Origin of the sequence: Tardiphaga sp. 285_C5_N1_2 (assembly GCF_052076065.1) — a bacterium.
GTDB classification, from domain to species: Bacteria; Pseudomonadota; Alphaproteobacteria; order Rhizobiales; family Xanthobacteraceae; genus Tardiphaga; species Tardiphaga robiniae.
On record NZ_CP197241.1, the window covers coordinates 558015 to 1019387 of the forward strand.

Sequence of the window (461373 nt, forward strand, 5' to 3'; positions counted from 1 at the left end):
CTTTCGGCAAGCGATACAGCGCGCACAGCTTGTTGCCGTCGGGGTCGCGCAGATAGGCCAGATAGAGCTTCACGCCACCTTCGCGGATGCCGGGCGGCTCTTCGCAGGTGGTGGCGCCATTGGCGATGCCGGCGGCGTGCCAGGCATCGGCTTCGTCCTGCGATTTGGCGAGAAAGCCGATGGTGCCGCCATTGGCAGCGCAAGCAGGCTCGCCATTGATCGGCTTCGACACCGAGAAAGTACCGGTCTTGGTCCGCCAGAAAACCCGGTGGCGATCGACGGCGCCGGGCGGGACGCCCAGCGTGCCGAGCAGCTTGTCATAAAACGACTTCGCGGCTTCGAGGTCGTTGGTGCCGATCATGACATGTGAAAACATCTCGCTTCCTCTCCCGGTTTCTTGCAAACTCACCTTCAGGTGATACGCAACTATACGCATCATATGCAGTTTGGCGAGACGGCATGATCCCGCCGCGCAATCGGTTTTGTGGGTCTGCAATAGCGGCGTGTCGCTTGCTGCCAAACCCGTTTTCAATCAGGACACTTGCTTGATGTCAGCACATCCCATGCCCAGATCGTCCTGGATTTTCCCCACGTTGGCCGTTCTGCTTTTTATCGCGACGTCAATTCCTTCGCTCGGGATCGGATTCACGGAGACGACTGCTGGCATTGTGTTTGCGGTTGTTCTGTTGGTCATCTTGTTTGGCACGGTGTTCGCCGCCGTGCATCATGCCGAAGTCATCGCACACAAGATCGGCGAACCGTTCGGCACGCTGTTGCTGACACTGGCCGTCACCATTATCGAGGTGGCGCTGATCGCCTCCATCATGCTGGGTGACAAGGCCGTTCCGACGCTGGCGCGCGATACTGTCTTCGCGGTGGTGATGATCGTTTGCAACGGGTTGGTTGGCATCTGCATCCTCGTCGGAGGGTTGCGTTACCGAGAGCAGGATTTTCAGGTCACGGGGTCGAATATTTATCTCAGCGTACTGATTGTGATGGCGACGATCACGCTGATCCTGCCGAATTACACCCTGACCACTCCGGGACCTTTCTATTCGAACGCACAGCTCGCTTTTGTCAGCGTCGCCACCATCATGCTCTATGCGGTGTTTCTCTACACACAGACCATCCGACATCAGGATTACTTCGTCGCAGACGGAAGTGGCGAAGGTGCCGCAGGCGGGCATGTTTCCAACCGTCTGCTGGTCGTCAGCGCCGTTTTGCTGCTGGTCTCGTTGCTGGCGGTGGTGCTGCTGGCGAAGAAATTCTCGCTGGTGGTGGATGCCGGCATTGAACGGATCGGCGCGCCGGAAGCCTTTGCCGGTATCCTCGTGGCGCTGCTGATCTTGCTGCCGGAAAGCGTCGCCGCTATTTCTGCCGCGCGTGGCAACGATCTGCAGAAGAGCATCAACCTCGCACTCGGCTCATCGCTCGCCACTATCGGACTGACGATACCTGCGGTTGCGGTGGCGGCCTATGCGTTGAACAAGGAACTGGTGCTCGGTCTCAGTGCGCAGAAGATGGTGCTGCTGGTGATGACCTTCGTGCTGAGCATGCTGACCTTTGGTACCGGGCGCACGAACATCCTGTTCGGGCTGGTCCATTTGGTGGTGTTTGCGGTATTCATCTTCATGGTGTTTGTGCCGTGACCACTTTGGAGAATGAGACGATGCTCGCTGCCCAGTCCGACGTTCAGCAGGACACGCCCGAAGTTCGCGTCACCGAATGGCGGCTCGCGCCTGGCGCGGCGACTGGTCACCACACCCATGGGATGGACTATGTGATCGTTCCGATCACCACGAGCGTGATGACCATCGTTGCGCCGGACGGCACCCGCTCGCAGGCGCCGATCACGACCGGCAAATCCTATTTCCGCAAGGCAGGCGTCGAGCATGACGTTCTGAATGAAACCGACAAGGAAATCGTGTTTCTCGAGGTCGAGGTTAAGAAAGCTTAACCTTGTCTGCCTCCAGCGGCTGCCGGTTCATTGTGTTTAGCCTGCTGAGGACCACCTGAAACAATTCAATGCGACGGATTGGAACTTTGCCTTCGATCCGTCGCGATTGATCCCTGAATCAGCCTCAAATTCCTAGCATGAAGCAGCTTGGGGAAGAGGCCGGTTCATGCTGCACAAGTATCTCTCGAAGTTCACCATCGATATCTTGCCGTCGATTCTGGCGACGATCGTGGGTGCCTATATCGTCAATCACTACATCATCCCGAAGGCGAGCCCGGATCGCCCCGCTGCGGCTGTTGCATCGACGCCTGCGGAGCCGAAGCCTGACACCAAGGCAGCGACAGCTAAGCCCGCCGAGAATTCTGCCGACCTCGCCAATCTGCCCGAATCGGTCCCGGCCAAGGCCGGCGACAAGCCGGTGGTCGAGAAGGCCAGCATCGAAAAGCCCGAGGCGGCCACGACACCCGAGTCGCGCCGCCATCAGCCGGCATTGCGCGAGAAGGCAGCGGTCAAACCCGCGCCGGCTCCGGCCGCGCCTGCGCCCGTCCTTGCCACCGTGGGCACTGCGCCGGCGGCGAATGCCAGCGCGGATGAACGCCGCGATGCCAACGATCTCGCCCGTGCTGCCATCGAGCGCCTGAACCGCAGCGAGCCGCGACCCCAGGAAGCTGCCCGTGCGCCTGAGACTCCGCGTGCACCGGAGGCGCCTCGGGCGCAGGAAGCCGCACGGACTGTTTCCCCTCCGTCGATGCAGCAGCTGCCACCGCCGATCGTGGTGGCGACGCCAAGCGTCGAGAAGCTCGATCCCATGCCCTCGCAGGCCGAACGCCCCGAAGTACGTCGCATTCGTCCGCCCGGTGACATCCCGACGCCGCAGCCGATGGATCTGCAAGCGGACGCTGCTGGCACACCGCGATCTGAGCGCACCAACGTGGCCGAAGACGTGCTGTCTGCGGCAAAGTCGGTGTTCAATTCGGTGATCCCGCGCCCGTTCGAGCGGTAAGGGAAACGGTGGATTTTCCGCGCTCCGCTCTCACGCATGCAGGGCGACGTCGTATTGGTATCAGCCTGACTCCTGCGAGCTTTAGCTAGCCCGCGCGTCCACCCATGCGGGCGAGGCCGCTCCGCGCGGCATCGTCCTTCGGGCGCAGTGCGACAGCGCGGCTGTAGGAGTCTGCGGCCTTGGCCCTGTCGCCAAGCTTCTCATAGGTCGCACCGCGGGTCAGCCAGACCTGCGCATTGCCCGGTGCCACCTGCGAAGCCTCGTCGAGATCCGCTGCGGCTTCCTGGTTTTTGCCGAGTGCGAGATAGCATTGCGCGCGGCCGAGCAGGGGATCGGCCTGCTGCGGCGTCAGGCCGTTGGCCGACGTAAAATCCGCGATGGCAAATTCATATTTCTTCTCGGACTGATAGAGCAGCCCGCGTTGGTAGAAGGTCTGCGCACTGTGCGGATCGAGATCGAGTGCCTGATTGAAGGCCAGCAGCGCGTCATCGGGTTTGCCGGATTGTGCGAGCGCCTGCGCGCGTGCAGCGTGGATCTGTGCATCCTGCGGATTGGTCTTGCCGGAATTCGCGGGCGGCGGGGGCGCCAGAGCCGTCGTCTTCGGTTCGTCCTTGTCGGACCCTGGTGTTAGTGACGACAGGTTGAACGAGCATCCGGTGCCGCACAGACCCGTAACGATAAGGGCAATCGCGGTAAGGCCGCGGGCGCCGAAGCGGGACGGGGACTCGCGGACGGGACATTCCATGCAGGGCCAATCTCACGCAGCGACCAATGACCTATTGGTAGCGCGACATCGGGCAAAATGCACCCGATCAAGACCAGCGCGCCAAAGAAGTAGTTCGCGCAAAAAAGCAACTGCGCAAAAAAATAACGCGGGCTTTGGCCCGCGTTATCAAACTCGGTGGATGAAGTGCGCTTAGCGCGCCGGACGCGGAGCGCCCGCGCCGCCAGCGCCGGGACGGCCGCCACGATCGGCGCCAGGACCCGCGCCGAACACCGGCTTCGGCTTCATCGGCAGCAGGCCTTCGCGCTGCAGCTTCTTGCGAGCCAGCTTGCGTGCGCGACGCACAGCCTCAGCCTTCTCGCGAGCCTTCTTCTCAGAGGGCTTCTCGTAGTGACCGCGGAGCTTCATCTCGCGGAAAATACCCTCGCGCTGCATCTTCTTCTTCAGCGCCTTGAGAGCCTGATCGACGTTATTATCGCGAACGAGAACCTGCACGCGGCATCCTCTTTTCAATTGATCGGATTTGAATTTCGGTAAAGTGAAGGGCCGACAAAGGCCATGCCCTTAACCTCAAGGGCGCCGATGTACCAGATGAAATGGCGAATGTCCACCTTGCGGCGCCGTCATTTTAACCTTCGGGGCCGGGAAAATAACGTATTTTTTCCGAATTTTCCCGGGTGGGGATAGGGCAGGTTCCCTGTCTCGACAGGTATTGGAGCACGGACGCATAATTCCCGTGGCGACTCAGCCGGGACGCCGATTACGACCGGAGAGCATCATGAATGGGAAAAAATACGCGGCCGAGCTGATCGGCACCTTTTGGCTCACATTTGCAGGCTGCGGCAGTGCCGTAATCGCGGCAGCATTTCCGCAGGTCGGTATCGGTCTCGTCGGCGTCTCGTTGGCCTTCGGCCTCAGCGTCGTGACCATGGCCTATGCCATCGGCCACGTTTCGGGCTGCCATCTCAATCCTGCGGTCACCGTGGGCCTTGCGGCAGGTGGACGTTTTCCCGCCGGCCAGATTCTCCCTTATGTGATTGCGCAGGTCGTCGGTGCGGTTGCAGGTGCGGCCGTGTTGTATGTCATCGCCAGCGGTGCTGCCGGTTTCGACCTTGCCAAGGGCTTTGCGTCGAACGGCTACGGCGATCATTCGCCCGGCAAATACAGCATGGTGGCGGGCTTCATCATGGAGGTGGTGATGACCATGATGTTCCTGTTCATCATCATGGGCTCCACACACGGCAAGGCCCCTGCGGGCTTCGCGCCGCTGGCAATCGGGCTTGCGCTGGTGATGATCCACCTCGTCAGCATTCCAGTCACCAACACGTCGGTGAATCCGGCGCGCAGCACCGGGCCGGCATTGTTTGTCGGCGGCTGGGCACTGCAACAGTTGTGGCTGTTCTGGGTGGCACCGCTGGTTGGCGGTGTTCTCGGCGGTGCGATCTATCGCTGGCTGAGTGACGAGCCCGCTGGCGTAGTGGAAGGCAAGGCGGCCACCTGACGAATGAGGCGGTGAAGCCGGCGTCGTTACGTCGCCGGCTTCACCTCAACCACGTGGCCCATCTTGCGGCCGGGCTTCGGCGCGCCCTTGCCATAGAGATGCACGGTGGCGCCGGGGACGGTAAGCCACTTGCCGTAGTCGAGAATGTCGTCGCCGATCAGGTTGATCATGGTGACCTGGCCGTGGCGGACGGGTTTGGCGAGCGGCCAGCCGGCGATGGCGCGGATGTGCTGTTCGAATTGCGACACTGAGGCGCCATCGAGCGTCCAGTGGCCGGAATTATGCACGCGCGGCGCAATTTCGTTCACGACAAGCGTCGCGCTGTCCTTACCGGGCACGACAAACAGTTCGACGGCAAAGACGCCGACATAGCCCAGCGCAGTGCCGATCTTCTCGGCGATCTCGCGTGCCTTCGCGGCAAGCGCGTCAGAGATGTGCGCGGGCGCATAGGAGAATTTCAGGATGTGATCGCGGTGCTCGTTTTCGGTGACGTCGAAACATTCGACGTGACCGTCGGCGCCGCGTGCAGCGATGACCGAAACCTCGCGTTCGAACGGCACGAAGGCTTCAAGGATCGCGGAATTGGTGCCGAGATCCTTCCAGACCTGATCGAGATCGTCACCCTCGCGGATGATTGCCTGGCCCTTGCCGTCATAACCGAAGCGACGCGTCTTGATGACAGCTGGCAGACCGATCTTCTTGACCGCTGCATGGAGCTCGCCAGCGTTCGCAACGCCTGCGTAACCGGCTGTGCCGATACCCAGTGACGTTACAAAATCCTTCTCGGCCAGACGATCCTGCGTGGTCTGCAGGATTGTCTGTGCGGGCAGAACCGGGCGCCGCGCGTCGAGGATCATCGCGGTGGCGGCCGGCACGTTCTCGAATTCGTAGGTGATGACGTCGCAATCACTGGCGAACAGTTCGAGCGCCTCGACATCCGCATATTCAGCGCATGTCGCGTTCTGCACGACATCGAAAGCCGGCGAATCCGGATCCGGTGAAAAAACCTGACAGCGGAGGCCGAGGCGTGCTGCGGACATCGCCAACATGCGACCGAGCTGGCCGCCACCGAGAATGCCGATCGTATCGCCCGGCTTGAGAACCTTCGTCACCACAGCGCTCACGCCGCACCTTCCGGCTTTTCAGCCACGGCATCGGTCTGCGCCTTGCGCCAGGCGGCGAGCTTTGTTGCCAGTGCCGTGTCGTGCAGCGCCAGCACGCTCGCCGCGAGCAGTGCCGCATTGATCGCGCCGGGTTTGCCGATGGCCAGCGTGCCGACGGGCACGCCGCCCGGCATCTGTACGATCGAATAAAGCGAGTCGACGCCGGACAGCGCCTTAGATTCCACGGGCACGCCGAATACCGGGAGTTCCGTCAGCGCCGCGGCCATGCCGGGCAAATGCGCAGCGCCGCCGGCACCGGCGATGATGATCTGGAAGCCCGCTGCCTTGGCGCCCTTGGCGAATGCGACCAGCCGGTCCGGCGTGCGGTGGGCCGAGACGATGCGAGCCTCATGGGATACGCCGAGCGCTGTCAGCGTTTCGGCGGCGTGGCGCATGGTTTCCCAGTCCGACTGGCTTCCCATAATAATGGCGACGGGCGCGGTCATTCCGTATTTTCTTTCGCGAATCCAGAAAGATAGGCTGGAAATACAATGTCGTCCCCTTGCGTGGCAAGGAGCGTGGCAAACATGATCTCGTCTTGGTGAAGACTGGCAAGCCTTGTAACAAATCCCATGCAAAAGAAAACCCGAACGCCTGCTGCAAAGTCGGTCAAACGTTCCATGAAGCCGGCGTTGCGCGGTTCCAAGGCGTTGGTGTCGCTGCCGAAAAGCCGCGCGCCGGCGGCCGCGCTGACGATTCGGGCGGCTGGAAGCGCAACTCACACAGGCCGAGGCGAAGATTGCCGAATTGCGAGCTTCGGCGGAACCGACTCCTGCTCGACATTCTCAACCGCCGTGGCTTTGCCCGCGAGCTGCCCCGCGCCGTGGCCTTCATCGCCCGCTATAGCGCGACGGGTGCACTGATTGTGCTCGATGTCGACCGCCTCAAGCCAATCAACGACGCCTTCGGTCACGCGGCCGGCGACATCGTGCTCAAGGCAGTGGTTGGCGTGCTCCGGCGGCATGTCCGCGCATCCGACGTGATCGGGCGGCTGGGTGGTGATGAGTTCGTGCTGTTGCTGTGGAATGTCAGCGAAGTCGACGCGCGCGCCAAGGCGCAGGTTTTGGAAGCCGCAATCGACCAGCTCACTTTCGTCTTCCGCGACATCAACGTGTCGGCTGGCGCCTCTGCAGGCGTCGCACTGCTGGGTCCCGATGTCGATGGCGAAGCCGCGTTGGTTCAGGCCGACAGGGCGATGTACGTGCGCAAGACCGCGCGACGCGCGAAAGTGTAGTTAGCCATCGCCGGCGTTGGCGCCTTACAACGCGCTGAGGTCGCTTGGCACTTCGCCAAAGGCGCGGATCACCTGGGCGTCGCCGAACTCGCCGATCATCGGATCGCCGGTACGGCTGAAGGCCAATGCGCCGATTGAACCTGGCGCACGGGACAATAGTTCGGCGCGGCGGATGGCGCCGGATGCGCTCTGACATTCCTCGGCGGCACCGGCGGCCGGCGAACCAGAGTCGTCTTGCAGGAAGGGCAGCGCGACATAATAGGTGATATCGGCCATGGTGCCCTCACGAGTCGATTGATCTCGGCGCAAGAATGTTCTTATTTTGTTCTTGTTGTCAAGTTTCGACAGCGCCTCGTTTGCAGTCGCCCCATTCCGCTCCTGTTAGGCCGCAATGGCTCGCTTGCGCAGTGCGAGCGTCACGTCGGGCAGCGCGAGCGCCATGGCGATCAATTCGCGGCGCCCAGCAGTTTTCACCGCGCCACAATGCGATGCTGGCCAGAATTAAGTCTGGCTGTCATGCCTACGATGCCGCGCGAAAAGAGCGGCGGCCGTCGCGAAGCAAGGTTTTGACGACGGGCGAGTTCAACGCCCAGCCTGCAGCATTCGCCGCGAGTTAAAGAAAGCCGATCCATCGATCATCGCGCGTTGAGTTCGCAGCCTTGGCCGTTCTTTAACCCACAGCCACAGCGCGACGCGTTGTCTCAGGCAATAATATCCGGGGTGATCTGGTCTTCGATAAAGGAGATCCGGTCTTTCAGTTGAAGCTTCCTCTTCTTCAACCGTTGCAGTCGCAAAAGATCGGGTGCCGGCGAATGCTGCAAGGCATCGATAGCGGCGTCGAGGTCGCGATGTTCCTGCTGCAATCGGGCGAGTTCTAACGGGAGTTCGCGATCTTCGTCGTCGTTCATGTTTCTAGCTGACTGGATTCGCAAGTCATTTGCGAGAGATTTCTAGAGTGACTATCGCTGGTGCAGGCGCACCACGCAAGCCGTCCGGTTCCAGGTTTTTGCGGCGCAATTAGGTCACGATTCGTTTCAGACGATACCCGAAACTCAAAATACACTTTTCAATACCCATCGACAGATGTCCACTGTCATGTAGAATTCATCGTCCAACCGAACGTATCCTGAGGTTCAATCCTACCGAGGAGTTTTCGAATGGCACTACAGGCGCATCTCGTCGAACTGGAACGCAAGCACAAAGTTCTCGAAAGCGAATTGCACGAAGCGCTCGTGCACCTGTCTACCGACGATCTCCGCATCGTCGAACTCAAGCGTCGAAAACTGATGGTCAGGGACGAAATCCAGCGTCTCAAAAACGGGGCCAGCGAAACGGTGCACTGATCAACGGCTGCGCTGATCAGCGAACGATAAATCACAGCATCGACATCGCCGTCTACGTCACTGCTTTCGCGTAGGTGCGATGACGTCTTCCCCTCATCCCGCGATAGGTTTGCGACGAAGCTCCAGTATTCGGTTGGCCTGGATCGCTTCGCCTGCAACCTTTCGCGTTCAATGTCCCGCCATCTCAGCCACGTAGTCCGCGATGGCCAGCGATGATGTCAGCCCCGGTGACTCGATGCCGAACAGGTTGATAAGGCCCGGCACGCCATGGGTCTGGGCACCCTGGATCATGAAATCCTGCACCGCGACTGCGGGCGGCACGATCTTCGGCCGCATTCCGGAGTAGCTTGGCATCAATGCGCCGTCCGGCAGACTTGGCCAGTAGCGCCTGATAGCCGGATAGAACCTCTCTCCGCGTGCCGGATCGACCGTGTAGTCGATGTGATCCACCCACTCAACGTCAGGGCCGAAACGCGCCTGGCCGGCCAGATCGAGCGTGAGATGCACGCCGAGGCCGCCCGGTTCCGGCACGGGATAGATCAGCCGCGAGAACGGTGCTTTCGCATTGCAGCTGAAGTAGCAGCCCTTTGCCAGATAAGCGGGCGGTATGAGGTCGAGCGGCATGCCGTCGAGCAAGCGGGCGATCGCGGTTGCGGACAGGCCTGCGGAATTGATCAGCATGTCGCAGGCTAGTGTCATCGGAGCTTCGCCGCCGACATCCAGTTCGAAACCGTCGGCGGTGACCCGGCCACGTTCCAGGGGAGCGAGGAATGCGAAGGCCGCGCCCGCGGCTTCCGCTTCACCGCGCAGCGACAACATGTAGCTGTGGCTGTCGACGATTCCGGTGGAGGGCGACAACAGCGCGGCTTCGCAAGCCAGTGCCGGCTCCAGCGCCCGTGCATCTGTCCCGGATAATTGCTCGAGATCAGCAACGCCATTGGCTTCGGCATGCGCTTTGATCGACGCCAGTTTGGAGATCTCCTCCGGCCGTGTGGCGACGATCAGTTTCCCGGAGTTGCGATGTGGGATGCCGCGATCCCGGCAATAATCATAGAGCGCCTGTTTTCCAGCGACGCAGAGCCGTGCCATCAGGCTTCCGGCCGGATAATAGATGCCGGCATGGATGACCTCGCTGTTGCGCGACGAGGTCACAGTACCGATCGCGTCCGCAGCCTCCAGCACGATGACCTCGCGTCCCGCTTCCGCCAGTCGCCGGGCGATCGCAAGACCCACGACGCCGGCGCCCACTACCACGCATTCAACCTTGTCCATGTCGCGTCCGATAGTTTGCTACGCCGGTCAGCTGCGGTTCGACCTTGCGCATGTGGCGCATTAGTAAAACATTAAGCATCACAGCTAATTACCACCAAATTTCGCCGCATTCTGCAGGTGCGACGATACGCATTTACCTGATCCACATACCTGTAACCAAACACTCACGCTGCGAATACGCGGGTGTGTAATGACTGGCAAGATCGGGCGATCAGACAGCAAGGCGGCAGTGTCCGTCATCGCAGTCGCGTGCCTTCTCGGCAGCATTGCCGGAGCCCACGCAGAATCCCCGGCGGTTCATTATATCAGTGAACTCGACCCGCAAATGATCTGGCAGATCCTCATCGGTGGATTTGTCGCGCTGGCATTTCTCGCCGCCATTGTGCTGTGGGTCGCCTCGGCGCTGCGCAATGTGCGTCGCGAGCAGCATCGTCGCAATGCGTTTGTCGGTTCTGCCCTCAATCATCTCGGCCAAGGCATCGTGATGCTCGACGACCAGAAGCGGGTCGTGTTTTGCAACGATCGCTATCTTGAGATCTACGACCTGACGCGCGCCGACATCACCAAGGATATTACCGGTCCAGAATTGCGTGAGTTACGCCGCCAGCGTGGCAAGCTCGATCTGGCCACCCAGAGCTTCTACGAGCAGACTGTTTCCGCCGGCGAGTACATTGCCGAAATGCCCGGCGGGCAATCCGTTCACGTCAAGTTCAGCCGGCTTCCCAATGGCGGCGCCATTGGGATTCATGAGGACTGCACCGAGCAGCGTTTCCTGCAGCGCGAGCTTGCGACCACCAAGCAATTCCTCGAATCTGTCCTTGATCACGTCCCGATCTGCGTCGCGGCCAAGACCATTGACGATGGCCGCTATATCTTCGCCAACCGGGCTTTCGAGACCTTCTCTCGGCTCTCGCGCGATAAGATCGTCGGCAAGCGACCGGATCAGATATTCTCCGCACAGTCTGCGAAAGCGATTGCCGAAGCCGATGCCCTGGCAGTGGAAACGCGCAGTCAGTGTCGCAGCGAGTTCAATGTGGAGATTGGTTCAGACCTCCGCACGCTGGATAGCAATCGCGTGATTGCCTTTAACGAACGCAATGAGCCGGCATTTCTGATTGCGCTGTTCGAGGATGTGACCGACCGCAAGTCGCTGTCCAAGGAACTGGAGAACGCCAAGAAATTCCTTGAGACCGTGCTCGACAACATTCCTGTGTCGCTGATGGTGCAGCAGATCAGCACCGGTCGTTATCTGTTCGCCAACCGCGGCGCAGAGGTCATTTTGGGTCGGAAGCGCGAAGACGCTATCGGTCTGACGGTTCCCGAAATGCTTCGCCCGGAAGAAGCGAAGCTGATCGTCAGCCGGGATCAGGCCGCGATCAGGGGCCGAACACCGATTGCGGAAGAGCATCCGATCAGCACGCGCGACGGATTGCGGCTGTTCCTGACCCGGCGGGTCACCGTGCTCGACGAAGCAGGCGAGCCGCAATATCTGATCAAGACCCACGAAGATGTCACCGACCGCCGCCAGACCGAGGCGCGGATGGCGCATATGGCCTATCACGACGGCCTGACCGATCTGCCGAACCGCCCGGCCTTTTTGCAGGCCCTGTCGCAGATGATCGATGCCTGCGGCGAGACTTCCGAGGAATTCGCGGTGCTGTCGATCGATCTCGACGGCCTGAAGGAGGTCAACGATGTCTTCGGTCACGCCATCGGTGACAAGCTGCTGATCGAAGTGTCGCGTCGTGTCGATGCAGCCGTGGGCGGCGGAGTTGTGGCGCGGCTCGGCGGTGACGAGTTCGGCGTGATCATCGACGGCGCGCAGCCCGCGGCCGGGCTGTTGATCGCAGAGCGGATCTCCGCGGCCCTTGCGGAGGAATTCCCGATCGAGGGCAAATCGGTGCGTACAGGCGTCACCACGGGCATCTCGCTGTTCCCGCGCGACGGCCATGACCCGGCCGCGTTGCTGGCGAATTCCGGCGCGGCGCTGTTCCGTGCCAAGTCGCAGTCGCGCGGTTCGATCAGCATCTTCGAGCCGCAAATGGACCAGCAACTGCGCGATCGCCGCGTGCTGCATCAGGACCTCTCGGCCGCGATCCGCAATGGCGAATTGTCGCTGCACTACCAGCCCCAGGCTCGCGCTGGCCAGACCGTCGTCGATGCCGACATTACGGGCTTCGAGGCACTGGCGCGGTGGATTCATCCGACGCGCGGTTTCGTGCCGCCCGGAGACTTCATTCCGCTGGCCGAAGAAAGTGGCCTGATCGTCGAGATGGGCGAGTGGATCCTGCGCCAGGCCTGCCTTGAGGCTGCCTCGTGGCCGGTGCCGCTGCAGATCGCGGTCAATCTGTCGCCCGCGCAGTTCATGCATGGTGATCTCGTCGGCCTCGTGCATTCAATCCTGCTCGAAACCGGCCTGCAGCCCGGTCGCCTTGAGCTGGAAATCACCGAGGGTGTGCTGATCGAGGATTTCGATCGCGGCGTCGCATTGCTGCGGCGGTTGAAGGCGCTCGGCGTGCGCATCTCGATGGACGACTTCGGCTCCGGCTATTCGTCGCTGACCTATCTGCAGGCATTCCCGTTCGACAAGATCAAGATTGACCGCGCTTTCGTGATCAATCTGGGGCTCAATCCGCAGTCCGCTGCCATCGTGCGCGCGGTCATCGGGCTGGGCCATGGCCTCGACGTCGCGATCGTTGCGGAAGGCGTCGAGACCCACGAGCAACTCTGCTTCCTCGCCAGCGAAGGCTGCGACGGCGTACAAGGCTACTTCATCGGGCGTCCTGCCCCGATTGCGCAATATGCTGCGCTGGTCGGACGGATTGCCGCCGCTGCGCCCGCCGCGCGCATGGTCGGTTGAGCGACAGGCCGTTGCGAAGTGCTGATGCTGTTGAGCCCGCGGCGTTCCGCGGCTAGCTTGCGGTTATGACGAATCTCACTGCGACAGTCGCGGATCCGGCGGCCAGCGATGCGCCGGTCATCGCCTATCCCACGCCCTTGCTGCGGATCGACGGTGTCACCAAAAAATTCGGCGCGCATAGCGCAGTGGACAATCTCTCTTTGGACATCAAGGCCGGTGAATTCTTCGCGCTGCTCGGCCCGAGCGGTTGTGGCAAGACCACGTTACTGCGCATGCTGGCAGGTTTCGAAGCGCCGGACACGGGCAAGATCGAGTTGAACGGCGAGGATATCGCCGCGGTCTTGCCGCATCAGCGGCCCGTCAACATGATGTTCCAAAACTACGCGCTGTTTCCGCATCTCAACGTGCGCGACAATATCGGTTTCGGTCTCAAGAGCGCTAGCCTGACGCGTCTCGGCATCGATACGCGGGTTGCCGAAATGGTGGCGCTGGTCAAGCTCCAGGGACTGGAGAAACGCCGACCGGATCAATTATCGGGCGGCCAGAAACAACGCGTGGCGCTCGCCCGGGCGCTGGCGCGGCATCCGCAATTGTTGCTGCTCGATGAGCCGCTGGCAGCTCTCGACAAGAAACTGCGCGAGGAAACCCAGGTCGAATTGATGGCGCTGCAGCGCCAGCTCGGCACCACCTTCGTGATCGTCACCCACGATCAGGAGGAGGCGATGACCATGGCCGACCGTATCGGCGTCATGAATGACGGTCGCCTGCAACAGGTCGCGACACCGCGACAGCTTTATGAGGCGCCTGCATCGCGCTGGGTCGCGGAGTTCGTCGGCGACATCAACATCATCGAGGGCGGGATCACGCATCGTGACAGTCATCGCCTGACCATTGCAGGCCGCGATGTAGGAACCCTGTTTGCGATTGAGCCGCGACAGCCCGTCGGCGATGCGGTCATCTGTGTTGCGATCCGCCCGGAGAAGATCCGGTTGTCGCGTCGCGGGCCGGCGACGGACCTCGTCAATAGCGGCGCCATGAATAGCCTTGAGGGTGTCATTTCCGACGTCGGCTATCTCGGCGGTCGCTCGCTCTACAAAGTGAAGCTCGACCGCGGAGCCACATTGCGGGTCGCTCTCGCCAATACCGCGCGGCTCGATGTTGATGCCTATTCGATCGGCGAGCGCGTTGCGGCATGGTTCGCCCCCGATGATTGCGTGGTGCTGGTTCAATGAGCGCGCGTCGCATCTTCACGGCGCCGGCGCGGCTGGCTGCCATCCCGCCCTATGTCTGGATGGTGCTGTTCTTTCTGGTGCCGTTCGGTTTCGTGCTGAAGATCAGCCTGTCGCAGACGGCGATTGCGCAGCCGCCTTATCTGCCGGTGTTCAGTCTGTCCGAAGGAATCGCCGGGCTAAAGGCGTCGTTTATCGCGCTGTCGCTGGATAATTTCCGGCTGCTCGTTTCCGACAATCTCTATCTTGCGTCCTATCTGCGCAGTGTCCTCGTCGCCGTCGTGTCGACCCTGATCTTGCTCGCGGTCGGTTATCCCATCGCCTATGGCATGGCGCGTTTGCCGCGACGCTGGCAGGGCATTGCGATGATGCTGGTGATCGTGCCGTTCTGGACCTCGTTCCTGATCCGCATCTATGCCTGGATCAACATCCTGCAGCATGACGGCTTGCTCAATAAGGTCCTTCTTGCGCTGCACGTCGTATCGACGCCAATCGTGTGGCTCTCCACCGACAGTGCGATGTATCTCGGCATCGTCTATTCCTATCTGCCTTTCATGATCCTGCCGCTCTATGCCACGCTGGCGAAGCAGGACCCGTCGCTGATCGAGGCCGCCGCCGATCTCGGCGTCTCGCGCATCGACGCCTTCTGGCTGGTGACGGTTCCCTTGTCGCTGCGTGGCGTCGGCGCCGGTGCACTGCTCTGCTTCATTCCGATCATGGGCGAATTTGTCATTCCCGATCTGCTTGCCGGATCGAATTCGCTGATGATCGGCCAGACGCTGTGGCTCGAATTCTTCACCAACAAGGATTGGCCGGTCGCCTCTGCCACCGCCATCGTGTTGCTCGGGCTGCTGTTGATCCCGTTATTGGTCTATGACCGGCTGCAGCGCCGGCAGCTGGAGGCGCGCTGATGGCCGTGCATCCGCTCCGCCTGTCGCGCTTTAACGTCACGTCGCTGGTGCTTGGTCTGGCGTTTCTCTATCTGCCGATCGTCATTCTGGTCATCTATTCGTTCAACGCGTCTCGCCTCGTGACCGTGTGGGGCGGCTGGTCGACGCGCTGGTACACCGAATTTTTCAACGACCGCGCGATGCTGGACGCTGCCTGGATGAGTCTCCGTGTGGGTGTCGTGTCAGCAACACTGGCAACGCTGCTCGGCACTTTGGCCGCGATAGCGTTGACGCGTGGCGCGGGATTTCGCGGCCGGATGCTGATGTCCGGGATGCTCTATGCGCCGCTGGTGATGCCCGAAGTGATTACCGGCCTGTCGCTGCTGCTGCTGTTCGTGGCGCTGGATGCCGAGCGCGGCTTTGTCACGGTGACCATCGCCCACACCACACTGACCATGTGCTTCGTCGCTGTCGTGGTACAGTCGCGTCTCGCCGGGATCGATCGCAGCCTCGAGGAAGCGGCGATGGATCTCGGCCGCGATCCGCTCCGCGCATTTATAGCCGTCACGTTGCCGCTGATCTGGCCGGCCATTGCAGCGGGCTGGATGCTGGCCTTCACACTGTCGCTGGACGACCTCGTCATCGCTAGTTTTACGACCGGGCCGGGTTCGGCGACGCTACCGATCCGGATCTATTCGGAAGTGCGTCTCGGCGTGAAGCCGGAGATCAACGCGATCTGCACGCTGATCGTCGGTTTCATCGCCGTCGTTATCGTGCTGGCATCGCTAGTGTCGAAACTGTCGAGCGCCCGCGGCGAAAGCGCCGCGCCGTTGTAGGGCAAAAAATTAGTTCGCCTTTGGTGCTGCATCCGCAGGTGCTGCCGCCGCAGGTGCATCGGCGGGCTTATCCGGCTCTGCTATCGGCGCCTGCTTCGGCACGCCCGTAAAGCGCTCGATCACCGAGCGTACAGCGTCGCGGGTCTTGCGATCCTTTACCGCATCCAGCAAAGGCGCCGCGCCCGGCGACCGGCGGATCAGGCTTTCCGGATCTGGGAAGATCAGCGGATCGTCCCACGGGCCTTGGATCACAAAAGGCAACTCGAAGCCGCCGGTGCCGTTGGTTGCCGGATTGAGACTGGCAATGCCCTTGAAATCATATTCACGCGCCGGCACCGACGCGGTACCGGTCAGCGTCAGTTTCGCAGCGGGACCATCGATCCGGATATCCTGTGCGGTGGCGATACCGTCGTTGAATTTCACGGACATGTTGAGCGTGTTGAACGGCGTCGAACCCGAGCGGAAATTGCCGGCGCCGGACAGCGGACGTCGCTCCAACCGCTTCAGCAACTGTTCGACGTTGAAGCCACTGATGGCGCCGTCATGACCGGTCAACGTCGCGGTGCCGTCGAGTGATTGTGCGAGGCCGAAAGGCGATGAGCCCGAGGCCTCCAGCATCATGCTGAGATTGCCGCGGCCGGTGAGCTTGTTGACGCCGAACAGATCGCTGGCACAGGCCTGCAGATCGACATCGCTGAACTGGAACTGGGCCTTCACATCGGCCACGGCATCGGAATGGGCAACATTGAACGAACCACGGACGATGCCGCCATACATCTGCGCTTCACCCACCGACAGCGCCAGTGTGCCGCCGCGCAGGTTGGCGCCGAGCGCGGTGCGGCCGAGCACTGAGGAGCCAACTGTGACCTTGGCGGCCGACAGGCGCATGTCGAGATCCGTGGTGGACAGCGCGTTCAGATCGAACAACTGCCGGTTCCAGTCACGGGCGCCGGAGGCCAGCAGCCGCACGGTAGACACATAGGGCGTGAAGTCGAGTGCGCCGGCAGCCAGGGTGGCCTGCAGCGTCTGACGGCCGGTGTTGCTGTAGGTCATGACGCCTTCGGCGCTGTTGCCGTCGAGCTCGACATTGACATTGGTCAGCGCGATCGACGGACCGACCAGGCTGGCGCGCGCCTTCAGGGCAAAGCGGCCGAAACCGCCGGAGCCGGGCGGTGCCTGACCGACCCAGCGCAGCGCATTGCGCAGCGACAGGCTGTCAGCAGTCAACGTGCCTTCCATGACCAGACTGGCCTTGTTGGCGACGGTGCCGTCGAATGCCAGCTTGATCGGCGCACCAGCGATGCGGGCCTTTACACCGGAGCGCTCGCCGGACAGTGCGGCAATGAAGTCGCTGACGCTGAGGCTGCCGTCGATGCGTTCGCCGCGCCAGTCGAACTGGCCGGTTGCAGCGAACGAGCGCGAGATCGATGGCCAGGCCAGTGACAGGTCGATGTCGCCGAGACGCTCGGTGTTGTGCGGGTCCTGATAGTGCAGCACGCCGTCCTGGATGCGGATCTCGGAGAAGGATAGTGGCTGTTCAGCGCCCGGCCTCATGGTGCGGGCGATGGACTCGATGAATGGAGTCCAGTTGCTTTCGCCGGAGGCCTCGCGGATCACGCGGATACGTGGCCGCAGCATCATCATGTCGGCGATCTCGAAACGCTGAAGCAGCAGCGGCAACAGCCGGAGATTGGCCGTCAGCACATCGACCGTCAAAGCGGGATCGATCGACCCGCCGCCTTTCAGACCGACATCGTGAAACGAGACATAGCTGCCTGGAAAGACCGAGACATCCACCGCGCCGTTGACGACGAAATCCAGCCCGGTCACGGCGCGGATCTGGGCCTCCACGGCATGACGCAGCGTATCGCGGTTAAGCAACCACGACATGGCAAACAGCCCGATCACTGCAACACCCAGGAGCGCCGCAATCGGCATCCCCAGGCGTCTTATTCCTTGGGCACTCGTCAATGAACTATCCGGGTTGGTTGGTGGTCACACATAGCGGGGCGGCATCCACGTGCGCCCACGTCCAAGGTCCTCAATTTGAAGGGTTTTCTTGACGCTTTCAAGGCCATAGCGGGGGTGATGGGGTCGCAGTCCCCCGCGATTGACCTGTCGCGGAGTTTCCGCCTAATAATCCACGACATAGCCGCCCGCGCCCGCTGGGTTCTCAGCGCATTCCTGCATCAGGTCGATTCCCATGAACAAGGTCTACCCCGACGCCAAATCGGCACTCGACGGCATTCTCAAGGACGGCATGATGATCATGTCCGGCGGCTTCGGCCTCTGCGGCATTGCCGAGGACCTGTCGGACGCTTTGCGCGATTCCGGGGTCAAGGACCTCACCGTGGTGTCCAATAACGCTGGCGTTGACGGCATCGGCCTGTCGCGCCTGCTGGAAACCCGCCAGATCAAGAAGATGATCTCGTCCTATGTCGGCGAGAACAAGCTGTTCGCCCAGCAGTATCTGGCCGGCGAACTGGAACTCGAATTCTCCCCGCAGGGCACGCTGGCCGAGCGTATCCGTGCCGGCGGCGCCGGCATTCCTGGCTTTTACACCAAGACCGGCGTCGGCACGCTGATCTCGGAAGGCAAGCCGACCATGGAATTCAATGGCGAGACCTACATGCTCGAGCGTGGTCTATTCGCCGACATTGCCATCGTGCACGCCTGGAAGGGCGATACCGCCGGCAACCTCGTCTATCGCAAGACCGCCCGAAACTTTAACCCGATGATGGCGACCGCCGCCAAGATCACCATTGCCGAAGTCGAGCATCTGGTGCCGGCCGGCGAGATCGACCCGGATCACATTCACACCCCCGGCATTTTTGTGAAGCGCATTGTCGAGGTCGGTACCGGCAAGAAGCGGATCGAAAAAGTCACCTCGCGTCAGCGTCCCGCGTAACCGCCAAAAGCAAAAACAGGAGAGAACGATGGCTTGGACCCGTGATCAAATGGCAGCGCGCGCGGCTAAAGAACTGCGCGACGGATATTACGTCAATCTCGGCATCGGTATTCCGACGCTGGTGTCGAACTACATTCCCGAAGGTGTCGACGTTCAGCTGCAGAGCGAGAACGGCATGCTCGGCATGGGTCCTTTCCCCTATGAGGGCGACGAAGATCCGGACCTCATCAATGCCGGCAAGCAGACCGTCACCGAACTGCCGGAGACCAGCTATTTCTCGTCGGCGGATTCGTTCGGCATGGTCCGTGGCGGCCATATCGATCTGTCGATCCTCGGCGCCATGCAGGTCGCCCAGAATGGCGATCTCGCCAACTGGATGATCCCAGGCAAGATGGTGAAGGGAATGGGCGGCGCGATGGACCTCGTCGCCGGCGTCAAGCGCGTCGTCGTGGTGATGGAGCACTCCGCCAAGGATGGCGCCAAGCTGCTGAAGAGCTGCAACCTGCCGCTCACCGGTGAGCGCGTCGTCGACATGGTCGTGACCGATCTGGCAGTGTTCACCATCGACAAGCACGGCAACGATGGCATGGCCCTGATCGAACTCGCCGATGGCGTGACGCTCGATGAGGTGAAGGCCAATACCGAAGCTGAATTCCGGGTCGCGCTGACTAATACCTGAACGATTGCGTGCTCTGAACGTTGACATGATGCCCGGCCTCGTGCCGGGCATTCGTGTTAGTATCTGCCTTTTCATCTCTTTAGCTGAGCATGATCATTCGGAAAACCGGTTGCCACTTTTCCGGGTCATGCTCTAGGAAGCCGACATGCGCGCCAGTCTCGAAGACCGTTTCTTCCTGCTTCTGATAGTCGTGGTCACGTTGGCCTTCGGCTGGATCATGAGCTCGTTCTACAGCGCGATCCTGTGGGGCGTCGTCATCGCGATCATGTTCGCGCCGATGCATCGGCGGCTGGAGCGCCGGATGCCCAAGCATCCAAACTCGGCCGCCTTGCTCACCGTGGGATTGATCGTGCTGATCGTGATCTTGCCACTGACATTGGTTGGCGCATCACTGGCGCAGGAAGCGGCCGTCGTCGTCGGCAAGATGAAATCGGGCCAATTCAATCTCGGCACGTTTCTGCAGCAGATACTCGATGCCGTCCCGCAATGGGCGAAGGGACTGCTGGATCGTTTCGGCGTCGCCAATCTCGGCGGCATGCAGGACAAGCTGACTGAGGGCCTCGTCAAAGGCAGTCAGTACTTTGCATCGCAGGCGCTGAACATCGGTCAGAGCACGTTCGACTTCATCATCAATCTCGGCATCATGCTCTATCTGCTGTTCTTCCTGTTCAAGGACGGCGAAGCGTTGTCGCAGCGTGTGAAGAATGCCATTCCGCTGCGGCCGGAGCTGCGTGACGATCTGATGGAGAAGTTCACGGTGGTGATCCGCGCCACGGTGAAGGGCGGCATTCTGGTGGCGCTGGCACAGGGCGCGCTTGGCGGGCTGATCTTCTGGATCCTTGGCATCAATGCCGCGTTGCTGTGGGCGGTGCTGATGGCGTTCCTGTCGCTGTTGCCCGCGGTGGGGGCTGGCCTCGTCTGGATGCCGGTCGCGCTCTATCTGCTGGCGACGGGCTCGGTCGTTCAGGGCGTGATCCTGATCGCCTATGGATTTCTCGTCATCGGTCTGGTCGACAACATCCTGCGCCCGATGCTGGTCGGCAAGGACACCAAGCTGCCGGATTATCTGGTGCTGATCGCGACGCTCGGGGGCATCGATGCGCTGGGCCTCAATGGCTTTGTCGTCGGTCCGGTGATTGCTGCAATGTTTGTTGCGGGCTGGGCGATCTTTGCGGAGTCACGCAAAAGCGGTCAGGTCCCGATCGCGTAAGCGCGTTACACCGGCCCCTGAGGCACATCTGCAAAACGTGTCAGCCAGACCACGGGACCGATGCTCGCAGCGACGATGAGGAGTGCGGCCAGGGCGCCTTCTTCAAAGCTGCCACGGCTCGCATATTGATAGATCGAAGTCGCCAGCGTTTCGACATTGAGCGGTCGCAGTAACAGCGTTGCTGGCAATTCCTTCAGGCAATCCACGAAGACGACGATGACGGCGCCGAACAATGCCGGACGCAATAGCGGCAGTTGAATCACGCGCAGCGTGGTGATTGCCGGTGCGCCGGCGGCGCGGGCGCTGTCGTCGTAATCGACGGGGATGTGCTCGAAGCCGGCCTTGATGAAACCGGTCGGCACCGCCAGGAACCGGATCACATAGGCGATCACCACGGCGGCGCCGGAGCCGACCATGACAAGCCCGGGCGAAGCGAGACTGAGCCATCCGGCAAGCTTGCTGAATCCATTGTCGATGAACAGCACCGGCGTCAGCAGACCCAGCGCCAGCACCGTTCCGGGCAGCGCATAGCCGGTCTGAGCGACAGCGACCGACAGGTTGGTCAGCCGCGAAGCACGCCAGCGCTGAGCGACGATCACCACAAGCCCGAGAAGCAGCGCGGCTCCCGTGGCAATGGCGGCCAGTGCAATCGTGTGGCCGGCATCGCGCCAAACCGTCGTTTCCATCGACAGCAGACCGCGACGCAGGCTTTCACGCAGCAGATAGAGCAAGGGCACGGCGAAGCCGAGCAGGGCAGGAAGGAGACAGGCGGTGAAAGCAAGCCATCCGTATGCACCCGTCAAAGGCGTGCGCGGTGCCAGTCGCGGATTCTCCGAAGAGAATTCCACACTGCCTTCGCGGCGGCCGAAGCGCTCGATGGCGATCAGCACGCCGACGATGGCGAGCATGAACAATGACAGCTGCGCAGCACCTGCAAGGCTGCCGCGGTTGAGCCAGGTCGTGAAAACCGAGACGGTGAGCGTGCGAATGCCCAGATATTCACTGGCGCCGATGTCATTCAGCGTTTCCAGCGATACCAGCGCGAGGCCCACAGCGAGGGCGGGGCGCGCCATCGGTAGCGAGACACGGCGGAACGTCGTCCAGCGGCCCGCACCGAGTATCTTCGCAGCTTCAGCAAAATCGGCGCTGCGATGCTGGAACATCGCGCGGGCAGAGAGATAGACGTAAGGATACAACACGATGCCGATCACGAAGATGCCGCCGGGCAACGAACGCAGGCTCGGCAGCCACCCGATCGCGCCGGGCAACGACATTGCCGTTGCCAATGCGCGATGGACGAGGCCCAGTGGCTCGAACAGGTCCACATAGACGTAAGCGGCGAGATAGGTCGGAATCGCCAGCGGCAGCGGCAAGAGCCAGAGCATGAGCGTGCGGCCGGGGAAATCGTGCGCCGAGACCAGCCATGCGGTGCCGGCACCGACTGTGAGCGTAACGATACCGACGCCGATCAGGAGGGCTGCGGTGTCGCGCAGCGCTTGCGGTAATACATAGGCAATCAGATGCTGCCAAAGCTCAGGCTCCGGCTGCAGCGCGAGTAATGCGATGCTGATCACGGGCGCAGCCACAAGGAGCGCGGTGGCAACTGCGACGAGAATCGCGAGCGCTTCGGTGCGGGAAGGCCTCACGGGCGTGTATGCTCACGTGGGCACTCTCCGCATGTCATCCCCGCGAAGGCGGGGATCCATACCCCAAGGAGAAGTAAGTCAGAAATTGCCGTAGCCACAGCGTCCTACCGAGAGTTCGGTGCGTATGGGTCCCCGCCCCGTGTGCGCTGCAGGCACACAGGGCGGGGACAACATACTGATAGGCTGTGCATCATCGCAGCCTACGGAGCAATAGCCGGGCTCAATTATCAAACCCGACCTTGTCCACCAGCGTCGACGCGGCTTTGCGGTTGGCGGCAATCTTGGCGATGGGCATCGGGTCGGCATTGAGCTTGCCATAGCCCGCGATGGTCGGATTGATCGTGATGCCGGCACGCACGGGATATTCATAATTGGCGTCGGCATAGACCTGCTGGGCATGCTCGCCTGCGAGCCATTCGATCAGTTTCATGGCGTTGGCCTTGTTCGGCGCATGTTTGGCCAGCAGTACGCCGGACAGGTTCACATGGGTGCCGCCGCCTTCGAAAGTCGGCAAGATCACCTTGGTGGCTTCGGCCCATGGCTTCTTGTCGGGATCGGCATTCATCATCAGCGCCCAGTAATAGGTGTTGCCGATGCCGAGATCGCATTTGCCGGCCGCAACATCCCGCGCGGTCTCGCGGTCGCCGCCCGACGGCTTCTGCGCCAGATTGGCCTTGACGCCGCGCAGCCATTCTTCGGCCTTGGCCTCGCCGTGCTTGGCGACATAGGCGGCGAACAGCCCGTTATTGTAGATGTGCTGGCCGGAGCGGATGCAGATCTTGCCCTTCCACTTCGGATCGGCCAGTTCCTCATAGGTGATGGCGTCCTGCTTGACGCGGTCCTTCGACGCATAAACCACGCGGGCGCGCATGGAGATGCCGGCCCAGTGGCCGTCGGGGTCGCGATATTGCGCCGGCACGACCTTCTCGATCACCTCGGATTTCATCGGCTGCGTCACGCCCGCCTGCACGGCCTCGTCGATGCGGCCGATATCTACCGTCAGCAGCACGTCTGCCGGGCTGTTGGCGCCTTCGGCCTTCATGCGTTGCTCGAGGCCCGAGCTCGCCGAGATCACATTGACCTTCACACCGGTGTCCTTGGTGAAGGCCTCGAAGATCGGCTGCACGAGCTTGGTCTCGCGATAGGTATAGACATTGACCTCTTCGGCGGCCTGCAGCGCAGAAGCACCGAGGGCGGCGAAGACGACGGCGGTGGCGAGGGCGTGATGCTTGATCATGAAATGGCTCCGGCAAGGGGCGTATCTACAATGTCAGGTGGAGTAGCGCAGTGGGCGTTCGAATGTCAGTGACTGAACGTCGCGTGACAAAAGATTAGATTGATTCCAGATTCGAAAGTGGGCCGCAGATAAGCAACGGCTTACCTGCGGCCCGCTGTCGAGAGCTCTTAGAAGTTCGCCGTCACCGATGCCCGGAACGCGCGCGGCGATCCCGGCGTGATGTTGTTGGGGGCGTCAGCCGTCGCGTAGTAACTAGTGTCGAACAGGTTCTCGATGTTCAATTGGGCACGCCACGTCTTGTCGAGCCGGAAGTAGACGGCGGCATCGACGCGGGTGAAGGCTTTCAGCTTCACTGTATCATCCGACGTGGCGAAGAAGTCGTCGTAATGGATGACACCGAGGCCAGCGCCCCACATCTCGTTGAACTGATATTTGTTCCACATGGTGAAGGTGTTGAGTGGCACCAGGCCGACGCGGTTGCCTGGGACGATCGTGGCGGAGCTGGCATCGACGATGCGTGCATCGGTATAGGCGTAGCCGCCGGTGACCTGCCACTGATCGGTGACATAACCGGTCAGGCTGAGTTCGGCGCCTTTGGTGTTAGTTTTGCCAAGGGCGACAACCTGGCCGCCCACGATGAACCTCTGGTTCTCCCGGTCGAGGTCGTAGATTGCCGCGGAGGCCTGCAGCCGTGGGGTGATGTCCCACTTCACGCCGACTTCGTTATTGATGAACTTCTCCGGCACGGTGACGGCGAGCGATGGCGTCAGCGAGCTGAACTGGTCGCCAGCGCTTGGCAGATACGAAATGCTGTAGCTGCCATAGACCGAGACGTTGTCGACCGGCTTGATAATCACGCCGGCGCGTGGCGACACCAGGTTATCCACGCGGCTGTCTACGGTGCCGCCCGGATTGAGGTTCTGCGACGTGAGGTCGAAGCGATCGTAACGAACGCCGCCGATGAACTGCAGGTAACGGTTGACCTCGATCTGGTCCTGAATGTAGACCGATGCGACGTCGAGTGTCGCATAGGAGTTGTTGTCGGAGGCGTTGTTGTGGATGAACGACCACGGGGCAAAGGTGGTCGGGCTGGACGCGGGAACGAGCAGGGTCGTGCCGCCGTTGATCTGGCCGGTGTTGCGGAGGCTGAAAGTGTTCTGCCGCCCGAACTCGGTACCGAAGACGATGGTGTGTAGCACGGGGCCGGTATTGGTCTTGTAGGTCCAGTCGGTTTGATTGAAGAGGTTTTCGCGCTGAGCAAGGTTGTTGTAAGCCGAGATGGACGCGCGCCCCGCGGGGTCCACGAAGAACGTCGTGGTCGGGAAGACGTTCTGGTAGAACTTGTCGTAATTGGCGTAGCGCGATGAATTCTTGACCGAGAGACCGTTGTTGAAGTCGTGGTCGATCACGGCGTTTGCGATATGGACGTCCTGCTTCGAATAGCTCTGGTCCGGATTGCCGAAGAAGGTTGAGGCATTGGTCGCAAACGGCACGGTCGGGCGTGCATTCGTGGGAGCCGGCACAGTGCCCTGTGCCGGGATGCCGCGATCCGCGGTGCGGTCGTCATGCAGATATTCGTAGCTGAGCTTGACCTTGGTATCCTCGCCGCGGATCGTAACGGTCGGATTGATGCCATAGCGCTCGAGATGGCCGTAGTCGCGATAGGTTCCGGAATTCTCGTACATTGCGTTGATACGCGCTGCGACATTCTCGTTCACGGCGCCGCCAGTATCGATGGTGACGCGCTTGTTGTCGAACGATCCGCCCTGAACTGTCACTTCGCGGATCGAAACGCCATCGGCTTCCTTCTGCACGCGATTGATGACGCCGCCGCCGCCGCCGCGGCCGAAGATCATGGCATTCGGTCCCTTCAGAACCTCAATGCGCTGGGTGTTGTAGAGATCGCGGAAATACTGCACGTCGTCGCGGATTCCGTCGATAAAGAAGTCGGCATTGGTGCGCTGGCCGCGGATGACGACGTCATCGCGATTGCCTTCGCCCTGATGCGGCACGACGCCCGGCACATAGCGAACCGCTTCGCCGATGCTGCGGAAATCCTGATCCCGGATGAATTCCTTCGTCAGCACCGTGACGGATTGCGGCACGTTGAGGAGCGCGGTGTTGGTTTTGGTTCCGCTCGAAATATTGCGGGTGATGTAGCCGACCTGGCCGGACTGTGCGTCCTGAGGGTTGACGCTGAGCGGCTGGCGAACCGGTTGCGGCGCAACGGGGCGGGTACGGGCGACGCGGCCGGATGCGGCGCGCTGCGGCTGGGCACGGCGCACGCGCGGCGCGCTGGGAGCGTCGACCTGCACCGGCGGCAATGTCGATGCGCCGGAATTCGCATTCTGTGCGATTGCCGGCTCTGCGATGCAAAATCCAGCCGCGATGATGGCCGCCGCGCTCGTCGAAATCAGAAAAGCTTTGCGCGCCGCCGTGCCGCGCTCCCCGATAGAAGTCCTGGAAGTCATTACTACGCCCCTGAAATATTCTCCGCTCATGCAAATGCCGGCGGTCCTTGTGCTTCCTCGGAAACACTTGGACACATCTGCAATTCGGAGTATTAGGCGCGAATTAGATGGCGTTTAGAATAAATCGAACTTCGAGGGATATGCCCAAGGTGTGTGATCCGTGCATCAATGGGCGTCGAAATAATTTGTAATCGTTCTAAACGAGGGGCGGCGGCTAGCCTGCGCCAAACGATTGGTCACTGGACAAGCGCTGCAATGCGCGTAAGCGCCGCAGTCACCGACACTTGGGATAAGGGAATATCGGGATGCCTCCGATGTTGTCTGACTGACTGACCTTCCGAAGGTCCTGCAGGCACGAGATTGAATGATGCGCGTTCTACTGATCGAAGACGATGCCATGTTCGGCAAGGCGCTGGTGCGCGGCCTGAGCGAGAATGGCATGAGCGTCGACTGGGCGCGCAATGGCCGCGATGGCTTCGCCGCGATGGACCGGTCGGAATATGCGGTCGCACTGATCGATATCGGTCTTCCCAAGATGTCCGGCCTGGACGTGCTCAAGGCGAAAAGAAAAGCCGGCATGACCACGCCGGCCCTTATCATCACCGCGCGGGATGGCGTGTCCGATATGGTGGCGGGCCTCGATCTCGGCGCAGACGATTACATCGTCAAGCCGTTTGAATTGCCGGTACTGCTCGCGCGAATCCGCGCAGTCACGCGCCGCGCCAATGGCCGCGTGGTATCGCTCATGACGTCTGCGGAGATCACGCTGGATCCATCGACGCAGGTGGCGACATTCCGCGATATCAAGCATCTGCTGTCGGTGCGCGAATTTGCGGTACTGCAGGCCTTGATGGAGCGGCCCGGGCAGATTCTGTCGCGTAGCCAGATCGAGAGCCGGATCTACGGCTGGGGCGAGGAAGTGCAGAGCAACGCGGTCGACGTGCTGATCCACGGACTGCGCAAGAAATTTGACAAGGACATTGTCCGCAATGTCCGCGGTGCGGGCTGGATGGTCACCAAGGAGGGCGCATGACGTCGTTGCGAAAGACCGTGATGACTTACGTCACGGGACTGCTGATCTTGGTCGGCGTTGCTGCGGCCATCACGTCCTATTATTTCGTCAAATACGAGGTGAACAGCTTTCAGGACAACGCGCTTCACGAGGTGGCACTTACGGCGGGCATTGTGTTCCGGCACGATATCGAGCCGCGGATCGATGCCGAACTGGAAGACCAATTGGTGATCCAGATCTGGGATCAGTCGAAACAGCCCATTCATCGTTCAGGCCCTTCGGTCGATATCCCGTTTCAGTCGGAACTCGGCTATGCCGACGTGACCGCGGGCGGAGAGCGCTGGCGCGTGTTTCGTTCGCGTGATGCGACGCATGCGATCCAGGTTGCGCAGCGCTGGAGTGCGCGTGAGGAAGTTGCCGCCTATGCGGCCGCGGGCGCTGCGGTGCCGTTGATCGCGGCCATTCCGATCGCATGGTTGATGATCTGGTGGGCCGTGAAGCGCGTGTTGTCCGGGCTTGGAACACTGTCGGCCGATATCGGCCAGCGCAGTGCCGATGCGAAGGACGCGCTAAGTCTGACAGGCGTTCCGGTCGAGGTCGCTCCGCTTGTGGCAGCCATGAATTCGCTGATCGAGCGACATCAGACCGCGCTGGAGACCCAGCGTCGCTTCGTGTCCGATGCGGCGCATGAGTTGCGGACGCCGCTTGCGGCCCTTCAGATCCAGATCGACAATCTGCGATCGCGCGAGCTCAATGGGCCTGAGCGTGAAATAGCGCAGGATCTGCTCGACGGGATTCGAAGGGCATCCTATTCGGTCAACCAGTTGATGACCATGGTTCGCGCCGATGCCGGCATCGAAAGCGCAGCCGAGATTGTCGATGCGGAGGCATTCGTGCGGCTGGTAGTGTCCGGCTTCGTTTCCATCGCGGAGGCCAAGGGCGTCTCACTCGCGATCGAGCCGGGGACGCGTGATGAATTGAATGTTCGTGCCGCCGATCTCCGGCTGATCGTCTCGAACCTGCTCGACAATGCGGTGCGCTACACGCGCGCCGGCGGCGCGGTCAGCATCAAGGCTGAGCGCCGAGGCACGGATTTCGTCATCGAGGTGATCGACAGCGGATGTGGAATACCGGAATCCGCCGTGCCGTATCTCTACGACCGCTTCTTCCGTGCGGCGCCGATGGATATCGACGGCACCGGGCTCGGATTGGCGATTGCCCGGACGGCGGCGGATCGTAACGGCTTCAGCCTCGATATCGCAAACCGCGACGATGCTCAGGGTGTCAGGGCTGCCGTCTCGATCCCACTCGGAGACGTGTCGAACGAAGTCAGGCAGTTCGAAGCCGCGTAATCGCGTTACGCGTCGTCACCTGGAGCGGCATCAGCGAGCGCACGCAATGTCTCGGGTTCGCGCAGCACGATGCGCTGCCGGCTGCTTTCGATCAGCCCGCGCTGTTCCCAGGTACTGAGCGTGCGGCTCACGGTGAAGACCGTGGCGCCGGTCATCTCAGCGATATCCTGACGACTCAACTGGAAATCGATCTCGATGCCTTGTGCTGTCTTGCGGCCTGATTGGTTCGCCAGTCGCAGCAGGGCGTGAGCAACGCGCTGCTCGACCTGCTGGGTCGACATCTCGACCACGCGCGTATGAGCCTCCTGCAACCGGCCACCGACGGTCTTGAGCGTATTGGCGGCGAGGGCGGGATAGTCGGCAACCAGCCGCGTCCAGATCGTGGTGGGCCACACCAGAACCACGCTGTCATCCACCGCCGTTGCGGTTGCCGGATAAGCCGTCAGTCCCATCGCCTGACCGATCCCGAAGATCTCGCCGGTCGCGACATAGCGCACGATCACCTGTTCGCCGGCGGGCGTCATCTTGGTCGCGCGGATATGGCCATGGAGCAGCAGATAGAACGAATGGACGTCCTCGCCCTGCTCGAAAATCACCTTGTTCTTCGGGACGCGGATCGAATGCGCCTCGCGCAGGATCGCCTCGCAGGCTGCGGTGTCGAGACTCTCGAACAGCAGCAGATGCGCGACCATGGAGCTGTCGACTGCCGACATGCGTTCTCCGTCAAGTTCCCGTTCCGGCCACTTCTAGACCGTGATTGCGGGCGTCGATCAAGCGGAAGTTTGCGTTGGCGCAATGTCGAGGCCGGGCGGCAGGCCTAATTTGGCGCATCCGGCTGAAATGACCGGAGTTTACGGAGAAACATGATGCGCAAGGCTCTTATGCTTGCAACCGCCGCCGTCCTTTTCGCTCTGATAGGCGCCGCTGGCGCTGCGGAAGTCGAGGTCAAAATGCTCAACAAGGGCGCCGACGGGACCGCAATGGTGTTCGAGCCCGCACTGGTCAATGTGCAGCCCGGCGATACCGTGAAATTCGTGTCGACCGACAAGGCGCACAGCGTTGAATCGGTCAAAGGCATGCTGCCCGCCGATGCGACGCCGTTCGTTGGCAAGATGAGCCAGGATCTCGCGGTGACCTTCGACAAGCCCGGCGTCTACGGCGTGAAATGCGCGCCACATTACGGCATGGGCATGGTGGGACTGGTGGTGGTCGGTGCGCCAACCAACGCGGCCGAAGCCAAGGCAGTGACCCATCCCGGCAAGGCCAAGACAGTGTTCACGACGTTATTCGAGAAAGTGGCTGCGAAGTAACACGCCCCAAACGGGAGAGTAACGATGACGCTTCTTCGTGTTCGCTCCATCGCCGATTGGCCGTTGCTCTCGGCCGGCTTTCGCCCCTTTTTCCTGCTCGGTGCGTGTTATACGGGCTTGGGAATTCTGGTCTGGATGCCGGCCTTCCATGGTTGGCTGGCGCTGGCCACCGGTTTTGCGCCGCGCGACTGGCACATTCACGAGATGCTGTTCGGCTTCATGTCGGCCGTGGTCACCGGCTTTCTGTTCACGGCGATTCCGAACTGGACCGGCCGGTTGCCAATCCGCGGCTTGCCATTGCTCGGGCTGGTCGTCCTCTGGATCGCGGGACGGATTTGCCTGACGTTTTCGGCCTATACCGGCTGGCTCGTGGCGATGCTGGTCGATGTGAGTTTCCTGACGCTGGTCGCTGCCGCTGCAACCCGCGAGATCGCGGCGGGCCGCAACTGGCGCAATCTGCCAGTGGTCGGCATCGTCGCCTTCCTGCTGCTCGGTAACATCGCCTTTCATGTCGAAGCTCATCTTGCTGGCGTCGCAGACGTCAGCATCCGGATCGGCGTCGCGGTCGTGGTGTTGCTGATCTCGCTGATCGGCGGGCGGATCATTCCGAGCTTCACCCGCAACTGGCTGGTGCGCGAGAATCCCGGTCGGCTTCCAGTGCCGTTCGCGCGTTTCGATATGGTCGTCATTGCCGTCAGCGCCGCTGCGCTGGTGCTGTGGATCGCGCGGCCCTTTGCCGAACTAACGGGAGTGGCTCTCGCGCTGGTCGGCTTGCTGCACATCATGCGTCTTGCGCGCTGGGCCGGCGATCGCACCTCGCGCGAGGGCCTGCTGCTGATCCTGCATATTGGTTACGCTTTCGTGCCGCTGGGTTTTCTGCTGAATGCCGCAGCGGCAGCAGGATGGGTCGCGCCCAGCGCCGGCCTGCATGCATGGATGGCAGGTGCGGCCGGCGTCATGACGCTGGCTGTCATGAGCCGGGCAACACTCGGTCATACCGGCCAGGCACTGCATGCCTCACGTACGACGCTGATGATCTATGCCGCCGTCATCGTGGCGGCACTGGCGCGGATCGGCGCCGTGATCGCGCCGGCTTACAGTCCGCCGCTGCTCCATGTTGCAGCATTGACGTGGGTCGCGGCCTTTATCGGCTTCGCCGTCTCATTCGGCCTGCTGCTGATCGGCTATCGCAAGCCGCGTCGCGAGTTGGCGATAATCGTGAAGCATAAAAATTCCCTTCGCTAATGGACCAACTGTTCAAGTTCTTCTTGGATCAAGTGGCCATCGGCATGCAATTGTGCAGCGAGTTTTCTGTTGCTGATGGCATGTGCTGCTATCACGGAGCCTGGAACTAAAAGTTCACGCAGGTCAGCCAAGTGAAGAACCAATCGCTGCATTCTTATCTGTCGAAAATCATTCTCCGTTCTGATATTTGAAAAAAAGCGTGCGGCAACTACGAACCATCTAGCAGCTTCGTCGCCATCATAGTCTTGCTCAAGAATCTCAGAGAAAGTTCCGAAATCTAAAAGGTTCATAGGTTGACCGGGGGCGATCATTCTGTGCCCGATTGCACGCTGCTCTTCGCGAAAGATCAATGCGTCTGCCCATTTCTCCCAGTCGTGTTGCCGGTTGAGGTGGCCGTCTGCAAGGTCACTTTTCACATTTTGAAGGCAACGATCTAGAGCCAGATTTTTATCCTCCGCCCCTGCATCTGCTAATCCAATTTCGCGCCTGTGGAGTTCGATCAGTCCTAGAAAGCAGCAAAGGCGATAGGCATCGCTAACAAAGCGGTAGCGCAGAAAATGATCGTCAGCGGCTCCGGCTGAACTGGTGCGATCGATTTTTGCTCCAAACATTGACAGTCCAACTTTGTCTCTTGGTCCATCGTTCTTCGAGACCGATATGTTATAGCATCGGCCACTCAATTCTTTCGCAGCGAGGGCAATAGGCTTTCTGTACTTGTTGTAGGCCGCGACGCTTGATTGCTTAGCTCTCCATGTTTCAATGGATCGCACTCCAATGAAATCCTTGAAGTAAAGCGCTATAAGATTCCCGAGGACCGTTATTACGGCGCCTATACCTGAGAAGGCCAGAATGTTCTGCCAAGTCATTTGACTGACCGCCAAGTTCAGTGACAACCTCTCCTTATGGTTGTATTTTTGCGAAGGCGTGTCAATCGCGTGTTGGCTGTTTCAAGGGGTGGATAGATCTCGCAAGGCCAGGGCAATTTTACTCAGGCCTTCACCGCCGCATTCGAAAATGCCACCTCGATCAGCGTGCCCGAGCTCGGCGCGGTCTTGATCTGGAAGCGCGCGTTGTTGGCTTCGACGAGGGCCTTGGTCAGCGACAGGCTGACACCCGAGCTCTCCGAAGAATCCGCCGGCATCGAGCTCCGGAAAGGCTCCATCGCGGCAGCGAGTTCGTTGTCGTTGAGGCCGTGCCCGGTGTCGCGGACGCGCAGTACGATCTCACCGAAGTCCGACAATGCGGTGGAGACGATCACCTGACCGCCGGCATTGGCGAGATGGATCGAGTTGCCGATCAGATTCAGTGTGATCTGCCGCAGCGCGCGGGCGTCGGCAACGACGGTCGGCAGCAGATGCGCCAGCGAGGTACGGATGATGATGCGGCCGCGATTGGCCTGCGGCTGCATCACCGCAACGCATTGCTCCACCATCTCGTTGAGGTTCTGCGTGGTGAAAGCGAGGTCGATCTTGCCGGTCTCGATGCGTGACAGATCGAGCAGATCGTTGACGATCGCGATCACGCGTTCACCCGAGGCGCGAATGTCTTTCATGTATTCGACATAGCGCTCGTTGCCGAGTGGGCCGAAGCGCTGGTCGACCATCACTTCCGCGAAGCCGATGATGGCATTCAGCGGTGTCCGGACCTCGTGGCTGATCCGCGCCAGCACATCCGCCTTGGCCGTTGCCGCACGATCGGCCTGGCGGCGCGCATTCAGCAGTTCGGTTTCGGTCTTCTTCGTCTGCGTCAGGTCGCGGAACACGGCAAAGAAGTTCGGTCCATCCGTGCGCGTGCGGCCGATGGTCATCGACAGCGACACGAGGCCGCCGGCGCGCACCTGGCCCAGGGCCTCACGGCCATGATCTATCAGGCTGGCCACGCCGGATTCCTTGACGCTTGCGAGATAGTCCTGCACCACGCGGCGGCTCTCTGCCGCGAAGAGGTCGGTCAGATTCCGCTGCGTCAGTAATTCGCCGCTATAGCCGAACAGCGCCTCGGCGCTGCGGTTGCAGGAATTGATGTTGCCTTCGGCGTCGAACATGATGACGCCTTCGGCCGTGGTATCGAGGATTGTGGCCAGATCTTCGGCATCGATATGGCCAGCGGGCAATGGCGCGTCTGCAACGGGCGCAGCGATCGTAACAGGGGCGGCGACAGGCTCTGCCTTGGGCGGAGCGAAAATCAGCGCATGTGCCGGTTCGTTGTCCCATGAAATCGTGTACAGGTGCGCTTCGGCGGGCACTGTGTTGCCGGACTGGTCACCGCCCGAAATAGTGACGGCGGTGCCGTCATCGGAGGTGCTGGCCGCAGAAGAGACATCAGCTCCGACATAGAGCGCATCGAGGCCACCCGCTTCTTCCAGTGCGTTCAGGCTCGGATAGTTCATCCGGGCGAGGAAGGCGGGATTGGCGAACAGCAGGCGATCGAGGCGATAGATCAGGACGCCGACCGGCATCAGGTCGAGCAGCACCTTGTCGCGCATCATCTCGCCGCGTGGTGCAGCCGGTGGCGTTGTCAGCCAGGCAGCCTGTGACGCCGCCTCAGTTGGCTGAGACAAGCTCTGGGTAGCCGTCGGTGCATCGTCCGTCTCGCTGTCCGCTTCGGGTGTGTTCGTGCTCGTGATCAGTCCCGTTTCCGACTCAAGCCGCGCCGACAATTGCCGCGCAAGCTCATTGAAGGCGCTGTTCTCGACAGGCGTCAGTGCCGGCGATCTGGGATCGCCTGGTCGAAATGGCACGACGTTCTCGGGTGGTTGCACGGTGCTGTCCGGTGTGGTTGGCGGTGGTGTCTGTTCTGGTATCGGGTTGGTGGTGAGGGCAATCGGTTCATCGAGACTGTCGCCGACAGGGCCGGCCTGCGCGACATCGGCGGATAATGGTCGGGGCGGTGGATCGCCGATGTGATCATGTCGACGTTGCTCGGCGAGCCGCGTCATTCCATCGAGGTCACGGCAAACACCGAAACCGCGATAGCCGGTGAAATTGCGCTCGCGATCGAAAAGCGGCAGGCCAGAGAGTTCGACAGGCAGGCGGCCACCGCCATCCACCGGCCAGAGCAGCGTGATGCCACTCCATGTCTGCTGCGTGGCCATCGCCTTGACGACGTGGCTATCGGGATCGAGATTGAATTCGGCTGTGAGATCGTTCCACTTGTGGCCAAAGCTTGCCGCTGTGCGTGGGCCGATCAGGTGGACGAACTCGTCGGAGTTCAGTGTGAAACGCTTCTCCGCATCGATCTGCCATACGAAACGGAGCGGTGTCGTGCGCGGTTCGATCTCGGGCAGCGCGACGGACGCAGGTTGGTCGGCAACGGCTTCGACGGTCGGCGTCTGCGCATCAGTCTCAGTCGGTGCGTCGGCATGTGCGATGGTTTCGGCGATCACCTCTTCGAGATGTACGTCGCGATCGATCTCGGCTTTTTCCGGCTCGATCGGAGCGTCGATGTCGATAGCGTTTTCGCTCGGGTCTTTTGCCCCGGGGGCTTGGTCGAATTCGACGAAGAGGTCACTCGGCTCTGCAAGGGCGCTCTGTGGTTCAACGCTGGCTTCCGGCTCTGCCGGAGCCTCGAGTTCTTCTTCGCTCGGCGCCGGATGCACAGCGCCCGGCGCGATCAGCGCCACCAGTCCGACATCGGCGCCACTGCCCACGCGCTGCAGTACCATGCGGCCAAAGCCGATAGGTGTTTCGATGCGGCCGTCCTTCAGCGCGCCGTCGCGCGCATGATCGAGGCCGGCATCGGAGAGATTGCGAAAACCAAGCAGCGCCCGAGCCATTTCGTTGGCGCCGACGAACAGGCCGTCGCGTGCAAAGGCGGCGATAGGAGTGTCGATTCCCTCGACGAGATTTTGCAGACGTTCGACCAGCGGCATGCCGCGGCCACCGAGCGGCTCCGCTGCGACAACGAGAATGCCGCTGCCGCCATCGGGAAATTCAAGCTGCGAGCAGGCGCAGGTCATCAAGCTGCCCAGCGCCGCGCCGAAGCCGCGCAGGCGCTCCAGCCGCATTGCGCCACTGGCCGGCAACCGGGAGCCGAGCTGGGCTATCTGGCGGCGATGGGTATCGGCGGGGCCGAAAGTCCTGGCAAACAGGTCCGCTGCATTACGGGCGCCGAACAGTCGCGCGCCGACCGGATTGGCCCATAGCACACGGGTGCCGTCGCGCGACCACAGCCAGACCGGCTGGTTGCTGGTGGCATGTACGGCCAGCCGTGCATCGCCAACGCCCCGCAACTGAAAATCCGCATTGTTCATCGGCACTTCATGACTGACTCGTTGGGCGCCCGTCCGGTATCCGCGTCACAGATTGCGGGCCAAACGATGACATCCTTAATAATTCGTTAGTATCGCCCGCGCGGACGCGCAGGTCCACGTCCCCCGCCCATTCCAGCAGGGCAAAACAGCAATAACGTTAATCCGCTCCAAGGGTTCGGCATTCTGCCGAACGGAGGGGCTGGGCCATGCGTTGGCAGTTGCAAAACAAAAACAAAGGTCCACGATGGGATCGGACGAGGACGGGACGCCGCGTCACATCGGCGATGCCAAGCTCGGCTAGATTGCAGTGGGCGACACGGGAGACGGGGCCGTGGACGGCTTCGTCAATGCAAAATGGAGCGGGACATGACCGACCAATTCGAAATTCCGAAGGAAATGCGCGCAATGGCCGAAGCCAGCTTCGACCAGGCCAAGCAGGCATTCGAGAAGTTTCTGGCCAGCGCCCAGAGCACGGCGTCGTCGATCGAAAATCGCGGTGAGACCGTGCGCGCCGGCGCCAAGGATGTCAGCACCAAGGCCATCGCCTATGCCGAGAAGAACGTCGCCGCGTCGCTGGATTATGCCCAGCAGTTGCTGCACGCCAAGGATCTCGGCGACGTCATGCGGCTCCACAGCGAATACGTGCAGTCGCAGATGAAGTCGCTGGCAGAGCAAGCCAGCGAAATGGGCCAGATCATGAGCCGCGCTGCCATGGACGCCGCCAAGCCCAAGAGCTGACCGACCCCTGCGCTCTCCGCCATGCAATCAGTGATTGATATTTAGCGAGTTCCATGACGTGGGCGCGCATTCGATCCGGGTCTCATGCGATTCTGCGGTGCAATATTCTGTTGCGCCGCACAATTCCGACATGATATTGCGGTAACCACAATGACGCATCGCTGATGGCGATGCCGCTCTGTTTCCCGCCAGCTGATGAAAGGCACCGGTGCCTTTCGCAGCCTCCACGGGTTTATTGATTTCACCCCCCACCACGAAGGATGCACGCTATGGCCGAATCGACCGATCCGTTCTCATCTTCCGTTATCCCGTTCCAGGTGCCGGAGCAGGTCCGCGCGTTCGCCGAAAAGGGCGTCTCGCAGGCGCGCGAGGGTTATGCCAAGTTCAAGGACGCTGCCGAGACCCATAACAGCACGGTTGAAGCTGTGTTCGGCACGGCCACCAAGGGCGCTGCCGAATATTCGGCCAAGCTGCTCGACATTGCCAAGACCAACACCAATGCGGGTTTCGACTTCGCCCAGTCGCTGATCGGCGTGAAGTCGCCGTCGCAGGCGATGGAGCTGTGGACCGCTTTTGCGCGCAGCCAGGTTGAAACCTTCACCGGTCAGACCAAACAGCTGGCCGAACTCGGCCAGAAGATCGCCACCGAGACCGCCGAACCGATCAAGACCGGCGCTTCGAAGCTGTTCCAGCCGGCCGCCTGAGCCGATCGCACCGCCAAATAATCGAAAGCCCGGGCCGCAAGCCCGGGCTTTTGTTTGCGCCAAAAATCATCATCGCGGCCTTGCCAAAGTGATGCGTTGCACCTAGTTTCCCGCCTGTTCGGGACCCCCTGATTTTGGGGCCGGTCAGGATGCAGTTGTAGCTCAGTTGGTTAGAGCGCCTGTTTGTGGAGCAGGAGGTCGGTGGTTCGAGACCACCCAACTGTACCATACAAATCAATCATTTAGCCGATTCGAGCGTGGCCGTTGCTTTGGGCTGCGGCAATGTCTGACCGCTGGGGTCGGGCCGGTAATGCCGGCGCGCCGGTCAGATCACTCAGCGTGCCCACGATCTGGCTCGGGGCTGTAAGGTTTCCGCACAAACAGCCCGCCTTCGGGCAACTCGACGTCGTAAATGCCCGCGTACTTCTGCCAGGCCGGTCGTGGAACTCGATTGCCATCGTTCCGTTGGCTTCCCAACGACAGGGAGGCAATCATGATCGACGCTGATATCAGCAATACCGCTATTGCGATGATGTGCGACATCGCGCGCGCCTCTGGGCCCGATCTCAATGCCGAAAAACGTGCCGTGCTTGACGGGCTGATTGCTCAAGGGCTTGTCGAGGTAATCGATCAAGCCAAGCCGGCAGCGGGGCCGAAATTTAGGATCACGTTGAAAGGGCAGCAGCTCCTTGATGAGCGCGGCGTTGGCGTCAATGAGGCCTGATGCGGTTTTCTGCGTTGTTGTTACTTGCCTTTGCAGAGGACGTCGCTGACCCCGCCGAGAACCGCCTTGGTCCAGATGGCATAGCCGGCATCATTCAGGTGAATGCCATCGGTTGTGTATTTCGCCGGCATGGACGGGATGGTGACAAGGCTCGCGCCAGCATCGCCGGCGATGGTTGGCAGCAACGCGTTGTAGTTGTCGATCGCCTGATCGTTGATGCGCGCGCTATCGGATTTGCCAGCTTCAACAGGCGTCACGGTCGCGATGGCCATTCGTGGAGTCGTGGATTTCAGCGTCGCGAGCAGAGCGAGATAGTTGGTCCTGTATGAGTCCGCGTGCACAGGGACCGCAGCATCGTTGAGTCCGAGGGAGACGACGACCATGGCGGCCTGCTTTCCGCCAAGTGCTTTTGTCAGCATGGCATCGAGACCGCTCGATGTCGTCGATCCGTCGATTCCGGCATTGACGATGGGCCGACCGCATACGGCACGGGGGAAGGTTGCGCGTTTGACGACACTGTCGCCGAGGATGATGACGGGATCATCGACCTGTTTCAATGCTGCCCTGATCAGAAGTGGGCGCGGCGGCGTCGCGTCATTTCCTTTGGGCCATGCCGCCCAGCCGCACAACCCCACGAAGCCGATAATGCCAATACGGGTCCAGTTCATGATCGTGGACCGCCCGCGCAGGTTCGGAGTATCGCTTTTGTCTCACTGTTCATCTTGGACCGTCTCTCGCACGAGGTCGCGACGGGGCAACGGCGCCGCGATGTTCGGGAGAAACTACAGGGCCGGCGCGAAGGCAAGCCCGATCCCCGTCACGTCCACCTTGCCAAGCTCGCAATCGTCTCCGACACTCCCACGATAACGTGCAACCAGGGGGGAGTAATGTCGGTACGTCCAGGGATTTTGAGCGGGTCGCTTGCCATGTCACTCATGATCGGCGCGTCGTTCTTGGCGACGCCGTCGCAAGCCTATACCGACGATCAGCAACAGCTCTGCACCGGCGATGCCTTTCGGCTCTGCGGTGCAGCCATTCCTGATGTGGATCGCGTGACGGCCTGCATGATCCAGAAGCGGGCGCAATTGAGCCCGGGCTGCGCGCAATTCTTTCGGGCAACGCCGGCCAGCGCGCGCAAACCCGCGGTCAAGTCGCGAAGGGCGAAAAAACCGACTCGTCCGAGCTGATCAGGCTTCGCTCTCACGTGAACGGACGTTTAGTCAGCGTGCAGAACGGCGTGATCTCGCCGAGTCGCTGCACCGTGACGCCATCGACCGTGGCAAAAAAGTGAACCCGTGACAAACTGACACGTTGGGTATCACGACACGAAACAACATCTCCAGACCACGAGGAGCGTCATTTTGAGCAGCGAAACCAATATCGACTACAAGGCCGAACTCAATCGGCATTTGGCCTGGTTCGAAACCAAACTTCCGCCCCGACCGGCTCGATTTGTAGGTTGGTTGCGCAAGCCCTCATCGAAGCTCGTGCGATTCCCGCTTGGCATTTTGCTGATTATCGGCGGGATTTTCAGCATTCTTCCTGTGCTCGGCCTCTGGATGTTGCCGCTCGGACTCATCCTCATCGCGCAGGATATTCCGCCGCTGGAAAAACCGGTGGCGCAGTTTCTCGGTTGGCTTGAGCGAAAGTGGATCGAACGTCAGCGCGCGAAGGGCATTGCTATCGAAGGTCCGGACTCAACTCGTTCCAACGGCGCTGATAGCAAGATTTGAGCGCCTGACTTGATACCAGAGTGCGACAAAGTGGCGACAAGCGTACTACACCTGACTCATTTCGGGCCTGTTGCGCCGCACTGTGTGACTCAAAAACCAACATTCCAAACAAATCAGGCACATATCCTTGAATTACGCGTAAATATGACTTTAACGAATCAGCAGACTGATTCATTTTCGCCTCCTGGGGTCAATCTGGAGGCCAACATATGAACGTCATAGTTTTCGCATCGCGTAAAGGCGGCTCGGGGAAGAGTACCCTGGCTGCACATCTTGCTGCTCAAGTTCATAAATCAACGAAGCCTTGCTTGCTCATCGACGCGGATCCGCAGGGTTCGTTGACGCTGTGGCACAAGCTGCGGGGAACAAATGAACCGCCGCTGAAGATCGCAAATCGCAGCGTGACCGAAATGGTTGCCGCCGCGAAGCGTGACGGTTTTGAATGGGTGTTCATCGACACGCCGCCGAATACATCGGCTGTGGTCGACGATGCCATCAAGAACGCAACCATGGTGATCATTCCTGCGCGTCCTGGCGTGTTCGACGTCGACGCGGTGCAGGCGACGATCCAGTCCTGCCGTTCGGCCCGCAAGCCCTATGCGGTTGTCATCAACGGTGCGCCGGCACGCCGTGACGATTCCGAAAGCCGTATCGTGACGATCGCCCGCGAAGCGCTCGCCAAGTTCAAGGCTCCGGTGTGGTCCGGTCAGATCACCAACCGTGCAGATCTCCTGCTCGCGCTTGGCAACGGCGAAGGCGCCCGCGAATATCAGGCAGAAGGTCGCGCAGCAAGCGAGATCGGCAAGCTGTGGGCTGCGATCGAACGTTCGATCAAGGCTATTCGCGGCAACGGATCGGCGACCGGCGCGATGCACAAGCAGGCGGCCTGATAGCCGTTCTGCTCTTTTGACCCGAGAAAAAGCGCGCGAGACTTTCGCGCGTTTTTTGTCGTTGGTATGACCGCGACGGTGGGGTGTTCACGCCTATGCTGAAATGGCGATATCTCCGGCGGGCGAGGTCACCCCTTGGGTGACTTCGCGGAAATTGTCTATGTCAGCCGGACGGCCGAGCAGATAGCCCTGCGCCTCGTCGCATTTCTCGTCGCGCAGGAATGCGAATTCCGCTTCGGTTTCCACGCCTTCGGCGAGCACCGGCAGCCCAAGCCCACGGCCGAGGCCGAGGACGGCGCGCACGATTGCTGCCGCCTGGCTGTTGGTGTTCACCGACCTGATGAATGATCCGTCGATCTTGATCTTGTCGAACGGGAATGCGCGCAGGTTCGACAGCGACGAGTAGCCGGTGCCGAAGTCATCCATGGCGATGTGAACGCCGAGCGCCTTGATCCGGCGAAGTGTCAACAGCGCGCGATCGAAGTCGCGGATCAGCGCAGTCTCGGTGATCTCCAGTTCGAGCCGATGCGGGGGCAGGCCGGTTTCCAGCAAGACCTCATGGACGGTTGCGACAAAGCTATCGTGGTGGATCTGAACCGCCGAGACATTGACCGCGATGGTCAACGGATGCTTCCACGTCGCCGCTTCACGGCAGGCGGCGCGCAGCACCCATTCGCCGATGCCGAGAATGGCGCCGGTGTCTTCCGCAATCGGAATGAAGATGTCGGGGCGAATATTGCCGCGGACGGGATGGTTCCAGCGCAGCAGCGCCTCAAAGCCGATCACGCGGCCCGACTCCATGGTGCCCTGGGGCTGATAGACCACTTTCAGCTGATTGGCATCGATGGCGTTGCGCAGATCGTGTTCGAGCAGCCGGCGGTCGCGCACGGCTTCCCCCATTGCAGGTTCGAAGAAGCGCCAGGTCGCGCGGCCTTCGGATTTGGCGCGGTAGAGCGCGGTGTCGGCGCAAGCGAGCAACGTGTCGCGATCACTGGAGTCGTCGGGGCAGAGTGCGATACCGACACTGGCGGTGATGCTGCCGAGTTCGAAGGTGGCGTCCTTGCTCCGGAATGCTTCCAGTATCCTGTCGGCGAATTGACTCGCAGCTGCGGGCGAGGTCAGGTTCGGCAAGAGAATGGCGAACTCATCGCCGCCAAGACGCGCCATCATCTCGCCTTCGCCAAGCAGGGCGGTGATGCGCGCCGTTACGCTCTTGAGGACCTTGTCGCCGGCGGCGTGGCCGAACAGGTCATTAACCTGCTTGAACTGATCGAGATCCAAAGCGAGTACGGCGAGCGGGCGGTCCTTGGATAGTGTCGCAATCTCCTGATCGATTCGATCATGGAACGTGCCGCGATTGGGTAGTCCGGTCAGGGAGTCGTAGTGGGCGAGATAGCGGATGTGCTGTTCGGCCTGCTTGCGTTCGCGGAGGTCACGTACGGCGATGACCTGATGTGGCTTCCCCGCAAAGTCGATTCCACGCAGGATCAATTCAACTGGGATCGTCTGGCCGTTGCGCTGTCGCAGATTCGCTTCCACCGATTTGTCAGGCTGGCTCATGATCTGAGTCCGCGTATCGCCATCGGGGAAGCAGTCTTGCAGACGCCCGCCAATCAGCAATTCAGCGGACGATCCCGCCAGCGCGGCGAAGGATGTGTTGACCGTGACGATCGTGTCGCCGTCGCACACCAGCAGCCCTTCGACGGCAGCATTGGCGAGTCCGCGCATGCGGTCGGCTTCGAGATCGGAGCGGCGGTGATCACGGATATCCAGCACGATGCCGGCCAGCGCCAGGCCAATGATGGCGAAGCTGATCAATGAGACGCCAAGTGCGAGCCATCCGGCGGGGATGGTCAGCGGCGAGACGGCGATGGTCGGATCCGGGGTGATCGTGACCGCGCTCATCGCGGTGAAGTGGTGACTGCAGATCGCGAGCGTGAGCAGCAGCGCGCCGCTGATCTTCCAGCGCAGGGTGGCGCCATGCAACCCTACCGGAAGCGCGATCGCACCGAGCACGGCTCCCAATACGATCGAGACGATGACGAGCGTCGTATCCCAGTTGATGCGCGCTTGAAGTTCGAAGGCGGCCATGCCGGTGTAATGCATCGCCGCGATGCCGCCCGCGACGACGGCGCCGCCGATCCAGAGGCCGGCACGAAAATTCGGGATCAACGACACAGCAAGGCCGGCGCCGGTCAGCAGCAGCGCGGCGATCAGCGAGACGACCGTAAGTACGATATTGTAGCCGCTCGGCATCCCCGGCGAGAATGCCAGCATCGCTACGAAATGCGTGGCCCAGATGCCGAAGCCCGTGGAGATCGCGGATACCGCGAGCCAGACGAGGCGCATCTGGCCTGTGGCGCTTCGCGCATGACGGAGCAGGTTGATAGCAGCGAGGGACGCGATCGCGCAGATGATGGCCGCGAGTCCGACGAGCCTGAAATCATGGGCATTGGCGATGCAGTTATAGATCGTAAGCATGTACAGATACCGCGAGCGGGATTACCGCAATTGCGCGGGACGTTAGATACAAGTACGTAAAGACACGTAAATACCGGCGATCGGCGCTATTAGATCGCCCCGTGCGCTATCGCTGCGCATGCTTATCCAGTCGTAAATTTTGCGGATATTCGCCGGCCCTTGATGACCTAAAGGTGTGGTCGCATTTCAGCGCCACCCTCACCGGGCAAAAACCGTAACGACTGATCAACCGTCTTCTAACATCGTGCCCGCACGTCGCATTCGCGTCACCGGTCGACGCGGCTGACCACGTCCATCAACTCGGCAATCTTGCGGCGTTGATCGGCCTTGTCGCCTGACGAGATCGCGTGCTCAACGCAATGAGCGACATGGTCGCGCAGGATCTCTTCCTCGACGCGTCGCAACGCTGCGCGGGCCGCGGCGATCTGCGTGACCACATCGATGCAATAGCGGTCGGCCTCGACCATGCCGGCCAAGCCGCGGACCTGGCCTTCGATCCGTTTGAGGCGTTTTAAACAGGACGTCTTGATCTCGCTGCGCATGAGGTTCATATACCCCCATAGGGTATATGTTTCAAGAGGCGAGGTCACGGTGGCAGAGACAACTCACACGCATACGGGGCACGATGCCCATGCCGGTCACACGCATGGCGCATGCTGTTCGCATGGTCACCATTACGCCGAGGCTGCGCCGACCAAAGTGCTCGATCCGGTCTGCGGCATGACCGTCGATCCCGCCACCGCCAAGAACCGTCTGATCTATCAGGGCCATGAGTATTTCTTCTGCAGCGCGCGCTGTCGCGAGCGGTTCAATGCGGATCCCGAGAGTTTCCTGAAGCCGAAGGAGCTCGCGCCGCCCGCGCCAGCCGGCACCATCTATACCTGCCCGATGCACCCGGAGATCCGTCAGGAAGGGCCGGGCAGCTGTCCGATCTGTGGCATGGCGCTGGAGCCGGAGCAGGTCTCGCTCGACGACAAGCCCGATCCTGAACTGATCGACATGACCCGGCGCTTCTGGATCGCGCTGGCACTGACATTGCCCGTGTTCGTGCTGGAGATGGGCGCGCATCTCGGCCTGATGCAGCTGGTATCGCAGACCACATCGAACTGGATCTCGTTGGTGCTGGCGACACCCGTGGTGCTGTGGGCCGGCGCACCGTTCTTCGAACGTGGATGGCGCTCGGTGGTAACGCGCAATCTCAACATGTTCACGCTGATTGCCATGGGTACCGGTGTGGCGTGGATCTACAGCGTTGTGGCCACCTTCGCGCCCGGTCTGTTTCCCGACACGTTCCGTGACCATCACGGTGCAGTGGCGGTCTATTTCGAAGCCGCTGCTGTCATCACAGTGCTCGTTTTGCTCGGACAGGTGCTCGAGCTGCGTGCGCGCAATCAGACGTCAGGTGCGATCCGCGCGCTGCTCGGTCTTGCGCCGAAGACCGCGCGGCGCATCGGCAAGGACGGTGATGAGGACGTCGCCCTCGACGCCATCGCCATCGGCGATTTGTTGCGCGTGAGGCCGGGCGAGAAAATTCCGGTCGACGGCGTCGTCACCGAGGGGCGTTCGTCGGTGGATGAATCCATGGTCACCGGCGAGTCCATGCCGGTGAGCAAGGCCGAAGGCGCGCGCGTCATCGGCGGTACCGTCAATCAGAGCGGCGGCCTCGTGCTGCGGGCCGACAAGATCGGCCGCGATACGATGTTGTCGCGGATCGTCGACATGGTCGCCAAGGCGCAGCGCTCGCGTGCGCCGATCCAGCGTCTCGCAGATCGTGTCGCCGGCTGGTTCGTGCCGGCTGTACTGGCTGCGGCTGCCATTGCATTCATCGCATGGGCGACATTCGGGCCGGAGCCGCGCCTCTCGTTTGCGCTTGTTGCTGCGGTAACCGTGCTGATCATCGCGTGCCCCTGTGCGCTCGGTCTCGCCACGCCCATGTCGATCATGGTCGGCGTCGGTCGCGGCGCCCATGCCGGCATTCTGGTGCGTGACGCGCAGGCGCTGGAGCGCCTGGAAAGCATCGACACCATTGTGATCGACAAGACCGGTACGCTGACGGAAGGCAAGCCGAAACTAGTGAGCATCACGCCGGCGGAAGGGTTCAACGAAAGCGACATTCTGCAACTTGCTGCAAGTATCGAACGTTCCAGCGAACATCCGCTGGCGCAGGCCATCGTCAATGAAGCAAAGCAACGCAATGTGGTGCTGAGCGATGCCAGTGACTTCGCCTCGCCGTCCGGCAAAGGCGCGTCGGGTGTGGTCAATGGCAAGCGCGTTGCGCTCGGCAATGCGATGCTGATGGACGAATTGAAAGTGGATACGACGCGCTCCGACGGCGTCGCCGAGCTGGCGCGGCAGAACGGTGCGACTGCCATCTTCGTTGCCATCGATGGCAGCGTCGCCGGCGTGATGGCGATTGCCGATCCCGTAAAGCCATCGGCGCAGGACGGCTTGAAGAAGCTGCGCGCCGACGGCCTGCGGATCGTCATGCTCACCGGCGACAATGCGACGACCGCGAAGGCCGTCGCGAAGACGCTGGGTATCGACGAGGTCGAGGCGGGTGTGTTGCCGGAGCGCAAGAGTGACGTGGTCACACGTCTGCGCGGCGAAGGCCGCCGGGTCGCCATGGTTGGCGATGGCGTCAACGATGCGCCGGCGCTTGCTGCTGCGGATGTCGGCATCGCCATGGGCACGGGGACCGATGTGGCGATCGAGAGTGCTGGCGTGACACTGCTGACCGGCGATCTGATGGGGCTGGTGCGCGCGCGCGAACTATCAAAGGCCGTGATGAGCAATATCCGTCAGAATCTGATTTTCGCCTTCATTTACAATGCGGCCGGCGTGCCGATTGCGGCCGGTGTGCTGTATCCGATCTTCGGCATCCTGCTGTCGCCGATGCTCGGCGCTGCAGCGATGGCGCTGTCCTCGGTGAGCGTGATCGGGAATGCGCTCCGGCTGGCGAAAGTGAAGCTGGACTGACAGTTCGCGGGCGCAAAAAAAAGCCGGACTCAAACGAGTCCGGCTCTGAGGTATTGGCCTCGAGAGGCCGACACAATCACCTTCCAAGAGGGATTACTGAGACTTCGCACCACTGGAGGAGGGGGACAAATGCGCAGCGCAAAATCTCAGCGTCTGAGAAGTATGATCCCTGAAGGTGGCATGCAGCAACGCATCACTTGGCATGTCTGACATGCTGGGAAGCGTGGGCATATCTGCCCTGAAATATTGCGGGTTAGGACGGCCAGCGCTGTGCCTTGCTGACGATGAAGTCGCGGAACACCTGCACACGGGCGACCGTCTTCAACTCTTCGGGATAGACAAAATAAGTGTCGAGTTGAATCGAGTCCGACTCACTGAAGAGCTGAACCAGACGATCGTTTTCTTCGACCAGGTAGTCCGGCAATGCTGCAATGCCCAAGCCCTGCTGGCAGGCGCGCATCAGGCCCAGAATATTGTTGACCTTGAAGTAGGGTTCGCGCGGGCCGGAGCCGTTGCGCCCGGCATCGATCAGCCAGCTGCGGTTTTGCAGGTGCGGTGACACCTGGGCGTCGCTGAGCATGATGATGCGGTGCCCGTCGAGTTCGTCGAGGGTGCGCGGGGTGCCGAAATGCTTGATATATTCCGGCGAGCAATAAGCGTGGAATCCCATGGCGAACAGCTTGCGCTGGATTAGGTCCGGCTGGGTCGGCTTACGGGTGCGGATGGCCACATCGGCTTCGCGCATCGACAGGTCGAGTTCTTCGTCGGTGACGATCAGTGAAATGCGGATTTCCGGATAAAGCGCGGTGAACTCGCCAAGGCGCGGGATCAGCCAGTTGATGCCGACGCCCGGGGTTGTGGTCACCTTGAGGTCGCCGCTAGGCCGCTCGCGGCTGTCGGTCAGCTTTGCGCGGGCCGCCTGGAGCTGCATGAACACGTCATGGGCGGTGCGGAACAGCAGGTCGCCCTGTTCGGTGAGGATCAGGCCGCGGGCGTGGCGGTGGAACAGCGAGACCGCCAGCTCCTGCTCGAGCGCGCTCACCTGTCGTGAGACTGCCGATTGCGACAGGCCCAGTTGCTCGCCTGCATGCGTGAAGCTCCCCGCTTCCGCCGCCGCGTGAAACACCTTCAGCTTGTCCCAGTCCATATCTGTAAATCCGTCGCGGGTTCGTTTGATCATCATTCGGCCGCTGCGCGGTCATGAGCATGCGCGGCAAGATAGCGTTCGGCTTCGAGGGCGGCCATGCAGCCCATGCCGGCGGCGGTGACCGCCTGCCGATAGGTTTCATCCGCCACGTCGCCGGCGGCGAACACGCCGGGCATCGAGGTTGCGGTGGAATTCGGAGCCACTTCGACATAGCCCGAGGGCTTCAGCGTGATCTGGCCCTTGATGAGTTCGGTCGCGGGCGCGTGGCCGATGGCAATGAAGACGCCGTCGGCTGGCACCTGAGTGATGGCGCCGGTCTTGACGTTCTTCAGGCGCACATGGGTGACCTTGGCCGGGCCTTCGGTGCCGCAGATCTCGTCGAGCGCCGAGTCCCAGACCACCTTGATCTTCGGGTGCTTGAACAGTCGCTCCTGCAGGATGCGTTCGGCACGGAAATGGTCGCGGCGATGCACGATGGTGACCTGCGAGGCGAAATTGGTCAGGAACAAAGCTTCCTCGACGGCCGTGTTGCCGCCGCCGACCACGATCACTTCCTTGTTGCGATAGAAGAATCCGTCGCAGGTGGCACAGGCGGATACGCCGCCGCCCTGGAATTTCTCTTCCGACGGGATGCCGAGCCAGCGCGCCTGCGCGCCGGTGGCCAGGATCACGGTTTCGGCGAGATAGACATCGCCGCTGTCGCAGGTCAGGCGGAACGGACGCTGGTTCAGATCCATGTCACTGACCAGATCGGTGACAATCTTGGTACCGACGTGTTGAGCCTGCTTCTCCATCTGCTCCATCAGCCAAGGGCCCTGAATGACGTCGGCGAAGCCCGGATAGTTTTCGACATCCGTGGTGATGGTGAGCTGACCGCCGGGCTGGATCCCCTGGATCAGGACGGGCTCGAGCATCGCGCGTGCGGCGTAGATAGCGGCAGTGTAGCCAGCCGGGCCTGAGCCGATGATGACGACTTTGGCATGGATGGGGGCGGCCATGGTCGAGTCCCTTTCTGAAGGGAAATTGGTCATTGCTGAGGCGAAATGTGCCGGCGAACACGTCGCTGCGGCGTCGAAAGTCTTGTCTGCTAGTGTAGAATATCTGGCGAGCCATGCAAGAATTGCAATTCGTCCCGGCAATTTTTCCCCCGGAGACACTTAATTTCTGCGATGCACGCGCAATAAAATTGCGCAAGTTGCGGCTCCTGCGCTAAGAGAGTTCAAACGGTTTGTTTGAATACCAGCCAGGATCCGCGCCGCGTGCCGAAAAGCCTAGACGACATCGACCTCAAAATTCTCAGCGAAATCCAGGCCGACGGCCGAATCACCAATGTGGAACTCGCCAAGCGCGTTGGCATCTCGCCGCCGCCCTGCCTGCGCCGGGTCCGGACCCTGGAAGAGGCTGGCTATATCCAGGGCTACCGCGGGTTGCTGGATCCCCGATTGCTCGGTTTCGACGTTACCGTGTTTGCCTCGGTCCACCTGTCGAGTCAGGCCGATGCCGATCTCAAGGCGTTCGAGGATTTCGTCCGCAAGGAGCCTTTGGTGCGGGAGTGCTGGATGCTATCGGGCGAGATCGATTTCATCCTGAAATGCGTGGCGCCCGACATGGCGACCTTCCAGGATTTCGTCGGCCATCTCACGGCCGCACCGCATGTCCGCAACGTCCGCACGTCCTTGGTCTTGCAGAACTCGAAATACGCTGCCGCGGTGCCGCTTGAGCTGAGGGCCGCGGATTAGCAGCGAGTGTTCAAGCAAAGGGCGCCCACCTTGCGGTGAGCGCCCTTTTTTATTGCCGTGATGTCGAGCTTAGCTCTTCTTGCGCAGTATCGCGTCGAGGCTGATCGGGCCTCCGCCTGACGTCGCAAGATAGAGGCAGGAGAAGCAGAACAGGATGGCAGCGGTGCCGCCGTTCAGCAGCGGCAGGAAAACCGGATCCGCGCCTTTAAACATGTGGCCGAGGAAGTAAGCGAAGGCCATTTCACCGGCGAGGATGAACGCAACTGGGCGCGTGAACAGGCCGAGCAGCAGCAGCGCACCGCCGACGAGTTCAAGCGTTGCCGCGACCTGGATCAACGGCGGGATATTCGCGAAATAAGGCAGAACCGGAAATTTGAAGATCTTGGCGATGCCATACTGCAGCAGCAGCAGGCCGGTGATGAAGCGGAAAAGGCTTAGTGCAGCAGGCTGAAATTTAGCGAAGGCTTGGTCCATGTCATTAGTCCCCCTGTGATGACCATCGTTTCTAGCATTACTGCAATGCAAAATGCTGGTCACTCTCGTGTGAAAACACGTGAGCTGTGGAAGTATTCCAGAAGTTTTCGTGAGTAGCGATGGCTGGATACCGCCATCAGGGGATAATAAAAAAGCCGCGCATCATGCGCGGCTTTCTTGTTTTCGCGTTGAGCGCTGTCGATCAGCGCCACTCGACCTTGGTGATCTCATAGGCCTTGGCCCCGCCGGGAGCGACGACTTCGACTGATGCGCCTTTGCTCTTGCCGATCAGCGCACGCGCCAGTGGCGAGGTGATCGAGATACGACCCTTCTTGGCATCAGCCTCGGGCTCGCCGACGATCTGCCAGACCGCCTTCTTCTCGGTGTCTTCATCGATCAACGTCACGGTCGCGCCGAACTTGATGGTGTCGCCGGACAGCTTCGAGATATCGATGATATCGGCGCGGGCGAGCTTGTCCTCGATATCGCTGATGCGGCCTTCATTATGCGACTGCTCTTCCTTGGCGGCGTGATACTCGGCATTTTCCGAGAGGTCGCCATGGGAGCGCGCTTCGGCGATCTGCTCGATGATCCGCGGACGGTGCACCGACTGACGTTCCTTCAGCTCGACCTCCAGCGCAGCGTAGCCACCTGCTGTCATCGGGACCTTCTCAACCATTCTCTTTGTCCTCTAACGTCATGCGGAACGCGGCGGCGCGCGCATGAAACCATTCGTTCTGCAAGATGTCGGCTTGGCTGCGCTTGCAGCCAGTTCAGACGCCGGCTTCGAGTGCCGAAACAAAACAAAGACGCGACCGGTGAGTTCCGGTCGTGCCTTGCCTAGCTGATCTCGTCGGACCTGCAGTCCGCCCGAATTCAGGCTTCGGAAAAGTAACTCTGCAATGTGCGGACCTCAAGGTCCCCGCCCAGATATGCCCGGACGCCCTGTGCAGCCGCCACGGCACCCGAAAGAGTGGTGTAATACGGTACTTTATGCAAGAGGGCAGCCCGCCGCAGCGAGCGGCTGTCGGCCAGGGCCTGCGGCCCGTCGGTGGTGTTCAGAACCAGCTGAATCTCGCCATTGGTGATGGCATCGACGATGTGCGGTCGGCCTTCCAGCACCTTGTTGATCTTCTCGGCGGGGACGCCGTTGTCGACCAGGAAGCGCTGGGTCCCTGACGTCGCGAGCACCTTGAAGCCGTTCGACGAGAGCAGCTTCACGGCATCGAGAATGCGCGTCTTGTCGCTTTCGCGCACGGACACGAACACGGTGCCACTCCGCGGCACGCGGGTGCCGCCACCGAGCTGGCTCTTGGCGAAGGCGATTTCGAACGAGCGGTCGATGCCCATCACTTCGCCGGTGGAGCGCATCTCCGGGCCGAGCACCGTATCGACGCCGGGGAAGCGCGCGAACGGGAAGACCGATTCCTTGACGCCGACATGGTCGAGCTTGCGCTTCTTCAGACTGAAGTCGGCGAGCTTCTCGCCGGCCATGATACGCGCGGCGATCTTGGCCACCGGCATGCCCATCACCTTGGCAACGAAAGGCACGGTGCGCGACGCGCGCGGATTGACTTCGAGCACGTAGATGTCGCGATCCTTGACCGCGAACTGCACGTTCATCAGTCCGACCACGTCGAGGCCGAGCGCCATGTCGCGGGTCTGGCGTTCGAGTTCGGCGATCATGTCGTCGTCGAGCGAATGCGGCGGCAGCGAGCAGGCCGAGTCGCCGGAGTGAATGCCAGCTTCCTCGATATGCTCCATGATGCCGACGATGAAGGTATCCTTGCCATCGCACAGGCAGTCGACGTCGACTTCGATGGCATCCGACAGGTAGCGATCGAACAGCAGCGGATTGGTGCCGAGCACCGTATTGATCTGGCCGGTCTTGTCGTTCGGATAGCGCGCCTTGACGTCGCCGGGCACCAGCTCCGGCAGCGTGCCGAGCAGGTAATCGCCGAGCTGGCTTTCCTCGCGGATGATCTGCATCGCGCGGCCGCCGAGCACATAGGACGGACGCACCACCAGCGGCAGGCCGAGATCGGCTGCGACGAGGCGGGCCTGTTCGACCGAATAGGCGATGCCGTTCTTCGGCTGCTTGAGCTTGAGCTTGTCGAGGATGCGCTTGAAGCGATCGCGATCTTCGGCAAGATCGATGGCATCCGGCGAGGTACCGAGGATCGGCACGTCGGCGGCTTCCAGCGCGCGCGCGAGCTTCAGCGGGGTCTGGCCGCCGAACTGCACGATCACGCCATGCAGCGTGCCGTTCTGACGTTCGGTGTCGATGATCTCGAGCACATCTTCGGCAGTCAGCGGTTCGAAATACAGGCGATCCGCCGTGTCGTAGTCGGTCGACACGGTCTCCGGATTGCAGTTGACCATGATGGTTTCGTAGCCGGCGTCGGCCAGCGCGAAGCAGGCGTGACAGCAGCAATAGTCGAACTCGATGCCCTGGCCGATACGGTTCGGGCCGCCGCCAAGAATGATGACCTTGTTCTTGTCCGACGGCTGACTCTCGTCGGCGAAGCTGCCGGCGAAGGACGACTCATAGGTCGAATACATGTAAGCGGTCGGCGAGGCGAATTCGGCGGCGCAGGTGTCGATGCGCTTGAACACCGGGCGCACATCGAGCGAGCGGCGCAGTGCCTTGACGTCGGCCTCGGTCTTGCCGGCGAGCACGGCGAGGCGCGCGTCGGAGAAGCCCATGGCCTTCAGCGTCCGCATGCCGAAGGCGTTGGCGGGCAGGCCATTGGCCTTCACCTTGGCTTCCATCTCGACAATGCCGCGCATCTCGGCGAGGAACCACGGATCGATCTTGCAGGAGTTGAAGATCTCCTCATCGGTCCAGCCCAGACGCATGGCCTGACCGACTTGCAACAGACGGTCCGGCGTCGGTGTACCCAGAGCAGCGCGGATCGCGTTCTTGTCGTCGCCGCGGCCGAGATCCTCGATCTCGATTTCGTCGAGACCGGTCAGGCCGGTTTCAAGTCCGCGCAGCGCCTTCTGCAAGCTTTCCTGGAATGTGCGGCCGATGGCCATCACTTCGCCGACCGACTTCATCGACGTCGTCAGCGTGCGCGATGCGCCGGGGAATTTCTCGAAGGCGAAACGGGGAATCTTGGTGACGACATAGTCGATGGTCGGCTCGAACGACGCAGGCGTTGCGCCGCCGGTGATGTCGTTGGCGATTTCGTCCAGCGTATAGCCGACAGCGAGCTTCGCTGCGACCTTGGCGATCGGGAAGCCGGTGGCCTTCGAGGCCAGCGCCGATGAGCGCGACACGCGCGGATTCATTTCGATCACGACCATGCGGCCGTCGGCAGGATTGACGCCGAACTGCACGTTGGAGCCGCCGGTCTCGACGCCGATCTCGCGCAGCACCGCCAGCGAGGCGTCGCGCATGATCTGATATTCTTTATCGGTCAACGTCAGCGCCGGCGCGACGGTGATGGAGTCGCCGGTATGCACGCCCATCGGATCGAGATTCTCGATCGAGCAGATGATGATGCAGTTGTCCTTCTTGTCGCGGACGACTTCCATCTCGTACTCTTTCCAGCCGAGCACTGACTCTTCGATCAGCACTTCGTTGGTCGGAGACGCGTCGAGGCCGCGCTCGATGATGTCGAGGAATTCTTCGCGGTTATAGGCAATGCCGCCGCCGGTGCCGCCCATGGTGAAGGACGGGCGGATGATCGCGGGCAAACCAATTTCAGACAGCGCCATCAGCGCCTGGCCAAGCGCGTGCTCCTGATAACGCTTGCGGCGGTCACCTTCATGGAGCACCCACTGGCGTTCGTGTTCGGCCAGCGCGTCGCCCGTTAGCTTGGCCTTTTCGGCCTGGTGCTGCTCGCGATACTGTTTCTTCAGCGCGGATGCGTTGGCGAGCCGCGACTTCGGCGTCTCCAGCCCGATTTTCGTCATCGCCTCGCGGAACAGCTGGCGGTCTTCGGCCTTGTCGATCGCTTCGGCGGTCGCGCCGATCATCTCGACGTCGAACTTCTCCAGCGTGCCCTGCTGGCGCAGCGACAGCGCGCAGTTCAGCGCGGTCTGGCCGCCCATGGTCGGCAGCAGCGCAAAACCCTTGGAGCGGTCGCCGCGCTCCTTTTCGATGATCTTGGCGACGATCTCGGGTGTGATCGGCTCGATATAGGTCGCGTCCGCCAGTTCCGGGTCCGTCATGATCGTGGCCGGATTGGAATTGACCAGAACGATCCGGTAGCCCTCTTCCTTGAGCGTCTTGACGGCTTGCGTGCCCGAATAGTCGAACTCGCAGGCCTGGCCGATCACGATAGGACCGGCGCCGATGATCAGGATGGTGGATATGTCGGTGCGTTTTGGCATTTAAACTCGCGGTGGTGACAAATCGGCACAAAAAAAGGGCGCGCATACGCGCGTCCCTCGGGCCCGGGCGCCAAACCAGCCATTGACCCCTCAGGGAGCCATAGGCCGATCCTCGCGCGCGGCTGTCTTTAGACCACTATAACGGGGCGGGGAAGGCTTTTGAAGGTGCCATCAACCGGCAATTTGGGCCGGTTTCGGGCGCTTCAGAAGGTGTCCGGCGAGGACGAGCACGAGGGCTGCCGCCTCGGCGCAGCCGCCGATCCAGCCGAGGTGGTTGGAGCTCAATGTCGACAGCACCACGCCGCCCAACGCGCTGCCGCCGGCAAAGCCGATATACATGGCTGAGGCGTTCAGCGAGAGCGCGATGACCGAGGCTTCCGGCGTGATGCGCACGAGATGTGCGACCTGTCCGGGATAGAACATCCAGCCGGCAATGCCCTGGGAAAAAATAAAGACCAGAAACAGCACACCCGCAGTGGCGGGCGGTGCGAATGTCAGGGCCGCCGATTGCAGCGTCAGTGACAGCATCATGCCGATCAGGCCCAGCGTTGAGGTCCGGAGCGGTCCGATACGGTCGGACATCGCGCCGCCCAGGGTGTTTCCGATGGCCGCGGCGACGCCAAAGACCAGCAGCGCCAGGCTGATTCCGTTGGCGTCAAAGCCGAGCCGATGCAGCGGCACAGCCAGATAGGTGAATGAGGTAAAGCCCCCGAGGCCCCACATGCAGGTTACGGCAAGGGTTTTCAGCACTTCGGGATGGCGCGCGACGGCAAGCCTCTGACCGAGTGTGGCAGCAGTGCGTGGCAAACCGCGGGGCAGTCCCAGCAGCAGCCCGGCCAATGCGACGGCGCCGAGCGCTGCGACCATCACGAATGTCGACCGCCAGCCAAAATGACTGCCGACCCAGGTTCCGAGCGGCACGCCCAGAACCGTCGCCACCGTCAGGCCGGAGATCACCAGCGACGCGGCGCGGCCACGGCGTTCCGGTGCAGCGATCGCGATTGCGACGGCCATGGCGGTCGGCATGCACAGTCCCGCGCCCACAGCCATCAGCATGCGCGATAGCAGGAGAGTGCCGAATGTGGTCGCAACGGCCGCTAAAAGATTTCCGACGATGAAGCAGACCAGCGCCAACGAAACGACGGTGCGGCGGTCAAAATTGCTGAACAGCACAGCCAGGATCGGCGAGCCGATGGCATAGGTGATGGCGTAAACGGTGACCAATTGTCCCGTAGCCGCCAACGTGACATTCAGGTCCGCTGCCATGATTGGAAGAAGGCCAGCAATCACAAATGCTTCGGTCCCAATCGCAAATGCCGCCAGGGCCAGCCAGAACACGCTCATCACTACATCCTTAGTTCAAGGTCTGTTGAACTATTGATGCGGCGGTGCAAAATGTCAAATGGTTCAAGAAATATTGAACATTGCGGCGGCCGGTTGGATTCAGTATTGAGGGGCTATGAGCCGCATTCTCCCGCATCCCACGCGCGAACAGATCGAATTGCCTGGCGTGATGGATTGCCTGAGCGATCCGATCCGGCTGGCGATCGTCTATAATCTGGCCAAACGCGAGAAAGAGGTCGGTGAATTGCGCTGTGGCGATTTTTACGGCCTCAGCGGCAAATCCAATCTCGCCTATCATTTTGCGAAACTGCGCGAGGCCGGCCTGATGGAAACGCGCGCGGTGGGGACGGCGCGTTTGATGAAACTGCGCCGCGAAGATCTCGAGAGCAGATTTCCGGGTTTGCTGGATGCGGTGCTCGCATCGGCCGAGCGCGATGCCGAGCGCCTGCAGCTTCCGGTGCTGGAATTCACCGAAACCTGACAGCGCCGACCCACTGGTAAATGTCTGAAAGGTTGGAGGCCCAGCCTGGACTTGAACCAGGATAAAGAGCGATGCATCGCCCCCGCGTAGACATTTCCGCCACCGGGCCGAGCACAATGTTACCGATCACGGGGTGGCGATCCACCTCAAGTTTTGTAAACCGTCTGTTAACCTTAATCGTCCGTTTGCCCGAGCCGATGCCTCAGAATGCGTGATGGGCGACGAAGGTCATGCGCGAGGAATTGTGGCCGATATTGATCGGCGCCCGCGACGCCCGGAAACCGGCCGCGGTCAGCTTGGCCAGCATCTCCGCCTCGCTGTAGCGCTGCAGGCCAACCTTGGTGCGCAGCTGTCGGTAGTCAGAGAGGGCCGTGCGCACGAGTCCGACGAATGCATCCCACAGAAAGCCGTGTTCCCGGGCGAGCTTCAGCAGCGCCATGACATCGGTCGCCATGCCGACATCGGGCTGCAGGATGTCGCCGACCACCAGCTTGCCGCCAGGCGCCAGCAGCCGCTTGATGATTGCAAAGGCATCGTCGAGTTCGGGGCCTGTCATGTACTGAGCCACCGAATTCATGACAGCCAGGTCGATCGACTGCGCCGTCATGTTGCGCAACTCTTCCAGCGAACGGACCCGGATTTTGGTGTTGGGCGCGAAGCGGGCGACCAGTCGGCCGCGAACGCCAGGCGCGGGCTCTGCCAGGATCAGCTTGCTGCAGGCATTGGCCACTTTGGCGGCCGAGAGTGCTTCACCGCAGGCATAGTCGAGCACGACGGCATCCTGAGAGGCGATATAGCCAATGATATCGCGGGCGATGACCTCGAAATGCACGTCACGATGCAGCTTGCTCGCATAAATCGTATGCGTGGAATCGTAATAATCGATCCAATCTTCCATCGTCTGCCCGGCCCGATTGTTGTTCCCGTGTCGGGAACCCCTATATTTGTGATGCGTTGAAACGGTCTAGAGCGTTTTCAGGCGCGTGGGAAACCGCCTTTCCTTCAAGAACCGCAGTTTTCGGAAATTTGCAGTGCTTTCCGTCAAGACCACTCCGATTTTTCCTGAAATCTTCCGCCCTGACGACAACCCTCCAGCCATCAAATCATCCGACACGGGAAGGTAAGTAACGTGAGCACCAAGACATCGAAAATCGCTGCCGAAATGAATACCCCGACTGACCTCTCAGCCGACGCCGTGGAGAAGGTGGCCAAGGCGCTGAACGGGTTGCTCGCCGACGCTTTCGCGCTTTACCTGAAGACCAAGAATTTTCACTGGCATCTCAGCGGGCGCCATTTCCGCGACTATCACCTGATGCTCGACGAGCAGTCCGACCAGATTTTTGCGACGACAGACCCGTTGGCGGAACGCGTGCGCAAGATCGGCGGTCGCACGCTGCGTTCGATCGGCGAAGTCGCCAAGCTGCAGACCATCAAGGACAATGACGAGGCCTATGTGCCGCCGGTGGAGATGCTGCGCGAGCTGATGAACGACAACAAGAAGATGGCAGCGGCGATGCGCAAGGCCCACGAGGTCTGCGACGACGCCAAGGACATCGCCAGCGCCAGCCTGCTTGAAAACTACATCGACGACACCGAGCGCCGCACCTGGTTCCTGTTCGAGGCGTCGCAGCAGGAAGGCGGCAACGAGGCGTAAGCTTCGTTCCCGATTGAATATGTCAAAGCGCCCGCTTCACAGCGGGCGTTTTCATGTGGAGATGCTGCCGTTGTTCGGCACAAGCGCTGGGCCGCGGTTATTCAGGCTGAATGCCGAGTTCCTGAATCGTCTTGCCTGTGGCGACAAGCTCGGCGTCGAAAAAGCGCTTCGCGCCCGCAGGCGTCACCACGTCACCGGAGGCGACATCGAAGCCGAGCACGGGCGCGCGCTCCTGCACGTCCGGCGATTTCAGTGCCAGCGCAATCTCGGCACTGAGTTTGTCGACGATCTCGGCAGGTGTCCCGGTCGGGGCCATCATCATGAACCAGCCTTGCAGATCCGCGCCCTTCAGCGTCTCGGCAATTGCGGGCACATCCGGCAATGAATCGACGCGCTTGTTGCCGGCAATGGCGAGTGCCCGCAGCGTACCGGCCTTGATGAAGGACTCAGCCACCGATGCGGACTGGATCGTCACCTGGGTGCGTCCGGTCAGGCTGTCCTGGATCGCGTTGGTGATCGTATTGTAGGGCACCAGCACGAAACTGGTGCCCGCCTGCTTGTTGATGGTCTGAGCGATCAGGCCGGAAATGTTGCGCGCGCCGTCGACCGCCATGCTCAGGGAGCCGGGAGCGGATTTTTCAAGCGCGATTAATTCCGCCAGCGTTTTGGCTTTTACTTCGGGATTGACGAGCAGGACGTGATTGCTTCGCGCCACCATCGCCACCGGGACGAAATCCTTCACGGGATCGTAGGGCAGTTTCTTGAACGTGTAGGGATTGGTGACCAGCGCCGCAGATGTCGCGAACAGGAAAGTGTAGCCGTCGGGCGCGGCGCGCGCGACCGTCTGTGCGCCGACGAGGTTGGCGGCGCCCGGGCGGTTCTCAACGATGAACTGTTGTCCGAGCGCGCGGGAGAGTTTTTCGGCGACGATGCGGCACAGCACGTCCGGGCTGTTGCCCGCCGCCTGCGGCACCACGATCGTCACCGGCTTTTGCGGCCATGATTGCGCGTAGGCGGGCAGCGAGAGGCAAAGAATGCCACCGGTCAACAAGATACGACGGGACAATGTGAGCATGGATTTCCTCCTGAAATGGTTGGCCTGCGATTTTTGATCGCTTGTTGAGGCGTGCTTTTTGAACGAGCGGGTCTTGTCGTGCGAAGCAGCCCGCGGCGCTGGTGGCGCGGGCTGCCGCTTGCATCAGGTCTCGTCGGCCACGCCGTTGCGCAGCACGCCGAGCCGATCGATCTCGACCTCGACGATATCGCCCGGCTTCAGCCAAAGCGGAGGCGTGCGCTTGGCGCCGACGCCGCCCGGCGTGCCGGTGGCGATCACGTCGCCCGGCTCAAGGCGGGTAAAGGACGAGCAGTATTCAATCTGACGCGGGATATCGAAGATCATCTGATCGATGGTGGCGTCCTGCACGACCTGGCCATTGACGCGGGTCTGCAGCCGCAGCGGCGCAACATCGCCGAGTTCATCCGGCGTCATCATCCAGGGACCGAAGCCGCCGGTCTCCGGAAAATTCTTGCCGGGCGTGAACTGATGGGTGTGACGCTGGAAATCGCGCACGCTGCCTTCATTGTAGCAGGCATAGCCGGCGATATGGCTCCATGCATCTGCCTGCGAAATGTATCGTCCGGGCTTGCCGATGATGATGGCGAGTTCGCCTTCGAAGTCGAGGTGGGTCGAGACCTTCGGCCGGATGATATTGGTGAGATGGCCGGTCTGGCTGTTGGCGAAGCGGCCAAACACCGTGGGATTGTCGACCTCGGCGCGTCCAGTTTCCTTGCGGTGCATCTCGTAGTTCAGGCCGATGCAGAGAATCTTGTCCGGATTCGGAATCACCGGCAACCAGGTGATGTCAGCGGTCGGTATGCGCTTGGCCTTGCCGGCTGCATCACGCACCACGGACAGCGCGTCGGCTGCGATGACGGATTTAAGGTCGGGGAAGCGATCGCCAAGCAGTGCGCCCACATCGAGCGCATCATTGCCCTCGATCACGCCCCAGGTGGGTTTTCCGCCGATCTGAAAACTTGCCAATTTCATCGTGATGTCCTCGCTCTGGAAGCTGCGTGTCCGTGGGAAATGTTGGTGTGGTGACGCTGTGCGGCCGGCGTGATCATCGGAGCCGCTCCGCAAGATCGGTGAGCAGCGCGTCGAGTGCGCTGGTCTCGCTGGCGACGCCGAAGACGTAGTGGTCGGGCCGGACGATTGCGGCGCGACAGTCGTGATGGTCGAACCAGGCGGCGAGAACGCCGTCCTCTTCAGTAAGTACGTCATCGGCGGCGGGGCCGATGCGAATTGGCCTGATGTCCAGCTGAGTCATGATCGCTTGCAGGTCGGGACCGGGCTCCAGTTCGTTGCGCATATCGAGCACAAGCCGCCATCCGGTGCCGGCGACGCTATCGAGACGGCGCCGTCCTTCTGCGGTCCTGATCCATGGCTGTGGAAACAACGTGCCATGCGCTGCGCAAAGCGGGAACGCCAATAAACCAGTCTGCAATGGCGGCACGATTTCCTGACGGGTGATGGTGCGGGGTTGGCCGCCACCCTCCGCAAGAATGCGCTCGTCGCGTGCTGCTGCGGCGTCGGGATCGCGTTCGCAGATCACATGGCCGATGGCCTTGATGCGGGAAGTGAGCTGGCGCACATGCTCGCCGCGCTCCTCGCCGTAGCTGTCGAGCAATTTTGCATTGGATTGTCCGCGGAGTACGCGGTCGAGCTTCCAGACGAGATTGCCGACGTCGCGGATGCCCTGGCACATGCCCTGGCCGATGAACGGCGGCTGCTGATGCGCGGCATCGCCGGCGAGGAAGATGCGGCCGCATCGCCATTCCTGCGCGACCAGCGCATGAAACCGGTAGCTTGCAGCACGCCACAGCATGGCATCATCAGGCGTGATCCAGCGCGAAAGCAGCCGCCAGACCTGCGCGGCCGTTTCCATCTCGCGCGGATCTTCGCCGGGCAGCAGCATGATTTCGAAGCGGCGATGATTGCCGGGGCCGATGATGAAGGTCGTGGGCCGCGACGGATCGCAGAATTGCGCCGCGGTCTGCGGCAGCTTGCTGAGGGAGGCGTCGTTGACCTGAAGATCGACGACAAGCCAGGGCTCATCGAAGACGAGATCCTCGAATGCGATGCCAAGCTGTTGCCGGGTGCCGCTCGATGCGCCGTCGCAAGCGATGACGTAGTCGGCGGTGATGGCGCGCGTCATGCCGCGATCGTCGCGCAAATGCAGTGTCACACGATCGGTCGACTGCTCGAAGCCGAGCAGTTCGGTGCCCAGCTCGACCTCGACGCTGTCATAGGCCGCGGCATGTTCGCGCAAGGCAGCTTCGACCGGCGGCTGCGTGAACACCATGCTGGGCGTGTAGCCGAGCGGATAGGGCTCCGCGACCATGTCGATGCGGCGGATCAACTGCCCTTTAGCGCCGAAATGCTGGGAGGCGGGGAACGGAGCAACGTAAGGCAGCACGCGCTCGGCGGCGCCGAGATTGTCGAGCAGGCGCAGGATCTCATGATCGATCGCGATCGCACGTGGCTTGTCATAGACCTCTAGCTGACGGTCGATCGCCAGCGTGCGGATGCCCCGGTCGCCAAGGAGACTGGCCGCGATGGCGCCTGACGGACCATGACCGACCACGACGACCTGAAAATCATTCCGTGTCTGCTCGGATGAAACCGTCACGCGGCACTCCCGTCGGCATAGGGAACGGCAACCTGTGCCGCCTTGACGTGATCGGCCTTGGGCGGGGCGATGCCCCAGTGATCGGTGCGGCCGGGTGGCCAGACCCATTCCGACGGGCCGCGCACGACATAGCTGTCATCGACCTGCAGAACTTCGGCGGTGTATTCGATGACGATCCCGACCGGATCGATGAAATAGGCAAACACATTGTCGCCGGGGCCGTGGCGGCCGACGCCCCAGGCAATGGGAAATCCGGCATCGATCATGCGACCCGAGCCGCGCATCACCGCTTCGAGATCCGGCATCAGGAAGGCGACGTGATTGAGCCCGTTCACGGCAGCGTCGGCGATGACGATGGCGTGGTGGTCGCTGTTGCAGCGAACGAAGGCCATGATCTTCGAGCGGTCGGTGAGCCGGAAGCCGAGCGCCTGTTCGTAGAACGCGGCGAGATCATCGACAGCGGTGCTGTTGATGTTGACATGCGCGAGACGCGTTGGCCGGTTGGCCGATGACGGAGCTTCGGCATGTTGCAGGTCGCCATGAACGAAGCGAAGCACGCCGCCACCGGGCGCGCGAATGCTCATGATCGTTCCGCCATCGGGCCCCGGATTCGGAGCCGGGCCGGAGAGCAGCGTGGCCCCGTGTTTCACTGATGCTGCGGCGATCGTTTCGAATTCCGCATCCGAATGCAGCCGGAACGTAATGGCCCTCAGCGCGGGGCGATCGCCCTGCTGCAAGGCGACGACATGGTGATCGGTGCCGCTGGCCCGCAAGTAAGTGACGCCTTCGTGGCGCGTCACGAGGTCGAGTCCCCACACAGATGTGTAGAACTGCTCGGATCGCTGCAGGTCGGGCGTGTCGAGATCGACACTGCGCAGGGCTGTGATCGGGAAATGGGTCATTGCGAAGCCTGCTCGTCAAGGCCGAGGAAACGTCTTGCATTGGCATGAAGGACGAGATTGCGCGTCGCCTCGTCGCCGATCGCTGATGCGGCGCGCGTTGCCGGCGCGCGATCGTGAAATGCGAACGGGTAGTCTGTGCCGAGCATGATCTGCGTCGCGCCGAACTTGGCGATCAGATGCAGCAGCGTCGGGTCGTCATAGACCAGCGCGTCGTAATAGAGCCGGCGTGCCTGCAAGATCGGCGATTCCTGGATGCTCTCCTGCAGCACAGGAAATACCTGATATCCCTCCTGAAGCCGCGGCAGCAGCGAGGCGAGCGTGCCGCCGCCGTGGCTGAACGCCATGCGCAGGCGCGGGTGGCGCAGCAAGAGGTTCGAGGTGATGACGGATGCCGCGGCAAGGCCGACATCGGTCGGATAGGCCAGTACCTGCTGCAACTGCGCGGGGCCGACGAGGCGATCCATGCCGCAAGGCCGCAGAGCATGGACGAACACCGCCATGTCGAGCTTCTCGACCTCGGCGAAGAATCCGTCGAAGTCGGGAGACCCGATCGGCTTGCCGTTGATGTTGCTGCCGATCTCGATGCCCGCAAAGCCGAGTTCGTGCTTCAGCCGATGCAGCTCGGCAATGGCGCGGTCGATGTCCTGCAGCGGTACCGCGCCGAGGGCGACGAGGCGGCCACCGGAATGCATGACCATCTCGGCCATCTGGTCGTTGATGTAGCGGAGGAGATCATTCGCCGCTGCGGGCTCCATCCAATAGGACAGTAGCTCCGGCATCGGCGAAATGGCCTGCACGCCGAGTCCCATCTCCGCCATATCCGTGACGCGCTTGGCGACATCCCAGCAGCGATCCGACACCGTGCGATAGATGCGGCCGGCCATCATCACATGCTTGTGGCAGGGTTTGGCATCCGCCATCGACGGCCAGTCGGCCGGCACCGCCGCGCCCAGGTAGGAAGGGAAGGAGGACGGCACGACATGTGCGTGGACATCGATCCCGCAGCTGCATGGGGAGATGGCGCTCATAGGCACTGTGATCGGGCAATGCGCGGCTGGACAGTTGCGAAAACTGCCGATGCCTCAGGCGCTTGCTGAGCCTTGCCAAACATTGTCGCGCCTCCCGCCAGTCATCTCTCAGGACCTTGGGGAACTAATATCTATAGAAATCGGCTCGTACAATAAAAATTTATAGATTTTTCTGAAATCAGAAAAAGTGTATAGAAATCGAAGCCGACAGGCAGATGATTCCGGGATTGAAGCACGTGGACACAACCTCACTGGAATTGGCTTCGCCGCCGTCCTCGACCCAGGCCAGCACGGTCTATGACCGGTTGCGGGAGGACCTGCTGTCCGGACGGCTCGAGCCGAGCCGGAAACTCCAGATGCGTTTCCTGACCGAGCTGTATCAGACCGGTCAGACGCCGCTCCGCGAGGCGCTCAACCGGCTGACCGCCGATGGTCTGGTGGAGTGCCGCGAGCAGCGCGGATTCTATGTCGCGGATATCAGCCGCAGCGAACTGGCCGAACTGACCAAGACCCGGTGCTGGGTCGAGAGTCTGGCGCTGCGGGAATCCATGGCGGCCTCGACGCCGCAATGGGAGGAGCAGCTTCTGCTCGCGCAACATCGCCTCGGGCGAACCCCGCGCTCGCTCAATGCCGAACACTTCGAAGACAATCCGGAATGGGAGCGGCTGCACCGCGTCTATCACCGCACCTTGATCGGGAATTGCGGTTCGCAGTCTCTGATCGCGTTCTGCGGACAACTCGCCGACCAGCTCTACCGCTATCGGCGTCTGTCGATCCGCAAGGCCTTCCCGTCACGCCATGTGACGGACGAGCATCAGGCGATCATGACTGCAGTTTTGAGCGGCGATGCGGACCACGCCGTGGATCTGCTCACCGCGCATTACAGGCAGACCGCTGAAGTCATTCTCCAGGACAAGCAGATCTTTTCTGAACTGCATGAGGGCGAAGACGCGGCATCGTAGCGGGCACGGACGCAGGCCGAGCAAGCACCTCTGCGGGCATGAAAAAGGCCTCGCGACGCATGCAAGGCCTTGGAAACATGTCTGCAAGATTTGGTAGGCAGAAAATTTGGTAGCGAGGAGTGGACTCGAACCACCGACCCCAGGATTATGATTCCCGTGCTCTAACCAACTGAGCTACCCCGCCACGGCATCCGGAGGGGACAAATTGTCCCCGGCGAATGCGCGGCATATAAGAAGTCGAGGGACTCGATGTCAAGCAAAGTAGCGCCTCAAATCGGTGCCTGAATAGATGTTCCCGCAACCCGGCCGCCGATTTGGAGATCGGGCAGCTATCGCCGCCCGATCAGGCACTTATGGCCACGTCTAGCCGCCGTCGAAGGCCTTTTTCAGGGCGGCCAGATCGAGCTTGACCATGCCCATCATGGCCGTCATGGCACGCTTGGCGCCCTCGCCGTTGGTGCTGGCAAGCATCTCGGTGAAGCCGTTGGGAACGATCTGCCAGGGCACGCCCCAGCGGTCGTTGATCCAGCCGCAGGCGTTTGCCTTGCCGCCATTTGTCAAAATGGCGTCCCACACACGATCGACCTCGGCCTGGTCTTCGCAATGGATGGTGAAGGACACGGCCGTGCTGAATGTGGCGGGGCTGCCGCCATTGAGGCCAATGAAGCTTTGGCCGGCCAGCGTGAAGCCGACCACCAGCACGTTGCCTGCTTTGCCGCCGGGATAATCGATCGGGGCGCGCTGCACGCGATCGATGGAGGAATTGGGCACCAGCGAGCAGTAGAACCTGGCGGCTTCCTCGGCCTCGGTCTCGTACCAGATGCAGGGTGAGATCTTTGACATCGCTGCTATCCCTCTCTCGATCAGGCCTGAGCCATCGCAGATTGCGCGGCGGCCATGTCCATCCACATCACTTCCCAGATGTGACCGTCGGGATCCTCGTAGCTGCGGCCATACATGAAGCCGAAATCCTGCGTGGGTGTCGGATCGGCGCTGCCGCCCGCACCCACGGCCTTCTTCACGAGACCATCGACTTCGTCGCGGCTGTCGGCGGAGACGCAGATCAGAACTTCGCTCGACGTCTTCGCGTCGACGATCTTCTTCGAGGTGAACTGGCGATATTTGTCGTGCGTCAGCAGCATCGCGTGAATGGTGTCGGAGAACACCATGCAGGCGGCGGTATCGTCGGAGAATTGCGGGTTTTTGGTCGCGCCGACCGCTTCATAGAAGGCGACCGCGCGGGGCAGGTCGGTGACGGGCAGGTTGACGAAGATCATTTTGCTCATCGGATGAACTCCAGTGGGTATGCGTTGTGAGTGTTCTCTTGGCGATTGTCCCGCAAAGGACGGTTGGCCCGGCCGCGATCCGACATCGGCTCCAAAATTCTTTCGATATTTTTGCCGGCGGAATTTTTCTCCCCTGCGATCAATATTCTAGCCCGGCGATCTCCGCGTGCAGACGGAATGTCGCATGGCTCATCCTGATTGCGAATTGCGGCGGCGGTGAAATCATCGTTGATTGCCAAAGACGCAAGACGCGTTCGCAGCCTGGTTCGGAACATGTCCTTTTCCTGGGTTTGTTCCGGGCTAGACTGAACGACAATAAAAATACAGCCGGTCCGGGCATCACCCCCGGAATCGCAGAGGGAGAAACACATGTTGCAACGCAATCGCCTTGCCTTGTCCGCTGCTGTCGCGCTTTCCGCGGCCGCCACCATGTTCGGTGGTGCAGTCCAGGCGCAGGACTATCCGACCAAGCCGATCACACTGATCGTGCCATGGCCCGCCGGTGGCTCCACCGACATCTCGATGCGCGCGATCGCGGACGCGGCGTCGAAACATCTCGGCCAGCCGATCGCGGTCGACAACAAGGGCGGCGGTGGCGGCACGGTCGGTCCCGCGACCATGGCAGCCGCGGCCAAGCCGGATGGCTACACCATCTCGCAGATTCCCATCACCGTGTTCCGTCTGCCGCTGATGCAGGAAGTCTCGTGGAATCCGGACAAGGATTTCTCCTACATCATCCATCTCACCGGCTACACCTTCGGCATTACGACGAATGCGGAGTCGCAGTTCAAGACCTGGAAGGACGTGGTCGATTTCGCCAAGGCCAATCCGGGCAAGGTGACCTATGCGACGCCGGGCACCGGCACCTCGCTGCATGTGGGCATGGAGCAGATCGCGGCGATGGCCGGCATCAAGCTCACGCAGGTGCCGTTCAAGGGCGGTGCTGAAACCAACGCTGCCGTGCTCGGCAATCACACCATGCTGCAGGCGGATTCCACCGGCTGGCGGCCACTGGTCGATGCAGGCAAGCTGCGCCTCCTAATGGTGTGGACCGACAAGCGGTCGCCGAATTTCCCGGATGCGCCAACGCTGAAGGAGAGCGGCTATCCGATGGTCTATGACTCGCCGTTCGGCATCGCCGGCCCGAAGGGCATGGATCCGAAGATCGTCGCCAAGCTGCACGACGCCTTCAAGAAGGCCATCGAGGATCCCGCTGTCATCGCGACGCTGGCGAAATACGACATGGTGCCGAACTACAAGAACACCGAGGACTACAAGAAATTCGTTGTCGAGGTCACCAATTCCGAGCGCAAGGTGATCGAGGGAATCGGGTTGGGCAAGAAGTAGCCTCACACACAGGTGTCGTCCCCGCGAAGGCGGGGACCCATAACCTCTGACGTTTGTAGTCGAAGCAAGTCCTCTCCTTACTGCCGCAACATATCGATGGTGTGTATGGGTCCCCGCCTTCGCGGGGACGACATCGGAGCTAATCGGGGCGCTGCAGATACGAGGCACCTACCAAAGGCACTCCATGTCCTCCTCCACCCGCCCGCCATTCCGGCTCAACAATTCAGAACTCTGGACCGGCGTGATCGGCATTGCGCTTGGCGTGTTCGTCATTCGCTCCGGCCTCAAGCTGAAGCTCGGCACCATCAACGATCCCGGCTCCGGCTTCATGCTGTTCTATATTGGCCTGCTGATGTGCGCTTTCGCGCTCACCATCGTTCTCGCTTCGGTAACCGAAGGGGGACCGACCTTTGGCTCGCGGTGGGAAGGTGCAAGCTGGGGCAAGCCGGGCGCGATCATCGTCATCCTCTCGGCTTATGCTTTCGCGCTCGAACCGCTGGGTTTCCTGATCTCGACCATCCCGCTGATGCTGGTGTTGTTGCGCGTCATCGATCCCGTGCGCTGGACGCTGGCGATCCCGCTCGCGGTGCTGGCGCCTGTTGGTGTGTGGTGGGTGCTGAAACGCGGCCTGCTGATCCAGTTGCCTTCGGGCATGTTTGAAATCGGCTGACGGGAAACACGGATCATGGATGTTCTCGTCAATGTCATGCACGGCTTCGGTGTCGCGCTGCAGCCCGTCAATATTCTCTACTGCTTCATCGGCGTGTTCATCGGGACGCTGGTCGGCGTGCTGCCGGGCATCGGGCCGATCTCGGCGATGTCGTTGCTGCTGCCGGTGACGCTGTCCGGCACGCCGGAATCCGGCATCATCATGATGGCCGGCATCTATTACGGCTCGATGTATGGCGGCTCGACCACGTCGATTCTGGTCAACATTCCCGGTGAGGCCGCCTCCGTCGTCACCTGTATCGACGGCCACCAGATGGCGAAGCAGGGCCGTGCCGGTCCGGCGCTCGGCATTTCCGCGCTCGGCTCCTTCATCGCCGGCACTTTTGCGCTGGCGATGCTGATGCTGGTGGCGCCGTCACTCGCCTCGGTCGCCATTGCGTTCGGTCCCGCCGAATATGCCAGCCTGATGGTGCTCGGCCTCGTGGTGCTGACCTTCCTGACACAAGGCTCGATGGCCAAGGCGCTGCTAATGGCCTGTATCGGCATCGTGCTTGGCCTCATCGGCCTCGACAGCATCACCGCGCAGCCGCGGCTGACTTTCGGCCGGATCGAACTGATCGACGGCATCGGTCTGGTGCCCGTGGTGATGGGTCTGTTCGGGCTCGGCGAGGTGCTGCTCAACACCGAGCAGGTGATCAAGCGCGACATCATCAATGCCAAGATCACGCAGCTCCTGCCCAACAAGGAAGACTGGAAGGCCAGCGCCGGCCCGATCGGGCGCGGCACGATTTTAGGCTTCTTCCTCGGCATCCTGCCGGGCGGCGGTGCCGTGGTCGCGTCCTTCGCGTCCTATGCGCTGGAGAAGCGGCTGTCGAAACATCCGGAACGTTTTGGTCATGGCGCCATCGAAGGCGTTGCCGGACCTGAAGCGGCGAACAACGCGGCGGCGGGCGGTGCCTTCATTCCGCTGATGACCCTCGGCATTCCGCCGAACGTGGTGATGGCGTTGCTGCTCGGCGCCTTCGTCATTCACGGGTTGCAGCCCGGCCCGCTGCTGATCACGCAGAACCCCGGACTGTTCTGGGGCATCGTTGCCAGCATGTATATCGGCAACCTCATGCTGCTGGTGCTGAACCTGCCGCTGATCGGCATGTGGGTGAAGCTGCTGAAGTTGCCTTATAATGTACTGTTCCCGCTGATCATCCTGTTCACGATCATCGGCGTCTATTGCAGCAGCAACAATGTGTTCGACGTCTATGTCATGATCGGCTTCGGCGTGATCGGCTACTTCATGCGCAAGTTCGGTTACGAGCCCGCGCCGCTGGTGCTGGCCTTCGTGCTGGGTCCGCTGCTGGAGAACAATCTGCGGAAGTCATTGATCCTGTCGCAGGGCAATCTCATGACCTTCATCGAGCGGCCGATCTCGGCAGCCTGTCTGCTGCTGGCAGTGGTGCTGCTGATCGCCCCGCTGTTGCCTGCACTGCGCAAGAAGCGCGAGATGGTCGCGCTCGACGAGGGCGCGTAGCCGGGGAGCGTTCGCATGGACACCGAATTGGCCAGGACATTCCTTGCGGTTGTGAGCGCCGGCAATTTCGTAACTGCGGCGGACAAACTCCATGTCACGCAGTCCACGGTCAGCGCGCGGATCCAGGCGCTCGAGCAGTTGCTGCGCGTGACGCTGTTCGTCCGCAACAAGGCCGGTGCGACGCTGACGCCCGCCGGCCGCCAGTTTCAGAAACACGCGTCCACGCTGGTACGTACGGTGGAACATGCGCGGCAGGATGTCGGCATTGCGAAAGGCTTCAGTGGTACGCTGACCGTCGGCGGTCGCATTGGGCTGTGGGAGGAGCATCTGCTGCACTGGCTGCCGCTGATGCGCGCGAAACATCCGGATATCGCGATCCGCGCCGAGAGCGCTCTCGAAGCCGAATTGATGCAGGGCCTCGTCGAAGGCAGGATCGATATCGGCGTGATGTATACGCCGCAGAGCCGGCCCGGTCTCAAGGTCGAGCAATTGTTCGATGAACAGCTCATTCTGGTCTCGACCAGTACGCACAGCGCGCCGGAGCCGCAGCCGGGTTACGTCTATATCGACTGGGGCCCGGAATTCTATGCGCGCCACATGGCGCTGTTTCCGGATTTCGCGGGACCATCGCTTACGGCCAATATCGGCTGGCTCGGGCTGCAGCATGTGCTGGAGAATGGCGGCTCCGGATATTTCCCGCGCCGCATCGTTGCACCCCAGCTGAAGGCTGGGCGGCTGCATGCCGTCGCCGATGCGCCGGAATTCTCGATGCCAGCCTATGTCGTCTATCCCGGCGATCGCGACGATGCGATCATCGCCGAAGCGGTCGCACTCATGCATCGCCTCGCGCATGACGCGGCCAACAAAAAGCCCGCGCCTGCAGGGCAGGCGAGGGCGCCGAAACGTCCGGCAAGGCGGACGTGATGCGGGGGGCAGGCGCGGCTAGGTGCCGGACGGATATCCCGATGTCGCAACGATGGCCGCGATCTGATCGGCGCTGTGCCGGGAACGCTTGGTAACTGTCAGGCGTGCGATGATCGCCGCAGCAAAGGCGAACAGCGCGAGAGCGACCGATACGTCGGGGTGGATGATCGTTTTCATGGTCGGCTCCTGCATGATCGAGGGGCGGCATAGCTCCTCGGGTCCTTCAACCCTAGAACTGCCATGAATTTTGACAAACGAATATTATTGACGCTTGCAATCGACATTATCGATTTTAAATAGACCCGAGCCGATTGATGTCGCAATCGCGCGGAACGCGGATCGTATCGGCAGCCTGTTGCGGCCTGTATGGCAACGGCATCGTCACACGATGAGGGCCACGCCTGAGAACAGCAGCAGGACGAGAATGGTGCGTCGGAATGTGGCGTCCTGCACGTTGCGGAATGCAAAGATTCCGAGGCAGACGCCCGCGGCCAGGGCGGGAAGGCTGTAAGCGAATTCGCTGACGATGTTCGGCGACAATTGCTGCCGGGACAACATCAGGACGAGCGAGAAGATCTGCATCACGGCGATGAACGGCTGCACGAGGCCGCGCTGTTGCGCTTTCGGCACGCCGTTCAGGTCGCACCAGATGGTTGGCAGGGCTCCGGGCATCGCCGTCAGTCCGCCGACGAGGCCGCCGCCGAAACCGATCATGACATTTCGATTTCGGGTCATCCGGTTCAGATGCGTGAGTGACGGCCGGAGCAGCATATATGCGGCATAGATCGCGATCAGTGCGCCAAAGCCTTCCTTGAGAATGCGCGCATCGGCGGTCTGTAGCAGCCAGATCGCAAGCGGTGCACCGAGAACACCGCCAATGACAAGCGTCAGGCTTTCCTTCCAGGCAATGCCGTCGCGCAGCGCCCAAAGATTCGTTGCCTGAACGGCGACGCTGCAGGCCATCATCAATGGAACGGCCTCGATCGGTGGCAGGACATGCAGCAGGAGAGCGCCCGCAACGGCCGAGAATGCAAAGCCGGCCAGTCCGGAAACAAACGCGCCGAGGAACACGGCGGCGCTGAGAATGATGAATGTGGATGAGGTCATTGCTGGCCCAGCCCCTTGCCTAACGCGCCATCCGGATATGGCAATGGTGATGCGACGACGGCCGGACCCGCGATGAACGGAAGGGTCCTGCGCGGCAGGAGCGTCTTGCGCAGGAGGCGGTGAGTCCAATCGCCATCGCTACGTTCGATGGCATAACCAAGCGAGCAAGCGAGCTTGCGGATGCGATCGTTGGTGCCGAAGATCGTGCCGTACAGTTCCTGCGCGCCTCGCTGGGCCGCCAGTGCCTCCACCGTCGCTAGCAATGCACGACCGATGCCGCATCCCTGCACGGCGTCGTCTACCGACAGGGCGACTTCCGCGGCGGCGGTCGCGGCGCATACGGTCTCACCGACGATGTGATGCGACTTCTCCGATTGCGTCGTGGCGATCACGCAGAAGAAGGCGCTGCCGGTACCGCCGATGGTGCGATCGATGTGGCTGATGGATTGATCGGCCACATTTCCGAGGAAACGATTGTAGCCCGAGGGCTTCGACAGCGTTCTGAAGTAAGATTGCAACTTCGCTGCGTCGCTCGGACGTGCCAGTCGCAGGTTGATCGCGTGATTGGTCATGTTGCTCCGGAACGAATGCGATTGCGGTGATGGCGTTGAGCGACCTGTTTAGGTCGCGCCGCTATCGCGATGCGTCAGCCGATCGAAGGAGATCGCTGCAAGAATGATATGACCACGCGCGCGCAGCCGTCAGCGTTGCACGTGATTCAAACTGCGTGTGGGAAACGGGATATCGGGATGTGCGATGAGACAGAGCGGGCGATCGACGTGATCGCAAGCGTGCGCGTTGCATTGGGAAGAGGCGGCCGCGCCGAACGCATGCGATGGGATGCAATTGATTCAATGCGAGGACGAACAACGCGCGCTCGACAAATATCAGCCGCAGATTCGTCCGATTAAAGATTCACGCTCCGGCGAAATGAGTGGGGGCTGCATCATGGCGTTTGTCGGACCTGAATTTCCCATCAATTCCACCACCGCCAATGACCAGGCGGGCGCAACCCAAACGCTGTTGTCCGACGGACGTATTCTTGTCACATGGACGGCGACGGACGCCAGCGGTCATCAGCCGCATACAATTCAGGGCCACTATTTGTCGGCGGACGGTACGCCTCAAGGTCCCGATTTTCAGATCACGATCGATCGGAGCGGAGATCCGGGAGCGCCTTCCGTCACCGCGCTTTCCGACGGCCGCGCCTTTGTCGCATGGCAGTCCTATATCGCCGCCGACAATGTCACCGAAGTTCGCGGCACCCTCATCGATGCGGAGGGGCATCCCGTTGCAGATATGGTGGTCAATTCATCAACTGCGATTTCGCCGCAAATGCCTTCCGTCACGACGCTTGCCGATGGCCAGATCTTGCTGACCTACGTGTCCGCAGACGGCGGGGATCCGAAATATCTTGGCGATATCCGCGGGAGGATCCTCCACGACGACGGCACCGTTGCTGTTGACGACTTCACCGTGAATACGACCACCTGGGGTACGCAATATGATCCGAAAGTGACGGCGCTGCCCGATGGGCGGGCGTTCGTCACATGGAGGTCGTACGATCCCGACGAGGGGCGCTACAACGTCTCCGGCCAGTTCGTGAACCCCGATGGCAGCGCGAGCGGGCCGGATTTTCGCATCCTGCCGGGAGCCCAGTTCAATCAGAGCGACGCGTCCGCCGCGGTTCTCGCGGATGGACGCATTCTCGTGGCCTGGACCGCGCAGGAACCGGATGGTGACAGCAACATTCATGCGCGTCTGCTGAATCCGGACGGATCCGTGGTTGTCTCCGATAATATCGTCAATGCGAATTTTGACGGCGGTCAGGATTCCCCGTCGATCGCCGCGCTACCGGATGGCCGCGCGGTCATCATCTGGCACGCCACCGATCCCGTCACCGGCGCCAGTGATCTCTATGGTCGCCTGCTGATTCCGGGCGCTTTCCCGATCGGCAACGATTTCCTCGTTAATTCGGCAGGTGGCCTGGCGGAAACCGGACCGCATCTCCTGACATTGTCAGATGGACGTATTCTCGCGACCTGGACCTCGTTCGAGCAGGGACCGGCTGCAGACGACATCCACGGCCGCATCATGTCGTTCAACACGATCACGAATGGTACGCCCGGCGATGACGTGCTGCCCGGCACCGCCGATAACGATATCATTCACGGCGGCGATGGTCGCGACACAATACATGGTGCGGCGGGAAACGACGTCCTGCATGGCGACGGCGGCAACGACTTTCTCTACGGCGATGCCGGAAATGATTTTCTGTTCGGCGGCGATGGCGACGACCGTATGTGGGGCGGTGACGGCAATGACATTTTCGTCGGCGACAAGGGCGACGATGCTTTTGCCGGTGCGTCCGGTATCGATACCGTGCGCTACGAGACATCGTCGTCTGGTGTTCACATCGATCTGACGCTTGGCACGGGCAGTGGAGGCGATGCCGCCGGTGACAGTTTCAGTTCGATCGAGACGGTGATCGGCGGCCGATTTGACGACATGCTGATCGGCGACGGTGCCGCCAACACGTTGTCAGGCGGCAGCGGCAAGGATGTTCTGGACGGTCGCGACGGCAATGACGTGCTGGATGGTGGCGAAGGCAACGATGCGCTGACCGGCGGCGCCGGCAATGACATTCTGCATGGCAGTGCCGGTAACGATCAGCTTTGGGGCAATGCCGGTGACGATATCCTCGCCGGCGGCGCAGGTGCCGATATGCTTGCCGGCGGCGCCGGCAACGATACGGCCGACTACAGCACGTCCATCGCCCAGGTGAATATCAATCTCGCGACAGGTGTCATTCAATGGGGAGATGCTGAGGGCGACAAACTCAGTTCGATCGAAAACCTGATCGGAAGCGGGACCATGGACCTGCTGACGGGTGACGCAGGCGACAATCGCATTTCCGGTGGCGGCGGGAACGATCTGATCGATGGCGGCGGCGGAAACGATAGTCTTGATGGCGGCAGCGGCAACGATACGCTCACAGGCGGGCTCGGCGCCGACATCTTGACCGGCGGAGCCGGCGCGGACAGTTTTGTATTCAAAGCTACGCAGGACAGTCTGCCCGGAGCTGCCGATCAGATCACCGACTTTTCGTCGAACGCGGCAGACACGGCCGACTGGATCGATCTGTCGGCAATCGATGCCAACAGCAAGGCCGCCGGTGATCAAGCGTTCGCCTTCGTCGGAAGCGCCGCTTTCACACATATTGCCGGCGAATTGCGCTTCGCCGATCATCTTCTTCAAGGCGATGTCGATGGCGATGGTGCGGCCGACTTCGCGGTTCAGGTGAACAGCGCTGTCTTGAAGGCAGGTGACTTCGTCTTGTGATTTACGCGATGTGAGTGTTGTCGCGCGGCCACCGGCGTCGCGGGCCGCTTTCGCGTTACGCTGCGGTCGACGTCCGCGACGTGACGCCCGGCATCAGCTGAAACGGTTGCTCGATCACGATGCTCGGGCAACCCAGCGACGCCGCGACCTGGCTGGTCGAGGCGACCACCGCATGGTCGATCTGCGAGCCGGGAATCTGGGCCACGATCAGCTGCGCGATACAGAGTTGTTTGGTGCCGCGCAGGTCGAGGTCGACCCGGTAGGCAAACAGCGCATGGACGATATCGCGCCGGTCGCGGATCACGATCAGCCCGTTGTCGCCGCCATCGGCATCGGTTCGCCGGCGCACGAAATCCAGCCATGCATCCAGCGTAACGCTGGCATCGTGCAGATAGACGAGCGGATAGGCCGCGCGAGCGTCCGCCCAAGCCATTGGTTGCGCCTGATATTCCTCATTCATCGCCGGATTCCCGCATGGCCTGCGAAATTGGCGGGGATGGGCTGGCTCGGCATTGATATGGGTCAAAGCGTCCACGATTGATCCATGTCAAATGGTGTAGAGTGATTTTCAAGACCTGCCACATATGACTAAACCGAAGATGGACAGTGCCATGACCTTCGCGGAACCAGCGGCCGAGACCTGTGCCGGAGAGCGCGACTGCAAGCACGGCCGCAGCACCAACGGCTGCGACGATTGCAAGGTGCGCCTGTTCAGCGTCTGCGGCGCATTGGAACCGGCGGAACTCGACGAGCTCGATCGCCTCAGCCAGGTCAAGAATTTCCCGGCCAAGGCCATGCTATTCGATCAGGGCGCGCTGGCCGGTAGCGTGTTCAACGTCACCGAAGGCATCGTCCGGCTCTACAAGTCGCTACCCGATGGCCGTCGCCAGATCGTTGGCTTCGCGCTGCCGGGCGACTTCCTCGGCCTTGCGCTGATGGACCGCTATGGCGTCGCCGCCGAAGCCGTAACGTCGGTGCGAGTCTGCCGTTTCTCCCGCGCCCAGTTTCTCAGCTATGTGGACGGCAAGCCGCATCTGCTGCGCCGCCTGCATGAATTTGCCGGCCACGAACTCAGCCTCGCGCAGGACCAGATGCTGCTGCTCGGCCGCCGCACCGCCGACGAGAAGGTCGCCGCCTTCCTGCTGAACCTGCAGGCGCGCTATGGCCGCATCGGCGCGATGTCGGTCAACGTGCCGCTGCCCATGAGCCGCCAGGACATCGCCGACTATCTCGGCCTGACCATCGAAACCGTCAGCCGCACTTTGACCAAGCTCGCCAAGGAAAAGACCGTGCTGGTGGTGCCCGATGGCGTGCGCCTGCTGTCCACCGACCGGCTGGATCAGCTCGCCGCGGCGTAATGCGGCGCTGCATTTTGATGCAGCTCAAGGAGAGCGTGTCCTGCCGCGCTCACACTCTTCTCCGTCACTCAAGGAGAAGAGATATGCCTTTCGACAGTATGCTGGTCGCCGCCACCGTGGTCACGATGTTCGTCTGCTTCGCCCTGCCGCTGGCCTGGGTCTCGCGCCGAACCTTCGGGCAGTCCTGAGCCCTTCGGCAGCCTGCCGATGCCCCTCATAACCGGCTGATTTGTCCTCCAAAACATGCCATGAGTCCTGACCCCCGCGACGGTTGCGCCGCGTCTGGGCTCTTGGTGCGCGAAGGAGAACAAATGGCTGCTCATGTGAGTCCGCTGGCCGGCAAAACCATCGATCCGTCCCTGCTGGTCAACGTGCCTCGGCTGGTGACGGCCTATTTCGCCGGCAAGCCGGATCCGTCCATCCCCGCCCAGCGCGTCGCGTTCGGCACCTCCGGCCATCGCGGTTCCGCGCTCCATAATTCCTTCAACGAGAACCACATCCTCGCCGTCAGCCAGGCGATCTGCGATTACCGCAAGGGTGCCGGCATCGACGGCCCGCTCTTCATCGGCATCGACACCCATGCACTGGCTGAACCAGCACTGGTCAGCGCGCTGGAAGTCTTCGCCGCCAATGGCGTGCATGTGCGGATCGACCAGGACGACGGTTATACGCCGACGCCAGTGATCTCCCACGCCATCCTCACCTACAACAAGGGCCGCAGCACCGGCCTTGCCGATGGCGTCGTGGTTACGCCGTCGCACAACCCGCCGGAAGATGGCGGCTTCAAGTATAATCCGCCGAATGGCGGCCCGGCCGATACCGACATCACGGGGATCATGGAGAAAGCCGCCAATGGCTTCCTCGAAAACGACATGGCCGGCGTCCGGCGCGTCCCGATCGCGCGCGCCCGCAAATCCGAATTCGTCAAACCCTACGACTACATCACGCCCTATGTGACCGACCTCGCCGATGTCGTCGACATGGAGGCGATCCGCGCATCAGGCGTCAAGATCGGTATCGATCCGCTCGGCGGCGCCGGCGTACATTACTGGCAGCCGATCATCGAGCGCTACAAGCTCGATGCGACCATCGTGAATACCGCGATCGATCCGACCTTTCGCTTCATGACGCTGGACTGGGACGGCAAGATCCGCATGGACTGTTCGTCGCCCTATGCGATGGCCAAGCTCATCGGCATGCGCGACCGGTTCGACGTCGCTTTCGCCAACGACACCGATGCCGACCGCCACGGCATCGTCACCCGCACCGGCGGCTTGATGAATCCGAACCATTATCTGGCGGCGTCCATCGACTATCTGTTCGCGCATCGCCCGAACTGGCGCAAAGATGCGGCGGTCGGCAAGACCATCGTCTCCAGCGCCATCATCGACCGCGTGGTGAACAAGCTCGGCCGCAAACTGGTCGAGACGCCAGTCGGGTTTAAATGGTTCGTGAATGGCCTCGTCGATGGCTCGTTCGGCTTCGGCGGCGAGGAAAGCGCCGGCGCCTCGTTCCTGCGCAAGGACGGCACGGTGTGGACCACCGACAAGGATGGCTTGATCCTCGGTCTGCTCGCCGCCGAGATCACCGCGGTGACGAAGGAAAATCCGAGCCAGCGTTTCGAGAAGCTGACCGCCGAATTCGGCACGCCCTATTACGAGCGCATCGACGCCGCGGCCACGCCCGAGCAGAAGAACGTGCTGAAGAAGGTCACGCCGGAGCAGATCGGCATGACCGAACTCGCCGGCGATGCCGTGACCAAGACCGAGAGCAAGGCGGCCGGCAACGATCAGTCCTTCGGCGGCATCAAGGTCTCGACCGCCAATGGCTGGTTCGCCGCGCGGCCATCCGGCACGGAGGACGTCTACAAGATCTATGCCGAGAGTTTCCGCAGCGAGGATCATCTCAAGCAGATTCAAAGCGACGCGCAGGCGGCGATCGGCAAAGTGTTTGCCAAGTAATTCCACACGCAATCACAAACTCGTCGTTCCGGGGCGCGCGCTTCTTCGCGCGCGAACCCGGAACCTCGTGGTGTTTGGCGCGATCAGAGATTCACAGAATGAGGTTCCGGGTTCGCTCGCAAGAGCGAGCGCCCCGGAACGACGAGTATGTTTCTCAATGCCCGCTCGTTCGCCACCGTAGCAGTCGCTGCTCGACCATCGACATCGCCAGCGCGGTCACATAGCCGATCACGCCGAGCAGGATCACGCCGGCGAACAGATCCGGCGAACGAAACGCGCGCGCCGAGAGCAGCACCCAGTGGCCGAGGCCGTCGAGGCCGGCGAGGATTTCGCAGACCACCGCCAGGATCAGCGACACGGTCAGGCTGAGCCGCATGCCGGAGATGATGTCGGGGCTGGCAGATGGCAGAGCTATCTTGAAGATCACCGCGAGGCGCGACATATGCAGCGAGCGCGCGACCTCATAGAGACGCGGCTCTACTGCGCCGAAGCCGTGGACGGTCGCAAGCAGCATCGGCCAGATCGCGCCGAAAGCGATGACGAACAGTGCCATGCCCTGGGTCAGCCCGAACAGAGCGATGGCGACGGGAATGATCGCCGATACGGGCAGTGGCCGCAGGAATTCCAGCGACGGGCCGACATAGCTGCGCATCGCCTTGGACGAGCCGATCATGGCGCCGAGTGCGATACCGACGACGGATGCGACCAGCCAGCCATAGAACATGTGTTCGAGGGTGCCGATTGTCTTGTCCAGCAGGGTGCCATTGCTGAAGCCGCGCATCAGCGCGGCCCATGCGCGATCGGGGCCGGGCAGGAACACCGGCGAGACCAGTTTCAGATTGGCGATCAACTGCCACAGCGCAATCAGGCCTGCAGCCACGGCGAAGCTGGCAAGGCGCCAGAGGGTGAGCGTCCAGTTCATCGGATCTCTCCCGCCAGTGCTGCGGGGCCAAACAGATGCCGCTGCGCTGCCAGCAATCCGGCGTTCAGCGCATAGCCGATCAGGCCGATCCACAGCAGATAAGCGAGCATCAGGTCCGGGCGCAATGCTTGTTGCGCAATCATGATGCCGGCGCCGAGTCCGATGGGATTGATCGCGATTTCCACGGTCACCGCGACGATCAGCGCGATGCCGGCCGCCAGGCGAAAGGCGAGAAAGATGCGCGGCAGTGCCGCGGGAATGATGATCTTGCGGACGCGGTCGCTTGGCGATAGCCGCAGCGCGCGGGAGACTTCTATCAGCCGCGGCTCGATGCTGCGCACCGCGGCGCGGCTGAGAATCAGGATCGGCCACACACAGGCAAAGGCGACGATCACAATTTCCATGCGATAGCCGAAGCCGAGCGCGATCAGGGCGATCGGTAGCAGCGCGATGGAGGGGATCGGCCGCAGGGATTCGATGGTGACTTCCATCAGCCGATCCAGCGGCTGGAAGATACCGAGTGCAATTCCGAGGAACAGGCCGATGGCGCCGCCGACCACGAGGCCGGCAAAGGCCGAAGCCAATGTGTCGCGTGTGGCTGCCAGGATCGAGCCGTCGCCGAACGCCTGAAACAGCGCCAGCACCACGGCGCTGGGCGGTGCCAATGCATCGCTGTGGATATCGACAGAGCGCGCCCAGATTTCCAGCGCGATGAGCAGGCTCATCGGAAGGATCGCCGCTTTCAGGAGCTCGGACCTCATGCTTCCGATGCCTTGATGAAGTCGAACAATTCGCGGCGCAGCCGCAGGAATTCCGGGTTCTCGCGCGTGGTCAACTGATCGCGGGGGCGCGGCAGGTTGATCTTGAGATCAATGCCGATGCGGCCGGGATGCGGCAGCAGGCCGACGACGCGGTCGCCCAGATAAATGGCTTCTTCGAGATCGTGAGTAACGAAAATCACCGTGGCCTTGCTCGCATCGAGCAGTGACAGGACCTCGTCCTGCAGACCCTGGCGCGTCATCGCATCGAGCGCGCCGAACGGCTCGTCCATCAGCAGCGCTTTCGGTTCCTGTGCCAGACATCGTGCGATCTGCAGCCGCTGCTGCATGCCGCCGGACATCTCGGCAGGATATTTCGCGGCGTGATTGGGCAGCCCGACTTTCTTCAGCAACTCGTCGATGCGGGCCGGGCGCTGGGCCTTGGGCATGCCGATGGTTTCGAGCGCCAGCGCGACATTGCCGGCGGCGGTGCGCCACGGCAGCAGCGCCTTGCCATAATCCTGGAACACGATGGCGACGTCGCGCCGCGGCGCGCGCATCGGCTCGCCGTCGAAGCTGACATGTCCGGATGTCGGTTGGTATAGGCCGGCGGCGAGGCGGAGCGCCGTCGTCTTGCCGCAGCCGGAGGCGCCGATGATGCAGAGGAACTCGCCGGGCTTCACGTCGAGGCTGACGTTTTCGATAATCGTCTTGCCGCCGAGATCCAGCGTGACATGGGAAAACGCGATCTGCGATTTTCCGAGCTCGGCCGATGGGATGTCCTTGCGGAGGGCAATGGATGTCATCGCGCTCAATCTCCCTGTCCGGGCGGATAGACGAAAGCGAGCGTCGAGTGCAGATGCGACGTCAGCATGGCCTGCGCAGGACCGGTTTCGCGCGCCAGCACGCGATCGGCCAGAAGCTGATGGGCTGCGACGAAGCGGCTGCCGCTGTCGAAGCCGCGCATCATCACCCTGCGGTAGCGATAGGCCTGATCGTAAAGTTCCGAATGCGCCGAGAGCAGGCGCTTCGAATTGCAGGCCGCCAGCAATGCGGTGTGAAATCCCTTATGGAGCTTGTCGAAATCCGGCGCGCCTTCGCGGAATTCATCGCCGGTCCGGTCGATATGCCTGCGCATCTGGTGAAGCGCGCCGAGGATGCCAGCCTCCCAGGCATCGTCGCCATGTTCGATGGCCAGCCGGAGCGCCTCCATCTCTACCACGCTGCGCATCCGTGTGATGTCGGCCAGATCTTCTCGGCTGATGTCGGCAACGCGAAAACCGCGCTGGCCGATACCGATAATCAAGCCGCGTGAGATCAGGCGCGACAGTCCTTCGCGCATCGGCGTGGCGCCGATCTCGTAACGCTGCACGAGATCGACGATGCCAAGCCGCGTGCCTGGCGCGAGATTGCCGGCAATGATGTCATGCTGGAGCAATGTCGCTGCACGCTCGCTCAGCGTATCCGAGCCGGATACATCGATTGGACTGCTAAGGGGCTGGCCCGCCATTCAGTTTGACCTATTTCAGAATCAGTTTGTTGAGATCGAGTTTGGTCTCCAGCATTTTCTGCGAGGACATGACGTCGATCCACCATGCCAGTTGCTCGGGCTTCAGCACCGGCTCCGACTTGTTCGGCGGCGATGCCTTCACCAGTTCGATGGTCTGTTTGGTGAATTTGGCAATTGCGGCCGAGGTCTTGTCTTTGTCGCTGTTCACGATCGCCGCACCTTCGGCGATGGCAGCGCGAAATTTCCTGACGGTGTCGGGATTCTTCTCGGCCCATTCGCGCGAGGCCGCATAGAAGATGATCGGCTCCGTGCGCTCGAGCTCCGACGCGTAGCGCGCGCCGATGCTGCCGCTGCCGGCCGCCAGCATGCGCGATACCGTGGGCTCGGCGGTGAGCACGGTATCGACACCGCCGGACTTGATGATGTCGGGCATGGTCGGGAAGGTCACCTCGACGAAATTGACCTTCCTGGGATCGACGCCCTTGTCGACCAGCCATTTGACGAACAGCACGTGAAGAAACGCACCGAGGCCCGGCGCGCCGACCTTCTTGCCGATGAAATCCTTCGGCTCCTTGATCGTGATGCCGTTACGCACGAAGGCGGTGATATTGGCGTTCGATGTCGGGCTCATCACCGTTGCACCGGCGACCGCGACGAGATCGAGGCCGCCGTCGGCAGCCTGCAGGAAGACGGTGGAGGTCGGGCCGCCGATCTGGATCGAGCCGGACAGAATGGCCGCCGGGATATTGGAGTTGATGCCGATGGGGATCATCTCGGCATCGAGCCCGTGCTTCTTGAAGATGCCTTCATCGACCGCGACCATCGCCGAGGCGCAGTCCGTTGTTGCAGTGCAACCGATCTGGAGCTTGGTCTGGGCATGCGCGGTGCCCACAGCGAGCGTGGCCAATAGGGCTGTCACCATCCACCTGGTCATCGTCGTCTCCCTCACCCGAGCATTTTTCGATCGTGAAGCAATCTTTGCGATCGCCTCTTGTTTATCGATATTTTTTTTGATCATATATTTTATCGAAGAACAAGCAAGTGGAGACGCCAGTGAAGCTCGCGACATTTCGTGCCGGCGGCCAGCAGGATGGCCAAGCCAGGGTCGGTATCGTTCATGCCAATGACGGCAGGCTGTTCGATCTCGCCAGCGCCGCGGCCCGCGGCGGCGGCAATCCGGTCTTCGACTCGATGCTGGCGTTGATCGATGCAGGTGAAGGCGCGCTCGATGCGGCGCGAGCCTTGTTTGAGAAGCACGGCAGCGACGCGTCGCTCTCGGTCGCCGTCGCGGGCACGGACATTCTTGCACCATTGCCCGAGCCGCGGCAGATGCGCGACGGCATGTCGTTTCCGCTGCATATCCGGCAGTCGCCGCGTGGCCAGTTGAAACTGGCCGCCCGTGCGAAGGGTGACATGGAAGAACTGGCACGGCTCGAAGCCGAGCCACTCGGCGAATTGCCCGAAGTGTATCGCCGCCAGCCGATCTACTACATCACCAACCGCTTCAGCGTACGCGGTACGAATACGACGGTGAAGTGGCCGCGCTACAGCAAGGTTATGGACTACGAACTCGAATTCGGCATCGTCACCAAGAACAAGGGCGCGAATATTTCTGCGGCTAGGGCGAAGGATCACATCTTCGGCTACACCATCTTCAATGATTTCTCGGCACGCGATGCGCAGCGGCTCGAGATGGAAGGCCGCCTGGGCCCCGCCAAGGGCAAGAGCTTCGATGGTGGCAATGTGCTGGGCCCGTGGATCGTGACGCCCGACGAGATCGGCGATCCCTACAGACTGAAGATGGAATGCCGCGTCAACGGCAAGGTGCGCTCGTCATCGACCAGCGAGGGCATGCTGTTCTCCTTTGAGGAGATCATCGCCCATGTGACGCAGGACGAGACGCTGATGCCCGGCGAATTCATCGGCTCCGGCACCGTCGGCAACGGCTGCGGCCTCGAACTCGGCTGGTATCTCGAACACAATGACGAGATCGAGCTCGAGGTCGAGAAGATCGGCGTGTTGAAGAACAAAGTGGTGCGGCAGGATATGTAACGCACCTGCCTCTCCACGTCATTGCGAGGAGCGAAGCGACGCGGCAATCCAGAAGCAACAAGCGCAGACTGGATTGCTTCGTCGCAAGGGCTCCTCGCAATGACGACCGATAGGATCAAACAAAAAACGAAAATCGAGGAAATCCCATGCCCCGTCGCCTCATCGACATTTCCGTTCCCCTGCAGAATGACGTCCCCGCCGATCCGCCGGGTAATCATCCTACTATCAATTATGTCGATCACCAGCAGGGCCTGCCGCGGATGCTGCAGTTCTTCGACGGGCTGAAGGCCGAGGATCTGCCGGACGGGCAGGGCTGGGCGGTGGAGCTGGTGCAGCTCTCGACCCATAACGGCACGCATCTCGATGCGCCCTATCATTTCCATCCCACCATGAATCGCGGTGAACGCTCATGGACCATCGACGAAGTGCCGCTGGACTGGTGTTTCCAGCCCGGCGTGAAGCTCGACTTCCGGCATTTCCCCGATGGCTATGTCGCGACGGCGAAGGATGTCGAGGACGAGCTGAAGCGCATCGGCCATACGTTGAGCCCGCTGGAGATCGTCGTCGTCAATACGTCTGCCGGCGTCAAATACGGCCAGCAGGACTATGTCATCTCCGGCTGCGGCATGGGCTATGAGGCCACCATGTATCTGCTGGAGCGGGGCGTGCGCCTCACTGGCATCGACGGCTGGAGCTGGGACGCGCCCTTCGTTTACACCGCGAAGAAATATGCCGAGACGAAAGATGCGAGCCTGATCTGGGAAGGCCACAAGGCCGGCCGTCATATCGGCTATTGCCACATCGAGAAGCTGCACAATCTCGAACAACTGCCGTCCACCGGCTTCATGGTGTCGTGCTTCCCGGTGAAAATCGAGAAGGCATCGGCGGGTTGGACGCGGGCGGTGGCGATTATTGATTGACGCGAACTGCCCGGGCCCTTGCTCGGAGATGTACTGACAGACTCCGTTCTCTCACAACGTCATGGCCGGGCTTGTCCCGGCCATCCACGTCTTGGCAGCGTGTGCAAAAGACGTGGATGCCCGGGACAAGCCCGGGCATGACGGCGTGTTAAACGGCCGCTTCCTCGTGCCCGAAATAGGCCCGCTCCAGCCGCTGCGGCAAGTTCGCTTCAGACGTGGTCGCCTCCAGCACGATACGCCCTTGCGACAGGGCATAGACGCGATTGGCGGCGGCCAGCGCTTTCTCCACCAGTTGCTCCACTAGCAGCACCGCGGTGCCCTGCTTCTGCAGTTGCGCGATCACCGTCAGCACGCGGTCGACCAGCACCGGCGAGAGGCCCGCAGAGGGTTCGTCCAGCATCAAAAGACGCGGGCGCCGCACCAGTCCCTGCGCCACTACCAGCATCTGTTGCTGTCCACCGGACAACGACGCTCCGCGCTCATGGCGCTTCTCCGCGATCTCCGGAAAGAACGACAGCGCCTCGTCGACGCGCGCGTTGCGTTCGCCGCGCGGCAGGTCGTAGGCGGCGAGCAGCAGGTTTTCGGTCACGGTCTGCTGCGTGAACACGCGGTGGCCCTCGATCACATGCACGAGGCCGGCACGCGCCGCCTCGCGCGGCGTGCCGTTGCTGATGTCACGGCCGTCGAAGCGAACGCTCGCCGCATTGACCGGCAGCAGGCCGGAGATGGCGCGCAGCAAGGTTGATTTCCCGGCGCCGTTGGGGCCGAGCAGGGTGACCACTTCGCCGGCGGCGATATGCAGGTCGATGCCATGAAGCACGCGGATCTTGCCGTAGCCGGATTCCAGCGCGGTGACCCTGAGCAGCGGTTCAGCCTCCGAGGTAAGCACTGACGACCTCCTTGTGAACGCGGATTTCGGCCGGCGTGCCGGCGGCGAGGATCTTGCCGAGGTTCAACACCGTGACCTGATCGCAGATGTCGAAGATCAGGTCGGCGTGATGTTCCACCAAGAGTACGCCGGTGCCGCGGCGGCTGATCGCCTTGATCAGCGCGCCGAGCCTCGTGATTTCGTCGCTGGAGAGGCCTGCGGCAGGTTCGTCGAGCAACAGGAAGTCCGGCTGCAGCATCAAGGCGCGGGCGATCTCGATGAAGCGCAATTCGCTGTGCTGCAGGCGGTCGGCGCGGACATCGGCAAGCGCCTCCAGCCCGACGACGCCGAGCATGGCGCGCGCCTGTGCGGCGAGCTTGCGTTCGTCACGATGATGCCGCGGCAGCGACAGCAGCGCCTCGGCAAATGTCGCCTCGCCCTCGATGGTGCCGCCGACCATGACATTCTCAAGCACGGAGGCTTCGCCGATCACGCGCGGCGTCTGGAAGGTGCGGGCGATACCCTTGCCCGCACGTAGTTCCGGCATGCCGGGCGGCAGCGCATCGTCACCGAGCGTGATGGTGCCGCCCTTGGCGGCGTAGTAGCCGGAGATCACGTTCAGCGTGGTGGTCTTGCCGGATCCGTTGGGGCCGATCAACCCGTGGATCTGGCCGGGCTTCACGTCGAGATCGAGCCCGTCGATGGCGCGGACATTGCCGAAAGTGAGCACCACATCGCGCAGGGTCAGCGTCTTGGTGGTAGCCGTCTTGCGCAGCACCTCCGACAGTCCCGCGATGCGCGGCACGATGGCGCGGTTGCTGGCGAGCGGGCGGCGGCTCTTGAAATCCAAGAGCGCGGCGATGCCGCCGGGCATCACGAGTACGATGAGCAACAGTAGCACCGCATAGAGAAAGGTCGACCACGCCGCGAGCGGTGCTGCGATTTCCGGCAGGATGGTGAGGATGATCGTGCCGAGCATAGGGCCCAAAATTGACCCGCGGCCGCCGATCAAGATGGCGATGAAGAACAAGACCGAGAGATCGAAGGTGAAGGCATCCGGCGTGATATAGGTCTGCAGGCTGGCGAACAGCCCGCCGGCAAAGGCCGCCATCGCGCCGGCGAGCAGGAAGATCGACACCAGCAGCTTCGGTTTGGAAATGCCGGTGGCTTCCGCCGCCACATCCGCATCGCGGATCGCGATCAGTGCGCGGCCGAACCGGCTATAGGCGATATTGGCGCTGAGCCATGTCGCCACCGCCGCGAAGCCGATGCACAGATAATAAAAGCCCCATGGCGTGTTGAACGGCGCGGAGAATTCCGGGCCGACGATGCCGATGCCGCCGCCGGTGACGCTCTGCCAGGCCAGCGCGATCTGTGTCACGATGGTGGCGAAGCCGAGTGTGGTCATGGCGAAGTAGAAGGTGCGCAGCCGCATCGCCGGCAGGCCGACGATGACGCCGAACACCGCGCCGACGCAGCTTGCAATGATCAGCGCGCCATAGATCGGCACCGGCGGCAGCACATTGCCGGCGGCGAGTACGCTGGTCGTGTAGGCACCCAGCGTCAGTAGTGCCACATAGCCGATGGCGAGATGGCCGGCGAAACCGACGACGAGATTGAGCCCGGCCACCAGCACCCAGTAGATCGCGGCGCGGGTGCCGATCAGCGCCCAGTAATCGTTGCTGACGAAAGGCAGGATCATCGCCAGCGCGAACACGCCGAGGAAGGGCAGTAGTGCGGGCAGCACGGAATGTCTGGTCGTGGCGTCGCGCGATGTCGGAATATCGGTGATCGCCGTCATCACACCCTCCGCGCCGTTGCGGAGCCGAACAGGCCCTGCGGCGCTGCCAGCAACACGATGATGAAGATCGCGAACACCGCGACCGACGAGAAGATGCCACCAACCAGGAAATTCGCCGCCTGCTGGAACAGGCCGAGCGCGAGGCCGCCGATCAGCGCGCCGCGATTGTTGCCGAGGCCGCCGAGCGCCACCGGCACGAAGCCGTAGAAGTTCAACAGCGCGCCATTGGCGAAGAAGGCCAGCATCAGTTCGCCGCCGGCGAAGCCCGCCACGCCGCCGATCACGCCAGCCAGCGCATAGCTCGCCACGCGCAGGTTACGCTCCGGCAGGCCGAGCGCACGCGCCGCAAAGTTGTCTTCCGCGATGGCCATGAAGGCGTGGCCCACCAGCGTGCGGCGATAGAGATATTCGAGGCCGAGAATGGTGAGGCCGCAGGCCACCACCGGCAGCCAGAATTTCTCGTCCCACACGCCAGTACCGAGACCGACGATGCGCGGGAAGGGCTGCGGCTCGGTGCCCCATTTGATCGCGGTGACCTGCTGGATCATCAATGCCAGCGCCAGTGTCGACAGCACGTAAAGATGCTGCTCGAGGCTTTTGAGCACCGGCCGCACCGCGACGAATTCGGTGATAACGCCGATGATCGCGCAGGCGACCAGCGTCAGGGCGAAGCCGACCAGGGTCGGCATCCCCATTTTCAGCATGAACAACGAGCCGAACACGCCGCCGAGCATGGCGAGCTGTCCGGCGGTGAAGCTCATCACCCGCGAGGTCGAGAACATCGTGTTGTAGGTGATGCCGACGAGCGCATAGATTGCGCCCGCCGCGAGGCCTGAAGCTATGATCGAGCCGAGCATGCGTGTCGTCCTCGCGCCGGTCTATGAGTAGCCGGGGGCGAGGGCGAAGGTGCCGTTCTTGGCAGAGCGCGCTTCCGACATCACGATCTCGTCGGTCGGATAGCCGTTGTGCTGTGTGGGTGAAAACGAATAGTTGCCGAAATAGCCGGGATATTTGGTCAGCGAGTTCCAGTATTTGACGATGCCCTCGCTGTCGGTCGATCCGCTGGCTTCGACAGCCCTGGCGATCAGCTCGACCGCGTCGATCCCGCCGGCAATCCACCACAGCAGCGTGTCGTTGAGCGGCACCTTGGCCTTGTTCAGGCGATCGACGAGATCCTGACTCTTCGGCGGCAGTTTGCCGGCTGAATCGTAACTGCAGCTCTTGTAGCCGATGGCATAGACCTTCTCCCAGTTGGCAGGCTTCTCGATCAGGCTGGCGAGTTCGCCGGATGCCAGCGACGGATGGCCGACAAAGGCAACGTCCCAACCCATCGATGCGCGGGTGTTGAACATGCGCGCTTCCATGCCGGTGGAAACGCTCCACACCACGATGACCTGCGCAGCGGCATTCTTGGCGCGCAGCATATCCGGCGTCATGTCGGGCTGGGTGGCGTCGATATTGGCGCTGTAGACCACGTCGGCGCCGTCTTTCTTGAAGGCCTCGACCGAGGCTTTCACCGCGGTGACGCCGTAGCCGGTGGTGTCGCCGATCACGGCGATCTTGCTGACTTTCAGCACCTTGAGACAGTAGTTACGGACGGCGTCGTCCCATTGGCCGTTCGACGGCGCGATGCGAAATGCGGCGGGGAATTTCGCGGGGTCGATCAGCGTATCGACGACGCAGGGATGAAGATCCGGCATCTTGGCGCGCGCCATCAGTGGCGTCGTGGCCAGCGCTTCGCCTGAATTCACCGGTCCCCAGATTGCGTGGACCTTGGCCTGGCTAATCAACTCCTGCGTGGCGTTGACGGCCTTGGTCGGATCGCCCTGCGTGTCGCGCGTGATGATCTCGATCTTGCGGCCCTTGACGCCGCCGGCGGCATTGATGGCTTCCGTGGCAAATGTGACGCCGCGGTTGAAGCCGACGGTCGGCGCCGAACTCGGTCCGGTCATGGCGGCGAGCCAGCCGATCTTGATCGGTTCGGACGATTGCGCAATGGCGGGACGTGCGAGTGGAAAACTTGCTGCGCCGAGTGCGCCGGCGCCGCCCAACAGAATTCCACGACGAGAAATGCTCATCTTGACTTCCTCCCTGTGTTTTCCCTTTGCGGTGCCTGTCATTGATGCAGGCATCCGTTTCGTCCGCCCGGTCGTTGCCGGATTATGTATGTGGGTGATGTCGTTGGTCGGTCAGATACTCCGGATCGTCATGACATATGCCGATGTTGCGCGGTGGCAGAACGCGGCGCGCAGATCCATCTCCATCGCCTCAGGCTGACCTGTCGCGGTGGCTTTGGCAATCGGCTTGTGATCTTTGACGATGGCAGGGACGTTGCCAAGGGCCTGGCCGTTGCAAGTCACACGGTGCTGCTCTGCAGTCCCGCTCGTCTGTTGCAACGCAATGATGCGTGAATGTCGTCAGGTCGCGCTGAAGCCGCCATCCGCCGATAACACATGGCCGACGATGTAGCCGGCATCGTCGGACGCGAGCCACACCACGGCTTCGGCGACTTCATGCGGCTGGCCCATACGCCGGATCGGCAGGCCGGCTGCGACGGCCGACATGTCGGCGATCCCCGAGGCCAGCATCATGTCGGTGACGACGCGGCCCGGCGCCACCGCATTGATGCGGATGCCGCGCGGCCCGCATTCCATCGCTGCCGAACGCATCAGTGAGATCACCGCCGCTTTCGATGCAGAATATAGCGCAAGGCCGGGATTGGGATTGCGGATGCCGCTCACCGACGCGTTGATGACGATGCGGCCGCCGCCATTCAGTTCCATGGCCTGGATCTGATGCTTCAGGCCAAGAAACACCGAGCGGACATTGGCATCGAACACGGTGTCATAGACCGCCTCTGTCTGCTGCTCGACCGGCGCGCGCCGTTCCTGATAACCGGCATTGTTGAAGGCCACGTCGAGCCGCCCGAAACGGGACATCACAGCCTGCACCAGGCTGGCGACCTCGGTCTCCTCGGTTACGTCAGTGCGCACGAACAGCGTTTTGGCACCGAACCGGCCGCAGTCTTCGGCGGCGGCCTGTCCCTCGGCCTCGCGACGGCCTGCGATCACCACTGCAGCTGCGCCTTCCTGCGCCATCAGCAGCGCGGCCGCCCGCCCGATGCCGGTGCCGCCGCCGGTCACGAGGCAGATGCGTCCGGCCATGCGGTCGCGGGGGCGGAACTGGGCAGCGCTGGTTGTCATGATCATTCCTTGCACGGATCGTGCTAACACGGTCGTTATTCGTCGCCAGCAATATAGTTGTATCATGCAACTATCGTCAAGGAGCCTGCGATTGTCCGATATTGACGCCGATTTGATTGATCACATCCGCGCCGCGTCGCGTCTGATGGTGCGCGAACTCGGTTTCATGCAGGCAACGGTTGCAGCGACCGACTATCCGCCATCGGCGGTGCATACGCTGCTGGAGATCGGCGCGCGCGAGGCGATGACTGCGGTCGAATTATCCGCGTTTCTCGGGCTGGAGAAATCCAGCGTCAGCCGGATGATCCGCAAGCTGATCGACGCGGGCGAATTGAAGGAAGCCGCCAGTGCCGGCGACGGCCGCGTCAAGCGGCTGTTGCTCACGGCCAAGGGGCGGCGGACCCGCGAGGCCATCGAGGCCTATGGGCAGCGGCAGGTCACCAATGCCTTGCAGCAACTGGCCCCGGCCCAGCGTCAGAAGGTGGCCGAAGGTCTCGCACTCTATGCCGAGGCACTGGAAGCGCATCGGCTGGCAGACGCACAGGCGCCGGACCGGACATTGGCCAGGCGGTCTTGAACCGCTACAGTCGAATCCGGCACACTCGACCGGCTTGACTGGTTCGCATCGTGCAAAAGTAAGTCGTGCCAAAGCAAAAAGAAACAGGGATGGAATTATGCCGGGCCACAAGAAGACCCCCGATCAACTCCGCAGCGCACGCTGGTTCGCGCCGGACGACCTGCGTGCCTTCGGCCATCGCTCGCGCGCCATGCAGCAAGGCTATGCGCCGGTGGAGTGGGCCGGGCGTCCCGTCATCGCCATTCTCAATACCTGGTCGGAAGCGCAGCCGTGCCACATGCATTTCAAGACCCGCGTCGATGATGTGAAGCGCGGCATCCTGATGGCTGGCGGCTTCCCGATGGAGCTGCCGGCGCTGTCGCTGTCGGAGAGCTTCCTGAAGCCGACCACGATGCTCTATCGCAACATGCTGGCCATGGACGCCGAGGAACTGTTGCGCGGCCATCCCGTCGATGGCGTGGTGCTGATGGGCGGCTGCGACAAGACCACACCGGGTCTGCTGCTCGGCGCCACCAGCGCGGGCTATCCCGCGATCTATCTGCCGGCTGGCCCGATGCTGCGCGGCAACTGGAAGGGCAAGACGCTGGGCTCCGGCTCCGACGCCTGGAAATACTGGGACGAGCGCCGCGCCGGCAAGATCTCCGACAAGGAATGGGTCGAGGTCGAGGGCGGCATTGCCCGCAGCTACGGTACCTGCATGACCATGGGCACGGCCTCGACCATGACGGCGATCGCGGAGTCCATCGGCATGACGCTGCCGGGCGCATCGTCGATCCCCGCTGCAGACGCCGGTCACATCCGCATGGCCAGCGAATGCGGCCGCCGCATCGTCGAAATGGTGTGGGAAGATCTGACACCGCAGAAGATCCAGACGCGCAAGGCCTTCGAGAACGCGATCACGGTGGCCATGGCGATGGGCTGCTCCACCAATGCGATCATCCATCTGATCGCGCAGGCGCGCCGCGCCGGTCAGGATATCGGCCTCGACGATTTCGAGATCGCCAGCCGCAAGGTGCCCGTGATCGCCAATGTCCGCCCGTCCGGCGACAAATATCTGATGGAGGATTTCTTCTATGCCGGCGGCCTGCCGGGACTGATGAGCCGCATCAAGGAGCACCTGCATCTTGATGTGATGACCGTCACCGGCAAGACGCTGGGTGAAAACATCGCCGGCGCTGAAGTCTATAATGACGACGTCATCCGAACCGTCAAAGATCCCATCTACGCCGAGGGCGCGCTCGCGGTGCTGAAGGGCAACCTCGCGCCCGATGGCTGCGTCATCAAACCGTCAGCCTGCGAGCCGCGCTTCCTCAAGCACACCGGCCCGGCGATGGTGTTCGACGACTATCCCAGCATGAAGAAGGCGATCGACGACGAGAGCCTCGATGTCACGGCCGACCACGTGCTGATCCTGCGCAATGCGGGTCCGCAGGGCGGGCCGGGCATGCCGGAATGGGGCATGCTGCCGATCCCGAAGAAGCTGGTGAAGCAGGGCGTGCGCGACATGGTGCGCCTCAGCGATGCGCGCATGAGCGGCACCAGCTACGGCGCCTGCATCCTGCATGTGGCGCCGGAATCTTTCATCGGCGGCCCGCTGGCGCTGGTCGAGAATGGCGACATGATCACCCTCGACGTCGATGCGCGCACGATCAATCTCGACATCTCCGATGCCGAAATGGAAAAGCGTCGCGCCGCGTGGAAAGCCCCGGAGCGCAACTACGAACGCGGCTATGGCTGGATGTTCACCAAACATATCCAGCAGGCCAATGAAGGCTGCGACTTCGACTTCCTGCGCACTGACTTCGGCGCGCCGGTCAAAGAACCCGTGATTTATTGAGTGAGTGATCCCATGACCAAGCTCAGCGACGCGACCCGCGCCAAACTCAAGACCATCTCCACCGCAACCGTGGCCACCGCGCTCTACAAACGCGGCTTCCGCGCGCAATGCATCCAGGACGTCCATCCACTCGGCCCCGACCAGCCGACACTGGTCGGCGAGGCCTTCACGCTGCGCTACATGCCGGCGCGCGAGGATCTCAACAAGCTCGACGTGTTCAGGGATCGCTCGCATCCCCAGCGCAAGGCTGTCGAGGATTGCCCGCCCGGTGCCGTGCTGGTGATGGACAGCCGCAAGGATGCGCGTGCGGCGTCCGCCGGCGCGATCCTGATCAACCGTCTGGCGCAACGCGGCGTTGCCGGTGTCATCACCGATGGCGGCTTTCGCGATTCCGCCGAGATCGCCAAACTCGGCTTCCCGGCCTATCACCATCGTCCGAGCGCCCCGACCAATCTGACGCTGCATCAGGCCATCGAGATCAACGGTCCGATCGGCTGCGGCGATGCGCCGGTGTTTCCCGGCGACGTGATCCTCGGCGACTGCGATGGCGTCATCGTCATCCCCGCGCATCTTGCCGACGAGATCGCCAACGAGGCCTTCGAGATGACCGCCTTCGAGGATTTCGTCACCGAACAGGTGCAGAAGGGCAAGGGCATCTTCGGGCTCTATCCGGCGACCGATGAGCAAACGCTGGTGGATTTCGCAGCGTGGCGGAAAGAGAAGGGGCGGTAGAGCGCGATCACGGGGTGCATCGCGTCAGGATGGAACCAGAAGCGGTTCTTGGCTTTGTCTTGGAGAGATGCGCCCGTGCGCATCATCCATCACTCAGCCGGAAAGAGACGCTATGCGCAGCCTCATCGTCGCGGTCGGACTGTCGCTGCTGGCGCAGGACGCAGCCCTCGCCAAGGATTCCGACAAGCCGTCCAGGGCTTTCAATGCCGAGACGATCAACGCCGCCAATTTCACCGGCAAGCTGCCGCCCGACGAGAAGCTCAGCCCGCTGGCGGTGAAGCTCCAGGTGCTGCTCGACCGCGCGCATTTCTCGCCGGGCGAGATCGACGGGATGTTCGGCGACAATGTGGAGAAGGCACTGCTGGCTTTTGCGGAAGCCAACAGCCTGCCGTCCGGCAAGGCGCTGACGCCGGAGATTTGGGCGAAGCTGCAGGCGGGATCATCGGACCCGGTCATGACTGACTATGTGCTAACCGAGAAGGACGTGAAGGGCCCATTCCTTGACAAGCTTCCGGTCAAGATGGAAGAGATGAAATCGCTGAAGAAGCTGGACTACACCAGCGCCAGCGAAGCCCTCGGCGAACGCTTCCATATGAGCCAGGATCTGCTCGAGACGCTCAATCCCAAAGCAAAGTTCGACAAGGCCGGTGAGACCATCACCATCGTCAAGCTGTCGGATCGCAAGCCGGACAAGGTCAGCCGTCTCGAGGTCGACAAGGCCCGCCAGACCGTCAAGGCCTTCGCCAAGGACGGCGCGTTGCTCGCCTTCTATCCTGCCAGCGTCGGCAGCGAGGAGAAGCCGACGCCATCGGGTGCACTGAAAGTGACGTCGGTTCACGCCAATCCGGTCTATCGTTACGATCCGAAATACAAGTTCAAGGGCGTGGAATCGTCGAAGCCCTTCACCATCAATGGCGGCCCCAACAATCCCGTCGGTGCCATGTGGATCGGCCTGTCGGAGAAGAGTTATGGCATCCACGGCACGTCGGATCCGTCCCGCGTCAGCAAGAGCGATTCCCATGGCTGCGTGCGTCTCACCAACTGGGACGTGGAGCGCCTCGGTGCGTCCGTGAAGAAGGGCGTGGAAGTCAGCTTCGTCGACGGCAAGCAGGCGGCGAAGTAGTGCGCGCGGTATTGCGCGTCCTCCTCGTCATTCCGGGGCGTGGGCGGCGCCAGCCGCACGCGAACCCGGAATCCCGGAGTGTTTTCCGCTGAACATGCTGGGATTCCCAGCCACGCCAATTGGAGTGGCTGAGGTTCGCGATACGCCGCCTTCGGCGTCTCTCGCGCCCTCAGGCAAACCAATTGGTTTGCCGGGGAATGACGGTGTGGGGCGGCAAGACAGCGGTCAAACATTTTTTCCTATCCCAGTTGACAGCATCTCTATCAGGTTTATATTCCCCTCCGTCCTGCCCCACCGAGAGGGGCGATCGCGATCGTCACGTTCGCGGGGTGGGATGCGGTGGACGCCGGAGATGCGGCGTCACGCGGTTCATGGGGGAACGTCTGTCTTCGGGCAGGACGGATCTGCGCCAGCACTGCCACTGGCAAGGAGACGGCCGACCTTCGGATGGAAAGACCCCTGGACAGTGTGACGGACGACCAAGTCAAAACGCGTTCGGCTTACTCGCTTGAGGCTCCCTTCCCATCGCCTTGGGACTTTAATTCGCGATCGGAGCGTTCGTCGAGGCAAAGTGCAAGCAACCGAAAAAACACCGCAGGCGGAACGTCGGGCACTTGCTCGGCGCCTCCGAAAGTCCTGATGCACACTCAATTGCGGAAGACCGCATCGCATCAGGCCCAAGGGTGCAACGGGCACCCGGCGTTCCGCACGCCCTCTCACAAGGGGGCGGGGATGCAAGCGACGACGGCGCCCCCGCGCCGCAAACAATGGGGGCGATGACGCATGTCTGAAGAGCAGTGGCTGTTTGACAGTTGAATCCGCGACGGCGCGATGAGGCGCCGCACCACAGGTGTCATCCCCGGGCTTGACCCGGGGATCCAGCTTGGCCCGCACACCGTCGCACAAGAAAGATGGATGGCCGGGTCAAGCCCGGCCATGACGAACGAGAGAGTGAGGCGTAGGATGGGTAGAGCGCAGGCGCGTTTGCGCCGAAGCGAAACCCATCAATTGCAAGCCAGGAAAGCGATGGGTTTCGCGGAGTTTATCATCGGGCGCGCTTTGCGCGACCCGTTGGCTCTACCCATCCTACGAGTTGCGCGGGGTGTTACCCCCGATAGTCCCGCACCCGCTTCACCATCTGCTCCACATGGGCGATTGGCGTTTCCGGCTGGATGCCGTGGCCGAGATTGAAGATGAAGCGTCCGCTGGCATAATTCGCCAGCACGTCATCGACGGCGCGATCGAGCGCGGCGCCACCGGCGATCAGTACCAGCGGATCGAGATTGCCCTGCACGGCGACGTGGCTCTGCACCCGTTCGCGCACGAAGGACGGCTCGGCGGCCCAGTCGATGCTCACGGCATCGACACCGGTGGCGCCGACATAACTCGGCAGCAGCGCGCCGGCGCCGCGCGGGAAGCCGATGATCTTCGCATTCGGCGCCTTTGCACGCACACCTGCGATGATGCGCTTGGTCGGCTCCACCGACCAGCGCTGGAATTCCGCCGCGGGCAGTATGCCGGCCCAGGTATCGAAGATCTGCAGCACGTCGGCGCCGGCGTTGAGCTGACTGAGCAAGTAAGTGATCGAGTTCTCGACGATGGTGTCGATGATTTTTGCGAAGGCCTCCGGATGCCGATAGGCCATCATCCGCGCCGGTGCCTGATCCGGCGTGCCCTTGCCGGCAACCATGTAAGTCGCAACGGTCCAGGGCGCGCCGCAGAATCCGATCAGCGTAATCTTCGGATCGAGCTGCGCGCGCACGCGGCGCAGCGCTTCGAACACCGGTTCGAGCTTGTTGAAATCCGCTTCGGGCGAAAGCGTCGCAACCTTCTCGGGCGTATCCAGCGGATCGAGCCGCGGGCCCTCACCGACCTCGAAACGCACCGAGCGGCCGAGCGCATAGGGGATCACCAGGATATCCGAGAAGATGATCGCGGCATCGAAGCCGAAGCGCCGGATCGGCTGCAGCGTCACTTCGGTGGCGAAATCCGGATTGAAACACAGATCGAGGAAACCGCCGGCCTGCGCGCGGACCTCGCGATATTCGGGCAGATAACGCCCGGCCTGTCGCATCATCCAGAGCGGCGGCACCGCCTGGCGCTGGCCGGCGAGGACATCGAGGAACGGCTTGTGGGGCGTGGACTGGGTCAAATGCTTGGGTTCCGGAAACTGGTGCCGAAAGGCATGATTTTGCCGCCTCTGATACACCGCCGCTTCGCTCTTGGCGAGGCGCGGCAATTCGGCAAAACCGGCGATTCACCTCACGTTTTGACGCATCTCAAGGTGTCATCGCGCCGCAGGCGGCATATAGACTGTACGAACATCATGAGCGAAAAGACCATGAACATCATGACCCCGATCGTCAGTCCAGAAATCGAACAGAACCGCACCCGCGCCAAGGTCTGGTTCGAATCCCTCCGCGACCGCATCTGCGCCGAGATCGAGGCGCTGGAGCGCGAGGCGCCGCAGGCGCTGTTTCCGGGCACGCCGGCCACGTTCACCTACAAGCCGTGGACCCGCGCGACGGGCATCGGCGGCGGCGTCGGCGGCTTCCTCTCGGGCGGTCGCCTGTTCGAGAAGATCGGCATCCACACCTCAAGCGCGAACGGCAAGCTGTCGCCGGAAATGGCGCGGCAAATGCCCGGCGGCGGATCGCAGCTCGATTACGTCTCCAGCAGCATCAGCCTGATCATGCATCCGCGCAGCCCGCGCGTGCCGACCGTGCACATGAACACGCGGTTTCTGTCGACGGCGGTGGGCTGGTTCGGTGGCGGCGCGGATCTGACGCCAATGCTGCCCGAGCAGCGCAAGGCCGATGCGCCGGATACGATCACGTTCCATGATGCGATGCGCGGCGCCTGCGATGCGCATGACCCCGCTTACTACAAGAAATTCAAGGCCTGGGCCGATGATTACTTCTTCCTGCCGCATCGCGGCGTGGCGCGCGGCGTCGGCGGCATCTTCTTCGATCAGCTCAACACCGGCGATTTCGAGAACGACTTTGCGTTCACGCGTGATGTCGGCTCGGCCTTCCTCGATGTCTATCCGCGCATCGTGCGCGCACGGATGCAGGAAGCCTGGACCGAGGAAGAGCGCGCGCAGCAGCTCGAAACGCGCGGGCTCTATGTCGAGTTCAATCTACTCTACGACAAGGGCACGATGTTCGGCCTGCAGACCGGCGGCAACGTCGAGAATATTCTGAGCTCGATGCCGCCGCTGGTCAGCTGGAAGTAATTTCCTTCTCCCCGCTTGCGGGGAGAAGGTGTCTTGAATGATCGAAGGTCATTCAAGACGGATGAGGGGGAGCCAGAGAGTGAAACACTGGCTCCCCCTCACCCGTCTTCCACATGCTTCGCATGTGAAAGTCGACCTCTCCCCGCAGGCGGGGAGAGGCTAAGAAGCCACCTGCTCCGCTTCGATCGCACCCTGCACCGCCCAGGACAGATCGGTGTTGAGCTGGAACGCCACCGAGCCTTCATCGATGATCGCCTGCGGATTCTTGGCAAGCTTGCCGGCCTCGTCGAGCGCGTTGCGATAGTCCGACTTCAGCGCTGCCAAATCGGCATAGGCCGGGAAGTCGTAGAACGACAATTCCTCCGGCGCGAGGCCGGGCTTCTTGGCGAGCAGGCGCTTGAGAATCTGGCCGCCGGAGAGATCGCCGAGATAGCGCGTATAGGCATGGGCAATCAGCAATTCGCCGTCGCCCTTCGCGGCATCCGCGATGCGCTTGGCATAGGCTTCGCCGGCAGGCAGCATCGGCACAGCGGAGAAATCGCCATCGCACAGCACATTGAGATCGGCTTGCATCGCCGATGCACGATCGAACCGATACTGGGCGAGTGCGGCGAGCGCTGGCGTGTCGCGATGGCTCTCAAGTCCGGCTTCCAGCGCCTGATAGGCCGCCAGCAGGTTTCGTTGCAGCAGGACATAGCCCTTGCGGCTGACGTCGCCGCGCAACATGTCCTTGATGATGCCGGAGCGCTCGGCTTCGGTGTGAAGCACTTTGGTGCCGAGATAAAGGGCGGTCACGGCGCTGACGGGCGCAGTGCTATCTGCCGAGGCAGCAGGCATTGAATTCTCCGATGACTGATAAAGGGATGTGTTGGCGCTCGGGCTGGCGACACCATATCACCCTCGCTGGATGCCACAAGGTGAGGCCTGGCCTGTCGCTACAGCGCGCGGCTGCGAGACTTGCGGCGTACCGGCGCAGATTTTCCGGTTTCCGTCGCAGGCAGAAACTGCGCGCCCTGTGCGGCGAGGAATGCGCGCATCGCCTGCGCCGGCGGCAGCAGCACCTTGTCCTTGCGGTTGAGCACGAACCATTGCCGGATGATCGGCAGGCCGATCACATCCAGCATCACCAGTCGCCGCTGCTCCAGTTCGGTGGCCACCGTATGCGCGGAGATGAAGGCGATGCCGAGCCCGGCCATCACGGCCTGTTTGATGGTCTCGTTGCTGTCCATCTCCATGCCGATCGTGGCGCGCAAGCCTGCGCTCTCGAACAGTTGCTCCATCAATCCGCGCGTGCCTGAGCCGGGCTCACGCGTCAGGAAAGTCTCGCCTGCAAGATCGCTCATGGTGAGGCGCACCTTGCCCGCGAGGGGATGGTCGCTCGGTGCGATGATCACATGCGGATGATCGCCGATCAGGTTCACATCCATGTCGATTCCGGCCGGCGGCCGGCCCATGATCGCGATATCGAGATCGTAGTTGCGCAGGCCTGCGATGGTCTCCTCGCGATTGCCGACCGTCAGCAAGATCTCGATCTTGGGATGGAGCTTGGCGAAGGCCGAGATGGCGAAGGGCACGAAGTATTTCGCGGTGCTGACGGCGCCGATGGAGATGCGCCCGCCTGTTTTGCCGGCCATCATGTCCAGCGATGTTGCGCAGGCGGCCATCGCCGCCTCGATCCGTTCCGACAGCGCCAGCACCTCGCGGCCGGCATCGGTCAGGACCATTCCGTCGCCGGTGCGCTGGATCAGCGGCAGGCCGGCGAGGCCTTGCAGGTTGCGCAGTTGCAAGGTGACAGCCGGCTGTGTCAGACGCAGCTTCAAAGCTGCCGCCGTAATACTGCCGCTGGCGGCAACCGCGGTCAGTGCACGCAGCTGGCGGATCGAGATGTCGCGGAAGCGCTTCGTCATATAAGGAAAACTTTCGCCGCCTAATTTTTACGAAAGTTCCTTTATTTGGCCCAGCCGGTCAATATCTGTGGGCAAAATGGCCCATTTCTGCCATTCCCGGGCCTTCCGGACGCGGCCATGTGCCAGAAGGAGCCCAGTATTTTGCGGAGATTGCGATGACCGACCACATGCCCCTGTCCCGATATACGGCTGACTATGCCGGACAGGACCCGCTGCGGCTGGCCGTGGCTGCTGCGGTCGATGCCTTCGCCAAGGCCTCCATCGAAATCTCCGACCTGATCGGCTGCGGTGCGCTGGCCGGAATTACCGGCGAGGCGCAGGGCGCGCAGAATGCCGATGGCGATGTGCAGAAGGATCTCGATGTCCGCGCCGATGAGATCGTTCGCGCGGCACTGAAATCAGTGTCGTGGGCAGCGCTGGCCTCCGAGGAAGCCGAGACGGCGGATATCCGCGACGGCGGCTTGCTCGACATTGCCTATGACCCGCTCGATGGGTCGTCGAATATCGAAACCAATATGACGGTGGGCACGATCTTCTCGATCATGCCGACGTCGAAGGGCGCGATCCCATTCACGCAAAAAGGCAGCGCGCAGATTGCTGCCGGCTTCGTCGTCTATGGTCCGCAGACATCGCTGGTCCTCACGCTTGGTGATGGCGTCGAAATCTTCACGCTCGATCGCGCCGCTGGGAGCTACAAGCGCATTCGCCAGCGCGTGCAGATCCCGGCCGAGTGCTCGGAATATGCCATCAATGCGTCCAACCATCGCCACTGGGAAGCGCCGGTGCGCGACTTCGTCGAAGAGTGCCTCGCAGGCGTCGATGGCCCGCGCGGCAAGAATTTCAATATGCGCTGGATCGCAGCCTTGGTCGCCGAGGCCTATCGCATCCTGATCCGCGGCGGCGTGTTTCTCTATCCGTCCGATGCGCGCAAGGGCTATGCCGATGGCCGGCTGCGTCTTGTCTATGAAGCGCATCCGATGGCCTTCATTGTCGAACAGGCCGGCGGCGGTGCGACCACGGGCCGCGCGCGTATTCTCGATCTCGCGCCGACGGCGATCCATCAGCGCGTGCCGCTGATCATGGGTTCTATCAGCAAGGTGAGACGTATCGAGGCCATGCATCTCGATGCCAGCGCGGGACAAGCGCAGGCTGCAGCTGAATAGCGGTGTGCGCACGATACATCCTGTTTTGAGCCATTCAAAACATGACAGGCTTGAGGGCTTCTAAGGCCAGTCGACCCGAAACCGGTTGAGCATGACGTGACCGCGGCCTAGACAAACGCAGGGGTCGCAAAGGATACGCGCATGCTTCCGCAGCAGGTCAAGGTCTCCGATATCACCGATGAGAATTCGGCACAGACCTATCTCAACCAGGCCATCATGACGACGTTCTGCCGCGTGCTCGACAGTTCGCGTCTGCCGCCCGATGTGGTGATGCGTCTTCTGGCCACCGCGATCGGTTCGACCTATCGCGAAGTTGCGGCGGCCCATCAGGACGGCCAGTGCCCCTGCGGATGGCGCCCGGTCCCGGATGCCGATATCGAGGCCCTGCGATCGTCGCTTGAAGGCGCGGCTGCGCCGAAGATGGCCGACGATCTGCACAGCATGGTGATCGCCGGACGGGCGTAGCCGCCCGTCGATCTGCCCTCAAATAAGGCTGTATCTGCGCGGAATTGGCCACTGCGGATCACCGCAGATGGCATTTTTGCGTCTGTTCCGCTCTCCCGATCACGTGATTGGGCCAGCGCGATCGACATATGGCAATTCCTTTAGACCTAAACTACTTTGGCCCGATCCTTGAATGTCGAGGAGATCGCGATCGGTGCAAAGTGACCTCATGACATCCTCATCCGCTGCAGTTCTCGACCACACCCCAGCCAACTCGACCGTCTGGCGCGAAGTCGCACGCGCGATCGCCGACATCGGCGCCAAGCGCTGTTTCGGCCTCGTCGGGGGCGCAAATTTCAAGGTGACGCTCGGATTGACCGAGTTCGGTGTCGAGTTTGTCGCTGCGCGCCACGAAGGCGGCGCGGTAAGCATGGCCGATGTGGCGGCGCGTCTGACGCGCGACCTGACCATCGTCAGCGTAACGGCCGGGCCGGGTTTGACTAATGCGATCACCGGCATCGGCGAAGCGGCCAAGAGCGACACGCCTTTGCTCGTTCTCGCAGGTGACGTTGTGCTCGGCGACAAGCAGTCGGCATTTGCCTTCAATCAGTCGGAACTCGTTCACGCGGTCGGCGGCGAGTGGCGTCAGATCACCGATGCACAGAGCGCTTACGCCGACACCTGGAAAGCAGCCTCGGTGGCTCTGCGCGAGCGCAAGCCGGTCGTGCTCAGCCTGCCGATCAATGTGCAGGAGATGCCGGTCACGGCAACGATGGGCAAGAAGCATTTGCCGATCATGCCGCGGGTCACGATCAATCCGGCGAAGCTGGATGAACTTGTTGCGACGATCCGGACATCGAAGCGACCGCTGATTCTGGCGGGTCATGGCGCTGTCGTGGCCGATGCGCAGCCGCTGCTGGTTCAACTGGCCGACAAACTTGGCGCGTTGCTGGCGACGTCGTTGCAGGCGCATGGGATGTTTTCCGGTCATCCGTGGAATCTCGGCGTGGCCGGAGGCTTCTCCTCGAAAGCAACGGCTGAGCTGATCGCGCAGAGCGACATGATCCTTGCTTTCGGCATGTCGCTGAACATGTGGACCACGAAGAAGGGCAAGCTGATTTCGGACTATGCTCAGCTCGTGCAGATCGATGTCGAGAAGGGCCGCATCGGCGTGCATCGCCCGGTCGATCTCGAGCTCGAAGGCGATGCATCGGCTGTGGCCACTGCCGTGTTGCAGGCGTTTGATAAGACGCCGCCCAGCGAGGCCGGCTGGCGCACGCCAGCGGTTGCCGCGGTGATGACTGCCAGGGGCAACCACAATCTGGCCTATGACGACACCAGCACTGCCGACCACATCGATCCGCGCACGCTGAGCAAGGCGATGGACGATATCCTGCCGAAGGATCGCACGGTCGTTGTCGACGGCGGCCATTTTGTCGGCTGGGTGACGCGCTATATTTCAGCGCCCGACCACAAGGGTTGGTGCATTCCGATTGCGTTCCAGTCCATCGGTCTCGGCCTTGCCGGCGCGATCGGTGCGGCAGTGACGCAGCCGGAGCGGCTGACTGTGCTGGCCGTCGGCGATGGCGGTTTTCTGATGTCGATCGCGGAACTTGAGACCGCGGTGCGGCTGAAGAAGCGCATCTGCATCTTCATCTATAACGACAGCGCCTACAGCGCCGAGGTGCATCACTTCGGGCCGGAAGGCTACAATGCGGGTATGGCGCAATTTCCGGTGACCGATTTTGCGGCCATTGCGCGCGGATATGGCGCCGATGGCGTTGTTGTGCGGACGCTCGCCGATCTCGATGCGGTAAAGCGTTGGGTTGCCGATGGCGCGCAGGGGGTGTTCATCGTCGATGGTCGCATCAATCCAAAGCTGATTGCGGATTGGTATAGCGAGATGTTCAGCGGCGCGAACTTGTAGTTGGCCTTCTTACCTCTCCCCGCTTGGCGGGGAGAGGTCGGCTGAAGCGCGCGGAGCGCGTGAAAGCCGGGTGAGGGGGAGCGCATGATACACTTAAGCGCAAACCACTAACTCCCCCTCACCCGAAGGCTCCGCTGCGCTCGCCTTCGACCTCTCCCCGCAGGCGGGGAGAGGTTATGCCGCGGCTTGGTTCGTTGCTTCAACATTCCCCAACCATTCTTTCGCAATGGTCAGATCTGCCTGCGAGAGCTGATGCCCGACGGGCAACGTGCGATGCTGCACATCGGCCCCCGCCTTTGTCAGCATCACAGCCAGCCGTTGCGAATTGCTCGGCGGGATGATCGGGTCGGATTGGCCCGACACGATCAGTACCGGCTTGGCTGCGAGATCTGCCATCGGCGCGTCACGTAGCGGCACCATCGCCCGCAACAATATGCCGCCGGCCAGCGCCTCGGGGCGTAACAGCATCATTGCCGCGGCGATATTGGCGCCGTTGGAATAGCCGAGCGCGATCGGTGCTTTGAGCCCGTAGCGCTTGCGGGCTTCGACTATGAAGTCCGCGAGCTCGTTGGCGCGACTGACCACGTCGTCCTCGTCGAACACGCCTTCGGCGAGCCGGCGAAAGAAGCGTGGCATGCCGTGTTCCAGCACCTGACCGCGGGGCGAGAGCAGTGCTGCACCCGGCGCAATCGCCTCGCCGAGCGGGAGCAGGTCGCTTTCGTCACCGCCGGTGCCATGCAGCAGCAGGAGCGGCGTTGCCTCGCGCCGGTTGCCCGGCGCGAAGCGATGAATGTGGGACAGGTCGTTACTCATGACGTCACCTTTTCAGTGTCGAGCGCCGGCAACACGCGCTCAATCTCGCCGCGATGCTTTTCGAGAAACGCGGGCAGTTTCAGATGCTCGCCGAGGGATTCGACGGGCTCATCCACGGCAAAGCCGGGGATGTCGGTGGCGATCTCGAACAGCACGCCGCCGGGTTCGCGGAAATAGACCGAGCGGAAGTAGTTACGGTCCTTCTGCTCCGTCGGCTGCTGGCCGTGGGTCTTCACCAGCTTGTTGGCCATCACCTGTTGATCGGCGTCATCGACGGCGCGGAAGGCGATGTGATGCACCGAGCCACGGCCCTGACGACCCGGCAGGAAACCGCCGGCCTCATAGATATCGACGATACCGCCTTCGACACTGTCGGCACTCAGGCGGATGATCGAACCTTCGCGCGCGGTTTCCTTGAAGCCGAACACGTCGATGAGGATCGCGCTGGTCTTCTCGGCCTTCTCCAGCAGAAGCGTCACGCCATGGAAGCCGCGGATCGCGTGCTCCGCCGGAACGTCGCCATTGCTCCAGCCGGGCTCATTCTCCGCGCCGGCAACGCCGACCAGAGCGAGGCTCATGCCGTCCGGATCGGTGAAGGGCAGTACGGCTTCGCCGAAGCGCTTTTCGAGCGCCTCATGGGCAATGCCCTTCTCGATGAAGCGATGCGTCCAGTAGCCGAGCGAGCGGGCAGGGACCCGGAACGAAGTCTGCTGGGTCTGGCCCACGCCGCCACGGCCGGGGGCCGCATGCTCCCACGGGAAGAAGGTCAGGATGGTGCCCGGCTTGCCGGTCTCATCGCCGTAGTAGAAGTGGTAGGTGCCCGGATCGTCGAAATTGACGGTCTTCTTGACGAAGCGCATGCCCAGCGCGCGGGTGTAAAAATCGAAATTCCGCAAGGCATTACCGGCGATTGCGGTGACATGGTGGATGCCTGACATGGTCTGTCTCCTGGTTGGGAAGGCGTCTCGTCTTCCGTTGCCGGGATAATTGGGTCATCCCCGTTCAAAGACAATCTGGCCATTTGTGACATGACTGTCTATGAATTGGGGACAGTCAGGAATGCCCCATGGATAAGCTCAACAGCCTGCGCGCCTTCGTCAAAGTCGTCGAACTCGGCAGCTTCTCCGAAGCAGGGCGGCAGCTGCGGCTGTCGCGCTCGGCGATCTCGAAATATGTCGGCGATCTCGAACAGGACCTCGGCGTGCAATTGCTCAACCGCACCACGCGTCACGCGAGCGCGACCGAGAACGGCCAGGCCTATTTCGAGCGGGCACTGAGTATCCTCGCCGATCTCGATGCCGCCGATCAGGCGGTGGCGCAGGCGCAATCGACGCCGCGCGGACTGCTGCGCGTCAATGCGCCGATGTCGTTCGGCACGCTGCAACTCGGTCCGGCGATTGCCGACTTCATGGCGCAGTGCCCAGAGCTGCAGATCCAGCTCGTGCTGTCGGACGATCAGGTCGATCCGATGCAGGGCGGTTTCGACGTGACGCTTCGCATCGCCGATCTGGAGTCTTCAAGTCTCATCGCGCGTAAAATCGTCGCCATCGATCGCGCGGTTTGCGCGTCGCCGGACTATCTCAAGCAATACGGCACGCCGAAGCTGCCGGAGGATCTGCGCAGCCACGCGCTCCTGACCTATGGCTTCCTGCTCACGGGCAATCAGTGGAAGCTGACCGGCAGGGATGGCAACGATCACTGGATCCAGCCGAGCTGGACGCTCTGCGTCAACAATGCTGAAGTACTGCGCGATGCCGCGATCAAGGGCAGGGGCGTCGCGCTGCTGCCGACCTTCATTGCCGGCGATGCATTGCGCGCGGGCGCTCTGCGCAGCGTGCTCAATACCTACAAAGCGCCGCCGCTGACGCTCTATGCGATCTATCCTCCGACGCGGCACCTTGCCGTGAAGGTGCGCCTGTTCATCGATTTCCTGGTGGCGCGCTTCAGCGGCGTGCCGGAGTGGGATGAGAAGCTCTAGCGCCAGATCGCACGCATCCGCGAATTGATGTCCATGCGCACACCCTGTGCTGCCGCGCGCGCCGGATCTGCCGCAGCCACCTGCGGCCAGGTCGTGCGTTCGAACAGGCCGAGCAGCGCTTCCGGAATGAAGCGGGTGCGTGACGCATAGACGTGGCGGTCACCTTGTGCGTGCTGGCCGTGGGTGAAGAAACGCTGCGGTACCATCAGATGCAGATCGTCCTTGGCGCGCGTCATCGCCACATAAAGCAGCCGGCGCTCTTCCTCGATCTCCGCTGATGTCCCGGTGCCCAAATCCGACGGCATGCAGCCATCGACCACATTGAGCACATAGACCGATTTCCATTCCTGCCCTTTGGCGGAGTGGATCGTCGAGAGGATCAGATAGTCTTCATCGAGCAGCGGCACGCCGGACTGATCGCTGGTCGCGTCCGGCGGATCGAGCGTGAGTTCAGTGAGAAAACGTTCGCGCGACGGATAGCCTGACGCGATCGCTTCGAGCTGGATAAGATCGGCGCGGCGCGTCAGCGAATCCTCGTGAATGCGATCGAGATGCGGCTCATACCAGCGTCGCGCCAGTTCCAGTTCGGCGGGCCAGCCCGCACGGCGTGACTTGATCTCGCTGATGACCTCGACAAAGCCGCGCCAGTCGGCTGCTGCGCGGGGTGGGGCCGGCGCGTGAGCGAGGGCGTCGATCGGATCGGGTGCCGCGATCATGTGATCCAGCGCGCGCTGTGCGGAAGCTGGCCCCACACCGGGTAGCAATTGCATCAGCCGGAAACCGGCGACCCGGTCACGTGGGTTCTCCACGAAACGCAGCAGCGCCAGTATGTCCTTCACATGCGCGGCGTCGAGAAATTTCAGGCCGCCGAATTTGACGAATGGAATGTTCCGCCGCGTCAGCTCCACTTCGAGTGATCCGCTGTGCGACGACGTCCGGAACAGCACGGCCTGTTCCTTCAGCTTCATGCCGCCTTCGCGATTGTCGAGCACGCGCGCGACGATGGCGCGGGCCTGATCGGTCTCGTCCCGGATGGTGACGAGTTGCGGCTTGGCGGAGGAGACGCGGTCGGTCCAGAGATTTTTGGTGAAGCGCTCGCGCGCAAGATCGATCACGCCATTGGCCGCTGCCAGGATCGGTTGCGTGGATCGATAGTTGCGGTCGAGCGTGATGATTTGCGCGGGTGGGCTGAACTGCCTGGGAAAATCGAGAATGTTGCGCACTGTGGCGGCGCGAAACGAATAGATCGACTGCGCGTCATCGCCGACAACGGTGAGGCCCGCCCCGTTGGGCTTCAAAGCCATCAGGATCGCCGATTGCAGGCGATTAGTGTCCTGATATTCGTCCACGAGCACGTGATCGAAGCGACCGCCGATATCGCTAGCCAGTAGCGGTTCGCTCGCCATCTGCGCCCAGTACAGAAGCAGGTCGTCGTAATCGAGCACGTTCTGCTTCTGCTTGGCTTCGACATAGCTGGCGAACAGCTCGCGCAGCTCGGCTGACCACGCCGCGCACCACGGATAGGATGCGCCGAGCACCTGATCGAGTTCGGTCTCGGAATTCACGCAGCGGGAATAGATCGCGAGGCATGTGCCTTTTGTCGGGAAGCGCGTCTCGGTTTTGGAGAAGCCGAGTTCGTGCCGGACCAGATTCATCAGGTCGGCGGAATCCTCGCGGTCGTGAATGGTGAAACCGGGATCGAGTCCGATTTGTTCGGCATAGTCCCGCAGGAGCCGCGCGCCGATGCCATGGAATGTGCCAGCCCAGGCCAGCGCATCGGTCATGACGCCGGTATTGTCGCCCATCACTTGGCGCGCGATGCGCTCGACGCAGCGGCTCATCTCGCTGGCCGCGCGCCGTGAGAAGGTCATCAGCAGGATGCGGCGCGGATCGGCGCCGTTGACGAGCAGATGCGCCACGCGATGGGCGAGGGTGTTGGTCTTGCCGGAACCGGCACCGGCGATGACCAACAGCGGAGCAGACGTGATGCTGTTCCCATGCGGGAACACGCCATGCTCGACGGCACGGCGTTGTTCTGGATTGAGGGCGTCGAGATAAGAGGCTTGAGCGAGCAAGGCGTGTATCCGAGGTGACGAATCACGCTCGCTGATTCCCGCTTTGTTCGCAATGGAAGAGCGGCGTGCCGAAGCGCGCCGCTGGAAGAATTACGCCGCCCGCACTTCGCGGAGGAACACATCGACCTGCGTGCGGAGGTCTTCGCCGTTGCGTGACAGGTCCGCGGCCGACTCCACCACGCGCGACGCGGCGAGGCCGGTCTCGCGGGCGGCGTCATTGACGCCGGCAATGTTTTGCGAGACCTCGCCGGTGCCGCGGGCGGCTTCGGCGACGTTGCGGGCGATTTCGAGCGTGGCTGCGCCCTGTTCCTCGACGGCGGCGGCGATGGCGCTTGCGATCTCGCTGACGCGGCCGATGGTCGAGGTAATGCTTTGGATCGAACCCACCGAGAGCTTCGTGGCACTCTGAATCGCGCCGACCTGTGCCGAGATTTCGTCCGTTGCCTTCGACGTCTGGGTGGCCAGTGCCTTCACTTCGGAAGCGACGACGGCGAAGCCGCGGCCGGCTTCACCTGCGCGGGCCGCTTCGATGGTGGCATTGAGTGCGAGCAGGTTGGTTTGCGCAGCGATCTCGCTAATCAGCTTGACGACGTCACCGATCTTCTGCGCGGCCTCCGCAAGGCTCTGCACTTCGCTATTGGTGACGTTGGCCTGCGATACCGCATCGCCGGCGACGCGGGCAGATTCGTTGACCTGCTGTGCGATCTCGCTGATCGAGGCGTTGAGCTCCTCGATAGCAGCGGCGACTGCCTGAGCGCTCTGCGTGGCCTCCTCGGATGCTGCCGCGACAGCTGCGGTCTGCCGGGTGGATTCCTCGGCGGTGGCCGCCATCGATTGCGCGGTGTTGCGGAGTTCGCCGGCAGCCGAACCGACGGCGGTGACTACGGTACCAACGCTGCCCTCGAAGCGCGAGGCGAGAGCACTCATGGTGTCGCGGCGATCAAGCTGGGCGCGCTCGCGCTGCTCTTCCTGGGCGGCCCGCAGCTGCTCGGTTTCGATCAGCCCGGTCTTGAAGATTTCGACGGCGCCGGCCATCGAGCCGATCTCGTCCTTGCGGCCTGCACCCGGCACCGCGATCGTGTGATTACCGCCCGCAATGGTCCGCATCGCAGTTTCGAGTGCGCGGATCGGCTTCGCCATCGAGCGGCCCATGAAGGTTGCGATGGCACCGGCGAGCAGCAGCACGCAGGCAGAAATGATGGCCAGCCAATTCAGCGAGGATCGCATCAGGCTGTGATATCCGCTGGTATCACGGGTGATTTCGAAGACGGCGATGTTGTCGCCCGAAAAGCTCTTGATTGCGCCGAAGGTCGTGGCAACGGGCTTGTTGTCGAGTTCGCCATATTGGGTCACAACTTCGCCGGCAAGCGCGCGACGCAGCATATCGACACCCGGAGCAGCCGACTTCAGGGTGGACGCCAGCGTCTTGCCGGCCTGGCCGTCGATCTGGTGAATGCCGACATCGACACCGAAACGCGACTTCATGGTGTCGACGAAAGTCTTGCCGAACGGAGCGCCGACATCGATCGTGCCGAGAATGGTATCACCATCCATCGCCGGTGCTACGCCAAAGACGTTGAGCGCATCACGGCCGGGCTCGATGCCGCCGACCGACTTCTTGCTGGTCATCGCCTGCACCACCATCTTGCGGCGTTCGGAAACGTTGTCTCCGAAGGTGCCGGGATTGTGGATGCGGGCGAAGCTGATGGCCGGCGGTGTTTGAATGGTGATCAGTTCGAGGCCGCGCGGCTTGATACGCTGATGGGCCTCCTTCAGATTCGCGAGCGCACTGGCACGATCGTTCGCCTTGATGGCGTCCTTGATCGGCTGTGACGACGCGATCGACTCGGCAACTGCGAGCAGCGTGCGCGTTTCGGCATTCAGCGCTGCCGTGAGATTGGCGTAGTCATCATGCGCTTCACGACTAAGGGCTGTGTCGATGATCGCCTGTTGCTGCCACATGCTGAAGGCAGCGAGCGCGCCGCACGATCCGGCAGCGACGAGCGTGATGGCGACAATCATACGTGCTGAAATAGAATTGAATGCTTGCATCGACATGCCCCTTGGACCGCGACAAGCAATTTTGCTGCGGCACCGAAATTCCACGTGAAAATAGGGAAGCCGAGTGAAGGAGCCCTTAATTACCTCTGATGTGTAGGTATCCTGGTATCATGATTCCATTATGCCGCAGCAGATTTTGGCTTCGGGCGATGCCAGCATCGGTCGTGATCGAATGTGCGACGATACTAGTGGAGCCGAGACGAGCCATTCCCCGGCGCAAGGCACCGGTCCACGTGCGAGAGAAGAACCGCCGATTTGAGGGGCTTCTGGAGGCGACAGACGGCGCCGAGCTCGGTGGACATCGCGAGAAAATCGGGCGCGAACGCGCCTGCCGGTGAGGCCGCGTGACCTGACATGACGATGATCGGGATCTCCGGGCGGCACCGATGCGCCAGCTTCATCGTCTCCAGCCCGTTCATCCCGGGCATGAAGATATCGATGATGAGCAGATCGAAATCGGCGTTGCGGAGAATGTGGCGCGCGCGCGGGCCGTCACTCGCGCAGGTGACGCGGTGGCCTTCGCGCTCAAGCATCAATTTGGTGAAGATCTGAACGACCTTGTCATCGTCGACGATCAGGATGCTTGCCATCTGCCGGTCCCCCGGATGCCGTCGCGCCAGTGCGGAGCATGGTTGTCTGGTTACGCACGCATCGCTACATGCCACGTTGCAAATGTGGCTTCTCGTTAAACGCCGCATCGAGCAGCGATCTGTGGACCTGAATATGTCCGTCATAGCTGACGAAGCCGAGCTTGCGAAACTTGTTCATGAAGAAGCTGACGCGCGAACGCGTAGTGCCGATCATCTCCGCCAGCATTTCCTGACTGATGTCGATATCGATGGGATGGCTGGCGCCTCCCTCGCCATAGTGAGCGAGGATCAGCAACAGGCGCGCGAGGCGCTTCTCGCTTGAATTGAACAACTGATCGATCAGATCTTCTTCGATGCGGTTGTTGCGCGACAGAAGATAGGCGACGAAGAATTCTGCGAAAGCGGGCTCGTCGCGCAGATGGGCGAGCATCACCGACTTGTTGATGGTGACGATGGTGCAGTCTTCCATCGCCGTCGTTGTGACGGTGCGCAGCGGATGACCATTCAGGCAACCCTCACCCAGGAACTGTCCGGGTTCGAGCAGGCCGACGACGGCTTCCTTGCCTTGTTCGGACAGGACCGTGAGCTTGATACGTCCGCTCAGGATGTAGCAAACAGAATCTGCCGTCTCACCCTGACAAAAGATGTTCTGGTTTTTCTTGTAGTCGGTCGTAACCCTTCCGATGCCGGGACAGGTCAGAAAATACGGCGCATCGAACTCGGCTACAGCAGGAACCTTCAAGGCAGCTAGCCGTGTCATCGCGAATCTCCGGAGATCGATCTTTGCAGGTCAGCGTAAATCTATTCAGGGTTGTATTGTTCCCGCCAGATCTAGTTAAATTGCCGGCATAAGAGATCAAAACGCACATGCGTGAGTGGGAGGATTGATGGGGTCATCAATCCCGATGTGCATATAGATACCACCAGGCGCGTGAGGCGGCGTAGTTACGTCATCGGATTCACTGCCTTGAAACAACTTCCCTCCATGTTGCTACGCAACTTAACGCGCAGATCGTCTGTCATGTCCGCAACACACGCTGCTCTCGAATTGCGAGGGTTAACGAAACGTTTCGATCGGCCAGCTGTCGACGGACTCGATCTCACGGTTCGTGCTGGCGAGTTCTATGCGCTGCTGGGCGCCAACGGAGCCGGCAAGACGACGACATTGCGCATGGTCGCGGGATTGCTGCGCCCCGATTCAGGATCGGTGTCCATACTTGGTATCGACGCGCTCGCCGATCCCGTTGCGGCAAAGCAGATCATGGCCTGGGTGTCCGATGAGCCGATGATCTATGACAAGCTGACGCCGCTCGAATATCTCGAATTCGTTGCCGGTCTATGGGGCTGCGATGCTGAAACGGCCGAGCGCACGTCGCATGCACTGTTGGCATCGTTAGGTCTTGGTCCACATCTGCATGAGCGATGCGAAGGCTTCTCCAAGGGCATGCGCCAGAAGGTGGCGCTGGCCGGCGCGTTGGTGCATGAGCCCCGGCTGATCATTCTCGACGAACCTTTGACCGGGCTCGATGCCGTGTCGGCGCGTCATGTCAAAGGCCTGCTGCAGGATCGCGTGCGCTCCGGCTGCACGGTAATCATGACCACGCATATTCTCGAAGTTGCCGAGCGCATGGCCGACCGGATCGGCGTGATCGCCGCAGGCAGGCTGATCGCCGAAGGTACGCTTGCCGAATTGCGTCAGCAGAACGGACAGGGCGACACCAGCCTCGAGGACATGTTCGTGGCGCTGGTGGACGGCGCGCCGGTTGCCGCATGACACCATCCGCCAGCGTGATGTGGTTTGCCGGCCATGAAGTCCGGCTGGCATGGCGCGAAATGCTGGGCATGCTCACGGCGGGCCGTCGCTGGCGTCCGCGCAGCATTTCGCTTCTGCTGATTGTCTTCGTGATCTTCCTGCATCTGCCGGCTTATGCGGTGGTCGGCCGTTTCGCAGATGTGCAGACGCCGCTCGATCAATCGACGGCCATTGTGATCACGGCGAGTATCTTCCTCGCCTGGGCGCTCGTTCTGTCGCAGGCCATCGAGTCCGTCACCCGCGTATTCTACGCGCGCGCCGATCTCGATCTCATCATGTCGTCGCCGGCGCCGCTCACCAACCTGTTCTCCGTCCGCATCGCAGCCATCGCATTGACGGTGACCCTGATGGCGATGTTGCTGGCGACGCCTTTTGTCAACGTACTGGTGATCGGCGGCGGTGCACGCTGGTTCTCCGCCTATGCTGTCGTCATTGCCATGGGCCTGTCGGCGTCTGCGTGCGCTATCGCCATCACTGTCGGATTGTTTCAGCTCTGCGGCCCTGCCAAGACGCGGCTGGTTGCACAGATCATTTCGGCGGTCACTGGCGCAGGTTTCGTGATCGCATTGCAGGTTGCGGCGATTCTCTCTTACGGCACGCTGTCGCGTTTTGCCGTACTGACCTCCGATGCCGCAGCCGCCTTTGCGCCGGCGGCGGACAGCGTGGTGTGGTGGCCCGCGTGCGCGATGCTTGGCGATATCGCAGCACTGGTGCCGCTGCTGGCGGCCGGGTTGATCCTGCTGGGAAGCGCCATGGCAATCTTCTCGCCGCGCTTCAGCAACTACGTGGCCAGTGCCGTGCCATTGGCGCAAGTTCGACGCAAGAAAGTCGCAAGACGGTTTCGACCGGGCTCTCGACGTAACGCCTTGCGCCGCAAGGAGTTTATCCTGTTGTGGCGCGATCCGTGGCTGGTCTCGCAAACTCTGATGCAGCTGCTGTATCTGTTACCGCCAGCCCTGATGCTGTGGCGCAGTTTCGGCGAGGGGGCAGGCGCGTTCATCGTGCTGGCGCCGGTGATCGTGATGGCCGCGGGTCAGCTCGCCGGCGGCTTAGCCTGGCTGACGATCTCCGGTGAGGACGCTGCGGATCTGGTCACAACCGCGCCGCTTCTGGCAAACACGATCATCACGGCCAAGATCGAAGTCGTGCTGGTCATCATAGCTGTCGTGTTCACGCCGATGGTCGTGGGTCTCGCGCTGGTCTCGCCGCGGCTGGCGGCAGTGACAGCGCTGGCGACCGTCGTGGCCGCGGGATCGGCTACCGCCATCCAGCTCTGGTTCAGGGTGCAGGCGCGGCGCAGCCAGTTCAGGCGACGTCAGACGTCATCGCGCATTGCGACCTTCGCCGAAGCTTTCTCGTCGATCGGCTGGGCTGCGACAGCGGCGCTGGCACTGGTGCTGCCGATTGCCTCGGTGATCTCGGGTGCCATGACGGCAGGTCTCATGGCGCTGACGTGGAAGATCAGTCCTGTCAGGACCTGAAATAACAAAGCCACCCGCGGATACGGGTGGCTTTGAAATTTACAACGGTCTCGAGACGACGATCAGGCCACCATCGACATCGGCGTGATGGCGGGGGTGGCTTCGCTAAAAACCTCCTCCGTGACCACGGTAAAACGCACCAGCGGCGTCGGGCCGAAATTGGTGGAGATCGCTACGTCAGCAGCGTCGCGACCGCGGGCCATCACGATGCGCCCGATGCGCGGATGATTGTGACGCGCATCGAACGTGTACCACTTGCTTCCGAGGTAGACTTCGAACCAGGCGCTGAAGTCCATCGGCGCGGGATCGATGGGCACGCCGATATCGCCGAGATAGCCGGTGCAATAGCGCGCCGGAATGTTCATGCAGCGGCACAGCGTGACCGCCAGATGGGCGAAGTCGCGGCACACGCCGATACGCTCTTCATGGCCTTCGAAGGCGGTGCGATCGTTGCGGGCATGATGATAGCCGAATTCGATGCGCTGATGCGCGTAATCGACAATGGCCTGGACGCGCGCCGCGCCGTCTTCGATATGGCCGAACAGCGACCAGGCAAGATCTGACAGCTTCTGCGTGTCGCAATAGCGGCTGCCGAGCAGGAAGACCATGACATCGTCAGGCAGTTCGCCAACCGCCTGCAACGGCCCTGATGGCGGAGCAGCATCCGGCAGTCCGCTATCTGAAATCAGAAAGTCATTCTTGATCTCGATCAGTCCGGGCGGTGCGACGATGCGCGTGCAGGTATTGCCGAACATGTCGAGATAGTCATGCGCCTGTACGTCATGGGAAAACTGGATGCGATGTGGGCTCTGCAGATCCTTCGCGCGCGAAGGATGGATGCTAAGCATCAGGATCATGGGCGTTTCCTGCAAACACTGGAAAGCGATGTCGTAGCCCGCGCGAATCTTCACTTTTACGTCTCCACTAGCTCGGCAAATCCGTAATTCATCGTTGCCAGACAAGTGTAGTCACCAAACATCGTTCCGAGGTTCAGTGACAGGAATGTGCAGAAAATGTGGGCAGCGAGGCCGCTCCAGCCCCGCCGCGCCATAAGCTATTTCTTCAGGGACAACAGCAGCAGCGAGCGGGCGGTCACCTGATACATATGGCCGAACGGGAAATCCTCGCCACCCTTCGTATCGGGAATGTTGGTATCCACCAGAAGTTCCCAGGCCTGTCCGCCAAACGCCTCGGGCATCGTGAAATCGACCAGTCCTTCGAAGCCGTTGAGAATCATCAGCATGGTCTGATCCTCCGCCGGCTTGTGAATGCCGGTCTTCTGCGCACGGCCGTCCAGCAGCATGCCGAAGCATTTCATGTTGCCGTCTTTCCAATGTGCGTCTTCCATCGGGCGGCCATTGGCGTTGATCCATGTCACGTCGCGAACATCGAGGTCGGGGTCGTGCTCGCCGGTCAGGAAGCGGCTGCGACGCAGGACCGAGCAGCCGCCGAGCAGTTTGATGAGCCGCTTGGTGAAAGCGAGCAGGTCCTTGCCCTCGGTCGTCAGGCTCCAGTTGAACCAGGAAATCTCGCTGTCCTGGCAATAAGCGTTGTTGTTGCCGTTCTGTGTGCGGCCGAATTCATCGCCGCCGAGCAGCATCGGCGTGCCCTGCGAGAACAGCAGCGTCGCCAGCATGTTGCGCTTCTGGCGCTCGCGCAGGGCGATGATGGCCTTGTCGTCGGTCGGGCCCTCAACGCCGCAATTCCATGAGGCGTTGTTGGAGGAGCCGTCCTTGTTATTCTCGCCATTGGCCTCGTTGTGTTTCTCGTTGTAGCTCGCCCAATCGTTCAGCGTGAAGCCGTCGTGAGCGGTGACGAAATTGACGCTGGCCCAGGCGCGGCGACCCTGATGGTTGAACATGTCCGCAGACGCGACGAGACGCGGTGCCAGTGCCGCGACCGGCGCTTTGCCGCGCCAGAAGTCACGCGCAGTATCGCGAAACTTGTCGTTCCATTCCGCCCAGCCGGGTGGGAAACCGCCGACCTGATAACCACCGGGGCCGATGTCCCAGGGTTCGGCGATCAACTTCACTGTCGTCAGCAATGGGTCCTGATCGACGGCTTTCAGGAAGCCACTCTGTTCGGTGAAGCCGTAGACTTCGCGCGCGAGAATGGTGCCGAGATCGAAGCGGAAGCCGTCGATATGCATCTCCCGCACCCAGTAGCGCAGGCTGTCCGCCACCATCTGGATGACGCGGGCATTGGACAGGTTCACTGTGTTTCCGGTGCCGGTGTCGTTGATGTAATAGCGTGGCTTGTCCGGAAGCAGCCGATAATAACTGGCATTATCGATGCCCTTGAAGGACAGAGTCGGGCCAAGCTCGTTGCCTTCGGCGGTGTGATTATAGACGACATCGAGGATGACTTCGAGCCCGCCGGCATGCAGCGCTGACACCATCTCCTTGAACTCGCGCAGCGAGTTCGGCACGTCCGATGCGTAGCGCGGATCGGGCGCAAAGAAGCCGATGGAATTGTAGCCCCAGTAATTCACCAGCTTCTTGTTCAGCAGATAGTCGTCATTGATGAAAGTATGGATCGGAAGCAGCTCGACCGAGGTGATGCCGAGGCCGCAGAGATAATCCACCACAGGCTTGCTGCCGAAGCCGGCATAGGTGCCGCGCAGCTTCTCGGGCACGTCGGGATTCAGCTTGGTGAAGCCCTTGACGTGGGTCTCGTAGATGATGGTCTGGTCCCATGGCACCGGCTGCCGGCCGGCCTCGCCAGCCCAGTCGAAGTCGCGATCGACAATCACGCATTTCGGCATGAACGGGGCGGAGTCGCGTTCGTCGAAGGTGGTGTCGTCGCCGCTCTCCATCTTGTAGCCGAATACAGCCGGATTCCATTCGAGCTGCCCGGCATGGGCGCGGGCATAGGGATCGAGCAGCAGCTTGTTCGGATTGAAGCGATGGCCCTTTTCTGGCTCATAGGGGCCATGGACGCGATAGCCGTAAAAGGTGCCGGGGCCGACGTCGGGGATGTAGCCGTGAAACACCTCGTCGGTATATTCCGGCAGCTCGATTCGCGTTTCCTTGTCGCCGTCGAACAGGCAGACCTCGACCTTGGTGGCATTGGCCGAGAAGAGCGCGAAGTTGGTGCCCTTTCCGTCCCAATGCGCGCCAAAGGGATAGGGGAGACCTTCTTCGACTACTCTGTGCGTCACGATTGCCCCACTGTCTGGTGATGAAAATGCGCGGGATAACTGCGCCGCCGCATTTCCGTTGCAATGCAAACAGGCTGTTTCGGAATATATCTTGGCCTGCGAGGGTCGCTAGCCCGGAGTTTTGCTTATGACCGACGTCTCCCATCACAAACGCATCGCATTGCTGGGCGCGCCAGTCGAAGTCGGGGCCTCGCAGCGCGGGACCTTGATGGGGCCGGCGGCCATGCGGACGGCAGGCCTGGGGCCGCTGCTGGAAGAGCTTGGCTTCGAGGTGGAAGACCACGGTGACCTCATGCCACCGTCTGTGCCTCTGTCGACCGATGCGCCGCCGGAGAATGCCAAGCATTATCGTGTGATCCAGAGCTGGATCCAGGCGCTGAGTGCGCGTGCCTACGCGCTTGCCAAATCGGGCGCGCTGCCGATCTTCGTGGGCGGTGATCACAGCCTGTCTATGGGATCGGTCAATGGCGTGGCGCGGCACTGGCACGAGCAGGGGCGCGAATTGTTCGTGCTGTGGCTCGACGCGCATGCCGATTACAATACGCCGCACACGACCATCACCGGCAACATGCACGGCATGTCCGCGGCCTTTCTGTGCGGCGAGCCCGGTCTGGATGGATTACTCGGCGCTGAGCCGCGCGCATCGATCAAGCCCGATAATCTCGATCTGTTCGGCATCCGCTCCATCGATAAGCTCGAGAAAGAGCTAGTCCACACGCGCAAGGTGGCCATCGCAGACATGCGGCAGATTGACGAGTTCGGTGTTGGCGTCCTGATCCGCCGCGTCATCGAGCGGGTCAAGGCGCGCAACGGCGTGTTGCATGTGTCCTTCGATGTGGACTTCCTCGATCCCGCGGCAGCGCCCGGCGTTGGCACCATGGTGCCCGGCGGCGCCACCTATCGCGAGGCGCATCTGATCATGGAGCTGCTGCATGATTCCGGGCTGATGTGCTCGCTGGATGTCGTCGAGCTCAATCCGTTTCTCGACGAGCGCGGGCGTACCGCACGGGTGATGGTCGAGCTGGTCGGCAGCCTGTTCGGGCAGCAGATCACCGATCGGCCGACACCGAGCAACGCAATTATACCGCCCGGCTAGCTCGCGGTAGGCAAAACCTCGATTGGTTCCGGGTCTTTGCGCGCGTTACGCATGATCGTTTTGTTATCGTCTCGGAACTAACCCTGCAGCGCGGGATTGCTCCCTCATGGTTCACACACGAGGAGCACGTCATGATTAAGCATCTTGCCATCATCGCCGTTGCTGCGGCGGGCATTAGCAGCGCAATTCCAGCCAAGGCCCAGGAGTTCGGCGTCGGCGTCGGTCCGGGAGGCGTTACGGTCGGTGCCGTCGGCCGCGACCGCTATCGCGACGATTATGACCGCGGTTACTACCGCGATCGCCGTGACCGCAACGAGACCGTGATCATCAAGCGCAGCCGTGATCGTGACCGTGGCTATTACGATGGCGGCGTCGAACGTCGTACTGTCATCGAACGCTACTAATATTGCGCCGAACGAGAGGCGGCCCTTCCTCGGAAGGGCCGTTTTTTCGTGCGTGATGGAAGCCTCAGAACATTGAGTGACAGGACCATGGCAACTGCAGCGACAGTCTGGTGGCAGGCCGGCACCATCTATCAGATCTATCCGCGATCGTTTCAGGACTCCAATGGAGACGGTATCGGCGATCTCGCGGGCATCGTCGGCCGGCTTCCTTATCTGCGGCGGCTCGGCATCGACGCGATCTGGCTGTCGCCGATCTTCCCGTCTCCGATGGCAGACTTCGGCTATGACATATCAGACTATATCGGCGTCGATCCGATCTTCGGTACATCGGCCGATTTCGACGCGCTGGTGGCTGCGGCTCACGGTCATGGTCTAAAGATTATTCTCGATCTGGTGCCGAACCACACCTCGGATCAGCATCCGTGGTTTGTCGAAAGCCGGTCGTCACGCGATAATCCCAAACGCGATTGGTATATCTGGCACGATCCGAAGCCGGACGGCAGCGCGCCGACCAACTGGATGTCCGAATTCGGCGGCAGCTCCTGGCAGTATGACGAGGCCACCCAGCAATATTACTATCACGCCTTTCTCGACAAACAGCCGGACCTGAATTGGCGCAATCCTGCTGTTCGCAACGCCATCTATGAGGTGATGCGGTTCTGGATGCGACGCGGCGTCGATGGCTTCCGCGTCGATGTGATCTGGCATCTGATCAAGGATTCCGAATTTCGCGATAACCCGATAAATCCGAATTTCACGGCCGGGCGCCCGCCACACGAGGCTTTCCTGCCGCTCTATTCCACCGACCGGCCGGAGACGCTGGATGTGGTCGCCGAAATGCGCCGTGTGATCGACGAATTCGACGATCGGGTGCTGATCGGCGAGATCTATCTCCCTTTCGATCGGCTGGTCGCCTATTACGGCAATGACCTGTCGGGCGCACATCTGCCGTTCAACTTCGCGCTGCTCTCCGCGCCGTGGAATGCCTTTGCCATCAGCGAATTGATCGCGCGCTACGAAGCCGCGCTGCCGCTCGGCGCCTGGCCTAACTGGGTGCTGGGCAATCACGACCGGCCGCGCGTCGCCAGCCGGGTTGGCATGGCTCAGGCACGCGTCGCTGCGATGTTGTTGTTGACACTGCGCGGGACGCCGACGCTGTATTATGGCGACGAGATCGGCATGAAGCAGGTGCCTATTGCACCGGATCAGGTTCAGGATCCGTTCGAAAAGAACGTGCCTAGGATTGGTCTCGGCCGCGACGGATGCCGCACGCCGATGCAATGGGGTGCCACCGAGCATGCGGGTTTCACGACCGGTGAGCCCTGGCTGCCGCTGGACACGGACTACCACCATCAGAATGCCGCTGCTCTCGCGGCCGATCCCCATTCGATTCTCAGCCTCTATGTGAAGCTGATCGACTTGCGCAAGCACATGCCTGAACTGGTGTTCGGCGGCTATGAGCCTGTGGACGCTGAGGGCGATGTGCTGGCCTATCGGCGCGTCTATGACGCGCAGACGGTTCTGATCGCCCTCAATCTCAGCGGTGAGCCCGCATCATTGCATGTGGGGGGCGGCGAAATATTGCTAGCGACGGGACTGGATCGCCATGGCGAGAATGTTTCGGGCGCGCTGGAATTATCGGGCAATGAAGGCGTGATCGTCAGGCTGCGGTGAGTAAATTGCACCGCCGTCATGCCTGGGACAAGCCCGGGCATGACGCGAATTTAGTGCAAGGCGTATAAAAGCAGAAGGCGCCGCCGATGTCTCGGCGGCGCCTTGATGCTTGCGAGGCTGCGTAGAGCCGGGCGCTCAGTCCAGACCGATCGTGGTCAGGTCCTGGAACCAGTGCTGGGCCTGCACGAACTTCTTCACCTTCGGCGACAGCGCATGCGGGTTGGTGTCGTGAACGACCCAGACCAGCACGGCGTCGTCGACGATCTGCGCATGGGCTTCGGCCAGCAACTCGTCCTGCTTCTTCGGATCGAAGGTGTTCTTGGCTTCGTCGATCAGCGCATCGACCTTCGGGTTCTTGTAGCCGCCCCAGTTCACGCCGACCGGTGCGGTCTGGCCGGAGTGAAAAAAGCGGACGATGGCGTACAAGGGATCCGAGGTGACGTAGGCGATGTTGTTGGACGTGATGCCCTTCATGCTCTCGTCAGCCGCGCCCTTGCGCCACGCGGTGTAGAGCACTTCGAGTTCGACGACCTTGAATTCGACCTCGACGCCGATTTCCTTGAAGCTCTGCTGCAGGAATTCGTTGATCGGCAATGACAGCATTTGGCCGGTGCCGCCATTGGCGATGATGAAGGTCGCCTTCAGCGGCTTCTCCGGGCCGTAGCCGGCTTCCTTCACCAGCTTCTTGGCTTCGGCCAGATCATATTTGATCTTGAAGGTCGGCTTGCCGAACCACGGGCTCGACGGATCGACCTGACCGATAGCGGGCTTGGCGAGACCGTTCATCAGCGCGACGACGGCATCGCGATCGATGGCGAGGTTCAGCGCCTTGCGCAGGCGGACGTCGGTCCAGGGCGAACCCGGCAGCACGCTGAGGTGATAATTCCAGACATGCGGCGTGACGTTGTCGACGATCTTCATGCCGGCGCCCTTGAGCTGCGGCACAGCGTCGGGAGCAGGGGTCTCGATCAGATCGACCTGACCGGCGAGCAGCGCGTTGGTGCGGGTGAGGGCCTCCGGCATCGGCACGAGCACGAGCTTGTCAGCTTTCGGGATACGCTTCTTGTCCCAATAGTCGGAGTTTTTGCTGAGCTCAGCGAGTTCACGCGGCACCAGCTTGGTCAGCTTGAAAGGGCCGGTGCCCGAGGGCTGCGACGCGAACTTGTCCCAGTCCTTGCCGACCTTCTCATATTGAGCCGGGCTGGAGACAAGGAACCACAGCATCTGATAGGGGAAGAAGCTGTCGACGCTCTTGGTGGTGATCTCGACGGTGCCATCATCGATCTTGGCATAGCTGGCGACCGAGGGCAGGCGGGTCTTTACCTGCGCGCTCTGGCGCTTGTCGAATTGCGGCGCCTTCTCGTTCAGCACCTTGTCGAGATTCCAGATCACCGCATCGGCGTTGAAGTCGCTGCCATCATGAAACTTGACGCCCTTGCGCAAGGTGAAGCGCCACTTGGTCTTGTCGGTGTCGTCGACCTTCCATTCGGTGGCGAGGCCGGGAATGAGTTTGCCGGGACGATCGGCGACATCCATTTCCCAGGCGACGAGCGGATCGTAGATCGTGTAGCCGGTGAACTGGTAGCCTCCGGCGCCGCGATCAGGCTGGCCTGTGGTCAGCGGCACGTCCGCCATCGAGATGCCATAGCGCACCACCGTTTCGGCTTGCGCCGGCGCGGCTGCACCTATGGCGGCGGCGATGGCCGCAACAAATAACGAGCTTCGAACGCGCATAAACCAGACTCCGTATGGTGGGATATTGTCTGCCAGATACCTGCAATCCTGATGCCAGATTGGGCAGGCGGAACGGTCGGTGTGTGCTGGTGTGCTGCAGTGCCGCAGTTTGAGTCATTGCGCTGCAAGGTTGCAGGCCTTGGCACAAGCGTTGCATAAGAATTAGCCAGTTTAGAACAAACCAACACTGGCCAAAGCCAACGTGTCATCCAAAGCCAAGAGGGACTGATTACGATGCGTATCGAAAAGCCGACAAAGAGCCGTCTCGCGGCAGCAATCACGTTGCTGACGCTCGCCACGGCCCTGACCTTGCCACAGGTGGCGCGCGCCGAGACGGTGCTGCGCATCGGCATGACCGCTGCCGATATTCCGCGCACGCTTGGCCAGCCCGATCAGGGCTTCGAAGGCAATCGTTTCACCGGCAATACGATGTATGACGGCCTGACCGGCTGGGATCTGTCGTCCGCGACCAAAGCGAGTGTTGTTATCCCGGCGCTCGCCACTGAGTGGGCAGTGGACGACGCCGACAAGAAGAAGTGGACCTTCAAACTGCGTCCCGGCGTCACTTTCCACGATGGTTCGGCCTTCAATGCGGATGCTGTGGTCTGGAATGTGGACAAGGTGCTCAAACAAGATGCAGTCCAGTTCGACGCCAGCCAGGTCGGTGTGACCGCCTCGCGCATGCCGACCCTGGTGTCGGCCAAGAAGATCGACGACATGACCGTCGAGTTGACCACGAAGGAGCCGGACTCCTTCCTGCCGATCAATCTCACCAACCTCTTTATGGCGAGCCCGACGAAGTGGCAGGCGCTGTTCGACAAGGCCGAAGGCGCCGATGCCAAAGCCAAGTCGCAGGCCGCATGGGCGGCCTTCGCGCGCGAAGCCTCCGGCACCGGCCCGTGGAAGATGTCGAAGTTCACGCCGCGCGAGCGTCTCGAACTGGTGAAGAACGACGCCTACTGGAACAAGGACCGCGTTCCGAAGACCGACAAGATGGTGTTGCTGCCGATGCCGGAAGCCAACGCACGCACTGCTGCGCTGCTGTCGGGGCAGGTCGACTGGGTCGAGGCGCCGGCGCCAGACGCGGTCAAGGAAATCACCGCGCGTGGCTTCAAGATCGAGAAGAACGAGCAGCCGCATGTCTGGCCGTGGCAGTTCTCCCGTGCCGAAGGCTCACCGTGGAACGACATCCGCGTCCGTAAGGCCGCCAATCTCTGCATCGATCGCGAAGGTCTGAAGGATGGTCTGCTCGCCGGTCTGATGGTGCCCGCGAGCGGGACCTTCGAGCCCGGTCACCCCTGGCGCGGCAAGCCGACCTTCGAAATCAAGTATGATCTGAAGGCAGCACAAGCGTTGATGAAGGAAGCCGGTTACGGTCCCACCAAGAAGCTCGAAGTGAAGACGCAGACCTCGGCGTCCGGCTCCGGCCAGATGCTGCCGCTGCCGATGAACGAATATCTGCAGCAGGCGCTGGCGGAGTGCTACTTCGACGTCAAGCTCGACGTCATCGAATGGAATACGCTGTTCACCAACTGGCGCCGCGGCGTCAAGGATCCCTCGGCGAACGGCTCCAACGCCACCAACGTCACCTATGCGGCGATGGATCCGTTCTTCGCACTGGTTCGCTTCCTGCAGTCGTCGATGGCACCGCCGGTCTCGAACAATTGGGGCTTCATCAACAATCCGAAGTTCGATGAACTGGTGACCAAGGCACGCACCACCTTCGACGCGACGGCACGTGATGCGGCTCTGGCCGAGCTTCACGCGGCTTCTGTCGACGACGCAGCCTTCCTCTACGTGGCCCACGACGTCGGTCCGCGTGCGCTAAGCCCGAAGATCAAGGGCTTCGTACAGCCGAAGAGCTGGTTCGTCGACTTCTCGCCGGTGTCGATCACGCCGTAAGCAACAAGCGAATATCGGCCGCACATTGTGCAGCCGATATTCGCGCGAACCTCTCCACGTCATGGCCGGGCTTGACCCGGCCATCCACGCCTTCTTCGCTGCAAAGACGTGGATGCCCGGGTCAGGCCCGGGCATGACGAACGAGGGGGCAGAGTTTCTGAATCGAAGGTGATCAGTGTTCGTCTACATCGCGCGACGCGTCGTCTATGTGATTCCTATCGTCCTCAGCGTGGCGCTGGTGTGTTTCCTGCTGGTGCACATTACGCCCGGGGATCCTCTCGTTGCCATTCTTCCCGCTGACGCATCGCAGGAGCTGGCGCAGCAACTGCGCGTCGCCTACGGCTTCGATCGTCCGCTGCCGGTGCAGTTCGGCCTTTGGCTGTGGCGCGCGCTACACGGCGATCTCGGCAGCTCCATCGCCACCGGACGTCCTGTTCTGGCGGAGGTGATGAAAGCCGTCGGCAATACCGTGACGCTGGCGATCGCCGCCGCCGCCATCGGCTTCACGCTCGGTCTGTTCTTCGGGCTGATCGCCGGCTACTTCCGCGATACCTGGATCGACAAGGTCGCGACCTCGATTGCCATCGCCGGCGTCTCCGTGCCGCATTACTGGCTCGGCATGGTGCTGGTCATCATCTTCTCGGTGCAGCTCAATTGGCTGCCTGCGGTCGGTGCCGGGCCGGGCGGTTCGGGCTCATGGGCCTGGGACTGGGAGCACATCAAATATCTCGTGCTGCCGGCGATCACGACATCGGTCATTCCGATGGGCATCGTGACGCGCACAGTGCGCGCGCTTACCGGCGATATCCTGTCGCAGGATTTCGTCGAAGCGCTGCGCGCCAAGGGCTTGCAGCAAACCAAGGTGTTTCGTCACGTCATCAAGAACGCTGCGCCGACGGCGCTGGCCGTGATGGGCCTGCAGCTTGGCTACATGCTCGGCGGTTCGATCCTGATCGAGACTGTGTTCTCGTGGCCCGGTTCGGGGCTTCTTTTGAACTCCGCAATCTTCCAGCGCGACCTGCCGCTGCTGCAGGGCACGATCCTGGTGCTGGCGCTGTTCTTCGTGTTCCTCAATCTTCTGGTCGATATCGCGCAGGCGTCGATCGATCCGCGCATCAAGCGGAGCTGACCATGCTGGATATCCTCTCATGACCGCGATGACAGACACTGCACTGCAGGCGGCGCCTGCCACCAAGGCCCGCGGCTATTGGGCCACGGTCGGCCGCCGCATCGTGCGCGACAAGGTCAGCATGGCCTGCGCGTTCATTCTGCTGCTGATCTTCCTGGCTGCGATCTTTGCGCCCTATCTGCATCTCGCAGATCCCTATCAGGGCTCCATGATTCGCCGTTTGCGTTTCATCGGCACACCCAACTATCCGCTCGGCACCGACGAACTCGGCCGCGACATGCTGGCGCGCCTGATCTATGGCGGGCGACTGTCGCTGCTGATCGGCATCCTGCCGGTAATCCTGGCCTTCTTCATCGGGACGGGGCTTGGCGTTGTGGCCGGCTATGTCGGCGGGAAGCTCAACACTGCGATCATGCGCACCGTCGACGTGTTCTACGCGTTCCCGTCGGTGCTGCTGGCGATTGCGATTTCCGGCGCTCTGGGCGCCGGCATCGTCAATTCGATCGTGTCGCTGACCATCGTCTTCGTGCCGCAGATCACGCGTGTCGCTGAAAGCGTCACGACCGGCGTGCGCAACATGGACTATGTGGAAGCCGCGCGTGCCTCCGGCGCGAACGCCTTCACCATCATGCGGGTGCACATGCTCGGCAACGTGCTGGGCTCCATCTTCGTTTACGCGACAGGGCTGATCTCGGTGTCGATGATCCTCGCCGCGGGCCTGTCGTTCCTTGGTCTCGGCACCAAGCCGCCGGAACCGGAATGGGGCCTGATGCTGAACACCCTGCGCACGGCGATCTATGTCAATCCATGGGTGGCAGCACTCCCTGGCGCGATGATCTTCGCCGTGTCGATCTGTTTCAATCTGCTGAGCGACGGCATGCGCAGTGCCATGGACATCCGGAACTGATGGCATGAGTGATATTGTAGAAGAAATCGACAAGTTGGAGCCGCTGGAGGATATCGGCGGTGTTGCACAGCCGCTGTTACAGGTGGTCAGTCTGACCAAGCACTTCCCCGTGCGCGGCGGATTGTTCGCGCCGAGCAAGACCGTGCGCGCGGTGGACGATGTGTCGTTCGCCATCGCCAAGGGTGAAACCGTTGGTATCGTCGGCGAGTCCGGCTGCGGAAAATCGACGACGGCGCGGTTGCTGATGCATCTGATGCCGCGCAATTCCGGCGATATCATCTATGACGGCCGCACTGTCGGGCGCGAGCTCTCGTTACGCGAGCTGCGCCGCGGCATGCAGATGGTGTTCCAGGACAGCTATGCCTCGCTCAACCCGCGTCTGACCATCGAAGAATCGATCGCCTTCGGACCGAAGGTGCACGGCATGGCCGACAAAGCCGCGCGACTGCTGGCGCGGGAGCTGCTCGGGAAGGTCGGCCTGCGGCCGGAGACCTTCGCCAATCGCTATCCGCATGAAATCTCGGGCGGCCAGCGGCAGCGCGTCAACATCGCGCGTGCGCTGGCGCTGTCGCCGCGTCTCGTCATTCTCGATGAAGCGGTCTCGGCGCTCGATAAATCGGTCGAGGCACAGGTGCTCAACCTGCTGGTCGATCTCAAGCGCGAATTCGGCCTGACCTATCTGTTCATCAGCCACGATCTCAACGTGGTGCGCTACATCTCCGACCGCGTGCTGGTGATGTATCTCGGCGAGGTTGTCGAACTCGGCCCGGTGGATGAGGTCTGGGACAAGCCGGCGCACCCCTACACGCGCGCGCTCCTGGCCGCGATGCCGTCGTCCGATCCCGACAAGCGCACGGAAACGCCGCCGATCACCGGCGACCCGCCGAACCCGATCGATCCACCGTCCGGCTGTCGCTTCCACACACGCTGCCCCTTTGCCGAAGCGATGTGCGGCGAGGCGACGCCGAAGCTGACTGAAATCACTGTGACCGGCCATCAGGCCGCCTGTTACATGGCGATCCCGGGTTCCGGCCACAGCAAATCACCTGCTGCAGGAGCGCACTGACATGACCAAACCGACTGCCAAGCAGATCAAGGCGCTGACCGAAGTCAGCGGCCTTCCCGCATCCGACGAGGTTGCGGAGCGCATCGCCAATTCGATCGGCCCGGCCTTCGAAGGATTCGCGGCCGTGGCCGGGACCCTGCCGTTCGATCTCGAGCCCGCGACCTTCCTCGCCGTTCAGAATACGAAGGCTGCCAAATGAGTGTCACCGAACCCGCATTGCTGTCGCTGACGGAAGTCGCCGACGCCATCGCGACCAAGAAAATCTCCTCGCGGGAGGCCACGCAGTCGTGCCTCGATCGCGCTGTGAAGTCTCAGCCGAGCCTCAACGCCTACATGTCGATCGAGGCCGATGCCGCGCTGACGGCGGCAGACGCAGCCGATGCGGCGCTCGCCAGCGGGCAAAGCCGCGGCGTACTGCACGGCGTGCCGCTGGCACATAAGGACATGTATTACGACGAGGGACACGTCGTGACCTGCGGCTCGCACATCCGCCGCGACTGGGTGGCCACCACGACGGCGACGTCGCTGCAGCGCTTGAAGGATGCCGGCACGGTGCGGCTCGGTTCGCTGCAGATGGTCGAATTCGCCTATGGTCCGCTTGGCCATAACGTGCATTACGGCGCCGTGCATAACCCGTGGCATGTCGATCACGTCACCGGCGGTTCATCGTCAGGTTCGGGCTCGGCCGTTGCAGCGCGTCTCACATTTGCGGCGCTTGGCTCCGACACCGGCGGATCGATCCGCCTGCCGGCGCATTTCTGCGGCGTCTCCGGTTTGAAGACGACGGTGGGTCTGGTCAGCCGCGCCGGCGCGATGCCGCTGTCGCAATCGCTCGATACGGTCGGTCCGCTGGCGCGTACCGTGGAAGATTGCGCGCTGTTGACTGGCCTGATGGCTGGCGCCGATCCGCTCGATCCAACCACCAGCATGCGCCCTGTGCCGGACTACATGGCGGCGACGCGCGCCTCCGCCAAAGGCATGACCGTCGGCATTCCCAAGGCGTTCTATGTCGACGATCTCGACGCTGATACGGCGGCCATTCTGCAGAATACCATCGCGGCGCTGAAAGATGAAGGCGTCAAGATCGTCGAAGTCGATCTGCCCAATCAGGGTCAACTCACGGCGGCCTGCCAGTTCGTGCTCGCGACGGAAGCTGCGGCGATGCACAAGCGCTGGATGATCGAGCGCCCGCAGGATTATGGCGCGCAGGTGCTGATGCGGCTGCAGAACGGTCTCGCGATCACCGGCGTCTCCTATATCGAGGCGCTGCGCTGGCGCGGTCCGGCACTTGCGGCCTATCTGGCTGCGGTGACCGGCACTGATGCGGTGCTCGCTCCGGTCTCGCCTGGCGCGGCTCCGACCATTGCCGAGACCGATGTCGGCAACAGCTCGGGTGCTGAAGCGATGATCCAGCGGCTGACGCGCTTTACGCGGCCGATTAACTATCTCGGTCTGCCCGGTCTCTCGATCCCGGCCGGCTTCACCAAGTCGAAGCTACCGGTCGGCATGCAGCTGATCGGCCGTCCGTTCGATGAAGCGACGCTGCTGACGATCGGTGCCGCATTCCAGCGCGCCACGGACTTCCACAAACAGTGCCCGGAGTTGGCATGAGCAATCTTGTCGAGGTTCGCAATCTCAACGTCCGGTTCGGCGGCGAACGCACCGTCTATGCAGTCAACGATCTCAACCTGACGCTCGGCGAAGGCGAGGTGCTCGGGCTGCTCGGCGAGTCCGGGTCGGGCAAGAGCGTCACCTTGCGCGCGCTGATGCGGCTGCTGCCGAAGAAGCGCACGCAGATCACCGGCACGGTCAATGTGCTCGGCAAGGACGTGCTGGCACTCGACGATGACGAACTCTCGGCGTTTCGCGGCCAGACGGTGTCGATGATCTTCCAGGAGCCGGCGCTGGCGCTGGATCCGGTCTATACGATCGGCCAGCAGATCGCCGAAAGCGTGATGCGGCACGAGGGCAAGAGCCAGGCCGAGGGCGTGAAGCGCGCGCTCGAAATGCTCGAAGTCGTGCGTATCCCCTCCGCCAAGCGTCGCCTCGATGCCTATCCGCATGAAATGTCCGGCGGCATGCGGCAGCGCGCAATGATCGCGCTGGCATTGGCCTGCAAGCCGAAGATCCTGCTCGCGGATGAGCCGACCACGGCGCTCGATGCCACCGTGCAGATCCAGATCCTGTTGCTGCTGCGCGAGCTGCAGCGCGAATTCGGCATGTCGATCATCTTCGTCACGCACGATATCGGCGTGGCCATCGAAATCTGCGATCGCGTGGCCGTGATGTATGCCGGCCAGATCGTCGAACAGGGCACGCTGAGCCAGATCGTGCGCTCGGCCGTGCATCCCTATCCGCAGGGGCTGCTGGCCTCCACTGTGCACGGCGCCAAGCGCGGGGCGCGTCTGGAGACCATTCCCGGTACGCCGCCGTCGCTGGACAAGCCGCCGGTGAATTGCTCCTTCGCGCCGCGCTGCAAATTCGCCCAGCCGCGCTGCGTCGAGGCGCCGCCGCCGAATGTCGAACTCGCCGACAATCGTGTGGTGCGGTGCATTCTGGCGGAGCAGGCGGCAGCGGCAGTGCCGGCCTGACGCTGTCCTACCCCGCCAAATTCTTCAGCAGGAACGTCAGTGCCGTCTGGGCGAAACTGCGCATGTTGCCGGAGCGGTCATTACTGCCGGTCTCCAGCGTCATGACCTCGTTCCGCGGGCCGGCGACGGCCATGCAGCTATGGCCGGCGGCATCGCCATAACGATTGCCGGAGGGGCCGGTGGCGCCGGTCTCCGACAGTCCCCAGTCGCAGCCGAGGCGGGTGCGGATCTGCGTCGCCAGCAGTTGTGCGTAGGGCTCTGAAGATGAGCGCATGCCCGGTATCCTAAACGCGTCATCGGAAATATCCATCAACACGCGCCGTGCATCGCGCGTATAGATCACGCCGCCGCCGATGAAATAGGCGGAGGCGCCGGGCACTGCGAGCAGTGCAGCGGAGATCAAACCGCCGGTCGAGGATTCAGCTATGCCGATGGTCTGCTTGCGCGCGATCAGTTCAATCGCGATCTTCTCGGCGAGGGGGATGAGATCTCTCATGACTTCTTCCCCCAAGGTTTAGACCAGGGCCTAATCCACGGCTTCTTCGCCAGTGATCCATAGACAGCGCGAATGAAATTCTTGCTGGCGGTCTCGTTCGGCGCCCATTTGGCGTCGAGATCGGCGAATGGCTTGGCCGCCAGAACCTCGTCCTCGGTCTTGCCGTCCTTGATCAGCTTGGTCATGCGATCGCGCGCCGTCACCAGCATGGTGCGATAGTCGACCAGCGCAGCCTTGTTGGCCAGCGGACCGTGGCCGGGAACGATCTTGGTGGTGTCATTCGCCAGTTTCAGATAGGCGTCGGTCGCCGCGATCATGCCCTTGATATTGCCGCCGTTGAGGACGTCGATATTGGGATAGCGGCCGTTGGTGAATGTATCACCGGTCGCAATGACGTTGGCGCTCTTGAAGTAGACATAGGTGTCGCCATCGGTATGCGCGTTGTCGGGGTGGCGCAGTTCGGCGATGCGGCCGCGCAGGCTGAGCTTGAGCTGATGTGTGTAGGTGTTGGTCGGGAGCGCCGCCTTCGGCGCGGGCGGATTCTGTGCACCGGTCAGGAAATTCGTGGTGCCTTTTTTCAGGCGGGTTCTGACCTTGACGTTGGCGACGATGGTTGCGCCTTCATTGGCAAAGGCCTCGTTGCCGCCGGTATGGTCGCCGTGGAAATGCGTGTTGACGAGATACTTGACCGGCTGCGGTGTCACCGCGGCGATGGCCGCCTTGATCTTGTCGTGCAGCGGGGCAAACTGGCTGTCGACGAGGATGGCGCCCGATTTGGCGGTGGCCAGCGTCATGTTGCCACCCTGGCCTTCGAGCATGTAGACGCCGTCACCGAGATCCGTGGTCTTGATCTCGACCTTTGAGAAGTCGGGCGGCGGCGGTGCTGCCGGCGGTGTGGACGCCTGCTGTGCGAGCGCAGGCGCCAGCGCCAGAAGGGTGAAAACCGCAGCCAGTGTCGTCCGATTCATCGCAAGCTCCATTCCGAAACAGGCCAGACTTCTAGCATGTTTCGGATGGCGATCTGCTCGCGAACACGTGATGTCGACAATGCCGATCAGCGGCCAGAACGGTCACGTTCCGGCGGGACCTGGGAGAGCAGCCAGTCGCGAAAGGCCTTCAGCTTCCGCGAGTCGGAAGAGGCTTCGGGGGACACCAGATAGAAGCCAGCGTCGGCGGGCATGCGCATGTCGAAGGGCACCACCAGCCGGCCCTTGGCGAGATCGCCCTCCACATAGGTGGTGCGACCGATGGCGACGCCGAGGCCGTCGATCGCAGCCTGGAGGGTCATGAAGATCATGTCGAAGGTCAGGCCCGGCTGTTTCGAAATATCGGCCGGCAATCCGGCCGCGGTGAGCCAGAGCCGCCAGTCATCGTCATAGCCGCCGCTTGAATGCAGCAGCGTATAGTCCGCGAGATCCTGCGGCTTCAGCAGCGCCTTCTTTCCGGAGCGAAGCGCCGGGCTGCAGACCGGAAACAGATCGTCCGCCGTCAGCCAGTCGGCACGCAAGCCCGGCCACTGGCCGCGGCCGTAGCGGATCGCAGCATCGACATCGCCGCTCTTGAAATCGACCATGCTGGTCGATGTCGTGATGCGCACATCGATATCGGGATGGGCTTTCTGGAACGCTGAGATGCGCGGCAGCAGCCATTTCGACGCCATCGATGCCAGCGTGCTCACGGTCAGCACGTGATCATTGTCGCGGCGCTTGAGCCGGTCTGTGGCAAGACGCAGGTCGTTGAAGGCGGCGCGAACGCCCGGCAGGTAGTCGTGTCCTTGCGGGGTGAGTGCGAGCGCGCGGTTCTGCCGAACGAACAGTTTGAGACCGAGTTCGTCCTCCAGCCGCTTGATCTGATGGCTGATCGCCGTCTGCGTGACGTTCAACTCGCTCGCCGCATTGGTGAAGCTCAGATGGCGTGCGGCGGCTTCGAAGGCGCGCAGTCCGTTGAGTGACGGCAACCGGGTGCTCATCCGCGCTCTCTCCCTGGCGATCCACTGCTCTTGCCACACATGAGTTTGTGTCATGTGACGCGGTGCACAATGTCGTTTGTGCAATGTGAGAATGAAGCCGATATTTCCCAAGTAAATTTAGCTTCAGGAGAGCAAAATGTCTACTTGCACCCATGAATCGATGACAAATCATCATGCTCCGCTCAGTGTGGCGGCCATCGCCGAGACGTTCCACGTCTGGCGGGAGCGCGCCCATCAACGCCGCGAACTGGCCCATTGGAGCGAGCGTGACATCCACGACGCCGGCCTTTCGGTGGGCGACGTGATGGCCGAGGCCAGCAAGCCGTTCTGGCGCGCGTAAGGACGGTCCGATCGTCCGGGAGCAACTGTCATGCAACATCTCAACCTCGATGACCTCGGTCAGTATTCCGATGTGGTGTTGTCACGCAGCGGCGCTGCGGTGACGGTTCGGTTTGTCGAGCTTCACGATGCGGACGCGTTGCAGGCCTATTTCCGAGGCCTGTCGGTGCGGTCGCGCTACAATCGCCTGATGGGCGCCGCCAGCGAATTGCCGGCCGGGCAACTCGACAAGTTCATCCATGTCGGCGAAGCCGACAGTTTCTCGGTCGTCGCGACGATCTCGCGCGATGGCTCGGAGACCATTGTCGGTGAGGCCCGCTACGCGTTCGATGAAGCGACGTCCCGTTTCGAACTGGGCCTGTCCGTTGCCGATTCCATGCAAGGGCAGGGCATCGGCGCGGCCCTTTTATCTAACCTGGAATGCCGTGCTGCTGCGCTCGGAGCCGACCAGCTCTTCGGGGATACATTGCGCTCAAACGAGGCAATGCTCGCACTGGCCCGCAAGGCCGGCTTCACATTCGCGCCGACGCTGGGCGATTGGAAGCAGGTGCGCTTCGTAAAGCAGATCGATGCGGCGCCAACCGCAAACCCATGTGCGGTCTGGCGCCTCGCAGCGCAATCCCTGCAGCCGATACTTGCCTAAGCGCGGCAACGCTCGCCACGTTCAGGCAAGGTGTGATGCGACGAAGCAATTCAATCCGTCTCTAGCTCAGGATTGCTTCGTCGCATCTGCGTGTCTTGAAGACGGCGCCTATGCCGTTCCTTTCGCGAAGTCTGTTGATGTGGCCACGTCGCGCCACGCAGCCAGTTCCTTTTCGACAAAAGCATGCTTGCTCTCAATCCGCGCAACCGTGTCGCTGCCAAGCGGCAGACGGATCGGAGGAGTCTTGGCAGCTGCAAGCTGCATGAAGGCCTTCGCCAGCTTGCTGGGATCGCCGGGCTGCGCGTGATTGACGTCGGCGGCGTGGTTGCGGGTCTTGCCGACGGTGGCGTGATAGTCGCCGATCTCCAGTGCGGTACGCACCAGCGAGTTATCGTCCAGAAAGTCGGTGCGGAAGAAGCCGGGTTCGACCACGGTGACATGGATGCCGAGCGGCGCGACTTCGGCGGCCAGTGCTTCACTGATGCCTTCGACCGCGAACTTGGTCGAGCCATAGACGCCCCAGCCGGGGAAGCCGGCATATCCGCCGACGGATGAAATGTTCATAATGTGACCCGAGCCCTGCCGGCGCATATGCGGCAGCACGGCACGGGTGACGCCGAGCAGGCCGAACACGTTGGTGGCATAGAGGCGTTCGACTTCCTTGGCACTGGCTTCCTCGATCGCGCCGAGCAGGCCATAACCGGCATTGTTGACCAGCACATCGATGCGGCCGAATTTCTTCACGGCCTGACCTGCGGCCTCATGGGCCTCGGTCTCGCTGGTGACATCGAGCCGCGTCGCCAGCAGGCGCTCATGGGTGCCGAGACGTGCAGTGACAGCATTGGGATCGCGGGCCGTTGCCACGACGGCATCGCCCTGGGCCAAGGCTTCTGCCGCGATGAGGGCGCCGAAACCGCGGGATGCTCCTGTGATGAACCAGACACGCATGGTGGTCTCTCCTGTGTTGGCCCCGCGTTAGTGCAGGGCTGATGGGCAACACTTAGCGGCTCGCCAGAACTGAAATAATCCTCTATTTATTCCATGTGTTCATGAGCGGGATTCAATAATGAGCTTGATCGGCCCGGCTGACCTCGCCACCTTTCTGGCGATTGCCCGGCATCGCAGCTTTCGCAATGCCGCCGTTGAACTTGGCGTGTCCGCCTCCGCGCTGAGCCACGCCTTGCGCGGCATCGAGGAGCGTCTTGATGTCCGGCTGGTCAATCGCACCACCCGGAGCGTCGCGCTGACGGAGGCGGGCGAGCGGCTGTTCGCGCGGGTCAGTCCGGCGTTTCAGGACATCAATGATGCGCTGGAGGACCTCAACCATTTTCGCGGCAAGCCGGCGGGGACGTTGCGCTTCAACGCCGCCCGGCAATCCGCACAGCTCGTGCTGCTGCCGATCGTCACGCGATTTCTGAAAGCCTATCCGGAGATCAATGTCGAGATTGCCGTGAATGACGGTCTTGTCGACATGGTCTTGGCCGGTTTCGATGCGGGCATCCGCTTCGGCGAAACTGTTGCGGCGGACATGATTGCCGTGCCGATCGGCCCGCGGCAGCGATCGGCGGTCGTTGCGTCACCCGGCTTCTTCAAGCAACACAAGCCGCCGCAGACGCCGCACGAGCTGAAAGACCTGCCGTGTATCCGCTATCGCTTCTGGGGTGGCGCGCTGTATCGCTGGGAGTTCGAGCGCGGTGGCATCGAGGTCGAGATCGATGTCGCGGGCACGCTCACTTTGAACGATCAGGACCTGATGGTGGACGCTGCGCTGGACGGAGCCGGACTGGCTTACGTGTTCGAAGGGCAGGTCGAGGAGTTGATCGCCAAGCGCAAGCTGGTGCGAGTCCTCGCTGACTGGTGCCCGGCCTATCCCGGCTTCTTCATGTATTATCCAAGCCGCCGACAATTGCCGGCGGCATTGCGGGCGTTTGTCGATTTCGCCAGGACGGTGGGTTGAAGTTTCATGCGCTTTGCTCTCAGTCGTCATACGCGGGCTTGACCCGCGTATCCATCTTGACCGCATGCGCACTGTTCCAACAGGTGGATTGCCGGGTCAAGCCCGGCAACGACGTGGGAGAGGCTATTCCCCTAGTTGCCAGAGAAGTTTGGCTTACGCTTCTCGATGAAGGCTTGCACCGCCTCGCGATGATCCGCCGTCATGGTGGTGCGGATCAGCCTCTCCGCCTCATGATCCCGTGCCGTCGTGAAATCGAATGCGAGCGCTTCGTCGAGATTGTCCTTCATGTAGCGCAGCGCCAGCGTCGGCCCCTGCGCCATGCCGCGCGCCAGTGTGAAAGCCTCGTCCTGCAGCCTGTCGTCTGGCACCACGCGGTTGAACAACCCGATGGCTTCGGCGCGGGTTGCCTCGACTTTTTCGGCAGTGAACATCAGCTCGCGCGCGCGGGCCGTGCCGACAAGGCGCGTCAACAGCCAGGCGATGCCGTAATCGCCGCTGAGACCGACGCGCAGATAGCCTGTCGAGACGAAAGCCGATTGCGCGGCGATGCGGATGTCGCAGGCCATGGCGATGGCGAGACCTGCACCCGCGGCGGGGCCGGGCAGGGCGGCAATGGTGGGCTTGCGCACGGCAATAAGGGCGCCGGTCAGCAGGCGTTGACGCTCCTGCAGGTCAGTGACGCGCTCGTCGAACGACATCTCCAGCACCGCCTGCTTGCGGTGCGCGCCCATGCCCTTCACGTCACCGCCGGAGCAGAAGGCGGTGCCGGCGCCGGTAATCAGGAGCGCGCCGACATCGGGGTTTTCGCCGCAGGTGCGGATCATCGTGCGCAATGCGGGCGTGAGATGATCCGACAGCGAGTTGCGCGCTTCCGGCCGGTTCAGGGTGATGACGGCAACGCGCTCGCGGATCTCACACAGCAGTTCACTGGTGCCGGTGTCGATGATCTTTGCGGCTTCACTCATGTATCTCGCCCCGTTCTCGCGTCAGAATTTCTCGACCCATGGACGGATTTCGAGCTCCGAACTCCAGGCACTGCGCGGCTGCTGTAGCACGTTCCAGTAATTCATGGCGATGGCATCGGGGTCGAGCATCGAATCCGGCCTGTCCGCGGGCTCGATTCGCACCGAACTGCGAATGCCGCCATCGATGACAAAGTGGGCGATGTGGATCCCTTGCGGTGCAAACTCGCGGGCCAACGACTGCGCCATGCCGCGCAAAGCGAACTTGCCCATGGCGAAGGGGGCCGATTGCGCAAAGCCCTTGATACTCGCGGAGGCACCGGTGAACAGGATGGCGCCGTGCTTGTTGGGCAACATGCGCTGCAATGCCTGTTGTGCGACCAGAAATCCGCCGAAGGCGCTAACTGCGATGGATTGTGCAACATCGGGAGGTGCGAGCTCGATGAAAGGTCCGCGGGCGCGCTGGCTGGCATTGTAAACGACGATATCGGGCGCGCCGATCTGGCGTTCGGCATCTGCAAACAATTTGGCGACATCTCCAGCCTGGGTCGCGTCGCAGGCAAAGGCCTTGGCGCCGGTCTCCTGGCACAGCGCATCCAGCTTGCCGGGATTGCGGGCGGCGAGTGCGACGCGGATGCCCTGTTTGGACAGCAGCCTCGCCAGCGATGCGCTGATGCCCTCACCGACGCCGACGATCAAAGCAGTTTCATAATGCGGAATTTCCATGGATCAAATCTCCGGCTGGGGCACTTTATTCGCTGGCGCGGCAGGCGCATGATGAAGATGGAAACGCAACTGCCAAACACAAGAGGCCGTCATGAACGCCCACGCCCAGATCGCCGCCAATCTGATTGCACCCGACACGTCCGGCATGAATTTTTACCGCGCCGATCCGGCACTGACCGATCTGCTGCGTATCCATCTGCCGGAGGATCTGTTCAACCACATCGAGCCGCATCTCGATCGGCTGGGCGGTCTTGTCGGTGGCCCGCTCGATGAAGCCGGGCGGATGGCCGACAAGCATGGGCCCGTGCTGCACCAGCGCGACAAGTTCGGCCAGGACGTCCAATGGGTGGAATATCACCCGGCCTATCGCGAGCTTGAGAACGCAGCCTTCGGCGAGTTCGGCATTCACGCTTTGTCGCATCGCAAGGGCATCATGGGCTGGCCCTCGACCTATCCGGTGACAGCCAAGCACGCCTTTACGTTCCTGTTCAATCAGGCCGAGTTCGGCATGGGGTGTCCCATCAATGTCACCGATGGCGCTGCGAAACTGCTGTCGAATTACGGCGACGATGCGCTGAAGGCCAAATATCTCGACGGGCTGACGCAAACCGACATGAGCAAGCTGACCCAGGGTGGTCAGTTCATGACCGAGAAGGAAGGCGGCTCCGACGTCGGCAAACTGACGACATCTGCCGTGCAGGAGGGCGATCACTGGCGTCTCTATGGTGAGAAGTGGTTCTGCTCCAATGCCGATGCGAAAGTCGTGATGCTGCTGGCGCGGCCGGAAGGTGCGGTCGGCGGCACCAAGGGCGTCGGCCTGTTCCTGATGCCGCGGACGCTCGATGACGGCACGTCCAATCACTACCGGATCGTGCGTCTGAAGGACAAGCTCGGCACGCGGTCGATGGCGTCAGGTGAGATCAAGCTCGAAGGCGCCATTGCATATGCTGTTGGTAAGCTCGATCGCGGTTTCGTGCAGATGGCCGAGATGGTGAACTCGTCGCGTCTCTCGAATGGCGTGAAGTCGACCTCGCTGATGCGCCGCGCCTGGCACGATGCGATGGCAGTCGCGCGTGGACGTGTCGTGTTCGGCCAGCGCATTATCGACATGCCGCTGGCGCGGCGGCAGTTGATGAAGATCGTGGTGGCGACCGAGCAGGCGCTGTCGATGAGCTTTCTCACCGCGGATGCGCTGGACCGTGCCGAGGCCGGCAGCCAGGATGCTGCAGCACTGCTGCGGATCCTGACGCCGACTCTGAAATTCCGTGCGACGCGTGACGCGCGCAAGGTCTGCGGCGACGCGATGGAGATGCGTGGCGGTGTCGGCTACATCGAGGAATTCGCCACCGCGCGGCTGCTGCGCGATGCGCATCTCGGCTCGATCTGGGAGGGCACCGGCAATATCGTTGCGCTCGATGCGCTGACGCGTGCGGTTGGGCGGCATGGCGCGGAAGCCGCGCTTGCCGCCGATTTGCATGCGCGGCTGGACGATTCTCCGAGCGTACCGCAGGCATGGCGGGATCGTCTGCGCGGTCTGACCGACAAGGCCATTGGTTTCGCGCGCGAGGTTGCCGCGCGGTCGGATAACGAAGGAGATGCGCGCCGCGCAACGAGTTCGCTGTATCATGTGGCCAGTGCCGTGGCACTCACTTGGGAAGCGCATCGCATTCATGCACGACGCGGCGATGCGCGGCGCCTGTTGATGTCACGTCTCGTAATTGAGCATCGCCTGATGGCGCCCGATCCGTTTGCGGTCATCGAAAGCGAAACCCAGAAGCAGATCGTCGCGCATCTGCTCGGCGAGCGCGACGTCGGCATGGCGGAAGCCGGCAGGCTGGTGATGGCCTGACCTGATCGCAGGGACTATGATGGCGGACCGTTGTCTTTCAGGAATCCGAGCAGCAAGCGGCTGACCTCTTGCGGCTGCTCCTGCTGCACCCAATGGCCCGCGCCGTCGATCAGGTGTACTGCGCGCATATTCGTGCAGGTGCTGTTTTGCATCGTCTCGATGGCGCCGGGACGCTGATAGATGCCCCAGTCCTGCTTGCCCGAAATGAAAGCTGAAGGGACGTCGATGGTGCAACCGGCAAAGGTCTCGTAGTCGGCATTGAACGCGCCTGTCGTATTGCAACGATACCACTGCAATCCGCCCTGGAAGCCGGTGCGGGCATATTCACCGGCATAGAAGGCCAGTTCATTGTCCGGCAGCCATTTGCATGATGCGATCTGTTCAGGCGTTGGCATCTCTGCGGCGACGGTCTCGGCCATGGTCTGGTCGCGGTCCATCACATAATAGGTCGGCAGTTTCGCAAGTTCATTCGCCGTCCAGCCCTGCAATGGAGTGGGCGTGTTGCCCGGCCAGTCCGCACTCTTGTGATGATAATAGGCGCGCAGGAAATCATGCACGCCTTGCGGTGCGTGTTGCATGTGAGCATTGGCTTCGAGTGTGGCGTAGTACCACTGATAGTGGATACGCGGCCGCGGCAGTGCGGCGAGGTCGCGATGCACGGGATCTTCCGCCTTTGGCGAGGCCGGCTGATCGGCGGTGCCGAATGGCAGCGGCGGAGGCCCGGCGAAAGGGGCGCTCATCAGCACGACGGATCTGAAGACATCCGGCCGCACCAGCGCGCACCAGGCTGCGACCGAGCTGCCATAGTCATGTCCGACCACCGCATCGACATGGCGATAGCCGAAGGCTGCGACCAGCCCGACCGCATCGCGCACGAGGTTGAGCAGATTGAAGGGACGCAGATCGCCATCATAGTCTGCGCTCCAACCAGTGGTGCGGCCATAGCCGCGCTGGTCGGGCGCAATCACGTGATAGCCGGCAGCGGCAAGCTGCGGCATTACTTTGCGCCAGCTGAAGGCCAGTTCGGGAAAGCCGTGCACCAGCAGGATGCAGGGCCGGCCCGTGGTTTCGAAGCCGGCCTCCAGCACATGGACGCGCAAACCGTTGATGTCCTCGACAAAGCGCGAGCGAATTCCAGCCGGCAGAATGTTGGGATCGATGGGTGTCACGTCGCCTCCATGCTGCACTTGTGCGGCAGCGTGAGTGCACTCCAGCGCAAGCACCGTGAAAAGACAACTAGCGTTTGAAGCGGGCCACCAATTCGATATGGGGCGTATGCCGGAACTGGTCCACGGGTGTGACGCGGTCGAGCTTGTAGCCGCCATCGATCAGGATCTTTGCATCGCGTGCGAAGGTCTGGACGTTGCACGACACGGCGACGACGACGGGGATCTTGCTGGCCGCGAGCCGTTCGACCTGTGCCTGCGCGCCCTGACGCGGCGGATCGAACACGACAGCGTCGAAGTCGCGCAATTCCTGCGGCACCAGCGGACGGCGAAACAGGTCGCGCATCTCCGCCTTGATGGGCTTCAGGCCCTTGGTGTCCTTGATGGCCTGTTGCAGCGATGTGATCGCGCCACCATCGCTGTCGAAAGCTGTAATCTTCGACTTGGTGGCCAACCGCAGCGCGAAGGGACCGATGCCGCAGAACAGGTCGGCAATGTTCTTCGCGCCTTTGCAGAGTTGGAGCACAAGCGCCGCCAATGTCTCTTCACCGGCGGCCGTGGCCTGCAGGAATGAGCCCGGCGGCAGTGTAACCTGCGCGCTGCCCATCGTGACCATAGGCGGTACGCGCATCAGCACGAGTTCACCATGCCGCGTGAGGCGTGCCAGTTTGTGCGCCTCGGCGATGCGCGACAGCGCTGTGATGATCGCGGTCGGCAATGGCCCGGTGCCGCGGACGTCGATATCGAGTCCGTTGCTGGCCGCTGTCACCTGAATGTCCAAGGGCTTGCTGACCGGCTTCAACACCTCGGCCAGCGCGCGCGCGGCATCGAGCGCGCCATCCAGCGCGGGATCCAGAATCGGGCACGCGTCGATAGCGATGATGGCGTGGCTTGCCGATGCCGCGAAGCCGACACGCAATCCGCCATCGCCGCCGCGCCGGGCATGCAACGTCACGCGGCGGCGGCCGGCGCCATGGGCATCGACGATCGGATCGACCGGGCAAGTGATCTTCGCCTGCGCCAGCGTGTCGATCACGATCTGGCGCTTCCAGGCCTGATAGGGATCGGGTTGCCAATGCTGGATGGCGCAGCCGCCACAGCGCGTGAAGTAGGTGCAGAACGGATCAATTCGTTCCGGGCTGGCGGTGTCGATCTGCAGCAATCGTCGACGTTCCGGATGTTCGTCGTCGCGTTCCGTCTCGACGATCTCATGCGCCAGCGTGTAGGGCACGAACAGCGACGCGCCACTGGTGAGGCTGACGCCGTCGCCGCGCTGGCCGACATGATCTATGGTCAGGTGTTCAGCCACGCCGGGCACCCATGAAGAACTCGATATTGCCATCGCCGCCGGTGATCGACGACGGGAAGACCTCGATATCGGTGCAGCCGAGTGTCCTGGCAAAATCCGTGATGTCGTCGCAGATGGCCTGATGCACGGCAGCGTTCTTGATGATGCCGCGCTTGGATTGCTTCCGGTCGGCCTCGAATTGCGGCTTGATCAGCGCCAGCAGGCTCATCGGCGCCGCGGCGAGCGACAGCGCGACAGGCAGCACCGCCTTGAGCGAGATGAAGCTGACATCGATTACCACGACGTCGGGCCGCGCCGGCAGGCGCTTGTTCTCATAGCTGCGGATATCCGTCTCTTCCATCGAGATGATTTTCGGATGGCCGTGCAGCGATGGATGTAGCTGGCTGTGCCCAACATCGATGGAGAACACCATGCTGGCGCCGTTAGCGAGCAGCACTTCGGTAAAACCGCCCGTGGAGGCGCCGACGTCGAGGCAGACGTGGTCCTCGATCTCGATCGGATATAGCTCGAGCGCACCTGCGAGCTTGACCCCGCCGCGCGAGACCCAGGGATGCGCCGGTTCAGCCTCGATGGCGGCGTCGAGCAGCAGCGGTTCTGACGCTTTGGCGACCGCTTTGCCGTTGGCCTTCACAAGCCCCGCTTCGATGGCGGCTTGCGCACGCGCGCGGCTTTCGAAAATTCCGCGGTCGACGAGAAGTGTATCGGCGCGTTTGCGCGGCGCGGCAGCAGTGTTCTGAGATTTCGTCATGGTCAGTACGATGCAGCAAGTTTCAAACAGGCTTCGAAGCTCGTCAGATCCTGCCAGAGATCATCGGGTGCTTCACGGGGGACGATCATGGACGCGCCATAGAGATCGAGCGCGTGGATCATCATCAGATTGTCGGCGAGGCCGAAATTTTCGACGGTGAGCCCGTTCGCATCGACCAGATGGCCATCCTGCTCGGTGATCTCCGTCATACGGCGGACGCGGTCGAGATAGAGCGCAGGGTCGTTGCAATAGCCGAAGCAGAGCTTGCCGTGGCCGGCCATATAGCCGAGCTCGAACACCGTGCCGGCATCGGCGCTGGGACCGCGGAACGGCGTGAGATTGGCGATGATAATGTCGCAATGATTCATCATCGCTTCGTTGCCGTGGAAGATCTGGCGCGAAGCGTCGCCGGCATTGATGTCGATGGCGTTATCGAGCGGGAAGAACCCGTGCGCGCCGTAGCGCTTGCAGAGCGCGACCTTCTGCCGGCCGATCTCGGCGGCATTGGGCAGGAACACGTCGGGGCCTGCGAGATAGATATTCATGAAGTCCCCGTCTCATGGTGAGCCGCGCCGACATTGACGAGCCAATTCAGACGAGAACGAGGCAATCCGGCGGTTCCTGCCGAATTGCCTCGTTGTATTCTCTTCGCAATTGCAAACGCGATGTCGCGTTCAACGACAGATCAAGCGAGCTTGACGGTCTCGGCCTTGAAATCCTTGCCGAGGGTCTCGAACACCTTCTTGACGATCCCCTTGGAGTCCAGACCCGCCTGGGCATACATCGCTGCCGGCGTGTCGTGATCCTGGAACATGTCGGGCAGCACCAGCGAACGCATGCGCAGACCGCCGTCGAGCATACCGTTGTCGGCGAGCAGCTGCATCACATGCGAGCCGAATCCACCAATCGAACCTTCTTCGACGGTCAGAAGGATCTCATGATCGCGGGCGAGCTTGAGGATCATGTCAGTGTCGAGCGGCTTCATGAAGCGCGCGTCGGCAATCGTGGTCGACAGGCCGTGGGCGGCGAGTTCGTCGGCGGCCTTCTCACATTCGGCAAGGCGCGTGCCGAACGACAGAAGAGCAACCTTGCTGCCTTCGCGGACGATGCGGCCCTTGCCGATTTCCAGGGGGATGCCGACTTCAGGCATCTCGACGCCGCGGCCTTCGCCGCGCGGATAACGCAGGGCGCTCGGTGAATCGTTGATGGCGACCTGGGTCGCGACCATGTGGACCAGTTCGGCCTCGTCGGAGGCGGCCATGATGACCATGTTCGGCAGACAGCCGAGATAGGCATTGTCGAATGAGCCCGCATGGGTCGCACCATCCGCACCGACCAGTCCGGCACGATCGATGGCGAAACGCACGGGCAGGTTCTGGATCGCCACGTCGTGGACAATCTGGTCGTAGCCGCGCTGCAGGAAGGTCGAGTAGATCGCGCAGAACGGCTTGTAGCCTTCGGTGGCGAGGCCAGCCGCAAAGGTCACCGCATGCTGCTCGGCGATGCCGACGTCGAAAGTGCGGTTCGGGAACGCCTTGTTGAAGATATCGACGCCGGTGCCCGATGGCATGGCCGCGGTGATGGCGACGATCTTGTCGTCCTTCTCAGCTTCCTTGACGAGGCTCTGGCCGAACACGTTCTGATAGGCCGGGGCGTTGGGCTTGGACTTCGACTGGGTGCCGGTGGCGACGTCGAATTTGACGACCGCATGATATTTGTCAGCGGCGGCTTCGGCCGGACCGTAGCCCTTGCCCTTCTGGGTCACGACGTGAAGAAGGATCGGGCCGGTCTCCATGTCGCGGACGTTCTGCAGCACGGGCAGCAGATGATCGAGGTTATGACCGTCGATCGGGCCGACATAGTAAAAGCCGAGTTCTTCGAACAGCGTGCCGCCATTGACCATGAAGCCGCGCGAATACTCTTCGACGCGCTCGGCACGGTCGGCGATCAGCTTCGGCAGATGTTTGCCGAGCTGCTTGGCGGCATCGCGCAGCGAGCGATAGGTCTTGCCCGAATACATGCGCGACAGATAGGCCGACATGGCGCCGACCGGCGGCGCGATCGACATGTCGTTGTCGTTGAGGATGACGATCAGGCGGGAATTCATCGCGCCTGCGTTGTTCATGGCTTCATAAGCCATGCCTGCCGACATCGAACCGTCACCGATCACGGCGATAACGTTGTTCTTGCCGCCGGAGAGGTCGCGGGCGACCGCCATGCCGAGGCCAGCCGAAATCGAGGTCGAGGAATGCGCGGCGCCGAACGGATCGTATTCGCTCTCGCTGCGCTTGGTGAAGCCCGACAGGCCACCGGCGGTGCGGAGCGTACGGATGCGGTCGCGGCGACCGGTGAGGATCTTGTGCGGATAGGCCTGATGGCCGACGTCCCAGATGATGCGGTCGCGCGGCGTATCGAAGACGTAGTGGAGGGCGGTGGTCAGTTCGACAACGCCGAGGCCGGCGCCGAAGTGGCCGCCGGTGACGGACACCGCATCGATGGTTTCCTGACGAAGCTCGTCGGCAACCTGACGAACCCGCTCGATCTTCAGCTTCCGGAGATCTTCCGGAGTCTTGATGGTATCGAGCAACGGTGTCTTACTAAAATCGGTCACGGCACTATTCCAATTTTACATGTCCGGGACTGCGTCTGGCTTCGGGGCCGTCGCGTTTCCGCGCGCCCACCGGACAACCGCAGCCTCCAGAACCGGGAAGCCTGTTTCGAGGCCTTATAATGGGCTTCGATTTTTCAGTGTGATATCTAACATGCTTGGCGGCGACTTCATCTGATCATTTTTGCCAGATGAATGAAGCGCTTATCTACGTTAACGGCCGGCGTTTCAGCCTGCTCGTCAGCGCATAGTCCTAGTCCCTTTACACCAAAGCGATAGCCAAAGCCAACCGCCGTGCCTGTGGGGGTGGCAGCACAAAGGCGCTATGGACATTCGCGCGGTGTGCCTAGCCGATGCGCCGGGCGACCGGTTCCGTCTCATGGGAACTCGTGTGGGTAGGGCTCTTTACGCCCAAATCGAGCTTTTTCCACGCGTTTTCGCGGGTAGTGGGGGGGCCATCGACCTACGCCAAAGTTGTGGCCGGCTGACTGACACGCCCCCTGAGAGGCACAGGCCCGCAAACAATCATGAAGAAATCGTAGGCATGCGGCCGCTCATTGGCCATGACGAACTGGAAGTGCACCCGGAAGAACTTCCAGCGGAACCGGTTGTAATGTTCCGGGCGGATGATTTCGCGGAACCGGACGGGGACGATGGTTGGATTCCGCCGGGCCGGGCCAGCGTCGATCCCGTGACCGGCGATGGGATCGAACGGAAAGAAGTTCATCACGTCCTTGCGGGACTGGCAGTCGATCCAGTCGATGGAAGGCTCCACGGCCAGCAGCCGCAAATTGTCGCGAAAGCCTTGCGCGACTCTATGGAAGCCGACGATCGGCATATTGCCGCCGAGCGTCAGCAGCACAACGCGAGGGCCGTGGCTGCCGAGTTCCGGATCGAGTTTCAGCGCGCGGGCGAGGATTTCGGAGCCAAGGAACGACCCGGAGCTGTGACCGACCAGCACGATTTCCTGCGCTTTGGTAGACTTGGCAACCTGGACCAGATGCTGCGCGAAGCGGTCGATCCGGGCGTCCCAGTCCGGCCGGTTGCCGTGGGAAAACTGCCAGGTGAAGATCGTGTCGGCCATCAGATAGAGCAGATAGGTGTGCTTTTCGGTGTATTTCAGCAGCGAGCCGAGCACGGCCACGAACACCGCCGCAGCGCCGCAGCCCACCAGAAATCCGTGTATTCCAAGCGCCTGCAGCCCTAACGCGAACAGCCAGGCGATGCCCGCCGACCAGATCGCTCCGTTGAGCAACAGGACGTGGGGCCAGCTGATGAAGGTGGCGAAGCGCCAATGCGCCTTCCAGAACCGGCCCATCGTACCGGAGAAGACAAGGCCCCAATAGATGGCGATGGCGTGGATCAGCGTGCGCCAGATCGGCACGGCCAGATCGCGCTGGATCATGTCTTCCCAGCGCAGGAAATCGTAATCGGTTGTGGTCTGCCAGCCGTCGCCGGAGGTTTCGATGCGCCAGGAGGCGGATTCATGCGCAAATTCGCCGTCCGTATGACCTTTCGGCCGGCTGACCGAGGTGGTCAGACCATAGAGCCGGCCGAACTTGCGCAGTTCGGTCCGAAACATGCGGTAATACTGCGAGAGTCCCCGCGGATCGTATCCCTGCACATAGATGACATGACGGTGCTGGACGCGCACGCTGGTTCCCCGGACTGACGGCGGACTATAAACAGGCCGCGCCATGCGCCAAGCGCTAATTCGGCCGCGGGGTGGTGCGAGGTCTCAGCCCGCGCGATTTCCTACTGGACGTCCAGCGGTTCGGTGCCGATCGCTTTGCCGTTCGAATCCGTGGTGATCTTGTCCACGCGGGCTTCAGCCTGACGCAGCAACTCGTCGCAGCGCCGTTTCAGCGCCTCGCCGCGCTCATAGATGGCGACCGACTCTTCCAGCGGCACCTTGCCGTCTTCGAGGCGCTTCACGATCGATTCCAGTTCTTCGATCGCGGTCTCAAAGGTCAGTTTCTTGACGTCAGCGTGAGTGTTCTCGGCCATTCGGTTTCCCGTGCGCGCGTTTTGGAAGGACGGAGTCAAAGATATGTTTGAGGGCGTATTGTGGCGGGTAGGTTTTGCGACCTGCGCCCCTTTCAGCGCGATGCCCCCATCAGCGCAGAAACATGGGCCGCAGCCGATTCTTTCAAGCCCTGAAGATCATAACCACCCTCGAGTACCGAGACAATGCGGCCACCGGCGGTGCTGTCGGCGAGATCCATCAGCTTGCGCGTCACCCAGCCGAAATCCTCGGCGTCGAGATTGAGCGACGCGAGCGGATCGCGGCGATGCGCATCGAAGCCGGCGGAGATGATCAGCAGTTCCGGTGCGAATTTCTGCAATTGCGGCAGGATGAGATTGTCGAAAGCAGAGCGGAATTTTGCACTGCCGTCGCCGTCATGCAGCGGTGCATTGACGACCGTGTCGTGCTCGCCGCGCTCCTGGGATGCACCGGTACCGGGAAACAGCGGCATCTGATGTGTCGAGCAATACATCACGGTGGGGTCGGCCCAGAAAATGTCCTGCGTGCCATTGCCATGGTGGACGTCGAAATCCACGACGGCCGCGCGGGTAATGCCGTAGGTGCGCTGCGCATACCGCGCTGCAATCGCGGCCTGATCGAAGAAGCAGAAGCCCATCGGTTTGTTGTGCTCGGCATGATGGCCGGGCGGGCGGGTCGCGACGAAGGCATTGCTGTGCTCGCCTTTCATTACCGCGTCGGTCGCCGCGATTGCGCCGCCGACGCCGCGCATCACCGCTTCCCAGGTGCCGGGGGACATCGACGTGTCGCCGTCGAGATAGACGAGGCCACTGCTCGGCGCGACATGGCGCAATTCATCGATGTAATGATTGTCATGGCACAGGCTGACGACGTCGAGGTTGCCCTCTGGCGCTTCGCCCCGCACCAGCGCGTTGAAGCGGTCTTCGCTGAGTGCCTGCGCCACCGCGCGCATACGGTCGGGGCGTTCAGGATGGCCGGGCGGGGTGAGGTGATCGAGCGAGGCCGGATGGCTCAGAAGAAGTGTCGTCATGCAAATGGTCCGCAAGCGCAGGGTGCGCTGGTATGATGAGACGATAACCTAGCCGGTCAGGTCAGGTTCCGATAGGGGGGCATCGCTGGTGCGGTCGTCCCCTAACAGAGCTACCGATCAGAATTATGGATCGCTTTCTTCACATTCGATTCATGTCGTTTCATCGACACCGCCTGACGCCGCGGAATTGAAACGCGCGTTAAGTCGCGGCTGCTATCGGTGGAGGCCGCGGCATTCTGCGGAGAAGGTGCGCATATTCCATCGTCGGACTCCGCAGTTGCGCTCGCGTCTGGGGTGGGTTCGTACGCGATGAGTGAATCGAAATATCCAAGGCGCGTACCCCATCTCTTGCGTTCGGTGTGGCCGTTCGTTGCCATCGTCTTGCTGCAGGCATTTCTCGCCGGCACCAGCATCCACATCCTGTCGTCGGTCCGCGCCTATGTCACCGGCGAAAGTCGATGGTCGAAGGGGCAGATGGAGGCGGTGCATGCGCTCAGTCTCTATGCCGAGACCGGCGACGACAGATATTATCGTCGTTATCAGGCGAGCATCGCCGTGCCGCTTGGGGATCTCATCGCGCGCCGCGCGCTCGAACAGCCGGTGCCGGATCTGCGGGCTGCCTATGACGGATTCCTGCAAGGCGGCAACGATGCCGCAGACATCCCCGGCATGATCTCGCTGTTTCGCAATTTCAGCAAGGTCGTCTATCTCGCCCGAGCCATCGAGACCTGGCACGCCACCGATCCCGTGATCCAGAATTTGGTCGATACGGCCGACGCCATTCACGCTAGCGTCACCGATGGCAAGGTGGGGTCGATGCGCCTTGCAGCCCTGAAGGCGCAGATCGACCAGATCAATGAACAGACCTCGCCGCTGGCAGTGGAGTTCTCCCGGCGCCTCGGCATCGGCTCCCGCGCCATTCAAGGCATTCTGCTGGTCGCCAATGTGCTCACCGCGGCGCTGCTGATCCTGCTCGGCATCTGGCGGACACGTAATCTGCTGATCCAGCGTCAGCGCTTCGAGACGGCGCTGAAGATCGAGAAGGAGCGTGAGCAGAAATACATCTCACGTCTCGCGTTCCAGGCCTCGCATGATGCACTGACGGGGCTGGCGAACCGCCGCGAATTCGAGCGTCGGGTCCAATACGCATTGCCGCGGATCGACGCTGATGCGCGGCCGCATGCACTGATGTTCCTCGATCTCGATCAATTCAAGATCGTCAACGACACCTGCGGCCATGCTGCCGGCGACCATCTGCTGCGGCAGGTCTCGGGCATACTGAAAAAACATCTGCGCCCGGACAATCTGTTGGCCCGCCTTGGCGGCGATGAATTCGCCGTGCTGCTGGAACGCTGCGAGCCGGATCGTGCAGCGGCGACCGCCGAGCGATTGCGGCGGACGGTGGAGGAGCTGAACTTCGTCTGGAACGGACGTTCGTTCAACGTCACCGTCAGTATCGGCCTCGTCTGTATCGCGCAGCCCGAGGTGACGCTGGAAGAGGCGCTACGCGCGGCCGATGCAGCTTGTTACATGGCCAAGGAGAAAGGCCGCAATCGCGTTACACTGCATCAGCCCAGCGATTCCGAATTGCTGCAGCGGTTCGGCGAAATGAACTGGGTGCAGCGCATTCACGATGCGCTGGAACAGGATCGCTTCTGTCTCTATGCCCAGAAGATCATTCCGCTCAGCGAGCGCGAGGATGGCACTCTGCATGTCGAACTGTTGTTGCGGCTGCGCGACGAGGCGGGGCAACTGGTTGCGCCCGGCCATTTCATTCCCGCGGCAGAACGTTATGGTTTGATGACGCTGATCGATCGCTGGGTGGTCAGGAATGCGTTCATCATTCTCGCCGCGCGATTGGTCGAAGGTGCGACGCCGGTCTCGACCTGCGCCATCAACCTGTCCGGCGCGACATTCAAGGATGAAAGCTTTCTGGACTATGTCCGCGAGCAGTTCCGCATCTATCGGATACCGCCGACCATCATCTGCTTCGAGATCACCGAGACAAGCGCCATCGCCAATCTCGCCGATGCCAATAAATTCATTCAGGCGCTGCAGCAGATCGGCTGCCGCTTCTCGCTGGACGATTTCGGCAGCGGCATGTCATCCTTCGCCTATCTCAAGCACCTGCCTGTGGACTATCTCAAGATCGATGGCTCCTTCGTCAAGGACATGCTCACCGATCCGATCGACCGCGCCATGGTCGAGATGATCAGCCATATCGGCAAGATCATGGGCAAGCGGACGGTGGCGGAATTTGTCGAGAGCGACGAGATCATCACGGCGCTCACGGAGATCGGCGTCGACTTTGCGCAGGGCTATGCGGTGGGCAGGCCGGAGCCGTTCGATGTCCATAGCGAGATCGATCGGAGAAACGTGGCGTAGAAGGTGAAGGCCGTTCAATTTCATGATCGTCATGGCCGGATGGCGCGAAGCGAGCTTCGCAATAATCCCAGGCTTCTCCCCACGTCATGGCCGGGCTTGACCCGGCCATCCATCTTTCTTGTGCGACGGTGTGCGGGCCAAGCTGGATCCCCGGGTCAAGCCCGGGGATGACACCTGTGGGTGCGGCGCCGATAGCGCGTCACGTCATTCACGGATTCAACTGTCAAACAGCCACTGCTCTTCAGACATGCGTCATCACCCCTGTTGTTTACGGCGCGGGGGCGCCGTCGTCGCTTGCATTCCCGCCCCTTGTGAGAGGGCGTGCGGAACGCCGGGTGCCCGTTGCACCCTTGGGCCTGATGCGAATGCGGTCTTCCGCAATTTAGAGTGCATCAGGACTTTCGGAGGCGCCGAGCAAGTGCCCGACGTTCCGCCTGCGGTGTTTTTTCGGTTGCTTGCACTTTGCCTCGACGAACGATCCGATCGCGAATTAAAGTCCCAAGGCGATGGGAAGGGAGCCTCAAGCGAATAGGCCGGACACGTTTTGACTTGGTCGTCCGTCACACTGTCCAGGGCTCTGTCCATCCCAAGGTCGGTCGTCTCCTTGCCAGTGGCAGTGCTGGCGCAGATCCGTCCTGCCCGAAGACAGACGTCCCCCATGAACCGCGCGACGCCGCATCTCCGGCGTCCACCGCATCCCACCCCGCGAACGTGACGATCGCGATCGCCCCTCTCGGTGGGGCAGGACGGAGGGGAATATAAACCTGATGGAGATGCTGTCAACGGGATTTAGGAATAAATGTTTTGGTGCGTTCCGCGCGGGTCTATCTCACACTCGTCATTCCGGGTCGCGGGCGGCTCTCGCCGAACGCGAACCCGGAATCTCGACATGGGACTCTCTGATCGTGCCAAACACACCGGGATTCCGGGTTCGCGCTCTGCCGGCTTCGCCGGCGACGCACGCCCCGGAATGACGAGCTTGGGTCGAGATCCCGGGCCGGGGAATGAAGAGCCAAGATGATCGCTTCAGAATGACAGCTTCCGGCAGACAGGCGTTCCCCTAATCCACCCGCGCAATTCGTCCCAGCGGCATCGGCGACACCGGGCTGTTGGCCTTCATGTAGGCGTTCAGCGCATCGACATCATAGACGCCGACCAGCGGCTCCTTGCCCTCTTTCAACACCGTGAAGCCATCGCCGCCGACGGCGAGAAAGCCGTTCACGGTGACGCGATAATTTGCTGCGGGATCGATCACCTTGCCCTCCAGCATCATGCGCCCGGGCGGGACGCGCTGACCCGCCGCCGCCGTGTTGTCCCACGCGTAGCTGAAGCCTTTCGAGACCTGCAGGATGCGCGGCCGGCTCGGGGTGTTCCATTGCTGCTCGAGCATCGCCTTGATTTGCGTGCCTGTGAGCGTCAGCGTCACCAGCTGATTGCGGAACGGCTGCGCTGCGAAGACGTCGCCATAGGTCACGCTGCCGTCGACCGATTTGGTCATGTCGGCGCGGATGCCGCCGGGATTGGTAAAGGCGATCACGGCGGCGCCGAGATTGCCGGCCGATGTCGCCGCGAGATGTGCGTCGGCGATGATATCGCCCAGCGGGCTTTCGCCGGTCGTCATGTCGGGCATGCGAGACAGCGCTGCGGTGATCGATCCGGCAGGGCGACTGGCAATGGGCGCGGCAACCTTGTCATAGGCGGCAAGCAAGGCCGTCTGGGCGGGATCTGCGGGATAGGTTGCCGTGCGCACGATGACGTTGTCGGCCTTGGCGCTGATGACGTCCTGCGTCGTGCGATCGAGCTTGAGATCGATGGTGGTAACCAGCGTGCCGTATTTGTCGCCCGACGTGACGAGTCGTCCGTCGATCTGGCAGGTATAGGCGCGGTGGGTGTGACCGCTGACGACGACGTCGACCGCCTTGTCGAACTTCTTCACGATATCGACGATCGGTCCGGAAATACCCGGACATTCATTGTAGTCGCCGGTGGGGAAGCCGCCCTCATGGATCAGCACCACGATGGCCTCGACACCCTTTGCCTTCAGTTCGGGCACCAGCGCGTTGACGGTGTCCGCTTCATCCCTGAATTCGAGACCGGCAATGCCGGGCGGCGCCACGAGGCCGGGCGTGCCTTTCAGCGTCAGGCCGATGAAGGCGACGGGAATGCCGTCGAATGTCTTGATCTGATAGGACGGCAGCAGCGACTGGCCGGTCTTGGTATCGATGGTCGAGGCGGCGAGATAGTTGAACGTCGCGCCGGCAAAGGGATGCGGGCCTTGGCAGCCATCGACGGGATGGCAGCCACCGTTCTGCATGCGCAGCAGCTCGTCGCGCCCTTCGTCGAATTCGTGATTGCCGACCGAGGCGATCTCAAGGCCCATCATCGACAGTGCCTCGATGGTCGGTTCGTCATGAAACAGCGCGGAGAGAAATGGGCTGGCGCCGATCAGGTCGCCCGCGGCCACGAATACGCTGTTCGCCTTGCCGGCGCGGAGCTGCTTGACCAGCGTCGCCATATGCTCGGCGCCGCCGGCGGGCACGGTGATCTTCTTCGTCCTGTCGGCGGGATCGTCGATACTGATACCGCCGGGGGCAGGGCGCAGATTGCCGTGGAAGTCGTTGATGGCAAGGACGGTGACGTCGATGGGGGATGTTGGGGTCTGGGCATGGGCGGCCGGTGCTACACATAATAGTGCGCCAGCTAGAACAGTGCACGCAGCGAGCGCTGCATTCTTAACCTCTCCCCGTGCTTTACGGGGAGAGGTCGGATCGCTTTTGCGATCCGGGTGAGGGGCGGCGCAAGGGCATTGCCATTCGGGAGAGCTATCGGGTCGCATGATTTTGAGCATCTTGTATCGATGATTGAGGACTTTGGCGTCTCAGTGCGACAGCGATGTGATCCGCTAGATCTCCATCGATGCTGGCATGGTGCCATGCCCCTCACCCGCCGCGAAGACGCGTCGACCTCTCCCCGTAAGCACGGGGAGAGGTTAGATTACGCCTTCTTGCGCGCGAAGAACGCCTTGAAAGCCGCGCTCGCTTCCTGCGACTTCATGCGCTCGCCGAACAGATGGCTCTCCTGATCGATGCGCCGCGTGAGATCCTCGGGCGGGAGCTTCAGCAGCCGGCGCGAGATTGCCACGGCTTCCACCGGTAGTGCGCAGATCTCGCGGGCGACCTTGCGCGCTTCGACTTCGGTGTGACCGGGCGGCACGATTTCGTTGATGAAACCGGCGGCCTGGCCATCTTCCGCCGTCATCGTGCGGCCCATCACCAGCGCGGCGAAGGCCCGCTGATGACCCATTGTGCGCGGGAACAGCAGGCTGGAGGCGGCTTCCGGCACCAGGCCGAGATGAATGAACGGCGTTGAGAAGGTTGCGGTGGTCGAGGCCAGCACATAGTCGCAGTGGAAAAGCATGGTCGTGCCGATGCCGATGGCAATGCCATCCACCGCGGCGATGATCGGCTTGGTGTTCTGCGCCAGCGAATACAGAAACTTCACGGCGTTCGACGCGCGTGGGGACTCGGCCTTTTCGGCGCTGTCCTTCAGAAAATCCTGCAGGTCGTTGCCCGCGGTGAAGGCGCCGGAGCCGCCGGTGATGATCATGCAGCGGATATCGGGATTGTTCTGCGCGGTGTCGATCGCGTCCGACATGGCGTGATACATGTCCTGCGTCAGCGCGTTCTTCTTTTCCGGCCGGCGCAGCGTGATCACGCGCGTGGCCTCGTCGTCGGTCACGATCAGATGTTCGGTCATGTCAATTCCCTGGCATAGCCCATAGCGCCCCGCAAAAAGCGCGGCTGGCACGTTTCCTCTGCCGGATATTACATCAATCCGCTGCGGCCGATATGGAGGGCGATGGTTTATGCCAGCAAAACGGCATCGGCCGACATCACGGATTCACTGGAGTCCATCACGGTGCGTTCAAGCGAACCAGCCTGCACCGCAACATTCTCGGCGAAGAACCGCGCCAGTGTGACATAACGCGTCGCGTCGCTGCCGCCGTCGATGTCGCGCGCTGCAAGCGCCTCATTGGCCAGCATGCATCCGCCGAGCGCGGAGCCGAACAGCCGCAGATAGGGCGTGGCGCCGGACAGAGCGTCGTTTGGCGCCGAGGCCAGCTTCTCCAGCAGCCACTTGCTCGAACGCTCCAGCGAGCCGAGCGCGTCGCGGAGTTTTGCGCCGGTGGTGCCGAAGGCGGGATCGTTGGAGGCCTCGACGCGCGACACGATGCCGCCGAGTTCGTCCAGCAGTGCCCATACGGATTCGCCGCCCGATGCCGCGAGTTTGCGCGTGACGAGATCGATCGACTGGATACCGTTGGTGCCTTCATAGATCGCGGTGATCCGCGCATCGCGGTAGTGCTGTGCCGCGCCGGTCTCTTCGATGAAGCCCATGCCGCCATGGATCTGCACGCCGAGTGACGTCACTTCGTTGCCGATATCCGTGGAGAAGGCCTTGGCGATCGGCGTCAGCAGTGCGCCGCGTGCCGCCGCTTCGGTGCGCACCTTGGCGTCGGGCGAACGTGCGGCGATGTCGAGCGCCACGGCGGTGGCGTAGCAGATGGTCCGCGCGGCGGCGGTGAGGGAGCGCATCTGCATCAGCATGCGCTTGACGTCGGGATGCACGATAATCGGGTCCATGCCGGCCGTCTTGCTGCCGATGCCGCGGCCTTGTTTGCGCTCCTGCGCAAAGGCCAGTGCCTGCTGATAGGCGCGGTCGGCAATGCCGACGCCTTCAAGGCCGACGCCGAGGCGGGCCTGGTTCATCATCGTGAACATGCAGAGCATGCCGCGATTTTCCTCGCCGATGAGGTAGCCGACCGCGCCGCCTTTGTCGCCCATGGTCATGGTGCAGGTGGGGGAGGCGTGCATGCCGAGCTTGTGTTCGACGCCTGACGCATGGATGTCGTTGCGCTCACCGAGCGAGCCGTCGGTATTGACGAGAAATTTCGGAATCAGGAACAGCGAGATGCCCTTGGTGCCGGCGGGTGCATCGGGCAATCGTGCGAGCACGAAATGCACGATGTTGTCGGTCATGTCGTGATCGCCATAGGTGATGAAGATCTTGGTGCCGGAGATGCGATAGCTGCCATCGGCCTGACGCTCGGCACGCGAGCGCAGCGCGCCGACATCGGAGCCGGCCTGCGGCTCGGTGAGCTGCATGGTGCCGGTCCATTCACCGGTGACCAGCTTTTCCAGATAGATCTTTTTCAGCTCATCGCTGCCATGGGCGTCGAGCGCTTCGATGGCCGACAGTGTCAGCAGCGGGCAAAGGCCGAAGGCGATGTTCGACGCGCTCCAGATTTCGGTGCAGGCGGCATTGATCGCCAGCGGCAGGCCCTGGCCGCCGAAGGCTTCGGGGCCGGAGACGCCGTTCCAGCCGGCGGCAGTCCAGCGCGCATAGGCATCGGGCCAGCCGGGGGCCGTGGTGACTTTATTATCCGTGAGCTTGATGCCGTTCTTGTCGCCTACGGTATTGAGCGGCGCCAGAACGTCACTGGCAAAGCGGCCGGCCTCTTCGAGCACGGCAGCGGTCATATCGGCGTCGAAATCGCCGTAATGGCCGGCTTTTAGGGCCGCCTGCAGGCCGGCGCCGTGATTCAGGGCCAGCAGCATGTCGTTGATCGGTGCTCGGTAGGTCATGGCATCTCGCTCCCAGAAATTCTTTGGGTACACTTTTTCAGCTTTCCGCCGTCTTCCCACGAAACGGGCGGCTCCTCAACACGCCAAAGGGCGCATCCGGGGCCCGCTGTGGCTGGGGCGGCAAGATCCGAGCCTCCGTATGGGGAAACGAAATCCGCCGACTTCTGCTGCAATATCAATGGCTATCTTGAAGCTGACTTGTGCGATACGACGCATCCATGTTGATGCGGATCAAAAGCTGGGCCCGGAACATCAAGACGGACACGCATGCCGTCTATCTCGCCGCGCGCGATCCGCGGGTGCCGTGGTTTGCGAAAGTTCTCGCGATCGCTGTCGCCGCCTATGCGCTGTCGCCGATCGATCTCATTCCGGATTTCGTGCCGGTCCTTGGCTATCTCGACGACCTGATCATCGTGCCGCTGGGTATCTGGCTCGTGGTGGCGCTGGTCCCGGGCGAGGTGATGGCGGAGTACCGGATCAAGGCGCGCGAGGCTGCAGAACGCCCGACCAGCAGATCGGGCATGATCGCCATTATCGTATTGTGGCTCGCCAGCGCACTCCTGCTCGGGTGGCTCGGTTATCGCTACTGGATGCGGGCCTGATCGCCCACGCCCGTCAGAACCTGACCTTCACACCGGCATAGAAGGCGCGGGGCCGCGCCGGGCTGACCGAACGTGCGTCCGTGAACTGGGCGCCGCCATTGGCAAAATTCGGCACCGAGTCGGTCTCGAAGAAAGTCCCGTATGTCGAATAGCGTCGATCGAGGATGTTGTCGACGCGGGCGAAGACCTGCACGGATTTGTCGATCTGGTACGACGCGTGGGCATTGAACACGGTATAGGCTTCAAGTTTCGGTGCCTGGTTGGAATCGTCACCGACGAAATACTGGCTGCTGACGAACAGCGCATCAGCCCCGACTTTGAAAGCGTCGGTCAGTGCATAGTCGAACCCGGCCTTGACGCGGTGACGCGGGATTGCCGGGATCTGGTTGCCGGGCAGGATCTGGACGTTGCCGTCGTCATCCTTGAACGGGCTGTTCGAGCCGATCGCGAGCGGATCAAGGAAGCGCGCATCGACGAAGGCATAGCTCGCATAGAGCTGCAGGGTCGGTGCACGCAGCGTGACCTCCGCCTCGATACCCTGCCGGCGCGTCGAGCCGACATTCTGGAAATAGCCATAGCCTTGCAGCACCGGGCTCGGGATTGCGAGAATGTCATCGGTGTTGGTGGCGCGGAAGGCGCCGAGCTTCCAGCCCAGCGTGCCGGCATTCAGCTCTTTGGTGCCACGCAGACCAGCTTCTATCGTATGCGAAACCACCTGCTTGAGCGGCGGATCGGAGATCAGGAAGGCACCGACGATGCAGGGATTGGCGGGGTCGGCACAGCCGAGTTCCAGCGGGGTCGGCGCGCGGTTGGCTTCCGAATAGCCGGCATAGGCCGTCAGTCCAGGCGTGATCTTGTAGGTACCGCCGATGATCGGATTGAAACGGTTGAAAGTGTGGTCACCGTTGAGCGCGGTGCCGATCTGATCCTCGAGCACGATCTGCGCCGTGTTGAAGCGACCGCCGCCGGTGATCGAAAAGGCATTGGTCACATCGAACGTGTCGAGCGCGTAAATGCCGCCATAGCGATTGGTGGTCCGCAGCGACACCGGGCCGATCGCGATCGGATCGCCGGACTGACCGAGGGAAATCCCGCTGCCGGTGACGATGTAATCCGGGCCGATGGTGCCGAGTTCGGCGCTGGCCGTGAAGTGACTGGCGCTGGACGAATAGCTGGCGCCGACGACAAAGCGGTTGTTATGGCCGAACAGCTGATCGGTATTGGTCGCCTGCAGGGAGCCGCCCACCGTGGTCGAGCGCGTCGAGGTGCGATCATTCTCGCCAAGAACCGCGCCGGGCGCGAAGGGATTGGCAATTTGCGCGCCGTTGAGGCCGTTGGCCGGCGTGTCGTCATCGCCGAAGCACAGGAGGGTCGGATCTTCGCAGGGCTGGGTGCCGGTTGGATTGCCATCCTGGGTCTTGTTCCGGAAGAAGCGAAGATGCGCCGCCGCCTCCACCGTCCAGGTCGGCGTCGCCTCGACCTTTCCAGTGAAATTGAGATAGCCGACGCGGTTATTCGAGGTCTGCGGCGTCGTATAGGTGGCGCCATAATTCTGCTGCAGCAGCTCGACCGGAACGGTCGCCGAGGCGCCAAACTTGTTGTTGGCGACGCCCATATTGAGGTGAAGCTCGCTGCTGTCGCTGCGGTAGCCCACATCGCCATAAAAGCGTCGGACGTCCGATGTCGCGAAGTTGCGGAAGCCCTTGTCATGCAGGCCTTCGAGCGCGCCATAGACGGCGAATCCCTCGACCTGCTTGCCCCACTGCGCCGAGCCCTGGATGCGGCCGAACGAGCCGCCCATCGTGCTGAGCTCGGCTCCCTGATAGTTGAAGCCGTCCTTCATCTGGATGTTGACCGCGCCGCCCAGCGCGTTGAGGCCGAAGGCGGGATTGTTGGTGACCACGCTGACCGAGCGGATCGCCGCGGTCGGGATCAGGTCCCAATTGACGGTGTCGCCGAAGGCCTCGTTGATACGCACGCCATTCTGATAGACCGCGAGCCCCTGCGGCGTGCCAGCCACTGGCGACGCCACGAAGCCGCGAAATTGCAGATCGGGCTGAAAGGGATTGCCCGCGACTTCGTTGATCAGAATGCCGGGCACTTGCTGCTGCAGGGCATCAGTAACGTTCAGGGAATTGGCACGTTCGATCGCGCGCGCATCGACATAATTGATACTCGCCGTGACCTTGTCGACGTCGATGCCGGAACGCGACGTTGGCGTGGTCGGATAGACGTAGACCGTACGCGGCCGCTCGGCGACCCGCTGGGTGGTCTGACGCCGGGGGCCGCGTTTGCTGGCGGTGGCAGGGGCGGACACCACCACGGGGGGCAGCACCTGCGGCTCTCCAGGCGGACTTTGCGCAAAAGCCGTTTCGGAAACCGGTAGAAGACCCGTCGACAGCGAAGCCACGACCAGCACTCTTACGCGCATCTGTTTCACCCCATTCCGCGTCGGCGCTCTGATGGCACCGTTCGGTAGCGTGATACTAGCGAGTGTGAGAGGCTGCGCTATCTGCAAATGTCGAAATCCGTCTCAGTTATTTTCCCGATAAAGTCGGGACAAATTCCCGATCGCGCGTAACAGGCGGATTTGGCAGCGGCTCCGTCACGGGAATGATAGCCTCGACACTCACACCGTCCACATCAGATCTGACCGTGAGCGTCCCGCCCAGGGCCCAGACCCGCTCTCTCATGCCGACCAGACCAAAGCCGCCATTGCGATCAGGATCGAGGCCGCGGCCATTGTCACGCACGCGGACCAGTACATTGTCACAGTCAGGCTTCGCGGCCGTCCCCATCGCCGGTTCGATGACCACGCTCACGGCAGAGGCTTGCGCGTGGCGGAACACATTGGTGAGTGCCTCCTGAACGACGCGATAGGCGGTCAGCTCGGCAACCTCACCAAGGGGAGCAAGCGTCGGCGATACCAGGCTCTCGATCATGACCTCCGGATGGGATTCGCGCCAGAGACGCAGCAAGACCGTAATGGCACCGGACAAGCCGAGATCCGTCAGCCCGACCGGTCGCAATCGCTCGAGAATGCGGCGATTGAACTGCTGCAAGACATCGACCTGCGCCAGAATGGCAGTGCCATGCCTCGACAAGGCACCCGTGCCCGACGGATCGTGATCGGCGAGGCGCATCACTGCGCCCGCATGGGCGCGCAGGGCGAACAGATACGGCCCGAACTCGTCATGCAGTTCGCGTGCGATATCCTTGCGCTCGATATCCTGCAGCGAGACGGCCCGTTGGGCCAGACGCCGCCGGTCCTCGAGCACATCGCCCAATGTGGCTGCGAGATGATTGAGCCGGATGCAGAGTGCGGCGAGTTCCGGTGCTCCCGTGGGGGCGACGCGTGCCTGATAGTTCCCCGCTTCGATATCGACCATGGCCTGCGACAATGCATCGAGCGGCGCCAGCGCCCGCCGAACGACCAGGCTCGTGACGACGAACAACACCATTGCAACGATCAGACTGAGTGCGAGCTGGGTGACGATGCCGTCCCATATTTCCCGCATCTCGTCATCGGGATGCGAGGTGATCAGCAGCGTCTGCCGCTTCTCGCCAACCATCACCGACACCGACTCCGATATCCGCTCCGGGTGTATCAAGGATACGAACCACGATGGCGGAGAGCCTGCACCGTCGCTCCGATCCTGACCGTCACTCTTCGGGGACGGCATGTTCCCATCGCCTTGCCTGACAATACTGACATGTCGCAATCGATTGAGATCGGCGACAATTTTATCGAGCCGCGCATTCGGATCCTGCGCTTCGCTCAGGCCAGTTCCGATGCTTTCGATGACTTCGCGCGTCAGCCGGATCACGCTCTGGTCCTCGGCCTGGACGCGCGGGCCAGCTTCCAGCGCGAGCCGCGCGACATTGGCGACCAGGCCAAGAGCGAGCACCAGCGCGACCAGAAGATTGATCCGCGCGCGCAGCGAAAGATTCTGCCACATGACCATGCTTTCACTCGCATCTCGCCTGCATGCCGCGACTATGAACTTGACAGCGAAATTCGACGGCGATCATATCGGATCGAGACGACCTTCGATTGTCAATCATGTCACTCCAAAGGCGCGCGGCTGATGCAGCGCAGCAATCGAGGAGCAGGCCGAGACTTGCTGACAGAGTTCTTGCCGACAGAGTTTACGGGGTTAACCCATGCGCGTTCTGATCGTCGATGATCACCCCATCGTCACATCGGGTTGCCGCGCGGTGTTCGCGGACGATCCGGAGATCGAACTGCTGGAAGCGTCCGATGCCGCCAGTGGGGAGCAGGTTTTCCTGACCGGAGATCCCGATATCTGCATCATCGATATCAATCTGCCGACCGTGTCCGGATATGAACTGGCGCGGCGCATCCTGCTGCGCGACGACACGATGCGCATCATCATGTTCAGCATGAATGACGACCCGATCTTCGCTGCCCGTGCGATCGAGAGCGGCGCCAAGGGCTATGTCTCCAAGACCGGCGACCCACACGACCTGCTGGAGGCCGTCTATGAGGTTGCGCGCGGCGGCGTGTATCTGCCACCGGCGATGGCACGAAGCCTTGCTTTTGCCGGTCCTGCGCTGACGCAAAGTCCGCTGTCGAAGCTGAATTCGCGCGAGATGGAGATCCTGCGACTGCTCGGTGCCGGCAAGAGCCTTGCCGAGATTGCATGGATGGTTCACGCTTCCTACAAGACGGTCGCCAATACATCGTCACTCATGCGGCAAAAGCTCGGCGTCCGCAGCTCCGTCGAACTGGTGCGCTTCGCCATCGAGCGTGGCATCGCCTGACCGGGCGTCCCTGACCGGATATCACCTGTTTCGGCGATGTCGCATCGCTGCCGCACCCAACCTGTAAAGTCATGACCATGCAGACAGTTTCGCTCAATCGATCATATGGCGGCACGCAGGGTGTCTACAAACACGCCAGTCGTGCGACCGGAACTGACATGACATTCTCGGTCTATGTGCCGCCGCATCAGGACGGCGCCAGGCTGCCCGTGGTCTGGTATCTCTCGGGCCTCACCTGCACCCACGCCAATGTCACCGAAAAGGGCGAGTTTCGCGCCGCATGCGCCGAACTGGGGCTGATCTTCGTTGCGCCGGACACCAGCCCGCGCGGTGCCGATGTTCCCGGTGACGCCGACAATGCCTATGACTTCGGGCTGGGCGCCGGCTTCTATGTCGATGCCACCCAGGCGCCTTATGCGCGCAACTATCGCATGTGGAGTTATGTGACCGAGGAGCTGCCGCAGCTCGTGGCCGATCAATTCCCGATCGATAGCGGCCGTCAGTCGATTCTGGGCCATTCCATGGGCGGGCATGGCGCGCTGACCATTGCGCTGCGTCATCCTGATCGCTACCGCGCGGCCAGCGCTTTCGCTCCGATCGTGGCGCCGTCGCAGGTGCCGTGGGGGATCAAGGCGCTGGGCGGCTATCTCGGCGACGACAAAGCGGCGTGGCGAAAGCACGATGCGGTTGCCCTGATCGAGGACGGCGCGCGATTCCCCGAATTGCTGGTCGATCAGGGCGACGCCGACAATTTTCTGGCCGAACAATTGCGGCCTGAACTGCTGCAAAGTGCTTGTAAAAAGGCAGGCATTGCGCTGACGCTGCGCCACCAGCCCGGCTACGATCACAGCTACTATTTCATCTCGACCTTCATGGCCGATCATCTGCGCTGGCACGCGGCGCGGCTTAAAGGGTGAGCAGCGGCTTGCGTTACTGCGGCTGCGGGGCGCCGTAATTCGGTGAGAGCAGGCGGTTGCGCACCAGATAGCTCGTCGCGCGCGACCAGCTTTCGTCGGTGTTGCCGCGCAGGTCAGCGCTCATGGTGGCGACCAGTCGCCCGGTGTGAACATTCCGCAGGGTGATGTTCATATTGAGGATCAGGTTCGAGACCTTCTGTACGAGCCCCGTAATGACAAGGTCGGCACCGATCTGCTGCGCGAGTTGTACGTCACAGCCGCCGCATGCCTGCAAGTTACGGCCTTGCGCCGCAACATTGAGGGATGACATATCCAGCAGCTCGAAACGGCCGGATTGCTTCATCTCCTCGCGAAGCTGGTCGGCAGCATGGAGCAGTCTTGCCTGCTCGTCGCTGCGGCGTCCCTTCACCTCGCCTTCGAGGCTCGTATCCAGCCATTCGAAATTGAACACCGCCACTTTAGGCGCTGCGGCGTGAGCCGTCGCTGTCATCATCAGTAACAGCACGGTGATCGATAGGGCTCTCATCGCGGACCTCGCATCATTAAAATGCAACGCGTCGGCAGAATCCGAGGTTGCAAGCTACGATAATTGGTTCATGTTTCAAGCACGAGACCCTTCACCGGCGCCAAGCCGGGAAGGAGTAGCCGGAGGGAACATGATACGGTGGTTGATCGGCGCGATCAGTCTCTGCGCCGTGACGTCGTCTGCGCTGGCGGCCGAACCGCTGACGATCAGCATCGGTTATCTCGGTCAGGCCGGCATCAAGGCAACTCTTTCGCTGGTCGAATTACCGTCCGAGAACGATGGCATCGCCGGCGCGCGGCTCGCCATCGAGGATAACAACACCACTGGCAGGTTCCTGAAGCAGCAGTTCGGGCTGGAGGAGATCCGTGTGAAGGAGGGCGACGATGTCGCCGCAGCCGCACGCGATCTCGCTGGCCGCAGCACCTTCATCATTGCCGATCTGCCGCCCGATGCATTGCTGCTGGCGGCCGATGCGGTGCGTGACCGCGGCGGCATCCTGTTCAATGTGGGTGCCGCCGACGATCGGCTGCGCGAGGCGGACTGCCGTGCCAATGTGATCCATATCGCGCCGACGCGATCGATGCTGGCGGATGCGCTGGCGCAGTATCTGGTGTGGAAGCAGTGGAAACGCTGGCTGCTCGTGGTCGGTTCGCATGACGACGACCGGCTTGAAGCCGACGCCTATCGCCGTGCCGCCGCCCGGTTCGGCGCAAAGATCGTGCAGGAACGTGTGTTCGAGGACACGGGCGGCGCGCGGCGCACCGATAGCGGCGTCACACTGATCCAGCGCCAAATCCCGGTTTTCACGCAACAGGCACCGGCCTATGACGTCATGATCGCCGCCGACGAGAGCGAAGTCTTCGCCTCCTATTTGCCGTATCGCACCTGGGATCCGCGGCCGGTCGCGGGATCGGCGGGTCTGGTACCGACCAGTTGGCATGCTGCACAGGATCAATGGGGCGCCGTGCAGATCCAGAACCGCTTCACCAAACTGAATGCGCGCCGCATGACAGCGCGCGACATGCAGGCCTGGCTCGCGACCCGCATGATCGGCGAAGCCGCGTCCCGCACGAATTCGGGCGATGGCAAAGCCATTCTGGCGTTTCTGAAGTCGCCCGATTTCTCCATCGCCGGCTTCAAGGGGCAGCGGCTCACCATCCGAGACTGGAACCTGCAGCTACGCCAGCCGATCCTGCTGGTCGACGGGCGCATGGTGATTTCGGTATCGCCGCAGGACGGCTTCCTGCATCAGGTCTCGGAGCTCGACACGCTCGGTATTGATCGTCCGGAAAGCAAATGCAGGCTGCAATGATGATGAACAGATCGAAGATGCTGTGCCGCGTCTGGCTGTGCGGAGCAGCGACATGGCTTGCAACAGCGGCGCCTGCATCGGCCTTTCTCGCTTATGTGTCGAATGAGAAGAGCAACACGGTCTCGGTGATCGACACCGATAGCTGGACCGTCACGGCGACTATCAAGGTCGGTCAGCGTCCGCGCGGCATCGAACTGACGCGCGATGGCAAATCGGTACTTGTCGCGGTCGGCGACGACGACACCATTCAGATCATCGACGTCGCCAGTCAGAAGGTGGTCGACTCGCTGCCGTCCGGTCCTGACCCCGAGCTGTTCACCCAGGATGCCGCCGGCAAGGTTCTCTATGTCGCCAATGAGAACGACAACACGGTGACCGTGATCGATCTCGAAAAGCGCGTGCGCATGGGCGACGTGCAGGTCGGTGTCGAGCCCGAAGGCATGGCGATCAGCCCTGACGGCAAGATCCTGATCAACACGTCTGAAACCACCAACATGGCGCATTTCATCGACACCGCGACGCGCGAGATCGTGGCCAATGTCCTGGTCGACGCGCGTCCGCGCTTCGCCGAATTCAAGCGCGACGGCTCGGAACTGTGGGTGTCCTCAGAGATCGGGGGCACCGTGTCGGTGATCGATCCCACCAAGCGTGTCGTGACCGACAAGATCGAGTTCAACATTCCCGGTCTGCGGCGCGAAGCCATTCAGCCGGTTGGCATCGGCATGACCCGGGACGCCAAAATCGCCTTCATCGCGCTCGGCCCCGCCAACCGGATCGCCGTCGTCGATGCGGCGACCCACAAAGTGATCAAGTATCTGCTGGTGGGCCAGCGGGTCTGGCACATGGCGTTTACCCCCGATGAGAAATATCTGCTGGTCACCAATGGCGTCTCCAACGATGTCTCGGTCATCGATGTCGCTGCGCAGAAAGTCATCAAGACCATTCAGGTCGGCGAATTGCCCTGGGGCATCGCCATGGCACGGCCATGACCACCATCGACACATCCCGGCCTGAACAGGTCGCGCACGACGCGCCGGAGCCGATTGACGCGCCGGCGGTCACACCCGCGCTGTCGGTCGCAGGCATCAGCCATTGCTATGGCCGTCGGCAGGCGCTGTCGGATGTCTCCTTCAATGTCGCGCCGGCGAGTTTCACGGCTCTGCTCGGCCTCAATGGCGCGGGCAAGAGTACGCTGATAGCGCTGATCACCCGGCTGTTCGGCATTCAAACTGGACGGATCAGCGTATTCGGCCACGACATCAGCGATACGCCGAGCGATGCCTTGCGGCTGCTTGGCGTGGTGTTTCAACCACGTACGCTCGATCTCGATCTGTCTGTCATGCAGAACCTGCTCTATCATGCCGCGCTGCAGGGCATCGCGCGGCGCGAAGCCCGGCTGCGCGGCGACGAGGTGATTGCGCGCATCGGCCTTGCCGACCGGGTGAACAGCCGGGTGCGCGATCTCTCCGGCGGACAGATGCGACGTCTCGAGATCGCCCGCGCACTGCTGCATCGGCCGCGGCTGCTGCTGTTGGACGAAGCGACAGTTGGTCTCGACGTGCAGGCGCGCGCCGATATTCTTGCGCATGTCCGGATGCTGGTCGCGGAACAAGGCATCGGCGTGCTGTGGGCAACACATCTGTTTGACGAGATTGCCGCCAGTGACGATCTTGTCGTGCTGCATGGCGGTCATGTGCTCGCGCGCGGTTCCGTGACGCAGATCCTCGGCGAAACCGGCGCGCCCAATTTCGACATGGCTTTCCGGAGCATGACCGAGGCGGCCGACCGGCGCGGGAGGTCATTGTGAGTACGACATTCGTCACGCATGAGCGTCGCAAACTGGGTTTCGGCAATTATCTAACCTGCCTCAACGGCATCCTGTGGCGGGAAGCGCTGCGCTTCCTGCATCAGCGCGAGCGTTTCGTTTCGGCGCTGGTGCGTCCGCTGGTCTGGCTGTTCATTTTCGCCGCCGGCTTTCGGCAGGTGCTTGGTATCTCGATCATCCCGCCTTACGAGACCTATATTCTCTATGAGGTCTATATCGCGCCCGGTCTTATCGCGATGATCCAGCTGTTCAATGGCATGCAGTCCTCGTTGTCGATGGTCTATGACCGCGAGATGGGGAATATGCGGACGCTTCTGGTCAGCCCGCTGCCCCGCTGGTTCCTGTTGGTGTGCAAATTGCTGGCCGGGACAGTCGTCTCCCTGCTGCAGGTCTATGCATTTCTCCTGATCGCATGGTTCTGGGACATCGCTCCGCCGCTCATTGGCTATCTCACCGTTCTACCGGCGTTGATCTTGTCCGGATTGATGCTGGGATCGCTGGGCATGCTGATCTCGTCGCGCATCAAGCAGCTGGAGAATTTTGCGGGGGTCATGAACTTCGTGATCTTCCCGATGTTCTTTGCGTCGTCCGCACTCTATCCTTTGTGGCGCGTGCAGGAGGGCAGCCCGATGCTCTATTATCTCTGCCTGTTCAATCCCTTCACCCATGCGGTCGAACTGATCCGTTTCGCGCTCTATGACAAGGTCAATTGGGTCTCCCTTGCCGTTGTCGCAGGCTGTACCGCCGTCTTCATGATCGGTGCAATCATTGCTTACGATCCCGGCCGCGGCCTTGCCCGCCGGGCACCAGCCGGGGGCGAGACATGAACAGACCGATCGGCGTCATCACAGCACTCTTGTTGATCTGGTCGGGCACTGCGCAGGCCGCCGATCCGCGTTATCCCGACTGGCCGTGCGTTCAGGCCAAGGTGCCGGAAATCTCGCTGGCTGCCGTCTGGGCCGGACCGCCGATCGACGATGTCGCCAGCGCCTGGAAGGACGACGCCGAGGTCAGCGCGCTTGTCGAACGTCTGGCGACACGGCGCGTACCCGTTGAGGAAGCCCAGAAGGCGGTCACGGACTTTCTGTCGCGATCGCCGGACAAGGCCAGGTCAGGCAAACTGATCTTCGCCGGGCTGTTCGACAGCCTGAACGCGCAGCGCGCGACAGTGCTGGCCGGCCTCGAACGCGTCACGCGTAAACAGCGCGAAGCGGCCGATCGGGTCCGCGCCGACACGGCCATGCTGCAGACGCTGCAGAGCGCGTCGCCGCCCGATCAGGCGAAGATCGACGAACTCAACAACAAGCTGCTATGGGAAGCCCGCATCTTCGACGACCGGCGCCGCGTCGTGACCTTCGTCTGCGAGGTGCCGACGCTGATCGACCAGCGGCTGTTCGCGCTTAGCCGCACCATCCAGCAGGAGATGGAATAACATCGCGTGCTAGGGCGTGGACCTATAAAATCGGCTGCTTGGAGTAGGCTCGCTTGATGTCCGCTTGGCACCCAACACTGGCGGAAAGCCGGCTATCCAACGACTTCGCCTTCGCGCCATAGGCGGTCGTCGCGCACCAGCTACATAAACGAGAAGGAGAGACCGCCGTTGCCGACTGTCTCTCTTACGTCCCGGCAATGGCCTAGCGCGATTAGCTTTTTTGAACGGCGGCCGCGGCCTTGCGGATTACCTCGATAACGATGTCGGGCTGAGAGAGCATCGGCACGTGACTGCTCGCCACTTCGGTGACGGTCGCTCCCATGCGCTTCGAGACCCAGCGCTGCAGGTCAGGGTGTACTGTACGGTCTTGCGTGGCCAGAATGTACCAGCTCGGCTTCGATCTCCACGCGATGTCGTCTGCGCTGAGCTTCTGTTGGCGGAACAGATCGTAGACGGGCGCATAATGCGTCGCCCACACGAGTTTCTGGTCTTTCTCGGAAAGATCTCCAGCGAAGAACTCGGTGCCATTCGGAAGCATCCAAGCGCGCCCGTCCGCGACCTCGACGCGAGAGAAAATATCTGACGGGTACTTGTCAAGCTGGTCCTGCACGGTCTCGCCGGCGTCAGGGGCGACAGCTGCGATGTAGACGAGGCCGACTACGCGCTCATCGGTGCCCGAGGCGGTGATGGTCGCTCCACCATAAGAATGACCGACGAGGAGGACCGGGCTGCCGACACGGTTGAGCGTGCGCTTCACCGTCGCCAGGTCCTCTTCGAAGGAGTCCAGGCCATATTGAACCGCGATGACTTCGTGTCCGTCCGCCTGCAATGCAGGAATGACCTTACTGAAGCATGAGCCATCGGCCCAGATTCCATGGCAGAAAACGATGGTTGGTTTGGCTTGCGCAGGCATATTGCGTTCCCTTTTTTTACGAAGTGAGAAGTGGGATTCTAACTCTGACGATTTGCTGGCCGTCTACTCTACGGGGGAGCGATGAAAGGCATTTGAAGACCTAGACCATGGCGTCCAGGGATCTGAACAATGACAGCGGATCTCGCCTTGTATCTGCGAGATCGCTCATTGCGATGGCTAGACTATTCGTTCATAGATGGCCGAATAGATAGAAGTCGTTCGGTTCTTTCGAGATCAAATGTCCTGAATGGCGACGATTTTGGAAAAGACGGCGGGCCTGCTCGCCTTTGTGCGGACGGTTGATGCCGGGTCTTTCGCCGGCGCCGCAAGGTTGATCGGCGCCAGCCCTTCAGCGGTATCGAAAAGCGTCGCGCGCCTGGAACAACGTCTCGGTGTCCGCCTTCTGCAGCGGTCGACGCGCACGCTCAGCCCGACGTCCGAAGGCGCCGCGTACTACGAGCACGTGGCTCCCCATCTGCGCGCTATAGAGGAAGCCGAGGACATCGTGCAGATTCCGGGCAACGTACGTGGCGTGCTTCGGGTCTCCGTGCCGACTACATTTGGGCGTCCGCTAATTTCTGCCTGGTCTGGCTCGTTCCTCGAACGCTACCCAGACATCAAGCTCGACCTCAGCGTCACAGACCGCCGCGTTGATCTGATTCGCGAAGGTTTCGATCTCGCGGTGAGAATCGGAGAATTGGAAGACACGAACTTGATCCGTCGGTCGTTGGGTGTCCTGCAATATGTCCTGGGCGCATCGCCAGACTATCTCCAGCGCCGGGGAATCCCCCGGTCTATCGATGATCTCAAGCAGCATGCTTGTCTTGGCCATTTGCTTGCCGGCCGGCCGCAACCGTTTACTTTTGCCGATGGCACGCGGATCGTTCCGGCTGGCCCCTTCGATAGCGACGACGCTCAATCCTTGATCGAGGCAGTCCTAAAGGGGGTCGGTATCACGCAATTCATGCGCCTGGCGATCGAGGATGACCTTGCGGCCGGACGATTGAATATCGTGCTGCCAGAGATACCCATGTTCACCACGCCGATCCATGTTCTCCACGCGTTCGGACGGCAACTTCCGCTACGAGCGCGCCTGTTCATCGATTTTCTAGTCGAGGCGTTGGGCGTTTGAACTCGCCGATTTTGAATGCGCTACGATAAAGCCGATGCTGCTCAACAAGCAGCGTCGCGTTCCCCGCGTAAATGACGGGGCGCGGCTCGACTGTCCGGCCTCGTCATTTATCCAGCAAGCTTCAAAAGCCTGCGGCGACGATGGTGCGCAGCAGCTTCGCGTTGCTGAAGCCAATATCTTCACGCGTCAATCCCATACGCAAGATCACCAATTTGCGCGAGGGAATGATCGCGATCACCTGACGGAGGTGACCTTGCAACATAAACGTGTCGGCGGGGAGATCGAATCCTTGGCCACGCGCCAACCAAAGCTGTCCACGACCATAGACGGGGCCTTGGCCCTGATCGGACGCTGGGAAAGGTGAGCGCATATAGTCGACAAAGCCCGCCGGCAAAAGCTGTTGGCCGTTCCAATCCCCGCCCAATCGCAAAAACTCGCCGAAGCGCGCCCAATCGTGCGCGTTGGCGTAGAGGAAGCCTTCGCCGAGAAACGTGTCGGCCTCGTCGGCTTCGATAACAGCGCTATTCATGCCCAAAGGGTTGAACAGTCGCTCGCGCGGATAAGACAGAGCCCCCTCGCCAATCGCGTTCTGCCATAGTCGCGTCAGCAGAACGGACTCGCCGGACGAATAGTGAAATGTCGTTCCCGGTGAGGCGACGAGCCTTCGATCCCGCGCGAAAGCCGCCGCATCCCGCACGAGATACTCCATGCGTCCCGGGTCGGTGTGACGCCCCTGATCTTCGTTCCATTCCAGTCCGCCAGACATGGCCATCAGATCGGCGACCGAGATGTCCGAGCGGGCGTCCCCCGCCCATTGCGGAAACAGATGTTTCTTATCGAGCGAAAGTTTGCCGTCCTTGATGGCCAGCCCGACCAGGGCCGCCGTGACGCTCTTGGTCATCGACCAACCCAGCAAGGGCGTTGAAGGGGTGAAACCCTGGCCATAGGTTTCGGCGACGATGCGCCCGTCGTGCACGACAACGATCGCTCGCATGCCCGGACCTTGCAAAACCGGATTGTTCACCGCCGCCTGCAAACGTGCGTTGTCGGATAACTGCACTTTTTCGCCGGTCGGCCAGAGCGTGTCGGCGTCAGTCGTAGGTGAGGGTCGCAGCGCGGCAGGATGATTCCAAGACGTGCCATTCAAGACGTTGGTGCAGCCCCGTCCCTCGACATACTGGGCGTGACGTTTGGCGAAAAGACCGAAAAGACTGGCGTCGACGCTGTGGTCGACGGCGCTGACGTCGATTTTCACGAGGCGGAAGATCGGATGTCCGAGGGCCAGCAGGTCGGTACGCAAGATCGCATCCGCTTCGCGCTTGGCCATGAATACGTTCGAGCAGATGGTCTTCGCCGCAGCAGCGGAGGCGAGCTGTAATTCGTCTTGATGGGCGATGACGATCCAACCGCCAAGCCCCAATATCGCCAAGGCCAAAACACCGACGACGAAACCGAAAAGCCTGAGCGCCCAATGCATGATGTCTTATCCCAGCCAAGGGGAGTTCTTTACTATGGCGCGGAAGATGGTTCCAAGCACGGCCTAATTCGCCTGCGACCGTGGTTCAGGCTGCGCATCCGCCAGCGGTAGATCCTCCAGCTCCCAACCGTCGGTGCCTTCCGGATACCAGACGACATTGCTGTAGCCATAGGACAGCGCGCGCTTTGCGGCATTCCACGACATCCAGCAATCGGCCTGACAGTAGATCACCAGAAGCGCGTCTCGCCGGCCGGCCGATGCGCGCGCGAGACCATCTCGCAGATAGGCCTCGGTCTCGGTGGCCAACCTGCCATAGCCGGTGTCGGGCAGCCACAGGCTGCCCGGAATGTTGTGCCGCGGCTTGTCGCGCCAGACCGTTTCCGGCGGTAGATTGGCCGGCTTCGGCGGACGCGGCATGACATCAATGAAGGCGCCACGTTTGTCGCGCCAGATCGCCTCGGCGTCTTTCGTCGTGATGACGCGTCCGCCTTTCAGCGTCGCCGGCACCGGCGTGCGATAATTGTCGGTGCGATAGTCATCGGGCTCGGGGACGATATCCTGGGCCCGGGCCGACGTGACCATCACCAGTGCCATCGCGAGAAGGATGGCGTAACGCATGGTCACGGCGACTTGGCTGCCGCCTCCGGCCCGATCGGACGATTGTTCTCATCGAGAATGGGAACGCCGAAATCGAGCAGGACCTTGTTGATGGCCGGCTGGTTTTCCTGAATCAGCCGATTGAGCTGCCGCTTCCAGTTCTGATCCGCCGAGCGCACGCCCATGCCGATGCGATAGACGAGCCGGGGCCCGGTGGTTTCTTTGACCAGCGGCGTGACATGAAGCGGAGGATTGGCGTTCTTGGCGTAGAAGCCCGCCATAGGCCCCCACAGGATCGCAGCGTCGATATCACCAGATGTAAGGTCCTTGATCATGGCCAGTGCCGATGAATCGATGCGGGTATCGATCACCAACGGATAGGGCTTCGCATTCACCATCAGGCCGTTGACCGCCATATTGGTGGCCGGCGGCGTCCCCGCCACGATGCCGATATGTTTGCTCTTCAACCTGGCGTCATCCAGCGTCGTGACGTCATCGAGACCGGCGCCGGTCTTCGACACCAGGGCATAGGCCGTCCGGTAATAGGGATTGGTGCCCTGGACGAGGTCGTCGCCCTGCGGGAAGCCCATGATGACATCGCAACGATGCGCGCCGAGAGTCATGCGAACGAAGCCCGTCGCCTGCGGGAAATAGACGTAATCGAGCTTCTTGTTCAGCTTGGCTGCGAACAGCTCGGCGAGCTTGTTCTCCAAACCCTCGCCCTTCTCATTCGAGAACGGCATGTTACGCGGATCGGCGCAAACACGCAGCGACTGTGGATCGACCAGTTCGATCGAGAGATCGTCGGTCGCAGCAGTCTGGCCAAGCGCGGTGCATAGGCCCTCAAGCAACAGCGCACTCGCAAAGAGCGACGTGAGTAGCGCGCGACGTTTTCCGGATCGTTCCGCTCGGTGCTGCATGCGCTACCTGCCGTTCACATTTGATGGGTGACACGACAAAAACCTAGGCCTCTCGTTTTAAGCGTGCAAGATGCAATGGGGCGCTTCCGATGTTGCGCCGCACTTTCCGGGTGATTGCAGGATCGCTGCTTCCCGGGGTGATATGGAGATGCAAATGACATCTCGCCTTGCGATGCATGCAGCGCTCATCATGCTGGCAATGGTCGCATCTGCTCGCGCACAACAGCAGACTTTGGCGATCAGTGAAATCGCACCGGGTGTTTTCATGCATCAGGGACGCATTGCCTTGATGTCGTCGGACAATGACGGCGCCATCGCCAATATCGGCGTCGTGATCGGCGAGCAGGCTGTTGCCGTGATCGACACCGGGGGCAGCGTGCGGGAGGGGCGACAATTGCTGGCTTCTATCCGCGCGCGCACAGACAAGCCCATTCGCTACGTCATCAATACCCATGGTCATCCCGACCATATGTTCGGCAACGCCGCCTTCGTCGCTGACGGAACCGAGTTCGTCGGCCATATTAGGCTGCCGCAGGCACTGGCTGCACGCGGGCAGTATTATCTCGACGCATTCAGGCGCAGCATGGGCGACGCACTGATCGATGACGTCCGTATCGTACCGCCAACCCGGCTCGTCGATGGAGAACTCGTCCTCGATCTCGGCGGGCGCACACTTATCGTGAAAGCCTGGCCCACTGCCCATAGCGATAGTGATGTCACGGTATTCGACACGGCGACGAAGACGTTGTTCGCTGGAGATCTGGTCTTTCTCCGCCATATTCCAGTGCTCGATGGCAGCATCCAGGCGTGGCTTAAGCTGCTGGACGATCTCGCGGCGCTGCCGGCCGAACGCGTCGTTCCCGGCCATGGTCCAGTGAGCGATTGGCCGCAAGCCCTCGCCGGCGAACGCCGGTATCTCGAAACACTCGCGGCCGGTATCCGCAAGGACGTCATCGACGGCAAGCCGATCGCGGCAGCTACGAAACACGCGGCGGAAGCCGAACGCGGCAAATGGGAGCTTTTTGACGACTATAACGTCCGCAACGCAACTGCAGCATACTCACAATTTGAATGGGAATGACCGCTGGTTGGGTTAGTATCAAGCGTGTCGCTTCTTCCCTTGCGAGGGCCGTACCATGCCGGAATTTGCAATCCGCAGCGTCTGTGCCGCCATCCTGCTGAGCGCTTTCCTCAGTCCGCATTCTGTGTCCGCGGCCGGTCCGGAGCCTTACGATCCATGGCCGGGGCTGGTGCAGGATATTTTCGACAGCCGACCGATGGAAGACGGCAGCAACCTGATCGCACTCGAGATGCCGACGCGCGCGGAGGATGCTGCCATCGTGCCGGTGACGTTGCGCCTCAAGCCGACATTCGACGCGCGCCCGCGGGTGGTGACGATCACGCTGGTGATCGACCAGAACCCGGCGCCTATGGCCGCGAAATTCAAGCTCGGGGCCGACGCAAATGTCTCGGAGATTTCAACGCGTGTCCGGATCAACAATTACACCAACGTCCATGCCGTCGCGGAGACCAGTGACGGCAAACTCCATGTGGTGCAAACCTATGTGAAGGCGTCCGGTGGCTGCTCTGCGCCGGCGGCGAAGAATGCCGAAGAGGCCAAGAGCCGGTTGGGCCAGATGCGCTACAGGGAGTTTGCCGGAGCGCAAAACGAGGAAAAAAGCGGTACGCGCGAGGCGCAGGTCATGATCGGCCACCCCAATAATTCCGGCCTGCAGATGGATCAGGTCTCGCAACTCTATATTCCCGCCCTCTATGTCGACCGGCTCCAGCTATGGCAGGACAACAGCCCGGTCCTGTCGGTGGAGGGCGGCATCTCGATTTCCGAAGACCCGAATATTCGATTCACTTACGTCTCAAATGGCGCAAAGACGTTCCGCGCCGAGGCCAAGGACACCGACGGGCATCAATTCAGGCATGAGTGGAAGGTCAACGGCTCCGGCATGTAGCGCAGCGCATCATGCGGATAGCGCTAGAAGCAGCGCACTTCAGCCTCGGCCTGGGCGCGCCTGACGTCGTTGATGGCGCTGTTAGCCTGCTCCGAGGTCCGGAACTGGGCGCTCAGATTGCCGCGCACCTGCGACATGCTCAGCGCCGTTTCCGCCGTGATATAGCGGGTATAAGGCACCAGCGACGCCACGACATCGATCGAGCACGAGCATTGCTCGATCGACTGCCGGGTCTCGCCATTCGCTTTCATGCAGCCGAAGACATATTCGGCGCGCGCGGAGGTCGGATAGTCATTGACCTCCGCCGCCCTTGCCGACCCCGACAAAACGGCAACGGCCGCAAACGTGACCAAATATCCTGTCATTCGATCGGGTCCCACGAGAGCCTCGCAAAGCTGGCGAAGACGACTGGCAAACTATACTAAGAAAACGAAACGGCTCAATAAGCCGAACAGATATGGAGGGGACATGTCACGCGCATCTCTATCGATGGCTGTCATACTGCTGCTCATCGCAGGCCATGCTCATGCCCAGGGCAAAGCCGGCAAGGGCATCCGGCTCTGGAACCTGACGACATCGACCATTACCGGGTTCCAGCTATCCCCGGCCGGAAAGCAGCAATGGAGCGCCAATCTGACACTGGCGGACAAGGATAAGGAAGTCGATCACGACGAGCGGCTGCGCATCACGGGGATAGAGCCCGGCAATTACGACGCCAAGGTCAGCTATTCCGAGGCGCGCCAGTGCGTGGTCAGGAATATCGAGATCAAGGCCGATGCGGTATTCTCGATTGCGGACAAGGACCTGCAGGACTGCAACAAGTAACGATCATGCCTTGTCATGGCTATGCGGATATTCGCAGCGCCACTTCACCGCGGTCCATTTCGGGTGTTCGCCGATCCACTGGGCGATGTAGGGCGGCGCTGCCATGGCGCATTGATGCAGCGAGAAGTCTGCCGTGAACGACAGGTTCCGCTCTTCGCAGGTGTTCGGCGACATTACCGCGCAGACTGTCAGGACCAGATTGATCATATTCATGTCGGCATCCCAGATCGTTCACCGGACGATAACATCTGAAATACGCGCCCGTCAGCGCGAAGTTTCGGCGATTTCCAGGCTAAAAATTGATCCCGTAAACCAGACGGGCCTGGTGACGCTCGAAATTGACCAGATCCAGCGTCGATCCGGGCACTTCGGAGCGGCCCCACACTTGCGTGCTCCAGCTGGCAGTCAGTCGTGATCGGTCCGAAAGCTGGACATAGGCGGTTGGCCCGACGAACAGCGCCTGACCAGCCAGTTCGCCAAGGCCGATCCCTTCATATCGGCGCATATAGCGCGCCTCGCCGCCGAGAAGGATGCCGGGGCGCACCTGCATCATGACGCCGAGCGCCGCTCCGATGCTCGCCTCGCGTTCCCGCGTTCCGGTATCGACATAGCGCGTCCATTCCGGCTGATAGATCAGATTGAGTGCCGCAACAGCAACGTCAGGGACGATCTCTCGATCGAAGGCCAGCGTGAGCCCAGTGCCGTAGCTCCTGACCCGCGCTGCGCTCGTTTCGTCGATCCCGTTGAACTGCGTGTCGATCGCGAGCGTCATGCCGATGGGGGCCGTCTCGCGATCGAGAAATCTGTAGCGAAAGTCCAGCGATGCCCCCTGCCAGGCAAGCGTGCGCTGATCGGCGAATCCGGGAACGCCAGTGATCCGATGGGCCGAGAAACTGCTGCCGATCTCGATGCGAATGTCCTTGGCGGGAACGAACTCCAGTTCGAATTCCTGCTCGCCCGCGCGATAGCGACCGCCGGATTTGCCGAATCGCCCGGTCGTCTCGCTCTGGAATTCCCGCTCGCCCACCCGGCCGACATCACTGCCGATCATGAAGCCGAAAATATGCTCGGTATCGATGTCACCGGCCTGAGCGCTCGCCACGGCCAGCGTGCTGAATGCAAGAATCGCCGCGTAGACTGTTCTGACGCCGCGCTGCACCTGCATCCAATCCTGTCATCGAAGAGAGACGTATATATAGAGATAACGCACCGCGCGAGCCTAGCCGAAATTGGCTCAGCCGCGAAGACGTCTCTGCGATTGACTTGAACATCGCACCAGGATCGGCATGCTATACGCATGCGGCGCGCCGTTAGTGCCAATAGTCAGGGAAGGATATGTCCATGGCGAGACTCCTGGTCCTCTACAAAACACCGAAGAAGCCCGCAGCCTTCGACAAATACTATCAATCCGTACATATCCCGCTGGCAAAGAAGATTCCGGGGCTGAGACACTATGGCGTCAGCACAGGGGACGTCACAACGCCGACGGGTGACAGCGATATTCATCTGGTCGCCGCGCTGGATTTCGAAACGGTTGCGGCGCTCAAGCTTGGCCTCGCCTCGCCGGAAGGGCAGGCCGCAGCAGGCGATCTCGCGAATTTTGCGGATGGCGGCGTAGATCTTCTGATCTTCGACACGAAGGACGCCTGATAGCCGCAACGCGGGTTCAGCGGCCTCTGCCCGGCTCACAAACCGTAGTCTGCGAGCCGGGAGAGATCGATCAAGACGATCAATCTGTCACTTACGGGCCGCGCAGGCGTACATGTTAATTTCCATGCCGACCTGCACTTCCACGATCTTCGGAGTCTTCCAGCTCATTTTGGTCTCCTCAGAGTTTGCGCGATGATTGCGCCGCCGCACGATAAGCAGTGAGGCGGCCTCTTTCAACTTAACTCCTCAGGTTGCGGCGCAAAATGTGCAGGCAACCGAAGTGTAACTACACTTCTTCGGTGAGAGCAGGCCGCTGATGGCCGTGATGCGCCTTGTGTATCGCGGATGGAGCCACGCCAAAATACTTCCGGAACACGCGACTGAAGTGCGAGGAACTTGAGAAGCCCCAGGAAAATGCGACGTCCGTGATCGTCTTTCCGTTCTGCGCTTCCAGTTCCTGCCGGCAATTCTGCAGCCGCGCCTGCCAGATATAGTCGCTGACAGTTATCCCGCGGTCGCTGAACAGCATATGCAGATAACGTTTGGTGCAATGCAATGCGGTCGAAATCTGATCGATGCTGAGCTCGGGGTCGCGCAAATGTTCCCGAATGAAACCCTGCGCACGGACATACATGGCTTCCGGCCCGACACGATCAAGCGTCATGTCGACTTCCCGCAGCGGCAACAGCAACAGATCAATCAGTGAATCGGCAACACCGATGGCACTGTTTGGCGATAGTCTGGTCGCTTCGTGGAAAGCGGCCTGTACGAATTCGTGTGCGATGCGCCCGGTGCCGGCGCGCGCCGACAGTTTGCAGGCGGCCAGATTTCCCGCACCGAGGCCGCGCTCATGCAGCAACTCCTTGGGCACGATCACGACGTCATGGCGTGTAAAGGCCGGGCTGACGATGGTATGCGGGCACGACACATCATAGACGAGGCAATCGCCGGGCCCGATATCGATCCGGCGACTGTCCTGTTCGAAATGCGAAACGCCATAAGTTTGGAACACGATCTTCACGTAGGGATGATCGCTTTGCCGAATTCGCGGGGCTGCGTGGCCGATTCGATGCTGGCTCGCCTCGATGTGACACAATTTCAACCGCGAAACCGATGTGCAGCTGATCAGTGCATCGAATGTGGATGCTTCCAGCGGATCGATGTCAAATCGCCCGCACAGATCGGTCAGGGCATCCGACCAAACCTGGATCTGCCTTGTCGGCGTCAATCCGGATGTGCTGAGAGAACTAAGCGTATCGGACATGAACAATTCACCGATGAAAGGTCATCACGTAACAATTCGTCACGAGACGGAACTATACTTACAGAACGAAGCACATATCGAACGAAGCACATATGGAAAAATGTGCGAAACAATATGTAACGGCACAGCCCGCAGCTCGTGAATTGTGGTCAGAGTAACTCACTTCTCCTTGTCGATCCTCTGACTCGATACCAGCCCCGTCAAGTGAAACATCACCCTTAGGTCGCAGTGCGGCGATCCGTGTGCAGTGCGAAAGGCGTGGGCTTTCCAGATACCGTTCAGGTTTTTCGTCAATGTACGAGAAAATTATCTTGCGCGGGTTCTCTGTCGAGCAAGCCTGCTTCGCTCTTGGGCAAGTATGCAGCAGCGGATCTTGCTACTCATAGAAACCAAAATGAAGCTGGGCCGCTTGACGAGACCCGGCATTATGTCTGGGAGGACATCACGATGCGAAAGGTGCTGCTTGCGACCTGTCTTGGCACAATGGCGGCCTCTGCCGCAGGCGTTGCCATCGCCAATGATGAACTGACAAAGATGGCGCAGAACCCGAAAGACTGGGTCATGCCAGCGGGCGACTACGCCAATACGCGCTATTCGAAGCTGAACCAGATCACGGCGGCTAATGTCGGCAAGCTGCAGGTGGCTTGGACCTTCTCTACCGGTGTGCTGCGCGGCCACGAAGGCGGTCCGCTGATCATCGGCAACATGATGTATGTGCATACGCCGTTCCCGAACAAGGTCTACGCAATGGACCTGTCGCAGGACAACAAGATCGTCTGGAAGTATGAACCGAAGCAGGATCCGAACGTCATTCCGGTGATGTGCTGCGACACCGTCAATCGCGGCGTCGCCTATGCGGACGGCAAGATCTTCCTGCACCAGGCCGATACCACGCTGGTCGCACTCGACGCCAAGACCGGCAAGGAAGTTTGGACGGTCAAGAACGGCGACCCTGGCAAGGGTGCAACGGGCACGTCGTCCCCGCTCGTGGTCAAGGATAAGGTCCTGATCGGCATCTCGGGCGGCGAATTCGGCGTTCAGTGCCACATGACCGCCTATGACCTGAAGACCGGCAAGCTGGCATGGCGCGCCTTCTCGGAAGGACCGGACGACCAGATCATGGTGGATCCGGAGAAGACCACCGCACTCGGCAAGCCCGTCGGCAAGGACTCCAGCATCAAGACGTGGCAAGGCGATCAGTGGAAGATCGGCGGCGGCTGCACCTGGGGCTGGACCTCCTACGATCCGGAGCTGAACCTCGTCTATTACGGCTCGGGCAATCCCTCGACCTGGAATCCGAAGCAACGGCCGGGCGACAACAAGTGGTCAATGACCATCTTCGCGCGCGATGCCGACACAGGCATGGCCAAGTGGGTCTATCAGATGACTCCGCATGACGAATGGGACTATGACGGCGTCAACGAAATGATCCTCAGCGATCAGCAGATGAACGGCCAAAACCGCAAGCTGCTGACGCATTTCGATCGTAACGGCCTCGCTTACACCATGGACCGTGTCACCGGTGAATTGCTGGTTGCCGAAAAATACGATCCGAAGGTGAACTGGACCACCGGTGTCGACATGAACAAGTCGTCGCCGACCTATGGCCGTCCGAAAGTGGTCGATCAGTACTCCACCGAGAAGCAAGGTGAAGACGTCAACACCAAGGGCGTCTGCCCGGCGGCACTCGGCACCAAGGATCAGCAACCCGGAGCCTATTCGCCGGATACCCAGCTGTTCTATGTGCCGACCAACCATGTCTGCATGGACTATGAGCCGTTCAAGGTGAACTACACCGCCGGCCAGCCTTATGTGGGTGCGACGCTGTCGATGTATCCACCTCCGGGCGAAACCCATATGGGCAACTTCATTGCCTGGGACAACAAGACCGGCAAGATCGTCTGGTCCAACAAGGAACAGTTCTCGGTCTGGTCGGGGGCGCTCGCCACTGCCGGTGGCGTGGTGTTCTACGGGACGCTGGAAGGCTACCTGAAGGCGGTCGATGCCAAGACGGGTAAGGAACTCTACAAGTTCAAGACTCCGTCCGGCATCATCGGCAACGTCACCACCTACGAAAACAATGGCCGGCAGTATATCGCCGTCCTGTCAGGCGTCGGCGGCTGGGCCGGCATCGGTCTCGCAGCGGGTCTGACGGATCCGACTGCCGGTCTCGGTGCCGTCGGTGGTTACGCAGCCCTGACCAACTATACCGCACTCGGCGGCGCGCTGACGGTCTTTGCACTCCCACAGTGAACTGACGCATCAGTCACCGGCGCATGGCTTCGTCCATGCGCCGGTCTTTTCTGAAATCGCATGTCGAGGACAAGCTATTGCGTCACATCTGGTCTGTCATTGCCACGATTGTTGTCGTGGCCTCCGGGAATACGAGCTTCGCCGAGAATGCCGGCGATCCGAAAGCCGTTAAATCCGAAGACGGCAAGTATTTGGACAAGGAGGGCAATCCGACCTTCAACGTTTCCGCCGATGGCACCATCGACTGGTACACATATTCGGGTTACCGGCGCTATCACTCGGAATGCCACGTTTGTCATGGCCCCGATGGGATGGGATCGACCTACGCACCGGCACTGAAGGACTCGCTGAAAACGATGAGCTATGGCGACTTCCTCGGCGTTGTCGCCAGCGGCCGCAAGAATGTCAGCACGTCGCAGGAAAGCGTCATGCCGGCCTTTGGCGATAACACCAATGTCGCCTGCTACATGGACGATCTCTACGTCTATCTGCGTGCGCGCGCCAATGATGCAGTCGGCCGCGTCCGCCCGGGCAAGCGCGAGGAAAAGCCCGCAGCCTATACCGAGGCCGAGAGCGCCTGCATGGGGAAACCGCACTAATGCGGATCGCAAACCGCTGACCTGCAATCCCGGATAACGCGGGCTCGGACGGCACAGGACCGGATGACGCAAGATCAAACGACCGAGGGAGTTGAGAATGAAGACCCGCGCCGCAGTCGCCTTCGAAGCAAAGAAGCCGCTTGAGATCGTCGACGTCGATCTCGAAGGGCCGAAGGCAGGCGAAGTTCTGGTCGAGATCAAAGCGACCGGCATTTGCCACACCGATGCCTATACGCTCGATGGTTTCGACAGCGAAGGCATCTTTCCTTCCATCCTCGGCCATGAGGGCGCAGGTATCGTGCGTGAGGTCGGTCCCGGCGTCACCTCGGTCAAGCCCGGCGATCATGTCATTCCGCTTTACACGCCGGAATGCCGGCAATGCAAAAGCTGCCTGAGCCAGAAGACCAATCTCTGCACCGCGATCCGCGCCACCCAGGGCAAGGGCGTGATGCCGGACGGGACCTCGCGCTTCAGCTATCAGGGCAAGCCGATCTACCACTACATGGGCTGCTCGACCTTTTCGAACTTCACGGTGCTGCCGGAGATCGCGGTGGCGAAGATCCGCGACGACGCCCCGTTCGACAAGAGCTGCTATATCGGCTGCGGCGTCACCACCGGTGTCGGCGCCGTGGTCAATACGGCGAAGGTCACGCCGGGCTCCAATGTTGTCGTGTTCGGCCTCGGCGGCATCGGCCTCAACGTCATTCAGGGCGCACGGATGGTCGGAGCCGACAAGATCGTCGGCGTCGACATCAATGACGACAAGGAAGAATGGGGCCGCCGCTTCGGCATGACCCATTTCGTCAATCCGAAGAAGGTTGATGGCGACATTGTTCAGCATCTGGTGGGGCTGACCGATGGCGGTGCCGATTACACCTTCGACTGCACCGGCAATACCACGGTCATGCGCCAGGCGCTTGAAGCCTGCCATCGCGGCTGGGGTGTCTCCGTTGTCATTGGCGTTGCGGAGTCCGGAAAAGAGATTGCGACCCGGCCATTCCAGCTCGTCACAGGTCGCGTCTGGAAAGGCACAGCCTTCGGCGGCGCGCGCGGTCGTACCGACGTTCCCAAGATCGTCGACTGGTACATGAACGGAAAGATCGAGATCGATCCGATGATTACGCATGTGCTCAAGCTGGAAGAGATCAACAGGGGATTCGATCTGATGCACGAAGGAAAATCGATCCGATCGGTGGTCGTGTTCTGAATGCAGGCTGCAACACCAGAGTGCCAATACAACAATGCTTCACACAAGTGACGCATCATACCAGGAGGATAGACTGATGACTGTTCATATCCACCCGTCCGTTGACGGCGGTGTCAAACAAGGTTCAGGCCATTTTGCCGGCGGAACGCTGGTCTGCAAATGCAGCGACAAGCCGGTCAAGGTTGGCGTCAAAGGCGACGTCGCTCATAATCACGCCTGCGGCTGCACCAAATGCTGGAAGCCGAGCGGCGCGACGTTCTCTGTCGTCGCAGTGGTTCCGCGCGAAAACGTCACCGTACTGCAAAACGGCGACAAGCTGCGCATCGTCGATCAGGCCGCAACCATCCAGCGTCATGCCTGCACCGGATGCGGCACCCACATGTTCGGCCGCATCGAGAACAAAGGACATGCGTTCTATGGCCTCGACTTCATTCATCCTGAATTATTCGAAGAATCCGGCTCGGCCGCACCGGGCTTCGCCGCCTTCGTCTCGTCGGTGATTGAATCCGGCGTGAAGCCGAGCGACATGACCGCAATACGGTCGCGCCTCAAGGAACTGGGACTCGAGCCTTATGATTGCCTTTCGCCTGCGCTGATGGATGTCCTCGCCAATCACGTGGCAACGGCCAAAGCGGCCTGAGTCAACACAGCATATGAGCATCCGCCGGTGGCGACATGTCGCCACCGGCGTTGCTATTGGTAGATTTGCCCCGGCAAGGGGCTTCGACTTTGTGGGTCACCCGAATAATCGCGCTTCGGCCTCGCTGCGATCGGCCCGCTGCTTTGTCGCGACAATACTCACAGCATTTGACTGCACGGCGGAGTCGATGGCTCGACGACCGCTTCTGGCGGGCAGCCGACATGCGGCACTCGCCGCCCATTAATGTGGCAGCTCTGCCCAAATCATGGGAGCGGACGATCCAAATTATTGTACGTCCCGGGACAAGCTTTCTGCGGACATGCGCCCGTAGGCTTCTTCGAGGTTAGGAACATGGTTCAGGCCATGACAACGTCGAAGGAGCGATCGAATGGTCAAGTTGCATTTTGCTGACATCCGTAGGCTTTGGCCTGAAACGGGCGCGATGATTGGATGGCGCGCGGCGGCAGTGGGCGCGCTATTGGCGGTTGGTACCTTTGTTCCGATGTCGGCGCAGGCGGCCGTGCCGGCGGCTTGCGCCGAGTTGCAGGCGAAATATCCGGACTGGAAAGGCAAGACGCTCGTTAACGCCATCAATCCGCATACACCGGGCTATGAATCGATCGATCCCAAGGATCCCAACAAATATATCGGTTTCGACATCGATCTCGGTGAGCAGATCGGCGAATGCCTTGGCTTCAAGCTGACCTACAAGGCTGTGACCTTCGCGGCCTTGCTGACCACACTGGCATCGGGCCAGGCCGACATCGTGATATCCGACATCTATGCCACCGAGGAGCGCGCCAAGGCGGCCGATTTCATCACCTATTCCAAGGTGTTCGACGGCGTGCTCGTCGCCAAGGGTAATCCCAAGAAGATCACCGGTATCAACACCTCGCTGTGCGGCACGGCTGCGGCGGAAAACACAGGCTATGTCGAAGTGCCGTTGATCCAGGCGCTGGGGCCGGAATGCAAGAAGGAAGGCAAGGCGGAGCCGACCATCCAGCTCTATGACAACAATGCCAACTGCATCCAGGCGATCCTTGCCGGCCGCGCTGATACCTATATCAACGACGTCAACACCGTCGACAACGCGGTGAAAGCCTATCCGGACAAGCTCGAGAAGGCGGTCGCGGTGACGATCCCCTATCAGGTCGGCATCGCCGTGCCGAAGGACAAGCCCAAGTTCCGCGATGCGGTGAAGGCCGCACTCACCGAGATCTACAAGTCCGGTGATCAGCTCGCGCTGCTGAAGAAGTGGAAACTCGATCCGGAAAACCTGATGGAGCCCGGCCTGCTGACGGTGAAGTAACGCCAGCCCGCAAGCAAGGATCACTCTCAAGTAAGGGCTTTCTGCCGCCATGGAGCTGTTCCTCCACTATCTCAGCATGCCGTATATGATCGAGGGTATCCAGGCGACTTTGCAGGTCACCGCCCTCGGTCTGTGCGGCGGGCTGATCCTCGGTGTGATCCTGGCGTGGATGCAGCTCAGCAGGTTCAAGCCGCTGGCATCCTTCGCCCGGGTCTATGCCGTGATCTTTCGCGGCACGCCGCTGATCCTGCAGATGGTGTTTGCCTATAACGCCCTGCCGCAGATCGGCATCAAGCTTCCCGCCATTCTCGCTGCCGGCCTGGCACTGGCCTGCAACGAAGCGCCATTCATCGCCGAGATGCTGCGCTCCGGCGTACTGGGTGTCGATCGCGGCCAGGTGGTGGCCGGTCAGGCACTCGGCATGACCCCGGGCGTCCTGATGCGCCGGATCATCGCGCCGCAGGCGATCCGTTCGATGATCCCCGCTTTCGGCAACGAAGCGGTCAGCGCGCTGAAGAATTCGTCGCTGGCCTCCGTCATCGCCGTGCAGGAGCTGACGCTGCGCTCGACCCAGCTAGCGTCCTCGACCTTCGATTTCTTTTCGATCTTCTTCGCGTCCGGTCTGATCTATCTGCTGCTCACAGCGGCCATCGCCGGCATCCAACTGCTTCTGGAATGGAAGTTCGACCTCGATCGCACGGCGAAGCAAACTACATTCATGCGCTTCCTGCCGTGGTACCGCGCGCCTGGCAGCGACGATGCGCTGGCGCCGCAGGCCGACATGTCGCCGGAAATCCTGCCCGACGGCGGTGTCGCCGAACTGCCGCCGCCGCGGATGCGGCCGGAACGCGCCGATCGCACCAAACGCGCGGAGATGCTGGCGCGCAACAATGTCGCCGTCGAAGTCTCCGATCTCCGCAAGAGCTACGACAGGAACGTGGTGCTCGACGGTGTCGACATCACGGTGCGGATCGGTGAAGTCATCGCGCTGCTCGGACCAAGCGGCTCCGGCAAGAGCACGCTGCTCCGCTGTATCAACAATCTCGAACTGTGGAACGGCGGCGCCATCAAGGTCGCTGGCCGCCAGCTCGGCTTCAACGAGCACGGTAAGGCGCTGTCGCCGCGGCTGCTGGCGAATGCCCGCGCCGAGGTCGGCGTTGGTATGGTGTTCCAGCAGTTCAACCTGTTCGGCCACCTCACGGCCAAGGAGAACATCGCCGGTCCGCTGCGTTGGGTGCACGGCCTCGCGCGCGCCGATGCCGAGCGCCGTGCCGATGAACTCCTGGCGCGCGTCGGCCTCAGCCACCGCGCCAATGCGCTACCGCGGCATCTGTCTGGCGGCCAACAGCAGCGCGTCGCCATTGCCCGGGCCATCGCGCCCAATCCAAGCGTGCTGTTGCTGGACGAGCCGACCTCGGCGCTCGATCCCGAACTGGTCAACGAGGTCCTCGAAGTGATCCGCAGGCTCGCCGTCGAGGACGGTCTGACCATGATCATCTCGACGCATCAGCTGCGCTTTGCCAGCGAAGTGGCCGACCGTGTGGTGCTGCTCGCCGGAGGCGCGATCATCGAGGAAGGCCCGGCCAGTGAAGTCCTGACCAATCCGCGCAATCCCGTCGCGCAGCGTTTCCTCAATGCGGTGGAGGCGGAAGTCTCGTGATCGTCGCGCCTGTGAAGTTCGTCCATTTGCTACCGAGGGCCTCAGCATGAAACATCATCTTCTTCCGGTGTCGCCGAAGACCGTCCACTGGGGCTATTTCAGCAAGATCGTGGCACCCGCGCTGACGCTGAAGTCGGGCGACCGTGCCACCATCGAAACGCTGACGCATCATGCCAATGACGATTACGAGCGCATGATCGAAGGCGATCCCGGCGCCGAAAGCGTGTTCAAATGGACCCGCGAGCACAAGGCCGTCGTCCGCCGCGGCTCCGGCCCGACGGAAGGTCCGTTCATCCGCGGCTCAGGCGAAGGCGTCGGCGTGCATCTGCTCACCGGGCCGGTGGCGATCGAAGGCGCGGAGCCGGGCGATGTGCTGGAAGTGCGTATTCTCGACGTGCGCCCGCGACCGGCCTGCAAGGCCTGTTATGCCGGCAAGTGTTTCGGCTCCAACGTTGCGGCCAATTGGGGCTTCCACTATCACGACCTGATCGAGGAACCGAAGCCGCGCGAGGTCGTGACGATCTTCGAACTCGATACATCGGGCGAGCCGTTTGCCAATGCGGTCTATAATTATGTCTGGACGCCGCAGACCGACCCCGATGGCATCCTGCATCCAACCATCGATTATCCCGGCGTGCGCGTCGATCACGCGACCATCAGGAAACGCGAAAACATCCTGCCCAACGTCAAGGTGCCGGCACGGCTGCATTTCGGCACCATGGGCCTCGCGCCATCCGAGGAGGATTTCGTGTCGTCGATCCCGCCGAGTTACACAGGCGGCAATATCGATGACTGGCGCGTCGGCAAGGGCGCCAAGATGTTCTATCCTGTGGCGGTGCCCGGCGCGTTCTTCTCGGTCGGCGATCCCCATGCCGCGCAGGGCGACAGCGAGCTCGGCGGCACGGCCATCGAGACCTCGCTGACCGGCGATTTCGAGTTCATCCTGCACAAGCATCGTGACCTCGGCGGCACGCCCCTCGAAGGCCTGACGCATCCGATGCTGGAAACCGCCGATGCCTGGTCGGTCTACGGCTTCACCTTCCCGAACTATCTCGCCGAACTCGGCGCCAATGCGCAGCTCGACGTCGCTAATCATTCCAGCCTCGATCGGGCCATGCGCGATGCGTTCCGCAAGCTCAGGCGTTTCCTGATGACGGTGCACAAGATGAGCGAAGACGAGGCGATCTCGCTGATGTCGGTCGGTGCGGATTTCGGGGTGACGCAAGTGGTCGATGCCAATTGGGGTGTCCATGGCACAATCCGCAAGAACGTCTTCCGCTGCGACTAAGCGGATGAAATTGCACTGAATTCGGCTACGAGGATGATGGCGCGGTGATCGGGGAAGTTGCAGGGCAGGGCGCTGCGTCCTTCGGGATGGCACGGAGGTTGCTTCGCTTCGGCTATGAAGGTCGATGCATGAGCCTCCGTCCGTTCACCAGTGAATCCTACTCTGAAGACGACCGCCCCGAAGCATGGCGCGACGTCCTGGGTTCGATTGGCCTGCAGCCGACGGCTGCAACGACCACGCATCACGGCCACGCCACCGCGCTTCGTCGCACCTTCGAAGGTATTGCACTGGCCAAATTGTCTGCTGGCGCGCAGGCGATCTCGCCCCTGTCGGATCTGGCCAGCGACCATCCCCTGGTGCTGCTGCCGCTTGAGGATGGCGTCGCGCTGAAGACGGCCGCCGGACATCAGATCGTCGCCGCTGGACATCTGCTGCTGTTACCCCGCAAGGGCGATTGGAGCGTATCGTTCCAGCGCGACATGCGCGCGGTGGTGCTCTCGGTGACGTCCGATCCGCTGCACAGTCGCCGCGCCAGTGCACCCGCCATCGCCGATGTCCAGATCGTAGGCCCCGGCGGCTTCGGCGATGTGTTTGCGCGTATGATGGAACAGGTGGCCCGCAACCTCGAAACATTGTCCGATGCCGAATGGTTGGCGATCGCACAAAGTCTTGCCGATCTGTTGCCGACCTTTACACGTCAACTGGCCGAGCCGACGGCCGATCTCAACAGCGGCACGGCGACCAAGGCGGCGACCTTGCATCGGCTGTGCCAAACCATCGAGCGACGCCTCGACGATGCGGATCTGACGCCGGCCAAGGTGGCGCAGGCCGAGGGCATCTCCGAACGTTATCTGCAGAAACTATTCGAAGGCACCGGCAGCAGCTTTACGCATTACCTGCGCGAACGCCGGCTGCAGCGCACCTGGGCCGATCTGTCGAATCCGTCCGAGGCGCATCACTCGATTTCCGAGATTGCCTTTCGTGCCGGCTTCAATGACTCCGCGCATTTCAGCCGCACGTTCCGTCACCGCTTCGGCCTGTCGCCGCGCGAATTCCGCCAGAATGAAGCCGAGCGCTTGACGGCGTCGGCCACGGCGGCGGGACAACGCGGATGGCCGCAGGAAGCGCTGGCGCAGTTGCGCAGCCAGCACGCGCCGTCGACCACGGGGAAGATTGCGCAGCCGGAGCCGGCCGAGACGATCACGCACGGCATCGCGGATGCTTCGAAGAATCTCCGGCACCATCATCTTGCCGCCGATGCATCTCGCGTGCACTGGGGCTATTTCAGCCGCTCGTTGCCGCCGCAGATCGAGATCAATTCCGGCGACACGATCACCATCGAAACACTGACGCAGCACGCATCCGACGATCCCGAGCGGATGATCAAGGGCGATATCGGCGCTGAGAGCGTGTTCTGCTGGACGTGCGATCAGAAGAATGTCGATCGCCGCGGGGCCGGTCCGATGGACGCCTCGATCTATGGCCGTGGTGCCGGTGAGGGCTTTGGCGTCCACATCTGCACCGGGCCGGTGGCGATCAGGGACGCGCAGCCCGGCGATGTGCTGGAAATCCGCATCCTCGACATCGTGCCGCGCGCCAGTCGAAATCCGGATTTCGACGGTCAGGTTTTTGGCAGCAGCGTCGCGGCATGGTGGGGCTATCACTACAAGGAATTTCTTGCCGAGCAGAATGCGCGTGAGGCGGTGACGATCTACGAAATTCTCGATCACGACGACGTGCCATATGCGCGCGCGCTCTACTCGTATCGCTGGGAGCCGCAGACCGATCCGTTCGGCACCGTGCACAATACCTACGATTATCCGGGCATTCCGATTACGCCGGCCTCTGTGCGGCGTCGGCATGACGTGCTCGACGGCATTCGCATTCCTCTGCGTCCACATTTCGGTGTCATTGCCGTGGCGCCGCGAGAGGCCGATCTCGTCGATTCAGTGCCGCCAGCCTATTTTGGCGGTAATCTCGACAATTGGCGGCTCGGCAAGGGATCGACGGTCTATCTGCCGGTATCGGTGCCCGGCGCATTGCTGTCCGTCGGCGATCCCCATGCCGCGCAGGGCGACGGCGAACTCGGTGGCACGGCGATCGAATGTTCGATGACCGGAACCTTCCAGGTGGTCTTGCACAAGAAGGGCAATCTCGCCGGGCAGGCGTTCGCCGATCTCACTTATCCGCTGATCGAGACCGAGAGTGACTGGGTGCTGATGGGCTTCAGCCATCCGAACTATCTCGCCGAATTCGGCGCCAAGGGGCAGAGCGAGGTCTACGCGACCTCGTCGCTCGATCTCGCGATGAAGGACGCCTTTCGCAAGATGCGGCGCTTCCTGATGAACATTAAAGGTCTCACCGAGGATGAGGCGATCGCGTTGATGTCGGTCGCGGTCGACTTTGGCGTGACGCAGGTCGTCGATGGCAATTGGGGCGTCCATGCCATTCTGAGCAAGCGGGTGTTCGACCACACGTCAAAATCATAAGGTCCAGGAGACGCGCTTTTGCAATTTCACATGATCTCCGGCGGGCCGAAGCCGGTCGCGCCGTTCAGCCATGCTGTGGAGACCGACGGCTTCGTGTTCGTCACCGGGCAGATGCCGGACACGCCGGCAATGCCGGGCGTGCTACCCGATGGCATCGTGGCTCAGACCAAAGCGGTGATGGAAAATCTGCGCGTGGTGCTCGCGGGGCTTGAGCTCGGCTTCGAGCACATCACCATGACGCGGATCTATCTCACCGAGTTCAAGCGCGACTACGTGGCGATGAACGAGACCTATCGCAGCTATTTTCCGCGGGATCGTTTGCCGGCGCGGACCTGTGTCGGCGTCACGGGCCTCGCTTATGACGCTCTGATCGAAATCGACCTGGTTTGTCGACGGCCCACATAAGCGTCGGTGCGAAGAGATGGAAAACCTAGTTCGCCTTTTCGATCAGGCTTTCCAGCAAGCGCTTCAGGTCGGCCGTTGCCTTGTTGCCGTAGTTTTCGGCGATATGGGCTTCCTGGCTCAGCGCCAGCGAGTTCAGCCGCTGGGTCAGTGTCTTGCCGCGGTCGGAAATGAACATCACCACCTTGCGGCGGTCGTCGGGGTCCTGCACCCGGTAGACCAGTGCATCAGACACCATCCGATCGACCATCTTGGTCAGGGTTGGATGATTCAGCAGAACCGCATCGGCGAGGTCGCCCATGGAGTAGCCCTTGCCGTCGGACAGCACTTTCAGAATGCGCCACTGTTCGACCGGCACGCCTTCCTTCTTGAAGCGCGCATCGAGCTGGCGATTAATCTCCCGGTTCGCCTGCGCCAGCAGATAAGCGAGGTGTTCGGTGATGGGCGTGCTCGGCGTTCTGGCCACGGTTGGGAAACTTTGCTGGAAGGGGTGATGAATATTAAGCGACTTTGCCTGATCCATATGCACGGGAATCGTTGAATATTCAATATTTTCCTCTACGATATTTTCTTTCGCACGATTTTACTGCCGATAAATTGACGCCGCACCGCCGCTGACAACGTCGAAAGGAGAGCGACATGCTCTCGTCACTGCAGATTGCAACGACCGGTGCGCTGCCGATGCCGGCGCCATGGTTGCTGAAGGGCTTTCAGGACAGCGGGGGAGGTCGTGATGCGATTGCACGTCCCGATCTGTTTCCGCGGCGTCGCAATCGCGAAAAGCTGCGCGTCGTCAATTTTATCGGCCTGTCCGGCCCGGCCGGGATCTGGGGCCTGGCGGGCACCAATAGCATGATGCTCGCGGCTTCGGAGATCAATCGGCGCGGCGGCATTCTCGGGCGCGAGATCGAGCCGGTGTTTCATGATGCCGGCGGCGATATCGATGGCGTTGTCCGCACGGCAGCCGACATGATCGCGGCCGGTGATGCCGATGTCATCATGGGCTCGCATATCAGCGCGGTCCGCGTCGCGTTGCGCAAGGTGATCGCCGGGCGCGTGCCCTATATCTATACGCCTGTCTATGAAGGCGGAGAACGCACGCCCGGCGTGATGGCGATCGGCGAGACGCCGCGCGATCAGTCGCGCCCGGCCGTCGAATGGCTGGCGAATGAAAAGAAGGCGAAGCGCTGGTATCTGATCGGCAGCGATTACGTTTGGCCGTGGCTGGCCCACAAGGCCACCAAGACATACATCGCCGTCGCCGGAGGGCGCGTGGTCGGTGAGGAATTCGTTGCGCTTGGCGAGCAGAATCACGATGCCCAGATCGCCCGTATCCGGGCGGCAAAGCCGGACGTCGTGGTCATCTCGCTGATCGGCACCGACAGCATCGTGTTTAACCGCGCCTTCGCCGAACATGGTCTCTCGTCGAAGGTTCTCCGACTGGCGGGGGCCATGGATGAAACGCTGCTGCTCGGCATGGGCGCAGATAGCTCCGAGGGGCTCTATTGTGCATCGGGCTATTTCGTCGACCGTGCGTCGGCGGCGAATGATGCATTCCGTGCGCAATATGAAGCATCGTTCGGACGCTGTGCGCCTGTGCCGGGATCGGTCGCGCAGTCGAATTACGAGGGGCTTCGGTTTCTCGAATCCGTGGCGACCAAGGCGGGCTCATTCGACGTCCGGCCGATGCTAAACGCGGCGTCCAGCGTGGCCTATCACGGCGCCCGCGGTGAGATCAGCATACGCGGCGGGCGGGCGAAAATGCCGATCTATCTTGCCGAAGCAGACGGTCTGGATTTCAGGCTCATCCGGACATTCTAGGTCAGTCGCAGACCTGATCAGGACGCCCCCCGAAAATAATACTTGAAAAGGAAAATATTTCTCTTTCTAATGATGCGCGAAAGGCGACACCGTCGTCGCCTTGACGGCATGGGCATCCCGAAGAAATGCCGCGCCGGTTGCATCGTGGATATCAGGAGAAATCATCGTGGCCGTTTCACTTCCCACTCCCGATCAACTCCTCGCCGTCGCCGATCAGTGCGGCCTCGCGCTGTCCGATGAGGACGTCACCTCGTTCCGCGCGCTGATGCAGGGATCCGTCGATGCCTACAACGTCGTGGCGGCGATGCCCGACGAAGTACCCGAAGTGAAATATCCGCGTACACCTGGCTATCGGCCCGCACCGGAAGAGAACACGCGCAACGCCTGGTATCGCAAGTCGGTGGTGAAGGGGGCGCCCAGCGGCAAGCTCAAGGGCAAGACCGTCGCGCTGAAGGACAACATCATGCTGGCCGGTGTGCCGATGATGAACGGCTCCTCCACGCTGGAAGGCTATGTGCCGGATTTCGACGCCACCATCGTCACGCGCATGCTGGACGCGGGCGCCGAGATCATGGGCAAGGTGCATTGCGAATCCTTCTGCATGTCCGGCGGCAGCCACACCAATTCGACGGGCAACGTGCATAACCCGCACAAGATGGGCTATTCCGCCGGCGGTTCGTCGTCCGGCAGTGCGGTCGTTGTCGCGCTTGGCGAAGTCGACATGGCAATCGGCGGCGATCAGGGCGGCTCCATCCGCATGCCGTCGTCCTTCTCCGGCACCTATGGCATGAAGCCGACCTGGGGTCTGGTGCCTTATACAGGCATCATGCCGATCGAGATTTTCGTCGATCACACTGGCCCGATGACATCCAACGTCGCCGACAATGCGCTGTTGCTGGAAGTGCTTGCCGGCGACGACGGTTATGATCCGCGGATCAAGTCGCCGGAAGTGCCGGAATACACCAAGGCGCTCGGCACCGGCGTCAAGGGTATGAAGATCGCCATCGTCAAGGAAGGTTTCGAGCAGCTCGGCGCCGAGGACGCGGTCAACCGCAGCGTTCGCGAAGCCGCCAAGCGCTTCGCCGATCTCGGCGCGACAGTGGAGACGATCTCTATCCCGATGCACCTCACCGCGGCGGCGGTGTGGACGCCGATCGGCACCGAAGGCATGACCCAGACCATGATGGTGGGCGACGGCTATGGCCTCAGTCGGTCGGATCTCTATTCGACCTCGCTGATGGATGCCCATCGTGGTTGGCGCGGGCAGGCGGACTCGCTGTCCGAAACCACCAAACTGCTGCTGCTGTTCGGCACCTATATCAACAATAATTTCGGACCGCGCTTCTACGGCAAGGCGCTGAATATCTCGCGTCGCGTCACGGCTGCCTATGACAAGGCGCTGGCGAGCTATGATCTGTTGCTGATGCCGACCACACCGATGAAGGCAACGCCGCTGCCGGCGCCCGGCGCGCCGCGTGAAGAAGTCGTCGGCCGCGCCTTCGAAATGATCTCCAACACCTCGCCCTTCGACATTTCGCATCATCCGGCGATGTCTATCCCCTGCGGCATGGTCGATGGCCTGCCGGTCGGGCTGATGCTGGTCGGCAAGCATTTCGACGAGATGACCATCTATCGCGCGGCTCATGCCTTCGAGCAGTCCGCCGATTGGAAGACGATGTGAGGCATCCATGCAGAAGCGAGGATCGGTGATCACGCATGGATAATCTGATCATGGCGGTCTTCGAGATCGCCAGTTTCGGGGCGATCGTCGTGCTGGTCGTGCTGGGGCTGGGGATCATCGCCAGCATGATGGGCATTTTCAATTTCGCGCAGGGCGAATTCGTCCTGCTTGGGGCCTACGTCACCTACATCGTTCACACCGCGGGTTTGCCGGTGTGGCTCGGTATGCTCGCGGCACCATTTGTCGTCGGCGCACTGGGCTTCGTGCTGGAGCGGCTGATCGTCCGGCGCTTCTATGCCGCGCCGATCGTCGCCATGCTCGGTACCTATGCGCTCGGACTGATCATTCGCGAGATCGTGCGCGGCCTGATCGGCGGACTGTATCTCTCGGTGCCGGAGCCGGTCGGCGGCTCGGTGGCCATCGGCGGCATGCATTTCTCAACCTGGCGTCTGGTGATCATCGTGATCACCGCACTGGTGATGGCAGGGAGCTATCTGCTTCTGGCGCGCACCGCGTTCGGCCTGCGCATCCGCGCTTCGCTGGAGAACCCGGCGCTGGCGCGAGCCTCCGGCATTTCGACCAACGCAATCTATGGCGCAACCTTCGCGTTCGGCGCCGCGCTCGCAGGTCTGGCCGGCGCGCTGATCGTGCCGGTGTTCACGCTGTTCGCCGATCTCGGCATTCGCTTTCTGATTCAGGGCTTCGTCGCCGTCATGGTCGGCGGCATCGGCTCCTTTGCCGGACCGGTGGCTGGCGCAGGCCTGATCGGCACGCTGAGTGCGGCGCTGCCCTGGGTCATCTCGCCCGTTATCGCCGATGTCGCCGTATTCGTACTCGCCATCATCTTCATCAAATTCCGGCCGCAGGGCCTCGTTGCAGGAAAAGGGGTTTAGTCCAATGTCTCAAGACGCCAACACTCTCAGCCGTCGCCGCTTTCTCGGCAATGCGGCGCTGTTCGGTACGGCTATCGCCACCGGTGTCGGCAGCTGGGTCATCCCTGCAGGCTGGGCCAATGCGGCTGCCGGACCGATCAAGGTCGGTGTCGGTACCGATCTGACCGGGCCGATGGGCTATGCCGGCAATGCCGACGCCAATGTGGCCAGGATGGTGATCAAGGACATCAACGATGCCGGCGGTCTGCTTGGCCGGCCGCTGGAACTGTATATCGAGGACACTGCGTCCAATGAATCCGTCGCGGTCGGCAATGTGCGGAAGCTGATCCAGCGCGAAAAGGTCGATCTGGTCATCGGCGGCATCACCTCGTCGATGCGCAACGCCATCAAGGATGTCATCGTCTCCCGCGGCAAGACGCTCTACATCTATCCGCAGCTCTATGAGGGCAAGGAATGCACGCCCTATCTGTTCTGCACCGGGCCGACGCCGGCGCAGCAATGCGATGAATTCATTCCCTGGCTGATCAAGAATGGCGGCAAGAAGTTTGCGCTGCCCAGTGCCAATTATGTCTGGCCGCATACGCTGAACGTCTATGCCCGCAAGGTGATCGAGGCCAATGGCGGCGAGGTCGTGTTCGAGGAGTATTACCCGCTCGACCAGATCGATTTTTCGTCGACCGTGAACCGCATCATTTCGAACAAGGTCGATGTCGTCTTCAACACCGTCATTCCGCCAGGTGTCGGACCGTTCTTCAAGCAGCTCTCCGAAGCGGGTTTCCTCAAGAATGGTGGGCGGCTCGCCTGCGTCTATTATGACGAGAACACGCTAAGCATCAATCAGCCTGCCGAAATCGAGGGCCTCGCAAGCTGCCTCGATTACTTCAAGGCGCTGACGCCGGAAGATCCGTTCAGTGCCAAGCTCCAGGCGGCCTACGAAAAACAGTTCCCGGGCAATTTCCTGTTCGCGGCTGGCAGCGCCGCGACCGGCACCTATCGCGGCCTGAAACTGTGGGAGGCGGCCGTCAAGGAAGCCGGCAGTGTCGATCGTGATGCAGTTGCCAAGGCGCTCGACCATGCCAAGATCGCCGAAGGCCCGGGCGGGCCGGCCGAGATGGTCCCCGGTCAGCGGCACTGCAAGATGAAGATGTATACGGCGGTGGCCAAGGGCGGCAAATATGAGGTCGTCGCGCGCAGCGCCGGTCTCGTCGATCCCAAGGAATGCTGAGCCGATAATCCGAACCTCGCGGGAGTGACCGATATCACTCCCGCTTCTCTTTCTCTCATGCCGGCGACCTGATGACCGAGACGACGCCACTCTCTGCCGTATCTCTGACGCGAGGCATCAGCCCATCGCGCCAATGGCGCGTGCTGCCGATGATCGAAATTACGGTGCTGGTCATTGGCCTGCTGCTGCCGCTGGTGCTGCAGGACTATCTCACCGTCTACGCCACGCGCGTGCTGATCCTCTGCCTGTTCGCGCTGTCGTTCGATCTGGTCTGGGGCTATGCCGGCATCATGAGTTTCGGCCAGGCCGTGTTTTTCGGCTCGGCCGGGTATGGCGTGGCGCTGCTGGCGCGCGATCTCGGCATTACGTCCATCCTGCTCGTGCTGCCCGCCGGCCTTCTGATCGGCTTTGCCTTTGCGCTGCTGCTTGGCGGCTTCCTGCTGCTTGGCCGCCATCCCGCCAGCGTCATCTTCGTGGCCTTGGGCACGCTGACCGGCTCCTATGCCTGCGATCGTCTGGCGCGGGGGTGGTACTATCTTGGCGGCCAGAACGGCATTCCCTCGATCCCGCCGATGACAATCGGCAGCTATGAGCTCACAGAGGGACCTGCCTATTACTACGTGGCCATCGGCTTCCTGATCGTGGTCTATCTGCTCTGTCGTTTCCTGATGCGCTCGCAATTCGGCCTCGCGCTGGCCGGCCTGCGCGAGAACGAACAGCGCATCGCCTTCTTCGGCTACAAAGTGCAGCACCTCAAGGCGATCATCTTCTCCCTGAGCGGAGCTATCGCCGGGCTCGCCGGCAGTCTCTATGCGTTTCACGAAGGCTTCGTCTGGCCCAACATGCTGGGCGTCGTGATTTCCACCCAGGTGGTACTCTATGTGTTGTTCGGCGGCTCCGGCACACTGATCGGCGCCGTGATCGGCACGGTCGTCATTGAGGCTGTCAGCTTCTGGCTGTCGAACAGCTATCAGGACATCTGGCCGATCATTCTTGGCGTATTGCTGCTGCTGGTCATCCTATTCCGGCCCGCAGGACTGGTCAGCCTGTTGTTGTCAGAGCGCGAGCGCGTCGGCAGCTTCGGCCGTCCGGGGAAGCGATAGTCATGGCGCTTCTGGAAGCAAAAGGCCTCATCAAGATATTCGGCAAGCTCACGGCGCTGAACGGCGCTGATCTCACCATCGCTGCCAATGAATTTCACGGCCTGATTGGACCCAATGGTTCCGGCAAGAGCACGCTTATGAAATGCATCGCCGGCGCCGAGACACCGACGCAAGGCACCGTCACTTTCGGCGGTCGCGATATCACGCAGGCCTCGCCAGCCGAGCGCGCCCGCGCCGGCATGAGCCTGAAATTCCAGATCACCAGCGTGCTGCCGGCGCTGACGCTCTACGACAACATCCTGCTGGCATTGCAGGCGCAGACATCGCTGCTCAATCTCGCGCTGTCGCGCACTCGCGGCGTGCTGCATGACAAGGTGATGGCGATGCTGGAGCAGTTCCGCCTTGTCGATCGCGCCCACGAGCCGGCATCCGCGCTGTCGCACGGGCAGCAGCAATGGCTCGAGATCGCCATGGCGCTGGCACCCGAGCCCAAGCTCCTGCTGCTCGACGAGCCGACCGGCGGCATGAGCCTGGAAGAACGCCGCGTCACCGGCGAATTGTTGCAGCCGATCAAGGCGCGTTGTTCGCTTGTCATCGTCGAGCACGATCTCGATTTCATCCGCGATATCTGCGACCGCCTGACCGTGCTGGATCAGGGCCAGATCCTGCAGACCGGCACGGTGCAGCATGTGCAGTCGTGCCCCAAAGTTCAGGAGGTCTATCTCCGCCGTGCCTGACGATAAATTCCTCGATATCCAGTCGCTCGATGCCGGTTACGGCCGCAGCCAGGTGCTGTTCGGCGTTACGCTCAGCGTGCCGTGGCGCGGCGGCGTCGCCATTCTCGGCCGCAACGGCGCCGGCAAAACCACGCTGATGAAGGCTATTGTCGGTGAGTTGCCGGTGCTCGGCGGTGCCGTGAGCCTCGATGGCCGCGATGTCGGCAAACTGCCGACCGAGCAGCGCATCCGCCGCGGTGTCGGCTATGTCCCGCAGGAACATTCGGTGTTCGCGAAACTCTCGGTGCGAGACAATCTCGCAGTCGGCGCGCTGACCAATCGCGACAGCGGGGCAGTCAACCGGGTCTTGGAGATTTTCCCCAAGCTCGGCCAGCGGCTCGATCAGTTTGCCGGCACATTGTCCGGCGGTGAGCGCAAGATGCTGGCGATCGGGCGCGCCATGCTGTCCGATCCCAAAATCCTGCTGCTGGATGAGCCGACTGAGGGCGTCTGGATCGGTGTCATCGAGGAAATTACCGAGCGCCTGATCCTGCTGGCGAAGGACATCGCCGTCGTCATCGTCGAGCAGCATCTCGATCTCGCGCTTCGGGTCGCGAGCCGCGCTTACGTGCTGGATCGCGGCCGGGTTGCGCTGACAGGTTCGGCCGGCGAGATTCGCGACGATCCACGATTGTTGCAGTATTTGGCGCCTTAGAACCAAGCGAGATCGCTGGCACCTACTTCTTTTTGCAGCCTTCGTTTCAGGGTGAATAATGTCCGCGTTTGGCACAAAGCGGACATCATCATGAAATGCTTCTGATGCCGAGTTGCAGCCGCTCCGTTTACTCAGAGGTTTAAAGTGACATCATAAATTCCGTGATCTTCTGTGTCGGCCATGACTTCGAAACCCAGCTCTCTGCACATTTGAAGCATGATCGTGTTTTCGCGCATGATTTGGCCAACGATCTGTTTAAGCCCTTCGGAGCGGGAATACTCAATAATCAACTGCATCAAAGCCCAACCGAGCCCTCTGCCTTTGAGGTCCGATTGAAGGAGGATGGCATATTCACCGGAAACGCCGTCTTCTTTGCGATGCATCCTGACGACGCCAAGCGGCTCCTGGCTCGCCTCATCGAACGCGATGAACGCCATGGCCTTAGCGTAATCAATCTGCGTCAAGCTTACGAGAAACGGGTGGGAGAATTCTTTGATGGCACCAAAGAAGCGAAGCCTGAGATCGCCCTTATTAACGCGGGAGAGAAGCGTCAGAACCAGAGGTTCATCCGCCGCCGTAATCGGCCGCGTAAAAATTCTCCAGTCAGAATTGAGAACGAGATGTCGCTCCCATTCGACCGGGTAAGGACGAGTTGATCCACCGACCGCGTTCATGTGTGGCTCGTGGCCTGATCCTGCATTAAAAACCGCCCTGCAGCTTGGTAGAAAGCACCTTCAGAATACCTTCGTAAGTGGTGATCATCTTCTTGTGCCGATCGACTGTCTCGGCCGTTATGTCCTGCCAGTCGCCACCGGTGGCGCGCTTGCCGATCTGCAGTTCGCCAGCTTCCATAGGCGACATGTGCTCGTGGCATTCGTCCAGAGCTTCCCTGATGCCATGCGCGTATGTTTCAAGATTTATCATGGGGACCTCGTTGGTTATATGGTGCAGACGGGTAGCCCGTCGAATGTCTCTCGGTAGTTTGAAGGAGACGGTGTCCTAGGCTGAATCGGAGAGGCCATCAGCTAGGTTCCTTACGCAATAACGCGCGATGACCAACTCCTCGTTCGTCGGAATGATCCGGATTTCGACACTGCTATGCCTAGTGCTGATGCATGCGGATCCTGCATCGTTTGCGTCTGAATCGAGGGCGAGACCTAACCAGCTCAACTGCTCGCAAACGCGCCGTCGAATTTCCTGCGCGTGCTCGCCAATCCCGCCGGTGAAGATCAGGCAATCCAGACCATGAAGACTGTTGACCATCATCGCCGATTGTCTGGCGATAGAATCCACGAACAGATCGATGGCTTCGGAGGCATACGGGCTTTCACTTGCGAGCAGTGCTCGCATGTCGCCTGATAGTCCCGACACTCCAAGCAGCCCGGATTCTCGATAGAGCAGGTTTTCGAGGTCGGTTGCCGACATTCCACGCTGTTGTTGTAGATAGAGGAGCACGCCGGGATCAATGGCGCCGCAGCGGGTCGCCATCACCAAGCCGTCGAGCGGCGTGAAACCCATCGTGGTGTCGATACTGCTGCCATCGCGCATGGCGCACAGGCTGGCGCCGCTGCCCAGATGTGCGACAACGCATCGTTTCTCGTCGGGAGATGGTGAGAGTTCCAGGAATCGTTCGGCAATGAACTCGAATGATAGGCCGTGAAATCCATAGCGGCGGATGCCGACGTCATGGAGCTGGCGTGGAATGGCAAAGCGGGTGGCGGAGGCGGGAAGTGAGTGGTGGAACGCCGTGTCGAAGCAGGCAACCTGGGGCAGTTCCGGCCGTTCGGTCATGATCGCACGTATCGGCGATAGACAGCGTGGCTGATGCAGTGGCGCCATCGGTGTCAGCTTTTCAAGCTCATTGACTATCGATCCCGTCAATCGGACCGGCGCTGCGAAGGCCAATCCGCCATGGACCACGCGATGACCAACTGCAACCAGATCGTCACTGGCAAGGTAGCCATCGATCCAATTCAACGCATCAAGCAGCAGTTCTTCTCCGTGGCCGTCCGCGACCTTGCGATGCTGATCATAGAGAATAGCCCCGTCGGTCTCCTTGATCGTCAGGCGCGGCTCGGCGTCGTGCTCGTCCAGACTCCCCCGGCAGAGCAATCTCGGCTCTCCATCTGATACGATATCGAATAGCGCAAGCTTAATGCTTGAGGAGCCGGAATTCACGACAAGGACGGCATCAGGCATCGCTTGTCCTCAGTCGGCGGTGTGCTTGGTGAAGTGGTCTGGCCAGCTCCAATCGCGAATCTGCGGCATGTCTTCGCCATGGGCGCGCACATAAGTTGTGTGCTCGAGCAGCTTGTCGCGAAACCGCTGCTTGATCGCCGCTGCTGTGATGCCGAGGCGAGGAACGCGTTCGATGACATCGATGGCGAGATGGAAGCGGTCGAGCCGGTTCAGTACCACCATGTCGAACGGCGTGGTCGTCGCCCCTTCCTCCTCGAAGCCGTGTACATGCATGCCGGCATGGTTGGCGCGGCTGTAGGTCAGGCGGTGGATCAGGTTGGGATAACCGTGAAAGGCGAAGATCACCGGCTTGTCCCGGGTGAACATGCCATCAAAGTCGCGGTCATCCAGTCCGTGCGGGTGCTGTGTCTTGGGTTGCAGCGTCATCAAATCGACGATGTTGACGACGCGGATCTTCAGGTCGGGTACGGCTTGCCGCAATAGGTCCACCGCAGCCATGGTTTCCAGGGTAGGGACGTCGCCACAACAGGCCATCACGACGTCTGGTTCGCTGCCTGTATCTTCGGTGCCAGCCCAAGGCCAGATACCGATCCCAGCGTCGCAATGGGTCGCAGCTTCCTCAATGCCGAGCCATTGCGGCGAGGGTTGCTTGCCGGCAACGATGACGTTGATGCGATCATACGTCCGAAGCACGTGATCAGTGATCCAGAGCAGTGTGTTGGCGTCCGGCGGGAAGTAGATCCGGACGATGTCGGCCTTCTTGTTGGCAACCAGGTCGACAAAGCCCGGATCCTGATGACTGAAGCCGTTGTGGTCCTGGCGCCAGACATGGGATGTGAGGAGATAGTTCAGGGAGGCAACGGGGCGTCGCCAGGGCAGCGCCCGGGACACTTTCAGCCATTTGGCATGCTGATTGAACATTGAATCGACGATGTGGATGAAGGCCTCATAGCAGGACATCAGCCCGTGGCGGCCGGTCAGCAGATAGCCTTCCAGCCAGCCCTGACATAGATGCTCGCTGAGCACTTCCATCACCCGGCCGTCCTGGGCGAGGTGGACATCATACGGCTCGATTCCTTCCATCCAGACGCGCTCGGTCACGTCGAATACCGCGTCGAGCCTGTTGGATGCTGTCTCGTCTGGACCCATGATGCGGAAGTTGCGCGCAGCTGCGTTCAGCTTGATGACGTCGCGCAGGAATTGCCCCATCACGCGGGTCGCTTCGCCTTCGGTCCCGCCGGCATGGGGAACATCGATGGCGTAGTCGCGGAAGTCGGGCAGCTTCAGCTCGCGCTTCAGCAAACCGCCGTTGGCATGAGGATTCGCTCCCATGCGCCGGCGCCCCTGCGGCGCCAGAGCCTGCAACTCAGGTAGCAGCCGGCCGGCTTTGTCGAACAGATCGTCGATCCGGTAGCTGCGCATCCATTCTTCGAGCAGACTGAGATGTTCGGGATTGCCGCGCGGATTGACAATCGGTACCTGGTGAGCGCGCCAGAAACCTTCGACCTTCAAGCCGTCGACTTCCTTGGGGCCGGTCCAGCCCTTTGGACTGCGCATGACGATCATGGGCCATTTCGGCCGATCCACCGTTGCGCGACCGTTACGAGCGGAAGCCTGGATCGCGCGAATCCTGTCGATCGCGCGCTCCAGCGTGTGAGCCATCAGCGGGTGCATCATGGCAGGATCGCTGCCCTCGACGAACATCGGCTCATGACCGTAGCCATGAAACAGATGGCGTATTTCGTCGTCGCTCATCCGTCCCATCACGGTGGGATTGGCAATCTTGTAACCGTTGAGATGAAGAATGGGCAGTACCGCGCCGTCATGCTTCGGGCTCAAGAACTTGTTGGAGTGCCATGACGCGGCGAGGGGGCCTGTCTCCGCTTCTCCGTCTCCGACGACACAGGTGACGATCAGGTCGGGATTGTCGAAGGCTGCGCCATAGGCGTGCACCAGCGCATAGCCGAGTTCGCCGCCTTCATGGATGGAACCGGGAGTTTCCGGAGCCGCATGACTGGGAATGCCGCCCGGAAACGAGAACTGTCGAAACAGTTTCTGCAGTCCGTCCTCGTCCTGGGTAATGTCCGGATAGACCTCGCTATAGGTACCCTCCAGATATGTATTTGCTACCATCCCCGGGCCGCCATGGCCGGGGCCGCAGATATAGATCATGTCGAGGTCGTGGGCTCGAATAACGCGATTCAGGTGCGCGTAGATGAAGTTTAGCCCAGGCGTGGTTCCCCAATGGCCGAGCAGCCGGGGCTTGATGTGGTCCTTGCGCAACGGCTCGCGCAGCAGGGCGTTGTCGAGCAGATATATCTGACCCACCGACAGGTAATTTGCGGCGCGCCAATAGCGATCAATCAATTGCACCTCGCCGGTACTGAGGAAAGCTTCTCCATAACGTGGCATATGCTGCACCTTGATCCAGTCGCCGCGCAGCGGCAAAATATTTGCCGCCAATATTCGCAATAGCTTTGCCGTAAATTTCAGCGGCTTGCGGGCGCGTCGCCGCGCAATGTGCCGATCTTGAAGTGTTTCTTTGCGTAAGCGACGATTTGGCCATCGGTGGGATGGTCAACGGCCTCGACGCCGACAATGCGGCTGCCGATATGCGTATGCTCTCGCAGATAGGTCGCCAGTTCGGCTTTCGCCTGCGCCGGACCAATGATCAGAATCTCACCGGCATCACTCACCGCGCCCGCCACGTCTTTCATCAGCCCCTTGTCTTCGTGGACATGACCGCTTCCGATTTCGTTGGCCTTGTGATGAATGTGGCGTGTCTCGAATGTCGGATGAAGATCGAGTTGATCTGTCCCGGTGAGGCCGACATGGAATATCTTCGCTTCGCGATGGTCGATCCAAACGACCGCATGATAATGATGCATCCTGTTTCCTTGTTTGCGATTTGCTTTCGCATCTAACTTGCTCTTGCAGCCGTGTTATCCTCTGCAGAAGCGAGGTACATGCCTGCTGTTGCAGAATGTCGTCGCAGAACAGTACGGCAAACGGCGAGCGGCCGTTTGACATACGTCAAACAGCCGTCACGTCAGAAACGATCTAATTGAAAAAGACCAGAACGCGCGTGATGACCTCGTTCACTTCATCCAAACCGCCAGAGCGGCGGAAGTTCCGAAGATAAGTTACAGGCCGACGATAAACGGAGTTTCGTTCCGGTGATCAGGCAGAAGGAACTTCGTTGTATGATTTGAGGGCGATCCGTGTCACCCCACATGTGGCCTCCACTTCAACCCGCGTGTCGTCCTGCTGACGATGCTCGATGGCGCCTCCACTGGCCTATTTTGGCATAAGCGCAGGAGATCGTCGTGAGTGCACCTTTGCTGATAGCCAGCGCCAGTGGCGATGAGCTCGAATTACGCCCGACAGGAAGTTGGACCGTCGTCAATGCGGCAACTCTGGAGCAACTATCTGCCAGCATAGCGCCGCAGCTCGCGCGGGCACGGTCGGTAACCGTGAACATGTCCGGCGTCCGGGAGCTCGACACGTTGGGCGCTTGGCTGATCGAGCGATTATCGCGACATTTGGCCAGCGGCGGCCAACGCGCGCACATTGTGGGAGCTGCAGAAGACTATATCGATCTGATCGAGGAATTGAGACAGGTCAATCGACGACGTAATCCGGATCCCACAGAGCGTAACTCCATCGCCGACAGATTGGAAATGCTGGGTCGGGCGGCGCTGGCTGCAGTTCTGGATCTGTCGGCTTTCCTTCAAATGCTCGGCGCGATTTGCCTGGCCGCTGTCGGTGTGCTTCGCCGCCCGAGATCGTTTCGGCTGACATCGCTGGTGTACCAGATCTATCGGGTTGGCTGGCAGGCGCTCCCGATCGTGGTCCTGATCACATTTCTGATCGGTGCCATCATCGCACAGCAGGGTATCTTCCACTTCCGCAAGTTCGGCGCGGAGGCATATGTAGTCGATATGGTCGGGATCCTGGTGTTGCGTGAACTCGGGGTTTTGATCGTTGCAATCATGGTCGCCGGAAGATCCGGGAGCGCCTACACCGCTGAACTGGGCTCCATGAAGATGCGCGAGGAGATTGATGCTCTATCGACGATGGGTCTTGATCCGGTCGATGTGCTGATCCTGCCTCGCGTCGTCGCGTTGATCGTCGCGTTGCCGATCCTAGCCTTCGTGGGGGCGGTCGCGGCGCTTTACGGGGGAGGCCTCGTCGCATGGTTTTATGGGGGAATGTCGCCGGTAACATTCATAGCCCGGTTACATGAGGCGATTTCGGTGACGCATTTCGAAGTGGGTATCATCAAGGCACCATTCATGGCGCTGGTGATCGGGATCGTCGCATGTAGTGAGGGGCTCCGCGTAAAAGGGAGCGCTGAATCCCTAGGCAAACAAACAACGACATCCGTCGTCAAATCGATCTTTCTCGTCATCGTTCTCGACGGACTATTCGCCGTGTTCTTCGCATCGATAGGAATGTAGCGATGCAGGAGACAGATACACATCTTGCCATTCATGTTGAGGACCTAGTTGTCGGTTTCGGTCGCCATATCGTCATCGATCGTCTTTCACTCGATGTTCGGCGCGGCGAAATCCTGGGGCTGGTCGGTGCCTCCGGTGGCGGGAAATCGGTGCTGATGCGGACCGTGATTGGTTTGATTGAGCGGAATAGCGGAAAGATCGAGGTCATGGGGAGCGATATCGGTCTGACGCCCGGGCGCCGGACAAGGGATGTCGCTGCAAAATGGGGAGTGTTGTTTCAGCAGGGGGCACTGTTCTCGTCACTTACGGCATTGCAGAACGTCGAGTTTCCACTTCGCGAGAATGCAACGCTCTCGGACGAGCTCATGACCGAGATTGCGAGTGCCAAGCTGGAAATGGTGGGTCTCGCGCCGGAAGACGGTGCCAAGTTTCCGTCGGAACTTTCCGGCGGCATGACAAAGCGAGTCGCGCTTGCACGCGCATTGGCGCTGGATCCGGCCATCGTCTTTCTCGATGAACCGACTTCCGGCCTCGATCCTATCGCAGCTGGCGATTTCGATACGCTGATCAAGACGTTGCAGAAGACGCTGGGACTCACGGTCTTCATGGTCACGCACGATCTCGCCAGTCTGAATACCGTTTGTGATCGCGTTGCCGCCCTGGCTGATGGAAAAATCGTCACGATCGGACCGATGAGCGAGCTGCTTCGATCCGAGCATCCATGGGTTAAGGCTTATTTCCACGGCAAGCGCTCCCTCATGCTCCAACCAAAGGCGATTTGATATGGAAACGCGCGCTCCTTTCGTCATCGTCGGCGCATTCGTTCTCGCAGCTATCGCTGCGGTATTCGGCTTTATATTCTGGCTGCATAGCACCGGAAATTCAGGTCCGCGGACTACCTATCAGATTCAGTTCGACGGCTCTGTGCCGGGTCTGCTGGTGGGCGCCGCGGTGCTCTTTAACGGCATTCGCGTAGGGGAGGTGACGCGTCTCGATTTGGCGGCCGATAGCCCCAGTCGCGTCAATGCAAGCATCTCGGTTGTGAACACCACTCCCGTTCGCCGTGACACAAAGGTGGGATTGGACTTCCAGGGACTGACGGGGGTGCCGGTAATCGCATTGGAGGGAGGTAAATTGTTGACGAATTCCGCTCCCGTGACGATGCTGGTAGCCGAACCCGGCGCTGGCCGCAGTATGACACAAGCGGCACGCGATGCCCTTGGGCGGGTCGACGGCGTTCTGGCGGACAATGCCGCGCCGCTCAAAAGCACGATCGCCAATCTTCAAGTGTTCTCAGAAGGACTCGCTCGCAACACTGGAAAGCTCGACGGAATTGTCAGCGGTCTGGAGCGAATGACGGGCGGCGGCGCTTCTCCGGTATCTAAGGTGACCTATAATCTTCGCGCTGCTGTTGATTTCCCGGCACCAACCAAAATACTTAAGGGGCAGTTCGCGATACCCGAGCCAACAGCTGTCGTCCTTTTGCAGACGCAACGATTCTTGTTTTCGCAGCCCAAGGACACGGCGGCCTTCCCCGATGCGCAGTGGGCAGACAGCATCCCCAAGCTCATCCAGGCGAAGATCTTGGAGAGTTTCGAAAACTACGACGTAACACATGCACCCACGCGGCCGCTGGACGGCGTTCAGCCCGATTATCAGCTTTTGATCGATGTCAGACGATTTGACGTTGGGCCTGATGAAACACCTGCGGCAGAAATTGAGTTGTCTACAAAGATTCTGGATAAGGATGGAAAGGTCATGGCTTCACGGATATTTCGCCAGAGCCAGAGGATCGAAAAGCTGGATGCACCAGGAACCGTTCGGGCTTTCGACTCCGCTTTCTCAAGCCTTGCCAAAGAGCTCGTCTCTTGGACTACCCAGAGTTTCTGACTTCGGAATCAGCAATGGTTGGCTTGTCCGCTTTGCGATCGAGATTTTAGCGGCTGGAAGCGTCTTGGCTCCGATCTCAACCCGTGTGCAGGGCGCCTGGCGAGCTCGGCCATCGGGGTTGTACGGGCGATGTGGACGTCCAGCCTTCCGTGCTGCTACGTGTTCGGTCGCATTCATCTTGATCGTTTGTCCGGGCCCCGTTTCGCATGCAGAATTCCACTGGCCAGAGGAGGCGGATGTCGCTGGCGGGCATCCGTCTTGACCGGGCTTCGTCAGTTGCATTGCCCCAGCAAATCGCGGCGCAGATGCGCGACGGGATTCTGCACGGGACGCTGCCGGCGGGCACCCAGTTTCTCGGTTCGCGGGAGATTGCGCGCGAGCTTGGTTGCTCGCGCATGGTGGTGTTGAGTGCCTGGGACATCCTCTACGCCGAAGGCTATCTGGAATCGATGCCGCGCGGCGGTGTCTCGGTCGCCGCAGTGAGCCGCAACGCGGCATCGCCGGTGGACGTGTCTGCGGATACCTCTCGTATCGCCGGTCCCATCTCTCAGCGCTGGCAGTCGCTGATTGGCTTCACCTATGAGACCAATTGGGCGTCCGATTTCAGCCCCGGTGCGCCCGATATCTCGACCTTTCCGTTCGGCGACTGGGCGCGGTTGCTGCGCCAGACGTCGCAGCACCCCGACAAGGAGGAATGCCTCGATTTGTCCCCCGCCGGGCTTCCCGAACTTCGGCGCGAGATCGCGGATTTCCTCGGCGCGGTACGTGGTCTCGTCTGCACACCTGAGCAGATCGTCGTGACCTCGGGCACTTCCAGCGCGCTCGACCTGTGCAGCCGCATGATCCTCGATCATGGCGACGAAGTCTGGGTGGAGGAACCGGGCTTCGTCGAGGCGCAGTGGTCGCTGACAGCGGCGGGCGGTAAACTGGTGCCGATACCGGTGGACGACAAGGGGCTGTGCGTCACCGAGGGCATTCGCCGCGCGCCGAATGCGAAGCTGATCGTGGTGACGCCGTCGCATCAATATCCGCTCGGCGTCAGCATGGGGCTGGAGCGGCGGCTGGAATTGCTCGACTGGGCCAATCGCAACGACGTCTGGATTGTCGAGGACGACTACAATTCCGAGTTCCGGCATCAGGACAGCATGATCGCGTCGCTGAAGTCGCTCGACTGCGAGCAGCGCGTGATCTATCTCGGCACCTTCTCCAAGATCATGATGCCCAGCTTGCGCTTAGGCTACATCGTCGCGCCGGAGCGCTTCGTCGAAATATTCACGAAAGGCCGCGCGCGCATCGACGTGCACAGTTCCGGCATCGGTCAGCGCGCGCTCGCCGAATTCATGCGCGAGGGCCATCTGCTGCGCCATCTCCGCCGCATGCGAAAAGTCTATGCGGAGCGGCAGAAGGCCCTGATGGATGCGATCCGTCAGTATTTGCCTGATGATCTCACCGTCGCTCCCTGTGCAACCGGTCTTCATCTGGTCGCTCTGTTCACCGAGCGCCTGAAGGCACGGATGAGCGATGTGGAGGCGGCACGGCTGTTGAAGCAAGGGGGTCTCCACGTGCAGCCGCTATCGCAGAACCATCTGGAGACGCCGATCTATGCCGGCCTCGTATTGGGCTATGGTCGCCTCAAGCCCACCGATGCGACGCGCCTGATCGCGAAAATGGCGCAGATTCTCGGTGTGGAGCCGTCTGCAGCAAAAAAATAATCCGATCCGCCATATGCGTTTCCCGGCAATGGCTGCGCGCCTGCGAATTGGTCAGTCTTCGGCGGGTAGCTCCGGGCTGCCGCAGAGGCGCGATCGCGTCGAACCATTGACGGCGCGACAACTGCTGCACATCCTGCATCTGAATGGATCGTTGCGCAGATGAGATCGTTGCTGCATTCGCGTGCAGCGCTTGCACTGTAACCAAGCACCTTGGCGTCTCGCTCGCGCGCTACAATGCGTCCGGCAATCTGGCCTAGTCGTTTCCAGCGAGTCTGGCTCTATCCCGATGCGCGCGATGCGCCAAGATTTTGCAGAACAAGGTTCGACAGGGGACGGTGGCAGATGATGGCTGATCGCGGGCGTTTGTTGAGATTGACGGGCAGTGTGCTGCTGATGGCGCTCACGCCAGCGGCGGCACAGGCGCAGACGCGGGCCGAGACCCTGCGCCAGGTGACCGGCAACAATATCCCGACGCTAGACCCCACCACGCCGGGCGCGACGCGTGAGGCCTTTGGCGTCTCGACCAGCATCTATGACCGCCTTGTGGCCTTCGACCGCAAGCGCGACGAAAACGGCGTCTGGGTATTCGACCGCAGCAAGATCCGCGGCGAACTGGCCGAGAGCTATGAGGTCAGCCCGGACGGGCTGAAGATCACCTTCAAGCTGCGCGATACCAAGTGGCACGATGGCACGCCCGTCACCGCAGAAGACGTGAAATGGTCGCTCGATCGTGCGGTCACGGCCAAATCCATTGCCGCAGGGCAAATGGGCACGGGATCGCTGACCAAGGCCGAGCAGTTCGCGATTGTCGATGATCGCACGATCACTGTAACACTACCCAAAGCGGATCGTCTGGCGCTGGCCAATCTCGCCACGCCGCTGGCGCCGATCTTCAACAGCAAGCTCGCGAAGCAGCATGCGACAGCCGAGGATCCCTGGGCTCAGGAATGGTTGAAGACCAACACCGCCGGCTCGGGCGCCTACACGGTGGAGATGTTTAAGCCGGGTGAACAGTTGATCCTGAAGCGCAATGAGAACTGGAAGAGCGGCCGTGACGGCAAGCTGCCTTACTTCAAGCGCGTCATCGAACAGACCATCGGCGATCCCGCCACGCGAGCCAATCTGATCGAGAAGGGCGATGCCGACATCGCCATCGATCTGCAGGCCAGCGACGTACCGTCGCTGCAGCAGCGCGGCAAGGTCAAGGTGGAGTCGTCACCGCAGACCAACGGCTTCACCATGATTGCCTTTAACACGCAAATGGCGCCGTTCGACAATCTCAAGGTCCGTCAGGCCATCGCCATGGCGCTACCCTATAACGACATGTTCAGCGCAGCGATCTTCAAGCGTGGCTTTCCACTGTTCGGTGCATCGTGGACGTCGCCGCCGAATGGCGACTTCCCGCAGCCGATGCCGGCGAAGACCGATATGGCCAAGGCCAGGCAGCTTCTGGCTGAAGCCGGTTTCGAGAAGGGCTTCAAGACCACTTTCAGCATCAATGTCGGCTCCGCCGCTGTCACCGAGCCGATGGCGGCGCTGCTGAAGGAGGCGCTGGCGAAGCTCAACATCGAGGTCGACGTGCAGAAGCTGCCGGACTCGCAGATGTCGACGCAGATCACCGAGAAGAAGCTGCCGTTCTTCACCGAAGGTTCCACCGCCTGGCTGCCGACCACCGATTACTTTTTCCGCAATTTCTTCACCGGTAACCAGCGCTGGAATTACAGCTCCTGGAATGACGAGCTGGTGGTGAAACTGGCCAATCAGGCTCGGTTCGAGCAGGATCAGGCCAAGTATGACGAGATGGGCAAGCAGATGATCGCGGAATACGTCAAGGAAATTCCGCTGGTGCTGTTGTGGCAGGCTAACCAGGACGCCGTGATGATCCCGCAACTCGATGGCTACACCTACTGGTTTCACCGCCAAGTCGACTTCCGCGATCTCGCCCGCAAGTAAGCGAAGACGAACGACCCGACGATGTAGCCCTTGTGCTGCAGCGCCGGCCCTGAACGAAAGCGGGACCAACGCGCGTGACGAATATCTGGGAAATCGGAACCGACATCGGTGGCACCTTCACCGATATCATCGCCATCCGGCGCGACACGTCAGAGACGCGGATCGCCAAAGTGCCGTCGCGCCCCCACGCGCCGGTGCAGGCAATGCTCGAAGCCATCGAGGCTGTTGGTCTGCGCAAGAGCGACGTGAAGCGCTTCATTCACGGCACCACCCGGATCACCAATGCGATTGTCGAGGAGCGCTTGCCGAAGATCGCGCTGATCGCGACGAAGGGGTTCGAGGACGTTCTTGAGATCGCGCGCTATCGTCGCCGCGATCTCTATCGCCTGGATATCGCGCCAAAGGCCAAGGCGCTGGTGCCGCGTGAATTGTGCTTCGCGCTCGACGAGCGCCTCGATCACGAGGGCCAGGTGCTGAGGCCACTGGCCGAAGCCGAAATCGAGCGCCTGATCGCCTGGCTGAAGGAGACTGGCGTGGAAAGCGTCGCTGTCTCGCTGCTGCATGCCTATGCCAATCCCGTCCATGAACAGATGCTGGCCGAACGGTTGAAGGACATCGTGCCACATGTCTCGCTATCGCATGAGATCAATCCCGAGGCGCGCGAGTATGAGCGCACGTCGTCGACGGCGTTCAATGCAGCGGCGATGCCGATTGCGGTGGAATATCTGAGCGAGCTTGAAGAGCGCCTGCCCATCGGTCCGGGCCTGCAGGTGTTTCACTCCGCCGGTGCGATGATCCCGATCTCGGCCGTCAAGCGCCGTCCACTGGTGATGGCGATGTCCGGCCCGGCCGCCGGCGTTGCGGCCTCGGTCAGCATCGCGCGCCAGCTCAAGAAATCCCGCGTGCTCACTTTCGATATGGGCGGAACGACCACCGACGTCTGCCTGATCGTCGATGGCCAGGCGGAGATGGCCGACGGCAAGATGCTTGGCGATCGCCCGCTGCGTCAGCCGATGCTGGCGGTGCATTCCATTGGCGCCGGCGGTGGCTCCATCGTGCGCGCGGGCGCAGGCGGTCTGACCGTCGGGCCGGAAAGTGCCGGCTCCGAGCCAGGTCCGGCCTGCTATGGCCGTGGCGGCACCAAGCCGACCATCACCGATGCCAATGCGCTGCTCGGCTATCTCAACCCCGAAACCAAGCTAGGCGACCGCATCGGCATCGATGTTGATGCCGCAGCCCGTGTCATCGAGCCGATCGCGCAAGGACTTGGACTGAGCCTTACCGAAACCGCACTTGGTATCATCCGCGTCACCAATGCCACCATGGCCCGGGCACTGCGCCGCGTGACGGTCGAACGCGGTATCGATGGTCGCGATTGCACGCTACTGGCCTTCGGCGGTGGTGGCCCGATGCATGCGGCGGGCCTCGCCGAGCTCTACGGGATCACAGAGATCGTGGTGCCCGCTGCGTCCAGCGCCTTCTCCGCGCTGGGATGTCTGACTGCGGATTTCAGCTTCCTACAGCAGCAGACGTTACGCGTGGCGCTGGACGGCATCGATCTGGCCAAGGTCACGCAGCGCATCGAAGCGCTGGTCGAGCAGACCCTCGTGCCTCTGCTCGCCAATGCGATCCCGCGCGACTCCATCCAGGTCGAGCTGGTTGCGCTGATGCGCTATGCGGCGCAGGCCGATGCGATCCCCGTGCCTTTCACGATGCCGCTCGATGCTGAAAAATTGCGGCAGGACTTTCTCGTCAAGCATCGCGAGTTGTTCGGCTACGCGACCAACGAGAGCTGCGTGATCGAATCCGTCCGCGCGCAGGCGCGGCAGCCCTCGACCACCGAAGTCAGTCGCCCGACAACAGTGTTGCGCACGGCGGTGGCCCCCAAGCGCCGCTGCTCATTCGATGGCGCTCTGGACGTCATGACCGATGTGATCGATCGCAGCGCCATGACTTCCGTCGTGACCGGTCCGGCGATCATCGAAGACGCGTGGTCCACCGTAGTCCTCCCGCCGCAATGGCAGGCGGCGCCGGACAGCAACGGCAATCTCTATCTCGCGAAGGTGGCAACATGAAGCTCGACCCGTTTGCCGTCGAAGTGATCCGCCATGGCTTGTCGGCCGCAGCGGAAGAGATGAGCCTGGTGATGACACGCTCGGCGCGCTCGCCGCTGCTGCGCGAGGCCGGCGATCTGTCCTCGGCGATTACCGATGCGCAGGGCGAACTGGTTGGGCAGGGCCGTGACATCCCGGTCCATCTCGGCGCCATGGCCTATACGATCCGCGAATTGCTGAAGGTCGTGCCGGCTGCTTCGCTGAGCGAAGGCGATGTGCTGATCTATAATCTCGGCGCGCTCGGCGGCAATCACCTCAACGACGTCAAAGTCGTCCGTCCGGTGTTCTTCGAGGGTGACATCGTTGCCTTTGCCGTCAGCCTCGCGCATTGGCCCGATATCGGCGGCACATGGCCGGGCAGCTATCTCGCCAAGGCTATCGACACCTTTCAGGAAGCACTGCGGATTCCGCCGATCAAGATCGCCACCGCGGCGGGTGTCAGCGATGCCATCGTCCAGTTCCTGAAGGTCAATGTGCGCGATCCGGAATCCTGCGAGGGCGATTTGCTCGGCCAGATCGCCTGCACGCTGGCCGGCGAAAAGCGCATCGTCGAATTGTGTCAGCAGCACGGCAAGGCAATGTTCGTGGCGGCGCTGTCGCGGCTGCACGATCTCTCCGAAGCCGAGATGCGCGAAGCCATTCTCGGGCTACCTGACGGCGTCTATGAAGGCGAGGATTTCCTCGATGACGGCGGCCCCGGTGACGAGCCGGCCCGCATCCATGTGAAGATCACGATCAAAGGCGACGAGGCGACCTTCGATCTCTCAGAGAGCTGCGATCGGGTCTCGAATTTCTGCAATACGACGTCCTTCATCGCGAAATCCGCGGTGGCTTATAGCGCGCGTATCATGAGCGGGCGCGATATGCAGCAGAATGGCGGCGCGTTGCGTCCGCTCACCATCATCACCCGACCGGGTTCGATCTTCGAACCCGGTCTCACCGCACCGGTGGCGGCAGGCAATCACGAGACCTCGCTGCGCATCGTCGATGCGATCTTCCTGGCCATGCAGGACGTGATTCCGGAGCGGCTGTCGTCGGGCGGCGCCACCACGTCCGGCATGCTCTCTTTCGCCGAGCCGCGGCAGGATGGCTCCTGGAAGATGCTGTACGAGGTCCATGCTGGCGGCGAGGGCGCGCGGTACAACCGGGCCGGCTGCGCGGCGACCCGCGTGCACCTGACCAACACCTCCAACACGCCGGCCGAGGCCATCGAGGCCAACTACAATATTCGCGTCGAGCAGCAGGCGATCCGCTGGGGCTCCGGCGGGGCAGGCGCCTATCCGGGCGGCGACGGTGTCGTGCGCAGCTACCGCATCCTTGCCCCCAGCATGCATCTGACCAGTTGTGTCGAGCGCAAGATTATTCCCCCGTTCGGTTTGAAGGGCGGCGCACCCGGCAAGACCGCGCGCCTCACGCTCACGCGCGGCGGCGAGGTAATCGACGTCGAGGGCAAGTCGAACCTCGTGCTGCAACGGGACGATGTCATCACCATCGAGATGTGCGGCGGCGGCGGCTATGGCCACGCGTGATGCACCTCCGCAAGTGCAAGAAGGATAATCGATGAGCAGACTTTTGCGGACGGGCCTCAATGCCGGCGACAGCGCCCCTCTGACCGTGGTCGGTGGCGAAGGCGTCTATTTCCATCTGCAAGATGGGCGTCGCCTGATCGACGGCAGCAACACCGGTGGCGGGCTCGGTCATCGCCACCCGAAAATGGTGGAAGCCATTCGTGCAGCCGCGGATACGCCGGTAGTGAATGAGGGCTGGACCTGGATTGGCCGCGAGAAAGCCGCGGACGATCTGATCGGCACAGCCTTTGCGGGCGAGGAGGACTGGGTCGGCGGCGTGCGCTTCTGCATCAGCGGCAGCGAGGCTAACGACATGGCGCTATCGTTGTGCCAAGCCCTGTCGCAGAAGACGGCATTGGCGACGCGCGAGCGCGCCTATCACGGCCTCGTCGGTCTGTCGCGCAGCATGACCGTGCAGCCGCACTGGCATGGTGGGCTCGCGGTGCAGGCCGGCGGTTCGCGTCTGCCCGCCCCGATGGCGCCGGTGAAGATCCTGCCTGCGCCAGATGGGGCGATCTATGGCGCGCCACTGAGCAACCAGCCGGTCAAGGACGTTCTCGCCGATGCCGGCGCGACGCTCGCGGACACCGCAGCGACCATCATCGATTACACGCAGGGCGGCAATTACTACGACGGCGACTATCAGGACGAAGTCGCTGATCACGCCGCGAAAGCAAATTCGATCTGGATAGCCGACGAAGTCGTCACCGGCGCCGGACGCTCCGGCCGCTGGTTCGCGTTCCAGGGCGCCAAGAGCCGTCCGGATATCGTCACCATGGGCAAGTCGCTCGGCGGCGGCGCTGCGGCGGTCGCGGCCGTGATCGTGTCCAAGAAGATCGTCGAGCAGCTCAAGGGATCGAGCTGGCAGAACTACGGCACGCTGCGTGGCCATCCGATCAGTATGGCCGCCATCAGCACCTATCTCAATGTGGTGACCGAGGAGGATATCCTCGCGCGCGTGCGCACGATGGAAGCATTCTTCACCAAGCGCCTGCTGGAAATCGCTCGTCGCCATCCGAGCGTCAGCCGCGTTGCAGGCCAGGGCCTGCACTGGACCGTCGAACTGCACGGGCCCGACTGGCGTTCATGGGCCGCCGACACCATGGAAAATCCGATCGCCTCGCGTGTCGCCGCGCGGGCGATGGAAGCCGGCGCCGTGATCGGCACCAGCGGCGAGCAGACCTCGCTGTTCCTGGCGCCGCCGCTGATCATTAGTGAGCAGGATGCCGAGCGGCTGCTCGCAGCGCTCGACCACGGACTCGAACTTGCCGACCAGGAACACGCGCGGGCCAGTGGCCTCAATTGAAACACGACAGCAGAGACTTGAAGATGCAAGACGAACAGGACATCCGCGCCGTCATCGCCGGCTATTTCGAAGCGCTGTATCACGGCGATGTCGCAGGCTTCCGCAAGGTACTCCATCCCCAGGTGCGGTTGTTTTCGGCCACCGACGGTACGCTCGTCAATCTCGATCTCGAAACCTATATGGGCATGGTTGCCGCGCGGCCGTCATCGGCGTCGCGGAGCGACCCGCGCGAGGACGACATCGTGAGCGTGTCCGTGGCATCGCCGACCACGGCCCATGCCCGCGTCAAGGACATGTATCTGCCGAAGCGCTTCGTCAACGAACTCTCCTTCATCAAGATCGATGGCCGCTGGCAGATCATCGCCAAGGTCTGGCACTTCTTCGCCTGATTAATTGCTGAAATGTACCTGTCAGGAGGCTTGCCGTGAGTGACGTCTCTCCGTTCTGGCCACCCGGCGAGCCGCACACGCTGCCGTTGCCCGAGGGCGTCCTCTACGATGCGCTGGTGCGGGCCGCGACGGCGCGGCCGGATCATCCGGCCACGCTGTTCTACGGCGGAGTTCTCACTTACGCGGAATTGTTACGGCAGGTAGACGCGCTTGCCGGTTATCTGCAGAACATCTGCGGGGTGAAGCGCGGCGACCGCGTGATGGTCGCGCTGCAGAATTCGCCGCAATATGTGATCGCGTATTACGCCGTCATGCGGGCCGACGCCGTGGTTGTGCCGATCAACCCGATGAACAAGACCGCCGAACTCGACTATATCGCGTCCGACAGCGGCGCCACGGTGGCGATCGTCGGCAGCGATCTCGTCGATGTTTTTGCACCGCTGCTTGGCAACGTCATCAACAGCATCATCGTCGCGCACTATCGCGACTATGTGCCCGAGACATCGCCTTACACGCTGCCAGCCTGCGTGACGCAAAACGGATCGTGCCCCACGGCGCCGGGTTGGCGCGCCTGGGATTATGTGATCGCTCGCAACGAGACGCCGTCGCCGATGACCGCGACGCCAGCCGATCTCTGCCTGTTCCCTTACACATCCGGCACGACGGGCAAGCCGAAGGCCTGCATGCATCTGCACTCGAGCGTGCTGTTCACGGCAGTGCTGCAGGCGCGCTGGTACCGGCTCGGTGGCGACGACGTGCTGACTGGCGCGCAGCCGTTCTTTCATGTGGCGGGCATGCAGGGCTCGATGAATGCGGCGATCTCGGTCGGCGCGACGCTGATGCTGATGGCGCGCTGGGATAAGGACCTGATCCCTGATCTGTTCGAGGCCCATGGCGTTACCTTCTGGAACGCGGCGCCGACCATGATCGTCGACGTGCTCTCCAGCCCGACATTTCGTGAAGCGTGTTTTGCGAAGCTCAAGGTCATCACCGGCGGCGGCGCGGCAATGCCGGTGGCGGTGGCCGAACGGTTGAAGACCCGCTTTAGCCTCGAATTCGTCGAGGGCTACGGCATGACCGAGACCATGTCGCCGACCCACATCAATCCGATGGAAGCGCCGAGGCGGCAGTGCCTCGGCATCCCGGTGCATCAGACGGATGCGCGGATCATCGATCCAGACACGCTGACCGAGCTCGGCAGTGACGCAATCGGCGAGATCGTGGTCAACGGCCCGCAGGTGCTGCAAAACTACTGGAACAAGCCTGAAGCGAACGAGACCGCATTCGTCACGCTGGGCGGCAAGCGCTTCCTGCGCACCGGCGATCTCGGCTATCGCGATCGTGACGGCTATTTCTTCGCGGTCGCCCGGCTGAAGCGGATGATCAATGTCAGTGGCTTCAAGGTGTGGCCGGCGGAAGTCGAGTCCATCATGTATGGCCATCCCGCCATCAAGGAGTGCTGCATCATCTCGACGCCGGACAGCTATCGTGGCGAGTCGGTGAAGGCTCTGGTGGTCCTGCATGATGCGGCCAAGGCGTCGACAACGGCAGACGACATCATCGGCTGGGCGCGTGGCGCCATGGCCAATTACAAGACGCCACGCTCGGTGGTGCTGGTCGATAGCCTGCCGCGCTCGGAAAGCAACAAGATCAGCTGGCGATCGCTGCAGGAAGCGGAATGGACATGACGACAGCAACCTCGCCCGCGGCCGAGCTTGGTCCCGAAGGACGGTTCTGGGCTCATCTGCGCGCCGGCAGATTGATGATCCAGCGTTCGCGCTCGACTGGCGAATATGTGTTCTATCCGCGCCTGATCGCGCCCCGTAGCGGCGCAGACGATCTCGAATTCGTCGAAGTTAGTGGCTTCGGCACGGTCTATTCGACCACCATCATGCGGCGGCCCGCGAAGCACGGCGGCGACTACAATGCCTGCGTCGTCGAGCTCGACGAGGGCGTCCGCATGCTTAGTCGCGTCATCACGTGCGCGCCGGATGAGGTTCATATCGGCATGCGCGTGCAGGCGGTGATCGCGCCGGTGGATTTCGGCACCTATGCCAATAGCGAGCAGCCCATCGTGCTGTTTCGTCCCGTGGGAGCCGCGCCATGACCGCATCCTCGCTGCGCGGCAAGAGCGCCATCGTCGGTATCGGCACCTACGGCCTCGGCCGTGCGCCGGGGATGTCGGCGATGGATCTGATGGCGGGCGCCACTGCGCGCGCGGTCGCCGATGCGGGTCTGCAGTTGAGCGACATCGACGGCATCTGCGGTGGCACGCTGTATCACATGTTCCCGACGCTCTCGATGGGGGAGTATCTCGGCATCCGCCCGAAATGGGCCTGCTCCGACATGACCGGCGGCTCGTCCTTCCTGTCACACCTCCTGCAGGCGACCATGGCCATCGAGGCAGGGCTCTGCACCACGGTGCTGATCGCTTATGGCTCCAATCTCAAAGGGGCCGGTACCTTCGGCATCCACGAACTGCCGACCTTCGAGAAAGTCTACGGCCTGATGTCGCCGCTGCCCGGTTACGCGATGTGCGCCGCGCGGCACATGTATGAATACGGCACCACGCGCGCGCAGATGGCGGAAGTCGCCGTGGCCGCGCGGCAATGGGCACAGCTGCATCCCGATGCGACGATGAAGGCGCCGCTGACCATCGACGAGGTGCTGGCATCGCCGCTGGTGGCCGATCCGCTCTCGCGGCTGGATTGCTGTCTGATGAGTGATGGTGGTGCAGCCGTCATCGTCACCAGTCCCGATCGTGCGAAGGCGCTGAAGCACAAGCCCGTCTATTTCCTCGGCGGCGCCGGGGCGAGCTGGAGCCGCGAGGTCTCGCAGATCCCGGATTTCTGTACGACGCCGACGGCCGAATGCGCGCCGCGCGCGTTCGAGATGGCGGGCATCACCACGGCTGATGTCGATGTATTGCAGCTCTACGACGCCTTCACCATCAATGTCATCATGTTCCTGGAAGACATGAGGTTCTGCAAGAAAGGCGAGGGCGGCGCATTTGTCTCCGGTGGTCGGATCGCGCCGGGCGGTGCTCTGCCGGTCAATACCAATGGTGGTGGATTGTCGTTTGCGCATCCAGGCATGTATGGGCTGTTCACGCTGATCGAAGCGACGGAGCAATTACGCGGCAATGCCGGCGCACGGCAGATCGCGGATGCCGAGATCGCGATCGCTCATGGCAATGGTTGCACCTTCTCGCATGAATTTACGGCCGTGCTTGGCGGCGCCAACACGCTGTAATGACAGATCTGTTGATGTTCACACTTTGTGGATAATGGGTGATCTGGCCCGCTAGTGTCTGCAGACTGCGAATCTGCAGCGTGACCGCGGACTGTCTCAGATGCAGTTTTTTGGTCGCAGCCGTGACCGAGCGATCGCGGTGAACGGCGGTCAGCGCGCAACTGGCGACGGATCAATTCCGCGGAAACCGGCTCACCAGCCTCGCAACCTCTATAAGGAAAACTTTGCTCCGGCCAAAGATAAGAATATTTTACTAATTCTACAAACTGGGATGTTGTTGGTGCGCGGACGGCCGAACGGCACGGCGCTTTGAAAATGGCCCCGCAGAGGGCAGCGATGAGGGAACGGCTATGGATGAACGCGTGACATTGCGTTCGCATCTCGATCGCGCGGGGGCGAAGACGCCAAACCGGCTTGCGATCGCCGCCGTGATCGAGGGAATCGCCGCCGCATCCATCGAACTTGCCGACCTTATTGCCGACGGCCCGCTGGCCGGCATTACCGGTCGTCTCAGCGGCGTGAATTCCGACGGCGATGCGCAGAAGGACATCGATCTTGTCGCGGACAGGATAATGCGCCGCGCGCTGCTCGTGACCCCCGTCGCCGCGATTCTGTCGGAAGAGGCAGAATTGCCCGAAATCCTCGATGTCGCCGCGCCGCTCTGTGTCGCGATCGATCCGCTGGATGGCTCCGCCAATCTTGAGAACAACATCTCGGTCGGCACCATCTTCTCGATCCGTCCGCGCGGTAACGATGTGGTTTCCACCTTCTTCGAGCCCGGCACAGCCCAATGCGCCGCGGGCTTCGTGGTCTACGGTCCCCAGACCACGTTGGTGCTGGCGCACAACGGGCGCGTCGATATCTTTATTCTCGACCGCCGCGCACGTGAATTTCTGCTTGTCGCACAAGGCGTCAGGATTGCGCCCAATACGCCGGAATTCGCCATCAACGCGTCGAACCGGCGGCACTGGCACGGTCCGGTGCGGACCTATATCGACGAATGCCTGGCCGGCATTGGCGGCAACGGCGGTGCTGATTTCAACATGCGCTGGATCGGCTCGCTGGTCGCCGAGTCACTTCGCATTCTCGTCCGTGGCGGCGTGTTCCTTTATCCGGCCGACGCGCGCCCTGGATACCGCGAAGGGCGCCTACGTCTTTTATACGAAGCACATCCGATGGCGTTGGTCATGGAATGGGCCGGAGGCTCCGCAACCACCGGCCGTCGCCGCATCCTCGAAGTCTCGGCGCGAACGCCGCACCAGCGCGTGCCGCTGATCATGGGCTCGATGCGCGGCGTTCGCGACGTTGCCGCCATTCACGAAGGAATCGAGCCGATGTTCGACAATAGCGACGCGCCGCTGTTTGCGCGGCGCGGCCTGTTTCGCTGAGCCGGGGGCAGAGCAAAATGTCGCGCAGCTATCCCATCATATCGATCACTGGTTCGTCGGGCGCTGGCACCACCTCGGTGAAAAAGACGTTCGAGAACATTTTCCGTCGCGAGAAAGTCGCCGCCGCCTATATCGAGGGCGATGCGTTTCATCGCTACAACCGCGTCGAGATGCGCACGAAGATGCTGGAGGAAGGCGAGAAGGGCAACAAGCATTTCAGCCACTTCAGCCCGGAAACCAACCTGTTCGAGGAGCTGGAGAAAGTCTTCCGCGACTACGGCGAATCCGGCACCGGCACCGCCCGTCATTACGTGCACGACGAGGACGAAGCCAAATTATATGGGGCGGCACCGGGGACCTTTACCGAATGGGGTCCGCTGCCGGACAAGTCCGACCTGCTATTTTACGAAGGCCTGCATGGCGCTGTGGTGACCGACAAGGTCAATATTGCCCAGCATGCTGACCTCAAGGTCGGCGTCGTTCCCGTCATCAATCTGGAGTGGATCCAGAAGCTGCATCGCGACCGCAAAGATCGCGGTTACACGCAGGAAGCCGTCACCGACACTATCCTGCGACGGATGCCGGACTATGTGAACTACATCTGCCCGCAATTCGCCGAGACCGACATCAATTTCCAGCGCGTGCCGACGGTCGACACCTCGAACCCTTTCATCGCGCGGTGGATTCCGACGCCGGATGAATCGATGGTGGTGATCCGGTTGAAGAATCCGCGCGGCATCGATTTTCCTTATCTGCTGTCGATGATCCCCAACAGCTTCATGTCGCGCGCCAACTCGATCGTGATCCACGGTTCGAAGCTGGATCTGGCGATGCAGCTCATCCTCACCCCGCTGATCCTGCAATTGATGGAACGCAAAAGGCGCACGGTATGAATATTCAGAGTCCCGCTCCCCAGATGGATCAAGCGACCGTTCCGCACGCGGATATGGCGAATGCGATTCGCTTTCTTGCGATCGATGCGGTGGAAAAGGCGAAGTCGGGCCATCCCGGCATGCCGATGGGTATGGCTGATGCGGCGACGGTGCTGTTCTCGCGCTTCCTCAAATTCGATGCCGCCGATCCGTCCTGGCCAGACCGCGACCGCTTCATCTTGTCCGCCGGCCACGGCTCGATGCTGCTCTACGCACTGCTGCATCTGACCGGATCGGCGGAGGTGACGCTCGATCAGTTACAGTCGTTCCGGCAATGGGGCTCGAAGACACCGGGCCATCCCGAATACGGCCACACCGCGGGCGTCGAGACGACCACCGGCCCGCTCGGCCAGGGCATCGCCACGGCGGTCGGCATGGCCTTGGCCGAACGCCTGATGAATGCGCGTTTCGGCGACGGTCTCGTCGATCACTACACTTACGTGATCGCCGGCGACGGCTGCTTGATGGAGGGCCTCAGCCACGAGGCGATCTCGCTGGCGGGACATCTGCGGCTCAATCGTCTGATCGTGCTGTTCGACGACAACCAGATCTCGATCGACGGCGCGACCTCGCTGTCGTGTTCGGACGATCAGCTTGCGCGCTTCGCTGCATCGGGATGGTCGGCCAGCCGCGTCAACGGCCATGATCCCGAGGCCGTGGCCGCGGCCATTGCACAGGCGCGCGACAACGACCGCCCGTCGCTGATCGCGTGCCGCACGGTGATCGGCTTCGGCGCGCCGAATCGGCAAGGCAGTGAGAAGGCGCATGGCGCGCCACTGGGTGCGGACGAGATCGCGAAGACGCGCGACGCGCTGCACTGGCCACACGCACCGTTCCACGTTCCCGATGCGTTGGCGCGACAATGGCGCGCGGTCGGCGCGCGCGGACAGACGGCGCATGCGGAATGGGCGGGGCGCGTTGCACGTCTGGACAGCGCTGTGCGGGACTACTTTCAGGACGCGCTGAAGGGCCAGCTTTCCAGCGGATACGAGAATGCGCTGGCCAAGATTCGCGCCCATTTCTTGCAGGAGCGGCCGAAGATCGCCACCCGGCAGGCCTCGCAACTCGTCATCGACGTTATTGCCGATGCCCTGCCGAATCTGCTCGGCGGATCGGCTGACCTCACCCATTCGAACCTCACGCGCGCCAGGATGCAGGCGCCGATCCAGCACGATGCCTTCGACGGCAGCTACGTTCATTACGGCGTGCGCGAGCATGCCATGGCTGCGGCGATGAACGGCGTCGCTTTGCATGGCGGCCTAATTCCCTATGGCGGCACCTTCCTGTGCTTTGCCGATTACAGCCGCCCCGCGATCCGGCTGGCCGCGTTGATGGGCATCCGCGTCATTCACGTGATGACGCACGACTCGATCGGGCTTGGCGAGGACGGCCCGACCCATCAGCCGGTCGAGCACCTGGCTTCCCTGCGCGCGATTCCAAATCTGCTGGTGTTCCGTCCCGGCGACGCCGTCGAGACCGCCGAGGCCTGGGATTGCGCGTTGCGGACGCCGCATGCGCCGTCGGTGCTTTGCCTGTCGCGTCAGGCGCTGCCTGTGTTCCGCGAGGGCATCGATTCCACCAATCGGGTCGGGCGTGGTGCCTATGTCGTCATCGAGCCGGAAGGTGGTCGCGACGTCACCCTGATGGCGACCGGCTCCGAAGTGTCGATCGCGATTGTTGCGGCCAAGCTGCTTGCCGATGACGGCATCCGCGCCGCGGTGGTGTCGGCGCCGTGTTTCGATCTGTTCCGGCAACAGCCCGGCGACTATCGGGCGGCAATTCTCGGCAGTGCTCCGCGCGTCGGTGTCGAGGCCGCGATCGAAGGCGACTGGGCGCGCTGGCTCGGCGATGGCGGTGAGTTCGTTGGCATGACCGGATTCGGGGCCTCGGCGCCTGCGGATGATCTGTATCGCGAATTCGGTATCACCGCCGCGGCGGTCGCAACGGCGGCGATGCGCTGCATTGCCCGCTCGCGCATCGCTGCCGCCGACTGAGTTGTTCGGGACAAGACAACGAAATGGAGGACCTATGGCACGCATTACACTGAGGCAACTGCTCGATCACGCCGCCGAACATGGCTACGGCGTGCCGGCCTTCAACATCAACAACATGGAGCAGGGTCTGGCGATCATGGAGGCCGCCGCCGAGGTCGACGCGCCGGTCATCCTCCAGGCTTCGCGCGGCGCGCGCTCCTACGCCAACGACATCATGCTGGCGAGGATGATCGATGCGCTGGAGGAGATGCATCCGGAGATCCCGCTGTGCCTGCACCAGGATCACGGCAACGAAGAGTCCACCTGCGCTACCGCACTACAGCATGGCTTTACCTCGGTCATGATGGACGGCTCGCTGAAGGCCGACGCCAAGACTGCTGCTGACTACGACTACAACGTCAACATCACGCGTCGCGTCGTTGATATCGCGCACTGGATCGGCGCCTCCGTCGAAGGCGAACTCGGTGTGCTCGGTTCATTGGAGCATGGCGGCGGCGAGCAGGAGGACGGCCACGGTGTCGAGGGCCAGGTCAGCCACGACCAGTTGCTCACCGATCCGGATCAAGCCGTCGATTTCGTCCGTGCCACCAAGGTTGATGCGCTGGCGATCGCGATGGGGACTTCACACGGCGCCTACAAATTCTCGCGCAAGCCGGACGGCGACATTCTCGCCATGACGGTCGTCGAAGAAATTCACCGCCGGCTGCCGAATACGCATCTGGTGATGCACGGATCGTCATCGGTGCCGCAGCGTCTGCAGGATATCTTCAATCAATTTGGTGGCGAGATGCCGCAGACCTGGGGCGTGCCGGTCGAGGAAATTGTACGCGGCATCAAACACGGCGTCCGCAAGGTCAATATCGACACCGACTGCCGCCTCGCAATGACCTCCGCCTTCCGGAAGGTTGCCGCGCAAACCAGAAGCGAATTCGATCCGCGAAAATTTCTGAAACCGGCGATGGACGCGATGCGCGACCTCTGCCGCGAACGCTTCGAACAATTCGGCACCGCGGGTCACGCCGCAAAGATCAAGGTGATTCCGCTGGCCGAAATGGCGAAGCGCTATCGCAGTGGCGCGCTCGACCCGAAGATCGGCAACGTCGCGCAAGCTGCCGAGTGAACAGACCTTATTCCATCCGGTGACGCCGGATCCAAACGAGGAGGCCACCATGAATGAACATGCTTCGATCACGATCCGCGGCAAGGATCGCTACAAGTCCGGCGTCATGGAATACAGGAAGATGGGCTATTGGGAGCCCGATTATGTACCCAAGGACACCGACATCATCGCATTGTTCCGGGTGACGCCGCAGGACGGCGTCGATCCGATCGAGGCTTCGGCAGCAGTCGCCGGCGAATCCTCGACCGCGACCTGGACCGTGGTGTGGACCGACCGCCTCACGGCTGCTGAAAAATACCGCGCCAAGTGTTTTCGGGTCGATCCAGTGCCGAATTCGCCCGGCCAGTACTTTGCCTATATCGCTTACGATCTCGACCTGTTCGAGAACGGCTCGATCGCCAACCTGTCGGCCTCGATCATCGGCAACGTGTTCGGCTTCAAGCCGCTGAAGGCTTTGCGGCTGGAAGACATGCGGCTTCCGGTCGCCTATGTGAAGACGTTCCAGGGCCCGGCCACCGGCATCGTGGTCGAACGAGAGCGTATGGATAAGTTCGGCCGCCCACTGCTTGGCGCGACTGTGAAGCCGAAGTTGGGTCTATCTGGTCGCAACTACGGCCGCGTCGTCTACGAGGCGCTGAAGGGCGGGCTCGACTTCACCAAGGACGACGAGAACATCAACTCGCAGCCCTTCATGCACTGGCGCGAACGCTTTCTCTATTGCATGGAGGCGGTCAACAAGGCGCAGGCGGCGTCCGGCGAGATCAAGGGCACCTATCTCAACGTCACCGCCGGCACCATGGAGGACATGTACGAACGCGCCGAATTCGCCAAGCAGCTCGGCTCTGTCATCATCATGATCGACCTCGTCATCGGCTACACCGCGATCCAGTCGATGGCGAAATGGGCGCGCAAGAACGACATGATCCTGCATCTGCACCGCGCGGGGCATTCGACCTATACGCGGCAGCGCAATCACGGGGTCTCGTTCCGCGTCATTGCCAAATGGATGCGGCTCGCCGGCGTCGATCATATCCATGCCGGGACAGTCGTCGGCAAGCTCGAAGGCGATCCGGCGACGACGCGCGGCTATTACGACATCTGCCGCGAAGACTACAATCCGATGCGGCTCGAACACGGCGTGTTCTTCGAGCAAAACTGGGCCAGCCTCAACAAGATGATGCCGGTCGCGTCGGGCGGCATCCATGCCGGCCAGATGCATCAGTTGCTCGATCACCTTGGCGAAGACGTCATCCTGCAGTTCGGTGGCGGCACCATCGGCCATCCGATGGGTATCCAGGCCGGCGCCACCGCCAACCGTGTCGCGTTGGAAGCGATGATCCTCGCTCGCAACGAAGGTCGCGACTACCTGCATGAAGGCGAGGAGATTCTTGCCAAGGCGGCGATGACCTGCACACCGCTGAAGGCGGCGCTGGAGACATGGAAGAACGTCACCTTCAACTATGAATCCACTGACATGCCCGACTACGCCCCCACCGCCAGCGTCTCGCTGTAAGGAGTACGATCATGCGCATTACCCAGGGCTGCTTCTCGTTCCTGCCCGATCTCACTGATGAACAGATTTCAAAACAGGTGCAGTATTGCCTCGCCAATGGCTGGGCCGTGAACATCGAATTCACCGACGATCCGCATCCCCGCAACAATTTCTGGGAAATGTGGGGCCTGCCGATGTTCGATCTGCGCGACGCCGCTGGCGTGCTGATGGAACTGACCGAATGTCGCAAGGTGTATGGCGATCGCTACATCCGGTTGTCGGCATTCGATTCCAGCCATGGCTGGGAATCGGTGCGGCTCTCCTTCATCGTCAATCGTCCGAAGGAAGAGCCAGGCTTCCGGCTCGAGCGGCATGAGGTGGAAGGCCGCAACATCCGCTATACGACCAAATCCTATGCCGTCGATCGACCCGAGGGCCAACGCTACGGTGGGTCGTGAGCACGCTGACGGTGGTTGATAGCGCCGGCGACGTGTCGCCCACGACGCAGGTCGATCTGCGCCGTGAGTTCGACGAGGTCGGCATCGGCGAGGTGCTCGATCTGCTCGATCGCGAATTGATCGGGCTGAAACCGGTAAAAACGCGGATTCGCGAGATTGCTTCGCTGCTGCTGATCGAACGCATCCGCAAGCGCATGGACTTGGCGTCGGGCAACCCGACGCTGCACATGTCGTTCACTGGCAATCCTGGCACCGGCAAGACTACGGTGGCGCTGCGCATCGCCAGCATCCTGCATAAACTGGGTTTCGTGCGGCGAGGGCAGGTGGTGTCGGTGACGCGCGACGAACTGGTCGGGCAATATATCGGCCATACCGCGCCGAAGACGAAGGAGATCCTGAAGAAGGCGATGGGCGGCGTGTTGTTCATTGACGAGGCCTACTACTTGCATCGGCCTGATAATGAGCGCGATTACGGCCAGGAAGCGATCGAGATCCTGCTGCAGGTGATGGAATCGCAGCGCGAGGATCTGGTGGTGATCCTCGCCGGCTATGGCGACCGCATGGACAAGTTCTTCGGCAGCAATCCCGGTTTCCGCTCGCGCATCGCCCACCACATCGATTTCCCCGACTATGCCGACGACGAATTGCTCGCCATTTCCGAATTGATGCTCGGGGATATGAACTACAAATTCAGCGCCGATGCGCGCGCAGCGTTCGTCCGCTACATCGCGCTGCGCAAGACCCAGCCGCTGTTCTCCAACGCCCGTTCGATCCGCAACGCGCTCGACCGCATGCGACTGCGCCAGGCCAATCGGCTTGTCGCCGATCTCGACCGCGTGCTGAGCGTCGACGACATCATGTCACTGGAGGCTTCGGATGTGCTCGCGAGCCGGGTGTTCTCGAACGGTCCTGGCGGGTAATGGCACCCGACCGAACACGCTGCCGACTAGTCGAGGTCTATTTTGGTGACCCTTGGTCTCCTAGCAGCGCGGTGCTAGCCGGAGACTTTCGGGAATTGGACAGCTACTGGGACCGGTTTTGCCACCTAGGGACCCTCTCGTTTGAAAGAAACCCTCAAATGCGGGCCCATCTCCACAGATTGAGCCAAACAAGCCGTCCACTGGCTCATTTGTTCAGCGAGGCTATCGGTACTTCCAGAGTGTAGATGAAGCCTGATGGTGGATAAGCCAAACGCACAGTGCCGTTCAGTTGCCGTCCGAGCGATTCCATCATGCGTGTGCCAAAGCTGCGGCGGACGGGCGGATTGACCAGCGCGCCGCCGCTTTCGATCCAGCTCAAGGTCAGTTGCTGCGACGCCTGGTCGATCGTCCAGTCGACCTTAACAATGCCACTCGGGTCCGAAAGCGCTCCGAACTTGGTGGCGTTGGTGCAAAGTTCGTTGAGTGTCATCGCTAGGGCGATAACTGCGCCCGACCCCATATCTACTTCGGGTCCTGAGACAGCGAAGCGGCCAACTCCCTTGTTGTCATAGGGCTCGGTGGCATTACGGATTGTCATCTCGAGTCCGGCACTCGCCCAACTGACTTGCATCAAGAGGTCATGAGCTCGACCGAGCGCAAGAAGCCGCCCCTCGATGGCTTGCTGCGCATGCTGAACGCTGGTGGCGGTCCGAAGGCTTTGTGAAGCGATCGCACTTACAGTTGCGAGGGTATTCTTGATGCGGTGGTGCAATTCGCCGAGCACAAGCTTTTGCAGCTTGTCGGCTGCTTCCCGCTCCTTGGCGTCTATGCCGGCCTGCGCGAGCAACAGCTTGGCATCTATTCCAGCCTGTTCCAGCAATAGTCTTAAGCTGTCGTTCTCGGCCGTCAGTGTCTCTTCCGCGACAGACTGGCTTGGCCGCGTCGGATTGACGGTCAAACCTGCCTGGCCAGAAACGACCTCAAGGGTGCCTGCACCGATCATGTCTTGCAGTTCGGCGATCATTTCCTTGCTGTCGATGGGCTTACCAAAAAAGCGGCTGTTCTCCGGTTTCTCGTCGCTTGAGGGGGTTATCTGGCCGGATACCAGGATGATCTTGATCTGTGGCCAGCGTTCATGGACCGCATGAGCAAGCTTCAATCCATCCATACTACCGGGCATCTGGATGTCCGAAAACAAGAGCGAAATGTCGGATCGCGCCTCAAGCACGCTGATGGCTTGATCGGCGTTCGTCGCTTCGACGGCCGTAAATCCCGCATCCTCAACGATGTCGACCGCTCGCATACGCAGCACCATCTCGTCTTCGACGACAAGCACGTTGGTCTTATCTCGAGATGATGACACCTAAGCTGCTCCCATCAAGGCGGGAGCACACACGGCCCTCAGTCACCGAGCGCCTATCGTACCGAGGTGATGTGAAGGAACCTAGCGATTTTTACATCCGAAGTCGACATAATCCTGGGATTGCCTATCACGCGTCATGCAAGGGAACATTCTGCTGGTCGATGATGCGTGTCGCGAGGAGATCAAAAATGCGTTGCCAGGCACGCTCCTGAAAAGGCGGTGGCCCCCGACGGAATTCGCCCTGGGGCGGCGGAACCGCTCCCCGTCGATCTGGACTATGCGCTTCACCAGAAGTTAGGCGAGCTCAGTTGGTCTTGAGGTTGTAGAGCTTGCGCAATCTTTCTTGCGTGCCGTCAATCGCGCGGACTGTATTGAGCTCTGCAGTGAGCCTCAATTGCACGTCGGCTGCGCGGTGAAGTGAGAGAATGCCCCAGTTCGTCTCAAAGCGAGGGTCTGCGATCTCGTCAATGATCACGGCCGTGACATCTTCGCACCCGTAGCAGCTGCGGATTTGCAGCAATGCCGCATGTTCGAGGTCGTGTCTGGAAAGCAGCGACTTCGCCATAGTGGGTATTCCCTTGCGTCATCGTTTGAGCCAACCCTGAAGATCAGATCAGGCCTTTAGTTTCGCAGAAACGGCAAGTATGGCGGGCGACTCTTAAATCATCACCAGCTTGATCTCACCGTCGTTGGCTGCAACCAGTTCCATCTGCTCGCGCGCCAGTTTTTCGATCAGCGGCCTGTTGGCGTGGAAGTACCTTTTGGCCTGATCTTTGGTTGGAAACTTGGTCGTCAGGGTACACGCAATTCGGCGGTTGCCGTGTCTTATGTCGAACGCCACGCGCTGAAAGTCATCAGGCGCCTGAACCTGTGTCGAAATAGCAATCATGTTTGGATCCATAAAGTTCGGCGAAAGCCCGAACTCCAGAAACATTACGACGTCTATGTGTTCAATGTATGTGGACGAGGGCGGCAAACAGCCTGAGGCGATCTCGCTCTCGCTGCGGTTCTCCGTCGGTTAGCCCAGGATAGATTGGTATAGAGCCAGGTAGCGATCTGCCATTCTATCGACGGTAAAGTGCTCAGAAACCGCCGCCCGGCAGGCGCATCTATCCAGTTCACCAATGCGCTCAACGGCTTGAACAGCTTCGAGGGCGCTATTGACCAGGAAACCTGTCACGCCATCTGTGATCAATTCGGGCATCGATCCGCGGTTACGCGCGATCACCGGTGTTCCGCAGGCAAGCGCCTCAACAACTGATAACCCGAATGGTTCGTCGAAATTGATCAGGTGAAGCAATGCCCGTGCGGATCCCAGAACGCGTGTCCGCTCCAGACCTCCGACCGAACCGAGATAAGTCGCGGACCTTCCCAGTGCTGGCACCACATGACGTCGATGATAGTCCGCATCCTGAACGATACCGGCCATGATGAGGTGGCGGCCAACCGCTTCGGCAGTTGCTATCGCTTCCGCAGCCCCTTTATCGGGATGAATGCGACCGAAGAATAGAAGGTCGTCGCTGCCAAGCGGATCGAAGGGAAAATCGTCGATCGGAATGCCGTGATGGATCGTTGCCGCATAGCGAAGGTCGGGATGGCGATTGGCATCGCTGATTGCGACATAATGGACGCGATCCTCATATTCCTTGAAAACCGGAACGATACGGGCTGATGAAAAGCCGTGAATGGTTGTGACGACTGGCGTGTCCACAAGGCGAGAGAAGCCCAGCGGTACAAAATCTGCCTGATTGTGGATGATGTCGAATTCGCTGGCGCGCTCGAAGACATTTGCAACATGCAGGAGTTCCCACGCCTTGGCGTCGAGCGACGGGTCCTCAGAGTATGGTGCCGGCACGACACCTGCGAGATTTCCCGATGTCAAACTGTCCTTCGTGGCAAACAGTGTGACGTCAACTCCCCGCAAGAGCAGTGCCTCCGTCAGCAAGCTCGTCACGAGTTCCCACGGGCCGTAATGCCGGGGAGGAGTTCGCCAGGATATAGGCGCTAACATCGCGACACGCATCGTGTTTAGCCTCGCAGGATGGATGGCGGATAATCAGCTACGTCAATCCGGGCACGGCGGATATATGGGCCGACGGATTGGTGGAGGCCCGCTGTAAATTGGATTGACGCGACGACTCAGGAGCGCATGGTGAATGTCATCGATGGCTGGTTCGATGGTGTCATCATCACTGCAGAATGAGAGGCGCTCCGCCCGTCATCTGTCAAGAGCAAGCGCCCCGATCGCTGCAGAACAGCGCGCGGCGCCTTCAGATAAACAGGCAGGAAGCGACCTTTTGTAAATGCTGTTTCGAAAGTGAGGCTCGACATGGTGGCTATGTATCGCCAACCAAACCTGGAAGTCACAGTCACTCCACATCCCCTGCTTTTCTGGGAATGGCAGGTGCAGGACGATGGTGATCTGTTCAACAGTGGCTTCAGCAGCACGCGATGGAAGGCTCGGTATGATGGAAACGCAGCGCTTTTCGAGGTCCTGGCAGCAGGATTTTACTCTGAGCCTCTGTTTGACTGATTGTTAGAAGTGCCGCAACGCGGTCTTGCCCGCAAGGCAATCCGATCTTGCTGGGCTAGCGCGGTTCTTCAATAGGCGCCCAGTGCGTGGGATCAATCCGGGTGACGTTGACGCATCCTGCTTCAGCAAGGGTAATAATCCAGTCGCCGTCGTTCCACCATGCGCGGCAAGCGGTTCGCATTTTTTCCGCCTCGGATTCCATGGCATGATCCGAATTGTCATCGTATCCGCCAGCCAGGAATATTGGCGTTCCGTCTTGTGGTGCGGTGTCTATAGGTAGCCAATTCAACGGTTCATGTCCTTGCAGTGGTGGAAGAAATAAAGCTGATGTTGTCCGACGCGATGACTACGTGCCGCGCACGCGGTTCACGTTGATTTTGCGACAATGTGGGGTGGACGTCGGTGTTTGAAGGCTGAGATGCAGAGGATTCCTTTTTCGGCTTCGTCGGCAAGAAGCATAAGTAGCCGGTACACCTCGGGACTGCTTTGGGCGGCTGCCAAACGTCTGTACCGAGCAGCACGCGCGACGTTCATGGACAGGCCGTCGTCAGATGCTGCGTGTCTGCCAGCCTGATGGAGGTCATGTGGTCGTCCGAATGACTGGTTGCGAAGCGATAATGGCATCGAGTGCTGCTCTACCGAGTTGCCGCGCTTCATCTTCGTAAAGCGGTGATGGCATGTCGCCCATCGTATCCCAGGTCTTTCTGATTGCCTTCGCAGCAACCTCGACCGCCGCATCATATTCGGACTGCTCGTTACATCTGGCGTGCTGCGGCGTGTGTTGAAGGTCATTCACGGCACTGAATTCCAGCTCTGACATTGAGAAACCCTCTCAAGTTGAGATCGTGCAAGATCTGCTTCCGTTCAATCGAGGATTTGGCGTCACGCAGATTATGACGCGTTCTGACCGGAGGTGATTTAGCCCTGCTGAATAACGACGCGGCAACAATTAAGAAGAGCTAAGAGGAGGGACAGTAGTACCAAAGGCAGAGGCCGATCCCGGAATTGATCGTCCAACGCTCTGATATGGCCACCCCTTGTTGAGGGGGAAACAGTGCTCACAGACGCCGGTAGAAGCCGTGGTTCTTGCGATGATCTTTAGATCTTACGCTTCCGGTCGGAAATTACGAATGGAGGATATTATTTTGGAAGCACGAATTGTGTCGCTTCCGGTTTCTGTAGCCGATGCTTCCTCGCATCTGCGATTAGTTGCAGTTGTCCGGCTTTTCGCATGGCAAGCGTTCGCTCGTCTCCGTGAGGGAGTTGAGCAGCTGCCGCAAGCGCGATCATCGCGGCGTGCTCAGCTTCAAGGTGAGAAGCCTTCACCGTCCGGACCTGTGCTGTTGCGATTCCAAAGTACATTCGGAGGTAGGCATGGCAGTCCCGAGACATTGGGCGGGAGCGCGACCGAACTCTCTGTCACCGGTGAATGCCTAAGGAGGGCCGATGATGCGGTGCAGTAGATGCCCTTTATGTTCGGAAGTCGACCTAATTCGAAGGTTCTGATTTGCCGCCGGAATCGCTGAGGTCAATCCGCTGGACTGCCCGTGCCTTGGGTGGCTGGTTCAGGAGAATAGGGGGCCTACGGATACATGCGACCGCGGTATGGCGTAGGTGAAGAAAGTCGGATGTCGTCGTGCGGGTCTGCGTCCGGCTCTAGGCGGAGCGGCGCAGACGATATTTTCTGTCGACGACAGGTGGCGTTGCAACGAGCTTTACAGTCCACTTTGCTGCCGATGCATCCATCACGACGGATCTCACCGATCCCGTGACTGTTTGACCGTTCAGCTGAAGTGCGCGCGGCAGCCCGTGATATTGAGCCAGACGAGCGCGCCTGGCCTCGACGAGGTCCGTGATTTCGATGACCTGCATCTGCGACTCCAGAGTTGGCGCGGTACGCTCGACAAGACCCGCGCTACAGGACGGGTAGCATCGTATGGTTAATGAAATGCGTCAGATCGTCTTCAGCAATTCCGATGCTGAAGGCAAGTCAGCGGGCGGGATTGCCATCCAGATTTTGGGACCCCGTATGAGCGCCCGCGGCCCTTCATTGTCGCAAATGAGCCACTCGGTTTCGTCCCAGATGACGAGGCATGGAAATGTCTGAGACAGCTTGTCCTTGTTTCCGCGTATCCATGTTCCACCCGCAACGATGATCCTTTCATCGTCCTTCGGTGCGGTGCTGATTGGTTGCCACCCGTCGCCCATTTGATCGCCCCTTTGTCTGCGCCTCAGTGCGACTCAAACGCGAGGCCGCAACGTCCAGTTAAAGCGTGCAGACCTTGGCTGCCACATGAAACTTGCTCCCGATTGGCAGGCAGCTAGGCGATTACGGAAGGGCTGTGCATCAAGTCGCATAGTGTCGCGACGAATTTGATTGACCGTCACGGGCATAGGCGCATGGTTCCACCATGGCCTTCAATTTCACCTCCGACGTCAAATCCAAGCAAAAAGATTGCTGGCTAATTCTGAACTTCAGCGGAGAGGAGATTTCCCTGTCGTTCGACGATGCAATCGAGCTTAAGATCCAAATCAATCACGTCCTGGAAACGGGAACTCCCAACGAACGGAAGATCGTGAGCGAAGCTGACAGCTGGTCGGCGCTGTGTGTGCCAAATGCGGGCGGTTTCGGGGTTGCCTTTGTCCTGTCGGCGACGTCGACGATAAAACTATGGCTGGATGCCAGGCAGGCCGAGCGCTTTTCTGCAGAACTTCAGACGTTTATCGATCTGGTTGGGAGTCGGAGTTGAAGGGCTTCTGGCACGGCTATGTCGAACTGGTATTGGCAGGCGTGACGTACGAAGCCAGTTACGACATCCTGGATGGCATGGTTCAATTGACCATTGGCCAGTTGATCGTAGTCGCAGAACCGCTGCCGGGTGCGACGTATGAGGAAAGTGCGCTCTACGCTTTGGAACAGTTCGCGACCGGAAAAATCGTCGCGCGGGGCTAGAGCCGCTCCCCGGGTGCTGGGTCAGCTCGCTGCCACTTCGCCTGCTTTTGTCGTCTCATAGGCAATGTCTGTCTTGTTCATGATGAGGGGCGATAGCCACCCGAGATCGACAAGGCGCTGGTATTTGCTGCGATCGATATTGCCAGCCGTATATTTTGCGCCGCCGTGCAGGACGATCTCACGGATCAGTTCCAGGTCTTCATGTGTCATGATTGCTCCATCTGGCATGATCGCCGATGCGCGTCGGAGCGCCCCGGAAGGGGATTGGACATTTTGATTGAATTTTCTGGTTCTCGATCACCCGCGAACGCGGTAGCGCTATCGAGCGCATGGATCATGCGTCGGGTGCCCGTGACCTCAGATGCTGCAGCTATGCTGGCGATGCGCTCTGTTCGACTATTTCTTTCGGGGCTTTTCCGCCTCGGGGTGCATCAGCCCCTTCATGGTCGGAGCTGCTGCGATCGTCTTAGCCTTGTCCTTCTTGGGCTTCTTTACTTCGCGATTGTTCCGTTGTTCGCCTTTGGCCATGGTTTGGTCCTCCGCCCGCACTGGGCTTCGGTGACATTAGCACGTCGGTTGGGTCTCCCGGAGATTATGTTGCCTAAAGCCGCTGTCGCATCGTGGCATCGCGGGCGGACGACCGCCACCCGTCGTCCTGGCAGCCGACAGCCGCATCAATTCAGGAGATGGAAGTTTGCTTGATTGACTCCTTCCTGAATTCAGGGTTGCTATCGTTGAGAGACAACCGGGAGAACTGAAGTGACCACTGGCGTAGTAAAATGGTTCAATGCGACGAAGGGCTTCGGCTTTATCCAGCCGGACGATGGCAGCAAAGACGTCTTTGTTCACATCTCGGCCGTCGAGAAGGCGGGGCTGAGCACTTTGAATGAAGGGGCCAAGGTCAGCTTTGAGGAAGTGGCCAACCGTGGCAAGACGTCGGCAGAAAACCTTCGGGTTGGCTGATCGGGCCTCTTTTGCCTGGCGCCGCAAGTCTGGTGGCGCCCGGCTGTCGGCCAAATGACCACATAACTGGCAGCCCGTCGGACTTGTCCCGGCGGGCGTTTCGCGATGATTTCAGCGGCCGGTTGGTGTCGCGTCGGCTTTCGCGAATGATGGTCAGGAATGCTCGTTTGGGCCAAGTAAATTCAAGCTGCCGTGCAGCTATCCATATCGTTGTGCATGATTGTCTGGCTGGCGCGGCTATCCCATTTGACCGTGACGCTACTCCAGTCCTTGGCGATGACGGTGCCAAAGTCATTTTTATCGTTCTTCCAAAAGACTGTCGTTCCGAGAACGAGCGCCCTTGATTTTTCACCGGTCACTGTGCGTCTCCCAAAAGTTCTACTTGCCGTTTGGTGAAAGATGCCGGCCACGGACGAGCTGGTCGTGCTGAGAAGCCACATCCAATTGCCTTTACGGTAAAGCTAAGCCAGCTCTTATTTGTCCATCGCTGCGAGCAGGCTTCTTATATCGATCGTCGCGATGTTCGAGTAACTGTCCGAAATCGCATACGGGAAGATAATTTGATCGCCATGCCGCATTGCGCCGCATGTATAGACGACGTTCGGCACATATCCTTCGCGCTCGGACGGCGCAGGTCGAAGGAGCGGTTCGTCCAGGCGCCCCAGCACCTTCGTCGGGTCGTTTTTGTCGAGCAGTGCTGCTCCTATCGAATACTTGCGGACCGGGCCGACTCCGTGGGTCAGCAATAGCCAGCCCTCATCTAATTCGATAGGTGAGCCGCAGTTGCCGATTTGAATGAACTCCCAAGGGGCGGCCGGCTTCAGGATCGGCGTGCCGCCATCCCATGTATAAAGATCATCCGAATAGATCAGGTAGAGGTTTTCATTGTCTTGCCGCGCGATCATCGCGAACCGCCCGTCGATTTTCCGGGGGAAAAGTGCCATGCCCTTGTTATGTGATGCGCTACCTCTGAGGGCTGAAAAGCGAAACGTGACGAAGTCGGACGTCTCGATGATCTCCGAGCGGATCGTCCTGCCGCTATAGGCCGTGTAAGTCGCGTAGTAGACTGTTCGCTCGGAATGCTCGAATTTCACGAAGCGCGCATCCTCGATGCCGTTCGATTGCGACTCCGTAATCGGAAAAATGACCCGCTCGCTGATATCCTCGCTGCTACGAAACGTGACGGCGACATCCTCGCCGCCAGGCCCAGACCCGAGGTGTTGAACTGCTGGATTTGATGCGAGGCGTGCGGTCGGATCGATGCTCACGGTTCCGTCGGTATCCACAAGGCCCGTGCGAAATGTCAGGGATGACACATGGCCTTCTCCGACGGCGCGCAGGCTGAGGATGAAGCGCAGGGCGCCGGCCGTCGTTCCCGATTGATCGGGGTGAGGCACGATGCTCGGATTGAAGAGTGCCGATGCTTCAAACGAGTATTCACTCAGGAAATAGGCGCCGACTAGCTGACGCTGAATCGTCGTGAACCGGCTATGGCCGTGGAATGCATCTTCCATTTCGTCAGCGCGGGCCTCGAATGTCTGAAGCAGATTCCGGTGGCGGCCCAGAAAGTTTTCAAGCACGTCGGCCAACTGATGCTCTGCCTGCTCGGGACTGAGCGCAAGAATCCGGTCGACAATATGATTGGCGCGCGTTTTATCTGTCGGATTGAGATCGCGTGGCTCCGTCGCAGGTTTAAACGGCCGTACGATGACTCGGGACGCATCGGGCCGGAGATAGAGCGCCTGGCGATTCAGTATCGGAGATGAGGGCAAAAGGAATCTCAATTATCTGCTGAGAGAGGGAGTGCAACGTAATCAGGCCACGCGGGTCGCGGACTTGGATTGATCCTCGGCGATACGTGCCATGTGCCGAATTTCGGATAGTCCGAGCAGGTAGGATACGACTGACTCGCCACCGCGGTTCTCATTCGCACGGTCCGGATGGAGTCCGTCACGACAGCTTCCTGTCTCAAGATCGACGAGCGGGATAGAAAGGTCATTGCTGCCGAGGAACCATGCGAAGACCCGGGCGGCTTCGCTCTTCCATTCAATGTTTTGGTCGGCGCGCCATGCCGCAAGGCTGGCCGCGATGGTGGCGGCAGCCTCGACAGGCTGTTGGTCGAAGCTGCGTGGCTGGCGCCGGACGTCGTGAAATCCCTCCGTGCCCACCGGCCTGAACTGACCGCTGGCCGAGGTTTGCTGTGTCAGCAGCCAGCGTAGGCTTCTCAGCCCGGCATTGAGATAGTCCGGCCGTTTCATCGCAGTGCCGGTGAGAATCAAGGCTTGGCAGAGTCTAGCGTTGTCATAGGAAAGTCCGTCTTCGAACCACACCCAATCGCTCGTCTCGACTTTCTCAAGAAGCGAGACGAGCCTGTTGGCCAGAGCCGTCCGGATTGCATTGGCACGGCTATTGTCGGTGACGATCGTGCAATACGCATCGAGTCCCAGCAATACGAACGCCCAGGCACGGGGCGAGAGGAAATCGCCGACCTTTGGCAAGGCCTCGGCAAAGAGGGCTGCGGCCCAGGTCCGCCGAGAGGGGTTCGCATCCGAAAGAGCGCAAACGCCCAGCGCCCAGAGCGTGCGCCCATGACTATCTTCCGATCCGCTTTCTTCCAGCCAGCTGCGATCGAAAGCCATGAAATTTCGAAACCGGTGCGTCTCAGGATTCCACGCATGCTGGACGAAAGCTGCAAAGCGGGAGGTCAGGACCTCCGACAGACGCAGTTCTCCTGGAGTGTTCAACGCGCATGCCAGCAGCAGCGCGCGGGCATTGTCGTCGATGCAATAGCCATGCAAGCGATCCGGAACACTGTGAACCGCATGCTGGAGCAACCCGGTGTCGTCGCACATCGACAGGAAGTGACCAATCTGCATCTCGGGAGGCGCGCGACTATCTCGCAGGAGCGTACTCGTATCCGACTTTGCAATGGTCTTGAGCCGGTGGCGGCGACCCGCGTTCTCGAAAACGGACATGTATCGCTCGGCCGTCCGTTCCCACGTCATGGAGCGGCTGCTGGCATAGGCGCGCTTGCGCATCGCTTGGCGCAGTGGCGCATTGATCAGGAGCTTTTCGATCTCGACGCCGATCGCATTCGCATCCGCGAACGGGACGATAATGCCGCGGCCATCGGCAAGCAGTTCGCGGGCATGCCAATAGGGAGTCGATACCACAGCCTTTCCCAAGCCAAAACTATAGGCCAGGGTGCCTGACGTCATCTGAGATTCGTTCAGATAAGGCGTGACATAGACATCGCACATCGAGATGAAATCGAGCAGGGTCTCTTGGTCAACGAAACGATCAAGGAAGACCACGTGATCCGCGACGCCAGCTTCGCGGGCCCTTGCAATGAGGGATTCGCGATAGGCCTCACCTTCGTCATGTACCAGATTTGGATGAGTTGCGCCCAATACGACATAGACCGCACCCGGACAGGTGCTCAGGATGGACGGCATCGCATCGATCATGAATTCGATGCCCTTATTGGGCGAAAGCAGGCCGAAAGTCAGAATGACAGACCTGCCGGCAAAGCCGAGCCTCGTTTTTGCATCGTCGGGCTCCACAAAAGCGAATTCCGGAATTCCATGTGGAATGATCTCGATCTTCTCTTCGGCGACCTGATAGATGGTTCGAAGCAGTTCCCGACCTTTCTCCGCCATCACCACCACTTTCGACGACATCTCGACAACGCGTGTGAAGACATCCTTTTGTGCGACGGTGGGCTCTGCAAGAACCGTATGGAGTGTCGTCACGATCGGCATCTTGAGCAGCGAGAGAAGCTGGATGATATCGCTCCCGGCTTCGCCGCCGAAGATACCGAATTCATGTTGAAGCGACACCACGTCGAAATGACCGTTGTTCAGGAATTCCGCTGCACGTATGTAGTCGTTGATCAGCTCGTCATTGATCTGAATGCCAACGGTGGCTGGATAGTCGTAGAAATGACCATGATCGGTCATCGCCACGATGATGGTTTTGGAGTCTGCGCGGGCGGCCGCTACTGCGCTTTGCAGATCGGTAGTGAACGTGGCGATCCCACATCGGCGTGGAAGTGAATTGCCAATGAATGCAATGCGGCTGAACACCGTCAATCTGCTGCCTCGCGATTTCAATGTTGAAAGGGCAATCGCTCAAAATTGGCAATGCTGCGCCAGCCGCGGCATATCGGACAATTTCGTGACAAAAGCAGCGCGCGCTCGGCAGGGACCATCAGGGTCATCAATGCGCGCGAGCGCAGGGTGCGCTCTTTCTTCGCGAATAGCCATCAGTATCTTCGAGGGCTGGGAGTTGGAACAAGTCGGTGGGAGGTTAGCGAGAGAGCGGTGATAATAAATCGGTCTTTCAGTGCCAGCCGTGGTAACGCTCGGGCTCACATAGCGGGAGTACGATATGGCCAAGGGAAATCGCGAAACCAAGAAACCGAAGAAGGTGCCGGTCAAGACGATCGCTGCTGCAGAGAGCCTCAAGGGTGGCGGTCCCAAGATCATGCCGGCACTGGCGGCGGTCAGAAAGAAATAGTACCACTCCTCGCGCGGTAGCACTGCACGCTTCCCGTCCGGCGTTGAACAGAGGGCTCGCTCACGCGGCGACGATGCGCCAACGTTACGTCATCGAAATGTTCACAGATCGAGGAAAGACATGTCGATCAAGTCGACCATTCGAGATGCATACGGCACGCCTGCGATGTTCGCCGGCTCCAAGACAGGGCAGGAAGATGCACCGTTTGTTTTCATCAATGTTGGCGGCGAGGAGCGCCGGATGAGATCTACCGAGTGGGAGGCGCTGCCGCCATGGCTAGGCGAGCGCCCGGCCTGGGCAGGCAAAGGCTGACATTCAAGATCTTTCCTCGTCCGCTGGAACGGCGACTTGTCGGGCTTAAACAATACCAACGAGAAAATGTGAGGCCCTGCAGTAGCGGGGCCTTTTTACTGGAGGGCCCCATGGCCGATGGCACAGCTCTATCCGCACCGTCAGCATCTCTTCGGAGGCTTCAGGTCTGACCTTGTCGGCGACCCGCAAGCGGCACGCGCACAAGCTGGCGAAGCAGGAAAGCTGTTCAGAACGAAAATGGCGTCAAGTCGATAAGTTATTGAAATCGCTTGTTAAAAATGGCTGGGGCGGGAGGATTCGAACCTCCGCATGGGGGAATCAAAATCCCCTGCCTTACCACTTGGCGACGCCCCAAAGGCCAAGGCGGTAAAGGGCGGGCTGGGCCCGCGGATCGCTTTGGCTCCGCCGGTCTATAGAGAGAGCTCCGCAATTTCAACCACCTGACAGCGGTGTTCCCCGCTTCTGGAAGCGACTGACTTTTGTGCAATTGGGGTGTCGGCGTCTGCCGGCGCGCGTGAGCCCCTGACGCACTGAATTTTCCGATTTTCGCGGTCGCATATTGGGCGATAGGGCCTGTGAGCTGGCGCGAAGCGAAGTTCCCAAAGCTTGTCCGCGGGCGGGCTCTCGCCCAACACGCTATAGAATGTGTTCGGAACGACCGTTCTAGAGTTGTATATGCGGGATGTGCTTGAGCGAGACCTCGTCGACGGCCTCGCCATACCCCGCATCCGCGTAGCGGATGACGCCGAGGCCCGTGTCGTTGTCGAGGCTCATGGCGAGTCGTTCTGCCGCGGCGGCCGTGCCGTCGGCGATCAGGGTGACGCCGGCGCTGGTCATGTAGCCGGCATAGCCGCCGCCGCCGGAATGAACGGCGACGAGATCGGCCTGGGATGAACACAGCGCCATCGCGTCGAGCAGCGGCCAGTCAGCGATGGCATCCGAGCCGTCGCGCATGTTCTCGGTCATGATGTTCGGATGCGCCATGCCGGCGGCGTCGAGATGATCGCGCGAGAAGGCGACCGGTCCCTTGAGCGTGCCATTGGCAACGAGTTCATTCACGCCCAGCGCCAGTTCACTGCGCTCGCCATGACCGAGCCAGGCGATGCGTGCCGGCAGGCCTTCGAAAGGCACATACTGGCGAGCGAGCTTGATCCAGTTCGAGACGATCTGATTGTTGCCGAACAGGCGCAGCACGAGATCGTCGATGGCAGCGATATCCTTGGGGTCGCCCGAAAGCGCCATCCAGCGGAACGGACCGATGGCGCGCGCAAATAGCGGGCGCAGATAGGCTTCCGTGAAAATGGGGATGTCGAAGGCATTCGCGACGCCGCCTTCCTTGGCGTGGGTCCGAATGAGGTTGCCGTTGTCGAACACTTCCGCGCCGCGCGCCTGAAAGGTCAGCATGGCGCGCACATGGTCGACAATCGACGCACGGCTCTCCGCCATCAACTGTTCCGGCGCTGACTTGCGCATGACGCGCGCTTCCTCGAGCGATCGGGTCCGGGGTACATAGCCGAACACTAGATCGTGCGCTGCGGTCTGGTCGGTCACCACATCGGGGATGATGCCGCGCCGGGCGATTTCCGGATAGATATCGGCGGCATTGCCGACAAGGCCGACCGACAACGCGCGGCGCTCCGCCTTCGCGGCGGCGATCATCTCCAGCGCAGAATCAAGATCGGGGGCGATCACTTCGAGATAACCGATCTCCTTGCGCTTGCGCGCGCGCTCCGGATCGATGTCAACGGTGAGGATCGCCGCACCGGCCATGCGGCCTGCGAGCGGCTGCGAACCGCCCATGCCACCGAGCCCGGCTGTCAGCACGAAGCGCCCAGCGAGGGTGCCGCCGAAGCGACGTTCGGCGATACGCATGAAGATCTCGTAGGTGCCCTGAATGACGCCCTGCGAGCCGATATACTGCCAGGCGCCGGCCGTGAGTCCGCCCCAGCAGATCAGGCCTTTGCGCTCGAGCTCGTAGAAGATCTCAGCCTTCGCCCATTGGCCCACGATGTTGCAATTCGCCATGATCACCAGCGGCGCCTTGGCGTGCGTGCGCAGCAGGCCGACCGGCTTGCCGGACTGGATGACGAGCGTCTGGTCTTCCTCCATGGTCGTCAGAGCCTGCACAATCGCCTTGTGTGCTGGCCAGTTACGGGCCGCGCGCCCCAGTGCGGCATAGACAACCAGGTTCGACGGATCCTCACCGACCGCGAGCACGTTTTCCAGAAGGCGCAACAGACCTTCCTGCCGCCAGCCCTTGGCGCGCAGCTTTGGGCCGCCAGGAATCGGAAAATCGGGGTGCCGTGGATTCGCTGATGTCATGACGGACTCCTGCGATGTCTCAGGCCAGTGCGTAGCGCGCGATCTCGATGCCCATGGCGCGTTCGACGGAGGGATAGACCGCCGGATCCTTGACGCTGGAGGCAAGCGGAATGATCGTCTTCGGCACATGGAACAGATGCACGTTCATGCCGACTTCGAGATGGCCGACGCTCATCGGCTCGGCCTCGTCGGACAGTGTGGCGATGATGTCCGGGAAGGTCGCGAGACGCTTACCATTTGCATCGACGATGGCCATGTATTCGTTCATCACATGCAGCGTGATGGCGCGGTCGCCTTCGCCGATGGTTAGGGTGCCGATGTCGAAGGCTTCCGGTGTGTAGACCACATTTTTTGCGGTGATCTTGCCGCTGCCGAGGATGGAGCCACCGGTGTCCTTGCAGATCGCGTCGATCACGGCAGTCGCTCCTTTCGGCTCGGCGGCGAGGATGGCTTCACCGAGGCGCAGCGCGAGCGAGATGCCGCCCAAAGCGGCGTTGTCGCGCACATAGGACGCGCGCACCGGATTGCGGCAGGAGGCAATGAAGCCGCCGGACATATCGCCTGCGGTACGCAGGATCGGCGATACCTTGGCGGTGGCGCCGCGTACGGTGAGTTCGATGTAGCGGTTCTCGGCGCGGTTGCCGCCGGCGGCGGTCTGGATCATCGGCTCGGGCGAGCCGGCGAGACCGATCGATCCCATGTCGCCGGTCGGATGTGCGCGCATGTCGCCGACGGCATCGACCACCTTGGTGCCGAGCAGGGCCGATGGTAGCCACGCATTCATGGTGGACGACTTGCCATTCTGGCCGATGATGAGGCCTTTCAGCGGTTCACCCAGCGCGTCCTGCAGCAGTTGCACGGCGCGGACGTAATCCTTGCCCTGCATCTCCCAGGCGGTGGTCGACGCCGGCGCGCCGATCGCAGCGGCTGTGGCGACCCAGTCGTCATCGTCGAGTTCGTCGATCGACACGAGCTCAGGCTTGCCGACGAGAATCGCGGCGCGGCCGAGCATGCGCCCGTGATCCGCCCAGCCGCCGCCACCGGCAGCATAGATACCGCCGCCGCGCACGGCGGCTTCAATATCGCGTTCGGTCAGAATACGTCCCATCGGAATGTCTCCTCGGCAGATGTTCTTGTGTTCGATACGTGGTCGGTGATCGGAACGGCGGGCGTCACGCCACCGGCAGTCGTTCCGAGAGAAGCAGCGGTGGCCGCACGAATTGTCCGCTGCCGGGTTCGGCGAGAACCTTGCTGCCATCGAAAGCAAGCTGGCCGCGCACGTAGGTCGCAGCCACGGTCCATGGCAGCGTGATGCCGTTATAGGGCGACCAGCCGACCACGTTGTTGCCGCTTGCCGCGCCGTCATAGACGATGGGCTTATCCACCAGCACGGTGATGTCGGCGTCGAGGCCGGGCGCCAGCGCGCCCTTGCGATCGTCGATGCGGAAGTGCCGCGCCGGATTGAACGACATCAGCTTCGCGGCATGGGTCAGCGGCAGCTTGCGTTCGACGAGGCCCTTTACCAGCAGCGGCACCATGGCTTCGAGGCCGGGGACGCCAGACGCGTTGGCGAGCATGTCCGGATTGATCTTGCGATCTTCCGACCAGCTGACGTGATCGGTCGAGACCAGCGAGACGCGTCCGGCTGCAAGCTCTGCCCAGAGCGCCTCGACATCGGCACGCGGACGCACCGGCGGATTGATCTTGGCCTTGCCGCCGAGGCGGGAGACGTCATTCTCCTCGTCGAGCACGAGATAGTGGATGCAGCATTCCACCGTGGCGTGATGACCCTCGGAGCGATACCACGCCGCAATGTCATAACCGCGTGCGACAGAACAATGCACCACATGAGCGGGACAACCGGTCTCGGCGCCGGTCTCATAGATCTGCAGCATCGCGAGGATTTCGGCGAGCGGCGGGCGCGACATGGCATGCGCGCGCCAGTCGGTAATGCCTTTTGCCTTCACCTTGGCGACGGCATCGCGGATGAATTCGTCGTCCTCGTTGTGGACGCCGGCGGCTAGGCCGGTCGGCGCAATGGCGGCGAAACAATCGGCGAGCAGCGGCGCGGGGATGCGCGGAAAGCGCTTCGGGTCAGTGCCGAAGGTGGAGAACTTGAAGGCAGCGACACCGGCCTTGGCCTGTTCGGCGATGCGTGCCGGACCTTCTTCGGGGTCGATGGTGCCATAGAGCGCGAAATCCACGCGCGCCTGTTTGCTCGCATGGGCAATCTTGCGCTCGACCGCAGCAGCCGAGCAGACCAGATCGCCTTCATCATAGGGCATGTCGACGATGGTGGTCACACCGCCGGCTGCGGCGGAGCGCGTCGACCAGATGAAATCTTCCTGATTGCGCTGCGACAGCGAGTGCACCTGCGCGTCGATGGCGCCCGGCAGGATCATGCCGGACTTGAAATCCTGCCGCTCGCGCGCGGCAGGCGGCGTGCCTTCCCCGACGGCACCCACGCGCCCGTCACGGACCGCGACCCAGCCGTTCTCGATGATGCTGTCGTGACCGATCACCTTGCCGGTGAGAACCAGATCGAAATCCATGTGCAACTCCACATTCGCCGCCGGCGAGCCGGCTTGTCGTGATGGTCCCGCGGGACCGTGTGTCCTAGAGCCTGTGCTCCAGCCGCGCGATCAGCCGCACGACTGGTAACAGCAAGAGCAGATAGATGATGGCCGCGAGGATCAGCGGCGATGAGTTGTAGGTGAGCGAGCGCGCCAGATTGGCGGAATGCAGCAGCTCCGGCACCGAGATGACGCTGGCCAGCGTCGTGAGCTTCACCAGCTCGACCGTGTTCGAGAGCAGATCGGGCAGCACGTTGCGGATCGCCTGCGGCAGCGTCACGTAAAGCAATGTCTGTGTGGCGGAGAGTCCGGTGGATCGTGCGGCCTCGCGCTGGCCCTTCGGCACGCTAACCATGCCGGCGCGATAGATCTCGCCGTAGTAACTTGCCGAATTGATCAGGAAGGCGACGGCCACAGCCACCAGCGCGGGCACGCGCAGCCCGATAAAGGGCAGGCCCGCATAGACGAAGACCAGCAGCACGAGCGGCGGAAAGGCGCGAAAGAAATCGACGGCGGCGATCGCCGGCCAGCGCAGCAGGCGATAGGAGCTGGTGGTCAGCAACATCACGAGGACACCGCTGACGAGGCCGATCGGGATCAGGAACGAGCATAGCAGAAGCGTCTGCAGCAAGCCCTGCAGCAGGAACGGTGCGACCTTCGCCATGACGTCGAGATTGAAGAATTCCTGGGTGAACTGCTCCATCAGTGCTCACCCCACCGATAGTTGCGTTCGAGCGTACGGGAGGCGATAACCAGTGGAATGAAGACCAGCACGTAAAGTAGCGCGCCCATCGTCAGCGGCGTCGCATTGGCGGACATCGACAGCGCGGAATTGGCGCGGCCAAGAATCTCGTTGACACCGATGGCGCTGCCAAGCGCGAGGTTCTTGGTGATGGAGATCGCGCGGTTTGTGAGCGGCGGAATGCCGAGGCGGACCGCCTGCGGCAGGATCACATAGCGCAGCGTCTGAGCGAAGGTGAGCCCTGTTGAGCGCGCGGCCAGCCACTGGCCCTTCGGCACTGAGGTAATGCCGGCCCAGAAGATCTCTTCGGCAAAGGCCGCAAGCACCGCGCCGAGGGACATCCACAGCACGATGAGGCTGGGCAGGACGATGCCGATATTTGGGAAGCCGAAGAATAATACCAGGATGATTGCGAGCGGCGGCAGGGAGCGGAAAATGTCGACGAACACGATGATGAGGAAATTGACCGGCTTCCAGCCGATCGCCCGGAGCGCCGCGAGGCCAAAGCCGGCACCGATACCGGTGATGACCACTGCGAGGCCGGCGAGAATGGTAACGCCGGCGCCCTGCAAAATCTCCCAGCCGTACTTCATCGCGATATCCGCATTGAAGAAGGTGAAGACGAAGCGGTCCCAGTTGCTCATCGCGTCGGCGGCGGTCATGACCTAGTGCCTGATCTGCGCGAGGAAACGTTTGGTGCGATCTTCCTGCGGCCGGAGGAAAACGTCTTCGGCACTGCCTTGCTCGATGACGAGACCGCCATCGAGGAACACCACCTTGTCGGCGGCCTCGCGGGCGAAATTCATCTCGTGGCTGGCGATCACCATGGTGATGCCGCGGGCACGCAGATCCTTGACGACGGCGAGCACGCTGCCGACCAGTTCCGGATCCAGCGCCGAAGTCGGCTCGTCCATCAGGATGATCTTGGGATTGAGCGCGAGCGAACGTGCAATGCCGATGCGTTGCTGCTGGCCGCCGGAGAGTTGTGCAGGATAGGACGCTGCCTTGTCGGGCAGGCCCACCAGCGCCAGCATCTCCGCGGCACGGGCATTGGCGTCGGCTGTGCTCATGCCGGCGACCTTGCGCAGGGCCAGCGTGATGTTCTTCTGTACAGTGAGGTGCGGATAGAGGTTGAAGCTCTGGAACACCATTCCGATCTGTCGCCGTGCGGCATTGATATCGGTGCGCGGCGACAGGAGGTCGACATTGTCCATGATGATGGAGCCACCATCCGGCTCCTCCAGACGATTGCAGCAGCGCAGCAAGGTGCTCTTGCCCGAGCCGGATGGGCCGATCAGAAAGACCAGCTTGCCTGGCTCGACCAGAAGATCGACGCCCTTCAGGACTTCGGTGGTGCCGAAGCTCTTCCGGACGCCGCGTGCTTCGAGCAAATAGCGGGGCACGGGCGCTGCTGCTGCCGAACTCATGAACAGGTCGGCTTCTGCTCGGTCGCGTCATAGCCGGCAACGCCTGGTGCGCCATAGCCGGGATAGATGGTAGTGGTCGCCGATCCGGCCTCGGGCTCGACACCGAACCACTTCACGTAAAGCTTCTTCAGCGTGCCGTCCTGCTTCATGCAGACCAGTGCGTCTTCGAGCTTGTTGCGCAATTCGGTATTGCCGTTGCGCAGCGGCATGCTCCAGACGAGGCCCGTCTTGTAGAGAAAGGCATTCTTCAGCCGCGGATTGTTCTTCACGATCCAGGCAACGACGGTGGCGGCCGAGATGTTGGCGTCGGCACGGCCGGCGAGCACGGCTTGCGCCGCGTCGGTGCTGGTGGCGAAGGATTCCGACTTCCAGCCATATTTGGCGGCGTTGTCGTTGACCCATTTCTCGTAGATCGCGCCTTTCTGCACGGCGATGGTCTTGCCGGAGAGATCTTCGAGCTTGGTGATGGGAGGTGCCGAAGCCAGCGTCATGAAACGATAGTCGGCGTCGACGAAGCCTTCCATGAACAGTAACTGCTGCGCGCGCTCGGGCGTGACGGTGACCACAGCAGCGAGGAAGTCGTAGGTGCCGGCCTGAAGTGCCGGAATGAGACCGGCGAATTGCGCGCCTTCCACCGTGATCGGGCGTTTGATGCGCTTCGACATTTCATCAACGACGTCGATATTGAAGCCTTCAAGCCCGCCTGACAGTTTGGGCATGGCATGCGGCGCGAAGGTCGAGTCGATCGCGGACTTCAGCGGTTCCTGAGCCTGAGCGAGTGCGGGACTGGCCAAAGCCAGAAGCCCGGCGGCAAGGATCATTGCTTTCATCGAACACCTCCATTGGTGCGGCCAGGCCAAGCCGGCAGCTGGCTCCGCGGTCCTTGTCATGAAGGCTAACGCAATTGCGCATCGGGGGGATATCCCATTTGATGGACATCCTATACGCTCTCGCTGCAGCGCGGAAAAATCGACTACAGACCCGGATGACAATGGAATGGACATTGCGACCTTGGTGATGACAGCCGTGGTGCTTCGTTGCGGCAATGTGCGCGAAGCCGCGCGCCAACTTGGACGCGCACCCAGTACGCTCTCGGCAGCGGTGAAACGGTTCGAGCGCTCCATCGCAGCGCCGTTGTTGAATCGCGTAGGTGCCGCGAGCTTTCTCACGCTTGAGGCACGGCGAATGCTGGACGAGATTGAAGCCGCAGCGGATATCGCGATGGGGATGATCGCGCCCGATAGGGCAGGCGATGCAGCACGGGCTTTCTGCGCCGAGTGTGATGTCAGTCTCACGGCCTTGCAGCGTGTCGCATTGGTTGCGGAAACCGGCAGCGTTCGTCGTGCCGCACGCATCATCCGTCTCGGTCAGCCGCAACTCGCGCGACAGATTGCACGCGTTGAAGATGAGCTCGGCAGCGTGTTGTTTCATCGCTCCCGTATCGGTGTCACGCCGACGCCGGCATGCCAGTTGCTGGTCACGTCGTTGGCTGAACTTGAAAAAACCATGCAGCGACTGTCACGGCGTGCGCGTGAGCGTTTTCGTTCGACCAATGCCACCATCAGGCTCGGGGCGGTGATGCCGCTCGGCCATGAAAGCAATGTCGCGCGGCTGCTGGCCTTTCTCGTCGCCGCTTGGCAGCGGGATCGGCCGACGCAGCCGCTGTTTGTCACCAATGGTACGGCCGAGGATCTGCTGACCGGCCTGAAAGACAAACGGTGCGACGTCGCGTTGATCGACAGCGACACGATCCCGGCCGATGTCTCGTCCCGCGCGCTGGTGCGATCGAAACTTGTGGTCGTTGGCGCGCGCGAGGTGCTGGGTGACCAGCCCGATGTCATGCAGGTGCTTCGGCAACAGCCGCTAGCGCTACCCAGCCGACGCACCGGGCTCGGCCAAGCCGCGCACAAACTGCTGGCGCAATTGCTGCCTCAGGCAGAGATCGATGCGCTGACAATCACGGAAATCGACTCGATCCCGATCATTGCCAACCTGATGCTGGATTTCGGCTTCGTGTCAGTACTCCCCGAAAGCGCACTCGTCTCGTTCGATGCACGCCTCGTGGCGCTGCCGGTTGATCCCGGGCTTGAACTTATCCTGTCGCTGGTCTGGGTACAGACCGAAGGTGCGCGGCGCGGCGCCCGCTCCATTCTTGCTGCCCTGCGCAACTATGCGCCGGCAACGCCAGCAGCCGCCATGATGGTGAACAGCGATTGATTTGAATGAGCGTGGCTACCCACTGCCGCTGACTATGAATTATAATTCTTGATCTTTTCTAATTTCGTGCATTATGCTGCAGAGACGCGAGCGCGGGTGGAGGGCAATGCTCCCACCTGGCGTCAATCTGCATTGGTAGGCCGGATCAACCGGTCATCAATTATTCCGAGGGGAGACGAGCCGATGACCACCAAGGGGTTTCTGCGTCCGTTGACGCGGCGCGCGATGCTGTCCGGGACCGCCGGTGCAGCAACATTCATTGCGACGTCGCCGCTTCATAGCCCGGCCATCGCGCAGAACGCGCCATTGAAGGTGGGGATGATGCTTCCCTACACCGGGACCTATGCGAAGCTCGGCCAATTCATCGATGACGGCTTCCGCCTTTATGTCGAACAGAAGGGCGGCAAGCTCGGTGGGCGCGACATTGCGTTCGTGCAGGTGGACGATGAATCGAAGCCGGAATCAGCCACCGACAACATGAACCGGCTGGTCGGCCGCGAGAAGGCTGACGTCGTTGTCGGCACCGTTCATTCCGGCGTGGCCATGGCGATGGTCAAGGTCGCGCGCGACACCAAGACACTTCTGATCATTCCGAATGCTGGCGCCAATGATGCGACTGGTCCGGCCTGCGCGCCGAACATCTTCCGTACGTCGTTCTCGAACTGGCAGAGCACCTACCCGATGGGCAAGGTGATGGCCGATGCCGGTATCAAGAACGTGGTCACGATCACATGGCGTTATACCGCCGGTGCGGAGATGATCGGCGCCTTCGCTGAAAACTTCACCAAGAACGGCGGCAAGATCGTAGCTGACCTGACGGTGCCATTTCCGGAGGTGGAATTTCAGGCACTGATCACGCAGATAGCGCAGTTGAAGCCCGATGCCGTGTTCAGCTTCTTTGCAGGCGGTGGCGCGGTGAAATTCGTCAAGGACTATGCGGCGGCCGGCCTGAACAAGACCATCCCGCTTTATGGCGCAGGCTTTCTCACCGACGGCACCATCGAAGCGCAAGGCGAAGCCGCCAAGGGCATCAGGACGACGCTGCATTACGCGGACAATCTCGATAATCCCGCCAATCTCGCCTTCCTCAAAGCCTTTAAGGTCAAGACAGGCAAGGACGGCGATATCTACGCCGTACAGGGCTACGATGGCGCGGCGCTGTTGGATATCGGATTGACCGCCGTGGGCGGCGACTTCAATGCGCGCGACAAGATGATCGCGGCAATGGGAGCTGCGAAGATCGACAGCCCGCGCGGGCCGCTGTCCTTCAACAAGGCGCATAACCCGATCCAGAACATCTATCTGCGCGAGGTCCGCAACGGGCGTAACGAGATGATCTCGATCGCCCAGGCCGATGTCGACGATCCCGCGCGAGGCTGCAAGATGACCTGAAGCATCGTTGCGCGGTCCTTAGATGGAGATCGAATCGTCGAAGCCTGTTGTGTGCAATGCCGTCCGTGAAGGAGGTGGCGCTGCGCAGCCAGGTACGGCCTCATGCTTGATTGCGCCGGCGACTGAAGGTGGCCCGCCGTGGTTGGATTGATCTGATGGACCTCATCACACTAGGCGTTCAGTTGCTGAATGCGGTTCAGTATGGCGCAGTCCTGTTCCTTGTCGCGAGCGGCCTGACACTGGTGTTCGGCATCCTGGGGGTCATCAATCTCGCCCATGGCGCGTTCTATATGCTCGGCGCCTATCTGGCTTACTGGATCACATTGATGACCGGCAGTTTTGTGGTCGCCTTGCTTGGCGGCGTGCTGGTTGCCTTCATCGCTGGCATTCTGCTTGAGGCCGTCTTCGTTCGTCTTCTCTATGGCCGGGATCATCTGGCACAGGTGCTGCTCAGCTTCGGCCTCATCCTGGTCATCGATGAAATCAGGCAGTTGCTGTTCGGCAAGGACGTGCATGCGGTTGCTCCGCCCGCGTGGTTGTCGGGGTCGATCCAGCTGACCGACAATCTGTCCTATCCGGTTTACCGGCTGGCGATCTGTGTGTTCTGCCTGATGGTGGCACTCGTCATCTTTTTCGTGATCACGCGCACCAAAATCGGCATGATCGTGCGGGCGGGCTCGGAAAATCGTGAGATGGCGCGCGTGCTCGGCATCAAGTTCGACCGGGTCAATCGCTACGTCTTCGCCGCCGGCATAGCACTGGCGGCGCTCGGCGGCATCCTGATCGCGCCGATCTCGACAGTGTTTCCCGGCATGGGGGATGGCATGCTGATCCTGTCCTTTGTCGTGGTCGTGCTCGGCGGCATTGGTTCGGTCGCTGGCGCAGCCGTCGGCGCACTGCTGATCGGCCTCACGGATACGTTCGGAAAGGTGTTCTTTCCCAGCGTGTCCAGCATTCTGATCTATGTGGTGATGGCAGCCGTGTTGCTGTGGCGGCCCAGCGGAATTCTCGGACGCCAGGATGCTTGATATGAGCATGCCCAATCTGCGGGTCCGATTGTTCGGCATCGCCTGTTTGGCTATGGCGATTGCGCTGCCATTCTGTGTATCGACCTATTACACGCAATTCTTTGCCAAGGCGCTCATCATGGGCATGCTGGCCATGTCACTGAATCTCGTGGTCGGCCATGGCGGTTTGGTGAGCCTCTGTCATGCCGCCTTTTTCGGCCTCGCGGGATACGCGCTTGCGCTGTTGTCGCCTCGTTATGATGCGGCGTCGCTGTTAACGACGCTTCCGATTGCGATCCTGTGCTCCGGCACTGCGGCCCTGCTAATTGGCGCGCTGGTGCTGCGTACCCGCGGCGTCTATTTCATCATGGTGACGCTCGCCTTCGGCGAGATGCTGTTCTTCTTCTTCCACGATACCAAATTCGCGGGCGGATCGGATGGCATCTCCATCAACATCCGGCCCGAGATCGCCATTGCCGGCAGCCAATTGCTCGATCTCGACAAGCCCATGACTTTCTACTTTGTCGTGCTGGGTTTCCTGGTGGGCGTGATCGCTTTGCTCACGATGGTGGTCCGCTCACCTTTCGGGCGGGCGCTGGCGGCAGCCCGGGACAATGAGCGCCGGGCGCGGTCGCTCGGCTTTCCGATCTTTCGCCTTCGCCTGACGGCGTTCACTCTGTCTGGTGCGTTGGCCGGCGTCGCCGGTTATCTGGCTGCGGCCCAGTTCGGTTTCGTCGCGCCGCAGATGCTGGGGTGGCACCAGTCGGCGACAATCCTGGTCATGGTGCTGATCGGTGGTCTGCGCTCGGTCACCGGGCCGCTGGTCGGTGCGCTGGTTCTGATCGGCATGGAAGAAGTGCTGAAGGCGCATCTCGACAACTGGAAGCTTGTCGAAGGCCTGATCATCATCGGCATCGTTATCCTGCTACCCAACGGTGTCCGGCAGATCTGGTCGATGGTATTTGGCGGGTCGCCGCAACGCGTGGCCGAAATCAAGCCTGCAGCTGCGGAAGCTCGTCATGCATGACATTGCGCTGCGTGCCGCTGGATTGCAGAAGCGCTTCGGAGGCCTGCTGGCCGTTTCCGATGTGTCGATCGACATTCGCGCCGGCGAGATCCATGCGGTGATCGGCCCGAACGGTGCCGGAAAATCCACACTGATCAATCTGCTGGCCGGCGAGCTTCTGCCAACCTCGGGTGAGGTCCTGTTGAATGGCGCGGATATTACGTCGTTATCGCCGGACCGACGCGCGCGCGCCGGCCTCGGCCGCGCCTATCAGAAGACGACGTTGTTTGCGCAGTTCAGCGTGCATGAGAATGTGCGTCTTGCGGCGCAGGCCCGTTCAACCGCGCCGCTCCGGATGTTTGGCGGCACGCGGTCCGACCGGCCATACCTCCAGTTGGTCACCGATGCGATCGACCGGGTCGGGTTATCCGCGCGCTCGCAGATCGTTGCCGATAAACTGAGTCACGGCGAACAGCGCCAGCTCGAAATCGCGATGGTGCTGGCGACCAATCCGCAGGTCATTCTGCTCGACGAGCCACTGGCCGGCATGGGACCATCGGAAGCGCGAGGCATCATTGGATTGATCGCGTCGCTGAAGGCAGATCGTGCGCTGCTGGTGGTGGAACATGACATGGATGCGGTGTTCGAACTCGCGGATCGGTTGACGGTGATGCAGGATGGCCGTGTCATCGCCACAGGTCTGCCGCAGGACGTGCGCGTGGATCCCGGCGTGCGCGCCGCCTATCTCGGGGCTGATGGAGGCATCGCGTAATGGCCTTGCTCGAGGTGGAAAAGCTCGATGCGTTTTATGGCGCTAGCCAGATTCTGCACGGCATCGATCTGACCTTCGCGCCGGGCGAGCAGGTGGCGTTGATTGGTCGCAATGGCATGGGCAAGACCACGCTGCTGCGTTCGCTGATGGGATTGATGCCGCTTTGTCGCGGCAGTTTGCGCTTCCACGGCCATGATATCCGCAATGCAGCGCCTGAAACGATCGCGCGATGCGGCATGGCGCTGGTGCCGGAGGGCAGGGGCATTTTCGGTTCGCTGTCGGTCACCGAAAATCTGGTGATGGCCGCGCGACCAGGCAATCACGGCCGTCAGTCCTGGACCCTGCCGAAAATCTTCGAGCTGTTTCCGCGTCTGCATGAACGCCGCAATAATGGAGGGCACCAATTGTCGGGGGGCGAGCAGCAGATGCTGACTATCGGTCGCGCGCTGATGACCAATCCCGATATGATCATGATCGACGAAGCCACGGAAGGTCTGGCACCGCTGGTGGCGCAGTCGATCTGGCAGACGCTGGCGATCGTCCGGGGCGAGGGCATCGCGACCATCGTCGTCGACAAGGATTTTCGGAGTCTCGCGAAAGTCGCCGACCGAATGGTAATCCTGTCGAAGGGCTGCGTGGTGTTCGACGGAACGCCGGCGGCATTGGCTGCGCAGCCGGACGTGCTGGAGCGCCATCTCGGCGTTTGAGCGATCAGGCCACGACGACGGTCAACGCATCGTCATTGGCCGCAAGAATATTGTCGGAAAGCGGTTCCGGCCATTGCACCACGAGGCGGCCGAACAAATCGTTGAGCTCTTCTCGGTCAATGGCGTCGTAAAAACAGGGCGTCGTGGCGCGCGCGATGAAGCTGTGTAGCAGGTGCGCGGCATCATAGTCATAGACGATATCGCTGGGAACGCTTCCCGGCTTGCGCAGCAGGAAGGTTCGCAGGCTTGTCAGGCGTGCCTGCCCGCCGTCTGTGGCGGCAAAGGAGAGCACGGCTGTCTGATGCGCAATGCGTGGGCCATCCTGCATCCGGTCATACATCGGCAGCGCATTGGCGCTGATGACATCGGCGAGATCGCGGAAATCGTTTGAGACGTCTTCGGAATGCAGGGTGTTGCGGATCGCCATGACACCGGCGGGATCGAAGCCGCGTGCTTGCAGAAGCTCGCCCAGTGTCACGACGCAGCGCTTCTCAGTCCGAAAGCCTGGGCATTGGTGTTCAACACGCGCGATACTGCGCCGACCAGTTGCGCGGCAGCCTTGTCCTTGCTGAGGCCGGCCGTATCGACAATGGCGGATGCGCGGGAATAGAGCGGTTCGCGGCTCAGCAGGATCGTGCGCAATTCCTGCATGGCGGAGCGGTCGTCGGCCATCGGGCGCAAGTCACCCTGGCGGCGGACGCGCGCCATATGCTCTTCGGGCTTGGCCTTGAGCCAGATCGTGTAGAACGACGACAATACGCGATCGAAGGTCACGGGTTCCGAGACGATGCCGCCGCCGGTCGCAAGGACGATGGGCTCCTTGCGTCCGAGCAGGCCGTTCAGCGCGGCCTGTTCCATGCGGCGAAAGCCCTCCTGTCCATAGAGGGCGATGATCTCGGCGACCGATAGTCCGTTGTGCTGCTCGATCTCCTTGTTGAGTTCGACGAAGCTCCAGCCGATCTTGTCCGCCAACAATTTGCCAAGCGTCGATTTTCCGGCGCCGCGCAGCCCGATCAGGGCGATGCCGCTGAATGACATATAATTCTGGAACTGACCGTTCCCGCGTCCGGCGAGAACGTCCTTGGCCTGGGCGATCTGGTTCGGTGTCGCGTTGCGAACGAGGTCGCGAATGACCGGCCACTCCGTTGTCGGTTCGTCCGCCGGAATCAGATCTTCGAGATGGGCACCCATGGCGCCGGACACCCGGCGCAGCAGCACGATAGACACGTTGCCCTTGCCGCTTTCCAGTTGCGCGATGTAGCGCTCCGAAATCCCTGACACTTTTGCCAGCACCTTTCGCGACATGCCGCGCAGGCCGCGCATGGTGCGGACACGCTGACCGAGCTGTTCAAGAAAGGCAGTTTCGGGATCGGCCTGGTCGGTCATGTGGTGTGCGTGCTCGCAGAGGATTTCAGGAAAGATAATTCCGGATGCGATTGACAGCAACCGGAGTTGGTGACTTTATATGAATTATAATTCAAAAAAGACGATAGGGAGAGCACCGTGAGCAACGGTTGTGGAATCGCCCAAGGTGCAGACGCATCATGAGTGGGCCGTCCAGTTCTTACAATGCGGTGACCTGGCTTCTCGACCGCAACATCGATGAGGGCCGTGGCAGCAAGCTCGCCTTCACCGATACCGTGACCGAACTGACCTATGGCGACCTGCAGGTAAAAAGCTGCCAACTGGCCAATTTACTGAAGCGGCTCGGTGTCCGGCGCGAAGAACGCGTCGCGATGATTATGCTCGACACCGTCGACTTTCCTGTGGTGTTCCTCGGCGCGATCCGGGCCGGCATCGTCCCGGTGCCGCTCAACACTCTGCTGACCTCGGACCAATATGCCTATGTGCTGGCCGATTGCCGGGCGCGCGTGTTGTTCATTTTCGCGGCGTTGTTGCCGGCGGTCGACGAGATGCTCGGTCGTTTGCCGGATCTTGAGCATGTGATTGTGGTCGGTGGCGCTGGCAATGGCCGCAAGAGTCTGGCTGACGAAGTCAGGAATGAGAGCACAAGCTTCGCCACGGTCGCGACCCATGCGGACGAACCTGCCTTCTGGTTGTATTCGTCCGGATCCACGGGCATGCCGAAAGGCGTTCGCCATCTGCACGCCAGTCTGGAGGCAACGGCGACCACCTATGGCAAGCAGGTTCTCGGCATCCGCGAGGACGATGTCGGACTGTCTGCGGCCAAATTGTTCTTCGCCTACGGTCTCGGCAACGCCATGACATTTCCCATGTCGGTCGGCGCTACGACGGTGCTCAATCCGGAGCGACCCACGCCGGCCACGATGTTCGGCCTGATGCGGCGATATCAGCCGAGCATCTTTTTCGGGGTGCCGACATTGTTCGCGGCGATGCTGAACGATGAGGGGTTCAAAACGGAAGCTCGCCTCCCGCGCCTGCGCATTTGCACCTCGGCCGGCGAAGCGCTTCCGGAGCCGGTGGGGAATGGCTGGAAGAGCCGCTTCGGCGTCGATATTCTCGATGGCGTCGGCTCAACCGAACTGCTGCATATCTTTCTGTCGAATGCTCCCGGCGATATCAAATACGGCACGTCCGGAAGGCCGGTACCAGGTTATCGTGTGCGGCTCGTCGATGACGCGGGGCGCGATGTCGCCGATGGAGAAATCGGCGAGTTGCTGGTCGATGCGCCTTCCGCCGGCGAGGGATACTGGAATCAACGCAGCAAGAGTCGTCGCACCTTCGAAGGGCATTGGACGCGCACCGGCGACAAATATGTGCGCGACGCCGACGGGCGCTATACGTTCTGCGGACGTGCCGATGACATGTTCAAGGTGTCCGGCATCTGGGTGTCTCCGTTCGAGGTCGAGAGCGCGCTGATCGCCCATCCCGCCGTATCCGAAGCGGCGGTCGTGCCGGAGGCCGACGCCGAGGGGCTGTTGAAGCCGAAGGCTTTCGTGGTGCTGAAACCGAATGCCGTGGTCGAGGGCCTGCGCGAATCCTTGAAGGATCACGTCAAGCAACGGATCGGTCCGTGGAAATATCCACGCTGGATCGAGGTTGTCGATTCCCTTCCCAAAACAGCCACCGGAAAAATCCAGCGCTACAAATTGCGCGATGGAGCGACGGTCTGAAACCGAGAGATGGATGACAAGATGAGTGCATTGCAATCCGCGGGACGGCTGACCATCGGTGCGTCCGAACTCGAATACCGCATGATCGGTCCGCAACCGGATGCAGCGCCGACCATCGTGCTGCTGCATGAAGGGCTGGGCTCGGTCGCGCTGTGGGGCGACTTCCCGGACAAGCTTCAGGCAGCGACCGGCGCCGGCGTCTTCGTCTATTCGCGCGCTGGCTACGGTGCATCGACGCCGGTCGCGCTGCCGCGGCCGCTGGACTACATGCATGTCGAAGCACTCGAGGTGCTACCGCAACTGCTCGATGCCATCGGCTTTCGCCGCGGCTTGCTGGTCGGTCATTCCGATGGCGGATCCATCGCCGCAATCTATGCCGGCGGCATTCAGGATCATCGCATCCGCGGCGTCTCGATGATTGCGCCGCATTTCGTCGTTGAGGATATTTCCGTCACGTCGATCGCCGAAATCAAAACGAGTTACGAGCAGGGCGACCTCAAGGCCAAGCTCGCGCGCTGGCATGATGACGTCGACAACGCGTTCTATGGCTGGAACGGCGCATGGCTCGATCCGCAGTTCCGTGACTGGGATATTTCCGACTATCTCGCTTATGTGCGCGTGCCCGTGCAGATTTTGCAGGGAGCCGACGATCAGTACGGCACCATGAAGCAGATCGAGATAGCCGAGGTCGAATGCTATTGCCCGGTGGATGTCGAGATCATTCCCGGCGCTGCGCATTCGCCCCATCGCGAGGCCCCCGAGGTCACGCTGAATGCCGTGGCGGATTTCGCCAATCGCTTGCTGCATTTTCACGGCGAGGGTGAATTACGCGCTGCGTAAGCGGGCACGATCGTGACTGTCACTCCTTCTCTTGCGATGCCGCGCTGGCCCTATCGGCTCGGCAAGCAGACGAAGGCTGATCACGACACGCTGACGCAGGCCAAGGCGCTGGTCCCGCTGCGCTATGCCCGGTTCGTCCCGGCGGATGATCCGGCGTTGCGCTACGGGCTCGCGCTCAACGATGCCGGCTTCTTCTGGGAGGCTCACGAAATTCTCGAGGCTGTTTGGAAGGTCGCGCCGCAAAGAGGGCGCGACCGGATTCTGCTTCGCGCCTGTATTCAGGTTGCCAATGCCAATCTGAAACTCAGTCTGCAGCGGCCGCGCGCGGCACATCGATTGCTACAGGACGCACTGTCCGAACTCGATGAGCTCGCCATGCGCCCGCCGGCGGGTATTGCCGGAAGCTTTTCCGAGCACTTTCCGGTCGCGATGCTGGCGTCTGCGCTCGCGCATCAACTGGCGGTCGACGAGGCCAAGCGGGGTCCGGTCAAGATCACCGGAACATGAAAGAAAATGCATAATTCTATCGGATTTCCCTAGACGCCCCCAATATCATGAATTATTGTGCATATAACCAAGGCGCACGGCGCATAAATCAAGACTGTCAAAGGGTGGAGCATGGCCGCAGAGCAACGCGTTCTCTCGAACGGCGCCAAATTTATCGACTTCCAAACCGATCCGTCGCGCTACCGCCACTGGAAGCTCAGTGTTGATAACGACGTGGCGACGCTCACCATGGATGTCGATGAGAATGGCGGTCTGTTCGAGGGCTATCAGCTCAAACTGAATTCCTACGATCTTGGCGTCGATATCGAACTGGCGGATGCCGTGCAGCGGCTTCGTTTTGAGTATCCCGAGGTCAAGGTCGTGCTGCTGCGCTCTGGCAAGAACCGCGTGTTCTGCGCTGGCGCCAATATCCGCATGCTGGCCGGCGCTACTCATGCTCACAAAGTCAATTTTTGCAAATTCACCAATGAGACTCGCAACGGCTTTGAAGACTCGAGCGAAAATTCCGGCCAGCGCTTCATTTCGGTGATCAACGGGACAGCTGCAGGCGGCGGCTATGAACTGGCGCTGGCCACCGATCACATTATCATGGCGGACGATGGTTCGGCGGCGGTGGCGCTGCCGGAAGTGCCGTTGCTGGCGGTGCTGCCGGGCACTGGCGGTCTGACGCGCGTGGTCGACAAGCGCAAGGTGCGCCGCGATCACGCAGATTACTTCTGCACGATCGAGGAAGGCATCAAAGGCAAGCGCGCAGTGGCTTGGCGGCTGGTCGATGACATCATTCCGAACAGCAAGCTTGAAGCCAAGGTCGCGGAGCGGGCCAAAGAGTTTCTGGCGACGTCGAAACGTAGTGGCGCCGGCGATGGTCTCAAGCTGGCACCGCTGAATCGCCGCTTCGATGACAGCGGTATTCGTTACGGTCTGGTCAATGTCGATATCAATCGCGCAGAGCGAATTGCTACCATCTCGATTAAAGCGCCTGACGCGGCGGCGCCGTCGGATGTCGAGGGCATGATGGCGCGGGGCGCTTCCTTCTGGCCGCTGCAGGTGGCGCGCGAGCTGGACGACGCCATTCTGCATCTGCGAATCAATGAACTTGAGACAGCCATGCTCGTGTTCAAGTCGCATGGCGAAGGCGCCAATGTGCTGGCTCATGACGCCTTCCTCGAAACGCACAAGGCTCATTGGCTGGTCAACGAGATCCGGCAATACTGGAAGCGGGTGTTGAAGCGCATCGATGTGACCTCGCGCACGCTGGTGACGCTGGTCGAGCCGGGCTCGTGCTTTGTCGGCACGCTGGCCGAACTCGTCTTCGCTGCGGACCGCTCCTACATGCTGGTCGGCCAAAAGCAGGGCGACAACCGCGCGCCGCCGGCCATCGTATTGAGCGCGATGAATTTCGGACCTTACCCGATGAGCCACGGGTTGACGCGGCTGCAGTCGCGCTTCCAGGCCGATCCAGAAGATGGCACCCGCGCGAAAGCGCGGATCGGCGAGCCGCTGGATGCGGAAGCTGCCGAGCAGCTCGGGCTCGTCACCTTCGCGCTCGATGACATCGACTGGGATGACGAGGTGCGCGTGTTCTTCGAAGAACGCTGCAGCTTCTCACCCGACAGCCTCACAGGCATGGAAGCCAATCTGCGCTTTGTTGGGCCGGAGACGATGGAATCGAAAATTTTTTCACGGCTGACCGCCTGGCAGAACTGGATCTTCCAGCGGCCCAATGCGGTCGGCGAGAACGGCGCGCTTGGACGTTACGGCACCGGCCAGAAGGCGCAGTTCGACATGACGCGCGTATAGCGTCCGCAACTGGAACAGCGCGGCCATGTGTCACTCTTTGGATAAATGCAAGTCGGTGGCTTGCCCAATTCGAACGATCAGAAATACAGCGGGAGATCCCAGTCATGAACATCATGAATGTCGACTACAGCACCAAGATTCCGAACAACGTGAATCTGGCCGAGGATCGCCAGGTGCTCAAGGCGCTGGAGGGATGGCATCCCGGCTATCTCGATTGGTGGAACGACATGGGGCCTGAAGGTTTTCAGGAATCCCTCGTTTATTTGCGCACCGCGATATCCGTCGATCCCAAAGGCTGGGCCAAGTTCGACTATGTGAAGATGCCTGAATATCGCTGGGGCGTGTTGCTGGCGCCGCAGGACACCGAGCGCAAGGTGAACTTCGGACGACATATGGGCGAACCCGCCTGGCAGGAAGTGCCCGGCGAATATCGCGCGATGCTCCGACGCCTCGTTGTCATTCAGGGTGACACGGAGCCAGCCTCGGTCGAGCAGCAGCGTCATCTCGGTCAGACCGCGCCGTCGCTCTACGACTTGCGCAACCTGTTCCAGGTCAATGTGGAGGAGGGCCGCCATCTCTGGGCGATGGTCTATCTGCTGCAGAAATATTTCGGCCGTGACGGCCGCGAGGAGGCCGACGATCTTCTCCGCCGCCGCTCGGGCGATGCCGATGCGCCGCGCATGCTCGGTGCGTTCAATGAGGCGACGCCGGACTGGCTGTCCTTCTTCATGTTCACCTTCTTCACCGACCGCGACGGCAAGATGCAGTTGGAGAGTCTGGCGCAATCCGGCTTCGACCCGCTGTCGCGGACCTGCCGCTTCATGCTGACGGAGGAGGCGCATCATATGTTCGTCGGCGAGACCGGCGTCGGGCGCGTGTTGCAGCGAACCTGCGAAGCGATGAAGGCGGCGGGGATCGAGGATCCTAACGCCATCGAGAAAATCCGTGCGCTCGGCGTGATCGACCTGCCGACCATGCAGAAGAAGATCAACCTGCACTATTCGCTGTCGCTCGACCTGTTCGGTTCGGAAGTTTCGACCAATGCCGCGAATTTCTACAATTCCGGACTGAAGGGCCGCTTCCAGGAGACCAAGATCGAGGATGATCACCAGCTCACCAACGACATCTATCAGGTCCTGAAATTCGTCGATGGCGAAATCAAGCTGGTCGACGAGCCGGCGCTGACCGCGCTCAACATGCGCCTGCGCGACGATTACACCGCGGATTGTGCCAAGGGCGTCGAGCGCTGGAACAAGATCATCGAGAAAGCCGGCGTCAATTTCCGCTTCGATCTGCCTCACACCGCGTTCCATCGCCAGATCGGTGAATTCCGCGATGTGAACGCTTCGCCGAAGGGCATCATCATGAGCGATGCCGCCTGGGCGAAAGCCAGGAACGACTATCTGCCGTCCGTTGACGACGGTGATTTCATCGCGTCGTTGATGACGGCGGTCAGCGAGCCCGGCAAGTTCGCCAGCTGGATATCGGCGCCGAAGGTCGGCATCGATAACAAGCCGGGCGACTTTGAATACGTAAAGATTGCGGCCTGAAACGAGCGGACGCGGCGGAGGGATTTCCAGTTCCCCCCGTCGCTGTCAGTCCTCGATGGCACGTGCGGGATTTGCCATGAACGCCCCTTTCAAACAGCATCTGATCGATCCGGAAATCTGCATCAGGTGTAACACCTGCGAGGAGAGCTGTCCGGTCGATGCGGTGACGCATGACGACAACAACTATGTCGTCAACGCAGAGATCTGCAATTACTGCATGGATTGCATCTCGCCGTGTCCGACCGGCGCGATCGACAACTGGCGTGTCGTCGCGGCGCCATATTCGCTCGACGAGCAGTTCTCCTGGAGTGACCTGCCGGCGCAGGAGGAGATCGCGGACAATAGCCCCGGGGCGGGCGCCATCGAGGCGCTCGAGGATGAGATCGGCGCGTTGCTCGAAGAAGCACGCAAAGGGCTGGGCGGCAAGCCCGTCGCGCCGCTGTCATCGAGCAAGGCGTCGGTCAATCTCTATAACCGCGGCAAGCCCGCGCTGGCCACGGTAACCGGCAATTTTCGACTCACCCATGCGACGGCCGACTCCGACGTGCGCCATATCATCCTGGATTTCGGCGAGCAGCCGTTTCCCATCCTTGAAGGCCAGAGCATCGGCATCGTCGTGCCGGGCTTGGGCGCGGACGGCAAGCCGCATCAGGTGCGGCTCTATTCGATCGCGAGTTCGCGCGATGGCGAGAAGCCGAACACCAACAATCTGGCGCTGACCGTGAAACGTGAGTCCGGCGGGCTGTGTTCGAATTACCTGTGCGATCTGCCGCGTGGCGCAAAGGTCGAAGTCACCGGGCCATTCGGTGCCACCTTCCTGCTACCGAACGATCCTTCGGCGAATGTTCTCATGGTCTGCACTGGCACGGGCTCTGCACCATTCCGCGGCTTCACGGAGCGCCGCCGGCGCGCGATGCCTGGCGCGCCCGGGCGGCTGCTCCTGTTCTTCGGTGCGCGCCGCCCCGAGGAGTTGCCCTATTTCGGTCCGCTGCAAAAGGTCCCAGAGGAGTTGCTGGGCAAGCACTTCTGCTATTCGCGCGTGCCGGGCGAGCCACGGATCTATGTGCAGGATCGTATTCGCAGCGAAGCAGCAGCGATCACATCGCTGCTGCGCGACGTGCAGACCCACGTCTATATCTGCGGGTTGAAAGGCATGGAAAGCGGCGTTGAAGAGGCCTTCGCCGATATTTGCCGCGCCGCGTCGATGGATTGGTCGGATCTGAAAGCGGCGATGCGCGGCGGTGGAAGATATCATGTCGAGACTTACTGATCGATGTTGCATCCGAACTGGCAACGACCGGTTCGACTGAACAGCCCGAATAAGAACAAAGACGGGTAAGTTGTGGGGGAGAGAAGCGATGGTTCTGGACCGCGACAATGCGGCTGGCTCAGGCAGTCCATTTTTTCTGACGCCGTCGGTTGACGCAGAACAGCGATCCGACGGTACGATCCTTCTTCGATCCGATACAGCACTGCGTTCCTATGCGCGTTGTGTCGGGGACTGGCTCGAACATTGGGCACAACAGGCATCGGAGCGGATCTTTCTGGCAGAGCGGTCCAGTCCGGATGTGCCTTGGGTGACGCTGAGCTATGCCGAGACGCTTCGGCGCGTGCGCAGCGCGGCTAGCTGGATTCTTGCACAGGAGATGAGTGCGCAGCGGCCCCTCGCAGTGCTATCGGACAACGGTATCGAGCATGCGGTTCTCGCCCTGGCAGCGATGCATGTCGGTGTGCCCGTCGCTGCGATTTCGCCGGCCTATTCGCTGATGTCGAAGGATTTCGAAAAGCTGCGTGGCGCGATTCAACTTCTCGATCCCGGTGCCATCTACGTCTCGAACCTGCATCAGTTCGGTCCGGCCCTCGCTGCGATAGGCCCGTTTCACACTGCCGCCATCATCGGCGGTGGCGCGGCTGCCGGGGCGGGATACTCATACGCCGATGTGATCACGACGCCGGTGAGCGCAGCGATCTATCATGCCTTCGCAGCGGTCGATGCCGATACGATCGCCAAGTTCCTGTTCACGTCGGGATCGACCGGCGCGCCGAAGGCGGTCATCAATACCCAGCGCATGCTGACCTCGAGCCAGCAGGCCAAGGCACAGACCTGGCCGTTTCTCGAAACTCAGCAGAGCGAACTCGTTCTTCTGGACTGGCTGCCATGGAGTCATACGTTCGGGGGAAATCACAATTTCAATATGGTGCTGCGCAACGGCGGAACGCTGTACATCGACAGCGGCAAGCCCGCGCCCGGATTGTTCGCGACGTCCATTGCCAATCTGCGCAGCGTCATGCCGACGGTCTATTTCAACGTGCCGCGTGGCTTCGACATGCTTATCGCAGCCCTGCGGAACGACGATGGGTTGCGAGCGCGATTCTTCAACGAGGTCAAGTTCGTCTTCTATGCCGGTGCGGCTCTGCCGCAGAGCACATGGTCGGCGCTGGAGACACTTTCCATCGAAACAATCGGGCGTCCGCTGCCGATGGTCTCTGCCTGGGGATCGACGGAAACATCGCCGCTTGCGACCGATTGTCATTTTCAGGCGCCAAGATCAGGCAATATCGGCGTGCCGATTCCCGGTACGGAGCTAAAGCTCGTACCATCTGACGGCAAGTTCGAGGTGCGGGTGCGCGGGCCCAATGTGACGCCGGGCTACTGGAAGGCGCCGGACCTCACCGCGAAAGCTTTTGATGCGGACGGCTTCTATCTGATCGGCGATGCCGTTGCATTTGGAGATCCGGCTCATCCCGAGCAGGGCTTGCTGTTCGACGGGCGCATCGCCGAGGATTTCAAGCTGACATCAGGCACATGGGTCAACGTCGGAACGCTGCGCGTGGCGGGAATCTCTGCATTGGCGCCGCTGGTTCAGGATATTGTCGTGGCCGGCCATGGCGGCGAGGATGTGCGCTTCCTTCTTGTTCCCAATCTGGCTGCCTGCCGCGCCGTGTCGGGCCTGCCGGAGTCAGCGAGCATCGATGCTGTGCTTGGCTGCGAAAATGTGCGTTCGTCCATAGGGGAAGGGCTCGCAAGACTGAAGGCAGCAGGCGGAGGGTCTTCCACCCATGCAACTTGCGCGCTGTTGCTGGCAGAGCCGCTATCTGTCGATGGCGGCGAAATTACTGACAAGGGCTACGTCAACCAGCGTGCCGTTCTGGCGCGCCGTCCAGTCGACGTCGAAGATCTGAACATAGGGGTCTCAGGTCGCCTGATAATCTGCGCGAGTGCCGAGCAATACGCCCGTCATGCCTAGGACGTTCAGAATCCGAACGATGCATCGGGATTAAAAAAATATCGCGTTGATGGAAGGCATCAAGTCGAACGACCACACGCAAGACTCAGCCGATGCGATCAACTGTCACATGCGGTGTCATGCCGTCGTCACACCCCAGCGCGGCCGCCGTGGTCAAATATGGCGCTCTTCCCCAGAGCACATGGACCGGCGCGAGGGCATTCGCGCGCTCCACGAGGTCGCCTTTCCCTCCAGGAGGCGACCTCGTTTGTTTCAGATGAACGGCTCATGCGGAGTGTTCGCGGAACGTGTCCGATCCGCATGCGTGTTAAGTGGCACTGAGTTCTACTCCTGGTGCAGACCGAACTCCGGCATTCTTCTCACACAGTGAGATTTCACGCGACACACACGGCAACTCCCGGCGCTGCACGTCGTTGCATCATTCTGGTCCGTCAGGGCCGAGCGAAGAAACGTTGATGCGGCGGAATGAAAAATTTGAAATCCTATTCCGCCGATCGCTCGAACTATGAAGTTTCATCTCAAGCAAACAGAGTATGATCGCTGCGATCCGCAATCGGATTGCGCGGCACCGATGCTATCGTTCCCGTCAAATACATCGACTGGAGAAGCGAGCAATGGTGATGCGGACGATAGGTTTGATTGGTGGAATGAGCTGGGAAAGTACTGCTGTTTACTACCGCCGGCTGAATGAGCAAGTCCGCACGGAGCTCGGTGGGCTCCACTCCGCGGATATTCTGATGCGCTCAATCAACTTCGATGCGATTGTGAGCCTGCAGAAGCAAGGGCGTTGGGACGAGGCCTGCCAGGTTCTTGCTGACATCGCCCGGGATCTGGAAGGAGGCGGTGCCGGTTGCATTCTGATCTGCACCAACACGATGCATAAGCTTGCCGACGAAGTGCAGCAGGCAGTGTCGATCCCGCTTCTTCATATTGCCGATGCGACTGGTGCTGCCGTGAAGGCTGCAGGGTTGCAGCGGCCGCTACTTCTGGCAACGCGCTACACGATGGAGCAGGACTTCTATGTGACGCGATTGCGCGAGGGGTTCGGGCTAGATCCCGTTATTCCGGCTGAGGCCGATCGTGTGTTCATTCACGACATCATCTTCGATGAACTATGCCAAGGCGTTGTTCGCGAGGATTCGCGCCGTCTCTATCTCGATGCGATTGCACGAGGAAAAGAGCACGGCGCTGACGGTGTAATTCTTGGTTGCACCGAGATATGTCTGTTGGTCGGCCCCGAGCACATCGATCTTCCCGTCTTTAATTCAACAATTCTGCACGCGGATGCGGCGCTGGCTTTTTCAATGTCGAAAGAAGAGCCGCGACCACGTGCTGCATGACATCGGCGTGATTGATCTTTGGATTGGCATCGATCTTGCTCGTCTCTCTAACCTGGAAGGCAATGAGGCTTTCGTATGAGTGATATGCGTACCGCGCAACGTAAGATCTCGCCGGTCCTCGACCACGTCGTCATTAACGTGATGGGCCAGCTTGATGAGGCTGCTGCGCAATATACTCGCCTCGGCTTTCAGTTGACGGAGCGCGGTCACCATACGCTCGGCTCCAGTAATAACCTGGCGATCTTCGGCACGAACTATCTCGAACTTCTCGGCTATTTGCCGGGGCGTGAAACGATGCGTGCAGATCTCTGGACACATCCGCCAGGATTGAGCGGTCTGGTTTTCAAGTCCGTCGATGCCGATCTGGTTTATGCGACACTGAAGGACAACGCTGTTCCCGTCATGGAGCCAATGAGCTTCGCGCGGCCGGTCGAATTGCCGGGCGGCGCCCAAGACGCGCGTTTCAAGGTCATCCGCGTGGCGGGCGACGAAGTGCAGAACGGCCGCACGTTCTTCTGCCACCATGATACGCCCGAACTGGTGTGGCGCCCCGAATGGCAGACGCATGCCAATGGCGCTACTGAAATCGTCGAATTTGTCATCGCCTCGCAGCAACCGGCGCGAACTGCAGCGCTCTATGAACGCATGTTCGGCGCACCGCTCCTGACGCCGACGGATGGCGGCTTTTCGTTCAGCGCCGGTGCCGCGACGATCTTCATACTCGATCCTGCAGCCGTGGCCGATCGCTACGTCGGGGCCGCGCTGGTCAGCCCGGATGGCACTGACCGCATGGTCGCGCTGGTGTTCAAGGTCGCGGCGCTCGACACGCCGCGCGCCGTATTCGATGCGGCCGGTGTTTCCTTCAAGCCCTATGCTGATGGCATCATCGTGTCGCATGCCGATGCAGCCAATGTCGCTCTGGGGTTCACGGCGTGATGGTAGCGCTCCCTAATGATTTCACCCGGAGTTTTGCGCTCGACTATGACGGCGCACGCGTGAAGTTTCGCAACGCTGCGAATGACGTCGGCGCCGCGTTGACCACCTACACCCATCCGGCGCTCAAGGGCCCGAATGGCCAGGATCTGTGCATCGACGTGGCGCGGCTCGGCGATCCGCGCGCAGCTTCGCAACTGGTGATCCTGAGCGGTACGCACGGCCTCGAAGGCCTCAGCGGTTCGGCGGCGCAGATCGGTTGGATGCAGAGCAATTTTGCACGCGCCCTTCCGCGCGGCGTGTCGCTTCTCTTCGTTCACGCGATCAATCCCTACGGCTTTGCCTGGGGTACGCGGACCACTGAAAACAATGTCGATCTCAATCGCAACTTCATCGATTTCGCCGCTCCCCGTCCGGCCAACCCGGGCTATGCGAAGCTCTATCCGCATCTGCTTCCGGAGGACTGGACGCCGGCAGCCCTGCAGATCTACGCCGACGCCGTCGAATCTTTCAAGGACGCGCATGGAGACGACGGTCTGTTCGACACGCTGGCGCGCGGGCAGTACGATTTTCCGGATGGTTCCAATTATGGCGGCGACGGGCGCGAGTGGTCCAATCTGACTCTGGAGACCATTGTCGCCGATCATCTCGGCGCGGCCGAGCGCGTCGGCTTTATCGATTGGCATACAGGCATCGGCGATTTCGGCGAGTCCTTCTTCCTGTGCTTCAACCCTGAAGGCGGCGCGCTTCATGCGGAAGCCGTGCGCTGGTGGGGGCGTGACCGCATCGTCGGCCAGAAGCCGAACAATTTTACGCGGCCCAATTATCAGGGACTCGTGTTTCACGGCATGACCAGGTTCCTCGGCGAGCGACCGATGGTCGGCGCAGTAATCGAATTCGGTACGCGCGGTACCAAGGTTCGTCGCGCCTTGCAGCTCGATCTCTGGCTGAAGTTCAAGGCCGAGAAAGACAGCGAGCGCGTTCGCATGCTGCGCGCAGACCTGCACGATTGCTTCGTGCCCGTGTCGTCGCACTGGCGTGAAGAGACCACAGAACGAGCCATTTCCATCACTCAACAGGCGGTAGAGGGGTTAGCAAGCTGGTCCCTCTCCGCCGCAGCCTGAACCAACGGAGCGAGGTAGATCATGCGAGCAGTTGTCCTTCACGAACACGGCGATAACGATAAGCTGCAATTCACGGCGGATTATCCGACGCCGAAAGCGGGCGAGGGCGACGTTGTCATCCGCGTGCGGGCATCGTCGATCAACTATCACGACGTCTTCACCCGCCGGGGTATGCCCGGCATCAAGGTGCCGCTGCCTGTCATCATTGGTCTCGACGTGGTCGGCGAGATCACCGAACTTGGCGCGGGCGTCACCGGCTGGAACATCGGTGATCGCGTGCTGATCGATCCCGTCAACCGCGTCGAAGGCGGCCTGATGGGCGAGACCCAGGACGGCGGCCTCGCCGAATTCTGCCGCGCCAAGGCGCATCAGCTCGTCAAGATTCCGGAAGGCGTCAGCTTTGAGCAGGCGGCCGCGCTGCCGGTCGCCTATGGCACCGCTATTCGCATGATGAACACCATCGGCCAGATCAAGGCCGGCGAGAAGGTTCTGATCCTTGGCGCCAGCGGCGGCGTCGGCGTGTGCTGTGTCCAGCTCGCCAAGCTGGCCGGCGCCTACGTGATCGCCTGTGCCGGCAGCGAGGAGAAGGGTAAGCGTCTCACCGAACTCGGCGCGGACGAGATCATCCTCTACACGCAGTCCGACTTCATGAAGACGATCTATGAGCGCCACGGCAAGCCACATCGCCGGCGCTTCGTCGAAGGCGGCGGTGTCGATGTGGTCGTCAACTTCACCGGCGGCGATACCTGGGTCAAATCGCTGCGCTGTCTGAAGCTCGGAGGCCGCATTCTGACTTGCGGGGCGACTGCCGGCTACTCGCCTACTGAAGATCTTCGCTTCATTTGGACCTTCGAACTGGAGATCAAGGGCTCCAACGGCTGGGAACGTGACGATATCACAAAACTGTTCGATCTCGTCGCAGCCAAGAAGCTGCAGGTACTGATCGACAAGACCTATCCGCTGGAAGAAGCGAAGGAAGCTGTGCGCGTCATCGAGGACCGTGCGGTATTCGGCAAAGTCGTGGTGACGCCGTGAGCAAGCCCGACGTCAAGACGCTGACGGCCCCTGAGATTCAGCAAATGCTGGACGTGTCGCCGTTCAATCTGTTCCTCGGCCTTGAGGTGATTAAGGCCGATCCTGCAACGCAGGAAGTGACGATGCGGTCGCCGATGCGGCCGGAATTCGAACGCCGACCGGGCTCCAAGCAATGGCATGGCGGCGTCATTGCCTCGGTCATCGACACCGTCGGCGATTTCGCCGTCGGCATGATGGTCGGGCGCGGCCTTCCGACCGTGAACTTCCGGGTCGATTACCTGAAGCCGGCTGTCGATACCGCCTTGGTCGCCGTGTCGCGGGTGCGCCGTGCCGGCAAGAGCGTCGGTGTCGCTGACGTCGATGTGTTTGACGAAAAGGGGGCGCTGCTCGCCATCGGCCGCGGCACCTATTCGACGCTTGAAGCAAAACAATAGCAGGGCCGGGCGGCGCACGATGGCGGACCGGTTCCTGTCTGCAACAAAGGAAGAACAATGAGCGGTTTTAGCAGACGTGATTTTTTGATGACAACGGCCGGTGCTGCTTTAGCCTCCGGCTTTGCCGGTTCTTCCAAGGCGGCAACCGGGGCGCCGAAGCGCGGCGGCACGCTGGTCGGCACATGGGGCGGATTTGAGCCGCAATCGCTGTTCGTTCCAGCGGGTGGCGGCTCCAGTCCGTATTTCACGTCGACCAAGGTGTTCGAGCGGCTGATCCGCCTGACCGCCGATCTCAAATTCGAACCGGTGCTGGCTCTCGGGATCGAACCGGCAGAGGATTTCCGCAGTTACACGATCAAACTACGTCCGAACGTCACTTGGCATGATGGCAAGCCGCTGACCTCGGATGATCTGGTCTTCAATGCGATCCAGTATTGGAAGCCGATCTCCGCTGGCGTCACGCTCGATGCTCTGCTGACCGCGGAGGCCGTGGATCCGCTGACCGTGGTGCTGAAATTCAAAGTGCCGGTGCCAGAGTTCTTCCTCAAATCCGTGCTGGCAGGCAAGGCCGGTCTTGTTATTCCCAAGCATATCTATGACGGGTCGAACATCATTACCAACCCGATCAACAACACGCCGATCGGCACCGGTCCTTTCAAGGTCAAGGAGTGGGTGCGCGGCAGCCATGTCGAATATGCCCGCAATGACAATTACTGGAATTCGGGCCTGCCCTATCTCGACAAGCTGGTGATCCGCTGGTGGCGAGATCCGGCGTCGCGGGCGGCTGCGTTCGAGGCCGGCCAGCTTGACATAGGCACGTTCAATCCGATCCCTGCGCCGGACATCGCGCGCCTGACGGCAACCAAGAAGTTCGTCGCCGAGACCAAAGGCTATTCGAACTCGGCGTGGATCACGAGCGTCGAGTTCAATCAGCGTCGCGAGATCTTCAAGAAGCGCGAGGTGCGTCAGGCCCTGCTTCATGCGATCGACCGCAGCTTCATCGCGGATACGGTTTTCTTCGGTCGCGCGCGCCCCTCGCTTGGCGCTCTCCATTTCTCGAATTCGATCTTCTTCACCAAAGACGTCCAGGATTATCCGTTCGACGTCAAGAAGGCTGCCGCGTTGCTCGATGCTGCCGGCTATCCGGTGAAGGCCGGTTCGCGCTTTAAGATGAGCCTGGTATCGGCCGGGTGGTTCGAGGAAAACGTCAAGATCGGTCAGTACCTGAAGCAGGCTTTCGAGGACGTCGACATCACCGTCGACCTGGCTATCCCCGATCGCGCGACCTCGCTGAAACGCATCTACACCGACTATGACTATGACGTCGCGGTATCGAACAATTCAGCCAGCATCGAGCCGATCCCGCAGACAACGCAATACTACACTACCGATGGTATCGTGAAAGGGGCAGCCTTCCGCAACGCCACCGGCTATTCCAATCCGAAGATGGACGAGACCGTCAGCAAGATGGTGATCGAGACCGATGAGAAGAAGCGCGTATCCCTGGTGCACGAGTTCGACAAGCTCGCAGCGAGCGACGCGCCGGTCCTTCCGATGGTCGACCTTGAACCCGTGACGATCGCTCGTTCTGACGTTCGCGATCATTCGCTAACCGCGGACTTCATGGGCGAAAGCTGGGCCGAGGTCTGGCTGGACCGCTGAGAGCGGAGGCAAACGTGCGTCGCATCATCATCCGCAGGCTCGTGCAAATCATCCCGTTGATCTTTGCGGTCATCGTGATGAACTTCGTGCTGATCCATCTGGCGCCGGGGAGTCTGTTCGACGTGATGACGTCCGAACAGCAGATCACCGACCCGAAGATGCTGGATCAGCTGCGTCACACCTACGGCGTCGATCAGCCGGTGTCGGTGCAGCTTGCCAAATATATCTGGTCGGTGATGCGGCTCGATCTCGGCTATTCGTACCGGCAGAACGCGCCGGTGTTTGATGTGATCATGCAACAGCTTCCAGCGACCTTGATCCTGATGCTGGCGGCAATCGGAATTGCTTTGCTCGTTGGCGTCACGGCCGGCGTGCTGGCGTCGATCAAGGTCAACACGATCTGGGATAATCTGATCTCGCTCGGTGCGGTATTCTTCTTCGCCGCGCCGAGCTTCTGGCTCGGCATCATGATGACGGTGATGTTCGCGGTGAAGCTCGGCTGGTTTCCGGTCGGCGGCATGCGCACCATTGGTGTCGACGAAAGTGCATTTGGTGCCGTGCTGGACGTCATGCATCATCTCGTCCTGCCCGCAACGGCACTGGGACTGTTCTACGCCGCGACCTTCGCGCGCGTGATGCGAGCCTCAATGTTGGAGGTGGCCCGGCTGGATTTCGTGCGGACGGCGCGTGCCAAAGGCCTGTCTGGCGGTCGCGTGGTCATGGCGCATGTGATGCGCAACGCGATGTTGCCGATCGTCACGCTGCTCGGATTGCAGCTCGGCACCATGCTCGGCGGCAGCGTCGTCATCGAGGCCGTGTTCAGTTGGCCCGGCATTGGCAGCCTTCTGTTCGACAGCGTGATGAGTCGCAATTTTCCAATGGTGCTCGGCGTGCTCGTCCTCGGCTCGCTGCTGGTCGCGGTCTGCAATGCCACGGTCGACCTGCTGTATCTGCGGCTCGATCCCCGGATCAAGGCGAGGTAGGTCATGATCGCTCTCTTCATCGATTTCGCCCGGCGTTTCGCCCGCAACCGTGCGGCGTTGGTGGGACTGTTCCTGGTGCTTGTCGTGATCGGCGTCGCCATCGCAGCGCCATGGTGGTTTCCGCGCAATCCGTTGCGCATTGTCGGCCGTCCTGAAATCTGGCCATTCGTGTCATCGCGCTATCCGCTCGGGACGGACTCGCTCGGGCGCGACATCGCGGCGATGACGGCCTATGGCGCGCGCACCACTCTCCTGATCGGCCTCTGCGCCAGCCTAACCGCCACCATCATCGGCATCACTGTTGGCGCCACCGCAGCCTATGTCGGCGGCTGGGTCGACGAGCTGTTGATGCGCCTGACCGAATTGTTCCAGACCATCCCGAACCTGATCTTCGTGCTGACGATCGTATCGATCCTCGGGCAGAAGATCGAATATGTCACCATCGCCGTGGGTGTGGTGACCTGGACGCCGATCGCGCGGCTGACGCGTGCAGAGTTCATGTCGCTGCGCGACCGCGAATTCGTGCAGGCCTGCCGGGCCATGGGGATGGGCAGTCTGCGGATCATGTTCGGCGAGATCCTGCCGAATGCGTTGCCGCCGGTGATCGTGCTGTCGTCGCTGGTCGTTGCGGGCGCCGTTCTGTTCGAGTCCGCTGTAGCATTCCTCGGGCTCGGCGATCCCAATGTCACCAGTTGGGGACAGCTGATCGGGGACGGCCGGACGCTCATTCGCTCGTCCTGGTACATCTGCGCAGTGCCGGGTCTTGCGATCATGCTCACTGTGCTGGCGCTCAACCTTGTAGGCGACGGTCTCAACGATGCGCTTAACCCCAAGCTGCGGGACCGCTGAGATGATCATGGGCAGCAAAGCCGGTCCAACGCCAATCCTCTCCATTGAGAACCTGCAGGTATCGTTGTTCACCCGCCGCGGCGTATTGCCTGCGGTCGATGGCCTGTCGCTGACGGTCTCGGCCGGCGAGACGCTGGCCATCGTCGGTGAATCCGGCTGTGGCAAGTCGCTGACGGCGCTGGCGATCATGCGGTTGTTGCCGAACCCGCCCGCAAAGATCGTCGGGGGCGCCGTCCGCTTCATGGGGCGTGATCTCGCTGCCATGTCCGAGCGCGAGATGCAGCGGGTTCGCGGCAAGGACATCTCGATGATCTTCCAGGATCCGATGACATCGCTGAACCCTGTGGTCGCGGTCGGGGATCAGCTGATCGAGGCAATCAGGCGCCACAATGACGTGTCGCGTCACGAGGCGAGAGACCGCGCGGTCGAGTTGCTGCGCCGGGTGCGTATCCCGGATGCGGAACGCCGCTTCAACGATTATCCGCACCAGATGTCTGGTGGCATGAGCCAGCGTGTCATGATCGCCATGGCGATTGCTTGTGGGCCAAAGCTCCTGATCGCCGACGAGCCGACCACTGCGCTCGACGTTACTATCCAGGCGCAGATCATCGAACTGATGAAGGAGTTGCAGTCCTCATCCGATATGGGCCTTATGATTATCACCCATGATCTCGGCGTGGTTGCCGAAGTCGCCGACCGGGTGGCCGTGATGTATGCCGGCCGCAAAGTCGAGGAAGCGCCGGTGGAGGCTTTGTTCGAGCGGCCGCTGCATCGCTACACGCGGGGGCTGCTGGGGGCGACGCCGTCGGCACAGCGCCGACGTGGCAGTCGTCTCGTCGAAATTACGGGCAACGTGCCGGCGCTGTCCGATTTGCCGCAGGGCTGCGCCTTCCAGAACCGTTGTCCCGATGTACTCGATCGCTGCCGTGCCGAGCGACCACAGCTGGCGCCGTTGCTACCGCACCGTTCCGCCGCCTGTTTTGCTGCCGAGAAGGAGTTATCGCGCGATGCCGCTACTATCGGTGCTTAGTCTCTGTGTCCAATACCAGAGCGCACAGGGCGTCGTGCGGGCGGTCGACGATGTGAGTTTCGACCTGGAGCCCGGCGAGACTGTCGGGCTGGTAGGGGAATCCGGCTGCGGCAAGTCCACGCTCGGCAAGGCGATCATGCGCCTGGTGCCGACGTCCGACGGACGCGTCTTCCTCGATGGTGACGATGTCACGCGGATGCAGGCAGGCGCGTTGAAGGCCTCGCGGAAGTCGATGCAGATGATCTTCCAAGATCCTTATGGATCGCTCAATCCACGCCACGACGTCGGCACCATCGTCGGGCAACCGCTCAGCGTCGCCGGCTGGTCGCGCCGTGATATCAAGGATCGTGTCATTGAGCTGATGGGACAGGTGGGCCTACCGGCCGATGCGATGCGGCGCTATCCGCATGAGTTCTCTGGCGGCCAGCGCCAGCGTCTCGGCATTGCGCGTGCACTTGCGCTCAAGCCCAAGGTAATCATCTGCGACGAGCCGGTATCTGCGCTGGACGTTTCGGTGCGCGCGCAGGTCATCAATCTGCTTGAGGACCTGCAGCAGGCAACGGGCGTGTCGTATCTGTTCATCTCGCACGATCTCTCGGTCGTCGAGCATATTTCGGACCGGCTGATCGTGATGTATCTCGGTCGGATCGTCGAAACAGGCCGCAGCGAGGACGTCTGGGATAGACCGGCGCATCCTTATACGGAGGCATTGCTTGCCGCCGCGCCGATCGCCGATCCGCGCACCGCACGCAGCCGCACCCGCAGCGTGCTGCAGGGTGAGTTGCCCAGCCCGCTCAATCCGCCGCCAGGCTGCAGCTTCAATACGCGCTGCCCCTACGCTCAGGCGCTTTGCCGCGAGGAGCGACCGATGCTGCGCGATGTCTCCGATGGCCGCAAGGTGGCCTGTCACTACGATCTGCTTGAACAACCCGCGGCGCTGCCGCGTGTCGCGCGGGTGGCCAATTGAGTTCTCAGAAGTGGAGCATTGCCAATGCGGTGGAATAATCTCGGTGACCTGATCGATCGCAGCGGTGACCTTGATCGGGAGGCGGTCATCGATCTGATCGATCCCGCGCATCCCAGGCGCTACACGCACCGTCAGATCGACGAGATGGCAAACGGGGTCGCCCAGTATCTTGTCGATAGTGGTTACAAGCGCGGCACGCATGTCGCGATCCTGTCGCTTAATCGCGCCGAATACATCATGTGCTATTTCGGCATCATGCGCGCCGGATGCATCGCTGTTCCGGTCAATATCAAGGCTGCGCGCGATACGGTCGATTTTGTGATGGACGACGCGAAGATCGCGCTGGCCTTCGTCGACAACGCCAATCGGCCGATGGTGCGCGACGACATTCCCGTCATCAATTTCGACGATAACGGCCCAAGCGGCTTTGCTACGACCATCAAGCCTGCCTCGTTCACCGCCGTCGAGACGACGCGGGAAGAGGTCGGGCAGATGCTCTACACCTCCGGCTCCACCGGCCGCCCCAAAGGCGTACCGCTATCGCATTACGGCCAGCTTTGGGCGATCTCGACGCGGACCAGCGGTGCGCTCAATCAGGATGATCGCTACATCATCGCGCAGCCGCTGTTTCACATGAATGGCCTGTTCGCTATCAAAACGATCTTCGCTCAGAATGCGTCTGTGGTGGTGCTGCTGTCGTTCGAGACCCGCAGCTATATTGAGGCCATCGCCAAGTACAAGGTGACCGCCGCCACGGCCGTTCCCACCATGTGGGCTCGTGTCGTCAAGGAAACGGAACTGCTAGCGAAGAATGATATCACCTCGGTTCGTCGCCTGATGCTTGGGTCGGCGCCGATGACCATGGGTCTGTGGGACAGGATCAAGCAGGCGCTGCCGAACGTCGTAATGACGATGGGCTATGGTACGACTGAAGCAGGGCCGGCCGTGTTCGGTCCGCATCCCGACAAGATTCCGACGCCGCCTTTGGGGCTAGGTTATCCGATCCGTCTGGAAGATGTCCGGCTCGTCAATGGTACCGAGAATGAAGGCGTGCTGTTGATGCGGAATCCAGCAGTGCTGGATCACTATCACAATCTGCCGCAGCAGACCGCCAAGGTGCTGACCGATGGTTGGTATTACAGTGGCGATGTGATGCGCCGCGATGCCAACGGCTTCTATTTCTTCGTAGGCCGTGCCGACGACATGTTTGTCTGCTCCGGCGAAAATATCTATCCGGGCGAAGTCGAAAAGCTGTTGGAGCGTCACCCGCAGATCCAGCAGGCGGCAGTAGTGCCGTTGCCCGACGAGGAACGGAGCCAGGTGCCGGTTGCGTTTATTGTCACGCGCGAGCAGCCCACGCCGAGCTTCGACGACATCCGTCAGTTTGCGATCGCCAATGGTCCGGCATATCAGCACCCGCGGCGGGTTGAGTTCGTCCACGAACTGCCTTGGGCGGGCACGAACAAGATCGATCGCAAGGCGCTGATCGACAGGGCGCGGAGCCTGGAAGCCAGTCACGGCTGGTCCGCATGAGCGGGCTGGCAGGAAAAATCGTGCTGGTCACTGGCGCGAGTCGGGGGATCGGTCAGGCGATCGCGCTTCGCCTGGCGAAGGATGGCGCAACCGTTGCGGTTCATTACAACGCCTCGGTCGATGCCGCGAATGCGACGGTGACGGCCATCTCCGCCGCTGGCGGCAATGCCTTTGCCATCAAGGCCGATCTCTCGGAACGCGGTGGCGCAGCCGCCTTGGCCGCGGATTTTGGCGCCGAACTGACCGAGCGCCATGGCAGCCCTGCATTCGACATTCTCATTAACAACGCAGGCGTCGGAAAACGCGCGACCATTGAGGATATTTCCGAGGACGACTTCGATCTTCTGCTGCAGACCAATCTGAAATCGCCGTTCTTTCTGATCAAGGCACTGATGCCGCATCTGCGTAATGGCGGACGTATCATCAATATCTCGTCGATGGGGACGCGTTCGGCCTATCCGACCATGGCCGCCTATGCGCCGGCCAAAGCGGGTCTGGAAGCGCTGAGCCGCTTGCTCGCCGTTCATCTCGGCGGTCGACAGATCACGGTGAATTCCGTGATGCCCGGTGCGACGGCGACGGACATGAACATCGTCGCGCGCGATCCGGTGGCCAGCCGCGCAGTGGCTGAGACAATCGCGCTCGGCCGGGTCGGGCAACCCGACGATATCGCAAGGGTCGTCGCCTTTCTCGCGTCGGACGAAGCGGGCTGGGTCACTGGCCAGCAGATCGATGCGAGTGGTGGCCAGCGGCTGTAAGAGGCCACGCGTTCAATCAACGCGTCGATATCACGACACACGGTGGCGAATTCATCTTGGCGCTGCGTCAGCGGAGGCGTCACTTTTGACGCCAGCCTGCTGCTCGAATGCGCAGCGATGATAATTGTTTATGCTCGCGAACTTTCAAATCTCGCAATAGCATTGCGTCACGATGGCAATGAACGGCAGAAATATTCTGCGTACACCCTTCATCGGAGGTCACAATGCTCGACGAGCTCGACCGCAAAATTCTCGCGGCACTCCAGGTAGACAGCAGCCTTTCCATGCAGGATCTGGCTGATCGTGTTGGCCTGAGTTCCACGCCGTGTTGGCGTCGCATCCAGAAGCTCGAAAGCTCTGGCTACATCAAGCGACGCGTTGCACTTCTCGATGCAGACAAGCTGAATTTGGGTGTCAGCGTTTTCATCGCCGTGCGAACGAACCAGCATAACGCGGAGTGGGTTCAGCGTTTCCGGAAAATCGTCGTCAGCTTCCCCGAGGTGGTCGATTTCTATCGCCTGAGCGGCGACGTGGATTATCTGATCCGGGCTGTGGTCTCGGACATCCGGGCCTACGACGATCTTTATCAGCGGCTGATCGCCAAGATTGATCTGCATGATGTGTCGTCAATGTTCACGATGGAGCAGATCAAGTCGACGACCGAATTGCCACTCATGAATGCTTTGGTGAAGCAGGGGCGGGGCGATATATCTTTGGCGGCGCATTCCCTGTCACATTGAGATGCCGCGGCTCCGAAGCTGCCGCATGGAGTGTAATCGTTCGTGTGCTGCGGGTAGCACCGTTCCACGATTTCCGGCTAGAGCGGTACGTGCCGGCCGATCGCATCTTCTTCTTCTACGGTTCGAGGGGGTCGGCAGAGGCATTATGTGCGCCAAACGAAAAACCCGCCGGTTAGGGCGGGATTCAGCGGTCATCTCGATTTTGGTCCATCATTCAAAGCCACAAGCGTACCGCCCCCGCGAAGGGGGCTGTTTCAAGTTCGTTTGAGTCCGGTGATATGGCTGCTTATGCCGAGCGATTGGAACGGGCAGGGAACAGAGCCCCGGATGTTCCCGTATTGAACCGCGATTCGCGTTCTGTTCTACCGCGAGGTGCCTGATTGTCAGGCCCCTCGGTCCGGAGAGCTTATTGATTTAACAGGGGAAAATGGTGCTGCCAGACAGGATTGAACTGTCGACCTCTCCATTACCAATGGAGTGCTCTACCACTGAGCTACGGCAGCATGCTGGGTGCAGGAATCAGCCTCGAGGGCGCCTACCAAGCGGGGCGATCCTTGCCACAAGGTCACGGGCGGCGCAAGCGCGGGTGGCACTTAGAATGCATCATTATAACAGGGGTGTGGTCGGCCTGTTGCGGTTGCAGCCGCCTTGCGTTTCGCCATTGGCGAGTCGATCCGGTTCCCCATGGCCTCGATAACCGCCGGCAGAGCCTTCATTGGCCGGATCATCATCTCGAAGTCGATCATCTCGCCTGACGCGTTGAAGGCGGTTATGTATGGGGTCACAGGATCCAATCTGGCGCATCTGTGCACGCCATTCGATCGACCATAACTGCCCATGACCGATAAGCCGAGCAAACCCGCCAAGGAAAGTGCAGCTGCCCGTCAGGACAGGCTGCGCCAGGCGCTGCGTGAAAATCTCAAGCGCCGGAAGGTGCAAATGCGCGGGCGCGCCAGTCAGACCGGCGATGCCGTCGCAGTCGAGGCGTCATCGGACGCCGATAAGATACAGGACTTCTGTTCAAGACCCGTCGATCCCGATCGGGATTGATGGCACCTGTCCGCCGCGTGAGCATGCGAGTTTAAATGTCATCAGAATCCCAGGCATCATCCAGCGCCGAGCTACCGGCCTACGCGCCGCGGGCGGCGCTGCCGCGTCACGATCAGACTTTTCCCGTGCTGACGGCGGCGGAGATCGAGCGGATGCGCCGCTTCGGTGAGATCCGGCATTACAAGGATGGCGATTGCCTGTTCGAGACCGGCAAGCCCGGTCCCGGCATGTTCGTGGTGTTGTCCGGACATGTGACGATCACCCAGCGCGACGGTTTCGGCCGCATCACGCCGGTGGCCGATCAGTGCACCGGACAGTTCGTCGCCGAGATCGCGCAACTGTCGGGCCGCGTCGCGCTGGTTGACGGTCATGCTGAAGGCGATGTCGAGACGCTGCTGATTCCGCCGGAACGGCTGCGCGCGCTGCTGATCGCGGAAGCGGATCTGGGCGAGCGCATCATGCGTGCGCTGATCCTGCGTCGGGTGAACCTCCTGCAGGGCAGCGCTGGCGGTCCGGCTTTCATCGGCGCGGCCAACTCCAGCGATGTCATCCGCCTGCAGGGCTTCCTCTCCCGCAACGGCTATCCGCATCATCTGCTCGACCCCGCAACGGACAAGGACGCTGCCGATCTGATCGCGCGCTATACGCCGTCGCCGGAGGATCTGCCGCTGGTGGTGGTGGCCGACGGCACGGTGCTGCGCAATCCGTCCTTCTCCGAACTCGCCCGCGCGATGGGCATGATCAGTCATATCGCCAAGGGCAAGACCTATGACGTCGCCATCGTCGGCAGCGGACCTGCGGGCTTGTCCACCGCGGTGTATGGCGCGTCGGAAGGCCTGTCGGTTGCGGTTTGCGATGCCAAGTCATTCGGCGGCCAGGCTGGCGCCAGCGCGCGGATCGAGAACTATCTCGGTTTCCCGACTGGCATCTCCGGGATGGCACTCACGGCGCGTGCCTTCAACCAGGCGCAGAAGTTCGGCGCCGATATCATGATCCCGGCCGCCGTGAAGTCGCTGGACTGTTCACGCAAGGACGGACTGTTCGCTCTTGAACTCGACGATGGCGATGTCATGCGTGCCAAGGCCATCGTGGTGGCATCGGGCGCACGCTATCGCCGGCCGAACATCGAGCGGCTCGCCGATTTCGAAGGTCGCGGCGTCTGGTACTGGGCATCTCCGATCGAGGCCCGACTCTGCAGGGAGCAGGAAATCTACCTGGTCGGCGGTGGCAATTCGGCAGGTCAGGCGGCGGTGTTTCTCGCGAGCCAGGCCAACAAGGTGCATATGGTGATCCGCGGCGGCGGCCTCGGCGCCAGCATGTCGCGCTATCTGATCGAGCGCATCGAGGCGACACCGAATATCGAGCTGGTCTTCAACACCGAAGTCGTGGCGCTGGAGGGGACGCAGGAGGCGGGGCTCGAACGGATCTGTACCCGTAGTCGGCTGTCCGGCGAGGAGTCCTGCGCTGACATCCGTAATCTGTTCCTGTTCGTCGGCGCCGATCCCGCCACCGAATGGCTGGCGGATTGCGGCGTCACCCTCGATCGTCATGGCTTCATCATCACCGGCATTCCCGCCAATGGCCGCAGCGTGCAGGCGCTGGAGACGTCGGTGTCCGGTGTCTTTGCGGTCGGTGATGTGCGCTCGGGTTCGGTGAAGCGTGTCGGCGGCGCGATCGGCGAGGGCGCCCAGGTGGTGGCGGCGCTGCATGGTTTTCTCGGCGATACGGCCACGCCAACCCTTTGAGCTCATAACGGGAGATCATCATGCCCAAAGGCTGCACGCATATTTCCGGCATTCGCGATGTGACACCCAGCGCACTCGGTTGCGAGGAATGCCTGAAAACGGGCAGTATGTGGGTGCACTTGCGGATCTGCCGGACCTGCGGTCACGTCGGCTGCTGCGACGACTCCCCGAACAAGCACGCGACCAAGCATTTCCACGCCACGAAGCATCCGATTATCGAAGGCTACGATCCGCCCGAAGGCTGGGGCTGGTGCTATGTCGATGAAGTCATGTTCGATTTGTCGGATCGAAAGACTCCGCACAACGGGCCGATTCCGCGCTACTACTGAGACAATCGTCCCGACGCGGGCGACGTTTCAGTGGGGACTTCATGCACATTTTTACGATCGGACGCCGGGCTTTGTTGGGTGTGCTGCTGGCCGTCCTGGCAGCGCCGTTTCTCCCCGTATCCGCTTCAGCGCAAGCTCCGCAAAGCCGCTTCGCCACCATCAACGGCGTCAAGCTGCATTATCTCATTGCGGGCAAGGGCGATCCGATCGTGCTGCTGCATGGCTATGCCGAGACCAGCCATATGTGGCGCCCGCTGATCGCGAAACTTGCGGCCAGTCATACGGTGATCGCGCCGGATCTGCGTGGCTTCGGCGATTCCGACGCGCCGGCCGATGGCTACACCAAGGTGGCGATGGCCCGCGATATCCATGCGTTGGTGGTCGGCCTGAAATATCCCAAGGTGAAAATTGTCGGCCACGACATCGGCCTGATGGTCGCCTATGCCTACGCTGCGCAATATCCGAGCGAAGTCGATCGTATCGCGTTGATGGATGCCTTTTTGCCTGGTGTTGGCGACTGGACGCATGTCTGGCTGTTACGCGACCTCTGGCACTTCCATTTCTACGGCAAGACGCCGCTGGCGCTGGTCGCGGGCCGCGAGCGCATTTACCTTGAGCACTTCTGGAATGATTTCGCCGCGAACCCGAAGAAGTCGGTGCCCGAAAAGGACCGCGTGTTTTACGCCAAGGCCTATGCGAAGCCCGGCCATATGGCAGCCGGTTTCGAGGTCTTCCGTGCTTTTGAGAAAGATGCCGCCGAGTTTGCCGAACTTGCCAAGACCAAACTGCCAATGCCGATGCTGGTTCTCTCTGGTGAGAAGGCCGGTGGGTCTTTCCTGATCGAGCAGGGGCGCCTCGTTGCCAGCAATGTGGACGGCGTTATCGTCAAAGGCTCAGGCCATTGGCTGATGGAAGAAGCCCCCGATCAGGTGATCCCGAAATTGGTTGAGTTTCTCAATAAGTAGATTGCGGGGCACTATTGATCGAACGCGAATGTCTTGAAGAAAACGGCGCCTTGCACGTAAATCTATATGATGACTATCAGCCAAAAACTATTGGCAAGTTCCCGCGCTGCACCCTAAGATTTGACGAGTTCTAAAGCAGGGGTGCATCATGGTTTTGGGAATGAGCTTGGCAACGTTCACGTTGCTTCATGTGGTGGTCAGCCTGATCGGAATTGTTGCTGGCTTGGTCGCAATGGTCGGGCTGCTGAAGTCAAAGCCGCTGCCCGGCTGGACCGGTCTATTTCTGCTGACGACGATCCTGACCAGCGTGACCGGCTTCTTCTTCCCGGTCGAGAAATTGTTGCCGTCGCATGTCATCGGCATCATTTCGCTGGTGCTGCTGGCGGTCGCCTGTTTGGCGCTGTACGGCCAGAAGCTGGCGGGGCCATGGCGCTGGATTTACGTGCTGACTGCGATGATTTCGCTTTATCTCAATGTGTTCGTGCTGGTGATCCAGAGCTTCCTGAAGGTCCCGCCGCTTCATGCGCTGGCACCGAGCGTGCCGCCCAGTGAGCCGCCTTTTGCGATTGTTCAGGGCATCGTGCTGGTGTTCTTCGTCGTCACGACCTTCCTTGCGATCAGGAAGTTTCGCCCGATGCCCGGCGGCTTTGCCTGATCGCGCGACGGCGATTAGCCGCAGCGGGCGGCTAATATCACCCGTCAGGTTTTCGCCTTGCGTGCGGGCGGCTCGTCGAGGGCCGCCCGGATATCCGCAAACATGCGCCTGACCAGCACGTCCGGCTTTTCGCGCGCGCCTTGGGTCAGCCAGTTCTCGCTCGCGATCCGGATGGCGCCGGTGGTGATCATTGCCACTAGTCGCGCCTGCGTCTGACCGGTCTTGTCGCTGGCGCGCGCTGCAAGCGCCCCCGCCATCGCGCGTTCCATCTTCTCGTATTTGACCTGCTCGCGCGCCTGCAGTGCTGGCGTTTCGCGCTTCAACCGGGCAATGGCAATGGCATCCTCGGGGTTGAGGTGCCGAGTCATGGTCAGGATCGCATTCTCTGCTGCGGTGATCATCGATTCATCAGCAGGGCGTTCGGCGATGGCAGCGGTCAGGGCATCGGCGCTGCGATCCTGCCACGCCACCACGACATCTTCCTTGGACGCGAAATAATGGAAGAAGCTGCGGCGCGAGATCTCGGCGGCGGCCGCGATATCGTCCAGCGTGGTGGCCTCGTAGCCTTTGGCCAGAAACAGCTTCATCGCCGCTTCCGTCAGCCGCTGCAGGGTCTGCTCACGCTTGCGCTCGCGCAGCCCGGAGGCCGGCGCAATGTCGGACGCTGACGTTTTCAATTTTGATTTCAGAGGCTTGGCGATGCTCATCGGCCTTAAGATAAGGCTAGCCTGCACCTATTGCAAATTTGCACTGAGTGCACATTTAGCCTTGCGCAGGCGTTCGTGCCGCTGATCGGATGTGGGGAGACAGAGATGAGCGATTGGACCACTAGGGACATTCCGCCCATGACCGGCAAACTGGCCGTGGTGACCGGGGCGACAGGCGGCCTCGGCTTCGAGACGGCAATGGCGCTTGCGGGAGCCGGCGCCGAAGTGGTGCTGACCGGCCGTAGCGACACCAAGGGGAGCGCTGCGATTGAGCGCATCTGCGAGCGACATCCCGACGCGATCATCAGCTATGAGCACCTCGATCTCGCCAGCCTGGACGCCGTCGCTACTTTCGCACGCCGTTTCGATGCGATGTACGCGTCGCTTGATCTGCTGATTAATAATGCCGGCGTGATGGCGCTGCCGACGCGCCAGACCACCGCCGACGGCTTCGAGATGCAGCTCGGTACCAATTATCTCGGTCACTATGCGCTCACGGCGCGTCTGCTCCCTGTGCTTCGCCGCAACAAGGCGCCGCGTGTGGTCAATCTCAGCAGTCTTGCGCATCGTTCGGGCCTCATCGATTTCGACGATCTTCAGGGCGCGACATTCTACAAGCCGTGGAAAGCCTATCAGCAGTCGAAGCTCGCGATGCTGATCTTCGCGATCGAGTTGCAGCGGCGCAGCGATGCTGCGGGCTGGGGTCTGATGAGCAATGCCGCGCATCCCGGTTTCGCACTCACCGATCTCATTCCGAACGGTCCCGGCAGCGGTGGCTTGATGGGGCTCGGAAGCCGGTTGCTGCGTCCGCTGAGTCATTCAGCCGCCGCCGGTGCCTTGCCGACATTGTTTGCAGCCACCTCACCCGATGCGAAGCCAGCTGGCTATTACGGCCCGAACGGCGTCTACGAAATGAAGGGGCCGCCGGCTCCTGCGAAGATCATGCCGCGAGCTCAGGATGCCGCCGTCGGCGCGCGGCTGTGGGAGGTCTCAGCTGCGCTCACCGGCATGTCGTTTGATCAGGTCGCAATTGCCGCCTGATTGCGTCGCGCGATCGACTGTCAGTCATCCAAAGGAAGTCTCATGAAAGTCATTCTGTTCGGTGCGACCGGCATGGTCGGGCAAGGCGCGCTGCGCGAATGCCTGCTCGATCCCGATGTTGAAGCCGTGCTCGTGGTCGGCCGCAGTCCTACCGGGCAACGCGATGCCAAACTGCGCGAGATCATGCATACGGATTTTTTCGATCTGTCGGCCATCGCGCCCGACTTGACGGGCTATGACGCCTGCCTGTTCTGCCTTGGCGTCTCGTCGCTGGGCATGAGCGAGCCGGACTATCGTCGGATCACCTACGACATCACCCTCGCGGTGGCGAACACGCTGGCGCGGCTCAATCCCGCGATGACCTTCGTCTACGTGACCGGCCAGAGCACCGACAGCACCGAGCAGGGCAGCGTCATGTGGGCGCGGGTCAAGGGCAAGACCGAGAACGATTTGCTCAAGCTGCCGTTCAAGGCCGCTTATATGTTCCGCCCCGGCGGCATCCAACCGCTGCATGGTGTTCGTTCGAAGACTGCGTGGGTCCAGGCGATCTACACCGCGACCGCGCCGTTATGGACGCTGCTGGTCCGGGGCGCGCCAAAATACGTCACCACGACGGAGAAAGTCGGCCGCGCCATGATCCGGGTGGTTCGTAACGGCTACTCCAAGCCAATCCTGGAAACCCCGGATATCAATCAGGTCGGAGCGTAAACGGGCCGATTCGGCCCTTTCTTAGATTTGCTGCCGGCCTCATCGAAAAACCGCAAATTTCGACGCTTTTGCTTTAAAGAGGCCATCCGCCCTATAGTCGGGGCACAGCAATCAGCGGGAATCGGTATGGATCGCATTCGCATCGTCGGCGGCAGCAAACTCAATGGCACGATCCCGATTTCGGGCGCCAAAAACGCGGCGCTGCCATTGATGATCGCCGGTCTGCTGACCGACGAGACGCTGATTCTCGACAACGTGCCGCGTCTGGCCGACGTCGCGCAGTTGCAGCGCATTCTCGGCAATCACGGCGTGGACATCATGTCGGCCGGCAAGCGCCCGGGCGACCATGAATATCAGGGTCAGACCCTGCATATCTCCGCCGCCAACATCATCGATACGACAGCGCCCTACGAGCTGGTCTCGAAGATGCGCGCGTCCTTCTGGGTGATCGCGCCGCTGTTGGCGCGCATGCACGAAGCCAAGGTGTCGCTACCCGGCGGCTGCGCCATCGGCACCCGCCCGGTGGATCTCTTGATCATGGCGCTGGAGAAGCTCGGCGCAGAACTCACCATCGACGGCGGTTATGTCATTGCCAAGGCCCCCGGCGGCCTGAAAGGCGCCGAGATCGACTTCGCCAAGGTCACCGTGTCCGGCACCCATGTGGCGCTGATGGCTGCGACGCTGGCCAAGGGCACGACCATTATCAACAACGCGGCGTGTGAGCCGGAAATCGTCGACGTCGCCGACTGCCTGAACAAGATGGGCGCGCGCATCTCTGGCGCCGGCACCCCGACGATCACGATCGAGGGCGTGGCCAAACTGAATGGCACGCGCCACACCGTGCTGCCAGATCGCATCGAGACTGGTACCTATGCCATGGCCGTGGCCATGACCGGCGGCGATGTGCAACTTTCAGGCGCACGGCCTGAATTGCTACAGTCGGCGCTCGACGTACTGGTCGAGGCCGGCGCGACGGTGACGCCGAACAACGACGGCATCCGCATCTCGCGCAACGGCGCGGGAATCAAGCCGGTGAACGTGTCGACGGCACCATTCCCCGGCTTTCCGACCGATCTGCAGGCGCAACTCATGGCGCTGATGACGACAGCCACGGGCTCCTCGCATATCACCGAGACAATTTTCGAGAACCGCTTCATGCATGTGCAGGAGCTGGCACGCTTCGGCGCGCGAATTCACCTCGACGGTGAAACCGCGACCATCGACGGTACGGCCAAGCTGCGCGGCGCGCCCGTGATGGCGACTGACCTGCGCGCCTCGGTCTCTCTGGTGATCGCCGGCCTTGTCGCGGAAGGCGAGACCATGGTCAATCGCATCTATCATCTCGATCGCGGCTTCGAGCGGCTCGAGGAAAAGCTGTCCGCTTGCGGCGCTACCATCGAGCGCATCAGCGGATAGGATTCTCTCAAAGGGGTCGCCGTGACGGGTCAACGCAAGCTGATTGCACTGGATGCCGACGACCTCGCGGTGATTTCCGCGCATGTTCAGGATGCGGCTGTCAATGTCGGCGACATTATCTGGCGGCAGAGCGAGAAGCGGCTCGTGGTCGGCATGAGCCGGCTCGACTGGGATCAGACGATTTCAGGGGAAGTCACGCCGCGCCGGCTGGTCTCGGCGCTGCGCTTCGACCGCGTGCTGGCCTGCAAGTCCCGCGATATCGATCTCGAAACGCCCGACATCGCGCTGGAACTGTTCGGCATCGAATTCCATGCCGCCGAGCCTCCTGGCGGTAGCGTCGTCCTGATCTTCGCCGGTGGGGGCGCACTCCGGCTGGATGTCGAGTGTCTCGAGGTCGAACTGGCCGATCTCGGCCCGGACGATCTGACCAGCGATGCCGGCACCGAGGCCTCCGGTCTGGACGCCTGATCCGCTATTCATCCTTTCCATGGCAGCACAGGGTTGACGGCCCTTTGCCGCCGCGCCATTGAGCAGGGGGCCTTGGCCGGCAAGGCCCCGCCGGAACACCAGAATGCCAATTCGTATCGATACCGCCAGCGCCGATTTCACCCAGCGCTTCAATGCCTTCCTGACCATGAAGCGCGAAGTCGCGGCCGATATCGAGGCTGCCACGCGCGCCATTGTCGACGATGTCGCCGCCCGCGGCGACGCAGCGCTGCTCGAAGCGACCCGCAAGTTCGATCGGCTGGACCTCAAGGCCTCGGCTCTGCGCGTGACCGCTGCCGAGGTCGATGCCGCCGTTGCCGCCTGCGACGCAGAGACCGTCGAGGCCCTGACATTCGCCCGCGACCGCATCGAGTTGTTCCACAAGCGCCAGCTCCCCAAGGATGATCGCTTCACCGATGCGCTGGGCGTCGAGCTCGGCTGGCGCTGGAGCGCCATCGAGGCTGTTGGCCTCTATGTGCCCGGTGGGACTGCTGCCTACCCGTCGTCGGTCTTGATGAATGCCGTGCCGGCCAAAGTCGCCGGCGTGGAGCGCGTGGTGATGGTGGTGCCGTCACCGGACGGCAAGCTCAATCCGCTGGTGCTGGCCGCTGCAAAGCTCGGTGGCGTTTCCGAAATCTACCGCGTAGGCGGCGCGCAGGCCGTGGCCGCGCTCGCTTACGGTACCGACACCATTGCGCCAGTGGCCAAGATCGTCGGTCCGGGCAATGCCTATGTGGCCGCTGCCAAGCGCCAGGTGTTCGGCAAGGTCGGCATCGACATGATTGCCGGCCCCTCAGAAGTGCTGGTCATTGCCGACGATACCGCCAATGCCGACTGGATCGCCGCAGACTTGCTGGCGCAGGCTGAGCACGACGTCAATGCGCAGTCGATCCTGATCACAGACAGCAAGGCGCTGGCCGACAATGTCGCGCGCGCTGTCGAAGCGCAGCTCACCACTCTGCCGCGCGCGGACATCGCGCGCGCGTCGTGGGACGAATATGGCGCGATTATTCTGGTGCAGGCGCTCGATGACGCCGTGCCGCTCGCCAACGCCATCGCCGCCGAGCATCTCGAAATCATGACGGCCGATCCTGAGGCGTTCTCGCTCAAGATACGCAATGCCGGCGCCATCTTCCTCGGTGGTCATACGCCGGAAGCGATCGGCGACTATGTCGGCGGCTCGAACCACGTGCTGCCGACGGCGCGCTCGGCGCGGTTCTCCTCGGGCCTCGGCGTACTTGACTTCATGAAGCGAACATCGATCCTGAAGTGCGGGCCGGATCAGCTGCGGGCGCTGGGACCGGCTGCGATGACGCTGGGCAAGGCTGAAGGCCTCGATGCCCACGCACGTTCGGTCGGATTGCGCCTCAATTTGCGATGAGTAATGCCCCTCCACCAGAGGATGACAGCAACAACCGCATCGTCGCGGTGACGCTCGATGAGGAATCGATCGGCCGTTCCGGGCCGGATATCGAGCATGAGCGCGCGATCGCGATCTACGACCTGATCGAGCAGAACCTGTTCGCGCCGGAAGGCGCACACGTCGGCCCGTTTACGCTGCATATAGGCATCACCGGCAGCCGGCTGATGTTCGACATCCGCCGCGAGGACGGTACGCCTGTCGTTGCGCACCTTCTGTCGCTGGGGCCGTTCCGCCGCATTGTGAAGGACTACTTCATGATCTGCGACAGTTACTATCAGGCGATCCGCACCGCTACGCCTGACAAGATCGAGGCCATCGACATGGGCCGCCGTGGCATCCATGACGAAGGCTCGCGGACGCTGCAGGAACGATTGGCCGGCAAGGTGCGCGTCGATTTCGAAACGTCGCGACGGCTGTTTACGTTGATCTCCGTCCTTCACTGGAAAGGCTAGTCGCTGATGGCCGCGCCGCCACGCGCGCGTACGCCGCAGGCGGTGTTGTTTGCCTGTGGCCAGAACAGCGTGCGTTCGCCGATGGCCGCCAGCCTGCTGCAGCAGATGTTTCCGCAGGCGCTGTATGTGAAATCCGCCGGGGTGAAGAAGGGCGAGCTCGATCCTTTCGCAGTGGCCGTGATGGCCGAACTCGGCCAGGACATCTCCAGACACAAGCCCATGACCTTCGAGGAACTCGAAGACTGGGAAGGGCTCAATTTCGATCTCATCATCACGTTGTCGCCGGAGGCGCATCACAAGGCGCTGGATCTGACACGCACCGATGCCGCCGAGGTCGAATACTGGCCGACGGTGGATCCCACGGGAACCGAAGGTAACCGCGACCAGAAACTGGCGGCCTATCGCGAGGTCTGCGATGGGCTGCTGCTGCGGATTCGCAAACGTTTCGCGAAAGGCGGCGCCGCCAGCGGCTAAATAACCGCACCGCGGTTGTCGAAGCAGGGGGCTTCCGATAGGTTCCGGCCGCATTTCCAGGATCATCAGCCCGCATGCTCGGCCGTCCCAAATTCGTTCTCGCCTCCGGTTCGCCCCGCCGCCTCAGCCTGCTCAACCAGGCCGGCATTGAGCCCGATGCGCTGCGTCCCGCCGATGTCGACGAGACCCCGAAGCGGGGCGAGCTGCCGCGCGCCTGCGCCAATCGGCTGGCGCGCGCCAAGGCGGAAGCGGCGCTGAAGTCGGTCCAGCTCGACGACGAACTCCGCGGCGCGTTCATTCTCGCGGCGGATACCGTGGTCGCCGTCGGCCGCCGCATCCTGCCCAAGGCGGAACTGGTCGATGAAGCCTCGCAGTGTCTGCGGCTGCTGTCGGGCCGCAACCACCGTGTCTATACGGCGGTCTGCATCGTCACCCCCAAGGAAAGCTTCCGGCAGCGGCTGATCGAGACCAAGGTGCGCTTCAAGCGCCTCAATGAAGAAGACATCTCGACCTATATCGGCTCCGGCGAGTGGCGCGGCAAAGCCGGTGGCTATGCCGTGCAGGGCATTGCCGGCTCCTTCGTGGTCAAGATGGTCGGCTCCTACTCCAATATCGTCGGCCTGCCGCTCTATGAGACCGTCTCCCTGCTGGGCGGCGAAGGTTTCCCGATCCGTTTTGGTTGGTTGAATGCAAGCTAAGGTGTCCAAATCCGGCGAAAAACCGTGCCCGATCTGCGGCAAGCCCGCGGTGGAGGCCTCCAAGCCGTTCTGCTCCGAGCGTTGCCGCGACGTCGATCTCAATCGCTGGCTGTCGGGTTCCTATGCGATTCCCGGCAAACCGACGGATGACGAGGACGCCGAATAGGCTTGACGGGCATTCGCGCTGTCCAAGCCGGTCCGAAGCGGTCATTTCCCATTGTTTTGACGGGAAAATCTTCGTTCACAGAAATGCCATCGGGCGGGTGGACAGGGCCGATTTGCCTGACTATAAACCGGCGCTCCCTGGACCTGATCCGGGGCGGCGCCCAGGTAGCTCAGTTGGTAGAGCATGCGACTGAAAATCGCAGTGTCGGTGGTTCGATCCCGCCCCTGGGCACCATTTGTGTGTCCCCCAGCTTCCTCCTCTGTCCGCTGATGTGTTATAAGTGCTTGAATTAGAGCGCTTTCTCGTTCGCTGACATTCGCGACCGTCCGCCGGCAGCCGGTGTTTTTGTTGGTATCGCTGTTGGTATCCCGTCGATCGTGTGTTGGTAGATTGACTGCGGGGACCTAATCGATGCCGCTTTCGGATGCCGCCTGCCGTGCCGCCAAATCCGCCACGAAGCCCTACAAGATCAGCGACGGAGGCGGGCTGCATTTGCTTGTTGAAAAGAACGGGTCGCGGCTTTGGCGACAGGCGTATCGGTTCGACGGAAAGCAGAAGCTGATCGCGCTGGGCGCCTATCCGGCGGTCAGTCTCGCCGACGCCCGCGCCGGCCGTGACGCGAACAAGGCGCTTCTGGCCAAAGGCATCGATCCGTCCGCGCAGCGCAAGTTGGATCGTAGCGCGGCGCGCATCGCGCGCAGCAATACTTTCCGTATCGTCGCGGACGAACTGATCACGAAGTTTGAAGCCGAGGGCGACGACCCGAAGACAATTGAAAAGAAAAAATGGCTCCTCGGCTTCATCAACGCCGATTTGGGCGATCGACCGATCGCCGAGATCAAGGCGTCGGAATTGCTTGATGTGCTTCGAAAGATCGAGAGGCGAGGGCGATATGACACGGCCCGACGTGCCCGCAGCATTAGTGGTCGTGTCTTCAAATATGCGATTAGCACCGATCGGGCCGAGCGCGACCCATCGGCTGACCTAACGGGGGCTCTCATAGCGCCAAAGGTCAATCACCGGGCCGCCATCACCGAGCCGAAGGCCGTCGGCGCGCTTCTCCGCGCGATCGACGACATGGACGGTCAGATCACAACACGCGCAGCGTTGCAGTTGATCGCCCTTACCTTCGTTCGGCCGGGCGAACTGCGGCACGCGGAATGGAAGGAATTCGATCTGCGGGACGCCGTCTGGAATATTCCGAAGGAAAAAATGAAGATGCCGCGGCCGCACAAGGTGCCGCTGTCTCGACAGGCGATTACGATCATCAATGACCTTCGCAAAGTCACAGGCACGTCGCCCTACTTGTTTCCGCAAATCCGCTCGTGGCATCGTCCGATTTCCGATGGGACGCTAAACGCTGCGCTTCGCCGGCTTGGGTACACGAAAGCGCAAGTGACCGCGCATGGCTTCCGGTCGACGGCGTCGACACTGCTGAACGAAAGCCGCCGCTCGGATGGCAGGCGCCGTTGGGATAGCGATGCTATCGAGCGTCAACTAGCGCACCAAGAGGAAGACGAGGTTCGTGGTGCCTATAATGGCGCCGAATATTGGGAAGAACGCGTCCTGATGATGCAGTGGTACGCGGATTACCTGGATGACCTCCGCAGGTCCGGAACCGTTCTGTCGACCGCGAAGGCCCGGCGATCCCGATCGTCGTCAGCATCCTAGCCGTCGAGCCTACCGTACTAGCTAGACAACGCCGATTCAATCGGTCGCCGCCGCCTTGGGGCTATCGCGCGGGAATCCTGAATACCTATATTGTTCGCCAGACCTCATGCTGAGTGAGAATGGTGAATGACGAGCTATTTCGGCGTTTCGTGTGCGATTTGGTCGAAGACCTGAAGCAGGTAAGCGGCGCGAGCTTCAAGAAGCTCATGCGTCGGCGCAAACAGCATGGCTAAGACGAGCAACAACCCGAAGGCAAGCATCCACACGAAGGAGCAAATGACGGCCCATGGCTTCCGCTCCGCCGGCAACACGTTCCTGAACGAGCGCGGTTTTGATCCGGACGTGATCGAGGCCATGCTCGGCCACAAAGAGGAGAACGAAGTTCGCCGCGCCTATAACCGCGCAACCTATTGGAAGAAGCGGGTCGAACTGATGCAGGCTCGGGCGGATCTGCTCGACCAATTCCGGTTACTGACCTAGCAATGCTAGGGTGAGTGACGGCGCAAGGTGGAAAACAGGCTGAGAATTTCTGTGTCCGTAAACTTGTCCGGCTCCCGTGACTTAGGCTCGGGAACGGGTTCCGGAGGTTCATCCGGCGTTTCGCTATTCAACGCGTGAATTCGGGCTTTCGCGCGCTGAAGGGCAGGGTCTGCGTTCCCACCAATGCGCGATGCTAATTTCACCAATGCCTTTTGGTGATCTTCGAGCTCCGATTCTGAATCCAGTCGATCGACAACCGACTCGGCCTCATCGAGGTGTCGCTGAACGGCAGCTTGAAATGCATCTGTCATCTCCTCAGACAACTCCGGGCCGAGGTGGAGATCGACCTTGTCCCACATTTGGGCAAGCGCATCACTTGACGGATCATACCCGACAACTTCGATGAATTTTGCTTCTAGCAGATTGGCCTGCTCTTCAGACTGCGGAAATGTGCGGTACTCTCCATTGCGGAAATCTGAAATGAGTGCGGGCAATGCAAGTCCGTCAATCCAAACGGTGTACCGAACATTGTTGTTGGCGATGAACGCACGAATTGCCTCGGCGAGTTCGCTATCTCTAAATTTGGCCCACCATTGAAGTAGAAGCTGAAGCCTGTTGGTAAATGCGAGATCGTAATATCTGTAGCTGCTGTCTGTGGCATATTCGTCTTTCTTGAAAACCGGCGTCATATGCAGTCGTTTCGAGGCGCTCCTGAAGCCATCGAGTAGTTGCGCCTGATCGTCGCGAGTGGGGTTGACGACTTCTTCGAGATAACTCCATACGTTTTGTGCCCAAGACGCCAGTTGAGCGGTCGGCACGATGATTTTCAGGAGCGCGATATCTTTCAGGTATTCCTGAAGATAATCGCGCAACGACGGATTGATAAACGAAACGGTGGTCGCGCTGATAGCAACGAATCCGCTTTCCAGTATCTTTAATGCCTGTTCAAAATCTTTCGGACCCGAGCCGATCCTGAATTGCTCGCACATGGCTGCGTGGGTAGCGTCGAAAACCAATCTCAGGTCTGAAATTCGGGCGCCTGATTCGCTGCAGAAGAATAGGCCAATCAAAAGATGCCGGCATTTGTCTGGAATATTTCTGAATGGCTTTTCCCAGAGATCGTTTGGACGATCGAGGCTGGAAATGCAGAAGTCGGGGTACTCGGTCGCGCCGACACCTTCGGTGTTCAGGGAGTCAGTAATGGCCCGAATGGTTCTTGGGTTATAGTTCTTGTGGTCGATGATTGACGCAAGCGTTTCATGGTCAATCAAAGCCTCAAGATACTCTTCACTAAGCTCCGATGTTGCGAGGTGATTGTAAAGAATATGGGCCTTGATGCGCCTCGTATAGACTCCGACATCCAAGATATATTTCGTAATGTCGACCTTCTTATCGTCGATGCGCTCGGACTGTGTCCGCGCCTCCTCGTAAATATGGGCGCGCGTCGTTAGAATGAAGCGCGCGTTCGGTGAACGCCTGACGCGATCCAAGAATTTTAGGAGATGAGCGTCTTGCTGTCCTAAAGTCTGTAAGTCCAGCCGCACTTGACCCAGAAAATCGTCGAAGAAAAAGACCGTCTTCGTTGTATCGTCGATTTTTGTGAATCCGTCGTTCAGATCACGAACGGCTACGAGTTCCCAGTTTTCGGCGAGGTATCGGTAAGCCAGCATTTCGGCGAGCGTGGTTTTTCCGACGCCAGGTGGGCCAGACACGATGATGACGTGTCGCTTTTCGAGGAGATCAAAGGCTTCCTTGAAACTTGGATTCTGGGCGTAGACCTTAACCTTCCTCTCGATCTCGTCCTTGGTCGTGTTGGTGAAACCGCTGAGTGCGGCGTTGACGATCTGATCAAGAACCGCCGTACTTGAAAGCCAAAGCTTGATATGAGCCTTCTCGATATCGCGGTTTTCCCGAAGCAGGCGATTTAATTCGGCGGGACCAATGATATCGCTCTCAGATTGGAGCGAGGATCCGATGATTTCCGCGAGCGCAGCTTTGTTGTCCGGAGTCAGCGAATGGGAGGTCGCCAAAATATAACGGGTCGGTTGCAGGGTCTCGATCGAATCTTGTTCGTGCCGCATTGCGCGCTTCAAATCGGAAAAACTTGATCCCCGATAGTGTTTGACCTGAAGGATGGTCAGTTCATTGGCTTTGGCGTGCCGACCGTCGATGCCGCCGTCCGGGCCGGGGCTGAACGCCTCAAATCGTAGGCCGGCATGCGCGGCCGCCAAGTCGAGGCATAGGCTTTCAAAATCAGGGTGAGAGAGCGAGGAGAAATCGTAGCTCACGTTCCGGTCCCGAGCAGAACTTCTTCGAGGCGTCGAACGAGTTGCTCGCGTTTGCCCTTTTCGATCCGGTCAAGATTCCGCTGCCGCCATTTAACAGCGGGCAAATCGGCGACGCCGGCCACGTCAAGAAGCGACCAGTCGGGTTGGCCGCGTTCGAAACCAATCAGGAACTGGCGATGCCCGTCGGGCATATGCTCCACAATTGAACTGATGAGGGTCTCGCGCGCCGCTATCAGTTCTTCCCGTGACACCGGCTGATCGGTCATACCTTCAAAATTGTGAAGATACTCGTTGGTGATGTCCTTCCGGGTGGGGGCAAGAACCTCGGACATTGGCCGGTCGTGGCTCAGGAGATAAACAATAAACGCTTTGCGCAGGTCATCGCTGATGCCCTCGTTGGCGAGCAGATCCCGAACATCGAAGAGGTCGCGAGGATGCTGACGATCAAGAGCGGCCACGATTTTTCCGCCGTAGAGATCGGCAAACGAGACCACCTGAATTTCGGCAAACCCATATGCGTCTTCGACAGAATCCGAAACAGACCGCGTTTCTGGTTCGTAGACGCAGCCGCGCAGGACGGGTGTCACCTCGATTTTGATCTGGATATGGTCGGCCCGGACGACGAGCTTCGTAATGGTTCCATCGGCACGGCTTGGGTTTACGTGAGAGCCGACAATGCCGCTCTTGATGCTCGCGGCCATGCGGCTCATGGCGGCGTCGATATCCGCCAAGGATTCGGGCCGTGGTTGCACCGGCAGGTAGGTGAGATCGATATCGACCGACAGGCGGGGCATGTCTCTAATGAAGAGATTGATGGCTGTGCCGCCCTTGAGGGCGAAGCACTTCTCCGCCGCGACAAAGGGCAGCGTTCGTATAAGAAGCGCCGCCTGTCTCCCGTATTGGTCCTTAAACGGCATGGAAGGATTCCGGTACGGTGATCTGGTACGTCTGGTCCAGCCGGCCGCCTTTTGCGACCAAGCGCTTGCCTTTGCCTAAATCGACCTCTTGTTTGTCGAGGCGCTTGAGCCAGGCATGGTTGTGGCGATCGGCGAAAAAGAAGAACAGCCGTTTCACCTTGACGTTCTTGCAGTCGGTTAGCAATTTTTGGAGGCGGCGCGGGCTCAGGTTCGTGAGTCCTTCCATCAGCTTGTCGATTTGATCGAAGCTCTCATGATCTGGAAGTTCGTCCAGGGCTTCGAGAATGGCCCGCTCGGGGGTTGATAAAGTCAGGGGCCAGTCCCACTGCCCCCAGGGAAGGACATTGAATGCGCCGCCATGCAACGGATCGTTCGTACTTCCTTGCGCGCGGGCCACATCCCATTTCAGGCTGCTGATGGCGATCGTGATCGGATCGTTATTGAATAGCTTGCGGCTGTTGTGATGATTGAAGCGGACCTTCAGAGGCAGTTTCTTTAGCCAGTGGGGGAGGGGCTTCTGTCCATAGAGATGTATCTCTTTCGTCGTCGTCGAAAGATAATGGGCGAAGCCCTGAAGATCGAGCGCGGTTTTTCCTCCGACGATCACGGGGCTGGCGTTGAGGATTGTTTGCAGGGATATGACGGCTTGCTGCCAACTCAGTTCGCCGCGGGGGCGGCGATATACGCCCCGGGTTGGTTGCTCCAGCCATCCCGCCGCAACATACTGGCTGCGAAGGCCGGTCGAATATCCGTGCTTTTCAAGCCACGCGGCATCGACCATCAATCCTTCAGGAAGATGCTTTTCGAGCCAGTTTAGCTTTCCGGATATTCGCTTAGCCATACTGAGTAAAATAGCAGATTCGTAAACCCGCTGCCAGTTTAAGAAATCTCAAAAAAACATAGTTAAACTATGTAAAGTGGCAGAATCGTAAACCGAGACCGGAAGATGGCCCGAAAGCCGACTTCCTCAGCCGCTCTGACGCACTTTACGCTTGTACCGGCCGCGGTCACCAGATCCGTCAAAACCGTCGAAACCCGCCCATTGGAGGTCACCCTCAATTTCGGGGTCATCGGCAAAACAGTGTCGCGTGGATGGCATTTCTAAAAGCTGGCCCAAATACAGCCGATTGAACACCCGTGCGGCATCGTCCGGTAAGTCTTGATGAATAAAATCGTTGAAGCGGCGCGACATCGTCAGCATCGCTCCAAAATGCCGCGAGAGGGGAAGCCAATAGCAAAACGCGCCGTCTTCCAGTTCCTCGAACAGTTTGATGTGTCCGAGTTTGCGCGGAATCACGAGTGTCGGATTGGTGGATGACCGAAGCGGAATGCGGGAGCGGATCACCGTTATACTTGCACGGTCCCAATGCAGTGCGAATTGTTGCGTATTCGCTGCCATGGAAAGAAAGTAGCTGCGGGGGCCCGCCGCTGTCCGCGCTATCGCGGCATACATTTCCCGTTCGTCATCAGAGTAACCGTCCCTCAAGCCAAACTCTCTGACGTGTGCCGCCTCTTGTTCGATGAATTGGAGATTTTCAATGTTGCGGAACTGCAGGTGCCTCATAAGAAGGTAGAGTGTCAGCTTATCCGATTTGTCCAGCCTGTCCGGCTCTCCCGCAACGACTTTGCTCCACGTGTCGCTATTGGCGATGGGGCTCTCTATATTTTTGTTAAGATCATCCTCGATCGATGCATTGAGGCCGGCTGCGCTGAACGTATACAGATCCTCCTCATAACCAATTCTGGAAATCGACTTCGCCCCGACGCTAACATAGGGGTCATGGCGCGAAAGACATCTGATTTTCGCCTTGTCTTCGGCGAGCGCGAACTGCCTCATATAGAACTGTGGTACGTAATGATTACGTTTCGTATGTTGAGTGCTTCGTTCAGTCATTTCGAACCCACATTTCCCGCCCATGGTCCCGCCCTGGATGGCGGCTGCGCCATCCTTCCATATCGCGCCGTATCTGCTCACCCCGCGCGATAACGATATCGATATCATTTGCCGGACGAAGATCTTCTGATCGCTCAGGGGCAGGGGCCGGCTCGAGGACCTTGAGCCGCCGTGGCTCGGGCGGGATGGCATCGAGCTCTTTGAGAATGGCAGCCTTGGCCATGGCGAAGCTGATCCCCTTCCGTGCCTCGGTCTGGCGGGTCTTCTCACCCTGTCGATCGAGAGCCTGACGCTCCCGTAGCTTGGCAAAGTCTGTCCGATGCTTCTCCCAGACAGGTTCGGTCGCGTGTTTGAGTCGCGTTTTTCCGTTGCGGCGAGCGCTGCGAGGCGCCCCTTAAGCCTTCCTGACTTCGCGCGAAGGATCGATGCCGCAAGGCGGAGACAGAGCGAAGCGTGGCTCCGTTCACGAGAGCCTGACCGTCAGACGGTCGCGCCCAACCAGAACGGCCAGTGTAGGCGATACCCCCGCATATTCTGACGGGCCGTAAAGTTGTAAGATGGTGGGCGACTCAACCACCCGATTCGGCGCCGACCGTAGAGAGCATCCATGGATGACATAATGCGAAGGCTCATGGAGCAGCAGTCGTTGCAGGATAGACTGCTTTTGAGCGCTGACCCATTGCGGTTGAACAGTGCCAAGAGCCTGTATGACCAAGTTGAAAAGATCGCGCAGCGCGACCGCGACATGCTGCGCATCGCGTCGGGGGCGGTCGCCGATCGACACTTGCAAGATCTGATGAAGCCCATGCACGGATTGCATGATCCGCTTCTCGACAGCCTGCCTTCCCATTTTTCAGATCTCGGTGTCACGGGCCGCTTCGCACTTCCGAACGTCGGTGAGTTACACCGGCTGGCGGAACAGGCTCTCGGCGTCGGACCTCATGCCCTTATGGCAAGCGAAATTGCGGGTGGCGCGTATCAAAGACTTGAAGATGCGGCAATGGCGATCCGCTCGCCATGGATCGATCAGCTCAACGCTGTTGGATCTGTCCAAGGTCTCTTGGGTCTGCAATCGGTTAGAGATGTGATCGCCAGCGACCAGCCGTTTTCGGATCTGGCGTCTGACATCCTGCGCGGCAGTCTCGGGGATTGGCGAGAACCCATCATCTGGCCAAAAAATGTGTTCGATGATCTCGATGCAAGATCGGCATTTTATGAAGCGCGGGGCTTCGATCCGCTCCTGACGGCCTATCCGTCGCCGGCTTTCCACGAGGGCCTTTCGGCCCTCGGTCTTTCCGAACGTCCGTCAGAAGACGCAGTAGAAGATGAGGAGGAAGCCGGCCTTGAGCGCGCGAAAGCGGCTCACAGCCGTCTCGTTCGGTTCGAGCGTCGTGTCCGCCGTTTCATTCATCTGCGGATGTCGGCTGTATACGGCGACAAGTGGATCAAGCAGCGTGTGCCGGGACCAATTTGGCAGGGATGGGCTGACAAACAGGAGCGCGCACGATCCCAGGGGCGGCCTGTGGAGTCGCTCATCGACTATGCGGAGTTTGGCGACTATGTGCAGATCATTACGCGCGCAGATAATTGGGATGCCGTATTCAAAGGGGTCTTCGTTCGAACCTCGTCGGTGATCGAATCGTTTCAGCGCCTTTATCCTCTCCGCAATGATACGATGCACAGTCGGATGATTTCACAGGACGACGAGCTGTTCCTGCTGGCAGAAACCAGGCGCATTCAACGCGCCATCGAAACTGACGAAGATTAGGCGTCTCTATTTTGCGCGGAACAAGGCTCCGTTCACGAACGCCTGATCGTGAACGGTCGCGCCCATATCGATGACCATCCCATCCGTCTTTCCGCTTGCCCGCCAGTCGTGCACACTCCGTTAAACGCCGGGGGAGCAATGTCCGAAACACCTTTCGACATCAGGTCGATCGCGCACGAGATAAACGCGCAGGCGAACTCCTATGCCATCGGTGCACTTCAAAAGATGCGGAAGGAACTTCGCGGCTTATCGAGACGGCCCGGGTCAGATATTTTCAGTGACCAGACAATCCACCCGCACTGGGCGTTTCATCGCGGCGGCCGATCCGAACTGCAATTCAATATCGGTCTTGAAGATCACAGGGGCGAACAGGAATTACGCCACGGCGTCGCGTTTTCGTTTGAATTGAGTCAGGCGCTCCCCTCCATCGATGTGCTGGTGCCAAAGGCGCGGTTGTTCGGCGAGTATCTTCAACTCTGTCCCGATCTCTACGCCGACATGCGGATGTGGGATTACCGGGATGGCGAGCCCAGCGGCGATTATCCGCCGGGACCGGTGGTGCCCGAGCTTGTCCGTCCGGGCTGCTTTGTTTTTCTTGGCAAGCGTCAGCCCATCGGCGCAATCGACTACAATGTGATCCTCGCGGATTTCGATCGTCTGCTGCCGCTCTATTCTTTCGTCGAAAGCGGGGGCCACGAGCTGCGCGGAGCGCAGCCGGGCAACGGCTTCGTATTTCAGGCAGGGTGCACCGAGAAGGCGTCTGCGACCAAAGCGTCGCTTGTCGAGCGTGAACTCAATATCAATCTGCGTCATACCTTACTTCAGGCAGCCTTGTGCGATCGTCTGATCAAGCAATACGGCGCTGAAAACGTCGCCGACGAACACGCAAGTGGTCTTGGCAGCAAAATCGACGTGGTGTTACGGCGTTCGGCGAAAGAATTCTGGTACTATGAAATCAAGACCGCGCTGTCGCCGCGGGCTTGTATTCGCGAAGCCTTGGGGCAGGTGATGGAATATGCCTACTGGCCTCATGCCAACGAAGCTGCGCGGCTTGTCATCTGCGGCGAGACTGCGCTCGATGACGACGGCGCGACCTATCTTGAAACCCTGCAACAGCGCTTCAGGCTTCCCGTCGCGTATGAGCAGATAGATATCGCGTAGCCGGGCGTTTTTGTGATTGGACGTAGGCGGCCGAATCGCAGTTACTGACAGCCTCCATAAAAGATACCGACGCGAAAAGGAGTGCTTCGATGCAGCGACTCTTTGCCGTTTTGTCACTTTTGGGCGCTTTGGCGTTTGCGCAGATTCCTGAACTGATACAGCAATATCGACAGCGGCTCGGAGGCGCAGCCAGCGAGCTGACGCTCGTCGTGCGTAATTTCGACGAGGATTCCCGTCGCTCGGGTTTTGACCGTGCGGGTGCGCTTGGGTTGATGGCCAAAAATACCGAACAGCTGGTGCGTGACCAGGCGCAGCGCATGGCTGATTATGTGCGCAGGCTGGACCGATTGAACGAGCAGCAATCGGCTTTGGCGAACGGCGTCACGCCTGCCGCCGTGTTCGCAGTGGCGGCGGACTACGACAAGCCAATCATGACGCAGGCCTGGAACGCCTATGCGCCGGCATTTCCAACGACCCTCACGGGCATCGTGTTTGCAATCATCGGCTGGTGTTTATCGTTTGGGGTACTCTTGCTCATCGGCGGCTTTTTTCATTTGCGAAGCAGAGTCGCAGCCTGATCTCACCCAGAGAATCGAGGTTGAGTATCGGCGGCTGGGATTCGCCGGTACTTCGCATTGAAGTCTGACCGTCAGAGTTTGGACGTGCTTCCCGCATCCTCGCCTTGATCCGCAGTGGTCGCGGAAGCAGGCTGCTGGATGAAGCGCCATAGGGGCAATGCATCGCTCTTGTATTCGGAAGAGATCAAAGGCGCGAACTAGTTGGGGCGGTGCTCCAGCTCGATCTGCACGGCATCGGATTTTCCACGGGCCTGCTGCATATAGTGGCGAGAGAACATACGGCTGAGCGTGCCGATCATCTCAAATCTCTCCGTCCCTTCATTGGGCCGTTCGTCCGGCAGCCACGAATACTCGATCGCCGACAGTTGTCCATCGGTTACGAGAGCTTTAACCTCCTGCTCGGCCCATTCCCCAAGATTCATGAATATCCACGCGATCTCCTGCTCGTCCGGGCGCGTGAGGAACCGTTGCTCGCTGAGCATCGTGACTTCACCAACCGTAAACGGCGCCATTCCATCGGGACCAATATCATTCGGCTTGGTCGAATCTGCAGTCAGCCTCAGCGTCAGCGGCGGTCTTGTACCGATGGTCATATCGCCAAGCCTGCCCAGCTCGTTGAAGCGAACGGCGTGCTTCATATCAAGCTTGAGGTATCCATTCGCATCCAGAAGATCATGCGGAGAAACGAGCGTCCAGATGCCCCACCGCGCCCAATACACCGCAACCTTGAGCGTCGCCTGTGTCGCCCGCACGTATGTGTCGAGGGAGGACAGATAGGTCGGCGTCGTGATCTGACGCTGTTGCCGGAATGGATCTTCCTCATAGACGTTTTTAACCTCGATGAGCCATTGTTCGTCGTCTTCAAGTACGATCAAGGAATCGGGTGCCCGGTACATGCCGGCAGGATAAACTCCGTGCTGAACTTGATGACCCTCGCCGCGGGAGTCGCAACCGCCCCTATAAGGTCCCTTGGATCACGCCGCAAATTGTCCGGAGCCGGATCGATGGACCGCCGTCCCGTAGCCGGCGAGAGCCAATATGCCCCAAGAACCTCAGACGTCGAATGGAAAGACCGAAAAACTGAGGAAAGACCGCGGGCTGGCGCACTTCTGTCTCGCCTTTTAGTTGTAGAGCGGCTCAACTGCCGCATCCGCCACTTTGGCATTTTATCGTAGATATGAGATCGGAAGCTGCCATGAATTTGCGCGCTCTGTCTTTATTTACCGGATTGATTATCAACACTGCCGCGATGGCTGAAACCGGTACGGACTGTTCGTTCTGGCAAAACTGCCTGCCCGATAAGGCATACCATTCGGACGACATCGCCAGCGTTACGATGATGGTTGAGAACCATGGCTGGGACGTTCTCCCTCCGGAAGCCAAGCCTAGCGCGAAGGTGTATCGGTCCACATCCTTCGATAAAGCCTGGCTGGAATACGGGGAGAACGGCGCGCCGTTCGGCGATCAGCAGAAACAGGCAATCATCAAGAAAATTCGGGGCTACGGCCATGAAAAGAGGCCGGTGTTTGTGGTGGCCTATGTTCATGGCTGGCATCATAACGCCAATGACAAGGATCCGCTTGTCCCCGGCAATAACGCGATCAAGTTCGATTACTTCGTGGCGCGTCAGGCCGATCAGCTCCGCAGGAATTTCGAGCAGCAGGGTAACAGCAAGGTGCCGGCGGTTATTGGCGTCTACGTCGGTTGGCGCGGGGAAAGATATTCAAACTACCCAATGAATATGGCTTCGATCAAGGACAGGGCTGAGGCGGCTGATCGGCTGGGACTGGGGCGCCGCGGTAATCCCGGTCTAAAGTCCGACCTCGGTCACGATCTCAAGGACATCGCCGATGCGGTACGGGCCAGTTCGCCCGACGGCAGGATAATGGTCGTCGGGCATTCGTTAGGCGGTCGCGTTCTCACGCGGGCATTTGTGGAAGATGCGGTAAAGACAGATGGTCCTCCGTTGGGATCAGGTTCTCTGATCGTGACGTTGAACGCAGCCGTCGGCGCTGACTGCTTCGATCCGATCTATCTCAATGGCGGGAAGAGCGGCGACGACGGCCCGGTCTGGATTAATGTCACAAGCAAGGACGACGACGCCACCAATAAAATCTATCATGCAGCTGCGTGGATTCCGGGTTTCAAGCCGCCTTCCTGCGACGGCGGGAGCAAAGCGCGCGGTGTAGCCATCGGTCACTATCCTGATTACGTGACGCACAACCTGACTTTCGAAGATCGGAATGCGGGAAAATTCCCACTAAATGCGGAGGAGGCGAAAGCGCTTGGTTTGCCCGACACTGCGCCGGCCTTTCCGCCACTTGCGGCGAAAACAGACTGGTTTCGGCAGACGAAGATGGATGGTGTGCTCGGCTATCGCATGTTCGATCTTGAGAATTGTCCCTACAAAATAGAAGCCTGCTATACCCGCGACTCGCTATTCTATGCAATTTCTTTCAGTTCGGGATCGCTTAAAAGCAACGTCTGGAATGTCGTGACCGACAAGAACACCATCAACCTTGCAGATCAAAAGGACCGGGAGCCGCAAGAGGGTACAGTCGATGCCAAGCATAATGGGTATGTATCGACCAACCTCACAAGGTTGCTGGTCGAAATCGTCTATCGGAAATAGCACACCTGGTGTGCTTAGGCCGAAATACCCGATAGCTGGCTCAATCTTAGCTGATGAAACGTTTCAGCACGGGCTTTGACGGCTTTCGCATTAGCTGGCGTTCGAACACACATCTGGTCGTTGATTTGAACCTTCTCAATACCCAATTCCTCCCGCTGCCGTTAAGCACGAACGCCAGTAAGGATCCCAATGCGGGCCGCGTCCAAGCCGATTCTTGCGGCGCGTCGGAATCTTGAACTTGAACGGTTCAAGAAATTCCTCTGTGTCTTTCCGCAGCTTCTCGCGGATGTGGTCGTCCACGGGATCGTTACCAAACAACATACGCTTGCTCATGCTCATGGGCCGCATCCTTCATAATCGTAAGGACCATATTGCCATAGTTGAATACGCGATACAGCTCTCTCTGCGCCGTCAGCCGGAACCTCACGACACTATGCCGCGTCGCGTCCGCCTAGCTATCCGCCCCCATGAAATCATCGGAGCCCGCTCGTAAAGAGCCAAAACGAACTGAATAATCCGGCGTTAGCGTAGCGCAGAGTTCGTCGGCGCGTGCCCGGTCATTCGTCATCGCCGCGACATGCCAAGGCGCACTACGCACCACGGCCCAGCCACGTACCCATCCTGGATTCGAAGGATCGACATGGGGGAGATTTCGTTCGATGCCCCTGACCGGTGCAAACCAGAATGCATAAGACTGCGCATTCTCGCTTCGCGGTTCGTCGCTCGAGCTAACCAGCCCGATCACCTCGCCGTCCTGATTGAACACCGGACCGCCGCTCATGCCGCCAGGCCAATGGGTATCGACAGCGAATGTCGGCCACGGCCGATGTTCGCGACCGCGCGGCAAAACGACGGTTACGCGGCCGATCGATCCGTACATGCGCTCGGTCAAAACCTCCGCATCGATTGTGCGGTCCTGTATCGAACCCAGCTCGGGAAATCCTATTGCCATGACCTCGTCGCCGACCTTTGGCCATTTGCCGGTCAGCCGCAGGGGCAGAAAATCGCGCACCTCGTGCAGGCGCGTATTATCCCCTTTAAAGGACAGCATCATGCAGTCGAACGCCATGCGGCTGGAATCGCGGCCGAGTAGTCGATCACGCATCACATCGTCTGACTGCGTGCGAAACACTGTCGCTGACGCGATCATGACCATGCTGTCGTTCCCGACCGAGCCGCGCCCGTAAACAAGGCCGGGATTGAGAAGTCCGACGACGGTCTGCTGTGGGCGGGAAGGCGTAAGCCATTCTTCGAGCACGTGCTGCGCGGTCAGGTATCCTCCGAACGGATCGATTCGGAACGCTGTGCCTAGACCAAAGGCGCGATCTGTCCTGCTATCGATCGCCAACAAGGAGATGATAGGATGGCGGATACCCATCGGATCTTGAATGAGAAATCGACGCGGGTCATCGCCGGGCGACGGGCTGACAGGAAAGGTCATGGCGCTATCTAGCAGAAAATCCCCTAAGGAGGGGATGAAAAGCTCTTGAGAAACGTGACCGCTTCGCTTGCCTTCGCGGCTGCCGTGAAGATAGCGCGGTTGTCGCTCTTGAGCAGTTTGAGCCGGTGCGCAAGATATTGCGCGTGGTCGGCCCGTGTATCCTGTGTGATGCCAAGTTCGGCGGACAGGAATGCCGCGCCAATTTCCGCGACGAGTTCTTCGACGGCATAGGCGGAATCGCCGAAGCGCTTGCCGAACTCGCGGTTCAGGCGATGCGTGGCGCCCGACCAGTGAATACACTCGTGCGTCAGAACCGCGTAGTAGCCTTCCGTGCGGCTGTGCGTTTCGGACTCGAAGAAGAGCGCTTCGTCCGGCATCTGGATATGATCGGTAGACGGACGGTAGAAAGCGCGGCTGCCTCCGTGAACAACACGGGCACCGGTCGCTGCGATAAAGGCGTCAACGCGCTCCAGCCGCTCTATGGGGCCCATCAAGACGGGCAGCTCCGGCAGCGCGAAGCCATCGACCTGTTCGGCATTGAAGACGTTCGACGTGCGGGCCACGCGGCGCTTGCCAGTGTCTGCCTGATCGGAGGGATCGGGCGCTGTCTCGAACTCCTTGAAGAAGATGACGGAGGAGGAGCGCTCGCCTGAGCGGACTTGACAGCCCAGTTCGGCCCATTGCCGGTAATTGGCCCAGATCGACGTGTTGAACCCTTTGTCGATCGCCGCGGCCCACAGGCTGATAATGTTGATGCCGCTATAGGGTCTCTCGGTCAGTGCGTTGGTCGGCAAATCCGTCGAGAGATTCGGTTGGCGCCAGGGTAGGGCTGGCTCGCCCGGACTGGTTTCGATCTGTGCGATCAGAGTTGCTGTGATTTCGGTATGGATGTCGCGGCGTGGCGTGGCCGTTGCGGATCGTGCCGGCATGGTGATCTCCTTCGCTCTTGAGCCCGCCCCGATGGCGGTCTCGATGCTGAAGCGAAGGCGACGGGGAATAAGCGTATGCGGAACCGAACCGGCACGGTGAGGCGGCCTGCGGAGCAGAAAGCCGAGGGCTTGCCGTTGCAGCGTTCGCGCCCCGGCGCAGAGTCGGCATTTTGAGAACGATGCCCACCGTAAGGGCATCAACGGTCTTTGCTAAGGATTCGCAGGCACCTGCGCTTAAGAAACTTCCAGCGAATCGTCACATCCATATGAAAGACGGCTAAGTCGCTATTTACACGATGAGAGGCTGAGGTCCTTAGACGCGCGCAAGCAACAGGACGGGCGCCGCCCCCCCCCCCCCCCCCCCCCCCCCCCCCCAACGCGGCCATCACGCGAAGCTATAGCTTCATCGTCGTTCAGCTCTGCGGGAAACGGTTCAAGGTTTCTAAGCTTTGACGGGCTTCATCTTTCCGTCGCGAGATTTTACGGCAGCCTTGGATTTTGTGTCAGCTTCGTCGAGGCATGAAACGAAAGCCGCCAGATGCTTCTCACATTCCGGCGGTTCAGCCATCGCCCCGCCTTTCCCGAGCGCGCGATCATGCCCCGTATAGGATGAGACTTCGGACATCCCGTAATAGACCTGGCTAACGAGTTCGTCGTCTATGACGGCTTCCTTCAGGCGCAACGTTTGCACCTGCGGCTGAAAGCGAGAAATGACCTGAGCGAATAATCGCTCTTCGATAAATTTTTCCCAGGTCTCCCGCAGCCGATCGTAGAAAAAGCGCAACTGCATTTCGTAGTCGGGATTTGCATCCGCGTGCATCTTTTTCAGCCGACCAATCTGCTCGGTGAGCCATTGACGGCGGGCAGGCAAATGCTTGGCCAGCCACGGCTCCCCATCGGGATCGAGTGAGCCGAACCCATTGGGACCGCGCCGAATTCCCAGAACGCGGATGGGCGTGCCGCTTTTTATCGCGTGGTATCGGGCTTCGGACAGGAAAACCAGATCGTGGGTAAAGACGATCACCTGACGATCTTTGGCTTCGGCAACTAACCGTTCGGCCACTTTCCCCCGACGCACATGATCAAGTGACGACACCGGGTCGTCAATCACGATGGCATCTTTGCCGGGATACATTTTCAACTCGGCCATAAATGCGGCGAGCGCCACGGCGCGATGTTCACCTTCACTCAGCACGGCGGACGTATCTGCGGCGAGGGTTGCGCCGTTCAGCTTGATGCTGTGCTTGATCACCGCTTTCGACGTGCGATCGGACAGATTGATAGGGATCGACGTAATTCCCAACTGCTTTTGCTCGTCGGTCAGCGCCGCGGAAAGCGCTTCTGTGACATGAGTTTTAAGCAACTTACTGCCCTGATCCGAGATGTCTTTGGTCGCGCAGGCCTTCAATGCCGTCTGCAACTTTGCGATCTGCTGATAGATGTCGATGCGGCGCTTAAGCTCAGCCTGATTCTCATGAAGTACCTTTCTTCCCGATAGCTCGGCGTATTCTTTGCGAAGCGCATCGGCAGCGCCGGTATCGGCGCTTGCAAGCGCCCTGGCTTCCTTGGCCGCTGCTGTCAGTGACACAATCTCTGCGCGCAGTTGCGCGTCAGGATTGGTCGGCAATGCTGCCGATGCATCCTCATCGTTCAGAAGCGCATGGCGGCGCTTGAGAAGCGCGTCTCTATAGGCCGTGCTGTCATCGATAAGCTGTTTGACCCTGGCAGTAAGGTTGTCACGCGCTTCTGCAACCAGTTCGGCTATCGGCAGGGTAACAGGGCGTATGGCAAGGAGAGCGGCATCCCTTGCGACTTCAGCGGCTGCTGCCTTAGCGTTCATCGCGCCCGTCACGAAATTTGCGAACCGCACAAACCGGTCCTGGGCATCCGCGTCGAGGGTTTGCTGGCACAAGACACATTGCGCGTCAGGTTTAACGACGGGAAAGGTTTCGCCAGGAAATGCGTTTTGCTCGGAATAGGATTTGGCTGCATCGAACATGATGCGCCATGGACCTTCGCCGACGCCCTTCAAGGGGTCTTTTGCGAAGGCGGCAGAGGCACTGGCGGTGGATTGTGCCCGGAGGTCTTGCGCGCTCTTTTTTAGAGCAAGAATTTCGATGACTTTCGGATCGGCAAGGGCGGTCGATGCCTTCACGATGCCGTTTGCGTATGTCTCAAGCGCCACGGTAATGCGCTCAAGACGTTGAGCCTCCGCCATCGGGTCTTTCAACATCCCGGCGAGATCCGTCAGCCTCTTGAGGTCGGCATCATTCCAGGCTGTGGCAGCGGCCAGATCGGCTTCTTTTTTCTTGCCGAGCTCCGATACGAACTTTTCTGATGTCGTACCGGCCGGGATAGGAGGCAGGACTCCAAGCAACTGTTTGTCCAGTGCGTCGCTCTCTTCTTTGAGACGAACGCGAAGCTTGTCGCATAGCTGGGCCAGTTTCTCGAAGCAGTCCAGATTATGTGGAATGATTTCAAGCCGGTTTTCGCCATCGACATGAATGCTGGCGCATTTGCTGTCGAAGATCGCCAGCCTGCTCAGTACGTCCGCGGGTGGCTTGCTGTCGTCGAGCCATTGCACCGGGGGTTGGACCGTCGTCCCTTCATGCAAGGTGAAGCGTGCGCTCGCCGGAGATTTCGCGATACCTGCCGAATAAACATCTGGAAGGATGCTCTCGTTATCACGGGCGCGTCCTGCCTTCTTGAGGATGCGGATGAATCCCGACTTGCCACTGCCGTTGTCGCCATAGATCAGCGTCAGACCGTCGGGCGAAAGCGAAAGCGCGGCATCCTTGGAAAGGCGATTTACGTTCGTGATCGCGTCCAGCGCTGCGAGCCGCAAATTTGTGGCCGAGCTCGATCGAACAGGAAGGTGCTTCTTGTCGAGCGGGTCGAGGACCAATACGGATGTCACGACATTATGCGCAGCCTTGAGTAGTTCAAGACACTCATCCTCATCGGCCTTCGCAAAGGGCTTGGTCAAGAGGCGGCGCAGGGCATCCTGACGCCAGCCCGGCTGCCCTTTAGCCCACGCGAGGATTTCTTCAGACGGTTGCAGTGTCGCCATGGCCTAAAGAATCCTTCAATAACAAGTTGGTTTAAAATGACAACGAAACTGACCTGAAAACTTACAAAGATGCTCTGCAGGAGCTGTCGGAATTTCAGCCTGAAGCAACAGCGGCAAGAGGCGCGTTCCGCTCGGCAGCAAAGATCTGACCGGGCAGCCTGATCGCAGAAACCTTGGCTCCAAGCGCTCTATTGGCAACGTCAATCAGATGCTCATGATGCGTAAAGAAGAGAACCTGCGTTTTTCGGGCGAGTTCGCCCAGAACGCGGAAGCCTGCAGCAGCGCGGTCATCGTCGAAATTGATGAAGAGGTCGTCGGCGATGAATGGTAGCGGTGGAGCGTGATCGAGATAGTCTTCAATGGCGGCCACGCGTAGCGCCAGATAGAGCTGGTCTGCGCTGCCGGTGCTCATCCCCGTTACTGAGACGCTTTTGCCGTCATGACGCATACCTGCGAGACGCGCATTATCATTCTGGTCGAATTCCAGCTGAAGGTCCGTAAAGGAATTGCCGGTCAGAATTGAGAACAATTCACCGGCGCGCCGCAGAAGAGGGGCCTGTTTGTCACGGCGGTAGCGGTCGATAGCCCATTGAAGCAGAAGAGCCGACGACCGAAGCCTGACATATTGCTCGGCGATTTCCTTCATTTCAGCGAGAGCGGATTGCCGGTCCGCAGCGGCACGGGCCGCGCCGTCGTCACCGCCGATGGCTTCGAATGCATGGCGTGCTGCGATCTCGGATTGCCGCGCCTCCATCAGTCGTTCGCGTAAGGATCCAAGCTCTTGCCCGATGGTTTCTTCGCGCGCGGCAAGCTGGTCCGGATTGGCAGTCGCACATTCGTCTGTAAGTTCCGCGACAGAAAGCCCGTCACCATCGCTGACAAGCGCATCTGTGGCGGCATCAAGTTCCCGGCGCAAGTTTCGCATTTGATCCGAGCGGCTGATCGCGATGCGCAGGGCTTCAACAGTGCTTACCGCGGCGGCCTCCTGCAATTCATCGATGATGCGGCGGGCTCCGACGCGAGACTGATGGCACTCGTCGACTTTCCGTTGCTGCGCGGTTAATGCGGTCTCCTTATCGGCGATAAGCTGGCGAACACGGGTAGCATCTTCTACACGACGTTCCAGTTCGAGAACGGCGTCGTCGGGGTCCATGTCCGACAATGGCGTAGCGATGGCCTGAACCAGATCGCTCACCTCCAGTTCATACGCCGCTATGTCGCGTTCGATTTTTTCGATGCGTTCCTGCTGCAGCTCGGTGATTTTTGCGGCGACCTCGCGCATGTCGTCGAAGACATTGAGCTGGGTGACAAGGCTTTCTGCTGCGGATGCAGGGTTGAGTGCTAGTGCGATGAGTGCCGCTACAGATTGCTCGTGCCATTCGGAGAACCGGGTCTCCGCAGCCTGAAGAGAATTTCGCTTACGTTCAGTGTCGGCGTTGGCCTTCTTGATGGAGGCTTCAAGAGACCGCCTGTCTTCGGACTCTTTCTCGTATCGTTTGTGTGTCTCGGCAGCGAGCTCGATCAAGATGCGCAGCGGCTTGGAAGCATATGTGCCCGTTTCTGCGCCAAGGATGCCGAGCTCCTTGGACAGATGCGCTTTGTAGCTTTCCTCTTCGGAGCGATGCGCTGAAGCTTGGCTCTCGGCTGCAACTCCCCTGTCAGCGGATTGAACGATCTGGATGCGTATATCGATCCAGACAAGCATCTCATCCGGCGATAGCGGCGACAGGCCCGCGTTGTTCCAGAGGGCCAGCCAAACACCTTCGTGTTTTTCCTGTTCTGCGACGAGAGCATCATTCTCAGCGCGCAGCATGACCAGAAGTTCCTGCTGTTCGGCAACCTGACGGGAAATCTCAGCCAGACGGGCCGTAGCCTCGGCCTTCTCGTAACGTCTGTTGGCGGCCTCATCGACTTGTTTGATCGCCCCTTCATAGGCGTTCGACAACGTGTCCCCGTGTTGATATCCATGAATTTCAGCGTCCGGAACGGGTGCCTGCTCGACATATTTTCGCCGGATGATCGACCAGCCGAGGTCGCGGCGTTCGCGTAATTTTTCGAGCTCCTCGGCCGGAACAGCATGTTCCCTCGTGGCAATCCGGGTATAGGCCTTGTTATGCCGGGCAAGCTCTTGTTCCGCGGAACGGACGCGTTCGTCGCAGGATTGCTTGCGGCGTTCGAAATCACGGAGAGTATCGCGGTGAGACTGGACAGCATCCTTATGGGGCACCGTCATAGTTAGAAGTCGGTCCACCGTTTCTGCCGACGGATGCAGAGCCTTCAAAAGCCGGTCGCACGCGGCAACCGCATCTTTCGCTTCGCGGTCGGCAGCGGCAATTCTGCTGCTAATGTCTCCCGCTTCTCGGCACGCCTTAATAGCGGCACCCAGCGTAGAAATATCGACCGTCACAGCGGCTTCGTCTAATTCGCGCGCCAAGTCAGACGCTTTATCCTTGGCTTCTGCGACAGCCGTTTTGGCACCATCAACCGCAGAAGTCAGTTCACCCCTCAAATTCAACAACGAGCGTGCGCTTGTCAGCTTGGGCCGTGTTGGAATACGGCGCATGATCGCTGCGCTGTCGTCCAGGTCCCATTCGAGTTCAGACGCAAGCCGCGCCAAATGGGCCTCCGCGATTGTCAATTCAGTGCGGCGTTTGGGCAGGTCGGTCCTGCCGAGGCGTATTTGAATCCGACGCTCGTGCAGCCGAGCGATGTCGTCCGCCCGCATCAATAGCGGTTCTTCATAAGAAAGCGCAGAGCGTTCCTTCTGCAGCTTCTCGATTTCTTCCGTCAGCGTTTCGATGCGGGTGTTTGCGGTCCCGTCATCTTTGATCGCTTCGTCCAGCGCGGCGTTCGCCCCTTCGGGCAGAAGAAGCGCGGCTCCCAAAGCTTCGATGTCGGCGGCAAGCTGTGCGCGTTTGCGAGCATCTCGAAACACGCGACGAATGCGATTGAGTTTACGCAGCTCGGCCGATTTACCCTCAATGGTGCCTTCGACGCCGCCGTAAGCGGCATTCGCGTCTTCGAGCGCGGTTTTCAGCTCCTGCCACTTGGCCGCCGTGACGGTATGTTCTCGTAGAGCAGCATCTGCGGCCTTCAGCTTGTCGTCAGCCTGATAGTATTTTCTGTGCGCGGCGCGGCGGCTGGCCCATAGCGTATCGGCCTCTTCATCAATCGCCTTGCGACGATCCCGCAAACCGACAATTCCGGCGCCAGCTGAGAACAGCATCTGTCCGACATCATCCTGGGCTTGAAGGATTTCCTGTCCGCCGGTTTTCAGGCGTTCATGATCAAGACAGAACATTCTCGTGAAAAACGCTTTATCGGCCCCCGCGAGCATGCCTGCGAGTGCGGCATCACCCGCAGGGAGAGGTGTGCCGCTCTTGTCGAGAAGCGTGTCGCGATTTCCTTTGCGGCGCCGCACTTCCAATGTGTCTGCGCCGTTTTCCAACAAAGCTCCCACCCGCATCGAATTATAGTCGTGAAGGAAGTTACGGGTGGAATTGTACGGTATGCCGAAAAGAAGATCTTCGATAGCCGAGAGTGCAGTGGACTTTCCAGCCTCGTTCGGGCCGTAGACAACATGAAAATCCGACTGAGCAGCTGGAAGCTGAAAGTCGGTATCGGTAAAATGGCCATATCGGAGCAAATCGAGGCGGCGGATACGCATCGTTACATCCCTTCCACTGCAAGCCGCGTTGTAAGGTCGCGGCCGATGCGATCCATCAGGCTCTTGTAGTTGCCATCAGAAACGTCTTTGAGCGCACCATCTTCAAGCTCAGCGCGAAGCTCATGAGGCAGCTTCCTGACCAATTCGCCGAGCGCGGTTTCCATTTGCTCGACCAGTTGAGAATCGGCTGACGCCTGTTCAATGATCTGCTGCAAATCGCCCAGCGCGTCGGCGCGCAAAGCTCCTGCGGGATTGCTGACGGGTTCGGTCTTGATCACGACGCGCTCGATCCAGGCGGCTTCCTCGCCAAGCGATAGAGCTGAGGACCGTGCTTCGGCAGTGATCTGCTCGATCGATGACAACAACTGACCGTGAAGTTCTGTCGTTCCGGTCAGTTCAATGCGGCATGCGAGCAAGCGTCCTTCGGCATCGTTCTGTACTGCATGTACGATGGCCGCCCGGATGCGATCGACGAGATCCGAAGCATGATGGCTACCTTCTGCGGAAACCCGAATAAGCGCCCAGCGTACAACGTCCGCATGGATCGACGCGATGTCTTCGATCTGGCCGTCCCGCACGGACACAAGCGACGCGCCTTTCGGCCCGGTTTCACGAATATGCCGTCCCTGAAGATTGCCGCAAAAGACGACGTATGGCTCGCGATGAAGGATAGTAGCTTGGTGGACATGCGCGAGTGCCCAGTAGTCGTATCCCTTGTTGATGAGGTCATCCATGGTGCACGGCGCATAATTCAAATGACCGCCCATGCCGCCAAGGCCAGTATGCAATAGCCCTATGTTGAACAGACCTGGCAACGGCTGCGGGTAGGCCGGCACAAGGTTGTCGCTTACGTCCCGTTGTTTGAAGCTCTGGCCGTGAAGCGCAACGCCAAGATTGTCGATCGTGAACGTCTGCGCCTTGCGCGACGAGAACACCTTCACGTTGTCAGGCGGGACTAGGCGGCGTGTAATCTGGCTTTCGGCATCATGGTTGCCGTAAATCAGGTAAACCGGGATTTGCGCAGCTGCGAGGCGGCCCATCTGCCTGACGAAATACAGTCCGGTCTGATAATCGCGCCAGTCGCCGTCATAGAGGTCACCCGCGATGATGACGAAGGAAACCTCTTCCTTGAGTGCTGTATCCACCAAATTTGCGAGTGCCTGACGTGTCGCCGTGCGAATGAGTTCCGCTGCCGGTCCTTCTTGGCCGGCCAGACCCTTAAGTGGGCTGTCGAGGTGAATATCCCCGGTATGCAGGAAACGAAAACTGGACAATGCCTATCCCCTAAGATGGCGGTAAAGTTTTCCGATGGACCGAGCCGTAGATTCGCAATCCGCGAATTGCAATGTGCAGTTGATCCGATGGAGGCTAGTAGCGGATTCCGCGAAAACTAGCATGCGTTCGAACAGAAAGGGAACGGGCTGGATCAATAAACGTCCAGAATCATGTCGTAGCCTGATTTCAATCATTATTTATCAGGCTGCAGTATGACTGATTAATGTGGTATAAGCCTACAGACTGATATTCAAATAATAAAATCAGGCCATGCTATGAAAAATGATGTTCGTCAACGCGCCCGGCAGCGGCTCGATGAGCGCCTGCTGTACCTCAAGCCGGAGGATCGCTTTCGCGCGCCACCAAAGGGATGGACTAGGGCGATCCGGGACGCGCTTGGCATGACCGGCGTTCAGTTTGCAAAGCGGCTCGGCATCCGGCCCCAAAGCGTCGAAGCTCTTGAGAAGTCGGAAGCGGAGGGCGCAATTCAACTAAAAACACTGCGTCGTGTCGCGGAAGCACTCGATTGCACGCTCGTCTACGCGCTCGTGCCGAATACATCGCTCACAGGTGTGATTGATGCACGCGCGCGAAAAATAGCAATGCGCGATCTCGGCCGCGTTGCCCACACGATGAAACTGGAAGCTCAAGGCACCGGCGACGCCGATCTAGAGGCACGCATCAATGCCTATATCAGCGACGTGTTGAAAGAACGCGACCTCTGGCAAGAGCGATGACGGACCTCTTTCAGGAACCCGAAGATGCAACGCCGCTCGAACCTAGCGAGCGGGACGGGCTGTTGCAAAGCTGGATTACGATCAGGAGCGATCTCAACGAGGCGGAACAGGAGAACATCGTCAAGGCCGCTGTGTGGGCACGCAGGCGCCGTGTGAGGGAGCCGATCGACCTGCTGAATGACAATTTTGCAAGAATGCTCCACAAACGGATGTTCGGCGAGGTCTGGAAATGGGCGGGCACCTACAGACAGACCGAGCGCAATATCGGCATTGATGCGTACAGGATTCCCGCAGTAACGCCGGAACTGTTGAGCGATGTGTGCCATTGGGTCGAGCACCGCACCTATCCATCGGATGAAATTGCGATAAGACTTCATCACCGGCTTGTATCCATCCATCCGTTTCCGAACGGCAATGGTCGCCATGCGCGGCTGTTGGCGGACTTGCTGATTGAAAATCTCGGCGGAGACTCATTCAGCTGGGGCGGCGGAAGTCTCGCTGATGTGGGCGCACTGCGCGCCCAATATGTCGCCGCCCTGCAAGCAGCGGATGGACATGACATCAATCCGCTGCTCGCATTCGCGCGGTCGTGATCTGCGCAAATATTGATTTGCTTTCCTGGCGGTTGTTTTGAAGCGAAAAATCGAAGATTCATGATGTAGCTAACGAGAATGAGAACCATTCTGCACGGTGAAACAGCGCTGCTATTATAAGAGCAACGAAGCGATGATAGATAAATTCCGAAGTTTTAACAGCCTCAGACGCGTTTCGACGTTCGGTGCAATGACCATCCGCAATGCTGACAGAATGGTCGATGGCGCCGTTGGTTCAGGCGTTGCGGGCCGTCCGCGGTATTGACCTCATATCATCCGTGATCTTCGTGGCCGCAGTGGGCGATCTCGGGCGCTTCGAGTCGCCTCGCCAGCTCATGGCTTATCTCGGCCTGGTACCATCTGAACAATCGAGCGGCAGCCGCATCCGGCGCGGCGGGATCACGCGGGCTGGCAATAGCGAGGCGCGCCGCATGTTGGTGGAAGCCGCCTGGAGCTATCGCTACCAGCCGCGCGTCGCCTTGGCCAAGATCGATATTGTGGAGCGCCAACCGAAGCCTGTGCGGGACATTGCGTGGAAGGCCCAGGTGCGCCTCTGCGGTCGCTATCGCAAGCTTGCCGCCGCAGGCAAGAAGCCCACTGTCGTGGTTACTGCGATAGCACGCGAACTCAGCGGCTTTATCTGGGCGATCGGCCATGTCGTGAGGCCGGGGGTGGCTTAGGCGTAAATCCGCCGACCTGTTCGGCCGGGGGCGGAGCGCAAGGTCAGGCAACCCTCGAGAGCCCCGTGGGCCGGTTCAATCCGACGCCCGGACTAAGTGAGAGGTAGGCCGCGACGAAAAGCGTTCATGCGGTATCCAACCCGCGAATGGAAGATTGATCGACCGTCGCCATCGGCGCTTCCGCCCCCGACCCAACAGGGACAAGAGACCCGCCTTTGTCGCCACGCCTTCGGCATGGCGAAGCCTCTCTCACGTCTTTTTACTTGAAAAAGGACATGGAAGGGCTCCGCCCCCGCGCGGGCAAGGGTGAAGTCCCAGAAGATCCGGGACCGGCCGCGGCGGTCTCCCCAACCTTCCGCGCGGACGTCAAGACCAGACAGCTACCACCATCCGAATCCGCTTGTGCAGGCCGGGTGATCCCCCTCCGCCCCGGCCGCCCTTGCCCTTGCTACCCCGGTCTCGCCGACGGGCAGGGGTGCAGCGCAGCGCTGCGCTTGCACCCCACCCCCGAAAGGAGAACGACCATGTCTGCCAAGAATGTTGAAATCGTCACGGCGAGCGGGACGGAAATTTTTATTCCGCTCAACAAGCTCAAGAAATCCCCGAACAACGCCCGCAAGACGCCGCACAGTGAAGCGTCGATTGAGGCCTATGCGGCCAGCATCGCCGCGAAGGGCATCCTGCAAAATCTTGTCGTCGAGCCGGAGCTGGACGCAGACGGTGCGGCAACCGGGTTCTATTTCGTCACCATTGGCGAAGGCCGCAGGCTGGCGCAGCTTCTGCGCGTCAAGCGCAAGGAGATCAAGAAGACGGAGCCGATCCGCTGCGTCATCGACACCGCGAACGACGCCTTCGAAATCAGCCTCGATGAGAACGTCACGCGCGAGAACATGCATCCCGCCGACCAGTTCGAAGCGTTCAAGAAGCTGGTGGAAGAACGTGGGTTCGGTGCGGAGGAAATCGCCGCTCGGTTCGGCGTCACGCCGCATGTGGTGCGGCAGCGCCTGCGCTTGGGTGCGGTGTCGCCCAAGCTGATGCAAATCTATCGCGACGGCGATCTCGCGCTGGACCAGTTGATGGCCTTTGCGATCACCGAAGACCATGCCCGGCAGGAAGCGGTCTATGAGCAGCTATCCTATAATCGCGATGCCAGCACGATCCGCCGCATGCTCACGGAAACCCACGTCGCCGCCACGGATCGCCGTGCGATCTTTGTCGGCGCAGAAGCCTATACCGAGGTGGGCGGCACAATCCTCCGTGATCTCTTCACCGAAGATCGGGGCGGCTATTTCGAGGATGTGGCCCTTCTCGACCTGCTTGTGATGGCGAAGTTGGGGCGTGAAGCGACCGCCTTGCAGGAGGCTGAGGGCTGGAAGTGGGCGCAAGTCCATCTCGACTATCCCCACAGTCACGGGCTGCGCCGGACCTATCCGCAGCCGGTGGACCTGTCGGCGGAAGATCAAGCCGCCTTGGATGCCGTACAGGCTGAGTTCGACAGCTTGACGGAGCAGTATGAGAGTGCCGAGGAATTGCCCGACGATGTCGATGCGCGTTTCGGCGAGCTTGAAGCCGAGATCGAGCGGCTTGAGGCGAAGCGTCAGGCCTATGATCCCGATGACGTCGCGCGTTCCGGTCACGCGCCATATTCCGGTGCAGATCATCACGCTCGATGAGGAGCGCCAGCACGGGCTGTCACATGGCGCCTTCGCCTATCTGGTCAAGGAGCCGACCACAGACGGCCTTGAAATGGCCTTCGACCGGCTGAAGAAATTCACAGCGCCGCGCACCAAGCGGTTACTGGTCGTCGAGGATGACGACATCGAGCGGAAGTCGATCGTGGAGCTTCTGAACGACAAGGACATCGAACTGGTGACGGCCGCGACCGGTGTGGATGCACTGCGCGCGATGCAGGATCATCCGTTTGACTGCGTGGTGCTCGATTTGCGGCTGCCGGACATGACGGGTTTCGAACTCCTGGAGAAGCTGCACGCAGATGCGGCTCTGTCGAAGGTGCCCGTGGTGGTTTTCACCGGCAAGGATCTGAGCGCGAAGGAACAGGCGCAGCTACGGGCTATGGCCAAGAGCATCGTGCTGAAGGACGTGCAGTCGCCCGAGCGGCTACTGGATGAAACGGCGCTGTTTCTCCATCGCGTGATCACCGATCTGCCCAAAGAGAAGCAGGCCATGCTCGAACGGCTGCACGGTTCGATGGAGATTCTCCGTGGCCGCAAGGTGTTGGTTGTCGACGACGACGCGCGCAACATTTTCGCGCTCACGTCGCTGCTGGAAAATCACGACGTCGACGTGCTCAGCACCACCAAAGGCCGGGACGCCATCGAGCTCATTCGCACCACGCCGGATATTAGCCTGGTTCTGATGGACATCATGATGCCGGAGATGGACGGATACGAGACGATCCGGCATATACGGAGCCTTCCAGAGTTTCGAACCCTGCCTATTTTGGCGCTCACCGCCAAGGCGATGAAGGGCGACCGGGAGAAATGTCTCGAGGCCGGTGCAAGCGATTACATCTCCAAACCTGTCAACACCGACCAGCTTCTGTCCCTCATGCGCGTGTGGCTTTACCGATGAGTGCGGTCGGCCTTGCAGGTGAACGAGTCTTGGTCTGCGGAACCTCTGTCGGAGCAAAAGGATGAGCGTTCCGGAGCTTTCTGGCGATCGTCAATCCGTGAGCCAAGTGGGTGCGCCACGGCCGGTGGCTGCCGCCCTCGACGTCGTCAATATCCTGATCGTCGATGACGAGCCCAAAAATCTGACCGTCCTCGAAACCGTCCTAACCGATCCGAGATATCGTCTGGTCAAGGGAGGATCCGCCCAGGATGCGCTTCTGGCGTTGCTGCGGGAAGAGTTTGCGGTGCTGATCCTTGATGTGCAGATGCCCGGCGTCACCGGTTTTGAACTCGCCCAGATGATCAAGGAGCGCAAGAAGACCGCCGAGATCCCGATCATCTTCCTCACCGCGTTCTACAATGAAGACGAGCACGTCATTGAAGGCTATGACAACGGCGCCGTCGACTACCTGCTCAAGCCCATCAATCCCTCGATCTTGCGTTCAAAAGTAAGCGTCCTTGTTGAATTGCATCTCAAACAGCGCCAGCTTGAGAGCGCTAACCGCGCATTGTCTGCCGAAGTCGCTGAACGGCGTTTCATCCAGGCGCAATTGAGCGAATTGAACGACACGCTGGAACAACGCGTCGCCGAGCGGACGGAAGCGATTATGCAGGCGGAACGTCTGAATCGCCTTCTGATGAACGAAGTCAATCATCGCTCGAAGAATCTTCTGAGCGTCGTATTGGCTGTTGCGCAACAGACGGCCTATTCGAGTGGCCCGGATTTCGTTCGAAATTTTTCGAACAGAGTGCAGGCGCTGGCCGTCAATCAGGATCTGCTCGTCGAGAATCAATGGCGGAGCATCGGAGTGCTGGAGCTCGTTCGCGGTCAGCTTGCGCATTTTGGCGACCTCGTTCAAAGCCGGATCGCCGTCGAAGGACCGTCATTGCAACTTTCGCCTTCCGCTGCACAGTCGATCGGGATGGCCGTCCATGAACTGTCGACCAACGCGGTCAAATATGGCGCGCTTTCGACGGATCATGGCGCGATCGAGATCACATGGGCAGCCGACTATGAAAAGACGGATCAAGGCTTTCATATCCGGTGGGAGGAGCGCGGCGGCCCTGAGGTGAAGGCGCCCGCGCATCGCGGCTTCGGCACCACCGTCGTGACGAGAATGATTGAGATGGGGCTCGGCGGCCGGACAACCCTCGACTATGCCGCCAGCGGACTGATCTGGAGCTATGTAAGTCCGCTCAGGAGGGTGTTGGAAGAGGAGCGATGATCTAAGGCTAATTGCTATTGCAGATCCCCGAATGACCGCTTCTGGCGGATTGCGTTGAAAAAACTCCCCCGTTGAAGCGGAGCGCCATCGCTGATTCAATCTCGGTATCGGCGGAGACTGAATCGATGATGGGTCCACAGCAGACTGATCAGGCGGCTCTGTTCTACGAGTTCTCGCTGGAGCAGCATGTACCATGGTCTCACATGCTGAGGAAGATCGATCGGTTCGTCGATCTTTCGGTCGTTCGGAGCGAACTGGCGCCATTCTACAGTTCGACCGGACGACCATCGATTGATCCTGAGCTGCTCGTCCGTATGCTGCTGGCAGGCTACTGCTACGGCATCCGATCGGAGCGCCGGTTGTGCGAAGAGGTCCACCTCAATCTTGCCTATCGGTGGTTCTGCCGGCTTGGCCTCGACGGAGAGGTGCCGGATCACTCGATCTTCTCAAAGAACAGACACGGTCGCTTCCGTGACTGCGATCTGCTGCGCAAGCTGTTCGAGACGGTGGTGCGGCGCTGCATGGCAGAGGGACTGGTCGAGGGAACAGCCTTCGCCGTCGATGCCAGCCTGATCGCTGCCGACGCCAACAAGCAGCGTTCAACCGCGGGGACCGACAGCCATGACTGGGAAGCGCTTGCCCGGACGCGGCGATCCGTCCGCGAATACCTCGACACGCTGGACGAGGCGGCCTGGGGCGCGGCGAGCGAGACGGTACCGAAGTTCATCTCCCGATCCGATCCGGCGGCGCAATGGACCGGGGCTCACAAAGGTCATGCTTTCTTTGCCTATGCCGACAATTACCTCATCGATCTAAAGGCTGCGGTCATCGTCGATGTTGAGGCAACACGCGCCATTCGACAGGCCGAGGTCGGTGCGGCCCGCACGATGATCGAACGCACTGGGGAGTGCTTCGGCATCCATCCCCAGCGTCTGGCTGCCGATAGCGCTTACGGATCGGCCGAGATGCTGGGTTGGCCGGTCGACGATCACGCGATCGAGCCGCACATCCCTGTGTTCGACAAGTCGGCTCGCGAGGATGGGACGTTCGCCCGGGACGCCTTTGCCTACGAACCGGAAGCCGACATCTATCTTTGTCCGGCCGGCAAGGTGCTGGCTTCAACCGGGACGCTAGTGAATGACGGCGCGACGCTTCTCTATCGCGCCAGCAAACGTGACTGCGACATCTGCGAGTTGAAGCCACAGTGCTGTCCGAAAATGCCAGCCCGCAAGGTGCCGCGTTCGATCTACGAGAGCGCTCGGGACGTGGCGCGCGGGATCGCCAGGACGGAGGCCTATGTCACGTCGCGGCGGGAACGCAAAAAGATCGAGATGCTGTTCGCGCATCTGAAGCGCATCCTGCGCCTCGATCGGCTTCGTTTGAGAGGCCCTTGCGGTGCTCAAGACGAGTTCCTGCTCGCCGCCACGGCCCAGAACCTTCGGAAGCTGGCGAAGCTGATCCCGGTGCCTGCTCCAATGCCCGCCTGAGCAGGGACAGACCCATGCGCGCCGCATCCCTGTGCGCACGGCAGCAATCACATCGCCGACTTCTTCAACACAATCGGCGCAAAGCCGCCAATCGACGGGATCCCTTCCGGCCGCGTTTTCCAGATCGAGAATGAACTCGAGCACGGCGTTCAGAAAGTCTTCCGGAGCGGTCTGCGATGAGAATGTCGGTATGGGTGGTTGCGTAAAAGCCGCTGTAAGAATTAGCGGATCGCTGCCCTAGTCAGTATTTGACGTCACCTCTCAGAGTGAGCGCAGAGACCCGTCCCGATGGGCGCAGATTATCAGACGAATGCCGGGGCGGTGCCAGACGCACGATCTTGCGATGCCCAAATGCCATGTGGAAGTAATTGTCGTCGGGCAGGAATTCGTTGTCCGCGATTTCAATGAAGCGCGTCGTCGTGGCGGCTTGCAGGTCGAGAAAGAAACCGGCGGCGTCTTCACCAAGCACTGCGCCAATCGTCTGGTCAATCGCCGACGTCGGGGAGCAAAGAAAATGAAAGGCCTCTCGAGCTTGATCGGAGTCCTCGGCTGCGAACGTTGCATGCACGGTGTCATGCGCCGCTGGCCCAAAGCGATAGCAGTGACCGGCGTCGAAGAACCGGTCGAATATCTCGAACGCTCCGATTGAAAGCCCGGCATGCGGCGCGATGGTCACATTGCGCACCGCTTCGATCACCGGCGTCTTGCCGTCTCTCAGGCAACGCAAGGTCAGTTTGCCCGCGGCGGCCCGCGGCGTGTCATTGACGAGATGCAGGTAGAGCCCGTTGGTGCCTTCGTCAGTGATCGACAAGCGCAGTGGCAGCGAGGCGCGGCGCAGTGCGTAGAAGGCCGATTTCGGGCGGCCGTAGCAATCCAGCAGGCCCCAGCCTGCGCCGGGCTGCAGGTCGCGCCACAGCCATATCAGCGCGCCAGCGGTGGTGGAGGCCGGGCGGCGCCATTCGTCGATCGTCCGTTCGATGACCTCGGCTGTGATCGCGCGCGATAGCTGGCGCCAGCGCCCGGGTTCGCTGGAGCGCAGGCTGCGGCCGTCTTCGTTCCACAGCGCCAGAAGATAATGCTCGCGCACATCGTCGAAATCCCAAGACGCGCCTCCGTCGCGCGGGACCCCGGCGAGCCAGCGTTCCGGATTGCTGACAGGATCGAGCCGATGGTCAGCGAAGTGACGATCGTCGGGCAGGTTGGCGAAAGCGAGACACTCGGAGGCAAAGCGGACATTGGCGCGGCGCGCATCGTCGAGGGGCCGCAAATATGCGCCAACGCCGTAATAATGCGACGGGCCCGCTTCAGCTACGAAGGGCAGCACGCCGCCGGACGGCGAACCCGGCACATAGGCGACGTCACACCAGCCCGCCAAAACTTCGGGAATGACGGTTTCCGCCAGTGGTACGTCGCGCATCTGGCGGGGCAGGCCCATCATCGCAGCCTGCTGACCAACCTCACTGCCGCCTGATATCACGACCAATGATGGCGACGCACTCAAGCGGCTAACGACTGTCGTGATTTCGCTGCGGATGACTTCAGCAAAGGCCACATCCGACGGGTAATCAAAATTGGCCATCATGACGTCCTGCCAGACCATGATGCCGAGCCGGTCGCAGAGGCGGTGGAAACACGGGGTCTCATAGACCATGGTCCCGCTGAGACGGACCATGTTGAGGCCAGCACCTTGCACCAGGCCAAGGTCCCGCGCGTAGTCCGCCTCGGATGCCTGCAGGCTGACCACGTCGATCGGCGTCCAGCATGCGCCGCGGCAGAAAATGCGGACGCCGTTGACATGCAGGGTGAAGCCATGTCCGTCCGGCCCGCGGTCGACCGCGATCCGGCGAAATCCAACCTCGCCGACATCGATCCGGACGGCACCGATGTCGATGGTCACCGCATGGAGCGTCGGGCTACCATGGGTGTGAGGCCACCACAGCTCCACATCGGGGATCCGCAGTGTGCCCTGCCAACGCGCTGCACCGGCCGGCGGCGCGTCCGTATCGAGCGGCCTCAGCAGCGCCTCCGCCCCGGCGCAGTGCAGGACCGGCGTCACGCCTTTGGCCACTCCCGACAGATCGAGCGCGAGCGTCAGAACGCCTTCGGTGTCGTCGAGCCGGCTGCGCAGATCGAGATTGTCGGCGCGAACAATTCCCTCTTCGATCAGCAGCACAGACCGGTATGGGCCGGCCACATCGACGGGAGGGCACCATCCGGGCATGTGCCCGATCAGCGTGGTGCGCAGGAACCGCAGTCGTGGCTCCTCGATCATCATCGTCTTCCAGCGTGGCCGGGGGCCTTTCGTTCCTGCCAGCGCGCCGCGGAGGCTCCGGAAGGCGATATGCATCCAATGCTTACCGCCGAGCACAATCTCGGCCTCATACGGCTCGAACATCGAGCTCCCGGTCAGGATGAGTCTGCCATCGAGGAAAACCTCGGCGAATGTCGCGAGCCCCTCGAACCGCAGCTTGCGCTTGCCGTTTCCACTGATCTGGAGCCGGTACCAGACGTCCTTGTCGTGCAGCGGCTGAGGGTCAATGAGGCTCCATTGCCCGAGCGCCCGCAGCGCGCCCGAGACCGTTCCAGGGACGATCGCGGGCAACCAGACGGCTTCACTCAACCCGCTGGGCTCTTGCCATGCCTGAGGGAGCGACAGCGCCAGTTCCCAGCCACGGTCGAGCGACTGAACCTTGCGTCCCGTCATGGCGCGGATGTCGGTCATGGCAATCAACAGGCCGATCAGGTCACAGAGAAATCATGCCGCGGCGCCGCGAACCGCGAAACCGTTCATGAGACTGTCGAGGGCGATATCGTAGTCGGTCGCGAGCTGGCGGATGGCATCCGCCACATCCGGAACCTTGCCGCGGGCTGAGGCACGGGCGAATTGAAACTGCATGATCTTGGTGCCGCCGGCGATCGCCTCCGCGGCCAGCCTGGCGCGCTCCAGCGCCGGGTCACCGTGCTCCTGCAACCACGCCAGATAGGTCGCGAGCAGTTCGAAATTCGCACCGGCCTGACGTAATGTACTGAAGGCGTAGGTGTGAAACCACTCAGGAGGCCGTTCAATCAGCCGGCCGATGTCGGCACCGATCACGTCGCCCCATGCAGTAAATGGATTCCGCGCCGGACGGCGACGCAGGTGCTGCGCCAGCAATGTGCGAGACATCTCGATCTGCCTATGGGCAGAAGACGCCGGACCGAACTTGATGAATTCGACGTAAGGGAAAAGCGGCAGGCCGTTGTCACGCACAGGCCGCAACAGCGCCTCGAAGTCTTCGCCTTCGAGACGGAAGTATCCGCCATTGTGAAAGTAATCGAGCCGGCGGTCGACCGAATCCAGGACGTTGACGCCGATGGTCGTTTTGCTGTGACTGTGACGATAGGTGATGCCGCGGGTATCCGGCAGGTAGTAAGAATCGACCTCGATCAGCGGCAGACGGCCCCGCGTCAACTGCACGCGCGCGTGATCTTCCAGCTGATCGAAGATCGCGAGCTCCAGAATCTCGACGCCGTACAACAGCGCGAGATCGGCGGCCGGGATCTTGAAAAACGTGAACTGGTCGCCCTCGTAATCCTGCGCGACCGTGAAAGCCAGCGCCGCCCGGGGATCATGCCCGCGTCGGGCCAGTACTTCGATCAGCAGATCGACGTAGCAGTTCGTCTCGGGCCAGTTGCGCGCAGGATTATGCAGCCCGTGACGAACATAGGTTGCGGGATCCAGTCCATCGATGGCGCAGGCGGTTTGCAAGGCCTAGCCCCACAGCACGCGACGGACATCCGCGGGCCACGCGTCGACCTTTGTGCCGTGGTGACGGAACAGCGCCAGCGCCGTCCGCTCCAGGCCGAAGCCGACGCAGGCCGAATGTGCGACTTCGCCGTCTGCGAAATGCATGCCCCACAAGCTGCCGAAATGGTTCTGATGATAATTGAATGACAGACACGCGGTCGGATTTTCATCGCTGGCGACCGGGATCAGCAACTCAAATTTCAGACCTTGGTCGCGCTGGCTCGACGCCATGACGCGGCCGGTGCGCCCGAAGAAGGGATCGTTGGCCACATCGATAACGCAAGGCAGACCCAACGAAGCGATAAGCTTTTCGCCGCGCTCGAGCCAGGTGGCCCGGAAAGACGTCACTTCGTCGGCCGTGCCGATGCGGACGAATTCGCGCATCCGGAACAGCTGCATCCGCGCCGGATCCTTCGAGGGCTCATGGCGGAAGCAGTATGACTTGAGATCGAACAGCCGACCGCCTTCCGGCACCGGACCTTCCGCCGCGACAGTGGGATACAGCGGGTAGCAGGCAGCCGGCGTCAGCGCGACTTCCGTCGCATCCTGCATCTCGGTCCAGTCTTCGCCCCGCTCGATCATGCCGACGAGCTTGGCATGGTCGGCGTTATCGCCCATGAAAGAGTGAACGCAGCCGGCCAATTGCGGAAAGCTCTTCAGGTAACCGGCTTTCACAAGATTCTTGCGCGGCATGCCCGGCGGAAAATGAATCCGCGTCGCCTGATCGCCGACCGCTATTTTCGTCACCGCGGCTTCGAACCCGTCGATGACCTCTTCGAACACACCGGCGCGGCCATAGACGCCATCGACGCCGGTCCTGATCAGGATCGACTCGTCGAACAGGGCGTCGAGAAATGCTTCCGGACTTTGCACGGCTTTAACAGGCGCGTTCATCGCTATCACTCCAGATCTGAGTCAAATCGGCTCGCGACCACGAGGCCAGCGGTGTTGGCGAGGATGCGATCGTTAGCCACCATCAGCGGCGCCGACAGCACATCCCTGAGATGGCGGCCGACCGAGAATGGACCGTCGTTGCGGTAGCCGGCGATGCCCGTCACCATCAGCGATTCACGTACGATGTCGACGGCCATGGTCGAAGCCATGACCTTGAGATTGTTCATTTCGATCGCGAAATTGATCGAGCTGAGATCGTCTTCGTTGCGCTTGGCCGTCTCGAACCGCTCAATATGGGCGACGAGCGTGGACTTGAACGTCTGCAATTTGGCGGTGGCCTCGGCCAGTCGAGCCGCGCCTGGGAGCGGCCCCGCGAAATCGGACGGCACGCGCCGCGCCGTTGCTCGAACCGAGGCATGCGCGCGCGACAAAGCATCGGTCGCGATCCCGAACCAGACGCTCGCCCACAGCACATGCGCGGTGGCCAGCATTGATTGCACTGCGATCTCGTGGAACGGTTTCGGAAAGATCTGATCGGCTCCGGCCGTTGCCGTCAGCAGGAAACCCTCGGAGCAGGTGGCGCGCATGCCGAGCGTGTTCCACTCAGCGGTGCGCTTAAGTTGATAGTCGCCACGCCGCAGTGCGATCAGGACCTGATCGGACCCGATCGACGCCGGACCGCGTCGCGCGGTCGCCATGATGATATCGGCTTCCGCGGCATAAGACAGGACACTTGCCTGCTTTGTCAGCGAAACCCGATCACCCATCGTCTCGATCGCGCAATTCGATATCCGCAGATCGCCGCCGATACCAGCCTCCGTGGTCGACGACGCGATCAGCAGCTGCTTGACAGCTACATCGCGCATGAGCCCGCGATGATATTCGGTTTGCATCCCATGGGCGACCAGGCTCGATAGCTTGATCTGATGCATGGCGTAAATCATGCCGCTGGCGCCGCACGCGCCCGCGAGAATTGCGCAAAGATTGGCAATCTTGCGCAATTCCAATTCCTGGCCACCAAGGCTTCTAGGTACCATCAAGCCGAGCATCTTGTTACGACGAAGGGCTTCGAATGTCTGCGCCGGAAACGTCGCGGTTAGGTCCGCAAGAGCAGCATTTGGCGAAGCAACCTCGATGGCAACCCGCCGCATCGCGTCACGCCAGGACACGGCTTCGGGCACGTCAATGCCTTGCTTCACCGCGTTCGGGATCATGACCCTAGACTTTCTCAGAGACGAGCTGCTCGACAGCAGCAATCAACCCACCAAGCGTGGCGAATGTTTTGCGAGTCAGCAGGCTGTTGGGAAATTCGATATCGAATTCTTCCTCGATGGCCATCATCAGCTGAACCGAACCGAACGATGTCATGCCCGCATCGAACAGATTGTCCTGGTCGGATAAGCCATCGACCGGAACGGGAAGCAGGTTCAGCGATCCGACAATGGTGCGGACACGGTCACGCATGAAGTTTCTCCAACGCTACAAAAAGTCCATCGCTTCGCCAGGGACGCGAGCGGCTCATAGTGATATGGACGAGATATCAATCAAAGGTGGAGAGGATCGTAATAAGCCTCAAATGCAAAAGAACGTTCCGGCGTCAAGCTTAACGAAATGAAGATATAATCACGCAAAATGGACGATTTCGATAATCTGACGCCGATTACTGTGGTCGCGATTATTGGTCGGGTGGCTTCGAGCAACGGCGTCGATATTAGGATCAGCGGGTTCAGTCGATCGCGCGAGATAACCAGCCGCGATTAGCAAATAGTTAACTATCGGCGGCAACGTAACGCGCCGGGACGTTAATGATGGAACGCGATATCGAATGACACCTTCGTCGCCCCTGAGTTAAAGAAATTACCGTGTGCCAAGGCGGCTGCTTAGCAGCGACAATATCGATCTGTTGACGCCATTCGGTTGACGAACGGAAAGCTGTGATAGTCTCAAGATCATGACATCCCGATATGGCGCACCTGTAACGTTTGATACTTTCGGCGGCTTCTATCACGCCGGCAGCGCTGATCGATGCGGACGCAAGGCGGTGTTGTTGCTCGCGCCGATCGGATATGAGGAATTGTGTGCCCGCGCCACATGGGGGGCTTTGGCCGAGTATATTGCCGCCGCAGGTCATGCATGCCTCAGATTCGATTATCCCGGCACAGCAGATGCTATCGATCTCGTTGGTGAACCCGAAGGCCTCTCCGACTGGTTTGTTGCTGCCCGTCGGTGCGTTGCATTCTTGCGGGAATACAATCCAGGCACTGAACTCGTTCTGGTTGGACAAGGGCTTGGCGCTAGTCTGGCCGCCCAACTCGGAGCCGAATTATCCGACGTTGCAGCAACGGTCCTGATGGCGCCGGTCGTCAAAGGCCGCGTCTATCTTCGTGAACTTCAGGCCTGGTCGCGCATGCTGACCGATCGGATTGGTATCGAACCCGACCCTTCCGACAACGGCTATAGCGTCGCTGGTATTCCTCTGGCGAGCGGGCGTGCCGAAGCCATCAAAACTATCGATCTCACTCGGAGAACTGAGCCTCCCGCCGCACGGGTCCTTTTGGTTGAGCGCAGTCAAATGTCCCGCGACAGCTCAATCGGCAACCACCTGAAGACGCTCGGAGCCAATGTTTCGTCCATCGACTACGAGGGGTATGAAAATATCCTGCAAAATCCAAGTTTGGCTGGTCCACAGCTCGGCACGCTGACACGTATCGCGTCATGGATCGACAATCTCGGGCATTCTCCAACCACGGGCACCGACTGCCCTGCCAAAGTGGTAGGTCCCGCGCGGCCAATCGTCGGACCTCACTATGACGAGTTACCGGTTCGGTTTGGGCCAGACGAGCGGCTCTTCGGAGTCCTCTGTCGGCCGCTCGGTCGAAGGCCTTCAGCTATCGCAGTGCTCGCCAATTCGGGGCGCGACTATCATATCGGCTGGGGTCGCGCGGCAGTGGAGCAGGCTCGCGCCCTCGCGGAGCGCGGGATCGCTTCGTTGAGAACCGACGCCGGCGGTATAGGCGACAGTGCGGCGTCGGCAGGCGCGCCGGCCGAAGTACTTTATTCGGAAGAGCAAACTGCTGACCTGCGTCACGCGATCGACTATGTAGAGAAGCTCGATGCCGGCCCGATCGCCTTGGTAGGACGCTGCAGTGGTGCTTACGCCGCATTCCAGGCAGCGGTGCAAGATGTGCGCGTTCGCAATGTCGTCGCCATCAATATCATGCGTTTTGTCTGGGACCCACGGGAAACCGTCGCTGAAGCCTTGTTATCGGCCCATCGAACCATCGGCGGGTCCGTTGCGATGTTGTTTAGCAAGCGAAGCTTGAGACGACTGCTGTCAGGCAATTTGCGCGTCAGAGCTCCGGTTCTCTTTTTCTCCAAACGCCTTGTTCGAACTGTCTCATTGATAGTCAGCCACATCCCGGGCCGGGCCGGCCAGAAGCTCTACAGCGAGGGTCACCGCCGTTTCCAAATTCTCGAAAGTCGCGGCGTTCGTCTAGCGATGTTGTTTTCGGAAGGAGATCACGCGCTGGGCGAACTCCGCACGTATATGGGAAGAAGAGGCGCGCGGCTACGCCGCTATCCGAAGGCTTCGGTTTCGATAATCCCTGATGCCGACCACGATTTCACCCATTCGGCGGCGCGCACGCGACTAACGAACGCGTTGTGCGACGTGCTCTCGGCACCTTCGTCACCGCCATCCCGCGAACAGCACCGTCTGGCTTTCAGGTTCGCCTCGAGATCTCTCTTGCGCCACTAACGTTTGTCGAATGCTTCGCAGTATCCTCGGACTCGAGGATCCTCATGGAAACGTGTCCATGTCGTTTGTCTACGTGCAATTGACGAAGCTTAACCCTATCGAACTTGTGGAGGAGGGCCATTATGTCTGACCCAGAGGTCAGCTCAAAACGGCTGGCACAATTTCCGGCGTTTGACGGCTTTCGTGGCGTGGCAGTGCTAGTTGTCGTCTTCAGCCACTTACCGCAAGTGGTTGACAGTGACATGTATAACATGGCCTGGAAGCTCAATCAGGCGCCCCGGGCAGCTTATGTGGTGCTGGACATTTTCTTCGCCGTCAGTGGCTTCTTTATTACCCGGCTATTGCTGCGGGAACGCGCCAAGACCGGCCGCATTTCGTTCTTTAATTTTTACGCTCGCCGCGCACTGCGAATTGTTCCGGTCTATTACATTGCCGTGGTCTCTTGCTACTTCGTTTTTCATTTTGGGCCGTGGGATACGCTCAGTCTGCTGACCTACACATTTAATTTTTACCACCCGTTTAATCCTGCGCCGCATCCGCTCGAACAAACCTGGTCGCTCTCCGTCGAGGAGCAGTTTTATTTCTTTTGGCCGCTATTGGTCCTGTTGGTGCCGCAGCGCCTGTTGAGCGTTGTTACGGGGCGCGTGGTTCCCGCTCTTGCAATCGTCAGTGGCCTCGTGATCGCTGCAGGTTATGGTGGCCGGGATAACGTTTTGTCCGGCGATCTCGTTTACATGTCGATCTTTACACGCATGCTGTCACTATCGCTTGGCGGTTGGTTAGCAGTTCGCGAGTTTGAAAAACGCTCGCTGCGTGGACGGCATTGCGTGCTGTTTCTGGCGGTCGCGATCTTGCTGCTGATTGCCGATCGGGTAGGCCGGAGCACTGACATCATCACCTCCCAAGCGGCGTATTGGACATTGGCTCTGGCGGCCTACGCGATGATCAGTGTATCGTTCGTCAGTACGATGGTTTTCGACGATGGTGTCGTGAAGCGTGGGCTGACCGCGTTTCTGTCGATGCCGATCTTGCGCGGCTTCGGCCACATCTCCTACGCGATGTACGTTGTCCATCTCCCGGTGTTGTTCTTTTTGGGCCTGAACGACGGTGCGCTAAGCGGCAATAAAGCGCCACTGGCGCAGGTTGTCCTCGCCTTCGCCATTACCCTTGCACTTTCTGTTCTCTCGTATTTTGCTCTCGAGAGCCCGCTATCATCCTTCAAGGAAAAATTTGGCGGAGCGCCGGGCCAGCCTGCGGAGAGCCCCGTCGTCGAAGCGTTACCTACAGGGGCGCCGTCAAATTGAAGACTGCGTCCCTGTCTTCGCGCCTGATACAGCATACTGTCCGCGATCGTTGGGAGGCTCTAGGTGAGAGATGGCGGTCTCCTAGAGACCGTTTACGTTAATCTGAACTCCCCGCGATTGCTGTAGACAAGTACCGATAATAGCTGTTCGGTCCTCGTTGGCGGCTGAGGCAAATGCTGCGGAACTGACGATTAGATTAAAGTTGGAAATACTTCGGGAGTTTTACGGCTTCCGAGGGATGGGCGTCGCCATTTGCTCCCTCAATATCCTGCACTGCAGTCCATGTTTGGTATCAGGCAATCTTCAGAAGGCATGCTTTATGGGAAATCTGGCCGATCTCTACCATTTGTCACGCTTCGCAAACCGCCATCCGCTGGCGCGCGAGAATAAACGTCGTACGTTCTTAAGGTTCATGCGATGGCAAGTTGCCAGCCGCGCCATTCAGCAGCCCATCGTTTTGCCCTTCGTCGGAGATTCCCGGCTTATTATCTCCAAACAGATGCCGGGTGCTGCGGTGAACTATTACTTCGGCTTGCCTGAGGTCGAAGAAGTCTCGCTCGCGCTTCACTTCCTCGGGGAAGGCGATCTGTTGGGGGACGTCGGCGCCAATATCGGCGCACTTTCGATTGCCGCAAGCAGCGTAGCAAAAGCGCGCGTGATCGCTATGGAACCGGTGCCGTCGACATTCAAAGCTCTGCGCGACAATGTGGCGATCAATGAGGTGTCGAACCTGGTGACCACGCTCAACATGGGGGCGGGAAGGGAGGCTTCCGATCTGAATTTCTCCACCGACCGCGGGGGAAACGACCGGATCGTCCTGGATGGCTCGGGGTTATCAATTCCCGTCCGAGCACTTGACGACGTGTTCCCGGAGACTCCGAACATGCTGGTTATCGATGTGGAGGGATTTGAACCCGCGGTAATCGCGGGAGCGAAACGGCTTCTTGCTGATCCGAAGCTTGAGATCATCATCGTTGAGACGCTCGGGCTGGCCTCCGACTACAATCTCGACGATCGCGCAATGCACAACACGATTCTCAGCAACGGTTTTGTCACAGCGAAATACGATGGATTTACGCGCGTACTCGAACCGACAACGGGTATGGATAAGTTCAATACAATCTATGTGCGGGACGTGGCGAGGATAAGTGAGAAGGTCCGCAAGGCAAATGCGTTCCGGGTTGGCGATCGCCTTATCTGAAGGTGGCCTGGATCCGGTGCCGACCCCGGTCGTTGACGGCTCGGCATCGCCCTTCACGGATTGCTGACGACGAACACGGCGATTCCAGTCCCTAGGACGACGCTCGTGAATTGAAAGCGATTTTCGCACAAGCATTCCGGTTCAAGGCGACACTGCGAGCTGGATCCAACGATCCGACAGAAAGCTAGTGTCCAGGCATAAGTTACGTGGACGGCGCGCCCGTTCACCAAGTGGCGCGGAAGCCGCCAGTGCCCTTGTAGCTGCGGTTCGCCGCCGCGTCTTCAAGGCTCGCGCTATAGGAGACTTCGCCGAACACGGCGTAGCGGCCGTTGGCCCAGCTATAGGTGCCGCCGCCGCCGATGCTGCCCCACAGCCGGTCTTGCGCACTGGCGAAGCCGGTGCCGGCGACATCGACACGGGTGCCGTCGAGGAACTCGTAGCCCAGGTTGCCGATGCCATAGATATCCGAGCGCACGATGCCCGCGCCGTCGTTCCAGGTCTTCTGGTGGTTGAGCGCAAGTCCGGCGCGGCCGAGCAGGCTGTCGCCGTCGCGCAGCGACACCGGGGCGCCGAACCGATCGGTGAAGCGATCGAACTCGGCCTTTGAATAGGACAGCTGCGCCTGCGGCGTCAGCGACCAGCCGTTGCCGACGAAGAACCGCTTGCCGGTTTCAGCGCTGAAGGCATAGCCCACGCCTTCGTTGCCATGCGTCATGGTTCCGGCCAGCACCGAGGAGAGATCGCTGCGGTAGAACATCGATTGCGCCTGGCCGTCGACATAGAAGCCGTTGTCGCCGAACCATGTCAGCGTGCCGCCGACACCCGACCTTCGACGCGGATCCGGCCATTGCCGAAGGCCGATGCGATATTGGCGGTTGTCAGGCCATATTGCCCGGTGAGGCCGACGATCAGCCGACCGCGCTCGTTCTCCATCAGCAGACCGTCGAGGCCCGCCTGCACTTTCAGCTGGTCGGTCTTATAGGTCGAGCCTGTGGTGGTGGAGGGCTGCAAATCAGATTGGCCGCCTTCGATGCGGCCCCAGAACGCCGTGGGCGCTGAAGAGCCGTCGCCTGGTGCCGCCGCGACACCTGCGCGCGCCATGGCATCGCTGCCGCCCCAATAGCGATTGCCGACGCGCTGCTGCATGGTCGGCAGCTCGTTCATGCCGAGCAGCACCTGTGCATAATTCTCGTAAAGTGGAACGCCGGGCTGATACAGCGGGCCCGCAGTCGCTGCTGGACCCGATGCAGACGGCGGATTGATCAGGCTGGAGCGCAGATACCAGTCGCCGTCGGTCGGCGTGCTGACGCCGTTCTTCTGCAGCGTATAGGCATAGGCGCCGCCGACCACGGCCTGCTGGCCCTGAACCACGTAATTGCCGAGCAGTGAGAACGCGCCGTTCGACGCGCCGCCGACATCGATGACCTTGATGCCTTCGACGGTCTGCGCGCCGCTGCCGCCGAGATTGATTACGCGCACGTTGGTGCTGCCTGCGGTGTTGCCGGTGACGACAAGCCGATCGGTCGGCGAGGCATCGCCACCGAGCACCGTCTCGATCTGCAGCGTTCCGCCGTTGCCGGTGTAGTTGCCGGCGACATTGAGCATTCCAATGGAGTTACCGGGCGCCACGATGCCTGCGTTCGACGTGTCGCAGACCGTGCCGGTGCCTTGCAGCGTGCCGCCGGCCAACACAGTCATGGCGCCGCAGACGCTGCCGTTGACCGCGAGCGTGCCGCCGCTCACCGTGGTGCCACCGGTATAAGTGTTGACACCGGAAAGGATCTGCATGCCGCTGCTAAGCGTTAGTCCGCCGGTGCCGGAGATGACGCCGGAGAACAGATCGTTCGCATTCGTGATGGCCAAATTCTTTGCGCCCAGCGCGACCGCACCGCTTCCCGCCAGGCTCTGAATGTTTGTGCCAGCCGCAGTGATACCCGTGACATCGAACGTCCCGTTCGCGACGACGCGGCTCGAACTGCTGATAGCACCGGCGCCGGTGAGCGCCAGGGTGCCAGCCTGGATCGCGGTCTGGCCGGCATAAGTGCTGTTGGCAGCAAGGTTCAGAGTGCCGGCGCCGATCTTGGTCAAGCCGCCGACCCCCGCGAAGCCCGAGGCTGCATCGGTGCCAACCGTGAAGCCGGCGGTGTCGATCGTCATTCCGCCTGCGAGGATGTTGAGGTACGTACCGGAAAATCCACTGATGAAGGTTGCGTTGGTGGCAGTCGCTTTCAAAACGCCATTGTCAAAATTCACCTGCGCCGCGCCAGTCCCCCTTCGCAGGAAGCTCGTCTCCAGCGTACCGCCGCCGCTGATAGTGAGCGTGCCTGAGCCGCCGGCATTGACTCCGACCGTCAGGCCGTTTTGGGCGGTGACCCGCGCGCCATTCTCGATATTGAGTGTGCCTGTCCCACCGTTGCCCATTCTCAATGCGGAACCCGATAGAATCCACTGCGATCCGGCTCCGGTCACGGTGACGGTGCCGGCGCTTCCTCCAGCCGACCCGATCGCAAAAAGAGGTGAGATGCTGGTGAGCGTACTGCCGTTCTGAATCGTCAGATTGGCGAAGGTCCCGCTTTGACCGACAAAGATGTTGCGTGTCGCGCCACTTGCCGGACCATTGACGCCGAGGACTATTGGATTTGGAGACGCCGGGTCGATGGTCGCAGCGGTGGCTGCGGTGGGCGCCACCCCACTGTTCCAGTTCGCTCCGTCGGTCCAGTCGGAGCTTACAGCTCCGGTCCATGTCTGGGCCGATGCCGATCCGGCGGATAGAGCGGTCAGGGCCGCGGTCGACACGCTCGCGAGCAGCAAGCGGGCCCACCGCGCTTTGTTGCTGACGGGAGGAGATCGCCGCGCGCGGCCCCGAGGCTTCTGGCGGATGTCATCTGATTGTCGTCGGATTGTTACATCGCTCACGCATTCGCGCATGACGCTCATTCCAGTTTCGCTTGGGTCCGCACGGTTCGAGGATGCGAATCTCTAGTCGTGCAATCCGCGAAGAACAGTTGCGACGGTAAATGAGCTAAATCAATCCGACAATAACTGGATCGTGTTCAGGGCGAACTAACACGCCGCCTGTGTCGCTCGCGCAACGAAAGACGCTTAACAAAGCCTTTCGAGAGAGAACAAGGGCGTCAAACCTGCTTCTGCAGCTATCAGACTGCCAGTGGGGGCAATCGATGATCACATCACCATAGAAGGCGTGTCACGCGACGCCGTCCAGCGTCACTCCGCCGGAAGCCTTAATGCCGCATTTCTTCGCGCGGTCGACTGTTGATGTCACTGGTGGCCGCCTCGAAGGCGCCAGTGCTGCTGGTCCTGAAGGAGGTATCGACGCCGTAAATCTCGCGCAGCCTTCTTTGCACCGAAGCGACCGCGCGAGTGACGGTGGGCAGTTCAGATGGACCGGCACGGCTGACGTCTTTGGTGGGCCTCTGAAGATTCGCTATGCGCCAATTCTCTGAAAAACGATCATCCAATATAAGTTCAATCTCAACGCCGCTAACGTCCTCGCACCCGTAGCACGAGCGGAGCTCAACCAGCACTGCATGTTCGAGCGCGCCCTTGGGCAGAAGCTTTTTTGCCATTCCCGTATTCCGTATTCCTACGTCGCCGCGGAATTAAGCCGACGCGCAACTGCGTCAGCTGGTACCAGGCGTCGAAAATGATGGTGATTTTGGTCTTTTTTTGGCGGCGGGGGCGCCTCCAATTTGCGACTGTTTCGGGCGTCGCTCCATAAGAACGCCGAGCAGCTACGGATCATCAGGAACAATTTAGTCCAACGTGAGCCGGATGAGTGCGCCACGTGAACGCGTCCTCCGCGAGATGCGACAGATGAAGAACAGGAGCATTACAATGCAGGGCTGGCGCAAAGTTCGTCGCGGGGGGCGTTCCCGAGATCGTTTAACTCGTTGCCCGCTGAGCCGCGCGATAGGGCGCGGGCTCGAGCTCGCCCGGACGGGCTTTTGCCGCCGCGTTCTTAGGTCGATGATTCTCGGTGCAGCAATAACTGGCCTGATTGGGCCGCCCGCTGTCACAGCCGAACTTAGCTGCGCGCGCTATGCTGTCTTTAACAAGCTTCCGAGCAGCTTTCAGGAAATCGCGAGCGGCGATCTTGTCGGCGGTCCCGAGATATTTGTTTTATCGAACGGCCATTGCACCTGCGATAACGGCCCCGCGGTCTCACGCCGTTATAACCGACCGGCTCCTCTGGGCGAAACCTGGTCATGTCGCCATGCATCCGGCGACGAGCTCGAGGTCAGACAGCGGTAGCTGCACCTGGCCCATAGCATTAACTCGAGGTGCTAACGCCTGAATAAATCGTTCATGACGCATTCAGGGTCGCTGACCTACATCCGTCCGCAGAATGGGCGGGAGAAAAGTAATTGGAAGGCCTCAGCGGTTCGGCGGCTGGAATTCGGAAGCGATCAGTTGTGATAGGCGGCCACAAGACGAGCGTCAGTCTAGAGGATGAATTCTGGGACTCGATCAAGGAGATCGCTGCTGAACGCGAGCAGTCAACATCAGATCTCATCAGCGCTCTAGCCGAGGGCCGCGATAGAACTAACCTCTCGTCGGCTCTTCGCATTTTTACGCTAAATCACTACAAGCAGATGCGAGGAATTCGGTGAACGAGCGTTAGACGTCGGGACTTGACGCCGCCCTTAACCTCGCGAGATATCATTGATCGTTCTGGTTCTCTGATAATACATTCATCCGCATCCAATCCATGTCGGAACGTCTAGCGCAAGTAGAACAGGCCAGTCGCCACGTCGCATTTGCTGGCATCTCTGAAAGCGCCGCTCTGGCCAACGAGGCTTTGAAATTCTGCGGCAGGGCACTGGTCGCCGAAACAATACTTCCACTAGCCAGTCGGCAATCCGACTGTTCGCCCTCGCACATTTCCAAGACGACCGTCCTCAATAGAACCGTCCGATGCATCCAACCGCGCTCGTGCAAATCCCGCCCATCGTCTTGATCGCGATGGTCGCGGTTAAATCAATCGATGATAGTGGCTCCTTCCGCCTTCAAACGAGATAGGCCGTCCTTCATTTGCTTAAGCTTCTCTGGAGAGTGCCCGGCCCACTTGGTGACTTCGCCAAGAACCCGTAAAGGATCGCGGGAGCGATAAGATAACGTTGGATTGCCGGCAAATTTTTTGTTCGTAACGTTCGGATCGTCATCCCACGGCCCTGTTGGTTCAACGACGTAAATGCGCGGCGGTTCGCTGCCAAAGGCCAGTTCCGCTCCCCAGATCGCTGCGTCGAGCGTTGCGGAAAAATAAACCCAAGACAGCGGTGCGGCATCGGTGAAGTTGGAACGACAGCCCACCACGATAAGGTCGCCAGGCTGCAGGTTTGCGCGCGTTCCATGGAAGAACGATTGTGAAAAAACACTGGCTGTAACCGACATGGCTTGCGCGTCTGCCTCGTGATGCGAAAGGTTCAATCGGCGAATAGTGAATGGCCGCCTAGCTTTCTATGGGTCGGCTATATCCGGGTGCCACGGTTGTACGCCTCGATTAGCTGGTTGTAGTCCCGTAGGAGACGGGCTGGGGAACCTTCGACCATCCAAGCGCTACCCGGGCTCATCATCATTTTCTGGCCGGAAGTATAAGGCACCTTGTCACGAATCCGGCGCATCAATTGTTTCGCGGTAACCAGAACCGACTTTGCGCTGCTGGCGAACATTGAGCCGACCTTCTCACCGTCCGCGGCGGAGGTCTCCTCCAGCGCCTTCATGTTCGCTTCATATTCGCTCACTGCTTTGGTGATCGCTTCAATGTCCGGCTTGTCGTTATCCTGCAGGCGGAGCATACGCTTGGCATCGATCATGATCGCTTCGACATAGTAGCGAGTCTTCTTGCCTTCCTTGGCCTCGATCGCAATCAGTTCCTCGGCCTTACGTCGATCGTTGATAGCCTCGACGCCGGCGCGCAGCTTCTTGTCGGCATCAGCGAACGCATCCCATGCCGTGACAAGACGAGGGTGCAGCGCGCGACCTTTGGCCATCTTGTCGTCCTTGTAATTCTCCTGCGTGTAATAGTCGTCGGCTTCTTTCAGCAGCGGGCCGAGCGCCGTCGCAGCACTGACATACGCGGACGCCGCAGCCTCCAGTGCACTATCGCGCGGCTTCAGCGTATTGGCCGCTGCGACGTTCTTTGCGCAATCTGCGGTGTCATAGATGGTATAAGTCCCGTAGATGATACGCTCCTTGCCGGTCGGCCCGGACTTCGGCGCCCAGCTGAAATAGCGCGACCGCGAGTCATAGGCACGCGCCGAGAGCCGATTGATGCAACCGACATAGGCGTTGAGCTTTTCGGTCGCAGGAGAAGTTTGCGCCGCTGCGCGCTCGGTGCCGGCTGGTGTCATGGCAAGTGTCGCAGCAGCAATGGCGAACGCGCGAAAAGAAATCATCAACGGGGTCTCCAGCGCCTTGAGGCGATATGCTTTGTGATCGCGCCCACCATAGTGGAGACGTATAATTGCAGCCAGCACTTGCCGCGCATGGCGCTATGACCCGTAAAGGCATCGATCTGGTGCTCCCCATGAGCTAGCTACGGTAGTCGACCCGTTGAGCAACCATTCGATCGGTTCCCGGAAGTCGATTCGCTTTTGAGGCATTTTCGATCAGATTTGACAGTGTTCATTGTCTACGAAGCATCCCCAAGCCGTGCGTCGCAACGGCTGGGGCCTATTGGAAAGTTTGAACGAGATGAATGGGGTCATCGTCAAGACTACGCTTCAACTGATCACGCCCGGAATATTGTTCGTCTTCGGGGTTGCCTTCGTCTGCGCGTGGCTCGTGGAGAAAAAGCGTAACTACCTGCTTTTGCTGGCCAGCGCGTGCGTCCTGTTTGCTCTCGGCGCGATGTCGCAGATCCTGAGTTTGCCTCCCAGCGTGGGCGTCAATGCCATTGTGTCGGGCGCGCTCTACACGTCGGCGGTGATCTCCGCAGTGGAGGGCATCCTGGTGCGTTCGGGAAGGGGGCTAGGTCCGGTCATCGATATGGCGATCCTTGCCGGCTTCGTTTGTCTGCTCGCCTACTTCTTCTATGTCGATCGTAATCTCATCGCCCGGGTCTACATCCAGAATTTCGGCTATGGCTTGCTGATGCTGTTCGCAGCTGGGCGGCTCACCGCGTTGGCGCGCGGGCCGTATGTCGATCGGGCTCTGTTCTGGGTGCTGTTGCTGTTCGGATTGCATTTTTTTCCCCGCACCTTGCTCACGGTCGGATTTTCCGCGCCGATCGACAAGATCACGTTCGGCAATTCGATGTTCTGGCAGGCACTCCAGCTTTCGCTCGCCGTGCTCGGCGCTGGCCTGGCGCTGGCCGTCCTCGCCGCGGCGGTGTCCGACATGATCGACGATCTCCGCCGCGAACGCGATTTCGATTTGTTGACCGGCATTCTGAACCGGCGCGGCTTTCAAGACCGGGTGTCTGCCCATCTGCTCAAACACGGATCGGGCCGTGCTGCGTTCGCCTTGTGCGACATCGACAACTTCAAGAGCATCAACGACACCCTCGGTCATGACGTCGGAGACGATGTCCTGGAAGAGGTGGGACGCATAATGCGCAACGCGTCGCGCAAACGCGACATCGTCGGGCGACTGGGCGGCGAGGAATTTGCGGTGTTCCTTCCGGATACAGAGGAACAGGAAGCGGTTGACTATGCCGAACGGTTGAGGACAGCCATCGAGCAGAACAGCTTTTCTGTCCTGGGGGGAGCGAGGCAGGTCACCGCGAGCTTCGGCGTTGGGAAGCTGCAACCGGGAGATAACTGGCCGAGCCTGTACAAACGGATTGATGGGCGACTTTACGAAGCGAAGCGGACGGGCCGAAACCGCACGATTTCGTCAGCGTCACCGAGCGCTGTGATCGATGCACGCGCTCGCGCAGAACGTTTGCGATTGGACCGGGCAACGTAGTCAGGATTGGCTCGCACCGGAATTCGAACCAGGATCAGAGGGAGGCCACGCAGTTTTCGGCATGCCTGCCAAGGAGCCAGCTAGGCACGATCCGCTCCGAATCGCATAACTTACGATATGGAATGGTCGCTTCCGGCGCAAAGCCGCCGTTCATAGGGCTCGCTGTCGGGGAGCGAGGACTTCTATTTCACCACGCGATAGGCCGCTCCGGCCAAATCCGTCTGGTGGCTCGCGTCGCCTAATTTTTAAATGGAGAAGCTCCGCCGGGTCTGACGTTTATGTTTCCCCGTCCGTATTTGGGTTAGTGGTGCTCAATATCCTGAGGAGATAGAGCCTCCAGTGCTCCTAAGACCGCTACCAGTTTCGGCAGCGTTCGTTTCGAGCGCGGTGTCTACGTCCAAATGACGGCGATCGATGGTTCGTGGCGCCGCTCATGCGTCATGAGGGATGTATCGACATACGGAGCCACGCTGACGACTAAGGCGTCGATCGAAGGCCTTAACCTCTGCGAATTCTTCCTCCTATTATCCACTACCGGACTCGCTTTTCGCAGGTGCGAATTAGCTGGCGTCAAAGGCGATGTTTTCGAAAGGGGCGAAGAAGAAGCCTCAGTCGGTTAAAGCGGAATGGCGCCAGCAACCGATCGACCACGATGGCGCGCAGGATGGCCACGCCCGACTAATTGCAAAGGCTTGAATAAGGATCAACTCCGTGGCGATGAAGTATGTAGTCGCTATGACAAACAATGCTACCGGCCGGAAGCTCCGTGTGGGGAACGGAACTGGTCCGCCAAAGTTTCATCTGCGGTTGATATCACACGCCAATTTGCGCGGAAGGGCAAGATGCACGCAGGAAGAGGTGGTTCGTACGGTGCCGACTCGGCCGTCGATGAGGGCTTCGTGCGTGTTCGCGGAGCTCGCGAGCACAATCTGAAGAATATCGACGTCGACATTCCCCGCAATGCACTTGTCGTTTTTACAGGGGTGTCGGGATCGGGCAAGTCCTCGCTGGCCTTCGGCACGCTCTATGCCGAGGCGCAGCGGCGTTATCTTGAGTCGGTGTCCCCTTACGCGAGAAGATTGTTCAATCAGATGTCCATTCCTGAGGTGGACGAAATCGAAGGTCTACCACCAGCCGTGGCTTTACAGCAGCAACGCGGATCTCCGACGACACGCTCGTCGGTCGGCAGCGTGACGACATTGTCGAACCTGCTGCGCATGCTGTATTCGCGCGCCGGCGACTACCCGCGTGGACAACCACTGCTCTATGCCGAGTCATTTTCGCCCAACACTCCCGAAGGAGCTTGTCCTCACTGTCACGGAATCGGTCGGATCCACGATATTACCGAGGCCTCGATGGTCCCCGATGACAAGCTCACCATAAGGGAGCGAGCCGTGGCGGCTTGGCCGAGTGCCTGGCAGGGACAAAATCTGAGGGACATCCTGGTAACTCTCGGTCATGACGTAGACACGCCCTGGCGCAAACTGCCGAAGAAGACCCGCGACTGGATACTCTTTACCGAGGAACAGCCCACCGTCCCGGTATATGCAGGCTACACGCCAGCTGAGGTGAGGCGAGCCCTCAAACGCAAGGAAGAGCCGAGTTATCACGGCACCTTCACCGGCGCGCGCAAATACGTCTTGCAGACGTTCGCAACAACGCAGAGCGCGATGATGAAGAGGCGGGTTTCGCAATTCATGCTGAGCGGCCGTTGCCCGGTATGTCGGGGAAAACGGCTTAAGCCCGAAGCCCTCTCGGTCAAATTCGCAGGCTTGGATATTGCGGAACTGTCTGAGCTTCCTTTAAGGGGCGTTCGCGAGTTGATCGTGCCGTATCTCGAAGGCAAAGCTCATACGCCCAAAGACCATCCGGAAAAAGCTCTCGTGGTCCAGCGCATCCTGGAAGATCTGAACGGGAGATTGGCGGTTCTGCTCGATCTCGGCCTGGGATATCTCGCCCTCGAGCGCAGCACGCCGACACTGTCCCCCGGCGAATTGCAGCGGCTCCGGCTGGCGACACAAGTCAGGTCGAACCTGTTTGGCGTGGTGTATGTTCTGGATGAGCCCTCCGCTGGGCTTCATCCAGCCGACACCGAAGCTCTCCTGCGAGCGCTGGACCGGCTCAAGGCAGCAGGCAATTCGCTTTTCGTCGTCGAACATGAATTGGATGTCGTCCGCCACGCGGACTGGATAGTCGATGTCGGCCCCGCCGCGGGCGTTCACGGGGGCGAGGTGCTTTACAGCGGTATCCCTAAAGGACTTGCCGGCGTCGAGGCGTCTCAAACAAGGCGCCATCTGTTCGGAAACGCGACGGCCATCGACCGCACGCGCCGTCTCCCGCGAGGTCAGCTACAACTTCGCGGTGTCACCCGCAACAATCTCAATGACCTCGACGTCGACATTCCTGTCGGTGTGTTTACCGCGGTGACCGGCATCTCGGGGTCGGGCAAGTCCAGCTTGATCACTCAATTTCTGGTCGAGAAGGTTGGGGAAATATTGGGGCACAAGAGTGGCGAAGAGGACCGGGGCGCTCCGGACGAAGGAGACCTTCTGGAAACCGCCATTCAAACGCTTGGCGGCAACATCGTCGGGGGCATGGAGCACGTAAAACGTCTCGTTGTCGTCGATCAAAAGCCGATCGGGCGCACCCCGCGGTCGAATCTCGCCACCTATACAGGGCTTTTCGATCACGTCAGAAAGCTGTTCGCGGCCACGAAGCAGGCCAAGACACGGCACTATGATGCCGGCCGCTTTTCTTTCAATGTCGCCAAAGGACGTTGCGAAACCTGTCAGGGGGAAGGCTTCGTCACCGTCGAATTGCTTTTCCTCCCGTCAGTCTACGCGCCATGTCCGACCTGTCATGGGTCGCGCTACAACGCGAAGACGTTGGAAATCAAGATCCGGGACAAATCCATTGCCGACGTGTTGGGCATGACGGTGGACGATGCGCTCGCGTTTTTCGAGAAAGATGCGCTACTCGCACGTTCGCTCGGTGTCATTCGAGAGGTCGGCCTCGGTTATATCAAACTCGGTCAGTCCGCAACGGAACTCAGTGGCGGCGAAGCCCAACGGATCAAGCTCGCTACCGAATTGCAACGAGCTCAGCGGGGGTCGGCACTATATGTACTGGATGAGCCGACGACTGGATTGCATCCCTCAGACATCGAAAAGCTAATGCTGCAGCTTCAAGGCCTGGTGGATGCCGGTAACACGGTGGTCGTCGTCGAACACGATATGGCAGTGGTCGCCGAAAGTGATTGGGTAATCGATATGGGCCCCGGCGCAGGCAATGAGGGCGGATCCGTCGTGACCGCTGGCGAACCGCAACATGTTGCGCGCAACGCCGAAAGCCGCACGGCCAAATTTCTGGAAGCCTCAATCGGTTAGAGACCCGATCAACTTACTCCCGTCTTTCTGAAGAAGCCGGCGCCAGACATGGCTTATCGCAACGTCACCGGGATCGTACCGTAAAATGGGGTGATGCGGGCATTGAAGCCGCCGTGGTCATGGACAAGTCGGCGGGCCAACCGTCAAACTTGATGACACCTGTTCCGGCGAGCTCAGGGGCGCGGCCGGTCAGGGGAGGCGTGATCGTCTACGGCACGATTGAACTCTCTTTGGAACCCGGCGTTGACGGGTATGGAGGTCGTTCGTGTTTCGAATTTTGTATCTTAGCACTGCAAATGAGCCATTTTCATCCGGGGATCTTTCCGAGCTACTGCAAAAGGCAAGGGCCCGGAATGATGCGGCGCATATAACAGGCATGCTTGTCCATTCGGACGGCGACTTTCTTCAGGTGCTTGAGGGAGAGCCGGATAATGTAATCGAAGTTTACAGCCGCATCAGCGTCGATCCGCGGCATCGAGATATCAGCTTGCTCCAGCGCGGCCTTGCATATGGTGATCGACTGTTTCCGAACTGGGCAATGGGCTTCAAGCGGGTGCCGGATCAGACATTAGTTAACGAGGCCGTTGGGTTGAACGGCCGTGTGAAATTGCGATATCTAGATGCTATGTCGGCTCTGGATTTCCTGTTGGCGTGCAGCCAAAACCAGACCTAAACAATCCCTCAGATGGGCGCCCTGAACTTGAGATGGACCTCCAACCTGATGTCTGGCACCTGAGGGGAAGCGCCGAAGCCGCGTGCGTCTCCACGAATGATGGTCCCGGCGAAGCTCAGCGTCGCCTCGTCCAGCCCGAACAGGGACGGGATTTCGTTGGCGTGACGCGATGTCCGCACAGTCGCTTCGAACTTCCCGTCTCGTTGCGAGTAAGCGCCTTTGTACAGCAGAGAAGAATCGCCCCCAAGCAAAACGCCGTCACAGAGCACGACGACGCCGGCACCTCCGGACCCACCGAGACCGGCATTGAACGCAATGCTATAGAGCCCATTTTGTAGCAACGACCTACGCCCTTTGGCCGCGGTGGATAGCTACTTGCAATCGCTCAACTCGCTGTCTGGTTCCATCGACCCGAGGCTTTAGAACACGCCTTCGAAAGTCCGGCGACCGCCGGTATCGCCGACGGAAGCTCTGACGCAAGGCATGGTGAATGCCTTTCCGACCGAGAAGGAACTCAAGAATAGCTTAGCTGTTTTCAAGCCGTGCCCGACGATGACAACATTCTCGAATGTCAAAACACCGAAACGGCATGTCTGATTTCCGGTCAACGCCAAATCCCATTCTCGGGACGAAATGCCCTAGAGAGACGTGACTATGTCGAAGAACACGAACGACGCCGAGACTCTATCCATGTGGGCGACGGATATCCTCCTTGAGGCCCACGCCATCGCGCCCTGTCCGGATCACGGCTATCTGCGCCTTCGTCACAGCCACCATGCCGTGGATTATGCAAGATCGATCGCCGAACATCGAAAGTTCTCCGGTAAGAACAAGGAGCAACGGGTGAAAGCCATCGAGAAAGTACTCGATGGCCTAGCGGACACCTGTCCGGCCTGCGAGTGATGGCCCGGAAGCTCAAGACCTACCAGACATCGATCGGCTTTTTCGACCTGGCCGTTGCCGCGCCGTCCATGAAGGCCGCGCTCGAGATCTGGGGCGCCGACAGCAACCTGTTTCACCAGGGCTTCGCCGAGGAGACCGACGACCCTGCAATCGTCTCGGCAACAATCGCGCATCCCGGCATCGTTTTGCGGAGAGCAGTCGGCACCAATGGCGCGTTCAAGGAGACGAGCGAACTTCCGAAAGGCCTTGCGGCCGGCAAGAAAGTGTCAATTCCGCGGAAGCGGGTGGCTCCTCAGGCCAAAGCGACCAAAGTCGACAACGCGGAAGCACGTAGAGCCGCGGCCATCTTCGACAAACAGCAGCGGAAACGCGAAGCCGACCAGCGCAAGGAAGAGCGAGCCAGGATCAAGGAGCGAGACCGGAAAGCAGCGCAGGTTGCAAGCGCACAAGTAGCCTTTGATGCCGCTGAACAGGAGCACGACGCGAGAGATGCCGCGATACAGGCGGAACGCGACGAAATCGACAATCGCACGGAGGCCGAACGACGGCGCTGGGAGCAGCAACGGGAGAAGCTGGGCGCCGCGCTACGTCGGGCCAAGAAGGGCGGCGACTGAGGCGGGAATTGGAACGGAACTCCGATTGTTCGGTTTCGTAACCATGCAGCCTCGCAACATGGATACAATCTTCATTGCAACGGCTTTTCCACTGGCGCTTATTCTCCTCGCGATCGCGTACGCCCCGTTCTTATTTGGTTGGTTATGATGTGCGGGATCCCCCTGACCTTTGACTTTGCGCTGCGGCTCCATAACTAGGTCGTAGATCCACAGCCTTGGTAGAATCCACTGTCCGACCAATTCAGTTTGTTTGCGGAAAACACGCCAGGTCCCGATGGACTCCGGTATGCCGAAGACTTCGTTTCGGCAGCGGAAGCGCTCGACCTTATAGCCCAAGTGGCCGACTTGCCCCTCCAGCCGTTTCAGTTCGGCCAGTATGAGGGCAAGCGTCGCGTAGCCTCCTTCGGGTTCAGCTACGACTATACGGCACGCCACCTCGTTGAAGCCGAGCCAATTCCTCAATGGCTCTCCGATGTCTCACATCGCGTCGAGACTTTCGGTGGACCCAGTACGCGAATACAGCAAGTCCTCTGCACCGAATACGACGTCGGCGTTGGGATCGGTTGGCACAGGGACAAGCCGCACTTCGACCGGATCTTCGGCCTGTCGCTGGGCGCGATATGCAAGTTCCGATTTCGCAGGCCCGCTTCGACCAAGTTCGAGCGTTTCACCCTCGAAGCGAAGTCCCGTTCGATCTACATGATGTCCGGCGAGGCGCGGTCGGTATGGGAACACAGCATTCCGGCCGTCGAAGCCAAACGCTACTCCATCACCTTCCGGACGATGGTCGAGCGTAGCCCCTAAATGGCAAAGAATCGGATATCGAGGACGAATGGCGAAACGGACCGGCAGCGCCGATCTTCCTTTGCATGGTGGACGGGTTCCGCCATGGCTGGCCTCGCGCATGTCAGCGCTCGGTGCCATCGTCACCCAGGCGATCGTCCACCATTACGGTCGCGACGAATTTTTGCGGCGGCTGTCCCATCCGTTCTGGTTTCAATCCTTCGGTGCCGTGATGGGAATGGACTGGCATTCGTCCGGGATCACGACCAGCGTCATCGGTGCTCTCAAGCGCGGCCTGGGTCCGCTGCAGGACGAACTCGGCATCCACGTCTGCGGAGGTCGGGGCCAGCATTCGCGGAAAACTCCTGACGAACTTCACGCGCTCGGCGACCGCATCGGATTCGACGGGGCCGCCCTGACGCGCGCGAGCCGTCTCGTCGCCAAGGTCGATAGCGCAGCGGTCCAGGATGGCTTCGATCTCTACCTGCACGGCTTCTTCGTCACCGACGAGGGCAAATGGACGGTGGTCCAGCAGGGCATGAACGGCGACAAGAAACAGGCCCGTCGCTATCATTGGCATTCCGAGAACCTGACGAGTTTCGTCGATGAACCGCACAGCGCCATCGATGGTCCGTTTCAAGGAAACGTCGTCAATCTGACGGATGGGCGCGCCGCGCCTTCCCGAACAGCGCAACTGGACCTGCTGAGGGCTTTGGGACCCGACGGCATCGTCGACGAGTTCGCGGCGCTGACTGGCAGCGCGCCTGCCCAGCCCCTCCTGCCGCATCTCGTCATGCCGGCGCATCACGATGTCCGCTCGAGCGATGTGTTCACCCGGCGCCTTCATGGCACGCTCGCCGCGGCTGCCGAGCGCGGGCCGCTCGACTTTCCCGAGCTACTGCTCACGCCGGGCGTCGGCGCACGGACGGTCCGCTCGCTTGCGATGGTGGCCGAGGTCGTCCATGGCGCGCCGTACCGCTTCCGCGACCCGGCGCGGTTTTCACTCGCCCATGGAGGCAAGGATCGTCACCCGTACCCGGTGCCGATCAAGGTCTACGACGAGACCATCCGCGTGCTGAAGACAGCCGTCCAGAACGCCAAGCTCGGCCGAGACGAGGAGATGCAGACTCTGAAACGGCTCGACGACCAGGCTCGCCGCCTCGAACAAACGGCAAGCGGTCCGTCCTTCGAGGATTTCGTGGATGGCGAATTACAGGCATCCTCCGCGCTCGGCGGTCGCTCGGTCTTCGGCTTGGAGGAGGAGCGATTCGGCGAGCGCTCGACAGCGAAATGAACACCCGGCTGCCGCGCGTAACGCCCCTGACGCTGAAGAGCAAGGACGCGCTCGCGCTTTCAGCCCTCCTGATGAAGCCGCGGAACGCGCAAGCCTGTTTCGTCTTCGCCCACGGTGCAGGCGCAGGCATGACGCACCCGTTCATGGAAGATGTCGCTGCAAAGCTTTATGGCCATGGCATCGCGACCTTGCGCTTCCAGTTCCCGTTCATGGAGAAGGGCAGCAAACGCCCCGACACTCCGGCTGTTGCGCATGCGGCCATACGATTGGCCGTGGCGGACGCCCGCCGTCGATGCCGCGGCATGCCTATTATCGCGGGTGGCAAGTCATTCGGCGGGCGCATGACCTCGCAGGCGCAAGCAGAAGATCCGATCGAAGATGTGCGCGGGCTGGCCTTTGTCGGTTTCCCCCTACATCCGACCGGTAAACCTTCGATCACAAGGGCCGAACACCTTGCAGGCATTCGGATCCCCATGCTCTTCATCCAGGGAACGCGTGATAAGTTGGCGGAGCCCGTGCTCCTTCGCCAAGTTTGCAAGGGACTGAGATCGAGGGCAACCTCTCACCTAATCGATGGCGCCGATCACGGCTTTCATATCCCGGCCCGCAGCGGACGGACCGACCAGGACGTAGTGGCGGAAATTGCGCTCACCATCTCCCAATGGGGGGAGCGCTTGGAAAGCTAATGTCGCCCCCGTCGAGCCCGCTCGGATCGAATTACTTCGCGCCCATGTCTCCGGCCAGCAAAGCTGCATACGCCCGGGCCTTTTCGAGTGCCCTGACTTCCACCTGCCGCACACGCTCGCGTGACACGCCCAGTTCTGCGGCCAGGTCGTCAAGTGTAAGAGGGGTATCCGACAGCCATCGTGCTTCGATGATACGCTGCTCTCTCGGTTTCAGATGGGCGAGCGCTTGCCCGAGGATCTGCCGCCTCCAGTTAAGTTCGCTGCGTTCCGCGACGTCGTCTTCAAAATTCGACGTTGGGTCGGCCAAGCGCTCCTGCCACTCAGCGCCTTCTTCTTCGTCCACTCGTGAAGCCGCATTGAGCGACATGTCGCCGAGGAACCGCCGGTTCATCTCAATGACCTCGCGTTCAGGCACATTCAAGCGGCGCGCTATCGTTGCTACGTGGTCGGGCTGCATATCGCCTTCTTCGAGCGCTGCGATCTTGCTCTTCAAGCGACGCAGGTTAAAGAACAGCCGCTTTTGGGTGGACTTGGCGCTAATCTGGACGATCGACCACGACCGCAGGATGTAATCTTGGATCGTTGCCTTGATCCACCAGGTGGCGTAGGTCGCAAGCTTGAAACCTTTAGACGGATCAAATCGCTTCACGGCTTGCATCAGGCCGATGTTGCCTTCCGAAATGACATCAGCGATGGGCAGCCCATAGCCGCGATAGCGCATCGCCAATTTGGCGACCAGCCGGAGATGGCTGGTCACAAGATGATAGGCAGCGTTCCTGTCGCCGTGTTCGCGTAAGCGCCTGGCGTAGGCGAGCTCCTCTTCAGGTTTGAGGAGAGGAAACTGCTTGATCGCGGTGAGATAGTTTGTAAGGCCTTCTCCAGCGGCCAAGGCTGGAAGTGCGAACTGGGTCATCCCTGCCTCCTGTCGATTTCGCGAGTGATCAACGCGCCATGCCAAATGTCGCGCAAATCCGCGACGGCCGAAGCCATCGCGGAACGATTGCACGAAGTGATCGAATAGGCGTCAGGCCGCCTTGGCTTCAAGTTGCTCGACGTTTGAGCGCGGACCTGCGTTGATGGCGATCTTTCGCGGCTTCATGGCCTCGGGAATCTCGCGGATCAGGTTGATCTGCAGAAGGCCGTTCTCGAAAGTCGCGCTGGTTACCTGGACATGGTCGGCGAGGTTGAATTGCCGCTTGAACGCGCGACCAGAAATGCCCTGGAACAGGAAGTCGCGCTTCTGTTCGCCTTTGCGGCCCTCGACCGTCAGAACGTTCTGCTCTGCCGTCAAGCTGATCTCGTCCGGCGAAAAACCCGCCAGAGCAAGCGAGATGAGGTATCGGTCATCCCCGACACGTTCGATATTGTATGGGGGGAAACTGTCCTCGTTCGCGCGCTGAGCGGCATCCACGAGGTCAAACAGGCGGTCGAAGCCAATGCTTGAGCGCCAAAGCGGAGCAAAGTCGTAAGTCTTCATAGCCAAATCCTCCAATGAGCAAGATGGGTATGAGCGGGCGCCGGACACCCCCGGCGTCCGCCTCACGCTGGACCCAACCTCTGGCGTCCAGCGCACCTAAAATAAAAAAAACTGGCGGAAAGTTTCAAGGGGGGTGGGGCAAATTTTTTTGGCTTCCGCGCGGGCGAATTCTTGACCGCCCAGTCGACCGCTCTACATCGCTGATCGCCGTCTCAAACAGAAAGGAGTGAAGGAGGCGACCACTAAGCTTACGTCGATCCATGACGCCTAGTAAGGGGCGATTAGCCGATCGCGGTCGAGACGACTGATCCCGCCAGATGCGGCGGGCTCCTAGCGCCGACGGGGGCGTTTCACCACTGGCTTTCCTTCTTCGACGGCAATGCCATCCGATGCCCAAGCGGTATGAACGCATTCCTTGTCTGGGATGAACGGACTCCTCAACTCTCTGACAGCCGCAAACCCTATCAGCTGAATATTTGGCAATCGCGGCGGTCAGCTAACCTGGCCAAACGGATAATTGGAACCTGACGGCCGGCAACGAATTGACCAAATTCCGAATTTTATTGAATTTATGGGGTCACGTGAGCCTTTTTCTCAGTCCCGTTCGAAACGCTTCGAGTCGTCGCGACCTTGTACAGCTGCCGCCAGCTGAGGCCTTCGCATGACGGCAATGATGGCTTCGGGGCTGCGCAGTGATGTGCTATCCGCATTGGGCGATCATATCCGCCAGATATCAGACCCTGACGATCTTGCGTACTCCGCCGCGGAGACCTTGGGGCGGGCTCTCGGTGTCAGCCGCGCGGGTTACGGCACGATCGACCTTTCCGCTGAAACCATTACGATAAGCCGGGACTGGAATGCGCCGGGCATAAAAAGCCTGGCTGGGGTTCTGCAATTCCGGGATTACGGCAGCTACATTGAGGACTTGAAGCGCGGCGTAACCGTGGTGTTCGCCGACGCCGAAAAAGATGGTCGGGTAGGACATCAGGCGAAGGCCCTTGAGCTTATTTCGGCACGCGCCTTGGTGAACATGCCCATCCTTGAGCCAAACGGCGTGGTGGCATTGCTCTATCTCAACAATGCCGAAGCACGAGAATGGTCAGACGCCGAACTTGACCTCATGCGGGAGGTCGCTGACCGGACCCGGACTGCGGTAGAACGGCGTAGGGCAGAGGCAACTATTCGGGCGAATGAAGCCCGTCTTGTCTTTCTGGATGACCTCGGCAAAGAAACTGCGAAGTGCCGGAGGGCCGACGAGATTCTATCAGTCACGACCCGGATGCTAGGCCAGCACCTCAATGTGTCTAACTGCGCCTATGCCGACATGGATGAAGATCAGGATGGCTTTACTATTCGCGGCGACTGGGCAGCACCTGGCGCGAAACACATCTTAGGTCACTACAGCCTTGCTGACTTCGGCAGAAAAGCTGTTCAGGAGCTGGGTAACGGCCGACCGCTGATCATCAATGACAATCTTGAAGAATTGGAGCCGGAAGAAGCCCGAACCTTCCAAGATATTGGGATCGGATCCACTATTTGCATGCCCTTCGTGAAAGAGGACCGCTTAACGGCATTGATGGCAATACATCATCAGGCCGCCCATCGCTGGGCGGCTGGCGAGCTGGCCCTGCTTGCGGAGGTTACCGAAAGGTCGTGGGCTCATATCGAGCGAGTCCGTTCAGAAGAAGCCGCGCGAGAAGCCGCAGAACGCCTCAGCCTAGCTAACAACGCAGCCGGTATCGGAACGTGGGACTTTGACCCGTTAAATAACGTCCTTCGCTGGGACGCGAGATGCAAAGCTCTGTTTGGCCTTTCATCCGAAGCCGAGATTTCATATGAAAAATCGTTTCTTGCGGGGCTGCATCCTGACGATCGCGAACGCGTTCATCGCGCGGTGACCAACACCTTGGACCCCTCCTCCTCGGCTGCATATCGCATCGAGTATCGGACGATTGGAATCGAGGACCGGATCGAACGATGGCTCGCCGCAACGGGTGACGCAATATTCGTCAATCACAACGCAGTGCGCTTTGTTGGCACTGTCATCGATATCACGGCGCGCAAGAAATCCGAACGACATCTCAGGATCTTGAATGACACGGGGGCAACCGTCGCCAGGGAACGCAATCTCGAGACCATCGTCCAGACCGTTACGGATGCCGGCCTGGAGCTCTGCGGTGCGGAATTTGGCGCGTTCTTCTACAATGTTCTCTCGCCCGAGGGCGAGAGCTACATGCTCTACGCGCTCTCCGGCGCGCCCCGGTCTGCATTCGCGAATTTTCCGATGCCGCGGAATACAGCAGTGTTTGAGCCGACGTTTCTTGGCACGGCGGTTGTACGATCAGAAAACATCCTCGCCGACCCGCGATACGGCAAGAACGCTCCCCGCAAAGGAATGCCCGAAGGCCACCTTCCGGTGCGCTCGTACCTTGCGGTACCGGTCATCTCACGCACCGGTGACGTTTTGGGGGGGCTGTTCTTCGGCCATCAGGAAATCGGCAAGTTCCAAGAAGAGCATGAGGCTGCTCTCTTGGGGATTGCGGGACACGCGGCGACGGCCATCGACAATGCGAGGCTGTTTGCGGCTGTCGAAAGGGAGCTCGCCGAGCGAAAACGGGCCGAGGCGGAGCTGCAGGCGCTCAATATCGATCTCGAGCAGCGCGTGGCCACAGAGATTGCCGAACGTTCGAAGGCGGAGGAGCAGCTGCGACAGGCCCAAAAGATGGAGGCGGTTGGCCAATTGACTGGCGGGATAGCTCACGACTTTAACAACATGCTCGCCGTGATCATCGGAGGCTTGAATCTAGCCCGCCGGAAGCTGGCAAAGGGTGACATTGACATCACCCGCTTCATTGACGGAGCCTTGGACGGCGCTAACCGGGCCGCTACCTTAACCCAGCGCTTGCTGGCTTTCTCCCGCCTGCAGCCCTTAGCTCCAGAAGTCATCGTAGTGAATCGTATGATCGCGGGTATGAGCGAGCTTCTCGATCGGTCGCTGGGCGAGACCATTGCAATCGAGACAGTGCTCGCAGCGGGGGTGTGGAACGTCCAAGCCGATCCGGCTCAACTTGAGAGCGCTTTACTCAACCTCGCGGTCAATGCGCGGGACGCGATGCCTCAAGGAGGAAAACTCACGATCGAAACGATGAACGCGTCTGTGGATGCGGCGTATGCCCGACAATACTCAATTGAACCGGGACAGTTCGTTCTCATCGCAGTGACCGACAGCGGTACCGGTATCAACAGCGATGTGCTGAGCAAAGTTTTTGATCCGTTCTACACGACCAAAGAAGTCGGAAAAGGCACGGGCCTTGGCCTTAGTCAAGTATACGGCTTCGTGCGTCAGTCGGGCGGTCATGTGAAGATTTATTCGGAACTTGATGTTGGCACCACCGTAAAAATCTACCTGCCGCGTTTCTACGGCGAGGTTACGACCGATGCTTCGACTGGCGCGGTGCGCGCAGACGTGGGGCAGCATCAAGAGCTGGTCCTGGTGGTTGAGGACGAAGAACGCGTGCGAGCGATCTCTGTCGAGACGCTTCGAGAACTTGGCTATTCGGTCATAGAAGCTGCAAGCGCGCGAGAAGCCATTCACCTCATTGAGAACGGCTCACGGCCCGATTTGGTTTTCACGGACGTTGTGATGCCCGAAATGACAGGCAGTGAGCTCGCAAAAGTCCTCCAACCGCTGTTGCCCGACGCCAAGATTTTGTTCACCACGGGCTATACGCGAAACGCCATAGTCCATAATGGCGTTCTGGATGCGGGTACGCATCTCATCTCAAAGCCTTATACAATCAACGATCTTGCAGAAAAGGTCAGGGCGTTGCTTGACGGCCTCTAAAACCAAAGCTGCGGCGCCTTAAGCTGAACGAAAACAACAGATACAGGAGCTCCGGCAGCCGACGTATTCCCCTCGATCGACGCGATCAATTGACGCTCCTCGGCTAATGCCCATCGGCCAGATCGAAGGTGCACGGAAGCCTCAATATCGGGAACAGACAGGAAATCGATTGGGATATCGCACTTGGATTATGTAAACAGAAGTGGTTGATTTGGTTCCGCTCCAAGATTGATGAGTGCAGATCAACAGGTCTCGCCGCGTCAGGTTTTTCGACGATTCCCCAATTTATTGCATCTTGACAGTGCAAGTCAGATCGAGGAAATGCGGCCTCCCGCCAAATTTCCGACGTCACGATGGTCAAATCCGAACTTGTTCCACGCATCGCTAAACATAACCCGCGCCTCTACCAGCGGGACCTTGAGAACATCGTGAACGCGATTCTCGATGAGATCGTCGCTGCGCTGGCGCGCGGTGATCGGGCTGAGCTTCGCGGTTTCGGCGCATTCTCGGTAAGGCATCGCCCCGCTCGTGCAGGCCGCAACCCACGTACTGGAAAACATGTTACCGTGCACCAAAAGAGCCTTCCGTTCTTCAAGGCCGGAAAGGAAATGCGCGAGCGCCTGAATCGCGAAAATGCTGCGCCGGAAATGAGCGCTGCCTCAAGACCGGCCGCCGGTTTTTCGGGGAGCTAAACCAGCTTTGTCTAATCGTAGGGGAAAGTCTGAAAGCATTTTAGGCGCAATCGCCAAGGACCGGCGCTCTCCTCACGCGCAGATTTTTTCCTGTCTGGGGAAAATGCATACTGCGTATCACAAAACGAGTAGGCGGAAACCTCAACGACATCCGCCACTTGAGCTATTTTTCGGACGGCGAGGTACGCATCACAGATACGCAACTGCGTACCGCGTACCGTAGGGTAAAGGTCTGGCGCCGGATGCCTTAGCGGCGCGTGCCTTTAATGAAGTTTTTAAGACGAGCTTCGAAAAAGGCCGTTCCGATACAGAAGCTACAGCTCACGAGATGTCTTTTGCTGTTTGCTATCGGACGCGTCCGTTTCTCCGCATTCCGCGCGCACGATGCCTATTGATCGTGAACGTTTAGCCACAACTGGATTGCTCGCGCGGCACGCATCCACTCGCTGGAGCTTTGGGGGACGCTTCGGCTGTGCTGATATCCAGCCAGATCGCGGATCGCAGTCAAAGCTACTCGTTCAGCCTCGGCCATCGCGGGAGAGGTGTTCGTGGTAACCTGCTCGGTGGCCAGGCCGTTCAGCAAAATGCGGGCTTCCTGCTCGGTGCTGATCGCGGCGACCTTCAGGATCGATCTGCAGTAACGGGCCTTGATCAGGCTTTGGTCGTCGCTCATTCGAGAGCGCTCGGCGGCTTGGGCATGTGGCAGCGTAGGAAGGTCAAACTGGTTGGTCTTGTTCAAGATGCAGCCTTGGTCGATGGGACCATAGAACAGGCAATCGCCGGCTTAGTTCCCGCCCGTGAAGGGAGGTCAAACTTCTTTCAGGAGGTAGCGAGCGCGGAGCTGCTTCTCTATTCGCACCACAGTCTTTGCCAGATCGGGATAGTGCCGGCGTTCGGTGGCATTCGTCAGCGCGGACCAATTGCCGTTACCGATTGGAATAATCGCAATCCCGGCATTGGGAAAGTTGGAGCCTGCAAGCTTCTCGTGAAAGAGCCAGATCAGCTCGTTGGCGGTCGCTTTCTTTTTAAGCATGGAGGTCAGACTTCAGGACGAGGTGGGAGTCTGACTTCCTGTAAGGGATCACTCCGGGGCGCGCAATTCATATTGATGGCGCAGTTTGTTTACGGTCATTTCCAGCGCACTATGCAAAGCACCCGGATCAATTCGGCCTTCTGTGAAGGCATACAGAGTCCAATTCGTATCGGCTCGAAGGTCACTGTATTGGACGTCGACTGCCTTCAGCGTCTCGCAACCTGGGCGTTTTCTCATCTCCGCGAGGGCTTCGCGCTCCAGCTCCTTTTTAGAAAGTATCACTTTCATCGATTGGCTCCGGCGAGTTTTCCAGAAAACAGCCGCTGTGGCGGATCGTTCCCGGTCGCGAAGGTTCAGCAATGAATGATCACTCTGTCGCCATGTTTCACGCCGCCCTTAAGGTGGTCATCAAACGTGCAATCATCGTGCTCGATGCGCTCGGCGACTCCGAGATGAGGTGTCAGAACCAGGGGCAGGTCTGGATAGGGCGATCAACGATGTGCGCTGGCTGAGGGTATATTGACTGACAACTCTCACCTTGATTGAAGAAATGCGCCCGCCACGGAGATGTCCGCGGCGGCCGTAATTGTTCTGATTGTCTCGCCAATCGTCTGGCAAATAGAAAAGGCCGGCATTCATTTGCCGGCCTCTCACTGACGTCAGTGTTTAGAAGGTGCCGGTGCCGAAGTTGCCCAGATTGAAGCGGTAGTTCAGGCCCGCTTTAATCGTGTGCTCGTCGTTTCGGAAGCCGCCGATAGCAAACGTCGGAGTGACGAAACTAGTCGTCCCGAAATCGTAGTACTGATATTCCACCTTGCCCGACCAATTCTGGCTGAACAGATATTCGAGACCGCCGCCAACTGTGTAGCCATCCCGGCCACCATCGCCGGTGAAGCCGTTGGTGAAGCGCGAGTCGGCTCAGGCGTAACCGCCCTTTACGTAAAGAAGGGACGGGCCCCATGTGTAACCGAGACGGCCGGTAACCGAACCGAGACCGCGGTTTGCAAAGCTGCTGCTGGTGTCGATGAAGCTGTAGTTCGCTTCCAGACCAAACACCCAGTTAGGCGCGAACTGCGTGTCCCAACCGATCTGACCGCCGCCCATGAAGCGACCGTCGTCACCGCCGCCGAGAACGTTGTTCGAATTGCCGCGGAAGGCGCCGCCGACGTGACCGCCGATATAGAAGCCGGTCCAATTGTAGATTATCGCGGGCGCCATTGCGGGCGCCTTGGTATAGGGACGTGCAGCCATGTCGGCAGCCGAGGCCGACGTTGCAGCGAAAAGTAGCGCGGCCGTTGCGAGTAAATACTTTTTCATGTGTCGCTCCATTTTGAATCTGTAGCGAGATCGTATGAACTAATACGCCCCACTACCGTCTCTCAAAAGGCACACACGGGGACGATCGCGCCGAAGTTGTGAGCGGCAGGCGGGAACAAATTAAAGCGTGCGGCACCCGCTACCGTCTGGTTCCATACGCAGGAAGAGCGACGTTGAGCATCCCGCTGATCAAGCAAGCCTTGATGGAACATGCCGGCGTGACAGGCCTGATCATGGGCACGGATCGAGGCGGGACACCGCCGGTATCCAGACTTCGGTATTGAAGCTGTCCGCCCGCTGCACCGGAGCGAGGCGGGTTTCGCATTCAATGGGCGAGTGATGTCGCTGCGGAGCATTTTTCTAACCCGTACTCTCGTTCTTCTGTCTATCGTCCTCGATTTTCGCGCTGCAGCGATCATGTCCTGTTGTTGCGAGTGTCGGCGATCCGCACCTGGATGCACTCGAAGTCCGTTTCTTCGGAATGTGGGCAACAAGCTCTACTGACCAATGGCAATCTGACTATTCGTTACGTTCGACCAGAGACGGGCTATCGCCTCGGAGAAGAGCTCGTGCTTCTTGGACCAGTTCGTTGGCGATCTGTTCGTTGATCAGAAAATCGTAGTGCCCATCTCGGGTGACTAACGTCAGAGTACCAAGGAGCGGGGAATCGTGTATCGACATCACGCCCACATCGAGGGCCAGCAGCGCTTCGAGGTCATCCTCGGCGGGCATGTTGAGTGGTTTGTCATGCAGGGAAGCCGCTGGTTTCTTTGTCATGCTTTGAGCTTACCCGAGCGCGGTACGACATTTGGAAAGTCGATGAGATCTGGCAAGCTGGGTGTCAGCATGCGGGACACTCATCACTCAGCCCATCGAGCACGCTCTCGACCGCCGCGATCCGCTCCTTTTTGCCCGAGGATGTTCGGTGTTCTGCCAGCGACAGAGCGTAGTCCACAGCGTGATGGCTGTGTCGCAAACGCATATAGCCGTGGTGGGGCATGGAGCGATCGCGTGCGCTTCCATCAGTAGATCTGCGGCCCACATCTCGAGTTCATGCTCAGTCATTCTCTTGGGCATGGTTAGGCCTTCTTGGTTCGTTTCGGCTTTGGAGGAGGCTGCTGCGGGATAGATCGAAATATTACGTCGCCGATGACGTGCCGCTCGGTCGTCTCGATGCTATCCGCTGCGAACGAGACGCGATCACGCCAATCCCGTCCCATGGGATCTGCTCTCGTCGCAATGGCGCGAGCCACCCCCTCGGTCTCGGCGGGGACGATGGCAATCTGTCTGCTCTTCTCAAGCAGATTCAATGCAGGCGTTAACCGCCACAATCGATTGGTTTCGGGGACCAAAACGGGCGGAGCGGCGATCTCGGTGACGGGCTCGTCTTCGTCGGACATAAGGGGAAAACGACAACCAGCGCGCCATATTCCTTGGAGAGATGGGGAGCAGCCGGGCGTGCGCTTGCTACCGGGATCGATGATCTGCGTAACCAGCAATCACGGCCCCTACGGCGATGCCGATAATGATGCCAGCGGTCACGTTCCTGATGGCAATGCCGAGGACAGCTCCAAGGCACACCCCTAACGCAATGCCTAGCCCCATCCTCGAAGGATGTTGTTTCATCGGATTCCAAACCAGTTGGGATAAGATAGCTTAGGGAATCGGCGCGCTGTAAGTCCAGATGTTTAGGGCCCCGGTCGGGTCTCTTCGTGGAAAAGGCAAACGCGGGGTCGAACCGGAGCGCAAATCTAACATCAGGCCTTGTGCGCCATCACCGCCACAAAGGAAGCGCCGTCCTCGAAGAACAAATCCTTCATCATCGAGGAGAAGGCCCCGAGATCGTGCGCCGCTATTGGGACTGGCATCACGTTCGCCTTGACAGGTTTTTGGAGAGCCGAATTCGTCCGAGCGCGCACGCTTAAAGAGGCGGCCCAGCGCCCGTTTGGACTCAGGCGCCGAGCCTAACCAACAGCCGCTGAGGAAAGCTGCCGGCTTCGTAAAAAATCAACGCAAACCTAATTCGTTCCTCGGGGAAGATCGGCCCGACGGCGGATGGGATCGGCCGCCGGGCCGCCTCACTGAACTCGGTGCGGAATGATCCCGAGCCCGGTGATGGAAATTTAGAGAGGCCCGGCGGCGGTCGAGTTGGGTGCAAGGGTACGCCGCCGAGCCCGGAAGGCAGCCCACGACAGAAACTGCCGACCGCGGAAAAAATTGGCAAAAACGGATTTAGTTCCAACCAAGCCCGGCAGCGAAATGGCCCGACGCTCAACCGAATCCATGAGCGCCGGGCCTGGCCTAAGCGTGGCTTCTAGGGTCACGCCGACCATCGACCTCTAGCATCGCAACCCAAGGAAACTCATTGATCCGCCTGTTCTCCGCGTGCGTTTTGCTGTGCGCATTTTTTTCAATTCACCGGCGTTTGCCCAGAATTTTCTCGAAGGCGTTGTCTCGATTGGCGTCAAGTTGACCAAGGAAGAAACGTGCGTCGCCAGCCAGTACGGCGTTGGGGATGGCTACCACGGCCGTAGGACGGCTTCGGGCGAACGGTTCAATGCTTGCGCCCTGATGGCCGCGCACAAGAGCCGGCGCTTCGGTAGCCACGTCACGGTCACGAACAAGAACAACGGCAGATCGGTGCGGGTCCGCATCACGGACCGGCCCGTTCATCGAGGGGCTGCATCGACCCGTCTCGAGCAGCAGCCAACGCAATCGGCATGGGCGGGATCGCGCGCGTAACCGTTCAGTAGCCCACGAGGCCCGAGAGGGCGACCCGGATGACCCGGTCTTGTTTACGGAGCGATTCTCAGCCGGCGAGAAACTAAGCGACTTGAGACAGAAATCCGGTTATCATTGACGTCGCCGGCTGCGGGCGGGGAGAATACCGTTTCGACGTCGAAGCTCGTGTACATGCGGCGAAGAGCTAAGGTCCATGAAGCATGGAGGCCCTGCGATGTGGATAACATTAATGGCTTGCTTCGCTTGTTTTCTGATCGGCGGATATGCGGGCCTCTGCCTTGGTTACTACTCGGGTACGGAAGTGGTCCGGCAAGAGGTGCGAGAGTTGTTGGACAGACGGTGGCCGATCGCAGAAGGTCAGTCGGCAGTCATTCAGGACAACGGCGGCGCCTTCTCCGCAAACTGAACGACGGCCTGTCGTCATTTAAGTACACTCCGGCGCGTTCCTCAACTCTCCGCGCTCGTTCCTGGTATTTCACCGCCAGAGCATTTAGCCGGTCGGACACTGATCGATACCCGCCGAATTTCGCAAACTCTTCGCACCTTCGAGATATCGCTCTCAGTCGTGCAGCCGTTGCGATCGCTTCTCGTTGGGGCGTCGTCAGAGCCATCGACGCACTCGGCACAGCGCTACTAATCGATCCACAATCTCGAAAGTGGTCTTTTGCGCAATTCGATGCGCTCTCCACCTTTGGCAGACGTGAGTCTGGCCCTCAGCAAGCAAGACCGAAAATATGATTGAACCGCCATGTTGCGGCGCATAATCTTTTTTTGCCGGGAAGGTAGCGTCGGTATGGAGGATGGAAATGCCGCACGAATATCGGGTGTGGACCGATGATGATATTGCAAAGTTACGAGATCCGGCTGGCAGCCGATCTCCTGACGATATTTCCAGAGAGTTGGGACGGACGCGAGCGGCAACTGTGTGCAAAGCTCACCTGCTTGGTATTTCAATGCGTAGGCCTGCAAATGCAGGACTTCCACGAAATTGGTATAAGCAGCCGCAGGAACGTTCACCTAGACTTTAGTTTACTATGGCCGGACTTATCCTGAGGGACAGCTGGCCATTTTTATTCCACGAGCCGAAGGCGCCCGTAGCCCTTGCGCAGCCGCTCCTGTGCAGCGCTCACGTCTTCGTGGTCAAGTATTTCGAGCATGCGTTGTAAGACGAATTGCGGGCTCCGCGGTCCCGGCCACATGAGCTGTGTAAGACGGCCCGAGCGTCATCCATGGCGTCGTTGATGGTGTCGATGTCGCGCATCATTGATCCCTCACGAGCTTGTAGCGGTTGCGCCACTTCGGATCCTTGTCGACGGAGTGGTAAACCGGCGTGCCTCCTGGAAAGAGTGCTTGCAACATGCCGAGGCGTGCGAACTCGATCGGCCCGTCGTACTCGGCGGCCTGTATCAACACGTGCATTGCGTTCTGCCACGGTGGGGCGTCGTGCATCTGCTTCGGCAGGCGGGTGATGTATTCGCCGGCATCCTGCAGGGTGGCCAGTTTACCGCCAGCGGGGAGGGCAATGGGGTCTGGAAAACGCGTCGACCATGGCATAACTCAAATCCGCAACTGAACGGCAGATTCAAACGTCCTGTTGCGGATTAGTTCCGGTCAAGCGCTCAGGCTTCTCCCACAGACTATCGGTGTCGAAGGTCTTCGATAGCGCCTTTGGCTCGCAGGTCCGCCCTTACCTTGCGGACGCTTGGCAGCGAAATCCCCAGATCGCACGCCTTCCTTTTGACTGACGTAATGGGCCGGCCGAGCGCCGCTGCGGCACGTAGAGCAGACGCTCCGCTGTCGACTAGCTCTTTCAGCTTGGCGACGTCTTCCGTATCCCATGGTTTCGCAAGCAGGCGCCTTGTCACGGTTATTTCTCCAGCGGTCGCAGCTCGCCGTTCAACCAGCCCTCGGCCTGGATCACTGGATCTGGCCCAACAGCGGCATGGATGAAGCTGCACTTTGGACATTCGTAGGCATGGATGACCATGCCCTTGTCCGCCGGAGTAGACCGCAGCCAAGCAGTGACAGATCCGCATTTCGGACAGATCGGCGTTTGGGTCTGTGGCATAGCGGTGACAAATTATCAGAAATGGTCAGTCTGAAAAGTGAATTGCGCTTGAGATCAATCGAGCAGCGGGGGTACCTCGCAATAATTCGGCCCGACGTCATCGGGGGCAATGTCGTCGGGCCTCACCGGATTATCGACCTTGGAGAGATGGTGTCCGGCTGCTCCAACAAGCAACGTCAGGGAACATCGTTCCTTAAAGGGCGCGCCGCGATATAATGTGGGATGAAACCAACGAAGTCGCTCAGGAAGCAGGCTAAGAAAGCCGAGGCTGTAGCTCTGCGCTCGGAAGACACCGAGCACGCTGAACGCATGCACAATCTAGCCGAAGCGTTCCGAGCTCAAGCTGAGGCGCTGAAACCTAAAAAGAAAGGGAAAGCGAAGAACAGCAGCGGAGATTAGTCGGCCAGCTTCTGGCAATGATTACGTCACTCTTCGGGCCGGCTGAAAGTTCGTCCTCTTGCCGTTCTTGATGCCTTCAACTTCCCATCGGCCATCGTCGGCCTCGAGCTTGGAAATCAGCGAGTAGCCGGACTGCAGCACCTTCGCGATCACTTGCTCCACTGGCATGCCAAAGCGTGCGAGACCTTACCTCGTTGCCTTGACAGTCACGAAAACCGATGCGTCATCGCCAAGCGGATTCTGCACCGCGTCAATGAGGGAGAGCGGACCTTCGTCGGCATGGCAGTTGCGGGGATAGCGGCGGTTGAAGGGCTACGGCGCGGCACCAACAGGTTTGAGCTACAGCATACCCAGAGCGGCTGGCTTTGTCGGTCTATAACCGTGGCTCTCTGGGCTTCGCTAAATCACACTGGAGCCACTCCGGAACGAATGACAGATTCTCCCGTTTTTATCGAGACTCAAACGAGGGAGAGCCGTTATGGCAAACGAAACGAGCAATCTGATCAGCAGCGAGAAGGTTGAAGGCACCGCCGTCTATGGTCCCGACAGCGAAAAGGTCGGCTCGATTGAAAGCGTGATGATCGACAAAGTCAGCGGCAAAGTTGCCTATGCAGTGCTGAGCTTCGGCGGCTTCCTTGGGATGGGCGATGAGCATTATCCGCTCCCTTGGCAGACGCTGAAGTACGACACCAATCTTGAGGGTTACGTTACCAACGTGACGAAGGCTCAGCTCGAGGGCGCGCCGAAATACGCCAATGACAGCGACTGGGACTGGTCGGACACCAACCGGGCTCGCTCGCTCAATGATTACTACGGCACTCCTTGGGTCTAGCTCCTCGATCGCGGCAAGTCGTGGCTCTTTGATCTTAAAGCAAGAAACTATTCTACTTTGGCTGAATTGTCTGACGCATACGCCGGGTGACAACCGGCCAAAACGGGGATGATGGACGCGGCGGTTTTGCCGGTTTCTCGTCACGACAGCAACGCATTGGTACGCGCGGCCATCTAACCCGTTCCCGGCATATGCGCTTAAGTACTTCGCTCGGTTCGCGGCAGAAGCGTAATGCTCATAGTCGTACTAGAAAAATGCCAGCAGCCGCGACGGCGATGATCCAGGCAACCAGCACAGCGATTGGCGCGATCCTTGAGGTGGGCATTAGAATTCTGCATGAGCGGAGCTCACAGAAACGCAAGTACGTTTGCGCTGGAGGCCTTTGAGGGAGCCGACGACCCTCAGTACCTTGCCGTAAATACAGCTGTTGTTCTGGACATAGACGACAGCAAAGGGGGGCAGGGTGTGGGGCTCACGGGCAAGGATGGGCTGAGCCGACGCGTCCGCGTCAAACAACAATGCGATACCGAAAATGAGCATACGCATAACACATCCCATCATCCAATAACCGCGTACAATACTTCTATTGAGATTTAGTTCGCTTTGCGAAAACGTCGCACCGCCCGTGGCACAGGGGGTAGCCACAATGGGGTACGAGTGTGCATGAGCCTTCTAGCCCGACGCCTAGCGCAGAAGGGAGCAAGGTTCTGCATCGCTCTTCCTATTTTTCTGTGTCAGTCGGAGCACTAGATTGCGAGGCTTCGGGGAGGTGTGCAGTCGGGTTACTCCGTGCGGGGCATTTACACGGCTCGTTGACGTCGGAATGCTCTTGGCTCGATCAAGCCTTGTCATTCAAACGACGTAATAGGCAAAGGGAAAGACGCAATGTTGAACTTGACCCAGAGTGCCGCATTGCCTGCCGCAATTGCATCCCTTCATCCATGCAGGGAATCAATCTTCAACATTTCCAATCGCGCATCCCTCGTCAGGTCGGATGCTGATCCAGACAAGAAGCCTGACCTAGCTGGACAACGTGACGTACTACACGCGGTCCTGGCGCGAATTGGCTGCGGGCAAGTTCTACTCAAACGAGGCGGTTTGCTTGACGTGAGCGCAATCGGTCGTGCGATATTGGAACGCGAATGTGGCGCCGCGAGCGGGGAAACACTCTATCGCGCCGTCAAGCAACTCGTGAATCGCGCGGGAGCGCAAATTCCCGTTGGCTCGACATCATGGCTCGCGACTTCCTTCAGGGAAGGCGTCACCAGGCTTGTAAGCCAGATGATCAATGTTTGGACCGATGAAACCAGCACCATCATTCTGCTCGATCTTGACGCTCATCCAGAGCCGACGCCTGAGGCGCTGCGGCGCTTGTTCGGCCTTACAGCCGCGGAAAGCCAGCTTGCAGTCGAATTGGCGCGTGGTCATAATTTGCTTGACATTTCTCGCTCCCGGCGTCTGAGCCGGACGACAATCCGCTCACACCTGGCCTCTCTGTTCGTCAAAACTCAAACAAGGCGGCAGGCGGAGCTGGTTGCATTACTCGGGCGTGTCGCCGTCCTCCCGTCTCATGGCAATTGAGGTCGGCGATAGGCAGCCAGAAAGCCGGAGTGCGGTGCGATCGATGGAGAGATGTTGGAGCTGAAGGGCGTAGCTCCGCTTTGCGCGCACTAAGGGGATCAATCGTTATGGCTAACCTGGGGAAACCTATAAAGCCACGAAAGCAAACTTTCACCCAAACTAACGGGACGTCAACGAGCGTTAGCCTCGAGGATGCCTTTTGGGACGCGTTGACAGAGATTGCGAGCGAAGAAGGTATCTCTCGGTTAACACTGACTAGGCGGATAGATCGCGACCGAGTCCACTCCAACCTTACGTCAGCTATCCGAGTTTCTGTTGTGGAGCGTTTTATTGCTAAGTACCGCTCGGCAACTGGCGCCGATGCGGATAGGCAGCAAAAAGCCCGCCCCGGAGAGGGCGGGCTTTCTCGATAATTGCCGACATTATTTTTCCGGATGACCGGAGCCGGGCGGTGTCGTCTTCGGAGCCTTGCCATCTTCGACACGGCCTTCGTTGCGGAGGTCGCGACCTTGCTGGGCCTTCTTCTTGCTCTCCGCGTCCTTGCCGTGTTCGTTCAGCTCTTCCTTGACGAAGCCGGCACCTTCTTTGATTTTACCTTCCACGCTCATATTCATCTCCTGTGCTGTTAGCCATAAAAAACTCAGCTGGGGCAGTTTTGATCCGTCGCAAAAGCGATCTTCCGCAAGACGCCGGATAGGCACCGACGCCGAACCAGTCCGCAATTGTCACCGACACAGCCGAGCGCCCGGTGCAGGACCGGGGAGAAGCGATCACATTCACCGGCTCTTTCTGCTACCGCCGCCCTTGGAAACCAGGCCATCGCTTCCGCCGTCACCTGAAACAAAACAGCCCGAACTGCGTCATTGTCCCGGGAGCGACCATGACCGGGAAAGGACAGGCGATGTTACGGAAAACAGTAATCCTTGCAGTTGCTGTTGCCGCCATGAGCCTGCTTCCACTAACCGATGCTTCGGCTCGCGGCGGTTTCGGCGGCGGTGGGTTTCATGGTGGCGGCGGCTGGCACGGAGGTGAATGGCATGGAGGTGAGTGGCGCGGCGGTGGATGGCGCGGCGGCTGGGGGGGGCCGGCGTTCGTCGGCGCGGGATTTGGTCTGGGCCTGGCGAGCGCTGGCTGGGGCATTGGCGGTTGGGGTCCGGGTTGGCGTGACCCGTGTCTTCGTCATCGACAGGTTTGGACCCGTTGGGGTTGGCGGATTGTGCCCGTGAATGTTTGCTGGTGAATCCTGGTCGGCGCTGGGAATTTCGCCTGCTAGCGGCCGACTGCCATCACCACGTCGATTAAGCGCTGGGTATGACTGCTACCGCGCATGGTCTGAACTGAAACTTCGGAAACAGGCGGCTGCTGGTGCGCGGCCTCACTTCGCATCTTGGCTCGGAGTTTTGTCCCCAACCCGGCCGGCCGGAGCGACGCTGGCGCCGCTATTTCTCAAAGAAGGCGGCCCAGCGTTCGGATTGGCCATCACGCCCGTGTTGGTGCTGCTCAGCGAGTTCGTCGCAGCCGCGCCAGCCGGCGACTGTCCGTAGGTTTGCGAGCTGGTTGAGGACGATGGCGCCGCGGTGACGCTGTTGATGTTGCCGGTCCCGATGTTGCCGGAGTTGGCAGCGCCCGTAGCTCCGCCGGCACCAGCGCCAGACGATCCTGCGCCGCCAGCTGAAGACGCGCTGCCACCCGCCGAGCCGCCGCTAGATCCTCCCCCGCCGCCACCTCCACCACCTTGGGCGAAAGCAGGCGCTGAAATTGCGACAATTGCCGAGATTAATATCGCGACGGCTGTGGATGACATGATCGAGCTCCCTGTTGAGCCGGTTCAAAGCGAATGTTGGAGAACAGTTCCGAGACTGTTTGGAACGATATGCCGGATCGCAAGCTTGTGCTGCTGCAGCGAGGAGATCACGACATGACTGACAAAACGCTACCACCTGCAGAGCCGGCCGAAGATTTGAAAGATGTCGTCATCGACGGCGTCAAAGACGCCGCCGACCGGGTCAGCACAGCGATCGACGAGGGTCGCAAGCCCGGCAGACCGTTAGACATTCTGGCAAAGGTCACACGGGACGCGCCATTGGGGACCCTCTTAGTTGCTTTTCTTTTCGGAGCAGCAATGGCGCGGCGGCGCCATTGCTAGACAGATGAGTTACGATCCTGCTCGCAATATTGTCGACGGTTTGTTGAAACTAAGCGCGCTGAGCGTCCAGATAGGTGTCTTGATGGCTGAGGCGCTCCTCGCTGCGGGTGGTTCCACCAAAACGTTGCCAGCCGATGACGTTCCAGATCCGCCGCCTTCCCCCGCTCAGATTGAAGCGATTGCGCTAGCGCTCGAGCGGGAGATCCTTGGCAACTACGAACTCGGCTTCCAGGCTATGCTTCGGCTGAACTTTCCCCGGGATCGACTTCGAGAAATCGCCGTCACAGCGCTGAATGCGGCGCGCGGCGCCGGCCGCACGACCACCGGTGCAACTGCAGGGAACGATGCTGAATAGGAGATGTTCCAACGTAGTCCCGTCCCGTTTGAACGGGAGCTCATAAGCTGGGAGCCAACATGTTTGCATCTACTCTCGTCGCAATGACCGAAGCTTCCCTTCTCGGCTTCGAAGCAAGCCGGGTCGTCGCATTGCGTATGCAAGTTTTTATGCTGGGCGGGACGGCCGCATGGAATGAGGCTGATCTGATGGTCCGTGAAAAGACGAAAGCCTTCAGTCAGGCGTTCCGTGATCTTGCGGCTGGGTCATCCCGATCAGACGTCTACTCTGACCTCAGAGCGATAGTGAAAGAAAATTACGATCGGCTCTCCGAGCGGCATTAAGCCCTATGAGCAATGCCGTGTTCCAGAAAACAAGTGCTCCGACGATAGTAGGCATCGTGAACTCACCACCTTTTGGTCAGGAGCGCGGAAGCCTCTCGGCTTCCGTTGCTTGGGCCGGGCGTCACTCCAGCAATTCTTGCCGATGCAAGAAGGCGTCGATCAGGACAACTGCATGGTAGCGGATGGCGAATACCACAGCCGGCCTGTGTCGCGAAACGCGCGGTCCAAACCATCGACCGCATCATCACCGCACTGCGGTCGGGATCCTTCTTTAAGGTTCCTCCGATAGCTTCATCTCAAGCGGCACTGTAATGCCTACTGCTAGCTGGTAGACGAAACGACAGAGCCGCCGGAGCGACCCGGCGGGTTTTCTTTGGAGGCGGCAGTGGCACCAGCAATCGAGCTTATCGTCAGCGCATACATCCAGGTTGGTGATCGGGCGGCGCTGGTCGGTCTGCTGGATCATCGAAAGCGCATCGCTAAGGACCTGCGAAGCCGGACCGGTTTCGATTTTCGCGTGCCGCTGGATGCTGTCGAGAATGAAATCGAGGTCATAGAGGCAGGCGTGGCCACATTCGATAACTCGCCGTCCTAGTCTCTCGTGCGTGCTCTTCTTGACTCTCGGTGGCTTCATGCGACGTTGTGCCGATAGCCGTAGGGAGAGCGATGTGGCGACTGGTACCGTAAAGTGGTTTAACGCGACCAAGGGCTTCGGCTTCATTCAGCCGGACACAGGTGGCAAGGACGTGTTTGTGCATATTTCGGCCGTGGAACGGGCGGGGCTGAGCACGCTCAACGAGGGTGCCAAGGTCAGCTACGAAGAGCAGGAAAACCGCGGAAAGACGTCGGCAGAAAACCTGCGCGTCGGCTGATTGCGGCGAACTGACTGAAATATCGATCCGCCGGTTTCCCAGTCCCCCGGCGGTTCTCCTTTGCTCAGAAGAAACCCGGGCTGAGATCCAAGCCGTAGGTCATTGCAAGGATCGATACGAACAGTCCGGCCGCCCCGAACCAGACAAGATGCATCCAAGGCGACGTTGTGGGTGCTGTGACGATCGAGGGCGTTGGCTGCTTCAGTGCGACTGGCATGATGGCCTCCTGTGTTGCTGGCCTTCATAGGTGCGGCGAGCTGTCGCAGAGGTTCAGTTCTATTTTGCTGACGAGACGATAGCGGCCGCGCACGAACAGCGGGACCGTCGACAACCACGAAGACGGCCCCGCCACGCGCTCGAACCCTAGCCTTGGGGGGCATCGGGCCGTTCGGCGAACCTCAGGATGGATTGGTTTTCAGGAGGTGTCGTCACAGCATTTTGCCGCATCGACGGCGTTACCGCGCATAGAGCGATTCGCTAATACCGTATTGCGTGCACTCATCGTGACTAAAAGGGAAAGCCCGAATCGAAGGGGTTTAGCAGATACGAGATGCAGCACGTAAATCTGCAAAAGAACGAAGCCGATACCGAGCGAAGTAGCTGAATTTTGCTGGGCAATTCATGTTGGCCTCGGAGCGATTCGAACGTCCGCCCCTCAGAATCGAAATCCGGTGCTCGTTCATGGCATTGCAACATTTTCCCGATTGGAACTGAACGACAGTCTTTTTTGTTCTTCCCCGATAAACGGGGGCGTGATGGATGGTAGAAAAGGCCGGAACGGAAGCGTTGCGCAAGCGACGGATGGTGCACATCGAACAAGCGTCACCCAAAGCAGAGCGAAAGCCGCTACCTTTAGGAGCTGACGCGCGTAGGAACTCCCGGGTCGTGCTTGCCCTGGTCCTTTTCGGCCTCGGGACATGGACCGCCTCAGCTTTTCTGCCGGCCCTGATATGGGCCACCATTCTCGCAGTTGCCCTGTGGCCGCTGTATCTTAAGTTTGCGGCGCGCTTTTCGTCAGGTCATTCAAGTCTGGCAGCGTTCATCTTCACCGCAATCGTGGCTTTGGTGCTGTTCACCCCGCTGTCACTTGCCATCTACCAAATCGCGCAGCAAGGCGACGTTCTTGTGAGGTGGCTAAAGCAAGCCCGCGAGAGCGGTGTTGAGGTGCCGGATTGGGTCGCGCGTCTACCGCTCGTTGCGGAAACTCTGCAAACTTGGTGGCGCGCCAACCTCTCGGATCCAAAAGCTGCAGCGGCATGGCTTCAAACTGTTAACGCGGATAATGCGTCGGAGTTGTTTAAAACATTCGGCTCACAGCTGCTTCATCGTCTTTTTCTGTTGCTGTTCTCGCTTCTGACCTTGTATTTCCTCCTCCGTAATGGTCGCGCTGTCACGAGCCGTTTCCTCGAGACGTGCGACCGCCTTATCGGCGATCCAGGAGAGGGACTCGTCGAGAAAATGGTCGAAGCGACGCGCGGCACGGTCAACGGTACAATTCTCGTCGCTGTGGGCGAAGGATTGCTTATTGGTATCGGATTCTTGGTCGCCGGCGTACCGACCCCCGTGATGTTTACTATAATAACCATAGCATTCGCGATGTTACCGTTCGGAGCCTGGTTGGCTTTCACCGCGGCGGCATTAGTTTTGCTCTCCGGGGAAGGCAGTGGGTTTGCGGCCGCTGGGGTGTTTCTATGGGGTGCGATCGTTATGCTTGCTGGCGATCACTTCGTATGGCCCACTCTGGTCGGTGGTTCGGCGCGACTTCCCTTTCTTCTAGCATTTGTTGGTATCTTCGGAGGTATTGCTGCGTTTGGCCTGTTCGGCTTATTCCTAGGGCCTGTCATTATGGCAGCACTACTGACCGTGTGGCGCGAGTGGATCTTCCGGCCAGTGCCGCAGTAACTTTGTGATCCTTCTTGAAGGGCTCCGCAAAATGAAAGATTTCCATATGAACAACGCTAGCTACTAACAACCGAGGAGGTGCCTTTGCCGTCACAACATCAGTAATGGTCCAAAGATCGTGGTCCGCGGGAGGGGCCCATACGGCAGAAATCATTTTTAAGTCAAGGCGTTCTGCGCTGGAGTTAATTAACCTCTAGCCAATCCCCGGCATTGATGTAGTTCACCTTCAGCGCCGCGAAGCTCGCGCGCAGGCAACGAAATAATGAGTTGAGCCGCGTCTAAGCAAGAATTACTCGATTAGAGGGTTCACCAGATCGCGCCCGTCAGCAGTGGCGAATCCACGCGGCAACGAAAGGCAACTCGTCGTCTTACAACACCCGACCGGCGAAACGGCCGGTCTTGGCGCAAGGCCATTGTGAGGTTGAGGGCCTTGCTGTGTGTGACCTCCAGCCCGCATGTGGCTCGCGTAGACGGCTTGCTTCAGGTTTCGCCCACAGGCGTCATACGCGCCATCGAACGGCTTGGCCTAATAAATCCAAGCGAAATCTAAAGCCCCCGTCGTCCGCCTTAGCCGCTGTTCAGTACAAGACTTGCGGCAGCCAAGGTTAGCGAGAAGATCGGCGCATTCAATTCGATCTACTACGTTCCACCTAACTCACGCGACCTCACGTCGATAGGCAGCTCCAGATCCGCGAGCACCCATCCAATGCGGCATCGCTGCACCGTCGCGGTGGCTGCCGCCGACGCTGCCGGCGGCCACCGCGATCACCGCGCCCAGCAATATGGCCGCCGCGACGGAGAAGGCCAGGATCACTGAACTCCGTCGAGATTTGGCTATCGACGCTTGAGAGGTTGCAATCGCGGCATCGACCCGTTTTTCCGCCTCTGCGCCGGCGAGACCGGTGTTCGCGGCAACGAGTTGAGCAAGATAAGATCGATCCTCGCTGCTCATTCCCGAGTGGCTCGACGAGGTCAAGAGAATTCTTCCCGCCTCCGCACGTTCCTGCAGAAGGTCTACGTTTGCGGCGCGACGCAAGGGCCTGAACAGGCGGTCGATCTCGTAGCTTAGCAAAGGCTCCGCAGCGCTGGTGCGTGCTGACGATGAGTTACTGTTCGGCCGCGTTAGTGTCGCGCTTCCAATGAAGGCCGCAAGCGCTACGCCGAGAACAACGGCAAGCGCCCACGCAGCGAGTCCATGTAGACCATCGCGCTGTTCAATTTCGGCGGTATCCAAAGCAGCCAGACCGACATTTGTCCGCCCTGCAATATAGCCTCCCACTCCGAAACTCAGCGCGGCTTGGAGAATGAGATAAAGTCCCGACAATATCCAAAGCGCAGCGGAGGCGTCCCGCCAAGTCGGAGCCGTCGATGAAACGCCAAGTCCGATCGTTACGCCAAAGGCCAGCAGAATTGACGAAAGCGCGGTCGCTATGAGGGCACCGAGGATTACGGGCGTCCAGCTCAAATACCTTGAGGGGACTTCAACGGAAGCTGCGCCAGGTTCAATCGATTCAACCATCTCAGCGCAACCCGAAGAATGACAACACGGCCAAGATGACGACGATTAATCCCACCAGATAAATCAAACCATTCATCGTTCTTCTCCTCGTTTTGTTACCGTCAGAGCCTGCAGTCCTCACCGCTGTATTCAAAAGCATCGCTCGGCCGTCTGCTGCATGAATCGACTTTTTTGCCCTGCGTTTTCAAACTCTCGAATATTGCTTATTGTTCCCGACGCGTTGAGGCTCGCGGCCTTAAGTGACGGTGGCTCTACCTGCCGCCAGGGGCTGCGGCGCATCCTCATCGCTCGCTTGTGTCTTCTCGGCCTCCAACGTATTCCCCAACCGGGAAAAAGATGATTGTGGCCGAAGGCGCCCGTCGGGATGGCCTTCGGGCGGTAAAAACGACCTCGCGTCCAAACGGCGAATAGGCCTGCTAGCTCCTTGATTGATCGTTCGCGGCGGTCCTTAGCCTCCAGCACCACGGCGGCGCTTCCGGGCCGTCGAGGAGCAAAACGATGAGCTACCATCTTTCAAATGGATGCCCAGTCCGGGCTGCGGGACAAAAATGTACTGATCTATTGAACGTCAATTTACGGCGACACACCGCGCGCTTCTCCGCTATGGCCGACGTTTCGGGAAGAACTGGCAACTTTCGCCGTCGTGCTGAGTTGGCACCGACTGTAAGCAATCGCCGGAGCGAGAATGGTTGACGAAGTGGCGGTGAGAAGGGCGGCAGAGACAGCATGGACGGTGTACAGGGCGGCGCATCCCGACGTCGATACACAGGACAGCCGCCGCTGCCTGCTGGAGCGCTATCTGCACAGGAGTGGTGAAACGCGAGAAAGCGATACCGAAGAACTCGCCAGCTTCGGCATAGCGCACCTGCGCCGGCTTCCCCAAGACGAATGTTGACGGGCATGAAAATGCTCGCTGGATGGGCTCAAGGAAGCACAAGGCCGAATTGGACACTGCTCGCGATTTCATTCCTCATTTCCGCGACCATCGTGACAGTCCTGCGGTTCGTGTTCGGAGGCTAGCCGATGCGGATTGACCAACTTGCTTCGTTGTAGGTTGCGGCGAACTTGACACCCCGGCCCGTGAACGGGTCGGCAGGATGCCGAGCGTCGTCTAGTCCTGAGCCGGCGCATGGACATGCCGACGACGAAAGTTACGATGAGGGGGATTGCGAAGCCAGGACGGAACCCGCATCATCCGTCCATCAGGACCCGGCGGCGTCCGCGGCTTCGCGAGCTTTCTCGCCCATGCGTTGCACAGTCCTTTCACCGACCTTCTCGGCAGCAGCGCGTGCCTCGCACTTGGTCCGGATATCCTCTAATTCCTCGTCGGTCAGATGCTCGATGCCGACGAATGAGTTATGAGCGGCACTCGTTCGGATGAGTTCGTCTAGCTTCACCTGAATGGCGGCGCTGTCTCGGTTCTGAGAGTTCTGGATGAGAAAGACCATCAAGAACGTCACAATCGTCGTCCCCGTGTTGATGACAAGCTGCCACGTGTCCGAGTAACCGAACAGAGGACCGGTCACGGCCCAGATGATCACGACGGCGGCTGCGACGATGAACGTCGTGGCTCGACCCGCGAGTTGAGAAGTCTTGTTAGCAAGGTCTCCAAAAAAGCGGGAAAATCCGCTGCGACGTTCGTTGTTTGACACTATTGAATCCATTTGCCGGTGCGACCTTCCACAACATGCCGTGCAAATTCAAGGCGATGGTAATTTATTGCTCGAGCGCTCGGGCACGCCAGGCGCGACATTTCTTGGCACCCATGGATAACGTGACGCTCAATAGCCCAACAATCATTACGCGCAAACGCTGTAGCAAGCTCACCAGGTCAAGGGTAGTTGCTCGGAATCCTCACGTTGCATCACTTGTGGCCTTGAAATGCGCCGGCTTGCATAGTGCGGCGTCTGGCGCATCTTACGCCGGCGGGGCGTTTCTGTGACTTGGCGGAACTCAGTTGGCTTGCGCTCGGCGGTGTTTGTAGAGGCGAGGATAGGTGTCGGCTTCGCCGGCTCGACAGCAGCCGGTTGTAGGTGAACTTGACGCGGAGCGGATCCGCCGCCTTCGCCGCGCAGGCATTCTTCGGAGTAGTATGGCCAGTTTTGCTTTTCGCACACGCTATCGGCAGCAGTTTGCGAAACCCGTGCGGCGTCTTGGTCCATAGGCGCTCTGCCTAATGCGATTAGCGCGTCAGAAGCTCCTGCGGGGGCATTAGGCACCGCGGAGCCCTGGGTCGCAAATGCTAACGTGATGGAACCAGCGAAAATTATTAAGCCAGCTGCACGTCGATCGAATGTCTTTAGAAAAGTCATGCGGATAACCTTGTCAGAAAAGGAGGAGGTGGCCCATGCGGGCCACTTCCTAGGATCAATCCCAACGATGACGGCGCTGCTTAATCACTACCACCCGGTCGCGATTGCGCCAGCCGCGGTGCCATCCATGATCGCGGCGATATTCCGCGCGAGGGCCGCGGTAGCCGCGGTCATAGTCGCGGGACATTCCGTGATCCTCGCCGATGCGAACGCGCACGTCCTGCGCACTTGCAAAGGTCGGGGTAGTTATGGTCGCCACGACGGCAGCGGCAAATGCGTAAGTTGATAACTTCATCTTCAAGCTCCCTTGTTCAACCGAGACGCCAACGGGATAAAGTGGCAATCGTTCCGCTGTAGCTGCATTGATCCGCACAAGGCCAAAAAAAACTGCCCGCGGATGTGGACCCGGGGCAGTAGAGTGAACGAGGAACGAGTGTCTAGCGCCACAAGGCGGCGCCGGGCCTAACCTTCGATGATGTAGACGATCTCATGCGTCTGCGGTCGAAGGATAACGTAACGACCATTGACCAGAATGAAGTCGTATCCGCGCCATTCTGGATAGATTTCGATCACTCGCGTTGGGAGCGGGTGCACGCGCACTGTAGACGGTACCGTCACGCCTACTGAGATGTTGAAGTTCACATTGCGAACTTCCTCGACCTTTTCTTGCCGGATCGCACTAGTGATCTGCGTGCGCTTTTCAGCAGGAGGGGCAACGGTTGCAGACGTCGCGGCATTGCCCGTCGTAGACGCGGAGCCGGCCTTGCCGTCGCCGGTCTTAGCGTCAGTGGCAGCCTTGGTATCAGTTGTCGACTTGGTGTCCGTCGCGGACTTCGCGCCCTTTGTGTCGGTGCGCTCTTGCGCAGAGGTCCCGGCTTTATCCGACGGAGCGACGGCAGGCTTATCCTGGGCGGTCGTTGCTGGTTTGGTAGGCGCGGCCTTCTGGTCGGAGGCGGCCTTGGCATCAGGTGCAGACCTGGAATCGGTCATCGACTTGCCGTCACTTGCCGTCCCCTTTGCAGCGGGCATGTTGGTCGAAGGAGCCTCGCCGGCCCGCGGTGCTGATGCGGCAGGTGCATCGCCGCCCTTTGATCCGCTCGCGCCGCCGCCCTGCGCCAGAGCGAAAGCAGTCGTGGCAATCAAGGCAATGGCCGCAGCCGATCCCATCAATCTCCTATTCATTTTATGACCTCCACTGTCGAGACCGCTCATTCGGTCTTGCGCAACAACAGCGAAAGCAGTTTCTTGGTTCCGTTCTTGGATGACGATTCCGGGTAAAAGAAGCAATACGGGCGGCGCCATATTCCAAAAAGATGCGCTGATGCCAGCTGTTGTCTTCGTAACGCCGAGCTCAGGAACCCATCGCAGCCCGGGAATTTGTGTCAACGGCCGCATGGTGCGGTCAAAGGAGAGCAATATGAAACGGATGATAATCGCCGGGGTCGCGGCCCTTTTGCTGACGGCGGGAAGTGGAGCGGCCGTGGCCGCTATGCCGCTAGCGCCGATGACAGCTTCGGGCGATGCGATCGAGATAAAGGGCGGCCACGGTCATGGTCATGGCCACATGCATCGTGGTGGACGCGGACATCATTACGGCTGGTCCCGCGGGCGCGGGCATCATTACGGCTGGAGCCGCGGCCGCGGTCATCGTCATCATTGGTGATAAGTCCGGCGGACGCGATTAAGCGTCCGCCACTCGTTCCGCGCCTGGCGCTGTTGTTGCGCTGCGCCCACGCACGCAATGCAGCAGCGTTTCCGCAATTTCGCGCGGATCCGGCGACAGGCGTCGCGCCTCCCTAAGACTGTGGCGGCACTTTCTCCCATGTCATAGGAACGCTAGCCACTTGTCGATCCACGTCCTTAGGCTTTAAGCCTGCGGCTGATGGGAGCTGTGCCGAAAGAAGCGGCCAAGACTTGATCGTGAAGAACTCTAATTTAAGCCCATCTCGACGGCTATACGGATAAGATCGGAGTGGTTCCGTGCGCCCAGCTTCTGCTTCAGTAGGGACGTGGTATTTGCTACCGTCTTGTAGGAGATGCCGAGCGCGTCGGCGACCTCAACGATCTTGTCGCCCCGGCCGAGGAGCCGAAGAATTTCCAGTTCCCGGGCCGACATGCTGGTGGCCGGATTTGCCCGGATAGCAGCGCCTGAGAACGTTACTGTCTTGGCGAGATGCGGAGAAATGAAGTTCTCACCCGCGGCCACTTTGCGTACTGCCTTGATGAGCAGGCGCGGATCGTCGCCCTTAGAGACATAGCCTTGGGCACCGAGCTCGATGGCTCGGACTACAAAGGCTGGATCGTCATTCATGCTGAACATGATAATACGCGCGTCGGGATCATCCTTGCGGATACGACGCATCAACTCGAAGCCGGAAAGATCCGGCAGATTGATGTCGATGATCGTCACGTCGGGTCGTTTAGATAGATAGGCGCGGTGCCCCGATTTCTCATCGACCGCCTCATCGATGGATATTGTAGGGTCCGACGCAAACAGCGAACGGCAGCCCGACACCACGACGGGGTGGTCATCGACAATCAGGAGCTTCACAGGCTGTGCCATCGGCGGGACAATCTCGCAATTATGCTATGCATATTGGATTTCAACGCTTTGACCAGAGGAATGGTGCCGGGTTGACCAATTTAATGATTCCAATGTGGACGACTTTGTCGCTGCGTGCACGCATTTGCGTGCTGCTGGGCGGCATGTTTCTGAGCGCCCTGATTGCCGGCCTCGCTTTGCTATGGATTTTCTCCTCGGATCAAATTTTGGAGGAAAACGAGCCATCGGCGCGGTCGGCGATCACCGTCGCGGCGGGTTTGAACGCCGCTCTCGCGGCCTCCACAAGACCCGACGCAATCCTCGCGGCGTTCGTCGATCAGCTCGGTTCGACACCTGCGGATGCGATCCGGTTTCGCCGTGATGGCGAGGTGCATGCACCGGAGCAGGGCAAGACGTCCGGCAGGGTCCCGGAATGGTTCGTGAAAGCGCTGTTCGTGCCTGACCTTGCGCAGCATATTCCCGTCCTGGTCCAAGGTCGCCGGGTCGGCGATCTTATTTTCGAACCAGATCTCTCTGCGCAGATCTACGAGAAATGGATCGGCTTTCTCTCGCTTCTCGGGTCACTCGTCGGCATGGCATTGCTTGCCGGCCTCTTGTCGTTTGTGACGATTGGCGCAGCGCTGCAGCCCTTACGCGATCTCGCTGAGGGGCTGGCACGGCTCCGCACTGGTGACTTCTCGAAGAAAGTCGATTGTTCCGGCCCCCCTGAAGTTCGGGAAAGCTGCTTGTCCGTGAACGAGCTTGCTTTGACTCTCGGTCGCCTCAGTTCAGAGAACCGAAGTCTATTACGAAAGATGATCTCCATCCAAGATGAGGAGCGACGTGACATCTCGCGTGAGTTGCACGATGAACTTGGTCCACTTCTGTTTGCTATCCGGGCTAACGTTACTGCTATGATCGACGACCGCGGCAGCGGCACCAACCGGTCTATGGGAGAGGAGCGCGTGCTGCAGGCGGTAGAGGCTTTGCAAATCGCCAACCGCCGCATTCTTGAGCGGCTGCGACCAATGCTCATCGAAGAGCTGGGTCTCGATGCTAGCATCCAAAAGCTTTTGCGTGACGTACACACGCAGGTGCCTGAAATGGCCGTGACATTCGAGATCGATCCCCGGATCGTCACGGCGGACAGTGTGGTCGCTCAGACCGTATACCGTTTGCTGCAGGAAGGCATCACCAACGTCCTGAAACATGCCGGTGCGTCTAAGATGAGCGTGAAGACCGAGGTGACGAACGAAGCTATTCTGGTCGAGGTTGCCGATAATGGTGCGAGGGCGCCCCTAGAGCCGAAATTCGGCCGGGGCCTGACGGGGATGCAGGAGCGCCTCCGCGCCTTAGAAGGAAAGTTTGACTACATCCGTGCCGACGGATGGACAACAATCCGGTGTAGCCTACCGCTGGCAGCGCCGGATTAGGTTGGACCGGCCGTCTTTGCCATCGGCGTGATCTCAAAACCGGCCAGCGAGAGAGCCGTGATCACTACCTTTGCAACGCAGGTCGCTTGCTCGCTCGTTATCGGCAATTTTTCTCCGTTGCGGTTCTCGATAGCACAAGTGCTAATAGCCTCGGCTATGATCGTCATTAGCTGGAAGTCATCCACCTCTAGCAACTCCTGAACAAAGCAACGACCTGCTTAAGTCTCTAGGAACGGCACGTTGAATAGACAGGGCTTGGGGCCTCCGATCTATTATTTGACGATGCGAAACGCCGCGTCCCGGGCACGTGGCGGGTCTTCCGGCTGACGATGATGCGCCATGCTGCGCAGTGAATCGGTGGGCCTCCAGCCCTTTGCGGAGGAGCTTTTTGTCGGAGAGCTGTCGCTTTCGCCGATGGCAAATAGAACTCCCAGCAGTACGGCGCCGACCCACACGAAATATTGAAATATGGGCAAGATGATCCTCCCACAAAGACGCGTCGAACTGGTCGAGGCGGCCCTTTCGGCCCGCCTCGAAAAGCGCGCTTAGTCGATCACTTCGACAATACGATGGGTGCCCGGGTCGACCAGTACGGTCCGATCGTTGACCACCGTGTAGCGATAGGCAGTGGAACCGTACTCTCGCGGAACTTCATAATAGGTGACGCCGCTGTCGGGCAATACGGCACCGACGCGTAGCTCGCGGTCATACCGGTATGACGGGTGACGACGCTCGGTGACGTAGCTGTGGAAGCGGGGACGGTTGGCCTCGGAAATGCCGCCTGCCGTGGCGCCGGCGGCAGCGCCAACGGCGGCACCGACAGGGCCGCCGACGGCGCCACCGACGATTGCGCCGCCGACGGCTCCGCCCGCCGCTCCATTCTGAGCGAGGGCAGGCGAGAAGTAGGCCAGCGAAGCGATTGCAATGGCAGCCGTGGAAATGAATTTCATGATCGTCCTCCTGGTGTGTTGGCGGAGTGAAAACTGCCAACGCTTAAGGTCGTTCCGTCGAATTGCCGCTTTATCCCGACATTTTCCATCGCCGTGTGGAAGGCGGGGAAACGGCTTCTAACCGAGTGATCGAGGACCGCGCGCCACGTTTGTACCCGTTAGTACATTGACTTATATGACCTATCATAACTATTGGATGTGATTCAGAAAGCGTGGTGCTGACTATTATGAGCCCTGGCGGAAATAGACGAGCGGGAAATCCTGGTATCTCGATTGCTGCCGAGGAGGAAGACAGCTGCATATAGAGCGCGGGGATTTGGACGCGCATCCGGCGTCGGAGGAATTGTTTGTCGACATCGCCGAGGCGGCTGACGCTCCATGCCGGGATTGACCGCTATGAGCTGGTGGAAGGTCAGATTTTCTGACGTTAGAAAATAGTGGGATCGATAGCCGACTAATGCATGACCGAACTATAAACAGAAATCCTAGGCGCGAAATGAACACAGACAATGGTGCGGACGAACACGTCATCTACCAAACGAGATTTCAGGGAAGGGTACTGGATTTCCGCGGGCGTCCCGTTTTCCTGAGATACGACTGCTGTGAGTTCGTCAAATGCCAGATACTGCTCGATGAGGGGACCACCAGCGTCGCTTTCACGTACTGCACGTTCGAAGATTGCAACATCGATGCAATCCAAGCCGACGAGCATCGAGGCGTGGTCGCTCGCGATAATATTTTCAAGCCGCCAATAGAAGATCGCAGGCTTAACTTAGAACGACGCTTAGCGTTGGCGCTCGCTGCGAGGGATGTGTCACGCGGACGGAGGTTCCCTTAATCGATCGATGTGCTCCTGAAATTGCAACAGAGGCGTGATGCCCACTCGATTAGCATTCGGCAACGGGACCCATTGAGTGATCGATTCATGCGTGTCCCGCTTTCCGCTACGCGCGAAGGCTGGCACTGCCATTCGCTAAGGCTCGAGCCGCGCCGACATGTGCTGCAAGCGCGAGACGTCGTGGAGCGCTGGACATGCGATTGCGCATCCTTGCGATTAGTCGCGTCGACTCTCGCTAATCGGAACCGCGATACCGTGACCGGTCGGCACAAGCACCCGTCACCGATCGAAGTGACGGGTGCTGACGCGCGTCAGTTCTCTGTGCAGACCTTCATGGTCTTCATGCCGGTTTCGGCTTCCGTTTGCCGAAAGTTCCCGATCATGGTGTGGCGGTGAGTCAAACACAGGCACGCAAGCCGGCCATATGATCCGCCGTTACGGGAAAGAATGGCATAAGCAAGGGATGTCGCGCCGCTATCGTAGGTCCAGGCCTTTTTTCGGCAATCAATGGAACGCGTCAGCTAACAGCTTGTTGGAGGATCCCAAACACCAACCTATGAGGGACCTATGAAACGCGTTTCGACTATCTGTGTCGCCGCTCTCCTGATCTCGGGAGTAGCCCATGCCCAGAGCCCGGCGGCAAAAGATCGTCCGGGCAACAATGCCGTCAACAGCGAGCAGAAGAACTCCAATGCGCCGGTCGCCGGACGCAACTCCTTCACCGAGGGGCAGGCCAAGAGTGCCATTGAAAAGGCTGGCTACACGAACGTCACCGAACTGAAAAAAGACGACAACGGCGTATGGCGCGGCAAAGCGACCAAGGGTGGCTCGACCAGTGCGATCAGCGTCGATTTCCAGGGCAACGTCAACGCAGCAAAGTAACCGGAAGGTAATCTCATGACCGTGACCATTTCACGTTTGTACGACTCGTATACGGAAGCGCAGAAAGCTGTCGGAAGCCTTGAGGCCGCCGGCGTTCCTCATGGGGACATCAGTATAGTGGCCAACAACTCCGAGGGCTGGTTCGACGGCAAGAAGGACCGCGACGGTGATGGCGTCGATGATCGCGCCGAAGCAGCCGGCACCGGTGCGGGAATCGGTGCAGGGATCGGCGGCGCTGCGGGCCTTCTAGCCGGACTAGGGCTGCTTGCAATTCCTGGCCTTGGACCAGTTGTCGCGGCAGGATGGCTTGCCGCCACGGCAGTCGGCGCTGCCGCCGGAGCAGCAACCGGCGGCATTGTTGGTGCTCTGACCGAGGCTGGCGTCTCCAAGGAAGATGCACCGCTTTACGCGGAAGGCGTTCGCCGCGGCGGCACGTTGGTCTCGGCAAAGGTCAGCGAGGCCGATCGCGCGCGCCTCGAGGCGCTGATGAGCCCATCGTCAGTCAATCTCAATGATCGCCGTGTGGCCTGGGAGAAGTCGGGCTGGAGCGGGTATGACCCGGCAAGCCCGCCCTACGATGCGGGGCAGGTGCGCAAGGAGCGAGAATTGTACGGTCGTTCCCGATAACAACGATGGCCCGCTTCGGCGGGCCATTTTTTTCACCGGAGGTCAAGCTCAGCAGTCAGGGCGGAGTGGTGTGGCGTGTCAGGCGGCCGAGCGAGAAACCGGGCTACGCGACGGGGAATTATGAACAACCGGCGGGATAAATTGGCAGCACTAATGCGGATCAATGCAGCATCGTCGAAGCGCTGCGTCCGTCGTTGAAAGCTGATCTTGAGGGTTTTCGTGAGTCATCCGGCAGGGGGCGTATTGGCTGCCGCATTGAATGGTGACTTAGCGCCGTCGCACGGCGTGGACCGAGTGATTCAACGTCTATCGACAACCGGACAGCGCTATTTTTACTCGTTCTATGGTCAGTTCGCGCGCCGTCGACTGGCATTTGACACCGGCCGAGCGCGGGTTGGGAAACGCCAGCGTTTAGTGAGCTAGAGTCGGGAAACACCGGCAATCAAGGCAAGCGCAGAGCGCTGAATGTTCCAGCTCGCGGAACTCGATGGTGCAGCGCGTGTTATTGCCTATCACTCTGGCGTTTGGAGACACCTTGAACCGCAGACAACTTCTCGGCGCTTCGGCCGCTTTGCCATTGATGACGATTATCCCGCGCAGCGCCCGCGCAGCTCCCGGGCCTGTGCCGTTCGACGCCGCCGTGGTGCGGCAAATGGCGCGGGAAGCCGCCGCCAAGGCGTTCAAGGCGCCAGACAACAAGCTGCCAGACTCCCTCAAGGATCTGGACTACGACCGATACCGCGCGCTGCGCTTTAATCCGGAGAAGGCTTTGTGGCGCGGCGAGAAGCTGCCCTTCGAGGTGCAGTTCTTTCATCGTGGCTCGTTCTACACCAATCGCGTCGATATCTATGAAGTGGCCAATGGCCAGGCGACCCAAGTCCCTTATCAACCTGAGCATTTCTCCTTTGGCGCTACGCCGCCCCCGCCGGCCGGCGCCGACTTAGGCTTCGGCGGCTTCCGGCTGCATGCCCCGATCAACAAGCCCGATTACTATGACGAGGTCTGCGTTTTTCTCGGCGCCAGCTATTTCCGCGCGGTGGCCAAAGGCCAAGTATACGGCTTGTCCGCGCGGGGCCTGTCCATCAACACCGGCGAGGCGGCCGGCGAGGAATTCCCACAGTTCAAGTCCTTCTGGATCGAGAAGCCGGCGTCCAACGCCAACTCGATCGTAGTGCATGCGTTGCTCGACAGTGAAAGTGCCGCGGCCGCCTATCGGTTCACCATCCGGCCAGGCGATACGACCATTTTCGATGTAGAAATGGTCATTTACCCGCGGGTGGAAATAAAAAACACTGGCCTCGCGGCGATCACGAGCATGTTCTTCTTCGGTCCGAACGACCGCAAGGAAGTGGACGATTTCCGCCCTGCCGTGCACGATTCCGACGGTCTGGCAATTTTCAACGGGCGAGGCGAGCAGCTCTGGCGACCCCTGCATAACCCGCGCGATCTGCAGATCAGCTCTTTCGGAGACCGAAATCCGCGCGGCTTTGGACTGATGCAACGGCAGAAGGACTTCTCCGACTACCAGGATCTCGAATCAAGTTTCGAACGGCGCCCCAGTCTCTGGGTGGAGCCGATTGGCGATTGGGGCGAGGGATCGGTGCAACTGCTGGAAATTCCGACCAAGGAAGAGATTCACGACAATATCGGTACCTTTTGGCGTCCGAAAAACCCGCTTCCAGCAAAGGGCGAACTCGCGTTTACCTACCGCCTGCATTGGGGGCCCGATCAACCGAAGCCGTCGGCGCTGGCGATCTTTTCACGCAGCGGCATCGGTGCGCGCGGGGACGATACCAAGCTATTTGTGCTCGATCTGATTGGCGACAAGCTCAAATCCATCGATCCCACCAAGATCAAAGGTGTTGTCACGGCCGAAAAGGCTGAAATCCGCAATATCGTAACACAGCGGAATCCGCAAAACGGCGGCTGGCGCCTGAGTTTCGAGATGCCGGTCAAGAGTAAGGCGCCGGTCGAATTGCGCGCTTCTTTGATGCAGGACGATCAGGCGATCTCCGAAGTTTGGGTCTATCGATGGACACCATGAATGTGAAGAACCAAATGCCATTGGTTACCGTGCCTGCGGCTACGTTGCCGGCCGGCGCGGGCGAGAGGTTTCTACCGCCAGAGATGCCGCTGACGATGATATCGGATGGGCTCGCAGGGCCAGCTTCCTCCCAACGACGCGCGCAGTTCAGGCCCATGCCGACTGTTCTGCGGCGCGCTTACATCCTCCTCGGCACCGTGGCCCTGACCGCGGCCGGCGGCTACGAGATGTTCGAGGTGCTGAAGGTCGGCGGCGTGACCATCCTCGAAGGCATGGTACTGGCGCTCTTCGTACTGCTGTTCGCCTGGGTCGCGTTCTCGTTCATGTCGGCACTGGCCGGCTTCGTCCTACTGTTGATGCGCGCACGGGATCCGCTCGCCATAGAACCGCTTACGCCACTTGCGATGATCTCAAGCCGCAACGCGATGCTGTTACCGACCTATAACGAAGATCCCCATCAGATCACGGCGCGGTTGCGGGCGATGTGGGAATCTATATCGGAGACCGGTTACGCCGCGCAGTTCGACTGGTACGTGCTGAGTGACAGCACTGACCCTGCAATCTGGGTGGCCGAGGAAAAAGCCATTTTGAAACTGCGCCGCGAGACTGCCAGCGATCGCATCTTTTATCGCCATAGGATGCGCAACACCGCGCGCAAATCGGGAAATATTGAGGATTGGGTCAAGCGGTTCGGCGCTGGGTATGATCACATGATCATCCTGGACGCCGACAGCCTCATGACTGGTGACACGATCGTGCGCCTGGTCGCCGGCATGGAGCAGCATCCCGGCGTCGGTCTGATCCAGACGCTGCCTATCGTTGTCAATGCGCGGTCGCTATTCGCACGGATGCAGCAATTCGCTGGCAGGCTTTACGGCCCGGTAATCGCCTCCGGAATCGCTTGGTGGCACGGCTCGGAAGGCAATTACTGGGGACACAACGCCATCATCCGCGTGCGCGCCTTCGCAGAACATGCCAGCCTGCCCGAACTTCCCGGGCGCAAGCCGTTCGGCGGCCATATTCTCAGCCATGACTTCATTGAAGCAGCTTTCATGCGGCGCGCCGGATGGGCGATCCACATGGCTCCGAAACTGGGCGGCAGTTTCGAGGAATGTCCGCCGTCGCTCCTCGATTTTGCAGCGCGCGACCGCCGATGGTGTCAGGGCAATCTGCAGCACCTGGCTGTGCTGGCAGCGCCGCGGCTTCATTGGGTCTCGCGGTTGCATCTCCTGACCGGCATCGGTTCTTATTTAACTGCGCCGCTGTGGCTCATGTTTCTGGTGCTCGGGATTCTCATCTCGCTGCAGGCCCAGTTCGTGCGTCCGGAATATTTCGCAAAGGGATTTTCGCTGTTTCCGCAGTGGCCAGCCCAAGATCCGGTTCGCGCGGCCTGGGTCTTCGCCGGCACGATGGGTCTTCTGATCGTACCAAAACTGCTTGCCTACGTTTTGCTGCTCACCCAGGCCGAAAATCGAGCGCGGTTCGGCGGCGGCTTTCTTGCTTTGTCCGGCATCATCGTCGAGACTTTGCTGTCCGGCCTGATCGCGCCAGTGATGATGATCTTCCAATCGTCGGCGGTAGGCGAGATTCTGCTTGGTCGGGATGCCGGCTGGCAGGTCCAGCGCCGCGACGACGGCGTCGTCCCGATCCGCGAAGTGGTCAGAAAGTACGCGGTACCGACCGTGTTCGGTGTACTGATGGCGATTAGCGCTTATGCGGTGTCGCTACCGCTATTCCTGTGGATGACGCCGGTAATCGTAGGTCTGTGGCTGTCGATGCCGCTGGCCATCGTGTCGTCGCGCGCTCTGCAGCCAGGCCAGCACGCCGGCTTATTCGGAACTCCCGAACAGAATCTACCGCCGAAAGTACTGATTCGCGCAAAAGAGTTGGCCTTGGCGGCACCGATCTACGGCGCAAGCTCGCTGCACGAATTGCGTAAGGACATGGATCTGTGCGCGGCCCATTTGAGATCGCTGGTTGATGAGCCACGCAGCCGTGGCCAGATCGATTCCGACCTCGCCATCGCGCGAGCAAAAATTGTAGAAGCTGAGGATTTTGACGAAGCCGTCAGTTTTTTCAGTACGCGCGAGACTTTTGCGGCGCTGAACAGTCGGGTCGCGCTTCAGCAATTGGCTGCACTGCCCGATAAGGCACACGCCACGAAGTCTGAGTAGGACCTGCCAAAATATAATACGGAAAAGTGCGCGAGCCCCCATATGACAGCCATCGCACCCGAGGTTTCGGCCTTTGTAATGACATTGCGAAAAAGAGGCGGCCCATTGGCCGCCTCGATTCACTTTGTGAAGTCGTGTCAGTCAATTTCGTCGATCACCACGCGCTCTCCGGGGTCGACCAGATAGGTGCGATTTTCGCGGTGGATGTAGCGGTAGTCGCGCAGTGAAGGAGCTTCTCGGTAAACGACGTCGGGAAATTCTTCAATCTCGACCGTTTCCGGTAGACGCTCGCCGCGGCGGATAACCGTCTTGGCCGTACTGCCGGTCGTTTGGCGCTCGGTTGTCCTCGTCTTGACGTGCTTGCGCACAACGTCCCGGTCCTTGTCGGTAAACGAGACCTTGGAGCGGGCCGGTGCAGGCGCGGCGGCCGTTGATCCACCGGAGCGCGGCAGCACAGTTACGATTTGCAAGGTCGAAGGTTCGACGATGACGATTTCGTCGCGCACCACAAAGAAGCTGTAGCCTCGATATTGCGGTACGACTTCGACGACCTCAGAGGGAAGCGTCTGCAGACGGGTGTCGCGGGGAACAGAGGTGCCCACGGTCAGGGAAAAATTAACGTTGTTAAGAGGCTGCACGTTGAGCCGAGAAATCGACTGGGTAACACGCGTGCGCTGCTGGTCATTGATATTGACGGAAGCATTGACGCTGGTCGATTGCGACTGCGCATTGTTGTTCGTCGAGGGAGCTTGCGCCGCGTTGTTAGAAGGAGACTGCGCCGTATTACTCGTTGTCGTTGGCTGCGCTGCAGCGTTAGTACCGCCGCTGGTCGGAGCCTGCATCTGGCCGCCGGCCGTTGCGGGCGGCGTGTTGGTCTGCGCCTGCGGGGGCTGCGATGTCGAAGACCCGGCCGCCGACGATGGAGCAGTCGTCTGCGCCTGCGAAGAGCTGGTGGATGTGCTTGGTGAGGTGGACGTGGACCGATCGTTGGTCGTATCGGGCGCCTTCTGAGTCGTAGGCGAAGAGGTGCTCGGGGACTGCGTTTGTTGTGTGCTAGGGGAGGTTGCTGTCGCGCTTGGCGACTGAGCAATTGCTGCGGTGGCGAACACCAAGCCGACCGCCGTGCTAAATAAGAAACGCGCCTTCATGATCAATTCCTCCATTTTTTGTAGTCATCGTGAACGAGGAAGACACACGGTAGTTCCGATAGAAGTCGGGAATAAGTGGCAAATTCTAATGACAAGGGGTCTCTTCTCGGTCGCGTAGGCACTGATGGCCGCGTGGCAGAGCCGGAGAGCGAGGGCCTGGTGCAATTGCACGGCGCCTGCTGATCTTAATGCGAGCTGCGGCATCGTTCTGCTCAACGCCGTCCCTGCGAGTTCAAGTCTGCTAACCGGCTCCCTCCTTGTATTCTCGCAAAATTCGCCGGACTGCTCCGGCAATCAAGCAACCATTGTAATTGGGGAGTACGTCAAGGCAGACACATGCTCGCGGCGCACCCGCGACGCTCGCAACGTGACGGGAACCGTATGGTGTTTTAGCGGGACCAAAATTATTTGTAGGCGGGACGCATTGCGGGCCTACCGGGAACGGCGTCTCAACGACTACCCGGCTTCGGAATTAGACGACCTTCAGCCGGTCCGCAGCGGGGTCGCAATTGCATACCTTTCCCACCACCAGTCGCTTGGAACAACGCTCAATTAGAGCTCTTGATCCCACGTCCTTGCATGCACGCAAACTCTTGCATAGACGAACTCGCCGCGCGGGCCTTTGGGTTGGCGCGGCTCCTTTATGTGATCGTAACGTTTTACAGAGCGCTAACCTGCGCAACTGGCGCCAGATGTGTCTGTAGCGGTCTTGGCGGGAACTTGATGCCGCTGTCCGCCGTTTAACACGCGAATCGAGGCTGTTATGGACGATCTTAAAAAAAACTCCGCAAGGTCGCAGCAAGAGTTCGATACTGGACCAAGCACCTCAAGGTTACGAAGGAGGAGTTGCAAAGCGTTGTCGAAAAAGTTGGCAACTCTGCCGCGACCGTGCGTAAAGAGCTCGCAATTTCATAACGGGAGGCGACCCTGACTACTGTCTCGCTCGCTGCGCTTCTTGATGAGTCCGTCGATATCGCTTTCGATTTTCTGCGGCGCTCGGGAGACTTGGAAGATGTTCGTGAGGCTAACCAGTTCCTCACATTTCACGTAGCCAGACTGATGCGAGAGGGCATCACGAGCCGCCTTCTGTTGTCCAATCGGGCTATCGCGGCATATCGATCCCGAGCGGCCAATGGCCCGCCAAGGGATGTCAAGCGCTCAGCGGGCTAGCGTGGAGTTTTACCGGTCCTACCTTCGCGCGTCGCCGAAGGTTTGACGCCGACTTGGCCTTCGCCAACTGGGAGATCCCCGGCTAAGTCCTCAGGCCAAGTCTGGGCTCATTCTGGCCGCAACGCTCGTTGGATGGGCCCTCATTCAACGTCGAGGCCAAGCTCACGCAACGCTCGGGCTGGCTCAACCGAACCGAATGCGTCTCGGCGCTCCTCGGGATCATAGCGTCCCAACCGAAATGGAGAGCGGCGACGCTTTTGTACCGCAGTATCCGGAATCCTATCGCCCAGATGAGATGGGAATGCCGTTCGACGAGGGGCCGAGGAAAGCTTCCGGCTCCGTGAAAAGTCAGCACAAACTAATTCGTTCCTCGGGAAGGATCGGCCCGGCGGCGGAGAGATTTCGCCGCCGGCCGCCTCACTGAACTCGGTGCGGATGCCGCTCAGCTCGGCCAACAGCTTCTGCAAAAGCTGCCGGCTCGTGAAAATTGGATCAAATGGTTTCGTTCCGGCGGCGCTTCATCAAGCCCCCAATAATATAATGGAAGGCCCGGCCGCCTGAGGTTGAGGGACATGGTGAGCCGCCGAGCCCGGCGACAGCTTAAGGGATCATCTGCCAGCTGCCGGAAAGAACAAACTTCTTGGAATCCTTCCTGGGCCGACGGAAACCGGAGTGTATGACCTTGGAAGAACGACCATCGGCTCCTCAAATAATCAGATCTGATCGACAACGTTCCGGTCAACATCCGCCTAGCTTAGTGGGGCCGCTCATATTGCAATTGAGCGACCCCGTGCCACGCAATTGAAATGTTGCCGGTACGAACGACAAGTCCGGCAACGTCACGCGACACTTTTGACGCTAAGCCCTTCGTTCATGTGCACAACACAAGCCGCTCCTTAACCTAACTACTCAACCTTACCGGCGAAATTCGTTAGCTGCTTCTCACGGCTTGCGGAGCGGATTTCGCCATCGCCTGTCACCGGCGGCGCAGGGCACATCAGCTGAGTACAATCATAGGAGGCTCGGCGGGGTTGGGTTTTGGGGGTGGGGAAGCCGCCGAGCCCGGCCGACAGCACCACACAACTGCCGACCGCAGGAAAAAGCGGCAATAATAGATTTCGTTCCATCAAATAGCAGCCAATGAAATGGCCCGACGCTCAGCCGAATCCTTGAGCGGCGGGCCGACCGTCGCGTGTGCTTCCTGGGATCGCTCCGGCCGGGAAAATCTAGCATCAACACAAATGGAAACTCAATGACCCGCCTTTTAGCGGCAGCCTGGCTGTGCGTGCTCTCCGTCAGGCCTGCTGCTGCTCAGAACTTCCTCGAAGGCGTCGTATCCCTCAACCTCACCATGACCAAGGAGGAAACTGCATCGCTAGCCATACGGCGTAGGAGATGGCTATCACGGCCGCGGGACGGCCTCGGGCGAACGGTTCGACTTACGCCCTGGCGGCCGCACACCGCACCACGCGCTTCGGCAGCCACGTCACGATGATAACGCCAATGATCGGTCGGTAAAAGTTCGGATCACGGCTCGCGGCCCGTTTATCAAGGGTCGTTGCATCGATCTGTCTCGAGCAGCAGCCAATGCAATCGGCGTGGGTGGTATCGCGCGCGTCACCGTCCGGGTAGCCCCACGAGCGGGTGACCCGGTCGTGTTTGCCTCCGGAACTTGCCCGGCTGTCGAACGGAGGCCGGGCTTTTTGTAATCCGTCGCGATGGAGTGTCTAATAGCCGGACAGGCACGGTGCCGACAGGGAGGTTGCAATGCGCGAGCAAAATCCATCCCGGACGATTAACTTTGGTCAGGCCATCGTTTTAATCGTTCTGTTCGCCATGCTGCTCTTCGCAATTGTCTGGTCGATGATGGCATGGACGTCAGCTGAGGACGCTGAGATGTCGATCCATGGTTGGATCGCCTTGGCGCTCGGGACGGTTTTCTCACTCGTTATTGGATGCGGCCTGATGGCCTTGATGTTCTACAGTAATAGAAGCGGCTACGACGACACGGCAAACACCGATTGGCGCAGCGAAAAAAAACCGCCAGATGATGAAGTCGGGTAGGTACCCGCGATTAGCCTGCAGCCGCTCTTGCTCGGCGCCGGTGACCGGGCTTTTTATTCGACTAGCCTGATGACCCTCAGCGCGTTTGCGCGGTCAAGTGGCCCTAATTTGGCGGGCCGCATTTTTGGAAGGTGATCTGGCCAGCAGCATCAAATTCAAAGTCAGCCCGGATATTTGAGCCGTGGCAAACGTAAGTAATGGCAACGCCATCACGGGCCGGTTCGAGATTGTCCAAGTCCGCGGCCGGAGAATCTCTTAGGCGCTGCTCCCAATATGCACGTAAAGCCTCGCGACCATTTATCGTCGTGGCGCCGCCGCAACCACATTCGATCGTAGCGGCTTCGGCATAAAGGCCGAGAATACTTTCAAGGTCGCCTGAGCGATAGGCATCTAGCCAATCAACTACCGCGGCCATCGGGTCAAAGGACATTTTCTCACCTACTTGCCAAACGTATGCGTCTAACAAGCGATTTAGAAGTAGTCTAATGAATGCGTCCTGAATGGTTTATTCAGGGAAGTGGCCTGAAACCCACCGTGGACGGTATATCAGTATGTTAGTGGTGTTTGGTGATCGCCGTCCTCTTAGCACTTTGGAATCTGGGGATTGCTCCATGGTCGGATCGACAGCACGAGCGAGCGCATTAACGATGCGCTAACCAAGCTCGATCAGCCTATCCAAGAATGCGGCGGCACCGGACGGGGAGCCGGCAGCCCCATCAGGATGCCGGCCGGTGTCATGCCCGGGCGGCTTTTTCGTCATTCGATCAATCGGATCACTTTGCGCCGATTGAGCCGATCCAGCGTGGCAACGAAGTCCCGATCGTCGAGCACGTCGATCAGCCGATCGACTAGATCAACGGCACTTCGCGAGCCCGGCCCGATGTAGTCTTTCAAAAGATTTCTCGCCGCGGTCACAGAACGTATCAGATGATCGATCTCATCTCGCTCACTCATTGGTCTCTCGCCAGCTTGGTCGCGCCACGCCGGCTCCTTCTTGCCCTAGTGATAGACGGGTTCATCCATCGGAAAAGGTTTGCATCGAGCCAAGCCGAGCGAACATTTGCGGTCTAGAAACTGGCCCCCGACACCAACAGAACCGCACCAATTACCATTAGGAGAATGCCCGGCCAGTTGGTTCCGAGCCCCAAGAATCTCATGCCCCGCCGCGGTGGCTCCAGAGTGTCGCGAACTGGCCGGGAGGAATCTGGGCCGCTAAGCGATCCCCGCCAAATAGCGGCGCGTGCCATGTACAAGACGCCGCCTAGGACTAGCAGCGCGCCAAGGCCCATCAGGAACATTCTCGGCTCCGCATTCATCGCTGACACACGCACGGACCGGGATTTTAAGAGCCGGCGGAATAATTCGTTCCGGGCTGGCCGATCGACAGGCGAGGCAGATTGCTGACGAAGTATACGCTAACAAAAAAAAGCCCGCCGAAGCGGGCCTTTTCTCAATCAGAGAGAACCATACAGCTGGCGCTCTCTGCGCATCTCGTCCGCATCGAAGGTTTGCTCGCAGGATCGTAGCCAGTCCAGCCGCTTTTCTGCCAGGCGGGCTCCTTAGAAAGTAGAGAGCGAAGACGCTCATCGATGCAATACGTTTCATGTTCTTCACGAGCAGGGGGCCCGTCCAACTCGCACGTGCGAATGGTGTTCCAATCCCATCGCGCTCGATGGTGCGGTGCGATCCGACCAAGTGGCCAGCCAGATGATGTTTCCAATTGGTGAGCCGTGGAGGAACAGAGCAAGGCGAAGAGCTGTTATCAAGGGCAAATAGGAGTTACTGATGACACGTTCGATCCTGTTAATAGCTGCGGCAATCGTATTCTCCGGCACAGCCCTTGCGCAAAGCAGCGGAACGCTGGAGGAGCAGGCTGCGTGCCGTGCCAGCGTGAAGCGCTATTGCGCACAAGCGATTCAGGGCGGGGATATGATGGTGCTTTCCTGCCTTCAGCAGAATAGGCCGCGCATTTCGAAAGCATGTCGGCAAGTGTTATTGAAGCATGGCCAATAGGCGTGCTCAGGCGAAGGGCCCCGGCACTTGCTCCGGGGCCCCAGCTGTCCAGTAGAGTACATCCGTCCAGCTGGACAATTAGTTCCCGCCGCCCGCGCCACCCCCGGCACCGCCGCCTGCGCCACCACCTGCGCCGCCTGCACCACCGCCCGCGCCGCCGCCGCTAGTGCGGCCTTGGTCAACGTTGTTCATTGAGTTGGCGCCGCCGGCTTTTCCTGCAGCTGCGTTCGAACCGCTGAGAGAGCTGGCGTTGTTGCCGCGTTCCGAGCCAACTGCGCCGGTCGTCCGGTCCGACGTTGTTGGTGCAGTGGGCGAGCTCGGCGTCGTCTGGGCGAGCGCCGGCGCTGCAATAAGTGTCAGTGCTGCACTTGCAATAAGAAGTTTTCGCATGTCGTTTCCTCTCGTGACGCCCCAACCGAGAAATGCAAACTAACAAAACCTGTTCCCGAACGACTTCACTTTTAGATGGGAACAATTTCTGGTTCTCGCATTTCTCAGAATGCCTCGCATGAGTGTGTCTTCGTAAGGCGTTCAATTTTCTGGTTGCCTCGCCGCGGCGCCTCGAACACCGGGGGACCCTTGAAAGTAGCCTCTATGTTGAAGAGTCCGCGACGATCCATCCGACCGATTTACGGCTACGCGCTCGGCTTCATCTTGTTGCTGGGTCTCATTGGAGGCGCGGTCTCGGTCATCAGAAACGAAGGTAAGGCACCTGTCGATCAGCAAACCAAAACGGTGAAATAGCGTGCCTCAGCCGAAAAGGAGAAAGCAGGGACTCGTTAAAGCCGACGGATCGAAGTCGAGCGTCAGCCTTGAGCCTGAGTTTTGGAGCGCTTTAAAGGAAATTGCCAGTGAACGAGGGACGAGCCCAGCAGCCCTTGTCAGACTGGTCGACCGCAACGGGCCTCAGGTGAACTTAACCTCGGCCGTCCGTCTGTTCGTCTTGCATCATTTCAAAGCCAAAATAAAGGACGGGTCTCCCGCGTAACTTAGCCGGCTGTTGGCAACGTTCGCATTGTGAAATTCAATGCGGTCATCAGCAACCGGCCGGTAATGCTCAATCATCGTCATGTATGCCTCCGCTGGAAAATCCGCGAAATAAGCGCGCGCTCGTTGTCTGGCGGCAAGACGGGGCCGGGTAAATGTCTCGGGGACGGCCCCACTGTTAAGTCGAAGCTTTTCACGTCGTGATCGAAGCCGTTCGCTCAACGACCGGGGCTTCGTTTACGATCCTCAACTGGCCATAGCCCTTCTGCAAACTCTCCAGAGCGGCGATTTGCATCGTCACGGTCAGGTATTTCAGGCATGCACTGGAGAACCGACTGCGGGTGGCGACGCCTAGGCTCGATGTAGTCCCATAGAAGCCGCAGGTCCATTTTCAGATGCCAGACCTTTCCGGGTTCGCATTCCAGTCTTGCTGAGCGATGGTGCCGACGTCTACGTCGCCGTACCGGATGTCCATGTCTCGAGCAGGGCGGGAGAGCGATGGCGGGAGAGTTCGGGCGGGCATCACAGCGCCTTTGTGGCGTGCCGCCGTCCGGGCGGCGACGATTTCGATGAGCGTCGGGATGGGCAAGCGGAACAATAGGCGCGAATTGGCATTGCAACACAATGGAAGACAGACTCTACCGAGTCCTTCTCGCGTTAGGCATAGCCGGGCTGATTACTGCATTCGTGGTTTTGGTCCTCCTACTGCTTTATTGGGCAGTAGGTAGTATTTGAGCGGCCGCCTCAGTTGGCGGCCTCTTTCATTATGACTCGATGCGACGTCTCCGGATCGCGCCAAATCAAAACGCGGCTCCTACCTCTTTAGACGATGGCCGGTGGGTGTCGCCCTCGCGCATCAGAACGAGCCGTCATTTGGCTCCTGGTGTGTCTGAAGGATCAGCGCTATGCCGAAGAGTAAGATGCCCAACATTAGAAGATCGAAAATATGGTCCTGCATATCCCCATTTTATCCGATGGCGGGGAGGGCGCCACGTGCTGATGGGCGCCGCGTTCTGCGTCCCCGTTAGCTTGTTCGAAATCGTCGCGGGCTCGCGCATAAAAAACCGCCCGCATTTTCGCGCGGCGGCTACCGGAACTGCTCAAAATGGATCGGTAATAAAAACCTTTCCTCCTCCAGTCGGATGAGCAGATCAGATGCGAGAAACATACCGTTGATTCGTCGGGTCCCTTCTACAAGTTCACATCGGATGTTCGCGACGCTTGATTGGTTGAGCCTCCGTTTTAATAGCCTTTCAAACGTCTGATCAGAAGTTGCGCGTCAGTGGCACCCACTTCATAGGGAATCCTCGTGACGTTTCATTGAGTTCGTTCACTCAACCCAGAAATAAAATAAGCGTCAGCAAAGGGCATTATAAATTGCCGCTTGTTCCCGAATTGGAATCCTCGACACGATCGGACTGTTGTGGGTAACGGCCGGTGCCATGCTGCACGGCGTGCATCCCAGGTTTTTTGCCCGGTCGGCAATCTTTGCCGGCGCGCCGCGACGTCCCGGATGCCGCTGGGCTGAAACTCGTCGACTTCCGCGCCGTCCAGTTGCTAGCATTCTGTCATAGTCGACACTGACACCAAACGACAACCCCGCTTTATTCGCACATGCTGTTTATAAGGATCGCTGTGTTGACGGGAACCATTGATAGCACCAGCAGTTTAATCGACTTCATCCGCACGGCCAAAGTAATTGCGGCTCGTGTAGCCGATGGATCTTTTCTTCGCGTCGAGCTCTCATGGTTCAGGACTGAAAATGGCGTTGCGATTTTGGACGTGTGCGCCGTCGGCAAGCTCCAACGATTCCGAGTGAGTCCCGGCTGATCGACGCGACCCGGTCGCGACACAACCACGACCAAAGGGCCACATGATCGACGACCTCTGGTACAAGAACGCCGTCTTCTACTGCCTCTCCGTAGGCAGTTTCATGGATGCTGATGGCGACGGTTGCGGCGACTTCAAGGGCCTGACGCGGCGGCTCGACTACATTCACGGCCTCGGCATCACCGCGATCTGGCTGATGCCCTTCCAGCCCTCGCCCGGCAAGGACGACGGCTACGACATCTCCGACTACTACGGCGTCGATCCGCGCTACGGCACGCTAGGCGACTTCGTCGAATTCACCCATGGCTGCCACCAGCGCGGCATCCGCGTCATCATCGACCTTGTGGTCAATCACACCTCGGACCAGCACGCCTGGTTCAAGGACGCGCGCAGCGCCAGGGATTCGCGCTATCGCGACTGGTATGTGTGGTCGGACAAGAAGCCGCCCAATGCCAACAAGGGTATGGTGTTTCCCGGCGTGCAGAAATCGACCTGGACGCATGACACGACCTCGAAGTCCTGGTTCTTCCACCGGTTCTATGACTTCCAGCCGGACCTCAACACATCCAATCCCTATGTGCAGGCCGAGATCCTGAAGATCATGGGGTTCTGGCTGCAGCTTGGCGTCTCCGGCTTCCGCATGGATGCGGTGCCCTTCGTGATCGCCACCAAGGGACCGAAGGTCAACAAGCCCACCGAACAATACGACATGCTGCGCGCCTTCCGCGAATTCCTGCAATGGCGCAAGGGCGACGCCATCATTCTCGCCGAAGCCAATGTGCTGCCGGAAACCGACATGGAATATTTCGGCAGCGACGGCGACCGCATGCAGATGATGTTCAACTTTCACGTCAACCAGAACCTGTTCTATGCGCTGGCCTCCGGCGACGTGCGCCCACTGGCTGCGGCGATGAAGGTGACCAAGCCACGCCCGGCGACGGCGCAATGGGGCCTGTTCCTGCGCAATCATGACGAGCTCGATCTCGGCCGGCTGACCGAGGAGCAACGCCAGACGGTGTTCGCGAAATTCGGCCCGGACAAGGACATGCAGCTTTACCATCGCGGCATCCGACGTCGGCTGGCGCCAATGCTCGGCGGCGACCGACGCAGGCTCGAGCTTGCTTACAGTCTGATGTACACGCTGCCGGGTACGCCGGTGCTGCGCTATGGCGACGAGATCGCCATGGGTGATGATCTCACGCTGCCTGAACGCAACTGCGCGCGGACGCCGATGCAATGGTCGAACGAACCCCGTGCCGGCTTCACCAAGAGCGAGAAGTCAAAGAATCCTGTGATCGACAAGGGCCCCTACGGCTACAATCACGTCAATGTCGCCAAGCAGCGCCGCGATCCCAATTCGATGCTGAACTGGACCGAGCGCATGATCCGGATGCGCAAGGAGGTCCCCGAAATTGGCTGGGGCGACTTCACCATCATCGCCACGCGCAACCCTGCCGTGCTGGCGATCCGCTACGACTGGCGCAACAACTCCGTGCTGTTCGTGCATAATCTCGACGAACAGCCACGCGAAGTGTCATTTGCACTCGGCCTCGATGGCAAGCAGGGCGACCACCTGATCAATCTTCTGACGGAAGACCATAACCGCGCCGATGCCCATGGCAAGCACCACCTGATGCTGGAAGCATATGCCTATCGCTGGTACCGCGTCGGCGGTCTAGATTATCTGCTCCGGCGCAGTGACATCGACAGTGATACGGATGCGCATCCGGCGTGAGGGTGCCTGCGCCCGGATCGCGGGACCAAGCCTGCGGCCATCAGCAAGTACGCCGACATCAGCGGAAGGCAGATGAAGAAGCTTCGCTCTAAAACCTGGAGAGCGATACGACCTGGAACATGGACAGGCCTTCGCGCCAGTCTCTTGATAGAGTAGCCGCTGCGGCCCAGCTGAGGGAACATGCATCGAACCTGGCGATTAGCAGGCGCACCTACGCCAGGACGCTCCGCCTTATGAATACGAACATCGAGCCTTTCGCGATCGTCACCATTCCGGCATGCAACGAAGCCGACCGGATCGAGCGGTGTATCGCTGCGCTGGCCGTCCAGCGCGACCGTTTCGGCGCGCCCCTTGCCGCGGACGCGTTCGAGATCCTGGTGTTCGCCAACAATTGCACTGACGGTACCTCGGGAGTCGCCAGACGTTTCGCCGACTCGGTCCCGCAGAGGGTGGTGGTCATAGAGGACGAATTGCCGTCGGAGATGGCCAACGCCGGCTGGGCGCGGAAGCGTGCAATGGACCTTGCGGCCGACCGCCTCGATGCGCTCGGCCCGGGCGGTGTAATTATGAGCACGGATGCCGATAGCTGCGTCGGCCCCGCGTGGTTTTCGTCTAACCTCCATGAGTTGGCGAACGGTGTGGAGTGCGTGGCAGGCTACATCGATGCAGAACCGCTCGAGATCGTTTCGCTTGGACGGGATTTCCTGTCCCGCGGTAGGCTCGAAGATACTTACCTCAGCCTTGCCGCGGAAATCATCGCGCGCTGTGATCCGCGAGCCCATGATCCCTGGCCGAACCATCGTGTCTCTTCGGGCGCGAGCCTGGCCGTAACCGTGGCGGCCTATCGGGCCATCGGAGGACTTCCTGCACGCGCTCTCGGCGAAGACGCCGCCCTTACGGCTGCGTTGGACGAGGCGGGATTCAAGGTTCGTCACTCGCTCGACGTCGTCGTCCAGACGTCCTGTCGGATCTTGGGGCGGGCGCCTGGCGGAGCGGCCGACACCATGCAACGCCGGCTCGCCGATTTGAATGCTCCTTGCGACGACGATCTTGAGCCCGCCTTGCAGATCGCCCGTCGCGCCATGTACCGATCGCTTTTCCGCCGGGCGTGGCAGAGTGCGCTCGAAGACGGGCCGATGTCCGCCCGGTTGTGCGTTCCCTCCGACTTCGTTCGTCACCTCCGTGCCGAGGAGGCGACGCTTCGTGAGGCATGGGAAGCCGTATCGGGCAGAAGTCCTGTTCTCACGGTTCACCGGACGCTGCGCCCCTCGGAGCTGCCTCGGCAGATCGCGATCGCCAGAATGATCGTCGCAAGCCTGAGGGCCGCCGCAATCACGCGGACAGCCGCTCCAGGCGGTAGACTTCATCGCGAAGGATCCGGCGAGCCGGAACTCGCTTGACGACGGCGTCGGCGAAAGCGTCGCTGGCCTCCGTTCCCCTCAGCGGATAGTCAGTCTCGCCCAGCCAGTGGCAGAGGACGATCTCTCCGTCGGGAGCGAGGACCCTGCAGCAGTTTTCGGCCACCGAAAGGAGATCGGCCCGGCTGAAGTAGTACAGCACTTCAGACAGCACGATGAGGTCGAAGGCGCCGTCCGGGAATTCGGTCGGCAGCACACATTCCTCGAAGGCGACGTTCGGCGGCGCGTCCTTTCGCGCAGCTTCCAGCGCCGTGCGGGACGCGTCGATCGCCAGCAGTTCTCCGCCTCGCTGCGCGAGCCTTGCCGTCAGGACCCCGATCGAGCAGCCAACTTCGAGGATACGATCGTAATGGGCGCGCGTAAGAGCCGACAGAGTGCGGTCATATTTCTCCCGCTCGTAGGCGCTGGTTCGGAATCCCCAGGGGTCGATATCCTGCCGGTACCGTTCCTCGAAGTATGAAGCGGGCAAACTCTCTATATGCCTCCTCATCGGGAGACCTCGTAAACGTACTCGTGCTCGCCAAGGAACGGCGCCAACGTCTCTTCGGTGAACCGGAAGCCCGTTGGATCGTCTTCGATAAGCGTGGACATCTGCGAAGCGTGGGCCGCGATAGCACGGTGCTTGAGATCACGTTCTCCAGCGATATCCAGCCGGTGGCCCCGCGGGAAGCCTGGGACATCGTCGTCCTGATCGAGGTGCCACCCCCAGATGGGGTACGCCCAGAGCCTGACAGCTGGGTTGGCGACTCCGGCCGCCTTGGCGATGGCAGCGGCCGCCTGATGATCGCAATGCGGATCCCGATCCCACGTCACAAACAAGGCCTTTGCGCCCGTCTCCTGAAGAAGGTCGGACACGGCGCGGACCGCCGCGTCGAACTGGGGTCCCTCCAGAGGGGCTTGCGTGTCGGGGAGGTCGAGATGGCGTACGAACGCCGGATGGAGGCCCAGAATTTCGCCTGCCGCCCTGACTTCCGCCTTCCGGAGATCGACCAGCCGTTCCGGAGGGTACTGGACCGACCGGGGGTGCGAACCCGCACCATCGGTCAAAACCACGACGTGAACCTTCTGGCCTGCTTGGCAGGCCTGAGCGATCAGACCGCCAAGACCTAACGTCTCGTCGTCCGGGTGCGGCGAGAGAATTAAGAAGGGCGCACCCTCCGTCAGCGCCTCGCGCGAGATGATAGGAAGCGCCTTCGTCACTTCGAGATATTCCGAAACCTTCACTAAAAGTCTCCTGCCGACCGCGACGAACTCAGAAAGACCTGAGCCCCATCGCTCATGGCGCGGTCCGGCACCGGTTGCCGCAGATACGTCGCCAGGTCGCGGCAGATGCGCTCAACGTCGTGAGGACGCACAAACGCCCGAAGCCCGATGCCCCTCTGGACGGTCTCCATGACAGTCAGGGCGGATCGTTCGACAACCATCCGGGTGAGGTTGGCGAAAGCCACGATGCTTTCTGGATCATCTTCGACCGCCAGACGGCGCGCGGCGTCCTCCACCCAAAAGCGCGCCGTCGTCGCGTCGGCGACACAAGTCGCAAGGCGCTCGAGCTGATACGCGTCTTCGCCCCTTGCTGAGGAATTAAGGTGCTCTCGGAACAGGTCGACTAGCCGTTCCGTTGCGCCGGTATGGACGGCGCAGAAGCGCCATGCGCCGCCCGAGAAGTGCGGCTGTCGCATGAAGTCGCCGGGAGCGCCGATCCGCTCACGATCCGTGATGCGTCGCCCGGTGAAGTCGACCGTCCCGGTCGCCGTCGCGCGCATGCCTTGCGCCTGCCAGCTGGACGTGTCGTGCGCATATCCGATCTCGAGGTCGAGCAGGCACATCTGCTGCCCCTCCGGTGCTGATGCGGTAACCAGGGGACGCGTCACGAACCCGGCGCCCGACGCCAGGATCTTGCGGCCTTTGAGGACGTTGCCATCCCGCTCCGGGGTGATCCTCAGGCCCTGCGCGTCGTCGGCGCCCCATACTGCGGATAGCGCACCATCACGCACGCTTCCCGCGAGACCTTCGATCTGCGCTTGTGTTCCGTAACGGCAGACCAGCCCCACCGCGTTGACGTGGCCCTCAAATATACGGGCAAGCGAGAGGTCCGCTGCGCCGAGTAGACGCAGGATGGTGCAGAGTTCGGCGCCGAACCGCGGGTCCCAGAGACTGCTGCCGCCGAGCTCATGAGGCAGTGGGCTCATAGCCAATCCGCTGAAGCGGAAGTCCGTCCAGACGTCCGGTGCGATGTGAGCAGTTCTGTCCGTATTAAAGGCGCGGCTTGAGAGCTTCGCGGCGAAGGCCTGCGCATTCTCCAGCAGCTTATGACATTCGGAAGGGGCGAGAATGGCGGTGTCCTCACGGCAGTTGGCGAGCATGCGATGAAGTCCGCAGCGCACCGATAGTTCCGATCTGCTGGAACGACTCCCAATCTTGGCGTTGTCCTCGGGCACTCCTTTTGGACGAACTATATGGCGACCATCGAGCTGCAGCCACACAACGAGAACTCCCAGACGTGGCTGCTCGTCTGGGCCGAGCGTCAGGAGATCGTCGGACGCGTCCGACGGGGGGAGGATGGGTGGTTCCATATCACCGCTCACGGACCCCACTGGAGCCCCATGAAGAGTTTCGCCGGCGACAAGTTCGACGACCCGTCCGAGGCTCTGAAGCAGGCTCAGGCGTATTTCGGAAACCGGTAGGGCACTGTCCTACAGTAAGCAGATAGGACAAAGGCCACGTCGTCATGGGCGATGCGGCCTTTCTTTTTAAGCATTATCTAGTCGATCGTTCGAAGGACCAACCGCACATGCGAAGGGCCGTAGGCGCCAGCGGGCCGCGGCCATCCTAATGCGGTTTGAATAAACTCACGACGAAGTCGTCGCCGACAAGGCGAAACGACGCTAGGTCCGTTCCAGTCCGGTCCATTTCCTCGACTGGAATCCGTAATGGACCGCCGCCAAGCCGCTTCAACATAACGATCAGCAACTGATCTTTGAAACGATCGACGAGACCATCGCCGTTAAGTCTCGGATCACTTCCTAGTGCAGTCTTCATGAAACACTCCGCGGCCGCTTAACGGCCTTTGCTGGTGAATCGTGGGCAAAGACGCTGCCTCCAAAGAGATCCAAGCGAGGCATCGCCCAGGCGCAAGCACGCCGGAAAAGGTCGTTAGAAGCCAAAGCTCAAGGCGCGGAGAGCTAGGCGACCTTGATCGTTGAGACTGCGAAAGCGAGTTCAAGCGTCCGGCGACGTCACTGTATGACCAAGTGAAAATTGTTAGTGTTGTTCCCAAGATGTACCGCTGACATTGGTCCATCCACCGAGCAGAGCCGCCTGCCATGCGAATTATTACTACTGCCGCGGCGGCAATCAGGCCGACAGCGTCAACGTCACCAAGATCTGAAGTCCCGCCCCATTAAGGCGATCCGCTGGGCCCGCTGGCGTCCCGTTGCCGACCGCCGGCCGCAAGATGAGCGCAACCGGGCAGGCCGTGAAGGAGGGAGCGAGGCCTAGTCCTTCGCCGCCTTTGCTAGGATAGCCCGTGCCTGCTCCAAAATCCGACGTGCAATTTCAAGCTTAGCCACCTGCTCGGCGTCTATCCCGGGGATTGTGGTTCCGTCCCTTGTGACCATGGCAAACACTTCCACGCTGATGAACGCGAAAACAGTTTGATCTTCAAAAGCACGTTGCAAAGCTGGCGCGAAACGGCGCCGCGGCCCTCAAGGACAACGAACAAGGCGGCAAGCAAGACGATCTGCAACGTGGAGTCTGACAGAAGGGACATGGCGCCCTTATTACGTTCATTTCGCAGATGCGTTCCAATCTAAACTGCGTTCTCAACACTCTGCATTTAGATAAAATTACGGCCACGCAATCGAAGGCATCGTCCGCATCGCGAACCCATGAGGGACCTTCGCCTTGCTCCATCGGCTCTCGCCATGGCAGGCAAAGTGTCATGAGCCGATGAGGCTGACGCTAGTCAAGACAGGTGGGCGTAAGATCCGGTGCATTGTTTGTGGTTCAATTTAATAGAGCCCCCTTCGATCTTTGGTGAAGGGCTGTCTGTAAGGCACTACTCAGCTCATGAAGCTCGTAAGGTTTTCGCAACAGCAAAAATTCAGAGCCCAGTTTCCGCGCTGCCTCACTGTAGCCCGTTGCGAGAACGACGGGGATGTTCGGGTAATTCTGCCTAAGATGGCGGGCCAGGCCGAGACCATCCATTTTTCCAGGCATCACGACATCGCTGAAAACGAGGTCGATGCCGTCGTGCTCGATCTCGCGCAATGCGGACTCCGCGTCCGGTACGCATTTCACGCGATATCCCAACTCTTCCAGAAATACGGCGCTGGCGGTGGCAACATCCGGATTGTCTTCAACAAGAAGGACATTGCCGGCGCCTTTGGCCAGAACCTCTGCTTCGTGCGCACCTGCATGGCCTTCGCCACGCGGAAGCCGAATGGTGATTTCCGTACCAGCGCCGAGCTTGCTTTGGATTTCGACACGACCGCCGGCCTGGTTGGCAAAGCCATGCACCTGTGAGAGTCCCAATCCTGTTCCTTTGCCGACGGGTTTGGTCGTGAAAAACGGATCGAACACCTTCGCAATGACGTCCTCGGGAATACCTGCGCCGGTATCAGCCACCTTGATCTGCACGTACTCGCCTTTATCCTCTCCATCCCTGACCCGGTAATTTGCTGCCGTAATCGTCAAGGTGCCCCCGTCGGGCATGGCGTCACGAGAGTTGATGCTGAGATTGATGAGTGCAGTTTCGAGTTCGGTTGGATCCGCGAAGATTGGCCAAACTCCGGCCGGTACGGAGATTTCGAGCTTGATCGCGCTACCCAGAACGGTAGCCAAGACCTCGCGTACAGCTTGCACGGTCTCTTCAAGATTGAGCAGCGTCGGAGCGACTTGCTGACGCCGCGCAAACGTCAGCAACTGACGAGTAAGTGCCGCGCCGCGACGAGCGCTTGCCTCAATCGCTCCTGCTGCCTCGATCACGCGGGGGACAATGGCATGCCGTTTGATCAGCCGAACGTTACCCGTGATTGCCATAAGGAGGTTGTTGAAGTCATGAGCCACTCCGCCGGTCAGCTGACCGAGCGCATCCATTTTCTGCGCTTCCGCCAGCTGCTTTTGCATGCGTTCAAGTTGCTGCGTTGCTTGACGTCGCTCTGTGATGTCGCGCGTGATCTTGGCAAACCCGATCAGCTCGCCTGCGTCATTGCGGACGGGATCAATGACCACACTCGCCCAAAAGAACGTGCCGTCTTTGCGGACGCGTAAGCCCTCTTCTTCGTAACGGCCCTTTTCACGTGCAATGCTGAGAGCACGCGCTGGTTTTCCAGCGTCCCGGTCGCCGGGGGTATAAAAGCGCGAAAAGTGCTGACCGATAATCTCGTCAGGAAGATAGCCTTTGATCCGCTGACCGCCGAGGTTCCAGCTGGTGACATGACCTTCCGGATCAAGCATGTATAACGCATAGTCCGTGACATTGCTCACCAACAGGCGAAAAAGATTTTCGCTTTCGCTCAATGCGGAGCGGGCTTGCATCCGTTCGGTGATGTCCCGCGTGATCTTGGCAAAGCCGACAAGGACATCGTTTTCATAAATGGCGTCGATAACCACGGACGCGAAAAACCGCGTACCGTCTTTCCGCATCCGCCAGCCTTCCGCTTCGAAGCGCTTATTCCGGCGTGCGGCCTCCAATGCGGTGGCGGGAAGTCCGGCTTCGCGATCCTCCGGCGGATAGAACACCGAGAAGTGCTGGCCCACGATTTCGTCGGCGCCATACCCTTTGATCGTCTCGGCGCCTGCATTCCAGTTTGATACGATGCCGTTGGGGTCGAGCAGATAGATCGCATAATCTGTGACGCCTTGAACGAGAAGTCGGAAGGCGCGTTCGCTTTCTAAAAGATTGCGGTCGTTTTTTGTTTTTGGCATCATTCACTTTCCGCGAACCAATCCCTCTGGTAGAGGCGATAACTGCCATCGTTTAGCGGCACGGGAGTCGCAGGTCAGAGTAGGCTCCCCCACATACGCGGCACAAGAACACTTTTACCGTCAGATTTGGAACCAAAGTTTGCTTTAAGGATTGTCTCTGCCTTCTCAGATTAGCCGCTCGTTACGGCGATAAATTCAAATTTCTAGAAGAGGGCAAGGCGGCCGGCCGGAGGATCGCCTAAGCCGCGACCTTGTGCGGGCGCGAGCTCTGTCGATGAGGATCAGGCTTGGGTCTGAGAACGGCGCTCAGTTCAGCTAGTTGGTCTGAAGGGCGGCCCGCTCGCAGTGCCTTTTGCTGCACGGACAAATCTGTTGTGCCGTCCCCAACGGGACGATTCGCCGTCGATAATCGCTGACTTGGTTCTTAAATGCCACGCGTCGGTTGCGATCTTCTTAAAGCGTCCCCGCCAGTCGTGAAGAAGTAAGGCGATGCTCCCTAGGCCCAACATTCTCGGCGCTGGAGCCCTGCCGTTGCTACCCGGCAGAGCGCTTATTCTGCGTGACGCCGGCTCGCGCGAACCGCCCGACCAGGTTTTCAAAGCGCAACGGGAATGATCTTGGACCGGGAAAAACCGTCTTGCCCGGAACAATACTCATAGTGAGTGCTTGTGCAACGACCCGATGAGGACGCGCCATGACCGATCAAGAGACGCCATGTGTAAGTGACCAATGGTCTGATCTGAAGGCCGCCGTGGCGGATGGTGTCAAAGCCGTCGCATCAACAATAGGAGAAGCAATCGAGGAAGGCAAAAAGCCCGGAAAGCCGCTCGACATACTAAGCAAGCTTACGCGTGAAGCTCCGCTCGGTATGTTGTTGGCAGCATTTCTCATTGGCCGGGCACTGGCACGGCGGCAATGATTAGGCCCGTTGCCTTTTGAGATCGTCGAGCACGACGCTTTTGGCAGACATGAATCTAGCAGTGGCTTGTGACCGACAGTTATTCCGGAGGACACTATGGGTTTAGCAACTTATGCCGTCATCGAATCTAACGATGGCTGGGGCGTTCTGCACGATGGAGACGTGGAAGGGAAATTCCTGACCAAAGAGTCTGCTTTCGAAGCAGCCGTGGCTGCAGCGTCCCTTGCGATCCGCCAGGGACACGAAGTCCATGTCAGCGCCCCGAGCAGCGAAGCCGGAAACAAGACAGCGCTTGGCGGTCCAACAAATTGACGGGGGCTCAAGCTGCGTGAAAGGATATGAATTGGGACGAGATGATGATGGCGCCGAAGTAAAGTCAGCGCGCAAAGCACGCGGCGCCGAGCCAGGGCCGTCGGTTCGCAACGTTTTAATTTGGAGCCTTGGCTTAGTTGTGGCCGCCTTTGCCGTTGTATATTTCCTGTTTTTCAAAACCTAGCCGGCCGTCAGCTGGTGGCGACGTACCCGCTTGGAGACGCCGATCAGGTTGCCGCCTGTTATGTGGAAACGACTTACATTTCTACCTCTCTTGAAGTTGAGCGTCCTGTTCGCATGGTGGCCGTTCCGATGGCCCTGCCATCGCTCCAAACGTGGCGGAGCTTTTGCTGTCATAGCCGTTGGTATGCAGTAGCCGGATGAACTCGTCCATCGAGGCATTAAGCTGTTGGTACGCTCGGCAGCTTCCGGTGTGAGGGTGCGGCCAAAAAGCCGGCTGGATTCGCGAAAAGCCATGCGAGTCCCTTCTTTCGTGACAGCGCCTTTGCTGCGCGGACGAGAGAAAGGTTCATTCGGGAGCGACAGTCCTAACGGAATATTCTTGGACGGGGAACTGGTCACATAGTGGCGTCTTAAGCGCACAAGCAATTATAGCGATCGATGCGCTCGCCTGCATGACTGTACCAAAGCGATTCGCCGCCGCAATTATCCGTTTTTGAGGAGAGGCCGATGCCCCGATACTCTGAAGAACAGATCCGAGAGTACGCTCACAAACTTTGGGAAAGGGAAGGTCGCCCGGAAGGTAAGGCCGATGACTTCTGGCACCAGGCCAAAAGCGAGCTCGAAAGCGATGCGCCTGGCGACGAAGACCCGAAACCGATGCCAGAGTAGGAAAAAGCGCTGCCCAAGCGCCCCTTCGTCATTGGGCGGGCGATGTCGCCACCGGCGGAACGCTGCATCCAATCAAGCGTTTTCGATTGGCACTTATCTAGGAGCTGGTTCATGCCCCATTCTTATCCCGCGCCTCCGTTTGCTTCCCAGAAACAACCGATGCCCGGCCGAACGGAGGCCATGCAGCCTCGTCCCGATCATGGCGAGAGCAGCTACAAGGGGGGTGGTCGATTGCAGGGCATGAGAGCGGTAATTACCGGTGGCGACAGCGGGATCGGCCGCGCTGTCGCGTTGGCCTACGCACGCGAAGGTGCCGACGTCTTGATTTCTTATCTCGATGAGACCGAGGATGCCCTCGAAGCTAAAGCTTTAATCGAGCGCGAAGGCCGCAAGGCCATAATGGTCCCAGGTGACATCCAGCATCGGCGCCATTGCGACGTGATTATCGATAAGGCGGTAAGGGAATTGGGCGGGATCGACATCCTCGTTAACAACGCCGCGCATCAAGCGACCTTCAAGGACATCGGCGACATTTCCGATGACGAGTGGGATTTGACGTTTAGGACAAATATCTATGCAATGTTCTACCTGACAAGGGCCGCCGTGCCTCACATGAAGCCCGGAAGTGCGATCATCAATACCGCGTCGGTCAATTCGGATATGCCGAACCCCACCTTGCTGGCCTATGCAACGACGAAGGGGGCCATTCAGAATTTCACCGGCGGCTTGGCGCAGATGTTGGCCGATAAGGGCATCCGCGCAAACGCGGTGGCACCGGGACCGATTTGGACGCCGCTCATTCCATCCACTATGCCAGACGAAGCCGTTAGAAATTTCGGCAAGCAGACGCCGATGCAACGTCCCGGACAGCCCGCAGAGCTTGCAACCGCCTACGTGATGCTCGCAGATCCACTCTCAAGCTACGTTTCCGGGGCCACGATCGCCGTTACAGGCGGCAAACCTTTCATCTAATCGGATCGAGCGTTTCGCGGCAAAGCAGTGGGGTCTCATCGGTGTCCAGCATTTTGCCGTGGGTGGGAGGGTTCGCCGCTGTCCTGACTTCGCTGTCGTACATTCCACAGGTCCGGAAAGCATTGCCCCGGAGCTCAACCAAAGATCTGTCGCTCAAGATGCTTGTGGTGCTGACATCAGGCCTGGGTCTGTGGATCGGCTACGGTCTACTCAAGGGCGACTGGATCATCGTTCTGGCGAACAGTATCGGCTGTGCGCTGACAGCAACCGTGCTCGGCTGTAAAATACGAGACATTCGCGGGGAGGACTCTGCATAGGGAGCGGAACCTGGCTGCATGATCAGGGTTTAGAGTGCCTGTTATCTAGGTCATACGGAGATGCCATGCGGCCAATAATGGTACCACCCACTCTCCTTGATCGCGAGGTCGCAGCAACCGCCGTTCGGCACGCACATGCCGCAAGCGAACAAGTGGCCGAAGCTCTGACGTGGGGCGCGGACGAGCATGTTCTCGTTGTTGCTGCAGCGGCCTTCTGGCTCCTGTCGCGTAGCGGCTCCCCCCGGAAGCGAACTGTCGGTACGCATTTTCTGGCGGCATCGGTGGCCACGGCCGTTGTGCCGCATGCACTGAAGCATGTTTTCAATCAACGTCGACCGGATAGGCTCACCATTCTTGGCCATCTACACGGAGTACCGATCTCAGGCCGCCCGAATGATGCGTTCCCCTCGGGGCACGCGATGCATATGGGGGCTCTCGCGAGCGCAGCATCCTCATTCGATCGGCCGTATCGCGAGCTGACCTGGACGGCTGCGGTCGGTATCTCGCTGACGAGGATCTATGTTCTCGCGCACTGGACGAGCGATGTGGTCGCGGGCTTCGCCAGCGGATATCTGATTGATCGGCTATTGAGACGCTGGACCGGCTACGGCAATGGGACGACGACGCCATGACGGATTACGCCGTCCGATTTTTCGTTGGAGGGGCAGTCGTATCGATATTCGCGCTGCTCGGAGACGTGTTACGGCCTAAGTCCTTCGCGGGACTGTTCGGCGCCGCGCCATCGGTGGCCCTGGTTTCGCTCGCGCTCGCAATCTCCAGGCACGGACCGGACTACGTCTCTACGCTGGCTGCTTCGATGATGGCCGGCGCGACCGCTCTTCTCGTGCTCAGCTTCGTGACGTGCCGTTTACTCAAACGCACGGGGTTGTCAGTTCTATCTGTTACCCTGCTCGGGTTTCCCCTGTGGCTGGTAGTCGCGTTTGGCCTCTATGGGATGGTGGGCTGAATGCTTGTTCGAGCCTCATTCTCGTCGTTGAGCGATGGTCGCTGGTACGAATACATCGTCCGGTTCCTGCTGGGCGGAGCATCGACTGCAATAACTGGCCTGATCGGCACACGTTGGGGTCCGGGCGTCGGAGGTCTGTTCCTGGCATTTCCAGCCATGCTCTGCGCCAGTGCCACGCTGGTCGAGGCGCACGAAAGGCGCCGCAAAAGGGAAATTGGCCTGCAGGGCAAGAGACGTGGTGAAGACGCCGCTGCGCTCGAGGCCGCTGGAGCGGCTCTGGGAAGCATGGGCCTCGTTGCGTTCGCTCTCACAGTCTTCCTCGTAAATGCCGCGGCTCCCTGGAGCAGCTTGGCGCTGGCATCTCTGGTATGGGCGGCGACCGCAGGTTCTTGCTGGTGGACTTACAAGAGACTTCGCAGGACGTGGACCTGAGATGGGCGAGCTCCGATCAAGAATAGACACCAGTCGGGCAGTGCACTTGTGTCTGGACATGCAGAGGCTGTTCGGTCCCGAAGGGCCTTGGCCGACACCTTGGCTCGAACGTGTCATGCCGGCGGTGGAAAGCCTCGTCCAACGTGACCCGGCACGGACTGTCTTTACGCGCTTTATTCCCCCGGCGTCGCCCGAGCATGCAAATGGGATGTGGCAGAGCTACTTCCGAAAATGGCGGTTGGTCACGCGCGAACGTCTGGACCCACACCTCCTCGAGCTTATGCCGCCTTTGCAGCGACATGTCCCACCGGCGATTGTCTTCGACAAGTCTGCGTATTCTGCGTTCTCGAACGGAAGGCTTCACGATATTCTGCAAGACGGTAACGTCAATACCTTGATTGTGAGCGGCGCGGAGACTGACGTCTGCGTTCTCTCAACCATCCTGAGTGCTGTTGATCTGGGCTATCGCATCGTCGTTGCGCAAGATGCGATGTGCAGCTCAGCTGACGAAACTCACGATGCCTTACTTGGCTTGTACGCCCGGCGTTTCGACCTACAGATCGAACTGGCAGATTGTGCCGAGATCCTTGAAAGATGGTCGCAGGCTTGAATGCAGTCAGGGCTAGGCTGGGCGGGCGAAGTGTTTGGCGCGCGCCACCGGCGCGGGCGACCAAGACCCACAAAAAGGAGACCCCGATCATCGGGGTCTCCTTCTGGTTGGCATCACGCGCTAGTTGCCGCCGCCGGCACCACCACCTGCGCCACCACCACCACCACCGCCGCCCGAAGTGCGACCTTCGGCAGAGCTGTTAGACCCGGTAGTTCCAGTCGCTGCATTCGATCCACTAAGGGAGCTGGCATTGTTGCCAGTCTGCGATCCTGCAGCGTGCGGCGCCGCGTGTGGAGTGCTCGAGGTCGGGCGATCGACTGCCGTCCCCGTACTGGTAGTGCCTGGCTGTGTAACGCCATTGCCTGCGGAATTGACCTGAGGCGCGCTCGGATTTGCACCGCTCTGTGCGAATGCGGCAGGAGCAGTCATCAGTGCCGCTGCCGCAACTGCTATCAACGTCTTCTTCATATCGTCCTCGTTCGTTGTCATGCCCCGAGCTGGATGAATTAACTTGCTCGCTTGTTGTTCCTGGCGGGAATCGCGCAACAGTGGAACAACACTCGCTTCTCCTTCACCCATTTGCCCGCGGCGGTTCCCCGACAGCATCCTGGCGGCCTTCCGACGGCGCGCGTGAGACGCCAGAAGCGGGAAGGTTGGCCTCGCCGATCGGTGCGGGCAAGCCGACCTGAGGGCGGAAGAAAACGGAACATCCTACGATTAGAATGGTTCTGATGGCGAACGCATAGCGAGGCGCCCCGTGAACCAGATCTCACATCATCCACAGATCCCAATTTTCCTGACGATCAACGGAACGTTGCACGAACTCAAAGTAGAGCCGTGGGTGACGCTGCTGGACCTGTTGCGCGAGCGCCTCTCGCTCACCGGGACTAAGAAGGGATGCGATCAGGGACAATGCGGCGCCTGTACCGTGCTCGTCGATGGCAAACGCGTCAATTCGTGCCTGGCACTCGCGGTGTCGCGCGACGGCGCCGAGATCACCACTATCGAAGGGCTGGCCGAGAATGGCGAACTGCATCCGCTGCAGGTCGCCTTCATCGAGCGCGACGCGTTTCAATGCGGCTACTGTACGCCTGGCCAAATTTGCTCAGCGGCGGGTCTGCTGGCGGAAGGCCACACCCGTAGTCGGGCCGAGATACGCGAGCATATGAGCGGCAATCTGTGCCGCTGCGGCGCCTATACCAATATCGCCGACGCGGTCGAGGACGTGCTGATGCCGCGCATCGCGGCGAAGGAGGCCGCCGAATGAACCGGTTCGAATATATCCGCCCGGCCACAGTGGCCGATGCCATCGCGGCGCTGAATGAACCTGCAGCGCGCGCGCTGGCGGGTGGCACCAATCTCGTCGACCTCATGAAATATGATGTGGCGCAGCCGTCGCGGCTGGTCGACATCAACCGGCTTCCGCTCAAATCGATCGAAATCACTCCCAGTGGAGCGCTGCGCATCGGCGCGCTGGTCACCAATACCGATCTGGCGTGGCATCGAGACGTTCGGGAAAAGTGGCCGATACTGTCAAGCGCCATTCTTGCCGGCGCATCGCCGCAATTGCGAAACGCAGCTACAGCCGGGGGAAACCTGATGCAGCGAACCCGCTGTTATTATTTTTATGATCCGTCGACAGCCTGCAACAAGCGACAGCCCGGAAGTGGCTGCTCCGCCATTGGCGGCGTCAATCGCATTCACGCCATTCTCGGCGCCAGCGATAGCTGCATTGCAGTCCATCCGTCGGACATGTGCGTCGCGATGGCTGCACTCGATGCATCCGTCGAAGTCGAGGGGCCGGACGGCAAGCGATCGATTCCGATGTCTGGTTTCCACCGCCTCCCCGGCGGAGAGCCCGAACGCGACAACACGCTGAAGGGCGGCGAGCTCATTACATCGATCATTATCCCCAAGCCCGACTTCGGTGCCCATCACACCTATCTCAAGATCCGGGACCGGCTCTCCTATGCCTTCGCGCTGATCTCCGTCGCCGCCGCGCTGCGTGTGGAGGAGGGCATCATCCAGGACGTCCGGATCGCGCTCGGCGGGGTCGCGCATAAGCCGTGGCGGGATTTTGACGCAGAAAGATCGCTGAAAGGCGAGCGAGTCGGGACCCAGAGCTTTAAGCAGGTCGCTGATTTCATTCTTCGTGATGCGAAGGGGCAGGGCGACAACGACTTCAAGATCGAGCTTGCTCGCCGCGCTATCGTTCGTGCGCTGGAGCAGGCGGCTGCGGGCACACCGCAGGATCAGGCCGACAAATCGATCCACTAGAAAGTTAACGGGACCATCGCATGTCAGTTGGTGAAATCACGCATATCGGACGTCCGACCAACCGGGTCGACGGTAAACTGAAGGTGACCGGCCAAGCGCACTACGCGGCGGAGTATCCTGCTGACGATCTGCTCTATGGCTACATCGTTGGTAGTACGACCGCCGCTGGACGGATCGCGGCGATGGACTTGGATGCAGCAAGGCAGTTTCCAGGCGTCGTCGAAATCTTCACGCACGAAAATCGCAGCAAGGCGGCATGGCTTGATCGTAGCTGGCGGGACGAAGTCGCGCCTCCTGGCCATCCGTTCCGGCCGCTGAATTCGGACCGTATCCTGTTTGACGGTCAGCCGGTCGCGTTGATTGTCGCCGAAACGTTCGAGGCCGCGCGCGATGCGGCCTCCCTGGTTCGCATTGCCTATGATGTCGATGCGCATTGTACCGAGCTTGAGGCGAAGCGGGCAGAGGCCTATGTTCCTCCGAAGAAGCGTAGCGGTATTCCGCCGCCACCGGACCCGCGCGGCGATGCCGAGCAGGCGTTTCAAAATGCGCCCGTCAAGATCAGCCGCGATTACCGGATCAATGCCGAGCACCACAATCCGATGGAGATGTTCGCCACCACCTGCGTGTTCGAGGGCGACGGCAAGCTGACGATCTATGACAAGACGCAGGGCTCCCAGAATGCGCAGGGCTATGTCACCTCAGTGTTCGGCCTGCGCAGCAAGGATGTCCGCCTGGTCAATCAATATGTGGGCGGGGCATTCGGCGCCGGCTTGCGGCCGCAGCACCAATTGTTCTTCGCCGTCATGGCCAGTCTCGAACTTGAACGCTCGGTGCGGGTGTCGCTGACGCGTGCTCAGATGTTTCATATCGGCTACCGGCCGGACAGTTACCACACCGTCTCGCTCGCCGCCGATCGCGATGGGCGGCTGCAGTCGATCATGCATGATGCCGTTGCCTCGACCTCCCGTTACGAGGATTATCAGGAGGCTGTCGTCAATTGGTCGGGCATGATGTATCACTGCGACAACGTCAAGCTGACCTATCAGCTTGCCAAGCTCGATACGGCCACGCCGTGTGACATGCGCGCACCCGGCGCAGCCATCGGCGTGACAGCGCTCGAATGCGCGCTCGATGAACTTTCATACGAACTCGGTATCGGTCCGCTTGAAATTCGGCGGATCAATTTCGCCTCGAAGGACGAAAACACCAACAAGCAGTTCACATCCAAGGCGCTTCTGGAATGCTACAGCGAGGGCGCTGCGGCATTTGGATGGGAGAAGCGAAGCCCCAAGCCGCGTGCCATGAAGGAGGGTCGCGAGCTGATTGGATGGGGCGTCTCAACGGGAATGTGGGACGCCTTCCTGCAAAAGGCCCAGGCCACTGCGACTCTCAAGGTGGACGGGACGCTGGAGGTGGCAACGGCGGCGTCCGATATTGGCACTGGGACCTGGACAATCCTGACCCAGATCGGCGCCGAAGCGTTCGGATTACCACTCGAAGACGTTCAGGCCAGGATCGGCGATTCGACTCTGCCGATGTCGCCGGTCGAAGGAGGTTCGTGGACCGCAGCGTCGAACGGCTCGGCAGTTCAGGCCGCATGTGAGGCGGTCAAGCATTCTCTGTTCAAGCAAGCCAGGAAGATGGCCAATTCGCCTCTTGCGGATGCAAGTTTCGAAGACGTCGAGGTTCGGGATCGACGCATCTTCCGGAAGGATGATCCGGCGCGCGGGCTTTCCGTTTTCGAAGTCATGCACGCCGCCGAGCTCACGGAAATCACCGAGCAGGGCAAAGTCAGCCCGAACCTGCGGCAGATGCTGAAATATATCAGCTACACGAATTCCGCCGTGTTCGCGGAAGTGCGCGTGGATGAAGATCTGGGGGTCGTTCGCGTGACGCGCGTCGTGTGCGCGGCGGCGGCGGGCAAGATCCTTAATCCCAAGACGGCCCGCAGCCAGATCCTAGGCGGTGTGGTGATGGGAATCGGCATGGCGCTTCACGAGGAAGCCATGACGGATCATCGCCTCGGCAAGATTATGAATGCCAATCTCGGCGAATATCACGTTCCGGCCCATGCCGACATCGAGGATATTGAAGTGATCTTCGTCGATGAAAAGGACGACAAGGTCAGCCCTCTTGGCGTCAAGGGCCTGGGCGAGATCGGCATCGTGGGAGCCGCGTCTGCCGTCGCTAATGCGATCTTTCACGCAACTGGTGTGCGGGTGCGTGATTTTCCCATCACGATTGACAAGATTTTGAATGCTCCACGACCTTCCTGAGTTCATCTCGTACAGACCCAACGGTGGCATACGCCGATGGGGCTTCACTTGTCGGCTTTGGAGCCCGGGCCGCTGCATGACTGAGCTAAATGTCCGTAAGCCTCGGATCAGGAGAGCGCGTGAAGATCGCTACCTTCAACGTGAACAATATCAACAAGCGATTGCCCAATCTGCTGGCATGGTTGAAGTCGTCGAAACCGGATGTGGCCTGTCTTCAGGAGTTGAAGGCCGCCAATTCCGAATTCCCGGAAAGTGCGTTGCGTAAGGCGGGCTATTTTGCCGAGTGGGTTGGGCAGAAGACTTGGAATGGCGTCGCAATCCTCGCTAGAGAATCCAAGATCGTGGTAACGCGCAGGCGGTTGCCTGGTGACGAGAGCGACGAGCAAAGCCGATACATCGAGGCTGCCGTCGACGGCGTTCTCGTTGGCTGCGTCTACGCACCCAACGGCAATCCGCAGCCGGGACCGAAGTTCGATTACAAGCTCACCTGGCTGAAGCGTCTGAACGCCCACGCCGGCAAGCTGCTCAAGTCCGGTGCTCCTGCCGTTATCGCCGGCGACTTCAACATCGTGCCAACGCCCTTCGACATCTACCCGACCAAGTCGTGGGACAAGGATGCGCTCGTGCAGCCGGAAAGTAGGGCGGCGTTCGGCAAGCTCCTCGAGAAGGGGTGGATCGATGCACTGCGCGAACAGCATCCGGATGAGCCGATGTATACGTTCTGGTCGTATTGGCGGAACCGCTACGAGCGTGGCGCTGGCCTTCGCATTGACCATCTGCTTCTCAGTCCTGCGCTGAGCCCGCGGCTTGCGCAGGCCGGTGTCGACCGAAAGGTGCGCGGCAAGCTGGATCCAAGCGACCATGCTCCAGCGTGGATAGTGCTGAAGTAGCGCTACGCCTTACTTTTTTGCTTTCCGATCGACCCGGACGTCGCGGAATTCCTCGGGCCCTTTGAGCAGGCGCCGCTTCCGACTGGCCTGATCGTCCGCACTGGCGCCCTTGTCCGTCAGCTTGTCGATTGCGCCGGCGGCCATCTCACTGGCACGGGCTCTATGAGCGACGTTCTTTCTGCGAGACGGTTTAACGGTAAGGCCCAGTTCGACAAGGCGGCGCACAGCTTCTGAGAGTTTCGGAGTGTCCGGCTGAAACTCGGCCCAATGAACAATCCTGCCGCGTAGTTCGTCTGCGGCGCGAAAGCCGAGCATTGGCGTTTGGCCGGTCGCAGGTCGGCCTTTTGATTTTTGCTTTGCTACTGTCGTTTTCTTCATAAGATAATGTTTAGCATAAATGCCAGACCGCGAGAAGTTGGAACTCTGCGTCATGTTATTGAGTTGCGATCTCCGAGGGCACGCTGTTTTAGCGGACTTTCCCCCTGCGCCTTGCTAAACAGTGTGAGAGCGGCCGACCGCCGCATGATGGCGAGGAAGCCGTGGCGAAAGAACTGACAGCGTCCGAACAGGCCCTGCGCGATCGGGAAAGCGAACTCGCGGAGGTCCAACGGATCGCGAAAGTCGGCGGTGTGATCGTCGACCTGCGCGATGGATTTCAGAACCGACGATCACCTGAATATCTCGCCATACACGGGTTACCCCCTGAAGCTGCAAACGAGACACATGAAGACTGGGTCGCCAGGCTTCATCCGGACGACCGGGAGCGCGCTGAGCGGCAATTTCTGGACCTTCTGAATAGCGATGCGGAACGTTATTCTTCGGAGTATCGCATCATTCGGCCCAGCGACGGGGAAATTCGCTGGATCGTAGCAGAGGCGCGTATCGAGCGTGATCCAGAAGGCCGACCGCTGCGGATGATCGGCGCTCATATCGATATCACGGAACGTGCGATCGCCAGAGAGGCGCTACGCGAGAGTGAAGAGCGGTTCCGATTGATCGCCGACAGTGCGCCAGTCCCGATGTGGGTGACACGTCTTGATCGGACGCGGTCCTTCGCAAACAAAGCCTACCTGGAATTTCTTGGCCTTGAATATGAAGAAGCGTTGGCTTTCGATTGGAGGACCATCCTTCACCCGGACGATATGGCGCGCGTCGTGCGCGAGAGCATTGCAGGTGAGGCATCCCTAAAGCCGTTCGTGCTGGAAAGCAGATATCGACGTGCGGATGGCGTGTGGCGTTGGGTCAGATCCGAATCGCAACCCCGATGGGACCCGGCGGGTAAGCATATCGGCTTTATTGGGGTTGCCCACGACATCACGATTGCAAAAGAAGCAGAGATCGAACTGCGTGGGTTGAATGAGGTGCTTGAACGGCGGGTTGAAGAGCGAACCGCGCAACTTCATACCCACGAGGCTCATTTACGAGCCATTTTGGAGACGACCAACCAGTATCAGGGATTGCTCGCGCTCGATGGTACGCTCGTTTTCGCGAATGCGGTCGCACTTGCCGCCATCGCGGTGGAAGCGAAGACGGTGCTCGGGATGCCGTTCTGGGATACGCCCTGGTTTACTGCGACGCACCGTATGCCCGAACGAGTTCTCAGCGCGTTTAAAACCGCTCTGAGCGGCGATGCGTGGCGCGCCGAAGTTCAATTGAACCTATCCGGCGCGGAGCGGCATCTCGACCTCGCCATGCGCCCAGTATTCGGCAGTGGAGGTAGGATTACAGCCGTCTTGGCAGAGGCCGTCGATGTGACGGAGCGTCGCCGGAACGAGGACGCTCTGCGCCAGGCTCAGAAGATGGAGGCGGTAGGACAACTCACCGGAGGCGTGGCGCACGACTTCAATAACCTCCTGACGATTATCAGGTCAGCCACAGATTTTCTTCGTCGGCGCGATCTTCCAGAGGAGAGACGAGGGCGGTATATCGACGCGATTTCCGATACTGTTGACCGTGCGGCCAAGCTGACCGGACAGTTGCTTGCATTCGCTCGCCGACAGCCGCTCGCTCCGCGCGTCTTCAATGTTGGTACGCAGGTCGCGAGCGTGGCGAATCTGATCCGACCACTGGTCGGCGGCCGGATTCAGATTGATCTGGAAGTTCAGACTGCCGACCAGTTCGCCATGGCCGATATAACGCAGTTCGAAACCGCGTTGGTCAATCTCGCTGTTAATGCACGCGACGCCATGAACGGCGAAGGGCGCCTCGTCATTGGTGTCGCGGCAGTGGGTTCGATCCCGGGGATGCGTTCTCATCCTTTGAGGGAGGGCGACTTCATCGCGGTTTCCGTAACTGACTCTGGCGTCGGCATAGCTAGCGAGTACCTGGATGCGATCTTCGAACCATTTTTCACGACCAAGGACGTGGGAAAAGGAACGGGCCTCGGCTTGAGTCAGGCCTTCGGGTTCGCCAAACAGACGGGCGGCGAGATCGGCGTCAACAGCACGCTTGGAGCGGGCGCGACGTTCACAATTTATCTGCCGCGGGCCGAAACTGGCGCCGAAGTCGAAAGCAGCGCGCCGCCATTAGCAAGCGCAGCGACAAGCGGGCGGGGGCACCGTGTTCTTGTTGTCGAGGATAATACGGATGTCGGGGGATTCTCGACAGAGCTTCTGCAGGATCTCGGATACGCAACCGACTGGGTGACGTCAGCTTCCGCGGCACTGGACGTTCTAGCCAAGGACGAATTCGCATTCGACCTTGTGTTTTCGGACGTCATCATGCCCGGCATGAACGGGGTGGAGATGGCCACGATTATCCGCGACCAATACCCTGGATTGCCGGTCGTTCTGACAAGTGGCTACAGCCACGTTCTAGCCGAAAACGCCCATACAGGCTTTGAACTCATCCAGAAGCCGTATTCGGTTGAGCTTTTGTCGCGCACGCTGCGCAAGGCGATCACTGACCGACGGACTGAATCGGCCTAGCGCTGCTAGATTGGTAATTGGAACTGGGATTGCGCGTCGTCCCCCTTCGTCCGAAGTGTCGATAGCGACACACCGAGCAGCCGCACTGCTTTCGGCAGTGGCATCGAGCGTTCGAGAAGTGATGCCGCGACCCGTTCGAGCTCTTCGCGGTTTGATACGGCTGTCGGCATTGATTGGCTTCGTGACATGATCTCGAAGTCAGCGTACTTCACCTTCAGCGTGACGGTTCGTCCGCGGTTCCCTGTGTTCGCACAGTGTTGCCACACTTTGTCGACGAGGGGCTGCAGCGCGGCAATCATGGCGTCGAACTCGGTGAGGTCGTCGGAGAAAGTGTTCTCGGCGCCGACGGATTTCCGCATGCGGTTGGCGCGGACAGGACGCTCTTCGATGCCGCGTGATATCCAGTAGTAATAGGTCCCGGCTTTGCCGAAGTGTGCCTCCAGGAACGTCAGCGACTGGTTCCGGATGTTTAGTCCTGTCTGGATACCCAATGCGTTGAATTTAGCCGCAGTCGCCGGTCCGATGCCGTGGAACTTGCCGACGGGCAGGGTCTCCACGAAGGCCGGGCCCATCTCCGGAGAGATGACGTACTGACCGTTTGGCTTGCGATGGTCGGAGGCGAGTTTGGCCAGGAACTTGTTGTAAGAGATGCCGGCGGAGGCATTGAGCCCTGTCTCGGCTTTGATTTTAGTGCGGATCGCCAGAGCGATGTCGCGCGCCAGTGGGATGCTCTGAAGGTTCTCGGTAACATCCAGATAAGCCTCGTCCAGCGACAGCGGTTCGATGATCGGCGTGTGCTCGGCGAAGATCTCTCGGATCTGCTGGCTAATAGCCTTGTAGACCTCGAAGCGCGGTTTCACGAAGATTAGATCTGGACACTGACGTTTGGCCTATAACGGACGGCATCGCCGAGCGGACGCCGAACTTGCGGGCTTCGTAACTCGCTGCTGCCACGACCCCGCGCTCCTGAGAGCCGCCGACGGCGACAGGTTTGCCGCGAAGCTCTGGATTATCCCGCTGTTCGACTGACGCGTAGAAGGCATCCATGTCGATATGGATGATCTTACGCTGTCGGATTTCCGGCGCGACGTCGTTCGTCACCGGGCCATCGGTTTCCATTTGCCGTCTCTGATCGCCAGCATCGCCTTCGCAACCGGAGTGGATGCGCGATCGGCCGGTCCATCGGCCGCCGCCTCGACGGCGCGCCAGTCGATCAGAACGGTGCCGTCTGGAGCGACCTCATAGAGGCCGACGCCCACTGGAGTGCCTGAGATGCGTTCGGTTCGGACGGGGCGCTGCGTGATGTCTTGCGCCAGCGCGGCAGCGGGCAGCATGATGGCAAGTACGGCGATCCACATTATGCGCATCTGGTGCATCCTTCTTCAGGCCTTGGACTACGATCTTACAGGGCAGGCAGATCGGATCGTCAACGGCCAAGGATATGGCGTCTCGAACGCGGGTCAGCAACCATTGTCCTCTCGGCTGCCGGTCGGTTCCTGGCAGGTGCAGGAGGCGCATATCCGGGCAATCTGGGAAGGGCGCGCTCCGACGCCTAGTCCACCAAACGTTTCATTAAATGGACCTGTTTGTCCAATACGGTGCTGGGCAAACGGAGGAGCTTACGATGAACAACGAGGACCGGGAAATGAAAGGCTCCGATCTGCTAGTGGCGGCTCTCGAAAACGAGGGCGTCGACCGCATCTTTGGCGTTCCCGGCGAGGAGAACCTCGACGTCGTCGAGAGCCTGCGCAAGTCTTCCATCGAGCTGGTCGTCACGCGTCACGAGCAGCCCGCCGCCTTCATGGCTGCGACCCACGGGCGTCTCACAGGGAGGCCTGGTGTCGCGCTCAGCACTTTGGGGCCCGGAGCCCTGAATCTCTCTACAGGGGCTGCTTATGGACTCCTGGGAGGCATGCCGATGGTCCTGATCACTGGCCAAAAGGCGATCCACGCCAGCCGACAGGCGCACTTCCAGATCGTGGACGTCGTCGCGAGCATGAAGCCGCTCACGAAACTGTCGCAGCAGATCGTAAGTGCGTCTTCCATCGCGACTGTCGTCCGGAACGCTTTCCGGATTGCGATGGAGGAGCGTCCCGGACCCGTGCACCTGGAGCTTCCGGAAGATGTCGCGGCGGAGAAGGTGTCCGGCGTTTCGGCCGTCCCGGTCCACCCGACCGATCTCCCGGCGCCCTCGATGGACGCCGTCCGGAAGGCCGCCGAGCTCATCCTCTCGGCAAAATGCCCGTTGCTCATGTTCGGTGCCGGTGCCAGCAGGCCCAGGCTGGCGCCCGCGCTCTCCGAATTTGTCCGCCGGGTGAAGATCCCGTTCTTCAACACGCAGATGGGGAAGGGGGCCGTCGGCGGGGCGTCCGACTACTATGTCGGCACGGCGGCGCTGAGCGAACGCGACTACGTCCATCGCGCGATCGACTGCGCCGACCTGATCATCACCATCGGCCACGACACCATCGAAAAGCCGCCATTCATCATGGGGCGTGGCCGCCATCAGGTGCTTCACATCGGCTTCACGCCAGCGACGGTCGAGGAGGTCTACTACCCGCAAGCTGAACTTATCGGCGACATCGCGAAAGGTCTCGACATGTTGGCTACCGAGACCGAAGGGAAGCTCAAGCAGACCACGCAGTGGGACGGCGTGCGCGCGGACATCCTGCGCCACATCGGCGACCGTGCCAACGAAGACCGCTTTCCGCTGACCCCGCAGCGGATCGTCCACGACGTCCGCCAGGTCATGCCACCAGACGGCATCGTCGCGTTGGACAACGGGATGTACAAGATATGGTTCGCGCGCAACTACCGCACGGACGTCGCCAACACGCTGCTGCTCGACAACGCGCTTGCGACGATGGGAGCGGGGCTTCCGTCGGGCATGATGGCGGCGCTGCTGAATCCGAAGCGCCGTGTGCTCGTTGTCGCCGGCGACGGCGGTTTCATGATGAATTCGCAGGAACTGGAGACCGCGCAGCGTCTGAAGCTCGATCTGGTCGTGCTTGTCATCGAGGATCACGCCTACGGGATGATCAGGTGGAAGCAGGCCGTCGACGGTTTCGCCGACGCGGGGATGACTTTCGGCAATCCGGATTTCGTCGTCTACGCGCAGTCCTACGGTGCCCAGGGTCATCGCGTGACCGAGGCGGGCGGCCTGGCACCGACACTGGAGAAGGCCTTCGCCGCCACCTCGTAGTGGTGCCGGTGGACTACAGCGAGAATGTTCGTGTTTTGGTGGATGAACTGGCCGACATGCAGCAACAAGAATGAAAAAACCATTCGACAACTGAAACGGGTTAGGCATTTGCAGTACGAAGGGACATCAGGCCAATTCGTTCCCCTATTCGTTTGAACCCAGTTTTGGTGCTGGCCTGTTTTTGGCCGCAGTGGCCTATTCTGGCTGCGCCCTTATTTCGGAGGTTCTAGAGAACCAATTTCTCCGTCCCGCGTAACGATATCGGCGGAGAGTGGAATGCATACACGACGTACAGTCAGGGAGCTTCGAGAGAAGGTAGATAAGTATCGGGCCATGGCCCGGATGACGACCGATCCTGAAACGGCCAGACGTATTATCGAGCTTACTGACGAATTGGAACAACAGGCCCGCGATATCGAGCGGGGAAAGTAATGCCTCAATGGGCGGCCTCTTTCGTCAATGCGGTCTCATGCCACGTTGTCGCTAATTCATTGTAAGAATGCGAGCATTGAGTGCAGCCGCAAAAAGTATCCAAGCGAGATAGGGCAAAAGCAGTAAGGCGGCGGTACTGTCGACGCCCAAGCCTATGATGACGGTCACTCCTATTGCCGCGAACAACAGCGAAATAACAATCATGCCAGACCGCAGATCGTGGCGACCGAAGAAGATCGGCGACCATATCGCGTTCAGGGCGAGCTGGATGCCGAATGCGCCAAGAGCTGCGGTTCGAGCGGGCGAAGGAGGCGCCTCCCAGAACATCCACACGGACAGCGCCATGAGGAAATACAGGATGGGCCAGACGATGGGAAACGCGATGCGCGGTGGTGTCCACGATGGTTTCGCCAAACTCGCGTACCAAGTCGGAATCTCAGGCGTCGTAACCCGAGCGCCGATAAACGCGACGCTATAACAAATCCCAAGTGAGCAGAGTAAGGACGCGACCGAACTGTTAGTCATGCACCGTTAAGTCCTTGCGTTCTCGCCAGTTCCCCGGCCTCAGACGACTTCCACATTAACGTGGCGCCGCGCTCGTACATTTCGATGATGCCGTCGGAGACGTACTCTCCGGCACTCCCGCCCTTCAGGAGTGTGCCGTTCCACTCACCAACGGGCATGCGGCCAGCCATCGCGTCCAGTGCTTGCTTTCAGGTCGCAGAATGTTGGTAGTGCATTGTCCGGCTTTTTCCGGAGTTATTCCCCGGTGGCGTACTGCTTGCCCTAGGCGTCCGGCTTGTCGGTGCGCTCCTTTGCCTTCTTGGAGAAGGCATCGCTCGACGACGGCATCCCCAGCGTAGCATGGCCAACTCACGCCATCTTCCTTTCGGCGGATGAGGTGACGCTCTCCCAGATTTGGCTATCGGAGGACATTTGTCGTGTCCTTCGTCAAATGGGGGGCGGCTTCGAGATCGCGGCCGAGTGTTATCGGTCGATCGGGGGGAGAAGGGTGGTGATGCCGGCGAATGCCCTTGAGCCAAATCAGCAGTGCTTCCCAGTGGATGCCTGCGATCACCTTCAAGGTCAGCAGGGGGTAAACGCAGAAGGCGTGCGCTAGAGCTGCGTCGGTCAGATTCTGGCGGGTTGCAGCGAGCTTGGCGATGAGCAGCGGCCCTTGTGCATCGTGACCGATGACCGAAACCGTCAAATTCTTTCCCGGAGGGACGACAGAAAACGAATAGACCATGTCGGTGCTCATGAAGGGGGAAACGTAGAAGGACTTCTGGCTTTTCTGGCGGATTGGCACTTTCGTGTCGCGGGCAACGGGAATGAGATAATTGTGACGCTCACCGAACGTATTGCTGACCTCGTATAAGATCGCCGAAATCGAGTTGTCTCGCCTGTAGCAGAAATAGATGCTCAGCGGATTGAAGGCGTATCCCAGGATGCGCGGCATGGTGAGAAGCCGGAGCGGGCCGCCGGCTTCGATGCCGGCCTCTTGCAAATGCCGCTCGATCCTGGCCCGCGGCGACGTGGTCTCTCCCTCGCCGTGATCCCGATCATGGAAGCTGAAGAGGTTGAAGCGGTTGTGCGAGAAGAGGTGCAGCCTGCCTGCCAGCATATCGACTTCATCAAGATCGAGAAGCATGTAGAAAATGCTGTAGCGCAGCCGATGCTCTCTTGGCCGCAATCGGTGATGCATCACTGAGCCGGAGTAGAGGGCCGAACGAAAGCCCGACATCAGGCAGCCTCCGTTTCAGGCGTGGCGAGCACAGTCTCATGAACATGGATGCGGCCGGATTCGTCAGCGACTGTCCAGGGGCGCCGCAGGTCCCCGAGGGCTTCAGCGACGGCAAGCCCGGCTTGTAATCCATCCTCGTGGAAGCCGGCGCCGAAGTAAGCCCCGCAAAACCATGTATTGCGCTTGCCCTGCAACGACCAAAGCTCTCTCTGCGCTTGCATCGCCTGCGCATCGAAACGGGGATGGCTGTAGCGCATTTCCCTGAGAATAGCGTTGGGTGCGATCTCCCGGTGGGGATTGAGCGTGACGAAAAGCGGTCGCTCGCTTTCGATTTCCTGAAGACGGTTCATCCAATACGTCACGGCGAGCTTGCGACCGCCATCGTCGTCCCTCGCCATGTAGTTCCAGCTCGACCAGACCCGGCGGCGGCGCGGCATCAAGCGAGGGTCCGAATGAAGGACTGCATCGTTGTCGATATAGTCGAACGCGCCGAGCAATCGCCGTTCCTCGCTGCTCGGATCAGCAAGCACTTGGAGCGCTTGATCCGCGTGAGTGGCAATCACCACCTGATCGAAACGGCGACGATCACCGTCATATCCGACGACCTCGGAACCGTTCGTGGTGCGAACGATTGTACGGATCGGATAGTCAGACACCACTTCGGCTATGGCGTCAGTAAGCACTCGCACATAGGAGCGGCTGCCGCCGCACACGGTGCGCCAGATCGGGCGACTAGACAGTTTCAGGAGGCCGTGGGTGTCGCAAAATTTGATAAATGAAGCCGCTGGATAGGCCCCGATCTTTGCAGCAGGCGTGGACCAAATGGCCGCCGCCATCGGATAGAGATGATCGTTGCGGAATCCTTCTCCATAACCGGCGGCGTCGAGATACTCATCGAGCGTAATCAGGCCCAAGGCCGCCACATTGCGTGGCGCCTCGCGATAGAAGCGCACGAGGTCGCGCAGCATCCGCCAGAATCGTGGGCTGATGGCGTTTCGACCCTGCGCGAACAGGCCCAGAAGGCCGGTTCCGGAGTATTCGAGCCTGCCATCGTCGAGCGAGACGGCAAATGACATGTCGGATCGCTTCGTGGCGACGCCGATATGCTCAAAGAGTGATGTCAGGTTTGGATAGGTGGATTCGTTGAAGACGATAAAGCCGGTATCGATCGCGGCGCCCGCGGCATCGACCGTGTGGCTGTGCCCACCCAGGCGGCTATCGGCTTCATATAGAACAACCCGATGTCGTTTTGAAAGTAGCCACGCTGCGGACAGGCCGGAAATACCACTCCCAACAACGGCTATGTCGAGGCTTCCGCTATGTGCCGCGGCGTTAAGGCTGTTCATTCTATCACTCCCAGCAATCTTTCTCGTCAAAAGACTTCCCTCCACGCGCCAAGCTGCCAATATTTACGGAACCCAGCGCGCATTGGATCACTTGAGGCGTGATCCAATTAGGGGGAGGGCGCGTATGAAGGGCAAATGGATGCTGCAAGATTACATCTCGACATCAGGCGCACGCGGGATGTCGGTCCGGCGGCGAGGCTCATTGTTTTGAACGAGGGCATTCAAAAAGAGGTGCTGCCCTCTCCTGTAGAGTTGATCCGCCTGATAGATGCCGTTGCACAGGCGCAGGATCGCAAGGCGTTCGCGCAGCTCTTCGCCTATTTCGCGCCGCGTGTGAAAGGCTTCCTTATTCGGACCGGTCTCGCGGAGTCGGTTGCCGAGGAGGTGACACAGGAAGTCATGATCGCGGTATGGAGAAAGGCGTCCTATTTCGATCCCAGCCGGGCGGGCGCGTCGACATGGGTGTTTACGATTGCTCGTAACCAGAGGATCGACAGGCTGCGCCGCTCGCGCTCCCGTACGGCCGATCATCTCTTGGATCTGAGTGACGAACCGGACACGCCACCGTCGGGCGAAGATATCGTGATCATGGCAGAGCGGGAAGAAGAGGTCCGGAAAGCGCTGGCGACCCTATCAAATGAACAGGCAACCATCGTGAAACTCTCTTTCTTCTCCGAAGCGCCGCATGCGGAGATCGCTCGTGAGCTGGGCATCCCGCTCGGCACCGTAAAATCCCGCGTCCGGCTCGCATTGAACCGGCTGCGAACGCTATTGGACCGCGATATATGACGATCAACCATCACCCCAGCGACGAAACGCTTCTGCGTCTTGCGACCGGAGCATTGGGCGCCGGCCCGGCGCTAGTCATTCGCGTCCACCTCGAAGGATGTGCCGTTTGCCGCGAGCGCTTAACCCGGTTCGAGGCTGTGGGCGGGGCGATCCTCGACGAGATGCGCTTGGCTCCGCTTGCTGAGGATTTGTTCGGACGGACCATGGAGCGGCTGGAAAGCATTCCATCCACGTTAGTGAAAGAACCCAGGCCGAGGAAACAGCCGGACCTGGGCATCGAGCTCCCTCATGCGATGCGCCACTGCGAAATTGGTCCCTGGCGATGGCTTGGCCCCGGCTTCAGATGGAGCAAGGTCCAAATTGCCGGAAGTCCAGATGCCAAAGTCATGATGATTAAGGGTAAAGCGGGGCTTCATCTGCCTGCCCATGGACACACCGGCATGGAGTTTATGCAGATTCTATCTGGATCTCTGTCGGACGAGCGCAGTCAATATTTTCCCGGCGATCTCGACGAAGCCGATGATGAAGTCAATCACCGGCCCCTTGTCGGCGAGAAGTCGGATTGCGTCTGTCTCGCTGCTTTGGAAGGAGATACGCGCCTTCATGGATTTCTGGGGCGTCTCCTACGTCCGATCGTGGGATTCTGAACAATGGCGGCGGCACAGCCGATCAGATTCCTTTGGCTAGCCTCGGTCGGCCTATGAAGATGTTTCATGAGGTCGTGTAATTGGCCTTGCGAGAAAGCCGTCGCGAAAATTGTGCCAGTTTGGACGGTACGGGACAGGATCGCATGACACTGGTCATCGCAGTCGTTGCGCTTGCGATTTTCCTTTCACTGACCATGGCGGGAGCATGGTTGGTCGCGCTTCGAACCGGCCAGTCAGGATGGATCGACGCGATATGGTCGTTTGCCACGGGCGTGTTCGGCGCTGCCGCCGCTCTTCTCCCTTTCGCCGGGGGGGAAATTTCATCGCGTCAGATACTCGTGGCAGTGCTGGCGGTCTTGTGGGCACTGCGTCTCGGCATCCACATCGTGGCGCGCACCGCGCGGGGCGGTGATGATCCTCGCTACCGGCACTTGCGCGAGCAGTGGGGAAGTGCCTTCAGATCGCACCTGTTCTGGTTCCTGCAAATCCAGGCATTGGCTGCGCTGGTACTCGTCCTCTCCATCATGATCGCGGCGCAAAATCCGACTCCTGGCCTGAGGGTCCTAGACTGGCTCGGAATTGCCATCCTGATTGCGGCCGTTGTCGGGGAAACGATCGCGGATCGCCAGCTGTCCACCTTTCGCCTAGACCCCGGAAACCAGGGAAAAGTTTGCGACGTCGGGCTTTGGGGTAGGTCACGCCACCCAAACTATTTTTTTGAATGGTTGGGATGGCTGGCTTATGCCGTGATCGCGGTCGATCTCACAGGCGCCTATCCGCAGGGGTGGCTGGCTTTCGCCGGGCCATTGCTGATGTATTGGCTCCTCGTCCACGCCTCCGGCATTCCGCCTCTCGAAGGGCACATGTTGCGGTCGCGCGGCAAGGCCTTCCGAGAATACCAGCACCGCGTCAACGCATTCTGGCCCGGCCCGCAGAGCGGCGCTGGCGCCGCCGGCAACAAAGAAGACCTTTGATGAGCCTGATTTCCTCGGCGATACGCGTCGCGGAGTGCCGTCCGCTTCCCGACCCAATGACGCGAATGGGCATCGAGTTTCTGGTCGGGCGCACGAGAAGTAAACTTGCCGCTGCAAGCGATCGCGAGGAAGGCGATTTCGCGCGCACCATGGCAGAGTACCCGATCGCAGAACATGCGAACGCCGCCAACGCACAGCACTACGAGTTGCCGCCCGAATTCTTTGCCCTTACGGTCGGCCCACGTCGCAAATATTCCTGTTGCCTCTATTCGACGGGTCACGAATCGCTGGCCGATGCCGAGCGCTTGGCGCTTGAGGAAACGGTTGCGCATGCCGGTATCGCCGACGGACAGTCGCTCCTGGAACTCGGCTGCGGCTGGGGCTCGCTGACGCTGTTCATGGCTGAGCGGTTCCCTCGCACTAATATCACCGCGGTTTCGAATTCGACCCCGCAACGGCTTCACATCGAGGCGGAGGCCGTGGCCCGCGGTTTGGGAAATATCCGCGTCGTCACTGCCGACATGAACGCTTTCGAACCGGACAGCACATACGATCGGGTCGTGTCGGTCGAAATGTTCGAGCACATGTCCAACTGGCGGAGTTTACTCGCGCGCATCAAGACATGGCTTGTACCCCAACAGGGGCGGGTTTTCGTTCACGTCTTCAGCCACAGGCGCAGTCCCTATCGCTTCGATCATAACAACGATGCCGATTGGATCGGGCAGCATTTCTTCACTGGCGGAATCATGCCGAGCCATGGCCTTATCCGGCATTTTCCGGACTGCTTTGCCGTTGAACAAGACTGGCGCTGGAACGGCCTTCATTATCAGAAAACCGCGATCGACTGGCTGGCTCGCTTCGATGCAAACCGCCCTCACATTGATAGCATTCTGAGTAGAGTCTATGGACCGGACGCGGCGCTTTGGCATCAACGCTGGCGGCTTTTCTACCTGGCGACGGCAGGGCTCTTCGGGCATGCCGGCGGTGAAGAATGGGGTGTGAGCCACTACCTCCTGCGCCCGGCATAACGCATGGCGTTCGTGATTCTAGTCCGGAACATCTGGCGGCGAGTTGCCGCTTATGCCGCTCACGATGATCCGATGGTCGCGACCTGCAACTTGGTCGCGCTTGTCGTCGCCTCCAACCAGCCCTTCTATCCGCTCTATGTCTATTGGGCCGTCAGCGAACACATTTGGCCGACCTTCTTCACGTTCCTGTCGACGCCATTTTTCCTCGCGGTACCCGCACTGGCTAGGCGATTGCCAACGGCAGGCCGTGCGCTTCTCCCACTTACCGGCATCGCCAATACGGTTTTGAGCGCAAAAGTGTTCGGGCAGGCATCGGGCGTGGAGATTTTTCTCATCCCTTGTGCGCTGATTGCCGCGACCTTCTTTCGACCATCTGAAAGGTTGACCGCCCTCATTCTGGTTGGGCTGGCGATAATGGCTTACCTTGGACTCGATGGCGCGTATGGCGCCCCCGTCCACCTCTACGCGGTCTCAGAATACCGTGCTTTCCTCAGATTGAACGTCATGAGCGCTGGCATCCTCACCGTGTTCATCGGACTTGTCGCATCGGAAATGTTAAGCCGACGTGCTTAAGCTCGTCAGGATGAAGCTGTGAAGGCGCGCGTGATCAGAAAGCCGATGGTTGCGGCAGAGGCCGTCAGCAACGTTCCCCAGCATAGATCTGCGATCGTCACCGCCACCGGCCAGTTCCGCAACGTCGCCTGGTTGGTCAGATCGTAGGTCGCATACGCAACGAACCCGAGGAAAGCACCGTTGAGCGTGGCCGTTGTCAAACGCTCGCTGGCAATGGCCGGTGCAATGGCGAGCACCACGATGCCGGCAACGTAAATCAGATAGAAGAGCATCGCCGGTACCAGCCGGAAGCTATCAAGCAGCATCTCGCCCATCAGCGGTCGATACAGCCGCTGCGACGCAAGCGTAAGCCAGATCGCGTCCATTCCGAGAAATACCAGACCCGTCGCGACATAGGCGATGCCATAAGTTTTCAATGTAATTTCCTTTACCGAGTCGACGCTGAAGATTTTACGCGCCAGCGAGATGGTCGGATCACTCTGCCGCATGACGGCAATGTCCAACATCAGAAACAGATTGATTTCCCGTAGAAGGAATCAAAGCCGGCGCGTGCTGCGTCGAGGTCCGGGGCCACTCTGAAACATTTGTCGGGATTGAGCGTAAAAGCCGCAAGGCCATTTCCAGACGCCAGACCGCTCCGGGTTCGGATCCCAATCCTGCTGAGCGATAGTACCGACGTCAACGTCGCCGTACCGGATTGGATGATGGGCGATCGTCTTGAGTTGGCTGATCGTTGCTCGAGGGGCTTAGCGTCTTTCTATCAAGCTCGTCGTCCGCCCACCTTTGCGCAATCGCTGAAGACAGGCGAATTCGCCTTCGCGGGCGGAACCATACTATTGAATGCACATTGTGTGGGCATCGGTATCTATTCCGGAGCCGCTCCAAGGGGAATTTCAGAATGATTGATACTGTTGTCGTGCAGCCAGCTTCCCCTGGCGTAGACGAGCCTTCGGTTGCGGGTGTCTCGTGGGCTGCAGTCGCGGCTGGTGCCGTCGTCTCGCTCGCGTTGACACTCGTTCTTATTGCTTTCGGGGCAGGGCTTGGTTTGTCAGTCGTGTCGCCCTGGTCGTCCAGCGTATCGGCTACGACATTCAAAATCACGACGGGAATCTATCTGATCGTCATCGCCATGATCTCGTCGTCGATCGGCGGATATCTCGCTGGTCGTCTGCGGTCGCGCTGGATTGGCGTTCATGCAGATGAGGTCTATTTCCGCGACACCGCGCATGGGTTTCTGGCATGGGCATTTGCAACGGTGCTCGGTGCTGTACTCCTAGCTTCGCCCGCGACGACCGTTTTAAGCGGCGCGACGTCGGGAGTCTCTGCTGGTGCGACGGCGTCTGCGGCGCAGGCGGGACCGGTCGAAGGCTTCATCGACGCACTATTGCGTCCATCGACACCATCTGGCGATGGCAACAGTGCTGACGCGCGCGGTGAACTGTCCCGCATAATGGCCTCTAGCCTCCGAGCCGGTGAGCTGAAGCCAGCCGATCGCGCTTACGTCAATAAAGTCGTGGCCGCTCGCACCGGTTTGAGCGAACCTGATGCTGACAAGCGCGTTACCGAAGTCACCAATGATGCAAAGGCCGCTGCCGATAATGCTCGAAAGGCTGCAATGCAGCTCGCCTTTTGGCTCACGGCATCACTTTTGATTGGCGCCTTTTCTGCGAGCCTGGCGGCGACCGAGGGCGGTGGACTTCGAGACGGAACTTGGAAAGCGCGTCGCACGCGATAAGGAGAGAACAATGCCTATTCTGCTATGGCTACTTGGAATTCCACTGCCGCTGATCATTCTGGTCCTGCTGCTTCGATGAATAAAGGCCCCGCGGTGCGGGGCCTTTATTCATTGCGTAGGAGTGCAGGGAACAAGAGCCGGGCGCATTACTTGACCTTCATCGCTGCTCGGATTTTGGCTAATAATCAGTGATGAGAGCATAGCTCCAGCCTGAAATGGGAGCGCAATATGTGTACCAAGTGCATCGGACTGGAAGATCAGATCGCCCGATATCTTGGTTTTGCCAGGCGCGTAAACGCTTTGACGAGGGGGCGCATCTACGATCTGGTTTTGCATCTCCAGAATGATAAAGAAGCGATTGTACACGGCCAGGATGCTCTTCGGCCGCGCCTTCTTGTGTAGCTCACCTTGCCTGCACGCTTCTCGTTAGTTTATCTGACCGCCACGAGAAGAGCTTGGCGGGCCGGTTCGGGGATTGCCACGAGGCTGTTAGTGGGGGCCCGGCGCGGAACGAGTCAGGCAGCGCCACGTTCGACTGACAAGGGCTTCATGAACAGATTGGCTTTGGTTCAATGCAAAAGATTATAACGATCAGCGCTACAGCGCTTCTCCTCGTCGGTGCCACGATGTCGTCGGCGTCCGCCGAAAAGTCCCGCCGGCACCACACTCAGCAGGGCGTCACCTCCGGTCAAGGTATGACCACCGGTACCGGCCGCACATATACTGGCGGCAATACCGCTCTGAAGGGCAACAGCGGCAATTCGGGGCAAGGGGACAACTCGCTGGGCAACATCAAGGGCGGCAACATCGGCGCCGGCAAGTAGCATTTCGGAGGGACCATGAGCAAAGAAAATCCCAAAGATGATCCCCGCACGGAGTCAGATTGGGCTCCGACGAAACAGACCGACAAGCCCTGGAAAGGCGTGCCGGAAAAGGAACAGTTTGCTCAGGACCGGGAAAAGCCGGACCTTGAAAAGTGGAAAAGGACCGACACTCATTGACGTTGCGGCGGACGTGCATCGATCTTTTCGATGGGTCGACGATTGAGCCGTCCGAGCAATATGCTCGGGCGGCTTCTTTGCGAAAATGTTTTCGCGTCTTATGGATGGATGTCCGCTAAACGGCGGCGTCGATCCTCTCCTACGGTCTGGCCCACGGCTCGGACACGTATGGGTGCTTTCGGCAACGGCATTCGCGACGTCTTCGGTGGGGGACCGTCATCCTCATCAAGGGATCGGAGAGCTGCGAGAATATCACCGATCCTAACAGTCTCATGGGAGCCTGGAATTTGGCGTAGCCATGGCTTCCCTTCGACAGTAAACGCATCCGATGCCCAAACGGCTAGGATGCATCGCTTTTGCAGCGTGTCTAAGAAGGGATTGGCAAGAACCTCCCGCGGGTGCGAGAAGGTGCTGGCGAGTAGAGAATTTGCGTGGATTTCATTCATCGACATGGCAGCGCTTGTCATGCTGGGCCTCCTAACTCCTTTCGTTTAAAGGCGATTATCGATGTAGATTTTCGCTGCTTTCGGTCAAGGGGTGACGCTAAAAATTTTCGGGGCGCTTCTCAGACTGCCGGGCGCTGTCTTAGTGTCGCACGGGAAACAAAGACCTGATCACGACGTTCATCCCACTAACAAGGGAGAGAAAAAATGGATTGGAACAGGGTCGAAGGAAATTGGAAACAGATGAAGGGCAAGGTCAAGGAGCAGTGGGGCAAGCTCACTGACGATGACCTCGACGTCATCAACGGCAAACGGGAGCAACTCGAGGGTCGTCTTCAAGAGCGTTATGGCTACGCCAAGGACCAGACCACGAAGGAAGTCGACGACTGGTATGGACGTCAGAGTTGGTAATCAGAACGTACTTCGCTCCAAAGTTGTTCCACGCTTTTCGAGAACAGGATTGAGCGAGTTGCCTCAATCTAACGGCTGATGGATTTGCGGTCGGAGTTAACGCAGGATGACAGCGACCGAATCTTGACCCCAGAAGCCTCGCTTCGGTCGGCCCGGCGGTAGAGCGACCTACCCGCCAGGCCTTTAAGCAGCAATGTTCCCTAACGTTGCTGTTCGAGCAACCAGACAACACCCTCCAGTATCGACAAGCCGGTCAGGCCCGACGCGCACTTGCCTAGCTCCCAAGGACGTCAATCTTCGATCGCAGGCTTCTGCTGCCTCAACTTGCGCGTTGAGCCTCGGTCGATGACACTTCGGAAGTCTGACATGGAAGGCACCAGACGCGATTACATCGCCAGCATGGTGGAGACGACGCCGTGGGTGGCAAGGATCCGGGTGCCAAAACGGCGAAGGTGCACCGCAAAAAAACATTGAGATCCGCTCTCGGTAAATTCGTCTCAAATGAGACGATGTCACCTCCTGGCTTGTGGTTCCATCCCGAGGAACCGTTGAAGGAACCGACATGAATGAGCGTCAGCTGATAACCCGCGCATGGCAAGATGCGGACTTGGAGAAGCTCAAACAGTTGCATGCAGAGGGGGCTACGCTCCTACGAGCATGTGCGGCTATGAAGCGACCAATGGCTTCCGTCAAAAAACGTGCTCGTGAACTTGGCCTGCATTTCGCAAGTGTTCGAGAAGTTCGGCGAGAGATCAGCGCTCGCGAGCAAACCCAATGACAGTTATTGGGTCTTCAGCGCCGAAATGCCCAAAGTGCAATCGCAAGATGACGTCATCTGAAAAGGGAGATTCGGAGTTTAGATGCGCGAGGTGCGAGGTCGATCCGATGGAGCGCAGCAAGGGTTGGCTTTCGAGCGAGTTGAAGCCACCGTCAAGATGACTAGGATGCTGAGCGCAGCCGAACAGGTTCAGCCGCGTAGGAGGCTACAATCGACCCTCTAGTCGTCCTTATAAAAAAACTGAAAGAGCACTCGCACCTGAGCCAAGAGGACCTTTTGGAGGTCCGCCGCCTGCCGTGCTCTGTCCGCGAATTGGATAGTCATGAGGACTTCATTCGGCAAGGCGATCGACCCAAGGTGTCCGCAATCGTCGTCGAAGGAATGCTGGCTCGCTATCATCTCCTGCCGAACGGCGCACGCCAGTATTTGTCCTTTCATCTCGCTGGCGACATGCCGGATTCACAGTGTCTGTTCATCGAGGTGATGGATCATGCCGTCTGCGCGATCGGCAAGGCCGTCGTCGCCTCGGTCCCGCATCGGGACTTGATGAAGTTATTCGATAGTAGACCAAAGGTTGGCGCTGCAATCTGGCGTGAAACCCTGATCGACGCAGCCATCTTCCGTGAAGCGATCACGAACAATAGCGCGCGGTCCGCCCCTGCCCGCATGGCTCATCTCTTCTGCGAACTCTTCTACCGATCGCGGGCTTCCGGCTTGACGCGTGACGATACGTGTATTCTGCCGATAGGTCTTAATCAGCTGGGAGAGGCTCTCGGGCTGTCGCTAGCTACCGTAAACCGCGCTTTGGCCAACCTTCGAGACACCGATCTTGCCGACTTCAAGAGCGGGTCTCTCACCATCAGAAATTGGGCGGGTCTGGCGGACTGCGGCGAGTTCAATCCTCGCTACTTGCATCTGCGACGCGAGCCGTTCTGACATCGCGAATGTCAACGAACAGCACAATAGCGGCACCTATGCCAATCTCAAGACCGCTGTCGAGTTTGTAGAGAGGCTGCACAACGCGATCACGGTTCTTAGCATCTCGGCGGTCGTCGCGGTCTGACCGACACTAGCCTCTGACCAAATCCCGGTAACGCCTTCCCGGCATTGGCGGAGATTATGCGTAGGCAGGGAAAAGGCCCGGCTTTCGCCGGGCCCCGGTCTGTTGAATTCAGTGTTGGGACTTAGAAGTTTGAGCCGCCCCAGTTGAAGTGATAGTTGATGCCGCCCTTCACAGTGTGGGTGGTGGCACCAAGCTCCAGACCGCCCGCAGCAAATGCAGTCAGATAACGTTCGCTGCCATAGTCGGCGTACATGTACTCACCCTTGAGCGACCAGTTGGGGGCGAACATGTATTCCACGCCAGCGCCGACGGTCCAGCCCGACAGCACTTTGCTCTCGCTGAAGCTGCCGCCCAGGCCGGCGATCGAAAAGCGATTATCGGCCCATGCGTAACCGCCCTTGGCGTAGAACAGCGCTGCGCCTGACGTCACACCGATGCGACCGGTGACACTCCCGAATGAACGAATCTTATCCTCAAGCGTGACCGGAAAAATGCCGAACAAGCCGGTCTGGCTATATGAGATGTCTGACGCTGCCGCGTCTGCTTCAAGACCCCAGACCCAAATGCTACCGGGCGTCTGCCAGTTATAGCCTATAGTGCCGCCGCCGAAGCCGCCCTGCAGGTCGCTGCTCGTGGTCGTGACACCGCCGACGTTGACGCGATCCGACCAGCCGTAACCACCCATGACACCGAGATAGAAGCCCGACCAGTTGTAGCCTACCGGAATCGGAGCGGGCGGGGCTTTAGTGTAGGGACGAGCTGCCAGATCGGCGGCAGAAGCCGAAGCTGCGCCCAAGGTTAGAATGACAGCGGCCATCAGAATCTGTTTCATGCGGACTCCCCTGTGAAAGTTCGGTGATCACAATCCTATGTGCACGCGCATCTCGAAGCTGTCACCGTTTCGCCACACGCGCGAGTTTTTACCGCACCACAACCTCACCCCGATACCAGCCGATATGCTAAGTCGACTGCGGCAATAACCGATAACAATGTCTCCACGCTGCAGGGTAGCCATCCCTTGAAGCGAGAGTTCTTTGAGAAACTGGAAGGACGATTTCGAGCTCGACTGGACGCTCCGCGACATCCACGGCGGCAGGCTGAAGCTGTCACCGATCACGGAAGACCAACTGAGCGAGCTATTGGAGATGGGCCTCGTGAGGTAGTGAACGATCAAGTGAAGCTCACCGAGACGGGATACCAGAAGATCCACTAGTGGAGCCATGGCAAGACGCCGATTAACAGGACCTGGACTCCAGAAGTCATTGCTCGATTGATCAGCCTTGCCGACAGCGGCGCAGTGTTGCGAGCCGCTGCCGCCCTCGGGCGGCCGGCGACAGCGGTGCAAACAAGGCCCGCGAACGAGGGAAGCCGTTGGTAGGTGTTCGAGACTCCAGGGCGGCAATACGAGCCCAATCGAGGCCAAGTGAGCGTGGAGAATGTTCATCGCAAGCTCCCTTGTTCTGTGCGAGCCAAATCAGAACACCAGAAGATCGTCCTTCGGTAGGAAGGCTTCACTGGATCTTCCGATTTCCGGCCTCCGTCAGTTTGACCTGGTCGTCCACGATTTCGACGAGGCCCATCTCCAGGAGTTCGCTGAGTTGGTGTTCCGTGATCGGGGACAGCTTCAGCCGGCCGCCACCGATATCGCGGAGCGTCCAGTCGAGCTCGAAATCGTCTCTCCAGTATTTCATCTGGTGGGACCGTCGCCGGCAGAGGTTGAAAAATTAGAAGCTCGCCGGATCGTCCGCGCGGGCTTTCACTATCTAATTCCGAAAACCAACGTAGAGACCAATCATGGTGATGGCCGATACCAAGATGAAGCAAAAAAGCCCCCACGCGATAATCGTGGCTTCATCTGGGGTATTCCGATTGGTCTTCTGAAGCACGTTCAATGGTCTCTCCCTGTAATCTCTATCGTCAACGCTCGCATTTTGAGGCGAACTTGTGCAAAGCGTAGCGACGGTAGATCGCAGGGTCCAGAATGAATTGATGGTGCGCTGCAGCGCGGCGCGTCACAGCGGGTTGCCCATTTCGGTAGCTGCCGTAAGCACCGCAGCTCCCATTGAAGGAACTAAAACACCAAATGCACGATATAGGAGAAAACAAGGGAGGTCGTCATGTTGATGGAAGATGGAATTGCCGGACGGCCAGTCGCCAGCGCACCGCCATTGGTCGCGCAGATGGTCGACAAGCAAACAATTCTTGAGATGGAGATAGCCCTTACCAAAGCGTGCGAGGTCTTGCCGCGCGAGTTGGACAGCCACAAGAACCGCTGTTTCGTCGCCAAGAAAATACTGAAGCGCGTGAATGCGGGTGAGCGCACATTCGGCGGCATGGTGTCCGCGGGGATGGGGGCAGTGGAGACGCTACGGCGCAGGCAAGAGCAGGTTTGACGGCGTTTCCTGAACAATCATTCAGGAAATTTATCCTGAGACGACGGAACGGCCCCTATAGTCGCGCATTCAATCTCCGCTCATTCAAAGGAGAAGATAATGCGCAAAGTTCTTTTGGCTATCGCTGCCTTCGCTACCATCGGCATCGCTGTTCCTGCCGCTACTTCACAGGCTGATGCTCAGACCGTAGTGGTTCGGCATGGCGGCGGCCATCACGGCGGCTACCATCGCGGTCATCGTGCCAACAAGGTTGTTATCGTGAAGCGCGGTCATGGTCACATGCATCGTGGAATGCACCACGGCCATCGCTGAACGCGTTGCTCTTCAAAACAAAAGGCTCCCTCCCGGGGGCCTTTTTCGTTGGGCGCTATAGAGGGCAACTGAACAGAGGCCATCGCGTTTTGGAAAGAAGAGCGCAGCTCCTCATCGGAACTTAAGTTCCAGCGGTCGGTTGGGCTGGCGTGATAAGCCGCCCCAGCTCACCGGGGCTACTGGAGGAAATTTCCCATGGCCAAAAAGCCAAAGCTTCTTGCCGACCTTTTCCATGACACGCTCAAGGATGTCTATTTCGCCGAGAAGAAGATTCTCGCCACGCTGCCGAAGATGGCAAAAGCCGCACAATCGAAAGAACTCAAGGCCGCCTTTCTGAAGCATCAGAAGGAGACCGTTGGTCAGATCAAGCGGCTCGAAGGCGTGTTCAAGATATTCGGCAAGAAGCCGACCGCCAAGAAGTGTGAGGCCATCATGGGCATTACCAAGGAAGGCGCAGAGATCATGACCGAATACAAGGGCATGCCCGCTCTCGATGCCGGTCTTGCTGCCGCGGCGCAGGCGGTGGAGCACTATGAGATCTCCCGCTACGGCACGCTGGCGACCTGGGCGAAGGAGCTGGGGATGCCTGAAGCTGTCTCGCTTCTCGATGCCACGTTGAAGGAAGAGAAGGCCACCGACGTTGCGTTGACCGCGCTGGCCAAATCTGTCGTCAACGTCGAAGCAGAGCAAGATCTCTAAGGCTAAATGTCCGGCTCCGTCACTGGAGCCGGACTACGTAAGTCCTCCCACCCGTCGAAGAAACCTTTAGCGCAACAGTGGCTTATGTTTTCGCTGACATGGAGAGCGAAAATGCGCCAAGGTACGTCGTTTCGGTTGATGGCATCCGATGCAGCGAGACAAGCAAAAGAAGCTACGGACCAAGCTGAAGCTCTCCGGCTTTTACAGATGGCACACTACTGGATCTCAGCTGCAGCCAACGAGGACTGGCTGAATGCCAACTCTATCCATCATCCGGTGAGATCACCTGGCTCCGACTGAGAACTGAGAAACTTCGGAACGATCGGAAGTAGCGGGACTTGACTTCGACAGCTGTCGCACATGGCGGCGGTGAACGGGTGGCTGTGGCCATCAGAAAGCTCGCCATGAACATCCCGGCCGTCGACCGCGCCATCGATATTTATGGCACCCTCTCAGGACATTCGGAAGCACCTGGCGTCCGCGCCCAGCTTTCCCAGCATCTTGACCAACTGCACAGTGAGGGGGAGACCGATCATCACCGCCTTACGGTGCATGGCCTCTCGTTCCTTCGGCAGAACGATCTTCAGCGCAACAGCTAGGCGCGCTGCATAGCTCGCTGCTTCTGCAATGATTTACGGAGCGTCGCTTTCGCAGAGTGAGCACGCTCCTTGTCGCTCGCCGATTTCTTGATAGGACGAAATGGGCCGGTCTTCGAATTTCCGGCCATCGGCATTGCCGGCATCATCTGCGAGCAGGATTCCGACTGGGAAGGTTGAAGCCCCATAGGGGCCGATGTCCGCGTGCGCTTGGGCATACTTCTCAACCCGCCACTCAACCCAAAGTTCATTCGTGCAGATCAAGCGGCAAAGAGACACCTCGTCCCTTTAGAAGGCCGGCATAAGTACCGCGAAGAGGCGCGGCGAATAGCAAAAGGTAGTTCGACTTTCCGACCTACTGCGGCGGCCGCCACACTGCCGCGCCGGAACAAGGAAGTCAGAAATGCGTTTCTTTAGGCATCAAACACTGGAGGATGCCATGGACGATCTGAAGAACAGGGGGCAACCCGATCGTAGCAAGATCAACATGCACGAGGCGCATGAGGTCAAGTATTGGACCAAGGAGCTCGGCGTGGACAAAGACAAGCTGCAGAAGACGGTCGACAAGGTCGGCAACTCAGCCGCCGCCGTTCGCAAGGAGTTGGCAGCCTGAGCCAGTCAACGGAATCCCTGCACGAGCAATCTGTAAAGATCGCACTGGATTACCTGGCGGGGGTTGGCCGCTTGCGCGATCCGCAAGAAGCGTTTGAATTTATCGGGAAGTACGTCGCGTACCAGATCGGGCAGGGGGTCGTCAGGCCTCTGCTGCTGTCGAACCAGGCGATTGCAGCCTACGAGGACGCCGCTTCGGTTGGTGGAGTATGAGTGATGATGCCGCTAATCCGGCCTTGGTCGGCCGAAGAAAGTGAAAAACTTAAAGCCATGGCTGAAGCGGGTGCATCGCCGATCAAAATTGCTGCGGCCACGAAACGTAATGTGCAGGCCGTCAGACGTCAGGCGAATCGATTGGGGATCTCTTTGCCCACAACGCGAGAGACGCGCAAACGACAGCGCGCGTTAGAGGCGGAAGCCACAAGGTCTTCAGCATGACATCGCAAATAGAAACAAGCTGCGCGTTCCGTAGTTGCTAGGGAAATGGAGGTTCCCATGCTTACAGACGATCAACTAATGGTTCTGCGGGAAATCGATAACGCCTTTGCTTTTGACGATACAGCGAAGGCTGAAGAGTTGGTGCTGGACGGCTATGTCCAGAAGGACGGCGACCTTTATCAGCTCATGCCGAAGGGTGAGAAAAGCCTGCTCGACAATGGCGTCTCGGCATAGACTGCATCGTGAAGGGATTCCAGACCTCACACAGAAGCTCAGGGAGGACGACGAGGCGCTCCGGGACCGGTCGTCGCTCCAGAGGCGTCAAATTACATCGCACAATTGAGGCGCATTGAGCCAACCGAAAACTGCCGGGTTCTGCGACTATGGCGAAGCACGATGTTGCCGACGATAGGTTTAGTTTGCCCCTGCACCGTATCGGTCACAACTAGCCCTCCGCAACTTCACAGGTGGCTTTGAGATAGCATAGATCTCGGTAAGCAAGCATGACAGCCACCATGCCCGCCGCGACTCGTTGTTGTGGCTGATGCGGTCAGTGAAAATTCTCCTCACCGCCGTTGATGTCCGGATATGCTCGAAAAGTCCGTCGAAGTACGCTGTTGTACGCGAGGGCCTCGGTTGCTCGCATTGACGTTGCTCGTCGCGCGGTCAACTCTCGCCGTCGAACGCTTTGCGATTGGGAGGCTTCGTGAGATACAGACGTCGGGAGAAGAACGGAGGACAGCAGTCACAGGCTACTCCATGCCTTCCAAAATCTGCTGAACCGCAGACGATTGCATTCTCCCAGCGGTTCACCTGTACGATCGACGAAGCATGTGAGGCGACCGGTTTGGGACGCACGAAGCTTTACGAACTGATAGGAGCGGGACATCTCGCGACCACAACGGTCGGACGTCGGCGACTTGTGGCAGTACAATCACTTCTGTCGCTTCTTAAAGCGAACATGTCGACGTGATGAGGCTACTTAAGTGGCGCGGCTACATTTCGGTCGTGTTTTCCTTCACACTCTCACTCTGAGGACGCGACCGTTCTCCCTCAACGGGTCAAGCGCGTCGGCCCAAAAACGCATCATCCGAACACGCTCCTGCCAGAATTCGACGGCGTGGGTATAGGCGCTACGGATTTCGTTCGCGCGGCAGAGCCAAATTTGTAGAGGTCGATTCTCGCCTATTTTAAATCAGCGTCGCGGGTGCTCGGCCAGGATGGGTATTAGTTGATCAAGATATCGGGCAATGTTCACAGGCCCGTCGTGTCCGAAGCTGCGAAGTATGCTATCCTACCGAAGCCAGTCGACGATATCCGCCCGCTGGCGGCCGGGCATTCGTTGTCCCGGCAAAACTCAGTCAACATTCGCAAATTGTTGGTATCGACGTTGGTAGCGTCTCGGATCAACCTAAAAAATCATGTGTCTTGTCAATATTATAGCTTTGCAATGCGGAGCCGCCCCTGGGCACCAAAGGTCCCGGGCCAGCCGATGGTGCTGGCAAAGCCAGCGAGCACTGTAATTCCCGTAATCGCACGGCACGCTTGCCGAGTTTGACCGTCTAGGCCCTCTCCCGTCGGGCGGCGAGCGCTTGACCGTTCTCGCTCAGGTCGTCCATTTCGGATATTTGAGAAAAGCGAGTAGTGGGACGTCCGCTCCCCGCGGTAGAACGTCTCGCTGTTGTGCTGGGAAATTCCTCATGCGGAAGACTATCGCGCTCCATCGACGAAGTGTTCTTGCGTTTGCTGCGATCTTGGCCCTGCCGCGTCTGGCGGTCGCGCAGGTGGCGCCCGAGCGGCGGCGCGTCTCATTCCTGCTGAGCACCGCCTATGACGAGCCTATGACCGTTGCACGCCTAGCAGCGATGAAGGCCCGACTTGGCGAGCTTGGATGGGTCGATGGGCGTGTGATCGAGTATGAAGCGCTGTCGTGTCTGAACGATCCGGTCCAACGCAAGGCGATGGCCAAGCAGATCGTGGCACGGACGCCGGATCTGATCATCACGGGTGGCGTGCTCGACGCCCAAGCCATTCTGAGCGAGACCCAGACCATTCCGCTCGTCTTCTCGACGGCCGCGGATCCGGTTAGCAGCGGATTTGTGCAGAGCCTGGTGCGCCCGGGGGGGAATGCCACGGGTTTCACGACCAGCCATCCATCGATGGGGAGCAAATGGCTGGAGATCCTTTTGGAGCTTGCGCCTCGCGTCAAGCGCGTCGGTGTGATTTTCAATCCGCTCTCTGCGCCGCGCAATGGCGACTACTATCTCGATCCGTTGAGGGAGATGGCGTCATCTTTCGGCGTTGACATCATCCCGCTTCCGATTTCGGATCCGGACAACATATCTGCGCAGATTGCCCGGCTCGGCGGTGCACCGGCCGGCGGACTTGTCGTGACGCCGGATGCGTTCACCGTCCTCAACCGCAAGGCGATCGTATCCGCTGTAGCGGCAAATGCGGTCCCGGCGGTCTATTCCTATCACTTCTTCATGAGTGAAGGTGGCCTGGTCTCCTATGGATTCAAGTATGAATCGGCGGCGTCGGAGCGCTCGGAGCTGGTGGAGGCGATGGTCGAATATATCGACCTGATCTTGCGCGGCGCCAAGCCCGCGGAGCTGCCAGTGCGATCGCCGCGCACCTATCAGCTGATCATCAATCTCAAGACCGCGAGGTCACTGAACCTGACGGTGCCGCCGGTGCTGCTGGCCCGCGCCGACAAGATCATAGAATGAGTGTGATCGGCGCCGATCGCGATGCACGACCGCCGGTGCGCGGCGGTCTGTTCCGCAAGTACCTCGTGTCCTTTCTGGTGGTCGTTTCGGCGGCGCTGATCGCCAATAATGTGATCGACGCGATATTCTCCTATCGCGAGCAGCAGCGCCTGCTGATCGCTGTGCAGCGCGAGCAGGCCAGCGCCGCGGCGGACAAGATCGATCAGTTCCTCAAGGAGATCGAGCGGCAGCTCGTCTGGTTATCCCAGCTCTCGCTGCAGATGCTTCCGCCGGAGGAAATGCGCATAACCGGCATTCGCCTGCTGCGCCTGACGCCGGCGATCTCCGAAATCGCCCAACTCGATCCGCAAGGTCGCGAGCAATTGCGCGTGTCGCGCTATGTGCGTGACATGGTCCGCAGCAATACGGACCTTTCGCAGTCTCCCGCATTCGTCGATGCGAAGGCACGCGGCATCTATTACGGGCCGATCTTCTTCTTCCGCGAGACCGAGCCGTATATCACGGTTGCCGTGAGCGGCGCGGATGGCGGCGTGATCATCGCCGATGTCAATCTGCGCTTCATGTGGGATCTCGTCTCGCAGATCAAGGTCGGCAATGAGGGCAATGCCTTCGTCGTCGATACGAGGGGGCGTCTGATTGCCCATCCCGATCTCCGCCTCGTGCTCAAGAACACCGACCTGTCGGGGCTTTCGCAGGTTGCGTCCGCGCTCGCGGGAAGCGCAGGCAGCGATGCGGATTCCGTCGTCACCGATCTGGCGGGAAAACGCGTTCTTTCGGTTCACACATCCATCGCGCCGGTCGGCTGGAAGGTGTTCGTTGAACTGCCAACTCACGAAGCCTATGCGTCGCTCTACGCGTCGATGCTCAATTCGGCGCTGCTGCTGCTTGTCTCGCTGTTCTGTGCGTTTATCGCGGCGCTGTTGCTCAGCCGTCGTATGGCCGATCCGATCCGTGCGTTGACGGAAGGTGCAGAACGCATCGGAAGCGGCGATCTCGATCAGAAACTCGTCATTCGGACGGGCGACGAACTGCAGACTTTGGGTGAGCAGTTCAACCGGATGGCAGAGCGCCTGCGGGAGTCATATCTGACCCTTGAAGGACGGGTTGTGGCGCGGACGACCGAGCTCGCGCAGGCGCGCGATCAAGCGATCGAGGAACGGGCAGAAGCGCATCACGCGCGACAGGCGGCCGAACTGGCCAATGAAACCAAGTCGCGCTTCCTCGCGGTCGTCAGTCATGAACTGCGGACTCCACTCAACGGCGTGATAGGCGTGCTGCAATTGCTCGATAATAGCCGCCTGGACGAGCGTCAGATCCGCTTGCTCACGGCCGCCAAGGTCTCGGGCGATACCCTGCTCGCACTGATCGAATCGATTCTCGACTATGCCCGCCTCGAAGCAGGCGCCGACAAGCTCGAATTCCGCAGTTTTCGCCTGGATCAACTGATCGAAGCAGATCTGGATCTGTTGAGGGAGGAGGCGGAGGCGAAGGGATTGACGTTGAGCCTGTCGATGCGAGGCGATGTGGCCGCGGATGTCGCCGGCGACCCGATCAAGCTGAATCGATTGGTGCTCAATTTACTCGGCAACGCTGTCAAATTCACCGCGCGAGGTAGCGTCCAGGTCGATCTCGCATTCGATACACTGGATGCTCCCGGCATGCTCCATCTGTCGGTTACGGATACGGGTATCGGAATCGCACCGGATATTCAGGAGCGCATCTTCGAAGACTTCGTGCAGGCTGACAGCGATATCGAGCGTCGGTTCGGCGGGACGGGGCTTGGCCTCGCCATTTCCCGCCGGTTGGCGCGGCTGATGGCCGGCAATCTCTCGGTCCGCAGCGAACTCGGCAAGGGAAGCACGTTTACTCTGTCCATTCCCCTCGATCGGGCGCAACTGGTGCCGGCCGTTGTCGAGAGGAGACCTCCGGCGACGAAGCTGTCCGTGCTGCTCGTCGATGACGATCCGGTCAATCGCGACGTGGGGCATGCCCTCCTTGTTCGTCTCGGTCACGAGCCAGTCGTAGCATCGAGTGGGGCCATGGCTCTGGAGCTCGTTCGCTCAGGTGCCTTCGACGTCGTACTCATGGATGTGCATATGCCGGAGATGGACGGCATTGCCACGGCCAGGCTCATTCGGAAACTGCAGCTTGATCGATCGCCACGGATTATCGCACTGACAGCCGACTTGTCGGATCGCACACAGGGACGGCTCACTGCCAATGGCATCCGCGCGCGCGTCGGCAAGCCGATCACGCTACAGGCGCTGCAATCAGCCTTGCAGGCGGGTGTCGACGATCTGCCAGGCGCCCCGGTTGGTGCGTCCGAGCTAACCGCTGGTTCTCTCATCGATGACGATTTCTTTAACGATCAGGAAGAACTGCTAGGGGTGCCCCGGTTGCGTGGTCTGCGCACCATCTTCCTTGACACCTGCCTTCCGCTGACGCGGAGCATGGTGGAAGCGGCCAGCATGGGGGATCGGCATCACATGCAACGCCTGGCGCATCGGATCGGCAGTGCGGCCAGTGCGCTCGGTCTCGAACGTCTGTTCTTCCAATGCAACGGGATCGAGGCTGATGCGGCGCGATTGCCGGCAGATGCGCTTGAAGCTGTTGCCGTCCAGCTGGAGGCAACCTGCCGTGAATCTATCGCTGCGCTGAATGAACGGTTGCGAGAGTCCGAACAGGCCTAGCGCTTTGATTCGAGCATGAGTTTGTAACCTATGCCCGTCACGGTCGTGATCAGGGGCTGGTTGCTGCCGCTGGCGAGTTTGCGTCGGAGTCTGGCAACGAGGGCGTCGACGGTACGTATATCGACATCGGTCTGCCGATTGCTGACGACTTCGATCAGATACTCCCGGCTGAGCGGCCTGCCGTCGGCGCCGACCAGCGCTGCGAGCAGATCAAATTCGGCGCGCGTGAGATGCACCAGCTCGCCGCCGAGCGTGGACAGTTCGCGTCGCACGAGATCGATGATCCAGCGTCCGAAGACGATCGTGGTGCCGGCGGTCGCGGCGTCACGCTCGATCGCGCGGCGCCTGAGGACCGAGCGAGCGCGCGCGAGCAGGTCGCGCAGGTTAATCGGCTTCGTGACGTAGTGATCGCCAGCCACCTCGAGGCCAAGGATCCGATCAACTTCGGTATCGCGGCGCGTGACGAATATGATGCCGGCCTGGCTTACGCTCTGGATCTCTCTCGCGAGTTCGAACCCATCGCCGTCCGGAAGCTGAACGTCGATGAAAACGAGCTCGGCGCCGTTCTTCCTGATCTTCTGACGGCACTCAGCGCAATTTGCCGCTTCGGCGACGTCAAAGTTGTGATCGGTGAAGTAACCGGCCAGCATGGCCCGCGTCACGGGGTCGTCCTCGACGATCAGGAGCCGGTCGCGGCGCTGCGAATCTCGGTTAAATGAAGGGACCGGCGCCGACATCTTGTGCTCCTGCCGTATCAATGGAATGGCATCTGACCGAAAGCAAGTGATCTGTCCGTTGTTGCCATCTCTGGAGTCTAGTAGCGGATCGAGCCGCCGGCGAACACCATCCAGCCGTCGAGGCTGGAAGCGCTGGCGCGTCGTTCGCTCAGCTCCACGAAGCCGGACAGCGACGGGGCGTCGGGTGCCTGCGGCGCGAGCTGGAAGCGCATACCGCCACCATAGTTGTTCGCGCGAATGACGGGGATTTCCAATACGGTCGGCATTTCATAGCGGCGCTCGCCAGTAGCTGCAAAGACGTAAGGTACGATTGCATGCGGTTCGGCGATGAACGGGAGCTGGGTGCTCCAGCCGAACTCTCCGCGTCCCACCCAGCCTGTATCGCCGGCGAGCGTGCCGGCGGCGAAGCCGGACAGCATGTTGGTGCCAATGATCGGAAACTGCTCGGATGTGAGCATCGGGCGACCGAATGATGTCTGGCCTGCGAGTCCTGCCGAGAGAAACAGATTCTCGGGAAGCGTTTGCATGACGTCGATGCGACCGTCGAGCTTGCTGAACTCCGCGTCTGCGCCTTGCCGCGAAAGTGGGAGCAACGGCGTTGCATCGGCTATGGAGCGGGCCCCAAGCGCATTGATGCCGTGAGAATAGGTTGCCGTGTAGCTGAGGGTGGTTCCGCTTTCGCGTAGTCGCAGGATGCCGTCGAGGCCGACGCGTGGCACGCGCGTACGGTCAAGCGATAGCGGCGTGGCCGGTGTCGTAATCAGCGTGCTGACCTGTTCCTCTGTGAGATCAAATCGCGCATTGAAGCTCAGTTCGGTGTCGCGGCGTTTGACAATATCGTAGGCGAGTTTTGTGCGCCCTTGCCGGAAAACACCCTGTGATGCGAATATCGCATCAACCCGCGGGGTCGTGCGACCATCGGTGACGCCGAGTTCGAACCGCCAGCCGTCGATACCGAGTGGGACGGCGAGGTTTGCACCGAGATAGCGGCGCGTAGGATAGGGCGTCACGAAATCATTGTCGGGCAGTCCGGCGATGGAGATCGAGATCTGTTCGCCAAATCCCGTCAGATTGTTGAGCGAGAAATACGTTGCCGCCTGCCACTCGCCAAAGGATTTGGGCATGCCATTGTCGAGATAGAGGCTCGCCGAGACTGGCCTGTACCGGCCGCTAAGCACCAGAACAGAGCTGCCGACGGCCGAGCCGGAAGCAAAAGTGGCATTGAGAACGAGACCCGGTGTATCGCCCGCAATCAGCAATTGCCGTTCGAGTTCGTTCTGCGTGAGGCGTCGCTTGTTGAGTAATGGCGCCAGCACGGCTGCAGCACGAGCAGCCGATGTTCCGGACAGGGTGCTAGTATCGAATTTCTCGACATAGCCGTCAATGACGCGCAGCTTTACACGTGCGCGCCGATCAAGTTCCTGGGGCAGGATGACGACGCGCACGAGCGGGTAGCCTGCGCGCACATAGGCTTGCTGCAACTTGTCGGCAAGGCCGAACAGATCTGCGACCGTAACGGACCTTCCCAGCAGCGTCGCCGCGGCTTCTTTTCTCGCTATGGCGATCTCATCAAATTCGCCTTCGATGTCGATCCCGGTTAGGATGAAAGTCAGCTTTTTGGCAGCGTCCGGCACGGTTGAGCCGGCGGCGATTTGCGGCAAGGTAATACGCGTCGATGCGGGCGGCGTGGCAATCGTGGGTGGTTGTACGAGGCTTGGTGCGGGAGCGGGGGATTGAGCGAGCGCGCCGCTGCACGACGATCCCAAGGCGATTGCGATCAACGCCAAGGATTTCTTTGTCGAACGAATAGACATCAAGACAGCCCCAGAACTTCCCACGTGCAGTGCGCATGCATCCGTCGGTCATGCGCAATCCGACGACTGGCATCGTCAGGCTGCAGCGACGCGGCGCATATATGCATGGATAGTTTGGGCATGCATCAACCATAACGGTCGTTGATGGCCGATGTGAACGAGCGTTCACACGGTGTTCGAAACTGATTGCATCCAGCCCCTAATAAGACGCTGGTATCATGGGCATCGGCCGCGTTTGCGCAGCCCAGGGCGGTTCTGCGCTCAACCGATGCAATTGATCGCTTAGGAGTTGAGCAGGTGAGAGATCGTTTCGGCACTTCCATTCGTTGTGATTCCGCTTCGCATGCGCTCAAGCGCGCGATGGCACGGTTGATCCTCGTTGCCGCGATTGTCGCGGGCGTGGTCGATGTTTTGCCGGCCCGGGCGCAGCAGGAAGCACCGAAATATGAAGTCACCGGATTCCGCGATGCCCGTTTCGGCATGACGGAGGCGGAGGTGCGGGCCATCGTGACGAAGGCATTCAATGTCAAGGGGACCGACATCGCGAGCAGCGTGAACAGCATCGAGGGCACGAATGTCCTGACCGTCGCTGTGCCGTCGCTCGATCCTGGTCCGGGCGCTGCACGGGTCGCCTACATCTTCGGCAACAAGTCGAAGAAGCTCATTCAGGTCAATGTCGTCTGGGGCGAGGTCGCCTCCACGCCGCCGGTCGATCCCAATGCGATGATCACTGCCGGCACGCGTCTTGAGCGCTATCTCGCAGGCTTTGTCTGGAAGAAGGACACGCTCCGCTCCGGCATTCCCGTTGGCGACAATACGATTGTGCTGTTCGCCGGCGAGGATGAGAAGAAGGGGGCGGTCCGGCTGATCGCCGATGGCGTCAAATACCAGATGCAGCGCGAAGGCAATCAGACCACGTCGCCGGACCCGAAGGGGCCGCCGAAGCTGATCATCAACTACATCGCTGAACGCGACGATCCCGACATTGCGCGGATCGAGCGCGGCAAATTCTAAACAGGGCAGACAAGACGACCTCGGGAGCGCCGGTCAACGGCGCCCGTGCAGGTGACAGGAGCTGGGCATGACACAGACATATGACGTGACGCCGATCCGCGGCAGCGTGAGGGCGGCTTTCGCACCGCTGGTGTTCGGCTGCGTGGTGTTCAGTGGCAGCATTGCACTGGCGCAGACGCTGCCGGGCGGAGGCACCGTGACCCATGGCGCCGCGAGTATCGCCGCGCCGTCGAACGGGACGCTGAACGTCAACCAATCCTCGAACAGCGCCATCATCAACTGGAATTCGTTCTCGATCGGTGCCGGTGGCACCGTCAACTTCAACCAGCCGAGCGCGGCGGCTGCCACCCTCAACCGCGTTACGGGTACCACGCCCTCCAGCATCGCCGGCACGATCAACGCGCCCGGCACCGTGCTGCTGGTTAATCCGAACGGTATCGCGATCACTAATACGGGTGTCGTCAATACTGGCTCTTTCGCGGCCTCAACGCTCGACATCAGGAACGAGGACTTCCTATCGGGCAAATACAAGTTTACCGGTAACGGCTCCTCGGCTGTTGTCACCAATGCCGGCCGCATCAACGTGTCCGACGGCGGCTTCGCAGCGTTGCTCGGTGGCCGCGTCGCCAATGACGGCGTCATTTCGGCGCGGCTCGGCAAGGTCGGTCTCGGCTCCGGCGAGATGATTACGCTCGATCTGTCCGGCGACGGCTTCCTGTCGGTCGCTGTACCGTCCAACCAGCTTGGCAATCTCGTCGATGGCACCGGCAAGGCGCTGGTGACCAATAGCGGAAAGATCCGTGCCGATGGCGGACAGGTGTTCCTCAGCGCCGCCACGGCGAACAACATCCTGCGCGATGCGGTGAACGTCCCGGGCACGATCCGCGCCAATTCGGTCGGCACCCGCGCCGGGCGCATCGTGCTCGGTGGCGGCGAGGGTGGCCGCGTCAACGTGTCCGGCCGTGTCACGGCGACCGGCAAGTCGCGCAATCAGGTGGCTGCCAAAAAGACAGGCGGCCAGATCGACATCAGCGGCGCCGAGATCGCGCTGGCCGGTGCGCGCATCGACGCGTCGGGCGCGGCCGGCGGCGGCGGCGTTCGCATCGGTGGCGATGCCTATGGTCGCGGCGATTTCCAGCATGCCGTCAAGGTCACGGCGGATTCGGCGACGGTGATCCGCGCCGACGCGCTGGACAGCGGCAAGGGCGGCAAGATCGTGCTGTGGTCGGACGGTCTCACCAGCGTGCGCAGTACGTTGTCGGCGCGCGGCGGTGTCAATGGCGGCGACGGCGGCCTCATTGAGACCTCGGGCAAGCAGCTTGATTTCGCTGGCATCCGCGTCGATGCGTCAGCGCCGAAGGGCCGCACCGGCGACTGGCTGCTCGATCCGGTCACACTGACCATCGATTCCGCGGCGGCGGCGACCATCGGCGCCAATCTCGGCGCGGCCAATGTCACGCTGATCACCACGGCATCGTCCGCGAGCGGCCCGGGCAACCAGACGCAGGGCGCCGGCGATATCATCATCAATGCGCCGATCTCCTGGACGTCAGCCAATACGCTGTATCTCAACGCCTATCGCGACATCCAGATCAACGGCACCCTCTCCGGCAGCAATGGCGGGACACTGTGGCTCACGGCGCCGGGCAACATCACGCAGACAGCGCCGATCCTGGTGACCAATCTGATCTTGCCCCTGAACTTCTCGTCAGTGTCGCTGACCAGTACTGGCAACCGGGTCGCCAACATGTGGACCGACTATTCGAGCGTCGATCCGGATCGCGACGACAACGTCATCAATCCCGGCGCGCTGGCCTTCACGAATAACGGCAATCTGGCGGTTGGCCGGGTCGACGGACGCGACGTGTCTCTGATCGTCGGCGGCTCGCTCTCGAACCTGAGCGGGATTTCCGCCAGGGGATCACTATCCATCGTCACCTCGGGCGACATTTCCGGCGCGGGACACCTGAGCGGCGGAAACCTGTCGGTGGTTTCGGGCGGGGCGATCACGGCGGGCGGATTGGGGTCGTATGGCACGGCCAGTCTCCGAGCAGCCGGCAACATCCAGATCAACGGACATATCTATGACCTCGGGAGCCCGCTTTCGTCGGTGACGCTCCGCTCCGACAATGGCCTCGTCAATTTCTCGGCCAATGCCCGGGTGAATACCAACACCGCCGTGGAGATCCTGTACAATCCCTATGCGGCGACTGGCAGCTACGCCAACACGATCGACTATTCCAGCGTGACGCAGAGCGGCTACGGCGCGACCGTCAGGGCCTATATGCTGGTCAACGACGTCAACCAGCTCAAGGCTATCGAAACCAATCTTGGCGGCACTTACGCACTCGGCCGCGACATCGATGCCAGCGCGACCTCGACTTGGACCTGCCTGAGCGGCATCTGCCGTGGCTTCGATCCCATTGGCACCAATGTCAATAATTCGAACCAGGCCTTCACCGGCACCCTGGACGGCCGCGGCTACGCAATCCTGAACATGTATCAGCGCCGCGGCGAAGGGCAGGTCGGCGGCGGCGATGTCGGCGTGTTCTACCTGAATAGCGGCACGATCCGGAATGTCGGCATCATCGGCGGCTCGTTCAGCGGCAATGGCAGCTATGTCGGTTCGATCGCCGCACAAAACAATGGCACGCTCACCAATGTCTATTCGACGGCGAGCGTTACCAATATCGCCAGTTCGCTGGGCGCGGGCGGTCTGGTTGCCCGCAACAACGGCACCATCAATGGCGGCTCCTATTCGACCGGCGCCATCCGCGGCTATGTGGCCGGCGGCATCGCCGGCTACAATTACGGGACCATCCAGGATTCCTGGACGTCGGGCTCGGTGACTGGCGGCACGGTCGGCGGAATCGTCGGTGTGAACGGCGAGCATGCAACGGTCCGCTGGACCTATTCGCTCGCCAGCGTGAGCGGCACGAGCTGGACCGGCGGTCTGGTCGGCGAGAACCAGTGGAGCGTCACGGGCTGGGGGGTGGTCGAAGATTCCTATGCGGCGGGCGCTCTGTCGGGCACCGGCGTCGGCGGCATCGTCGGCAAGAACGACTTCCGCGACTACGATACGATGGAGAGCTTCAATTCGCAGACCGGCATGTCGGCGCGCGTCTGGCACGTCTATTGGGATCAGGCAGTGAGCGGCACCGGCCGCGCCTTCGGCTGGTCATATAATGACATGCCGGGCGGCTGGTCGTCGGAGCAGGTCCAGTTCATCGCGTCACTGAACACGAATTCGGGCAATAATCCGTACGCGATGAGTTCGTATAACTTCTTCAACGATCCCAATCCCGGCAATCAATGGAGCATGGGGAATTTCCACGATCACTGGTACATGGTGGATGGCTATACGCGACCGTTCCTGAAGGCCGAATATTCGACCAACATCCAGAACCTGCACCAGTTGCAACTGGTGAATATGAACGGTGCGGCCAGCTACAAGCTCGCGCGCGACATCAACGCGTCGGCAGAGCTATCCAGCGGGATGTGGAATAACAACGCCTTCTCGCCGATCTCGCCGATCAGCTACGCCGGATACACGACGAAGGTCTTCACGCGCCTGCAATTTGGCGAGAATCGACCTTCCGATTCGTATCAGGTCTGGAACAACGGAGTGCTCGAGATCTACACGACCATCTATACGCTCGGTGAGACAGGTTATTCGCAGTCGGCCCAGTACGCCGACTACGTGAAAACGCCATCCTCGTTCACCGGAACATTCGACGGCCAGGGTCACACGATCAAAAATCTCTTTGTGAACATGACTGACGGCAATCATGCGGGCGTGTTTGCCTATCTGGCATCTGGCAGCTTGGTGAAAAATCTCGGCGTCGTCGACAGCAGGATCATAGCCGACTGGGGATCGGCCGGCTCGATCGCAGGCCTGAGCGATGGCACGATCTTCCGCTCATGGGCGTCCCGCAGCGACGACGCGAGCGGGGTTTACTCGAACTACGCAGCGGGCGGCCTGGTTGGCTACAATCGCGGTACGATCGAAGAGTCCTACAGCACCGTGGCGGTCGAGGCCGTCGGCCAGCAGTCCGATTGGGTCACCTTCGTCGGCCAGGCGGGCGGCCTCGCGGGCGTCAACGTGAATGAGAACGGTGGCTCCGGTCGGATCGTCAATTCCTATGCGACGGGCTTGGTGCGTGGCAACGGCACGATCGGCGGTCTCGTCGGCACCAATGCGACCAATGACGGTGCGGGCACCATCATCAATTCCTATACGACCGGGCGACTCGATCGGGCCTGGAACTATGGGATTCACTTTGTCGGTTCGCTCGTCGGGCGTAATGTCAGTGATAACGGGCGGACAGGAACAGTCACGAATTCGTACTACGATTCCAGCGTTTCGAATCCGTCTTCGCTCGATCCCAATCGCGGCCTGACCGTCGTCGGCACCGGTCTCACCACGGCACAAATGCAGGACCTCAACACGTTCCGCATCGTCTATGCCGGTTGGGACTATCGCAATGTCTGGATTCCGTCGAACAGCGCGGGCCAGTCGGATGGCGTCGCGCGCTATCCGGAATTCTACTGGGCAAATCACGTCGCCGTCGTCGAGACGTCGAACGCCACGCGTATGTATGGCGATGCCAATACGACGCTGGCGGCGATGATCTACGGCCTCAAAAACTATGATACGCCGAATGTGATGCCGATCACCGTGAGCTCGACCGCCAACCAGTCGTCCGGCGTCGGCACCTATGCCGTGTCGGTAGGCTTGACCGTATTGCCGCCGCAGGCTGTTGGCGGCGGCGCTCCCGGTCAAACGGGCATCTATCAGCAGTACGTGGGTATGCGGATCAATAATGGGTCCGACATTATCTGGGATCGGGCCTTGACAGCACAACAGATCGCAGACCGCATCAACCAGTTCACTGGGCAGAATGGCGTCACAGCGACAGTCAATGGAAATGGCGCCGTCGTTCTCACTGGTACCAGCACGTTCTCGCTGGTTCCGATGGGGGTGACGATTGGCGATGGCGTGGCCTGGCTGCATCTGACGCCATATGTCCAGGTCACATCGACCCAGCTTCAGCCTGTCAGCACCGACGGGGCGCGCTACCGCATTGTCAACCTGCCGAGCGGGCAATTGACGGTGACGCAACGTGCGATCACGGTGGCCGCCGATGCCGGACAGGGCAAGGTCTATGGCGACGCCGGGTCGGCTCTCACCTGGCAGTTGGCCGGTGGGTCGCTGGTGAATGGCGATAGTCTGACTGGCGCGCTCAGCCGCGCCGCGGGTGAGAATGCCGGCAACTATGCCATCAATCAGGGATCGCTCAGCGCGTCCTCGAACTATCGGGTGAGTTTCGTCGGGACCGACTATAGCATCGCCAAGCGCACCGTGACGCTGTCGCTCACCGGTGCGGTGGAGAAGCAGTATGACGGCACCAACACCGCTGCGCTCGGCACCGACAATTTCGCGCTGAGCAATGTGGTCGCAGGCGATTCCGGCCTGCTATCGGTCGCGAACCTCCCGACCTCGGGCACCTATGACAATGCCAATGCCGGAAGCGGCAAGACCGTCACCTTCAATCTCGGTTCCGGCGGCCTCACCGGCAACGCGGCCGGCAATTACACGCTGGTTGTCAATAGCAGCCGCAATATCGGTAGTGTCACCAAGGCGGCGCTGACCATCACGGCGAACGACCAGTCCAAGATCTATGGCGATACGCTCGCCCTCGGCAGCACCGGCTACGCCGTCGGCGGCACGCTTTATGGCACCGACCGCGTGACCGGCGTGACGCTGGCGAGCCTCGGCGCGGATGCACTGGCTAATGTGAGCGGCGCGCCCTACGGGATCACGGCCAGCAATGCGCTCGGCAATGGCCTCGGCAATTACACCATCAGCTATGTCGGCGGTTCGCTGTCGGTCGCGGCGGCGGACATCATCGTGTCGGCGAATGGTGGCAGCTCCGTCTACGGCCAGTCGCCGTCCAATCCCGGCTTTACGGCGCAAGGCCTGAAGAACGGCCAGAATGTCGATGTCCTGACCGGCCTCGCCAATTCGTTCGGTATAACCTCCACCACCGGCGTCGCCGGCGGCCCATATGCGCTCAGCGTGGCGGGGGCACTGACCAATGCGAATTATCGCGTAACGGCGCGCAATGATGCGAGCTGGACGGTGACGCCGGCCTCCATCGTCGTCACCGCCAACGGTGGCACGTCGGTCTATGGCAGCGCACTGGCCAATCCGGGCCTGTCGGCCGCCGGCCTGCAGAACGGCGAAGACGTCAATGTTCTCACCGGCCTGCGCAATTCGTTCGGCATCACTGCAGCCACTGGCGTCGCCGGCGGCCCCTATGCCCTGAATGTTCTGGGTACGCTGACGAACCCGAACTATCACATCGCGTCGTTCAATCCCGGGAGCTGGACCGTCACTCCCGCTTCGGTCGTCGTCACCGCCAATGGTGGCACATCGGTCTATGGCAGTTCGCCGCTCAATCCCGGACTGTCGGCCATCGGTTTGCAGAACGGTCAGGGGATTGATGTTCTGACCGGGCTCGTCAATTCGTTCGGCATCACCGCCCGGACCGGCGTCGCGGGCAATCCCTATCTGCTCGATGTAGCTGGAACGCTGACCAATCCGAACTATGCGATCTCGGCCCGCAATAGTGGTGTCTGGATCGTGACAGCCGCGCCGCTGACAGTCACCGCAGATCCCCAGAGCAAGATGTTCGCGGAGCTCGATCCGGCGCTGACCTATCGTCTTACCGGCGGCACGCTGTTCAACGGCGATCGCTTCTCCGGCTCGCTGGAGCGCGCGCTGGGTGATGTGGTGGGCGACTATGCCATTCGGCTAGGCTCGCTCGGCGTTTCGCCGAACTATGCGCTGAGCTATGTCGGGGCAGTTTTCACAATCAAGTCGTTCAACGTCTCGCTCGCGCCGAGCCCCGGTCAGATCGCCGTGGTCAACCCGGCGGCGCCAACGACCAATACGATGTCGCCGTCCCCTGTCGGCAGTCCGAAGTCCTCCTTCGATAACCTCTTCCAGGAGCCGCCGAGATCGCCGGCTCCAACCGGAATCGTCGCCGGCAGTGCTGGCGGGAGAACCAACACCAACGGATCGTCCAATGATGACGTGACGAACTCCATCGGTGGTGAGCGACGCGACGAGAGAAAGCGGAGGAACGGTCGGTGAAACAACTTTCGCCGGCAGCTCCGCGTCTCTGAATTTCTCTCAAATCAACGGATAGTTGTGATGAGAGACGTCCGCTGAAAGAAAGGATGGGAACTCTTGGCGCCGCGCGATCGCTCTTAGCTCACGCCAAGCTTAAAAGCACTATGCGGCTTTATGCCGATGGCACGGTTACAAAATGGCTGCAGCAAGTCAGCAGCAAGTCAGTGATTTCTTCGTGGCGGAAGCTGGCGTCACAACGGCGATTCGGGCCGCAGACTATTTTGATTCCAGTTTGTACTTGGCGACAGTGAATTAGCAGCCGGCTCCGCAAGCTACTTGCCCGATCTAGCAGGATGCGAAAGGTCTGCAATCGATGTAAAGCTGACGTCAATCTGTCACGAAAGGCCAGCTTTTGCGCCTTGCTAGGGACTGCTTTGCAGTGTCGTCAGTTGGCTTGCTCGAGTCTTGAGCATCGACGGCTAGCCCAGCATTTGGGTGTCGCCGCAGATCGAAATAGCCTGGCCCGAGATCGTGCGTCCGCGCGGGCTGGCCAGGAACAGGATCTGGTCGGCGATCTGTTCCGGTGTGACGTAGTCCTTGATTGACGTATAGGAGAACGCCGTTTTCTCCATCTCCGCAAAGGAAATGCCGCGCTGCTGCGCCTTGGCTTCCAGCACGCGGCGCTGGCGATCGCCGGCGACGAGGCCGGGCAGGATCGCGTTGACGCGGATGTTGTCGGGGCCGAGCTCGATGGAGAGCGACTTCGTGAAGCCGATGACGCCCCATTTCGCTGCGGCATAGGGCGAGCGCATCGCGAAGCCTACGCGGCCAGCCGCCGAGGACAGGTTGACGATGGAGCCGTTGCTGCTCTGGCGCAGCAGCGGTACAGCGAGGCGCGTGCAGTTGAACTGGCCGGTCAGGCAGATGTTCAGGCAACGATCCCAGTCATCGGGATGCATCTCTTCGACCTTGGCGGTCGGGCCTGCAATGCCGGCATTGTTGACGAGGACATCGAGGCCGCCGAGTTTAGCTGTTGCCTCATCGAACAGCCTTTGAACTGACGCACGATCAGCAACGTCGCAATGGGTCTGTGTGATTGCGGGATCACTCGCTGTGAGTGCGGCAAGAGCAGCTTGGTCCACATCGCAGACATGAACGCGTGCGCCTTCGCCGGCAAAGGCGCGGGCGATGGCCAGGCCGATTCCGTTGGCGCCCGCGGTAACGATGACGCGCAAACCCTTGATGTTGAGATCCATGGTGGCTCCGGGGACTTTGTGAGAATTAGGCGGAGAGGCCGCCGCGCGACAGGATGAAATTGGCAGCGCTGGTGATATCGGCAGCGATCCCGACTTTGGCAGCTTCGGCATCACCGATCTCGATCGCCTTGCGAACGTCCGCATGAAACCGAATGGCTTCACCCTTGGCGAGGCGATCGGGATTGCCGCGCAGATCGAGATTGATGACGGGGCCAGCCTTGAGCCAGAGCGCACGGATGATCTCGACCAGGATCGGCGACTGCGCGGCCTCGTAGACGGCAAAGTGAAACGTCTTGTTGAGTTCGACGGCGCGCGGCAGGTCGGGTGCCTTCATTTCGCTTTCCGCGCGCATGGCCGCTTCTGCGATCGCGATGGAAGCGAGATTGCGGTCTCCACGTAGTTGCGCTGCCTCTGCTGCGGCATGACCCTCGATAGCGATACGCACCTTCGTCAGATCGCGAAACTGCGTGGCCGACATCACGGGCACGCGCACGGCACGGTTTGCCGCGACTTCCAATGCCTTGTCGGCGACGAGGCGGGACACCGCTTCGCGCACCGGCATGATCGACACGCCGAGCACTTCGGCGGCCGTACGCAATGACAGCTTTTCGCCAGGCGCGAGCCTGCCCGAGATGAGCAAATCCGCCAGTTGCGCGTAAGCGCGCTCGCCCAGCGTCTGGCGGTCGAGCGGCTCCACAAGGGTCAGCGCAGTCGGCAGGTTCAACGCGGTCTCCGGGTATCGTCGCGAAATTACAGGGAGGGACTCGACAAAGTCCCTGTCTTTTGCAACTCTAACTGTGATCACAGATCACGGCAAGCGGACAAAGCCCTCTCAACAGAAGAGTGCGGCGCCTGCCGGAGGGGAAACAGCCGCGCCGCGCGGCCGTATCAGGGAGACGAATCTGATGTCGAACACCAATCAATTCACGCGCCGCAGTCTGCTGAAGACCGCGGGCGGTCTGGCGCTTGCGTCCGGCCTGTCTGCGCCCTCGATCCTCAGTGCGCAGACCTCGGATATCATCCGTATCGGCCACCTCACGCCGCGTACCGGCTTTCTCGGCCCGCTCGGCGAATATGGTGTGATGGCCATCGATCTCGCTGTTGAGGAGATCAATGCCGCTGGCGGCATGATGGGGCGCAAGGTTGAACTGCTCAAGGAGGACTCGATCAATCCTCAGACGGCCTCGACCAAGGCGGAGCGCATGATCGAGCGCGACAAGGTCGGCTGTATCATCGGCGAAATTTCTTCGGCATCGTGTCTGACCATCGCGCAGGTCGCCACGCGCAACAAGACGCTGTTCATCAACACCGGCGGAAATTCCGATGCGCTACGCGGCAAGGACTGCCAGCGCTATATGTTCCACGTCGAGTCGCAGAACTCGATGTATGTAAAGACGGTCGGCCGCTCGTTCCTGCGCGATGGTCTCGTGAAGGGCAAGAAGTGGTACTCGCTCACGGCGGACTACGCTTTCGGTCATGACCTGCTAAGCGTGTCGAAGCGCTTCATGCAGGCCAATGGCGGTAATTTCGCTGGCGACGACCTGGTGCCCACCGACGCCACGGACTTTTCTGCCTATCTCCTCAAGATCCGCGAGGCCAAGCCTGATCTCGTGGTGATCAATCTTGCGGGCAACCAGATCACCAACTTCCTCAAGCAATATGCCGAATTCGGTCTGACTTTCCCGGTCGGCGGTTTCGGCTTCGACACGGCTCTGGCCTGGGCTGCTGGCAAGGGCAATTTCGTCGGCACCTGGCCTGTGGTCTGGCACCATCTGCTGGACACGCCCGGCAGCAAGGCCTTCGTCGCGGCCTTCACCAAGAAGTACAATAAGCCGCCGGAGAACCAGGCCTGGGGCGACTACATCGCCACCAAGATCGTGGCGCAGAGCATCAACGAGTTGAAATCGGCTGAGTCGCCGAAGATCATCGAGCATTTCGAGAAGGGCGCGAAGTTCGATCTGCTGAAGACGCGTCCCGGCTACTTCCGCGCATCGGATCATCAGCTGATGCACGAAATGTATGCGGTGACGGCGCTGCCTGCGGACAAGATCAAGAACCAGTGGGACATCTTCTCATCGAGCCCGGCCGTCCCGGGGCCGGATGAACCGCTCGAAGTGATTGCGTCCACCGCGGAAGAGAACGTCTGCAAATTCCCGAGCTAGCAACAATGTCGGCGTTTCGCCTTCGGGCGAGACGCCGACATTCTGCTCGCGAATTTGCTTTCGTCTCGTCCTTCCGACCCCTGTCAGATGCGCATCAGCGCGCGACTGCGGAGCCCATATCATGTCCGCCATGTTGCTCACCCAGCAGATCCTCAACGGACTGCTTGATGGTGTCTATTATCTTCTGATTGCGCTCGGCCTGTCGCTGATCTTTTCGCTCGGCGGCATCGTGAATCTCGCGCATGGCGCGTTCTATGCGATCGGCGCCTATCTTACCCTTGTCATTTCGCCCTATCTCGGTTTCGGCGGTGCATTCGTCGTGGCCCCCGTTGTCGTTGCGCTGCTCGGTGTTGTCATCGAGCGGACGCTGTTCCGGCGTTTCTATCGGTCCGATCCCATTCTCTCGCTGCTGCTGACTTTCGGGCTCGCGATGGTCGCCGAGCAGGCCTTGCGCATGATCTTCGGCGCGCCGCCTTTGTCCTATTCGATTCCGCCAGCGCTGCGCGGTCAGGTCGCGATCGGAAGCTTCATCTATTCGTTCTATCGCGTGGTGTTGCTCGGCATTGCCGTGGCCTGTGTGGTCGGGCTCTGGGTGCTGCTGCAGAAGACCTCATTCGGCCGCGTGGTCCGGGCCGGCGTGCAAAATCCGGACATGGTCGGAGCGCTCGGCATCTCGCTACAACCTTACATGTCGGTGGTGGCTGCGCTGGGTATTGGTCTGGCGGGACTCGCGGGCGTGTTGCTGGCGCCGATCTATTCGATCCATCCGGCGATGGGACAGGAGATCATCACGCCCGCCTTCGTGGTGGTCGTGATCGGTGGCCTCGGCTCGTTCTGGGGCGTGGTGATCGCTGCGCTGCTGGTCGGATTGGTCAAGGGCGTCATGGTCGGCATCGGCTATTCTGCGGCGTCCACGGCGGCGATCTATCTTTTGATGCTTCTGGTGCTGCTGTTCCGGCCGCGCGGCTTGTTCGGCGAACGCATCATGCGGTTCGAGTAAGGCGATGCCAATGTTGAATCGTCTTCCCGTTCCATTGCTGATCGCGGGCGTCGGCTTGCTCATCCTGCCTCCGATCTTGCTGGCGCTCGGATTGACCGTGACGTCGGCGACGGAGATCGTCGTCTTCGCACTGGCCTGCATGGCCCTGAATATCCTGGTGGGGCACACCGGTCTCGTCTCGTTCGGTCATGGCGCCTGGTTCGGCCTTGCGGCCTATGCTGCAGCGCTGATCCAGCGCAACTGGATGCCGAATTCATTCGTCGGGCCGACGCTGCTTGCGCTTGTCATGGTGGCTATCACGGCGGCTGCCTTCGGCTACCTGATCCTGCGCCGCCGCGGCGTGTATTTCTCGCTGCTGACGCTGGCGCTCGCGGCCATGCTCTACAGCGTCTCGTTCCGCTGGACCGACGTCACCGGTGGCGAGAACGGCCTTGGCGGCATCACCCGGCCGGCACTGCTTGGCTTCGACCTCGATGCGGGTGCGACCTATTATTGGTTCGTGGCGCTGATCGCGTTTCTCGTGCTGATCCTGCTGTGGCGCTTCCACAATTCCACGGTCGGTTCGGTGCTGGTGGCGATCCGCGAAAACGAACAGCGCGCGCGCTTCCTCGGCTATCCCACCAATCGCTACAAGCTCGCCGCCTTCGTGCTGTCGGCTACCATCACCGGGCTGGCCGGCATTCTGCTGCTCTACAAGAACCGTATGACGTCGGCGGATCCCATTTCGGTGGCGTTCTCTGGCGAGCTTCTGGCCATGGTCGTGATCGGCGGCATGCGCAGTTTCCTCGGGCCGGCGCTCGGTGCGCTGTTTTTCATTCTGTTTCGTGAGTTTCTCGGCATCTATTCCGAGAACTGGTTGTTCTGGTTCGGTCTCGTTTTCGTTGGCTTCATCATCTTCTCGCCTACCGGCCTAATCGGTATGGGCGAGCGGCTGATCGCGCCATTCCGCAAGAAAGTGGAAGAAGACGCGGCAATGTCGGCGCGGCGCATCGAAGTGCTACCACTGCCGGAGTTTTTGCGACCGAAGTCGTCAGTCGACGGAGCGGTACTCGCTGCCAGCCATATCGTGAAAAGTTTCGGTGGCATCAAGGCCGTGCAGGGCGTCGATATCGCCATCGCCGATCGCACTCTGCATGCGCTGATCGGCCCGAACGGTGCCGGCAAGACCACGGCGTTCAATTTGCTGTCGGGTATGTACAAGCCGGATCAGGGAAGCGTGTCGCTGATGGGCATGCCTATCGCCGGCCATACACCGGAAGATATTGCAAGCGCCGGCATTGGGCGTTCGTTCCAGATCACCAACCTGTTTCCCGCGCTCAGTGTTGGCGAAAATATCCGCCTCGCGGTGCAAGCACGGCATCCGCGGCGCTTCGATCCCGTGACCAACGCGCTATCGATTAGCGCAATCAACGCGGAGACCGAGGCGGTGATCCGCTATCTGGGCCTCGCGGGAATCGAGAAGGCAGAGGCAGGCATGTTGTCTTACGGTGGCCAACGCCTGCTCGACATGGGCGTCGCGCTGGCCACGGCGCCGCGGGTGCTGCTGCTTGACGAACCGCTTGCAGGCCTCGCTGCTGCCGAACGTGAACGTATCGGTGCGATCATCAAGCGCATCTCGACCGATTTGCCGGTTCTGCTGGTCGAGCATGACATCGATCGGGTGTTCCAGTTGGCTGACCACGTCACCGTCATGAATGAGGGGCGCGTATTGCTGGACGGCTCCGTCGAAGAGGCGCGGTCCAGCCCGAAGGTGCAGGAAGTCTATATCGGGTCGGGCACGACGGCTGTGGCTGCGCGCCCCCGCGAGACCGCGGCGGGGGCGAAGCCGCTGCTGACGGTGAAGAATGTCGATACGTTCTATGGCAAGAGCCATATTCTCAACGACGTCAATTTTACCCTGCACGAGAACGAGATCATCGCACTGCTCGGGCGCAATGGCGCGGGTAAGTCGACCTTGCTCAAGTCGTTGATCGGGATCGCGCCGGCATCGAATGGCTCTATTCAACTGGCAGGCAGCGAGTTGATCGGCCTGTCGTCTGCGGAAGCCGCGCGGCTCGGCATCGGCTACGTACCGCAGGGACGCGCCTTGTTCGCAGGCATGACCGTCGAGCAAAATCTCGAACTTGGTGGTCTCAAGCGGCAGACTGGCAATGGTGTGCATTGGACTCGCGAGCGCATCTACGACTATTTCCCCCGCATTCGTGAGCGTCTCGACAGTCCCGCCGATTATCTGTCAGGCGGCGAGCAGCAGATGGTGGCCGTGGCGCGCGCGTTGTCGGGCGACGTCCGCGTCTTGTTGCTGGATGAGCCATTCGAAGGATTGGCGCCCGCGGTCGTGGAGCAGTTGTTTGAAACCTTTGACCGGCTTCGCAAGGAAATTGCCATCATCATCGTCGACCATAATCTCGATCTGGCTTTGGCTTTGTCCGATTCGACGGTGGCGCTGGAACGGGGCAAGGTCATTCATCAGGGGCCGTCGAAGGCCCTGCGTGACGATCTCGATCTGCGCCGCAAGGTGCTGTGGCTGTGAGAACATCAATGACACTGAACAATCGACATGTAGCGATCGTCGGCGTTGGCTTGATCGGACGCGCCTGGGCCGCGATTTTCGCGCGCGCTGGATGGACCGTGCGGCTGACAGATCCGCATCGCCCGACGCTGGATGCTGCGCCCGGGCTTATTCGCGATGAACTGCATGCGCTCGCCCGCCACGGACTTGCCAATGACCCCGACGGCGCCGCCGCGCGCATCTCGATAGCGGAAAGTCTGGCCGATGCGGTGAAGAACGTTTCCTTCGTACAGGAGAATGGCCCGGAGAACGTCGATCAGAAGATCGCCATCTTTTCCGAGCTGGATCGTCTTGCGCCTCCAGATGCACTGCTCGCATCATCCACCTCGGCCATCGTCGCCTCTCGCTTCACGGAAGCGCTTCCGGGGCGGGCGCGCTGCCTCGTCGGTCATCCCGTCAACCCGCCGCATCTGGTGCCGCTGGTCGAACTATGCGGCGCATCCTGGACCTCGCAGGAGACTATCGACCGCGCGCGTGAGATCTATCGCGAGATTGGGCAGGTCCCCGTGACCGTCAACCGCGAGATCAACGGTTTTATCCTCAATCGGCTGCAGGGCGCCTTGCTGGCGGAAGCGTTCCGTCTGGTCGGCGAAGGCTATGTCTCCGCGGAGGATCTCGATCACACTGTGAAGGACGGTCTCGGTCTGCGCTGGTCGTTTCTGGGCCCGCTGGAGACCATCGAGCTCAATGCGCCCGGCGGCATCCCGGATTACTGCGCGCGCTACACCGGTTTCTACAAGGAGCTGGCCGCTGCATCGGCAGGGCCCGAGGTTTAT

Annotated in this window: 426 protein-coding genes, 5 tRNA genes and 10 pseudogenes (2 of these 441 running past the window's edge); 254 read left to right on the plus strand and 187 right to left on the minus strand. The window is 60.4% G+C overall.

Features of this window, described 5'->3' with window-relative positions:
* A protein-coding gene (locus AB7951_RS02610; RefSeq protein ID WP_120287133.1) for a VOC family protein crosses the window boundary here: on the minus strand, positions 1–376 show its 5' portion. It extends 17 nt beyond the left edge of the window; 376 of the gene's 393 nt are visible here — the first part of the coding sequence; its start codon is at positions 374–376; its stop codon lies beyond the left edge, outside the window.
* Positions 377–548: 172 nt separating this feature from the next.
* On the opposite strand from AB7951_RS02610, the gene AB7951_RS02615 reads away from it, so the two are divergent.
* The 3 genes from AB7951_RS02615 (at position 549) to AB7951_RS02625 (ending at position 2960) form a co-directional block, all read left to right on the plus strand.
* Positions 549–1649 carry a calcium:proton antiporter gene (locus AB7951_RS02615; protein WP_120288005.1) on the plus strand — a complete coding sequence of 367 codons (1101 nt, stop codon included), beginning with the start codon at positions 549–551 and terminating at the stop codon, positions 1647–1649.
* Positions 1650–1669: 20 nt separating this feature from the next.
* Complete coding sequence (locus AB7951_RS02620; RefSeq protein WP_068730343.1) at positions 1670–1957, plus strand: cupin domain-containing protein; 288 nt, start codon at positions 1670–1672, stop codon at positions 1955–1957.
* 166 nt (positions 1958–2123) lie between these two features.
* A complete protein-coding gene (locus AB7951_RS02625; protein ID WP_439061950.1) occupies positions 2124–2960 on the plus strand; it encodes a hypothetical protein in 837 nt (278 codons plus the stop codon).
* Positions 2961–3045: 85 nt separating this feature from the next.
* Here the strand turns inward: AB7951_RS02625 and AB7951_RS02630 are convergent, their stop codons facing one another.
* Together AB7951_RS02630 and rpsU are read right to left on the minus strand one after the other, a co-directional pair.
* Entirely contained in the window at positions 3046–3705 is a 660-nt protein-coding gene (locus AB7951_RS02630; protein WP_439061949.1) for a tetratricopeptide repeat protein, read from the minus strand.
* A gap of 171 nt (positions 3706–3876) precedes the next feature.
* A complete protein-coding gene (gene rpsU, locus AB7951_RS02635; RefSeq protein ID WP_089265892.1) occupies positions 3877–4179 on the minus strand; it encodes a 30S ribosomal protein S21 in 303 nt (100 codons plus the stop codon).
* 283 nt (positions 4180–4462) lie between these two features.
* Here rpsU and aqpZ point away from each other — a divergent pair, with 283 nt between their 5' ends.
* The gene (gene aqpZ / locus AB7951_RS02640; RefSeq protein WP_120287132.1) at positions 4463–5185 is read left to right on the plus strand and encodes an aquaporin Z; all 723 of its coding nucleotides are present in this window, start codon (positions 4463–4465) and stop codon (positions 5183–5185) included.
* A 26-nt stretch (positions 5186–5211) separates the two neighbouring features.
* On the opposite strand, the gene AB7951_RS02645 is transcribed toward aqpZ, so the two are convergent.
* From AB7951_RS02645 to AB7951_RS02655, 3 genes are read right to left on the minus strand one after another with little or no spacing between them, the layout of a single operon-like run.
* Complete coding sequence (locus AB7951_RS02645; protein WP_256461239.1) at positions 5212–6297, minus strand: 5-(carboxyamino)imidazole ribonucleotide synthase; 1086 nt, start codon at positions 6295–6297, stop codon at positions 5212–5214.
* A gap of 8 nt (positions 6298–6305) precedes the next feature.
* Complete coding sequence (gene purE, locus AB7951_RS02650; protein ID WP_068728790.1) at positions 6306–6794, minus strand: 5-(carboxyamino)imidazole ribonucleotide mutase; 489 nt, start codon at positions 6792–6794, stop codon at positions 6306–6308.
* Positions 6791–6970: a hypothetical protein gene (locus AB7951_RS02655; protein WP_170849526.1), complete on the minus strand. Its 180-nt coding sequence runs from the start codon at positions 6968–6970 to the stop codon at positions 6791–6793. Before AB7951_RS02655 ends, purE begins: the two co-directional genes overlap by 4 nt.
* Here AB7951_RS02655 and AB7951_RS02660 point away from each other — a divergent pair.
* Positions 6921–7582: pseudogene (locus AB7951_RS02660) on the plus strand (GGDEF domain-containing protein). The gene AB7951_RS02655 and the pseudogene AB7951_RS02660 overlap by 50 nt on opposite strands.
* A 24-nt stretch (positions 7583–7606) precedes the next feature.
* Here AB7951_RS02660 and AB7951_RS02665 read toward each other — a convergent pair.
* Positions 7607–7858 (minus strand): hypothetical protein, encoded by a 252-nt coding sequence (locus AB7951_RS02665; protein ID WP_439059854.1) that lies wholly within the window; start codon positions 7856–7858, stop codon positions 7607–7609.
* A 425-nt stretch (positions 7859–8283) separates the two neighbouring features.
* Positions 8284–8490, minus strand: coding sequence for a YdcH family protein (locus AB7951_RS02670; RefSeq protein ID WP_068728782.1), 207 nt, complete (start codon positions 8488–8490; stop codon positions 8284–8286).
* 249 nt (positions 8491–8739) lie between these two features.
* Here AB7951_RS02670 and AB7951_RS02675 point away from each other — a divergent pair, with 249 nt between their 5' ends.
* Entirely contained in the window at positions 8740–8925 is a 186-nt protein-coding gene (locus AB7951_RS02675) for a YdcH family protein (RefSeq protein ID WP_068728781.1), read from the plus strand.
* 168 nt (positions 8926–9093) lie between these two features.
* On the opposite strand, the gene AB7951_RS02680 is transcribed toward AB7951_RS02675, so the two are convergent.
* Positions 9094–10197: an NAD(P)/FAD-dependent oxidoreductase gene (locus AB7951_RS02680; RefSeq protein WP_439061948.1), complete on the minus strand. Its 1104-nt coding sequence runs from the start codon at positions 10195–10197 to the stop codon at positions 9094–9096.
* Positions 10198–10387: 190 nt separating this feature from the next.
* Here AB7951_RS02680 and AB7951_RS02685 point away from each other — a divergent pair, with 190 nt between their 5' ends.
* The 4 genes from AB7951_RS02685 to AB7951_RS02700 all read left to right on the plus strand — a co-directional run bounded on the left by AB7951_RS02685 (position 10388) and on the right by AB7951_RS02700 (position 16012).
* Complete coding sequence (locus tag AB7951_RS02685) at positions 10388–13057, plus strand: sensor domain-containing protein (protein WP_120287129.1); 2670 nt, start codon at positions 10388–10390, stop codon at positions 13055–13057.
* Positions 13058–13122: 65 nt separating this feature from the next.
* Positions 13123–14289, plus strand: a complete 1167-nt coding sequence (locus AB7951_RS02690) for an ABC transporter ATP-binding protein (protein WP_439061947.1) — start codon at positions 13123–13125, stop codon at positions 14287–14289.
* Positions 14286–15197, plus strand: a complete 912-nt coding sequence (locus AB7951_RS02695; RefSeq protein ID WP_439061946.1) for an ABC transporter permease — start codon at positions 14286–14288, stop codon at positions 15195–15197. Before AB7951_RS02690 ends, AB7951_RS02695 begins: the two co-directional genes overlap by 4 nt.
* A complete protein-coding gene (locus AB7951_RS02700; protein ID WP_439061945.1) occupies positions 15197–16012 on the plus strand; it encodes an ABC transporter permease in 816 nt (271 codons plus the stop codon). The genes AB7951_RS02695 and AB7951_RS02700 overlap by 1 nt, the downstream gene beginning before the upstream one ends.
* 9 nt (positions 16013–16021) lie before the next feature.
* Here the strand turns inward: AB7951_RS02700 and AB7951_RS02705 are convergent, their stop codons facing one another.
* Positions 16022–17950 carry an AsmA family protein gene (locus AB7951_RS02705; protein ID WP_184512007.1) on the minus strand — a complete coding sequence of 643 codons (1929 nt, stop codon included), beginning with the start codon at positions 17948–17950 and terminating at the stop codon, positions 16022–16024.
* A 265-nt stretch (positions 17951–18215) separates the two neighbouring features.
* Between AB7951_RS02705 and AB7951_RS02710 the strand changes: the two genes are divergently transcribed.
* The 3 genes from AB7951_RS02710 (at position 18216) to AB7951_RS02720 (ending at position 20809) form a co-directional block, all read left to right on the plus strand.
* Positions 18216–18920, plus strand: a complete 705-nt coding sequence (locus AB7951_RS02710; RefSeq protein WP_068728766.1) for a CoA transferase subunit A — start codon at positions 18216–18218, stop codon at positions 18918–18920.
* 28 nt (positions 18921–18948) lie between these two features.
* A complete protein-coding gene (locus AB7951_RS02715) occupies positions 18949–19599 on the plus strand; it encodes a 3-oxoacid CoA-transferase subunit B (protein ID WP_068728764.1) in 651 nt (216 codons plus the stop codon).
* Between the two features lie 145 nt (positions 19600–19744).
* Positions 19745–20809: an AI-2E family transporter gene (locus AB7951_RS02720; protein ID WP_120287124.1), complete on the plus strand. Its 1065-nt coding sequence runs from the start codon at positions 19745–19747 to the stop codon at positions 20807–20809.
* Positions 20810–20814: 5 nt separating this feature from the next.
* Here the strand turns inward: AB7951_RS02720 and AB7951_RS02725 are convergent, their stop codons facing one another.
* The 3 genes from AB7951_RS02725 to AB7951_RS02735 all read right to left on the minus strand — a co-directional run bounded on the left by AB7951_RS02725 (position 20815) and on the right by AB7951_RS02735 (position 26163).
* A complete protein-coding gene (locus AB7951_RS02725; protein WP_120287123.1) occupies positions 20815–22455 on the minus strand; it encodes an ABC transporter permease in 1641 nt (546 codons plus the stop codon).
* A gap of 220 nt (positions 22456–22675) precedes the next feature.
* Positions 22676–23692, minus strand: coding sequence for a Fe(3+) ABC transporter substrate-binding protein (locus AB7951_RS02730; protein ID WP_439059846.1), 1017 nt, complete (start codon positions 23690–23692; stop codon positions 22676–22678).
* A 167-nt stretch (positions 23693–23859) separates the two neighbouring features.
* Entirely contained in the window at positions 23860–26163 is a 2304-nt protein-coding gene (locus AB7951_RS02735) for a TonB-dependent siderophore receptor (protein ID WP_120287121.1), read from the minus strand.
* Between the two features lie 367 nt (positions 26164–26530).
* Between AB7951_RS02735 and AB7951_RS02740 the strand changes: the two genes are divergently transcribed.
* Both AB7951_RS02740 and AB7951_RS02745 read left to right on the plus strand, forming a co-directional pair.
* A complete protein-coding gene (locus AB7951_RS02740; protein WP_089266246.1) occupies positions 26531–27196 on the plus strand; it encodes a response regulator transcription factor in 666 nt (221 codons plus the stop codon).
* Positions 27193–28527: an ATP-binding protein gene (locus tag AB7951_RS02745; protein ID WP_120287120.1), complete on the plus strand. Its 1335-nt coding sequence runs from the start codon at positions 27193–27195 to the stop codon at positions 28525–28527. The genes AB7951_RS02740 and AB7951_RS02745 overlap by 4 nt, the downstream gene beginning before the upstream one ends.
* 5 nt (positions 28528–28532) lie before the next feature.
* On the opposite strand, the gene AB7951_RS02750 is transcribed toward AB7951_RS02745, so the two are convergent.
* Entirely contained in the window at positions 28533–29240 is a 708-nt protein-coding gene (locus tag AB7951_RS02750; RefSeq protein WP_120287119.1) for a Crp/Fnr family transcriptional regulator, read from the minus strand.
* A 153-nt stretch (positions 29241–29393) separates the two neighbouring features.
* Here AB7951_RS02750 and AB7951_RS02755 point away from each other — a divergent pair, with 153 nt between their 5' ends.
* The gene (locus tag AB7951_RS02755) at positions 29394–29837 is read left to right on the plus strand and encodes a pseudoazurin (RefSeq protein ID WP_120288003.1); all 444 of its coding nucleotides are present in this window, start codon (positions 29394–29396) and stop codon (positions 29835–29837) included.
* A gap of 24 nt (positions 29838–29861) precedes the next feature.
* Positions 29862–31082, plus strand: a complete 1221-nt coding sequence (locus AB7951_RS02760; RefSeq protein ID WP_120287118.1) for an NnrS family protein — start codon at positions 29862–29864, stop codon at positions 31080–31082.
* On the opposite strand, the gene AB7951_RS02765 is transcribed toward AB7951_RS02760, so the two are convergent.
* Positions 31079–31948: a hypothetical protein gene (locus tag AB7951_RS02765; RefSeq protein WP_120287117.1), complete on the minus strand. Its 870-nt coding sequence runs from the start codon at positions 31946–31948 to the stop codon at positions 31079–31081. The two genes, AB7951_RS02760 and AB7951_RS02765, sit on opposite strands and share 4 nt — an antisense overlap.
* A 122-nt stretch (positions 31949–32070) precedes the next feature.
* On the minus strand, positions 32071–35331 hold the full coding sequence (locus tag AB7951_RS02770; protein ID WP_120287116.1) for a PAS domain-containing protein: 3261 nt from the start codon (positions 35329–35331) through the stop codon (positions 32071–32073).
* A 366-nt stretch (positions 35332–35697) separates the two neighbouring features.
* Here AB7951_RS02770 and AB7951_RS02775 point away from each other — a divergent pair, with 366 nt between their 5' ends.
* The 4 genes from AB7951_RS02775 (at position 35698) to AB7951_RS02790 (ending at position 37497) form a co-directional block, all read left to right on the plus strand.
* Positions 35698–36069 (plus strand): phasin, encoded by a 372-nt coding sequence (locus AB7951_RS02775; protein WP_115033036.1) that lies wholly within the window; start codon positions 35698–35700, stop codon positions 36067–36069.
* A 269-nt stretch (positions 36070–36338) separates the two neighbouring features.
* A complete protein-coding gene (locus AB7951_RS02780) occupies positions 36339–36773 on the plus strand; it encodes a phasin (protein WP_068728746.1) in 435 nt (144 codons plus the stop codon).
* A gap of 151 nt (positions 36774–36924) precedes the next feature.
* Positions 36925–37001 (plus strand) — tRNA-His (locus AB7951_RS02785).
* Positions 37002–37266: 265 nt separating this feature from the next.
* Entirely contained in the window at positions 37267–37497 is a 231-nt protein-coding gene (locus AB7951_RS02790) for a hypothetical protein (protein ID WP_089266247.1), read from the plus strand.
* 20 nt (positions 37498–37517) lie between these two features.
* On the opposite strand, the gene AB7951_RS02795 is transcribed toward AB7951_RS02790, so the two are convergent.
* Entirely contained in the window at positions 37518–38165 is a 648-nt protein-coding gene (locus AB7951_RS02795; RefSeq protein ID WP_120287115.1) for an SGNH/GDSL hydrolase family protein, read from the minus strand.
* Positions 38166–38432: 267 nt separating this feature from the next.
* Between AB7951_RS02795 and AB7951_RS02800 the strand changes: the two genes are divergently transcribed.
* From AB7951_RS02800 to AB7951_RS02810, 3 genes are all read left to right on the plus strand, one after another.
* On the plus strand, positions 38433–38684 hold the full coding sequence (locus AB7951_RS02800) for a hypothetical protein (protein ID WP_439061944.1): 252 nt from the start codon (positions 38433–38435) through the stop codon (positions 38682–38684).
* Between the two features lie 174 nt (positions 38685–38858).
* On the plus strand, positions 38859–39230 hold the full coding sequence (locus AB7951_RS02805; protein ID WP_231079282.1) for a hypothetical protein: 372 nt from the start codon (positions 38859–38861) through the stop codon (positions 39228–39230).
* Between the two features lie 209 nt (positions 39231–39439).
* The gene (locus tag AB7951_RS02810; protein ID WP_068728738.1) at positions 39440–40120 is read left to right on the plus strand and encodes a ParA family protein; all 681 of its coding nucleotides are present in this window, start codon (positions 39440–39442) and stop codon (positions 40118–40120) included.
* A 93-nt stretch (positions 40121–40213) separates the two neighbouring features.
* Here the strand turns inward: AB7951_RS02810 and AB7951_RS02815 are convergent, their stop codons facing one another.
* Positions 40214–42601 (minus strand): EAL domain-containing protein, encoded by a 2388-nt coding sequence (locus AB7951_RS02815; protein ID WP_441255653.1) that lies wholly within the window; start codon positions 42599–42601, stop codon positions 40214–40216.
* A gap of 266 nt (positions 42602–42867) precedes the next feature.
* Entirely contained in the window at positions 42868–43143 is a 276-nt protein-coding gene (locus tag AB7951_RS02820) for a metal-sensitive transcriptional regulator (protein ID WP_089266249.1), read from the minus strand.
* Here AB7951_RS02820 and AB7951_RS02825 point away from each other — a divergent pair.
* A complete protein-coding gene (locus AB7951_RS02825) occupies positions 43142–45577 on the plus strand; it encodes a heavy metal translocating P-type ATPase (RefSeq protein ID WP_120287113.1) in 2436 nt (811 codons plus the stop codon). The two genes, AB7951_RS02820 and AB7951_RS02825, sit on opposite strands and share 2 nt — an antisense overlap.
* A 253-nt stretch (positions 45578–45830) precedes the next feature.
* On the opposite strand, the gene AB7951_RS02830 is transcribed toward AB7951_RS02825, so the two are convergent.
* Both AB7951_RS02830 and trxB read right to left on the minus strand, forming a co-directional pair.
* Positions 45831–46724: a LysR family transcriptional regulator gene (locus AB7951_RS02830; protein WP_089266250.1), complete on the minus strand. Its 894-nt coding sequence runs from the start codon at positions 46722–46724 to the stop codon at positions 45831–45833.
* 32 nt (positions 46725–46756) lie between these two features.
* Entirely contained in the window at positions 46757–47722 is a 966-nt protein-coding gene (trxB, locus tag AB7951_RS02835; protein ID WP_120287112.1) for a thioredoxin-disulfide reductase, read from the minus strand.
* A gap of 261 nt (positions 47723–47983) precedes the next feature.
* Between trxB and AB7951_RS02840 the strand changes: the two genes are divergently transcribed.
* Positions 47984–48463: an Lrp/AsnC family transcriptional regulator gene (locus AB7951_RS02840; protein ID WP_068730339.1), complete on the plus strand. Its 480-nt coding sequence runs from the start codon at positions 47984–47986 to the stop codon at positions 48461–48463.
* Positions 48464–48532: 69 nt separating this feature from the next.
* Here the strand turns inward: AB7951_RS02840 and AB7951_RS02845 are convergent, their stop codons facing one another.
* From AB7951_RS02845 to AB7951_RS02860, 4 genes are all read right to left on the minus strand, one after another.
* A complete protein-coding gene (locus AB7951_RS02845) occupies positions 48533–48937 on the minus strand; it encodes a DoxX family protein (RefSeq protein WP_093757105.1) in 405 nt (134 codons plus the stop codon).
* A gap of 202 nt (positions 48938–49139) precedes the next feature.
* Positions 49140–49616, minus strand: coding sequence for a transcription elongation factor GreA (greA, locus tag AB7951_RS02850; protein ID WP_068728727.1), 477 nt, complete (start codon positions 49614–49616; stop codon positions 49140–49142).
* Between the two features lie 197 nt (positions 49617–49813).
* Entirely contained in the window at positions 49814–53278 is a 3465-nt protein-coding gene (gene carB / locus AB7951_RS02855) for a carbamoyl-phosphate synthase large subunit (RefSeq protein ID WP_120287111.1), read from the minus strand.
* 171 nt (positions 53279–53449) lie between these two features.
* Complete coding sequence (locus AB7951_RS02860; protein WP_120287110.1) at positions 53450–54622, minus strand: MFS transporter; 1173 nt, start codon at positions 54620–54622, stop codon at positions 53450–53452.
* 115 nt (positions 54623–54737) lie between these two features.
* On the opposite strand from AB7951_RS02860, the gene AB7951_RS02865 reads away from it, so the two are divergent.
* On the plus strand, positions 54738–55103 hold the full coding sequence (locus AB7951_RS02865; protein WP_120287109.1) for an ArsR/SmtB family transcription factor: 366 nt from the start codon (positions 54738–54740) through the stop codon (positions 55101–55103).
* A 202-nt stretch (positions 55104–55305) separates the two neighbouring features.
* On the opposite strand, the gene AB7951_RS02870 is transcribed toward AB7951_RS02865, so the two are convergent.
* Complete coding sequence (locus AB7951_RS02870) at positions 55306–56001, minus strand: class I SAM-dependent methyltransferase (protein WP_120287108.1); 696 nt, start codon at positions 55999–56001, stop codon at positions 55306–55308.
* A 264-nt stretch (positions 56002–56265) separates the two neighbouring features.
* On the opposite strand from AB7951_RS02870, the gene AB7951_RS02875 reads away from it, so the two are divergent.
* Entirely contained in the window at positions 56266–56757 is a 492-nt protein-coding gene (locus tag AB7951_RS02875; protein WP_089266251.1) for a Dps family protein, read from the plus strand.
* Between the two features lie 97 nt (positions 56758–56854).
* Here the strand turns inward: AB7951_RS02875 and AB7951_RS02880 are convergent, their stop codons facing one another.
* From AB7951_RS02880 to AB7951_RS02900, 5 genes are all read right to left on the minus strand, one after another.
* Positions 56855–57832: a tripartite tricarboxylate transporter substrate binding protein gene (locus AB7951_RS02880; protein WP_120287107.1), complete on the minus strand. Its 978-nt coding sequence runs from the start codon at positions 57830–57832 to the stop codon at positions 56855–56857.
* Between the two features lie 123 nt (positions 57833–57955).
* A complete protein-coding gene (locus tag AB7951_RS02885) occupies positions 57956–58804 on the minus strand; it encodes a fumarylacetoacetate hydrolase family protein (RefSeq protein WP_120287106.1) in 849 nt (282 codons plus the stop codon).
* 73 nt (positions 58805–58877) lie between these two features.
* Positions 58878–60446: a bifunctional 3-(3-hydroxy-phenyl)propionate/3-hydroxycinnamic acid hydroxylase MhpA gene (gene mhpA / locus AB7951_RS02890; RefSeq protein WP_439061941.1), complete on the minus strand. Its 1569-nt coding sequence runs from the start codon at positions 60444–60446 to the stop codon at positions 58878–58880.
* Positions 60443–61348, minus strand: coding sequence for a VOC family protein (locus AB7951_RS02895; RefSeq protein ID WP_120287104.1), 906 nt, complete (start codon positions 61346–61348; stop codon positions 60443–60445). Before AB7951_RS02895 ends, mhpA begins: the two co-directional genes overlap by 4 nt.
* Positions 61345–62376: an amidohydrolase family protein gene (locus tag AB7951_RS02900; RefSeq protein WP_120287103.1), complete on the minus strand. Its 1032-nt coding sequence runs from the start codon at positions 62374–62376 to the stop codon at positions 61345–61347. Before AB7951_RS02900 ends, AB7951_RS02895 begins: the two co-directional genes overlap by 4 nt.
* A 236-nt stretch (positions 62377–62612) precedes the next feature.
* Between AB7951_RS02900 and AB7951_RS02905 the strand changes: the two genes are divergently transcribed.
* The gene (locus AB7951_RS02905) at positions 62613–63338 is read left to right on the plus strand and encodes a GntR family transcriptional regulator (protein WP_374725611.1); all 726 of its coding nucleotides are present in this window, start codon (positions 62613–62615) and stop codon (positions 63336–63338) included.
* A 107-nt stretch (positions 63339–63445) separates the two neighbouring features.
* Here the strand turns inward: AB7951_RS02905 and AB7951_RS02910 are convergent.
* The 4 genes from AB7951_RS02910 to AB7951_RS02925 form a co-directional block, all read right to left on the minus strand.
* Positions 63446–63522 (minus strand) — tRNA-Met (locus AB7951_RS02910).
* Between the two features lie 179 nt (positions 63523–63701).
* Positions 63702–64181, minus strand: a complete 480-nt coding sequence (locus AB7951_RS02915; protein WP_120287102.1) for a VOC family protein — start codon at positions 64179–64181, stop codon at positions 63702–63704.
* Positions 64182–64201: 20 nt separating this feature from the next.
* Complete coding sequence (locus tag AB7951_RS02920; RefSeq protein WP_093757095.1) at positions 64202–64624, minus strand: VOC family protein; 423 nt, start codon at positions 64622–64624, stop codon at positions 64202–64204.
* A complete protein-coding gene (locus AB7951_RS02925) occupies positions 64621–64899 on the minus strand; it encodes a hypothetical protein (RefSeq protein ID WP_147421568.1) in 279 nt (92 codons plus the stop codon). The genes AB7951_RS02920 and AB7951_RS02925 overlap by 4 nt, the downstream gene beginning before the upstream one ends.
* 154 nt (positions 64900–65053) lie before the next feature.
* On the opposite strand from AB7951_RS02925, the gene AB7951_RS02930 reads away from it, so the two are divergent.
* The 4 genes from AB7951_RS02930 (at position 65054) to AB7951_RS02945 (ending at position 69089) form a co-directional block, all read left to right on the plus strand.
* A complete protein-coding gene (locus tag AB7951_RS02930) occupies positions 65054–65971 on the plus strand; it encodes a tripartite tricarboxylate transporter substrate binding protein (RefSeq protein ID WP_439060544.1) in 918 nt (305 codons plus the stop codon).
* 184 nt (positions 65972–66155) lie between these two features.
* Positions 66156–66641, plus strand: a complete 486-nt coding sequence (locus AB7951_RS02935) for a tripartite tricarboxylate transporter TctB family protein (protein WP_120287099.1) — start codon at positions 66156–66158, stop codon at positions 66639–66641.
* Positions 66642–66656: 15 nt separating this feature from the next.
* Positions 66657–68165, plus strand: a complete 1509-nt coding sequence (locus tag AB7951_RS02940) for a tripartite tricarboxylate transporter permease (protein ID WP_120287098.1) — start codon at positions 66657–66659, stop codon at positions 68163–68165.
* A gap of 15 nt (positions 68166–68180) precedes the next feature.
* Complete coding sequence (locus tag AB7951_RS02945) at positions 68181–69089, plus strand: LysR family transcriptional regulator (RefSeq protein ID WP_120287097.1); 909 nt, start codon at positions 68181–68183, stop codon at positions 69087–69089.
* A gap of 18 nt (positions 69090–69107) precedes the next feature.
* On the opposite strand, the gene AB7951_RS02950 is transcribed toward AB7951_RS02945, so the two are convergent.
* The 3 genes from AB7951_RS02950 to AB7951_RS02960 all read right to left on the minus strand — a co-directional run bounded on the left by AB7951_RS02950 (position 69108) and on the right by AB7951_RS02960 (position 70768).
* On the minus strand, positions 69108–69266 hold the full coding sequence (locus tag AB7951_RS02950) for a hypothetical protein (RefSeq protein WP_158596719.1): 159 nt from the start codon (positions 69264–69266) through the stop codon (positions 69108–69110).
* A 204-nt stretch (positions 69267–69470) separates the two neighbouring features.
* Positions 69471–70196, minus strand: a complete 726-nt coding sequence (locus AB7951_RS02955; RefSeq protein WP_120287096.1) for a sulfite exporter TauE/SafE family protein — start codon at positions 70194–70196, stop codon at positions 69471–69473.
* Positions 70193–70768, minus strand: a complete 576-nt coding sequence (locus tag AB7951_RS02960; RefSeq protein WP_120287095.1) for a GNAT family N-acetyltransferase — start codon at positions 70766–70768, stop codon at positions 70193–70195. The genes AB7951_RS02955 and AB7951_RS02960 overlap by 4 nt, the downstream gene beginning before the upstream one ends.
* Before the next feature lie 376 nt (positions 70769–71144).
* On the opposite strand from AB7951_RS02960, the gene AB7951_RS02965 reads away from it, so the two are divergent.
* Positions 71145–73538, plus strand: coding sequence for a M10 family metallopeptidase C-terminal domain-containing protein (locus AB7951_RS02965; protein WP_158596718.1), 2394 nt, complete (start codon positions 71145–71147; stop codon positions 73536–73538).
* 55 nt (positions 73539–73593) lie between these two features.
* On the opposite strand, the gene AB7951_RS02970 is transcribed toward AB7951_RS02965, so the two are convergent.
* The gene (locus AB7951_RS02970) at positions 73594–73971 is read right to left on the minus strand and encodes a hypothetical protein (RefSeq protein WP_139285780.1); all 378 of its coding nucleotides are present in this window, start codon (positions 73969–73971) and stop codon (positions 73594–73596) included.
* Between the two features lie 178 nt (positions 73972–74149).
* Between AB7951_RS02970 and AB7951_RS02975 the strand changes: the two genes are divergently transcribed.
* Positions 74150–74896, plus strand: coding sequence for a Crp/Fnr family transcriptional regulator (locus tag AB7951_RS02975; protein ID WP_120288001.1), 747 nt, complete (start codon positions 74150–74152; stop codon positions 74894–74896).
* Positions 74897–75207: 311 nt separating this feature from the next.
* Positions 75208–76857, plus strand: a complete 1650-nt coding sequence (gene pgm / locus AB7951_RS02980; RefSeq protein WP_120287093.1) for a phosphoglucomutase (alpha-D-glucose-1,6-bisphosphate-dependent) — start codon at positions 75208–75210, stop codon at positions 76855–76857.
* Positions 76858–77011: 154 nt separating this feature from the next.
* Here the strand turns inward: pgm and AB7951_RS02985 are convergent, their stop codons facing one another.
* The 5 genes from AB7951_RS02985 to AB7951_RS03005 are packed head-to-tail and all read right to left on the minus strand — an operon-like array spanning position 77012 to position 80981.
* Complete coding sequence (locus AB7951_RS02985) at positions 77012–77779, minus strand: ABC transporter permease (RefSeq protein WP_120287092.1); 768 nt, start codon at positions 77777–77779, stop codon at positions 77012–77014.
* Positions 77776–78540: an ABC transporter permease gene (locus AB7951_RS02990; RefSeq protein WP_120287091.1), complete on the minus strand. Its 765-nt coding sequence runs from the start codon at positions 78538–78540 to the stop codon at positions 77776–77778. Before AB7951_RS02990 ends, AB7951_RS02985 begins: the two co-directional genes overlap by 4 nt.
* Positions 78537–79343, minus strand: coding sequence for an ABC transporter ATP-binding protein (locus tag AB7951_RS02995; protein ID WP_120287090.1), 807 nt, complete (start codon positions 79341–79343; stop codon positions 78537–78539). The genes AB7951_RS02990 and AB7951_RS02995 overlap by 4 nt, the downstream gene beginning before the upstream one ends.
* A 5-nt stretch (positions 79344–79348) precedes the next feature.
* Entirely contained in the window at positions 79349–80047 is a 699-nt protein-coding gene (locus tag AB7951_RS03000) for a GntR family transcriptional regulator (RefSeq protein WP_120287089.1), read from the minus strand.
* Between the two features lie 10 nt (positions 80048–80057).
* Positions 80058–80981, minus strand: a complete 924-nt coding sequence (locus AB7951_RS03005) for an ABC transporter substrate-binding protein (protein WP_120287088.1) — start codon at positions 80979–80981, stop codon at positions 80058–80060.
* A gap of 119 nt (positions 80982–81100) precedes the next feature.
* Between AB7951_RS03005 and AB7951_RS03010 the strand changes: the two genes are divergently transcribed.
* Positions 81101–82099 carry a fumarylacetoacetate hydrolase family protein gene (locus AB7951_RS03010; protein WP_120288000.1) on the plus strand — a complete coding sequence of 333 codons (999 nt, stop codon included), beginning with the start codon at positions 81101–81103 and terminating at the stop codon, positions 82097–82099.
* Between the two features lie 146 nt (positions 82100–82245).
* Positions 82246–83019: a cyclase family protein gene (locus tag AB7951_RS03015; protein WP_120287087.1), complete on the plus strand. Its 774-nt coding sequence runs from the start codon at positions 82246–82248 to the stop codon at positions 83017–83019.
* 148 nt (positions 83020–83167) lie between these two features.
* Here AB7951_RS03015 and AB7951_RS03020 read toward each other — a convergent pair whose 3' ends face one another.
* The 5 genes from AB7951_RS03020 to AB7951_RS03040 form a co-directional block, all read right to left on the minus strand.
* Entirely contained in the window at positions 83168–83908 is a 741-nt protein-coding gene (locus tag AB7951_RS03020; protein WP_120287086.1) for a branched-chain amino acid ABC transporter ATP-binding protein, read from the minus strand.
* Positions 83889–85688, minus strand: coding sequence for a branched-chain amino acid ABC transporter ATP-binding protein/permease (locus AB7951_RS03025; protein ID WP_120287085.1), 1800 nt, complete (start codon positions 85686–85688; stop codon positions 83889–83891). The genes AB7951_RS03020 and AB7951_RS03025 overlap by 20 nt, the downstream gene beginning before the upstream one ends.
* The gene (locus AB7951_RS03030; RefSeq protein ID WP_120287084.1) at positions 85688–86545 is read right to left on the minus strand and encodes a branched-chain amino acid ABC transporter permease; all 858 of its coding nucleotides are present in this window, start codon (positions 86543–86545) and stop codon (positions 85688–85690) included. The genes AB7951_RS03025 and AB7951_RS03030 overlap by 1 nt, the downstream gene beginning before the upstream one ends.
* A gap of 21 nt (positions 86546–86566) precedes the next feature.
* Entirely contained in the window at positions 86567–87766 is a 1200-nt protein-coding gene (locus tag AB7951_RS03035) for an ABC transporter substrate-binding protein (RefSeq protein ID WP_115033215.1), read from the minus strand.
* A gap of 339 nt (positions 87767–88105) precedes the next feature.
* Positions 88106–88891 (minus strand): SDR family oxidoreductase, encoded by a 786-nt coding sequence (locus tag AB7951_RS03040; protein ID WP_439059831.1) that lies wholly within the window; start codon positions 88889–88891, stop codon positions 88106–88108.
* A gap of 91 nt (positions 88892–88982) precedes the next feature.
* Between AB7951_RS03040 and AB7951_RS03045 the strand changes: the two genes are divergently transcribed.
* From AB7951_RS03045 to AB7951_RS03060, 4 genes are all read left to right on the plus strand, one after another.
* A complete protein-coding gene (locus AB7951_RS03045; protein WP_439059830.1) occupies positions 88983–89468 on the plus strand; it encodes a MarR family winged helix-turn-helix transcriptional regulator in 486 nt (161 codons plus the stop codon).
* 97 nt (positions 89469–89565) lie between these two features.
* Positions 89566–91305 carry an L-arabinonate dehydratase gene (gene araD / locus AB7951_RS03050; protein ID WP_093757078.1) on the plus strand — a complete coding sequence of 580 codons (1740 nt, stop codon included), beginning with the start codon at positions 89566–89568 and terminating at the stop codon, positions 91303–91305.
* A gap of 12 nt (positions 91306–91317) precedes the next feature.
* Positions 91318–92037 carry a ribonuclease activity regulator RraA gene (locus AB7951_RS03055; protein ID WP_120287081.1) on the plus strand — a complete coding sequence of 240 codons (720 nt, stop codon included), beginning with the start codon at positions 91318–91320 and terminating at the stop codon, positions 92035–92037.
* Between the two features lie 112 nt (positions 92038–92149).
* Positions 92150–93160: a L,D-transpeptidase family protein gene (locus AB7951_RS03060; RefSeq protein WP_120287080.1), complete on the plus strand. Its 1011-nt coding sequence runs from the start codon at positions 92150–92152 to the stop codon at positions 93158–93160.
* Positions 93161–94265: 1105 nt separating this feature from the next.
* Here the strand turns inward: AB7951_RS03060 and hemE are convergent.
* Positions 94266–95312 (minus strand): uroporphyrinogen decarboxylase, encoded by a 1047-nt coding sequence (gene hemE, locus AB7951_RS03065; protein WP_441255654.1) that lies wholly within the window; start codon positions 95310–95312, stop codon positions 94266–94268.
* A 189-nt stretch (positions 95313–95501) separates the two neighbouring features.
* On the opposite strand from hemE, the gene hemF reads away from it, so the two are divergent.
* On the plus strand, positions 95502–96395 hold the full coding sequence (gene hemF / locus AB7951_RS03070; RefSeq protein WP_439059829.1) for an oxygen-dependent coproporphyrinogen oxidase: 894 nt from the start codon (positions 95502–95504) through the stop codon (positions 96393–96395).
* A 159-nt stretch (positions 96396–96554) separates the two neighbouring features.
* On the opposite strand, the gene AB7951_RS03075 is transcribed toward hemF, so the two are convergent.
* Both AB7951_RS03075 and AB7951_RS03080 read right to left on the minus strand, forming a co-directional pair.
* Positions 96555–97232, minus strand: a complete 678-nt coding sequence (locus AB7951_RS03075) for a biliverdin-producing heme oxygenase (RefSeq protein ID WP_441255655.1) — start codon at positions 97230–97232, stop codon at positions 96555–96557.
* A gap of 98 nt (positions 97233–97330) precedes the next feature.
* Complete coding sequence (locus AB7951_RS03080; protein WP_120287078.1) at positions 97331–98302, minus strand: LysR family transcriptional regulator; 972 nt, start codon at positions 98300–98302, stop codon at positions 97331–97333.
* Between the two features lie 155 nt (positions 98303–98457).
* On the opposite strand from AB7951_RS03080, the gene AB7951_RS03085 reads away from it, so the two are divergent.
* From AB7951_RS03085 to AB7951_RS03095, 3 genes are all read left to right on the plus strand, one after another.
* The gene (locus AB7951_RS03085) at positions 98458–99465 is read left to right on the plus strand and encodes a class 1 fructose-bisphosphatase (RefSeq protein ID WP_120287077.1); all 1008 of its coding nucleotides are present in this window, start codon (positions 98458–98460) and stop codon (positions 99463–99465) included.
* Between the two features lie 141 nt (positions 99466–99606).
* Positions 99607–99930, plus strand: a complete 324-nt coding sequence (locus tag AB7951_RS03090) for a hypothetical protein (protein WP_199711962.1) — start codon at positions 99607–99609, stop codon at positions 99928–99930.
* 208 nt (positions 99931–100138) lie between these two features.
* Positions 100139–101836 (plus strand): thiamine pyrophosphate-binding protein, encoded by a 1698-nt coding sequence (locus AB7951_RS03095; RefSeq protein ID WP_158596717.1) that lies wholly within the window; start codon positions 100139–100141, stop codon positions 101834–101836.
* 174 nt (positions 101837–102010) lie between these two features.
* Here AB7951_RS03095 and AB7951_RS03100 read toward each other — a convergent pair whose 3' ends face one another.
* Both AB7951_RS03100 and AB7951_RS03105 read right to left on the minus strand, forming a co-directional pair.
* Positions 102011–102649 carry an alpha/beta hydrolase gene (locus AB7951_RS03100; protein WP_120287075.1) on the minus strand — a complete coding sequence of 213 codons (639 nt, stop codon included), beginning with the start codon at positions 102647–102649 and terminating at the stop codon, positions 102011–102013.
* Positions 102646–103587, minus strand: a complete 942-nt coding sequence (locus tag AB7951_RS03105) for a ring-cleaving dioxygenase (RefSeq protein WP_120287074.1) — start codon at positions 103585–103587, stop codon at positions 102646–102648. The genes AB7951_RS03100 and AB7951_RS03105 overlap by 4 nt, the downstream gene beginning before the upstream one ends.
* 128 nt (positions 103588–103715) lie before the next feature.
* On the opposite strand from AB7951_RS03105, the gene AB7951_RS03110 reads away from it, so the two are divergent.
* The gene (locus tag AB7951_RS03110; protein ID WP_120287073.1) at positions 103716–104627 is read left to right on the plus strand and encodes a LysR family transcriptional regulator; all 912 of its coding nucleotides are present in this window, start codon (positions 103716–103718) and stop codon (positions 104625–104627) included.
* Here the strand turns inward: AB7951_RS03110 and AB7951_RS03115 are convergent.
* From AB7951_RS03115 to AB7951_RS03130, 4 genes are all read right to left on the minus strand, one after another.
* Positions 104624–106702, minus strand: a complete 2079-nt coding sequence (locus AB7951_RS03115) for a UvrD-helicase domain-containing protein (protein ID WP_441255656.1) — start codon at positions 106700–106702, stop codon at positions 104624–104626. The genes AB7951_RS03110 and AB7951_RS03115 overlap by 4 nt on opposite strands.
* A 90-nt stretch (positions 106703–106792) precedes the next feature.
* Complete coding sequence (locus AB7951_RS03120; RefSeq protein ID WP_120287996.1) at positions 106793–108754, minus strand: methyl-accepting chemotaxis protein; 1962 nt, start codon at positions 108752–108754, stop codon at positions 106793–106795.
* A gap of 194 nt (positions 108755–108948) precedes the next feature.
* Positions 108949–109353, minus strand: a complete 405-nt coding sequence (locus AB7951_RS03125; protein WP_120287071.1) for a response regulator — start codon at positions 109351–109353, stop codon at positions 108949–108951.
* Between the two features lie 64 nt (positions 109354–109417).
* Entirely contained in the window at positions 109418–110113 is a 696-nt protein-coding gene (locus tag AB7951_RS03130; protein ID WP_120287070.1) for a Crp/Fnr family transcriptional regulator, read from the minus strand.
* A gap of 225 nt (positions 110114–110338) precedes the next feature.
* On the opposite strand from AB7951_RS03130, the gene AB7951_RS03135 reads away from it, so the two are divergent.
* Entirely contained in the window at positions 110339–111127 is a 789-nt protein-coding gene (locus AB7951_RS03135) for an ABC transporter ATP-binding protein (protein WP_439060543.1), read from the plus strand.
* Positions 111124–112647: a permease gene (locus tag AB7951_RS03140; RefSeq protein WP_120287068.1), complete on the plus strand. Its 1524-nt coding sequence runs from the start codon at positions 111124–111126 to the stop codon at positions 112645–112647. Before AB7951_RS03135 ends, AB7951_RS03140 begins: the two co-directional genes overlap by 4 nt.
* A 62-nt stretch (positions 112648–112709) precedes the next feature.
* Here the strand turns inward: AB7951_RS03140 and AB7951_RS03145 are convergent, their stop codons facing one another.
* A complete protein-coding gene (locus tag AB7951_RS03145; RefSeq protein WP_439059826.1) occupies positions 112710–113558 on the minus strand; it encodes a transglutaminase-like domain-containing protein in 849 nt (282 codons plus the stop codon).
* Between the two features lie 143 nt (positions 113559–113701).
* Positions 113702–115807: a glycogen debranching protein GlgX gene (glgX, locus tag AB7951_RS03150; RefSeq protein ID WP_120287066.1), complete on the minus strand. Its 2106-nt coding sequence runs from the start codon at positions 115805–115807 to the stop codon at positions 113702–113704.
* A 127-nt stretch (positions 115808–115934) separates the two neighbouring features.
* Between glgX and rocF the strand changes: the two genes are divergently transcribed.
* The 3 genes from rocF to AB7951_RS03165 all read left to right on the plus strand — a co-directional run bounded on the left by rocF (position 115935) and on the right by AB7951_RS03165 (position 118981).
* The gene (gene rocF / locus AB7951_RS03155; protein ID WP_120287065.1) at positions 115935–116903 is read left to right on the plus strand and encodes an arginase; all 969 of its coding nucleotides are present in this window, start codon (positions 115935–115937) and stop codon (positions 116901–116903) included.
* A gap of 131 nt (positions 116904–117034) precedes the next feature.
* Entirely contained in the window at positions 117035–117307 is a 273-nt protein-coding gene (locus AB7951_RS03160) for a hypothetical protein (RefSeq protein WP_120287064.1), read from the plus strand.
* Positions 117308–117394: 87 nt separating this feature from the next.
* Entirely contained in the window at positions 117395–118981 is a 1587-nt protein-coding gene (locus AB7951_RS03165) for an alpha-amylase family glycosyl hydrolase (RefSeq protein WP_120287063.1), read from the plus strand.
* A gap of 135 nt (positions 118982–119116) precedes the next feature.
* Here AB7951_RS03165 and AB7951_RS03170 read toward each other — a convergent pair whose 3' ends face one another.
* Positions 119117–120715 (minus strand): ABC transporter substrate-binding protein, encoded by a 1599-nt coding sequence (locus tag AB7951_RS03170; protein WP_120287062.1) that lies wholly within the window; start codon positions 120713–120715, stop codon positions 119117–119119.
* Between the two features lie 234 nt (positions 120716–120949).
* Here AB7951_RS03170 and AB7951_RS03175 point away from each other — a divergent pair, with 234 nt between their 5' ends.
* The 7 genes from AB7951_RS03175 to AB7951_RS03205 all read left to right on the plus strand — a co-directional run bounded on the left by AB7951_RS03175 (position 120950) and on the right by AB7951_RS03205 (position 128310).
* Positions 120950–122617, plus strand: a complete 1668-nt coding sequence (locus AB7951_RS03175; RefSeq protein WP_120287061.1) for an ABC transporter substrate-binding protein — start codon at positions 120950–120952, stop codon at positions 122615–122617.
* A gap of 175 nt (positions 122618–122792) precedes the next feature.
* Positions 122793–123746, plus strand: a complete 954-nt coding sequence (locus AB7951_RS03180; protein ID WP_120287060.1) for an ABC transporter permease — start codon at positions 122793–122795, stop codon at positions 123744–123746.
* 28 nt (positions 123747–123774) lie between these two features.
* Positions 123775–124653 carry an ABC transporter permease gene (locus AB7951_RS03185; RefSeq protein ID WP_170849596.1) on the plus strand — a complete coding sequence of 293 codons (879 nt, stop codon included), beginning with the start codon at positions 123775–123777 and terminating at the stop codon, positions 124651–124653.
* A 4-nt stretch (positions 124654–124657) separates the two neighbouring features.
* Complete coding sequence (locus AB7951_RS03190; protein WP_120287059.1) at positions 124658–125719, plus strand: oligopeptide/dipeptide ABC transporter ATP-binding protein; 1062 nt, start codon at positions 124658–124660, stop codon at positions 125717–125719.
* A 1-nt stretch (position 125720) separates the two neighbouring features.
* Positions 125721–125918: a hypothetical protein gene (locus AB7951_RS03195; protein WP_120287058.1), complete on the plus strand. Its 198-nt coding sequence runs from the start codon at positions 125721–125723 to the stop codon at positions 125916–125918.
* The gene (locus AB7951_RS03200) at positions 125915–127330 is read left to right on the plus strand and encodes an amidase (RefSeq protein WP_120287057.1); all 1416 of its coding nucleotides are present in this window, start codon (positions 125915–125917) and stop codon (positions 127328–127330) included. The genes AB7951_RS03195 and AB7951_RS03200 overlap by 4 nt, the downstream gene beginning before the upstream one ends.
* Positions 127327–128310, plus strand: coding sequence for an ABC transporter ATP-binding protein (locus AB7951_RS03205; RefSeq protein WP_093757055.1), 984 nt, complete (start codon positions 127327–127329; stop codon positions 128308–128310). Before AB7951_RS03200 ends, AB7951_RS03205 begins: the two co-directional genes overlap by 4 nt.
* Positions 128311–128317: 7 nt before the next feature.
* On the opposite strand, the gene AB7951_RS03210 is transcribed toward AB7951_RS03205, so the two are convergent.
* The 3 genes from AB7951_RS03210 to AB7951_RS03220 all read right to left on the minus strand — a co-directional run bounded on the left by AB7951_RS03210 (position 128318) and on the right by AB7951_RS03220 (position 130775).
* Positions 128318–128806 (minus strand): CinA family protein, encoded by a 489-nt coding sequence (locus AB7951_RS03210; RefSeq protein WP_120287056.1) that lies wholly within the window; start codon positions 128804–128806, stop codon positions 128318–128320.
* Complete coding sequence (locus AB7951_RS03215; protein ID WP_158596716.1) at positions 128803–129774, minus strand: MBL fold metallo-hydrolase; 972 nt, start codon at positions 129772–129774, stop codon at positions 128803–128805. Before AB7951_RS03215 ends, AB7951_RS03210 begins: the two co-directional genes overlap by 4 nt.
* A gap of 86 nt (positions 129775–129860) precedes the next feature.
* Positions 129861–130775, minus strand: coding sequence for a transcriptional regulator GcvA (locus AB7951_RS03220; RefSeq protein ID WP_120287054.1), 915 nt, complete (start codon positions 130773–130775; stop codon positions 129861–129863).
* A gap of 136 nt (positions 130776–130911) precedes the next feature.
* Here AB7951_RS03220 and AB7951_RS03225 point away from each other — a divergent pair, with 136 nt between their 5' ends.
* Together AB7951_RS03225 and AB7951_RS03230 are read left to right on the plus strand one after the other, a co-directional pair.
* On the plus strand, positions 130912–131115 hold the full coding sequence (locus AB7951_RS03225) for a DUF1127 domain-containing protein (protein WP_120287053.1): 204 nt from the start codon (positions 130912–130914) through the stop codon (positions 131113–131115).
* A 30-nt stretch (positions 131116–131145) separates the two neighbouring features.
* A complete protein-coding gene (locus AB7951_RS03230) occupies positions 131146–131757 on the plus strand; it encodes a GNAT family N-acetyltransferase (RefSeq protein WP_120287052.1) in 612 nt (203 codons plus the stop codon).
* A 108-nt stretch (positions 131758–131865) separates the two neighbouring features.
* Here the strand turns inward: AB7951_RS03230 and AB7951_RS03235 are convergent, their stop codons facing one another.
* Positions 131866–132705 (minus strand): oxidoreductase, encoded by an 840-nt coding sequence (locus tag AB7951_RS03235; RefSeq protein WP_120287051.1) that lies wholly within the window; start codon positions 132703–132705, stop codon positions 131866–131868.
* A 118-nt stretch (positions 132706–132823) separates the two neighbouring features.
* Between AB7951_RS03235 and AB7951_RS03240 the strand changes: the two genes are divergently transcribed.
* Positions 132824–133714 carry a LysR substrate-binding domain-containing protein gene (locus AB7951_RS03240; protein ID WP_441255657.1) on the plus strand — a complete coding sequence of 297 codons (891 nt, stop codon included), beginning with the start codon at positions 132824–132826 and terminating at the stop codon, positions 133712–133714.
* 131 nt (positions 133715–133845) lie between these two features.
* Here the strand turns inward: AB7951_RS03240 and AB7951_RS03245 are convergent, their stop codons facing one another.
* Positions 133846–134679, minus strand: a complete 834-nt coding sequence (locus tag AB7951_RS03245) for an enoyl-CoA hydratase (protein ID WP_120287049.1) — start codon at positions 134677–134679, stop codon at positions 133846–133848.
* A 21-nt stretch (positions 134680–134700) separates the two neighbouring features.
* Complete coding sequence (locus AB7951_RS03250) at positions 134701–135402, minus strand: SDR family NAD(P)-dependent oxidoreductase (RefSeq protein WP_120287048.1); 702 nt, start codon at positions 135400–135402, stop codon at positions 134701–134703.
* 91 nt (positions 135403–135493) lie between these two features.
* Between AB7951_RS03250 and AB7951_RS03255 the strand changes: the two genes are divergently transcribed.
* The gene (locus AB7951_RS03255) at positions 135494–137251 is read left to right on the plus strand and encodes an acyl-CoA dehydrogenase family protein (protein ID WP_120287047.1); all 1758 of its coding nucleotides are present in this window, start codon (positions 135494–135496) and stop codon (positions 137249–137251) included.
* 14 nt (positions 137252–137265) lie between these two features.
* Here the strand turns inward: AB7951_RS03255 and AB7951_RS03260 are convergent, their stop codons facing one another.
* The 8 genes from AB7951_RS03260 to AB7951_RS03295 all read right to left on the minus strand — a co-directional run bounded on the left by AB7951_RS03260 (position 137266) and on the right by AB7951_RS03295 (position 146117).
* Positions 137266–138411, minus strand: coding sequence for an alpha/beta fold hydrolase (locus tag AB7951_RS03260; protein ID WP_439060542.1), 1146 nt, complete (start codon positions 138409–138411; stop codon positions 137266–137268).
* A 76-nt stretch (positions 138412–138487) separates the two neighbouring features.
* Entirely contained in the window at positions 138488–139726 is a 1239-nt protein-coding gene (locus AB7951_RS03265; protein ID WP_120287995.1) for a methyltransferase, read from the minus strand.
* The gene (locus tag AB7951_RS03270) at positions 139719–140474 is read right to left on the minus strand and encodes a TlyA family RNA methyltransferase (RefSeq protein ID WP_093757044.1); all 756 of its coding nucleotides are present in this window, start codon (positions 140472–140474) and stop codon (positions 139719–139721) included. Before AB7951_RS03270 ends, AB7951_RS03265 begins: the two co-directional genes overlap by 8 nt.
* Before the next feature lie 2 nt (positions 140475–140476).
* Positions 140477–141019: a nucleoside 2-deoxyribosyltransferase gene (locus tag AB7951_RS03275; protein WP_120287045.1), complete on the minus strand. Its 543-nt coding sequence runs from the start codon at positions 141017–141019 to the stop codon at positions 140477–140479.
* A 140-nt stretch (positions 141020–141159) separates the two neighbouring features.
* A complete protein-coding gene (gene dxs, locus AB7951_RS03280) occupies positions 141160–143085 on the minus strand; it encodes a 1-deoxy-D-xylulose-5-phosphate synthase (protein WP_089265987.1) in 1926 nt (641 codons plus the stop codon).
* A gap of 460 nt (positions 143086–143545) precedes the next feature.
* Positions 143546–144736, minus strand: a complete 1191-nt coding sequence (locus tag AB7951_RS03285) for a hypothetical protein (RefSeq protein WP_441255658.1) — start codon at positions 144734–144736, stop codon at positions 143546–143548.
* 101 nt (positions 144737–144837) lie between these two features.
* On the minus strand, positions 144838–145089 hold the full coding sequence (locus AB7951_RS03290; RefSeq protein WP_068734542.1) for an exodeoxyribonuclease VII small subunit: 252 nt from the start codon (positions 145087–145089) through the stop codon (positions 144838–144840).
* 92 nt (positions 145090–145181) lie between these two features.
* Positions 145182–146117: a histone deacetylase family protein gene (locus AB7951_RS03295; protein WP_089265990.1), complete on the minus strand. Its 936-nt coding sequence runs from the start codon at positions 146115–146117 to the stop codon at positions 145182–145184.
* Positions 146118–146426: 309 nt separating this feature from the next.
* Between AB7951_RS03295 and AB7951_RS03300 the strand changes: the two genes are divergently transcribed.
* Positions 146427–148502: an EAL domain-containing protein gene (locus AB7951_RS03300; protein WP_120287043.1), complete on the plus strand. Its 2076-nt coding sequence runs from the start codon at positions 146427–146429 to the stop codon at positions 148500–148502.
* Between the two features lie 1060 nt (positions 148503–149562).
* Here the strand turns inward: AB7951_RS03300 and AB7951_RS03305 are convergent.
* From AB7951_RS03305 to AB7951_RS03315, 3 genes are all read right to left on the minus strand, one after another.
* Positions 149563–151338: a bifunctional metallophosphatase/5'-nucleotidase gene (locus AB7951_RS03305; RefSeq protein WP_120287994.1), complete on the minus strand. Its 1776-nt coding sequence runs from the start codon at positions 151336–151338 to the stop codon at positions 149563–149565.
* Between the two features lie 158 nt (positions 151339–151496).
* Entirely contained in the window at positions 151497–152258 is a 762-nt protein-coding gene (locus tag AB7951_RS03310; protein WP_093757040.1) for a crotonase/enoyl-CoA hydratase family protein, read from the minus strand.
* Positions 152259–152365: 107 nt separating this feature from the next.
* Entirely contained in the window at positions 152366–154147 is a 1782-nt protein-coding gene (locus AB7951_RS03315; protein WP_120287042.1) for an acyl-CoA dehydrogenase, read from the minus strand.
* 218 nt (positions 154148–154365) lie between these two features.
* On the opposite strand from AB7951_RS03315, the gene AB7951_RS03320 reads away from it, so the two are divergent.
* Entirely contained in the window at positions 154366–154749 is a 384-nt protein-coding gene (locus AB7951_RS03320) for a YkvA family protein (RefSeq protein ID WP_184511907.1), read from the plus strand.
* A gap of 13 nt (positions 154750–154762) precedes the next feature.
* On the opposite strand, the gene AB7951_RS03325 is transcribed toward AB7951_RS03320, so the two are convergent.
* Together AB7951_RS03325 and AB7951_RS03330 are read right to left on the minus strand one after the other, a co-directional pair.
* On the minus strand, positions 154763–157180 hold the full coding sequence (locus AB7951_RS03325; protein ID WP_120287040.1) for a TonB-dependent receptor domain-containing protein: 2418 nt from the start codon (positions 157178–157180) through the stop codon (positions 154763–154765).
* A 106-nt stretch (positions 157181–157286) separates the two neighbouring features.
* The gene (locus AB7951_RS03330; RefSeq protein WP_120287993.1) at positions 157287–158708 is read right to left on the minus strand and encodes a histidine kinase; all 1422 of its coding nucleotides are present in this window, start codon (positions 158706–158708) and stop codon (positions 157287–157289) included.
* A gap of 205 nt (positions 158709–158913) precedes the next feature.
* On the opposite strand from AB7951_RS03330, the gene AB7951_RS03335 reads away from it, so the two are divergent.
* Entirely contained in the window at positions 158914–159534 is a 621-nt protein-coding gene (locus AB7951_RS03335) for a response regulator transcription factor (RefSeq protein ID WP_068734560.1), read from the plus strand.
* A 71-nt stretch (positions 159535–159605) separates the two neighbouring features.
* Positions 159606–160451: an S-formylglutathione hydrolase gene (gene fghA, locus AB7951_RS03340; protein ID WP_120287039.1), complete on the plus strand. Its 846-nt coding sequence runs from the start codon at positions 159606–159608 to the stop codon at positions 160449–160451.
* A gap of 13 nt (positions 160452–160464) precedes the next feature.
* Here the strand turns inward: fghA and AB7951_RS03345 are convergent, their stop codons facing one another.
* A complete protein-coding gene (locus AB7951_RS03345) occupies positions 160465–160977 on the minus strand; it encodes a DUF3280 domain-containing protein (protein WP_439059823.1) in 513 nt (170 codons plus the stop codon).
* 130 nt (positions 160978–161107) lie between these two features.
* Here AB7951_RS03345 and AB7951_RS03350 point away from each other — a divergent pair, with 130 nt between their 5' ends.
* From AB7951_RS03350 to AB7951_RS03370, 5 genes are read left to right on the plus strand one after another with little or no spacing between them, the layout of a single operon-like run.
* Positions 161108–162289, plus strand: coding sequence for an ABC transporter substrate-binding protein (locus AB7951_RS03350; protein WP_120287038.1), 1182 nt, complete (start codon positions 161108–161110; stop codon positions 162287–162289).
* Positions 162290–162306: 17 nt separating this feature from the next.
* Positions 162307–163278: a YVTN family beta-propeller repeat protein gene (locus AB7951_RS03355; RefSeq protein ID WP_199711998.1), complete on the plus strand. Its 972-nt coding sequence runs from the start codon at positions 162307–162309 to the stop codon at positions 163276–163278.
* Entirely contained in the window at positions 163275–164096 is an 822-nt protein-coding gene (locus tag AB7951_RS03360; RefSeq protein WP_120287037.1) for an ATP-binding cassette domain-containing protein, read from the plus strand. Before AB7951_RS03355 ends, AB7951_RS03360 begins: the two co-directional genes overlap by 4 nt.
* On the plus strand, positions 164093–164941 hold the full coding sequence (locus AB7951_RS03365) for an ABC transporter permease (RefSeq protein ID WP_120287036.1): 849 nt from the start codon (positions 164093–164095) through the stop codon (positions 164939–164941). The genes AB7951_RS03360 and AB7951_RS03365 overlap by 4 nt, the downstream gene beginning before the upstream one ends.
* A complete protein-coding gene (locus tag AB7951_RS03370) occupies positions 164938–165546 on the plus strand; it encodes a hypothetical protein (protein ID WP_120287035.1) in 609 nt (202 codons plus the stop codon). The genes AB7951_RS03365 and AB7951_RS03370 overlap by 4 nt, the downstream gene beginning before the upstream one ends.
* 211 nt (positions 165547–165757) lie before the next feature.
* Here the strand turns inward: AB7951_RS03370 and AB7951_RS03375 are convergent, their stop codons facing one another.
* Positions 165758–166459 carry an alpha/beta fold hydrolase gene (locus AB7951_RS03375; protein WP_120287034.1) on the minus strand — a complete coding sequence of 234 codons (702 nt, stop codon included), beginning with the start codon at positions 166457–166459 and terminating at the stop codon, positions 165758–165760.
* 247 nt (positions 166460–166706) lie between these two features.
* Here AB7951_RS03375 and AB7951_RS03380 point away from each other — a divergent pair, with 247 nt between their 5' ends.
* Positions 166707–167591: a LysR family transcriptional regulator gene (locus AB7951_RS03380; RefSeq protein ID WP_120287033.1), complete on the plus strand. Its 885-nt coding sequence runs from the start codon at positions 166707–166709 to the stop codon at positions 167589–167591.
* Between the two features lie 121 nt (positions 167592–167712).
* Here AB7951_RS03380 and AB7951_RS03385 read toward each other — a convergent pair whose 3' ends face one another.
* The 3 genes from AB7951_RS03385 to AB7951_RS03395 form a co-directional block, all read right to left on the minus strand.
* Positions 167713–169068 carry a serine hydrolase domain-containing protein gene (locus AB7951_RS03385; protein WP_120287032.1) on the minus strand — a complete coding sequence of 452 codons (1356 nt, stop codon included), beginning with the start codon at positions 169066–169068 and terminating at the stop codon, positions 167713–167715.
* A 63-nt stretch (positions 169069–169131) separates the two neighbouring features.
* Positions 169132–169686, minus strand: coding sequence for a PQQ-dependent catabolism-associated CXXCW motif protein (locus AB7951_RS03390; protein WP_120287031.1), 555 nt, complete (start codon positions 169684–169686; stop codon positions 169132–169134).
* A 2-nt stretch (positions 169687–169688) separates the two neighbouring features.
* Complete coding sequence (locus AB7951_RS03395) at positions 169689–170585, minus strand: substrate-binding domain-containing protein (RefSeq protein WP_120287030.1); 897 nt, start codon at positions 170583–170585, stop codon at positions 169689–169691.
* Positions 170586–170739: 154 nt separating this feature from the next.
* On the opposite strand from AB7951_RS03395, the gene AB7951_RS03400 reads away from it, so the two are divergent.
* Entirely contained in the window at positions 170740–171666 is a 927-nt protein-coding gene (locus tag AB7951_RS03400; protein WP_120287990.1) for a quinoprotein relay system zinc metallohydrolase 2, read from the plus strand.
* 55 nt (positions 171667–171721) lie between these two features.
* Positions 171722–172552 carry a quinoprotein dehydrogenase-associated SoxYZ-like carrier gene (locus AB7951_RS03405; protein WP_120287029.1) on the plus strand — a complete coding sequence of 277 codons (831 nt, stop codon included), beginning with the start codon at positions 171722–171724 and terminating at the stop codon, positions 172550–172552.
* Between the two features lie 23 nt (positions 172553–172575).
* Here the strand turns inward: AB7951_RS03405 and AB7951_RS03410 are convergent, their stop codons facing one another.
* A complete protein-coding gene (locus AB7951_RS03410; protein WP_120287028.1) occupies positions 172576–172917 on the minus strand; it encodes a hypothetical protein in 342 nt (113 codons plus the stop codon).
* Between the two features lie 103 nt (positions 172918–173020).
* On the opposite strand from AB7951_RS03410, the gene AB7951_RS03415 reads away from it, so the two are divergent.
* A complete protein-coding gene (locus AB7951_RS03415; protein ID WP_120287027.1) occupies positions 173021–173377 on the plus strand; it encodes a hypothetical protein in 357 nt (118 codons plus the stop codon).
* A gap of 3 nt (positions 173378–173380) precedes the next feature.
* On the opposite strand, the gene AB7951_RS03420 is transcribed toward AB7951_RS03415, so the two are convergent.
* Positions 173381–173590 (minus strand): hypothetical protein, encoded by a 210-nt coding sequence (locus AB7951_RS03420; protein ID WP_068734580.1) that lies wholly within the window; start codon positions 173588–173590, stop codon positions 173381–173383.
* Between the two features lie 79 nt (positions 173591–173669).
* Positions 173670–174542: a hypothetical protein gene (locus tag AB7951_RS03425; RefSeq protein ID WP_439059822.1), complete on the minus strand. Its 873-nt coding sequence runs from the start codon at positions 174540–174542 to the stop codon at positions 173670–173672.
* Between the two features lie 176 nt (positions 174543–174718).
* Here AB7951_RS03425 and AB7951_RS03430 point away from each other — a divergent pair, with 176 nt between their 5' ends.
* Complete coding sequence (locus AB7951_RS03430; RefSeq protein ID WP_120287988.1) at positions 174719–175027, plus strand: EthD family reductase; 309 nt, start codon at positions 174719–174721, stop codon at positions 175025–175027.
* An 87-nt stretch (positions 175028–175114) separates the two neighbouring features.
* Here the strand turns inward: AB7951_RS03430 and pqqA are convergent, their stop codons facing one another.
* The gene (gene pqqA, locus AB7951_RS03435; protein ID WP_081421972.1) at positions 175115–175195 is read right to left on the minus strand and encodes a pyrroloquinoline quinone precursor peptide PqqA; all 81 of its coding nucleotides are present in this window, start codon (positions 175193–175195) and stop codon (positions 175115–175117) included.
* Positions 175196–175313: 118 nt separating this feature from the next.
* Positions 175314–176291 carry a helix-turn-helix domain-containing protein gene (locus AB7951_RS03440; RefSeq protein WP_175366350.1) on the minus strand — a complete coding sequence of 326 codons (978 nt, stop codon included), beginning with the start codon at positions 176289–176291 and terminating at the stop codon, positions 175314–175316.
* 447 nt (positions 176292–176738) lie between these two features.
* On the opposite strand from AB7951_RS03440, the gene xoxF5 reads away from it, so the two are divergent.
* The 9 genes from xoxF5 (at position 176739) to AB7951_RS03485 (ending at position 188141) form a co-directional block, all read left to right on the plus strand.
* Positions 176739–178544 carry a lanthanide-dependent methanol dehydrogenase XoxF5 gene (gene xoxF5, locus AB7951_RS03445; RefSeq protein ID WP_093757023.1) on the plus strand — a complete coding sequence of 602 codons (1806 nt, stop codon included), beginning with the start codon at positions 176739–176741 and terminating at the stop codon, positions 178542–178544.
* Between the two features lie 107 nt (positions 178545–178651).
* A complete protein-coding gene (locus AB7951_RS03450) occupies positions 178652–179143 on the plus strand; it encodes a c-type cytochrome, methanol metabolism-related (protein ID WP_231081034.1) in 492 nt (163 codons plus the stop codon).
* A gap of 97 nt (positions 179144–179240) precedes the next feature.
* Positions 179241–180350, plus strand: a complete 1110-nt coding sequence (locus AB7951_RS03455; RefSeq protein WP_068734594.1) for an S-(hydroxymethyl)glutathione dehydrogenase/class III alcohol dehydrogenase — start codon at positions 179241–179243, stop codon at positions 180348–180350.
* A gap of 76 nt (positions 180351–180426) precedes the next feature.
* On the plus strand, positions 180427–180990 hold the full coding sequence (gfa, locus tag AB7951_RS03460; RefSeq protein WP_093757021.1) for an S-(hydroxymethyl)glutathione synthase: 564 nt from the start codon (positions 180427–180429) through the stop codon (positions 180988–180990).
* A 442-nt stretch (positions 180991–181432) separates the two neighbouring features.
* Positions 181433–182299 (plus strand): ABC transporter substrate-binding protein, encoded by an 867-nt coding sequence (locus AB7951_RS03465; RefSeq protein WP_244527955.1) that lies wholly within the window; start codon positions 181433–181435, stop codon positions 182297–182299.
* A 49-nt stretch (positions 182300–182348) separates the two neighbouring features.
* Positions 182349–183959, plus strand: coding sequence for an amino acid ABC transporter permease/ATP-binding protein (locus tag AB7951_RS03470; RefSeq protein WP_120287025.1), 1611 nt, complete (start codon positions 182349–182351; stop codon positions 183957–183959).
* 46 nt (positions 183960–184005) lie between these two features.
* The gene (locus tag AB7951_RS03475) at positions 184006–185247 is read left to right on the plus strand and encodes an acetamidase/formamidase family protein (RefSeq protein ID WP_120287024.1); all 1242 of its coding nucleotides are present in this window, start codon (positions 184006–184008) and stop codon (positions 185245–185247) included.
* Positions 185248–185375: 128 nt separating this feature from the next.
* On the plus strand, positions 185376–187736 hold the full coding sequence (locus tag AB7951_RS03480) for an acetamidase/formamidase family protein (RefSeq protein WP_115033558.1): 2361 nt from the start codon (positions 185376–185378) through the stop codon (positions 187734–187736).
* A gap of 18 nt (positions 187737–187754) precedes the next feature.
* Positions 187755–188141, plus strand: coding sequence for a RidA family protein (locus AB7951_RS03485; protein WP_115033557.1), 387 nt, complete (start codon positions 187755–187757; stop codon positions 188139–188141).
* A 25-nt stretch (positions 188142–188166) separates the two neighbouring features.
* Here AB7951_RS03485 and AB7951_RS03490 read toward each other — a convergent pair whose 3' ends face one another.
* Positions 188167–188604 (minus strand): MarR family transcriptional regulator, encoded by a 438-nt coding sequence (locus AB7951_RS03490; RefSeq protein ID WP_199488789.1) that lies wholly within the window; start codon positions 188602–188604, stop codon positions 188167–188169.
* A 173-nt stretch (positions 188605–188777) separates the two neighbouring features.
* Here AB7951_RS03490 and AB7951_RS03495 point away from each other — a divergent pair, with 173 nt between their 5' ends.
* From AB7951_RS03495 to AB7951_RS03525, 7 genes are all read left to right on the plus strand, one after another.
* Complete coding sequence (locus AB7951_RS03495) at positions 188778–189959, plus strand: substrate-binding domain-containing protein (protein WP_120287023.1); 1182 nt, start codon at positions 188778–188780, stop codon at positions 189957–189959.
* A 166-nt stretch (positions 189960–190125) separates the two neighbouring features.
* A complete protein-coding gene (locus tag AB7951_RS03500; protein WP_120287022.1) occupies positions 190126–191640 on the plus strand; it encodes an amidase in 1515 nt (504 codons plus the stop codon).
* A 35-nt stretch (positions 191641–191675) separates the two neighbouring features.
* On the plus strand, positions 191676–192533 hold the full coding sequence (locus AB7951_RS03505; protein WP_120287021.1) for a branched-chain amino acid ABC transporter permease: 858 nt from the start codon (positions 191676–191678) through the stop codon (positions 192531–192533).
* A gap of 4 nt (positions 192534–192537) precedes the next feature.
* Positions 192538–193758, plus strand: coding sequence for a substrate-binding protein (locus tag AB7951_RS03510; RefSeq protein ID WP_120287020.1), 1221 nt, complete (start codon positions 192538–192540; stop codon positions 193756–193758).
* A 71-nt stretch (positions 193759–193829) separates the two neighbouring features.
* The gene (locus AB7951_RS03515; RefSeq protein ID WP_120287019.1) at positions 193830–194861 is read left to right on the plus strand and encodes a branched-chain amino acid ABC transporter permease; all 1032 of its coding nucleotides are present in this window, start codon (positions 193830–193832) and stop codon (positions 194859–194861) included.
* 2 nt (positions 194862–194863) lie between these two features.
* Positions 194864–195598 (plus strand): ABC transporter ATP-binding protein, encoded by a 735-nt coding sequence (locus tag AB7951_RS03520; protein WP_175366339.1) that lies wholly within the window; start codon positions 194864–194866, stop codon positions 195596–195598.
* Positions 195549–196292: an ABC transporter ATP-binding protein gene (locus AB7951_RS03525; RefSeq protein WP_439066018.1), complete on the plus strand. Its 744-nt coding sequence runs from the start codon at positions 195549–195551 to the stop codon at positions 196290–196292. The genes AB7951_RS03520 and AB7951_RS03525 overlap by 50 nt, the downstream gene beginning before the upstream one ends.
* 131 nt (positions 196293–196423) lie before the next feature.
* Here AB7951_RS03525 and AB7951_RS03530 read toward each other — a convergent pair whose 3' ends face one another.
* The 5 genes from AB7951_RS03530 to AB7951_RS03550 all read right to left on the minus strand — a co-directional run bounded on the left by AB7951_RS03530 (position 196424) and on the right by AB7951_RS03550 (position 201379).
* On the minus strand, positions 196424–196966 hold the full coding sequence (locus AB7951_RS03530; protein ID WP_120287017.1) for a GNAT family N-acetyltransferase: 543 nt from the start codon (positions 196964–196966) through the stop codon (positions 196424–196426).
* 25 nt (positions 196967–196991) lie between these two features.
* Entirely contained in the window at positions 196992–197216 is a 225-nt protein-coding gene (locus AB7951_RS03535; protein WP_147421566.1) for a hypothetical protein, read from the minus strand.
* A gap of 75 nt (positions 197217–197291) precedes the next feature.
* Positions 197292–198491, minus strand: a complete 1200-nt coding sequence (locus AB7951_RS03540) for an acetate/propionate family kinase (RefSeq protein WP_120287016.1) — start codon at positions 198489–198491, stop codon at positions 197292–197294.
* A 9-nt stretch (positions 198492–198500) separates the two neighbouring features.
* Positions 198501–200903 (minus strand): phosphoketolase family protein, encoded by a 2403-nt coding sequence (locus tag AB7951_RS03545; RefSeq protein WP_199711960.1) that lies wholly within the window; start codon positions 200901–200903, stop codon positions 198501–198503.
* 77 nt (positions 200904–200980) lie between these two features.
* Positions 200981–201379: a translational machinery protein gene (locus AB7951_RS03550; RefSeq protein ID WP_120287015.1), complete on the minus strand. Its 399-nt coding sequence runs from the start codon at positions 201377–201379 to the stop codon at positions 200981–200983.
* A gap of 438 nt (positions 201380–201817) precedes the next feature.
* Between AB7951_RS03550 and AB7951_RS03555 the strand changes: the two genes are divergently transcribed.
* The 12 genes from AB7951_RS03555 (at position 201818) to AB7951_RS03610 (ending at position 217135) form a co-directional block, all read left to right on the plus strand.
* The gene (locus AB7951_RS03555; protein WP_439059821.1) at positions 201818–202951 is read left to right on the plus strand and encodes an ABC transporter permease; all 1134 of its coding nucleotides are present in this window, start codon (positions 201818–201820) and stop codon (positions 202949–202951) included.
* Between the two features lie 2 nt (positions 202952–202953).
* Positions 202954–203733 (plus strand): ABC transporter ATP-binding protein, encoded by a 780-nt coding sequence (locus AB7951_RS03560; RefSeq protein WP_120287014.1) that lies wholly within the window; start codon positions 202954–202956, stop codon positions 203731–203733.
* Position 203734: 1 nt separating this feature from the next.
* Positions 203735–204841 (plus strand): ABC-type transport auxiliary lipoprotein family protein, encoded by a 1107-nt coding sequence (locus tag AB7951_RS03565; protein WP_175366332.1) that lies wholly within the window; start codon positions 203735–203737, stop codon positions 204839–204841.
* 236 nt (positions 204842–205077) lie between these two features.
* Positions 205078–206553 (plus strand): MocR-like pyridoxine biosynthesis transcription factor PdxR, encoded by a 1476-nt coding sequence (pdxR, locus tag AB7951_RS03570; protein WP_439059820.1) that lies wholly within the window; start codon positions 205078–205080, stop codon positions 206551–206553.
* A 345-nt stretch (positions 206554–206898) separates the two neighbouring features.
* Positions 206899–208506 carry an ABC transporter substrate-binding protein gene (locus tag AB7951_RS03575; protein ID WP_120287985.1) on the plus strand — a complete coding sequence of 536 codons (1608 nt, stop codon included), beginning with the start codon at positions 206899–206901 and terminating at the stop codon, positions 208504–208506.
* A gap of 74 nt (positions 208507–208580) precedes the next feature.
* The gene (locus AB7951_RS03580) at positions 208581–210581 is read left to right on the plus strand and encodes a hydantoinase/oxoprolinase family protein (RefSeq protein WP_439059819.1); all 2001 of its coding nucleotides are present in this window, start codon (positions 208581–208583) and stop codon (positions 210579–210581) included.
* Positions 210578–212149, plus strand: a complete 1572-nt coding sequence (locus AB7951_RS03585) for a hydantoinase B/oxoprolinase family protein (protein ID WP_120287010.1) — start codon at positions 210578–210580, stop codon at positions 212147–212149. The genes AB7951_RS03580 and AB7951_RS03585 overlap by 4 nt, the downstream gene beginning before the upstream one ends.
* A 31-nt stretch (positions 212150–212180) precedes the next feature.
* Positions 212181–213494, plus strand: coding sequence for an aminotransferase class III-fold pyridoxal phosphate-dependent enzyme (locus AB7951_RS03590; protein WP_439059818.1), 1314 nt, complete (start codon positions 212181–212183; stop codon positions 213492–213494).
* Between the two features lie 23 nt (positions 213495–213517).
* A complete protein-coding gene (locus AB7951_RS03595) occupies positions 213518–213883 on the plus strand; it encodes a nuclear transport factor 2 family protein (RefSeq protein WP_120287008.1) in 366 nt (121 codons plus the stop codon).
* 35 nt (positions 213884–213918) lie between these two features.
* The gene (locus AB7951_RS03600; protein ID WP_120287007.1) at positions 213919–215571 is read left to right on the plus strand and encodes a long-chain-fatty-acid--CoA ligase; all 1653 of its coding nucleotides are present in this window, start codon (positions 213919–213921) and stop codon (positions 215569–215571) included.
* The gene (locus AB7951_RS03605) at positions 215568–215990 is read left to right on the plus strand and encodes an OB-fold domain-containing protein (protein WP_120287984.1); all 423 of its coding nucleotides are present in this window, start codon (positions 215568–215570) and stop codon (positions 215988–215990) included. Before AB7951_RS03600 ends, AB7951_RS03605 begins: the two co-directional genes overlap by 4 nt.
* Positions 215987–217135: an acetyl-CoA acetyltransferase gene (locus AB7951_RS03610; RefSeq protein WP_120287006.1), complete on the plus strand. Its 1149-nt coding sequence runs from the start codon at positions 215987–215989 to the stop codon at positions 217133–217135. The genes AB7951_RS03605 and AB7951_RS03610 overlap by 4 nt, the downstream gene beginning before the upstream one ends.
* Here AB7951_RS03610 and AB7951_RS03615 read toward each other — a convergent pair.
* Positions 217101–217289: a helix-turn-helix domain-containing protein gene (locus AB7951_RS03615; RefSeq protein ID WP_120287983.1), complete on the minus strand. Its 189-nt coding sequence runs from the start codon at positions 217287–217289 to the stop codon at positions 217101–217103. The two genes, AB7951_RS03610 and AB7951_RS03615, sit on opposite strands and share 35 nt — an antisense overlap.
* On the opposite strand from AB7951_RS03615, the gene AB7951_RS03620 reads away from it, so the two are divergent.
* Genes AB7951_RS03620 through cbbX form a run of 8 tightly spaced genes read left to right on the plus strand, consistent with a single transcriptional unit; the run spans position 217236 to position 225439 of the window.
* The gene (locus AB7951_RS03620) at positions 217236–217448 is read left to right on the plus strand and encodes a hypothetical protein (protein ID WP_147421565.1); all 213 of its coding nucleotides are present in this window, start codon (positions 217236–217238) and stop codon (positions 217446–217448) included. The genes AB7951_RS03615 and AB7951_RS03620 overlap by 54 nt on opposite strands.
* A 37-nt stretch (positions 217449–217485) precedes the next feature.
* On the plus strand, positions 217486–218523 hold the full coding sequence (locus tag AB7951_RS03625; protein WP_120287005.1) for a class 1 fructose-bisphosphatase: 1038 nt from the start codon (positions 217486–217488) through the stop codon (positions 218521–218523).
* Between the two features lie 17 nt (positions 218524–218540).
* Positions 218541–219416, plus strand: coding sequence for a phosphoribulokinase (locus AB7951_RS03630; protein ID WP_093757257.1), 876 nt, complete (start codon positions 218541–218543; stop codon positions 219414–219416).
* 53 nt (positions 219417–219469) lie between these two features.
* Positions 219470–221449: a transketolase gene (gene tkt / locus AB7951_RS03635; RefSeq protein ID WP_439059817.1), complete on the plus strand. Its 1980-nt coding sequence runs from the start codon at positions 219470–219472 to the stop codon at positions 221447–221449.
* A 34-nt stretch (positions 221450–221483) separates the two neighbouring features.
* Entirely contained in the window at positions 221484–222569 is a 1086-nt protein-coding gene (fba, locus tag AB7951_RS03640; RefSeq protein ID WP_120287003.1) for a class II fructose-bisphosphate aldolase, read from the plus strand.
* A 49-nt stretch (positions 222570–222618) separates the two neighbouring features.
* Positions 222619–224082, plus strand: coding sequence for a form I ribulose bisphosphate carboxylase large subunit (locus tag AB7951_RS03645; RefSeq protein ID WP_120287982.1), 1464 nt, complete (start codon positions 222619–222621; stop codon positions 224080–224082).
* An 11-nt stretch (positions 224083–224093) separates the two neighbouring features.
* Positions 224094–224519, plus strand: a complete 426-nt coding sequence (locus AB7951_RS03650; protein WP_068729086.1) for a ribulose bisphosphate carboxylase small subunit — start codon at positions 224094–224096, stop codon at positions 224517–224519.
* A gap of 5 nt (positions 224520–224524) precedes the next feature.
* On the plus strand, positions 224525–225439 hold the full coding sequence (gene cbbX, locus AB7951_RS03655; protein WP_120287981.1) for a CbbX protein: 915 nt from the start codon (positions 224525–224527) through the stop codon (positions 225437–225439).
* Between the two features lie 205 nt (positions 225440–225644).
* Here the strand turns inward: cbbX and AB7951_RS03660 are convergent, their stop codons facing one another.
* The 7 genes from AB7951_RS03660 to AB7951_RS03690 form a co-directional block, all read right to left on the minus strand.
* On the minus strand, positions 225645–226802 hold the full coding sequence (locus AB7951_RS03660) for a sensor histidine kinase (protein ID WP_439066717.1): 1158 nt from the start codon (positions 226800–226802) through the stop codon (positions 225645–225647).
* Between the two features lie 304 nt (positions 226803–227106).
* Positions 227107–227367 (minus strand): hypothetical protein, encoded by a 261-nt coding sequence (locus AB7951_RS03665; RefSeq protein ID WP_089266051.1) that lies wholly within the window; start codon positions 227365–227367, stop codon positions 227107–227109.
* 93 nt (positions 227368–227460) lie between these two features.
* On the minus strand, positions 227461–227736 hold the full coding sequence (locus AB7951_RS03670) for a hypothetical protein (protein ID WP_439059816.1): 276 nt from the start codon (positions 227734–227736) through the stop codon (positions 227461–227463).
* An 84-nt stretch (positions 227737–227820) separates the two neighbouring features.
* On the minus strand, positions 227821–228756 hold the full coding sequence (locus AB7951_RS03675; protein WP_199711959.1) for a glycosyltransferase family 4 protein: 936 nt from the start codon (positions 228754–228756) through the stop codon (positions 227821–227823).
* Between the two features lie 634 nt (positions 228757–229390).
* On the minus strand, positions 229391–229537 hold the full coding sequence (locus AB7951_RS03680; RefSeq protein ID WP_158596715.1) for a hypothetical protein: 147 nt from the start codon (positions 229535–229537) through the stop codon (positions 229391–229393).
* Positions 229538–229915: 378 nt separating this feature from the next.
* Positions 229916–230155 carry a hypothetical protein gene (locus tag AB7951_RS03685; RefSeq protein WP_093756916.1) on the minus strand — a complete coding sequence of 80 codons (240 nt, stop codon included), beginning with the start codon at positions 230153–230155 and terminating at the stop codon, positions 229916–229918.
* An 836-nt stretch (positions 230156–230991) separates the two neighbouring features.
* On the minus strand, positions 230992–231207 hold the full coding sequence (locus AB7951_RS03690; RefSeq protein WP_147421564.1) for a hypothetical protein: 216 nt from the start codon (positions 231205–231207) through the stop codon (positions 230992–230994).
* Positions 231208–231746: 539 nt separating this feature from the next.
* On the opposite strand from AB7951_RS03690, the gene AB7951_RS03695 reads away from it, so the two are divergent.
* Together AB7951_RS03695 and AB7951_RS03700 are read left to right on the plus strand one after the other, a co-directional pair.
* Entirely contained in the window at positions 231747–232085 is a 339-nt protein-coding gene (locus AB7951_RS03695) for a hypothetical protein (RefSeq protein ID WP_068734854.1), read from the plus strand.
* Complete coding sequence (locus AB7951_RS03700) at positions 232082–232288, plus strand: hypothetical protein (RefSeq protein WP_089266057.1); 207 nt, start codon at positions 232082–232084, stop codon at positions 232286–232288. The genes AB7951_RS03695 and AB7951_RS03700 overlap by 4 nt, the downstream gene beginning before the upstream one ends.
* A gap of 21 nt (positions 232289–232309) precedes the next feature.
* Here the strand turns inward: AB7951_RS03700 and AB7951_RS03705 are convergent, their stop codons facing one another.
* Both AB7951_RS03705 and AB7951_RS03710 read right to left on the minus strand, forming a co-directional pair.
* Positions 232310–232498 (minus strand): hypothetical protein, encoded by a 189-nt coding sequence (locus AB7951_RS03705; protein ID WP_093756915.1) that lies wholly within the window; start codon positions 232496–232498, stop codon positions 232310–232312.
* A 186-nt stretch (positions 232499–232684) separates the two neighbouring features.
* Positions 232685–232816: a hypothetical protein gene (locus AB7951_RS03710; RefSeq protein WP_256461247.1), complete on the minus strand. Its 132-nt coding sequence runs from the start codon at positions 232814–232816 to the stop codon at positions 232685–232687.
* Between the two features lie 231 nt (positions 232817–233047).
* Between AB7951_RS03710 and AB7951_RS03715 the strand changes: the two genes are divergently transcribed.
* A complete protein-coding gene (locus AB7951_RS03715) occupies positions 233048–233251 on the plus strand; it encodes a cold-shock protein (RefSeq protein ID WP_068734860.1) in 204 nt (67 codons plus the stop codon).
* Positions 233252–233433: 182 nt separating this feature from the next.
* Here AB7951_RS03715 and AB7951_RS03720 read toward each other — a convergent pair whose 3' ends face one another.
* From AB7951_RS03720 to AB7951_RS03730, 3 genes are all read right to left on the minus strand, one after another.
* Positions 233434–233610 (minus strand): hypothetical protein, encoded by a 177-nt coding sequence (locus AB7951_RS03720; RefSeq protein ID WP_158596714.1) that lies wholly within the window; start codon positions 233608–233610, stop codon positions 233434–233436.
* Positions 233611–233724: 114 nt separating this feature from the next.
* On the minus strand, positions 233725–235023 hold the full coding sequence (locus AB7951_RS03725) for a glycoside hydrolase family 130 protein (RefSeq protein ID WP_120286999.1): 1299 nt from the start codon (positions 235021–235023) through the stop codon (positions 233725–233727).
* Positions 235024–235065: 42 nt separating this feature from the next.
* The gene (locus AB7951_RS03730) at positions 235066–237342 is read right to left on the minus strand and encodes a glycosyltransferase family 4 protein (RefSeq protein ID WP_120286998.1); all 2277 of its coding nucleotides are present in this window, start codon (positions 237340–237342) and stop codon (positions 235066–235068) included.
* A 298-nt stretch (positions 237343–237640) separates the two neighbouring features.
* Between AB7951_RS03730 and AB7951_RS03735 the strand changes: the two genes are divergently transcribed.
* Together AB7951_RS03735 and AB7951_RS03740 are read left to right on the plus strand one after the other, a co-directional pair.
* Positions 237641–237769 (plus strand): hypothetical protein, encoded by a 129-nt coding sequence (locus tag AB7951_RS03735; protein WP_439059814.1) that lies wholly within the window; start codon positions 237641–237643, stop codon positions 237767–237769.
* A 120-nt stretch (positions 237770–237889) separates the two neighbouring features.
* Positions 237890–238081: a hypothetical protein gene (locus AB7951_RS03740; protein ID WP_120286997.1), complete on the plus strand. Its 192-nt coding sequence runs from the start codon at positions 237890–237892 to the stop codon at positions 238079–238081.
* Positions 238082–238360: 279 nt separating this feature from the next.
* Here the strand turns inward: AB7951_RS03740 and AB7951_RS03745 are convergent.
* The 8 genes from AB7951_RS03745 to AB7951_RS03780 form a co-directional block, all read right to left on the minus strand.
* Positions 238361–238435, minus strand: a tRNA-Gln gene (locus AB7951_RS03745).
* Positions 238436–238744: 309 nt separating this feature from the next.
* Positions 238745–240403, minus strand: a complete 1659-nt coding sequence (locus AB7951_RS03750) for a urocanate hydratase (protein WP_120286996.1) — start codon at positions 240401–240403, stop codon at positions 238745–238747.
* Positions 240404–240422: 19 nt separating this feature from the next.
* A complete protein-coding gene (locus tag AB7951_RS03755) occupies positions 240423–241511 on the minus strand; it encodes an S-methyl thiohydantoin desulfurase domain-containing protein (protein ID WP_120286995.1) in 1089 nt (362 codons plus the stop codon).
* 64 nt (positions 241512–241575) lie between these two features.
* The gene (locus tag AB7951_RS03760) at positions 241576–242955 is read right to left on the minus strand and encodes a dihydroorotase (protein ID WP_120286994.1); all 1380 of its coding nucleotides are present in this window, start codon (positions 242953–242955) and stop codon (positions 241576–241578) included.
* Between the two features lie 64 nt (positions 242956–243019).
* Complete coding sequence (locus tag AB7951_RS03765; protein ID WP_441255659.1) at positions 243020–243679, minus strand: ABC transporter permease subunit; 660 nt, start codon at positions 243677–243679, stop codon at positions 243020–243022.
* On the minus strand, positions 243679–244380 hold the full coding sequence (locus tag AB7951_RS03770) for an amino acid ABC transporter permease (RefSeq protein WP_199711958.1): 702 nt from the start codon (positions 244378–244380) through the stop codon (positions 243679–243681). The genes AB7951_RS03765 and AB7951_RS03770 overlap by 1 nt, the downstream gene beginning before the upstream one ends.
* 3 nt (positions 244381–244383) lie before the next feature.
* A complete protein-coding gene (locus AB7951_RS03775; protein WP_120286992.1) occupies positions 244384–245145 on the minus strand; it encodes an amino acid ABC transporter ATP-binding protein in 762 nt (253 codons plus the stop codon).
* Positions 245142–245975 (minus strand): transporter substrate-binding domain-containing protein, encoded by an 834-nt coding sequence (locus tag AB7951_RS03780; RefSeq protein ID WP_120286991.1) that lies wholly within the window; start codon positions 245973–245975, stop codon positions 245142–245144. Before AB7951_RS03780 ends, AB7951_RS03775 begins: the two co-directional genes overlap by 4 nt.
* A gap of 166 nt (positions 245976–246141) precedes the next feature.
* Here AB7951_RS03780 and AB7951_RS03785 point away from each other — a divergent pair, with 166 nt between their 5' ends.
* The 6 genes from AB7951_RS03785 (at position 246142) to AB7951_RS03810 (ending at position 252246) form a co-directional block, all read left to right on the plus strand.
* Positions 246142–247362 (plus strand): LysR family transcriptional regulator, encoded by a 1221-nt coding sequence (locus AB7951_RS03785; protein ID WP_158596713.1) that lies wholly within the window; start codon positions 246142–246144, stop codon positions 247360–247362.
* A gap of 183 nt (positions 247363–247545) precedes the next feature.
* Positions 247546–248754 carry an ABC transporter substrate-binding protein gene (locus tag AB7951_RS03790; RefSeq protein WP_120286989.1) on the plus strand — a complete coding sequence of 403 codons (1209 nt, stop codon included), beginning with the start codon at positions 247546–247548 and terminating at the stop codon, positions 248752–248754.
* A gap of 155 nt (positions 248755–248909) precedes the next feature.
* Positions 248910–249782 carry a branched-chain amino acid ABC transporter permease gene (locus AB7951_RS03795; RefSeq protein ID WP_120286988.1) on the plus strand — a complete coding sequence of 291 codons (873 nt, stop codon included), beginning with the start codon at positions 248910–248912 and terminating at the stop codon, positions 249780–249782.
* A gap of 1 nt (position 249783) precedes the next feature.
* On the plus strand, positions 249784–250788 hold the full coding sequence (locus AB7951_RS03800) for a branched-chain amino acid ABC transporter permease (RefSeq protein ID WP_120286987.1): 1005 nt from the start codon (positions 249784–249786) through the stop codon (positions 250786–250788).
* The gene (locus AB7951_RS03805) at positions 250781–251539 is read left to right on the plus strand and encodes an ABC transporter ATP-binding protein (protein ID WP_089266070.1); all 759 of its coding nucleotides are present in this window, start codon (positions 250781–250783) and stop codon (positions 251537–251539) included. Before AB7951_RS03800 ends, AB7951_RS03805 begins: the two co-directional genes overlap by 8 nt.
* Positions 251539–252246: a branched-chain amino acid ABC transporter ATP-binding protein gene (locus AB7951_RS03810; protein WP_120286986.1), complete on the plus strand. Its 708-nt coding sequence runs from the start codon at positions 251539–251541 to the stop codon at positions 252244–252246. The genes AB7951_RS03805 and AB7951_RS03810 overlap by 1 nt, the downstream gene beginning before the upstream one ends.
* Positions 252247–252250: 4 nt before the next feature.
* On the opposite strand, the gene AB7951_RS03815 is transcribed toward AB7951_RS03810, so the two are convergent.
* Together AB7951_RS03815 and AB7951_RS03820 are read right to left on the minus strand one after the other, a co-directional pair.
* Positions 252251–252724: a hypothetical protein gene (locus AB7951_RS03815; RefSeq protein WP_120286985.1), complete on the minus strand. Its 474-nt coding sequence runs from the start codon at positions 252722–252724 to the stop codon at positions 252251–252253.
* Positions 252721–253632, minus strand: a complete 912-nt coding sequence (locus AB7951_RS03820) for a helix-turn-helix transcriptional regulator (protein ID WP_093756981.1) — start codon at positions 253630–253632, stop codon at positions 252721–252723. The genes AB7951_RS03815 and AB7951_RS03820 overlap by 4 nt, the downstream gene beginning before the upstream one ends.
* Before the next feature lie 158 nt (positions 253633–253790).
* On the opposite strand from AB7951_RS03820, the gene AB7951_RS03825 reads away from it, so the two are divergent.
* The 20 genes from AB7951_RS03825 to AB7951_RS03920 all read left to right on the plus strand — a co-directional run bounded on the left by AB7951_RS03825 (position 253791) and on the right by AB7951_RS03920 (position 276674).
* Positions 253791–255341 carry a benzoate-CoA ligase family protein gene (locus tag AB7951_RS03825; RefSeq protein ID WP_120286984.1) on the plus strand — a complete coding sequence of 517 codons (1551 nt, stop codon included), beginning with the start codon at positions 253791–253793 and terminating at the stop codon, positions 255339–255341.
* Between the two features lie 21 nt (positions 255342–255362).
* Positions 255363–256181: an alpha/beta fold hydrolase gene (locus tag AB7951_RS03830; RefSeq protein ID WP_120287979.1), complete on the plus strand. Its 819-nt coding sequence runs from the start codon at positions 255363–255365 to the stop codon at positions 256179–256181.
* A 36-nt stretch (positions 256182–256217) separates the two neighbouring features.
* The gene (locus AB7951_RS03835; protein WP_120286983.1) at positions 256218–256688 is read left to right on the plus strand and encodes a DUF309 domain-containing protein; all 471 of its coding nucleotides are present in this window, start codon (positions 256218–256220) and stop codon (positions 256686–256688) included.
* A gap of 111 nt (positions 256689–256799) precedes the next feature.
* Complete coding sequence (boxC, locus tag AB7951_RS03840) at positions 256800–258488, plus strand: 2,3-epoxybenzoyl-CoA dihydrolase (protein WP_441255660.1); 1689 nt, start codon at positions 256800–256802, stop codon at positions 258486–258488.
* Between the two features lie 104 nt (positions 258489–258592).
* Positions 258593–260038 (plus strand): benzoyl-CoA 2,3-epoxidase subunit BoxB, encoded by a 1446-nt coding sequence (boxB, locus tag AB7951_RS03845; RefSeq protein ID WP_120286981.1) that lies wholly within the window; start codon positions 258593–258595, stop codon positions 260036–260038.
* Between the two features lie 76 nt (positions 260039–260114).
* Positions 260115–261308, plus strand: a complete 1194-nt coding sequence (gene boxA, locus AB7951_RS03850; protein WP_120287978.1) for a benzoyl-CoA 2,3-epoxidase subunit BoxA — start codon at positions 260115–260117, stop codon at positions 261306–261308.
* 88 nt (positions 261309–261396) lie between these two features.
* Positions 261397–263286, plus strand: coding sequence for a feruloyl-CoA synthase (locus tag AB7951_RS03855; RefSeq protein WP_120286980.1), 1890 nt, complete (start codon positions 261397–261399; stop codon positions 263284–263286).
* Between the two features lie 620 nt (positions 263287–263906).
* Complete coding sequence (locus AB7951_RS03860) at positions 263907–264626, plus strand: aspartate/glutamate racemase family protein (RefSeq protein WP_120287977.1); 720 nt, start codon at positions 263907–263909, stop codon at positions 264624–264626.
* Between the two features lie 75 nt (positions 264627–264701).
* Entirely contained in the window at positions 264702–265562 is an 861-nt protein-coding gene (locus AB7951_RS03865; RefSeq protein ID WP_120286979.1) for a VOC family protein, read from the plus strand.
* The gene (locus AB7951_RS03870; RefSeq protein ID WP_120286978.1) at positions 265562–266683 is read left to right on the plus strand and encodes a M14 family metallopeptidase; all 1122 of its coding nucleotides are present in this window, start codon (positions 265562–265564) and stop codon (positions 266681–266683) included. Before AB7951_RS03865 ends, AB7951_RS03870 begins: the two co-directional genes overlap by 1 nt.
* A 21-nt stretch (positions 266684–266704) precedes the next feature.
* Positions 266705–267718, plus strand: coding sequence for a zinc-binding dehydrogenase (locus AB7951_RS03875; RefSeq protein WP_120286977.1), 1014 nt, complete (start codon positions 266705–266707; stop codon positions 267716–267718).
* Positions 267715–268152 (plus strand): hotdog fold thioesterase, encoded by a 438-nt coding sequence (locus tag AB7951_RS03880; protein ID WP_441255661.1) that lies wholly within the window; start codon positions 267715–267717, stop codon positions 268150–268152. Before AB7951_RS03875 ends, AB7951_RS03880 begins: the two co-directional genes overlap by 4 nt.
* Positions 268153–268239: 87 nt before the next feature.
* Positions 268240–269814, plus strand: a complete 1575-nt coding sequence (locus AB7951_RS03885) for an ABC transporter substrate-binding protein (RefSeq protein ID WP_439059813.1) — start codon at positions 268240–268242, stop codon at positions 269812–269814.
* Positions 269815–269828: 14 nt separating this feature from the next.
* Positions 269829–270797 (plus strand): ABC transporter permease, encoded by a 969-nt coding sequence (locus AB7951_RS03890; protein ID WP_093756970.1) that lies wholly within the window; start codon positions 269829–269831, stop codon positions 270795–270797.
* Positions 270798–270800: 3 nt separating this feature from the next.
* Positions 270801–271646 (plus strand): ABC transporter permease, encoded by an 846-nt coding sequence (locus AB7951_RS03895; RefSeq protein ID WP_120286975.1) that lies wholly within the window; start codon positions 270801–270803, stop codon positions 271644–271646.
* Between the two features lie 7 nt (positions 271647–271653).
* Complete coding sequence (locus tag AB7951_RS03900; protein WP_439059812.1) at positions 271654–272676, plus strand: ABC transporter ATP-binding protein; 1023 nt, start codon at positions 271654–271656, stop codon at positions 272674–272676.
* Positions 272654–273643: an ABC transporter ATP-binding protein gene (locus AB7951_RS03905; protein ID WP_093756967.1), complete on the plus strand. Its 990-nt coding sequence runs from the start codon at positions 272654–272656 to the stop codon at positions 273641–273643. Before AB7951_RS03900 ends, AB7951_RS03905 begins: the two co-directional genes overlap by 23 nt.
* 24 nt (positions 273644–273667) lie before the next feature.
* Positions 273668–275176, plus strand: a complete 1509-nt coding sequence (locus AB7951_RS03910) for a class I adenylate-forming enzyme family protein (protein WP_120286973.1) — start codon at positions 273668–273670, stop codon at positions 275174–275176.
* On the plus strand, positions 275173–275934 hold the full coding sequence (locus AB7951_RS03915; protein ID WP_120286972.1) for an SDR family oxidoreductase: 762 nt from the start codon (positions 275173–275175) through the stop codon (positions 275932–275934). The genes AB7951_RS03910 and AB7951_RS03915 overlap by 4 nt, the downstream gene beginning before the upstream one ends.
* 224 nt (positions 275935–276158) lie before the next feature.
* Positions 276159–276674 (plus strand): Lrp/AsnC family transcriptional regulator, encoded by a 516-nt coding sequence (locus AB7951_RS03920; RefSeq protein ID WP_120286971.1) that lies wholly within the window; start codon positions 276159–276161, stop codon positions 276672–276674.
* 428 nt (positions 276675–277102) lie between these two features.
* Here the strand turns inward: AB7951_RS03920 and AB7951_RS03925 are convergent.
* A tRNA-Thr gene (locus tag AB7951_RS03925) sits at positions 277103–277177 on the minus strand.
* A gap of 334 nt (positions 277178–277511) precedes the next feature.
* Between AB7951_RS03925 and AB7951_RS03930 the strand changes: the two genes are divergently transcribed.
* The 5 genes from AB7951_RS03930 to AB7951_RS03950 all read left to right on the plus strand — a co-directional run bounded on the left by AB7951_RS03930 (position 277512) and on the right by AB7951_RS03950 (position 281418).
* Positions 277512–277724: a hypothetical protein gene (locus AB7951_RS03930; protein WP_120286969.1), complete on the plus strand. Its 213-nt coding sequence runs from the start codon at positions 277512–277514 to the stop codon at positions 277722–277724.
* 35 nt (positions 277725–277759) lie between these two features.
* Positions 277760–279469, plus strand: coding sequence for a cyclic nucleotide-binding domain-containing thioredoxin-disulfide reductase (locus AB7951_RS03935; RefSeq protein WP_120286968.1), 1710 nt, complete (start codon positions 277760–277762; stop codon positions 279467–279469).
* Between the two features lie 20 nt (positions 279470–279489).
* Complete coding sequence (locus tag AB7951_RS03940; protein WP_092145281.1) at positions 279490–279798, plus strand: UBP-type zinc finger domain-containing protein; 309 nt, start codon at positions 279490–279492, stop codon at positions 279796–279798.
* 41 nt (positions 279799–279839) lie between these two features.
* Entirely contained in the window at positions 279840–280763 is a 924-nt protein-coding gene (locus AB7951_RS03945) for an alpha/beta fold hydrolase (protein ID WP_184511830.1), read from the plus strand.
* A gap of 148 nt (positions 280764–280911) precedes the next feature.
* Positions 280912–281418 carry a hypothetical protein gene (locus AB7951_RS03950; RefSeq protein ID WP_120286966.1) on the plus strand — a complete coding sequence of 169 codons (507 nt, stop codon included), beginning with the start codon at positions 280912–280914 and terminating at the stop codon, positions 281416–281418.
* Between the two features lie 44 nt (positions 281419–281462).
* Here the strand turns inward: AB7951_RS03950 and AB7951_RS03955 are convergent, their stop codons facing one another.
* Positions 281463–282095 carry a TetR/AcrR family transcriptional regulator gene (locus AB7951_RS03955; protein WP_439059751.1) on the minus strand — a complete coding sequence of 211 codons (633 nt, stop codon included), beginning with the start codon at positions 282093–282095 and terminating at the stop codon, positions 281463–281465.
* A gap of 135 nt (positions 282096–282230) precedes the next feature.
* Here AB7951_RS03955 and AB7951_RS03960 point away from each other — a divergent pair, with 135 nt between their 5' ends.
* The 12 genes from AB7951_RS03960 to AB7951_RS04015 all read left to right on the plus strand — a co-directional run bounded on the left by AB7951_RS03960 (position 282231) and on the right by AB7951_RS04015 (position 291140).
* Positions 282231–283166, plus strand: a complete 936-nt coding sequence (locus AB7951_RS03960) for an SDR family oxidoreductase (RefSeq protein ID WP_120286964.1) — start codon at positions 282231–282233, stop codon at positions 283164–283166.
* 42 nt (positions 283167–283208) lie between these two features.
* Entirely contained in the window at positions 283209–283874 is a 666-nt protein-coding gene (locus AB7951_RS03965) for an epimerase (protein ID WP_120286963.1), read from the plus strand.
* 126 nt (positions 283875–284000) lie between these two features.
* The gene (gene murA, locus AB7951_RS03970) at positions 284001–285290 is read left to right on the plus strand and encodes a UDP-N-acetylglucosamine 1-carboxyvinyltransferase (RefSeq protein WP_120286962.1); all 1290 of its coding nucleotides are present in this window, start codon (positions 284001–284003) and stop codon (positions 285288–285290) included.
* Positions 285291–285311: 21 nt separating this feature from the next.
* Entirely contained in the window at positions 285312–285758 is a 447-nt protein-coding gene (locus tag AB7951_RS03975) for a DUF2948 family protein (RefSeq protein ID WP_089266100.1), read from the plus strand.
* A 103-nt stretch (positions 285759–285861) separates the two neighbouring features.
* Complete coding sequence (gene hisD / locus AB7951_RS03980) at positions 285862–287157, plus strand: histidinol dehydrogenase (RefSeq protein WP_120286961.1); 1296 nt, start codon at positions 285862–285864, stop codon at positions 287155–287157.
* Positions 287154–287651: a UPF0262 family protein gene (locus tag AB7951_RS03985; RefSeq protein WP_089266102.1), complete on the plus strand. Its 498-nt coding sequence runs from the start codon at positions 287154–287156 to the stop codon at positions 287649–287651. Before hisD ends, AB7951_RS03985 begins: the two co-directional genes overlap by 4 nt.
* Positions 287652–287657: 6 nt before the next feature.
* A complete protein-coding gene (locus AB7951_RS03990; RefSeq protein WP_068734774.1) occupies positions 287658–288125 on the plus strand; it encodes an arsenate-mycothiol transferase ArsC in 468 nt (155 codons plus the stop codon).
* A gap of 74 nt (positions 288126–288199) precedes the next feature.
* Entirely contained in the window at positions 288200–288823 is a 624-nt protein-coding gene (locus tag AB7951_RS03995; protein WP_093756955.1) for a Maf-like protein, read from the plus strand.
* A gap of 1 nt (position 288824) precedes the next feature.
* On the plus strand, positions 288825–288989 hold the full coding sequence (gene yacG, locus AB7951_RS04000) for a DNA gyrase inhibitor YacG (protein ID WP_439059750.1): 165 nt from the start codon (positions 288825–288827) through the stop codon (positions 288987–288989).
* A 158-nt stretch (positions 288990–289147) separates the two neighbouring features.
* Positions 289148–289223 (plus strand) — tRNA-Phe (locus AB7951_RS04005).
* 177 nt (positions 289224–289400) lie between these two features.
* On the plus strand, positions 289401–290660 hold the full coding sequence (locus tag AB7951_RS04010; RefSeq protein ID WP_441255662.1) for a phage integrase central domain-containing protein: 1260 nt from the start codon (positions 289401–289403) through the stop codon (positions 290658–290660).
* Positions 290661–290885: 225 nt separating this feature from the next.
* A complete protein-coding gene (locus AB7951_RS04015) occupies positions 290886–291140 on the plus strand; it encodes a tyrosine-type recombinase/integrase (protein WP_441255663.1) in 255 nt (84 codons plus the stop codon).
* A 5-nt stretch (positions 291141–291145) separates the two neighbouring features.
* Here the strand turns inward: AB7951_RS04015 and AB7951_RS04020 are convergent, their stop codons facing one another.
* The 5 genes from AB7951_RS04020 to AB7951_RS04040 form a co-directional block, all read right to left on the minus strand.
* Positions 291146–293428: an AAA family ATPase gene (locus AB7951_RS04020; protein WP_441255664.1), complete on the minus strand. Its 2283-nt coding sequence runs from the start codon at positions 293426–293428 to the stop codon at positions 291146–291148.
* Positions 293425–294345, minus strand: a complete 921-nt coding sequence (locus AB7951_RS04025; protein ID WP_441255665.1) for a nucleotidyl transferase AbiEii/AbiGii toxin family protein — start codon at positions 294343–294345, stop codon at positions 293425–293427. The genes AB7951_RS04020 and AB7951_RS04025 overlap by 4 nt, the downstream gene beginning before the upstream one ends.
* Positions 294335–295186 (minus strand): type IV toxin-antitoxin system AbiEi family antitoxin domain-containing protein, encoded by an 852-nt coding sequence (locus AB7951_RS04030; protein ID WP_441255666.1) that lies wholly within the window; start codon positions 295184–295186, stop codon positions 294335–294337. Before AB7951_RS04030 ends, AB7951_RS04025 begins: the two co-directional genes overlap by 11 nt.
* A 126-nt stretch (positions 295187–295312) precedes the next feature.
* Positions 295313–296239 (minus strand): DUF4238 domain-containing protein, encoded by a 927-nt coding sequence (locus AB7951_RS04035; RefSeq protein WP_441255667.1) that lies wholly within the window; start codon positions 296237–296239, stop codon positions 295313–295315.
* A complete protein-coding gene (locus AB7951_RS04040) occupies positions 296232–296462 on the minus strand; it encodes a hypothetical protein (RefSeq protein WP_441255668.1) in 231 nt (76 codons plus the stop codon). Before AB7951_RS04040 ends, AB7951_RS04035 begins: the two co-directional genes overlap by 8 nt.
* A 384-nt stretch (positions 296463–296846) precedes the next feature.
* On the opposite strand from AB7951_RS04040, the gene AB7951_RS04045 reads away from it, so the two are divergent.
* The 3 genes from AB7951_RS04045 to AB7951_RS04055 all read left to right on the plus strand — a co-directional run bounded on the left by AB7951_RS04045 (position 296847) and on the right by AB7951_RS04055 (position 299746).
* On the plus strand, positions 296847–298007 hold the full coding sequence (locus AB7951_RS04045; RefSeq protein WP_441255669.1) for a Swt1 family HEPN domain-containing protein: 1161 nt from the start codon (positions 296847–296849) through the stop codon (positions 298005–298007).
* Positions 298008–298145: 138 nt separating this feature from the next.
* The gene (locus tag AB7951_RS04050; protein ID WP_441255670.1) at positions 298146–299168 is read left to right on the plus strand and encodes a hypothetical protein; all 1023 of its coding nucleotides are present in this window, start codon (positions 298146–298148) and stop codon (positions 299166–299168) included.
* A gap of 89 nt (positions 299169–299257) precedes the next feature.
* Entirely contained in the window at positions 299258–299746 is a 489-nt protein-coding gene (locus AB7951_RS04055) for a DUF2937 family protein (RefSeq protein ID WP_441255671.1), read from the plus strand.
* Between the two features lie 197 nt (positions 299747–299943).
* On the opposite strand, the gene AB7951_RS04060 is transcribed toward AB7951_RS04055, so the two are convergent.
* Complete coding sequence (locus AB7951_RS04060) at positions 299944–300621, minus strand: hypothetical protein (protein WP_441255672.1); 678 nt, start codon at positions 300619–300621, stop codon at positions 299944–299946.
* Positions 300622–300941: 320 nt separating this feature from the next.
* On the opposite strand from AB7951_RS04060, the gene AB7951_RS04065 reads away from it, so the two are divergent.
* Positions 300942–302378, plus strand: coding sequence for a hypothetical protein (locus AB7951_RS04065; protein WP_441255673.1), 1437 nt, complete (start codon positions 300942–300944; stop codon positions 302376–302378).
* A 135-nt stretch (positions 302379–302513) separates the two neighbouring features.
* Here AB7951_RS04065 and AB7951_RS04070 read toward each other — a convergent pair whose 3' ends face one another.
* From AB7951_RS04070 to AB7951_RS04095, 6 genes are all read right to left on the minus strand, one after another.
* Complete coding sequence (locus AB7951_RS04070; protein WP_441255674.1) at positions 302514–302717, minus strand: hypothetical protein; 204 nt, start codon at positions 302715–302717, stop codon at positions 302514–302516.
* Between the two features lie 112 nt (positions 302718–302829).
* Positions 302830–303819 (minus strand): trypsin-like peptidase domain-containing protein, encoded by a 990-nt coding sequence (locus AB7951_RS04075; RefSeq protein ID WP_441255675.1) that lies wholly within the window; start codon positions 303817–303819, stop codon positions 302830–302832.
* 23 nt (positions 303820–303842) lie between these two features.
* Positions 303843–304748, minus strand: coding sequence for a zincin-like metallopeptidase domain-containing protein (locus AB7951_RS04080; protein ID WP_441255676.1), 906 nt, complete (start codon positions 304746–304748; stop codon positions 303843–303845).
* 442 nt (positions 304749–305190) lie between these two features.
* Positions 305191–307818 (minus strand): AAA family ATPase, encoded by a 2628-nt coding sequence (locus AB7951_RS04085; RefSeq protein ID WP_441255677.1) that lies wholly within the window; start codon positions 307816–307818, stop codon positions 305191–305193.
* Between the two features lie 94 nt (positions 307819–307912).
* Complete coding sequence (locus AB7951_RS04090) at positions 307913–311485, minus strand: AAA family ATPase (RefSeq protein ID WP_441255678.1); 3573 nt, start codon at positions 311483–311485, stop codon at positions 307913–307915.
* Positions 311486–311487: 2 nt separating this feature from the next.
* Positions 311488–312759 carry a metallophosphoesterase gene (locus AB7951_RS04095; RefSeq protein WP_441255680.1) on the minus strand — a complete coding sequence of 424 codons (1272 nt, stop codon included), beginning with the start codon at positions 312757–312759 and terminating at the stop codon, positions 311488–311490.
* 276 nt (positions 312760–313035) lie between these two features.
* On the opposite strand from AB7951_RS04095, the gene AB7951_RS04100 reads away from it, so the two are divergent.
* The 7 genes and pseudogenes from AB7951_RS04100 (at position 313036) to AB7951_RS04130 (ending at position 320113) form a co-directional block, all read left to right on the plus strand.
* A complete protein-coding gene (locus AB7951_RS04100; RefSeq protein WP_441255681.1) occupies positions 313036–313497 on the plus strand; it encodes a mobile mystery protein A in 462 nt (153 codons plus the stop codon).
* Positions 313494–314090, plus strand: coding sequence for a mobile mystery protein B (locus AB7951_RS04105; RefSeq protein ID WP_441255682.1), 597 nt, complete (start codon positions 313494–313496; stop codon positions 314088–314090). The genes AB7951_RS04100 and AB7951_RS04105 overlap by 4 nt, the downstream gene beginning before the upstream one ends.
* A gap of 203 nt (positions 314091–314293) precedes the next feature.
* Positions 314294–314770, plus strand: a pseudogene (locus AB7951_RS04110) (transposase); the annotation flags it as partial.
* A 524-nt stretch (positions 314771–315294) separates the two neighbouring features.
* Positions 315295–316404, plus strand: a pseudogene (locus tag AB7951_RS04115) (ParB/RepB/Spo0J family partition protein); the annotation flags it as partial.
* A pseudogene (locus AB7951_RS04120) lies at positions 316400–317362 on the plus strand (response regulator); the annotation flags it as partial. The pseudogenes AB7951_RS04115 and AB7951_RS04120, both read left to right, overlap by 5 nt.
* 61 nt (positions 317363–317423) lie before the next feature.
* Entirely contained in the window at positions 317424–318626 is a 1203-nt protein-coding gene (locus AB7951_RS04125; RefSeq protein WP_441255683.1) for a response regulator, read from the plus strand.
* 125 nt (positions 318627–318751) lie between these two features.
* A complete protein-coding gene (locus tag AB7951_RS04130) occupies positions 318752–320113 on the plus strand; it encodes an IS1182 family transposase (RefSeq protein ID WP_441255684.1) in 1362 nt (453 codons plus the stop codon).
* Positions 320114–320354: 241 nt separating this feature from the next.
* On the opposite strand, the gene AB7951_RS04135 is transcribed toward AB7951_RS04130, so the two are convergent.
* The 5 genes from AB7951_RS04135 to AB7951_RS04155 are packed head-to-tail and all read right to left on the minus strand — an operon-like array spanning position 320355 to position 326258.
* The gene (locus tag AB7951_RS04135) at positions 320355–322835 is read right to left on the minus strand and encodes a glycosyl hydrolase 2 galactose-binding domain-containing protein (protein WP_441255685.1); all 2481 of its coding nucleotides are present in this window, start codon (positions 322833–322835) and stop codon (positions 320355–320357) included.
* 33 nt (positions 322836–322868) lie between these two features.
* On the minus strand, positions 322869–323861 hold the full coding sequence (locus tag AB7951_RS04140) for a DUF1839 family protein (RefSeq protein WP_441255686.1): 993 nt from the start codon (positions 323859–323861) through the stop codon (positions 322869–322871).
* A gap of 3 nt (positions 323862–323864) precedes the next feature.
* Positions 323865–324773 carry an amino acid--[acyl-carrier-protein] ligase gene (locus AB7951_RS04145; RefSeq protein ID WP_441256106.1) on the minus strand — a complete coding sequence of 303 codons (909 nt, stop codon included), beginning with the start codon at positions 324771–324773 and terminating at the stop codon, positions 323865–323867.
* A 26-nt stretch (positions 324774–324799) separates the two neighbouring features.
* The gene (locus AB7951_RS04150; RefSeq protein ID WP_441256107.1) at positions 324800–325981 is read right to left on the minus strand and encodes an acyl-CoA dehydrogenase family protein; all 1182 of its coding nucleotides are present in this window, start codon (positions 325979–325981) and stop codon (positions 324800–324802) included.
* A gap of 31 nt (positions 325982–326012) precedes the next feature.
* Positions 326013–326258: an acyl carrier protein gene (locus AB7951_RS04155; RefSeq protein WP_184511818.1), complete on the minus strand. Its 246-nt coding sequence runs from the start codon at positions 326256–326258 to the stop codon at positions 326013–326015.
* Between the two features lie 487 nt (positions 326259–326745).
* On the opposite strand from AB7951_RS04155, the gene AB7951_RS04160 reads away from it, so the two are divergent.
* The 3 genes from AB7951_RS04160 (at position 326746) to AB7951_RS04170 (ending at position 331056) form a co-directional block, all read left to right on the plus strand.
* A complete protein-coding gene (locus tag AB7951_RS04160; protein ID WP_441255687.1) occupies positions 326746–328551 on the plus strand; it encodes a serine aminopeptidase domain-containing protein in 1806 nt (601 codons plus the stop codon).
* A gap of 122 nt (positions 328552–328673) precedes the next feature.
* Complete coding sequence (locus AB7951_RS04165; RefSeq protein ID WP_441255688.1) at positions 328674–329855, plus strand: acyltransferase family protein; 1182 nt, start codon at positions 328674–328676, stop codon at positions 329853–329855.
* Positions 329856–330174: 319 nt separating this feature from the next.
* Entirely contained in the window at positions 330175–331056 is an 882-nt protein-coding gene (locus AB7951_RS04170; protein WP_441255689.1) for an FkbM family methyltransferase, read from the plus strand.
* Positions 331057–331279: 223 nt separating this feature from the next.
* On the opposite strand, the gene AB7951_RS04175 is transcribed toward AB7951_RS04170, so the two are convergent.
* The 3 genes from AB7951_RS04175 to AB7951_RS04185 all read right to left on the minus strand — a co-directional run bounded on the left by AB7951_RS04175 (position 331280) and on the right by AB7951_RS04185 (position 334643).
* Positions 331280–331945: an autotransporter outer membrane beta-barrel domain-containing protein gene (locus AB7951_RS04175; protein WP_441256108.1), complete on the minus strand. Its 666-nt coding sequence runs from the start codon at positions 331943–331945 to the stop codon at positions 331280–331282.
* Positions 331861–333744, minus strand: a complete 1884-nt coding sequence (locus AB7951_RS04180; RefSeq protein WP_441255690.1) for an autotransporter outer membrane beta-barrel domain-containing protein — start codon at positions 333742–333744, stop codon at positions 331861–331863. The genes AB7951_RS04175 and AB7951_RS04180 overlap by 85 nt, the downstream gene beginning before the upstream one ends.
* A gap of 554 nt (positions 333745–334298) precedes the next feature.
* Entirely contained in the window at positions 334299–334643 is a 345-nt protein-coding gene (locus tag AB7951_RS04185) for a hypothetical protein (RefSeq protein ID WP_439072836.1), read from the minus strand.
* Positions 334644–335441: 798 nt separating this feature from the next.
* On the opposite strand from AB7951_RS04185, the gene AB7951_RS04190 reads away from it, so the two are divergent.
* Positions 335442–335687: a ribbon-helix-helix domain-containing protein gene (locus AB7951_RS04190; RefSeq protein ID WP_439072835.1), complete on the plus strand. Its 246-nt coding sequence runs from the start codon at positions 335442–335444 to the stop codon at positions 335685–335687.
* A gap of 367 nt (positions 335688–336054) precedes the next feature.
* Here AB7951_RS04190 and arr read toward each other — a convergent pair whose 3' ends face one another.
* Both arr and AB7951_RS04200 read right to left on the minus strand, forming a co-directional pair.
* Positions 336055–336468, minus strand: a complete 414-nt coding sequence (arr, locus tag AB7951_RS04195; RefSeq protein WP_441255691.1) for an NAD(+)--rifampin ADP-ribosyltransferase — start codon at positions 336466–336468, stop codon at positions 336055–336057.
* A 77-nt stretch (positions 336469–336545) separates the two neighbouring features.
* Positions 336546–337472 carry a DUF3829 domain-containing protein gene (locus AB7951_RS04200; RefSeq protein WP_441255692.1) on the minus strand — a complete coding sequence of 309 codons (927 nt, stop codon included), beginning with the start codon at positions 337470–337472 and terminating at the stop codon, positions 336546–336548.
* A 298-nt stretch (positions 337473–337770) separates the two neighbouring features.
* On the opposite strand from AB7951_RS04200, the gene AB7951_RS04205 reads away from it, so the two are divergent.
* The 9 genes and pseudogenes from AB7951_RS04205 (at position 337771) to AB7951_RS04245 (ending at position 347324) form a co-directional block, all read left to right on the plus strand.
* Positions 337771–338985, plus strand: coding sequence for a diguanylate cyclase domain-containing protein (locus AB7951_RS04205; protein WP_441255693.1), 1215 nt, complete (start codon positions 337771–337773; stop codon positions 338983–338985).
* Positions 338986–339386: 401 nt separating this feature from the next.
* Positions 339387–339566: pseudogene (locus tag AB7951_RS04210) on the plus strand (PilZ domain-containing protein); the annotation flags it as partial.
* A gap of 261 nt (positions 339567–339827) precedes the next feature.
* Positions 339828–342371 (plus strand): excinuclease ABC subunit UvrA, encoded by a 2544-nt coding sequence (gene uvrA / locus AB7951_RS04215; RefSeq protein WP_184511666.1) that lies wholly within the window; start codon positions 339828–339830, stop codon positions 342369–342371.
* A gap of 265 nt (positions 342372–342636) precedes the next feature.
* The gene (locus AB7951_RS04220; RefSeq protein ID WP_120286829.1) at positions 342637–343044 is read left to right on the plus strand and encodes a BLUF domain-containing protein; all 408 of its coding nucleotides are present in this window, start codon (positions 342637–342639) and stop codon (positions 343042–343044) included.
* Between the two features lie 654 nt (positions 343045–343698).
* Entirely contained in the window at positions 343699–343947 is a 249-nt protein-coding gene (locus AB7951_RS04225; RefSeq protein ID WP_149532895.1) for a hypothetical protein, read from the plus strand.
* Positions 343947–344561 carry a cell envelope biogenesis protein TolA gene (locus AB7951_RS04230; RefSeq protein WP_120286826.1) on the plus strand — a complete coding sequence of 205 codons (615 nt, stop codon included), beginning with the start codon at positions 343947–343949 and terminating at the stop codon, positions 344559–344561. Before AB7951_RS04225 ends, AB7951_RS04230 begins: the two co-directional genes overlap by 1 nt.
* Before the next feature lie 246 nt (positions 344562–344807).
* Positions 344808–345365 (plus strand): alpha-ketoglutarate-dependent dioxygenase AlkB, encoded by a 558-nt coding sequence (locus AB7951_RS04235; RefSeq protein WP_068738783.1) that lies wholly within the window; start codon positions 344808–344810, stop codon positions 345363–345365.
* Positions 345366–345393: 28 nt separating this feature from the next.
* Positions 345394–346638, plus strand: a complete 1245-nt coding sequence (locus tag AB7951_RS04240; protein ID WP_441255694.1) for a DUF763 domain-containing protein — start codon at positions 345394–345396, stop codon at positions 346636–346638.
* Complete coding sequence (locus tag AB7951_RS04245; RefSeq protein ID WP_441228184.1) at positions 346635–347324, plus strand: alpha/beta hydrolase family protein; 690 nt, start codon at positions 346635–346637, stop codon at positions 347322–347324. The genes AB7951_RS04240 and AB7951_RS04245 overlap by 4 nt, the downstream gene beginning before the upstream one ends.
* A 31-nt stretch (positions 347325–347355) precedes the next feature.
* Here the strand turns inward: AB7951_RS04245 and rpoH are convergent, their stop codons facing one another.
* Together rpoH and AB7951_RS04255 are read right to left on the minus strand one after the other, a co-directional pair.
* The gene (gene rpoH, locus AB7951_RS04250) at positions 347356–348237 is read right to left on the minus strand and encodes an RNA polymerase sigma factor RpoH (RefSeq protein WP_439059641.1); all 882 of its coding nucleotides are present in this window, start codon (positions 348235–348237) and stop codon (positions 347356–347358) included.
* 111 nt (positions 348238–348348) lie between these two features.
* Entirely contained in the window at positions 348349–348801 is a 453-nt protein-coding gene (locus AB7951_RS04255) for an Hsp20 family protein (protein WP_231081045.1), read from the minus strand.
* Positions 348802–349462: 661 nt separating this feature from the next.
* Between AB7951_RS04255 and AB7951_RS04260 the strand changes: the two genes are divergently transcribed.
* On the plus strand, positions 349463–352645 hold the full coding sequence (locus AB7951_RS04260; protein ID WP_441255695.1) for a GAF domain-containing protein: 3183 nt from the start codon (positions 349463–349465) through the stop codon (positions 352643–352645).
* Positions 352646–352998: 353 nt separating this feature from the next.
* Positions 352999–353337 carry an integration host factor subunit beta gene (locus AB7951_RS04265; RefSeq protein ID WP_120286819.1) on the plus strand — a complete coding sequence of 113 codons (339 nt, stop codon included), beginning with the start codon at positions 352999–353001 and terminating at the stop codon, positions 353335–353337.
* A gap of 388 nt (positions 353338–353725) precedes the next feature.
* Here the strand turns inward: AB7951_RS04265 and AB7951_RS04270 are convergent, their stop codons facing one another.
* The 6 genes and pseudogenes from AB7951_RS04270 to AB7951_RS04295 form a co-directional block, all read right to left on the minus strand.
* Positions 353726–354076 (minus strand): hypothetical protein, encoded by a 351-nt coding sequence (locus AB7951_RS04270; RefSeq protein ID WP_068738777.1) that lies wholly within the window; start codon positions 354074–354076, stop codon positions 353726–353728.
* Between the two features lie 69 nt (positions 354077–354145).
* Complete coding sequence (locus tag AB7951_RS04275; protein ID WP_068738776.1) at positions 354146–354370, minus strand: hypothetical protein; 225 nt, start codon at positions 354368–354370, stop codon at positions 354146–354148.
* Positions 354371–354418: 48 nt separating this feature from the next.
* Complete coding sequence (locus AB7951_RS04280; protein WP_139069979.1) at positions 354419–354658, minus strand: hypothetical protein; 240 nt, start codon at positions 354656–354658, stop codon at positions 354419–354421.
* 378 nt (positions 354659–355036) lie between these two features.
* Positions 355037–355687, minus strand: a pseudogene (locus tag AB7951_RS04285) (outer membrane protein).
* A 519-nt stretch (positions 355688–356206) separates the two neighbouring features.
* Complete coding sequence (locus tag AB7951_RS04290; protein ID WP_120286816.1) at positions 356207–356464, minus strand: hypothetical protein; 258 nt, start codon at positions 356462–356464, stop codon at positions 356207–356209.
* Between the two features lie 302 nt (positions 356465–356766).
* Positions 356767–357087 carry a hypothetical protein gene (locus AB7951_RS04295; RefSeq protein WP_120286815.1) on the minus strand — a complete coding sequence of 107 codons (321 nt, stop codon included), beginning with the start codon at positions 357085–357087 and terminating at the stop codon, positions 356767–356769.
* A gap of 985 nt (positions 357088–358072) precedes the next feature.
* Here AB7951_RS04295 and AB7951_RS04300 point away from each other — a divergent pair.
* Positions 358073–358429, plus strand: coding sequence for a septal ring lytic transglycosylase RlpA family protein (locus tag AB7951_RS04300; RefSeq protein ID WP_439068593.1), 357 nt, complete (start codon positions 358073–358075; stop codon positions 358427–358429).
* A 1260-nt stretch (positions 358430–359689) separates the two neighbouring features.
* On the opposite strand, the gene AB7951_RS04305 is transcribed toward AB7951_RS04300, so the two are convergent.
* Positions 359690–359983 (minus strand): hypothetical protein, encoded by a 294-nt coding sequence (locus AB7951_RS04305; protein WP_120286813.1) that lies wholly within the window; start codon positions 359981–359983, stop codon positions 359690–359692.
* A gap of 736 nt (positions 359984–360719) precedes the next feature.
* Here AB7951_RS04305 and AB7951_RS04310 point away from each other — a divergent pair.
* Positions 360720–360896, plus strand: a complete 177-nt coding sequence (locus AB7951_RS04310; RefSeq protein WP_199711949.1) for a hypothetical protein — start codon at positions 360720–360722, stop codon at positions 360894–360896.
* 21 nt (positions 360897–360917) lie between these two features.
* Here the strand turns inward: AB7951_RS04310 and AB7951_RS04315 are convergent, their stop codons facing one another.
* The gene (locus AB7951_RS04315) at positions 360918–361064 is read right to left on the minus strand and encodes a PepSY domain-containing protein (RefSeq protein WP_120286811.1); all 147 of its coding nucleotides are present in this window, start codon (positions 361062–361064) and stop codon (positions 360918–360920) included.
* A gap of 310 nt (positions 361065–361374) precedes the next feature.
* Between AB7951_RS04315 and AB7951_RS04320 the strand changes: the two genes are divergently transcribed.
* From AB7951_RS04320 to AB7951_RS04330, 3 genes are all read left to right on the plus strand, one after another.
* Positions 361375–361728 carry a PRC-barrel domain-containing protein gene (locus AB7951_RS04320; RefSeq protein ID WP_120286810.1) on the plus strand — a complete coding sequence of 118 codons (354 nt, stop codon included), beginning with the start codon at positions 361375–361377 and terminating at the stop codon, positions 361726–361728.
* Between the two features lie 885 nt (positions 361729–362613).
* Complete coding sequence (locus AB7951_RS04325) at positions 362614–363309, plus strand: helix-turn-helix transcriptional regulator (protein ID WP_439059631.1); 696 nt, start codon at positions 362614–362616, stop codon at positions 363307–363309.
* A 107-nt stretch (positions 363310–363416) separates the two neighbouring features.
* Positions 363417–363722, plus strand: a complete 306-nt coding sequence (locus tag AB7951_RS04330; protein WP_120286809.1) for a ribbon-helix-helix domain-containing protein — start codon at positions 363417–363419, stop codon at positions 363720–363722.
* Positions 363723–363731: 9 nt separating this feature from the next.
* On the opposite strand, the gene AB7951_RS04335 is transcribed toward AB7951_RS04330, so the two are convergent.
* Positions 363732–363917: a hypothetical protein gene (locus AB7951_RS04335; RefSeq protein ID WP_068738891.1), complete on the minus strand. Its 186-nt coding sequence runs from the start codon at positions 363915–363917 to the stop codon at positions 363732–363734.
* Between the two features lie 1310 nt (positions 363918–365227).
* On the opposite strand from AB7951_RS04335, the gene AB7951_RS04340 reads away from it, so the two are divergent.
* From AB7951_RS04340 to AB7951_RS04360, 5 genes are all read left to right on the plus strand, one after another.
* Complete coding sequence (locus tag AB7951_RS04340) at positions 365228–365455, plus strand: hypothetical protein (protein ID WP_120286842.1); 228 nt, start codon at positions 365228–365230, stop codon at positions 365453–365455.
* On the plus strand, positions 365409–365810 hold the full coding sequence (locus AB7951_RS04345) for a hypothetical protein (protein WP_439068591.1): 402 nt from the start codon (positions 365409–365411) through the stop codon (positions 365808–365810). Before AB7951_RS04340 ends, AB7951_RS04345 begins: the two co-directional genes overlap by 47 nt.
* A 59-nt stretch (positions 365811–365869) precedes the next feature.
* Positions 365870–366133 carry a hypothetical protein gene (locus AB7951_RS04350; protein WP_147421558.1) on the plus strand — a complete coding sequence of 88 codons (264 nt, stop codon included), beginning with the start codon at positions 365870–365872 and terminating at the stop codon, positions 366131–366133.
* Between the two features lie 385 nt (positions 366134–366518).
* The gene (locus tag AB7951_RS04355) at positions 366519–366728 is read left to right on the plus strand and encodes a hypothetical protein (protein ID WP_120286841.1); all 210 of its coding nucleotides are present in this window, start codon (positions 366519–366521) and stop codon (positions 366726–366728) included.
* A 73-nt stretch (positions 366729–366801) separates the two neighbouring features.
* Positions 366802–367005, plus strand: a complete 204-nt coding sequence (locus AB7951_RS04360; protein ID WP_068738889.1) for a cold-shock protein — start codon at positions 366802–366804, stop codon at positions 367003–367005.
* Between the two features lie 64 nt (positions 367006–367069).
* On the opposite strand, the gene AB7951_RS04365 is transcribed toward AB7951_RS04360, so the two are convergent.
* Positions 367070–367222, minus strand: a complete 153-nt coding sequence (locus AB7951_RS04365; RefSeq protein ID WP_158596709.1) for a hypothetical protein — start codon at positions 367220–367222, stop codon at positions 367070–367072.
* 668 nt (positions 367223–367890) lie between these two features.
* On the opposite strand from AB7951_RS04365, the gene AB7951_RS04370 reads away from it, so the two are divergent.
* Positions 367891–368907 (plus strand): AI-2E family transporter, encoded by a 1017-nt coding sequence (locus AB7951_RS04370; protein WP_439068590.1) that lies wholly within the window; start codon positions 367891–367893, stop codon positions 368905–368907.
* A gap of 655 nt (positions 368908–369562) precedes the next feature.
* Here AB7951_RS04370 and AB7951_RS04375 read toward each other — a convergent pair.
* Entirely contained in the window at positions 369563–370426 is an 864-nt protein-coding gene (locus tag AB7951_RS04375; RefSeq protein ID WP_120286805.1) for a hypothetical protein, read from the minus strand.
* A gap of 685 nt (positions 370427–371111) precedes the next feature.
* Here AB7951_RS04375 and AB7951_RS04380 point away from each other — a divergent pair.
* The gene (locus tag AB7951_RS04380) at positions 371112–371321 is read left to right on the plus strand and encodes a hypothetical protein (RefSeq protein WP_120286804.1); all 210 of its coding nucleotides are present in this window, start codon (positions 371112–371114) and stop codon (positions 371319–371321) included.
* Between the two features lie 307 nt (positions 371322–371628).
* On the opposite strand, the gene AB7951_RS04385 is transcribed toward AB7951_RS04380, so the two are convergent.
* From AB7951_RS04385 to AB7951_RS04395, 3 genes are all read right to left on the minus strand, one after another.
* A complete protein-coding gene (locus tag AB7951_RS04385) occupies positions 371629–372090 on the minus strand; it encodes a low affinity iron permease family protein (RefSeq protein WP_068738758.1) in 462 nt (153 codons plus the stop codon).
* 703 nt (positions 372091–372793) lie between these two features.
* Positions 372794–373033, minus strand: coding sequence for a hypothetical protein (locus AB7951_RS04390; RefSeq protein ID WP_081422159.1), 240 nt, complete (start codon positions 373031–373033; stop codon positions 372794–372796).
* A gap of 167 nt (positions 373034–373200) precedes the next feature.
* Complete coding sequence (locus AB7951_RS04395) at positions 373201–374133, minus strand: DUF1236 domain-containing protein (protein WP_441255696.1); 933 nt, start codon at positions 374131–374133, stop codon at positions 373201–373203.
* Between the two features lie 155 nt (positions 374134–374288).
* Between AB7951_RS04395 and AB7951_RS04400 the strand changes: the two genes are divergently transcribed.
* Positions 374289–374423 (plus strand): hypothetical protein, encoded by a 135-nt coding sequence (locus tag AB7951_RS04400; RefSeq protein WP_276511283.1) that lies wholly within the window; start codon positions 374289–374291, stop codon positions 374421–374423.
* A gap of 245 nt (positions 374424–374668) precedes the next feature.
* Here AB7951_RS04400 and AB7951_RS04405 read toward each other — a convergent pair whose 3' ends face one another.
* Complete coding sequence (locus AB7951_RS04405) at positions 374669–375301, minus strand: response regulator transcription factor (protein ID WP_081422136.1); 633 nt, start codon at positions 375299–375301, stop codon at positions 374669–374671.
* 71 nt (positions 375302–375372) lie between these two features.
* On the opposite strand from AB7951_RS04405, the gene AB7951_RS04410 reads away from it, so the two are divergent.
* The gene (locus AB7951_RS04410; protein WP_158596707.1) at positions 375373–376713 is read left to right on the plus strand and encodes an ATP-binding protein; all 1341 of its coding nucleotides are present in this window, start codon (positions 375373–375375) and stop codon (positions 376711–376713) included.
* Here the strand turns inward: AB7951_RS04410 and AB7951_RS04415 are convergent.
* Together AB7951_RS04415 and AB7951_RS04420 are read right to left on the minus strand one after the other, a co-directional pair.
* On the minus strand, positions 376710–376898 hold the full coding sequence (locus tag AB7951_RS04415; protein WP_139069975.1) for a hypothetical protein: 189 nt from the start codon (positions 376896–376898) through the stop codon (positions 376710–376712). The two genes, AB7951_RS04410 and AB7951_RS04415, sit on opposite strands and share 4 nt — an antisense overlap.
* A 360-nt stretch (positions 376899–377258) precedes the next feature.
* On the minus strand, positions 377259–377663 hold the full coding sequence (locus AB7951_RS04420) for a DUF1236 domain-containing protein (protein ID WP_068738747.1): 405 nt from the start codon (positions 377661–377663) through the stop codon (positions 377259–377261).
* A gap of 1405 nt (positions 377664–379068) precedes the next feature.
* Here AB7951_RS04420 and AB7951_RS04425 point away from each other — a divergent pair.
* The 4 genes from AB7951_RS04425 to mdoH all read left to right on the plus strand — a co-directional run bounded on the left by AB7951_RS04425 (position 379069) and on the right by mdoH (position 384228).
* Entirely contained in the window at positions 379069–379383 is a 315-nt protein-coding gene (locus tag AB7951_RS04425) for a hypothetical protein (protein ID WP_068738741.1), read from the plus strand.
* A gap of 15 nt (positions 379384–379398) precedes the next feature.
* The gene (locus tag AB7951_RS04430) at positions 379399–380010 is read left to right on the plus strand and encodes a hypothetical protein (protein WP_120286800.1); all 612 of its coding nucleotides are present in this window, start codon (positions 379399–379401) and stop codon (positions 380008–380010) included.
* A 580-nt stretch (positions 380011–380590) separates the two neighbouring features.
* Entirely contained in the window at positions 380591–382054 is a 1464-nt protein-coding gene (locus tag AB7951_RS04435; protein WP_309943909.1) for a glucan biosynthesis protein G, read from the plus strand.
* A 14-nt stretch (positions 382055–382068) separates the two neighbouring features.
* The gene (mdoH, locus tag AB7951_RS04440; RefSeq protein ID WP_439065891.1) at positions 382069–384228 is read left to right on the plus strand and encodes a glucans biosynthesis glucosyltransferase MdoH; all 2160 of its coding nucleotides are present in this window, start codon (positions 382069–382071) and stop codon (positions 384226–384228) included.
* Between the two features lie 137 nt (positions 384229–384365).
* Here mdoH and AB7951_RS04445 read toward each other — a convergent pair whose 3' ends face one another.
* Entirely contained in the window at positions 384366–385376 is a 1011-nt protein-coding gene (locus tag AB7951_RS04445) for a DUF1236 domain-containing protein (RefSeq protein ID WP_439059620.1), read from the minus strand.
* An 813-nt stretch (positions 385377–386189) separates the two neighbouring features.
* Between AB7951_RS04445 and AB7951_RS04450 the strand changes: the two are divergent.
* The 3 genes and pseudogenes from AB7951_RS04450 to AB7951_RS04460 form a co-directional block, all read left to right on the plus strand.
* Positions 386190–386291 (plus strand): annotated as a pseudogene (locus AB7951_RS04450) (DUF3606 domain-containing protein); the annotation flags it as partial.
* Between the two features lie 1667 nt (positions 386292–387958).
* Positions 387959–388255: pseudogene (locus tag AB7951_RS04455) on the plus strand (RlpA-like double-psi beta-barrel domain-containing protein); the annotation flags it as partial.
* A 58-nt stretch (positions 388256–388313) separates the two neighbouring features.
* The gene (locus tag AB7951_RS04460) at positions 388314–388610 is read left to right on the plus strand and encodes a hypothetical protein (RefSeq protein ID WP_120286796.1); all 297 of its coding nucleotides are present in this window, start codon (positions 388314–388316) and stop codon (positions 388608–388610) included.
* 103 nt (positions 388611–388713) lie between these two features.
* Here AB7951_RS04460 and AB7951_RS04465 read toward each other — a convergent pair whose 3' ends face one another.
* Together AB7951_RS04465 and AB7951_RS04470 are read right to left on the minus strand one after the other, a co-directional pair.
* The gene (locus AB7951_RS04465; protein ID WP_081422157.1) at positions 388714–389040 is read right to left on the minus strand and encodes a nuclear transport factor 2 family protein; all 327 of its coding nucleotides are present in this window, start codon (positions 389038–389040) and stop codon (positions 388714–388716) included.
* Between the two features lie 326 nt (positions 389041–389366).
* Positions 389367–389564 carry a hypothetical protein gene (locus AB7951_RS04470; RefSeq protein WP_147421557.1) on the minus strand — a complete coding sequence of 66 codons (198 nt, stop codon included), beginning with the start codon at positions 389562–389564 and terminating at the stop codon, positions 389367–389369.
* 831 nt (positions 389565–390395) lie between these two features.
* On the opposite strand from AB7951_RS04470, the gene AB7951_RS04475 reads away from it, so the two are divergent.
* Complete coding sequence (locus tag AB7951_RS04475) at positions 390396–390623, plus strand: hypothetical protein (protein WP_081422133.1); 228 nt, start codon at positions 390396–390398, stop codon at positions 390621–390623.
* A 78-nt stretch (positions 390624–390701) separates the two neighbouring features.
* Here the strand turns inward: AB7951_RS04475 and AB7951_RS04480 are convergent, their stop codons facing one another.
* Positions 390702–391013, minus strand: a complete 312-nt coding sequence (locus AB7951_RS04480; RefSeq protein WP_192855954.1) for a hypothetical protein — start codon at positions 391011–391013, stop codon at positions 390702–390704.
* Between the two features lie 355 nt (positions 391014–391368).
* On the opposite strand from AB7951_RS04480, the gene AB7951_RS04485 reads away from it, so the two are divergent.
* Positions 391369–391611 (plus strand): ribbon-helix-helix domain-containing protein, encoded by a 243-nt coding sequence (locus tag AB7951_RS04485; protein ID WP_081422132.1) that lies wholly within the window; start codon positions 391369–391371, stop codon positions 391609–391611.
* On the opposite strand, the gene AB7951_RS04490 is transcribed toward AB7951_RS04485, so the two are convergent.
* Positions 391572–391694 carry a hypothetical protein gene (locus AB7951_RS04490; RefSeq protein ID WP_439060590.1) on the minus strand — a complete coding sequence of 41 codons (123 nt, stop codon included), beginning with the start codon at positions 391692–391694 and terminating at the stop codon, positions 391572–391574. The genes AB7951_RS04485 and AB7951_RS04490 overlap by 40 nt on opposite strands.
* A 1789-nt stretch (positions 391695–393483) precedes the next feature.
* On the opposite strand from AB7951_RS04490, the gene AB7951_RS04495 reads away from it, so the two are divergent.
* Together AB7951_RS04495 and AB7951_RS04500 are read left to right on the plus strand one after the other, a co-directional pair.
* Positions 393484–395175 (plus strand): alpha-amylase family glycosyl hydrolase, encoded by a 1692-nt coding sequence (locus tag AB7951_RS04495; protein WP_441255697.1) that lies wholly within the window; start codon positions 393484–393486, stop codon positions 395173–395175.
* Between the two features lie 233 nt (positions 395176–395408).
* Positions 395409–396575 carry a glycosyltransferase gene (locus AB7951_RS04500; RefSeq protein ID WP_441255698.1) on the plus strand — a complete coding sequence of 389 codons (1167 nt, stop codon included), beginning with the start codon at positions 395409–395411 and terminating at the stop codon, positions 396573–396575.
* On the opposite strand, the gene AB7951_RS04505 is transcribed toward AB7951_RS04500, so the two are convergent.
* Genes AB7951_RS04505 through AB7951_RS04515 form a run of 3 tightly spaced genes read right to left on the minus strand, consistent with a single transcriptional unit; the run spans position 396508 to position 398956 of the window.
* Positions 396508–397062, minus strand: a complete 555-nt coding sequence (locus AB7951_RS04505; RefSeq protein ID WP_244499902.1) for a class I SAM-dependent methyltransferase — start codon at positions 397060–397062, stop codon at positions 396508–396510. The genes AB7951_RS04500 and AB7951_RS04505 overlap by 68 nt on opposite strands.
* A 17-nt stretch (positions 397063–397079) precedes the next feature.
* Positions 397080–397817, minus strand: a complete 738-nt coding sequence (locus AB7951_RS04510; protein ID WP_120286792.1) for a PIG-L family deacetylase — start codon at positions 397815–397817, stop codon at positions 397080–397082.
* Positions 397817–398956 carry an acyl-CoA dehydrogenase family protein gene (locus AB7951_RS04515; protein WP_439059615.1) on the minus strand — a complete coding sequence of 380 codons (1140 nt, stop codon included), beginning with the start codon at positions 398954–398956 and terminating at the stop codon, positions 397817–397819. The genes AB7951_RS04510 and AB7951_RS04515 overlap by 1 nt, the downstream gene beginning before the upstream one ends.
* 93 nt (positions 398957–399049) lie before the next feature.
* Between AB7951_RS04515 and AB7951_RS04520 the strand changes: the two genes are divergently transcribed.
* Complete coding sequence (locus AB7951_RS04520) at positions 399050–399277, plus strand: hypothetical protein (RefSeq protein ID WP_068738721.1); 228 nt, start codon at positions 399050–399052, stop codon at positions 399275–399277.
* A 145-nt stretch (positions 399278–399422) separates the two neighbouring features.
* Here the strand turns inward: AB7951_RS04520 and AB7951_RS04525 are convergent, their stop codons facing one another.
* Complete coding sequence (locus tag AB7951_RS04525) at positions 399423–399632, minus strand: hypothetical protein (protein WP_439059614.1); 210 nt, start codon at positions 399630–399632, stop codon at positions 399423–399425.
* 966 nt (positions 399633–400598) lie between these two features.
* Entirely contained in the window at positions 400599–402521 is a 1923-nt protein-coding gene (locus tag AB7951_RS04530; RefSeq protein WP_441256109.1) for a PAS domain S-box protein, read from the minus strand.
* A 694-nt stretch (positions 402522–403215) separates the two neighbouring features.
* Here AB7951_RS04530 and AB7951_RS04535 point away from each other — a divergent pair.
* The 8 genes from AB7951_RS04535 (at position 403216) to AB7951_RS04570 (ending at position 407902) form a co-directional block, all read left to right on the plus strand.
* Entirely contained in the window at positions 403216–403440 is a 225-nt protein-coding gene (locus tag AB7951_RS04535; protein ID WP_439059613.1) for a hypothetical protein, read from the plus strand.
* A gap of 96 nt (positions 403441–403536) precedes the next feature.
* Positions 403537–403752: a hypothetical protein gene (locus tag AB7951_RS04540; RefSeq protein WP_081422127.1), complete on the plus strand. Its 216-nt coding sequence runs from the start codon at positions 403537–403539 to the stop codon at positions 403750–403752.
* A 690-nt stretch (positions 403753–404442) separates the two neighbouring features.
* The gene (locus tag AB7951_RS04545; protein WP_081422126.1) at positions 404443–404604 is read left to right on the plus strand and encodes a DUF2934 domain-containing protein; all 162 of its coding nucleotides are present in this window, start codon (positions 404443–404445) and stop codon (positions 404602–404604) included.
* Positions 404605–404715: 111 nt separating this feature from the next.
* The gene (locus AB7951_RS04550) at positions 404716–405576 is read left to right on the plus strand and encodes an SDR family oxidoreductase (protein WP_068738716.1); all 861 of its coding nucleotides are present in this window, start codon (positions 404716–404718) and stop codon (positions 405574–405576) included.
* Between the two features lie 41 nt (positions 405577–405617).
* On the plus strand, positions 405618–405893 hold the full coding sequence (locus AB7951_RS04555; RefSeq protein ID WP_068738714.1) for a SemiSWEET family sugar transporter: 276 nt from the start codon (positions 405618–405620) through the stop codon (positions 405891–405893).
* Between the two features lie 152 nt (positions 405894–406045).
* Positions 406046–406525, plus strand: coding sequence for a phosphatase PAP2 family protein (locus tag AB7951_RS04560; RefSeq protein WP_244499900.1), 480 nt, complete (start codon positions 406046–406048; stop codon positions 406523–406525).
* Positions 406522–406860: a DUF3147 family protein gene (locus AB7951_RS04565; RefSeq protein WP_439059611.1), complete on the plus strand. Its 339-nt coding sequence runs from the start codon at positions 406522–406524 to the stop codon at positions 406858–406860. Before AB7951_RS04560 ends, AB7951_RS04565 begins: the two co-directional genes overlap by 4 nt.
* Positions 406861–407293: 433 nt before the next feature.
* Positions 407294–407902: a cysteine hydrolase family protein gene (locus AB7951_RS04570; protein WP_068738705.1), complete on the plus strand. Its 609-nt coding sequence runs from the start codon at positions 407294–407296 to the stop codon at positions 407900–407902.
* Between the two features lie 120 nt (positions 407903–408022).
* Here the strand turns inward: AB7951_RS04570 and AB7951_RS04575 are convergent, their stop codons facing one another.
* Positions 408023–408370 carry a hypothetical protein gene (locus AB7951_RS04575; protein WP_439061870.1) on the minus strand — a complete coding sequence of 116 codons (348 nt, stop codon included), beginning with the start codon at positions 408368–408370 and terminating at the stop codon, positions 408023–408025.
* 289 nt (positions 408371–408659) lie between these two features.
* On the opposite strand from AB7951_RS04575, the gene AB7951_RS04580 reads away from it, so the two are divergent.
* From AB7951_RS04580 to xth, 4 genes are all read left to right on the plus strand, one after another.
* Positions 408660–409169, plus strand: coding sequence for a (2Fe-2S)-binding protein (locus tag AB7951_RS04580; protein WP_439061869.1), 510 nt, complete (start codon positions 408660–408662; stop codon positions 409167–409169).
* Positions 409166–410179 (plus strand): FAD binding domain-containing protein, encoded by a 1014-nt coding sequence (locus AB7951_RS04585; protein ID WP_120286783.1) that lies wholly within the window; start codon positions 409166–409168, stop codon positions 410177–410179. Before AB7951_RS04580 ends, AB7951_RS04585 begins: the two co-directional genes overlap by 4 nt.
* Before the next feature lie 20 nt (positions 410180–410199).
* The gene (locus AB7951_RS04590) at positions 410200–412455 is read left to right on the plus strand and encodes a molybdopterin cofactor-binding domain-containing protein (RefSeq protein WP_441255699.1); all 2256 of its coding nucleotides are present in this window, start codon (positions 410200–410202) and stop codon (positions 412453–412455) included.
* A gap of 119 nt (positions 412456–412574) precedes the next feature.
* Positions 412575–413345, plus strand: coding sequence for an exodeoxyribonuclease III (gene xth / locus AB7951_RS04595; RefSeq protein ID WP_439061867.1), 771 nt, complete (start codon positions 412575–412577; stop codon positions 413343–413345).
* Positions 413346–413354: 9 nt separating this feature from the next.
* Here the strand turns inward: xth and AB7951_RS04600 are convergent, their stop codons facing one another.
* Positions 413355–413723, minus strand: a complete 369-nt coding sequence (locus AB7951_RS04600) for a hypothetical protein (protein ID WP_120286780.1) — start codon at positions 413721–413723, stop codon at positions 413355–413357.
* A 161-nt stretch (positions 413724–413884) separates the two neighbouring features.
* Here AB7951_RS04600 and AB7951_RS04605 point away from each other — a divergent pair, with 161 nt between their 5' ends.
* Positions 413885–416272 carry a PAS domain S-box protein gene (locus tag AB7951_RS04605; protein ID WP_441255700.1) on the plus strand — a complete coding sequence of 796 codons (2388 nt, stop codon included), beginning with the start codon at positions 413885–413887 and terminating at the stop codon, positions 416270–416272.
* Positions 416273–416277: 5 nt separating this feature from the next.
* Here the strand turns inward: AB7951_RS04605 and dinB are convergent.
* Both dinB and AB7951_RS04615 read right to left on the minus strand, forming a co-directional pair.
* Positions 416278–417391 (minus strand): annotated as a pseudogene (dinB, locus tag AB7951_RS04610) (DNA polymerase IV).
* Positions 417370–417639 carry a hypothetical protein gene (locus AB7951_RS04615; RefSeq protein WP_439059605.1) on the minus strand — a complete coding sequence of 90 codons (270 nt, stop codon included), beginning with the start codon at positions 417637–417639 and terminating at the stop codon, positions 417370–417372. Before AB7951_RS04615 ends, dinB begins: the two are co-directional and overlap by 22 nt.
* A 257-nt stretch (positions 417640–417896) precedes the next feature.
* Between AB7951_RS04615 and AB7951_RS04620 the strand changes: the two are divergent.
* A pseudogene (locus tag AB7951_RS04620) lies at positions 417897–419548 on the plus strand (acetolactate synthase large subunit).
* Between the two features lie 409 nt (positions 419549–419957).
* Here AB7951_RS04620 and AB7951_RS04625 read toward each other — a convergent pair.
* From AB7951_RS04625 to AB7951_RS04635, 3 genes are all read right to left on the minus strand, one after another.
* Positions 419958–420431: a TspO/MBR family protein gene (locus tag AB7951_RS04625; RefSeq protein ID WP_439059603.1), complete on the minus strand. Its 474-nt coding sequence runs from the start codon at positions 420429–420431 to the stop codon at positions 419958–419960.
* Between the two features lie 397 nt (positions 420432–420828).
* Positions 420829–421650 (minus strand): DUF1365 family protein, encoded by an 822-nt coding sequence (locus tag AB7951_RS04630; RefSeq protein ID WP_120293169.1) that lies wholly within the window; start codon positions 421648–421650, stop codon positions 420829–420831.
* The gene (locus tag AB7951_RS04635; protein WP_120293171.1) at positions 421650–422996 is read right to left on the minus strand and encodes an NAD(P)/FAD-dependent oxidoreductase; all 1347 of its coding nucleotides are present in this window, start codon (positions 422994–422996) and stop codon (positions 421650–421652) included. Before AB7951_RS04635 ends, AB7951_RS04630 begins: the two co-directional genes overlap by 1 nt.
* 135 nt (positions 422997–423131) lie before the next feature.
* Here AB7951_RS04635 and AB7951_RS04640 point away from each other — a divergent pair, with 135 nt between their 5' ends.
* The 5 genes from AB7951_RS04640 to AB7951_RS04660 all read left to right on the plus strand — a co-directional run bounded on the left by AB7951_RS04640 (position 423132) and on the right by AB7951_RS04660 (position 427007).
* Entirely contained in the window at positions 423132–423785 is a 654-nt protein-coding gene (locus AB7951_RS04640; protein ID WP_439059602.1) for a sigma-70 family RNA polymerase sigma factor, read from the plus strand.
* Complete coding sequence (locus tag AB7951_RS04645) at positions 423782–424432, plus strand: ChrR family anti-sigma-E factor (RefSeq protein WP_120293173.1); 651 nt, start codon at positions 423782–423784, stop codon at positions 424430–424432. Before AB7951_RS04640 ends, AB7951_RS04645 begins: the two co-directional genes overlap by 4 nt.
* Before the next feature lie 143 nt (positions 424433–424575).
* The gene (locus AB7951_RS04650; protein ID WP_439059600.1) at positions 424576–425406 is read left to right on the plus strand and encodes a DUF1295 domain-containing protein; all 831 of its coding nucleotides are present in this window, start codon (positions 424576–424578) and stop codon (positions 425404–425406) included.
* Entirely contained in the window at positions 425406–426434 is a 1029-nt protein-coding gene (locus tag AB7951_RS04655; RefSeq protein WP_439059599.1) for an SAM-dependent methyltransferase, read from the plus strand. Before AB7951_RS04650 ends, AB7951_RS04655 begins: the two co-directional genes overlap by 1 nt.
* 3 nt (positions 426435–426437) lie before the next feature.
* Positions 426438–427007, plus strand: a complete 570-nt coding sequence (locus tag AB7951_RS04660) for a hypothetical protein (RefSeq protein ID WP_120293179.1) — start codon at positions 426438–426440, stop codon at positions 427005–427007.
* Positions 427008–427012: 5 nt separating this feature from the next.
* Here AB7951_RS04660 and AB7951_RS04665 read toward each other — a convergent pair whose 3' ends face one another.
* Positions 427013–427423 (minus strand): DUF2177 family protein, encoded by a 411-nt coding sequence (locus AB7951_RS04665; RefSeq protein WP_199712142.1) that lies wholly within the window; start codon positions 427421–427423, stop codon positions 427013–427015.
* Between the two features lie 482 nt (positions 427424–427905).
* Here AB7951_RS04665 and AB7951_RS04670 point away from each other — a divergent pair, with 482 nt between their 5' ends.
* Complete coding sequence (locus AB7951_RS04670) at positions 427906–428742, plus strand: hypothetical protein (protein WP_120293181.1); 837 nt, start codon at positions 427906–427908, stop codon at positions 428740–428742.
* 108 nt (positions 428743–428850) lie between these two features.
* Here the strand turns inward: AB7951_RS04670 and AB7951_RS04675 are convergent, their stop codons facing one another.
* Positions 428851–429108: a hypothetical protein gene (locus tag AB7951_RS04675; RefSeq protein WP_441255701.1), complete on the minus strand. Its 258-nt coding sequence runs from the start codon at positions 429106–429108 to the stop codon at positions 428851–428853.
* A 206-nt stretch (positions 429109–429314) separates the two neighbouring features.
* On the opposite strand from AB7951_RS04675, the gene AB7951_RS04680 reads away from it, so the two are divergent.
* The 4 genes from AB7951_RS04680 to AB7951_RS04695 all read left to right on the plus strand — a co-directional run bounded on the left by AB7951_RS04680 (position 429315) and on the right by AB7951_RS04695 (position 432311).
* Positions 429315–429566 (plus strand): hypothetical protein, encoded by a 252-nt coding sequence (locus tag AB7951_RS04680; RefSeq protein WP_184511612.1) that lies wholly within the window; start codon positions 429315–429317, stop codon positions 429564–429566.
* A 15-nt stretch (positions 429567–429581) separates the two neighbouring features.
* On the plus strand, positions 429582–429743 hold the full coding sequence (locus AB7951_RS04685) for a hypothetical protein (RefSeq protein WP_184511611.1): 162 nt from the start codon (positions 429582–429584) through the stop codon (positions 429741–429743).
* A 650-nt stretch (positions 429744–430393) separates the two neighbouring features.
* The gene (locus AB7951_RS04690) at positions 430394–430597 is read left to right on the plus strand and encodes a CsbD family protein (protein ID WP_068738686.1); all 204 of its coding nucleotides are present in this window, start codon (positions 430394–430396) and stop codon (positions 430595–430597) included.
* Positions 430598–431633: 1036 nt separating this feature from the next.
* Complete coding sequence (locus AB7951_RS04695; RefSeq protein WP_439084274.1) at positions 431634–432311, plus strand: Crp/Fnr family transcriptional regulator; 678 nt, start codon at positions 431634–431636, stop codon at positions 432309–432311.
* 248 nt (positions 432312–432559) lie between these two features.
* Here AB7951_RS04695 and AB7951_RS04700 read toward each other — a convergent pair whose 3' ends face one another.
* Positions 432560–433270 carry an outer membrane beta-barrel protein gene (locus tag AB7951_RS04700; protein WP_441255702.1) on the minus strand — a complete coding sequence of 237 codons (711 nt, stop codon included), beginning with the start codon at positions 433268–433270 and terminating at the stop codon, positions 432560–432562.
* A gap of 202 nt (positions 433271–433472) precedes the next feature.
* Between AB7951_RS04700 and AB7951_RS04705 the strand changes: the two genes are divergently transcribed.
* Positions 433473–433601: a hypothetical protein gene (locus AB7951_RS04705; RefSeq protein ID WP_276511282.1), complete on the plus strand. Its 129-nt coding sequence runs from the start codon at positions 433473–433475 to the stop codon at positions 433599–433601.
* A gap of 348 nt (positions 433602–433949) precedes the next feature.
* Here the strand turns inward: AB7951_RS04705 and AB7951_RS04710 are convergent, their stop codons facing one another.
* Positions 433950–434129, minus strand: a complete 180-nt coding sequence (locus AB7951_RS04710) for a hypothetical protein (protein WP_439059594.1) — start codon at positions 434127–434129, stop codon at positions 433950–433952.
* Between the two features lie 426 nt (positions 434130–434555).
* Here AB7951_RS04710 and AB7951_RS04715 point away from each other — a divergent pair, with 426 nt between their 5' ends.
* The 10 genes from AB7951_RS04715 to AB7951_RS04760 all read left to right on the plus strand — a co-directional run bounded on the left by AB7951_RS04715 (position 434556) and on the right by AB7951_RS04760 (position 442907).
* Positions 434556–434831 (plus strand): hypothetical protein, encoded by a 276-nt coding sequence (locus tag AB7951_RS04715; protein WP_439059593.1) that lies wholly within the window; start codon positions 434556–434558, stop codon positions 434829–434831.
* Positions 434832–434930: 99 nt separating this feature from the next.
* Positions 434931–435143 carry a hypothetical protein gene (locus AB7951_RS04720; RefSeq protein ID WP_439059592.1) on the plus strand — a complete coding sequence of 71 codons (213 nt, stop codon included), beginning with the start codon at positions 434931–434933 and terminating at the stop codon, positions 435141–435143.
* Between the two features lie 195 nt (positions 435144–435338).
* Positions 435339–435842 carry a YciE/YciF ferroxidase family protein gene (locus AB7951_RS04725; RefSeq protein WP_120293195.1) on the plus strand — a complete coding sequence of 168 codons (504 nt, stop codon included), beginning with the start codon at positions 435339–435341 and terminating at the stop codon, positions 435840–435842.
* A 338-nt stretch (positions 435843–436180) separates the two neighbouring features.
* Complete coding sequence (locus AB7951_RS04730; RefSeq protein ID WP_441255703.1) at positions 436181–436441, plus strand: hypothetical protein; 261 nt, start codon at positions 436181–436183, stop codon at positions 436439–436441.
* A 436-nt stretch (positions 436442–436877) separates the two neighbouring features.
* Complete coding sequence (locus AB7951_RS04735; protein WP_089267567.1) at positions 436878–437051, plus strand: DUF3606 domain-containing protein; 174 nt, start codon at positions 436878–436880, stop codon at positions 437049–437051.
* Between the two features lie 215 nt (positions 437052–437266).
* Positions 437267–437488: a hypothetical protein gene (locus tag AB7951_RS04740; RefSeq protein ID WP_439059591.1), complete on the plus strand. Its 222-nt coding sequence runs from the start codon at positions 437267–437269 to the stop codon at positions 437486–437488.
* 57 nt (positions 437489–437545) lie between these two features.
* A complete protein-coding gene (locus AB7951_RS04745; protein WP_439059590.1) occupies positions 437546–437722 on the plus strand; it encodes a hypothetical protein in 177 nt (58 codons plus the stop codon).
* 472 nt (positions 437723–438194) lie between these two features.
* Positions 438195–438461, plus strand: a complete 267-nt coding sequence (locus AB7951_RS04750) for a helix-turn-helix domain-containing protein (RefSeq protein ID WP_439059589.1) — start codon at positions 438195–438197, stop codon at positions 438459–438461.
* A gap of 727 nt (positions 438462–439188) precedes the next feature.
* Positions 439189–440217 (plus strand): ABC transporter substrate-binding protein, encoded by a 1029-nt coding sequence (locus AB7951_RS04755; protein WP_120293207.1) that lies wholly within the window; start codon positions 439189–439191, stop codon positions 440215–440217.
* A complete protein-coding gene (locus AB7951_RS04760; RefSeq protein WP_439061840.1) occupies positions 440214–442907 on the plus strand; it encodes an ATP-binding protein in 2694 nt (897 codons plus the stop codon). The genes AB7951_RS04755 and AB7951_RS04760 overlap by 4 nt, the downstream gene beginning before the upstream one ends.
* On the opposite strand, the gene AB7951_RS04765 is transcribed toward AB7951_RS04760, so the two are convergent.
* Positions 442904–443644: a response regulator transcription factor gene (locus AB7951_RS04765; protein ID WP_093756926.1), complete on the minus strand. Its 741-nt coding sequence runs from the start codon at positions 443642–443644 to the stop codon at positions 442904–442906. The genes AB7951_RS04760 and AB7951_RS04765 overlap by 4 nt on opposite strands.
* A gap of 77 nt (positions 443645–443721) precedes the next feature.
* On the minus strand, positions 443722–445431 hold the full coding sequence (locus AB7951_RS04770; protein WP_158596888.1) for a ShlB/FhaC/HecB family hemolysin secretion/activation protein: 1710 nt from the start codon (positions 445429–445431) through the stop codon (positions 443722–443724).
* 387 nt (positions 445432–445818) lie between these two features.
* Here AB7951_RS04770 and AB7951_RS04775 point away from each other — a divergent pair, with 387 nt between their 5' ends.
* Both AB7951_RS04775 and AB7951_RS04780 read left to right on the plus strand, forming a co-directional pair.
* Positions 445819–446472 carry a hypothetical protein gene (locus tag AB7951_RS04775; protein WP_120293213.1) on the plus strand — a complete coding sequence of 218 codons (654 nt, stop codon included), beginning with the start codon at positions 445819–445821 and terminating at the stop codon, positions 446470–446472.
* A gap of 67 nt (positions 446473–446539) precedes the next feature.
* Entirely contained in the window at positions 446540–453631 is a 7092-nt protein-coding gene (locus AB7951_RS04780; RefSeq protein ID WP_439061838.1) for an MBG domain-containing protein, read from the plus strand.
* 458 nt (positions 453632–454089) lie between these two features.
* Here the strand turns inward: AB7951_RS04780 and AB7951_RS04785 are convergent, their stop codons facing one another.
* Both AB7951_RS04785 and AB7951_RS04790 read right to left on the minus strand, forming a co-directional pair.
* Positions 454090–454866, minus strand: coding sequence for an SDR family oxidoreductase (locus tag AB7951_RS04785; RefSeq protein WP_439061837.1), 777 nt, complete (start codon positions 454864–454866; stop codon positions 454090–454092).
* Positions 454867–454891: 25 nt separating this feature from the next.
* Entirely contained in the window at positions 454892–455590 is a 699-nt protein-coding gene (locus tag AB7951_RS04790; protein WP_120293219.1) for a GntR family transcriptional regulator, read from the minus strand.
* A 181-nt stretch (positions 455591–455771) separates the two neighbouring features.
* Here AB7951_RS04790 and AB7951_RS04795 point away from each other — a divergent pair, with 181 nt between their 5' ends.
* From AB7951_RS04795 to AB7951_RS04810, 4 genes are all read left to right on the plus strand, one after another.
* On the plus strand, positions 455772–457028 hold the full coding sequence (locus AB7951_RS04795; protein ID WP_441255704.1) for an ABC transporter substrate-binding protein: 1257 nt from the start codon (positions 455772–455774) through the stop codon (positions 457026–457028).
* A 121-nt stretch (positions 457029–457149) separates the two neighbouring features.
* On the plus strand, positions 457150–458028 hold the full coding sequence (locus AB7951_RS04800) for a branched-chain amino acid ABC transporter permease (RefSeq protein ID WP_068734877.1): 879 nt from the start codon (positions 457150–457152) through the stop codon (positions 458026–458028).
* A 10-nt stretch (positions 458029–458038) separates the two neighbouring features.
* Positions 458039–460558, plus strand: coding sequence for a branched-chain amino acid ABC transporter ATP-binding protein/permease (locus AB7951_RS04805; protein ID WP_120293223.1), 2520 nt, complete (start codon positions 458039–458041; stop codon positions 460556–460558).
* Positions 460559–460566: 8 nt separating this feature from the next.
* A protein-coding gene (locus tag AB7951_RS04810; RefSeq protein WP_175366268.1) for a 3-hydroxyacyl-CoA dehydrogenase crosses the window boundary here: on the plus strand, positions 460567–461373 show its 5' portion. 141 nt of this gene lie beyond the right edge of the window; 807 of the gene's 948 nt are visible here — the first part of the coding sequence; the start codon lies at positions 460567–460569; the stop codon falls past the right edge of the window.

What these genes read in the sequence shown, in the direction of transcription:
- AB7951_RS02615 (WP_120288005.1), top strand. Translation starts at nt 549, where the DNA reads ATGTCAGCACATCCCATGCCCAGATCGTCCTGGATTTTCCCCACGTTG.
- AB7951_RS02620 (WP_068730343.1), top strand. Translation starts at nt 1,670, where the DNA reads ATGCTCGCTGCCCAGTCCGACGTTCAGCAGGACACGCCCGAAGTTCGC.
- AB7951_RS02625 (WP_439061950.1), top strand. Translation starts at nt 2,124, where the DNA reads ATGCTGCACAAGTATCTCTCGAAGTTCACCATCGATATCTTGCCGTCG.
- AB7951_RS02630 (WP_439061949.1), bottom strand. Translation starts at nt 3,705, where the DNA reads ATGGAATGTCCCGTCCGCGAGTCCCCGTCCCGCTTCGGCGCCCGCGGC.
- aqpZ (WP_120287132.1), top strand. Translation starts at nt 4,463, where the DNA reads ATGAATGGGAAAAAATACGCGGCCGAGCTGATCGGCACCTTTTGGCTC.
- purE (WP_068728790.1), bottom strand. Translation starts at nt 6,794, where the DNA reads ATGACCGCGCCCGTCGCCATTATTATGGGAAGCCAGTCGGACTGGGAA.
- AB7951_RS02655 (WP_170849526.1), bottom strand. Translation starts at nt 6,970, where the DNA reads ATGGAACGTTTGACCGACTTTGCAGCAGGCGTTCGGGTTTTCTTTTGC.
- AB7951_RS02665 (WP_439059854.1), bottom strand. Translation starts at nt 7,858, where the DNA reads ATGGCCGATATCACCTATTATGTCGCGCTGCCCTTCCTGCAAGACGAC.
- AB7951_RS02670 (WP_068728782.1), bottom strand. Translation starts at nt 8,490, where the DNA reads ATGAACGACGACGAAGATCGCGAACTCCCGTTAGAACTCGCCCGATTG.
- AB7951_RS02675 (WP_068728781.1), top strand. Translation starts at nt 8,740, where the DNA reads ATGGCACTACAGGCGCATCTCGTCGAACTGGAACGCAAGCACAAAGTT.
- AB7951_RS02680 (WP_439061948.1), bottom strand. Translation starts at nt 10,197, where the DNA reads ATGGACAAGGTTGAATGCGTGGTAGTGGGCGCCGGCGTCGTGGGTCTT.
- AB7951_RS02685 (WP_120287129.1), top strand. Translation starts at nt 10,388, where the DNA reads ATGACTGGCAAGATCGGGCGATCAGACAGCAAGGCGGCAGTGTCCGTC.
- AB7951_RS02690 (WP_439061947.1), top strand. Translation starts at nt 13,123, where the DNA reads ATGACGAATCTCACTGCGACAGTCGCGGATCCGGCGGCCAGCGATGCG.
- AB7951_RS02695 (WP_439061946.1), top strand. Translation starts at nt 14,286, where the DNA reads ATGAGCGCGCGTCGCATCTTCACGGCGCCGGCGCGGCTGGCTGCCATC.
- AB7951_RS02700 (WP_439061945.1), top strand. Translation starts at nt 15,197, where the DNA reads ATGGCCGTGCATCCGCTCCGCCTGTCGCGCTTTAACGTCACGTCGCTG.
- AB7951_RS02705 (WP_184512007.1), bottom strand. Translation starts at nt 17,950, where the DNA reads ATGCCGATTGCGGCGCTCCTGGGTGTTGCAGTGATCGGGCTGTTTGCC.
- AB7951_RS02710 (WP_068728766.1), top strand. Translation starts at nt 18,216, where the DNA reads ATGAACAAGGTCTACCCCGACGCCAAATCGGCACTCGACGGCATTCTC.
- AB7951_RS02715 (WP_068728764.1), top strand. Translation starts at nt 18,949, where the DNA reads ATGGCTTGGACCCGTGATCAAATGGCAGCGCGCGCGGCTAAAGAACTG.
- AB7951_RS02720 (WP_120287124.1), top strand. Translation starts at nt 19,745, where the DNA reads ATGCGCGCCAGTCTCGAAGACCGTTTCTTCCTGCTTCTGATAGTCGTG.
- AB7951_RS02730 (WP_439059846.1), bottom strand. Translation starts at nt 23,692, where the DNA reads ATGATCAAGCATCACGCCCTCGCCACCGCCGTCGTCTTCGCCGCCCTC.
- AB7951_RS02735 (WP_120287121.1), bottom strand. Translation starts at nt 26,163, where the DNA reads ATGACTTCCAGGACTTCTATCGGGGAGCGCGGCACGGCGGCGCGCAAA.
- AB7951_RS02740 (WP_089266246.1), top strand. Translation starts at nt 26,531, where the DNA reads ATGCGCGTTCTACTGATCGAAGACGATGCCATGTTCGGCAAGGCGCTG.
- AB7951_RS02745 (WP_120287120.1), top strand. Translation starts at nt 27,193, where the DNA reads ATGACGTCGTTGCGAAAGACCGTGATGACTTACGTCACGGGACTGCTG.
- AB7951_RS02750 (WP_120287119.1), bottom strand. Translation starts at nt 29,240, where the DNA reads ATGTCGGCAGTCGACAGCTCCATGGTCGCGCATCTGCTGCTGTTCGAG.
- AB7951_RS02755 (WP_120288003.1), top strand. Translation starts at nt 29,394, where the DNA reads ATGCGCAAGGCTCTTATGCTTGCAACCGCCGCCGTCCTTTTCGCTCTG.
- AB7951_RS02760 (WP_120287118.1), top strand. Translation starts at nt 29,862, where the DNA reads ATGACGCTTCTTCGTGTTCGCTCCATCGCCGATTGGCCGTTGCTCTCG.
- AB7951_RS02765 (WP_120287117.1), bottom strand. Translation starts at nt 31,948, where the DNA reads ATGACTTGGCAGAACATTCTGGCCTTCTCAGGTATAGGCGCCGTAATA.
- AB7951_RS02770 (WP_120287116.1), bottom strand. Translation starts at nt 35,331, where the DNA reads ATGAACAATGCGGATTTTCAGTTGCGGGGCGTTGGCGATGCACGGCTG.
- AB7951_RS02775 (WP_115033036.1), top strand. Translation starts at nt 35,698, where the DNA reads ATGACCGACCAATTCGAAATTCCGAAGGAAATGCGCGCAATGGCCGAA.
- AB7951_RS02780 (WP_068728746.1), top strand. Translation starts at nt 36,339, where the DNA reads ATGGCCGAATCGACCGATCCGTTCTCATCTTCCGTTATCCCGTTCCAG.
- AB7951_RS02790 (WP_089266247.1), top strand. Translation starts at nt 37,267, where the DNA reads ATGATCGACGCTGATATCAGCAATACCGCTATTGCGATGATGTGCGAC.
- AB7951_RS02795 (WP_120287115.1), bottom strand. Translation starts at nt 38,165, where the DNA reads ATGAACTGGACCCGTATTGGCATTATCGGCTTCGTGGGGTTGTGCGGC.
- AB7951_RS02800 (WP_439061944.1), top strand. Translation starts at nt 38,433, where the DNA reads ATGATCGGCGCGTCGTTCTTGGCGACGCCGTCGCAAGCCTATACCGAC.
- AB7951_RS02810 (WP_068728738.1), top strand. Translation starts at nt 39,440, where the DNA reads ATGAACGTCATAGTTTTCGCATCGCGTAAAGGCGGCTCGGGGAAGAGT.
- AB7951_RS02815 (WP_441255653.1), bottom strand. Translation starts at nt 42,601, where the DNA reads ATGCTTACGATCTATAACTGCATCGCCAATGCCCATGATTTCAGGCTC.
- AB7951_RS02825 (WP_120287113.1), top strand. Translation starts at nt 43,142, where the DNA reads ATGAGGTTCATATACCCCCATAGGGTATATGTTTCAAGAGGCGAGGTC.
- AB7951_RS02820 (WP_089266249.1), bottom strand. Translation starts at nt 43,143, where the DNA reads ATGCGCAGCGAGATCAAGACGTCCTGTTTAAAACGCCTCAAACGGATC.
- AB7951_RS02830 (WP_089266250.1), bottom strand. Translation starts at nt 46,724, where the DNA reads ATGGACTGGGACAAGCTGAAGGTGTTTCACGCGGCGGCGGAAGCGGGG.
- trxB (WP_120287112.1), bottom strand. Translation starts at nt 47,722, where the DNA reads ATGGCCGCCCCCATCCATGCCAAAGTCGTCATCATCGGCTCAGGCCCG.
- AB7951_RS02845 (WP_093757105.1), bottom strand. Translation starts at nt 48,937, where the DNA reads ATGGACCAAGCCTTCGCTAAATTTCAGCCTGCTGCACTAAGCCTTTTC.
- greA (WP_068728727.1), bottom strand. Translation starts at nt 49,616, where the DNA reads ATGGTTGAGAAGGTCCCGATGACAGCAGGTGGCTACGCTGCGCTGGAG.
- carB (WP_120287111.1), bottom strand. Translation starts at nt 53,278, where the DNA reads ATGCCAAAACGCACCGACATATCCACCATCCTGATCATCGGCGCCGGT.
- AB7951_RS02860 (WP_120287110.1), bottom strand. Translation starts at nt 54,622, where the DNA reads ATGAGCGTGTTCTGGCTGGCCCTGGCGGCATTTGCGATTGGGACCGAA.
- AB7951_RS02865 (WP_120287109.1), top strand. Translation starts at nt 54,738, where the DNA reads ATGAGCCGCATTCTCCCGCATCCCACGCGCGAACAGATCGAATTGCCT.
- AB7951_RS02870 (WP_120287108.1), bottom strand. Translation starts at nt 56,001, where the DNA reads ATGGAAGATTGGATCGATTATTACGATTCCACGCATACGATTTATGCG.
- AB7951_RS02875 (WP_089266251.1), top strand. Translation starts at nt 56,266, where the DNA reads ATGAATACCCCGACTGACCTCTCAGCCGACGCCGTGGAGAAGGTGGCC.
- AB7951_RS02880 (WP_120287107.1), bottom strand. Translation starts at nt 57,832, where the DNA reads ATGCTCACATTGTCCCGTCGTATCTTGTTGACCGGTGGCATTCTTTGC.
- AB7951_RS02885 (WP_120287106.1), bottom strand. Translation starts at nt 58,804, where the DNA reads ATGAAATTGGCAAGTTTTCAGATCGGCGGAAAACCCACCTGGGGCGTG.
- AB7951_RS02895 (WP_120287104.1), bottom strand. Translation starts at nt 61,348, where the DNA reads ATGACCCATTTCCCGATCACAGCCCTGCGCAGTGTCGATCTCGACACG.
- AB7951_RS02900 (WP_120287103.1), bottom strand. Translation starts at nt 62,376, where the DNA reads ATGAGCGCCATCTCCCCATGCAGCTGCGGGATCGATGTCCACGCACAT.
- AB7951_RS02915 (WP_120287102.1), bottom strand. Translation starts at nt 64,181, where the DNA reads ATGTCAAAGATCTCACCCTGCATCTGGTACGAGACCGAGGCCGAGGAA.
- AB7951_RS02920 (WP_093757095.1), bottom strand. Translation starts at nt 64,624, where the DNA reads ATGAGCAAAATGATCTTCGTCAACCTGCCCGTCACCGACCTGCCCCGC.
- AB7951_RS02925 (WP_147421568.1), bottom strand. Translation starts at nt 64,899, where the DNA reads ATGTTCCGAACCAGGCTGCGAACGCGTCTTGCGTCTTTGGCAATCAAC.
- AB7951_RS02930 (WP_439060544.1), top strand. Translation starts at nt 65,054, where the DNA reads ATGTTCGGTGGTGCAGTCCAGGCGCAGGACTATCCGACCAAGCCGATC.
- AB7951_RS02935 (WP_120287099.1), top strand. Translation starts at nt 66,156, where the DNA reads ATGTCCTCCTCCACCCGCCCGCCATTCCGGCTCAACAATTCAGAACTC.
- AB7951_RS02940 (WP_120287098.1), top strand. Translation starts at nt 66,657, where the DNA reads ATGGATGTTCTCGTCAATGTCATGCACGGCTTCGGTGTCGCGCTGCAG.
- AB7951_RS02945 (WP_120287097.1), top strand. Translation starts at nt 68,181, where the DNA reads ATGGACACCGAATTGGCCAGGACATTCCTTGCGGTTGTGAGCGCCGGC.
- AB7951_RS02950 (WP_158596719.1), bottom strand. Translation starts at nt 69,266, where the DNA reads ATGAAAACGATCATCCACCCCGACGTATCGGTCGCTCTCGCGCTGTTC.
- AB7951_RS02955 (WP_120287096.1), bottom strand. Translation starts at nt 70,196, where the DNA reads ATGACCTCATCCACATTCATCATTCTCAGCGCCGCCGTGTTCCTCGGC.
- AB7951_RS02960 (WP_120287095.1), bottom strand. Translation starts at nt 70,768, where the DNA reads ATGACCAATCACGCGATCAACCTGCGACTGGCACGTCCGAGCGACGCA.
- AB7951_RS02965 (WP_158596718.1), top strand. Translation starts at nt 71,145, where the DNA reads ATGGCGTTTGTCGGACCTGAATTTCCCATCAATTCCACCACCGCCAAT.
- AB7951_RS02970 (WP_139285780.1), bottom strand. Translation starts at nt 73,971, where the DNA reads ATGGCTTGGGCGGACGCTCGCGCGGCCTATCCGCTCGTCTATCTGCAC.
- AB7951_RS02975 (WP_120288001.1), top strand. Translation starts at nt 74,150, where the DNA reads ATGACCTTCGCGGAACCAGCGGCCGAGACCTGTGCCGGAGAGCGCGAC.
- pgm (WP_120287093.1), top strand. Translation starts at nt 75,208, where the DNA reads ATGGCTGCTCATGTGAGTCCGCTGGCCGGCAAAACCATCGATCCGTCC.
- AB7951_RS02985 (WP_120287092.1), bottom strand. Translation starts at nt 77,779, where the DNA reads ATGAACTGGACGCTCACCCTCTGGCGCCTTGCCAGCTTCGCCGTGGCT.
- AB7951_RS02990 (WP_120287091.1), bottom strand. Translation starts at nt 78,540, where the DNA reads ATGAGGTCCGAGCTCCTGAAAGCGGCGATCCTTCCGATGAGCCTGCTC.
- AB7951_RS02995 (WP_120287090.1), bottom strand. Translation starts at nt 79,343, where the DNA reads ATGACATCCATTGCCCTCCGCAAGGACATCCCATCGGCCGAGCTCGGA.
- AB7951_RS03000 (WP_120287089.1), bottom strand. Translation starts at nt 80,047, where the DNA reads ATGGCGGGCCAGCCCCTTAGCAGTCCAATCGATGTATCCGGCTCGGAT.
- AB7951_RS03005 (WP_120287088.1), bottom strand. Translation starts at nt 80,981, where the DNA reads ATGACCAGGTGGATGGTGACAGCCCTATTGGCCACGCTCGCTGTGGGC.
- AB7951_RS03015 (WP_120287087.1), top strand. Translation starts at nt 82,246, where the DNA reads ATGCCCCGTCGCCTCATCGACATTTCCGTTCCCCTGCAGAATGACGTC.
- AB7951_RS03025 (WP_120287085.1), bottom strand. Translation starts at nt 85,688, where the DNA reads ATGACGGCGATCACCGATATTCCGACATCGCGCGACGCCACGACCAGA.
- AB7951_RS03030 (WP_120287084.1), bottom strand. Translation starts at nt 86,545, where the DNA reads ATGCTCGGCTCGATCATAGCTTCAGGCCTCGCGGCGGGCGCAATCTAT.
- AB7951_RS03035 (WP_115033215.1), bottom strand. Translation starts at nt 87,766, where the DNA reads ATGAGCATTTCTCGTCGTGGAATTCTGTTGGGCGGCGCCGGCGCACTC.
- AB7951_RS03040 (WP_439059831.1), bottom strand. Translation starts at nt 88,891, where the DNA reads ATGACAACCAGCGCTGCCCAGTTCCGCCCCCGCGACCGCATGGCCGGA.
- araD (WP_093757078.1), top strand. Translation starts at nt 89,566, where the DNA reads ATGCCGGGCCACAAGAAGACCCCCGATCAACTCCGCAGCGCACGCTGG.
- AB7951_RS03055 (WP_120287081.1), top strand. Translation starts at nt 91,318, where the DNA reads ATGACCAAGCTCAGCGACGCGACCCGCGCCAAACTCAAGACCATCTCC.
- AB7951_RS03060 (WP_120287080.1), top strand. Translation starts at nt 92,150, where the DNA reads ATGCGCAGCCTCATCGTCGCGGTCGGACTGTCGCTGCTGGCGCAGGAC.
- hemF (WP_439059829.1), top strand. Translation starts at nt 95,502, where the DNA reads ATGAACATCATGACCCCGATCGTCAGTCCAGAAATCGAACAGAACCGC.
- AB7951_RS03075 (WP_441255655.1), bottom strand. Translation starts at nt 97,232, where the DNA reads ATGCCTGCTGCCTCGGCAGATAGCACTGCGCCCGTCAGCGCCGTGACC.
- AB7951_RS03080 (WP_120287078.1), bottom strand. Translation starts at nt 98,302, where the DNA reads ATGACGAAGCGCTTCCGCGACATCTCGATCCGCCAGCTGCGTGCACTG.
- AB7951_RS03085 (WP_120287077.1), top strand. Translation starts at nt 98,458, where the DNA reads ATGACCGACCACATGCCCCTGTCCCGATATACGGCTGACTATGCCGGA.
- AB7951_RS03090 (WP_199711962.1), top strand. Translation starts at nt 99,607, where the DNA reads ATGCTTCCGCAGCAGGTCAAGGTCTCCGATATCACCGATGAGAATTCG.
- AB7951_RS03095 (WP_158596717.1), top strand. Translation starts at nt 100,139, where the DNA reads ATGACATCCTCATCCGCTGCAGTTCTCGACCACACCCCAGCCAACTCG.
- AB7951_RS03100 (WP_120287075.1), bottom strand. Translation starts at nt 102,649, where the DNA reads ATGAGTAACGACCTGTCCCACATTCATCGCTTCGCGCCGGGCAACCGG.
- AB7951_RS03105 (WP_120287074.1), bottom strand. Translation starts at nt 103,587, where the DNA reads ATGTCAGGCATCCACCATGTCACCGCAATCGCCGGTAATGCCTTGCGG.
- AB7951_RS03110 (WP_120287073.1), top strand. Translation starts at nt 103,716, where the DNA reads ATGGATAAGCTCAACAGCCTGCGCGCCTTCGTCAAAGTCGTCGAACTC.
- AB7951_RS03120 (WP_120287996.1), bottom strand. Translation starts at nt 108,754, where the DNA reads ATGCAAGCATTCAATTCTATTTCAGCACGTATGATTGTCGCCATCACG.
- AB7951_RS03125 (WP_120287071.1), bottom strand. Translation starts at nt 109,353, where the DNA reads ATGGCAAGCATCCTGATCGTCGACGATGACAAGGTCGTTCAGATCTTC.
- AB7951_RS03130 (WP_120287070.1), bottom strand. Translation starts at nt 110,113, where the DNA reads ATGACACGGCTAGCTGCCTTGAAGGTTCCTGCTGTAGCCGAGTTCGAT.
- AB7951_RS03135 (WP_439060543.1), top strand. Translation starts at nt 110,339, where the DNA reads ATGTTGCTACGCAACTTAACGCGCAGATCGTCTGTCATGTCCGCAACA.
- AB7951_RS03140 (WP_120287068.1), top strand. Translation starts at nt 111,124, where the DNA reads ATGACACCATCCGCCAGCGTGATGTGGTTTGCCGGCCATGAAGTCCGG.
- rocF (WP_120287065.1), top strand. Translation starts at nt 115,935, where the DNA reads ATGACCGACGTCTCCCATCACAAACGCATCGCATTGCTGGGCGCGCCA.
- AB7951_RS03160 (WP_120287064.1), top strand. Translation starts at nt 117,035, where the DNA reads ATGATTAAGCATCTTGCCATCATCGCCGTTGCTGCGGCGGGCATTAGC.
- AB7951_RS03165 (WP_120287063.1), top strand. Translation starts at nt 117,395, where the DNA reads ATGGCAACTGCAGCGACAGTCTGGTGGCAGGCCGGCACCATCTATCAG.
- AB7951_RS03170 (WP_120287062.1), bottom strand. Translation starts at nt 120,715, where the DNA reads ATGCGCGTTCGAAGCTCGTTATTTGTTGCGGCCATCGCCGCCGCCATA.
- AB7951_RS03175 (WP_120287061.1), top strand. Translation starts at nt 120,950, where the DNA reads ATGCGTATCGAAAAGCCGACAAAGAGCCGTCTCGCGGCAGCAATCACG.
- AB7951_RS03185 (WP_170849596.1), top strand. Translation starts at nt 123,775, where the DNA reads ATGACAGACACTGCACTGCAGGCGGCGCCTGCCACCAAGGCCCGCGGC.
- AB7951_RS03190 (WP_120287059.1), top strand. Translation starts at nt 124,658, where the DNA reads ATGAGTGATATTGTAGAAGAAATCGACAAGTTGGAGCCGCTGGAGGAT.
- AB7951_RS03195 (WP_120287058.1), top strand. Translation starts at nt 125,721, where the DNA reads ATGACCAAACCGACTGCCAAGCAGATCAAGGCGCTGACCGAAGTCAGC.
- AB7951_RS03200 (WP_120287057.1), top strand. Translation starts at nt 125,915, where the DNA reads ATGAGTGTCACCGAACCCGCATTGCTGTCGCTGACGGAAGTCGCCGAC.
- AB7951_RS03205 (WP_093757055.1), top strand. Translation starts at nt 127,327, where the DNA reads ATGAGCAATCTTGTCGAGGTTCGCAATCTCAACGTCCGGTTCGGCGGC.
- AB7951_RS03210 (WP_120287056.1), bottom strand. Translation starts at nt 128,806, where the DNA reads ATGAGAGATCTCATCCCCCTCGCCGAGAAGATCGCGATTGAACTGATC.
- AB7951_RS03215 (WP_158596716.1), bottom strand. Translation starts at nt 129,774, where the DNA reads ATGAATCGGACGACACTGGCTGCGGTTTTCACCCTTCTGGCGCTGGCG.
- AB7951_RS03220 (WP_120287054.1), bottom strand. Translation starts at nt 130,775, where the DNA reads ATGAGCACCCGGTTGCCGTCACTCAACGGACTGCGCGCCTTCGAAGCC.
- AB7951_RS03225 (WP_120287053.1), top strand. Translation starts at nt 130,912, where the DNA reads ATGTCTACTTGCACCCATGAATCGATGACAAATCATCATGCTCCGCTC.
- AB7951_RS03230 (WP_120287052.1), top strand. Translation starts at nt 131,146, where the DNA reads ATGCAACATCTCAACCTCGATGACCTCGGTCAGTATTCCGATGTGGTG.
- AB7951_RS03235 (WP_120287051.1), bottom strand. Translation starts at nt 132,705, where the DNA reads ATGCGTGTCTGGTTCATCACAGGAGCATCCCGCGGTTTCGGCGCCCTC.
- AB7951_RS03240 (WP_441255657.1), top strand. Translation starts at nt 132,824, where the DNA reads ATGAGCTTGATCGGCCCGGCTGACCTCGCCACCTTTCTGGCGATTGCC.
- AB7951_RS03245 (WP_120287049.1), bottom strand. Translation starts at nt 134,679, where the DNA reads ATGAGTGAAGCCGCAAAGATCATCGACACCGGCACCAGTGAACTGCTG.
- AB7951_RS03250 (WP_120287048.1), bottom strand. Translation starts at nt 135,402, where the DNA reads ATGGAAATTCCGCATTATGAAACTGCTTTGATCGTCGGCGTCGGTGAG.
- AB7951_RS03255 (WP_120287047.1), top strand. Translation starts at nt 135,494, where the DNA reads ATGAACGCCCACGCCCAGATCGCCGCCAATCTGATTGCACCCGACACG.
- AB7951_RS03270 (WP_093757044.1), bottom strand. Translation starts at nt 140,474, where the DNA reads ATGACGAAATCTCAGAACACTGCTGCCGCGCCGCGCAAACGCGCCGAT.
- AB7951_RS03275 (WP_120287045.1), bottom strand. Translation starts at nt 141,019, where the DNA reads ATGAATATCTATCTCGCAGGCCCCGACGTGTTCCTGCCCAATGCCGCC.
- AB7951_RS03290 (WP_068734542.1), bottom strand. Translation starts at nt 145,089, where the DNA reads ATGGCCGAGAACACTCACGCTGACGTCAAGAAACTGACCTTTGAGACC.
- AB7951_RS03295 (WP_089265990.1), bottom strand. Translation starts at nt 146,117, where the DNA reads ATGACGACACTTCTTCTGAGCCATCCGGCCTCGCTCGATCACCTCACC.
- AB7951_RS03300 (WP_120287043.1), top strand. Translation starts at nt 146,427, where the DNA reads ATGAGTGAATCGAAATATCCAAGGCGCGTACCCCATCTCTTGCGTTCG.
- AB7951_RS03305 (WP_120287994.1), bottom strand. Translation starts at nt 151,338, where the DNA reads ATGCGACCCGATAGCTCTCCCGAATGGCAATGCCCTTGCGCCGCCCCT.
- AB7951_RS03310 (WP_093757040.1), bottom strand. Translation starts at nt 152,258, where the DNA reads ATGACCGAACATCTGATCGTGACCGACGACGAGGCCACGCGCGTGATC.
- AB7951_RS03315 (WP_120287042.1), bottom strand. Translation starts at nt 154,147, where the DNA reads ATGACCTACCGAGCACCGATCAACGACATGCTGCTGGCCCTGAATCAC.
- AB7951_RS03320 (WP_184511907.1), top strand. Translation starts at nt 154,366, where the DNA reads ATGTTGATGCGGATCAAAAGCTGGGCCCGGAACATCAAGACGGACACG.
- AB7951_RS03325 (WP_120287040.1), bottom strand. Translation starts at nt 157,180, where the DNA reads ATGCGCGTAAGAGTGCTGGTCGTGGCTTCGCTGTCGACGGGTCTTCTA.
- AB7951_RS03330 (WP_120287993.1), bottom strand. Translation starts at nt 158,708, where the DNA reads ATGTGGCAGAATCTTTCGCTGCGCGCGCGGATCAATCTTCTGGTCGCG.
- AB7951_RS03335 (WP_068734560.1), top strand. Translation starts at nt 158,914, where the DNA reads ATGCGCGTTCTGATCGTCGATGATCACCCCATCGTCACATCGGGTTGC.
- fghA (WP_120287039.1), top strand. Translation starts at nt 159,606, where the DNA reads ATGACCATGCAGACAGTTTCGCTCAATCGATCATATGGCGGCACGCAG.
- AB7951_RS03345 (WP_439059823.1), bottom strand. Translation starts at nt 160,977, where the DNA reads ATGAGAGCCCTATCGATCACCGTGCTGTTACTGATGATGACAGCGACG.
- AB7951_RS03350 (WP_120287038.1), top strand. Translation starts at nt 161,108, where the DNA reads ATGATACGGTGGTTGATCGGCGCGATCAGTCTCTGCGCCGTGACGTCG.
- AB7951_RS03355 (WP_199711998.1), top strand. Translation starts at nt 162,307, where the DNA reads ATGCTGTGCCGCGTCTGGCTGTGCGGAGCAGCGACATGGCTTGCAACA.
- AB7951_RS03360 (WP_120287037.1), top strand. Translation starts at nt 163,275, where the DNA reads ATGACCACCATCGACACATCCCGGCCTGAACAGGTCGCGCACGACGCG.
- AB7951_RS03370 (WP_120287035.1), top strand. Translation starts at nt 164,938, where the DNA reads ATGAACAGACCGATCGGCGTCATCACAGCACTCTTGTTGATCTGGTCG.
- AB7951_RS03375 (WP_120287034.1), bottom strand. Translation starts at nt 166,459, where the DNA reads ATGCCTGCGCAAGCCAAACCAACCATCGTTTTCTGCCATGGAATCTGG.
- AB7951_RS03380 (WP_120287033.1), top strand. Translation starts at nt 166,707, where the DNA reads ATGGCGACGATTTTGGAAAAGACGGCGGGCCTGCTCGCCTTTGTGCGG.
- AB7951_RS03385 (WP_120287032.1), bottom strand. Translation starts at nt 169,068, where the DNA reads ATGCATTGGGCGCTCAGGCTTTTCGGTTTCGTCGTCGGTGTTTTGGCC.
- AB7951_RS03390 (WP_120287031.1), bottom strand. Translation starts at nt 169,686, where the DNA reads ATGCGTTACGCCATCCTTCTCGCGATGGCACTGGTGATGGTCACGTCG.
- AB7951_RS03395 (WP_120287030.1), bottom strand. Translation starts at nt 170,585, where the DNA reads ATGCAGCACCGAGCGGAACGATCCGGAAAACGTCGCGCGCTACTCACG.
- AB7951_RS03400 (WP_120287990.1), top strand. Translation starts at nt 170,740, where the DNA reads ATGACATCTCGCCTTGCGATGCATGCAGCGCTCATCATGCTGGCAATG.
- AB7951_RS03405 (WP_120287029.1), top strand. Translation starts at nt 171,722, where the DNA reads ATGCCGGAATTTGCAATCCGCAGCGTCTGTGCCGCCATCCTGCTGAGC.
- AB7951_RS03410 (WP_120287028.1), bottom strand. Translation starts at nt 172,917, where the DNA reads ATGACAGGATATTTGGTCACGTTTGCGGCCGTTGCCGTTTTGTCGGGG.
- AB7951_RS03415 (WP_120287027.1), top strand. Translation starts at nt 173,021, where the DNA reads ATGTCACGCGCATCTCTATCGATGGCTGTCATACTGCTGCTCATCGCA.
- AB7951_RS03420 (WP_068734580.1), bottom strand. Translation starts at nt 173,590, where the DNA reads ATGAATATGATCAATCTGGTCCTGACAGTCTGCGCGGTAATGTCGCCG.
- AB7951_RS03425 (WP_439059822.1), bottom strand. Translation starts at nt 174,542, where the DNA reads ATGCAGGTGCAGCGCGGCGTCAGAACAGTCTACGCGGCGATTCTTGCA.
- AB7951_RS03430 (WP_120287988.1), top strand. Translation starts at nt 174,719, where the DNA reads ATGGCGAGACTCCTGGTCCTCTACAAAACACCGAAGAAGCCCGCAGCC.
- pqqA (WP_081421972.1), bottom strand. Translation starts at nt 175,195, where the DNA reads ATGAGCTGGAAGACTCCGAAGATCGTGGAAGTGCAGGTCGGCATGGAA.
- AB7951_RS03440 (WP_175366350.1), bottom strand. Translation starts at nt 176,291, where the DNA reads ATGTCCGATACGCTTAGTTCTCTCAGCACATCCGGATTGACGCCGACA.
- xoxF5 (WP_093757023.1), top strand. Translation starts at nt 176,739, where the DNA reads ATGCGAAAGGTGCTGCTTGCGACCTGTCTTGGCACAATGGCGGCCTCT.
- AB7951_RS03455 (WP_068734594.1), top strand. Translation starts at nt 179,241, where the DNA reads ATGAAGACCCGCGCCGCAGTCGCCTTCGAAGCAAAGAAGCCGCTTGAG.
- gfa (WP_093757021.1), top strand. Translation starts at nt 180,427, where the DNA reads ATGACTGTTCATATCCACCCGTCCGTTGACGGCGGTGTCAAACAAGGT.
- AB7951_RS03465 (WP_244527955.1), top strand. Translation starts at nt 181,433, where the DNA reads ATGATTGGATGGCGCGCGGCGGCAGTGGGCGCGCTATTGGCGGTTGGT.
- AB7951_RS03470 (WP_120287025.1), top strand. Translation starts at nt 182,349, where the DNA reads ATGGAGCTGTTCCTCCACTATCTCAGCATGCCGTATATGATCGAGGGT.
- AB7951_RS03475 (WP_120287024.1), top strand. Translation starts at nt 184,006, where the DNA reads ATGAAACATCATCTTCTTCCGGTGTCGCCGAAGACCGTCCACTGGGGC.
- AB7951_RS03480 (WP_115033558.1), top strand. Translation starts at nt 185,376, where the DNA reads ATGAGCCTCCGTCCGTTCACCAGTGAATCCTACTCTGAAGACGACCGC.
- AB7951_RS03495 (WP_120287023.1), top strand. Translation starts at nt 188,778, where the DNA reads ATGCTCTCGTCACTGCAGATTGCAACGACCGGTGCGCTGCCGATGCCG.
- AB7951_RS03505 (WP_120287021.1), top strand. Translation starts at nt 191,676, where the DNA reads ATGGATAATCTGATCATGGCGGTCTTCGAGATCGCCAGTTTCGGGGCG.
- AB7951_RS03510 (WP_120287020.1), top strand. Translation starts at nt 192,538, where the DNA reads ATGTCTCAAGACGCCAACACTCTCAGCCGTCGCCGCTTTCTCGGCAAT.
- AB7951_RS03515 (WP_120287019.1), top strand. Translation starts at nt 193,830, where the DNA reads ATGACCGAGACGACGCCACTCTCTGCCGTATCTCTGACGCGAGGCATC.
- AB7951_RS03520 (WP_175366339.1), top strand. Translation starts at nt 194,864, where the DNA reads ATGGCGCTTCTGGAAGCAAAAGGCCTCATCAAGATATTCGGCAAGCTC.
- AB7951_RS03525 (WP_439066018.1), top strand. Translation starts at nt 195,549, where the DNA reads ATGTGCAGTCGTGCCCCAAAGTTCAGGAGGTCTATCTCCGCCGTGCCT.
- AB7951_RS03530 (WP_120287017.1), bottom strand. Translation starts at nt 196,966, where the DNA reads ATGAACGCGGTCGGTGGATCAACTCGTCCTTACCCGGTCGAATGGGAG.
- AB7951_RS03535 (WP_147421566.1), bottom strand. Translation starts at nt 197,216, where the DNA reads ATGATAAATCTTGAAACATACGCGCATGGCATCAGGGAAGCTCTGGAC.
- AB7951_RS03540 (WP_120287016.1), bottom strand. Translation starts at nt 198,491, where the DNA reads ATGCCTGATGCCGTCCTTGTCGTGAATTCCGGCTCCTCAAGCATTAAG.
- AB7951_RS03545 (WP_199711960.1), bottom strand. Translation starts at nt 200,903, where the DNA reads ATGCCACGTTATGGAGAAGCTTTCCTCAGTACCGGCGAGGTGCAATTG.
- AB7951_RS03550 (WP_120287015.1), bottom strand. Translation starts at nt 201,379, where the DNA reads ATGCATCATTATCATGCGGTCGTTTGGATCGACCATCGCGAAGCGAAG.
- AB7951_RS03560 (WP_120287014.1), top strand. Translation starts at nt 202,954, where the DNA reads ATGCAGGAGACAGATACACATCTTGCCATTCATGTTGAGGACCTAGTT.
- AB7951_RS03565 (WP_175366332.1), top strand. Translation starts at nt 203,735, where the DNA reads ATGGAAACGCGCGCTCCTTTCGTCATCGTCGGCGCATTCGTTCTCGCA.
- pdxR (WP_439059820.1), top strand. Translation starts at nt 205,078, where the DNA reads ATGTCGCTGGCGGGCATCCGTCTTGACCGGGCTTCGTCAGTTGCATTG.
- AB7951_RS03575 (WP_120287985.1), top strand. Translation starts at nt 206,899, where the DNA reads ATGGCTGATCGCGGGCGTTTGTTGAGATTGACGGGCAGTGTGCTGCTG.
- AB7951_RS03585 (WP_120287010.1), top strand. Translation starts at nt 210,578, where the DNA reads ATGAAGCTCGACCCGTTTGCCGTCGAAGTGATCCGCCATGGCTTGTCG.
- AB7951_RS03590 (WP_439059818.1), top strand. Translation starts at nt 212,181, where the DNA reads ATGAGCAGACTTTTGCGGACGGGCCTCAATGCCGGCGACAGCGCCCCT.
- AB7951_RS03595 (WP_120287008.1), top strand. Translation starts at nt 213,518, where the DNA reads ATGCAAGACGAACAGGACATCCGCGCCGTCATCGCCGGCTATTTCGAA.
- AB7951_RS03605 (WP_120287984.1), top strand. Translation starts at nt 215,568, where the DNA reads ATGACGACAGCAACCTCGCCCGCGGCCGAGCTTGGTCCCGAAGGACGG.
- AB7951_RS03610 (WP_120287006.1), top strand. Translation starts at nt 215,987, where the DNA reads ATGACCGCATCCTCGCTGCGCGGCAAGAGCGCCATCGTCGGTATCGGC.
- AB7951_RS03620 (WP_147421565.1), top strand. Translation starts at nt 217,236, where the DNA reads ATGCAGTTTTTTGGTCGCAGCCGTGACCGAGCGATCGCGGTGAACGGC.
- AB7951_RS03625 (WP_120287005.1), top strand. Translation starts at nt 217,486, where the DNA reads ATGGATGAACGCGTGACATTGCGTTCGCATCTCGATCGCGCGGGGGCG.
- AB7951_RS03630 (WP_093757257.1), top strand. Translation starts at nt 218,541, where the DNA reads ATGTCGCGCAGCTATCCCATCATATCGATCACTGGTTCGTCGGGCGCT.
- tkt (WP_439059817.1), top strand. Translation starts at nt 219,470, where the DNA reads ATGGCGAATGCGATTCGCTTTCTTGCGATCGATGCGGTGGAAAAGGCG.
- fba (WP_120287003.1), top strand. Translation starts at nt 221,484, where the DNA reads ATGGCACGCATTACACTGAGGCAACTGCTCGATCACGCCGCCGAACAT.
- AB7951_RS03645 (WP_120287982.1), top strand. Translation starts at nt 222,619, where the DNA reads ATGAATGAACATGCTTCGATCACGATCCGCGGCAAGGATCGCTACAAG.
- AB7951_RS03650 (WP_068729086.1), top strand. Translation starts at nt 224,094, where the DNA reads ATGCGCATTACCCAGGGCTGCTTCTCGTTCCTGCCCGATCTCACTGAT.
- AB7951_RS03665 (WP_089266051.1), bottom strand. Translation starts at nt 227,367, where the DNA reads ATGGCGAAGTCGCTGCTTTCCAGACACGACCTCGAACATGCGGCATTG.
- AB7951_RS03670 (WP_439059816.1), bottom strand. Translation starts at nt 227,736, where the DNA reads ATGTTTCTGGAGTTCGGGCTTTCGCCGAACTTTATGGATCCAAACATG.
- AB7951_RS03680 (WP_158596715.1), bottom strand. Translation starts at nt 229,537, where the DNA reads ATGGAATCCGAGGCGGAAAAAATGCGAACCGCTTGCCGCGCATGGTGG.
- AB7951_RS03685 (WP_093756916.1), bottom strand. Translation starts at nt 230,155, where the DNA reads ATGTCAGAGCTGGAATTCAGTGCCGTGAATGACCTTCAACACACGCCG.
- AB7951_RS03690 (WP_147421564.1), bottom strand. Translation starts at nt 231,207, where the DNA reads ATGCAGGTCATCGAAATCACGGACCTCGTCGAGGCCAGGCGCGCTCGT.
- AB7951_RS03695 (WP_068734854.1), top strand. Translation starts at nt 231,747, where the DNA reads ATGGCCTTCAATTTCACCTCCGACGTCAAATCCAAGCAAAAAGATTGC.
- AB7951_RS03705 (WP_093756915.1), bottom strand. Translation starts at nt 232,498, where the DNA reads ATGACACATGAAGACCTGGAACTGATCCGTGAGATCGTCCTGCACGGC.
- AB7951_RS03710 (WP_256461247.1), bottom strand. Translation starts at nt 232,816, where the DNA reads ATGGCCAAAGGCGAACAACGGAACAATCGCGAAGTAAAGAAGCCCAAG.
- AB7951_RS03735 (WP_439059814.1), top strand. Translation starts at nt 237,641, where the DNA reads ATGGCCAAGGGAAATCGCGAAACCAAGAAACCGAAGAAGGTGCCGGTC.
- AB7951_RS03740 (WP_120286997.1), top strand. Translation starts at nt 237,890, where the DNA reads ATGTCGATCAAGTCGACCATTCGAGATGCATACGGCACGCCTGCGATG.
- AB7951_RS03750 (WP_120286996.1), bottom strand. Translation starts at nt 240,403, where the DNA reads ATGACATCAGCGAATCCACGGCACCCCGATTTTCCGATTCCTGGCGGC.
- AB7951_RS03755 (WP_120286995.1), bottom strand. Translation starts at nt 241,511, where the DNA reads ATGGGACGTATTCTGACCGAACGCGATATTGAAGCCGCCGTGCGCGGC.
- AB7951_RS03760 (WP_120286994.1), bottom strand. Translation starts at nt 242,955, where the DNA reads ATGGATTTCGATCTGGTTCTCACCGGCAAGGTGATCGGTCACGACAGC.
- AB7951_RS03765 (WP_441255659.1), bottom strand. Translation starts at nt 243,679, where the DNA reads ATGGAGCAGTTCACCCAGGAATTCTTCAATCTCGACGTCATGGCGAAG.
- AB7951_RS03770 (WP_199711958.1), bottom strand. Translation starts at nt 244,380, where the DNA reads ATGACCGCCGCCGACGCGATGAGCAACTGGGACCGCTTCGTCTTCACC.
- AB7951_RS03775 (WP_120286992.1), bottom strand. Translation starts at nt 245,145, where the DNA reads ATGAGTTCGGCAGCAGCAGCGCCCGTGCCCCGCTATTTGCTCGAAGCA.
- AB7951_RS03780 (WP_120286991.1), bottom strand. Translation starts at nt 245,975, where the DNA reads ATGAAAGCAATGATCCTTGCCGCCGGGCTTCTGGCTTTGGCCAGTCCC.
- AB7951_RS03785 (WP_158596713.1), top strand. Translation starts at nt 246,142, where the DNA reads ATGGACATTGCGACCTTGGTGATGACAGCCGTGGTGCTTCGTTGCGGC.
- AB7951_RS03790 (WP_120286989.1), top strand. Translation starts at nt 247,546, where the DNA reads ATGACCACCAAGGGGTTTCTGCGTCCGTTGACGCGGCGCGCGATGCTG.
- AB7951_RS03795 (WP_120286988.1), top strand. Translation starts at nt 248,910, where the DNA reads ATGGACCTCATCACACTAGGCGTTCAGTTGCTGAATGCGGTTCAGTAT.
- AB7951_RS03800 (WP_120286987.1), top strand. Translation starts at nt 249,784, where the DNA reads ATGAGCATGCCCAATCTGCGGGTCCGATTGTTCGGCATCGCCTGTTTG.
- AB7951_RS03805 (WP_089266070.1), top strand. Translation starts at nt 250,781, where the DNA reads ATGCATGACATTGCGCTGCGTGCCGCTGGATTGCAGAAGCGCTTCGGA.
- AB7951_RS03810 (WP_120286986.1), top strand. Translation starts at nt 251,539, where the DNA reads ATGGCCTTGCTCGAGGTGGAAAAGCTCGATGCGTTTTATGGCGCTAGC.
- AB7951_RS03820 (WP_093756981.1), bottom strand. Translation starts at nt 253,632, where the DNA reads ATGACCGACCAGGCCGATCCCGAAACTGCCTTTCTTGAACAGCTCGGT.
- AB7951_RS03825 (WP_120286984.1), top strand. Translation starts at nt 253,791, where the DNA reads ATGAGTGGGCCGTCCAGTTCTTACAATGCGGTGACCTGGCTTCTCGAC.
- AB7951_RS03830 (WP_120287979.1), top strand. Translation starts at nt 255,363, where the DNA reads ATGAGTGCATTGCAATCCGCGGGACGGCTGACCATCGGTGCGTCCGAA.
- AB7951_RS03835 (WP_120286983.1), top strand. Translation starts at nt 256,218, where the DNA reads ATGCCGCGCTGGCCCTATCGGCTCGGCAAGCAGACGAAGGCTGATCAC.
- boxC (WP_441255660.1), top strand. Translation starts at nt 256,800, where the DNA reads ATGGCCGCAGAGCAACGCGTTCTCTCGAACGGCGCCAAATTTATCGAC.
- boxB (WP_120286981.1), top strand. Translation starts at nt 258,593, where the DNA reads ATGAACATCATGAATGTCGACTACAGCACCAAGATTCCGAACAACGTG.
- boxA (WP_120287978.1), top strand. Translation starts at nt 260,115, where the DNA reads ATGAACGCCCCTTTCAAACAGCATCTGATCGATCCGGAAATCTGCATC.
- AB7951_RS03855 (WP_120286980.1), top strand. Translation starts at nt 261,397, where the DNA reads ATGGTTCTGGACCGCGACAATGCGGCTGGCTCAGGCAGTCCATTTTTT.
- AB7951_RS03860 (WP_120287977.1), top strand. Translation starts at nt 263,907, where the DNA reads ATGCGGACGATAGGTTTGATTGGTGGAATGAGCTGGGAAAGTACTGCT.
- AB7951_RS03865 (WP_120286979.1), top strand. Translation starts at nt 264,702, where the DNA reads ATGAGTGATATGCGTACCGCGCAACGTAAGATCTCGCCGGTCCTCGAC.
- AB7951_RS03870 (WP_120286978.1), top strand. Translation starts at nt 265,562, where the DNA reads ATGGTAGCGCTCCCTAATGATTTCACCCGGAGTTTTGCGCTCGACTAT.
- AB7951_RS03875 (WP_120286977.1), top strand. Translation starts at nt 266,705, where the DNA reads ATGCGAGCAGTTGTCCTTCACGAACACGGCGATAACGATAAGCTGCAA.
- AB7951_RS03885 (WP_439059813.1), top strand. Translation starts at nt 268,240, where the DNA reads ATGACAACGGCCGGTGCTGCTTTAGCCTCCGGCTTTGCCGGTTCTTCC.
- AB7951_RS03895 (WP_120286975.1), top strand. Translation starts at nt 270,801, where the DNA reads ATGATCGCTCTCTTCATCGATTTCGCCCGGCGTTTCGCCCGCAACCGT.
- AB7951_RS03900 (WP_439059812.1), top strand. Translation starts at nt 271,654, where the DNA reads ATGGGCAGCAAAGCCGGTCCAACGCCAATCCTCTCCATTGAGAACCTG.
- AB7951_RS03905 (WP_093756967.1), top strand. Translation starts at nt 272,654, where the DNA reads ATGCCGCTACTATCGGTGCTTAGTCTCTGTGTCCAATACCAGAGCGCA.
- AB7951_RS03910 (WP_120286973.1), top strand. Translation starts at nt 273,668, where the DNA reads ATGCGGTGGAATAATCTCGGTGACCTGATCGATCGCAGCGGTGACCTT.
- AB7951_RS03915 (WP_120286972.1), top strand. Translation starts at nt 275,173, where the DNA reads ATGAGCGGGCTGGCAGGAAAAATCGTGCTGGTCACTGGCGCGAGTCGG.
- AB7951_RS03920 (WP_120286971.1), top strand. Translation starts at nt 276,159, where the DNA reads ATGCTCGACGAGCTCGACCGCAAAATTCTCGCGGCACTCCAGGTAGAC.
- AB7951_RS03930 (WP_120286969.1), top strand. Translation starts at nt 277,512, where the DNA reads ATGACCGATAAGCCGAGCAAACCCGCCAAGGAAAGTGCAGCTGCCCGT.
- AB7951_RS03935 (WP_120286968.1), top strand. Translation starts at nt 277,760, where the DNA reads ATGTCATCAGAATCCCAGGCATCATCCAGCGCCGAGCTACCGGCCTAC.
- AB7951_RS03940 (WP_092145281.1), top strand. Translation starts at nt 279,490, where the DNA reads ATGCCCAAAGGCTGCACGCATATTTCCGGCATTCGCGATGTGACACCC.
- AB7951_RS03945 (WP_184511830.1), top strand. Translation starts at nt 279,840, where the DNA reads ATGCACATTTTTACGATCGGACGCCGGGCTTTGTTGGGTGTGCTGCTG.
- AB7951_RS03950 (WP_120286966.1), top strand. Translation starts at nt 280,912, where the DNA reads ATGGTTTTGGGAATGAGCTTGGCAACGTTCACGTTGCTTCATGTGGTG.
- AB7951_RS03960 (WP_120286964.1), top strand. Translation starts at nt 282,231, where the DNA reads ATGAGCGATTGGACCACTAGGGACATTCCGCCCATGACCGGCAAACTG.
- AB7951_RS03965 (WP_120286963.1), top strand. Translation starts at nt 283,209, where the DNA reads ATGAAAGTCATTCTGTTCGGTGCGACCGGCATGGTCGGGCAAGGCGCG.
- murA (WP_120286962.1), top strand. Translation starts at nt 284,001, where the DNA reads ATGGATCGCATTCGCATCGTCGGCGGCAGCAAACTCAATGGCACGATC.
- hisD (WP_120286961.1), top strand. Translation starts at nt 285,862, where the DNA reads ATGCCAATTCGTATCGATACCGCCAGCGCCGATTTCACCCAGCGCTTC.
- AB7951_RS03985 (WP_089266102.1), top strand. Translation starts at nt 287,154, where the DNA reads ATGAGTAATGCCCCTCCACCAGAGGATGACAGCAACAACCGCATCGTC.
- AB7951_RS03990 (WP_068734774.1), top strand. Translation starts at nt 287,658, where the DNA reads ATGGCCGCGCCGCCACGCGCGCGTACGCCGCAGGCGGTGTTGTTTGCC.
- AB7951_RS03995 (WP_093756955.1), top strand. Translation starts at nt 288,200, where the DNA reads ATGCTCGGCCGTCCCAAATTCGTTCTCGCCTCCGGTTCGCCCCGCCGC.
- AB7951_RS04010 (WP_441255662.1), top strand. Translation starts at nt 289,401, where the DNA reads ATGCCGCTTTCGGATGCCGCCTGCCGTGCCGCCAAATCCGCCACGAAG.
- AB7951_RS04015 (WP_441255663.1), top strand. Translation starts at nt 290,886, where the DNA reads ATGGCTAAGACGAGCAACAACCCGAAGGCAAGCATCCACACGAAGGAG.
- AB7951_RS04025 (WP_441255665.1), bottom strand. Translation starts at nt 294,345, where the DNA reads ATGCCGTTTAAGGACCAATACGGGAGACAGGCGGCGCTTCTTATACGA.
- AB7951_RS04030 (WP_441255666.1), bottom strand. Translation starts at nt 295,186, where the DNA reads ATGGCTAAGCGAATATCCGGAAAGCTAAACTGGCTCGAAAAGCATCTT.
- AB7951_RS04035 (WP_441255667.1), bottom strand. Translation starts at nt 296,239, where the DNA reads ATGACTGAACGAAGCACTCAACATACGAAACGTAATCATTACGTACCA.
- AB7951_RS04040 (WP_441255668.1), bottom strand. Translation starts at nt 296,462, where the DNA reads ATGGCCAAGGCTGCCATTCTCAAAGAGCTCGATGCCATCCCGCCCGAG.
- AB7951_RS04045 (WP_441255669.1), top strand. Translation starts at nt 296,847, where the DNA reads ATGGATGACATAATGCGAAGGCTCATGGAGCAGCAGTCGTTGCAGGAT.
- AB7951_RS04050 (WP_441255670.1), top strand. Translation starts at nt 298,146, where the DNA reads ATGTCCGAAACACCTTTCGACATCAGGTCGATCGCGCACGAGATAAAC.
- AB7951_RS04055 (WP_441255671.1), top strand. Translation starts at nt 299,258, where the DNA reads ATGCAGCGACTCTTTGCCGTTTTGTCACTTTTGGGCGCTTTGGCGTTT.
- AB7951_RS04065 (WP_441255673.1), top strand. Translation starts at nt 300,942, where the DNA reads ATGAATTTGCGCGCTCTGTCTTTATTTACCGGATTGATTATCAACACT.
- AB7951_RS04070 (WP_441255674.1), bottom strand. Translation starts at nt 302,717, where the DNA reads ATGAGCATGAGCAAGCGTATGTTGTTTGGTAACGATCCCGTGGACGAC.
- AB7951_RS04075 (WP_441255675.1), bottom strand. Translation starts at nt 303,819, where the DNA reads ATGACCTTTCCTGTCAGCCCGTCGCCCGGCGATGACCCGCGTCGATTT.
- AB7951_RS04080 (WP_441255676.1), bottom strand. Translation starts at nt 304,748, where the DNA reads ATGCCGGCACGATCCGCAACGGCCACGCCACGCCGCGACATCCATACC.
- AB7951_RS04085 (WP_441255677.1), bottom strand. Translation starts at nt 307,818, where the DNA reads ATGGCGACACTGCAACCGTCTGAAGAAATCCTCGCGTGGGCTAAAGGG.
- AB7951_RS04090 (WP_441255678.1), bottom strand. Translation starts at nt 311,485, where the DNA reads ATGCGTATCCGCCGCCTCGATTTGCTCCGATATGGCCATTTTACCGAT.
- AB7951_RS04100 (WP_441255681.1), top strand. Translation starts at nt 313,036, where the DNA reads ATGAAAAATGATGTTCGTCAACGCGCCCGGCAGCGGCTCGATGAGCGC.
- AB7951_RS04105 (WP_441255682.1), top strand. Translation starts at nt 313,494, where the DNA reads ATGACGGACCTCTTTCAGGAACCCGAAGATGCAACGCCGCTCGAACCT.
- AB7951_RS04125 (WP_441255683.1), top strand. Translation starts at nt 317,424, where the DNA reads ATGAGCGTTCCGGAGCTTTCTGGCGATCGTCAATCCGTGAGCCAAGTG.
- AB7951_RS04130 (WP_441255684.1), top strand. Translation starts at nt 318,752, where the DNA reads ATGATGGGTCCACAGCAGACTGATCAGGCGGCTCTGTTCTACGAGTTC.
- AB7951_RS04135 (WP_441255685.1), bottom strand. Translation starts at nt 322,835, where the DNA reads ATGACCGACATCCGCGCCATGACGGGACGCAAGGTTCAGTCGCTCGAC.
- AB7951_RS04155 (WP_184511818.1), bottom strand. Translation starts at nt 326,258, where the DNA reads ATGCGTGACCGTGTCCGCACCATTGTCGGATCGCTGAACCTGCTTCCC.
- AB7951_RS04160 (WP_441255687.1), top strand. Translation starts at nt 326,746, where the DNA reads ATGACATCCCGATATGGCGCACCTGTAACGTTTGATACTTTCGGCGGC.
- AB7951_RS04165 (WP_441255688.1), top strand. Translation starts at nt 328,674, where the DNA reads ATGTCTGACCCAGAGGTCAGCTCAAAACGGCTGGCACAATTTCCGGCG.
- AB7951_RS04170 (WP_441255689.1), top strand. Translation starts at nt 330,175, where the DNA reads ATGGGAAATCTGGCCGATCTCTACCATTTGTCACGCTTCGCAAACCGC.
- AB7951_RS04185 (WP_439072836.1), bottom strand. Translation starts at nt 334,643, where the DNA reads ATGGCAAAAAAGCTTCTGCCCAAGGGCGCGCTCGAACATGCAGTGCTG.
- arr (WP_441255691.1), bottom strand. Translation starts at nt 336,468, where the DNA reads ATGTCGGTTACAGCCAGTGTTTTTTCACAATCGTTCTTCCATGGAACG.
- AB7951_RS04200 (WP_441255692.1), bottom strand. Translation starts at nt 337,472, where the DNA reads ATGATTTCTTTTCGCGCGTTCGCCATTGCTGCTGCGACACTTGCCATG.
- AB7951_RS04205 (WP_441255693.1), top strand. Translation starts at nt 337,771, where the DNA reads ATGAATGGGGTCATCGTCAAGACTACGCTTCAACTGATCACGCCCGGA.
- uvrA (WP_184511666.1), top strand. Translation starts at nt 339,828, where the DNA reads ATGCACGCAGGAAGAGGTGGTTCGTACGGTGCCGACTCGGCCGTCGAT.
- AB7951_RS04225 (WP_149532895.1), top strand. Translation starts at nt 343,699, where the DNA reads ATGTCGAAGAACACGAACGACGCCGAGACTCTATCCATGTGGGCGACG.
- AB7951_RS04230 (WP_120286826.1), top strand. Translation starts at nt 343,947, where the DNA reads ATGGCCCGGAAGCTCAAGACCTACCAGACATCGATCGGCTTTTTCGAC.
- AB7951_RS04240 (WP_441255694.1), top strand. Translation starts at nt 345,394, where the DNA reads ATGGCGAAACGGACCGGCAGCGCCGATCTTCCTTTGCATGGTGGACGG.
- AB7951_RS04245 (WP_441228184.1), top strand. Translation starts at nt 346,635, where the DNA reads ATGAACACCCGGCTGCCGCGCGTAACGCCCCTGACGCTGAAGAGCAAG.
- rpoH (WP_439059641.1), bottom strand. Translation starts at nt 348,237, where the DNA reads ATGACCCAGTTCGCACTTCCAGCCTTGGCCGCTGGAGAAGGCCTTACA.
- AB7951_RS04255 (WP_231081045.1), bottom strand. Translation starts at nt 348,801, where the DNA reads ATGAAGACTTACGACTTTGCTCCGCTTTGGCGCTCAAGCATTGGCTTC.
- AB7951_RS04260 (WP_441255695.1), top strand. Translation starts at nt 349,463, where the DNA reads ATGACGGCAATGATGGCTTCGGGGCTGCGCAGTGATGTGCTATCCGCA.
- AB7951_RS04265 (WP_120286819.1), top strand. Translation starts at nt 352,999, where the DNA reads ATGGTCAAATCCGAACTTGTTCCACGCATCGCTAAACATAACCCGCGC.
- AB7951_RS04275 (WP_068738776.1), bottom strand. Translation starts at nt 354,370, where the DNA reads ATGCTTAAAAAGAAAGCGACCGCCAACGAGCTGATCTGGCTCTTTCAC.
- AB7951_RS04280 (WP_139069979.1), bottom strand. Translation starts at nt 354,658, where the DNA reads ATGAAAGTGATACTTTCTAAAAAGGAGCTGGAGCGCGAAGCCCTCGCG.
- AB7951_RS04290 (WP_120286816.1), bottom strand. Translation starts at nt 356,464, where the DNA reads ATGACAAAGAAACCAGCGGCTTCCCTGCATGACAAACCACTCAACATG.
- AB7951_RS04295 (WP_120286815.1), bottom strand. Translation starts at nt 357,087, where the DNA reads ATGTCCGACGAAGACGAGCCCGTCACCGAGATCGCCGCTCCGCCCGTT.
- AB7951_RS04305 (WP_120286813.1), bottom strand. Translation starts at nt 359,983, where the DNA reads ATGCCATGGTCGACGCGTTTTCCAGACCCCATTGCCCTCCCCGCTGGC.
- AB7951_RS04310 (WP_199711949.1), top strand. Translation starts at nt 360,720, where the DNA reads ATGAAACCAACGAAGTCGCTCAGGAAGCAGGCTAAGAAAGCCGAGGCT.
- AB7951_RS04315 (WP_120286811.1), bottom strand. Translation starts at nt 361,064, where the DNA reads ATGCCAGTGGAGCAAGTGATCGCGAAGGTGCTGCAGTCCGGCTACTCG.
- AB7951_RS04320 (WP_120286810.1), top strand. Translation starts at nt 361,375, where the DNA reads ATGGCAAACGAAACGAGCAATCTGATCAGCAGCGAGAAGGTTGAAGGC.
- AB7951_RS04325 (WP_439059631.1), top strand. Translation starts at nt 362,614, where the DNA reads ATGTTGAACTTGACCCAGAGTGCCGCATTGCCTGCCGCAATTGCATCC.
- AB7951_RS04330 (WP_120286809.1), top strand. Translation starts at nt 363,417, where the DNA reads ATGGCTAACCTGGGGAAACCTATAAAGCCACGAAAGCAAACTTTCACC.
- AB7951_RS04335 (WP_068738891.1), bottom strand. Translation starts at nt 363,917, where the DNA reads ATGAGCGTGGAAGGTAAAATCAAAGAAGGTGCCGGCTTCGTCAAGGAA.
- AB7951_RS04340 (WP_120286842.1), top strand. Translation starts at nt 365,228, where the DNA reads ATGACTGACAAAACGCTACCACCTGCAGAGCCGGCCGAAGATTTGAAA.
- AB7951_RS04350 (WP_147421558.1), top strand. Translation starts at nt 365,870, where the DNA reads ATGTTTGCATCTACTCTCGTCGCAATGACCGAAGCTTCCCTTCTCGGC.
- AB7951_RS04365 (WP_158596709.1), bottom strand. Translation starts at nt 367,222, where the DNA reads ATGCCAGTCGCACTGAAGCAGCCAACGCCCTCGATCGTCACAGCACCC.
- AB7951_RS04375 (WP_120286805.1), bottom strand. Translation starts at nt 370,426, where the DNA reads ATGGTTGAATCGATTGAACCTGGCGCAGCTTCCGTTGAAGTCCCCTCA.
- AB7951_RS04380 (WP_120286804.1), top strand. Translation starts at nt 371,112, where the DNA reads ATGGTTGACGAAGTGGCGGTGAGAAGGGCGGCAGAGACAGCATGGACG.
- AB7951_RS04385 (WP_068738758.1), bottom strand. Translation starts at nt 372,090, where the DNA reads ATGGATTCAATAGTGTCAAACAACGAACGTCGCAGCGGATTTTCCCGC.
- AB7951_RS04390 (WP_081422159.1), bottom strand. Translation starts at nt 373,033, where the DNA reads ATGAAGTTATCAACTTACGCATTTGCCGCTGCCGTCGTGGCGACCATA.
- AB7951_RS04395 (WP_441255696.1), bottom strand. Translation starts at nt 374,133, where the DNA reads ATGCGGCCGTTGACACAAATTCCCGGGCTGCGATGGGTTCCTGAGCTC.
- AB7951_RS04400 (WP_276511283.1), top strand. Translation starts at nt 374,289, where the DNA reads ATGGTCATGGCCACATGCATCGTGGTGGACGCGGACATCATTACGGCT.
- AB7951_RS04405 (WP_081422136.1), bottom strand. Translation starts at nt 375,301, where the DNA reads ATGGCACAGCCTGTGAAGCTCCTGATTGTCGATGACCACCCCGTCGTG.
- AB7951_RS04420 (WP_068738747.1), bottom strand. Translation starts at nt 377,663, where the DNA reads ATGAAATTCATTTCCACGGCTGCCATTGCAATCGCTTCGCTGGCCTAC.
- AB7951_RS04425 (WP_068738741.1), top strand. Translation starts at nt 379,069, where the DNA reads ATGAAACGCGTTTCGACTATCTGTGTCGCCGCTCTCCTGATCTCGGGA.
- AB7951_RS04430 (WP_120286800.1), top strand. Translation starts at nt 379,399, where the DNA reads ATGACCGTGACCATTTCACGTTTGTACGACTCGTATACGGAAGCGCAG.
- AB7951_RS04435 (WP_309943909.1), top strand. Translation starts at nt 380,591, where the DNA reads ATGACGATTATCCCGCGCAGCGCCCGCGCAGCTCCCGGGCCTGTGCCG.
- mdoH (WP_439065891.1), top strand. Translation starts at nt 382,069, where the DNA reads ATGCCATTGGTTACCGTGCCTGCGGCTACGTTGCCGGCCGGCGCGGGC.
- AB7951_RS04445 (WP_439059620.1), bottom strand. Translation starts at nt 385,376, where the DNA reads ATGAAGGCGCGTTTCTTATTTAGCACGGCGGTCGGCTTGGTGTTCGCC.
- AB7951_RS04460 (WP_120286796.1), top strand. Translation starts at nt 388,314, where the DNA reads ATGCGCGAGCAAAATCCATCCCGGACGATTAACTTTGGTCAGGCCATC.
- AB7951_RS04465 (WP_081422157.1), bottom strand. Translation starts at nt 389,040, where the DNA reads ATGTCCTTTGACCCGATGGCCGCGGTAGTTGATTGGCTAGATGCCTAT.
- AB7951_RS04470 (WP_147421557.1), bottom strand. Translation starts at nt 389,564, where the DNA reads ATGAGTGAGCGAGATGAGATCGATCATCTGATACGTTCTGTGACCGCG.
- AB7951_RS04475 (WP_081422133.1), top strand. Translation starts at nt 390,396, where the DNA reads ATGACACGTTCGATCCTGTTAATAGCTGCGGCAATCGTATTCTCCGGC.
- AB7951_RS04480 (WP_192855954.1), bottom strand. Translation starts at nt 391,013, where the DNA reads ATGCGAAAACTTCTTATTGCAAGTGCAGCACTGACACTTATTGCAGCG.
- AB7951_RS04490 (WP_439060590.1), bottom strand. Translation starts at nt 391,694, where the DNA reads ATGACGATGATTGAGCATTACCGGCCGGTTGCTGATGACCGCATTGAA.
- AB7951_RS04495 (WP_441255697.1), top strand. Translation starts at nt 393,484, where the DNA reads ATGATCGACGACCTCTGGTACAAGAACGCCGTCTTCTACTGCCTCTCC.
- AB7951_RS04500 (WP_441255698.1), top strand. Translation starts at nt 395,409, where the DNA reads ATGAATACGAACATCGAGCCTTTCGCGATCGTCACCATTCCGGCATGC.
- AB7951_RS04515 (WP_439059615.1), bottom strand. Translation starts at nt 398,956, where the DNA reads ATGCTCGCCAACTGCCGTGAGGACACCGCCATTCTCGCCCCTTCCGAA.
- AB7951_RS04520 (WP_068738721.1), top strand. Translation starts at nt 399,050, where the DNA reads ATGGCGACCATCGAGCTGCAGCCACACAACGAGAACTCCCAGACGTGG.
- AB7951_RS04525 (WP_439059614.1), bottom strand. Translation starts at nt 399,632, where the DNA reads ATGAAGACTGCACTAGGAAGTGATCCGAGACTTAACGGCGATGGTCTC.
- AB7951_RS04530 (WP_441256109.1), bottom strand. Translation starts at nt 402,521, where the DNA reads ATGCCAAAAACAAAAAACGACCGCAATCTTTTAGAAAGCGAACGCGCC.
- AB7951_RS04535 (WP_439059613.1), top strand. Translation starts at nt 403,216, where the DNA reads ATGACCGATCAAGAGACGCCATGTGTAAGTGACCAATGGTCTGATCTG.
- AB7951_RS04540 (WP_081422127.1), top strand. Translation starts at nt 403,537, where the DNA reads ATGGGTTTAGCAACTTATGCCGTCATCGAATCTAACGATGGCTGGGGC.
- AB7951_RS04545 (WP_081422126.1), top strand. Translation starts at nt 404,443, where the DNA reads ATGCCCCGATACTCTGAAGAACAGATCCGAGAGTACGCTCACAAACTT.
- AB7951_RS04550 (WP_068738716.1), top strand. Translation starts at nt 404,716, where the DNA reads ATGCCCCATTCTTATCCCGCGCCTCCGTTTGCTTCCCAGAAACAACCG.
- AB7951_RS04565 (WP_439059611.1), top strand. Translation starts at nt 406,522, where the DNA reads ATGACGGATTACGCCGTCCGATTTTTCGTTGGAGGGGCAGTCGTATCG.
- AB7951_RS04570 (WP_068738705.1), top strand. Translation starts at nt 407,294, where the DNA reads ATGGGCGAGCTCCGATCAAGAATAGACACCAGTCGGGCAGTGCACTTG.
- AB7951_RS04575 (WP_439061870.1), bottom strand. Translation starts at nt 408,370, where the DNA reads ATGAAGAAGACGTTGATAGCAGTTGCGGCAGCGGCACTGATGACTGCT.
- AB7951_RS04585 (WP_120286783.1), top strand. Translation starts at nt 409,166, where the DNA reads ATGAACCGGTTCGAATATATCCGCCCGGCCACAGTGGCCGATGCCATC.
- AB7951_RS04590 (WP_441255699.1), top strand. Translation starts at nt 410,200, where the DNA reads ATGTCAGTTGGTGAAATCACGCATATCGGACGTCCGACCAACCGGGTC.
- AB7951_RS04600 (WP_120286780.1), bottom strand. Translation starts at nt 413,723, where the DNA reads ATGAAGAAAACGACAGTAGCAAAGCAAAAATCAAAAGGCCGACCTGCG.
- AB7951_RS04615 (WP_439059605.1), bottom strand. Translation starts at nt 417,639, where the DNA reads ATGCGCATAATGTGGATCGCCGTACTTGCCATCATGCTGCCCGCTGCC.
- AB7951_RS04625 (WP_439059603.1), bottom strand. Translation starts at nt 420,431, where the DNA reads ATGACTAACAGTTCGGTCGCGTCCTTACTCTGCTCACTTGGGATTTGT.
- AB7951_RS04630 (WP_120293169.1), bottom strand. Translation starts at nt 421,650, where the DNA reads ATGTCGGGCTTTCGTTCGGCCCTCTACTCCGGCTCAGTGATGCATCAC.
- AB7951_RS04635 (WP_120293171.1), bottom strand. Translation starts at nt 422,996, where the DNA reads ATGAACAGCCTTAACGCCGCGGCACATAGCGGAAGCCTCGACATAGCC.
- AB7951_RS04640 (WP_439059602.1), top strand. Translation starts at nt 423,132, where the DNA reads ATGGATGCTGCAAGATTACATCTCGACATCAGGCGCACGCGGGATGTC.
- AB7951_RS04645 (WP_120293173.1), top strand. Translation starts at nt 423,782, where the DNA reads ATGACGATCAACCATCACCCCAGCGACGAAACGCTTCTGCGTCTTGCG.
- AB7951_RS04650 (WP_439059600.1), top strand. Translation starts at nt 424,576, where the DNA reads ATGACACTGGTCATCGCAGTCGTTGCGCTTGCGATTTTCCTTTCACTG.
- AB7951_RS04655 (WP_439059599.1), top strand. Translation starts at nt 425,406, where the DNA reads ATGAGCCTGATTTCCTCGGCGATACGCGTCGCGGAGTGCCGTCCGCTT.
- AB7951_RS04660 (WP_120293179.1), top strand. Translation starts at nt 426,438, where the DNA reads ATGGCGTTCGTGATTCTAGTCCGGAACATCTGGCGGCGAGTTGCCGCT.
- AB7951_RS04670 (WP_120293181.1), top strand. Translation starts at nt 427,906, where the DNA reads ATGATTGATACTGTTGTCGTGCAGCCAGCTTCCCCTGGCGTAGACGAG.
- AB7951_RS04680 (WP_184511612.1), top strand. Translation starts at nt 429,315, where the DNA reads ATGCAAAAGATTATAACGATCAGCGCTACAGCGCTTCTCCTCGTCGGT.
- AB7951_RS04685 (WP_184511611.1), top strand. Translation starts at nt 429,582, where the DNA reads ATGAGCAAAGAAAATCCCAAAGATGATCCCCGCACGGAGTCAGATTGG.
- AB7951_RS04690 (WP_068738686.1), top strand. Translation starts at nt 430,394, where the DNA reads ATGGATTGGAACAGGGTCGAAGGAAATTGGAAACAGATGAAGGGCAAG.
- AB7951_RS04700 (WP_441255702.1), bottom strand. Translation starts at nt 433,270, where the DNA reads ATGAAACAGATTCTGATGGCCGCTGTCATTCTAACCTTGGGCGCAGCT.
- AB7951_RS04710 (WP_439059594.1), bottom strand. Translation starts at nt 434,129, where the DNA reads ATGAAATACTGGAGAGACGATTTCGAGCTCGACTGGACGCTCCGCGAT.
- AB7951_RS04715 (WP_439059593.1), top strand. Translation starts at nt 434,556, where the DNA reads ATGTTGATGGAAGATGGAATTGCCGGACGGCCAGTCGCCAGCGCACCG.
- AB7951_RS04720 (WP_439059592.1), top strand. Translation starts at nt 434,931, where the DNA reads ATGCGCAAAGTTCTTTTGGCTATCGCTGCCTTCGCTACCATCGGCATC.
- AB7951_RS04725 (WP_120293195.1), top strand. Translation starts at nt 435,339, where the DNA reads ATGGCCAAAAAGCCAAAGCTTCTTGCCGACCTTTTCCATGACACGCTC.
- AB7951_RS04735 (WP_089267567.1), top strand. Translation starts at nt 436,878, where the DNA reads ATGGACGATCTGAAGAACAGGGGGCAACCCGATCGTAGCAAGATCAAC.
- AB7951_RS04740 (WP_439059591.1), top strand. Translation starts at nt 437,267, where the DNA reads ATGATGCCGCTAATCCGGCCTTGGTCGGCCGAAGAAAGTGAAAAACTT.
- AB7951_RS04745 (WP_439059590.1), top strand. Translation starts at nt 437,546, where the DNA reads ATGCTTACAGACGATCAACTAATGGTTCTGCGGGAAATCGATAACGCC.
- AB7951_RS04755 (WP_120293207.1), top strand. Translation starts at nt 439,189, where the DNA reads ATGCGGAAGACTATCGCGCTCCATCGACGAAGTGTTCTTGCGTTTGCT.
- AB7951_RS04760 (WP_439061840.1), top strand. Translation starts at nt 440,214, where the DNA reads ATGAGTGTGATCGGCGCCGATCGCGATGCACGACCGCCGGTGCGCGGC.
- AB7951_RS04765 (WP_093756926.1), bottom strand. Translation starts at nt 443,644, where the DNA reads ATGTCGGCGCCGGTCCCTTCATTTAACCGAGATTCGCAGCGCCGCGAC.
- AB7951_RS04775 (WP_120293213.1), top strand. Translation starts at nt 445,819, where the DNA reads ATGGCACGGTTGATCCTCGTTGCCGCGATTGTCGCGGGCGTGGTCGAT.
- AB7951_RS04780 (WP_439061838.1), top strand. Translation starts at nt 446,540, where the DNA reads ATGACACAGACATATGACGTGACGCCGATCCGCGGCAGCGTGAGGGCG.
- AB7951_RS04785 (WP_439061837.1), bottom strand. Translation starts at nt 454,866, where the DNA reads ATGGATCTCAACATCAAGGGTTTGCGCGTCATCGTTACCGCGGGCGCC.
- AB7951_RS04795 (WP_441255704.1), top strand. Translation starts at nt 455,772, where the DNA reads ATGTCGAACACCAATCAATTCACGCGCCGCAGTCTGCTGAAGACCGCG.
- AB7951_RS04800 (WP_068734877.1), top strand. Translation starts at nt 457,150, where the DNA reads ATGTCCGCCATGTTGCTCACCCAGCAGATCCTCAACGGACTGCTTGAT.
- AB7951_RS04805 (WP_120293223.1), top strand. Translation starts at nt 458,039, where the DNA reads ATGTTGAATCGTCTTCCCGTTCCATTGCTGATCGCGGGCGTCGGCTTG.